This window comes from Bacteroides sp. f07, from assembly GCF_042854785.1.
Classification (GTDB): domain Bacteria; phylum Bacteroidota; class Bacteroidia; order Bacteroidales; family Bacteroidaceae; genus Bacteroides.
This window is the reverse complement of the sequence record NZ_BAABXI010000003.1, coordinates 287,874-749,246: the sequence shown is the minus strand read 5'-3', so window position 1 is coordinate 749,246 and position 461,373 is coordinate 287,874. Positions and strand designations below refer to the sequence as shown.

Here is a 461,373-nt window from a genome sequence, read left to right as displayed (position 1 = left end):
TAGTATTTTTGCAATTTGTAGAACTGCTACAGGCGATATCTACTTAGGAACTATGTTCGGGCTGGTAAGATATAATAGACAATCGGACGATTTTGACCGTATACCGGAGTTGAATGGAAAATTTGTATATGATATAAAAGAAGATTCTGGCGGTAATATCTGGTTGGCAACTTATGCTAATGGTGCCTATTGTTATAATGTAAACGATCGGAAATGGAAAAACTATGTACATGATGAAAAAGATACTACAAGTCTTCCATATAATAAGGTTTCGAGCATTTTTGAAGATTCTTATCATCGGATTTGGTTAACAACTCAGGGAGGAGGTTTTTGCTTATTTCATCCGGAGTCAGAGACGTTTACTAATTATAACTCAACCGACGGACTGCCTAGTGATGTTGTTTATCAGATTGTAGAGGACAAAGAAGGAGAGCTATGGTTAACGACTAACAATGGGCTTGTCTATTTTCAGCCAAAAACTGAAACTATGAAAGTGTATACTACCGCAAATGGGCTGTTAGGTGACCAGTTTAACTATCGGTCTAGTTTTGAAGATGAAAATGGAATGATTTATTTTGGTGGAATTGACGGTTTTATAGCTTTTAATCCTAAAAACTTTTCAGAGAATAAGAATCTTCCTACAGTAGTGATTACAGATTTCTTACTGTTTAATAAAGAAGTGTATGCAGATGAACCTAATTCGCCTTTGGAAAAGAATATCACTTTTTCTGATAAGATAGTACTCCGAGCCGATCAGAACTCATTTTCTTTCCGTATCTCGGCTCTTGGTTATCAAGCCCCCGGAATGAATAAACTGATGTATAAATTAGAAGGATTTGATGATGAATGGCTATCTGTAGGTGAGAGTCCGTTGATAACTTATGCTAATTTGCATTACGGCAATTATATATTCCGGGTGAAAGCGGCAAATGGTAATGGAGTTTGGAATAGTAATGAGATCTCGTTGAGTATCCGGATCTTACCTCCTTTCTATCTTTCAATTTGGGCTTATTGTGTTTATATACTTTTAATTATTGGATGTTCTGTTTATTTGGTTCTTTATTTAAAACGCCGTAGTAATAGAAAACAACGTCGGCAAATGGAGAAATTTGAGCAAGAGAAAGAACGTGAAATATATTATGCAAAAATAGACTTCTTTACGAATGTAGCGCATGAGATACGTACTCCTTTGACATTGATTAATGGCCCTTTAGAGAATATTCTTCTGAAAAAGAGTGTAGATTCTGAGATACGTGAGGATTTGAATATAATGAAACAGAATACAGAACGACTGTTGAGTTTGACAAACCAGTTGTTGGATTTCCGTAAGACAGAGAGTCAGGGGTTCCGGCTGAATTTTGCTGAATGTAATATTACCGAGGTGCTGAAAGAGACTTATAACCGTTTTACTTCTTTGGCGAGACAGAGAGAACTGGATTTTGTATTGAATGTAGACGAACAGGATTTCTATGCGCATGTGAATAAGGAAGCATTTACTAAGATTGTTAGTAATTTGTTGAATAATGCTGTAAAATATGCCGAAACATATGTACATGTGTTTTTGGAAGTGAATGGAATGGGAGAAAAGAGAATTTTTTATATTCGTACGGTGAATGATGGTGTTATCATTCCGAATGAAATGAAAGAGGAAATCTTTAAACCTTTTGTTCGTTTCAATGAAAAAGAAGATGGTAAGGTTACTACTGGAACGGGAATTGGATTAGCTCTCTCGCGTTCATTAGCTGAATTGCATCAGGGAAGTTTGATGATGTTGGAAGGTGAAGAGGCAAATGTTTTCTGTCTGTCACTTCCTGTAGAACAGGATAGTGTAATAAAGCTGACTTCAGAACATAAGTCTGTGGAGGTGGGTAATGCCGTAGAGCGCCGAATGGAAATAATAGAGAGTAGAGGGGGCAGGCCGATAGTACTGGTAGTGGATGATAATCCGGATATGTTGTCTTTTATCGTTCGTCAATTGGAAGGTAATTATGCAGTTTTGACTGCCAATGATGGGGTGGAAGCGTTGAAAGTATTGGATAATCAGGAGGTCATGTTGGTGGTCAGTGATGTTGTTATGCCTCGTATGGATGGATTTGAATTATGTAAGATGATAAAATCCAAATTAGATTATAGTCATATTCCTGTGATTTTATTAACTGCTAAAACGAATATTCAATCGAAGATAGAAGGGTTGGAATTAGGGGCAGATGCATATATTGAGAAACCTTTCTCTGTTGAGTATTTGCAGGCTTGTATTGCTAATCTGATTAATAGTCGCGAAAAGTTGCGGCAAGCTTTCGCACAATCTCCTTTTGTTGCAGCTAATACGATGGCTTTGACAAAAGCTGATGAAGAGTTTATGAAAAAACTGAATGAAATTATTCAGAATAATTTGCATAATCCGGATTTTAGTATGGATGATATAGTCGATTCTTTAAATATGAGTCGTTCTAATTTCTATAGGAAGATTAAAGGTGTGCTTGATTTAAGTCCGAATGAATACTTGCGGTTGGAAAGGTTGAAACGGGCTGCTCAATTGTTGAAAGAGGGAAATGGGCGTGTAAATGAGATCTGTTATATGGTAGGCTTTAATTCACCTTCCTATTTCTCTAAATGTTTTCAGAAACAATTCGGTGTACTTCCTAAGGAGTTTGCCGGTTAGGCCTGCCACCTGGTTTTCACGAAAATTTTGGCGTTTTTTATAAGATATTTGTTGGGTACATATCCTGCAAATAGCATGTTATATGCTTGATAAATAGAGAGATTAATATGTTTAAGGGCTTTATATCTTTCTAGGAAAATAAGCTATAAGATAATCTATACAATATTTGTTTCATTTTTGTCTCATTTGAAACGAATTTGCTATTCTTTCTTTTGTTTGAGACTGTATTGCGATTTATTGGGATATTTATTTTATCAGGAAATCTTCTCATCCGTTAATTTTGCCAATGTTAATCAATCGAAAATAATATGATAAAACAATTGCACCAATGAAAAAAGCTTTTTATCCTTTTCTTAGTTACTGTTGAAACAGTGGAAACCTGCATGAAGTAAAATCATAATTTCTTTTGATAGAAGAATGAATATGGAAAATGTTCTGTCGCGGTCTTTTTATTGACTGATGCCGGGATGTTTATAATGAAATAACCTTTTTATTAATAATTATGAGAACAAAAACAAGAGATCTAAGCACATGCTTAAAAAGGCGGTTGTGGATTGTTGGTGTATGTCTGACGACCTTTTCTTTTCTTTCTGTATCTGTTGCATATGCCGTCAGTGATAATCTGGCTGTCCAGCAGCAAAAAAAAGGAATGATGATTAAAGGTAAAGTTTTGGGTACAGACGGTGAACCTATTATTGGTGCATCTGTATTGGTAAAAGGCTCTACTACTGGAGTTGTAACTGATTTAGACGGTAACTATACACTGGCTAACGTTTCTAAAGGAGCTATTTTGGAATTTAGTTATGTAGGTTATGTAAAGCTGACTAAAACCGTAGGAAATGAAACAACCATAAATGCGATTCTGTATGAGGATTCTCAGATGTTGGAGGGAGTTGAGGTTGTGGCTTTTGGAACACAGAAAAAAGAGAGTGTTATTGGTGCTATTTCAACTGTGAAAGTAGCAGAACTGAAAACGCCATCCAGCAATCTAACGAATGCACTTGCCGGGCGTATTGCAGGAGTAATTTCTTATCAAAGAACAGGTGAACCAGGGGTGGATGACGCCTCTTTCTTTGTTCGCGGTGTTACGACTTTCGGATATAAAAAAGATCCGTTGATATTGATTGACGGCATTGAGTTAACTTCTACCGATCTGGCTCGTTTACAACCAGATGACATCGCCAGCTTTTCTATTATGAAGGATGCTACTGCTACCGCTCTTTACGGTGCCCGTGGTGCAAATGGTGTGATTCTGGTAAAAACCAAAGAAGGTCAGAAGGGAAAAGCACGGTTAAGCCTAAGAGTTGAAAACTCAATATCCACTCCGACTCAAGAGATAGAACTGGCAGATCCTGTTACCTATATGCGTCTGCACAATGAGGCCTATTTAACTCGTAATCCGTTGGCGCCATTGATGTATTCTGAGGAAAAAATAGACAATACTGTACCGGGAGCGGGATCTGTAATTTATCCGGCTACGGATTGGAGAAAGGAATTATTGAAAGATTTTACGATGAACCAGCGCGTCAACCTGAATATTACAGGTGGTGGTGATGTCGCACGTTATTATGTCGCAGCTTCGTATAGTCAAGACAATGGTATTCTGGAGGTTGATAAGAACAGTAATTTTAATAATAACATCAAGCAGAGAGTTTATACTCTTCGTTCTAATGTAAATATCAATGCTACTAAAACAACAGAATTGATTGTCCGTCTAAGTGGTGTCTTTGATGATTATAACGGACCGTTATATGGTGGTTCGGCTATGTACAATCTGATTATGAAGAGTAATCCGGTATTGTTTCCTGCTAAATATCCCAAAGATGAAGCTCATGCATATACAAAACATACTTTATTTGGTAATGCTGAGAATGGACAATATTTGAATCCGTACGCAGAAATGGTAAGAGGATATAAAGAATCCGGACGTTCTAACTTGAGTGCGCAGTTTGAAGTGAAGCAGGATCTGAAATTTTTAACGGAAGGTTTATCTGCACGCTTGTTGTTTAATACTTCCCGTATCTCCAGTTATGATGTTTCACGTAAACTGAATCCGTATTATTATAAGATGACTAATTATGATTATCTGACCGGTGATTATGCCATTGATATCATTAATCCGGATGACGGTTCGGAATATCTGATTTATGATCCGGGTGGTAAAAGTATTACGGCTAATATGTATATTGAAGCTGCATTGAATTATAATCGTGATTTCGGAAAACATGGAGTAGGTGGATTACTGGTTTATCAGTTGAGAAATAACCTTCAGCCGAATGCTGGTTCACTTCAAGCGTCTTTGCCTTATCGTAATGTCGGTTTATCGGGGCGTTTCACTTATGCATATAATAATCGTTACTTTGCAGAGTTCAACTTTGGCTATAATGGTTCCGAACGCTTCCATAAAAGTAAACGGTTCGGTTTTTTCCCTTCAGCCGGTTTGGCATGGGTTGTTTCTAATGAGTCTTTTTGGGATCCATTTAAAGATGTAGTATCCAAGTTGAAATTGAGAGCGTCTTATGGTATTGTTGGTAATGATGCTATTGGAAGTGGGCGTTTCTTATATTTGTCAGATATCAATATGAATGATAGTAAGTATGGAGCAAACTTCGGATATAATTATGATTATCACCGGGATGGTATTTCGGTAAAGCGTTATTCTGATCCTGAAATTACATGGGAGAAGTCTGCTAAAACAAATTTCGCACTTGAGTTTACCCTATTTAATGATTTGAACGTGACTGCAGAGTATTATACGGAGCGGCGTAAGAGTATTTTGCAGCAACGAACTTCTATTCCGGCATCTATGGGACTTTGGGTACAACCTTATGCAAACTTGGGAGAAGCTAAGGGACATGGAGTTGACTTGTCGTTGGATTATAATAAGTATTTCGCCAATAAGTCATGGCTGCAGTTGAGAGGTAACTTTACTTATGCGACAAGTGAATACATGGTATATGAGGATTATGAATATCCAGGAGCATGGTGGAAACAGAAAGTGGGTTATCCGACTAATCAGACTTGGGGATATATAGCAGAAGGTTTATTTGTTGACGATAATGAAGTAGCTAATTCTCCTGTACAATTTGGAGAATATGGTGCAGGTGATATTAAGTATCGTGATGTGAACAAAGATGGCAAAATAACAGATCTCGACCAGGTACCTATCGGATATCCGAAAGAACCGGAAATTGTATATGGCTTTGGTGCCTCTTATGGATATAAGAACTGGGATATATCAGTGTTTTTTCAAGGGCTGGCTAGAGAATCATTTTGGATTGATTATAATAATGTTTCTCCATTCTTTAACACGGTCGATACAAAGGTTGTAGGAAATAGAGTCGGACATAATGCACTTGCAAAGTTTATTGCAGATAGTCATTGGTCAGAAGATAATAGAGATGCTTATGCGGTATGGCCGAGATTAAGCCCGACTTCTATTGAAAATAACAGTAAAACGAGTACTTGGTTTATGCGTGATGGTTCGTTCTTGCGTTTGAAACAATTGGAAATCGGTTATACTATTCCTGAGAAAATAACTAATAAAGCAGGAATCAAGAACCTTCGATTCTATGTTACAGGAAACAATCTATTGTGCTTTAGTAAGTTTAAACTTTGGGATCCGGAAATGGCAGGTTCCGGTTTAGGTTATCCTGTACAGCGTGTGTATAATATAGGACTAAATTTAACTTTCTAAATTTGATATAAAATGAAAAAAATACAACTGTTTATATTAAATTGCCTGATTGTCGTTTTATCTTCATGTGATTCATTCTTGGATATTGTTCCGGATGATATTGCTACAATCGATAATGCATTTACAATGAGGGCACAAGCAGAGAAATATTTGTTTACATGCTATTATTATCTTCCGGCTCATGGGCTGTTGGAGGCAAATCCGGCGATTGCAGGTGGTGATGAACTGTATATTACGGAGTCTTTTCGTAGTGCAGCACATGTACATGCATGGTATATTTCACATAATATGCAAAGTTCGGCAAGACCACGCTGCGATTATTGGACCGGAGCTGATCAACAAAATAACAAATCATTATATCAAGGAATCAGTGACTGTAATATCTTTCTGGAGAATATTCAGAAAGTGCCTGATATGACACAAGCAGAGAAAGATCGCTGGGCGGCAGAAGTACGTTTTTTGAAAGTTTATTATCATTATTGGCTGATCAGAATGTATGGGCCGATTCCTATTATGGATCGGAATATTCCGGTAAATGCAAGCGAGGATGAAGTAAAGGTTTTCAGAAGTACTATAGATGAATGCTTTGATTATGTAATCAATTCCTTAACTGAGATTATTAACAGCAACCATTTGCCTGATAAGATAATGAATGAAGCTGAAGAATTGGGACGAATTACCCAAGGAATTGCAATGGCAATAAAAGCCGAAGTAATGGTAACTGCTGCCAGTCCTTTGTTTAATGGGAATGCTGATTATAAAGGATATACTGATTCTAGAGGTATTGAATTATTCAACCCGAATAAATCGGAACAGGCTAAGAAACAGCGTTGGATAGATGCTGCGGAAGCTTGTAGGCAGGCTATTGATTTTCTGAAAGCTCAGGGATATGATTTATATAAATATACTTCTCTTGAATACACGATATCTGATCAGACCCGTGCAAAAATGAATATTCGTAACATTGTGACGGAAAAATGGAATCAAGAAATTATTTGGGCTAATTCAAATAGTATTATCGGACAGTTGCAGGATCATGCTATTCCACGTGGACTGGAACCGGGAAAGGAAGGAAATGCGAGTGTTGGCGGTAACTTGGCTGTTCCTCTAAAAATAGCAGATTTATTTTATACAAAAAATGGAGTTCCTATTACAGAAGATAAGACGTGGAATTATGATAATCGTTTTGAATTGAGAAAAGCAACGGCTGATGATAAATACTTTATCAAAGAAGGATATACAACAGCTAATATAAACTTTGACCGAGAAGTCCGCTATTATGCAAGTTTGGGATTTGATGGTGCGGTTTGGTTTGGACAGGGGGTGACAGATGAGACGAAGCCGATCTATGTGCAATGTAAACAAGGACAGTCTGCTGCTAATCAGATTTCAAATTCATGGAATGAAACAGGTATATGGCCTAAAAAACTGGTTCATTTTAAGAGTGTGGTAGGGCAAACCAGTGGTTTTACTAAGATTACATATCCATTTCCGGTGATGAGATTGGGCAACTTATATCTGTTGTATGCTGAAGCCTTGAATGAAAGTGGTGCCGCTAAAGCGGAGGTTCTGAGTTGGGTTGATCTGATCAGGGAAAGAGCAGGATTAAAAGGCGTGGAAGAAAGTTGGGATACATATACGAATAAAAAGAAATATGAGACAATGGACGGCAGACGTGAAATCATACAACAGGAGCGTGGAATTGAACTGGCGTTTGAAGCACAGAGATTTTGGGATTTGCGTAGATGGAAATTGGCATTTCAGGAACAGAATAAGCCGATCACCGGATGGAATACTCAATATAGCACAAACGAAGATTACTATACAGAACAATTGATTTATACTCAAGAGTTCAGAATAAGAAACTATTTTTGGCCGATTTTAGATAAGGAACTATATTCGAATAAGAATCTGGTACAGAATTATGGTTGGTAAACTTTAAAATAAAAACGTTATGAAGAAGAAATTTTATAAATATGGTTTGCTTTATATAGGAGTTGCTTTGGCTGCTTGTGCCGATAATGCTGATTTGAACGAACCTACAGGAAGTATGACACCACCGGCACAGGTGTTGAATGCAACAGTAAAGAATCTGCCTGGTGCAGCAATTATCTATTATGATTTGCCGGATGATCAAAATTTGAAATATGTTCGGGCTAGCTATAAGGTTGACAATATGGTTCGTACGGTTAATGCTTCTTTTTATACAGATTCTTTGGTAGTAGAAGGATTCCCGGCTAAGGGAGAATATGATATAGAACTTTATTCTGTTAGTTATGGTGAGGTTGTATCTACTCCGCTTGTGGTAAAAGTAAGTCCGGATACTCCTCCTTATCAAAAAGTTCGTGGAACATTAATTTCAGCCGAAACATTTGGTGGCATCAAAGTGAACTTTGATAATCCGGAAAAGGCAAAACTTGGACTGGGGGTCATAAAAAAACAAGCGGAAGGTATTTGGACGCAGGTATATATGCATTATACTGAAGCAAAAGGAGGTGATTTTTATGTGCGTGGCCTGGATGCTGTTACTACGGATTTTGGTATTTTTGTCAGAGATAGATGGGGACATCTTTCGGATACATTATATGTCACCGAGACTCCTTTGTATGAAGAACAATGCGATAAGTCTTTGTTCAGGAAGATGGCATTGCCGACCGATTCTTATGAGTGCCACTCATGGAATGAAGTGACGAAAGGAAATGATATGACGCGGCTTTGGGATGGAATTACAGATACAGATCCTTGTTTTCAAACCAAAACGACAACAGTAATGCCGCAATGGTTTACCTTTGATATGGGGGAAAAGTATAAATTGAGCCGATTTGTGATGGTTTCACGTTATTATCCGGGTAAGTATGGTAATACGTTTAAGGCAGGACACCCGAAACATTTTGAACTTTGGGGCAGTAATAATCCAAATCCGGATGGTAGCTTTGATGATTCTTGGGTATTACTTTCTGAATATGAATCAGTGAAGCCTTCAGGTGGTGGTGTAAACGATGCTCTTACAACGGAGGATCAGGAAGCTGCAAAAAATGGTGAGAATTTTATTATTCCCGATAATGCTCCTGCTGTACGTTACATTCGTTTTAAAACGAATGATACATGGGGAAAAACACGTTATATGCATCTTCACGAACTTACATTTTTCGGTGCGAGGCATAATTAGTAACAAGTAAAAGATAATGCTATGAGACTATTTAAAAAATTGATTTTTATATTTTTAAGTATAGGTACTTTGATTTCTTGTGATGGTATGGATGCCACGTATAAAGAGTTTATTGAAGAAGGGCCTATTGTATATATTGGAAAAGTAGATTCACTGAAAGCTTATACTGGACGTAATCGGGTTATGCTCGAATGGCAGAAATTACTTGACCCTCGTGCTAAAACGGCAAAGATATTCTGGGAAAACAGAACGAAGTCTACTGAATTGCAGTTGACAGATAAAGCAACTCTTACTCAGGTTGTAGTAAAGGATTTAGCAGAAGGTTCGTATGTATTTGAAGTATGCACATATGATACGTATGGTAACTCTTCTATCATGTCGGAGGTTCCTTGTACAGTGTATGGTGCTGTTTATGAGAAATTGTTGTTCAATACAAAAGTAAAGACGGCAGTTTTAAAAGATGATGTACTGACTGTTACCTTTGCAGCTTCGCTTGAACCAACTTTTTTTGCTTCTGAAATTACTTATATGAGTTCTGAGGGAAGAAATAAGACTGTACTTTTGGAAGCTCCCGGAACACAGGTTAAGATAGATGATTTTGCGGGAGACCATATCACTTATCGTTCTGTTTATTTGCCGGAGGAAACGGCTATAGATTATTTTTATAGTGAGCCGGACGAGCTTGAAATCAACTAAAGAAATAGCGGATATAAAAAAAGATTTGTAAGCTAATTTTTCTCACTGTAGAATTATATGAAAGTCTTGTATCTTTTGTGGTAACTAATACTACAGATAGTACAAGGCTTTTTTTATGCTGTATGCATCAATTATCCCATTCATGTTTCATTTGTCTATATTCCTAGTTTTTGGCTTACTTTGAGACGTTTTTGTGATTTATTGGGATATTTATACTATCCATATTTTGTGCGAACCTCTAATTTTGCCTGTGTTGATATCGCAAATGATAAAACTAATTATATATGATAAAACAATTATTTCTAATAGGAACAGCCCTGTCATTATTTTCTCAGATGTTATGGGCGCAATGGACACCCGTAGGCGATAGAATCAAAACTTCTTGGACGGACAAGATAGATGTGAACAATGTTTTGCCGGAATATCCGCGTCCTATTATGGAGCGTTCCGAATGGTCTAACTTGAATGGTTTATGGAAGTATGCTGTTTTGCCATTAGGAGAATCAATTCCAAATTCTTTTGATGGTGAAATATTGGTTCCATTTGCTATTGAATCCAGTCTCTCGGGAGTCGGAAAAACATTAGGAGAAGATAAAGAATTATGGTATGAACGTGAGTTTGTTGTATCCTCAAAATGGAAAGGAAAAAGAATTTTGCTTCATTTTGGGGCTGTTGATTGGAAAACAGAAGTATGGGTTAACAATATAAAAGTAGGAGAACATACAGGAGGATTTACTCCGTTTACATTTGATATAACACAGGCTTTGAATAACTCAAAAAATAATTTGGTCGTCAAAGTGTGGGATCCGACAGAAAAAGGTGCGCAACCACGTGGAAAGCAGGTGAGTAATCCTCATGGGATTTGGTATACGCCGGTGAGTGGTATCTGGCAGACTGTATGGTTGGAACCGGTGTCCGAACACTATATTACAGATATAAAAACGACACCTGATATAGATTTGAATAAGGTTAAAGTAAAGGTTGAAACAGATGACAATAGATATTCAGATAAATTTGAGGTAAAAGTGTTTGAAGGAGGGCGTCTGGTGGCTGTGGGAACGTCAATTAATGGGTTACCTGTTGAGGTTCCCATGCCGGCTGATGCCAAACTTTGGTCGCCGGATGAGCCATTCTTATATCAGATGGAAGTTTCTTTATTTGAGGGAGGAAAACGAGTAGACTGTGTAAGGAGTTATATGGCGATGCGTAAGTACTCTATGAAAAGAGACAAAAAAGGCATTGTGCGTTTGCAGCTAAACAATAAAGATCTGTTTCAATTTGGCCCGTTGGATCAGGGTTGGTGGCCGGATGGATTATATACAGCTCCTACGGATGAGGCATTGTGTTATGATATCAGGAAAACGAAAGATTTGGGCTTTAATATGATAAGAAAACATGTAAAGGTAGAGCCTGCACGTTGGTATACATACTGTGATCAAATGGGAGTAATTGTTTGGCAAGATATGCCTAATGGTGATAAAACCTTGGAGTGGCAGAGAAAGAAGTATTTTGATGGAACGGAACTGGCACGTTCTCCGGAATCTGAAGCTACTTATCGTAAGGAATGGAAAGAAATTATTGATTATCTCTATTCTTATCCTTGTATTGGGACTTGGGTGCCCTTTAACGAGGCTTGGGGACAATTTAAGACAAGTGAGATTGCAGAATGGACCAAACAATATGACCCTACACGTTTGGTCAATCCGGCAAGTGGTGGAAATCATTATACTTGCGGTGATATGCTTGATTTGCATAATTATCCGGGGCCGGAAATGTATTTGTATGATGCACAACGTGCTACGGTACTAGGAGAATATGGGGGGATTGGTTTAGTTTTGAAGAATCATCTTTGGGAACCGAACCGGAATTGGGGATACATCCAGTTTAATACATCTACAGAAGCTACTGCTGAATATCTGAAGTACGCAGAAACGCTGAAAGAAATGATAAAGCAAGGCTTTTCTGCAGCCGTTTACACACAAACGACAGATGTAGAAGTAGAAGTGAATGGGCTGATGACTTATGATCGTAAAGTAATAAAGTTGGATGAAGCAACATTAAAGATGATCAATAATGAGATTTGCAAAACGTTAAAATAACAAATATAGAGATTTTATATTTACCATGAGAAAAATACTTATTTTGGTTTTTAGTCTTTTTTCGATATTCTCTGCAGTAGAAGCGAAAAGTAAAAAGGGACAAGATCGTGTATTAATTGACAGAGTTGCCATGTGGCAGGTAAATCATCAGTCAAAAGTTAAACATCATGATTTGGCGTGGACAAATGGAGTCTTGTTCCGGGGGATGGTAGAATGGGCAGATTATACTCAAGACTCCCGTTATTATGATTTTCTGATGCAGATAGGGAAGAAACATCATTGGGGGTTCTTGAAACGGCTTTATCATGCAGACGATCTTGTTATAGCACAGATGTATATTCGTATGTATGAGAAATACCATGATGCAGTAATGATTCAGCCTACGATTGCTCGTGTGGATTCTGTTGTTGCTAAACCTTCGAAGGCCCGTTTGTGGCTCGGAGCAAAGAACTGGTCGGAACGTTGGTCGTGGTGCGATGCGTTATTTATGGCTCCACCGGTATATGGGTTGTTGAATAAACTCTATCCGGAGAAAAACTATTTGGCTTTTATGGATAGGGAATTTAAAGAAGCTACAGATTCTTTATATGATGCGGATGCTAAGTTATACTATCGTGATAGAAGGTATATTCCCAAAAGAGAGAAGAATGGCGAGAAAGTATTTTGGGGAAGAGGCAATGGTTGGGTGTTTGCAGGAATACCTTTGTTATTGCAAACTTTGCCTAAAGATCACCCTACTTATAATTATTATCTCAACATTTATAAAGAAATGGCTTCCGCTATAGTTCAGTGTCAGGATAAGAATGGTTCTTGGCATGCCAGCATGCTTGATCCGGATTCATATCCTTCTCCGGAAAATAGCGCTTCCGGATTCTTTGTGTATGGTTTGGGATGGGGAGTGAATCAAGGAATTTTAAAAGATAGAAAATACAAAAAAGCTGCCCGGAAGGGATGGAAGGCTTTGAAAAGTTATGTTCATGAAGATGGCATGCTTGGATATGTCCAACCGGTTAGTGCTGCTCCTGAACAGGTGACTCAGAATATGACTGAAGTATATGGGGTTGGAGCATTTTTGATGGCAGGAATTGAGATGTTAAAAATGAAATAGCCTTTTATTAATAATTAAACTTATACGAAATGGAAAGACATTGTTTTATAAAAGTGAGAATCTTATGGTTAATCGCTTTTCTGTTGTTTACCGTTCAACTGTTTGCTCAACAAAAAGTAACAGTGAAAGGTAAGATAACTGATGAACATAATGAGCCTGTCATTGGGGCTAATATAATGGAGAAAGGTACAACGAATGGAGTTATTTCTGATTTTGACGGATTTTTTACTTTAAATGTTTCTTCTGGAGCCACCCTTGTTGTATCCTATATAGGATTTGCTCAGCAAGAAATTCCTGTCAAAGACAAACGCGATTTTGTAATTCGTCTGGCAGAAGACTCGGAAACGTTGAATGAAGTAGTTGTGATTGGTTATGGTAGTGCTCGTAAAAGAGACTTGACTGGTGCAGTAATGCAAGTAAAATCTGCGCAGCTGGAAAATGAAAGTCCTTCTTCTATGCAAGATTTATTGAGAGCGAATGTTCCGGGATTGAGTGTTGGTTTTAGTGCAGGTCCCAAACCGGGTGGAAGTCTTTTGATTCGTGGAAAGAACTCAATTAATGCAGGAACTGATCCGCTGATTGTATTGGACGGAGTTATATATCCGGGTGATTTGGCCGATATTAATCCGAATGATATAGAACAAATAGATGTATTGAAGGATGCTAGTTCTGCTGCTATTTACGGAGCGCGTTCTGCTAGTGGGGTTATTATCATAACTACGAAGATGGGTAAAAGTGAAAAACCGACAATTAGCTTTGATGCTTCTATAGGTGTAGCCACTCAGGCGATAGTTCCCGAAGTATATCAGGGGGATGAGTTTACTGCTTGGAGGACGGATGTCTTTAATAGTGCAAATCCGAATCATAAACCTTATGAGTTTAATGATCCTCGTAAATTACCTGCAGATGTTTCTATTGAGGATTGGATGAAATACGATAATTCGACGGGAGACCCTGTAGAGACGTGGTTGCGTCGAATTGGTTTTAAGAACTTGGAAATACAGAACTATTTGGATGGTAAATCTGTAGATTGGGCCGATATGGTTTTTCAGAATGGGCTTCGTCAGGATTATAATGCAAGTATCTCGGGAAAGACAAAAGGGGTAAATTATTATTGGTCCATGGGATGGACAGATAATGAGGGCATTATTGTAAATAACGGATATAAATCATTTAAGACTCGTTTAAACCTGGATGCCAAAATAAGTAAGTTTCTGACTGTGGGATTAAATGCGCAGTTTGTACAACGTGATGCCAGTGCTATCGGAGCGGACTGGGTTCAGTTTCAGAAGCTGACTCCTTATGGAAGTCCTACCAATGAAGATGGAACAATGAAACTGAATCCGGGAGATGATACGTCGGCGAAACATCCTTTGATCGATTCTTATTATACAGATAAGAGAAATGTGATCAATAATTTGAATGCTAATATCTATGCTAAGGTGTCTTTGCCCTTTAATATATCTTATCAGATGAATTTCTCTCCTCGATATGAGTGGGCTACAGATTATGTACATAAATCCTCGGAACATCCAAGTTGGAAAGATTTTGGAGGTTCTGCCTCACGAACTTTTAGAAATGATTTTCTATGGCAACTTGACAATATAGTAAAGTGGAAACAAACTTTTGCCAAAGTACATGACGTGGATTTCACTTTCTTATTTAATGCGGAGAAATTTCAAAGATGGAGTGATGATATGAATAATGAAGGGTTTGATCCGAATGACGATCTTGGATATCATTATATGAAAGGTGGGATATTGCCTACAATTAGTAGTAATGATGAATATAGAACCGGTGATGCATTGATGGCTCGTTTATTTTATTCGTATGAGAACCGTTATATGATTACTGGTACGGTTCGGAGAGATGGTTATTCTGCATTTGGACAAAAAAATCCTCGGGCGGTATTTCCCTCAGTTGCTGTCGGATGGGTATTCTCTGATGAACCTTTTTTGAAGAAGTTAACTTGGTTGGATTATGGAAAGTTAAGATTCTCATGGGGATTAAATGGTAACAGAGACATTGGGGTGTATAGAGCTTTAGCCAGAATGGGTAATAGTAAATATATGTATGTAAGTCCGGATGGAAAGGTTTATAACGGGTCTTATCTTTATGTGAATTCTTTAGCAAATAAAGAATTAAAATGGGAACGTACGGCTTCATTCAACTTAGGATTGGATTTTTCTATATTTAATGAACGATTAAAAGGAAATATCGATATTTATAAAGCTAATACGAAAGATCTTCTTATTGAGCGTACATTACCCGAATTGATCGGATTCAGTTCAGTAATGTCTAATTTAGGTGAAGTAGAGAATAAAGGTATTGAACTAAGCCTGACATCGAAGAATATTGATACAAAGAATTTTGCATGGAGCTCAACATTCAATTTTACTTTGAACAGAAATAAGATTGTTCACCTGTACGGAGATATGGTTGATGTTTTAGATGAGAATGGGAAAGTAATAGGACAGAAAGAGGCTGACGATATTAAGAATAAATGGTTTATAGGTAAGTCTCTGGATGAAATATGGGGATTGGAAGTTATTGGGGTCTGGCAGCAGGATGAAGCGGAGGAAGCAAAGAAGTACGGTGTAGCTCCTGGTGATTTTAAGCTAAGGGATGTTGATGGGAACGGACAGTATACAGATGAGGATAAAGTTTTCCAAGGAACAACCAGTCCGAAATTTACATGGACATTGCGCAATGATTTCAAGATATATAAGAATATAGATGTTTCTTTCATGTTGTATTCTCTTTGGGGGCATAAAGGGACATATGATGTAGCTAAGCATAGTGGAACCACAGTATATAATGATAGACAGAATGCTTACAAGTTACCATACTGGACCCCGGAAAATCCGACAAATGAGTGGGCAAGAATTGATTCTAGTACAGGAGGAAACAGTTTCTCTGTATATCGAAAAAAATCATTTATTCGATTAGATAATATATCTGTCGGATACAATGTTCCATCACGTTGGATTACTAAATTGGGACTAGGCTCATTGAGAGTTTATGCTAATGTAAGAAATGTGGCAGTTTGGGCTCCGGATTTTAAACTTTGGGATCCGGAAAATAGTAGTCCTACTCCTCGTACATATACTTTTGGTATTAATGTAACTATGTAATTAACTTTTAAGAATCAATGTTATGAATAATATTAGTAAATTAGCGATAATAGGATTTGTTGCGATAACTCTCTCGAGTTGTGGGGACAGCTGGTTGGAGCCTAAACCTCTTTCATTTTATTCTCCGGAGAATACTCTGGTAGATGCTAAAGGTATGTGGGCTGCACTTGGTACTTGTGAGAAAAGGATTAAAGCGGAGTTTTATGGAGATGGACCTGCCATTATAACCGAACATATTTTTTCTGAGGTAGCTATTGAAGGAACTACGGACAAAACAAGTGTTGCCCAAGATCTAAATGCGGTGATTACGCCTGATAAAAATTTGAATAGTCCCAATGCCAATAGAGTAGGATGGTATTGGAATGAAGCGTATGATAATATTAGGTATGCCAATACTGTGATTACACGTATTGATGAAGCAACTTACTCGTCTGAACAGGAGAAGAACGAGATATTGGCTACTGCTTATTTCTTTCGGGCTTATCACTATTATCGTTTGATAAATCAATTTGGTGATGTGCCTTTACTATTGAAAGAGTTTACAGAGGCGAAACTCGATTTCTATACAACAAAGCGTGAGGTCATTTTAAATAAAATGATAGATGATATGAAATTTGCTTGTCAATGGATGCCTGAGGTGGTTGATAGAGGAAAAGCTCCACGTGCAGCAGGCTATCATTTGTTGGCGAAGTTATATTTGGCTGCCGGTTTGTTTGATGAAGCCATAACAGCAGCTACGGCTGTAATAAGTGACCCGCGTTATGAATTGATGAAAAATAGATTCGGAGCTGAAAAAGCTGATGCTACTAAAAATGTGATTTGGGATTTACATCGCCCTGAGAATAAGGCATTGGCAGAAAATAAAGAGACTATCTTGTTGGTTATTGACAGATATCTTGTAGAAGGAAGCCAAGGCGATGGAATCAGAACGATGAGAAATGCAGTGCCTTATTATGGAAATACGAAGAATGCTATATTAACTCCTGATGGTAAACAGGGAGTAACAGACAAAAAGGATCCTACTGGAACAGTTAAAATTTCACTAGTTAAAAAGTATGGACGTGGAATCGGACGTTGTCGGGGAACTGCTTATTCTACTCAGTATATTTGGGATGATCCGGATGATTTGCGTCATGCAAAAGGGAATTGGATGAATATGGAGGATTTAGTATATAATGAACCGAAGTTGGAAGGGCAAAATAAATATTATGGTAAACCTTTACAGCTTTATGGAGAGACTGGGCAGTTGTTGTGTAAAGATACAATTCGTAGCTGGTTTGGCTGGCCGCATTACAAATTGTTTATACCGGATCCGGACAGGGTGGATCAACCGGAAGGTGGTAATACAGACTGGTATGTATATCGTTTGGCGGAGACCTATCTGTTGCGTGCGGAGGCTTATTGTTGGAAAGGCGATGCTGCTAGTTTGCAGAAAGCGGCAGATGATGTGAATGAAGTAAGAAATAGAGCGGGTGCGGGTGATTTGGCGGCATCTGATATGAATATTGGAACAATCTTGGATGAACGTGCGAGAGAGTTATATTATGAAGAACCTAGAAAAACAGAGTTGACTCGTATTGCCTATATATTTGCACAAACGGGAAAACCCTCTTATACTGGTAAGGTCTATAAGATGGAGAATTTCTCAGAAGATAATTTCTTTTATGATAGAATTATGGAGTCTACCGATTTTTATAATAAAGGAGTTAAAACTATTTCTAATGTGGAATTTACAATGAGTCCGTATCATGTCTTATGGCCTATTCCTGCATCTACGATTAATTCTAATACCAAAGGGCATATTAATCAGAATAAAGGATATGCAGGATCTGAAAATAATATTCCTCCTTTGGAAACAATAGAAGCTAATTAATTTATTTAGATAAAATCATGAATAATAAAAATCATAGAATATTCCTCTTTTTCCTGGTATTTTCTCTTTTGGTAAATGGAGGTAATGCTTTTGCAAAGAAAAGTAAGGATCGTGAGTATTGGGTGAAAACAATGATTAAGATTATTGATCCGCTATATACAAATTTGAGTCAGAATACTTTGAGGAAAAACATGCCTGTTGAAACCTTTGATGGATTAAACAATGGCAACACAAGAAAGAATGTGACGCATTTGGAGGCTTTAGGACGTTCATTTGATGGTATTTCTGCATGGTTGAATTTACCTCCTGATGATACGGAAGAAGGTCAGCTTCGTGCTAAATATACCAATTTAGTGGTGAAGTCTATTGCTAATGCTGTAAACCCGGAATCGCCTGATTATATGCGTTTTGATGGCCCTGGAGGACAACCGTTGGTTGATGCTGCGTTTTTTGCACAAGGCTTGTTGCGTTCTAAGGATCAGATTTGGCCGAAGTTAGATAAAGTGACTCAAGAGAGAATTATTAAGGAATTGAAAGCTTCGCGCAGAATCAAGGCTTCAGAGTCTAATTGGTTGATGTTCTCTGCTACTATTGAAGCGGCCTTATTGGAGTTTACGGGTGAATGTGAATTGAAACCAATTCATTATGCGTTAAAGAGACATAAAGAATGGTATAAAGGAGATGGCTGGTATGGTGACGGGCGTAATTTTCATTTGGATTATTACAATAGTTATGTGATTCAACCCATGTTGATAGATGTACTGGCGGTCATGAAAGAACATAAAGTGGAAGGAGCTGATTTTTATGATGTACAGTTACAACGCCTGATCCGTTATGCCGATCAACAAGAAAAGATGATATCTCCGGAAGGAACTTATCCTGTATTGGGAAGATCAATGGGGTATCGTTTTGGAGCTTTTCAGGTATTAGCTCAGGTATCCTGGATGAAATTATTGCCTGAACATATCAAACCGGCGCAAGTGCGTTGCGCTCTAACTAAGGTCATGAAAAAACAATTAGCCAAAGGTACATTTGATAAGGATGGATGGCTGAATTTGGGATTTTGTGGGCATCAGCCCGAGATTGCCGACAGATATGTATCTACTGGTAGTAATTATCTGTGTACTTTTATTTTCTTGCCTTTGGGTCTACAAGCGGATGATGAGTTCTGGACAGCTAAGCCTGAGAAATGGTCCTCGGTTAAAATATGGAGCGGAAGTCGTGATATAAAGAAAGATGGTTCTATTAGAAACTAGAATTAAATATTGAAGGTATGTTCTATTTAAGTAAAAATAATGAAACATACCTTCAACTGAGTTGAATAAAAATAGAAATATTATGAGAAAACATTTAAAATTGGCGGCTTTATTGGCTACTACAATTTTGATATTGTCGAGTTGTAGCACACAGAAACAGGTCAGATTGGTTTTATTGCCTGATATACAAACTTATTCACGACTTTATCCTGACATTTTGAGATCGCAGACTCAGTGGGCGGTGGAACATGCAGATAGTATTGATTTTGTTTTGCAGCAAGGGGATATGACGGATCACAATATTGATAAAGAGTGGGAAGTGGCAGCTTCTGCCTTGAATATGATGGATAATAAAGTTCCTTATGCTTTTGTTATGGGAAATCACGATTTGGGCAAAAATTCGAATAAAAGAGATTCCCGATTGTTTAATTACTATTTTCCTTATGCGAAATATAGTAAGATGAAGAATTTCGGAGGTGCATTTGAAGAAGGGAAAATGGATAATGTATGGTATACTTTCAAAGCTGCCGGAATAAAATGGTTAATTCTATGTTTGGAGTTTGGACCTCGTAATAGTGTACTTGATTGGGCGGGAGAGGTTGTAAGGCAACATCCGCATCATAAGGTGATTATTAATACACATGCGTATATGTACTCAGACGATACACGTATGGGAGAGGGAGACCGTTGGTTGCCACAGAAATATGGTTTGGGAAAGGATACCGGTGAGAATGCGGTGAATAATGGCGAGCAAATGTGGGATAAGTTGGTTAGTAAATATCCCAATATTCTCTTTGTCTTTAGTGGACATGTTTTGAATGGCGGTGTTGGAACGTTGGTTAGTACAGGTGAACAAGGCAATAAGGTATATCAGATGTTGGCTAACTTTCAGGATGGAGTGAAAGGAACGAATAGAGGACAAACCGGTTTTTTACGTATTGTAGATATAGATGTGAAAAAGAAACAGGTAAAGGTGGACACTTATTCTCCTTATCTGAAAGAATATAAGACTGACACTAAGAATAGATTTTCTTTTGAAAGAGTTGAATTTAAATAATCTGGTTTTTACATTCCAAAGGATATAGCTATGAACAGCATTCAATCTTTTTATTTTGTAAGTATGATTACTTTAGTTTCTTCTGCCCATGTTTATGGGCAGAAGAAAGACAAGATGAATGTTTTATTTATCATTGCTGATGATATGCGACCTGAACTGGGGTGCTATGGAATAGAGGATATTGTAACTCCTCACATCGATAGATTGGCGGAGCAGGCTACGGTTTTTCAAAATGCATATTGTAATATTCCTGTAAGCGGAGCTTCCAGAGCGAGCCTGTTCACAGGAATATATCCTTGTTATCCAGAACGTTTTACTGCTTTCGATGCTAATGCAGAGAAAGATTGTCCAAATGCACTTTCACTTCCGGAGTGTTTTAAAAAGAATGGATATTATGTTATTTCTAATGGAAAAGTTTTCCATAATATAACTGATCATGCTCGTGGTTGGTCGGAATATCCATGGAGAGTATATCCTGATGGTTATGGTAAGGATTGGGCTGAATATAATAAGTGGGAATTGTGGCAAAACGAGGAGTCTTCCCGTTATATTCATCCTAAGACTTTGCGAGGACCGTTCTGTGAATCGGCTGATGTCTCGGATACAACTTATATCGATGGCAGAGTAGCACAGAAGACGATTGCAGATTTAAGGCGATTGAAAGAGAGGAAGGAACCTTTCTTTTTAGCATGTGGTTTTTGGAAACCGCATTTGCCTTTCAATGCTCCTAAGAAATATTGGGATTTATATCAAAGGGAGAAGATTAAGTTGGCACAGAATCCTTATCGACCGAAAGCATTGCCGAAGCAGGTTACTTCTTCCGGTGAGATTCGTGGATATGGGAAATTTACGACAACAAAGGATGAAGTTTTTCAGCGCGAGGCAAAGCATGGTTATTACGCATGTGTGAGTTACATTGATGCGCAGATTGGTTTAGTACTTGATGAACTTGAACGCTTGGGATTGGCAGAGAGTACGATAGTAGTGATGTTAGGAGATCATGGCTGGCATTTGGGTGAACATGGTTTCTGGGGAAAACATAATCTGATGAATCATGCGACTCGTGCTCCGTTGATTGTACGTGTGCCTCATTGTAAAGGCGGAAAAGCTGGGGGAGTTGTAGAATTTGTAGATATTTATCCCACATTATGTGAATTGTGTAAAGTCCCGGTTCCTGAAGGACAATTACAGGGGAAAAGTTTTGTTCCTATTTTGCAGGATAGTGAGAAGAGGATAAAAGAATATGCTTTTGTCCAATGGAAAGGTGGGTATAATATTGTTTCGGAGCGATATAGCAGTACTATATGGTTGAAAGGGGATTCTGTTGTAGCCCGGATGGTGTTTGACCGTCAATCGGATGTGGCGGAGAATGAAAACAAAGTGGGTTCTGTTTTTTTAAGTAAAGAAATAAAAGAACAGGAAGCTCAGATAAGAATAAAAAAACTTCAATTAGAAAAATAATTTTAAAGAATATATAAATGAAAGTAGGTTCATCTATTATTGTATTTTTGGGGTTGTTGGCAGTTTGTAGTTGTTCAGCTCCCAAAAGCGAAATGAGTACTCTTGTGAATAATAGTTTGCAAATAGCGACTGTTCAGTCAAAATTAATGGCTGAGAATTTATTACATGAAGAAGAAAAATTGCCGCGCACCATTGATAAGGATGGTAAACTGGTGACTTCAAAGGCCAAATGGTGGACTAGTGGTTTTTTCCCTGGGGTATTATGGTATCTGTATGAGGTGAATGAAAATGATTCCTTGAAAATGTATGCAGAGAACTATACGAAAAGGATAGAAAATGAAAAATACACAACAGATAATCACGATGTGGGATTTATGTTGTATTGCAGTTTTGGCAATGGATTGCGTCTGACAGGCAATGATGAATATAAAAAGGTGTTGTTGCAAGGATCAGAGTCATTGAGTACTCGTTTTCGTCCACAAGTCGGTTGTATACGTTCATGGGATTGGAATCAGAAAGTGTGGGAATATCCGGTAATTATTGATAATATGATGAATTTAGAGATGCTGATGTGGGCCTCCAAAAATTCCGATAATTCAAAATTTGCAGAAATAGCTAAGTCACATGCGGATGTGACGATGAAACATCATTTCCGGCCGGACTATAGCTCTTACCATGTGATTTCTTATGATACGATCTCGGGACAGCCTGAGAAGAAAAATACTTGTCAGGGATATGCTCATGAATCATCTTGGGCACGTGGCCAGGGCTGGGCATTATATGGCTATACAATGATGTATCGTGAGACCGGGCAAGAGAAATATCTGCAACATGCTATTAATGTGGCTAAATTTATTATGAATCATCCCCGTTTGCCTGAAGATAAAATTCCATATTGGGATTTTGATGCTCCAGGTATTCCCAATGAACTTCGTGATGCTTCTGCGGGAGCATTAATGGCTTCGGCTTTCATCGAACTTAGCCAGTATACTGAAGGTGATTTCTCAAAACAATGTCTTTCTGTAGCCGAAACACAGTTGAAGACTTTATCATCGCCGGAATACTTGGCTGAGCCTGGTACAAATTGTAATTTTATTCTAAAACATTCAGTAGGTAATAATCCGGGTAAGGCAGAGGTTGATGTTCCGTTAACTTACGCTGATTATTATTATGTTGAAGCTTTAGTGCGTTATAAAAGAGATATTTTAAAAGAAAAACTTCATTAAAAATTTCATTCTAAATGATACAAAAATTATCTTTCTGGGTAATGATGATTGTCTGTTCGGTGATGGTGAGTGGGCAAGAATATAACGGATATTACACAAATCCTATCCTGCCTTCGGGGGCTGATCCTTGGGTTGTAAAACATGAAGGATGGTATTATTATTGCTGCGGAGTGCCGGGTGGCATCGGAGTTTCCCGTTCTCGTGATTTGCATAAGATAAATCCTCCTGTACGTGTCTGGAAGGCACCGGAAAAAGGGCAATGGAATTCGACTTGCATTTGGGCGCCCGAACTTCATTTCTGGAAAGGTAAATGGTATATTTTTTATGCGGGCGGATATAGCGGTCCTCCTTTTATTCATCAAAAGACAGGCGTGTTGGAGTCTGTTACATCAGACGCAATGGGCGAGTATATCGACAAAGGAATGCTGTTTACGGGGGATGTTTTGGGAGACTGGAAAAACAATCGCTGGGCGATTGATATGACTTTGTTGGAGCATAAAGGACAATTGTATGCTGTCTGGTCCGGTTGGGAGAATAGTGAACCGACTGACAAAACTCAGCAGCATCTTTATATTGCAAAAATGGAGAACCCTTGGACAATGGCTTCCGGAAGAGTAAAAATATCGTCACCGGACCGCTATTATGAACAAGGAGAGTTGCCATTGAATGAGGGACCGCAGATTTTAAAACACGGGAAAGATGTGTTTGTTGTTTATTCCTGCGGGCAATCATGGCTGGATACATATAAACTTTCTTATTTGCGCCTGAAGGACCCGGACGCAGATTTGTTAGATCCGAAAAGCTGGATTAAAAGTGATAAACCTGTATTTGAAGGTACCGATCAAGTATTTGGGGTAGGGCATGCCAGTTTTACAACTTCTCCTGATGACAGGGAATATTATATTTATTACCATACGAAAAAAGAGAGAAAACCCGGTTGGAAACGGGATATTCGTCTTCAGAAGTTTACTTTTGATGCATCTGGCGTTCCATGTTTTGGGAAACCGCTTCCGGTAAGCGAGAAACTTCCTTTACCTTCGGGCACTGCTCATCCTGTAAAAGTGAAGCCGATGAGTGAGCTGGAAAAAGACTTTACCCAATTGTCCTCGACTGCCCGGCCTTATACATATTGGTTCTGGATGAATGGAAATATCACAAAGGAAGGCATTACAAAGGATCTGGAGGCGATGCATCGTATTGGGATAGGTGGTGTTTTCAATTTGGAAGGGGGAACTGGGATTCCGAAGGGGCCTGTTACTTACTTAAGTCCGGAGTGGTCGGAATTAAAAGCGCATGCTATAAAAGAAGCAGCTCGTTTGGGCATTGATTATGTGATGCATAATTGTCCGGGTTGGTCGTCAAGTGGTGGTCCTTGGATTACTCCTGAGTATTCAATGCAAAAATTGACTTGGAGTGAGACTGAGGTGACAGGCGGTAAACGGGTGAATACTTTATTACTCCGGCCAGCAACGGAATTAGGATATTATAGAGATATAGCTGTGTTAGCTTTCCCCTCCTTCAAGAATGGTAAACCTGTGGGCTTTTCTGATTGGCAGTTATTGAATAACAGTGTTTTTAATCATAGAGGGAAGATCGGTATACAAACGTATGATAAAGAACAAGTTATTTGCTTGGAAGATATTGTTGACTTGACGAATCAGGTTGATTCTTTGGGACGTCTGAATTGGGAGGCACCTTTGGGAAACTGGACAGTCATCCGTTTGGGACATACTTCTACCGGAAGAAAAAACTGTGCAGCTCCGGATACAGGTGTAGGGCTTGAATGCGATAAGTTTAGCAAACAGGCGATTCAGCTTCATTTTAATAAAATGATGGATTTATTGTATCCACTAATCAAACCTTATGTTCATCAGATTCAGATAGGACTGGAGATAGATAGCTGGGAAGTCGGTATGCAAAACTGGACATCCGGATTTGAAGGTGAGTTTTGTGAGAGGACCGGATATGATTTGATTAAATATTTGCCGGCTATGACAGGTAAGATTGTAGGAAGTAAAGAAATGACAGAACGTTTCTTATGGGATATTCGTCGTGTACAGGCTGATTTGTTGGCTGATAATTATTATGGTGAATTTCGGAATTTATGTAATCAATATGGGCTGGTATCCTATTGCGAACCTTATGACCGCGGCCCAATGGAAGAATTACAAATAGGCTCACGGGTAGATGGAGTTATGGGAGAGTTTTGGAATGGGTTATCTGCTATTTTCCAGAACAACTTGATGATGCGGCGTACTACAAAATTGGCGTCTTCGATAGCTCATATCAACGGTCAGAAAGTGGTGGGTGCCGAAGCATATACTTCTGAGCCTGAGTCGGGAAGATGGCAGGAATACCCATTTGCTTTGAAGGCTGTTGGTGATAAGGCGTTTACAGAGGGGATTAATCGGATGGTGATTCATCGTTATGCAATGCAACCTCATCCGGATGCTGCCCCCGCTATGACTTTAGGTCCTTGGGGAATACATTTTGACAGAACTAATACCTGGTGGGAGCCGGGACGTGCTTGGATAGATTATTTGACCCGTTGTCAGACTCTATTGCAAGAGGGACTATTCGTAGCTGATTTTGCATACTTTACAGGTGATAATATTGTAGGATACACGAAAGTGCATAGAAGAGATTTGAATCCGGTACCACCGGAAGGATATGATTACGATTTGATGAATACGGAAACGTTATTGAATAGAGCTTGGGTAGAACACGGGCGTTTAAGGCTTCCGGACGGAATGAATTATCGTGTATTGGTTTTACAGGAACAATCACATATTACGCTGAGTCTATTGAGGAAACTGCGGAATATGGTGGAACAGGGATTGATAATTGTCGGTGCCCGTCCACATCAGACAGTAGGGTTGCAATCTTATTCAATTGTTGAAGAAAAAGAGTTTGAGCAACTTTGTGATGAACTGTGGGGAAAGGCCGCGACTACAGTGGTGGATCGTAGCGTAGGGAAAGGTAGAATTTTGTGGGAGACTTCTTTGAACTTGGAACAAGTACTTGAGAAGATTCAGTTAAGACCTGACTTTGAGGTGATTACAGATTCAAAGAGTGCCCCAATACGTTATATCCATAGGCAGGTAGGAGAGTCGGATGTCTATTTTGTTGCTAACCAGCAACGGACTTCGAAAGAGGTGATTTGCAACTTTCGTGTGAAAGGAAAGATTCCTGAGTTTTGGAATCCTATATCAGGGGAAAGAACACGGGCTATGGTATATCAAACGAATGAAGAAATCATATCGGTACCTGTTCAACTGGAAGCGTATGGTTCTGTGTTCGTCGTCTTTCGTTCTGACCTTCCTGAACAGAAGGCTATTCGTTCTATTCATAAAGATGGGAAGTGTCTGATAGATGCTTCTGCTATATCAACCGAAGAATGGAATCAGGCGGCATACCCTGACATAAGAGATAATTTCTCAATCTCATTGTGGGTGAAACCGGAATCAGATGCCATGTTGAATATAGATAATCCAATGGGATATATACCATATCCTTGGACGGAATATTATGCAATCTATCCGTCAGGCGGTGAACTGTTATATGGTGCAGGACATGCCACTTGTGGACTGGCTGTAGGTAGAAATGGAGTTGCGGTATGGGAGAATGAGAAAGGGTATCCTGAGTTTAAAATGGGAGTGGAAAAACCTATTTCCGGTTGGAGTCATATTTGTCTGGTTTATAGGGAAGGGGCTCCGCATATTTATATCAATGGAGAGCATATAGCTTATAAGACGAAGTCTTTGCAAACAATTCATCCTGGATTGAATTTTACTACTTTAAAAGAAGGAGCTTCCTATTATAATGGGGATATGTCTGTTCCGGTATTGTTTTCTAAAGTATTATCAGATAAGGAGATTTCTCAATTGGCAGCCAAAGGATATACAAGAAATCCTGATGAGCGTATATTGGACTGGATGCCTTATGCGGATACCCGCTCTCTGTTGGCATGGAGTGATGGAAATTATGAGTTTGTTACATCGGATGGTATAAAAAGAGAAGTAAAGGTTGAAAAAACAGGAAGTCCGGTGATGATAAATCAGAAATGGGAGGTTAGCTTCCCGAAAGGGCTGGGAGCACCGGAAAAAATAAGTTTGCCCAAATTGTTCTCATTGCATAAACACGAAGATGAGGGCGTTAAATATTTTTCTGGTACAGCTACTTATAAGACAAACTTTGTTGTGAAACCCTCTATGATGTCTGAGGATAGAGTTATTTTCCTTGATTTGGGTGTAGTAGAGGTGATGGCGGAGGTGATTGTTAATGGAATAAATAAAGGGATCTTTTGGTCCCGTCCGTATTTAATTGATGTCACTGATGTGCTGAAACCGGGTGAAAATACATTGGAAATTAAGGTGACTAATCAATGGACGAATCGTTTGATTGGGGATGAACAGTTGCCGGAGGAGAATGAGTATGTACCCGGAGGTGGAGTAAATGGAATTGCTGCTTTGAGCCGTGGGGCTATCAGAAAACTACCGGACTGGTATAAAAATGGAGTAAATAAACCGGAAGGCGGAAGAGTAGCATTTACTACTTGGAAACATTACCGGAAAGACTCACCATTGATAGAATCGGGGTTGATAGGACCTGTCCGGCTGATTCCTGCGAAGAAAATAGAATTTAAATAATAGATATGATAATGTGCGAACGTATAGTAGCCAAGACATCTGTAAGAATGCTATTGAGCTTATTGTTAATCTTTGGCTCGGTGAATCCTGCTATGTCTGTGTTACGAAAAGGGGATACATTGCTGGGTACGTCTTTTGAAAGTTATTTTCCATTGAAAGAAATACGTTTGTTAGATGGTCCTTTTCTTGATTTGCAACAGAAAGGCAAAGAATATCTTCTTTGGCTGAATCCTGACTCTTTGCTTCATTTTTATCGGATTGAAGCGGGACTGTCGTCGAAAGCCGGACCTTATGCCGGCTGGGAGTCGCAAGACGTATGGGGAGCAGGCCCGCTTCGGGGTGGATTTCTTGGGTTCTATCTTTCTTCCGTATCGATGATGTATCAATCTACAGGCGATAGAGAGTTACTGAGACGGTTGAAATATGTGCTGAAAGAATTGAAGCTATGTCAGGAAGCCGGTAAAGATGGATTCCTGTTAGGAGTGAAAGGAGGCAGAGAACTATTCAGGGAAGTAGCCTCAGGAAAGATAAAAACGAATAATCCTACGGTCAATGGCGCCTGGGCACCCGTTTATCTGATTAATAAGATGCTGCTTGGGCTTTCTGCTGCTTATACACAGTGTGACTTGAAAGAAGCATTGCCGATATTAGTACGGTTGGCCGATTGGTTTGGTTCTCAGGTATTGGATAAGCTGACTGATGAACAGATTCAGCAATTATTGATTTGTGAACATGGTTCGATTAATGAGTCTTACGTCGAGGTTTATGAGTTGACGGGACAAAAGCGTTTCCTTGATTGGGCCCGCCGTTTAAATGATCGGGCTATGTGGGTTCCTTTGTCCGAAGGAAAGGATGTTTTATTCGGGTGGCACGCTAATACACAGATCCCGAAATTTACGGGTTTCCATAAATATTATATGTTTACCGGGGATCGGGACTTTCTTCTTGCAGCGATTAATTTCTGGGATATTGTGAAGCAAAACCATACTTGGGTAGTAGGTGGTAACAGTACCGGAGAACATTTCTTTTCTAAAAAGGAGTTCATTGATAGGGTGCTCCATATCAGCGGACCGGAAACGTGTAATTCCGTAAATATGTTACGTTTGACCGAATCTCTGTTCACGCAGCAACCGGATGCGACTAAGGCGGCATATTATGAAAGAACTTTATTTAATCATATCTTGTCAGCCTATGATCCGGTGAAGGGAATGTGCTGCTATTTTACTTCCATGCGACCGGGGCATTATCGTATTTATGCTTCACGTGATAGCTCTTTCTGGTGTTGTGGACATACAGGGCTGGAAAGTCCGGCGAAGCTGGGTAAGTTTATTTATAGCCATAAAGTGACGAATAGGCATCAAGAAAAGGATATAAGAGTGAATCTGTTTATTCCTTCCATTCTTTCTTGGAAAGAAGAAGGAGTCGAACTTATTCAGCAAAGCCGGATTCCGGAATCCGAACAAGTTGACCTTACATTGAATCTAAGGAAAAAGCAGAAACTGATTCTGCGTATTCGTAAACCTGACTGGACTGATAAGGCTACTTTTATAATTAATGGAAAAGAAGAACAGCTTCTGCTTGGCAGTGATGGGTATTGGATTATAGACAGAGTGTGGGAGCGGAAGAATGTGATTACACTACGACTTCCGATGCATATATATACAGAGAACTTAACAGGTACCGACCGTTATGTTGCATTATTATATGGGCCTTACGTGCTTGCCGGGCGTATGGGAAAGGAAAATCTTCCTACCACTTTTTGGGGAAAGATGAACAATACGGCTATGAATAAGATGGACATGGCAAAAGTTCCGGTATTCAGAGAACCTGTAGAACGGATTCCAACTCATGTGGAGGTTGTTTCAGGAGAACCATTGAAGTTTGGCATAAATTTAAAAGGTTTTGAGCAGATAGTGCTGGAACCTTTTTATAAAGTTCATTTTGAACGTTATGCGGTATATTGGCCGATAACTCATTAGATTTTGAATGGAAATGAAGGTATAATAGAACAATAGATAAGAGGTATGAGAACGATATTAAGGACATTTGTGGGTTGTACAGCGATTCTGTTTGGTACTGCCTGTATGGGAGCAGTGAAGTATATTCCTGAGAATATGAAGGTAGAACTATCTTTAAAGGTTCCGGGTAATAATGCTGTGAATTATAAACTGCATCCGGATAAGTTGGAGAATAGCTATTTTGATTATGAGTGGCGTTCGGATAATAAATTGCCGATAACGGTTTTTCATAAAGTTGAAGAACGGGATAGTTGTACACGATTGACTGTACAGCTTACCGCTGCACAGGATGTTTACTTCAACTATCGTCAATTGTTGAGTACGGGCTATCGTCATGATAACTGTCAGTTTTATATGCCGGGATTTTGGTACCGCCGTAATTTGCGTTCTCCTAAAGAAGCTCCGTCATTCCATACGTCGGATAGTTGGTTGGTTCGTGAAGATAGGTTGAGCGCACCACTTACGGGTATTTTTAGTGAAAAAGAAAAACGATTTATGACAGTAAATCGTTTGGATGATTTTTCTGTGGATGCTTTAGCTACACATAAAGAAGGAGAGATTATTCTTTCAGGGAAGACTTCCTTGGGATTTACCGGATTTGAGAATCAACAGGGAATAGCTATGCTTTCTTTTGGTTTTCCCTATCGGGAGGCTCCTAAAAGTTATATTCGTAAATTAACATTAGCACCTGAGGTGGAGGCTTTTCAACTGATGAAAAAAGGTGAGTCGGTATTGTTGACATGGGAAATAATGGAAAGTGGTGCGAATGATTTTTCAGACTTTATACAGCATACATGGAAACATTGTTATGATACCTATGCACCAAAACCTGTGGAGAGTTCATATTCTATAGCGGATATGAAGCAAGTGCTTAGTTGCTTTTTTGTAAATAGCTTGGTTGATAATCAACCGCTGGTTTATAATTCCGGAATACATCTGAAGGTAAGTGACTGTGAAAGAAACGGTCAGGCTGAGGTTGGTTTTATCGGTCGTGTACTTCTTAATGCATTTAATGCGTGGGAATACGGTTGGCAATCGAACCGGGAAGAACTGAAAGTGAACAGTACAAAAATATTTGATAGTTATTTGAAGAATGGTTTCACACAAGCGGGATTTTTCAAGGAATCTGTGAATTTTGACAAGGGGTACGAGGAACCGGTCCATAGTATTCGGCGTCAGTCGGAAGGCGTCTATGCTATGTTCCATTTCTTAGCTTATGAGAAAGAGAACGGACGTCGTCATCCTGAGTGGGAGCAAAAGCTGAAAAGGATATTGGATATGTTCTTACAGTTACAGAATGTTGATGGTAGCTTCCCCCGTAAGTTTCGTGATGATTTAACTATTGTCGATCCGAGTGGGGGGAGTACCCCATCTGCTACGTTGCCACTAGTTATGGGATATAAATATTTTAAAGATAAGCGTTATTTAGCTAGTTCCAAACGGACGGCAGACTATTTAGAGAAAGAGTTGATTTCGAAAGCTGATTATTTCTCATCTACGTTGGATGCAAACTGCGAAGATAAAGAGGCTTCTCTCTATGCTGCTACCGCTACTTACTATCTTTCATTGATAACTAAGGGAGAAGAACATAGGCATTATGCCGATTTGACAAGAAAAGCGGCTTATTTTGCTTTATCCTGGTACTATTTGTGGGACGTTCCTTTCGCACCGGGACAGATGCTGGGTGATATAGGGCTTAAAACTCGTGGTTGGGGAAATGTTTCTGTGGAGAATAACCATATTGATGTTTTTGTTTTTGAGTTTGCATCTGTACTTCAATGGTTGTCAAAGGAATATGTTGAACCTCGTATGGCTGATTTTGCGGAAGTGATATCTACATCTATGCGTCAGTTGCTACCTTATGAAGGGCATTTATGCGGCATTGCAAAATCCGGTTTCTATCCGGAAGTCGTTCAGCACACTAATTGGGATTATGGTAAGAACGGAAAAGGGTACTATAATGATATCTTTGCACCGGGATGGACGGTTGCTTCTTTATGGGAATTGTTGACTCCGGGACGTGCGGAAAGGTTCTTGCTTGATTAGGTTGACTGTTGAAGAAAGTGAATACTGAACTGTGGCTCTCTTGAAAAGAGAAAATACAGTAATTAACAGAAAGCATGCTACAAGGACTTGACAAACGGTTTTAAATGTTGTATATTTGTAGGCTAAGAATATAGGGGATCTACCATCTCCCCTACGGGTACTCTTCCTCTTTTTTGAAGGAGGAGAAACTATGTAGGATGTTTGTGAAACTTGAGTTATTAATAAACAAATGAGAAAAAAGATATAAAATCGTGTATGAAAATAGTGAGATATTACAACAAATATAGCTAACTGCCCTACGCTAGTATAGAGACAGGAATGATTAATATAGGCAAAAGGCTGCAATCTTTATAGGGATTGCAGCCTTTTTTGTTGTAATAAATGGATGTGAAAACTCTAAATTCCTATTTGAGAGTTTATAATAAACCTGGATACCGTTTATAATAAACGGTTCAGAAATTTATTATAAACTGAATGAACGTTTATATAGTGAACTGTAAATTATTTTAGTCATATTGGTTTTCCTGCATAGAATCTTCTTGAATTCGGGTAATTATAGCATACAATGAGTCTGGTAACCTAATTATACAAACATTTGTTTTTCTTGTCTTGTTATCCCGCCCAGTTCTCCCTATCCAGATTTCTATAACTGATCGCTTCCGCTAAATGTCCGGAAAGAATTTGCTCACTTCCTTCGAGATCGGCAATGGTGCGTGATACTTTCAATATCCTGTCATAGGCGCGGGCGGATAAATTGAGCCGATCCATTGCATTTTTTAATAAGGCGAGCCCTTTGTCATCCGGTCGGGCAAATAGTGACAGTAATTTGCTGTTCATTTGCGCATTGCAATAGATACCGGGATATTCGGCGTAGCGCTTTTCTTGTATCTGTCGGGCTTTAATGACCCGTTCACGAATGGCTGTACTGGATTCTCCTCTCCGTTGGTCGGAAATCTTATCAAAAGGGACTGGGATGATTTCAATCTGAATATCAATCCTGTCGAGTAAAGGGCCGGAAATCTTATTCAAGTATTTCTGTACTTGTCCCGGACTGCATACGCATGCTTTTGTGGGATGATTGTAGTAGCCGCAGGGGCAAGGGTTCATAGAGGCCACTAACGTGAAGCTGGCAGGATAGTCTACACTGCTTTTTACACGTGAGATGGTGATTCGTCTGTCCTCCAGTGGTTGTCGTAGTACTTCGAGTACGTTTTTGGAGAATTCTGGGAGTTCGTCAAGAAATAGAATGCCGTTATGAGCCAGACTTATTTCTCCCGGTTGAGGAAAACTTCCCCCTCCCACCATTGCTGATTGAGAGATTGTATGATGGGGAGACTGGAACGGGCGTTGGGTTATTAATGAAGAGTTCCGGTTTAATTTTCCGGCTACAGAGTGTATCTTGGTCGTTTCGAGGCTTTCTCCCAAAGAGAGTGGCGGAAGGATAGATGGCAACCGCTTGGCCATCATTGATTTTCCACTGCCCGGAGCACCTACCATAATTATATTATGCCCGCCGGCTGCGGCCACTTCCAATGCCCTTTTTACATTCTCTTGTCCTTTTACATCAGCGAAATCAAACTCAAAATTACTTTGTTGGGTGTAAAACTCTTCCCGGGTATTGACAATAGTCGGCTCTAATTCACGCTCATTATTGAAAAATTCAATGACTTCTTTGATATTACTGACTCCGTAGACTTTCAATTGATTGACAACAGCGGCTTCCCGTGCATTCTGCTGTGGGATAATTAATCCTTCAAAACCATCTTCACGGGCTTTGATGGCAATAGGGAGCGCTCCCTTAATGGGTTGTATGCTTCCGTCAAGGCTCAGTTCTCCCATTAGCAGGTAGCGGGGGAATTTCTCGGATGATATGGTGTCACTGGCGCCCAGCAGGCCGATGGCAAGCGGCAAGTCGTAGGCTGAACCTTCTTTCCGGATATCGGCCGGTGCCATGTTGACCACCAAGTTGCTGGTCGGCATTTTGTAACCATTGACTTGCAGTGCGGAAATGATGCGTTGATGGCTTTCTTTGACCGCGGAATCCGGAAGGCCGACGAGATAGAACATACAGCCGCGAGAGCTGTTAACTTCGATTGTGATGAGTGTTGCATCAATACCTTGAACAGCCGCTCCGAATACTTTAATTAACACGTTTGCTTACTGGTTATTTTTTCTTTTTGTTGTCCTGCTTTTCTTTTTCTTCTGCTGCAGAGACTACTTCTTCTATTTTCTTTTTTAATTCTTCTCCACTGAGATTTTTAGCCAGAATCTTACCGTCGGCCGATAAAAGGATATTGGCAGGTATTTGCTTGATGGTATATTGTTTGGCTATTTCTGAATTAAGTCCGCCGAAATCACATACTTGTTCCCAGTCCAGTGTATCACGCTTGATGGCATCTTTCCATTGTTCCTTGTCTACGTCGAATGAAATGCCGAGCATAGCTACATACTTGTTCTTTTTATATTTTTTATAGAGTTCTTTTAGCTCGCTGTTACTGCGATAGTTGGAAGCACTGTCACTCCAGGAAGCCCAGAAGTTGATTAGCAGGTTTTTCTTTTTGAAATCTTCGGATGAACGGGTTATTTTTACTCCTTTTATATTAGGTAGGCTGAAGAACGGTGCATATTTGCCTGTCTCCGTTTTTTCCGCCTGTGAGATGCTTTCGTTTAATCGTTCAATATAAAGTTTATCTTGTAATATACCTGTCATGACTTCAATCAGTTTCTTTATCTTATTGAAATCGGGAGACTCCTTTTGGACAAAGTATTTGTCTAAAAGGTAGAGACTGACAAAGGAAGAATGGTGCTGTTTTATAAATTCTTCCGCTTTCTGCTCTAATGCTTGTTCAGTAGGGGGATCTAGGTTATCCAGCTCTTTCTGAAATGCTGTAAATTCTTGGTTGTATATATTGCCGTCAATAGTCAGGACTTCGGGATTGCTGATATCTCCTTTAATTTTGATTTTGTTGCCTTTGTCAAGGAATATGGGATATTCAGTCTGATTCTTGATGAGAAGAAAAGCAGAAGTAATCGTATCTATCGGGGTCGAATAAGAGAATTTATCGTCTTTCACAAAAATAGTATCTATACGGTCGCGTATCTCGTCCATTCCATATAGATAAATCGTGTCTGTACCCAATCCTTTGATTTCTCCGGTTATGCTCACTTCTTTTTGGGAAGTCTTGCTGCAACCGGATAAACAGATGGCTATAAGGATTAAAATGCTGCTCTTTTTCATTGTTTTGATTTCTTTTCTGCGAAAGTACGGTTTTTACGGATAAAAAAAAAGAATTGCCCGTCATTTATAATGGCAGGCAATTCTTAATATTTAAAATAGAGTGGTTATTCTATTATTTAACGATGCTCATGAAATCTGCATTTGTGAAGTATTTTGCAAATTCCAGGTCAGTAGCTGCTTTCTTAGCTAATGAAGAATCTTTAGCAACTGCGCTCTTCAAGCTGCTTGTTACCATAGAAGAATTGTTAGTTCTAGCACCCAAAACAGCCATCAGGTAGTCTGTGTAAGCATCCGGTCTTTCTACGTTAGCCAAAGTGTTTTTAGCTTTGTTGTAGTCCTTAGCAAGGATCTGAGCCAAAGCGGCACTGTTAGTCTTAGAGTCACCGAATGAGTTGACTGCTCTTTCATATTGACCTTGAGCGATGTACAGGTTACCCATAGATTCGCCAAGTTCTTTAGTTCCGGCAGCTTTACCGAATGATGCTTCTGCAGCAGCTTTGTCACCCTTCATCAAAGCGATCAAACCTAAGTTCATGTTAACCTCAGGAGTAGCGTTTACGCTGGCAGCTTTCTTGAAGTAAGATTCTGCTTTGTCATAGTTACCAGCCTGATAAGCCAATTTACCCAAGTTGTTGTAAGCACGGTAATCGTTCGGGAACTGTTTTGTAGCCTGAGCATAGATAGCTTCCTGTTTTGCAGGATCGTTAGTCAATGTAGCAGCGTACAGCAACTCTTCGATGTTCAGTTCTGAAGGATTAGAAGAAGCCAGTTTAGAGATTTCTTCATCAGACTTACCGATGATTTCGTAGTTCAAAGTCAAACGAGAACGACGCAACTGAGGAAGAATTTCGTCAGCCAAAGTCTTGTAAACAGAAGAAATGTTTTTGATTTCCTGTTCTCTCTGTGCAGGATCCTGGTACATTGACAATACGCGGAGAATCAGCTCTTTGTCTTGGATGTTTGATTTAGAAACCAGTTCTTGGAAACCTTCCCAGTCCTGTGCAGTGTATTTAGCGTCGATCGGAGCTTCGATTTTTGCTTTCTTCAGGTCTTTGCTCAACATCTTGGTTGTGTTGCCTTCACGGTTTTCAGCAAGAGTTGTATTCAAGCTTACACCACCGTCAGGAGAAGCGTATGCAGATACTTCGATGTTGCTGATCTTCTTGTTGGCAGCTTCGTTTACGTTAGCAACTTCTTTGTTGAATTCTTTAGCAGTCTTTAATTCGCTTGAACGGATGTTAGCCTGTTGGATCAAGAACATGATGTTAGCATCGTGCTTTTCTTTGATGATACGTTGGAAAGCGTCTTCGCCCAATGCAGGGTTAGCGTTGCCTAATGTATTGTTCACCAATTCAGAAGTAGAGATTACACCATCAGCTACTTTCACAGCAGGGATAGTAACCACTTTCTTGCCGATAGTAGCTTTGAATTCGAGGTACAATTCAGACTTTGCCATTTCCGGAACATAGTCGAAAGACGTTTTCATAGTGTAGCTGCCACCCATTTTGTAAGAGATAGACTGGTCGTTACCTTCTACTTTTTCACCTTGGAAAGTAGCTGGCTGACCTTTAGCTTCGCCGCCGTTCCATCTCAAAACCGGAGTAACTTCTACAACAGCTTTCTTGTTGAAATACTTTTCAGGGAATTTACCATTGATGGTAGCAGGAACTTTACCACCTACTGCTTCCAGCACTTGCGGAGTAACAGTGAAGTAATCAGCTGACAGTGGACCCATTTTTTTGCTGCAAGAAGAGAATAATGCAACAATCATTGCCATGAGTAAAGGCAAGTACAACTTCTTAGTCATTTTAGGTATAAATTAAATGTTTGTAATTGAAATTTCGCCTATTCGCTAACCTCTTTCTGTTCAGCACGGAAAAAGTAACGCAAAGATATTAATTCTTAATATAAATATATAGATAGGGGGGCGATTTTATCATAATTTAATGAAATAACGACTCTTTTTCTTTCCGATACTTGATATTTCGGGGATGATGCTCGATAATCTCGCTGCGAAGCATATTACGGTCGATGTGCGTATATATTTCGGTCGTTGCGATGGACTCATGCCCAAGCATGCATTGGATGGCGCGTAAATTGGCACCACCTTCCAGTAAATGAGTGGCAAAGGAGTGGCGGAAAGTGTGCGGACTGATGTTTTTGGTAATACCTGCTTTTTGTGCTAATTCTTTTATCATGTGGAAAATCATGATTCGTGAAAGTCCCTTGCCTCTTCGCTGACTGACGAAAACAAAATCTTCGTGTCCTTTTTTGACTTCTATCTGGTTACGGTCTGTAATGTAAAGTTTTATTTCATTGATGGCTCGTGGAGAGATGGGGACAAGACGTTGTTTACTCCCCTTTCCTTCTACTTTAATGAAGCCTTCGTCGAAGTAAAGGTCGGATAATTTGAGGTTGACAAGTTCCGAAACGCGGAGTCCGCAACTGTATAGTGTTTCCAGAATGGCTCTGTTTCGTTGTCCTTCGGCCTTGCTACGGTCAACGGCGGAGATGATCCGGTCGATTTCTTCTACTGTCAGTACTTCAGGGAGTTTAAATCCTAACTTGGGGCCTTCCAATAACTCGCTGGGATCTGCTTCAAGATACTCTGCCATGATGAGGAAGCGGAAGAATGATTTGACCCCTGATAAGATGCGGGCTTGTGAACGCGGATGTATACCGATATCATGCAATCCGGCAGCAAAACGCTGGAGGTCAGCGAGGCATACTTCTAGAATGTCTATCTCTTCCAGTGTGAGAAAACTCAGCAGTTTGTCCAGATCCGTGAGATAGGCATCCAGTGTGTTGGGGGATAAGGACTTTTCCAGTTTGAGATACTGCTGGTACTTTCTGATTATCACGTCCCGTTGTTCCTTCTTCTTCTTTTTTTCGTTGATTTCCATTTCTTTTTTCTACCTTTGCACCTTGAAATAATGTTCTTTGGATACAAAGGTATAAAAAAACAGGATTGCGCGATGAAGATACAAATTATTAATGGTCCGAATATTAATCTGTTGGGTAAGCGTGAACCTTCCATTTACGGAAGCGTTACATTTGAAGATTATCTGGCTGAACTTCGCAAAAGATACGCTGACGTGGAGATCGACTATTTTCAATCGAACATTGAGGGTGAAATGATAGACTGTATTCAGCAGACAGGATTTGATGTGGATGGCATTATCCTGAATGCGGGTGCGTATACACATACTTCTATTGCTTTGCAGGATGCTATTCGCTCGGTGAAAGCTCCGGTGATTGAGGTGCATATTTCTAATGTGCATAGCCGGGAGGCTTTCCGGCATGTGTCTATGATTGCTTGTGCTTGCAAGGGAGTGATTTGTGGCTTCGGGCTGAACTCGTATCGTTTAGCTCTGGAAGCGTTGCTGGAGAATAAATAAGGTATAATATATATAAATAGGTAGAAAGACTATGTTATTGAAACAGACTAAAATTGTGGCTTCCATCTCGGATAGACGTTGCGATGTGGATTTTATAAAACAGTTGTTTGAAGCTGGAATGAATGTGGTGCGTATGAATACTGCACATGCGAGCCGTGAGGGTTTTGAGGCTTTGATTGCAAATGTGCGGACTGTATCCAATCGTATTGCGATTCTGATGGATACAAAAGGTCCGGAGGTTCGTACGACAGCTAATGCTGAGCCGATTCCATATAAAATAGGTGAGAAGGTGAAGGTTGTTGGCAATCCCGAGCTTGAAACCACTCGTGAGTGTATTGCCGTTTCATATCCTAATTTTGTGCATGACTTGAATATTGGTGGCACAATTTTGATTGATGACGGTGATTTGGAACTGGAAGTTATTGATAAGACGGCTGATTATCTGCTTTGTGAAGTGAAGAATGAAGCTACTTTGGGAAGCCGCAAGAGCGTGAATGTGCCGGGTGTCCGTATCAATCTTCCTTCTTTGACTGAGAAGGACCGTAACAATATTCTTTATGCCATTGAGAAGGATATCGATTTTATCGCTCACTCGTTTGTGCGTAATCGTCAGGATGTACTTGATATTCGTGAGATTTTGGATGCTCATGGCAGTGATATCAGGATTATCGCTAAGATTGAAAATCAGGAAGGGGTAGACAACATTGATGAAATTCTTGAAGTGGCTGACGGTGTTATGGTTGCCCGTGGTGACTTGGGTATCGAAGTGCCGCAGGAACGTATTCCGGGGATTCAGCGTATATTAATCCGCAAGTGTATTCTGGCAAAAAAACCGGTGATTGTTGCTACTCAGATGCTTCATACGATGATAAACAATCCTCGTCCGACTCGTGCGGAGGTTACTGATATTGCTAATGCCATTTATTATCGTACGGATGCTTTGATGTTGAGTGGTGAGACTGCTTACGGTAAGTATCCGGTAGATGCCGTGAAAACGATGACGAAAATCGCAGCCCAGGCTGAGAAGGATAAACTGGAAGAAAACGATATACGTATTCCACTGGATGAGAATAGCAATGATGTAACTGCGTTTCTTGCTAAGCAGGCTGTGAAAGCTACGTCTAAGTTGAAGATACGTGCTATCATTACTGACAGTTATAGTGGGCGTACTGCCCGTAACTTGGCCGCTTTCCGTGGAAAGTATCCGGTGTTGGCTATCTGCTATAAGGAAAAAACAATGCGTCATCTTGCTCTTTCTTACGGAGTGGAAGCTATCTATATGCCGGAATTGTCAAACGGACAGGAATATTACTTCGCGGCATTGCGCCGTTTGTTGAAAGAAGGCCGTTTGCAACCAACTGATATGGTAGGATATTTGAGTAGTGGCAAAGCGGGTACGAAAACATCGTTCCTCGAAATCAATGTAGTAGAGGATGCATTGAAACATGCGGAAGAAACCGTATTGCCTAATAATAACCGTTATTTGTAAAAGCCAAGCTTCATGCAAGAGACTGAATCTATTGATGAATATATTTTGCAACATATTGATCCCGAAAGTGACTATTTGAAGTCACTTTATCGGGATACGCATGTAAAGTTGCTCCGTCCCCGTATGGCTTCCGGGCATTTGCAGGGCCGGATGTTAAAAATGTTTGTGGAGATGATTCGGCCTCGTCAGGTGTTGGAAATCGGAACGTACAGCGGATATTCCGCTCTTTGTCTGGCAGAAGGGTTGTCGGAAGACGGTATGTTGCATACGTTCGAGATAAATGATGAGCAAGAGGACTTTACCCGTCCATGGCTGGAGAAATCACCGTATGCTGATAGGATTAAATTTTATATTGGCGATGCTCTGGAACTTGTTCCGAATTTAGGTGTAACCTTTGATATGGCTTTTATTGACGGTGATAAACGTAAATATATTGAATATTACGAAATGACGCTGGCGTATCTTTCTGAGGGTGGATATATCATTGCTGATAATACACTGTGGGATGGTCATGTGTTGGAGCAGCCTCGTAGTACCGATACCCAGACAATAGGAATAAAGGCTTTCAATGATCTTGTTGCGGAAGATAAACGAGTAGAGAAAGTGATATTGCCCTTGCGTGATGGGTTAACAATTATAAGAAAAAAATAAAGGAGTAGATTTATGGAAACAACAAGACAGAATAAGATCTCTCGCCTGTTGCAAAAAGAACTAAGTGAGATATTCCTGCTTCAGACAAAAGCAATGCCGGGCATGTTGGTGTCTGTCAGTACAGTTCGTATCAGTCCTGATATGAGTATTGCCCGTGTTTATCTCAGCGTTTTTCCGTCTGAGAAAGCAGAAGAAATGGTGAAGAATATCAATGGTAACATGAAGTCCATTCGCTATGAACTAGGCACTCGGGTACGTCATCAATTGCGTATAATTCCCGAACTGAAGTTCTTTGTGGATGACTCTTTGGATTATATCGAGAAGATTGATTCATTGCTGAAGTGAAATAACTCATAGTAGAGGTGAATTTTCCCTTCTATATAGCCCGGCGTTATCTTTTTTCAAAAAAGAAGCATAATGCTATTAATATCATATCCGGCATCTCTGTGTGCGGAGTGGCGCTTGCTACGCTTGCGCTGGTTTGCACTCTTTCCGTATTTAATGGTTTTCAGGATATGGTGGCTAGTTTCTTTACTGCATTCGATCCGCAACTGAAAATCACTGTCCGTGAAGGGAAAGTCTTTGATGGGCAGGATGGGCGGATTCGTGAAGTCTGTGCGCTTCCTGAAATTGATGTCTTTACGGAAACACTTGAAGAGAATGCGATGGTGCAGTATAAAGACCGTCAGGCTATGGTTGTATTGAAGGGGGTAGAGGATAACTTTGAAGAACTGACTGCCATTGATAGTATTCTTTATGGTGCCGGCGAATTTCTGCTTCATGATTCGATTGTAAATTATGGAGTGATGGGAGTGGAATTAGTATCGACTTTAGGTACAGGTTTACAATTTGTCGATCCTCTCCAGGTTTATCTTCCCAAACGGAATGCTAAAGTAAACATGGCAAACCCCGGTGCTTCTTTTAATCGTGATTATCTTTATTCTCCCGGTGTCGTATTTGTAGTAAACCAGCAGGAGTATGATGGGAAGTATATTCTGACCTCTCTTGCTTTCCTTCGTCAATTGCTGGACTATACAACGGAAGTATCTGCTATAGAACTGAAACTAAAGCCTGATACGAATGTTTCATCCGTACAATCTAAAATAGAAAAAATGCTCGGTAGTGATTTTGTAGTTCAGAACCGCTATCAGCAACAAGCTGATGTTTTCCGTATTATGGAGATAGAGAAACTTATTTCCTATTTATTTCTGACCTTTATCTTAATGATTGCCTGTTTCAATGTAATCGGTTCTCTTTCCATGTTGATTTTGGATAAGAAAGATGATGTTGTGACTTTACGTAGTCTTGGAGCTGACGACAAACTTATTTCCCGTATCTTTCTATTTGAAGGTCGGCTGATTTCTCTTTTTGGTGCTGTCGCCGGCATTGTTTTAGGACTGATCCTTTGTTTTATCCAGCAGAAGTTTGGGATAATTTCGCTTGGTGGAGGTGGTGGGACTTTTGTAGTGGACGCCTATCCAGTTAGTGTTCATGCTTGGGATGTAGTGCTTGTCTTTGTAACAGTTTTAGCTGTAGGCTTCCTTTCCGTATGGTATCCGGTACGCTATTTAAGTAAGCGACTCTTGTAATCGAGTATTGTAGTATTTATTGTAGAAACTTTTCTATAATTGATATTTTTTTATTCGGTGTTTATTTTTATATTTCCTAATATACTACTATATTTGACCCAATTTTGTTAATTAGAAATAATCTGTAAAACACTTCCGTGAAATCTGAAAGTAATGACATAGACAGAATTATAAATGGTGATGAGGCGGCTTTTTGCCGTTTTATGGAACGTTATTCTTCACGTTTATATCATTATGTTTTTGCATTAATCGGTCAAAAGGAACCGGCTGAAGAGGTTGTTAGTGATGTTTTCTATGAAGTTTGGAAAAATAGAAGTGGTTTGGCTGAAATAGAAAATATGAATGCCTGGATACAAACAATAACTTATCGGAAGGCTATTTCTTATTTGAGGAAAGAAACAGGAAAAACTGAATTATCGCTTGATGGTATGGGAGATTTTATATTTGCTCCAATCCAATCACCGGATGAGGAAATGATTAGTAAAGAGGAAATGGAGAAGATAAATAATGCTATCCAACAATTACCGCCTAAATGTAAACATGTCTTTTTTCTAGCAAAGATTGAGGGATTGCCTTATAAGGAAATTGCTAATTTATTGGATATATCTGTGAAGACTATCAATAATCATATAGCTTTTGCTCTAGAAAAAATTGCCGAGAATCTCAATATTCGTTCTCGAAAATTATAATTTTATTTTTTGTGTTATATTTTTGATTATCAGATGTCTGATGGGGGAATTATTCTGCTTCTTGTATTTCTTTTGATGAATTTGAAAAAAAGTTTGTTTTAGGCTAGGAGATTTTTTTTGAGGTTGCGTCTTTAATAATAGAACAACATTAAAAAAGATTATGAACTTGAAAGAATGCTTTCGCCTTGCTGGATTATTTGGTAAACTGAATTCTCAAGAAAAACTTGAGGATGATTTTACTACTATTCCTGAGGGTGAGAAACTAAGATTCTTTTGGGAAAGCTGCAACAAGAAAAAAATAGATGCTTCTTCCATTATAGAGAAAACACGCTTGAAGATACGAAAAGATGCAATGAGACGTAGAAGAAACTATTTCCTGATTACTTCTGCTTCTATTGCCGCTTCTATTCTAATTTGTATTTCGACCATTTATTTTTTGAATCAAACTACGAATGATGATATTGATCTGCAAGCCATTGCAGAAGGAATGGACAGTCAAACTGTTGATGAAGTGACTCTCATAACTGCTAAAAAGCAATTGAACTTGGATGAAGATGCTTTTGTCAAATATTCAAAAGAAGGGAAAGTTGCAGTGAATTCTCAGGTTATTAAAGAAGATGAGGAAAAAGTTAAGGATGAACAGGAATATAATCAGTTACTTGTTCCGCCCGGTAAGAGAGCACGGATAGAATTGTCAGATGGAACTCGTTTAATTGTAAACTCTCAATCTAAGGTCGTTTATCCTCGTTGTTTTAAGGGTGATATTCGTAAAATATACGCTCAAGGGGAGGTCTTTTTAGAGGTTGCTCATGATAAGAAACATCCTTTTATTGTTGAGTCCGAAGATTTTAACTTACGGGTACTAGGTACGAAGTTTAATATTTCCAATTATAAGGGGAACGCAACTAATATTGTATTGGTAGAAGGCTCGGTGGAAGTTACAGATAAAAATGAGAAGAAAGCACAATTAGCTCCATGTGATTTGTTGAATATAGCTGGTGGGGCGATTGCTTATCAGAAAAAAGTAGATGTGGCTGAGTATATTAGTTGGGTAGATGGAATTATGCTATTGAATGGTAATGATTTGTCACAAATTATCCAGAAACTAAGTATCTATTATGGTATATCCATACAATGTGCCCCAGTTGTGGGTAGTGAAAAGGTGTATGGAAAACTCGATTTGAAAGATGATATAGATGAGGTGATTGAATGTATTCAGCAGACACTGCCATTTACGATAGAAAAAAGTGATACTAGTATATACTTGAATAAATAAAAACTTTTTAATTAATCTTTTAAATATGCTTGCCTATGAAGAACAGACAACCGTTATGACACACAAAAAAATCGGATAAATATTGCCGTATTTACCCGATATTAATTCCTTAGTTAAATCAATAAATCCAAAATTGTTAACCTAAAAAGAAATTTTTATGGTAAAGAAAAGTATTTTTTTACACTTAAAGAAAAGACTTAAGCTTTTTTGCATTATAAACGTCTTTTTTATGATTCCATTTTCTTCATTCGGTACTAATTCCATTCGTTGGAATTCCGAAGAAGATCTATTCTCGGTACAATATGAGAATGCTACAGTTAAAGATATTTTAGATTATATCGAAAAGCATAGTAAGTATATTTTTATTTACTCTGCAAATGTTCAAAGAAATCTGAATAATAAAGTCTCCATTTCAGTTTCCAATAAGAAAATAGATGCTGTATTGAAAGAATTATTCTCTGAAACAGGGCTGAATTATAAAATGTCGGGAAGACAAATTACAATTTCAGTACCGGAAGCTCCTAAAGTACAGCAATCTACACAACAAAAAGGTATAAAGGTAACAGGTAACGTTTCAGATGAAAAAGGCGAACCGTTAATTGGTGTAACAATCATTTTGAAGAATGATTCTACGGTACATGCATTAACTGATATGAATGGTAACTACCACCTTATTGTTCCTGAAAGAAAGTCTGTACTGTCTTTCCGTTATATTGGTTTTGTGCCTAAAGAAGAGGTCGTTAATAACCGAAAGGTTGTTAATGTACAAATGGTAGAAGATGTTGGTCAATTAGATGAGGTTGTAGTGGTTGCCTATGGCGCACAAAAGAAAGAATCTGTTGTTGGTTCTATCACAACGATTGAACCTGCTAAGTTAAAGGTTTCTACTACTCGTTCAATAAGTAATAATCTGGCAGGTACAGTTGCCGGTGTATTAGCTGTGCAACGTTCTGGCGAACCAGGATATGATAATTCCTCTTTCTGGATTCGTGGTATTAGTACATTCCAAGATGCTGGTCAAAACCCATTGGTTTTGATTGATGGTATAGAACGCGATTTGAACAATATTGATCCAGAAGAGATAGAATCTTTTTCTGTGTTGAAAGATGCTGCTGCAAGTGCTGTTTATGGAGTACGGGGAGCTAATGGTGTTATCTTGATTAATACCAAACGCGGACAAGTTGGTAAACCTCGTGTGACTGTAAAGGCTGAATTTGCAGCTACACAGCCAGTCAAGCTTCCCGAGTATTTGGGGGCAGCGGATTATATGCAGGTATTGGATGATATCTTGATTGATACAGGACAACAACCTAAATATACAGATCGTATTGCAAAAACTCGTGCAGGTTATGATCCAGATTTATATCCAGATGTAAATTGGATGGATGCGATTGCAAATGATTATGCTTCAAATCAGCGTGTAACAGTCGATATTTCTGGTGGTACGGAGACATTACGTTATTCTTTTGTTGCTGCTGCATATAATGAACGTGGTATTTTGAAACGTGATAAAAGCTATGATTGGGATCCTACTATTAAATTGCAACGTTATAACGTGCGTTCTAATGTGGATTTAAAATTAAGTCCTACTACGCAATTGCGTTTTAATATTGGTGGGTATTTGCAAGATAGAAATTCTACAACGAAAGATATATCTCAAATTTTCCAGAAAGCGTTCGTTGCTGTTCCTCATGCTTTCCCTGCACAGTATTCAAGTGGGCAGATACCGACAACAGAGGAACCAAACGTTTGGGCATGGGCTACTCAAAGTGGATATAAAAGAAAAAGTGACAGTAAGATTGAAACACTGTTTTCGGTAGAACAAGATTTGAAATTCTTGCTTCCTGGATTGAAAGTAAAAGGAACATTCTCGTTTGATAGGTTTTCTTCTGGTACTGTCTCTCGTGGAAAGACCCCCGATTACTATGTGCCTGCTACAGGACGCGATGATGAAGGTAATTTGATTATAGCATCAAAATCCAATGGTACTAATTTCTTGGATTATTCAAAAAGTGGTGACTATGGAAATAAGAGTGTGTATATGGAGGCTACCTTGTCTTATGACCACACATTCGCTGATAAGCATTCTGTTGCTGCAATGCTATTGTTTAATCGTCGTAATTATGATGATGGAAGTAAATTGCCATACCGTAATCAAGGGTTGGCAGGACGTGCATCTTATACCTATGCAGGTAAATATGTAGGTGAATTTAATTTTGGCTATAATGGTTCTGAAAATTTTGCCAAAGGTAAACGTTATGGCTTTTTCCCTTCAGGAGCAATTGGTTGGATTGTATCGGAAGAGGCATTTATGCAACCATTGCGAAAGGTTATATCTAAATTGAAATTGCGTGCATCCTATGGTCAGGTAGGTAATGCTAATTTAGGTGGACGCCGTTTCGCATACCTTTCTACAATTACTGATGATTATAATACATTAAACATGTATAAATGGGGATTGGATAGCAGTTATGGCTTAACCGGTATGGCGGAAGGTGAGTTTGCAGTACAAGATTTGACATGGGAGATTGTTAATAAGATGAATTTGGGGGTTGAGCTAGGTTTCCTGAATGGTATGATTGATTTGCAATTAGATTATTTTGATGAACGCCGTAAAGATATATTTATGCCACGTGAGTCTGTTCCGATGACAGCTGGATTTATGAAGCAGCCTTGGAAGAATTTTGGGAAAGTGACTAATCAAGGTGTAGAGGTTTCTTTAAATGTTAATAAACAGTTTGGTAAGGACTTATTTGTCAGCTTAATGGGAACATTTACGTATGCTCATAATGAAATAACAGAGAAGGATGAGCCTAGCGCAGTAGTTGGTACTAACCGTGCTGAAACAGGGCATCCGGTAGGGCAATTAACTGGTTATATAGCAGAAGGTTTGTTTACCACGGACGACTTTGAAGATGTAAGTACAGGTAAACTGAAAAAAGGAATTCCGACCCAAAGTTTTGTAGGCAAATTGCGTCCGGGGGATATCAGATACAGGGATGTCAATGGTGATGGTAAAGTGGATGTGTTTGATAAATCTCCAATCGGAGGAACAAAAGATCCAGAGATAGTATATGGCTTTGGAGTGAATATGAAATATAAGAATTTAGATTTTGGGGCTCTTTTTCAGGGCATAGGTCGCAGTTGGAATATATTAGGATCAAGCATTATTCCGGGTGCCAATAGAGGAGTCACAGGCAATATGTTTACTAATGCAAATGATCGTTGGACTGTAGACAATCCAAGTCAGAATGTGTTTTATCCACGTTTGGATGATGGTATAAATAGTAATAATAACCAACCATCTACATGGTGGCTACGGAATATGAGTTTCTTACGTTTAAAGAACATTGAACTTGGTTATTCTTTACCGAAGAATTTGTGGAGAAATACTACAGTTATATCAGGCATTCGTCTTTTTGTGAGAGGAACAAATCTCTTGACATTCTCTAAATTTGATTTGTGGGATCCGGAAGTAGAAAATACTACAGGAGCTGCATATCCAATTATGAAATCGTTATCTGCAGGTTTTGAAATTAAATTCTAATAATAGCGCATATGAAAAATAGCATATTAAAATTTATAGTATTAAGTATTATTACGGCATTTGCTTTTTCTTCTTGTTCTGATTATCTGGACAAGCAACCGGATGACCAGTTGGACTTAGAATCAGTATTTGAGAATAAAAAGAATATGGAACGTTGGCTGGCATATATTTATCGCGGCCTACCTGAATATTACACTTATGATGGTCCGGATGCCATAGCTGATGAATTGATTCCTTCGGTTGGTTGGGAAGCGCAAGGATTTAAAGCCATTCAATATCAAAAAGGCAACTGGACAGCAGACAATCCTGGGGTAATTACCTATTGGAATACTTACCCTAAATATATTCGTTCTGCTTACTTGTTTATTAAACATGCACACCCACTGGAGGCTGTACCAGCTGAAGAAGTAGACTTTATGAAAGCTGAATGCCGTTTCTTTATAGCTTATTATAATTCTATGATGGCTATAGCTTATGGTTCAGTTCCTATTATTCGCGAGGCTAGTGAAAGTACTTCGGCTGATGATCTGATGTTGAAACAAGAGCCGTTTTATAATGTAATTGATTGGGCAGATCAAGAAATGTTAGAAGCTTCAAAACAGTTACCTGCAACTCAAACTGAAGATAAGAAATATGGCCGTGTGACTTCTGTCGGATGCTTGGCAATGCGTGCTCGTATGTTATTATTTGCTGCAAGTGATTTGGTAAATGGTAATCCTGCATTGGCGAATATAAAAAACATTGATGGAACCCCTATCTTTAATTCTGTGCATGACCCGGAACGATGGAAAAGGGCAGTAGATGCTTGTAAACTGGTTATAGATGAGGCAGAAGCATCCGGCTATCATCTTCATTATGAATATTTGGATAACGGTGATATCGATCCTTTTCTTTCTTATCAGAATGCAGTCATGAAGAAATGGAATGAAGCCAATAGAGAATTACTGTTTGTTCGCACAATGGATTCCGGTGGATGGTATGATAAAAACTGTATTCCACGTGGTTTGGGTATTAATGGAGTGGGAGCGATCGGAATAACCCAATCTTTGGTTGATGCTTTTTTTATGAGAAATGGTCAAAGGCCTATTATAGGCTATAATTCGGATGGTTCTCCTAAGGTTAATCCTGATGCTAATTATTCAGAGACAGGCTTTAGTACGCAAAAAGAGACTTATTCTACAAAGTGGCAGTATGGGTCTTCAGAAGGAGATCGTAATAAAGATGAAAATGTAGTTGTAGATGCCAATACCTATAAAATGTATTGTGACCGCGAACCTCGTTTTTATATTTCAGTACTGCATAACGAACAATGGCATATTGGTGGTAAGAGAAATACAGATTTCTATATGGATGGTAAAGACGGTGGTCCTTCTCATGACGCTCCGTGGAGCGGCTATCTGGTACGTAAGAGAGTAGACCCATCTGCAAATCCTAAAGAAGGCAGTGGAGATTATAAAAATCGTCATGGTGCACTATGTCGTTTGGCAGAGATCTATTTAAGTTATGCTGAGGCGTTAAATGAATATAGCATTGAGAAGGGGACTTATACTGCTAATCAGAATGAGATTTTGAAATATGTCAATTTGATTCGTGAGCGTGCGGGTATTCCCGAATATAGTGTTTCAGCTGAAGAAGGCAAGATAACAGCCCCATCAGATCCTGTAGAAATGCGCGAGTTAATTCGTCAAGAAAGGCGTGTGGAATTGAATTGTGAATCTGGACTTCGTTTTAATGATCTGCGTCGCTGGAAATTAGCCGAGAAAGTATTGGATGGTGATTTTTATGGCATGAATGCTTATATTAAAGTATCCGATGCGGACTATAGAAATAAATATTATACTCGTACAGTATATCAGACACGTAAGTTTATAAGCTATTGGTGGCCTATTCCACAGGACGATATTGATAAGAATTGGAATTTGGTACAAACTCCTGACTGGACCGTCGGAAACCAATAAATAGTTATAATATTAATATATTGAATATAGATATGAAAAACGGATATATATTTAAGAAGAACCTTTTACGGTTCTTCTTCCTGACACTTGCTTCGTGTTTCATAGTAGCATGCAATGATGATGACGATGCTACTAATTCGCTCGACAATCGTACAAGTTTAGTTCTTACTCCTTCTGATTATGAAATAGAACTCAAGGAAGATACCCCGGATGAGGTTGCATTGACGTTAAACTGGACGGAAGCTGATCCAATAGGCTCTGACTATTATATTTCCTATCTTTATAAAATGGATCTGGAAAATAACAGTTTTGGAACAAACACAATGATAAGGGAGTATATTGATGATGATTTCTCTAAAAGTTATACTCATAAAGAATTGCAGAGTTTATTGGTGTCAAAGTGGAAGCAGCAGCCTGGTGATTTAGTAAAGTTACAAGCCCGTATTATCGGTTCTGTAGAAGGGCCTAAGTTTGTAAAACCGGAAGTTTCTACAGTTACTATAAAAGTAAAGATGTATTCTGAAAAGACTTTTGTAGCAGACCATCTTTATATGTCAGGCACAGCTGTTGATGGTGAAGATATTGAAATCTTGCCAATGGAAAGTCAGCCGAAGCGTTATGTTTCCATTTGTGACTTGAAGGCAGGTAACCTTCACTTCCCGATTGTTTGGAAAGATGAAAATAAGATTAATGCCATCTCACCAGTTGCTGCAGAACAACAGATAACTGATGGAGCAATGGAAGCTAAAATTAAGGGGATAGATAATGCTGGATATTGGGTGATTCCTGAAGATGGGCAGTATCGTGTAGTGGTAGATTTTGAAACACGTACCGTTACTATAGGTTTGGCTAGTAATTTTATAGAAGCTGATAAAATCTATATTGCCGGAACTTGTGTTAGCGCAGATGTAGAGATGACTCGCACGATAGAAGATGAAAATCAATATGCGTTCCATGCAGAACTGCAACCAGGTACTATTTATTTCCCGATCTTGTTTAATGGACAGAAAGATATGGCTATTGCTCCTGAAGAATCGGGCGATTTTACAGATGGTACGGCAATGAATATCTCGACAATGAGTCCGGAAGCAGCTGCACTAGCTTATCATTGGAATATTAAGACTGCGGGTGTCTATCGTGTTGTGATTAATATAAATACTAAAAAGGTCACGATTTACTCCCCCGAAACAGATCCTAAACCAATGGTTGTTTCGTGGACATGGAACAATAATACGGTGACTACCACTATTGAAAGAGTCTTTATTTGGGGACCATACGATGGATGGGCTAAAGATGGCACTGGTGATACAGGATTCACTATGGCTCATTCTATGACACCTAGTTTGGCAAATCCTTATTTGTTTATATACAAAGGAGCGGAGTTACCCAGAAAGAATTCCATTAAAGACAAAGATGGAAATGCACATCCGGGTGGATTGAACTTTAAAGTCGGACCGCAAAGTGCAGGTTGCTATACCTTTGGTTCAACAGCAGATGCCATCAGAGGATCTTATGACGGTTGCCTTGATATTGCAGAGAGTGACTACAATCAGAAACAGACTGTAGTCGGAGGGCAATCTCACAACCGCTATGCCTTCTTTAGTGTACCTGTAGGAGTTAATTACATAGAATTAGATATTAAAGAACTGACAGTATTCTTTGATAAGAGATAATCAAGCAGGATAAAATTAAGAGTGCTATATCAATCTCGTGATTTTTATATGAATAAAGAGAACAATGATATAGCACTCTTTAAAAAACAATTAGTAGTATGGTTATAAGAAAGATTAGTTATTATAGAGTAATTGTGTCTCTTTGTCTGTTTATGTTCCTTTTATCTCCTGTTTTCGGAGACGAGAATTCAGCCGTTTCATTTGATAAGGAACTACCGGAGAATAACATAGTTACGATTCAGCCTGATTCTTTGCGTATTCTTCATAACCCGCTTACAGGATGGGTGCTCTATGCAAGTATGGGAGTGGATGCTGCAGATTTTTGGGCACAGTATGACCATATGTATATTCCTGAACTGGGACACAATGTTAGTGTGACAGATTATGCTCATACGCTTTATATTCGCGCTAGTTGGACAGAGTTTAATCCACAGGAAGATGTATATGGTTGGAAAATTGATTCTAATTTAAGAGCATATATTGAAGGAGCTTATCAGCGGAATATGCGTTTGGCATTTCGTGTTGTAGTTGACAGTCGTGATAAGAGAACAGAATTTACTCCTCAATTTGTAAAAGATGCCGGTGCAAAAGGATTTATGAATAAAGGTAAATGGTCACCTTATTCTGACGATCCTGTTTTTCAGAAGTACTATACTAAATTTGTGAAGGCCCTGGCTAAAGATTTCAACGATCCTTCGAAAGTGGAATTTATAGATGGATTCGGACTTGGGAAATGGGGAGAATATCATACAATGATTTATTCGACAGGTGATGATACTCCAAAGAAAGCAGTTTTCGATTGGGTGACAGATATATATTCTCAAGCTTTTGATAAAGTTCCAGTAGTAATTAACTACCATAGATGGATTGGTGCGGGAAAAGATTGGGTAGATGATGAACATTTTGCTGCTGACAGTGAAGAAATGTTGGAAGGAGCAATCAAGAAAGGATATTCATTGCGTCATGATGCATTTGGCATGACAACCTATTATGGCAGTTGGGAGCGTAGGTTCGCAAAAAAATATCGTAATATCTGCCCCATTATTATGGAAGGTGGCTGGATTGTCAAATCACATAGTTATTGGCAGGATCCTAGAGGATATCGCAAGGATTCACACGAGGACGTAAGACGCGGTGAGTTTGATGACAGCAAAGAGGCACATGTCAATATGATGGATTTTCGTTTTGGCGATACAGAATCCTGGTTTAAAGATGCTTTTGATTTAGTACGCCGATTCCTTCGGGAAGGGGGGTATAGGCTCTATCCCAGTGAAATCTCTTTGCCGTTAGAAGTCTCTAAAAAAACAACTCCGACTATTAAACATTGCTGGAACAATTTGGGATGGGGGTACTGTCCTACTAATATTCCGCAATGGAATCAAAAATATAAAGTAGCTTTCGCTTTGCTCGATTCTGAAACGAATGAGGTGCGATATACATTTGTGGATACGAATACAGATTTATCCAAGTGGATAAAAGGAAGTCCCGCTGAATATGTATTTGAGCCGGATATGTCCAAAGTTGAAACGGGTACTTATGTTTGGGCTGTGGGCCTGGTTGACCGGAGTAATAAAGATCTCATAGGGCTGGATATTGCCGCCAAAGGGGATATATTGGATTCGGGCTGGTTAAAATTGTCGAAAGTAAGCATAAAAAAATAAGAGCTATAGGTATGAAGATTAATTTTCAAAATATGTGCAGTTTGAGAAAAATAAGTTGTGGGCTTATTTTTTCTATGGCTATATCATTAGTCGCTTGTGGCAGTGATAATGATGAAGAAGGAGGTGGTAATGGTGATGATGGTTTGGTAGAAGATACTTCTATTCCTGGAAACAGCATTGTCACGGTAAAGCAGAATCGAAATATCATTTTGCATAATCCTCTTTCCGGATGGGTATTATATGCGGGTATTGGTGATGGTTTATCTTCCACATTCTGGCAGGATTATGATAATTTCCCGTCATCGGAAGGCACTGTAAAGGTCTCTGATTATGCAAATACCTTATACCTTCGTGGTGCCTGGGCTGATTTTAATCCTGAAGAAGGAAAATATGCATGGAACTCCGATTGTGATACCCCTTCGGCTAAGCGACTGAAGATGTTGATAGAGGGAGCTAAGCAAAGAAATATGAAATTGGCCTTTACTTTTGTGGTGGATAGCCGTGATAAGCACTATAATTTTACTCCGAATTTTGTAAAAGAGGCTGGCGCGAAAGGATATGAAACACAAACAGGTTCAGTAAAAGTATGGTCTCCCTATCCGGATGATCCTATTTTCCAGAAATATTATGAGAAATTTATCAGGGCTTTGGCTAAGGATTTTAATGATCCCGACAAAGTACAGTTTGTAAGTGGTTCAGGATTTGGAAAATGGGGAGAGTATCATAGTGTATGGTACTATCAGGTGCGTGAGTTGGGAAAACCGGAGCTGCCGACTCGTGAGGCTGTTTTCGATTGGGTGACAGATTTATATTCTCAAGTATTTGATAAAGTTCCTGTGTTTGTAAATTATCATCGTTGGATAGGTACAAGTAAGGAATGGGACGGCAATAATTATGATAAAGATACTGAAAGATTAATAGGAAAAGCAGTAGCTAAAGGGTATTCATTACGTCACGATGCGTTTGGTATGAAAACTTACTATTCTACTTGGGAACGCAATTTTATAGCCAGGTGGAAGTATCTCGTTCCTGTAGTAATGGAAGGTGGCTGGGTGAAAAATTCTCATGGAAACTCGATTCAGGGAGATGGATATGCCAATTATGCAGAAGTACGTCAGGGTGAGTTTGATGAGGCTAAAACAGCCTGCGTCAATATGATGGATTTACGCTATAATTCAGACTTTCGCAATGGAGAAACTTATTCATGGTTTAATGAAGCTTTCCAATTAGTTAAACAATTCTGTACAGAAGGAAGCTACCGTTTATTTCCAGACAGAATTTCTTTGCCTACAACTGTCTCTAATGGTAAACAGATTGAAATAGCGCACCGTTGGAATAATTTTGGTTGGGGATATTGTCCGACGAATATTCCCCAGTGGAAGAATAAATATAAAGTGGCTTTTGCTTTATTGGACACCAAGAATGATAAACCGAAGTATGTATTTGTTGATGGAGAACCGGAAGCTTGTGATTGGGTGAAAGGTACGGCTAAATCATATACGTTTACAACTCAGATTGAAGGAGTGAAGGCTGGTAAATACATGTGGGCTGTTGGTATTGTTGACACAACTAAACAGAATGAGATTGGGATTCACCTTGCTGTGAAGAACAATGTAACATCTGCCGGATGGTTGAAATTATTTGAAGTGACCGCTCGGTAAGTCATAATCAATTGAATAATAGAAATGATAACTAACCGACGAAAACACAGATGAGAAAAAAAGTTTTGATTTTGGGATTGTGCTTATTGGGAGTCACACATTCCCTTTCGGCAAAAGATAAAAAGAGTATTCCTTTGTACAAGGATGCCAAAGCTCCAATTGAAAAACGTATTGATGATTTAATATCGCGTATGACATTGGAGGAAAAGGTTTTGCAGCTAAACCAATATACATTGGGACGAAATAACAATGTGAATAATGTTGGCGAAGAAGTGAAAAAAGTACCGTCAGAGATTGGTTCTTTAATTTACTTTGATATAAATCCGGAATTGCGTAATAGTATGCAGAAGAAAGCGATGGAAGAATCCCGTTTGGGTATTCCCATCATTTTTGGCTACGATGCTATTCATGGATTTCGCACCATATACCCTATTTCGTTGGGGCAGGCCTGTTCCTGGAATCCGGGATTGGTAGAACAGGCATGTGCGGTATCCGCACAGGAAGCCCGTATGTCTGGGGTTGATTGGACTTTTTCTCCAATGATCGATGTGGCACGTGATCCTCGATGGGGACGTGTAGCTGAAGGATATGGTGAAGATCCTTATACAAATGGAGTGTTTGCCGTAGCTTCGGTGCGTGGGTATCAGGGAGATGATATGTCAGCAGAGAACCGTATAGCTGCTTGTCTGAAACACTATATTGGTTATGGTGCTTCGGAGGCTGGGCGAGATTATGTTTATACCGAGATTTCGGCTCAAACTCTTTGGGATACTTATCTACTGCCCTATGAGATGGGAGTGAAAGCTGGTGCGGCAACTTTGATGAGTTCTTTCAATGACATCAGCGGAGTACCCGGGTCAGCTAATCATTACACAATGACTGAGATATTGAAAGAACGTTGGAAGCATGATGGGTTCATTGTGTCTGACTGGGGGGCTGTGGAACAGTTAAAGAATCAGGGATTAGCCGCTACAAAGAAAGATGCTGCTTGGTATGCTTTTAATGCGGGGCTTGAAATGGATATGATGTCTCATGCCTACGATCGTCATCTGAAAGAGCTTGTAGAAGAGGGTAAGGTGACAATGGCACAAGTTGACGAATCAGTCCGTCGGGTATTACGTATAAAGTTTCGTTTGGGTTTGTTCGAACGTCCTTATACTCCGGCTACCAATGAGAAGGATCGTTTTTTCCGTCCGCAAAGTATGGCTGTTGCCGCTCAACTGGCAGCAGAATCAATGGTGCTGTTGAAAAATGACAATCAGATATTACCCCTTATAAACAAAAAAAGGATTGCCGTAGTAGGTCCAATGGCCAAAAATGGTTGGGACTTATTGGGTTCCTGGTGTGGACATGGAAAAGATACGGATGTGGAAATGCTCTATGATGGATTGACTGCTGAGTTTGGAGAAGACGCTGAATTACGTTATGCAATGGGATGCAAACCGCAGGGCAATGACCGTTCAGGTTTTGCGGGAGCATTGGACGTTGCTCGTTGGTCTGATGTAGTGATTGTTTGTTTGGGTGAGATGCTTACTTGGAGTGGTGAGAATGCTTCTCGTTCAACGATTGCTTTGCCACAGATTCAAGAAGAATTGGTAAAAGAACTAAAGGAGGCTGGTAAACCTGTTATATTGGTGCTTTCTAATGGACGCCCCTTGGAATTAAATCGCATGGAACCTCTTTGTGATGCTATATTGGAGATATGGCAACCGGGAATAAATGGTGCGCGTTCAATGGCAGGAATTTTATCCGGTCGTATTAATCCTTCGGGTAAACTTGCCATGACTTTCCCTTATTCGACGGGGCAGATTCCCATCTATTACAACCGTCGTAAGAGCGGACGCGGGCATCAGGGATTCTATAAAGATATAACAAGCGACCCGCTGTACCCTTTCGGTCACGGCCTGAGCTACACTGAATTCAAGTATGGCACTATTACTCTTTCTGCCACTAAAGTGAAGCGTGGCGAGAAGCTCTCGGCTGAAGTAACTGTCACCAATACCGGTGTCCGTGACGGGGCAGAGACTGTTCATTGGTTCATCTCCGACCCGTATTGCTCGATTACCCGTCCGGTGAAAGAATTGAAACACTTTGAGAAACAATTTATCAAAGCCGGAGAAACGAAAACCTTCCGTTTCGACATAGACCTGGAACGTGATTTCGGTTTTGTCAATGAGGACGGAAAGCGATTCCTCGAAGCCGGTGAATATCATATTCTGGTACAGGGACAAACTGTTAAAATAGAATTGATAGACTAAAGAAAGTTGAATTGACAGACTAAAAATATAAAGAACGAAGTGTGTCAAAAGCTGATAGCCAAATTGGTTTTTGACACATTTTATATTACACATACCACCATGAAAAAGAAAATAGGTATCATAAGTCTATGCATGCTTGCATGCAGCATCCTGACTTGTGCACAGACCATTACTCCCCAAGCGGAACAACGTGCAAAAGAGATTGTATCCAAAATGACTTTGCAAGAGAAAATAGCTTATATCTCCGGATATACCAGCTTTTCTCTGCGTGCCATACCCCGTTTGGGAATACCAGAAATCAAATTGGCGGACGGCCCGCAGGGAATCCGCAATCATGCTCCCAAGAGTACCCTTTATCCGTCCGGCATCTTGTCTGCTTCCACCTGGAACCGGGAATTGCTTTATAAGTTAGGTCAAGGTTTGGGACAGGACGCCAAGGCAAGAGGCGTTAATATCCTGCTTGGTCCGGGCGTGAATATCTATCGTGCTCCCTTGTGCGGCCGTAATTTTGAATATTTCGGTGAAGACCCTTACTTGACGGGTGAGACAGCCAAGCAATATATCCTCGGCGTGCAATCGGAAGGAGTCATTGCGACCATCAAGCACTTTGCCGCCAACAACCAGGAGTGGAGCCGCCATCATGCGAGTTCGGACATAGACGAGCGTACTTTGCACGAGATTTATTTTCCGGCTTTCCGCAAGGCTGTACAAGAAGCGAACGTGAGTGCTGTGATGAACAGCTACAATCTTCTGAACGGTGTCCATGCCACTGAACATAAATGGCTGAATATTGATGTCTTGCGCAATCTTTGGGGCTTCAAAGGTATTCTGATGTCGGACTGGACCTCGGTATATTCCGCCATCGGAGCGGCTAACGCCGGACTTGACCTCGAAATGCCCAAAGGACGTTTCATGAATGCCGACAATCTTATCCCCGCCATCAAAACGGGCACGGTGACCGAAGAAACCATTAACCTGAAAGTACAACATATCTTGCAGACTTTAATCGCTTATGGAATGTTGGATAAGGAACAGAAAGACAGTAATATTCCGTTGGATAATCCATTCTCCCGCCAGACAGCTTTAGAACTGGCACGCGAAGGTGTAGTATTGTTGAAGAATAAAGCAAACCTGCTCCCGCTGAAAGGAAAAACAGCCGTAATGGGTCCTAATGCAGATTTGATACCTACCGGTGGCGGCAGTGGTTTTGTCACTCCTTTTTCTACCGTCTCAGTGGCTCAAGGCTTGAAGGAACTGAAGAAAAAGAATCTGGTATTATTGACGGATGATGTGATTTATGAAGATATTGTTAATGAGTTTTATACTGACGCCAATCGTGAGGTGAAAGGCTTCAAGGCTGAATACTTCAAGAACAAGACGCTTTCGGGACAGCCGGAAGTTGTACGCACGGAATCCTCTGTTGATTATGATTGGGGCTATGGCGCACCGTTGGACGGTTTTCCGACGGATGCCTTTTCGGTCCGTTGGACAGCCTGTTATGTCCCACAGGCAGACGGCCAGTTGAAACTCCACATCGGTGGTGATGACGGTTACCGTTTGTTTGTGAACGACAAGCATATTACAGGCGACTGGGGTAATCATTCTTATTCCAGCCGTGAAGTTGAACTTCCTGTTGAGGGCGGTAAGGAATACCATTTCCGGATTGAATTCTTCGATAATATTTCTTCAGCAATTATCCGTTTCAACGCTTATAGCCTTAATGAGGATAAACTTCGTCAAGGACTGGCTAAAGTAGACAATGTAGTATTCTGTACAGGCTTCAACAGTAACACGGAAGGCGAAGGCTTTGACCGTCCGTTTGCCTTGCTCCGCTATCAGGAATTGTTTATCAAGAAGATTGCGTCTATGCATCCCAATGTCGTGGTTGTGCTGAATGCCGGTGGCGGTGTGGATTTCACCAACTGGTATGATGCTGCGAAAGCTATTCTTATGGCCTGGTATCCAGGACAGGAAGGCGGTCAGGCGATAGCTGAAATCCTGACTGGTAAGATTTCTCCAAGCGGTAAGTTACCGATTTCTATCGAAAAGAAATGGGAAGATAATCCGGTGCACGACAGTTATTATGAGAATTTGAAAGCTGAGATTAAGCGTGTCGATTACTCCGAAGGTGTCTTTGTCGGTTATCGTGGATATGACCGTTCGGGAAAAGAACCTTTCTATCCGTTTGGCTACGGTTTGTCCTATACAACTTTTGCTTATAGCAATATGGCTGCAGAGAAAACGGGTGAGCATCAGGTTACGGTTAGCTTTGATATCGAGAATACAGGTAAGATGGATGCCTCGGAAGTGGCACAAGTGTATGTGCATGATGTACAATCCTCTGTCCCCCGTCCTCTGAAAGAACTGAAAGGATATGAAAAGGTCTTCTTGAAGAAAGGGGAAAAGAAACGGGTTTCTGTTGTGTTGAATGAGGATGCATTCGCTTTTTACGATATGAATCAGCACCACTTTGTAGTGGAAAAAGGGGAGTTTGAGATTTTAGTCGGTCCTGCTTCCAGTCAATTGTCTTTAAAGGCTACGGTTGAGTTATAATATTGAATGATAACCAAATGAATATATAATGAAGAAAACACTTTTATTGGGAATATCCCTGTTATGTACCACTTTTATAATGGCGACAGAGATTCCTTTTCAAAAAGCAGAAATTAAGTCTATCATGCGAAAGGTTGCGGATTGGCAGATTGCCAATCCCCATCCTGCTCCTGAACATGACGACTTGAATTGGCCGCAAGGCGCTCTTTATGTCGGCATGGTGGATTGGGCGGAACTAGCCGAAATAGAAGACGGCGATGATACATATTATAAGTGGCTCACCCGTATAGGCCGGCGGAATTGCTGGCAGCCGGACAAACGGTTTTACCATGCCGATGATATCGCCGTATCGCAGTCCTTTCTGGATTTATACCGCAAGTACAGAGACGAAGCAATGATTATCCCTACGCTCGCCCGTGCAGAATGGATTGTCAATCATCCGTCCGAAGGCAGTTTCAAGCTGGTGGAGGGAGACTTAAAGACTTTGGAACGTTGGACTTGGTGTGACGCTCTCTTTATGGCTCCCCCTGTATATGCCAAACTGTATATGCTGACCGGAGATAAGAAGTATATCAAATTTATGAATCGTGAGTATAAAGCAACTTATGATTACCTGTTCGATAAAGAAGAAAACCTGTTTTATCGTGACTGGCGTTATTTCGATAAGCGCGAAGCCAATGGCAAGAAAGTCTTCTGGGGACGTGGCAACGGTTGGGTGCTTGGCGGCCTGGTTGAAATATTAAAGGAACTGCCCAAGAAAGACAAGAACCGACAATTCTATGAAGAATTGTTTGTAAAATTGGCTACACGTGTTGCCGGATTGCAGCATCCGGACGGTTTCTGGCATGCCAGTCTCTTGGACCCTGCCTCTTATCCGTCACCGGAAACGAGTTGCACTACTTTCATTGTCTATTCCATTGCTTATGGAATAAACGAAGGCTTATTGGATAAGGCAACCTATCTTCCTGTGATGGTAAAAGGTTGGAATGCATTAGTCTCGGCTGTAGAACCGAATGGAAAACTGGGATACGTGCAGCAAATCGGTGCCGACCCGAAGAAAGTGACTCGTGATATGACGGAAGTTTATGGAGTCGGTGCTTTCTTGATGGCGGGCAATGAAATCTACAAAATGGCGAGATAATCTGTTCCCTTATAGAGAGGGATGTCAAAAATAGAATACCTGCTTTATACAGTTCCGATTGTAACTGTTGAGTATAGAAGGGCTATATCAAACTTCGTTTTAAAGCAATGATATGGCTCCTTCTATTATTGATAAAGAACGTTAATATTATATAGCTCCACCTATATAACATATAAGAATTCTGCGCCTGTAAATATATAAAATAGTAATCTAATTAAATGGAAGACTTGGAAAGAGAACTTTTGTTGATTTCCAAAGGGGATGAGCTAGCTTTTAATAGTTTCATGAACCGATATTCAAAGAGGTTATACTATCACGCCTTTGGTATCCTTAGTAATAAGGAAATGGCTGAAGAAGTGGTAGGCGATGTTTTCTTTGAAGTGTGGAAACTACGTAAGACGCTTTTGGAAATAGCCAGCATGTTGAGTTGGTTGAATACGATTGTATATCGTAAATCAATCTCTTATTTGCGCAAGGAGGCAAAGGGTAATCAAGAGATATCTTTTGAAGAACTTCAAGATTTCTCTTTTCCTGATATACAAACTCCAATGGATGATATGCTTTCGCGCGAAGAACTCCAATGTTTGAATGAAGCGATCAATAGTTTGCCGCCCAAGTGCAAGCATGTATTCTTTTTGGCTAAACTGGAACAAATGCCTTATGCGGAAATTGCGCGTATGTTGCAAATCTCGCTTCCTACGGTGAATTACCATATAGGATATGCTATGAATGCTTTGAGAAAGAGACTTGTGGACGGGTGATTTAGAAAAAGAAAGCATTAAAAGAAAAAATAGAATTTCAACCTATAGATAAATCTAACCTTTGCGTCTTTATAAATAGAAGGGAACTTCTCATGAGAAGATTATAAAAAGGAAAAAGATATTGAAAGGATAAAAAGAATTGAAGATGGATAAAGATATTAATGATTATACATATGGGGATTTACAGGGCGACATCAAGTTGAAGTCGTTTATAGAACACGGTACCCCGGCCGAGATAGATATCTCCGGCATTAAGAAAAAAGCCTTTTTGAAAATGCATCAACATGAACGTAAATCCAGGCAGCGACGCGTTTTGATGTATATTGGCTCAGTAGCTGCTACGCTGCTTTTTTTAATAGGTATAAAATATATAGTTACAGAGGATGCGATGGACGGTTTGTCCCACATGGAAGTTACGGAATTGATGGCTGACGCATATGATGAAGAGGTGGAAGTGCCTGTTGGAGAGAAGATGACGCTGCTGTTAGCCGATGGCACAAAGATCGTAGCCAACTCGCGTACAATTGTCCGCTACCCCAAACGTTTTGATGGCGATTGCCGTGAAGTATATGTGAAAGGTGAGGCTTACTTCGATGTGGCACATGATACAGAGCATCCGTTTCTTGTCCATTCCGATAATTTTAGAGTGAAGGTACTTGGGACAAGATTTAATGTGAACAATTACGATACTTCGGATTCGCAAGTGGTGTTGGTTCAAGGAGCGGTAGAACTGAAAACGACAAACAATGACCGGGTTCGTATGAAACCGAATGAATTGGTGAATTTGCAGGAGGGAAGTTTTGCCGAGAAACGGACAGTGAATACGGATGAATACACTTGTTGGATGCAGGGTATGATTAACCTTGATGGTGAAAGTGTGGAGTCTGTAGCTCAACGGCTCAGTCATTATTATGGAGTGACTATTTTGTTTGACGATGGGATGTCGGCAGATAAAATTTATGGCAAATTAATGCTGGGTGATCATGTCAGTGAAGCCTTGCAAGCCATTGAAACCATGACGCGGACTCGTATGGAAATTCGTGGTGATACAATCTACTTAGTGAAGAAGTAACTGCTTTTGTAGTCAGTTGCTACTGAATGAAATAATTACATAAGAACTTATTATCAACCAATTTATAATGCCTTCATAGCAAGGTAGAGGAGGCTTATACGCCTTTTCGTAAAGAGAAGCTATGCTTTTTAATACCATTGGAAAATATGAAAAGATACACTTTGTTACGCACATTTATGCTTTTTATAGCAGCTCTGATACTCTGTGGATGGTCTTCGGCACATACACAAGTATCTACAATTAAAGGACTAAAAGCGCCTGAACAAACAGTATGTTTTGAGCCTGATACTACTTCTGTACTCAAAAATCCCCTTACGGGTTGGGTAATGTACCTGGGACGTGCATGGGATGAAAACTTTTGGCAGACCCAACGCTATGATGCTATGCCCGTAAATGGTGGGGATTCCACTGTTCGTGTGAGCGATTACACCGGTACATGTTACGTTCGCATCAATTGGAATATGCTTGAGAGTAAAGAGGGGAAGTATGTATGGAACGATCCCGACTCACGTATCTATAAATTGCTCGCTTCGGTGCGTGAACGTGGCATGCGTTTGGCTTTCCGCATCAATGTAGATAGTCGTGATCAGGGACAGAACACACCTCTTTATGTAAAGGAGGCCGGTGCAAAAGGTTTCCAAGACCCCAATAATCCTCAAGTATGGTCGCCTTATCCGGATGATGCCGTGTTCCAGCAAAAATACGAGAAATTCCTTCAAGCTTTTGCCGCTGCCTTTGACGATCCTGATAAGGTGGATTTTATTGATGCCTATGGACTTGGTAAGTGGGGTGAAGCACACGGTGTGAAATATAATAACTACTCAAATAAAGAAGAAGTCTTTGAGTGGATTACCGATGCCTATGCAAAAGCCTTCAAACGTGTGCCATTGGTGATAAACTACCATCGTTTGGTCGGAGATACCATCAGTTGGGCAGAACCACACCCTGATAGTAAAAGATTGCTCGAAAGGGCCATTGCCAAAGGATACACTATTCGTCACGATGCTTTTGGGATGACTGGTTATTACGAACAGTGGGAAAAAGATTTTGCCCGTGCTTACCGCTTTCGCTTGCCCATCATTATGGAGGGAGGGTGGATTACCGGAGCACATCATCGTTACTGGATTGATCCCAGCGGCAAGTATCGTGAAGGTCATTCGGAGGATGTGCGCTTGGGCGAGTACGAAGAGAGCCGTAACGCCCATGTCAATATGATGGATCTTCGCATAGGCGATGAAGTTGCCTCATGGTTTAATACCTCTTTCGATTTGGTGAAGCGTTTCGAACGTGAGGGAGGATATCGGCTCTATCCTACTAAGGTCAGTTTCGTAAATAAAGCCCGTTCAGGCGAGCAGGTGAGCGTACAGCACAATTGGCGTAATCTGGGTTGGGGATACTGTCCTACCAACATTCCCCAGTGGAAAGGAAAATATAAAGTATGCATCGCTTTGATGGATACTCATCATAACATTGTAAAAAAACAGCTTGTAGATGAGGCCGACCTCTCAACTTGGGTGCAAGGTCACGATGGTCATTATACTACCACTGTCAAATTGGATGGACTTCAAAAGGGAAGTTACACTTGGCTTATCGGTCTGGTTGATACAACCAAAGCATGTCAGCCGGGCTTGAAAATGGCGGTCGACAAGAATCTTCTGTTTGAGGGATGGTGCAAAGTCGGCAAACTTAAAATCAACAAGTAACCGGCAGATTACTCATAAATCGTTATGCAATAAATATTAATTATTAATCTTATATTATGAATCGAAAAACAATCACAACTACGGTGACAAGCTTGGCAAAAGCTTTCTGCCTGGCTGGGCTACTGTCTGTACCTGCTTATTCCGGCGCGTCGACTGTTTCGTTCGAAAAGGTAAATGGGATGTATATCCTTAAAGCCGAAGATTCGACAGTGAAACAAGTGTTCGACTACATTGAGAAACATAGCCAATATGTTTTTGTTTATGACCAACCTGTGAAAGATCGTCTCAACAACAAAGTAAACATCGAACTGCAAGGAAAGTCGATTGATGCTATTTTGACGGAAGTATGCCGGCTGGCCGATTTGAAATATCACATTCAGAACCGTCAGGTAACTATCACTGTCAATCCTTCTAAAAGGGTTACCACTCAGGTGAAAAAAGCGAAGCGTATCTCGGGACAGGTAGTTGATGCTACCGATCTTCCGATGATTGGTGCTACAATTCGCGTGAAAGGTAGTGAAGCAGCTACCATTACCGACCTTGACGGTAAGTTTCAGATAGATGTTCCTGAGGGTAGCGAACTGCTCATCAGCTATGTTGGGTATAATGACAAAACCGTGCGGATAGACAGCAAGAACATGTATGCTGTTGTTATGGAAGAAGCCAGTAAAGCACTTAATGAAGTAGTGGTTATCGGTTACGGTACGGTAAAGAAGAAAGACCTCACCGGTGCGGTGGCAGCCGTGAAAGGGGAAGAGTTGGTGAACAAACGCACAGCTATGCTTTCCAATGCCCTGCAAGGATCACTTTCGGGAGTGATGGTGACGCGTGATAACTCGGCTCCCGGTTCTGGTGCCGCTTCTATCCGTGTGCGTGGTATTACTACTATGGGTGAATCGAGTCCATTGATAATTGTAGACGGTGTACAAAGCTCGCTTGATTATGTGAACTCTAATGATGTCGAGAGTATCTCGGTACTGAAAGATGCTGCGGCAGCCAGTATTTATGGTTCGAAAGCTGCTGCCGGTGTTATCTTGGTTACTACCAAGCGCGGTAACGATAGCGGTAAAATCAACTTGAAGTACAATGCTGAATTTGGTTGGGAAATCCCTACCAAACAACCCAACATGGTAGGAGTTACCCGTTACTTGGAGATGAGCAACGAGTTGAAGTATAATGATAATCCTACCGGCGGTTTTTTTCAGGAATACACGGCCGACCAAACAAAGAATTGGGTAAAGTATAATGCTACCGATCCCAACAACTATCCCATTACCGACTGGACTGACTTGATTTTGAAGTCGAGTGCTCCCCGCATGACTCACACTCTCTCCGTATCGGGCGGTAATAAAGCGGTAAAGTCGGTAGCTACTCTTTCGTATGACGAGGTGGACGGACTTTACGATGGCCGTGGATTCCAACGTTATATGTTTCGTTCGAACAACGACTTTAATATCAACGACAAACTTAGTGCCCAAATAGACGTGAATATCCGTCATGCTAAGAGTAGTACTAAAAATTATGATCCTTTCGATACCATGCGTAAGATGCCTGCTATCTACCCCGCTACTTGGGATGATGGTCGTCTGGCTTCAGGTAAGAGTGGCGCGAATCCCTACGGACTGCTTGTTGCCGGTGGTAACTCAGTGGCTCACAGTACCCAGGTGGCAGGTAAAGGTTCGCTGACTTTCAAGCCCATCAAGGGATTAAGCATCTCAGGTATCGTATCTCCTTTTATCAATTATCAAAAGAAGAAAGCGTTTAAAAACTCATGCGGATATACCCTCGCCGATGACCCCGAAACTTTTGGCGGTTATTTCGACTCCGGTAGCACATGGACTACTAATTCGCTTGAGGAAACCCGTAAGGATAATTATCACGTCACCAGCCAGCTTATTGCTAATTATATGGGAACCTTTGGTAATCATAATCTTACAGTGATGGCAGGTTTTGAGAACTATTACATGAAGGACGAAGAACTGACTGCAGCCCGTGATAAATACGAACTTACCGGTTATCCTTACCTCAATATCGGTTCGGAAGATTTCCAGACCAATAGCGGTAAAGGTAATGAGTATACTTCTAATTCAGTTTTCGGCCGTGTTATCTATTCATACGCCGATCGTTACCTGTTTCAGGCCAATGTACGCCACGATGGTAGTTCGCGTTTTGCCAAAGGTTATCGTTGGGGTACCTTTCCTTCATTCTCGGCAGGTTGGGTAATGAGCGAAGAAAAATTCATGAAGAACCTCAATTGGGACTGGCTTTCATTCTTGAAGTTGCGTGGTTCGTGGGGTATGTTGGGTAACGAACGTATCGGTGACAACTATTTCCCCTATATTGCTTTGATGAGCTTTGGTAATTCATTATTTTATATGGCCGACGGAAGTGTTGTTTCTGATAAGACAGCCCGCCCTGCTGTGTTGGCTGTAGAAGATATTACTTGGGAAACCACTACCAGTACCGACATCGGTTTGGATGCCAACTTCTTCAACAACCGTCTACAGTTCCACTTTGACTATTATTGGAAGCAGACTAAGGACATGTTGCTGAATATCGAAATACCTTACTTCATGGGATACAACAATCCCAGTACAAATGCGGGTAAGATGTCTACTCATGGTTATGATATCGAACTGGCATGGAACGACCGGATAGGAGACTTCAAGTATGGTGTGAATGTGAATTTCTCTGACTTCCTCTCAAAAATTGATTATATGAATGATGGCGAGCAAATCAGCGGTGGTAAGATTAAGCGTGCCGGTGTTCTTTTCAATGAATATTATGGTTATGTGTGCGATGGCATCTATCAGACTCAGGAAGAAGTGAACAATTCGGCCCGTACAAGTACTACCGTAACGGTGGGTGACTTGAAATATCGTGATATCAGTGGTCCTGATGGTGTACCCGATGGTATCATCAGCCCTGAGTACGACCGTGTCCCCTTGGGTAACTCACTTCCTCGTTTTCAGTATGGCGGTACATTCAATGCTTCCTACAAAGGGATTGACTTCAGCATTGCTTTCCAAGGTATCGGCAAACAGAATTCGTACCTTTCTACTGCTATGGTACAACCTTTGCGTGATAACTATGGTAACGTGCCGTCAATTCTCGAAGGTAAATATTGGAGTCCCTTCAATACTGCTGAAGAGAATTTGTCAGCCAAATATCCCCGGCTTTCGAACGTATCGAAGAGCAATAACTACGCCACATCTAGCTTTTGGATGTTCAACGGTTCATATTTTCGTTTGAAAAATCTCACATTGGGTTATACCCTGCCTGAAACTTGGACGCAAAAGGCTGGTATAAATCGTGTCCGCTTCTATGTGAGCGGTAGTGACCTTTTCTGTTTGAGTAATTTCCCCGATGGTTGGGATCCTGAAATGAACTACAAAGCTTATCCGATTACCACTTCTTTAGTAATGGGTCTGCAAGTTAACTTTTAAATAAATAGGAGTAGAATATGAAAACAAAGATATTATTATTAGCCGGAATGTGCCTGGGGCTTGCTGCTTGTGAGAGTATGGACCTGGTACCCAGATCACAAGGTAATACCGAGTCATGGTACACAACTGAAACAGAATTGCGCCTGGCTTCCAATGACTTTTACATCTTGGGCTATTGGCAGGAACCTCTTAGTTCGTCCGAACAATGGTCGGACAACACCACCTATCGTCAGACGAACCGTAATCCGGGAAGCGGTGGAACCATACTTGATGGAACTATGAACGGTCAGCAGTACGAAGTATATGCTTTGTGGCAACAATCATTCAAACTCATTGCCCGCGCCAACACAATGCTTGAGAATATGCATAAGGCAAAGGGCTCTGTGACTCAGGAAGTGTACGACCGCTATGCCGGTGAGGCTTACTTCTGCCGTGCCTGCAAGTATGCCGAACTGATTTTCTTCTATGGTGACGTGCCCTATCAAGAGGAGACTATTACTATTTCCGAAGCTTTGCAGCGTGGTCGCAGGCCTAAAGCGGAAGTGATTCCTTTGGTGTACGCTGATTTCGATAAAGCCATTGCCGGTTTGCCCGAAAGCTATGGACAGGGTGAGAATATACATGCCACCAAGGGTGCGGCGCTGGCTATGAAAGCACGTTTTGCCCTCTATATCGGTGACTATGAAATAGCTGCTCAAGCTGCCAAAGCTTGTATGGATCTCAAACTTTATTCTTTGGAGCCCGACTATGCCAAGCTTTTCAAGCAGAGTACCAAACTGAACGATGAGAAAGTGTTTGTGATACCTCGTTCCATTGAAAACGAAGTGATGCTCGATTCTTGGATTGTGAAGAACGGTCTTCCCCGTAATGCTGGGGGATATGGTTCGTATAATCCTTCATGGGATCTTCTGGCTGCGTATCTCTGTACTGACGGACTGCCTATTGACGAGTCTCCGCTGTTCGATCCCCGCAACCCTTTCAAGAACCGTGACCCGCGTTGTACAATGACTATCGTTGAGTTCAACACCGAGCACTGCGGTTTCGAATATGACCCTAGTCCTGCGGCCAAAACCGTGATGAACTATACTACGGGCAAGACACAGAGCAATCAAGATACCCGTATCGTAAATCAATATAGCTCATATACGGGCTTGTTGTGGAAAAAAGGTATTGATGCTTCCTGGACAGTAGACCAAAAGGTAGAGCAAGACTACATTGTAATACGCTATGCCGATGTACTGTTGATTTATGCCGAAGCCATGATAGAACTGAACCGGATTGACGACAGTGTGCTGAAAGCCATCAATATGGTACGTGCCCGCGCTTATGGTGTGAATGTGACAGCAACAGACAGTTATCCTGCCGTGACTACTACCGACCAGACAGAGTTACGCCGTGCCCTGCGTATAGAGCGCCGCATGGAGTTTGCCATGGAGAACCAACGCCTGCAAGACTTGATGCGTTGGAAATTGGCGGGGAAAGCATTGAACGGTTACAACTATATCATGCTAATCAACCCTACGGAACTGCTGAATAATGTAGTGAACAAGAACCTCTGGTTCTGGGGAATGACCCCGCAAATCGACGAAGACGGTCTGGCTGATTTTTCAGCTCTCTTCAATGCCGGTTATTGTTCGCAGGGTGCTAAACGCATTTTTCCCGAACGCGAATACTTGTGGCCGCTGCCTACACATGATGTGGAATTGTGTCCCAACTTATTGCCCAACAATCCGGGTTATTAATCCTATAAACTATTACGAACATGAAAACAATGCATTTATATAGAAGCCTTGGTGTGGTGGCTGTGGGAATGATGAGCATGCTTGCCACCTCGTGTGAAGAGGATATAGACAATACTGCCTCACGCAATCAGTCGGAGATTGAGCTGGCTCCTTCGGGTGAATATATCAAGCTTGATGAGAGCAAACCCAACGAAACGGCTGTCACTCTGAAGTGGAGTACCGCTCACGATTTTGGTGAAGATTATATTACGACTTATAAATACGAGATGCAGCTCATCGGTAGTGAGGCTACGAATATCAAGGAGTTTGACGATGATGGAGAATTCCTTCGCTCTTACACCAACGAGGAGATGCAGAAAATACTGGTCGACCATTTCGGACTTACCACCAGTACTATTGGCGAAGTACTGTTTACTGTAACAGCCAATTTTGAAGGTCCCCGTCTGATGGTGCCTGATATTGCTACGGCTACATTAAAGATAAAAACGTATGGGCCTAAACAGTACAAAGCCGATAATCTCTATGTGGGAGGTTCCGCTGTGGGCGAAGACAATATAAAATTGACGTTGAAAGACGAGATAAACAAGATTTATAGCTACGAAGGTGCTTTGGCTGCCGGTAAGATTAACTTTCCTGTTGATTATGCCGACGAGTTGAATGCCATTGGTCCGGAAATTGCCGATGCTCCTATAACCACTGGCGAAATGACAGGTGTTATATCCGACCGTGCCGAAGCTAATTCGTGGGTGATTCCGTCGGCAGCTACCTATCGCATCACTGTGAATATGAGTAAACGGACTGTGAAGATAGTAGAAGCCGGTGCGGTAGTTGAGGCTGAGCAAATGTTCCTGGCGGGTACTGCTGTAGGTGAAGAGCAAATTGAGATTGCTCAAACTCTCGAAAATGATCAACTTTATGCTTGGCGCGGTGAATTGAAAGCCGGTAGCCTTTATATACCGCTCACTTTCGAGGGCGAACAATCGATGGCTATTGTGCCGGAAGTGGCTGATAATCATGATATAGAGGATGGCCAATTGGCAACATTTGGACAAGCCCTCATCGGCAAAGTGGATAGACAGTATTGGACGATTCCAGCCGATGGCACTTATCGTATTGTATTGAATAAGGAGGAGAAGACCATTACTATCTATTCGGCTGCTACTGATTTGAAACCGCTCACCGTATCGTTCAATAATACCGAACTGGGGATAAACCCATGGAGCCAGGAAGTCAATGTATTGCATATGTATGGTGGTTTCAACGGCTTTGCTTATGATGCGGGTACTGACGAAGAAACAGGCAAAAGCCTCAAATACTGTCAAGTGAAGTATAATCTTATTCAGAGTGTTGCCAATCCGAAAGTCTTTGTTTATAAAGGTGATGTATTGCCTCGTAATGAATATAAAGATAACTATGGGAAGATAAATAGAGGTTGGGTGAACTTCAGTACTTTACGATATGCTAATAACGGATGGTTTGTTGGATCTACAGCTGACGCTAAACGTAATGATCACAATGGATATACTGAAGTAATAGCAGGTAAGGTAGAAAAGGCTGTAACAGGTCAAGCTGATAACCGCTATGCTTACTTCCTCATCCCCGAAGGCTGTAACTATGTGGTAGTGGATATAGAGAATAACACTGTACTCTTTGATATTAAATAAATCCAAAATGACAGAATAAGAGGTGAGGTATCAATCACTTCACTTCTTATTCTACCTTTAAACAATAATAATTAAGACATATATTCTTATGAACAGAATAATAAAAAACAGCATAAAGACTCTGTCGATGTGCTTGCTGGCCACCACGGCTTTCATAGCTACTGCTTGTTCAGACGATGATGACCTTGCAACCGACTATAGTTGGAATATTGAAGGTAACACCACCGTCAGCATTAAGCCCGAACGCTATAAACTGTTGCGTAACCCTATGAGCGGATGGGTTATCTACTCAGGTATTGGAAGTGGTATGATGATGGATTTCTGGGAACTCTACGACAATTTCGAGTCGTCCGAAGGTATCGTGAAAGTATCCGACTATGGTAATACCCTCTATGTACGTGGTCTTTGGAGTCATTTCAACCCTGAAAGGGGTAAATATGTATGGGACGAAACTCTGCAGACCGAGCCGGCGAAACGTTTCCAGATGTTGGTGAAAGGAGCCAAAGAACGCAACTTGAAGCTTGCCTTCACCTTTGTGTGCGACAGCCGCGACAAGCATGAAAATGCCTGTCCTGAGTATGTAAAAGAAGCCGGCGCCGAAGGATTCACCACTACTACCGGCAGTGTAGATGTATGGACGCCTTATCCTGACGACCCCATCTTTCAGAAAGAGTATGAAGCATTCCTCACTGCTTTTGCTGCCAAATACAATGACCCTGACGTCACTCAATTTGTGAGTGGTTTTGGATTGGGCAAATGGGGGGAAACTCACACACTGAAATACTCTACAGGCGATGAAGCTCCCAGACAAGCAGTGTTTGAATGGATTACCGACGTAATGTCCCGTCTTTTCACCAAAGTGCCTATCATGATCAACTATCACCGCTGTTTGCTTGCTACCAAAGAGTTTAGCGATGTCGATACCGATGTAGCCGCCGATATGGTGAAACGTGCCGTAGCCAAAGGTTTCTGCCTGCGTCACGATGCTTTCGGCATGAAGCAATATTATAAAGACTGGGAGCGTGGCATTACCACGACCTATCATGGCATCGTACCCATTACTATGGAAGGCGGTTGGGTGGAATCATCGCATGGCGGTTCTATTGCCGGTGACGGTTATAAGAATTTTGCCGAAGTGCGCCAAGGAGAATATGATGAGGCCAAAGGTGGTTATGTCAATATGATGGACCTTCGCTTTGATACCAACGTGAATACCGGTGAAACACACTCCTGGTTCAATACTGCTTTTCATCTGGTAAAGGAGTTTATAGCCGAAGGTGGTTACCGTCTTTATCCCGACCGTTTATCTATTCCTATTACGGCCCGTAGCGGCAGCAACGTAGCATTGACTCACCGTTGGTCGAACTTGGGTTGGGGGTACTGCCCTGCCAATCTGCCGCAATATGGTGGTAAATACAAATTGGCTATCGCCCTGCTTGATAAGAACACGGAAGAACCCGCCCGCATCTATATAGAAGAGAAAGCGGATATTGCTACCTGGATGAGCGGAAAGCCCAAAACCTACACTAGCAACATCAAGCTCACCGATGTAGCCGCAGGTACTTACACTTGGGCGGTGGGAGTGGTCGATACCACCAAAGAGAACGCTATCGGTATCTTACTCTCAGCCCGCGATGAATATCAAACCGCCAAAGGTTGGGTAAAAGTGGGAGATATAACTATTCAATAATCTTAAAAACGCTGTGCTGTGATAAAAAAAATCTTACTGACATGCATAGCCGTAGCCTGTAGCCTTGTGGCTGTAGCCGGAGAACTGCTCATCGAAGCAGAAAGCTTCAGCCAGCGAGGCGGCTGGGTGCTCGACCAGCAGTTCATGGATCAAATGGGGTCTCCCTATCTCATGGCACATGGTATGGGTATCCCTGTGGCGGATGCTACGGCAGAAATCAACATTCCCCAAGCGGGCACTTACTACATATATGTCCGTACTTACAACTGGACTTCACCTTGGACCGATGCCGAAGGCCCCGGAAAGTTCCGCCTGGCCTTGGGTGGCAAATTGCTGAAAGCTATATTAGGACATACCGGCAATTCCTGGCAATGGCAGTCTGCTGGCAAGGTAGCATTGAAAGCAGGGATTACCACCCTTGCCCTGAAAGATCTCACAGGCTTTGATGGACGTTGCGATGCCATTTATCTTACGACCGATGAGGAAATGCAACCCGCTACATGGGGGGATGCAGAGACAGCCGCACTCCGTGCCCGCTTGCAGCAACAAACAACAGCCACCCGTCAATACGATTTTGTAGTAGTAGGAGGGGGAATAGCCGGTATGTGTGCCGCCGCATCGGCTGCCCGATTAGGCTGCAAGGTGGCGTTAGTGAATGATCGTCCTGTGCTGGGTGGTAATAACTCGTCGGAAGTACGTGTACATTTGGGGGGAATCATCGAGATGGGGCCTAACCGGGGATTAGGTCGCATGATACGTGAGTTCGGTCATGAACGTTCCGGCAACGCCCAACCGGGAGATTACTACGAAGACCAGAAAAAAGAGGACTTTATAGCTGCCGAGAAAAACATCACCCTCTATGCTTCTCAGCGTGCAATAGCCGTGAAGATGCAAGGAGACCGCATTGCGTCGGTCACTATCCAGCATATCGAGACGGGAGAACAAACCGAACTTGCCGCCCCTCTCTTTAGCGACTGTACGGGTGATGCTACCATAGGTTACTTGGCTGGCGCCGATTGGAATATGGGACGTGAAGGCCGCGATGAGTATGGTGAAAGCCTTGCTCCCGAACAACCCGACTCGATGGTGATGGGTGCCTCGATACAATGGTATAGTAAGGATATGAAGAAGAAGACCTCATTCCCTCACTTTGAATATGGCGTGCGCTTTGACGCTGAAAATTGTGAGCCTGTAACCATGGGCGAGTGGAAATGGGAAACAGGTATGAACCGCAATCAAGTCAGCGAGGCTGAACGTGTACGCGACTATGGGCTTTTGGTGATATATTCCAATTGGAGCTATTTGAAGAATCACTATAAAGGCCATAAGAAGTACGCCAACCGTTCTCTCGACTGGGTGGCATATGTCTCAGGCAAGCGCGAATCACGCCGTCTCTTGGGCGACTACGTGCTGTCACAGGACGATATAGACAAGAATGTGGCGCACGAGGATGCTTCGTTTACCACAACCTGGAGCATCGACCTTCACTTCCCCGACAGCGTGAACAGTGTCCGCTTTCCCGGCAATGAATTCAAGTCGGCTACGGTGCATCGTTGGATTCATCCTTATGCCGTTCCCTATCGCTGTCTCTATTCGCGCAATGTGGACAACCTCTTTATGGCAGGCCGTAATATGAGTTGCACCCATGTAGCCTTGGGTACGGTACGTGTGATGCGTACTACCGGCATGATGGGTGAAGTAGTAGGTATGGCAGCCGGACTCTGCCACAAGCATAGTGTAGAGCCACGCGACATTTATCATCATTATCTACCCGAACTGAAGCAACTTATGCAGGCAGGTTTGGGCAAACGTGATGTGCCCGATAACCAACGCTTCAACGAACCTAACGAATTGTTGGAAGTTCCGGGAGCTTACATCAAACCGTAGACAAACTATGAGCAAAAAAAATATTATCACGATATTTCTATCGGCAATATGTACCTTGCCGCTTTGGGGAGAACAACAGTATTACGCTTTTTTGAAAGGTGACACACTACGTATGGGCAATAACTATATGGAGCGCACCATGCTGTGGAATAACGGTGCGCCTGTTACTATCAGCCTTACTGACAAGCAACACGGAAAAACCATTCCGGCACAGGGCAAACAACCCGATTTCTCGATAGTGAAAGGTATCCCTGTGGATGCTTCGTTCACCGTGAACGAGATACCGACAAACGGCATCCACGCCAGTTATCTGCAGGCTACCGTGGCTTGTACTATCGGTTCGCTGAATATAGAGCGTCGCTATCGCATTTACGCAGACTGTCCCGCCATTGCTTGCGATACCTATCTGAAAGGGCAAGTGGAACTTTATCAGAATAAGGAAGATAACCGCTCTAACGCCGACCGCAAAAATATAGAGCACACGGCCGATATGGCTACGGGGGTGAAAACTCCCACGCTCGACAGGCTGCAACTATCCGGCAATCATTGGAGTGCCCGCACAATAGAGTTTTTCGACTACACCGATTGGAACGACAATCTGGTGACCGGGCGTACTTGGCTTCCTTATCGTCGCAACGCTTATCGTGGTAATTTGCTTTTTGCTCATGATGTGGTTACCCGGCAGGGCTTCTTTTTCCTGAAAGAGGCTCCCAGCAGTAGTACTCAATTACATTATCCGGGTTCTGACTTTGTGGCGGACTTTAGCGATTTTATGGTAGTGGGGCTGGGTATTGCGTCTGATGATGTAAAGTCGGATAGCTGGACTCGCGTTTATGGATGCGTTACCGGCATCTATACCGGCGGTGAGCAAGAAGCGCTTACTGCCTTGCGTCTTTATCAGAAACAACTGCGCCACCACACCGCCGTGCAGGATGAGATGATTATGCTCAATACCTGGGGCGACCGTAGTCAGGATGCCAAAATAGATGAGGCTTTCTGTCTGGATGAACTGGATCGTGCCGCACGTATGGGTATCACCCTCTTCCAATTGGATGACGGCTGGCAGAGCGGAAAAAGCCCTAACTCGAAGACAGCCGGAGGTAGTTTTAAGGATATATGGAAGAATGCCGGTTACTGGACACCCAACCCCACGAAATTTCCTCATGGGCTGAGACCTATTGTGGAGAAAGGGAAGAAATTGGGTATCCGCATCGGATTGTGGTTCAATCCTAGCATACAGAACGATTTTGCCGATTGGCAAAAAGATGCGCAAGCCATTGTCGGACTTTATAAGGAGTATGGCATCTGCTGTTTCAAGATAGATGGCTTACAGATACCTACCAAAACAGCCGAACGGAACCTACGTCAACTGTTTGATACCGTGTTGGAACAAACCAATCATGAAGTGATTTTCAATCTCGACGCTACTGCCGGCCGTCGCGGTGGGTATCACTATATGAACGAGTACGGCAACATCTTTCTGGAAAATCGCTATACCGATTGGGGTAATTACTATCCTTATCGTACCTTGCGCAACCTTTGGATGCTGTCCCGCTATGTACCGGCGGAGAAGATGCAGATAGAGTTCCTTAATAAATGGCGCAATGCTGATAAGTATGATGCTGCCGACCCTTTTGCTCCGGCCCGTTACAGTTTCGATTACCTCTTTGCCATCACCTTGGCGGCACAGCCGTTAGCTTGGATGGAGGCTTCGAACCTGCCCGAAGAGGCTTATGCTACGGCATCTCTGCTCAAGAAATACCAACCCTTGCAACTCCGGTTTCATCAAGGCGTCATACTGCCCGTTGGCGAGGAACCTTCGGGACGCTCGTGGACTGGATTCCAATCAACTGTTTCCGGTACGCAAGGTTATCTTGTTGTTTATCGCGAAGATAATGAGCAAACTGAAGGAACTATTGACACTTGGCTTCCTGAGGGTAAGAAGGTCACTTTTACCCCGGTGATGGGAAGTGGTAGCAAGTTTGCCGCTAAAGTTGGTGTGCGGGGCAAAGTAAGTTTTAAACTGAAAGGCAAGAACTCTTTCGCACTTTATCAATACGAAGTAAAACCATAAAAAGATTATTTATAATAACGGAACTATGATAAAAAGTGTACGCTCTCTTCTTCTGATATTATTTGTGTCCATGCAGTTGGCTGTATGGGCACAGCCGCAGGAGAGACTCATTCGGGTGCAGGTCACTCCCGACCACACCAATTGGTTGTATAAACCGGGAGAAAAAGTGAAATTCAAGGTGGTTGTACTGAAATGCAATGTTCCACAGGATAATCTTGAAGTGCGTTATGAGATTTCGGAAGACATGATGAAACCTCATCAGACAGGCAAACAGTCTTTGAAGAATGAAAAGCTCGAAATTAATGCAGGTACCATGAAAAAGGAAGGTTTCCTGCGTTGCCGTGCTTTTGTCAATTTTCAGGGGCGCGACTATGAAGGTGTGGCTACCGTCGGCTTTGACCCGGAGAAACTGCAACCGGTTACTCTGCTGCCCGCCGACTTTCTTGAATTTTGGAAGAACACCAAGGAAGCTGCTGAAAAGTGGGCGCTGGAACCCATCATGACCTTACTGCCGGAAAAATGTACGGACAAAGTGAATGTATATCATGTCTCGTTTGCCAACAACGACTATGCATCACGTATGTACGGCATCCTTTGTGTGCCGAAGGCTCCGGGGAAATATCCGGCCATTCTGAAGGTACCCGGTGCGGGTATCCGTGCCTATAACGGAGAAGCCGAACGTGCCGGAAAAGGTTTTATCATTCTGGAGATCGGTATCCATGGTATTCCGGTCAATCTCACGGGGGATGTCTATCATCGCCTTTATAACGGGGCTTTGAAGAATTACCACTCATTCAATATGGACAATCGGGATAAATATTATTACAAACGGGTCTATACTGGTTGTGTGAGAGCCATTGATTTCATTTATACACTTCCCGAATTCAATGGCAATCTGGCAACTTTCGGTGGAAGTCAGGGCGGAGCGCTTGCCATAGTGATTGCCGGACTCGATAATCGTGTCAAGGGATTGGTTTCTTACTATCCTGCCTTGTGTGATATGGCGGGTTACGCTCACGGTCGTGCAGGAGGTTGGCCGCATATGTTTAAGGATGAGAAGAACCGGACACCGGAAAAGATGAAAACCATTCAGTATTTTGATGTAGTCAACTTTGCCCGGCAGGTGAAGGTACCGGGGTTCTATACTTTCGGTTATAATGATATGGTCTGCCCGCCTACCACCACTTATTCCACTTATAACGTGATTCATGCTCCGAAAGAGCTGTTTGTAGCTGAGACGACCGCCCACTATGCCTATGCCGAACAATCGGGCGCAGCTTGGAACTGGGTGATGAATTTCCTGAAAAATGAATCGAAAAATGAATAAACTAGAGTCCGATGTCTTAAAGTAGACTCAATATGTTAATTCTATAAACTGATAGATAAATGAAAACAGCTAATAAATTAAGCCTATGTCTCTTGTTGCTGACCGTTTTTGCAGGAAGCGTTGCGGCGCAGGAGCTGATAACGAATGTATATGGTCGCGACATCCATTCGCTGAATGGTAAATGGAATGCCATCATCGACTTGTACGACCAGGGGCAACGGATGAAAATCTATGAGAACCAGCAGCCGGAGGGTAATACTGATTTTTACGAATACGCGTTTGAAGGCGGACTGCGTCTTAATGTACCGGGAGACTGGAATTCCCAGTCGCCCGAACTGAAATATTATGAAGGTACTGTATGGTATGCCCGTCACTTTGATGCCAAACGTCTGGCAGACAAACGCCAGTTCCTTTATTTCGGCGCTGTCAGCTATCGTTGCAAAGTCTATCTGAACGGAAAAGAGATAGCAGAGCATGAAGGCGGTTTCACCCCTTTTCAGGTGGAAGTGACAGACCTGTTGAAAGACGGTGACAACTTCCTGACGGTAGAAGTCAACAACCGCCGTACCAAAGACGCTATTCCCGCTATGGCATTTGACTGGTGGAACTATGGCGGTATCACAAGAGATGTGCTGCTGGTGAAAACTCCCCGGACATTTATAGAAGATTATTTCATCCAATTGGATAAAAACGCTCCCGACCGCATCATCGCCCGCGTGCGTCTTTCTGATAAAAAAGCAGGTGAGAAAGTAACAGTTGCCATCCCCGAACTCAAAATCAACGTGGAACTCACTACCGACGCAGAAGGAAAGGCGGAAACCGTATTGAATGCGAAGAAACTGCAACGTTGGTCGCCGGAAGAACCGAAACTCTATGGCGTGACTGTATCTTCGAGCACCGACCGTGTGGAAGAACAAATCGGCTTCCGCAATATCACCGTGAAAGGAACAGATATCTACCTGAACGGAAAGCCGACATTTATGTGCTGTATCTCTTTCCACGAAGAAATTCCGCAACGTATGGGGCGTGCTTTCTCGGAAGCCGATGCAGCCATGCTGCTGAACGAAGCGAAAGCGCTTGGCGTGAACATGATTCGCCTGGCACATTATCCGCAGAATGAGTACACGGTACGCCTGGCGGAAAAGATGGGCTTCCTTCTCTGGCAGGAGATTCCTATTTGGCAAGGCATTGACTTTACAGACAATGACACCCGTAAGAAAGCGCAGAAAATGCTCTCTGAAATGATTAAGCGCGACCAAAACCGCTGTGCGGTAGGTTATTGGGGGGTTGCCAATGAAACACAGCCTTCCAAAGAGCGGAACGAATTTCTTACTTCACTGCTTGAGACGGGAAAACAACTGGACACTACCCGCTTGTATGTTGCCGCTTTCGACCTCGTGCGCTTCAACAGTGAGAAGCGGCGTTTTGTAATGGAAGATTCTTTTACATCGCAACTGGACGTCGTAGCTATCAATAAATATATGGGGTGGTATCATCCGTGGCCTGTGGAACCGAAAGACGCTATATGGGAAGTCGTGACGGACAAACCGTTGATTATCTCGGAATTTGGTGGCGAAGCATTGTACGGTCAGTCCGGTGATGAGAACGTAGTCAGCTCTTGGAGTGAAGAATATCAGGCACGTCTGTATAGAGACAATATCCGTATGTTCGACAATATCCCGAACCTGCGTGGCGTATCGCCCTGGATTCTGTTCGACTTCCGCTCTCCGTTCCGTTTCCATCCCACCAATCAGGATGGCTGGAACCGCAAAGGACTCATATCCGACCAGGGTATGCGTAAGAAAGCGTGGTATCTGATGAGAGATTATTTTGCTAAAAAGAGAAACAATAATTAATAGTAGATGACTATGAAAACAATAAAATGGAACAATAGCTTCCTGTTGGCAGGATTATTATTTATAGTGTCACTATTCTCTGTCGGAGGAGTATTGGTATCCTGCTCCGAATCGGAAAAGATAGTGACGCAGATTGAAGAGAAAATCGTCTATGTAGACGGCAAATGGATGGTGGTAGCTTCCAAAGAAGTAACCGTTACCACAGGCGAAACAGTTACATTGAATGTGACGGTAGGCGGCGACGAGAATCTGAAACCGGAATATACTTGTACTTCCGAAAGCCCCAATATAGCTACCGCAGCGGTAGACGCAGACGGTAAGAATGTCACAATCACAGGTGTATCTGCCGGAAACACGTTCGTCACTATCGAATGTCCTACGGATACCAAACCGCTTGTTGCCACGATTCCCGTTACGGTGGAGCAAGGGGCAATCCGGATTCTTGCCATCGGCAACAGCTTCTCTCAAGACGCGGTGGAGCAATACCTGTATGAATTGGGCGCAGCCGTAGGACATGATTTTATTATTGGCAATATGTATATCGGCGGATGCGATTTAGACAGGCATCTGGCTAATTTCCAGTCGGATGCCGGAGCGTATGAATACCGCAAAGTGGTAAATGGCGAGAAAGTGGGGAAAAACAGCTATAAGTTATCTCAGGCATTGGCCGATGAAAACTGGGATTACATCAGCTTGCAACAGGCGAGCGGAAAATCCGGTAAGTACGGTACGTACACAGCGCTTGCTGATTTGATTGCCGGCATACAGGCGCGTTGCCCGCAGGCTAAATTGATGTGGCATCAGACTTGGGCATACGCTTCCAGTTCCACTCATGAAAGTTTTCCGGATTATGACAGCAATCAGATGACTATGTACAATGCTATTGTGTCCGCTGCCCGACAGGCGATGACGAATCATACGGCACTGAACCTGCTGATTCCTTCGGGCACTGCCATCCAGAATGCGCGTACCTCTTTCTTAGGTGATGCGTTCAATCGTGACGGCTATCATCTGGAGGTTACTTACGGCCGATATACCGCTGCCTGCACCTGGTTTGAGATGATTACGGGACAAAACGTTGTCGGCAACCCGTATGCTCCCGAAACGATTGACCCGCAGGTAGTCAAGATTGCACAAAATGCCGCTCATTACGCTGTGCAGAAACCCGATGAAGTGACCGATTTGGTTGACTTCAAGCAACCGGAACTATCTGATACCGAATTGAAAGCCCCCATCTATATTGATTTCGGCCCGACTTCACTCTCTGCCACTCCGTGGAATAATATAACCTCGCATCAGGAAAGTTCAACTACAAGCTGGATAAAAGATGCGGAAAACAATTATACGAATATTGGTGTCAGAGTGCTTGACGGATTTACCGCGACTTATGCCGGAGTCGGTTCCGAACCGGCCAGCTCGGTGACGGTGGATGACGTGGAGTTTCCGCTGACTGCATGGAAAGACGGTTTGTTAGTGGGAGGAGAGAAAAATAAGGGTGATGTAGGTCCGGGAAGAATAGAAATCTCTCAACTGGATGCAGCCCGGAAATATAATTTCACTATTTTAGCCATCCGTTTCAATGGAAGTAAAGACGCCCGCATCTCTTCTTATAAGTTGATAGGTAAAACGGAGAGTGCGGTTAAAGAAATGAAGACAGGTATCAAGGATGCTGCCTCGTTTGCGGCCGCAAACTTCGAGGAGTACATTGCCAAGTTTGAGAATATAGAACCGGATTCGGAGGGCAAGGTCATTGTCGAGGTGAAAGGTATTGATACCGGCAGTGCCGCCGAGGGGCATATCAATGCATTATGCATTAGTTTGGTGAAATAAGGGTTGATTTTTATCATATTGATTATAATGAAGCAATATAGAAATGTAGTGATTTGTATGTGTATACTGCTCCTTCTTGCCGGAGGAGTGTATGCGCAGCAAAAAACGGTCAGGATACTTGCTATCGGCAACAGCTTCTCGCAGGATGCCGTGGAGCAATATCTGCATGAACTGGCGGATGCCGAAGGCATTTCAACCATAATCGGCAATATGTTTATCGGCGGTTGTTCTCTGGAACGTCATGTGAAAAATGCCCGTGACAATGCACCTGCTTATGCCTACCGGAAAATCGGTACGGATGGAAAGAAACGGGAAAGGGGCAAGATGTCTTTGGAAGCGGTGTTGGCAGATGAAGACTGGGATTACGTCAGCCTGCAACAGGCAAGTCCTTTTTCGGGAATGTATGAGACGTATGAAGCCTCTCTGCCGGAACTTATAGAATATGTAAAAGCACGCCTTCCAAAGAAAACAAAGCTGATGCTACATCAGACCTGGGCGTATGCGTCTACTTCCAAGCATAGTGGATTCAAAAACTACAACTGCAATCAACTGACCATGTATCAGGCAATTACTGATGCGGTGAAGAAAGCGGCTAAGGTGAATAAGATAAAGATTGTCATCCCTTCGGGCACTGCTATACAGAACGCCCGTACCTCTTTCATCGGCGACCATCTGAACCGGGACGGACATCATCTGGATGTGAAGATAGGCCGTTATACCGCTGCCTGCACCTGGTTCGAATGTATCTTCAAACACAATGTAGTGGGGAATCCTTATGGTCCGGAAGGACTGGATGAAGCTCGGAAAGCTGTAGCCCAGAAAGCTGCCCATGCAGCAGTAAAGCGTCCGTATAAGATAACCGACCTGTCTATTACTAACTAACCGACGAAAATACAAATGAGAAAAAGAACATTAGTTTATGGCTTGTGTCTGCTGGGTGCCGTATCTGCCCTTTCTGCAAAAGATAAAAAAGGGGGAGCACTGTATAAAGACGCAAAGGCCCCGATTGAGAAACGTGTGGACGACCTCTTGTCCCGCATGACTTTGGAAGAGAAAGTGATGCAACTGAACCAATACACCTTGGGACGGAACAACAACGTGAATAATGTAGGCGAAGAGGTAAAGAAAGTGCCCGCGGAAATCGGTTCTCTGATTTACTTCGAGACAAATCCCGAACTGCGTAATAATATGCAGAAGAAAGCGATGGAAGAATCCCGCCTGGGTATTCCTATTATCTTCGGTTATGATGCCATTCATGGATTCCGTACCGTGTATCCTATCTCGTTGGCACAGGCTTGTTCTTGGAACCCGGATTTGGTGGAGCAGGCGTGTGCCGTATCCGCACAGGAAGCCCGTATGTCGGGAGTGGACTGGACGTTCTCGCCGATGATTGACGTAGCGCGTGACCCCCGTTGGGGACGTGTGGCGGAAGGTTATGGCGAAGACCCTTATACGAACGGAGTGTTCGGCGCAGCTTCCGTCAGAGGTTATCAAGGTGATAACCTGTCGGCAGAAAACCGTGTGGCTGCTTGTCTGAAACATTATGTAGGCTACGGGGCATCCGAAGCTGGACGTGACTATGTTTATACCGAAATCTCCAGACAAACTCTTTGGGACACTTATCTGCTTCCTTATGAAATGGGTGTGAAAGCCGGTGCGGCGACTCTGATGAGTTCTTTTAATGATATCAGCGGTGTACCGGGTTCGGCAAACCCTTATACTATGACCGAGATATTAAAGAACCGTTGGGGGCATGACGGTTTTATCGTTTCCGACTGGGGAGCTATCGAACAGTTGAAAAACCAGGGATTGGCGGCAACTAAAAAGGAAGCCGCCCGGTATGCGTTTACTGCCGGTCTTGAAATGGACATGATGTCTCACGCCTATGACCGTCATTTGCAGGAATTGGTAGAAGAAGGCAAAGTATCGATGGCTCAGGTGGATGAGGCTGTCCGTCGTGTCTTACTTCTGAAATTCCGCCTCGGCTTGTTCGAACGTCCTTATACTCCCGCTACAACAGAGAAAGAACGTTTCTTCCGTCCGCAAAGCATGGATATTGCCGCCCGGCTTGCGGCAGAATCCATGGTATTGCTGAAAAACGAAAACAACGTTTTACCGCTGACAGATAAAAAGAAGATTGCCGTGATAGGCCCTATGGCAAAAAATGGCTGGGACTTGTTAGGCTCCTGGCGTGGTCACGGAAAGGATACCGATGTGGCAATGCTTTATGACGGGATGGCTGCTGAATTTGTAGGAAAAGCCGAACTGCGTTACGCATTAGGTTGCAATACACAAGGAGATAACCGCGAAGGATTTGCAGAAGCATTGGAAGCTGCACGCTGGTCTGACGTTGTTGTTCTTTGTCTGGGCGAGATGATGACTTGGAGCGGCGAGAATGCTTCCCGTTCTTCCATCGCACTACCGCAGATTCAGGAAGAACTGGCAAAGGAATTGAAGAAAGCCGGAAAGCCTGTCGTACTGGTATTGGTCAACGGTCGTCCGTTGGAATTGAACCGTCTGGAACCGGTTTCGGATGCCATACTGGAAATCTGGCAACCGGGTGTGAATGGTGCGCTGCCGATGGCGGGGATATTGTCCGGACGTATTAATCCTTCCGGCAAACTTGCCATGACCTTCCCTTATTCGACGGGGCAGATTCCCATCTATTACAACCGTCGTAAGAGCGGACGCGGGCATCAGGGATTCTATAAAGATATAACAAGCGACCCGCTGTACCCTTTCGGTCACGGCCTGAGCTACACTGAATTCAAGTATGGCACTGTTACTCTTTCTGCCACTAAAGTGAAGCGTGGCGAGCAACTCTCGGCTGAAGTAACTGTCACCAATACCGGTGCCCGTGACGGAGCAGAGACTGTTCATTGGTTTATCTCCGACCCGTATTGCTCGATTACCCGTCCGGTGAAAGAATTGAAACACTTTGAGAAACAATTTATCAAAGCCGGAGAAACGAAAACCTTCCGTTTCGACATAGACCTGGAACGTGATTTCGGTTTTGTCAATGAGGACGGAAAGCGATTCCTCGAAGCCGGTGAATATCATATTCTGGTACAGGGACAAACTGTTAAAATAGAATTGATAGACTAAAGAAAGTTGAATTGACAGACTAAAAATATAAAGAACGAAGTGTGTCAAAAGCTGATAGCCAAATTGGTTTTTGACACATTTTATATTACACATACCACCATGAAAAAGAAAATAGGTATCATAAGTCTATGCATGCTTGCATGCAGCATCCTGACTTGTGCACAGACCATTACTCCCCAAGCGGAACAACGTGCAAAAGAGATTGTATCCAAAATGACTTTGCAAGAGAAAATAGCTTATATCTCCGGATATACCAGCTTTTCTCTGCGTGCCATACCCCGTTTGGGAATCCCTGAAATCAAGTTGGCGGACGGGCCACAAGGAATCCGCAATCATGCCCCGAAGAGTACCCTTTATCCGTCCGGTATCCTGTCTGCTTCCACCTGGAACCGGGAGTTGCTTTATAAGTTAGGCCAAGGTCTGGGGCAGGACGCCAAGGCAAGAGGCGTTCATATACTGCTTGGTCCGGGCGTAAATATTTATCGTTCTCCATTGTGCGGACGTAATTACGAATATATGGGGGAAGACCCTTATCTGGCTGGTGAAGCCGCCAAGCAATATATTCTAGGTGTACAATCTGAAGGGGTCATTGCTACTATCAAGCATTTTGCTGCCAACAATCAGGAGTGGAGCCGCCATCATGCGAGTTCGGACATAGACGAGCGTACTTTGCATGAAATTTATTTTCCGGTTTTCCGCAAGGCTGTACAGGAAGCGAACGTGAGTGCTGTAATGAACAGCTACAATCTCCTGAACGGTGTCCATGCCACTGAACATAAATGGCTGAATATTGATGTCTTGCGCAATCTTTGGGGCTTCAAAGGTATTCTGATGTCGGACTGGACCTCGGTATATTCCGCCATCGGAGCGGCTAACGCCGGACTTGACCTCGAAATGCCGAAGGGGCGTTTCATGAATGCCGACAATCTTATCCCCGCCATCAAAATGGGCACGGTGACCGAAGAAACCATTAACCTGAAAGTACAACATATCCTGCAGACTTTAATAGCTTATGGAATATTGGATAAGGAACAGAAAGACAGTAATATTCCGTTGGATAATCCATTCTCCCGCCAGACTGCTTTAGAGTTGGCACGCGAAGGTGTGGTATTGTTGAAGAATGAAGCTAACCTGCTCCCGCTGAAAGGAAAAACGGCCGTAATGGGTCCTAATGCAGATTTGATACCTACCGGTGGCGGCAGTGGTTTTGTCACTCCTTTTTCTACCGTCTCAGTGGCTCAAGGCTTGAAGGAACTGAAGAAAAAGAATCTGGTATTATTGACGGATGATGTGATTTATGAAGATATTGTTAATGAGTTTTATACTGACGCCAATCGTGAGGTGAAAGGCTTCAAGGCTGAATACTTCAAGAACAAGACGCTTTCGGGACAGCCGGAAGTTGTACGCACGGAATCCTCTGTTGATTATGATTGGGGCTATGGCGCACCGTTGGACGGTTTTCCGACGGATGCCTTTTCGGTCCGTTGGACAGCCTGTTATGTCCCACAGGCAGACGGCCAGTTGAAACTCCACATCGGTGGTGATGACGGTTACCGTTTGTTTGTGAACGACAAGCATATTACAGGCGACTGGGGTAATCATTCTTATTCCAGCCGTGAAGTTGAACTTCCTGTTGAGGGCGGTAAGGAATACCATTTCCGGATTGAATTCTTCGATAATATTTCTTCAGCAATTATCCGTTTCAACGCTTATAGCCTTAATGAGGATAAACTTCGTCAAGGACTAGCTAAAGTAGACAATGTAGTATTCTGTACAGGCTTCAACAGTAACACGGAAGGCGAAGGCTTTGACCGTCCGTTTGCCTTGCTCCGCTATCAGGAATTGTTTATCAAGAAGATTGCGTCTATGCATCCCAATGTCGTGGTTGTGCTGAATGCCGGTGGCGGTGTGGATTTCACCAACTGGTATGATGCTGCGAAAGCTATTCTTATGGCCTGGTATCCAGGACAGGAAGGCGGTCAGGCGATAGCTGAAATCCTGACTGGTAAGATTTCTCCAAGCGGTAAGTTACCGATTTCTATCGAAAAGAAATGGGAAGATAATCCGGTGCACGACAGTTATTATGAGAATTTGAAAGCTGAGATTAAGCGTGTAGATTACTCCGAAGGTGTCTTTGTCGGTTATCGTGGATATGACCGTTCGGGAAAAGAACCTTTCTATCCGTTTGGCTACGGTTTGTCCTATACTACTTTTGCTTATAGTAATATGGCTGCGGAGAAAACGGGTGAATATCAGGTTACAGTTAGCTTTGATATAGAGAATACAGGCAAGATGGATGCCTCGGAAGTGGCACAGGTGTATGTGCATGATGTACAATCCTCTGTTCCCCGTCCTTTGAAGGAACTAAAAGGTTATGAAAAGGTCTTTTTGAAGATAGGGGAGAAGAAGAGGGTTTCTGTAGTGCTGAATGAGGAGGCATTCGCTTATTACGATATGAATCAGCACCGCTTTGTAGTGGAAAAAGGCGAGTTTGAGATTCTTGCCGGCCCGGCTTCCAATCGTTTGCCTCTGAAAGTTACGGTTGGATGGTAGTATGCAATTTCTGCATGAATGGCATAATAATGAGTTATAGATGACTTGACTTAAATGTAAATGCAGCACACCATCGGGCTTCCGTCGGAAATCAAATTGCCTTTGGTGTGCTGCATTTATTTTTCGTAAATCGTATGGTTTACTCCATTAAGAACTGGCGTATAGGACAATGACGTATACCCTCATAGCTATTTCCGTTGAATGTATCTTCTGTTATCACTATTTTGGGATAGTTATCCTGTATCTTTAGCAGGTTTCCAAATTCCCTTTCTGCTGTCTTGTCGCTATCTATTTTTAAAGCGACCTGTATATATAGTTTTTCTCCATTCTTTTCTCCGATAAAATCAATTTCCTTATCTCCGTAATAGCCAACCTTAATATCGTAACCTTTGTATAAAAGGTGGTTATACACTAGATTTTCCAATATTTTAGCTTTGTCTGTTATGCGATATCCGATGACAATGTTTCGGATTCCCATATTTTCGAAATAATATTTCTCTCCTATCTCAAATACGCGTTTCCCAATTAAATCATACCGCTCTACCCGGTGGATAAGGAAAGCATTGTTTAAATATTCTGTATAGTTTTGTATTTGGTTAACTGATATGGTGGTATGTTGTGATTTTAAATAATCACTGATATTCTTTGCCGAGAAGAGATTGCCTATGTTTTCAGATAAAAATTGAATCAGTTTCTCAAGGAACAAAGTATTGCGTAACTTGTATCTACTGACAACATCACGAAATACAATCGTGGAATATACACTCTTCAAATATTCATTGACTGTTTCATCTTCGAGAGGTAGATTTAATAAATAGGGAAGTCCGCCATAACGGCTATATAATTCGTAACTCGTTTCACTTTCAGTTAATCCGTGGAATTCAAGAAACTCAGAATAGGAGAGACTATATATTTTGAATTCGATATATCTGCCACTTAAATAAGTGGCGAGTTCTCCTGAAAGCATCTTGGCGTTACTACCTGTAATGTATATATCATTATCTTCATTGAGCAGGAGCGAACGGATGACTTTTTCAAATCCGGGAATATCTTGTATTTCATCGATAAAGATATAATTCTTAGCTTTTTCTTTGCTATGAGAAATGATGTACGAGTGTAAATCTTCTGCTGTTTGTAAGGAACTGAATGCAAAATCTTCAAGATTGATATAGATAATATTCGCATCTGGTTCTTCTGCTAAAATTTCTTCAATAAGTTGGTAAAGGAGGAAACTTTTGCCTACACGGCGTTGCCCTGTTAACACCTTGGCTACTGATTTTTGCATAAAAGGTTTTATTCGGTCAATATAACCTTTTCTTTTTTTGAGGATTCGAGGGAAGTTCATGTGCCTGAAAGTTTTAATTATACTTTAAACTCTTGCGAATATACGGAAAAGTTTTAATTATACTTCAAACTTTCGTGGATTTAATGAAATGTTTTAATCATACTTCAAACTTACTTTTATTATTTAGTAGTAGAATTGACCAAGATAAGTATTACACTCAGTGAAATGATGTAGGAGACTTGAGTAAGTTCAGTATATGGTTCTGTTTACTTCGGTACGCTAATGAATTATTAATTGATGTTTCCTGCTTTCACAATTGAACATGATTAGTAAAGCTATTTCGTAATTACTTTCAAACCGAGAAACGGATGGTTTCACTGGGAGGTTGGGGAGAATACTAAAAAGTAGATTACTTGTCCTTATACTTATCCAAAGATATAGTAATGAGTTTCAAAGTATAAAAAAGATGGAGAAAGGGAACTGAGCCTCTTTCTCCATCTTTTATTTTATTGTAGACAGTGAATTACTTCACTTCCCAAGTCTCATTAGTCATCAACAGCTCCTGGAAATTGTGATATTTCTTTTTGCCTTTGATTTCTTCTATTTGTTCTGTAACTGCATCATTGTACGTCGGAGCGTCTACATCACGGATTACACCGAGTGCAATCGGGAAGTCGGGACCTTCCATCAAAGCCAGTTTCAATTGAAGCGTATTGTCCTGGCAGTGTGCGTCGTGGATAAGGATATCTTTTTCTGTGATACCGTTCTCGCCAAGTTTCACTACTTTCAGCCCGAAGCCTTCCTGCATCAATCCGAACTCTTTGTTCTCACCGAACAACATCGGTTTGCCATGTTCCAGATAGATAGCATTCTTGGCACGTCCTTCTTTGGTGGCAACGCTGGCGTGAGTTCCATCGTTGAAGATAACGCAGTTTTGCAGGACTTCTACAACAGAAGCACCTTTATGGTTGGCTGCTGCTTTCAATACTTCTACAGAAGCGGCGCCATCTACTGCAATACAGCGTGCAAAGAAGCGTCCGCGGGCGCCGAATGCCAGTTCAGCGGGACGGAAGGGGTCTTCCACAGTTCCGTAAGGAGAAGACTTGGTTACAAGTCCGCGTTCCGAAGTCGGTGAATATTGTCCTTTTGTCAGACCGTAGATACGGTTGTTCAACAGAATCATATTCAAGTCGATATTACGGCGTAATGCATGGATGAAGTGGTTACCACCGATTGCCAGGCCGTCACCGTCACCGGAAATCTGCCAGATGGTCAGATTGGGATTAGCTACTTTGGCGCCTGTCGCAATAGCGGCAGCACGTCCGTGGATGGTGTGGAAACCATATGTATTTACATAATAAGGCAGACGGGAAGAACAACCGATACCCGAAATTACGGCAATATCGTGCGGAGCTGTTCCCAGTTCGGCCATGGCTTTGTGCAGTGAATTCAGGAAAGCGTGGTCACCGCATCCCGGACACCAGCGAGGCTGACCTGATTTATAATCTTGTACGGTATATACTTTATCGCTCATCTTTTATTCCTCCAATAATTTAGTGAATGCATCTATCAATTCTCTCGTGACGAAAGGCTGTCCTTTCACCTGGTTGAACTGGCTGATGTTCAGTCCGGGCACTTTCATGCGCAAGTAACCTGCGAATTGTCCCAGATTCTGTTCAGCTACCACGATTTTCTTATATTTACGCAGCACATCGGCAGTGTTCTTCGGCAGCGGGTTGATGTATTGGAAGTGAGCGAAAGCCACTTTCTTTCCATGTTCGCGCATATAGTCCATAGCCAGGCGGAGATGTCCGTAAGTACCGCCCCAGCCTACAATCAGTAAGTCTGCGTCTTCATCACCCAATACTTCGAGTTCGGGGATATAGTCCGCAATCTTGTCCACTTTGGCTTGGCGAAGGTGAACCATTTTGTTGTGGTTTTCGGGTTCGGTAGAGATAGCGCCTGTATCGTTACTCTTTTCAAGACCGCCAATACGATGCATGAAACCTTCTGTTCCCGGAGTAGCCCAATAGCGTACGCCTGTTTCTTCGTTGCGTTGGTACGGAGTCCAGTTGCCTGCCATGTCTGGAGTTACATACGGCGGGTTGATGGCCGGATATTCGTTCAGGTTAGGAAGTTTCCATGCGGCAGAACCGTTGGCTACGAAAGCATCGGTCAGCAATACAACCGGAGTCATGTGTTCCAAGGCAATTTTACATGCCATATAGGCAGCGTCGAAACAGTTGGTCGGTGATGTTGCGGCAATGACAGGCATTGGGCTTTCACCGTTACGTCCGTAAAGGGCCTGCAACAAGTCTGTCTGTTCCGATTTAGTGGGAAGACCGGTGGACGGGCCGCCACGCTGTACGTTGACAATCACTAATGGAAGTTCGCCGATAACAGCAAGGTTCATAGCCTCACTCTTCAGGCAAACACCGGGGCCGGAAGTCGTAGTCACTGCTAAAGCACCGGCAAAAGCGGCACCGACGGCAGATGCACAACCTGCGATTTCGTCTTCACACTGTACGGTTTTTACACCCAGTGATTTATGCTTGGCTAACTCGTGCAGAATATCGGTAGCCGGAGTGATAGGGTAAGAACCCAGGTAGAGTTCCAATCCTGCTTTCTCGGCAGCGGCAATCAATCCGTAGGCAGTTGCCTTATTACCATTAATATCTGTATAAAGCCCTTTTGATTTCGGAGCTTTGCTTTCAATCTTATAAGTAGAGACAGATGCGTGCGTGTTGGCTCCGTAGTTGAAACCGTCATTCAATACCTTGATATTGGCTTCTGCTATTTCGGGTTTCTTGGCGAATTTCTCGCGCAGCATTTTTTCGGCTGCCGACAGGTTACGGTTGAACAACCAGCAAACCAGTCCGAGTGCAAACATATTCTTGCAACGGAGAACTGATTTATTGTCTAGTCCTGAGTCTTTCAGGCTTTCTTTGCACATGGAAGAGATGGGAACCTCTAGCACTTCTTGTTTCACGCCTAATTCTTCAAAAGGATTGTCGGTCTTGAATTGTGCCTTTTCCAAATCTCTGGCTTCAAATGAGTCGGAGTCGGTGATGATAAGTCCTTGCGGTTTACAGAATTTGATTTGTGTTTTCAATGCGGAAGGGTTCATTGCTACCAATACGTGGCAACGGTCTCCGGGAGTGTAAACTTGTCCGGCACCGATGTGAACCTGGAAACCGGAAACACCGGTCAGCGAACCTTGCGGGGCGCGGATGTCTGCCGGGTAGTCGGGAAATGTACAGATGTCATTTCCTACCGTAGCCGACACGTTCGAGAAGATGTTGCCGGCTAGCTGCATACCATCGCCGGAGTCGCCGGAGAAACGTACTACGACTTCCTCCAATTCTTTAACCATCATTTCGTCTGCCATAACTTTAATTACTATATTTAATTTAAAAACTGTTTTTACTTTCAATTTGTGAACGCAAAGGTCGGAAAGTTAATCGAATTATCAAAATAAAACGTACTTTATTGCCCTATTGACGCTAAATATTTGAAATATATCAGAGGAACCTGCATTTTTATTCTTGTTAAATCAACAGAAACCGTTATCTTTGCAAGCAAATTTACAGCGGCCTTGTAGTTCAACGGATAGAATAGAAGTTTCCTAAACTTTAGATAGGGGTTCGATTCCCCTCGGGGCTACTACAAAGAAGAATCTATGGGAAGTTGTGTTGTAGGCTTTCATACTGTATCAAGTTTTAAGTTTTACAATGGCTTCTTTTAAGATTAACGTCTTATAGCTTCTATTTGTTTTAATAATCAATAGAAAAAAGCCTCCTCCGGATATTCGGAAGAGGCTTTTTTTATTTCTGGGCTTTATCATTCTTCCGTAGCAGGTACTACGACTTTTTTGTTCTTCATCATGTTGTATGCAATCGGAGATGCAATGAACAGTGAAGACAATGTGCCGATAACCACACCAAGAATCATTGCGAATGCGAAGCTGCGGATTGAATCACCACCGAGGATGAAGATACACAGCAACACGATCAATGTACTCAATGATGTATTAATGGTACGGGCCAGTGTGGTGTTCAGAGAGTCGTTGAACAATACGCGTTTGTCACGTTTCGGGTACAAGCCGAAGAACTCGCGCACACGGTCGAAGATAACCACCTTGTCATTAATAGAGTAACCGATAGCTGTCAGGATAGCACCGATGAATGTCTGGTCAATTTCCAGAGAGAACGGCAGGATACCCCAGAACAGTGAGTAAGCACCGATAATCATAATGGTGTCACAACTCAAAGCTACGATAGAACCGATACTGTATGCGATATTGCGGAAACGGATTAAGATGTATAAGCCGATTGCAATCAATGCCAATACTACAGAGTAGATAGCACCTGTCTTGATATCGTCTGCGATACTCGGACCTACTTTCTGCGAACTTACGATACTACCACCTGTGTGATTGTCGCGGTCAATGAAAGTTTCCAATGTAATGTTCTGAGTCAATACCGGTTTCAAAGTCTCGTACAGATATGCTTCGATTTCCGAGTCTACATTGTTGCCTTCATCTTCGATGCGGTAGTTTGTACTGATACGCACTGTTTTCTTGTCTGTACCGATAGCGATGACACTTACGTTGGCGTCGCCGAACTTGCTGGAAATCAGTTCGCGTACTTGTTCCGGTTCAACCGGGTTTTCGAACTGTACCTTGAAGTTACGTCCACCGGTGAAGTCGATGCTTTGGCTTAAACCGCGGATAGCGAACGAACCGATACAAACGATGATGATGGCACCTACGATAATCATGGATTTCTTATTGGTTCCCATGAAGTCGAAATGTGTATTGGTCATCAGGTTCTTTGAAATCTTGGTAGTAAATGTCAGGTTCAACCACTTGTCTTTATTCATGAAGTGTTCGTAAACGATACGAGTCATGAACACGGCAGTAAAGAAGGACACGAGGATACCGATAATCAGAGTCGTAGCAAAACCACGAATCGGACCGGTACCGAAGTTGAACAGGATGATACCTGTGATGATAGACGTCAAGTTAGAGTCGAAGATAGCCGAGAATGCATTGGAATAACCGTCGGCAAGTGCTTTCTTCACTCCCTTGCCTGCACGAAGCTCTTCTTTGGTACGTTCATAGATAAGTACATTTGCATCCACTGCCATACCCAGTGACAACACCATACCGGCAATACCGGACATTGTCAGTGCGGCCTGGAAGGACGAAAGAATACCCAGCGTGAAGAAGAAGTTGAGGATTAATGCGCAGTTGGCAACCATACCCGGGATGAATCCGTACATGGAGCACATATAGATCATCAACAGAATCAGTGCTACAACGAATGAGAAAATACCTGCGTTGATAGATTCCTGACCCAGTGACGGACCAACGATATCTTCCTGCACGATATGGGCCGGAGCCGGCATCTTACCTGATTTCAATACGTTTGCCAAGTCTTTGGTCTGTTCCGGAGTGAAGTTTCCGGAGATTTCAGAGCGTCCGCCGGTAATTTCTGTATTTACATTCGGTGCGGAATATACATAATTATCCAATACGATAGCAATAGCGCGGCCGATGTTCTGTTTGGTCAACTGTGCCCAACGACGTGCACCGTCATTGTTCATAGCCATGGTAACTACCGGTTTGCTGTATTGGTTGAATTCGTCTTTTGCATCTGTGACAACATCACCTTCCAACGGAGCTTTGCCGTTGCGTTCTGTCACTTTGATGGCATACAGTTCGAATGTCTGTTTTTTCTTGTCAAAGTCAGCGGCAGATACACCCCATTTCAGACTAAGGTCTTTAGGCAGTTCAGCTTTGACTTCCGGCATAGCCAGGTATTTGTTGATGTCGGCAGTGTCTTTGTAGTTGGCATAACCTACAACAGGACCCTGTCCGCTGGAGTTCAACTGGAGAATAGAGAGCAAAGGGTATTGCTTTTTGATTTCTTCCAGGTTTGTGGCAGACTTGTCTTCGGCAGTTGCGTCACCTTTCAGTGCGGCAGCAAGGCTGTCGGCAGCACTTACCGTTTTTGTCTCAGCCGGAGTAGCTTCTGTGAGCACTGCAGCTTCGATGGTATCTGCATCAGCAGTTGTTGTTTCAGCCAATACTGCACGCAATTTAGCGTCTGCAGATTGTATGGCAGGAAGAACTTCTTTAGCTGTATAAGTTTCCCAGAATTCCAGGTTGGCAGAACCTTGGAGAAGTTTTCTCACACGTTCCGGCTCTTTGATACCCGGAAGTTCCACCATGATGCGTCCCATTTTGTCTTCCAGGCTCTGGATGTTCGGCTGAACAACACCAAAACGGTCGATACGGGTACGGAGTACGTTGAATGAGTTCTCAACAGCCGCTTTCACTTCTGTTCTCAGTACTTTTTCAACTTCGGCATCCGATGATTTCTGGTTGATTTTGTCTTTCAACTGTTGTGTTGCGAAGAGTTCGGAAAGTTTTGCGTCCGGAGCAATTTTGTGGTATTCTCTTACAAACAGGGTGATGATATCATCCTGACTGTTGACAGCCTGTTTTGCTGCTGTTGCCAATGCGTTGTTGAAAGCTTCATCCGGTTTGTTGTCAGCCAGCGCTTTGATAACATCCGGTACGGAAACTTCAAGGATAACGTTCATACCACCTTTTAGGTCCAAGCCTAAACTAATCTCCATCTCACGACATTGTTTCAGTGTCCAGTTCCACAGCATTACTTTCTCGTTGGAGAGAGAGTCGAGGTAGTCCTGTTCTACTTTCGGGTCGCCGTTCGCAATTTCTTTCGCCTTGTTGGTATAGTGGCGTGTTACGAAGGAGAAGGAGAGGTAGAACACGCATACCAGCGTGAGTAATACCGCAAAAACCTTTACAAATCCTTTGTTTTGCATTTTACTTTTAATTTATGATGATTACTTTTTTAATTTAATTTTCAGTTAAATTCTGTCGTACACAAGTTCTTTTTGCCGTATACAAGGCTGCAAATATAGTTTTTTTTTCACATTTATATGTAAGAAGCCCTCAAATATTTGATGTTTAAGGGCTTTTTTGCCGAATTATTTCATCCCTCTGTTTTTCAGTAGCGGTTCCAGGCTCGGTTCTGCTCCACGGAAATTCTTGTAAAGTACCATCGGGTCTTCGCTGTCTCCCTTCTCCAATACGTTGTAGCGGAACAGGCCGGCGGTATTCTTATCAAAAATTCCATGTTCTTTAAAGGCTTCGAAAGCATCGTTGTCCAGTACATTCGCCCATAGGTAACTATAGTATCCGGCAGCGTATCCGCCAATGATATGGTTGAAGTAAGTGACACGGTAGCGGGGTGCTATTTCGGGGATAAGACCGAGCTTGTCCATGGCTTCTTTTTCGAATGAAAGTATGTCTATATTCTTTACATCTGTTATGGTGTGCAAGTTCATGTCGAGGATGGCGGCGGCCAGCAGTTCGGTTGTCATGAAACCTTGGTTGAAGGTCTTTTGCTCCAGTATCTTTTCGATGATTTTATCGGGAATGACTTCTCCTGTCTGGTAGTGTTTGGCATACATTTTCAGTACTTCCGGTTCGGTAGCCCAATGCTCGTTGATTTGGGAAGGAAGTTCTACAAAGTCGCGCACTACGTTTGTACCGGATGTTCCCTTGTATTCACATTTTGTCAGCAGACCGTGCAGACCGTGGCCGAATTCGTGAAACAATGTCTCTACTTCGTCCATTGTCAGTAAAGAAGGAGTGTCGCCTACCGGTTTGGTAAAGCTGCAAACGTTGCATACTAACGGACGGGTTGCTCCCTGTTGCTCACGGTAGTTGCTCATCCATGCGCCGCCGCTTTTTCCGGCGCGCGGGAAATAGTCTACATAGAAGATTCCGAGTTGTGATCCGTCTGCGTCTTTCACTTCAAAGACTTCTACGTCAGGATGATAGGTCGGGATACCTTCGAGCTTGGTCAAGGTGATGCCGTATAGCTTGTTGGCTACGGCAAATGCGCCTTCGCGTACATTTTCCAGTTTGAAGTAGGGTTTTGTATCTTCTTCGGACAGGTTGTATTTCTCTTTCCGCAGTTTCTCGGTGTAATACCACCAGTCCCATGCTTCCAGTTTTTCGCCTTTGCCTTCTTTGTCCATCAACTTCTGAAGTTCAGCAGCTTCCGCTTTCGCTTTCGGCAGTGCATAACTCCAGAGATTGTTCAGAAGTTCCATAACGTTGGTAGCGTTCTTCGCCATTGTTTCGTCCAGAACGAAGTTGGCGTAGCAGTCGAAACCTAACAGGTTTGCTTTTTCCAGACGGAGAGAAACGATTTTGCGGATATTCTCTTTATTATCGTTTTCATTGTTGTTGTTACCCCGGTTGATGTAGGCTTTGTACATTTGTTCGCGGAGCGGACGGTTTTCTGAGTATTGCAGGAAAGGCAGGCGGCTGGCATTGTGCAGGGTAAACAGCCATTTGCCCGGTTGTCCGGCTGCTTTTGCTTCTTCGGCTGCGCTTTGGCGGAACCATTCGGGCAGTCCGGCCAAATCTTCCTCTTTATCAACGAAAAGTTGGAAAGCGTTATTCTCGTTCAGCACATTGTTGCTGAAAGTGATGCCGAGTGTGGAAAGCTCCTTGTTGATTTCACGGAGACGGGCTTGCTTCTCTGCGCTGAGGTTGGCTCCCGAACGGACAAATCTCTTGTAGGTTTTGTCCAGCAGACGTGCCTGTTCCGTTGTCAGGTTCAATGAGTCTTTCTGCAAGTACACATCGTTCACACGCTTGAAAAGTTTCTCGTTCAGGGAGATGTTATCTTCGTGTTCCGAAAGAACCGGAGCCATTTTCATGGAAAGTTCAGTGAGGGCGTCGGTTGTCTCCGCATCTGTCATATTGAAGAAAATAGCGCTTACACGGTCAAGGATGGGTGCGCTGTTATCCAGGGCTACAATTGTATTCTCGAAAGTCGGGACTTCCGGGCTTTCGATGATAGCTTCTATGTTTTGCTTCTGCTCCTCGATACCTTTCAGGAAGGCAGGTTCGTAGTGTTCCAGTTTAATCTTGTCGAAAGGCGGGACACCATACTCGGTTTGAAACTCTGTAAAGAAAGGATTGCTTTCAGTTTTCGTAGCACAGGAGTACATCATACAACTTACTGCTAAAATGGTTAGTGTTTTTTTTATCATCATAAGTGTTTTATATTAGAGTTTACAGTTTTTATCGTTTGCTGATATAGCACCAGATAGGATAGTGGTCTGAAGCCTTGATAGACCGGTCTACGGTGCAGTTATAGGCTTTCAGGTCAGGGCTTATCAGGATATTGTCGATTCGGAAATAGAACATATTCTGGTTATAGGAAATTCCCAGTCCCTTGCCGGAGTGAGTAAATGCGTCGTCCAGTTTTTGGGTAAGGATACGGTGCGTGTACGAGATGGACCCGTCGTTGAAGTCACCGCACGCAATAATGGTCGGATATTTGCTTTCCGCTATATATTTGGCTACGGAGTCCGCTTGTGACGCACGGATGGCCGATGCTTCCGCGAGTTTCCTTACCAGTTGCCGGAGGCCGGTTTTCACTTTTTTCGCATTCGGGTCTTTTATCATGTCTTCGTAGATTCCTCTGTCTTCCTTGGTGAGCTTGTTGGATTCCAGATGGTTGTTTATCAATGTTATCGTATCGTTGTTTACATTCAGTACATATCTCATGGAACCGTTATAAGTGCTTTCGTACTTGATGGGGCGTGCCGAAAGTATGGGAAATTTGGAGAAGCAGGCAAGTTGCACCTCACCTTTGCCCTGTTGGAGGATGGACTGGTAAGGATATGCTTTCAATGCCTTTTTCACATCCTGCTCTGTCAGAAACTTCTTATTGGTGGATGTATTATATTCCTGCAGGCAGATTATATCGGCTTTACTGTCTGCCAGATAGGACAAAATCGGGTTTTTCCCGTTTTTCTTCTCCAGATTACTGAAGCTCATAACATTGTAGGATAGTAACTTGATACTTCCTTCCGGTATCGTTTTTGTCGTGGAATTGAAAGGAATATAAGTCCGTATTTGCGGAAGGCAAACGAGGAAACCGATAATGGGCAATAACGTATAGCGGTAGTTGACGAATGCCCAGAATGCCAGAAACAGTAGGTTGACAGTCAGAAATATCGGGAACGCAAGTCCGAGGCTGGAAGCAAGCGGGTTTACTTTAGGACTGAGGTAGGGGCTATATGCACTGAGTATCAACGTTCCCACAAAGAAAGCGTTGATAGCCAGTATCAGAAATGCGACAATTTTGCCAATATGCTCCATTCTTTTATCTTTTGCTTGCGTCGAACAAGCTTTTCTTTTCTTCTGTTGTCAGGCTGTCGTAACCGGATTTCTTCAACTTCTCCAGGATACGGTCAACTTCGTCCGACTGTGCTTTCTTGTGGGCATTGTAATCGTAATCCTTCTCACGACTGGTAGCACCGCCACCGTAGTGCACTTTCATTTTCGGTTTACGTTTCCATGTCTTCTTTTGGAACAGGGATACGAAGCCATCCAGAATCCGGTTAATCCAGGAAGTTAAATCGGCTCCTTTGCTCAGGCTTGCGGCAAACCAAAGTCCGGCAAGGGCACCGCCTAAGTGGGCGATATGTCCGCCGGCGTTGCTTGAAGTGATGGATAGTACATCGATGCCGATAACGACTAACGCCAGGTATTTGAGACGGATAGCGCCGAACAGAAAGAGCTGTACCCGGTAGTTTGGTTCACGGTAGGCCGTAGCTGCTACGATAGCCAATACGGATGCCGATGCCCCGACTAATGTGGAACCCACCACTTGCGAACTGAATAAAGGAAATACATTATAGGCAATCATATACAGCAAACCGCCGCAGATACCGCCCAGTACGTACAGCCCTCTCAGATGCTTTGCCGAGAAAAAGTAGAGAAACAGGCTTCCGAACCAGTACAGCCAAAGCATATTGAACAGGATATGCAGGATACCGGCATGCATGAACATATAGGTGAACAGCGACCATGGCTGGTGAATAAAAACTATAAAAGAAGCCGGCAGGGCAAATATGCCGAATATATCAGGGGTATTAAATGCAAATAATTGCAGGAAAACATTAACCAACGTCCCGATAACAAAAATACCGACGTTGATATAAATCAGTTGGATGAAAATATTTCCTCTTCTGAATGTCTCTTTCAAATCAGCTATAATATGTCCCATTGTTATTGCTTTTTTTTCTCCAATACAAAATCAGAATCAGTCCGAACAACATTCCTCCCAAATGGGCGAAGTGAGCGACATTATCTCCGGCACTATTGGCAAGTCCCGCCCATAATTCGATTGCGGCATATCCGATAACAAAGAATTTCGCTTTGATAGGGAAGGGCAGTGGAAAGATGAACAGGCGATTGTCAGGAAACAGCATACCGAATGCCAGCAATATGGCGTAAACAGCTCCCGAAGCCCCTACGGTGGTCATCATGTTCAGATACTGTTCCATGGGGATGACGGCAGAGCCTATGTTCACTTGTGCATAATGGCTGAGTTCGGTAACATACTGGATATACTGCACCCCTTCCTGTATAAGTCCCGCACCGATACCGCAAAGTATATAGTAAAGCAGGAAACGTTTGGGCCCCCAAGTTTGTTCGAGAATCGGCCCGAACATGAAGACGGCAAACATATTAAAGAAAATGTGGCTGAATCCGCCGTGCATGAACATATATGTAATGAGCTGTGCCGGATTGAAATCACTTGCGAGGAAGAAATGTAATCCCAGATAATTCGTTAAGTCTATACCGTATCGTTGGGCGACAAGTGTACCGAAAAACGCCAGTACATTGATAATTATCAGGTTTTTAGTTACAGTTGGCATCATTTTAAATTCTGAATATTTAGATAATAGTCGCAAAAGTACGAATAAATTCTGTTTTAAAGCATGAAAATGACTTCCTATTAGCTCTTTTTCAATAATTTGCTGCGTTTTTTTTATGTTTTTATTTGATATGTTGTTTTGTTCGGCTATATTTGTGAAATCAATTCCTTGAGGGATAATCTTTTGTGTAACATATATATTAATTAATCATTTTACGTATTATGAATAAGTCTGAACTTATTAGTGCAATGGCTGCTGAATCTCAAATGAGCAAAGCCGATGCAAAAAAAGCACTTGATGCTTTCATCACTTCAGTTACTAATGCTATGAAAGCTGGCGAAAAAGTATCACTCGTTGGTTTTGGTACTTTCTCTGTAAGCGAAAGAGCTGAAAGAACTGGTATTAACCCTTCTACAAAGGCAACTATCACTATTCCTGCAAAGAAAGTAGCTAAGTTTAAAGCTGGTGCTGAATTGTCTGCAGCTGTTGAATAAGATATATAGTTGAAAGAAATTAGAAAAGCGGGCTCTTATAAAGAAACCCGCTTTTTTTATTGAGACTTATATACTGCTGGAGCAGTATGTCTGCTCCAGCCTATAAATATCGGTATTATTATTTTCCGATTACTCCTGCCCAACTATCCGTAAAGCGGAAGTTTCCTATGTTTCCTGCGTAGTTATTACGGTTTTTGAACATGATTCCTTTAATACCTGCCTTTAAGACACCTTCTTCAGTAGCTACCGCGTTCGCTGCGGGTTCTTTATCTTTCAGTTCAGGGTCGATAAATAAAGAAGCCTGTCCCTTGTCGAAGTCGATTTTCAGGACAACCAGATGCGTGGTGTTTAGGTCGTAAGTTGTTGTGGTTGCGGCACGTTGCTTGTGTATGCCTACTCCGAATTTAAGTTTGTTGCCTTGATTGGATGCAAATACAAAGCCGCGGCTTATTCCGACAGTATGATTAGTAATAGTGGATATGAAATCTATATTTCCTTTCGCTTTGAATTTGGAGAAATTTACAAGGAATGACAGATAATAAGTGCCGGAAGAATAAGTTCTTCCTGATTCCAATCCGTAAATGCTGGGACGGAAATTAGTGCCTTCCGGCAGTCCGCCCAGAGTGATGGAAAGCCCTTTCTCATTGTATCCCTTGTAAGACATCTCTTTGCCGGCAACAGGACTTTCGCCAGTATAAGGTTCTTTCTCACTGAAAGCGGCGCTCCATACATCCTTATTGAGCGGTGCTTTCTTTGCGGTATATGCCGCTTTTTCGATAGGTTCTCCCTCAGTGCATCCGTTGAGGAAGTTGTTTCTTAATACTTGAGCATTGCTTAATGAAGCTGTGGCAACTAATGCCAGCGTTAATAGTACTTTTTTCATGGCTATTTCTATTATTAATTAGAGTTTATTTGTTGATTCAATCAGTCGGAAACTTCTTAGTGGCGGAAATCAAACCAAAGTTTCATGTGCAGCCCGTCGTCGCCCGATTTGATACGAATGGTGCTTGGTTGGCTTTTCGGACCATGTTCGGCGATTGATTTGAATGACCGTATGGCGGGAATATCATACAAGAACGAAAGGTCACCTTCCGGGAAACCATGCATGCTGTTTTCTCCGTCCCTGCGATGTTTCGGTTCCTCGGGTGTAAATACCCGGAAATACAAACCGTCTGTTTCCGAATACACGGTGAAAGGTACTTTGTCCGATTCCAGGGTCGCCCAATACAGATTGCCGTGATACCCTTTGAACTCCGGATATACCAGTTTCTCGAAACTTTCTCCGGTAACGGTATTATTGTATTCCTTTTCCCAAATATTATAATTAGTCCCTTTTATACGGTTTTTCCAAACGCGGTACGGGCCGCGTCCGAACCAGCGCATACCTTTCACCTCTTTTTCTGGGAAAGAAAAACTGAATCCCAGGTAATAGATGTTTTTATCGAAGAACTCGCCTTTGTATCCGCCGCCGGTGCCACGGTTCAGCAGAATCGCGTCCATTCCCAGCAAGCCGTCCGCTGTCATACGCCAGACGATAGAATCGACGGCTCCCGTGTATTTCACAATGAAAAGGGCATCGTTACCGTCCATCCGTGTCTCACCCTTTTTGAAATCGGCTTTAATGCCTACTGGCAACGGACCGTTATTCAGCGGGATAACCTGTTTATTACGTTTAATTTCGACTAAAGCCCCGTCCTTACCGTTGAAAGTAGCCGAGATGTTATTGGCTGAAAGAGTAATGTTTTCATTCTCTTTTCTTATCTGTACCGCAGTTGCGGACATCGTTTGCGTGCGTTGGGTCTCAAAATATTCTTCGGCATATTTTATCGGCCATGTCCAGTTACAGATAATCTTGCCTGTCCTGTCGTAAGCTTCCAGTTCCAACACGTCACCCTGGAAGAAGTTTGCAGGTAACGACATACGCGCTTTCCCTGTTTCTCCCGGGTCGATGGCGGGCAGGCCGACCGTTCCTTCATTCAGCAGTGAACGTTCGCCACCTTTTAGTGGCGAAGGAGTGGCATAAAGTCGATACTTCATATTACATTCCCGCAGGTTCGTGAACAGATATGTATTGCTTACCATAAACTCTCCCTTGAAAGAGGGAGTAATAAACAGATTCTTGAATTGAATAGGCGCCCATACTTCACGGACTGTATAGAAACTGCCTTCTTTTTCCCGTCTGGGGCCTACGATACCGTCCGGGCCGTTCGGACCGTCGGAATCAAGGATGCCCCCTTTGTCACTGCGTGAAACGGCTTCATCAATGAAAGTCCATAGGAAGCCGCCGGCGAATAAAGGATTGGAAGAGTAGTTGCTCCAATAATCTTCCAGTCCTGCACCCAATCCTTTGTCATATTGTCCATGCAGAAATTCGGTCGGCATAAAGACATTGTATCCGTTGGCAAGTCGAGCGGTTCCCGTCTGATAGGCGGGATAATGGTGGGTATCCAGTTGGTTGAAATCCGCCCACGGGTGGATGACATGACGCTTCTGCGGGTCATAGTCGCTAAAGCGTGCGTCCAGTTTCTTGTTCCAGCCGCCTTCGTTGCCGTTGCTCCATAAGAAGATGCAGGGATGGTTCACGTCATGAGCTATCATATCCTTCAGCAACTTATCTCCGACTTTCTCATCATATCTTCCATGCCAGCCGGGGAACTCATTCAGATAGAAAAGTCCCAGAGAGTCGCACATATCCAGAAAATGCTTGTCGGGCGGATAGTGCGAACGGACAGCATTCATATTCATCTCCTTGATAAGCAGTGCATCCTGCAGACTGATGTCCTTATTGGTAGTACGTCCGCCGTCGGGATGGAAACTATGGCGGTTAATACCTTTCATTACCACTTTTGTCCCGTTGACATAAATACCATCCTTAGGACGGAATTCAACGGTGCGGAATCCGATTCGTTCTTCGTGCACATGTACAGGCTGCTTCCGGCTGTCGAACAGTTCCAACCGCAACGTATAGAGGTTGGGGTGCTCACAGTCCCATGTACGGATACCTTCCCAACGGGTTGAAATCGTTTGTACGTTGCCAGTTCCCAATTCGCTTATCTGCTTTCCGATAGCTTTGTTTTCTCCTACCGGAGTCAGTGAGGTAGCTATGAAATATCCGTCCGAAAGATTGTTCAAATGAACTTCCGTTGAGAGCTTGCCGTCGGCTGCCGCATTTACGGCGATACGTTCGATATGTGTTTTGGGTACGGCTTTCAGATAGACCGGACGGTAGATACCGCCGAACAGCCACCAGTCCGCCCTGCGTTCCGCTGCATTTACCGACTTGTTGGCCGATTCTTTCCACACTTTCACTTCCAGCTCATTGCTTTTACCGAATCTGAGCTTGTCGGTGATGTCGTAATTGAAGCTGATAAAACCGCCTTGGTGAATCTCTCCTGCAAGCTGGTTGTTTATCTTCACTTCCGTATCCGTCATCACCCCTTCGAAGACGATGCTGACCTGCTTGTCTTTCCAGCCGGCAGGTACTTTGAATTTGTAGCGGTACAGTCCGTTCTCATCACTGGGCTTGGCTGTTTTATCCAGGTAGAAACGTCCGAATGTATATTCTCCGAACCCTTGCAACTCCCATTGCGAGGGTACTTCTATCTTGCTCCATTTGCCGCTGTTCATCCCTGCGGAACAATAGAAATCCCAGGTGACGGTCTTTCCCAATCCTGTTCCGGACAGATACAGAGTCTCTGTGTTTTGTGCATTTATCGCAGTTGCCCATAGGCAACCGATGCCGATAAAGAGTTGTTTTATTCTTCTTGTTATCATATTAAGTCTGTCGGGTATTAGTTATTTGCTCCCTTCGATGGGGAATACGTAAAACTTACGGTTCGGCTTGAAGTCGAGCATCCATTGGTCTATTACCACATGTTTGTCCAGTGCGGTGATAGTCAGCGTATGTTTACCTTTTTTGAGGGAATGTTTAGTCTCCTTTATGGCCTGTCCGCGCAGTACGTTGCGTTTCCATGTCTCGCTACGTCCTTTTTCGCGGAAAGAGAGAACCTGCGGCTTTCCGCCGTCTATGCTGACACTGAAACGGATATCCCCCTTGTCGTTCGGCTGGGTCGGTATGACTGCCGTTCGCAGGAGAGCTTCTCCTTCCCACGGGCAGTCGAACTCGAAGGTCAGTGAGCCGCCTTTGGGCAGGGCTACAGCATTCATGCTGTGTCCCAACGCCTGTACCGGAGTAGCTCCTTCTGAGGCTGTTGTATAATTACAGGCGTTGGAGGCAATGCACTTATCTGTTTTAATCTTATGGGGAGCGGATTTCTTCGGGTTTTCAGTCAAGTATTTGTCTACTTCCTTGTCCGTCAGTCCCACTGGGAGAGTCGGCGGGTAGAATACATATAAATCCCGCGGATAGAAACACATGGAATGTTTCCATTTGCCGCCTGCCATTTCGTTGTTATAATAATCGGTCAGTTCCTTGATTTCCTGATAAGCCTTCATGCTTCTCGCACAGGCGGAGAACATCGCCTTGTCGCGTCCCCAAAGGGATTCGTCACACTGTCCCATAGCATAAGAACGGGCACGTTGCGCTTCCAGCATTTTGGTGCTCATGGCGGCGGCGCCGAATACCTGGTATTTGATATGCGAGAAGAAAGCGTCTTTCCGTTCGGGGGCAATCATTGCTTCCACTTCCTTAACCGTCTTTTTGACGGCTTCGTAAGACTCCATATAGCGGTCGAGCTCTCCACCGAATTCGGTCAGGCTGAATTCGGTATCAATCACTTGCGAACGTCCTCTGGGGTATCTTTTCTTGTCCAGTTCGACCTGTGTCCATCCCATATGTTCCGGTTTGCGGATACCGCAAAGGCGGTAGAACTCATGCATGGCGGGGAACAGCTTCTTGCCTGCCTGCTCGCCGAACTCGCGGCAGAGCCATTTCTCCTGATGCTCGTTCAGGGTGGAAGGAGTTACGGAATTGATGTCCCATGCCATATCCAGGAATAATTCGAGGTTATAAGCCGAAGGTTTCAAGTCATGCACGTTGACTATCCATACCCGGCGGGCGTTGTGGTCATATGCCTGTTTCATTTCGTTGTAGATAAGTCCCGGTTGGGTGGTGCACAACCACATATAGTCGTGCGGACGTCCCCAGTAGCTCAGGTGGTAATACACACCGGCTCCACCGCTGCGCTTCTGCTGCTCTTCGTCGCTCAGGCGTGTCATATAGCCGTAGTTGTCGTCACACCACATCAGTGTCACGTCTTCGGGGACCTGCAGACCGTTTTCCATAATTTGGAGCACTTCTTTATAAGGCACGAATACCTGCGGAACTTTCGTGACATCAGGATTCGTGTATTTAGCCAGTAATTTGCGCTGGTCGTTGATAACCTGTTGCAGTGCGCTGACCTTTTCTTCCATCGTGCTTACTCCTTCCATATGTCCGTCGTGGATTCCGCGCATGCCGATAGTGTACATATTCTCATATTTGCCGGCTTCTTTCAGGCGTTCTATCCAGTAAGCCTGTACGGAATCACGGTTGGTGATATAGTTGTAGGCGCCGCGCCGCTTCTCACTCCATTCTCCTACGTTGTTACGCATCAGGGGTTCGCAGTGCGAAGTACCGATGGCGATGCCGCAACTGTCCGCCATTTCCTTGGCGCCCGGCACGAAATAGAAAGGAGTCGTGATGCCGTGCATGCCCGGCCATATTGCGTTGGCACGCAGACGGAGCAATAGCTTGAAGATTTCCTTGTAAGTGCGGGCTCCGATGCGTCCTTTGATAGTGGACGGTTCAAAAGTCTTCCAGCTCCAGGGCTGCAAAGACCAGTCCTCGTCATTCAGGAAGATTCCGCGATATTCGACAGACGGGCTTTGGAAAGTCTGATAATCGTTGGCGATGGTAAGCCGGTTCCGTTTTTCGGGAGTCACGTCCCCCCACCATACCCAGGGAGACACGCCTGCCAGACGTGACAGTTCGAGTATTCCGTAGGCGGTTCCTCTGCCGTCGCTGCCTACGACAAACAGTTGTTTGCCGGCTACTGTGATATAAAATCCGTCTTTTTTAGCTGCGATAGCATCAACGGGAATGTTGAGTCCGCGCAACTCCTTTTGGAGTTTCTTGTCTGCCTTGTCCAGTTGTATGATGCGGACAGTTGCCTTGGACGCGGAACTCTGTTCCGGCGCAAGTCCCGTCACCTGTTTCATGTCCTCTTTGAACATGTCGATAGCTATTTTTACAACTGGGGCGGTAGACTGGGGCAGGGCATAAGATATAGCCTGTTTTCCATTGTACCAAACGAAGTCGTTACTGCGTACAATCTGACTACATACAAAAACGATGATTAGTAAGAAAGAACGTAAAAGCATGATATTAGTTTTTATGATTATAATACGATTAATTTCCGTCGGGTTTTTCCATTTCGCAGAAAGGAGCCGGACACCAGTGGAAGCCTGCTATGTCATCCGGCTTGGCGGGGTCGTAAGAAATATCCGTTTTCAGGTATTTCACCAGTTCAGGTGTTGCCTTCTTCATGCCTTCAATCACGCATTTGGCTATCTGATACGCACCGTAGGGATTGAAGTGAGTATTGTCTTCCAATTTCTTCTTTTGTCCGGGGAAACTTCCCATCGGATAGTGAACGAAAGCCTTTTTCGATTCATTTTCGCCCAATGCTTCATAAAGTGTTCCAGTCATATCATTCAATTCTATCAAAGGAACATTCTCCTTTGCCGCAATCCAGCGTACTGCGTCAGGATATTCACCGTGTGTATTGACGGTACGCCCTTCCTTGTCGAACTTGCGGCGGCGTGTCGGGGTAACCAGTACCGGTTGCCCGCCTTTGGCGCGTACCTCGTCGATAAATGTTTTCAGATTTGTCATGAAAGAGTAATAAGCGCCTTTGCCGGGCCCTTTCTGCTTCTGGTCGTTATGACCGAATTCCACCAGCAGGTAATCTCCTTTCTTCATGATTGAAAGCGCTTTCTTGAGACGCTTTGCGGCAATGAACGTATTGGCGCTTTCGCCGCTTTCGGCATAATTGGCGATAGCTATCTCAGAGTTGAAGAAACGGGGAATCATTTGTCCCCAGCTAGCCCAAGGTTCGTTCTCCTGGTCTACTACCGTACTGTTTCCGCATAAGAAAATGGTAGGGACAGAAGCGTCGGCAGCTTCCACACGGATGCTTTCGCAAACAGGAGCATCCCCGTTGATTTCGATAGTCAGCCGGTCGTCCCAGTCCAGTTTGCTCTTTTCGCGTTCCTTGATTTTCACGGATTCTTTGGCGGAGATGCGCGGACTGCGCTTGTTGACGATAAACGTCTCTTCTATAAACTCGCCTTTTTTAGTAGGCAGGTTTTCTACGAACAACCGGCGTGATTCTGCACGTACGGTGGTATTTCCCGCTTGCTTCTTGCTTCCCAAGCGTACCGTGACACGATAATTCCCGTCAGGCACACGTACGGAGAAGTAAAAAGGAGCGTTGCTATCTTTTTTCGGTGTATCCACACGGTCGTATCCGTATCCGGTCTTTTCCGAGTAGCGCGGGGCGTCGGCCAAATTGAAAGTCTGTGGTAAATTCTGTCCTTTCATACTGACTGATGCCAGTAGTAAAAGGCTCATCAAAGTTGTTTTCATTTCCGGTAAAATTAAAATGTGTTAGAGTGAGATTTCCAGTTGCTCGTTTTACGCTGCTAAAATAGTGCGTTTTTTATTCCTATCGAATGGATAAGCAAGTGAAAATATGGATTAATTGTGTTATTTGCTGTCCGCACCTATATAATATCCCATATGTGTGGGCTGATTGTAGCCGACATTCTGCATGGCTTGAGACATATCATATGTATGGTCGTTCATCAGATGTACAAACCGGTGTTCCGTGGGGTGGTTGCTTGAGAACAGGTAAATGTATTCCCCGTCCTTGCTCCGGTAGATGACCTCTTCCCGGTAGTCGCCCAGGAAATCACCGTAATAACAGGGATTCGCCTTTGTGGAGTTGTTGGAGTAGACTCCGCCACCGTAATAGGTGAAGGTGATTACCCGCGATTTATCCCACGGGGCGGATTTCGTGTAGCTGTGCACCATTACATCGTCCAGCATCTGGCGGGTCAAGTCACCTGTCCAAAAGATAGCGTTGTTATAGCTTTTGGAGCCGGTTTTGGCAGAAGGCAAAGTCGTGCTGAGTAACTGCCCGGTCTGGCAACTGTACACTCCGCTGGCTTCGGACGACCAGTATTCATGTCCGGGACTGTCCGGGATAATGTCCGCCACGAGGCATCTGCCTACATCTCCCGGCGGGTCTTTGTCCTCATCCTCTTCATCGGCGTTGTCATCACCACTGCCGGAACTTGTTCCACCGGCGTGTCCGGTGATATACTTCCCTGTTGCCGCATCGAATACGGCACAACCGTAGCCGAATCCGTTATTGATATATTTGTTTGGGTTTTCAAAACATGCCACCACTTGCAAGCCCGGACGGTCGGGGATGAACTTGCCGACATGAAGCGCGTCTCCATGACCGTTTCCCGTGCAGTAAAGCCCTTTCCCGTTGCGTGCGATAGCTGCCGAGCCGTAGAGGATTTCGTCATAACCGTCGCCGTTGAGGTCTGCCACCCTGAATGTATGCGAGCCCATATCCCTGTACGATTCGCATCCTTTGTCGTTCGTATTGAATTTCCAGCGGGGGAGCAGGGAAGAACCGTTGAAGTCCAGTGCCCACACTTGCCAGTTCCTGTATATGCCGCGGGTGATGATGACGCTCGGATTCGCTTTCTTGATTCCATTTTCGGGGATGCCGTCCAGGTAGGCGGCTCCGATAAAGAAACGGTCCATGCGGTTGCCGTAGTCGTCTCCCCAATAGTTGTGCCAGTATTTGGCACGCTCGTAGTTGCTGCCTTCACCGCCGCGGGGGATATTGTTGGTGCGACCTACCTCTATTCCCTGTCCGTTGACGATGGATATGTATTCCGGCCCGTCGAAGATTAGGCCGCAGGTGGAATGTAATGACTTCCCGGAGTACCAGCCTTTTCCCGAAGGGTCTTTCTGTCGGTAGTCGTTTACGTTTCCGTTGGCATCCGTGATTTTGTCTCCGTTGGCGAATCGGGTTCCTTCGGAACTTCGGAAAGCTATCTCGCATTTTCCGTCACCATCGAAGTCGCATACGATAAAAGAGGTGTAATGTGAACCGGAACGGATATTGATACCCATATCTATCTGCCAGAGGAAAGTGCCGTCGAGCTTGTAGGCTTCGAGCAAAGTGGTGCCTTCACGCCACCCGCCCTGGTTGGCTCCGTCATAAGGCTGGCGTTTGAGTATGATTTCCATGACACCGTCACCGTCGAGGTCGCCTACCTGTGCGTCATTGGCAGCATAAGTCAGAGCCGGGTCGGGCACATGGGTGTTCAGCCGGATGGCACGGTAGAACGTTTCCGCTATTTGTGGTGTGAATGTATATTCGCAAAGCGTCTGCTCCGAGCCGGCGACAGTGACGCGATATACACTGGTTGTCCGGGCGTTGATGGTCTTGTCCGCCCAGCAGGTGGAATTCGTGACGGGAGTTTCGTTCAATTTGGTCTCCTGCCCGTTGTCTTCACTTTTATAAATGTCAAATGCTATGTTAGTGGGGTCGGTGGGGAGCAGGCGCCAACTGACCAGTGCATGTGAATAGCCGGAAGTATGGTTCAACGTACCTCTCGGGGTAGGGTCGTAGCTCACCCACATGTTGCGTTCCCCTATGATAATCTCTTTGCCAGGTTCTTCCTTAGGGTCGGTATTCGTGCCGTTTTCTCCCGGCGGCTGTATTTGCTCATCCCCACAGGCGACAATAAGAAGCAGGATTCCGATAATTGATAAATGGCGTAAATGTTTCATGGTCAATACATTTGGTTAACGTTCGATTACAAAGATGAGGAGAGTCCGCTATCCGTGACATAGACAGTTGTACGTTTGCATGGATTATTTGCCCGCGCTGTTTTTTATCCGGGGCGAATTTGATAATCTGTGCTGGTTTGTGTACGTATGTCCATTCCCCGGCATTTATTCTCTGCTTACATTTGCCATACGTTGATGAGTGAATCTCTATACATCGCGAAATTTGAACTATTAAAATAATACTATTATGGAAACTCGTAAATTGAAGATTGCGTATGCTTTCTTGCTCTTGATGCCGGCAGTTGCGTTGCTTCAGACTTCCTGCTCGGATAATGAGTCTGATGATGTCGTCACCGGACAAGGCAGCGTGGAAATTACGGCAAACTGGGACGACTATTCGGAAGATGCGGAACTCCCCGGCAGCTATACCCTTGCCATTGCCGGTGTCGGCGAACAGTTGATGGACAACCGAACCGCCACTTTCCAATCTTTACTGGACGCAGGGACGTATGCGCTGGCTGCCTACAACACCCCTGCAAATATGACTGTGGATAACCTTACCGCCACCGTAGTGCTTCATGAAGACGGGACGCTTCAACAACCGGGTTATCTTTTCTCCAATACCCGTATCAAATCGGTAGCGGTGGAATCCGGCAAGACTGTGAAGGCTTCCCTGAAAATGAAACAGCGTGTCCGGAAACTGACATTGTCTTTAGTTCCCCAAGGCGGTGACCCTGCACAGATTGAAGAAACAGAACTGGAAGCGACTTTATCCGGTATTGCTTCCTCTTTCAACTTTGCCACGGAAGAGTTGTCTGCGCCAAAGGATATTGAACTTGTCTTTAAGAAACAGCCTGCCGGACTTTATTCTGTCACCATTTATATATTAGGTGTCGTGGCGGAAGGAAACCAGGAACTCACTCTCCAACTGGATTTATCCAAAGGGAGACACTACGAGCTCAAGAGCGACTTGACAGAAGCGCTGAAATATTTTGGAAACGACATTGCACCGCTTGCTTTGAAAGCGCCGCTTGAACTTCCCGGCGGGATTGATGGTTCAGGAAATATTCTTCCATGGGAACCGGAATTTGAGGACGGGCCGCATGATGTCGAACTTCATTAAGCGGCCGGAGAGCTACCTTTTAATAATAGTCTGAAAAAATATAAAACCATGAGAAACAGATTTCTTTTGACGGCAGTATCGCTTGTGATATTGACCGCATGTAATAACCTGCAAGAGGCGGAAGAGACTACCGGACAGTTTCCGGTGGCTGCCAGTGTATGGGGAACTGTCAATACGAACGGGCTGCTCAGCCGCGTTGCGAATGATGTGTGGGAGACCGGCGATGCAATCGGCATATCCGGGAAAAGCGGAAATGTGGAATATACGAACAAGCAATATGACTTTTCCAAAGGTTCGTCTTTCGTTCCTGCGGGAGAGGTTATCTATTATATAGGTAAGGAGACAGTGGAGTTTTCCGCCTATCATCCTTTCAACGAAGCGGGCGGCGAACTGGCGATAAACGTAAGCGACCAGAATGAAAGTAAAAACTTCGATTATTTATATGCTACCGCCGAGGGTTCGGAAGCGGCTCCGCTCCTGGACTTTCAGTTCAGGCATAAGATGTGCAAAGTGGTATTGAACTTCTTGCCGGGTAGCGGCTTTGCAGAGGATACGGACTTTGGCAACGGTACTATCCGTCTTGCTTCCCTGCATGCCACCGGTACGTTCAATACTCTCACCGGTAATGCTGAAATCAGTGCGGGAGAAGGTGAAGGACTGGAATTTGTTGCCGGAACCACGATTGTGCCGGAAGGGAATACCTATTCGTTTGTCCTTCTGCCGGAAACCGTATTCGGTGGTGTCGCGTTGTCATTTATCCAAGAGGACGGAACTGTCTACGAGGGGGCAATTCTGACAGGCAAGGAATCTCCCGACCTGGCTTTGACACTGGGCAAGGTGTACGAATATAATGTTACGGTAAACCGTGAACAACTTACCGTTTCTTCTTCCGCCATCCACGGATGGGACGAAACTCCCGGAGATAAGGATGTGAATATAAATATATAATTCTAACTCATTACTGTCCCGTAAAAGTGGATAAATAGTTCTTTGAAATAATTGAAATATAGTCTATTAGATACTACTTTTTAGGCGCGACGATTTGAAATCATACCTTTGAGGTCAATTAAGGTGACCTCAAATGAACCAAGATAAATATGTTTTCGCTCAGTTAGTAGAATTCTTGAACAATGATAAGTTCAGAAGACTTGTAGACAAGTATGATGGCAATCGTTATGTGAAACATTTCACTTGCTGGAGTCAGTTACTTGCAATGATGTTCGGTCAACTCAGTAATCGTGAAAGTCTTCGTGACTTGATTGTAGCTTTGGAAGCACATCAAGGAAAGCGTTATCATTTGGGATTGGGTCGTGAGCCCATTGCCAAAACTACGCTTGCATCTGCCAATCAGAATCGGGATTACAGAATCTTCGAAGATTTTGCTTTCTATATGATGAAGGAAGCATGTGAAAAACGATCGACTCACATCTTGGATATTCCAGGAAGGAAGTATGCGTTTGATTCCACTACGATTCCTTTATGTTTGGCTACATTCCCTTGGGCGAAGTTCCGTAAGAAAAAAGGTGGAGTTAAGGCTCATGTCCTTTATGACATAGAAGCACAACTTCCAGCCTTTTATACAGTAACTACAGCATCCAGGCATGATTCAACAGAAATGTCCGCAATTAATTATGAGCCAAATGCTTATTATATATTTGACAGAGCGTATGACTCGTTTAAAGAACTTTATCGGATTCATCTTACAGGTTCTTTCTTTGTAGTCAGAGCGAAGTCTAATCTGAAATGCAAGTTCTGTAAATGGAAGCGTAGAATGCCGAAGAATATCCTTTCAGATGCGGAAGTGAAACTGATAGGGTACACTTCTGAAAAGAAGTATCCTGAATCATTCAGAGTCATCCGTTTCTATGATGAAGAGGATGATCGTGAATTCACATTCCTGACGAATGCCAAACACATATCTGCACTTGATGTTGCCAATCTTTATAAGAAAAGATGGTTCGTGGAACTTTTCTTCAAATGGCTGAAACAACACCTTAAGATAAAAAGGTTCTGGGGTACTACCGAGAATGCGGTTCGAATACAGATTAGTGTTGCTATCATCACCTATTGTTTAGTAGCTATTGTCCAATATGATATGCAACTGAATCGTTCAACTTATGAGGTCTTGCAGATTCTTAGCATCTCATTAACAGATAAAACGCCTTTACAAGAGCTGTTTAATAAGACTAATTTCAATGATGTCAAAGAACAATTTAATCCCCTTATTCCGGGATTATTTGATTAATTAATAACTCGTCCCGATTTTAACGGGACACTAGTGATTCTAACTGTTAATGAGTCTGATAATTATGAAACCAGATAGTAGAAAACTACGGATGTTTGCCTGGCTGCTTGCTATGGCGGCGGGCAATGTGCTGATATCCTGCGCTTCTGATGAGAAAGAAGTGTCCGGTTCGATTGGCGACAAATCTCCGATGATGTTTGTGGGACAAGTCCTTAACCAGCCGATGTCACGGACTACCTCTGCGGGAACGTGGAGCGGGACGGAAGAAGTGGGCGTACAAGTCGGTGAAGAAATAAAATTGTATAAGGCGGACACCTACGGAGCTTTGACGACGGATGACGAACCTTTTTATTGGGAAAGTAAGACAACGGCGGTTGATGTGCTGGCTTGGTTTCCTTGCAGCGGTACAGAAGTTTTACCCGCTTCATTTTCGGTACAGCAAGACCAAAGCCGGGACAATGGTTTTCAAAACAGTGATTTCCTAAGAGCGAAAGGCACTTTTACTTTTTCAGACCAACAACCGGCACTTGACTTTTATCACCTGCCCGCCAAAGTGAAACTGAACCTGAAAGCCGGTGAAGGTGTGGAAAACCCCGAAACAGTGAAGAATGCGGAAGTTACTTTCGTCAATATGTCACTGGCTTCCGGTGAAATCAATATGGCTACGGGAGAGGTGGCACAAACTTCCGGTGAAGAGACTATTTTTCCTCAAAGACTGGAAGCGGATGATGTCACGGACGGTTATCTGCAGACAGTGCAAGCCCTGCTAGTACCGCAACAGATGCGGGGAAAGCAGTTTATCAAGGTAGTAGTGGACGATGTCGAGGCTTATTATATCCCGGCGGAAGATGACGCAAACCTGAAAGCCGGTTATCTGTATGTCTACAATATTGAGATAACTCATAGAAATGAGATTGAAGTAACCCTTGCCGTTTCCGGCCCTGCATGGACGGAAGGAAAAGAACAGTCTGTCGCCAGCAGCACTTATTATACGGCGGACGAACTGAAACCCGGTGATTTCTTTTATCGTACGGCCGATGGTACCGGTTGGACGGTAAGTGACGGTGGCTTGCGTATGGTGAATCATGCAACGGGTGAAAAGGAATGGGTAACCCCCGAACAAAGCCCTGCCGACTTTGCGGACGGCAGAGTATGTATCGGCATTGTTTTTCAGACGGAACCGAAACGAATCAGTGCATTGGAAAAGTCAAAAGGATGGACGCACGGCTATGTGATGGCTCTGACTGACGCTGTCGAAAAATGTACCTGGGGCGATAAGACCATAGATGAGAATACGGAAGAAATAACCGAAGGAATTAATTATTTCCCGAATGTGGCAACAAATTCCGATATGTACGGTGATATTGACGGATATGGCAAAAAAGTATATATCGCGGAGCAGAAACTTGCAGGAGTGGAAAATGCGGATGGTACGCTTTATGATGTTTTCTATTATTCGGAAGTTTATGGAACGGATGCCGGCGGACAATATGCCGCACCTGCTGCTGGTACGACTTCCGGCTGGTATCTGCCTGCTATCGGCCAGTGGTGGGACATCCTGGAAAATCTGGGTGATGTGAACGGTTTGTTAACGTTAAGAAATAATACCGGAACCATTGTCGAACTCAAAAATGGAGTCTCTCAAGTTGCCATAGAGCGGATGAACGAGCGGATGAACGCCACCGGACAGACTGTAACTCCTTTTAAGGCGGATATTCACTATTGGTCGAGTTCGGAAAAGAGTAGCGGTGTTGCCCGTCGTGTTCTTTTTGACGGCTCCAGTAAGAAATATTCTTTGCGTATAGGCGATAATAATAAGGATAATCCTTCTACTAATGTCCGTTGCATCCTGGCTTTTTAGAAACTTTATTGAGACATATACCATGTATGAAAAAACAAAAATGAGAATAATATGATGAGACTATATAAGTTATTTACTTTGGTAGCTCCGCTCTTTCTGTTGACAGCTTTATCCGGCTGCTCCAATGAAGAGGACGCTTTTGCTACTTTGCCGGAAGGGGGACAACCTTTAACCCTTAAAGTCACTTCAAGCAACTATGTATCTGCGGATGCCGTTGAAACGCGTATCGCGGAAGAAGGATACACTACCCGGTTTACTTCCGGTGATGAGATTGGTGTCCTTCAGATAACGCCGCTGTCTGGTAGTGGGGGAGAAGCGGTGTATAAGAACTATCGCTTCACCCTTGATGGCGAAGGGAATTGGACAGGCGTCCCATTGTCGCATAAGCAGGGGGATGAATATATTGTCTATTATCCTTATATTCCGATTGAAAGCTGGGAAGAATTGGAGAACTATATCGCTTCATTCGAGCCCCGCCCGAATCAGGCTACTTATGAGGACTATACGAAAAGCGACTTGATGAAAGGGGAAGGACTGGTATCGGGAACTACCTTGAATGTCAACCTCGAACATCAGATGACATTGGTCGTAATCGAAGCCCCGCTCGGTAAATGTGCTACGACCAAAGACGGTAAAGTGAAATACCATCCGGCGACTGCCGCTTTGGGAGCGCCTGCTTTCTCATGGGAAGAAGGAAGGACGCCTTATCAGACTTCGGATGACAGAATCCTGCGTTACCTTGTAAAGCCGGGTGCGGATTTCTCACTGAAAGGTAGTTATCCTTATTATATCGGTACACGGAAGTTCGACATTGCAGTGGCGGCATCCGATGCGGTTGCGCAACACTATCTTTCCTGTACCCTTGATGAGGGTGTAGAACCGCCGGGCAGCCGTGACATTCAAGTGGGTGATTATTATATGAGCGACGGAACAGTGCTTCCCGGAGATGCGCCAAGTGTGCCGGAAAACTGTATCGGAATCGTATTTCAGGCGAGTGCGGAACGCATAAGCGCCGATGAAACAGCACAAGGGTGGACACACGGCTATGTCATGGCACTGACCAATGCAGCCAAAGACACTAAATGGGGAAAGGCTGCCACTGAAGGAAGTGGGGAAAACTCCCCGTTTGCGGAGCATGCATCTACTTATAAAGGAATGTATGAAGAGATAGAAGGCTATGCGAAAACAAAGTATATGGTGGATACCTATGGAAGTGAAGGTACTTTTCAGGATGTGAACGGAACTTTCTATCAGGTCACCCAATATGGAGAGACGGCGGCAACGGCACAATACAAAGCGCCGGCGGGTACTAGCGGCTGGTATTTGCCAAGCATAGGTCAGTGGTGGGATATTTTTGAAAACCTGGGAGCAGCGGAAGGTCTGGCTGCCTTGAAAGAAAATGAAACGGTATCCAGCAATATTGCGATAACCTTAGATGGGGAATCAACTCTGGAAACTCTGAATACTCGCTTGAAAGCTGCGTCCTCTTCGGCAGAGGAATTTGAAAGCGCGAAAAATTACTGGTCGAGTTCGGAACATAATAGGAATAATAAGGGACTGGTTTATGCACATTCCGTATCTTTAACCGCTACGTCCGTTACAACTACCGGTGCTACTAAAACAAGTAACAGTAATCGCAGGGTTCGTTGTGTACTCTCGTTCTAAAAACCACAAAAAATTATATATTTGATGTTAGTTCTCATGCCGGGATACCTCGAAAGGTATTTCGCATGAGAACTCTATCACACTTAAATGAATCAAGATTATGAAAATGAAACTCTTTTTCCTGGCGGCTCTTATACTTTTCACTTCCGCCATTATAGACAACTCTCCGGTAACCATCTATATGGTCGGTGACTCAACCATGGCCAATCGGAATCTCGCGAAGAGTCCGCGAAACAAAGAACGTGGCTGGGGAATGATGCTGGGTAGCTTTTTTCCCTCTGATAAAGTGGTCGTTGCCAATCATGCAGCCAGTGGACGCAGCACGAAAAGTTTTATTGACGAAAAAAGATGGACGCGTGTAGTCAGTCAAATAAAACCGGGCGATTATGTATTTATCCAATTCGGTCATAATGACGAAAAGAAAGATAATCCGAAACTTTATACCGAGCCGGGCGGCACATTCGACGACAATCTTCGCAAGTTTGTGAATGAAACCCGTGCCAAAGGCGGTATTCCTGTTCTTTTCAATGCTATCGTCCGTCGTAAGTTCTGTCAGGATGAAGCGGGAAATTTTACTGATTCGCTGTCCGATACGCATGGTGACTATCTTCTTTCTCCCAAGCGGGTGGCTGAAGAGTTGAACGTGGTCTTTATTGATATGAACAAGATGACTCATGATCTGGTGCAGCAGATGGGACCGGAAAAATCAAAAGAACTGTATATGTGGGCGGGTAAGAAAGACGATACGCATCTGAATATCAAAGGTTCCCGTGTATTTGCCGGAATGGCGATTGATGCGGTCGGCAAGAAGATTCCCGAACTAGGGAAATATATCCGTCACTTTGATTATGTAGTGGCTGCGGACGGAAGCGGTGATTTCTTCTCTCTGGATGAGGCGTTAAAAGTGATTCCTGCGAAGAAGAAGTGCAAATTGCTTGTACGTACAGGACAATATGGGGCTAAACCCGAAATAAAGAACAAGTTGATTCAGATAACGGAAGACGAGGGTGTGACTTACGGAACTCCATCACTTTAATTGAAAGAAATGGATATGACTAATGATTTTAAGTCGAATCTACCGGACTTTCGAAAGAAGAAATAGAGAAACTATAATTTTTATCACAACACAGAAGCGGCTCATGTCTTGAAAACATGAGCCGTTTTTGTGTCTTCTCACAAATAAAAAAATGAAAATCCTCTTTCAACCTATCACCTGTTTTGCCAAACCCTTTATTCATCGTACTTTCAGAACGGTGATAGGTTGCTGCTAACCTGTCACCTCATCTATCACCTATCACCGCCTAATTTAGAATAAGTCTATAGCAAACGGAAGCGGACAATTAGGGACGATTTTTGTTTCATTCGGTGAAACAAAGTGTTTCCTATAGTGAAACTATTGGTTTCATACGGTGAAACAATTAGTTTCAAGTAATAGAAACTTTAGTTCCAAGCCGCAGAAACTAGAGTTTCCAGCCTTGGTACTAGTTGTTTCGTGCCTTGAAACTGATTGTTTCCGGTAATGAGGCAAAGGTTTTGTTTGCTGGATATTCCAACTTCCCTATACAGTTGATATTATTTGAACCTGTACCCTCTGAAAGTCCCTTTCAAGTCCGCCCCGAAATAGAATCCGGGTTGCGTGGGCTGGTTATACCCGACGTTCTGTGTAGCGATACTGATTCTGTATATCGGGTCTTCCAGGAACGTGTGGAAACGATATTCTGTCGGAATCGTCGAAAGATACAGTCGCAGGGAAGTATTGTCCTCGGAGCGAAAAAGGATTTCCTCGCGCCAGTCCCCAATAATATCCCCTTGCAGGCAAGGAGTGGCTTTCGAACTGTTGTTGGAAGCTACCCCTTCAAATTCGACAAGTGGGATGAAACGTTTCTGTTCCCAGTCATATTTGCTGATGCGCGTTTTGTCCAGTACTTCCCGTAATAAGTCACCATTCCACCAAACAGCCATGTTGACGGGGAAGTTCTTGGTTTTCGGAGCAAGCAGTTCACCTTTGAAGTTGATGATGCCACCCGTTCCCGGCGACCATAATTCCAACCCCGGATTCGTCGGGTCGATGTCGGTGGCCATGCAACGGCCTATATCCCGTGTACTCTTCAGTTGCAGTAGAATTTCTCCTGTGGCGGCATCCCGGTAAGTACTTCCGTCACGTTTGTTCTCGTGACACGCCCACACTTGCAGACCTTTACGGGTAGGGTCTATCTGAGTCAGTTGGATGGCGTCGCCATGACCGAGCTTGGTAGAATAAAGTCCTTTGCCGTTATGGTCGATAGTGCACGAACCGTAGATGATTTCGTCACATCCGTCGCCGTCCACGTCTCCTACACGGAGATTATGGTTTCCTTGTTTGGCGTAATCCTCGTTTCCGGGCGTGTTGGTGTCGAATACCCAATGTTTTTTCAGTTTCTTTCCGTCCCAGTTGAAGGCGGCCAGTACGATGCGGGTGTAGTAGCCGCGGCACATCACTACACTGGGACGCACACCATCCAGATAAGCGATGCAGGCAAGAAAGCGGTCGCTGCGGTTGGCACGTGTGTCGCCCCAGTCTTTGGGATTTCCGCGTGCAGGGATATAATCGGTGGTGTAAAGCGCTTCACCGGTAAGACCGGAAAATACAGTCAGATATTCGTTGCCTTCCAAGATGCGTCCCTGACGGGTGAGTTTGTTCTTCTTCTTCTTGTCGAATACTCCCGGCTCGCGATAGTCCGCCTTGGCGTTTCCAATTACTTTCCCTTTACCATCTACGGTTCCGTCCGAAGTGCGCATGACCACTTCCGCCTTGCCGTCGCCATCCAGGTCGTACACCATAAACTGCGTGTAATGAGCTCCGGCACGGATATTCCTGCCTAAGTTGATGCGCCATAGATGCTCACCGTTCATCCGGTAACAGTCGAATAAAACCTCACCCGTATATCCGTCGTGCGAATTGTCTTTGGCATTGCTCGGTTCCCATTTTAGGATAATCTCATACTCGCCGTCACCGTCTACGTCTCCGATAGAAGCGTCATTTGCGATATACGTATAAGTATCGCCTGCCGGAGTCACTCCGTCCGCCGGTTTCTGCAGAGGAATTTGCAGATAGCCGAGAGGAGCGTTGGCGGGGAGCGTATATTTACCGTCAATGTGATGCGTCTCCTTTCCTTTCAATACGGGGCGCACTTCGTATGCCGCTGTCTCCTGACTGCTGTTTTCGTCACGGAACAAAGTCCCCGTGGCTACCGGCTGTGCAGTCAGCTTCTTCCCGTTGCGATATACGTTGAAGGCTGTTTCCATCGGGTCGGAAGAGAGATACCGCCATGAGACGGCTACTGTCGACGGGTTTTCACGGATGGCTACTACACCGCGCCCGAGTTTCTCCCGTTGCAGTTTCGAATAATTATAGTTGGGTTGGGCGCTCACCGCCATGACGGATGATAGTACGCCAATCAACCAGTAAATACATCTTCTCATATCATTTAATCTTTTAGTTCCTATAAGTTTCCCGAAGGAACGCTTTTAAGATGAATATTGCATTTGTCGTTGTTTTCGGATACGATAGTCGTTTTATCCTTGGTATCCAGCATGATTTCCGCCAGGTTGAAGTTCCTGCTATACCGGATTCGTCCCGCCTTCTGTGCCTGTGCTTCAATGGCATACAGGAAGAAATTCTCCAGTCGCAGCGTGTCATTCCAGCCCGAAGCCGAGATAAACTCCCTGACATTCGTCGCTTTGATATGCGATAGATACACGTTGCGAAACCGGGGGTACCCCTTTTCTTCCGGGGCTACCGGCGTGAGCAGTATTTTCCAGTGTTCGGGAATCTCCTTGTGGTAATACTCTTCGGGCAGCGTACTGTAACTGTATTGCGGATTCCAGTTCAAGTCGGCGGCAAGGACATTGCGCACGCTGTCGGCTTTCACACGGGTGAGATAGATATTCTCTATGGTTCCCCCACGGTTCATGGCACTTTTTAGACGCAACACTGCCCAAGTTCCCTGGGCGTTGAGGTCGTGTCCCAGTATATTCCGTATGCCACCGGAAGTTTCGCTTCCGCAGGTGATGAGTCCCGCCCCCTTGCGAGTGGTGCAATTGCGTATGACTACATTCTCCGTCGGTCGGTTGACGCGCAATCCGTCCGTGTCCCTGCCCGATTTCAGGCAGATATTATCATCGTTGCAGTCAATCAGGCAGTTCTCTATCAGTATGTTCGAGGACGAGTCGATGTCCACGCCGTCGGTGCTCGGCCCCCGCCCGCCGATATTGTTGTCGATGGTGAGCCCGTTGATACTGCAATAGTCGGAGTAGAGAATCTGACAAGCCCAAAATCCGGTACGCATCAGAGTAAAATCCTTTAAGGTGACGTCCGTGCTCCGTTCCACCAGTATGCCGCGCACACGCTTACAGTCGTAGTCCACAGCCCAGCGTAGCCCTTTTGATTCGTATTCCTTGCGCATGCTCCAGTACTGTTCCCAAAATTTCTTTCCGCGGCAGTCGATGACTCCCTCGCCACTGACAGACACATTCTTTTGTTTGACGACATTGAGCACAGCCGACGGCCATATCATCTCGATTCCGGCAATCCGGGAACGGAATTCGGGATAGTTATTAATATCGGTCGAAGCGAGCAAAGTCACTCCTTTGTCCAATTGTAGGTTGACGCCGCTTTTGATGAACAACGCCCCCACCAGATAATATCCGGGAGCCAGTGTCACGGTTCCGCCCCCTGCGGCGGAACAATCGTCAATCGCTTTTTGGATAGCTTCCGTACTAAGCCGGGTGCTGTCCGCTACTGCGTCGAAAGCGTTGGCGGAGAAGATTTTCCTGTCCGGCTGCTGCCTGCTTCCCACGCTGTCTGCCCAGCTCAAGTCCGGTTGCTGCGGCAGTTTTCCCCAGTCGTAAGTGTCGTGTGCCTGTTTGCCGGGGTTGCAGGACGCCAGGAGTGCACCGGTCAGAAGGGGAATAAGAATGCTGTTTATTCTCATTTGATAAACTTTAGGTGATTAAGATTTATAAGAAATATTGCCTTTGTTATTTTTTCGACTAAATTAGCGCCTTTTATCGGAGAGGCGAATGGAGTGGTGTACGAAAGCATGGACAATTTCTTATATATTGACTGCGGGTAACAGAAAGTCCATGAATCACATAAAAAGTCCATACTTATCTGCCATCCGCTGTCTGAACACCTTCTGAGTGGGGTACATGGATAGTCCATACAAAAGTACGGATGTCCATTCCTGGCAGGGATATGCAGTCCTATCTTTGCCGTATAATAAAATCTTGTAGATAACTCTATTTTTAATTTGAAGACTATGATACACACGTTGTTTGATTTATGCAAAAAGCGTTTCGGCCGGTTGGGAACTTGCAGCCTGGTCTTGTTGATGCTGTTGTTGCCGACAGGTTGTACCGATACGGAAGAACAATATGAACGTCCTTCGTGGTTGGAACCGCCTATTTATGATGTACTGGCGGGAAAAGGCAATTTCTCCCTGTATTTGCAGGCGGCGGATAAGACATTGTATAGCTCCATCCTCAAGGGAGCGGGCAATTATACGGTATTTGCTCCGAACGATGACGCTTTCCGCAGATTCCTTTCTGAGCACAGTTATGCTTCTGTCGACAAAGTCCCCGTAGAGGTGCTTACGCAGATTGTCGCCTATTCGATGGTATTCAACCGCTTCGAGACAGCCCGCCTGGGAGATGTACTGAACAGCAGTGTCTGGGAAACCGGAACTTCTATCAAGAAACGTTCTTCCTATTATAAGACACTCTATAAGGAGACTATCGACGGAGTGGAACAATGGGTAGTGGACAGCCCTGCCGATGTGACGGCCGTTGTCACTCCTTATAAATACCTGCCGATTTTTACCGAATCTTATTTTACGGGCAATACGCTGAACGCTGTGGATTATGAGAAATTTTTTTCGGGCACGGCTTATTCAGGGCTGAATGCAGCTGCCGGAAGTGTAGTGAACAAGGACATGTATGCCGAGAACGGAATAATCCATGAAGTGGATGCAGTGAACCTGCCATTGGATAATTTGGACGAGATGTTGCAAACTGAAGAGCATGAGTCATTCCGCAAAATATTGGAAACCAAAGTGGGAAGTTCTTATCTCTTTGTCTCTTACTTGCTGGGAGAGAATACGACCGAAGTCTATAAGAAACTTTACCCTGAGCGCAATATCTCCGCCGTTTATTGCAAAACCTACCAGAACTTGCCTTACTTATTGAATAATGAAGATTATAAAGGGACGGAAACAGCTACGACGGAACAGCAGGGATATACGCTGATTGTCCCTTCCAACGAATCGGTGGAACGATTTGCCGCCATGTTGCGCGAACGTGCCGAAGTGGGCGACCTTTCCGAACTGTCGTTGACGGCGCTGACTTACTTCCTGAAAGCCCATATGGTTCCGCGCATAGTATGGCCTTCCCATTTTGCTTCGGAACAAAACTCCAACGAAGAATTCCTGAACGGCGAAGGAAAGGACGGCCCGGGTTTCGACGCTTGCGTGACAAAGAGTAGCTTTGCCAGCAACGGCGTGTTGTATGATACGAAAGAAGTGGTGCAAAGCAAGTATTTCACCACCGTTTATTCCGAAATCCTGCTGAATAAGGACTGCCGCACATTGGCAAACATGGCTTGGGAGAAGTTTTTTGTCAACGACTGGATACCGGAACTGACGAAGAGCAAACTCACAGGCGACAAGGAAATGGATTATATCATGGTACTTCCTTCGGATGAATTGCTGAAAGCGGACGGATTCTCTTATGACGAAGTCAATAAAAAGTTCCTCAATGAGAACCTGGCTAGCTCCGCTGACGCGGAAGATCGTATGAAACGACTGCTCCGTTCCTGTGTATTCAAGCGCACGAAAGGAGTGACAGAACTGGACAACTTCTCCGGTTTCTCCCAACTGCCTTACGACGGATATGGTTACGCAGTCAATATTTACGGGGATATCATACGTTTCAAGGATAACAAACTCCAAGGATTGGGCAATATCCTCGACGGTACGGAAGTAGAAGTGGAAGAAGTGGATTTCGACTATATCAACGGTCACGTTTTTCGCATTACAAACGGTACGATGATAGAATACAGCCCGCGCAATACCGGCAGCGGCACAACCGCCTTTGTCTCACCGAAACTGTATGACCGTATCACCGCTTATGCGGAAGAAAATGCTGACTGCCGCCTGTTCAAGCAATATATGGATAGAATCTATGGTGGGACTTCTCCCTCTTTTATCCGTGAGAGCACGAATTATACCATCCTGATTCCTACGGACGAAGCGATAAGGAATGCGGTAGGTTCCGACCTTCTTCCTGCTTTGCCCGCCGGCAGCGACGCTTTTGCAGCGGAAGACAAACCGCTGGTGGAACGCTTCATACAACTTTGTTTCCTGACCGGAACGGTAGTGCCGGACGACGGAATGCCTTATATCGAACCGGGAAAGAATGAAAGCCTCTCATTGAATACGGTCTATAAGCTGACAGACAGCGAACTGGACTTATGGTCGGTCAATACGGCGGTTCAGGTCACCAAACAGGGGGATAACAGTCTGACTTTCCGTTTCCAGGATATAAAGAAAAACGACTGGCTCCAGGTGGAAGGATATGCACCGGTCAATGTGGTTCGCGAATCGGGTAAGAGCAACTATGTAGGGCCGTTGGCGGTGATACATGCAGTAGATGGCATTATTGGCTTCACTACCCATCCTAAAGAATAATTGAATCTAATATTTACCTAATTAAACACAATGATAATGAGAAGATATGTATATCAGTTCATCCTTCTGACGATACTGTGTTGTATGCCTGCACTTTCGTCGGCGCAGCACACCAAAGTGGTGATTCGCGGTGTGGTGAGTTCGGCATTTGATAAAATGCCTCTTCCGGGTGCACACGTATTGCTTGTCAACAAGGATGGTCGTGTGGTAGGAAATGCCATTACCGATATGGACGGTAATTATAGTATGCGTGTGGAGACACGCGCCGGAGATAATCTGGTAGCTACATACACCGGTATGAAGAAAACGACTGTTCCGGTAAAGGGAAAGATGACGATAAATATAGTCATGCAGGACGAGACTGTCATGCTCGAAGGCGCTACCATTGTTGCCAGTAAGCGGGTGAACAACGGTATGATGGACATTAACGAACGTGACCTGACGACAGCTATGAGCCGTATTTCCATGAGCGAACTGGAAGACGGAATGAGTGCTCCCAGCGTGGAAGACGCCTTACAGGGACGTATTGCCGGTTTGGATATTGCAGCAAGCTCGGGCGACCCGGGAGCGGGAATGTCCATACGTATCCGTGGTACGACTTCCATGACGGGTTCTTCACAACCGCTGATTGTAGTTGACGGATTCCCGTATGACGTATCTGTGGACGATGACTTTGACTTTGCAACGGCAGATGAAGAAGAATATTCCCAATTGCTGAATGTAGCTCCGGACGACATCAAGGAAATCACGGTACTGAAGGATGCGGCAGCCACCGCCCTTTACGGTTCGAAAGCCGCCAACGGTGTATTGATGATTACCACCAAGCGGGGAACAGTGAGCAAACCGCGCATTTCTTATACGTTCAAAGGCACGGTGATTAGCCGTCCCCACGGCATTGAGACACTTTCGGGTGATGAATACACCACGATGATACAGGAAGCGCAGATGAACAGCGGGAAAATTTATGACCCGACAGCCGACCCTGAATTTGCCTATGATGTCAACCAGCCTTATTACTTCTATAATTATGGCGCCAATACCAACTGGTACGATGAAGTGACCCGCACGGGATTCAGCCAGGACCACACGGCGTCTATCAGCGGTGGTGGGGAGAAGGCGCAGTATCGCGCTTCTATCGGTTACTACAATGCCAACAGTATCGTGATTGGAACCGGGCTCGACCGTATCAACGCCCGCCTGAACGTGGACTACAATATTTCGAAACAGCTTAAATTCTCCGCTAGCATGGCCTATACGCGTACTGACGACAAGAAGAACTATATCACTTATTTCTCTACCGGTCAGAACGCTACCAGCATGGCTTTTACCCGTATGCCGAATATGAGCGTGTACGAATATAACGAAATAGGACTGTGGACGGGCAATTTTTTCACTCCGGAAGAATCTCCGCAGGGAAAATGGAATCCGAGCAGTTCGACAGGTGGCGTTTACAACCCTGTGGCAATGGCAAAGGACGGTTATTTCCAGACATTATCTAATAATGTCGTGTCCAACCTCTCGCTCATTTGGCGTCCGTTGGCGTGGATGCGCTACCAGTCGGATTTCAGCTTGAATGTTTCCAATAACAAGAAAAACGCTTTCCTGCCTCAGACAGCTACGGGACGTCCTTGGAACGAAGCGACGGTGAACCGTGCGGATGACCGTGACGGCGAAGCCTTCACTATCTACACCATGAATAAGGTCGTATTTACTCCCGACCTCGGCAAGAAGCATAGTTTCCAAGGCTTACTGGCACTGACCACTTCAGACAAGCGCTCGACTAACTTCCGCCTGACGGGTGGTAACTTGGCAAGTCCCTATCTGAAAGACCCTTCCATCCCCTCACGTGTCACGGGAGCCAGCTATCTGACTTCTTCCACTACCCTTCAGCAAGAACGTTCTGTCGGTATGATGGGAAGTATCCAGTATAGCCTGCTCGACCGTTATATCATCAATACGACTGCCCGTTATGACGGTAACTCCCGATTCGGAAAAGAAAACCGTTGGGGATTGTTTCCGAGTGTTTCCCTGCGATGGAGACTTTCCGGCGAGCCATTTATGAAGGCTTGGAAGAAGAAATGGCTGAATGAACTCAGTCTCCGTGCCAGCTACGGTCTGAACGGTTCGTCACCGAAGACTAATAATAACTATTCGCATATCAGCCTTTATGACTCTTACGAATATTCCTATTTGGGCGAAACCGGCGTTTACCCCGCCAACCTTGAATTGAGCAACTTGAAATGGCAGACCACGACACAGATAAACGTTGGTCTGAACTTCGCGGCTTTCAAGAACCGTCTGAATATTGATGCGGAAGTGTACCGGAAACGTTCGAAAGACCAATATTTCCAAAACCTGTCCCTGCCTTCCACTTCCGGTTTCTCCAAGACGGATGTCAACTCCGGCTCTATGGAAAACAAGGGATTCGAGCTTTCAATCAATACTGTTCCTTATCGTACGAAGACATGGAACATTTCTTTCAACATCAACTTGGCGCGCAATATAAACTCCATTCTTGACGTGCCCGACCAGTACCCGATGCAGAAAGGCGTGCTGACAACCAACGGACAGTATGTGCGTCGTTTTGAGTTGGGACAGCCGATAGGTGCGATTTACGGCTTCCGTTACAAGGGCGTCTATCTGAATGACGACCAGACCATTGCCCGTGACGCGAACGGTAACAAGATTTATTCGTATGATGCAAGTGGCAAACGGACACCGGTGCAGATGCGTTTCGCTTATCCCACTATCGACTACCAGTTCAAGGCGGGAGACGCTATCTATGAGGATATTAACCACGACGGTAATATCGACCATCAGGATGTTGTTTATTTAGGTAATGCCAATCCGATATTGACGGGTGGCTTCGGCCCTAATATCCGGTACAAGAGCATTAGTGTAAGCGCGTTCTTTAATTTCCGTTATGGAAACAAAGTGATTAACAAGATGGGGATGAGCCTGCAAAACATGTCATCTTACAATAATCAAAGCAAGGCTGTCCTTCGTCGTTGGCGGCATCCATACGAGGATGAATCGACGGCTCCGAGCGACTTGTTGCCGAGAGCGGTGTACGGTTCGAAGAATGCCTACAACTATCTGGGGTCCGACCGTTTCGTGGAAGACGGTTCTTTTCTGCGCTTCAAGACGCTGACGGTGAAATATACCTTTACTAAGAAGCAGTTGCAGAAGACCTTCCTGCAAAGTTGCCAGGTGTGGACGACATTAAGCAACCTGTATGTGTGGACGAACTATTCCGGCATGGATCCGGAAATAGCCCTGACCGGCGGTGCGTTCAGGATGGGAGAGGATAACTCCCGCATCCCCCGCTCCTTTACAGCTATGTTAGGTATGAGTGTTACTTTTTAAAACAGAAGATGATGAAGAAAATAACAAAATATATAATGATTGGCTTGCTGGCTTTGCAAGGACTGGCAACTACTTCCTGTTCGGACTGGCTGAACCTGATGCCTAACGACGGTGTGCCATTGGACGAATTTTGGAAAACGAAAGAGGATGTCCGTTCGGTCGTGAACGGGGCTTACTTGTCTATGACAGAGAGTGCATTGGTGCAACGTCTTTTCCTTTATGGCGAATGGCGTGCGGATATGATTACTACCGGAAGAAGAACGAACTCCAGTATCGTGAGCGTCTATAACGGTGAAATCTCAATCGATAATAGTTATCTTGACTGGGCTTCTTTCTATACGACTATCAACATTTGTAACACGATATTGAAGTTTGCCCCTGCTGCCCAGGCGAATGACCCCACTTTTTCGGAAGCGCAATTGAAAGAATACGAAGGACAGGCCATTGCCATCCGCAGCCTGATGTACTTCTATTTGGTAAGGGCTTTCGGCGAAGTGCCGTTTATACGGGAAGCCTACGTGAACGGTTCACAGCAAATGAGTGTGGCAAAGAGCAGCGAGAAAGAAATCCTGGCAGGGGTGGTCGCCGATTTGGAAGCAGTGGAAGCCGGCAATTATTTGCCGGGACAATATAGCTCTACGGATGCCGCACAAAACAAGGGGCGCATTACGATGTGGGCTGTCAAGGCATTGCTTGCCGATATTTATCTATGGCAGGAAGAATATGAGAAATGTAACCGCAAATGTGACGAGATTATCGGCTCGGGGCAGTTGCTGCTGATTCCGGTAGAAAGCCGGAAGATAGAGGTGGAAAATACGGAAGCAGGCACGACGGATATCTATTATGCGCCCGACCAGTCTTCTTACAACTCCCTGTTCCGGCAGGTTTATTATGAAGGAAATTCGATGGAAAGCATTTTTGAGTTGCAGTTTGCTACTGACAACCTGAATCCTTTTTACAGCCTGATGAGTTCGGGCAGGGGCGTTATCGGAGTAAAGACGGAACGTGTGAATTCGGACATCTTTCCCCCGTTGGCAGATGAGGCTTATAGTGGCGAGTGTTTTGATATTCGCAGCGTGATTTGCCAGAGCAAGTCTTGCCTTTGGAAATATATCGGTGTGGAACCAAACGGTTCGGAACGCGCCCAGGAAGAATATACCAATAACTTTATCATCTACCGCCTGGCGGAAATCTACCTGATGAAAGCGGAAGCATTGACTCAGATGGCTATCCTGGACGGTGAAAACCAGGAGTTGTTGAAAGAAGCATATGCGACGGTGAAAGTGATAAGAGACCGTTCTGCCGCAGTGCCCACTACGGACATCGGACAGACAGAAGGCTCGTATAGCGGCAAGGCGATGGAAGAGTTCGTACTTGCGGAACGCGGACGTGAACTGATTTTTGAAGGGAAACGCTGGTTTGACGTGCTCCGTCAGGCAAAACGGAACAACTATGACGGTGATAACCTGAATTATCTGATGACATTGGCTGAATATAGCGCTCCCGCCAGCAAGGTCAACAGCCTGAAAACAAAGTACCGTAATTATAACAGCCATTACCTGCCTATTTACAGCGAAGAGATAGACAGTAATCCTTTGCTGGAACAGAACGAATTTTATGCTAACTAATCAATGGGAGGAATCTATATGAACATGAAAAACAAAATAGGATTGAACCTGATTGCAGGTTTGTTGATGCTCTGTTTCTTCAATGCCTGCGAGGATCCCCTTGACGGGACTGTATATCAGACCACAGAACTGCAGATGATTGACGAATATATGGCGGACAATATGGGTGAATTTCTCCGGATTGTCGATAAGTCAGACTACCGCGGGATGTTGCATGCCTACGGAGCTTATACTTGCCTGGCTCCGACGGATAACGCCGTGCGGAAATACCTGGAAGAAAACAACATGGATATAGAACAGCTTTCCAAGGAAAAAGCCAACGAATGTGTGGGGTATCATGTTATCAATGATACGATTACCTCATCGCGCTTTCAGGACGGAAAGATGCCGACAGCCAATATACGAGACTACTTTCTCACTACGCAGACCAAGAGCGATGAGAACGGAAACGTATATGTGGAAGTAGACCGCAACGCACGCCTGCTGACGAAAGACGTGATTTTAGGTAACGGTATCCTACACGTGGTAGACGCCGTACTGAGAAAGCCCGAACTGACATTGCGCGAGCAGGTGGCTGCCCTTCCGATGGAACGTTATTCTCTCTTTATTGACTTGTTTGCCGAATACGAAGACTATCTCAATTCGGTGATGACCGCTGATACTTGCTATACGGTATATGTGCAAAGCAATGAGACATTCAACAAGGAAGGAATCTATAACAAAAGCGAATTGATAACCCGCTTGAAGCAGAACACTCCGGGTATTAACGACACTGAACTGCTGGTTCGGAACTTTCTGGCTTATCATGTCGGAATCGGTCGCCAATATGTAGTAGACCTGATGGGCGGCTCCGCCGTAATGACAAAGGTCGAGAACCAGGTGATTGCCTGTGTCATGGACGGACAAAAGATTGTATTGAACCGCTTCAACAGCATAGCCGGATACGAACCGGGTATAGAACTGATACGCGATAGCGAATATGCCGACCGGACTTGTGCGGATGGTGTATTGCAGGAAGTGGACGGTATGCTGGAAATCAAGGAAAGGGCTCCTTACCGTGTGAACTTCGATGTATGTACGCTGCCGGAAATCAAGGCGTCCGCTTCTTATCTCAAAGAGACAAAGAAGTTCGAGAGAGGGCAGTTGACACAGGACATCAAGATTGAATACGGTCGCGGAACCAGTACTGCCGCCATTACATATACGGTAGCCCAGGTACTGGATAAGAATAAGCCTGTATTAAACCAGCAGATGCAGTGTGTAAACGGCGATTATCTGACTTTCCGTATGAGAAAGAGCGATTTGATTACAGCGGTTGAGTTCACGCTTCCTTTATTGATTGAAGGAACTTATAAAGTGTGGTTATGCTATCGCCATACGGACGCGAACAAGAATGGTCCGACCCTGAAATCTACTTTTAAACAGGAGGGACGGGAAGACCAGGTGCTGGATAAGATTGTGACAGTGAAACGCATCTCTGCCATTTCTTATGTGAAGGGTGCGGATGGCAAGGAAAAGACCGATGAACGTGGTGTCAGGATAGTAGACCATGCCGCTATGGAGACTAATTTCGGATGGAAACAATATACGTATTATCCGCACGTCTATATGAACAGTAGCTTGTTGGGCGTTATAAAGGTATTCTCGAGCGGTCGCCACGTGCTGCGGTTTGATTTGGAAAAGGATGATTCTGTTGGTATCATGCTGGATATGATTCAGTTCATCCCTACAACCGAAGACCAGGTATGGCCTATGCTTGATTTGACAGGAATGGAGATAGGAGAGTTCTCTCCGGGTAAGGAAGAAGTATGGCCGTATGAATGAGAATAGAAGGATATGGAATATAAATAATGGATAAACGAAAAGTGATGAAACGAAAATTCAATAAGATACGATGGACATTGGCGGTGGTGGCTGCAACATTGCTTGCAGCCTGTAATAACCAATGGGACAATCATGTGGCGGTAGATATGCCAACCCTTGAGGGGAGTGTATTGGAAGCAGTCAAGGCGAATGGGGAACTTTCGGGATTTTATGCCTTGTTGCAGGAAACCGGCTATGACAAGGTATTGCAGGGAACCTATGAATATACGGTTCTCGCACCTGCCGACGAGGTACTTGCCGGATATGTGAAAAGCCTGGCGGAAGGTGAATGGACGGAAGACGCTAAACTGGCGATGGTAAGAAACCACATCGCTTTCGGCACTTTCAACCTGACGGCAATCTCACAACCGGACAGCCGCCTGAAGATGATAAACGGGAAAAACAGGCAGATGGGTGAAGTGATTTTTGAACCGGAACATTCGGACGTGCTTTGCAGTAACGGGATGCTTCATGTGGTGGACAAGGTGGTGGAGCCGTTGATGAATATTGATGAATACTTGCAGCGTTTGCGTGAGTTGTATCCCGAAGAATATGAGCAATTGGACAGCTTGTATGCCAAGACCACGAAGATAATGGACAAAGACAGGAGCATACAAAAAGGAGTGAACGAGAAAGGTCAGCCGGTATATGATACGGTTTGGACAACGCGCAACTACTTCTTTGAGGAAATGCCGGTCAACAACGAGGATTCTACCTATACTTTTGTCCTGTTAAGGCAGGCGAATTTCAAGAGCATAAAAGAAAAGTATGCCAAATATATGAACCAAAGTACGGAAGAACTTACGGACTCGCTGGTGACGGATGAACTGATTCGCGATTTGGTGTTCAAACCGGGAGCGACGACTGCCTTGAGCGGTGTAGAAGTCGACTTCTCCGGAGCAGTGCCTTTTGAGGTGGCGGGAGTCAAGGAATATAAAGCTTCCAACGGAATTATCCGTTTTCTGAACGGGGTAGATATTAAGATAAAAGAAAATAAAGTGAAGACGGTAGTCGTGGAAGCGGAAGATTATCTGGGTACTTATGCTGCTTCAAGGACATATACCCGTTTCCGGACATGGGCAAGCGGTGGAAAGGATGTAATGGTTTCTTCGAGAAGTTATCAGACAGACCCTGTTACAAAGACAGAGTATTCCTTTACTTTTAATACCAGCAACATGAATACTGATGCCAACTTCTACCTGCAATATACGGTAAAACTGAATTCTGTGATTTACGATGTCTATCTGGGTTCGTATGATGATATGGCAAACCATGTCAATCAGGATGAAACGAGCGCGGCTTCCACGCTTGCGGTTTGTCAGAAACTGTTGGCTTCCATGCCGGGTGAGTCGGTATTGCGTCGTCCGGCTGGTAGCACTTCTTCCATAGATAATAATTATTGGGGGAAAACATGTGGCTTTGTTGGTTATTCGATTGCCGGTGACGAGACATATAAGAATACTCCGGTGCATCTCCGCAAATATAATCTGGGGTCTTACATGATTCCTACCACTCCGGTAGAGGGGGCGGACGCTTACGATTTTGAAGTACCGAGGATGGGACAGGTGCAACTGATGGTTTGTAACACTGCCGGTTGCCATGAATATTCCAAACCCGACCAGCGTGGAGGAATGATGTTTCTTGACTACATCAAGTTCGTTCCCCGTATAGCGGATGGAGAGTGATGAAAAGTGAAACGACTAAAGGAAAGATAATGCTATGAACAATAAGATGAAATATATATTCCTTCTGGTAGCTTGTGTGTTTGCTTTATCCGGGAATGCACAGAAGTTTAATAAGAAGGTTCGTACGATAAATGCAAAGAAGCGGATAGAGTATAAGGAAAGGGCGTCGGGTACGATTGTGGACGCGGCTACGGGCAGTCCGTTGAATGGTGTACGTGTGGCTGTACCTGGTATCAGTACGGCTATGACAGATGAATCCGGTAAGTTTTCCATCAGGATTCCCTCTTATGAGGTGGAACTGTTGGTTTCAAGTCCCGGATATCAGCAAAAGCGGATTCCGCTGCGCGGTGAAAAGGAGATTACAGTGCGTCTGTATGATGAGACACATAAGAGCCTTTTTGAAGATGTGCTGACTCCGCTCGGTGACGTGGCAGGCAGCAGGACGACGACGGCACTTACCCAGTTGAACGGGGACAATTCTCTGAGTCCGGCAACCAGTCCCGAAGCGTTGCTTCAGGGAACAGTGCCGGGGCTGAACACCTTGTTTCGTTCGGGCATGGAGAATGCCGGTGCAAATATGTTTATGGGAGGGTTCAATTCTATCTACACCAATAACCAGCCATTGTTGATTGTTGACGGCATGGTAGTGGAAAACCTTTCGGCGGGCGTATCCCTGATAGATGGTTACTTGTCTACTCCGATGAGTACCATTGACGTGAAAGACATCGAACGGATTACTGTTTTGAAAGATGCGGCAACACTGTACGGGGTAAAAGGAAGCAATGGCGCTATTGTCATCGAGACGAAGCGTGCCAAGGATGCCGAAACGCGGATTACGGCACAGATACTGACCGGTATGAATCTGAAACCGAACAGTATTCCGGTACTGGATGCCGTACAGTCGAAACGGTATCTGATGGATGTATATCAAAGCCGGGGATATTCTGCCGGGGATATTCAGAAACTACCGTTTATCAACGATGCGAAACCGGAACAACATGCTTGGGGATATGAGGGGAATGCCGATTATTACCGTTACAACAAGAGTACTGACTGGCAAGACCAGTTGTTTGTACAGGGATTCAAGCAGAACTATTCCATTGGCGTGACGGGCGGTGACGATGTTGCACTCTATGCCTTGTCGCTGGGATACCTTCAAAATGAAGGATTAGTGGAAGGCACTGACTTCTCCCGTTTCTCGGCACGTATCAATACGGATATAAACTTCTCGCCGAAGTTCACGGTTCAGACTAATATGAATTTCGTGTACGGCAAGAAGAACCTGATGCAGGAAGGAAGCGTCAGCCCGCAGAATCCGATTTATGCTTCGCTGGTCAAGTCCCCGTTTATGGCGAGCTTTACTTATAATGAACAAGACCAGTTGTCACCGAACTATGAAGAGGTAGACCTCTTCGGTATGTCAAATCCGACTGCCATTGTGGACAACATGTTGCAGGAGAATATCAGTTACGGATTCTTCGCCAATATACATCTCAAATATAAGATTTGGAAGGAACTGACTTTGAGCACCCGTTTCGGGCTCCGGCTGAATAAGGAGAAAGAACGTGTTTTCCGTCCGGAGAAGGGAATCCCTTATGACGATGTGGCTACTTCGGAAGTGACCAACCAGATGCAATATCGCACGGAACGTATTTTCTCGCTGTTTGATGAGACACGTGCCAGTTATCTGTTTAAATTGGGCTTGGAACACCAGTTGGATGCTACATTGGGCATGCGTTATTTTAATAATCGCAGTGAGGACGACTGGGGAAAAGCATATAACTCGACCAGTGACCGTTTCCGTTCGTTGCAGTACGGTCTGAACGACCTGCGTCAGATGGGTGGTTCCATCGGGACGTGGAACTGGCTCTCGTTCTATGGAAATGTGGCCTATTCACTGAAAAGCAGATACTTTGTCAATGCCACTCTTTCGGCTGACGCCTCTTCCCGCTATGGAGAAGATATAGGACAGTTTCAGATTTTCCCGGCATTGTCTGCAGCTTGGGTGATGTCGTCGGAGAACTTCATGCGCAATTTGCCGTGGGTGGACCTGCTGAAAATCCGTGCCGGATATTCAATGTCCGGGAACGATGATATCGGCAATTATGCAGCTCGCCGGTACTATTCTTCACAGAACCTGCTCGGTAATTACGGGCTGGTACGGGGAAACCTCGTAAACAGGAACCTGAAACCGGAACGGATGGCTCGCCTGTATGCGGGTGCGGATATGGCTTTTATGAACGAGCGCCTGTCATTGAGTATAGATGTGTATCGTTCGACCGTGAAGGATATGATTGCTTATTCACCCATTACTTCCTATTCGGGCTTCTCCACTTATATAGATAATAGCGGGGAAATGAGAAATACAGGGGTTGACGTGGCAATCAATGCCCGTGTATTGAACCTACCTTCCCTGAAATGGGATTTGGGAGCGACCGTATCGCATTATAAGAATAAGATAACCGAACTGAAAGGCGACCGTTACCTGACGGATATTGCTGCTGGCACCATCCTTACGGAAGTGGGAAGACCGATGGGCGTGTTCTATGGTTACAAGACGAATGGGGTGTACGCCACTACGGAAGAGGCAAAGGCGGACGGGCTGCATGTACGTTCCGGTTTGTCGGACGTTCCGTTCGAGGCCGGTGATATGCGTTTTGTGAATATGAACGGTGACAAATATATCAATGAGGAAGATATGACAGTGATTGGTAATCCTAACCCGGATATTTATGGCGGACTGAATACGCGTATTTTGTGGAAGAACTTCACTTTCTCGGCGCGGTTTACCTATTCTTTGGGGAATGATGTGTATAATTATACCCGTCGTACATTGGAATCAATGTCGGGAATGGAAAATCAGACACAGGCGGTCTTGAACCGCTGGAGAGCGGAAGGACAGATCACCAGTATGCCAAAAGTGACTTACGGCGACCCGATGGGAAATGCCCGTTTTTCCGACCGCTGGATTGAGGACGGATCTTATCTGAAGTTCAAGAATCTGACGGTGGCGTATGATGTGCCTATCAGAAAAGGCATTATTACGGGCATACAGGTATATGCGGTGGCGGAAAATCTTTGTACATGGACTAAGTACAAAGGGTACGACCCGGAATTCAGTGCCAGCACCAATCCGCTGGGATATGGCATCGATGCCTTTATGACACCGCAGGCGCGTACATTTTATGTGGGATTAAAACTTGGATTATAAAAGAAGTACAGGACTATGAAATCAATCAGAAATATAATCGTACTTTGTGGAGTGCTGATAGGCATGTTCACTGCTTGTGTGGATACGGAACTTGAGTCGGTCGTTGAACATAAGAATCACTATAACACCATCCCTGATGCGGATAATGCTATCCTGGGACTATATGGCTTGTTTATGAACTTGGCGGAGCAGACTATTGTGCTGGGGGAACTGCGTGCTGACCTGATAGATGTCACGAATAATGCATCCATTGAGTTGCAGGAAATTAATGCCAACACTCCTTCCGCCGGCAATAAATATGCAGACTTGACGAATTATTATGCCGTTATCCAGAACTGCAATGACATCCTTGCCGGATTTGATGAGATGCTTGCCAACAACCGGATGACGAAGGATGAATATGCGGAACGTTACTCGGACGTGGCTGCTATTCGTTGTTGGACTTATCTGCAAGTGGGAATGTACTTCGGCAAGGTGGTTTATGTGACGACGCCTACCGTATCGGTGGAAGATGCTCAGAAACTGGAACATATGCCCAAGATTGGGTTGGACGAGCTATTGCCATTGTTGATAGAGTGTATGGAGAATCTTCCTACCTTGGAAGATTATAAGAACAGTGCGCTGGTGCAGTACAAACTTGATACTTATGACTTGAAACGTTTCTTTATCAATAAGCGCATATTATTGGGTGACTTGTATCTGTGGAACAATAATTATCGGGAAGCAGCCGTGCAGTATCGCAAATTCTTGTCGACAGATGAGGATAAATCGGCAACATCCAATGCTGTGAGATATCGTTGCGGTACTTATTCTACGGGTGGAGATACTTACTACCAGGTCTTTTACGAGCGTTATATGGAAGGGGATATTAACAGTTATAAGAACACATGGCTGAATATGTTTTCCTTTCAGGCAGATAAGTCCGCCTTATGGAGTGAATTGATATGGACTATCAGCTATGACGAGAAGTTTGAGCCTTATTATCCGATGATTGAACTGTTTGCCAATCAGGGAAAGGGGAAATACCAGTTGAAACCTTCGGCTTATGCAGTCGAGAACCTATGGGCTTCACAGACGCAGACCAATGGAGCGCCCTTTGACGGACGCGGTGAAGATTCTTCTTTCAAATGGGTGGACGGACAATGCGTAGTGCAGAAATATTTGTATGATTACGACCCGACCAAACCTTATATGAAACGCGGACGTTGGTTCTTGAATCGTGCGGCGTTGGTTCTGTTGCGTTATGCCGAAGCCGCTAACCGTTGCGGGTATCCGGATTTGGCATATTCTATCTTGAATGAAGGTTTTAGGAATACGTATACTTGGGGGGATGAATATGGCGACTTGAACAGGCAGACGGGGTATGGCCCCGGTGAACCTTATCCGGCTCCCTTCTATTTTGATGCCCGTTCCATGGATGCCCCTTATCATCGTGCCCCCTGGCGTGAGTTTAACGGAATACGGGGACGTGTGTCATTGAAAGCTAAACCATTGGAACCGCAACAGGATGAGACAAATGTACAGTGTATGGAGAAGTTATTAATTGAGGAAGCAGCATTGGAATGTGCGTTCGAAGGACATCGCTGGGGAGACTTGGTTCGTGTGGCAAGACGTATGAACAAAGAAAAAGCCGGTTCTGGCAGTGAATATCTGAAAAGGGTAATCGGCAAGAAATATGAACGTTCGGGATTGGCTATGCCGGACTTGTCATCGGAAGATAAATGGTATCTGAATGTAGCCGGATAAGAGCCGGAAAATAAGAAGGCTCGTTTTGGAAAATTTATAATAGGAGTGATAAAGTGATGAAGCGTTATTTCAGTCTGTTATTATTGGGCTTTATATGTATGGCGGTATGTGCGCAGGAACCAGCCCATGTTATTATTGTGGCGGGACAGTCCAATACGGACGGGCGGGTTCCCATTGCAGACCTGCCGGAATATATCAAGAGTATGGGAATAGACAGCACCGGTTTCTCGAAAGGAGCCTATCGGCACTGTAAGATTTCACAGAACCGTGTGGACGGAAAGTTTGTTCCTTTCTGGCCTCGTCGCAATCGTTGGGGCTATGATGCGGTTACCTATTATTTATTGGAACAGTTATATCAGAAGGATTTTTATGTCATAAAGTGGGCGGTAGGCGGCACGTCGATAACACCGGAAAATACGGACTCCCGCGGTGGACACTGGTCGGCCGACCCGGAATGGCTGGCACAGAATGCTCCCACAGCGAAGAAAGGAAAGTCATTGTTGCTTTCCTTTGCCCAACAAATAAGTAATAGCATCAGCAAGACATTGTCCCGTTTGCCGGAAGGCTATCATATCGACGCTTTTCTCTGGCATCAGGGCGAGAGCGATTCGGCTTATGGCCCGGAATATTATGATAATTTGAAAAATGTGGTGGCTTATGTGCGTAATCATCTCACCCGGAAAACTGGTGAGGATTATTCGGAACTGCCTTTTATCTTCGGTTCCGTAGCCAAATCGAACAAGCGGTATAATGCGGAAGTGGAAGCGGCGATGAAGCGGCTCGCTTCGGAAGATAAAAATGCTTATCTGATAGATATGTCGAAAGCGACTTTGCTGAAAGACCGCCTTCATTTTGATAAGATATCTGCCGAATATTTGGGAAAGCAGATGTTTGAGACGATGCAACAGGTATCTTCTGTGGGCAAGATTTCCGCACAACCACCGTTTGATGTCGATTTGTGGGAGAAAGGATTACCCAATTCCAACGGCAGGGAAGCGGAAGGATACGATGATAAGAAGCATAATTATAAACCATCTGTCAGGGTATTTCTCCCACAATCGGAGAAGCCGATGAAGGCAGTCTTGATTTGTCCCGGTGGCGGATATGACCATTTGGCAATGAAGGATGAAGGATATGACTGGGCTTTGTATTTTAATAAGCGGAATATGGCTGCGGTTGTGCTGAAATACCGGATGCCGAACGGTAATCCCGATGTACCGGTTTCGGATGCTTATGAAGCCATGCGTTATGTAAAAGAACATGCAAAGGAATGGAATATTCTTTCGGATAGTATCGGGATTATGGGGTCGTCTGCGGGTGGTCATCTGGCTTCTACTGTTGCCACTCATGCTGCTGCCAAATTGCGTCCGGCTTTCCAGATTCTGTTTTATCCGGTCATTACGATGAACGGACAGGATGCTCACTGGGGTTCAAGGAAGCAACTGTTGGGGGAGAACCCTGATGCAAAGCTGGTAAAGAAGTATAGCAATGAGTTACAGGTAAATAAGAAAACGCCCCGTGCCTTTATCGTCCTGTCCGCAGATGACCAAAGTGTGAAGCCTGTTCATTCGGAGAGCTATCACAAAGCATTGAAAGCACAGAAGGTTTTTTCGGAAATGCATATTTATGCCAACGGAAAGCATGGATGGGGATTCAATAAAAGACCGTTTCCGCAGCGTGCCGAAATGATGGAAGATTTGGATAAATGGTTGAAGGCTTTATAAAATGTTTGTAAAGAATGTGCCCGGATTGAATATGCCTTCATTGTTTGGGTATGCTGGAGAAGGTAAATATAGAGGTTTTTTAGGTTGTTTGATAATTGTGTAAAGTCTGAACTGGGTGAAGGAAGCGTCGAATCGTTTTATTTCCGGTTCGGACTAATTTTATTATTCCGAAATTCTTCGCTATTTTTGTTAGACATTTATTATTAATCTTCGAAATCTATGATAAAGCAAAGATTCGCGTTCGCTTTTATTTTGTTTATAATCTCCGTTCTTGATGCGTATGCCGGTATCGAGCTGCGTTCTCACCAAATGAAGACAAGTGATGGTTTGCCCAGTAATACGGTGCGTTATATGTGTCAGGACAGCAAGGGATTTTTGTGGTTGGGTACGTTGAACGGACTGAGCCGTTATGACGGTAACTCGTTCCTTACTTTCCAGCCGGGAAATGGTGAACAGCCGTCCTTGGCGGATAACCGGATTTTTAATATCACGGAAGACAAACACGGCTTTCTTTGGATGGGGACTACTGTCCGCCTGTATAGCTGCTATGACTTGCAGAAAGCCTGTTTCGTGAATTATATGGAGTCGGAAGAGCAGGACAGGAATTATTCGAAACTATTTTTGGCTTCTTGCGGTGATGTCTGGCTTTGGCATCCGGATAATGGTTCCCGGAGAGTGGTTCATCAGGAAGATGGCAGTTTGAAGTCTACCGTGTTCAAGACGGAAGCGGGGAATTTGCCGGATAACCGGGTGAACTTTGTACGTGAAGATGCCAACGGGCGTATTTGGATAGGAACAAAGCGTGGATTGGCTTTGGCAGTGAATGGAGAGGTGAAGATAGTGAACCGTGCATTGCATTTTGTTTCTTTGTTGGCTAATGGAAATACGGTTTATTTTCTCACAGAGGATGGAGATATTTATTCTTATCAGGAAGAGGCGCAGGAACTGGTAAGGCAGGCGTCGATTTCTTCAATCGCGGGAAAGACATCTCCCACCGATGATTTCCGTATCAAGGATAAATGGGTGATACTTACCACGACAGGGGTATATAACTACGACCTCGTCACATATACGTTGACTGCCGACCCTCGTCTGAATATTAAAAAAGGAGAAGTGATTTGCGATAACCACGGGGACTTCTGGATTTATAACCGTACCGGACGGGTTCATTATATCCTTGCCGAAACGGGGGAAACCAAATCCTTCCAGCTTATTCCTGAGGAGAAGCTCGACCACATTGACTTTGAACGTTATCACATCGTCCATGACTCCCGCGGAATTATCTGGATTTCAACTTATGGCAACGGCCTGTTTGCCTACAATACTTCCGAAGACAAACTGGAACATTTTGCCGCCGGCATTACGGAAAACAGCTATATCAATTCCGACTTTCTTTTATTTGTGATGGAAGACAGGGCAGGCGGCATTTGGGTGAGCTCGGAATACTCGGGAATCGCCCGTATCTCAGTATTGAACGAGGGTACTTCCCGCATCTATCCGGAAAATCCGGAACTGTTCGACCGTTCCAACGCCATACGCACGATAGGGGAAATGCCGAATGGCGATATTGGAATTACCACTCGCAAAGGGGGACTTTTTACGTATGATACGCATTTCAACCGGAAGATGAACAAGACTTATTTCCAGTCGAATATCTATGCGGTGGAGAAGGGCGCGGACGGTAAACTGTGGATGGGAACCCGCGGTGAAGGACTGAAGATTGGAGATGACTGGTACAGGCATGACAAGCTTGACCTTACTACGCTGTCCAATAATAACATATTTGCCATTTGCCGGGACGCGAAAGACCGTATGTGGATTGGGACATTCGGCGGTGGGCTTGATTTGGCGGAACCTACGCAGGATGGCAAATATAAGTTCCAGCATTTCTTCCAGGGAAGGTATGGTGTGCAGATGGTTCGTGTGTTTCAAGAAGACAGGAACGGCATGATTTGGATGGGAACCAGTGAGGGGATTTGTATTTTTCATCCCGACTCCCTGATAGCCGACCCCGAAAATTATCATTGGTTCAGCCATACGAACGGAAAGTTTTGCAGTAACGAAATCAAATGTATCTTTCAGGATAGCAAGGGAAGGATATGGACGGGTACTTCGGGAATGGGACTGAATCTTTGCCAGCCGGAAGATAATTATAATGTCTTGAAGTATGAACATTATGGAGTGGATGAGGGACTGGTTAATAATGTGGTACAGTCCATTGTAGAGGATAAGGATGGAAAACTCTGGATTGCGACCGAATATGGGATTTCCAAGTTTGACCCGGAAATCCGGTCGTTCGACAACTATTTCTTCTCTTCTTATACGTTGAGCAATGTGTATAGCGAGAACTGCGCCTATGTCGGTGCGGACGGCAAACTGTTGTTCGGCACAAATTACGGGCTGACTGTTATCGACCCTGGACATATAAAAAGTAATGAATCTTTCTCTCCCGTAGTATTCACTGATTTATATGTCAATGGTATTCAGGTCGTTCCCGGTGGAACGGATTCTCCGTTGACTCATTCGCTGGCTTATTCCAACGAAATGGAACTGAACTATTTTCAGAATTCTTTCCTGATAGATTTCTCTACCTTTGATTATTCCGATAGCGGGCAGGCGAAGTATATGTATTGGCTTGAGAACTATGACAAGGAATGGAGCGCACCTTCTTCGCTGAACTTTGCTTCTTACAAATATCTGAATCCCGGAACGTATGTCCTGCATGTGAAATCCTGCAATGAGGCGGGTATTTGGAACGATAAGGAGACGACGCTGACAATCGTCATCAAACCGCCTTTTTGGAAAACGGGCTGGGCTTTCTTCTGCTATGCCTTATTGGCGATGGTAGCCCTTTATTTTACTTGCCGAGTAGTCCGCAACTTCAACCGTCTGCGCAACCGTATCAGTGTAGAGAAGCAGTTGACCGAGTATAAGCTGGTCTTTTTTACTAATATCTCTCATGAATTCCGCACTCCGCTGACATTGATTCAGGGTGCGCTGGAACGGATACAGCGTGTCAGCGATATTCCCAAAGAACTGGTTTATCCTCTGAAAACGATGGATAAGAGTACGCAACGTATGTTGAGGCTCATCAATCAGTTATTGGAATTCCGCAAGATGCAGAATAATAAACTCGCTTTGTCGCTGGAAGAGACGGATGTTATCTCATTCCTCTATGAGATATTTCTCAGTTTCGGTGATATAGCCGAACAGAAAAAGATGGATTTCCAGTTTAATCCTTCGGTTCCTTCTTACAAGATGTTTATTGATAAGGGGAATTTGGATAAAGTGACTTATAATTTGCTGTCGAACGCCTTTAAATATACTCCTTCCAATGGGCGAATCGTGCTGTCGGTGACGGTGGACGAAGCGGGACAACTGTTGCAGATACAGGTTTCGGATACTGGAGTGGGAATCCCTAAGGAAAAGCAGGCGGAACTGTTCAAACGCTTTATGCAGAGCAGTTTCTCAGGCGATAGTATCGGGGTAGGGCTGCATCTGACGCATGAACTGGTGCAGGTGCATAAAGGCACTATAAGATATTCGGATAATGAGGGCGGCGGTTCTGTATTTACGGTGTCTGTCCCGACCGACAAATCGGCTTATAACGAGAAAGATTTTCTTATCCCCGGCAATGCATTGCTGAAAGATGCCAATATACATGCCGCCCATTTGGCGGAATCCGTTGACTTTTCGGAAGAAGGGCAGGAACTGGCGGAATTGGAAAAGGTGGATAATCCGTTGAATAAGCGGAAGATATTGATAATAGAAGATGATAATGATATCCGCCAGTTCCTGAAAGAGGAAATCGGTGCTTATTTTGAGGTGGAAGTGGCTGCTGATGGTACTTCGGGCTTTGAGAAAGCCCGTTCGTACGAAGCGGATTTGATAATTTGCGATGTGTTGATGCCGGGAATGACAGGTTTTGAAGTAACGAAGAAACTGAAATCGGACTTTGATACGAGTCATATTCCTATTATTCTGTTGACCGCATTGAACTCACCGGATAAATACTTGGAAGGTATAGAGTCGGGGGCGGACGCTTATATCCCGAAGCCGTTCAGCATTAAGCTGCTGTTGGCACGTGTGTTCCAGTTGATAGAGCAGCGCGATAAATTGCGTGAGAAATACTTGAATGAGCCGGGCATTATGCGTCCGGTGGTATGTTCTACGGATAGGGACAAGGAATTTGCTGACCGCTTGACGGTTGTGTTGGAGAAACATCTCTCCCGTCCTGACCTCACGATTGATGAGTTCGCTTCCATCATGAAGATGGGGCGCACGGCGTTTTACAAGAAGATACGTGGCGTGACCGGGTATGCGCCCAACGAATATTTGCGTATCATCCGTATGAAGAAAGCGGCAGAACTGTTACTTTCTGACGAAAATCTGACTGTTGCCGAGGTTTCTTATCGTGTAGGTATCGATGACCCGTTCTATTTCAGCAGGCGTTTTAAGATGCAATTTGGAGTCTCACCTTCTATATATCAGCGTGGTGCGAAGAATAATTCTTCGTCAGAAGAGTGACCTTTATAAATTATCCTGTATCTTTGCAACCGGAAATAATTGTAGATTATGAAGATAGAAGATAAACTTGTAGCGTCCGTTATTAGCGGACTGAAGGCACTCTACGGTCAGGAAGTCCCTGAAAAGATGGTGCAAATCCAAAAGACCAAAAAAGAATTTGAAGGACATCTGACGCTGGTCGTGTTCCCTTTTCTGAAAATGTCGAAGAAAGGCCCGGAACAGACGGCGCAGGAGATTGGCGAATATCTGAAGGCAAACGAACCGGCAATAGCCGCTTTTAATGTGATAAAAGGATTCCTGAACCTGACTATCGCATCGGCTACGTGGATTGAATTGCTGAATGAGATTCAGGCTGACGAACACTATGGTCTGGTAAAAGCTACCAAAACTTCACCGCTGGTGATGATTGAGTATTCTTCTCCGAATACGAACAAGCCGCTTCACCTGGGACATGTGCGTAACAACCTTTTGGGTAACGCATTGGCCAATATCGTGGCAGCAAACGGCAACAAGGTAGTAAAGACCAATATCGTAAACGACCGCGGTATCCATATCTGTAAATCCATGCTGGCATGGAAGAAATACGGCAACGGTGAAACTCCCGAAACTTCCGGCAAGAAAGGCGACCATCTGGTCGGTGATTATTATGTATCTTTCGATAAGCATTATAAGGCGGAAGTCAAGGAACTGATGGCTGAATATACAGCACAGGGAATGAGTGACGAAGAAGCGAAGGCGAAAGCGGAAGCTGCTTCCCCGTTGATGCAGGAAGCCCGTGAAATGCTCGTGAAGTGGGAAGCGGGTGACCCGGAAGTACGCGGACTGTGGGAAATGATGAACAATTGGGTATATGCCGGATTCGATGAAACCTACAAGAAGATGGGTGTCAGCTTTGACAAGATATATTATGAATCCAACACATATCTCGAAGGGAAAGAGAAAGTGATGGAAGGACTGGAAAAAGGTTTCTTCTTCAAGAAGGAAGACGGCTCTGTATGGGCTGACCTGACTGCCGAAGGACTAGACCATAAATTGCTTCTCCGTGGTGACGGCACATCTGTTTACATGACGCAGGACATCGGCACGGCTAAACTCCGTTTTGCCGATTATCCCATTGACAAGATGATTTATGTAGTAGGAAATGAACAGAACTATCACTTCCAGGTACTTTCTATCCTGCTTGACAAGCTCGGCTTCGAATGGGGCAAGAGCCTGGTTCACTTCTCTTACGGAATGGTGGAACTGCCGGAGGGTAAGATGAAATCCCGTGAAGGTACGGTGGTGGACGCTGACGACTTGATGGAAGAGATGATTTCCACTGCCAAAGAAACTTCTCAGGAGCTGGGCAAACTGGACGGTTTGACACAGGAAGAAGCGGATGATATTGCCCGTATCGTCGGTTTGGGCGCATTGAAGTATTTCATCCTGAAAGTGGATGCACGTAAGAATATGACGTTCAACCCGAAAGAATCTATCGACTTCAACGGTAACACAGGCCCGTTCATCCAATATACTTATGCCCGTATCCAGTCCGTACTGCGCAAGGCTGCCGAATCGGGAATTGTGATACCCGAACAGATTCCTGTCGGTATTGAATTGAGTGACAAAGAAGAAGGTCTGATTCAAATGGTTGCCGACTTTGCCGCTGTTGTGAAGCAGGCAGGCGAGGATTACAGCCCGTCTATTATCGCAAATTATACCTACGACCTGGTGAAAGAATACAACCAGTTCTATCATGATTATAGCATTCTGAGAGAAGAGAATGAAGCGGTGAAAGTGTTCCGTATCGCTCTGTCGGCCAATGTTGCAAAAATCGTTCGTCTGGGAATGGGCTTGCTGGGTATCGAAGTACCTTCTAGAATGTAAGGACTTCTGGAACTTTTTAAATAAAAAAACAGGGTGTTGGTCAGATATGGCCAACACCCTGTTTTTTTATTTTTTCTTGGCGGTTCGTTTTCCTCGTTTGAAGGAAGACGTTTCCTCTTTTTCGTCTTGTATCTTGATTAACTCCAAGCAACTTTGCAGACTCAAATCCTGTGGGACGATATCTTTAGGAATCTTATAGTTGTTACCTTTATAAGTAATATAAGGCCCGAAACGACCATTCAGAATTTCCAGTTCCGGTTCTTCTTCAAACTTCTTGATGTGGCGTTCGGCTTCTTTTGTACGTTTCTCCAGAATCAACTGTTCTGCCTCTTCCAGCGTGATTTCCATCGGATCCATTGTTTTCGGCAGTGATACATATACTTTATTATGCAGAACGTAAGGACCGAAGCGCCCGATACCTACACTGACCGTCTTTCCTTCGTATTCGCCCAACGTACGGGGTAACTTGAACAACTCCAGAACTTCTTCCAGTGTGATGGTTTCTATGGATTGTCCTTTTTTCAATTGGGCAAACCGCGGCTTTTCTTCATCTTCCGCCGTGCCGATTTGTGCCATCGGCCCGAAACGTCCGATTTTCACCGAAACAGGCTTTCCGCTTGCCGGGTCTTCTCCCAAAATGCGCTCTCCTATCTTATGTTCCGTCTTGATTGCCAATGTGTTTTCTACCGATGGATGGAATTTATCATAGAAAGTCTTCATGATGGAAGTCCATTGCACTCCTCCTTCTGCAATCTCGTCGAAATCCTTTTCTACGCTTGCCGTAAAGTTGTAATCCAGGATATCCGGGAAGTATTCGGTCAGGAAGTCGTTTACTACCGTACCCGTATCCGTGGGGAATAATTTGGATTTTTCCGCTCCGGTAATTTCGGAACGGTTTTCGTCTTCAATCTGATTGTCTTTCAGTGTCAGTACATTAAAGTTGCGTTCTTCCCCGTCCTTGTTTCCCTTTTCTACATACTCGCGTTGCTGGATAGTAGAAATAGTAGGCGCATACGTAGACGGACGGCCGATACCTAGTTCTTCCAACTTGCGTACAAGACTGGCTTCCGTATAGCGTGGCGGGCGTTGGGTGAAACGTTCGGTTGCGATGATGGGACCGTGTTCCAGTTTCTGACCTTTCTTTAAAGGTGGCAACAGGCGGCTTTCATCTTCCTGCTCGCTGTCATCGTCATAAGATTCACGGTAAACATGCAGGAATCCGTCGAACTTAATCACTTCGCCGACAGCAGTGAACACATCGCTGCTTCCACTAATGGTAATGGTTGCAGTTGTCTTTTCCAGTTCCGCGTCTGCCATTTGTGAGGCGATGGTACGCTTCCAAATCAGGTCGTACAGTTTCTTTTCTTGTGCCGAACCCTCTACGGACTGATTCTCCATATAGGTAGGACGGATTGCCTCATGCGCTTCCTGCGCCCCTTTGGTTTTCGTTTCAAAGTGGCGGGGATGTACATAACGTTCACCCATCATCTTGATGATAGCGTCCTTGCTGCCCGTCGTTGCAAATTCCGACAGGTTGACAGAGTCCGTACGCATATAAGTGATGAATCCCGATTCGTACAGGCGCTGTGCCAGCATCATGGTCTGTGCAACGGTATATCCCAGTTTGCGGGCAGCTTCCTGTTGCAATGTAGACGTAGTGAACGGTGCGGGCGGTGTTTTCTTTATCGGACGGGTAGTAATATCTTCGATAGCAAATTTAGCTCCCTGGCAAGCTTCGAGGAACGCCTTTGCTTCTTTTTTCGTTTTGATACGGCGGGCCAGTTCGGCTTTCATTTCCACCAGTTTCCCGTCAGTGTCGGGCACGAGGAAAACGGCGGTCACACGATAAGCCGCTTCTGACTTGAAAGCATGGATTTCGCGTTCGCGCTCTACAATCAAGCGGACGGCAACCGACTGTACGCGTCCTGCCGAAAGGGCCGGTTTCACTTTTCTCCAAAGGACGGGAGACAGTTCGAAACCTACGATACGGTCCAGGATACGTCGTGCCTGCTGTGCATTCACGAGATTGATGTCAATATCGCGCGGTTGTTCGATAGCTTTTAAGATAGCGCTTTTCGTAATTTCATGGAATACGATTCGTTTTGTGTTTTCCGGTTTTAGTTTTAAGACCTCATACAGATGCCAGGCGATAGCCTCTCCCTCGCGGTCCTCATCGGATGCGAGCCATACGGTTTCTGCCTCTTTTGCTTCTGCTTTCAGTGTGCTGACCAAAGCCTTTTTGTCTGCCGGGATTTCGTAGTTGGGTTTAAAATTCTTCTCTACATCGATACTGAAGTCTTTCTTCTTCAGGTCGCGTATGTGTCCGTAACTTGAAAGGACTTTAAAATCTTTCCCAAGAAACTTTTCAATCGTTTTTGCTTTTGCCGGAGACTCGACAATGACAAGGTTTTTCTGCATAATTCTTTCTTTTATAATGGCTTGTACCACAATATTCGGGAACAAAAGTAGAAAAAAAGATTCTCCCTACCTTATAATATAAGGAGAATTTAATAAATTCTTAAGATTTACATGTGTAAAAGCTAAGATTAACATTGGTAAATCTTAAGATTTAGTTTTGAGAAAAACAGATTGCCCGTGTGTGTTTACTCCATGATGGATGAAGGATTCTCCTTGGCTTTTTTGAGAAACTCTGTCGGTAACATGCCAAATTGTTTCTGGAAACACTTGGCAAAATAAGAAGAAGAACTGAAGCCGACAAGGAATCCTATTTCAGTCACCCTGTATTCACCCTCTATCATCATCCGGCAAGCTTCCTTCAACCGGGTGATTTTGATAAAGTCATAGGGAGTCATGCCGATAATCCCTTTGATTTTAGTGAATACCGAGGTTCGGCTCATGCCCAGTTCCTGTGCCAGCGTGCTGTCGGATAAATTAAAAGAAATTCGGGATGCCAAGAGAGATACGACAAGTTATTATGTGAACTTGGGAAATGAGAATATAGGAAACGCCGTATTTACGCATGAGGAAAGATATTCTAAATGTATCTTTCCGAATATTAGTTATCAGCTCTTATCTTTATTCCGATTATGGAATGCAATTCAGTATTATTTTCCTTATAAATATCTTCTTAAGAACAGTTGGGATGATGTCTTGCTGGATAATATACCTGCGTTTTTAGAAATAACGGACAGAATGGATTATGAGAATGCTTTGAAAAGATTTATAGCAGAAGTCCATGATACTCATGCCGGTATTTATGGCGGACCGATAAAAAAATATTTAGTGCCTGTTGTGATACGTTTCATTGAAGGCAAAGCGGTAGTGACAGAATATTATGAACTGAAATCTAGTTTCAAGGGTGAAGAGGATCGGACTTTGCAGCCTGGAGATGTAATTGTACGTGTCAACAGTGAAGAGGTCGATTCCATAGTAAAACGTATCACGCCCTATATATCAGCTTCTAATGAAGCAACTTTGCAGAGACAGATAGCTGTTAATGAACTTCTATGGTCCAATGATACACTATTGTATGTGGATTATGAAAGAAACGGGGCTGTTGAAAAAGCAAGAATCAGATGCGTGCCGAATCAAATGCGCGAATCTACCGTCTTTCAAAAGCCGCAGCCGCTTATTACCTACCTTTCTCCGGATATTTTATATCTGTATATGGGAAGTACCATCGGTGGAGAAGTCCCCCGGGAAATAAAATCTAAGGGAACGATTATTGATTTAAGAGCCTATCCTGTAATAGAGAAAATTAATGGATATTGGGAATATGATCTTCTGTATCCGTCTTCTACAGACTTTGCAACATTTACCCACGGAAGCCTTTCGCAACCAGGATTGTTCACTTTCGGTCCTGTAGTAAAGGTTGGAAAAGAGAATGAAGACTATTATCAAGGTAAAAAAGTAATTTTGATAAATGAAACAACACAAAGCCATGCGGAGTTCATGACTATGAAATATAGATGTACCCCAAACACAGTTGTTATGGGAAGTACGACTGCCGGTGCCGATGGCAATTGTTCCTATCTCATTTTGCCGGGTAACTTTGGAGTTACATTTACAGGACTTGGCGTTTACTATCCCGATAAGTCGGAAACCCAACAAATCGGTATTCTTCCTGATATTGAAGTTAAAAGTACAATTCAAGGCATACGCCAGGGGCGCGATGAAGTTTTGGAAGCTGCCATAAAGTATTTGAATGCTGAAGAAGTAAAGTGAACTTGTTTGAACTGTTGGTTGTGTAAAATCTAAAGTTCATGAATTGAGTGTCGATAATTAGGGATGAAGAAATAGACAAACAGATGAGATGGTGGAAATAAAAATCCGCTTTGCATAGAATAATATATGTTTATTCTACGTACATTTGCCTCATTAGCATCTCAATTATCGTTCAACAGTTGTCGGACAACAGTTCTACATTTATAGAACAATCGTTCCACATCTGTTGAACGATAATTGAATTGCAGGTTGGAATACTAATATAAGAGAGAAGGGAAATTAAACTTCCCTAATAAAAAAAGAAAAGATAATGAGTGTAAATTATGATCTCTACGAAACCCCTAATCCTGATAGGGATGGGAAAGAACTGCCTTTACATGCACGTGTGGTATTGAAAGGTAGCTATACGGCAAGTGAATTTATAGATATGGTGACAGCTCTTGAGCATATCCCTCATGCTCAGTTGGTAGGCTCTATCGAAGCAATTTCGAGCACGTTGAAGCATTTGCTTCTGAAAGGTTTTTCGGTAGAGCTGGGGGATATCGGTTATTTCTCTCTTTCCCTAAGTGTTGACAAAAAGGTGGTGGAACCGGAAGACTTACGTTCTCCATCGGTATCTCTTAAAGGTATCAATTTACGGATTAATCGTCAGTTTAAGAAAGATATTGAGACTTCATTGGAACTTCAACGCTGCAATTCACCTTTTCGTGTGAAAAATCCGTTGGATGAAAAGAAATGCTTGCAACGCTTAAACTCTTTTTTTGAAGAGCATCCATGTATTAACCGACAAGATTATATGAGACTTACGGGGAAAACTAAAAAGCAGGCACTGCAGGATATCAATGCTTTTATCGAACAAGGCGTGTTGCAGAAATATGGGTTGGGGCGTTCGGTGGTGTATATAAAAGTAGTGTAAGAGATTTCATAATATAATATGAACATTACTGTCCCGTAAAAGTGGATAAATAGTTCTTTGAAATAATTGAAATATAGTCTATTAGATACTACTTTTTAGGCGCGACGATTTGAAATCATACCTTTGAGGTCAATTAAGGTGACCTCAAATGAACCAAGATAAATATGTTTTCGCTCAGTTAGTAGAATTCTTGAACAATGATAAGTTCAGAAGACTTGTAGACAAGTATGATGGCAATCGTTATGTGAAACATTTCACTTGCTGGAGTCAGTTACTTGCAATGATGTTCGGTCAACTCAGTAATCGTGAAAGTCTTCGTGACTTGATTGTAGCTTTGGAAGCACATCAAGGAAAGCGTTATCATTTGGGATTGGGTCGTGAGCCCATTGCCAAAACTACGCTTGCATCTGCCAATCAGAATCGGGATTACAGAATCTTCGAAGATTTTGCTTTCTATATGATGAAGGAAGCATGTGAAAAACGATCGACTCACATCTTGGATATTCCAGGAAGGAAGTATGCGTTTGATTCCACTACGATTCCTTTATGTTTGGCTACATTCCCTTGGGCGAAGTTCCGTAAGAAAAAAGGTGGAGTTAAGGCTCATGTCCTTTATGACATAGAAGCACAACTTCCAGCCTTTTATACAGTAACTACAGCATCCAGGCATGATTCAACAGAAATGTCCGCAATTAATTATGAGCCAAATGCTTATTATATATTTGACAGAGCGTATGACTCGTTTAAAGAACTTTATCGGATTCATCTTACAGGTTCTTTCTTTGTAGTCAGAGCGAAGTCTAATCTGAAATGCAAGTTCTGTAAATGGAAGCGTAGAATGCCGAAGAATATCCTTTCAGATGCGGAAGTGAAACTGATAGGGTACACTTCTGAAAAGAAGTATCCTGAATCATTCAGAGTCATCCGTTTCTATGATGAAGAGGATGATCGTGAATTCACATTCCTGACGAATGCCAAACACATATCTGCACTTGATGTTGCCAATCTTTATAAGAAAAGATGGTTCGTGGAACTTTTCTTCAAATGGCTGAAACAACACCTTAAGATAAAAAGGTTCTGGGGTACTACCGAGAATGCGGTTCGAATACAGATTAGTGTTGCTATCATCACCTATTGTTTAGTAGCTATTGTCCAATATGATATGCAACTGAATCGTTCAACTTATGAGGTCTTGCAGATTCTTAGCATCTCATTAACAGATAAAACGCCTTTACAAGAGCTGTTTAATAAGACTAATTTCAATGATGTCAAAGAACAATTTAATCCCCTTATTCCGGGATTATTTGATTAATTAATAACTCGTCCCGATTTTAACGGGACACTAGTGTAATATGAATAAAAATAAGTATCATTGTAGTATATTTCTGTTCACCGGATGGCTCATTATGCTGGTCGGTTGTCAGCATGCCCCATCTTCTCTTTTGAAGAAGGCTATGCAGATGGAGAATGTTTCCGTCGATAGTATATTCTTTTATTTGCAACAAATAGACAAGCCGGAGAATTTATCTTCTAAGCAGCAGGGAGATTATTACTTTTTATCCTATAAGGCAACTTTGTGGAAGACCGGGAAACCTGTAGATTCTTTATTGCAGACTGCCATTCATCACTATACGCAAAATAGACAGTTATCTCAATGTTTGCAAGCACGTGTGGAGCAGAGTGCTTCCTATTTATACCGTAACCAACCTGATTCTACATTGCTGGTTTCGGATGTTCTTCTGCGGGAAGAGCTGCTGAATGATACATTAAGAACACAATTGTATGGTCTTAAAAGAGTGGCATATTCAAGAAATAAGGATTATGAACAGGCGTTGGACATGGCAGACAGCAGTCGGCAGCTAACTCGTAAGCACAAAGATACTCTTGCCTATTTTTCTGCAAGTAAGTTATATTTTCAACTTTTGGAAAAGGTGCAGGAGCATGACAGGTATACACAAGAATCTCTGCAACTAATGGAAGAGTTTGCGGATTCTCCCAATTACCGATATTTGAATTATCATATATTGGAGAACTTATTGACTACCAGTTTGGAAAGAAAAGATTTCCAGGCAGCACAATTGTATCTTCGTCAATTGTCAGCTCAACGACATAGCCGTCATGTCATTCCGCACTATTTTCTCCTTCGCGGCAAATCTTATGCGGCTTTGAATCAAGTGGACTCTGCCAAGTATTACTATCAGCAGGCTGCGACTTCCTCTTCAGATTTTATTGCCGTGGAAGCGAACGCGCTCTTATTTAACTTAATCAATGAGAAAGAATATCCGGAACAGGCTTTCTATATCAAGCAAAAAGAAAATAAGATCAAGGACGATATACTGACTAGTACCAAGGCGGAAATACAAAGAAGAGAATATAATGAGCTTAAATTAAAAAACGAACTCTACCAGTTGCATTTGAAACAACGCGAAAAAGAACTATGGATGCTGGGCATTGTAACAGCTTTGCTTAGTATTGGTTTTATAGCGTTTTTCTTTTATCAGAAGGAGAAGAAGAAACGGCTACAACGGGAAAATCTTTTGCTGCATCAAGAGGCGGAGCTAAGCGGACTACGGGAGAAAGAAATTCGTTTGCAAAATAAAGAAGCGGAATTGCGTGAGGCACTTTTCAGACGGATAGCCTTTTTCCGGAAATTACCTTCGCTCCATAATGATGAAAGTCAGGATGAGGTGGCTTCTAGTCGAAAGATAGTGGTGACCGATGCGGAGTGGATAGAGGTGATTTCTGTTGTCAACGAAGCTTTTGACCATTTTGCGGCAAGGCTGGAACAAACCTATCCGTCATTGAACAATAAGGATATCGGTTTCTGTTGTCTCGTCAAGATTAATGTTAACATGCAAGACCTTTCAGATATTTATTGTGTTAGTAAAGCAGCCATTACAAAACGCAAATATCGTATTAAAACAGACAAGTTGGGGATTATAGATGAAAATGTAAGTTTAGACAGTTTTCTTAAGGCGTTTTAGCTGTTGATTTGGGTCGTTTCAGTAGAGTTGTCCACCTCTTAATGAATGGAGTTGTTGTTTATTGTATTGATAATCAATGGTATGTCGGCAATACGTGTTACTCTTTTTGTCCGCCACATTTTTTGTTTTTCAGTTGGTTTCCCTCTACTTTTGTCCCAATATTCATTTGAAACTAACTAAATACATGTTCGTATGAAAAAGAAAATTATGATTTTGACTTTGTGTACTTTTTGTCTATTTTCATTGGTTGCTTTTATATGCAATAGTGAAGCGACAAAAGACCCTTTGGCTCTGTCTCCAGTTGCGGCAAAGCGAATCACAACACCTACTGGGACGTTGATTTCCTGTGATTTAAAAGCGTTGAAAGATACCGTGGATATACCACTTAGTTATTTGACCGAAGAACTTCAAGTGGTGAAGTTGGAAGATAAGGATGAGGCATTGGTAGGAGGCTGGGTTCGTACCACAGTCAGTGATAATTATATCTTGGTGAGTAACAAAAAACAGACTCCATACAAGCTTTTCACCCGTGACGGCAAATTCATCACTACTATCGGGGCTTACGGACAAGGACCGAATGAGTATGCAAACACCTACTCCGAACAATTGGACGAGGCACACAACCGTATTTATATTCTACCTTGGCAAAGTGATAAACTGCTGGTCTTCGACTTGAAAGGAGTTCCGCAAACTCCCATTCCTTTGTGTCTGCGCGTTCCTAAAGGGCAATTCAGAGTCGACACCGGGAAGTCGGAAGTAACGGTGACAACACTGCCTTTCCAGGGTTCTCCGGCTGTAGTATGGACGCAGGATTTTGAAGGAAAACGCAAAAATTTTATTCCTGCCCGGCATCTCACGGTTCCGCGTGATTTCAGCAATGAAGTATTTATGGACAAGAACACTCCCGATTACAGCGTTATGTTGATGACTATCGTACCTTCTCCGCGTGTGGATAGTTTGTATCATTATAATGCGCAGCAAAATAGGCTCGAAGCCCGGTTTACAGCGAATTATCCGAATAAGGAAAAAATTCCATGGCATGGTTATACCGAATATCCGCGTCACTTTGTCGGAGATGTTTCTGTTCCGGTGCAAGTGTCGGCAAATACCTGGAGTGGAAGTAAACCGGCCAAATATATCGTAGACAAACAAACCCTGCACGGCAACTATTTCCATTTGTATAATGATTTCCTGGGAACGAAGAAGATGCAGATATGGCCTTCGTTCAGTAATGGCTATTATATTGCCAACATGGAACCTGCGCAATTAAAAGAGACGCTAGAAAAAGAGCTGGCGCGAAAAGAGCTTCCCAGTGATGTACGGAAACGTACTCAAGCGTTAATGAGCTCGTTGGATGAAGACGGGAATAATGTGGTTCTCTTTGCTAAAATGAGAAATAAATAGCGGACTCGTAGATGGCAAATATTCGAGAGTTCTAAATCCCGCAAGTGCTAGTTGCTTTGTGCTAAGTGCCTTACTTCAATTAGTTTAATCACCTTATGATGCTAATTGAAGTAAGGCACTTTTGATAGTAAAAGCATTCAAACTTATTTTAATAACATTAGAACTGGAAACTCAATCCCCCTAAGAAATTGAATCCTTCGGCAGGATAGCCTAGATAATATTGATATTTCTTATTCAGTAGATTGTGTACTTGTGCATAAACGGATACTCCTTTGAACACATTGTAGCTGGCTCCGATATGCAAATCGTTGATTGCAGTCATTTTGAGATAATCTTCTACTTCTTCCCGGCTGATATAATCATAACCGAGATTCACATTAAGAGCGGAAATCGGATGAATACGTACATTGAAGGACATTTCACTGACAGGCTTTACCACCAATAATGCCTTTTCATTTTTGCTATCCCAATTACGATAGGTATATTTGGCTGATATTCCCAGAATGTCTTTGTAATCGTAGCAGATTTCGCCGCCGAGGTAGAAATTGTCCGTATTATCTTGAGCGAAACCAAGATATTCAATGCGAGGGACAGTTGAATCGTCGAAACCAAAATAGGATAAATCATTCTTCAAGTTCTGATAACCGCCATACACATTGAACCAAACTCCCGGATAAGGGCTTGCTTTAAATCCGACGCTGCCATTGATCTGCTCGTAAGTGTCATAAGGACGTTGTACATATCCCAAAGTAGCAGTGGTATTCGCCCCCGGCAGTTCTCCGTAAGGACAGACATTCTCCAATCTTCGGAAATCATTCAGTTGCTTGCCACCTGTTGCTTTTGCGTAAAGCACATAGCTGTCGGAGAAGATATACTGTGCAGTAATATCCGGTGAAACGCGGAAAGATTTGTCGAATCCGAAAGATAAGTCTACATTGGCTCCGATGTGTAATTTCCAGTCATCGTTATCCAGTTCGTAATAAGGATTCAGAAGAAGCGTTGTATAGTTCTTGAAAAACTCGTCTCCGGTAGCGGTATTCTTTGTATATCCGCTATACAGAAGATTATTCATCTCCAAAGCGATAGTCACCGATTGTTGGTCACCGATAGCTCCCGTGACATCGCCTTTGGTACGTATGATTGTTTCTTTAAGAGCTGTATTGGCTTCATTATCATTAATCATGTTATGCTGACGTTCATACATCAACAGATTCGTTTCGGCATTGAAACGGAGCGGTGCAGTTTCGTCGATAAAATGAATACCTGCATGAAAGTCACCGGAAGTGAATTTTTGCTTGCTGTTTACACTTCCCGGTTTGAGGTTGAAATTACTCAGACCGAAGTTTCCGGCAATATTCAAATCCAATTTGTTGAATTGGTGTGTATAATCCATATTTGCACGTGTGCGATAATAGAAAGCATTCCATTTCTCATCGTTTGTAAAAGGAAGAGTCAACTTTCCGTCCATTCCATCCATCTGGAAACGTACATTCAGTTTGTCTTTATCCGAGAGACGAAATAAATAATTGGCAAGAACATCCAGATTGCCTAAATTACCATATCCGGCACGTACATATCCGGGAGTGCTTCCGGGCTGGATTTCTTTTCCGGTATAAGGATTCATCAGACCCGCCGGGACAGAAGTTGCCGGAAAGAAAGTCGTAGCATACTCTACCTCTTTCTTGCTTACCGTCGGTTCTTCCACTTTAGGCAGGACGTTTACTTTCGAAGCGTCCATAATATCCGGGTTATATTCTTGTTCCACAACAACGGTACGATTCATGGTCGTATCTTTGGGCTGGGTAGTTTGGGCTTGAAGGCCGGACGACATGGAAATCGCCAATGCAAGTCCGCCTATTATATAAAGAGACTGTTTCATCTTATTCTTTATTCTTTAATTTTCAACTTTCAATTTGCACCTTTCAACTTAGCAAGTCTGCTTTCAATCATACTTTCTATATCGTCGTTGCCTTGGTAATTCTGTTGCAGACTCAGCAGATACTGGCGTGCGTCGAGGTCTTTGCCCATAGCGGCATACACATCGGATAAAAGGACGAAGCTACGTGCCAGCCAATAAGCGTGCGGTGTACTTTGTTCTATGTAGCTGAGCAGTTCTTTTTCCGCGGCAGCATATTCTTTCGCGTCATACAACGACTGTGCAACCAAATATTTAGCTTCCGCTCCGTATGGATTACGAGTATCCTTTGCCAGTTCGCGGAAGTCGTCCATTGCTTTCTTGTCCGCTTTTTGTTTGACATAAGCCTTAGCACGATAGTAAAGAGCTTCATTTCTCAGTTCAGGACTGAGTTTGGCTTCTGCCAGTAAGTCGGTAGCAGCATGGATGGTTTCAATGTCATTCCTCAACAGAAAGGCGCAGCGGAGTATTCCCGTTTCAGCAAGTTGGCGGCGTTCTACATTGGTTGCTTTCTCTTTCAGCATCTTATAACTAGCTAATGCTTCCGCTGTCTGTTGTTGATTGAACTGAACTTCGGCACGCAGGATAAGGGCTTCTTCGGCAAACGGATTGTTCGGATATTCCAGCAATTTGCCGGAGTGGAGAAGAATCATATCATAGTTCTTCTGTTCGTTCCCTATCAAACAAAGATAATAATGTGCATTCAGGCTGAAAGCCCCTTCCGGGAAAGTCTGCAAGTATTTGTTGAGACTCGTTTTTGCTTCTTCCATCCGTCCGCGCATATAAATCTTTTCTGCGGCGGCATAGGTCAGTGAATCCTGTTCGTTGGCATCGAAGCGGATATGCCCCGGCATGGCATTTGCCAAAGCCGCGAATTCGTCTATACGGTTCAAATCTACATAAATCGACTTTAAATCACGCATGGCCAAACGAGCTTCTTCACTGCCCGGATATTTTTCGATGACTTGTTTATAGGCTTCGATAGCCTGATTGTAATCTCCCTTCTGATAATACAGCAGACCGATTTCCGCTGCTGCTTTCCGGCTGACCGGGCTTTCGGGATATTTGTTCAGCAACTCCTTGAAAGCAGTAATTGCCTGACTGTTATTATCCATCAAGACATAAGACCGTCCTTTCTCGTAAATGGCATTCACGGCATAAGGAGAAGCGGGATATTTTCCCACCAGCCGGTTCAGCAAAGTAATCTTACCTGTATAGTCTTTCTGTAGGCCGGATACAAGCGCCAGTTGGTAGAAAGAATAATCTCCGGAAGGAGTATTCATCTGTTCGGCTTGCGAATAATAATGTTTGGCTTCCTCGAAGTTGCGTACATGCAAATGACAGTCACCGATACGGTTGTATGCATCAGCTAAAGCCGTTGCATTTTCACCTTTCTCCAGTTGGACATACTTCTGGAAATAATTGCTAGCCTGTGTATAGTCTTTCCGGTGGAAAGCGATATATCCCAGGTTATAATTGGCAAGCGCATACATCTCATTGTTGGGTTGGGTGGTCAGTTGCAGATAAGCGTTGAAATCGCGGGCAGCTTCCATCATCCGGTTGAGGCGATAATAAGATTCTCCACACCAGTAGTAAGCGTCTGCCTTGGTTTGACGGTTGTATTGTCCGATGGCAATGGATTGGTTCAGATATTTCAGAGCCTGTTCAAAGTCAGCGTTTGCAAAGGATTGTGTACCTAATTGGAACAGTATATTCTGTTTGGCTTCCAGTATCTGCGCACTTGGTTTGGCAATCCGGTCTATTGATTTCAAAGCCGCATCGTAGCTACGGGTATTCATGTAAACTTCCACCAGATAGCTGCTGACTTTTTCAGCATAAGGTGAAGTCGGAAATTCGTTCAGGAACTTCTCGAAAGCGGTAACAGATTCACCAAAAGCGGAGAAAGAAGTCTCATGTAGGCAGAGTGCGTAGTTGTAAGCCGCCTGTTCTTTTATTTGCATATTGGCGTTGGACGCTGCTGCCTGTTCAAAAGCCATGCGGGCTTTGTTTTTTTCTGCCAGTTGCAGATAGGAGATACCCATATGCAGGTAAGCATTCTGTGTAAGCGCATCATTGGTAGTTGTCACTTTACCGAGTGTTTCGGCTGCTTTGGAATAGACTTTCGTCTGGTAGTAAGAAAGTCCCAACATATAAAGAGCATCCCGTCGGGGAGCCGAATGGTCTTTATTCAAATATTCATTGAATGATTCTACCGCTTTGTGATATTGCCCGAAGTGGTAATAAGCATCTCCGAGGATACGGTACATCTCCGCCGCGTGTTCATTGTTCGGATAAGCCGACAGATAATTCTGTGCTACAATCTGTGCCTTATCATAGTTTTTGAGCTGTACATAAATCTCGGCAATATAATAAGGAACGAGTGCCTTGTATTTCGGATTGTCTTGTAGCGGAAGGAAACCTTTCAATGCTTCGTTATAGCGTTTCTGTGTGTAACGGATATAAGATATGTAATAATCGCAATCTTTTGCATATTTCGGGCTGTTGGCGCGGAGAGTCTCAAACCAGATGGCTGCTTCTCTCAAATTATCAGTTTTCAGATAGCAGGTAGCCAATTGATACGTGCGGTCGTCCCGTTCTTCATTGCCGAGCAAATCGAGGTCGGTAGAATTAAAGAGCGCCATCGCTTCATTGTACTTTCCTTCGTAGAAATAGCAGGAAGCCAACAATGAATAAATTCGATTGGCGTAAGGCGTATCAGGATAACGGTCGAGATATTTGCGGAGCAGTTCGATACGGTTCTTGTCGTTCAATTCGTATGCTGAGCTGACCAGCATATACTCCGCATCCTGAAGAAGGCTGGCTGTTGGCTTTTGTTTTACAAATGCCTTCAGTGCCGGCAGGGCAGCGGCATAATTCTTTTCCTGGAAAAGTTCTTTTCCTTCTTTATAAAGGTTGTCAGTCGAGGTGAACTTGTCACCTGTCTGGGCAAATCCTATAATGGGTGCGCAGCAGATAGCCGCACAAATGAGTCTGGTAATTTCTTTTTTCATAATCGGGTATTTATGCAAAAGTACTACATATCTTCCAAAGACAATCCTTTGAAAGTTATTTTATAATCATTTAATTCTTTATGTAAAGTTTCGCTCTTCTTTTCCAACACGGAAATGCTTATTTTTCTGGGGTTTCTTTTTACTTCTCCGATAAGGGCGGTTTTGTTGAATCGGTTGAGGGCTATCAGGTTTATCGCTATTTCTTTCTTTCGGTCATAAAATTTCATACTGCAGGCTTTATTCTTAATGGCGGTTAATTTAATGGCCATTAAATTAATGACGATTACAAAGATAATGAAAGTCATGCTATTCTTCTCATTTTGAGTGGTATAATATACTTATTTAAGATTATGGGCTGATTGTGTGCCTTGGTTTTAAATGGTCTTTTTATAGGTTTTGGGTTAAACCCAACTTTTCATCAACTTCTCCGCTTTCTGCTTTCAGTTTTCTCTGTAATTCCCTGTTCATCGGTGTTCCGGCTGAAAGCACCTGCTGAAATCAGCTTGTTTTGCTTTCAGTTTCCCGATTTTGCAAAAACAGAGGCTCTGTTTAATAAAAATACAGGCTTTGTTCCCACACATCAGAACCTCTGTTCTTATAGATTAGAGGCTCTGATGTGCGGGAACAAAGGTGCTAATCCGTGGGAACAGAACCTCTGAACCGTGGGGCGAATTCGATATGCCCAGTGCTCAGAAGAGGTATGGGCTGGGCATAGAATAGATACATGCACAGCGCAGACATCAAGCTGTTTAGTGGGTATATATATCTATTGTGGTGGCTATATATGTACACCATGGTGGCAATATATATACAGTACGGTGGATCTATATGTCCAATATGTTGGTTATATCGACATATGTCAGGATAGGTTCAAATGTTGAATTTATTTACTGATTGATTTTGGCGTATTTTGAGAAGCTGAAGGCTGAAAGGATACTTTTCTGAGTGCTTTCATCCGGAACGCCGATGAATAGGGGATTGCAGAGGAAATTGAAAGCTGAAAACGGCTTTGATTACTTTTTGTTGGATGGGATAAAAGCTATCAAAAGAGCCTGTTCGGATTTAAACTAAGTACTTCTTCTATCTGATTCGTCTACTTCACTTGTTAAAGTCTTGTACTTCTTCTGTCTCGTTCTTGTACTTTACTTTATCAGCTCTTGTACTTCACTTTCCCAACTCTTGTATTATTCTACAATCCACCTCTCAATATTCCTTGTCTGGCTGCTGAAGTTAATCCCTATCTTGAATAACTTACGAGGATCGGTTGCAAAAGGCTGCGCATAATTCTTTTCGTTTATTTGTCTGAGAGCTTCTTCGGCACTGCCTTCCAGTTTAAATTCCATTACATATATAAACTCATCGGTTTGCAGCACGAGGTCGATGCGGCCTTGCGATGTGTGGTACTCTGCCTTTACATAGAAACCGATAAGCTTGAAAACGATGAACAGTACATTTTGATAATGTAATTCCTGGTCGCGTATTAACTCATAGGGGGTATCGGCAAAGAAGCTTTGCAGGCGGCGGAAAAAAGATTCATAATCGCCACTCTCCACCTCGCGGACAAACTTTAGAATTTGAAAAGGTGATTCTACCTTATTTGTGTTCGCATAGAATGGAAGCAGGAACTTCATAAACCCTTCTTCTACTTCGCGATTTGGAAACCCCAGGCGATATATGCCAAAGCGTTCATCGAATTTCTTTATAGTGAGATATCCACTTTGATAAATCACAGGAATAGGATTGGTCGAAGCCGAATCGACACTGTTCAGTATGTCCGCATCGGTTTCTACATGCGCCATACAGTGCAGGTCATAGTGATGGGCTTTTAATAATTCCACCAGATAAGTCGGTGTTCCTGTTTCAAACCAGTAACTGCCGAACTTCATTTTGAAGAATGTATTAAGCACGCTGAACGGATTGTATATGCCGACAGAATTTTCGACGAAATGATACCCATCATAACACGTCTTTAATTCACGGCATACTTCTTCATAACTCATTTTCTGTTTGTCGGCAAGTTCGAGCAGGTCTTCTTCCAGATTGTCATGGATTTCTTTTTCCGTCATACCGCATATTGCTGCATAACGCTCGTCCATAGATAAATCTATCAGATTGTTTAACGCGCTGAATACACTTACTTTACCAAACTTGGTGACACCTGTCAGAAAGGCGAACTTTATGTAGCCGTCCATCGTTTTTATAGCTCCGTAAAAAGCTTGCAAAGTGTTGCGGAAAGCTTTTTGCAGTTCTTCGTTGCCGATAGCTTGCAGCATGGGTTTGTCATATTCATCTACAAAAATGGCAACACGATTTCCGGTCTGCTCATAAGCACGGCGGATGATACCCTTGAAACGGAGAGGCAACGAGGTTTCAGAAGGTTCAGTGCCGTACACCTTTTCCCATTTGTAAAGAGTATCGTTCAGAATATTTTCCAGACTTTCCAGATTTTCATACTTTTCGGTATTGAGGTCTATGTGCAATATCGGATGCTTTGTCCAGTCTTTTTCCAGTTTCTCTATCGCGAGTCCTTCAAAGAGTTCGCGCTTGCCTTCAAAGTAGGCTTCGAGGGTAGACACTAACAAGCTTTTCCCAAAGCGGCGCGGACGGCTCAGGAAGAAATAGCTGCCTGTTTTTACCATTTGATAGACTAAGGCGGTTTTATCAATGTAGAAGTATCCGTCTCTGCGAATCTTCTCAAAGTTCTGTATTCCGATGGGGTAAATCTTGCTCATGACTAGGATAGATTTAGAATTCTAATGTTACAAAGATACACCTTTTTCTACTTAGAACGTAATTTGCAAACCGAAAGTTTTGTAAATCCTGTGGTTAGCTATGCCGGTGCAGAAACCGTATAAGTCCCCGCCGGATGGAATCCAACCCGAAATCTTCCGGACGTATCTCCGATAAAGGCAGGAAGAAAGAATCTGCTACATCATCCATTGCCGAGAAATGGCTCATATCTTTTACAGTGCAGAGAAAGAACATGTCGAGTGTATGGACAGGAAAACCGGAATAGATATAGATGTTCGGCAGAGAGAACTGATAGGTCGCTTTCTCGATCTTCAACCCTGTTTCTTCCAGCACTTCTCTGCTCACGCCTTCTTCACCTGTTTCATCCATATCAATAAAGCCGCCGGGAAGGTCGAGCGTCCCTTTGGCGGGCTCTTTGGCACGACGGCAGACTAACAGCTCATTCTTTTCATTCAGAATCAGCGCCACGGTAGCGGCGGATGGATTGAAGTAGTAGACAAAGCCGCAGTCGGCACATTTCTTGGATTTTTCATTGTTGACCTCGAAATGCGAAGAACCACATTCGGGGCAATATAGGAATTGGTCAAGAGGATGTTTCATAATCATATATAGCTGGTTTCAATTAGTATGTTTCCGTACGCAAAATTATAAAAAATATCGGATGGACATTGCCCCAGCCTACGAATCATTCAACATCTGTCCGGAAGTTGAATGATAAATTTCATCTATCAGCGCATAGAATTATTCGATTGGACTTTCTTTGCAGGGCAGTTGCCCGCCCCTTATCTTTGCATCAGAAACAAGAAACAAAACGAAGTTTCTGATGTTATAAGTCAAATCAATTAATAACAATAAAAGCAATAAAGATTATGGAACCAATTTTAAATTCTCAACTTCCTGAATTTAGTGTTCAGGCTTTTCAAAACGGAGCTTTCAAGACTGTAACCAACAATGACCTGAAAGGTAAATGGGCGATTCTGTTTTTCTATCCTGCCGACTTTACTTTCGTATGTCCTACTGAATTGGTGGATATGGCTGAAAAGTACGAGCAGTTCAAAGCGATGGGCGTAGAAATCTACTCGGTAAGTACTGACTCTCACTTCGTACACAAAGCTTGGCATGATGCTTCTGAAAGTATCCGCAAGATTCAATACCCGATGTTGGCAGACCCGACAGGCGCTCTGTGTCGTGCACTCGGAGTATATATCGAAGAAGAGGGTATGGCATACCGCGGTACATTCGTAGTCAATCCGGAAGGAAAGATTAAAGTGGTAGAACTGAATGATAACAACATTGGCCGTGATGCGAGCGAATTGCTTCGTAAGGTAGAAGCTGCACAGTTTGTAGCGACTCACGACGGAGAAGTTTGTCCGGCCAAGTGGAAGAAGGGTGAATCAACTCTGAAACCAAGCATCGATCTGGTAGGTAAGATTTGATAGATCTTGATAATGATGATTATGAAAGGCCGGTAACGGGAGACGCTGCCGGCCTTTCTTCTCAAAAAACGAAAGGAGAACAGGTATGTTAGAATCTGCATTAAAAGAACAATTGAAGGGTATCTTTGCCGGACTGGAGGCGAACTTTACTTTTGATATATCCGTATCATCCAGTCACGAAAACAGAACTGAACTGGTTGAACTGCTGGGAGATGTAGCGGACTGCTCCGACCATATCACTTGTGTAGTGAATGAAGGAAGCGGACTCAAATTTACTTTATTGAAGAACGGTGACCGTACAGGAATCACTTTCCGGGGAATCCCCAACGGGCACGAGTTTACTTCGTTATTGTTGGCTATCTTGAATCTGGACGGTAAAGGAAAGAACTTCCCCGATGAGGCTGTCTGCAACCGGGTGAAAGCATTGAAAGGCCCGATACATTTGGTAACTTACGTCTCGCTGACTTGTACGAACTGCCCTGATGTCGTGCAGGCTTTGAATGCGATGACAACGCTGAATCCTTCCATCACCCATGAGATGGTAGACGGTGCGCTTTATCAGGACGAAGTAGACGCGTTGAAGATACAGGGAGTTCCTTCCGTATTTGCAGATGGTAAACTGCTACATGTAGGTCGCGGCGAATTTGGCGAGCTGCTTGCGAAATTGGAAGGACAATACGGTGTTGATGAAACTAAAGCGGTGGCTGAGGTAAAAGAATATGATGTGATTGTTGCCGGAGGAGGTCCTGCGGGAGTATCGGCTGCCATTTATTCGGCTCGTAAAGGGTTGCGTGTAGCTATCGTAGCCGAACGTGTCGGCGGACAAGTGAAGGAAACTGTCGGCATCGAGAATTTAATCTCTGTACCCGAAACAACAGGAAATGAACTGGCTGATAATCTGAAAACTCATTTACTGCGTTATCCGGTGGATTTGTTGGAGCATCGTAAGGTAGAGAAAGTAGAAATACTTGGAAAGCAGAAACTGGTAACTACTTCTGTCGGTGAAAAGTTCCTGGCTCCGGCATTGATTATTGCGACCGGCGCAAGCTGGCGTAGGCTGAATGTTCCGGGAGAAGCGGAGTATATCGGTCGTGGTGTTGCTTTCTGTCCTCACTGTGACGGTCCGTTCTATAAAGGAAAGCACGTAGCGGTAATTGGCGGTGGAAATTCAGGAATCGAAGCGGCAATAGATTTGGCAGGTATCTGCTCTAAAGTAACCGTCTTCGAATTTATGGATGAACTGAAGGCAGATAACGTACTTCAGGAACGGCTTAAAACATTACCGAACGTAGAAGTCTTTGTCAGCTCACAAACTACCGAAGTGGTAGGAAACGGTGATAAACTGACTGCTTTACGTATCAAGGACCGTAAAACGGAGGAAGAACGTCTGGTGGAACTCGACGGAGTATTTGTGCAAATCGGGCTTTCTGCCAATAGCAGCGCATTCCGCGAAGTGGTGGAAACCAATCGTCCGGGTGAGATTGTGATTGATGCGCACTGTCGAACTAACGTGACAGGTATCTATGCAGCCGGAGATGTTTCGACCGTACCTTATAAGCAAATCATTATCTCTATGGGAGAAGGGGCGAAAGCTGCGCTTTCCGCATTTGATGACAGAGTGCGGGGCGTTATTTGAAACGTGCAGATATAATAGACACACACAAGCAATTCATGGTAAAAGCTGTAAAGGTATGGACACATATCTTTGCGGCTTTTTGTTTTTTCACTACCTTTGAGCCGCTTAACATTAACCCCCAAAATGAGAAACATGAAAAAGAATCTTTTATTAATTATTGCTACTCTATTTATTTTTCCGTTACAGGCTCAGAATACATTAAAACTGATGACCTACAATATCAAAAATGCAAATGGCATGGATGATGTCTGTGATTTCCAGCGTGTAGCGAATGTGATAAACAACGCTTCTCCCGATGTGGTAGCCATACAGGAAGTAGACAGCATGACGAACCGGAGCGGACAGAAGTATGTCTTAGGTGAAATTGCCGAACGCACACAAATGCATGCTTACTTTGCACCTGCTATCGATTATGATGGTGGAAAATATGGAATCGGGTTACTGACCAGGCAAGTTCCAGTGCGTCTGCAAACTATCCCCTTGCCGGGAAGAGAAGAAGCACGTGCCCTGATTCTCGCAGAGTTTGAAGATTATATTTATTGTTGCACTCATATGTCGCTGACGGAAGAAGACCGAATGGAATCATTGAAGATTGTGAAATCGTTTACTATTCCTTATAAAAAGCCTCTTTTCCTGGCCGGAGATATGAATGCCGAACCTGAATCCGACTTTATTAAAGAGCTGCAAAAGGATTTTCAGATTCTTTCCAATCCCAAACAGCATACTTATCCGGCTCCTGAGCCAAAGGAAACGATAGACTATATTGCGACATTAAAATCCAATGTAAACGGTTTTGCTCTTATATCTGCGCAGGTGTTGCATGAACCTATGGCTTCCGACCATCGTCCTATATTAGTAGAACTCCGGACTGCTGAAAAGGAAAATAAAATATTTCGCACTAAACCTTATTTGCAGAATCCGGTAGGTAATGGCATAACTGTAATGTGGGAAACTACTGTACCTGCTTATTGCTGGGTAGAATATGGAACGGACACTACTCAACTGAAACGTGCGCGTACAATCGTAGACGGACAGGTGGTTTGCAATAACTACTTGCACAAAATACGCATAGACGGTTTGCAACCCGGTCAGAAATATTATTACCGTGTATGCTCACAAGAAATACTACTTTATCAGGCGTATAAAAAAGTGTTCGGCAATACGGCACAGTCGTCTTTCAGTGAGTTTACCCTTCCGGAAATAGATGCGGATTCTTTTACTGCCATTGTCTTTAATGACTTGCATCAGCATACCAAAACTTTCCGTGCCCTGTGCAAGCAAATACAGAATATCGACTATGACTTCGTTGTTTTCAACGGTGATTGTGTAGACGACCCTGTTGACCATAATCAGGCAACCACTTTTATCAGCGAACTTACCGAAGGTGTCCGTGGCGACCGCATACCAACTTTTTTTATGCGTGGTAACCATGAAATACGAAATGCCTATTCTATCGGTCTGCGTGACCACTATGACTATGTAGGAAACAAGACTTACGGTTCTTTTAACTGGGGAGATACCCGTATCGTTATGCTGGACTGCGGAGAAGACAAACTGGACTCTCATTGGGTGTATTATGGTCTGAATGATTTTACTCAATTGCGTAATGAACAAGTGGATTTCCTGAAAAAAGAACTGTCTGCCAAAGAATTCAAAAAAGCCAAGAAACGTGTTCTTATTCACCATATTCCACTTTATGGCAATGATGGAGTGAATCTCTGTGCCGACTTGTGGACTAAAGTACTGGAGAAGGCACCTTTCAATATCAGTCTGAATGCACATACTCATAAATATGCTTATCATCCGAAAGGTGAGCTGGGCAATAATTATCCGGTTGTTATCGGTGGCGGGTATAAGATGGATGGCGCTACGGTAATGATTCTGGAAAAGAAGAAGGATGAATTGAGGATTAAGGTGCTGAATGTGAAAGGAGACGTTTTGTTGGATATTACGGTCTGAAACGATTGGGAATAAGATAAAGGCAGGCTGTCTCAAGATAAAGAGGCAGCCTGCCTTGTTGAGTAACCGTAAAATGTTACTTCTCTATATGAATAATACCTGTATATCCTCCTCCTCTGCTCATATCTATGGGCAGTTTTTCATTGTTCTTGATTATTTGTTCTATTATTTGTGAGTCTTTCGCCTGTTGTCCGGCATTTACTCCGTCTATATGCGCTTTTATTTTCTTCGGGCCGTTTCCTATGAATGATAAATCAATCTCAATATGCCGTGGGGCAGCTCCGTTGATTACTCCGATATACCATGTATCGCCATGCCGGCGTGCAAGAGCGATATATTCACCTACTTCTCCCTCCAGAGGGACTGTCTCGTCCCAGGTCGTAGGAATACTTTTGATAAATTCGAAACTCCGGAGATTCTCGTCATATTTAGTCGGACTGTCTGAAATCATTTGCAATGGGCTTTCGTAGACTACATACATTGCTAACTGGTGGCTACGTGTGCCTTGGCTCATCGGTTCATGTTGATTTTCATAGAATGTTTCCGGATGTGCGTTAAGCATAGCTCCGGGAGTATAGTCCATTGGACCTACCCACATACGCAGGTAAGGGATGATTACATCATGTGTAACCGTGGCTCTCTTACTCCATTTATTATACTCCAACCCTATCACGCCTTCACGTGTCATCAAGTTCGGATATTTGCGCCTCATGCCTTCGTTGGGGTAAGAACCGTGAAAGTCTACTAATAATTTGTATTGAGTGGCTTTAACGGCTACTTGTTCGTAGAAGTTAACCATTTTGGCGTCATTACGGTCCATAAAGTCTATTTTGACTCCCTTCACTCCCCATTTGCTGAATTGTGCAAAAGCCTCATCCATTTGCCGCATAATGTTCACCCATTTTGACCATAATTGGATACCTACTCCTTTTTCTGTTGCATATTTACAGATACGCGGAATGTCAACATCGGGATTGAGGGTTAACAGATCGTTACGTGCCGACCAGCCTTCGTCAATCAGAACATATTCGATATGATGTTTGGCTGCATAGTCTACCAGATAGAGATATGTATCGGTGTTAATGCCGCTCTTGAAATTTATATGATAGATATTACGGTCATTCCACCAATCCCATAAAACTTTACCGGGTTTAACCCAAGTATAATCGGCAGATTGTTCTTTCTCTTCGGAGAGTAAATATATAAGTTCGCTTTGTAATATGGAAGAGGCATTGTCGAAGATACCGGTCACCCGCCATGGAAAGACCCGTTTCCCGCAGTTGGGGATAAGATAGTTTTTGCGTGTGGAGGCATAGATTTTATTATCCCCTTCGTATGGCACTTCCTTATCCGGATAATTGGCAAAAATACCATGAAAGGATTCTTGGGCAGGTTGTAAGTACATTCCCGGATAATTATAGAGATTGGCCTCTGCTAATAATACCTTGTATTTGTCTACTTCAACCATTACAGGAGCTACGGAGAAACTGTCTTTGGGTAATGCATTGATCGGCTTTACCGTATAATCCTGCTCAAACCAGTTTTGTAGCTGGTCGGTTAAAAGAGTGTACGAGGTATGATCCTGTCTGAAGCGGAAAGATACAGACTCTTTCTTTACAGGTTGTTTATTGTTCGCAGTACTTACGAAACGATAGGCCACTCCGTCATTGTAGACTCTGAATTCGATTTTATAGTCTTTATAGATTAGCTCAACCTGGTTATAACTATTCATTGCTTCTTTATATTTACGCGGCACAATAAATTCCACTTTCTCCGAAATGCTTTTATGGGTTACCTTTCTACATTTGTCTGTTCCCCAAATGTCGTTTCCGACTGTAAGTGAGAGCGGGCAAGTATCAAGAATCTTTGTTCCATTCCGGGATAAACTGTAACTGACCTGGTTGTCAGTCTCGATAGTTATCACATTTTTCTTGTCCGGAGAACTAGCCTCAATTATTTTGGCGACTGTTATCGAAGGATAACAAAAGGCTGTCGTCAGTAGAAAAAGAATATAGTTTATCTTCATAATTAGTTTCCTCCGGATAAAACGATGAATGATAATCCTGCGATGAACAGGATAAACATGAATCCTAAAAGCCTGTCGGTTGATTTGGAACTACCGGTGAACTCTTTCCAGATAAATACCCCCCATAAAGCGGCAATCATAGGCGCTCCCTGTCCGAGAGCGTAGGAGATGGCAGCTCCCGCTTTTCCTGCGGCGATATAGCTTAATGCAGTTCCCAATCCCCATATACATCCTCCGAGGATGCCAACTAGATGTGTACCTGCTTTTCCGGCAAAATACTCTTTATAGCTTACCGGAGTTCCTACAAACGGGCGTTTCATAACAACTGTATTGAATAGGAAGTTGCTCAGGAAGATACCGATTGAGAATATAAAGAAAGCGGTGTATGGAGTAGCCATGCCCGGAGTAGGAGAGTCAAAATTGTTAAGGTCCATGGCAGCAGCTACAAAACGGTAGAAGAAAGACATAAGTATGCCGGCAATAGCCGCAAGAATAATCCCTTTCTTGCTATTATTATTTCCCTCTTTTTGTTGCCTGCCTGCCGCTATCCCGTTGCAAATGATAGCGATAACAATCAGGATTACTCCAGTAAACAACCAGAACGGATCTCCTTTAGGAGTGCTGAAATAGTTGATAAACACACCTAGTACCAAGGCAAGTCCTACGCCCAACGGAAAAGCAACCGCCATGCCGGCAATGGAGACCGAAGCTGAAAGTAGGATGTTGGAAGCATTGAAAATAACTCCTCCGATCAGGGCACTGACTATGTATCTGGTATCTACTTGCCGGATATCTTCCAAAAAACCTCTACCCGAATCTCCGAAACTTCCGAGTGTGAAAACCAGAAGTAAGGCAAATAATAAGATACCGATTGTATAATCCCAGTAATAAAGCTCATAACGCCAGTTCTTGCTGGCCAGCTTCTGGGTGTTACCCCAGGACCCCCAACATATCATGGTTATGAAGCAAAAGATAATGGCTAGTGTATAACTATTGACTATAAACATGACTTTTTCTTTATTGATTTGTATTCTTTTCTTCTTTTCCTGTCACCTGGCGGACAATGGCATCTAATGTTCTCTGAATATTCTCATTTCCTTGAATCATAAGATATTGATGTTGTCCTTTGTCTGACGCATTAAATAGACTGTGTCCTACGCTGTCTATTGTAATCGTTCCCTTTGTTGACAGTGTAAAATAATCCTTCTCCGGCTCTATGGCCTGTATGACAGAGGTCAAATCCCAAGTTTGCCTGTCGTAAGGCATTTTGTCATATATCTGGTAAGATACACAAAGAGGATGCTTGTAAGCGTCCGGAAAATCATTCAAGATACTCTGATGCGGATACAACAATTTGTTGCCTAATTCCCAGCCGCTTGCAATGACCGGAGTGGGCCATTCGCTGAATACGGTTTGTGCGGCATTTATATCCTGTACTAGATTCCATTCGGGGAAATCGAACTCGTTTCCATAGAGTCCTCCCATTACGGATAATAGCTTCACCTTTTTGGCAACGAGTGATTTGCCGTCCAAAGGACTGTATTCGTCGGCTTCCGAGTGTAGCAGGCGTGAAAGATTCGTTTCCGGTCCTACGGCAATAAATACCACGGAATTATCTGGTTGCGAAGCCAGCAATTTCCGTAACAACTTATATCCTTCCGGCAGATTTTCTTTTATGCTTCTTTGAGGATGCAGTATCTTATTGCCTTCAATAATGGTATCCAAAGTTTGGCGGAGATACCCCCCGTCTTCGGGAGTAGCCCCGTTGTATGCATATCCCAATGGAATGTCTCCCCTCTCGTTGAGGCGGCAATATCCGTCAATATATTCAATTGAATAAGGATTGGATTTGCTGATTGTGATACCTAGCAGATCTATTTTTCCGGCTTTCTCATAGTTGAATAACATTTGCATAGCCAGCACATCGTCAATGTCATTGCCGACATCCGTGTCGAATATCACAGGAACGGGTCGTTCGAATTGATATTTTAAAGACTTGTCGCTTTGAATGTCGAAGAATAAATCCGGATTCAGACGGGTCTCGGTAACTGATTCATCAATGCCGATATAGCCCATTGGGTGATAACCGCCTTCGAAATAATTTTCATTGGCAAATCGGAGCGAAGGTTGCATGCCGGCCGGATCGAGCACCGTTAAAGCCAGGATATATTTTCCTTTAGCAATGGGGACGTCAATAGAGATATTCTTCCGGATATGGTAAGTCTCCGGAGCCGTCTGGTATTTATGTTCATCCATTGACCAATTATCTCCGGGCATCCATTCGGAGATGTTTACTCCTTCTACTATTTTTCCCCACACTTTTTGATGACTTTCAGGGTCTAGTAAAGCTACTTCTACCGGCCAGTTATAATAGAATGGAGACGAGCCGGTGTTGACAACTTTGAAAGAAATAGGGAATTGTGCTCCCGTTTTAATTTCTTTCGGGTAAGAGAACTCATTGATAATGAACCGATACCCCATAGCTTTTTGCAATATCTCTGCATTTTTCTGAAATTCCGGTTCGTTGAAGTCTGCCCAGGTGATTCCGCCTAAATGATTGCAATGCAAGTTTCGGATCTGTTCCATGACATATTCCCGAGTATCTTTATCTGCCACCACTTCTTCAAAAGATTTGAATCGTGCCAGATCTCCCCAGTTCCAGGTAATTTCTCCTCCTATTGGCTGGGTTTTCCAGCGATCACCCAGCTTTTTCATTTCCTCATAGCCTCTTACAATTTCTTGGGGTTGAGACCATGAATCCCAGTAAATCCCGAACTCATAATCTTTAAACTCATAGGCATAGCGAACCATTACTTTCTTGTTTTTGAATGCTTTGGTGAAAGCATCTCCCAGAATTTTCTCCATGCCCGGAATCCATGTTCGGTTAACTACGTGTTCCGGTTCGTCGTGCGGAGCCCAGTAAGTTGACAGATCCGGGTCATGGTGTTCTCCCCATTCACCGATAATCCCCATTTCTACATACGTCACTCGTGGATCGTTATCCCATGCCTGTCCGAGTTTCTCTACAAGTTTTTTTACGCGTTCAGGAAAAGAAGGGTCAAAGTACCCCCCGGTAATGGGGGTATTTTTGTCTTTCTCTTCTACATAAGCAGCTACGGAGTTCGGTCTTTGCTTATAAGGGCCTTTTTCCGGAGCTATTCCTTTGGGCCAGTGCCAACCGGTCAAATCATCCGGATTAGTGGAGGCTTTAGGTTTTCCGCCATGCCAGGGTTCCAGCCATACAAGAAAGACCCGGGGAATTACTTTGACATTTATATCTTCCACTCCTTTCCAGCGATGATTGCTGTAAGCGATAATTTTGTCTACTCCGTCGTTGGCGTCGTCTTCGATCATGTTCCACTGCATATATTCTTTTGTCAGTGAACCGTAAGGGTAGGGATATTCTTCCCTGACCCGGTCGATACCGGGAGCGAAGAATTCCCTGAATCCTTTCATCGGATTCCTGAATGCATTCGGATACTCCTGATAAGAAACCGTGACGGTTTGCTCGCTACAAGCAGATATCGTTCCGAATAGCATTAGGAGTAATATGTTTCTGATGTTTGATTTCATTAAGTTGATTGGTTATTGGATTTTATATTTCAGGGTTTTATCCTGTTTCATATCATCGAAACTGCCGGTTGGAATTTCAAAATATACGGGCTCCGTATTGACACCGATGTGTCCCATGGGATGACGTCCTCCTTCAAAGTAATTCTGAATGGCAAATCTTAATGAAGGAAGCATGCCGGACGGATCTAATATGGAAATTGAGATGATATAATCTCCTGTGTCCAGTTTTTTGTCTAAAGTTAGTTCTTCCTCAATATGATTCGTTGCAGCCGGTTGAGTATAGACTTTTGCTGAATTATTCCAGTTGTCTCCCGGCATCCATTGTGATATTTTAGGAGTTTTCAATGTTTTGCTCCATACAACTTCTTGAGTCTGGGAGTTTAGTAATGCAATTTCTACTGGCCAGTCATAATAGAAAGGCGACGATCCTGTGTTAATCACGTCGAAGGATACCTTGAATGGCTCGTTCGGTTTGATACTTGTCGGGTAGTTGAAATTGGATAAAACAAAGCGGTAACCCATTGTCTTTTGTAGTAATTCTGCGTTCGGTTCGAAAGTCGGGTCATTAAAGTTAGCCCAGGTGATACCTCCCAGATGGTTGCAATGCAAATCACGTATTTGCTGAATGACCAGGTCTTGTGTTTTGGCATCTGCTACTACTTCTTCAAAAGATTTGAATTTATAAAGACTTCCCCAGTTCCAGGTAATTTCTCCGCCTATGGGTTGGGTTTTCCAGCGATCACCTAATTTTTTCATTGCTTCATAACCACGTTTTATTTCTTCATCAATAGCCCATGAATCCCAATAAATTCCGAATTCGTAGTCTTTAAATTCGTAAGCGTAGCGGACCATCACTTTCTTGTTTTTGAATGCTTTGGTGAAGGCATCTCCCAAAACCTTTTCAATACCAGGAAGCCAGGTACGGTTCTCTACATGGTTGGGTTGGTCGTGAGGAGCCCATACTGTAGTGATATCCGGGTCATGATGTTCCCCGAATTCCCCGATAATCCCCATTTCCACATACGCTACCCGCGGATCATTGTCCCATGCTTGTCCGGCTTTCTCTACCAGCTTTTTCACTCTTTCCTGAAAAGTAGGGTGGCAATAGCCTCCGATAATAGGAGCGTTAAGATCGTTTTCATTGTATGTCTCGCCCGGAATGTCGCTTGGCCAGTGCCAGCCGTTCAGGTCATCAGGGTTGTCTGTATGAGTGTTCTTGGCATATCCTCCGTGCCAGGGTTCCATCCATACGATATAGATACGCGGGATAACCTTGACATTGATATCCTCTACTCCTTGCCACCTGTGGTTACTGTAAGCTATAATTTTGTCGACACCGTCGCTTTCATTGTCTTCCAGCATATTCCATTGCATATATTCTTTTATGATAGAGCCGTAAGGGTACGGATATTCATCTCTAACTTTATCATAGCCCGGACCGAAGAATTCGCGTAGTCCTTTCATCGGATTTCGTATCGCATGGAGGTATTCTGCCGGATTGATTGTAACTCTGCCATCTTTAACTTCTACAGTTCCTCCTCCTTCAATGGGAGGGAGTATGCCATGGTCTTCTTCTTTACATGAATAAAAGAAGATACTCATTAATAGTCCTGTGATAAAAATAAATTTTCTCATGTGTTGAATGATTTATGTTAATATCCTTCGTTGTTTTCAGTGATAGCGTCATTGGCGTCGACGGCTGCCTGTGGAATTGGGTATAAAACATGATAGGGCTGAATGGTAACTCCGGCATGGTCTTTCATATATTCGCCCAGTTTGCTGAAACGGATTAAATCCCATCGACGCAGGTGCTCACAACATAATTCGTGTAATCTTTCTTCCAGTACGACTTCGGCAAACTGTTCTTTGTTCAGATTGTCTGTTGCTGTTATGGAAGTCAGACCCGCCCTGTTTCGTACTTCATTTAAAGCATCGTATTTGTCATTACTTGTATCATCTATACTATTTAGTGCTTCCGCTTTCATCAAAAGTATGTCCGCATAACGAATAAGAGTGAAATTCAGATTATCATCTTCAATCACATTACCGGTTTCGGCATCCCAGAATTTGCCGGAGGAAGGAGGTGTCTGAGCAACACCTGCATATTCTGTGATGAAGAATGCTTTTTTACGTTTATCATCATTATCATAAGAATCGTATAAATATTGTGTCGGACCAAATCCGCCCCAGCCGCCAAAGTTGGTCGGGCCGCCTACATTACGAGGTCCCCAATAAGAATGCTGGATACTTCCTTCCAGTCCCCACGAACCGGAATGTTTGAATTGAATTTCAAATATATTCTCATATTCCTGATTCTTGTTTTTGGGATCAAATATATCTTTTAGATTATCATACAGTTTGAATTTGCCTTCGAGCATCCGGCAGTATTTTAATGCTTCTCCCGGTTTTCCCCACTGAAGGTAAATACGTGCCAGCAAAGCCTGGGCTGCATAGGCCGTAGCTCTTCCTTTATCTTGGGCATTCGGCCAGGAGGTAGGGAGCCCGAGAGCAGCTTCCATGTCTTGGGTAATCAGTGTATATACTTCGTCAACCGTGGCGCGCGGTCTCATGATTTCACTTCTGTCAATGGATGATTTTGTCCATAAAGGAACTCCACCGTACATTCTGACCAGGTCGAAATAGTAGATTGCTCTTAAAAAACGGGCCTGCATAATCATGGAGCTATGGAGATCCGCGCTAACTGCATCCGAAGGCATGTCTATAACTGCATTGCAACGTTTGATACCTTCGTAGCAAAGCCGATAGTGATTATCCAAGAATCCGTGTGAAGCGGAAAATGTATAATAATGTAACTCCGAGTAAGCTGCCCAACCCATATCAAACGGAATAACTTCATCTGTTCCGAATTCGGTAAGGGTAATGGTGTATTTTCCGACAAAGACTTCCTGAAGCGTGCCATAAGCGGCATAAAGAGTTTGCTGCCAGTCTTCCGGTTTTTCATAAGCATTTTCCGGTGTTAGTACACTTTGAGGGGTCAAGTCAAGAAAGTTGTCGCAACTACATAATGTCAGGCAACTGAAGGCCAATATTGATAAATATTTTTTCATAATGTTTCTGTTTTTAGAAGTTAAGAGAAATACCACCGATAAAGCTACGGGCGTTCGGATAAGGATTGGTATTGTCGCTGGACTCTACATCAAATCCCGTAAATTCCGTAGCTGTGAATAGGTTTTGTACAGAGAAATAAACTCTGATATTTGAGGCTTTGATATTTCTGATGACACTTTTCGGCAAGCTATAACCAATTTCCAGATTACGGAGGCGGAGATAATCACCTCTTTGAAGATTTGCATCAGTACCATCTCCGTTGGCATAGGCACTGCCAACTCTCGGAGCCGGATATTTGTTGTTCGGCCTGTCTTGTCTCCAATAATACTTGTAATAGTTTTCACTCATGTTTCCCCATACATTGAAAGAGTTGAGATAACGGTTCAGTGAATTATTGATTTTATGTCCTCCTGCAAAAGTAAAGAACGCGGTAAGGTCAATACCTTTATATGAGAATGTATTGGTAAAGCTACCGTAATATTTAGGAGTGGAAACTCCGCAGAAATCACGGTCTTCTCCGTTGATTACATAGTCTTTCTTGGCATCCAAAATCTTACGGTCACCGGGCTGGGCATTGTATTTAGCAGCTTCGGCTGCTTCATTTGTTTGCCAGATACCTTCGGATTTTAATAAGTAGAATTGACCGATAGGACGTCCTACGAACAACGTTTTATTGACATCTTGTTTGCCGTCGTAGAGTTCTTTGATTTTATTGTTATTATAAGAAATCATGAAGGCTGTTGTCCATAAGAAGTCTTTGGTACTGATGTTGACTGTGTTCAGAGTAAATTCAATACCTTTATTATCGATTTTACCGATATTGGTAAGTGAAGTTCCGAAGCCGGATTCCAACGGAAGGGGGACTTCCCATAGCAGGTCGGTCGTACGCTTATAATAAGCTTCGATCGTACCAGCTATCCGATTGTTGAATAATCCGAAGTCAATACCCAAGTCTAGTTGGTTGGCTTTTTCCCAGGTCAGTTCCGGGTTCGAAATAGAGGTTTGCACAGAACCGGTTACCAGGTTATTGCCTAAGATGTAATTGGCAGAAGCTCCTCCGAGGGCGATTGTCGGGGCATAAGCGAAATCGCCGATATTCTGATTACCCAGTTTGCCGGCACTGATTCTTAGTTTCAGGTTGCTGATGACCGGAGCGTTTTCTTTGATGAAACTTTCTTCTGAAGCACGCCATGCAAGAGCCAGTGACGGAAAGAATCCCCACCGGTGTCCCGGGGCAAAACGGGAAGAACCGTCACCGCGCATGGTCAATGTTGCCAGATAGCGGTTGCTGAAATTATAATTGAATCGTCCGTAGAAAGACACCAGAGAAGAGGGGACTGCATACGAAGAGTTCGGCCCGTGTTCTTCCGCTCCTTGCAAATTGTAATACTTGAGAATGGATGACAACTTTTTAGAGTCAGCCGTTACTTCCTCATAATCTGTTCGGGAAGCAGAGAAACCTGCCATTGCAGAAAATTGATGTTCTTTGTTGATGTCAAATGAATAAGTGGCAGTATTCTCTGTTTGCCAATATCTTTTCTTGTTCGACATTACATTGGCATGGCCGCCAGCCGTATAATGCTGTCCCATGCGTCCGTCTTCATAAGTATTCACTTTGTAAAAGACAAGTTCTCCACCGTTATCGGAACGTAATTTCAAGTTCTTTATCGGTTCTATCTCGATGTAGGCGGAACCTACGAATCTGGATTTGAGTGTGGTTTTGTCAAGTAAGTCAACAATAGCCACCGGATTTGCTCTCGTATTGAGGAAACCATCGAAATATTCTCCGTCTTCGGTATAAATAGGAGCTGTCGGTTGTGAACTAATGGCGCTGAACATAGTTCCGTATCCCGAATCTGCTTCTTCGTTGATATTCATGAGTTTTGATTCAATGACATTGAAACGTACTCCGTATTTTAGCCACTTGTTTAGTTTGGCATCCATATTATATCGAACAGTCAGTTTATTGAAGGACGAGTTTTTGATTGTACCTTTCTGGTCATACCAGTCTACTCCCAGGAAATGTTGCATATCATTCTTTCCACCGGAAATGGAGAAGTTATAGTTTTGGTATTGCCCGTTTTGGGTAACTGCGTCCTGCCAGTCGGTCGACTCACCGCGACTTAGCAAACGTAGTTCTTCTGATGTCCATTTGTAATTAGGTTGAGCAATGGATACCAATTCATAATATTGCTGCGCGTTCATCAAGTCTTGTTTGTTCAACATTCGTTGCGTACCGAAAGAGGCATTCAAAGAGATTTTGGCTTTTCCGCTTGTACCCTTTTTGGTAGTCACAAGTACTACACCATTAGAACCTCTCGAACCATAGATAGATGCGGAAGAAGCATCTTTTAAAATTTCGATAGATTCAATATCACCGGAAGATAAATCCTGCAGACCTCCTTGTACGGGAATACCGTCGACGATATATAACGGCTCGCTGCCGGCTCGGAGCGAACCTACTCCGCGAATAACGACAGAAGCATCCCCACCTGGTTTTACGGAGCCGGTAGTTACTTGCACACCGGCAGCAAGTCCTTGCAGGGCAGTCGTCACTGTTCCTACTTTGGAGTTAGTAAGATGTTCTGATTTGATAGAGGCAACGGCACCTGTCAAATCGCTCTTTTTGGCAATACCATAACCGATTGCTACTACTTCGTCCAAGTTAATGGCATCTGCTGCCATTTGTATATTAATGACATTCTGTTTCCCTATGGTAACCGATTGTTTTACCATACCTACAAAAGTAAATTCTAAGATATTTCCTTTTTGGGCTTTGATGCTGTAGTTTCCATTGGCATCACTTACAGTTCCTGTTTGAGTACCTTTTACTGTTATAGATACGCCTGGTAATGTTTCATTGTTCGTATCAGAGACGGTTCCTTTAATGCTGATAGTCTGTGCATGTAATACACTGGCAAAAAAGATAGCTATAAATAATATGATGTGTTTTTTCATGACGCTTATTTTATAGGATTGTTCACTAGTGTCCCGTTAAAATCGGGACGAGTTATTAATTAATCAAATAATCCCGGAATAAGGGGATTAAATTGTTCTTTGACATCATTGAAATTAGTCTTATTAAACAGCTCTTGTAAAGGCGTTTTATCTGTTAATGAGATGCTAAGAATCTGCAAGACCTCATAAGTTGAACGATTCAGTTGCATATCATATTGGACAATAGCTACTAAACAATAGGTGATGATAGCAACACTAATCTGTATTCGAACCGCATTCTCGGTAGTACCCCAGAACCTTTTTATCTTAAGGTGTTGTTTCAGCCATTTGAAGAAAAGTTCCACGAACCATCTTTTCTTATAAAGATTGGCAACATCAAGTGCAGATATGTGTTTGGCATTCGTCAGGAATGTGAATTCACGATCATCCTCTTCATCATAGAAACGGATGACTCTGAATGATTCAGGATACTTCTTTTCAGAAGTGTACCCTATCAGTTTCACTTCCGCATCTGAAAGGATATTCTTCGGCATTCTACGCTTCCATTTACAGAACTTGCATTTCAGATTAGACTTCGCTCTGACTACAAAGAAAGAACCTGTAAGATGAATCCGATAAAGTTCTTTAAACGAGTCATACGCTCTGTCAAATATATAATAAGCATTTGGCTCATAATTAATTGCGGACATTTCTGTTGAATCATGCCTGGATGCTGTAGTTACTGTATAAAAGGCTGGAAGTTGTGCTTCTATGTCATAAAGGACATGAGCCTTAACTCCACCTTTTTTCTTACGGAACTTCGCCCAAGGGAATGTAGCCAAACATAAAGGAATCGTAGTGGAATCAAACGCATACTTCCTTCCTGGAATATCCAAGATGTGAGTCGATCGTTTTTCACATGCTTCCTTCATCATATAGAAAGCAAAATCTTCGAAGATTCTGTAATCCCGATTCTGATTGGCAGATGCAAGCGTAGTTTTGGCAATGGGCTCACGACCCAATCCCAAATGATAACGCTTTCCTTGATGTGCTTCCAAAGCTACAATCAAGTCACGAAGACTTTCACGATTACTGAGTTGACCGAACATCATTGCAAGTAACTGACTCCAGCAAGTGAAATGTTTCACATAACGATTGCCATCATACTTGTCTACAAGTCTTCTGAACTTATCATTGTTCAAGAATTCTACTAACTGAGCGAAAACATATTTATCTTGGTTCATTTGAGGTCACCTTAATTGACCTCAAAGGTATGATTTCAAATCGTCGCGCCTAAAAAGTAGTATCTAATAGACTATATTTCAATTATTTCAAAGAACTATTTATCCACTTTTACGGGACAGTAATGAGGATTGTTATTTAATAGGCCCGGATAGGAAGAACACCAATTTTCCAACCGCTTTTTGAGCAGATTTCAGAAACGATATTAGTATCTTCGTAGAAGTTCACATAATAGGCAGACCAGCCGGTTTCCCCGTCACCTTCGCTTGAGGTCCAGTAATTGTTTGCTGGAATATTGGCTCCTTTCTCAGCTAATAAACTTTTAACTTTGAATACTTCGATCAGCTCTTCTCTGGAAGGGAGGAACCAGTCGGCATATACGGCATTTCTTTCAGTGACACTATTATCCAAGCAAAGTTGGGCGGCAATTTTGACTCCTTGCCATTCGGGCCAGTTGTTCGCACTCTGTAATGCATTAAACTTCTTGACTATATTTTGAGTGTTTGTATAACCGCTTCCCATACTTTTACTCGTTCCGGCTGCGTCCGACGGAGCTACTTCAGGACCGAATTGTTCTGTTCCCGTACCGATGTTGCTCATATTTACGATATATCCGTGTGCTTTTGCTGCATCCACCCAGAATACAACACCTCCTCCGAGTTTGTCACCGACATTCGTCTCGATAGTGATTGTTCCAAGATTACTTTTCCGCTCTCCTCTGACAATCATAATGGAGTTTACTCCGTATAATCCTTCAGGAAGTGTAAATTCTACTCCTTCTTCATTAAGAGTTAATGGTAAATTATATTCGACGCCTGCCGGATAGAAGGAAGCATATAGTACGGCAACGTCCCCGGCTTCAAATCCTTTTCCTTGAATCTCGACTTTGCTCTTGGGCTGCACATTGCCTGAAGGTAGAACGATATCAATGATCGGAACTACGAAAGGCACTTTAAAAGTTCCGTTTAAAACGGTCTGTTTACCCGCTCTTTCAATTGTTACGGTATACTCGCCGCCTGCTTCCACCGGGACGATAAACTTCAGGTAACTGTCTGTAATCTCCGTGACTTCTACCTTTTCCTTCTGGTTGGTAGCGTTACTTAAATAGACTATATCTTCTTTTGCAAAACCAAGTCCGTTGATTTGCGCAACCTGACCAGGGATGATATCATTCTCCGAAGGAAATTTTATTTCCTTTAGGATAGGCGCTATGGGAGTAGCGATATGTTCGTCGTCGCTATCACAACTATAAAAGTTGCATACTATCAAGCCCGATAGAATAGGGATGAGTAGTTGTTTCAAATAGGTTTTCATGGCTCATTAAATTTAAAAGTTGAACGATAAGGCTAATTCTTTTTCAATCATGAAGTGCTTCACTTCATCGAGAGTAGGAATAGATGGTTGTGCACCCGAGCGCGTGACTGCAATGGCTGCCGCAGTGTTGGCAAAGTTGAGTGCTTCCTGATCTATTTCTTTCTTTGCGCAAGCGACCGCCAATGCGCCGCAAAAAGTGTCGCCTGCGGCGATTGTGTCGATCGCATTTACTTTACAACCGGGAAGTTGGATGATTTCTTTTTCATTTTTCATGTACACACCTTGACTTCCCAGTGTGATTACCACATTGCTGGTACCCGTTTTCAGCAATGTTTCAGCAATTTCCTCAAGATTGTTATCTGTATAATCGATTCCTGAGATGAATGCTGCTTCCAGTTCATTGACAACTAGTATATCAATGGCTTTCATCAATTGTTCATCAATCAGGCAGGCTGGTGCGGGATTGAACAATACCTTTTTACCTTTTTGTTTTGCTGATAAAGCTATTTTTTTAATTGTTTCGTAAGGAATCTCAGCCTGCATGACAATAATATCAGCTTCGTCAATAACTTCTGAGAAATGAGTGATTGAACCGGGTAATAAAGAATAGTTGGCGCCGGGAGCTACTGCAATGCAGTTTTCACCACTGTTGGCCACAAAAATAAGTGCGGTTCCTGTGGGATGATTGACATCATCAATAATGTAATCAGTGGTGATACCTTCTTTCTTAAAGTGATTTTTTAAAATATCCGCATACATATCATTCCCCAAAGACGTGACAAATGTCACGGAACCGCCAAGTCTGGCTGCCGCCACAGCTTGGTTGGCTCCTTTGCCTCCGAGAGACTGCATGAAATTTGCATCTCCGACTGTTTCGCCGGGTGCCGGGAGGTGGCTGACTTGTGCAACCATGTCGATGTTTGAACTTCCAATAACTACTACTTTCATTTGAATCAGATTTATGTGATTGACCTAGGCTTCTCTTTATTTTATAAGTTGACTTCTCTTTTATATGGAATAGCACTCTGGGCTCCAATACGGGTAACGGCAATAGCCGCCGCTGCATTGGCAAATTCGACGGCTTCCGTCAGCGAGTGCTTTTCGGACAGGTAAACGCTGAATGCACCGCAGAATACGTCTCCGGCACCGGTAGTGTCGACTGTCTCCACTTGTTTGGCGGGAATCATGACGTAGTTGTCTTTCTCCTTTACATAAGCCCCGTCTTTGCCTAATGTAATAACGACATTTTCGATACCTTTATCTCCGATTGTCTTGGCGGCCCGGTGGGCACTTTCTATATCCATGACTTTAATACCGGACAGCATTTCGGCCTCAATCCGGTTAGGAAGTATGGTGTGTACGTTTTCTAGGAAAGTGTCACTCAGGGTAGATGCAGGCGCCGGATTGAGTATCACCTTTTTGCCATACTTGTTGGCGATAGCGGCTGCATATTCCGCTGTTTCTATCGGAACTTCAAGTTGCATGAGTATAATATCAGCTTCCTTGATTTTTTCTTCAGCTTTATTGATATCCTCTTCTGAGAGGGAGCGACTTGCACCCGGTGCAACGATAATACTGTTTTCTCCGAAAGAATCAACGGAAATAAGCGCCACGCCCGATGGGCTTTTCTGGTCGGTGAAGATAAACTCTGTGTTAATCTTTTCCGATTTATATATTTCCAATGCTTGCAATCCGAACAGGTCGTATCCGATTTTGGAAATGAAAGTAACTTCGGCTCCCAGTCGGGCTGCTGCGATTGCTTGATTGGCTCCTTTACCTCCGGGGTTCATATAGAAAGTTCCACCTAGAATGGTTTCTCCGGGGACTGGGAGCCTGTTGGCTTTCACAACCATATCGGTATTACAGCTTCCGATAACTACGATTTTGGGTCGATTGCTAGATATAGTTTCCATAATATTAATAATTAAGATGATGCAAATAAAAGGAATAATAATGCTTTGTTTTTTACATTAATATTTCATTTATATAATTTCAAACAGGATATTTCGTGTGAAATAACCTATTTTATAAGTGGTTTGTGGATTGTTTTATTGTGCAGATTTATATAATTGCAAATGGATAAACCGAAAACGCGGAAGGTGCTTTTGTGCTGTGAATATAGCTTATTAGCTTTATCTTTTTAGATTTCTTTAGCATTGGTATGTTGTCTAAGAACCTCAGACAACTTTTCTTTTCGTATTTTTGATTCTATCCATGCAGTAAAATCGAAAATGCGTAATAACTGATTTTCGTATTTGTCGTTGTATAATTCATGAATTTCCGGATATAGCTTTTCCCAGAAAGCTTCCCGGTCTTTTCGTAAAATAGGTAGATTACTTTTATTCAGAAACCATAAAACCGTACGTTCTGTTTTGAAGGTCTGCTCTTTGGGAGAAGACAAACTTCGGGTGATGGAACGTGATTCGTGTGTTATTAATTCAAATTCTTGTGTCTCATAATAGGCGATAAGGCGAACCAGTCGAATGGTTCTCATCAGCGGAAGATATTTAATGTTGTGGTCGACAATAGCGTTGCTTATATATTTCTTTGCTGCCTTGTAGTTCTGATTGCCGATGTGTATAAGAGTCGTGTAGAGTAATAGCTCGCTTTTGCGTATAGGACTTAGCCATGCTTCTTTGTCATAGAGCGACTCCTGATAACGATTCATGAGCTCTGTACAATTAAAGAAGTCTCCTTTATCCAGATAGGGAAACAGCTCGTATTGAAAGAGCAGGCAGGTAGCATTCACTTTAAATTCAAGTGATGAATCTTCCGCTATCAGCCTTTTTAATTTCTCCAGGAAATACGGCATTTCGTTGTAGTTGCCCACCGAACGTAAACTTCCAAGTACCCCTTCAAGCACTGACAAATAATAAATAGGAGGATTCGACCAGAATTGTTGGTTCTGCTCAAACAATGAGTTAAGCTCTTTATATGAGTTCAGGGCAGCTCTGTAATCTCCTGCTCCCATCAGATAATTGGCCTGAAAAAGTTTATGATTTCGTGTCAGTTCAAAATTCCCTTCTGCGTCTGAAGAAGCGGCTATATAAAGCTCGTTTACCATGAGATCGTTCATATCTTGTTTTTGCTTCGCAGTTCGTATAGCTCCGATATGAGAGAGACGGTATTTTAATAGATTGTGCAGAGAAGATTGCTCCGTTATTTTTCGAATTTTCTTTAAAGAATCATTTTGGATAAAATGTTTATGGAAAAGTTCCTGCTCGGTCATATTGGGGAAATTCAGCCGCAACAGATATTCCAGTTCCTGTTTCTGGGCAATCATCAGTATCTCATTGTTTTCATAGAACTGCGCCTGCTCTATCGTGTTGGATAGTATCTCAAAACACTCTTCGAACAGGGAACGCTCATAAAGCATACGGGCTTTACATAAATCGTTCAGCAGATCATAGTAGATGTCTTTCTTTTTTCTTAATGTGAGCAGTGTGTCTACCAGTTTCTCATATAAATATTGAATGGATACTTCAAAAGAACCTTTCGGTCTACGTTTATAAAACTCTTCTTTTACCGCATTTCCGTTGGGCTGTTTACTCTTCGTGATAATATCGTAAATCACAAGATAGTCCTTCTCTTCCTTGTCTTTGATGACCTGCAAGGAAAAGTGTTTCTTTTCAGATTTTGATAAAGAGTATATCAGGGAAATAACGGAGTCGACTCTTTTCATGAAGCCCTTTCAATTAGTATTCGGGTACAATATTCGGGAAATTCTGTGGAAAAAGCAAATCTCAAGTACGTTAAAAATCCGGTTCGCATGGTGCTGAATCGGATTTTTTTATATTAATGAACAAGAAGATATTTGGAATTTCCATCTAATGCCTTGGAAGTTCTTATCTTTTTCGAGGAAAACTCTCACTTCTATCAAAAAAAGTAATAATTTTGGCATAGATTTGTGGGTAGTCTAAATAACAAAAGAAGAAATGTTAGATTTGAAACAACTTACAGCCGAAGTATGCCGCATTGCAACTGACGCCGGACATTTTTTGAAGGAAGAACGGAAGAACTTTCGTCGTGAACGTGTTGAAGAAAAGCATGCGCACGATTACGTATCTTATGTAGATAAAGAATCCGAAGTGCGAGTGGTGAAGGCTCTTTCTGCTTTACTTCCTGAAGCGGGATTTATAACCGAAGAAGGTTCTGCCACCTATCAGGATGAACCGTATTGCTGGGTGATTGACCCGTTGGATGGAACCACGAACTATATTCATGATGAGGCTCCCTACTGTGTATGTATTGCTTTGCGTAATCGCACCGAACTTCTCTTAGGCGTCGTTTATGAAGTCTGCCGGGATGAATGTTTTTATGCCTGGAAAGATGGAAAAGCCTTTATGAATGGTGAAGAAATTCATGTCTCTACTATTCAGGACGCGAAAGATGCATTCGTTATCACGGAATTACCTTATAATCATCTGCAATATAAACAGACTGCTCTTCATCTGATAGATAAACTGTATGGAGTAGTGGGCGGTATCCGCATGAATGGTTCAGCCGCTGCCGCAATCTGCTATGTAGCTATCGGACGTTTTGATGCTTGGGCGGAAGCCTTTCTTGGGAAGTGGGATTATTCCGCAGCAGCTTTGATTGTGCAGGAAGCGGGCGGACGTGTAACGAACTTCTATGGTGAAGATAACTTTATGGAAGGGCATCATATCATTGCTACGAACGGACACCTGCATCCTTTATTTCAGAAACTTCTGGCGGAAGTTCCACCATTAGATATGTAGAAAAAATATCTCCTTATAAAATCCTTACTATTATTATGAAACACACACTCCTTATAAAAGACTGGCTTGGTTCATTCTTGTCCTTGTTTTTTCCCCGTTATTGCATTGTTTGTGGCAGAACGTTGGCGAAAGGTGAAGAATGTCTTTGCACAATGTGTAATATCAATCTTCCACGTACAGATTATCATCTTAGAAAAGACAATCCGGTAGAAAAAATGTTTTGGGGAAAGATTCCTTTGGAGCGGGCTACCTCTTTCTTCTTTTACCGAAAAGGAAGTGACTTCCGGCAAATTCTTCACCAGCTTAAATACGGTGGACAAAAAGGCATCGGAGCAATCATGGGGCGCTATATGGCAGCCGAATTGCTGGAATCCGGTTTCTTTGAAGGAGTTGACGTAATACTTCCCGTGCCGTTACACAAAAAGAAACAACAGATTCGTGGTTATAATCAAAGCGAATGGATAGCCCGGGGAATTGCTGCCGTGACAGGAATTTCTATTGATACGGAATCGGTGGTGCGCCGGAAGAATACGGAAACACAAACACGTAAATCTTTTTTAGAGCGTTGGGAGAATGTGGAAGGCATCTTCGAGTTAAATCATGCGGAGTCTCTGGTCGGAAAGCACATATTGATTGTAGATGATGTTTTGACTACCGGGGCTACCACTGTGGAATGTGCGTCTTGCCTGACAGATATAGAAGGAATACGGATTAGTATATTGACGCTGGCGATGGCGGAATAAAAACTGTATTGTCAAAATAGAGATAAAAAAGTATTTTAATAGGTTTAAAAAAACAATGTATTTATGAATAAAAAGATTGGTTACAATGATGTTCCTAAGAGTTTTTTATATTGCAATCATGATAAATGTCCTCGTCGTGGCAAATGTCTTCGTTATCAGGTCGCACTCGATATTTCACAAAAACTTCCTTACTATACGACAGTCAATCCGCAACACATAGCTGGAAATGAGAATAATTGTGACTTTTTTAAATTAAACGAAATCACACGCTTTGCCGCCGGAATGAGCCATTTGCTGGATGACATTCCACACGCTACGGCCATTGCCATACATAAAGAAATATATTCATTGATGGGACGCAGCATGTATTATCGTATCCTTAATAAGGAACGGCTGTTGCATCCGGTTGAACAGGAGCAGATAGCCGCTATTTTCCGCAAGCACGGAATTAAGTCAAAGCCTGTATTTGATGATTATATAGACAAATATGATTGGTAGATTAGTGAGGGAAATACTCATAGTGATGAGAATTAATTCTCATCACTATGGGAATATTTTCTCATAGCGATGAGTATTTTTTCTCATCGTGGTGAGAAACTTTTCTCAATACTATGAGAAAAGTTTGAGAATTTTTCCAAAACGTCGGGGGCTCAGAAAATAAGTTGTATTGGTATTCGCCAATTTATAAACTAAAGGCGTTTTATCCACATATACGTAATTGTCATTGCGCAGCAGTTCGAAATTCTATATTCCTATCGGGTATCTTCTGAAATTCATATCCATGATGTACGGCTGTTTTGTAAATGAAATATAGACAAAGATAAGCATTAAATGAGAATCTCGATATATCAGCCTATATTTTCTTTTCTTGCCTTTTTGGATTCCTTGTCATCAGTAACCCGAGCAGGGCAAAAACGACGCCTGTTGTGATGATAAGTCTCTGTCCGTTATCCGCCATGCCGCCCAATATCGCAATACCGGCTCCGGAAGCGAAAATACCATAACCGATCACCCGTTTGCTGAAATTATTTCCCGCTTTCTCTGCCGATTCATTTTCTTCGATTTCTTTTAATTTCCGGGCATTGTTTTCTTTATTCCAGACCAAGTAAGATTGATACTTTTCAGACTCCTTGTTCTTTACCTTATAATATATCTCAAAGATTGCCAGGCATACAATCGGGAAAGTAACCCCGAGAATCATCTCCTCGGCACGATTGAGGGAGAAGCCCATCAGCGGAGTGATGAATTTGAATAAACCATTGACAACCAGGCTCAATAAAGTAGTGGTGATATTCGAAGCCGAAGTCTGCCTTTTGGAAAATAGCGTCCAGATGATGGGCAGATATAAAGGAACACCTGTCAATGCCGCCAAGCTGATAACCACATTTACAACTCCCCCCATTTTAGGAATAAGCATAGCTATCAGTATACTGAGTGCTCCGAAAAGAATCGTCGAGATTCTTGCAACATACATCAGAGTACGGTCGGAACTTTTCGGTCTTAGATTTTTGAATATATCATTGGTGATGACTCCCGAAGCAATATTCAGTTTTGAGTTCAGCGCACTGGTAGTTGCGAAAATCATACCGCCGATCATTAATCCCAAAAGTCCGTTCGGAAGAACTTCCTTGCACATCATCAGGTATGCCCCTTCTGCGTCAAGCAATGAGAGAGAAGGATCATATACCCTGTAAACCATTGGCGGGAGCATCCATAACACCGGGCTGATGATGTATAAAGCGCCGAACAGATAACCTACTTTCCTGGAGTCTTTTTGTGTCTTGACACAGGTATAGCGCTGCACGTATGCCCAGTTGCCGCCCAGGAATATTGTGTTGTAGACACCGAAGGCTATCAGGAAGCCAAAAGTATATTCATCGTTCAGAAGATTATAGAATGTGTCGGGCACCTGCTCTATCAAGGCGGTCACTCCATTGATTTTGTCGAAAGATAAAGGAACTACGATAATAACTGCCGCTGTCAGGATGACGAACTGAAGTACGTCTGTGGAGATAACAGCCCATAATCCACCTGCGGACACATACAAAATACATAGTCCGCCTAATAGTAAAATGCAGGTATTTAAAGGCAGTCCGGTGGAAACTTCTAATATTTTAGCGACCGGGTAGAGGAAAGAGGCCGTAAGAAACACAGAGATAGACAAGAACAGGTAAGTGTATATCTTCTGTGTCGACTTTCCTAATCTTTTGTGTATGTATTCTGCTGCCGTGAGCGTTCCCGTTTTATGCCATTTGGGGGCAATAAGCATTCCGACAATGAGACCGGCGACAGCCATTGTCCATTGGATGGTAATTGAAACCCAGCCCATGGAGTAAGCTATGGAACCCCATACGACGAATGTGCCGGCAGAGAAAAATCCCATAAACAGGGACAGTCCGCTCATGTACCACGGCATGGTTCCGTTGGCGGCGAAAAAAGATTGCATGCTTTTACCTTTTCTGGAGAAAGCCAGTCCGACGAGGACAACTCCAAGGGAAAATAGTACGATAGTAATGATGTCAAGAGTAGTCATATCAAATGATTTAGTTAACAAAACAGGCTTGAAAAACCTCAAAGCCGACGGCAAATATATTTTCGATTCTACAGATAAACAAGCAATTCGGAATATAAATCATCGGGAACGTTACCGCAAACGTTCCCGAAATTAAACTCTTGGAGTTTTAACATCTCAATCACGGGAATTTGATTATATTCGGGCAATTTTTAAGAAAGGGGATTAGACTATGAGTAAATTAAGAGTGACTATCAAGGATTTAGCCAAGGAGCTGAAGATTTCGACTTCTACTGTTTCCAGAGCTTTGTGTGATAAATGGGATGTCAACCCGGAAACGCGCAAAGCGGTTCTGGAGCTTGCGGAAAAGTGGAATTATAAGCCGAATCCGATTTCGTTGAGTCTGAAACAGAGCCAGTCTATGTTTATCGGAGTGATTGTACCTGAATTTGTCAATTCCTTCTTTTCCGAGGTAATTATGGGCATTCAGAGTGTGCTCAATCCTGAAGGATATCATGTGTTGATTATGCAGTCTAATGAGTCGCATGAGAATGAATTGCGGAATATGCAGGCGTTGGAAGCGCAGATGGTGGATGGCTTTCTGATTTCGGTTACCCAGGAATCAGAAAACATCAGTTACTTCTCTGATTTGATTCGGAATCATTTCCCCGTGGTTTTCTTCAATCGGATTTGTGCGGAATTGAATGCTCCCTATGTGGTTATTGATGATTATAAGTGGGCTTTTTCTGCGGTCGAGCATTTGATACGGCAAGGATGCACGCGGATCGTCCATTTGGCGGGTTCTGAAGATTTGCTCATTGCGCAGAAACGTAAGAGCGGCTATATGGATGCCTTGCGAAAGTATGGATTGCCGGTTGACGAGGCTTTGATTATCGATTGTGGAATAATGATGGAAAAAGGGATAATGGCTGCCCACCAGATTCTTGAAATGGAAAAATTGCCGGATGGAATCTTTGCAGTGAATGATCCGGTGGCGATAGGGGCGATGAAAACTCTTCAAAAAAACAGGATTAGAATCCCGGAGGATATAGCAGTAGTCGGTTTCTCCGAATCAAAGGAGGCATTTATTGTGGAACCTAACTTGACTAGTGTGGAGCAGCCGACTTTTGAAATGGGGAGGAATGCAGCACAGTTGTTATTGGAGCAGATCAAGCATAATATCAATAATGACGATAAAATGCCCTCGAAATCAATCATCCTGGATGCAAAACTGAATATCAGGGAATCGTCTCTTAGAAAGACGAGTTGAAACTTTGACCTTCTCGGAAGGTATAATTTGCGGGACATAGCCTTTTTCTATATAAAAGAGGTGTGTCCCGTTTTTCTTTTTCCTGCTTATGAAAAAAAATAAAAGTGCACTTCCCTTTGTTTATGGGCTTTCTGGAGAATCCTGCAGGAATGATTATGCTTTTTTCTTTAAAATTATTTGGAGTTTAATAAATAATCACTATGTTTGCAAAGTCTAGCAGACCAGAGTAGACCAGTTGCTAGCGTTGAAAACTTAGATATTCCATTTAAATTGTTAACGAGAAATTAAGTATTGCACCATGAAGAACGCAGTTATTTCAAAAGCGAAGTGGTACATTAGATGCTGTAGTCTTGTGTATTTATCTATTTCCTTTTCTTCTGTAGTATATTCGGCAGAAGATGTTTCAAAAATAAACAGTGTGGAGGTTGCCCAACAGGCAAAAACGCGAACGGTAGTTGGCTCGGTGATTGATTTTGAAACAGGAGAACCAATTATCGGGGCTTCTATAGCAGTCGCCGGGAAAAGTGTGGGTACTATCAGTGACTTGGATGGGAACTTTTCTATCCGGGTGGATGGCGATAACATAAATCTGGAGGTTTCTTTTATCGGATATGAGAAGCAGACGGTGACGGTAGCGGATGGAAAGAAACTGACTGTTCGCTTGCGTGCCGTTTCTGAATTACTGGAGGAAGTGGTAATTACTGCATATGGTTCCGGACCTCGTAAGGATTTGACAGGGGCTATAGCAAAGGCGAATGTGCAAGATATGCGTAAAGCGCCGGTTTTTAACTTTGAAGAAAGTCTTGCAGGGCGTGTAGCGGGTGTACAGGTAACTTCGTCCGACGGGCAGCCGGGCAGTGATTTGCAGATTGTCATTCGCGGTAATAACTCGGTAACTCAGGATAATTCTCCCTTGTATGTAGTGGATGGCTTTCCGCTGGAAATGGCGGTGGGAAATATGCTGAATCCCGAAGAAATAGAGTCTATTGAAATCTTGAAAGACGCGTCGGCAACGGCTATCTATGGTGCAAGAGGTGCGAACGGGGTAATTCTGGTGACTACAAAGAAAGGAAAGGTTAGTTCGCCTACCGTGACATACAGTGGCTGGGTAGGTGTACAGCAAATTATCAAGCAGCAGGAAATGCTTGATCCTTATGAGTTTGTACGCTATCAGTTGGAAGCGGACTACAATGTTTACAGTAAGCGTTATTTGGCGGGTGAAAGGACATTGGAAGATTATCGCAACATCGAAGGTATCAACTGGCAGGATAAGGTGTATAGGGATGCTTTGGTGCATAGCCACAATTTAGCTGTCCGGGGTGGTACCGAAAAGACGAGATACTCTGTTTCAGGGTCATTGGTAGATCAACAAGGTATTATGCTGAATAGCGGTTACAAAAAATATCAGGGGCGTTTCGTGCTCGATCAGACTATTAATAAGAAGATTAAAGTAGGTATTAATGCCAACTATACGTATTCGAAGAAATATGGTACTATTGTATCCGAATCACAGACCAGTCCTACGGCGAGCTTGATGTATACCCTGTGGGGGTATCGCCCGGTGGCGGGAGTCAATGACGGTGACTTGCTGAACGATTTGTTTGACGAAGCAGTTGACTCGATGACCGACCTTCGTATTAATCCTCTGAAAGCTGCGGAGAATGAGTATAATCCGCTGTTCACTTACAATTTCATCGGCAACGCTTACTTTGAATATAAGATTTTAAAAAATCTGACCCTGAAGATTACCGGTGGATATAACAAGATACACCAGCGGAAAGAAGTCTTCTACAACTCTAACTCGCGGGGCGGGAACGCTTACACCAACAATAAGGTGAACGGTTGGATCACCAACACGGAGCGGACTAGTTTACTGAATGAAAATACCTTGACATATGATGTCCCTTTAAAAAAAGGCCATCGTCTAAAAGTGTTGGGTGGTTTTACAGTGCAGGATAATAGTACGTTTATTGATGAAATCAGAGCAATCAATGTCCCTAATGAGGCATTGGGAATTGCCGGACTGGATGAGGGCGAACTGACATCCGCCACTATCAGCAAGACAGCCAACGGTTTGGTTTCTTATTTGGGAAGAGCAGACTATAATTATAAGTCCAAATATCTGCTGACCGTTTCATTCCGTGCCGATGGTTCGTCGAAATTCCCGAAAGATAACCGTTGGGCTTATTTCCCGTCTGCTTCTGCCGCGTGGGGATTTGGTGAAGAGAAATTCATAAAAAATATCAAATGGATCAGCAGCGGTAAGCTGAGAGCCGGTATCGGTACAACGGGGAATAACCGCGTGACGGATTATGCAGCATTGACAGCCTTGCAGATAACAGCAGATTCCGGATATAGCACAGGCAACACGCCGGGTAAAGGGGTAGTGCCGAAAACACTGGGAAATCCCAAACTGAAATGGGAGACTACCGTGCAGACCAACATCGGATTGGATATGTCATTCCTGGATAGCCGGATTTCGTTCACGGCAGATTATTACTATAAGAAAACGAAAGATTTGCTGTTGAATGCTACGTTGGCACCGAGCATGGGGTTCTTGTCCGCCTATCGGAATGTAGGATCGGTTTCCAACTCAGGACTTGAGTTTACTATTGACACTAAAAACATACAGACGAAGGAATTTTCCTGGACTTCCAGCTTCAATATCTCGTTCAACCGCAACAAGGTGTTGTCACTGAATGATGACGAGCCGAGCCTGGCAAGCCGTGTGAACTGGGGTAACTTCAACAACGCTTATCCGTATATCGCCATTCCGGGACATCCGATCGCCATGTTCTACGGGCATATTTTTGACGGAGTTTACCAATATACCGATTTCGATAAGGTAGGAGAATCGTATATATTGAAAGACGGTGTCCCCAATAATGGAAATGCACGTGAGAAGATTCAGCCGGGAGATATCAAGTTCAAGGATATCAATCGCGATGGGGTGGTGAACGACTATGACCTGACTATTATCGGCAACCCGAACCCGAAACATATCGGTGGTTTCGGCAATAACTTCCAGTACAAGAACTTCGACCTGAATGTATTCTTCCAATGGAGCTACGGAGGCGATGTGCTGAATGCTAACCGCATTGAGTTTGAAGGTGGCGACCCGAATGCCCGTACTTCACTGAATATGTTTGCTTCTTTTGCCAACCGCTGGACTCCCGAGAACCAGACGAACGAACTCTACCGGATAGGTGGACAGGGGCCGGCTGTTTATTCATCGCGTACCATTGAAGACGGTTCTTTCCTGCGCCTGAAAACGGTTGCTTTAGGATACAGGCTGCCGAACGCATGGCTGAAAAAGATAAATATCAAGTCGTTGAGAGTATATGCTTCTGCGCAGAACCTGATTACCTGGACCAAATATTCCGGACCGGATCCGGAGGTTTCCACCCGTCCCACGGCACTGACGCCTTCTTTCGACTGGTCTCCTTATCCAAGGCCGAGAACTATCACTTTAGGAGTTGACATTTCTTTTTAAACCTTTAAAATCAAAACGTTATATATGAAGCATACTATATTGTTATGGATGACCGTATGTCTGTTGGCAACTTCCTGCTCGAACATACTGGATAAAGAACCGGACTTCGTTTCTCCTGATTATTATTACAATACGGAAAGCGAACTGTTGCAGGCGTTGAACGGAGTGTATAATCGTCTGATTGACACAAACGGAAGAATGTACAGTAAGGGACTTTTCAGCTTCTTTGTGCTGAGCGATGAGTCTTTTTATACCAATAATTTTAACAACACTAATATCCGTGCGGGTGCAATGGATGTCGCTGATTTGGATGTCGGACGTTTTTGGGAAGTGCTGTATGAAGGAGTGAACAGAGCCAATCTTCTGCTATATAGCGTTGAGGACAAAGAATTGAGTACGGATGTGATGAAAGCTGCCAAGGGAGAGGCTCTCTTCCTGAGAGGATATTACTATTATCTGCTGACCACTTTCTTTGGTGAAGTGCCGTTGAAACTTACTCCGACAATGTCTGCCAATGATAACTATCTGGCGAAATCGCCACTGGCGGATATTTACAAACAGATTGTAAAGGATATGCAGGAAGCGGAAAAACTGGTATTGGATATTGATGCGCTTGGCCATAATGAGCGAATCTCCAAAACGGGAGTTCAAGCTATCCTGGCAAGGGTGTTCCTGAAAATGGCGGGTGAGCCGTTGAAAGATGAGGCACGCTATGAAGATGCTTTGGAGTATGCCAACAAGGTGATTGCTTCGACAAAGCATGAGCTGAATTCGGATTATGCGCAAATCTTTATCAATCATTCGCAAGATATCAATGATAACAAAGAGTGTATTTGGGAAGTGGGTATGTATGGCAATAAAATCGGTACGGTCGATTTGGCAGGTTCCGTAGGAGTGGAGAATGGCATCTTGTGCCGTGACGAATCAATTGGTTACTCCGGTGGTGCGATGAAGGCTTCTAAAAGACTCTACGACTCGTATGGGGAAGGTGACTTGCGCAGGGACTGGAATGCTGCTCCTTATTATTATAATGTAGTGGAAGAAACAAAGGTCAATGAAGAGACCCAGGAGGTAGAAGTGGTTCAGGTTACTAAAAAAGTAATGTTCTCGGCTACTCAGATATATAATCGTAATCCGGGAAAATGGAGAAGAGAGTACGAGACAGGACAGAAAGCCCGGCTCTTCAACTCCACCAACTTTCCTGTTATCCGTTACAGTGATGTCCTGCTGATGAAAGCTGAGGCGGAGAATGAGGTCAACGGCCCAACCGATGAGGCGTATGACGCAATCAATCAGGTGAGAAGAAGAGCCTATGGGAAACCGGTTCATACCGCCGATGCAACGGTGGATCTCCCGGCGGATTTGGCTAAGACGGATTTTTTGGAAGAAGTGAAGAAAGAACGGTTCAGAGAACTTTGCTTTGAAGGTATGCGCAAACTCGACCTGCTTCGTTGGGGAGAATATGTAGCTACAATGAAGGCTTTTGGAACGGAAATTTCAACGACTGCTCCGTCAGAATTTAAATATGCGAGCAGGGTAGGAGAGAATACGACAGACCGTAACGTGCTCTTCCCGATTCCGAATACAGAGATTACCGTAAACAAGCTGATGACTCAGAACGAGGGGTGGTAATTGATTTTTATCCTTTTTAAAATAATCGAACATGAAAAATATAATAAGATATTGCGGTTTGTTACTTGTGGGGCTGGTTTCCTGCGTGGAAGATGAGGCTCCAAGTGTGGAACTGAAGGTGGCGCTGGATAAACAAGTCTACCAGGTGGGCGAACCTGTGACTTTCAAACTGAACGGAAATCCGGATAATATAGTGTTCTATTCGGGAGAGGTCGGGCATAACTATGCTTATAAAGAGAGATATCACGCAGATGGTGACCTGTTGGTCAATTTTAACTCCTGGGTGCGTTACGGAGATATTTATCATAACTTGAAATTCTTGGTATCTTCTGATTTCAGTGGAGTCTATGACAAGGAGAATGTGGAAGCAGCTACATGGATTGATTTATCCGATAAGTTCCGCTTCTCGGTAGGAGATGATCAGACTCCTTCCGGAGAGGTGAATTTGAAAGAGTATGTCGGTGCGGCCGAGGATGCCAAGTTGTTTGTTGCATTCCGTTATGAGGATGAAGAAAAGGCACAACAGAATAATTGGATTATCCGTTCCATCACACTTGATTGTGTTTCTGCTGAAGGTGTGCGAAGTAACTTGGCTACGATGCCTACTATGGGTTGGAAAGTCGTTGATTTTGAGAATACGGCTGTGACATGGAATACTTCTTCTACCAGCCAAATACAGATAAATGGAGGAAATAACCAGCCGAAGAATGTGGACTGGATTATTTCGCAGGCTTTTGATGCCCGGAAAACCACTCCCGATACGGGGGTTGCGTTGAAGAATATCAGTACGACGATGGATGAGTATAAGTATATATATACTAAACCGGGAATCTATGAGGTTGTATTTGAAACGACATCCGACTGGTACAATGGCAGTGATCATGGATTGACAAGACTGACTGTGGAGGTGCGAGGTACGGTGGAAGAAGAGATTCCCGCTTCGTTGAGCGTTTTGCCGGATAAGGTGGAATGTAAGGCGGGAGAGCCTGTAATGTTTAGTCTGACGGGTAATAATGCCAACAATGTAGTTTTCTATTCCGGAGAAAGCGGACATAACTTTGACTTCAGGGAGAGATTCTATGCGGATAATGATATGGTGGTGAATTTTTCGACTTGGGTGCGTTATGGTGAGATCTATCAGAATCTGCAGTTTCTGGTATCTAATGATTTTAATGGTATTTATGATGAAGAAAGTGTGGAGGCTGCCGATTGGGTTGATTTGTCTGAGAAGTTTACATTCTCGTCAGGAGTGGATCGCACTCCTTCCGGAGAAGTTAGTTTGAAAGAGTATGCAGGTGATGACCCGAACGCTCAACTTTATGTGGCTTTCCGATACAGGGATACTGAAAAGCCTAGGCAGAATAATTGGATCGTTAGAGCAATAACCCTTGATTTGATTTCTCCTGAAGGCGTAAGGAATAGTTTGGCGGCGATGTCTACAATGGGGTGGAAAGCTGTCGATTTTAAAAATCCCGCTGTAACATGGAATTTAGTTTCTTCCAGTCAGATATTGATTGACGGAGGGGCAAACCAACCGGAAAATGATGATTGGGCTATATCGAAAGCTTTTAATCTCAGAAAAGGTACTCCTGATAAAGGAGTCTCTCTAAATAGTGTCACTTCCAGAGATTACGTACATACTTACAATACTCCCGGCATTTATAAAGCTGTATTCGACTGGTATGACGGAAGTAATTACTCGCAAGTGAAATTAAATATTGAAGTAAAAGAATAACTGATAAAAATGAAAGGGATGCCAAAGAATTTCATTAACTATTTTTCTATAGGTGTAGCACTAAGCTTGTCTGTCGCTTTACCGGCCCAGGAACTGTCGGTAGTGCGATTGGCTAACGACCAACTTGAACTCGGGTGGAAAAAGGATGCCGACGGATATACTTTGGAAACGCTGAAAGTGAAGGGATCCGACGGATGGAACTCTATGGAAACTGCCAACTATCAGCATAACGTTTTATACGCTACGTCCAAACCCGGAATCACATCGCAGAAACTATATGACAATACGGGAAAAGAGATTCTTTTCCCGGCTCCACAGTATCGCTACATTATCCCTTCATGGCAGCAGAATACCAATGCTGTTGCCTTGAATAAGGCAGGGGAGAATCTGGTTTTTCACCCTTCCTCTGTAAAACGTATTTCCGATACGGAGCTCTGTTTCCGGTACGAAGATGAAACGATGCGCATTACAGAAAAGTGGTGTCTGGATCCGGTTCATCAGAATGATATTAAAGTTGACTTCATCTTGTATCCCAAGAGGGACGGCTATTATTCTTTGGCAACTCCTTCGCTGGTTTCAATAGATAAATATAATTTTCAGTGGGCTACTGTTCCTGGAATATTTCAGGGGAATGCCATAAACACGGATTTTGTGCAAGCGTATGGTTATGGTCAGGGAATCCCCGATGTACCGGTGGTGGCAAGAGAACGCACCGCTTCTACATTGTCCGCATTGATAACGGACAAAAAGGGCGTGACCGTTGCCGTCACAGCCGAACCGGGTACGGGCAGGGATCCTTGGCCGAAGGATAAAAAGTTGCATGCGGAATGGCAACTCGGATTGTCGGTCATGAACCGGGAAGGAGAGTTCTCCCCTACGCTTTATCATCCTGTGTTGGGAGAGAAGAACTCATCGGTTCATGTAGGGGACAGTCTCTCTTTCTCTTTCCGTTATACCATCCGGAAAGCGGATTGGTATGCCGTACTGAAACATGCGATTAATGATATTTATCGTTTCACTGATTTTCTAAAGTTGAAACAGACCAAGTATTCATTGACACAGAGGCTTTACGATATGCACGCATACCTTACTAATGACAGTACTTCCAAATGGCACAACCACGTATATAAGGGAGTGACGATTGGAGCACAGGATTATCTGGGTGGTGTGTATGATTCGGAAAAAGACGCCATGAAAAACTCCGATTACGGGGCTATGTGGATGCTGGCAAAGTTGACGGATGATCCTCGTCTGACACGGAAGAGACTGCCGAATGCGTTGAATTTTAAACTGATGCAACAACATGCGGAGAAAGATTTCCTATATGGCTCTTCTGCCGGACAGTATTATTTGTATAAGAGTAAACGGTTCACCGAAGAGTGGGGACCTTATACGGAACCCATTGCTACTACTTATTACATGTTGATGGACATGGGCAATATCCTGCTTTTCGAACCACAGCAAAAGGAACTGAAACAGCACGTCAGACTGGCTGCCGACCGTTTGTTGGAATGGATGAAACCTAACGGACAATGGGAAGTGGCTTATGAGAACAAAACATTGGAACCCATCTTTACCGATATTGCGGACTTGCGGCCTACGTTTTATGGACTGTTGATTGCTTACGAGATATTGAAAGATAAGAAGTATCTGCAAGCTGCCATACAAGGAGCGGACTGGTATGTGGAGAACGCTGTAAGGAAAGGACATTTCCTGGGTGTTTGCGGTGACACACGTTTCGTGCCGGATTTTGCGACAGCACAAAGTGTACAGGCTTTGTTGGAACTGTATAATGTGACAAAAGACAAGAAGTATAAAGAAGCGGCTATATCGGCGGCTAAGATTTATACGGCATCGGTTTATACGCATCCTATTCCGACAGAAACGGTGAAACAGGTAAAAGGGATAGCCCGGAAAGACTGGGAAATCAGTCAGGTGGGATTGAGTTTCGAGCATGGTGGGGTGGCCGGTTCAGCCAATCACCGCGGACCGATATTATTAGCCAGCCATGCCGGAATGTTCGTACGGATGTATGGGCTGACAAAGGACTCGTTATTCCTGAATATGGCACGTGCCGCAGCCATAGGAAGAGATGCATTTGTGGATTTGAAAACGGGAGTCGCTTCTTACTATTGGGATTCGATGAATAATGGGGCGGGACCTTATCCTCATCATGCCTGGTGGCAGGTGGGATGGATTACCGACTATTTATTGTCTGAAATATCCTTGCGCTCAAATGGCAAGATAACTTATCCGGGTGGATTCATCACTCCGAAAGTGGGGCCTCACCAGACTTATGGCTTTGCGCCCGGCATCGTATTCGGTACGAAAGCCGATTTGATAATGCGTCCGGGGTTATTCAAACTGGATAATCCTTACGTGGAATATATGAGTGCTGTGAACGGGAAGGAGAAGACCGTTTTCCTGATCTTGCTGAACAATGATGATGAAAAGCAGTCCTCTTTGATTGAAATGGATGCGGAATGTCTGTTCCCCGGAAAAAAGATCCGTGTGCAAGACGTATCTTGCCTGGATAATCAAGGCCGTTCCACACCTTTGGATGGCGTGGAAAACTGGAACGTAACGACTGATGCGTATGGCTTGACAGTTCTAAAGATTAAATATAAATAGGATATGGACATAAATTACCGGATAATAAAGAACTTTGTTTGCACCCTTCTTTTTGTGATCGTAGGACTAGACACGTATGCACAGAAAGATAAATATTTGATTGAAGCTGAGGCTTTTCAGTTCAAAGGAAAATGGTCAGCGGATAGATCGGCCGATTGTATGGGCAGTGCCATGCTTCGTTTGAACGGTGGTGGAAGTCTTGATGAACAGTTTGATGCGCTTACGGTCGTCAATATAATGGAAGAAGGGGACTATAACGTATGGGTAAGGTCGGCGGATTATGAGAAATTGCCGGGGACGCGCTTGTTCCGTTTGAGTGTGGATGAGAAACCGATGAAAGAATCGGGGAAACACGGTAAGGTCGGATTTTATTGGGAAAATGTGGGCAATGTGCAGTTGAAAAGAAAAAAAGTGCTATTGCGCTTGCATGATACGAAAAAGAACTTCGGCCGGTGTGATGCGATTCTATTGGTGAAAGATCATTCTGTCAATCCCAATGAGATGGATAGGAAGGAGATTGGAAAGTGGAGAAAAAATCCCGTTAAGGTAGAAACGAAAGGAGCGGGTTTCGACAATGTGTCTACTCCGCTTTTATTGTCGCCTGATGCGGAAATGGTGGCTAATATAGAGAATCCGGATATCCGGTTGAGTTTTGTAAAAGCCGGAGCGAATAACCAGGCGATTGCCTGCCGGACGGAAATCAAGGTGAAGGGAATCTGGCGCCGTTTCCTGTCTACTATGGAAGATCATAAGGTGTTTCTTATCACTGCGGAGCAAAGTCCGGTGGATAATGATAAATTCTTTCCTTCCTGGAAGAATGCGGTATCGAAAAGGACATTTACCGTAGGGGGGAAAGAATACACGGTGCAGTCTGACGAGGATTATCTGAATCCTTATGTGGCGGGAGTTCTTAGCGAGGCCATTCCGGTGAAAGCGGTGAACAAGGATAATAAGACTATTGAAGTACAGTATATCACGAAGAACGGCTCTACCGTCACGGGTTACTGGACGCTGCCCGCCAAAGGAAATCATATCGAGGTGAGGTTGTCCTGTCGTCCGGCTACAGACGGAATGTACAGTATGGGGCTTTCAGCTTTCCAGCCTGTGCCTCAGCCGAATATGAGCAACCTGCTTCTTCCGCCGATGTTTCAGTATAAGCGTGTTTCTTCACATCCGGTGATGATGCTTTCTTCGATGATGCAACAACCGTTGGCTATTGCTGAATCTACCACGCCTTTGGGCGGAGTGATGTCGTCATTTATATGCGGAGACGATACGACTTTCCCGCAGGAATGGGGAAGTGTGGATTTCTCTCCGATGGGATTCTCCGTCAAGAATGAACAGAATGTAGTTCAGCCGGTGGCTTTTGCTCCCGTGATGGGGATGAAGGACTCCCGCGTGAAGGCAGGGCAGGTGATTGAGCGTAAGTTTGTGGTGGGCATACTTCCGACGGGCTGGAATGAGGCGGTGGAATATATTTCGGAGCAAGTATATAAGGTGAAAGATTACAGAAAACAAAAGGATGTATCACTGACTGAAGCAATGTTCAATATACTGGATTTGATGCGTAACGAAGAGTATGGCGGTTGGGATGCAGGTCTTAAAGGGTTCTATGATATTGAAGGAGATCCGGAAACGGCTCCGACGGTAGTGCACGCTGCTCCTTTGGCTATTGTCGCTGCTTCTGTTTTCTCGGAAGATGAAGAGTTTTATCTGTCACGCTCTTTGCCGACAATAGAATATACATTGTCCCGGAGCGGATACAGATGGGCTACGGACTTGGTGCCGGGCGGATATAACAAAACGCTTGAGACACTCCGGCTCAATCCTTTTCATTCGCAGTTCAACACTTCTTATTACGAAGGCTTGCATCGTCTTTTGGGAGGGTTGAACCCGTGGCTGACTTCCATCGCCTTGCCGGGTGATACCTTGAGGAAAACAAAGGGATATTCTACGCAGGTTCTCTCGTGGGTGCAGGCAATATCTGCTTATAACCTTACCGGAGATGAGAAATGGAAACGGATGGCTACTTCTACGGCCGACCGGTATATAGACTTGCAGATATACAGGAACTCATCCCAACCGGTAGGTCTGATGTCTTTTTATAATACGAATGTGTATGCTCCGTGGTGGGATCTGATTGATCTGTATGAGTTGACAAAAGAAGAGAAATATCTGAAAGCGGCACAATACGGCGCTTCTAATACGATTGCGGGTATCAGAAGTTACCCTGTGGTAAATGAAGGTCCGCAGACGATTCATCCGGGAAACCGTTTTGATGGAAATACAAACCTGTGGTGGAAAGGGAAAGAGAAATTCCGCCTGGGATTCCCCCGCGTGGCGAATGATGCACAGGAGAAGCAAGTGCCGGAATGGCTTGTTTCGCCGGTCGGACTGGGGTTTGAACAGCCTTCGACTTATTTCCTGCGGACAAAGGGGAAACAAGTGCGTCCGGTCTTTATGAGCAACTGGGCTCCTCATCTGCTTCGTCTCTTTCAATATACTCGTAAGCCTATTTATGAGACTTATGCCCGGAATGGAGTCATCGGGCGATTTACAAATTATCCGGGATATTATGCCACCGGATATACGGACATTACCCTGTCGCCGGATTTTCCTTATAAGGGACCGGATGTAAGCTCTATCTATTACCATCATATTCCGCCCCATTTGGCATTTACGTGGGATTATCTGGTGTCTGAGGCGATAGAACGTTCCAGGGGGAATATCTATTTCCCATCCTGCAAGCAGGAAGGCTTTGTCTGGTTTACAAACCGTATCTACGGAAATGAGAAAGGGAAGATATTTGGAGACAGCAAGGCGAAACTCTGGACAAAGAAAGGATTGGTTCAAGTGGATAATCCGACAGTAAACTATCTGACTGCGGTTTCCGATAAATATTTCTGGGTGATTCTGTCCGGTGAGTCCGAACAGGAAGAATCATTGACTGTCCGTTTGGACGCGGTTGCCGGATTAGTAGGTCAGGGTGATATTGTACAATATACGGAGAAGGGGAAAACGGCAAAGATAAGCAGGACTGGAAATACGGTTAAGGTTTCTGTTCCGGGAAAAGGTTTCAGGGCTTTGGCGTTTCCTTTGGCCGAACCTCGCAAAGAGACCCGTTATCCTGTATTGAAGAATGGAATGGAGGTGGTTGATATGGGAGAACCTTTCGGTAAGGTGTTCTTATTCCGTATCCGTTCTCCGTTCGGATGGGATTCTGTGTATGGATTCGCTGAAACTGCACCGGCTAAGGATAGAGAAATGTCCGTTGCGGTGGAATGTAACGGACAAGCTTGCACGGTTGCTTCTTATCCGTTCGAATGGAGTTTTTATAAATTGAAGATGGACGAGAAGGCCGTTGTCAAAGTAACGGTGAAATCGAAAGGACAGACAGATAAAACGAAGGAAATAATACTTAATTCAAAATGAAGATGATAAAAATACGACAACTGGGAACTGTTCTTGCAGGAATGGCGCTAATGACCGTACTTCCCTGCGCTTATGGACAGAGCCGGGCTGATTTGGACAAGATTGCCGCTTCGCAGGGAGGAGCTTCGCCTTTGGTGTACACAACGGCGGATAAGGAAATTCCATTGATACAACCTGGTGGTTATTATAATGAAAAAGAATGTACAGTAAGAAAGGGACTTCCCAATTTCTATTCAAAAATAAAGAAAGGACAGGAAGTCACAGTTGCCTTTATCGGTGGAAGCATTACACAAGGAGAATATTGCTATCGTTTGCAAACCACCCGGTATATGGAAAATGCTTTTTCCAATGCCCGTTTTAAGTGGATTAATGCTGGGGTGTCCGGTACGGGGACGGATTTGGGCGCTTTCCGGATTCGTGAACAGGTGTTGCAATACAAGCCGGATCTCATTTTTATTGAATTTGCAGTAAACGGTGGTTATCCGGATGGCATGGAAGGGATGATCCGAAAGATTATAAAAGAGAATCCTCATACGGATATTTGTTTGATTTATACGGTTTATACGAACCAGATTACTACTTATCAGAAAGGGGATATTCCGCAGGTGATTAAGGGACTGGAAGACATAGCCGCACATTATCAACTCCCTTCCATTCATTTGGGAATGGAGGCGGCAACACTCGAAAAGGCGGGTAAGCTGCTTTGGAAAGGTAATAAAGAGGTGGCTGCCGGGAAGATTCTGTTTTCTAATGACGGGATTCATCCTGTCGCTGAGGGAGGAAATTTGTATGCATCCGCCATTGCCCGCGGATTAGAGAAGATACGGAAGGGAAATGGTGCTTTGCAGGCACATAGGCTTCCGGAACCGTTAATCGGTTCGGAATGGGAAGAAGCCGAAATGTATATTCCTTCACAGATTGCTTCTTTTGACAGGTCATGGAAAGAAGTGAATACGTCAGAGAACCCTTCTTTAAAGAAATTTGCCGGATGGTTTGATACAGTGATGACCGGCAGTAAGGAAGGGGCATCGTTTTCCTTTGGCTTTGAGGGGGATATGCTCGGATTGTTTGATATTGGCGGTCCGGAGGTAGGACAGGTGGAAGTTCTGGTTGACGGAAAATTTGTTCAGTTGAAAGAGGTGGGTACTAAAGGTTTTCATCTGTATGAAGCGAATGACCGTATCGGGAATTATACGTTGAATCGTTTTAATTCCTGGTGTAACAATCGCTATCGCGGACAATATGACGTGATTAAGTTAGATAAAGGTGTTCATCAGGTGACTGTCCGGATTTCTTCGGAGAAGGCTGACAAGAAAAAAATACTCGGCAGTAAGCAATGGGAGGATATAACGGCACATCCCGAAAAGTATGACCAGTCCGTAATCTATTTGGGCAGGATACTTTTGCGTGGCAAGCCTGTTCCGTGTGAACGCGTAAAGGGAGTGCCTAAACTGGCACAACAACTGAAGTGGGATCAGAAGATGAGGCGTTATGAGAAAGCGGATTCCGTCAATCCGCCGGCAAAGGACTTGATCCTTTTTGTGGGTAGCTCGACGATGGAGAACTGGAAATCCCTGGCGGATGATTTTCCCGGGAAGCCGGTACTTAACCGGGGTGTTTCCGGCACGAAGACGATAGATTTGATTAATTATAAAGACCGCCTGATAAGCCCTTATCAACCTAAGCAGATTTTTGTTTACGAAGGGGACAATGATATTGGCTACAAATGGACTCCAGACGAAATACTGGCTCAGATCAAGAGGCTATTCTTTATTCTCCGGAAGGAAAAGCCGGAAGCGGAGCTTGTCTTTATCTCTATCAAACCGTCTGTACGGAGATTGAAGGATAAGGAAAGGATAGAGCAGACAAATGCCTTGATAAAAGAATTTGTGGAGCAACAAACGAATGCTGCCTACGCTGATATATATACCCCGATGTTTACAGCGGACGGAGAATTGTTTCCGGAGCATTATCGGGAAGATGGGCTACATCTGACTGCCGAAGGGTACGCTGTGTGGAAAAAGGTTATCTCCAAATATATTAAATAACAAATAGTAAAATAGAATGATGAAGCATTTAGTGATCGTTGGAATTTTAAGTTGTTTTTCTATGAGCGGCTTTGCTCAGATATACAAAGATAAGACAGCTTCTGTGGAGGACAGGACGAATGATTTGCTCCACCGCATGACATTGGAAGAAAAACTAGATTATATAGGAGGTTATAAAGGCTTTTATATAAGGGGAATCGAACGTCTGGGCGTTCCCGAAATAAAACTGACGGACGGGCCTGTCGGTACGCATAAAGACGGTAAGTCGACAGCTTATCCGGCAGGGGGGCTGACTGCTTCGACCTGGAACAGGGAACTGGCATATGAATTAGGAAAACAATTGGGAAGAGACTCAAGGGCGCGTGGCGTACATATATTATTAGGTCCCGGTGTGAATATTCTTCGTTCTCCTTTGTGTGGAAGAAACTTTGAGTATTTTACGGAAGACCCGTACCTGAACTCTCAGGTGGCAATAGGTTATGTCAAAGGATTGCAGGATCAGAGGGTAGTGGCTACTCTGAAACATTATGCTGCAAACAACCAGGAATGGGATCGCAACAATGTAAGTAGTGACATTGACGAGCGGGTGTTGCATGAAATTTATCTGCCCGTATATAAGGCTGCCATTCAGGAAGCGGGTGCGGGCGCCGTTATGGATAGCTATAACCCGGTGAATGGGGTTCATGCCACGCAGAATGATTATTTGAATAATCAAGTGTTGAGAAAACAATGGGGATTTGATGGAATTGTAATGAGTGACTGGTCGGCTACGTATGACGCTGTCGGTGCGGCCAATGGTGGTCTGGACTTGGAGATGCCGCGTGGAAAGTGGATGAATAAGGAGAATCTGATTCCTGCGATAAAAGCCGGGAAAGTGAAGGAAGCAACTATTGATGAGAAAGTGAAGAGAATCCTGAGAGTTATGTTCCGGTTCGGCTTTTTTGATAATGAGCAATTGGATAGTTCTATTCCATATAATAACCCGGAAGCGGCAAAAGTGGCATTGGAACTGGCTAGAGAAGGCGTTGTATTATTGAAGAATGAGAATGGGCTACTTCCGTTGAACCCTTCAAAAGTGAAGTCGGTTGCCGTGATTGGCCCCAATGCGAACTCTTATATATCGGGAGGTGGGAGTTCTTATACATTCCCGTTCCATTCTGTTTCGGTATTGGAGGGGTTGAAGAATGTCGGACAGGATCTTCAGATTTCTTATGCGCCCGGCGTGCCTACTTTGACAGAAACGGTTGCCAATGCAGTTTTTTACACAGAAGCGGGAAGCCGGACTAAAGGACTAAAGGCCGAATATTTTGATAATATCCGTTTGAAGGGCACACCGGCAAAAACTGTGATAGACACGATTGTCAATATTGGCAATGGCTGGCATATTGCTGCCGAGAATAAAGGTATTCCGTATGACCACTGTTCCATGCGTTGGAGTGGAGTTGTACGTCCGGAGAAAAGCGCTGATTATCGGTTCATAGTCAGAGGGTTCGACGGGTTCCGTTTGAAAGTCGGTACGGAAATGGTGATTAATGAGTGGAGAGACCAGGGGATAACAACTCGTGAGGTTGTATTGGCGATGGAAGCCGGTAAGGAATATCCTGTTGTTCTTGAATATTTTGCTAATGTGCATCCTGTTGATATTTCTTTCGGATGGAGAGAGGATAAGCTACTCTTTGATGAGGCTGTGGAAATTGCCGGAAAGTCCGATGTGGCTATTGTGAATATAGGATTTAATGAGAGCAGTGAACGTGAAAGTAATGACCGGCCTTTCGAGTTGCCTGAGTATCAGGATAGTTTAGTGCAGTGTATCACTGCTGCCAATCCGAATACGGTTGTGCTGCTGAATGCCGGCGGGAATGTGGATATGTCGAAATGGATAGATAAGGTTCCTTCCTTGTTGCATCTGTGGTATGCCGGTCAGGAAGGCGGGACGGCTGTTGCTGAAATCCTGTTCGGGAAAGTGAATCCCAGTGGAAAGTTACCCGTCTCTTTTGAAAAGAAATGGGAGGATAATCCGGCTTATCCATACTACTATGATGCGGATGGTGATAAACGGGTAGAGTATAAAGAGGGACTTTTCATGGGTTATAGGCATTACGATGTCAGTGATACGAAACCTCAATTTGCGTTCGGTTATGGATTGTCTTATACCACGTTCAAATACTCTGACTTACGTGTAAACAGGGAGAAAGGCAAAGACTTGCTGGTTAAGGTCAGGTTTACTGTAAAGAATACAGGGAAATATGACGGCTCGGAAACGGCCCAGGTATATGTTCGCCCTATCCATCCGAAAGTCGAAAGACCTTATAAGGAGCTTAAAGGGTTTGCCAAGCATTTTATCAGAAAAAACACCGGGCAGGAAATGGAAATAACTTTGGACAAGGCTGCTTTCTCCTATTACAAGACGGAATTGAAAGACTTTGATTATGATGCGGGAAGTTATGAAATACTTGTTGGAAGTGCGTCCGATGACATCCGGTTACGTAAGGTAATAAAGATAGAAAAGTAGGTTTAGAGCTAAAATAGAAGTAAAATTAATTAGATACGAGAAGATGGTACTTGATAAGTTTAATAGTGTGAGAATATTTAAGACAGATACGATTCAGGCTGATTTTGTAATAGTAGGCGGAGGTATTTCAGGGGTTTGTGCTGCCATAACCGCGGCTCGGCAAGGCTTGAAAGTGGTGCTTATACAAGATCGTCCGGTACTGGGAGGAAATGGTTCCAGCGAGATAAGGCTGTGGATGCTCGGAGCAACTTCTCACATGGGAAATAATAATCGCTGGGCACGTGAAGGTGGTGTGATAGATGAGATTATGGTGGAGAATACGTTCCGCAACCCGGAAGGCAATCCGATAATCTTTGATTCTGTCATGCTTGACAAGGTGGTGAGCGAACCAAATATAACTTTATTGCTGAATACCTGCGTGTATGAGGTGAAAAAGAGTTCCAGCCATAAAATAGAAAGTGTCCGGGGATTCTGTAGCCAGAACAGCACCATGTACGAAGTGTCTGCTCCTTTGTTTTGTGATGCTTCCGGTGACGGTGTTGTCGGTTTCCTTTCCGGGGCTCCTTATCGCATGGGAGCGGAGAGCAGAGAGGAGTTTGGCGAAAAGTTTGCGCCGGCCGAGGATTATGGCGAGCTTTTGGGGCACAGCCTGTACTTCTATACAAAGGATACCGGTCATCCGGTGAAATATGTGGCTCCTTCTTATGCGATGGATGTGACGAAGACTGTTCCGCGGTTCCGTAGTTTCAATGCAAAGGAACATGGCTGTAAACTATGGTGGGTTGAATACGGAGGCGACTTGGACACAGTGCATGATACGGAGCAAATTAAGTGGGAACTGTGGAAAGTTATTTATGGTGCTTGGGATTATATCAAGAACTCGGGCAGATATCCGGAAGCGGAGACTATGACACTGGAGTGGGTAGGCTGTATTCCTGGAAAGCGGGAGAGCAGAAGGTTTGAAGGCGACTATATGCTGGTTCAGCAGGATGTCATAGAGCAAAGACATCATGAGGATGCGGTTTCCTATGGTGGATGGAGTATTGATTTGCATCCGGCAGCCGGTGTGTTCGGAGAAGAGTCGGCCTGTAACCAGTGGCACTCGAAAGGGGTATATCAGATTCCTTATCGTTGTCTTTACAGCAGGGGCATTGACAATCTTTTCCTTGCCGGAAGAATCATAAGTACATCACACGTCGCTTTCGGCTCGACCCGTGTGATGGCTACTTCTGCGCACAGTGCACAGGCTGTTGCGATGGCTGCGGCTATTTGTCTGAAAGAGAATATCTCTCCGAGGGAAGTCTATTCTTTGGGAAGAGTGCCTGAATTGCAGGCAAAATTATCAAGAATGGGTCAATATATCCCTGATATGGCTATAAAAGATGAGGAGAATCTGGTAGCGAAAGCCACTTTGTCTGCATCCAGTGAATATCGTTTTAAGGGTTTTCCGGCTGATGGCGGGATGCAGGTTTTGGATGAGTCTGTTGCTCAAATGATACCTTTACATAAAGGGGATGTGTTGGGAATGGTGAAAGTTGGACTTGCTGTTTCCGAAGTGACAGAGTTGGAAGTAGAGCTTCGTGTAAGCAGCAAACCGTTCAATCATACTCCGGATGTTACTTTGGAAGCGAAGACAGTCTCCTTGTGCCAAGGCAGGCAACAGTTGGAGCTGACTTTTGAAGCCGTGATACCGGAAGAACAGTATGCTTTCCTTGTTTTCAAGAAAAATCCTCTGGTGCAATTGCAATATACTCAGGAAAGGATAACCGGAGTTTTGTCTGTGTTTAACACCATTAATGAGGCTGTATCCAATTTTGGGAAGCAGACTCCTAAAGAAGATATCGGCATTGAGGAATTTGAGTTCTGGTGTCCGAAGCGCAGACCCGGAGGGCATAATATCGCTGTCCAGTTGGAAAAGGACTGCCATATTTTTTCTGTTTCAAATATTAATAATGGCATTGACCGTCCGGTTCAGTCGCCGAATGCCTGGGTTGCAGAGTTGGATGACCCTGCTCCGGCTTTGACCATCAAATGGGACTCGGCTGTACATATCGGAAAGATGTCTCTCTTTTTTGATACGGATTTTGACCAGCCGATGGAAACGGTTCAGATGACGCATCCGGAGAATAAGATGCCTTTCTGTGTGGAGAAATATAAAATATACGATGGAGAGAACCGGTTGATTTATGAGAAAACAGACAACCATCAGTCGATAAATGAGTTTGTATTTCCGGAGAAATTGGTGACCGATGAGATTAAAATTGTGTTGGAGCATCCTTCAGAAATGATTCCGGCAGCTTTGTTTGCGGTGAAGTGCTATGAATAGTTCAAGATATTTTGAATGAGATATTAATATGATTTTGTCTATTCAATCGTTTGCTTTATCATGGTATTTAAGTATATTTGCTAAATATTTATTTAAGTCTTGGTAGTAATGCAGAACCAGAATCTTGATGTAACAGAACAGAAGAAACCCGCTTCACGGATGAAGTACCTTCAATTAGTGGATTATATTAATTCACTGATTGAAGACGGGACTCTTCAGATAGGTGACCAGATACCTTCATTGAACCAATTACAGACACAATTGCACATGAGTAAGGAGACTTTGTTGAAGGGGCTGAACTACTTATTGGAGATGGGAGTCATCGAAGCGATTTACAGGAAGGGGTATTTTGTGAAAAAAATATCTATAAATCATTCTTATCATGTGTTTTTGTTATTGGATAAGATGAACGTGATGCGTGAACAGATTTATCGCTCTATTTTCAATGCTTTGAAAGATGTAGGGGATATTGATATTTACTTTCATCATCATAACTATAAGGTTTTTGAAAAGCTTATCAAGGAGAATCTGGGTAATTATACACATTATATTATAGCTACTTTCCTGAAAGAAGATGTGACGGATGTCTTGAACCAGATTCCGGCGGAGAAGAGAATAATCATAGATTATAATCAGCAGGGATTGAGTGGTAACTACAGTTGCATCTATCAGGATTATGGCTATGATATTTATTGCAGTCTTCTGCAATTGCAGGATAGATTGAAGAATTATGAGAAACTGATTCTGATAGCACGTCCGGAAGCGATTCATGCGCAGCAGGTCATTGATGGTTTTCTGCGTTATTGCGTCAAGAGCGAACTTCCTTATTCCATAGAATCGAATGTGGAAGAGAAGAATTTCCGTAAGGGGAATGCTTATATTACGTTTAGCCGGTATGATACGGACGATGTGGCACTGATTAAGTTGGCAAAGAAGAATGGCTATGAATTGGGCAAAGAAATAGGTTTGATTTCTTATAATGATACCGCCGTGAAGGAGATATTAGAAGGGGGAATCACTGTTATCTCCACAGATTTTGAGATGATGGGGGAAACGGCTGCATCTGTAATCCTGGACAGAAACACAATCTATAAGCGTAATCCGACGAAGGTGATTATACGTAATTCTCTTTAATAAGATACTTCATAAATGATACCAAATAAAAAAGCCACCCTCTTAGGTGGCTTCTTTTTTGCTCTTCCTCTTGGACTTGAACCAAGGACCCTCTGATTAACAGTCAGATGCTCTAACCGACTGAGCTAAGGAAGAATGTTTGCAACTGAGATTTTGAACTTTGCTCTTCCTCTTGGACTTGAACCAAGGACCCTCTGATTAACAGTCAGATGCTCTAACCGACTGAGCTAAGGAAGAATGTTTTTCTCAATTGCGATGCAAAAGTAGTAGGTTTTTTTGAAATATGCAATATCTTTGCAAAAAAAATATTAGAAATGGACAAAATAATAGGATTGGGCAACGCACTGGTAGACGTACTTGCAACCCTAAAGGATGATACGCTCCTGGATGAAATGGGATTACCTAAAGGAAGCATGCAACTCATTGATGACGCTAAGTTACAGCAGATTAACACGCAATTTTCGCAGATGAAAACCCATCTGGCAACGGGCGGATCGGCAGCAAATGCCATCCTTGGAATGGCTTGTTTGGGGGCTGGAACCGGTTTTGTAGGAAAAGTGGGAAATGACCATTATGGAGAATTCTTTCGCAAAAATCTTCAGAAAAATAATATTGAAGACAAATTATTGCTCTCGGAACTGTTGCCTTCCGGAGTCGCATCCACTTTTATCTCACCGGACGGGGAACGTACTTTCGGAACTTATCTGGGAGCGGCCGCTTCTTTGAAAGCAGAAGAACTGACTCTCGATATGTTTAAAGGCTATGCGTACCTGTTTATAGAAGGATACTTGGTTCAGGACCACGAAATGATTCTCCATGCCATTGAACTGGCGAAAGAAGCGGGGTTGCAGATTTGCCTTGACATGGCAAGCTATAATATTGTGGCGAACGACCTGGAATTTTTCTCCTTATTAATAAATAAGTATGTAGATATTGTTTTTGCGAATGAGGAAGAGGCGAAAGCATTTACGGGTAAAGAGGCGGAAGAGGCTTTGGGGATTATAGCCAAGAAATGCAGCATCGCTATCGTAAAAGTGGGTGCAAACGGCTCTTATATCCGTAAGGGTACGGAAGAGATTAAAGTTTCCGCTATCCCGGTAGAGAAAGTGGTAGATACCACCGGTGCAGGGGACTATTTTGCTTCCGGTTTCTTATACGGTTTGACGTGTGGCTATTCATTGGAAAAGTGTGCTAAAATAGGTTCTATTCTCTCGGGAAATGTTATCCAGGTAATCGGAACGACAATGTCAGAAGAACGTTGGGATGAAATTAAGTTAAATATAAACAGGATTTTGGCGGAATAATCAGGGATTGAGTTACTTTTACAACTCATTTATATGGAAAGAGGTATGAAAAAATTGCTGAATGGGCGGGTAGCTATCGTTGTGGTAGCCGTTGTGGCTGCTGTAGCTTTCTTTAGTTTCAAGAGTGGCGACGACCGCAATTTCCAGATTGCCAAGAATCTGGATATATTCAATGCTATGGTAAAGGAGCTGGATATGTTCTATGTAGATACGATAGACCCGAACAAGACAATCCGGGAAGGTATCGACAATATGCTTTATTCGCTGGATCCTTATACTGAATATTATCCGGAAGAAGACCAGAGTGAGTTGGAACAGATGGTAAAAGGTAGCTTTGGCGGAATCGGTTCCCTTATTACTTATAATACGAAGTTGAAACGCTCCATGATTGCCGAACCGTTTGAAGGAACGCCGGCTGCAAAGGCGGGATTGAAAGCCGGAGATGTTTTGATGGAGATTGACGGTGTGGATCTTGCAGGTAAGAATAATGCGGAAGTCAGCCAGATGTTGCGCGGACAGGCAGGTACAAGTTTCAAACTGAAAGTGGAACGCCCGAATGCCAAAGGTGAGCGTACGCCGATAGAATTTACGATTGTGCGTGAATCAATCCAGACTCCTGCGATTCCTTATGCTGATGTATTGGATAATCATGTCGGGTATATTAATCTGAGTACTTTCTCCGGTAATCCTTCTAAGGATTTCAAGAAAGCATTCCTTGATTTGAAGAAAAAGGGAGCCACTTCATTAGTGATTGACCTTCGGAATAATGGCGGTGGCTTGCTGGATGAGGCTGTGGAAATAGCCAATTATTTCTTGCCGCGCGGGAAAGTCATTGTAACGACAAAAGGTAAAATCAAGCAGGCTAGCAATACCTATAAGACTCTACGTGAACCGTTGGATCTGGATATTCCTATTGCCGTGTTGGTGAATAGTGGCACTGCTTCTGCTTCCGAGATTCTGTCGGGTTCTTTGCAGGATCTTGACCGTGCAGTGGTTGTCGGCAACCGTACTTTCGGAAAAGGGCTGGTACAGGTTCCCCGTTCCTTGCCTTATGGCGGAATGATGAAGGTTACTACTTCCAAATATTATATTCCGAGCGGACGTTGCGTGCAGGCTATCGATTATAAGCACCGCAATGAAGACGGAAGCGTAGGCGCTATTCCCGACAGTCTGACCAAGGTGTTCCATACTGCGGCAGGACGTGAAGTGCGTGATGGCGGTGGGGTAATGCCGGATGTTATTGTCAAGCAGGAAAAATTGCCGAACATTTTGTTCTATCTGGTGCGTGACAACCTGATTTTTGATTATGCGACTCAATATTGCCTGGATCATCCTACTATTGTGGCTCCTGAGAAGTTTGAAGTGACGGATGCGGATTATAATGCTTTCAAAGCATTGGTGAAGAAAGCCGATTTCAAATACGACCAGCAGAGCGAGAAGATTCTGAAAACTTTGAAGGAAGCGGCCGAATTTGAAGGGTATATGGAAGGTGCGACAGAAGAATTTAAAGCACTCGAAAAGAAACTGAACCATGATCTTGATCGTGACCTGGATTATTTCTCCAGTGATATAAAGAAAATGATTGCTTCCGAGATTATCAAGCGTTATTATTATCAACGTGGTAATATCATCCAGCAATTGAAAGATGACGACGGCTTGAAGGAAGCGGTAAAAGTCTTGAATGATCCGGCGAAGTATAAAGAAATGCTGAGTGCACCGGTGGCAAAGAAATAATAGCGGATAGATAAAAAGGACGGTGGATAGCTACATTATAAAAGCTATCCACCGTCTTTTTATCTATCTATCAGAATTGTTTTAAGAGCAAATCCGAGGGAGAGTAAAGTAGAATCTGCTTCCTTTGCCTTCTTGGGAGCGTAACCAGATGCGCCCGCCCATCTTTTCTACCAGCATTCTGCAGAGCGTTAATCCCAATCCTGTTCCTTGAATAAAATCATTCACTTTCCCGAAACGGCGGAAAATGCTGGCAGCTTTTTCCGGAGCAATACCGATACCGCTGTCTTTCACATAAAATTCCACGAAATCTTCTTTTTCACGATAACCGAAATGAATTTCTCCTTTTGGAGTAAATTTCGCGGCATTGCTAAGTAGGTTGCTTATGATCTGTATGATACGGTTCCAATCACCGGATGCATACATGTCCGTATCTACATCATCCAAGGTGAGTTTGACGTTACTTTGGGTTTTATAAAGGAATTGTTGTTCCAGTTGCAGGCAGATGTCGATTAGCTTAATAGGGCGGATGTTGAACTTTAGCGTTCCGGCTTCAAGGGATGATAAATCCAGAATATCGTTAAACAGGTTCAGTAGCATTTCGGAGTTTCTATCGATGATTTCAGCATATTGGCTTTTTTCTTCTACAGACTCTGCATGCATGAGCAATTTGGAGAATCCGACTATCGCATTGAGCGGAGTACGAATCTCATGACTCATATTTGCAAGAAAGGCAGATTTGAGCCGGTCCGATTCTTCAGCTTTTATTCTGGCGGCATCCAGCTCCTTTTGCTGTTTGAGACATGGCGAATCGGAAGAAAGAAACTCGTTCTCCTTTTCTAGTTGTTCGATTATTTCTAATAACTCTTCTCTTGTTTTGTTGTCGTAGTTTCGCATAGAGGGTTTACTACTGTTTACTGAAATGTTGTATAAACTGTTTTATCTATTGCAAATATAAGACATTATTTCTATAAACATAGTGACCTGTCAAGTTATTATAATATAAAAAAAACGGATAGCTTTTGCCCTACTAATCAGAATGTTCTATCTTTGTACCAATTATATATTAAATGATTTACAATATGTCTACAGAATTATTCTCTACTCTGCCTTATAAGGTGGCAGATATTACGCTTGCTGACTTCGGACGCAAGGAAATCGATTTGGCAGAAAAAGAAATGCCCGGCCTGATGGCTCTTCGCGAAAAGTATGGAGAATCCAAACCGTTAAAAGGTGCCCGCATCATGGGTTCGTTGCACATGACTATTCAGACAGCCGTGTTGATTGAAACACTGGTAGCCCTGGGAGCTGAAGTACGTTGGTGCTCTTGTAATATATATTCAACACAAGATCATGCTGCTGCGGCTATTGCTGCTTCGGGCGTGCCTGTGTTTGCCTGGAAGGGCGAGACGCTTGCCGATTACTGGTGGTGCACTTTGCAGGCATTGAGCTTTGCTGACGGCAAAGGGCCGAATGTGATTGTGGACGATGGCGGTGACGCTACGATGATGATTCATGTAGGCTATGACGCGGAGAATAACGCGGCGGTATTAGATAAGGAGGCACATGCCGAAGACGAAATAGAACTGAATGCTATCCTGAAGAAAGTATTGGCGGAAGATAAGACCCGTTGGCATCGTGTAGCGGAAGAAATGCGCGGCGTGTCCGAAGAGACAACAACAGGTGTACACCGTCTGTACCAGATGCAGGAAGAAGGCAAACTGCTGTTCCCGGCATTTAATGTGAACGACTCGGTGACGAAATCCAAGTTTGACAATTTGTATGGTTGCCGTGAATCGTTGGCTGACGGTATCAAACGTGCAACAGACGTGATGATTGCCGGAAAAGTTGTCGTGGTATGTGGCTATGGTGATGTAGGTAAAGGCTGTGCTCACTCCATGCGTTCTTACGGAGCACGTGTACTGGTGACGGAAGTTGACCCGATTTGCGCTTTGCAGGCCGCTATGGAAGGATTTGAAGTGGTAACCATGGAAGATGCTTGTACTGAAGGCAACATTTTCGTGACTACTACCGGTAATATTGATATTATCCGTATTGATCATATGGAGAAAATGAAAGACCAGGCTATCGTTTGCAATATCGGTCACTTCGATAATGAAATCCAGGTGGATGCCTTGAAGCATTATCCGGGCATCAAATGTGTGAACATCAAGCCGCAGGTAGACCGCTATTATTTCCCGGACGGTCACAGTATCATCCTGCTTGCCGACGGTCGTCTTGTAAACCTCGGTTGCGCAACGGGGCACCCGTCGTTCGTGATGAGTAACTCATTTACCAATCAGACATTGGCTCAGATCGAACTGTTCAACAAGAAATATGAAGTCGATGTATATCGTCTGCCGAAGCACCTGGATGAAGAAGTGGCCCGCCTGCATCTTGAAAAGATCGGCGTAAAACTGACTAAGCTGACTCCTGAACAGGCTGCTTATATAGGTGTATCTGTAGACGGACCTTATAAGGCCGACCATTATAGATATTAATTAAATGAGGGTGCTGCAAAAGCGTGGTAAGTATATCATGCCGCAGCACCCTCTTTATCAATAGCCAATCCATTATGAAGAAACTCCTTCCCGACTTAATCGCCATCCTGGCCTTTATAATTCTTTCTTTTGCTTACTTCTTTCCGGCTGACATTGAAGGCCGTATTTTGTTTCAGCATGATTCCGTAGCCGGAGTCGGTGCCGGACAGGAATCGAAAGAGTACCGTGACCGCACCGGAGAACGTACGCGCTGGACAAATGCTATCTTTGGCGGTATGCCTACCTATCAGATGTCTCCGAGTTACGACTCGACGAAAGCGCTGAGCTGGGTGGAAAAAGTGTATCGTCTCTACCTGCCGGATTATGTAGTGCTGACCTTTATCATGATGCTCGGATTCTATATCCTCTTGCGGGCATTCGGAATATCTGCCTGGCTGGCGGGATTAGGCGGAGTCATATGGGCTTTCTCTTCCTATTTCTTTATCCTTATACCAGCGGGACATATCTGGAAATTTGTGACGTTGGCTTATATTCCGCCTACGATTGCGGGTGTCGTCCTGGCGTACCGGAAGAAATACCTGTTGGGTGGGATTGTCACAGCTTTATTCATTGCTCTTCAGATTCAGTCCAACCATATACAGATGAGCTACTACTTTATGTTTGTCATCCTGTTTATCGTAGGGGCTTACTTTGAGGATGCTTATAAGAAGAAAGAATTGCCGCATTTCTTCAAAGCCAGCGCGGTTTTGGCATTGGCTGCCGTGGTGGGAGTGTGTATCAATATCTCCAACCTGTACCATACGTATGAGTATAGCAAAGAGACGATGCGCGGCAAAAGCGAGTTGAAGCAGGAAGGACCTGCTGCCAATCAGACAAGTAGCGGACTGGACCGTGATTATATTACGAACTGGAGCTATGGAATTGGCGAAACATTGACTTTATTGGTTCCGAACGTGAAAGGCGGTTCATCATCAGCTACTTTATCACAGAATGAAGCTGCCATGGCAAAGGCTAATCCGATGTATGGCAATATCTATTCGCAATTTCCGCAGTATTTCGGTGACCAGCCGTGGACTGCCGGTCCGGTATATGTAGGGGCATTTGTCATGTTTCTGTTTATATTGGGCTGTTTTATTGTCAAAGGTCCGCTCAAATGGGCATTGTTAGGTGCCACTATTTTCTCTATCCTGCTTTCTTGGGGAAAGAACTTCATGGGGCTGACGGATTTCTTCATAGATTATATTCCGATGTATAATAAGTTCCGTGCCGTATCTTCCATTCTGGTGATTGCTGAATTTACCATTCCTTTGTTGGCGGTTTTTGCGTTGAAGGAAATATTCGGTAAACCGGAAATTCTGAAGTTGAAAGAGAACCGCACAGGGGTGATTGTGACGTTGGTGCTTACAGCCGGTGTTACGTTGATATTGGCTGTTGCGCCCGGTGTTTTCTTCTCAGGTTTCATTACGACACAAGAGATGGCTGCTTTGCAACAAGGACTTCCGGCAGAGCATCTTACTCCGGTGGTCACAAATCTGACGGAGATGCGCGAAGCAATCATTGCTTCGGACGCATGGCGCAGCTTTTTCATTATCATTGTAGGATGCTTCCTCTTATTCCTGTACCAGCAGAAGAAGTTGAAAGCTACTTTTGCTTTGGCAGGTATTGCGCTTTTATGCCTGATAGATATGTGGACTGTCAACAAGCGTTATTTGCATGACGACCTGTTTGTTCCGAAGTCCAAACAGGCGGAAGCATTCGTTAAGACTCAGGCAGACGAAATAATTCTTCAGGATACAACCCTGGATTACCGTGTGCTGAACTTCGTCGGTTTCCCCGGTAATACGTTTAATGAAAATAATACGGCGTACTGGCATAAGAGTGTCGGTGGCTATCATGCTGCCAAACTGCGTCGTTATCAGGAAATGATAGACCACCATATCGTCCCTGAGATGCAGGCTACTTATCAGGCTGTGGCTACCGCCGGCGGTGAGATGGACAGTGTGGATGCTTCGAAGTTCCGCGTTCTGAATATGCTGAATACGAAATACTTTATCTTCCCTGCCGGACAACAGGGGCAACCTGTTCCTGTTGAAAATCCGTATGCTTATGGCAATGCCTGGTTTGTGGATAAAGTACAATATGTGAATAATGCGAATGAGGAAATTGATGCCCTGAATGATATTCTTCCAACGGAAACTGCCATAGTGGATGCGAAATTCAAGGAACAACTGAAAGGTGTGACAGAAGGCTATAAGGACTCTTTGTCCACTGTCCGCCTGACTAGCTACGAGCCGAACCGTTTGATTTATAAGACCTCCTCACCTAAAGACGGCGTGGTGGTATTCTCTGAAATATACTATCCGGGGTGGCAGGCAACGATCGACGGACAGCCGGTGGATATTGCCCGTGCGGATTACATCTTGCGTGCGATGAACGTGCCTGGCGGAGAACATACCATTGAAATGTGGTTCGACCCGCAGAGTATCCATGTCACCGAAAGTATTGCTTATGCGGCATTGGCCCTGTTGTTGATCGGAGTCATGGTTTTACTATGGATGGAGCGACGCAAGGTGACAGAAAAGCCTGAAATGAAATAAGTGAATCATACTCTTGTATACTAGGTCGATTTGTCACATAAGAAACGGCTCTTTTCGCGAAGAAGAGAGCCGTTCTTATGTTGTGTTCTTTTATTCCTTTTCTCCGTAGGCAAGGTCGCCGGCGTCGCCCAGTCCGGGAACAATGTAAGAATGTTCGTTGATTTCAGGGTCGATAGCCGCACACCAGATAGTAGTTTTATCCTCGGGAAATATATTCTTTATATGGTCGATGGCTTGTTGGCTGGCAATGATAGAAGCTACATGGATTTCGGCGGGATGCCCTTTGGTCAGCATAGCCTGGTAACTCAGTTCCATACTGCTGCCTGTTGCTAGCATAGGGTCGGTGATAATCAATGTCTTGTCGTCAATGCACGGTGAAGCGATATATTCTATATGTATATCAAATTTCAGTGTATCCTTGTATTTGCGATAGGCGGAAACGAATGCATTTTCCGCTCCGTCGAAATAGCTCAGAAAGCCCTGGTGAAAGGGAAGTCCGGCACGCAGGATAGTGCTGATGACCAGTTGGTTGTCCGGCGTACTGACCGGGGCTGTTCCCAGTGGTGTCCGGATGTTTTTTACTGAGTACGTAAACTCTTTGCTCATTTCGTAAGCCATGATCTCTCCGATACGCTCGATATTGCGGCGGAAACGCAGGCGGTCATTCTGAACTTCTACATTTCTGATTTCGGATATGTACTGGTTTAGAATCGAATTTGTTTTGCTAAAATCAATTACCTTCATATTATAGTTTAATCATAATTTAATCTCATTTTCATGGTTCTGATATCATACTGGCTTGCAAAGTAAATGATAATCTTTCAAATTGCAACATTCAGTTTGCAGATATTGTTAGGAATTTATAAAAGAGATTCAATTAGGGAAAAATTTCTCTAATACCTTCTTGCTTTCCAAAGAAAGTATTACTTTTGTAGCCGGATTTACAGGGGGCTATCCAAAGCTTCCAATATGTTAAGGTGAAAGAGATAATAAAACAAAATACCAATTTAATTAATTCAAAGAAAATGGCAAATTTAGATTTAAGCAAGTACGGTATCACAGGTGTGACCGAGATTTTGCACAATCCGTCTTATGACGTTTTGTTCGCTGAAGAAACAAAACCGAGTCTGGAAGGCTTTGAAAAAGGTCAAGTAACTGAATTAGGTGCTGTTAATGTAATGACAGGTATCTATACCGGTCGTTCTCCTAAAGATAAATTCTTCGTTAAGAATGAAGCTTCTGCTGATTCTGTATGGTGGACTTCTGACGAATACAAAAACGATAACAAACCTTGTACTGAAGAAGCTTGGGCTGACTTGAAGGCTAAAGCTGTAAAACAACTTTCTGGCAAACGTCTGTTCGTTGTTGATACTTTCTGTGGTGCTAACGAAGCAACTCGTATGAAAGTACGTTTCATTATGGAAGTGGCTTGGCAGGCTCACTTCGTAACTAACATGTTCATCCGCCCGACTGCTGAAGAACTTGCTAACTACGGAGAACCTGATTTCGTATGTTTCAACGCTTCTAAAGCTAAAGTTGACAACTACAAAGAACTGGGCTTGAACTCTGAAACTGCTACTGTATTCAACTTGAAGACTAAAGAACAAGTTATCTTGAATACTTGGTATGGTGGTGAAATGAAGAAAGGTATGTTCTCTATCATGAACTACATGAACCCGCTCCGTGGTATCGCTTCTATGCACTGCTCTGCTAACACAGATATGGAAGGAACCAGCTCTGCTATTTTCTTCGGTCTGTCCGGTACAGGTAAGACTACTTTGTCTACTGACCCGAAACGTAAGTTGATCGGTGACGACGAACACGGATGGGATAACGAAGGTGTATTCAACTACGAAGGTGGTTGCTATGCTAAGGTTATCAACCTGGATAAAGACAGCGAACCGGATATCTACAACGCCATCAAACGCGATGCTTTGCTTGAAAACGTAACTGTTGACGCTAACGGTAAGATTGACTTCACTGACAAGAGCGTAACAGAAAACACTCGTGTTTCTTATCCTATCTACCACATCGAAAACATCGTTAAGCCTGTTTCTAAAGGTCCTCACGCTAAACAAGTTATCTTCTTGTCCGCTGACGCATTCGGTGTATTGCCTCCGGTATCTATCCTGAACCCGGAACAAGCTCAGTACTACTTCCTGTCTGGATTTACAGCTAAATTGGCTGGTACAGAACGTGGTATCACTGAACCGACTCCGACATTCTCTGCTTGCTTCGGTGCTGCTTTCTTGTCATTGCACCCGACTAAATATGCAGAAGAACTGGTTAAGAAGATGGAAATGACTGGTGCTAAAGCATATTTGGTTAACACTGGTTGGAATGGTTCAGGCAAGCGTATCTCTATCAAAGATACTCGTGGCATCATCGACGCTATCCTTGACGGTTCTATCGACAAAGCTCCGACTAAGGTTATTCCTTTCTTCGACTTTGTTGTTCCGACAGAACTTCCGGGTGTTGATCCGAAAATCCTTGACCCGCGCGACACTTACGAATGTGCTTGCAAATGGGAAGAAAAAGCAAAAGACCTGGCTGGACGTTTCATCAAGAACTTCGCTAAGTTTACAGGTAACGAAGCTGGTAAGGCTTTGGTTGCTGCTGGTCCGAAACTCTAATTTATATATTAGATATATTGCACAGAAGGCGGTTCGAATTTCGAACCGCCTTTTTTTTATTTAAGTGGTACTTTTTTATTACCTTTGTAGAAGTATACTAATCTTGAAATAACACTACGATAATGAAGAAGATTTATTCCCTGTTAGTTTGTACCTTTGGGGCTTTTTCTCTTGTGTATGCAGGTGAAACCGATTACACTAAAGGACTTTCCGTTTGGTTTGATACCCCTAATACATTGCAAGGGCATGCCGTATGGTACGGTGGAAGACCAGAAATGTGGAAAGGTAAAGATAAGCCGATAACAGCGGGAAATGGTGCCCGCAATCCGGATGCCGCCTGGGAGTCGCAATCGCTGCCTGTTGGTAACGGCAGTTTGGGCGCGAATATTATGGGCTCGGTTGAAGCGGAACGCATTACTTTTAATGAAAAGACATTATGGCGTGGTGGTCCCAATACGGCAAAAGGTGCGGATTATTATTGGAATGTCAATAAGCAATCGGCACATATTTTAGATGAGATACGGAAAGCATTTGCGGAAGGCGATCAGAAGAAAGCTGAACTGCTGACGCGGCGGAACTTTAATAGTGAAGTTTCTTATGAAGCTGACGGAGAAAATCCTTTCCGTTTCGGTAGCTTCACTACCATGGGAGAGTTTTATGTGGAAACCGGATTGAATATTATCGGGATGAGCGACTATAAGCGTATCCTGTCTGTAGATTCTGCTATGGCAGTCGTGCAATTCAGGAAGGATAAAGTGGCTTATCAGCGTAATTATTTTATTTCCTATCCTGCTAATGTGATGGTGGCACGTTTCAGTGCCGATCAGCCGGGAAAGCAAAATTTGGTTTTTAGTTATGCTCCTAATCCTGTGGCTACGGGAAACATGGCTGCTGACGGCAGTAATGGCCTGGTTTATTCCGCATCCTTGGATAATAACGGGATGAAGTATGTTGTCCGTATCCAAGCTGAGGCGAAAGGCGGTGCGTTAATAAATGCAGATGGGAAATTAACAGTGAAGGGAGCGGATGAAGTCATATTCTACATTACTGCGGATACAGATTATAAGCCAAACTTTGATCCGGATTTTAAAGATCCGAAAACGTATGTCGGTGTCAATCCGGAAGAGACGACAAAACAATGGATGGATAATGCGGTTTCATTAGGATATGCGGCTTTGTTCAATCAGCATTATGATGATTACGCCGCTTTATTTAATCGGGTGAAATTGAATCTGAATCCTACGGCAAAATCTGCCAATCTGCCTACTCCCCAGCGTTTGAGGAATTATCGTAAAGGGCAGCCGGATTATTACTTGGAAGAACTCTATTATCAATTTGGACGTTATCTGTTGATTTCCAGTTCCCGTCCGGGCAATATGCCGGCCAATCTGCAGGGTATTTGGCATAATAACGTAGACGGGCCGTGGCGTGTGGACTATCATAATAATATTAATATCCAGATGAACTACTGGCCTGCTTGTTCGACTAATCTGGGCGAGTGTGTGCTTCCGTTAGTCGATTTTATCCGTACGCTGGTAAAGCCGGGGGGGAAGACTGCACAATCTTATTTTGGAGCAAGGGGATGGACAGCGTCTATTTCCGGCAATATATTTGGTTTTACTACTCCGTTGGAAAGCCAGGATATGTCGTGGAACTTCAATCCGATGGCGGGGCCTTGGCTGGCTACTCATATTTGGGAATATTATGATTATACGAGAGACTTGAAATTTCTGAAAGAAACGGGTTATGACCTGATAAAGAGCAGTGCGGATTTTACGGTCGATTATTTATGGCATAAGCCGGATGGTACATATACCGCGGCGCCATCCACCTCACCGGAGCACGGCCCTATCGATCAAGGGGCTACCTTTGTCCACGCTGTGGTACGTGAGATTCTGCTGGATGCTATTGAGGCAAGCAAAGTGTTGGGTGTAGACAAAAAAGAACGTAAGCAATGGGAACACGTGCTTGCAAATCTTGTTCCTTATAAAATCGGCCGTTACGGGCAATTAATGGAGTGGTCGGTGGATATTGATGACCCGAAGGACGAACATCGTCATGTGAATCATCTGTTCGGATTGCATCCGGGGCATACGGTTTCTCCAATCACTACTCCCGAACTGGCAAAAGCTGCCAAAGTGGTATTGGTGCATCGTGGCGACGGAGCTACCGGTTGGAGCATGGGGTGGAAGTTGAATCAATGGGCACGTTTACAGGACGGCAATCATGCTTATACCTTGTTTGGCAATTTGTTGAAGAATGGAACGCTGGATAATCTGTGGGATACGCATTCGCCTTTTCAGATTGACGGAAACTTTGGCGGAACAGCGGGAGTCACCGAAATGCTGCTTCAAAGTCATATGGGTTTTATCCAGTTGTTACCTGCTTTGCCGGATGCATGGAAGAATGGGTTTGTCAGCGGTATTTGTGCAAAAGGTAATTTTGAGGTGGATATGGTATGGGAGAATAATCAATTGAAGGAAGCTACGGTTCATTCCGGTGCGGGGGGCAATTGTGTGATAAAGTATGCGGATAAGACGTTGGTTTTTAAAACAGTAAAAGGACGTAGCTATCAGGTTAAGTGCGATGCGGCTAAAGGACTGGTTGTAAGTTCTCTTTAAATAAGAAACGGGGAGCAGATAGCCTGTTCCCCGTTTCAATATCATGATATTTGAATTGTTTAGTTCTTATTCGCACGCTTACGTTCGATTTCATCCAGAATCACTTTACGCATGCGCATCGCTTTCGGAGTGACTTCCACGTATTCGTCTTCCTTAATATACTCCAGTGCCTCTTCGAGTGAGAACTGGATAGGCGGAATCAGACGGACTTTGTCATCTGAGCCGGAAGCACGCATATTGGTCAGTTTCTTCGATTTGGTAACGTTGATTACCAGGTCGTTGTCGTGAGAGTGCTCGCCTACTACCTGTCCTGCATACACTTCGTCCTGCGGGAAGATGAAGAACTTGCCGCGGTCCTGAAGTTTGTCGATAGCATAGGCGAAAGCAGTTCCGCTCTCCATAGCAATCATAGAACCGTTTGTGCGGCGTTCGATTTCTCCCTTGTGCGGTTGGTATTCTTTGAAGCGGTGTGCCATGATAGCTTCACCGGCCGAGGCAGTCAGTACATTCGTTCGCAATCCGATGATACCGCGTGAAGGCATATTGAATTCGAGGTTAATACGTTCGCCTGTATTCTCCATCTTCACCATTTCACCCTTGCGGCGGGTGACCATATCAATAATCTTGCTTGAATATTCTTCCGGCACGTTGATTGTCAATTCTTCAATCGGCTCGCATTTCACACCATCGATTTCTTTGAAGATAACCTGCGGCTGACCTACCTGCAATTCATATCCCTCACGGCGCATTGTTTCAATCAATACAGAAAGATGGAGTACGCCACGGCCTGAAACAATCCACTTACCGTCTTCTTCACTCTTTCTTACGCGGAGAGCAAGGTTCTTGTCGAGCTCTTTCGTCAGGCGGTCATGGATATGGCGTGAAGTCACGAACTTGCCATCTTTACCGAAGAAAGGAGAGTCGTTGATAGCAAACAGCATGCTCATGGTCGGCTCGTCGATTGCGATTGGCGGCAATGCTTCCGGATTTTCAAAGTCGCATACAGTATCTCCGATTTCAAACCCGTCGATACCTACCAATGCACAAATATCACCGGAAGAAACTTCCGTTGTCTTTGCGCGGCCTAAACCTTCGAAAACATGAAGTTCCTTGATTTTACTCTTGGATATATCGCCGTTACGTTTTACAAGTGTTACGTTCATGCCTTCCTTTAAAGTACCGCGATGTACACGGCCTACGGCAATACGACCCGTATAGGAAGAATAGTCCAGGGAAGTAATCAGCATCTGCGGAGTTCCTTCCAGTTGTTGCGGAGCGGGAATGTTTTCGATGATACAATCCAGCAGCGGAGTAATGGTGTCGGTCGGATGTTGCCAGTCTGTACTCATCCAGTTATTTTTGGCAGAACCATAAATAACAGGGAAGTCCAACTGGTCTTCTGTTGCGTTGAGACTGAACATCAGGTCGAAAACCATTTCGTATACTTCGTCCGGGCGGCAGTTGGGCTTATCTACCTTGTTAACTACCACAATGGGCTTCAGACCGATTTCCAATGCTTTCTGCAGGACGAAACGGGTTTGAGGCATCGGACCTTCGAAGGCGTCTACCAACAGAATACAACCGTCGGCCATGTTCAACACACGTTCTACTTCACCACCGAAGTCGCTGTGTCCCGGAGTATCAATAATATTAATTTTAGTACCGTTGTAGTTGATGGAAACGTTTTTGGAAAGAATCGTTATACCACGTTCGCGTTCCAAATCGTTATTATCCAGGATAAGTTCACCACTATTTTGGTTGTTGCGGAATAAATTTCCCGCCAATAGCATCTTGTCAACCAGCGTTGTTTTCCCATGGTCGACATGGGCAATGATTGCAATGTTTCTAATATTTTGCATATAATACCTATTATTTGGCTGCAAAGGTACGAAATAAGGATTAGAAATATATGCAATGACAGCAATTTTTTCTTGTAAATCGTTGTGGGATATAAAGATAATCCCTATCTTTGCACGCTCAAAAGAATTATTTACTATATTAAAATTCTAAGAATTATGTATTTAGATGCTGCTAAAAAGCAAGAAATCTTCGGAAAGCACGGGAAGTCTAACACTGATACTGGCTCAGCTGAAGCGCAGATAGCTTTGTTTTCCTACCGTATTTCTCACCTGACTGAGCACATGAAGCTCAACAGAAAAGATTATAGTACAGAGAGAGCTTTAACAATGTTGGTAGGTAAGCGTCGTCGTTTGCTCGATTACCTGAAAGCGAAAGATATCGAAAGATATCGTGCTATCGTTAAAGAACTCGGTTTGCGTAAGTAATCTACTTGCTGCGAAAAGTTTAGAAAGCCGTTTCCCGTTATGGGTAACGGCTTTTTTTAGTTCCTTCTTTTTCTGTCGGATAGTCATATTTTCTTTGATTATAATTGTGTCCATCTAAAGAATTTGCTATTTTTGCAACCTAATTATTATAATTTATCACCTTTGACAACTAAAATACTTACAATATGGATACCAGTAAAATTGTCGGCGAAAAAATTAAAGCTCTCCGTGAGGATAAATCAATTACCATAGAAGAATTGGCACAGCGCTCCGGCCTGGCTATTGAACAGGTTGAGCGTATCGAGAATAATATCGATATCCCTTCTCTTGCACCGCTCATTAAGATTGCTCGTGTGTTAGGGGTACGTTTGGGTACGTTCCTTGACGACCAGGATGAAGTGGGGCCAGTGGTATGCCGTAAGAAAGAGGCCAAAGATGCGATCAGCTTCTCCAATAACGCGATTCATTCCCGCAAACATATGGAGTATCATTCTCTCTCCAAATCGAAAGCGGACCGTCACATGGAGCCGTTTATCATTGATGTGATGCCGACGGAAGATACCGACTTCGTACTTTCTTCTCATGAAGGTGAAGAATTTATTATGGTCATGGAAGGTATCATGGAAATCAGTTATGGTAAGAATACCTACCTGCTTGAAGAAGGCGACAGTATTTATTATGATTCCATCGTTCCTCACCACGTGCACGCTTATGAAGGACAGGCTGCTAAAATCCTGGCAGTGATTTATACACCGATTTAAATAAAGTATTAAGTATAGAAAGAAACTCCATGCAATTATTTGACCGTACTTTGGGACAGTGGCTGGAACACTGGGCTGAAGAGACTCCTGATAAAGAATATATCGTATATTCCGACCGTAATCTCCGTTTTACCTGGAGCCAGTTCAACCGCCGTGTGGATGATATGGCAAAAGGGCTTATCGCCATTGGTGTGGAACGGGGTACGCATGTCGGCATTTGGGCGGCCAATGTGCCCGACTGGCTGACATTACTGTATGCCTGTGCCAAGATTGGGGCGGTGTATGTTACTGTAAATACGAACTATAAGCAAGCCGAACTGGAATATCTTTGCCAGGACTCGGATATGCATACCCTCTGCATCGTGAATGGTGAGAAGGATAGTGACTTCGTACAGATGACCTACACCATGCTTCCCGAACTGAAAACCTGCGAACGCGGACATTTGAAGAGCGAACGTTTCCCGTATATGAAGAATGTAGTGTATGTGGGGCAGGAAAAACATCGTGGAATGTATAACACGGCTGAGATTCTGCTGCTGGGAGATAACGTGGAAGATGACTGTTTGAATGAACTCAAAAGTAAGGTCGACCGCCATGATGTGGTAAATATGCAGTATACATCAGGAACTACCGGTTTTCCGAAGGGAGTGATGCTGACACATTATAATATTACCAATAATGGTTTCTTGACCGGTGAGCACATGAAGTTTACGTCCGATGACAAACTCTGCTGCTGTGTGCCGTTGTTCCATTGTTTTGGAGTCGTGTTGGCTACTATGAACTGTCTGACTCATGGCTGTACGCAAGTGATGGTAGAGCGTTTTGACCCGTTGGTTGTACTGGCTTCTATTCATAAAGAGCGTTGTACGGCTTTATATGGAGTGCCGACCATGTTTATTGCCGAATTGCATCACCCGATGTTCGACCTCTTTGATATGTCTTGTCTCCGTACGGGTATTATGGCAGGTTCTCTCTGTCCGGTTGAGCTGATGAAACAAGTGGAAGAGAAGATGTATATGAAGGTGACCAGTGTCTACGGATTGACGGAAGCTGCTCCCGGTATGACGGCTACCCGTATTGACGACCCGTTTGAAGTACGTTGTAATACGGTAGGCCGTGATTTCGAATTCACGGAAGTGAAAGTGCTCGATCCGGAGACTGGCGAGGAATGCCCGGTCGGCGTGCAGGGTGAGATGTGCAATCGCGGTTATAACACGATGAAAGGATATTATAAGAATCCTGAAGCGACAGCCGAGGTTCTCGATGCCAACAACTTCCTGCATTCCGGTGACTTGGGTATAAAGGACGAAGACGGGAATTATCGGATTACCGGACGTATCAAAGATATGATTATTCGTGGCGGCGAGAATATTTATCCGCGTGAAATCGAGGAATTCCTTTATAAACTTGAAGGAGTGAAAGATGTCCAGGTGGCAGGAATTCCCTCCAAAAAATACGGTGAGGCTGTCGGGGCATTCATCATTCTGCATGAAGGTGTGACGATGCAGGCAGAGGATGTGCGTGATTTCTGTAGAAATAAGATATCCCGTTATAAAATACCGAAATATATCTTTTTTGTGGACGAATTTCCGATGACGGGCAGTGGCAAGATTCAGAAGTTCAGATTGAAAGACTTGGGATTGCAACTTTGCAAGGAACAGGGAATAGAGGTTATCTAAGAACGCCCGATTGATTTAGGACACACAAAGTTTTATTCGATTATAAAAACAGAGAACGGTGAACAAACTGCATGATTACTTGCAGGGCGTTCACCGTTTACTTTTTAGTCTGCGATTATCTTATCCGGTCTATTTTTTGTTCCGGCCTTCGATTGAATCTATTAAATAAAATCATCGCCCAGTTGCATTTGGGCATCATTCACATATTTACGGATAGCATGTTCTTCATCTTTGCGGCAAATCAGCAGGACGTTGTCCGATTCTGCTATCAGATATCCTTCCAATCCGTCAATTACGGCCAGTTTCCCTTTTGGAAGCACTACCATATTATCTTTACTGTTATAGATCTGTGAATGGCACTTCAGCGTAACATTGCCTTCCATGTCTCTTTCCGATAAATCATAAAGCGATCCCCAAGTTCCAAGATCAGACCAACCGAAATCTCCTAAGGATACATATACATTATCCGCTTTTTCCATAATGCCTATATCAATGGATACATTGGGACATGCGGGAAAATTCTCTTCAATGAATGCCTTTTCCGCATCAGTAGCATAAATATCCTTTCCGGGCGCCAGTTTGGAAGCCAGTTCGGGCAATAACTCCTCACTTGCCTTGATGATAGAATTAACATTCCACATAAACAACCCGGAATTCCAATAGAACTCCCCGCTCTCCACAAAAACTTTGGCTAATTCCAGTTCCGGTTTTTCGGTGAACGTCTTTACTTTATAGAAATTGTCACCGGCAGGTTCATCGATTTGTATATATCCGTATCCGGTTTCCGGACGGTTGGGTTTGATTCCTAAAGTGAGTAGTTTTTCCGAGCGTGAAACAAAATCCAGACCTTTTTCAATAGCGGCAAGAAATTCGTCCTCTTTTAAAATCAGGTGATCCGAGGGGGCAACTACGATATTGGCGTTTGGGTTTAGTGCTTTGATGTGGTAGGAAGCCCATGCGATGCATGGAGCGGTATTTCTTCTAGCGGGTTCCAGTAGAATCTGTTCTTCGTTCACTTCGGGCAATTGCTCCTTCACTAAGTCCGCATACATTGTGTTGGTAACGATAAGAATATTTTCTGTTGGAATAACCTTTTGGAAGCGGTCAAAAGTCTGTTGCAAGAGTGAGCGACCGGTTCCGAAGAAATCTAAAAATTGTTTGGGCAATGTTTTGCGGCTAAACGGCCAAAAGCGGCTTCCAATGCCGCCACCCATGATCACGCAATAATTATCCTTATTTGTCATGACAGTGACTCTATTTTAAAGTTTCTGCTAATGTACGGTTTATTCTCTGAATAGAGAAGTGTTTAAGACATGTTTTATTATTTTTTTCTCCTTTTTTTTGCCAAACTATTGTAGATTCAAAATAATGTCGTATCTTTGCACCGCAATTGAGAAATCAAGCATGCGCCCAGATGGCGGAATCGGTAGACGCGCTGGTCTCAAACACCAGTGGATTCACTTCCATCCCGGTTCGACCCCGGGTCTGGGTACTGAAGCGGAGAAAGTTGAAAAACTCTCTCCGCTTTTCTTTTCTACTCCTCGTAACTCGTTGGTTTGCTGATAGATTGTTCAACAAGCGTACATTTTAGTTGCATGGTTTCTACATTTGCAGCAAAGAATTCCTCCACTTTTGAATAGGACATATAACAAATCTTTGTATCGTAAACGGCTTCAATTGTTACTAATGACGGTTGATTGGGTTCTATAAGTGTGCATAAACTTCCTGCAAATTCTCCGGAGAAAGTATATCCTACTATGTGTATGTTTCCTTTTTCATCCACACGAGTATATCTCAATAAGCCGTGTTCAATATAAGCTCCCTGATGATTCACTTTGCCTTGAATAGTGAATCGTTCGCCCTTTTTGAGTTCGATATAAGTACCATGTTCCAAAATGAACTGCTTTAGCTGTTCTAATTTCGAATGGTTGGCGTATTGTGAGTTAAAATCTTCCATACTATAAACTAATTACAATTGAAATATAGAATAACTTCGTGAGTTGTTCTCTTAAAAAGGAAAAATAGATTCCTAACTTTATCAAAACATCTTCCTCCCTTTTTATAAATCCATTTTATTGTGAGTTTAGTTTATGCTTTTGTATATATATCCAAAACGAACTAAACTTATTTCTATTGACTGAAAGTATATGCTGGCGAAAGAAGAAACAATCTTTTTTCTTTTCGCCAATTTTAAAGTTTGTAACTCTCATAGTTTGAGGAAGAAATGAACTCTTTTATTTCTTCTTCTGTTGGAAGCTCTATCCTATACTTCTGTACAAAGATATTTGGGTCTAACCCGGCAGTGGCATACTTTACCAATGTATCTCCTTTTTCGGTACACAGCAAAATACCGATAGGTGGGTTATCATCCGGCTGCATCACTTCTGCTTTAAAATAGTTCAGATACATATTTAGTTGCGAAGCATACTCATGGCGGAACTTGTCTATCTTCAACTCATATGTTGCGTAGCCATTTATGTTGGCTTCTAACTCTAATCCTTTGTATATAAACAATCTCTTCATTTTCTACACAACATAAATTTAGCTGCAAAAGAAGCTAAAAGTCTCCATTTGACCAAACTTACTTGCTCTAAAAAGCATATAACTCGCCTTAATTCTTCATATTTAGGAAACAGCCTAAGTATTAACTTTAAAAAGAAGAATTATGCTTGAAACAATCATTCGACGCAAATGGTACTTGCAAAAGCACCTCGACGCTCCTTTATTGAAGGAACGTGAAAACTATCTTGCTTTCATGGCTGAAAAGCGCAACTACAGCCATAATTATCTGCTTTCTTTGGCAGATTATCTACTACTGATAGTCACAAGCCTCAAGCTTGAAGATGGCTTCTCTGAACAGGTCCCTATCAGTAGCATCAAGGACGCCGCCATCACATGGTCAAAGACAAAAAAGAACCATCCGATGAAGAGAAAGGACAACAGTCCCAGCAGTGTTCGAAAATATATGGATATTGCTTTTTCATGGCTTGCCTACATAGGCAAGTTAGATGGCATCTATACAAATAATGCTATTATTTTGAACCGCCTTTTTACCCGTAAACATCATAAGTTACGTTATCTCACCTATCCTTTGTTAAAAGAACGGGCTGAGTATCTTCAAATATGGGAAGACAAAGGTGCGGCTACACAAACACTACGGGATATAGCCGCATACCAACTTCATTTAATTGACTATCTGCATGTTGAGGACAGACGCATGGTCAGTATTGAGGATATCCGAGAATCCGCTGACAGTTGGATGACTGTACAGAAGCCCGGTGTAAGAGATGCATCCGGGATATACGCAAGAAGACGTTTTATATCATATACTACCAGTTGGTTATCTTATATGGGTCAGCTTATATGTGAAGATGATGCGTTTCCCTTTAAAGAACATGTGATGGAATATCTTGATTGGCTGAAACAAAACAAAGGCTATTCTTCAAGCACCACCGAAGGCAGATACAGTCAGCTCAAAACGATGATGCTGAACTTAAAAGTCGACGGATTGAAAGATATAACGTCTTCAGTTCTTGATGACTATATACGTAAGAGACATGATGAGGACGGTTGTAACAGAAGAACGATAGCCGATACCGTCACTGTCCTTCGTGGATTTTTCAGATACGCAGAAAAAAAAGGTCTGTGTAATCCCGGACTTGTGTATAGCTTAAAAGCCCCGAGAGTATATGCCCATGAAAACCTGCCTTCGTTTGTCCCTTGGGAGACAGTTCAAGATATCCTGCAATCCAAAAAGGATGCCGCCGGGACAGGTGTCAGGGATTATGCCATATTGCTTCTTTTGACTGTCTATGGCCTTCGTTGCAGTGAGGTGACAAACATGAAGTTGAAAGATATAGACTGGCGGAATGAAACGCTGTATTTAAGACGGGCCAAGAACTGCAGGCCACAAGTGCTACCTTTGCTTCCCATCGTTGGCGATGCCATTATCAGATACATCAAAGAGGCACGCTTTAATAAAAGCGGAAACGAATACCTCTTTTTATGCAGACGTGCCCCTCATGAACAGCTTTCCACTTCGACTATATACAAGCTGGTCAGGGACGAACTGAAAGGCAAAGGACTGGAGTTGCGCCATTACGGGCCGCACAGCCTGCGTCATACTTGTGCCACACGCCTTATCAACACCGGGCATTCCTTGAAAGAAATCGCAGATTTGCTGGGGCACATCGGGCTTGATACCACACGCATATATGCCAAAGTCGACATTAAGAACTTACGTAAGGTTGCTGACATGGATTGGGAGGGCTTGCTATGAAACTGAATGAAATGACAGAACTTTATATAAGTTACAGACGGGCTTTGGGAGAAAAGTTCAAGACAAACGCGCAAGCATTGCGTTCTTTTATGAAGCATATCGGTGGCGATACGAATCCGGCGGAACTGACAGTAGGACAGGTCGAACCCTATTTATATTATCCCACAGGAACGGTCACTGCCGGCTGGTTCATAAGGCACACAGCCTTAAAGGGCATGTTCCAATGGGCCATGTCACGGGGTATAATGAACAATGTACCCCTTCCCGCAGACTTGCCCAAGCGTTTGGAGCACATGACACCTTATATTTATAGCAAACCGGAACTGCAACGGTTGTTCCGCTCAGCCATGGAATATCAGAAAAACCGGAGTAAAATCCATCCTGAATGCATGAAGATGATACTGCAACTGACCTATTTTCTTGGATTGAGGCTCCACGAAACGATGTCTTTGAGAATAAGAGACCTGAACCAACCGGATTTGTATGTGCATATACGAGAATCGAAATTTTACAAGTCACGGATTGTCACATACAACCATAAGGTTGGAGAGTTGATTGATACTTTTTTGAAATGGAGAGAGAAACAAGGCATGTGCTGCGTACCCGAAAGCAAACTCTTTTTAGATAAGAAAGGCTTGGACATGCATATAGACACCGTGAGAGGTGCTTTTGAAAGAATCAGGGAACATGCCGGTATCTCCCGTTCGGATAAATCCCCCTTTCAGCCAAGATTACATGACCTGAGGCACACCTTCGCCGTCCATCGGCTTACTTCATGGTATAGGGAGAATCAGGACGTCCAACAGTTGCTCCCTGTGTTGAGCACATATCTTGGACATACACATTTATCCCATACGTCAGTCTACCTGACCATGACCGATGGACTGCTGGGAGAAGCAAACAACCGTTTTGAATCATACATAAAACAAGGAAAAGATGAATGAAGAAAATAAGTTTTATGCCGGATACTGGATACGAAGGTTTCTTTGTGAATATCTGACAAATATACGTAACCTGTCTGCCAATACGCTTAAATCGTACCGGGATGCGATCAGATTGCTGATGCCTTTTATTGCCAAGTGTGTGAAAAAAGAAGTGGACAAGATACTCCTTACTGATATTACAGATACCAGGGTTGCCAACTTCCTGGAAAGTCTTGAAAAAGACAGGTCATGTTCAATCAAGACCAGAAATATCAGACTGGCTGCTTTTTGTTCTCTTGCAAAGTATGTATCCGCCAACAGTCCGGAGCATATAGAATGGAGTCGAAATATAAGAAACATACCTGTCAAAAAGACCAGGAGGACTTTGATAACGTACCTTGAAAAAGAGGAAATGAATGCACTACTGGACGCACCAGATAAAAGTACAAGCCAAGGGTGGAGAGATTATGCCCTCTTACTTTTTTTGTATAATACGGGAGCGCGGGCAGAAGAAGCTGCTACTTTATTGATAAGGGATTTATCCCTACCCAAGAAAAAGGGCTTGGCTGTAGTGACTATAACGGGCAAGGGAAATAAAACAAGAAGATGTCCATTATGGCAACATACCCGTGAGGCACTATCTTCCATTATCAAAAACAGAACAGAGGATGACCATGTCTTTTTAAACCGAGTTGGACAACCAATAACCCGCTTTGGCATCTATGAGATGGTAACCCGTTATGCAGAAAAGATAGAAGATAAGATGCCTACAATTAAAAAGAAACGCGTCAGTCCGCATACAATCAGACATACAACCGCAACCCATCTACTCCAATCAGGTGTTGATATCAATACTATCAGAGCTTGGCTTGGGCATGTATCCATTAATACGACCAATATTTATGCTGAAGTTAATATGGAAATGAAGGCGAAAGCGTTGTCAAATTGTGAAATAGAGAAGAAGTATAAAGTGAAAAGCCATTGGAAGGACGATAAAAAACTAATGGATTTTTTGGATAGTCTGTGATATTATGCCAACTTTGCGTAGAAATTTATGTTGTGTAGAAAATGAAGAGATTGTTTATATACAAAGGATTAGAGTTGGAAGCCAACATAAATGGCTATGCAACATATGAGATTTTATGTTGTGCACAACATAACAACTCCACAATAACATGACATTTCAAAATGCGATGATAGAACACAAGGTCGGCAAAGAAATAATCTTCATCAATCAAGATGCGTTTTTGTCGGGCTTCAAAGCAGAAGCCATGTCCCATTTCCAATAGGAAGCGTTGCAAGTTGTCAAGAATGGATTGTTCCAAATCGTTTTCCGTCACTAATGCACGTTCATTCAACCCTAAGAACTCCAAAGTAACAGGGGTATTGATAACATCTTTAGGTTGTAATAAGGTTGCTTGTTGCTGGACTAAAGCGGAGAGGGCTTCTTTGTTTTTGGATAGTCCGCTACGTTCGTAATATAAAGATGCGATTTGTCGCTCCAACTCCTTTACAGACCAGCAGCTACGAATAGTTTCCATTTCATAGAAAGCACGTTTTACCGGGTTCTCAATTCCCGATATAGTGTTTAAATGGGTGGAAGATAATCTGTTGAATAATCTATCAGCCGGAATCATCCATGTTTCAGTTTGTGGGTATTCTGTTGATAGTTTCCAAACGCCATTTTCAGATTCGGCGGTCACTAACCGCCGAATTGGTTCAGTAAATTCGGCGGTCAATGACTGCCGAATTTGAATTTGTGATGCAATGTATTGTGTAACAGGTTCTTTTAATTGTGGATAAACAAGGTACAACCGCCTAAATTCACGGAATCTACGTTCATTCAGACCTTTTGTTTTCAGTCGTTGTTCCAGCTTCTTTAACAGTTGTTCACCGTAGGCGGCACGGTCTTCTCCGTTCTGCTCAAATTCCACAATATAGCAACCCATAAGCCAGTTACGGGAAGTAAGGGCAAGGTTTACAGCGTGTGCAGCTTGTGCCTGCAACGTGTTCTGTATCGTGCTGATATGTTTTACTAATGCTTCAAAGTTCATAGTTACAAAGATAAGTCTTTTATGATTAAAACTTTAGTTCGGGCAAGCTGTTTATTGCTTTCTCTTTCAATTTATCCACCACACGGGTGTACTTTTCCGTATGCTTTAATCCGCTATGACCTAAAAGGCTGGCTACGGTTTTGACATTTGCCCCATTATTCAGAATGTTCACGGCAAGCGAATGTCGGGTGCAATGCCAGCTTATATGTTTGTCTATTCCGGCTCTCTTTACCCAACGCTTTACTGACTTACAACAGCTTTCGTAAGTAGGCAAATCGAATATTAAACAGTTTTTATCTGCCGTGGCTTCACCAATGATAGACAATAGACCGTCATTCAGAGGAATAACCACACCGCTACTGGCAGAATGTCCCTTTGTCTTGCTTTGTTCAAACTTCAATAACCGATTAGCGTAATCCACATTCTTATAGGTAAGGTCTTTTACATCACAGAATCGCAGACCGCAGTATAAGCAGAAGATAAAAGCACGTCTGACATTCGGGTTCTCGTTGTCATAATGGCAAGCCGCCAACTTTTGGATTTCTTTGGGAGAGAGAACATCTTTCCGAAGCATTTCTTTAAACTCCTGTTCACGCTCTGCGCGTATCTTTGTGGCAAGCTCCAATGTTTCTTTGTTCTGTTGGCGTTCTGCTGGGGTGCGGGGCTTATCTATCAGATACAGACTAAGGTTTTCTTTTCTACCTCTCGTAACTCATTGGTATTGGGAAGGCGAAGATTGGTGGGGAAATCGCACAATCTACAACTTGAACCTTCAAAAAGGATGGAATATGGTCGTCGAAAAAACAGAATAACGAAATAATTCCGTAACCAACTTGATGCCTTCGGGCATGAAATGGAAGCAGGGCAGGTGGATAGGAGGGAGATAAAACATACTTATTTATGTTTTAGATTTATTCTTCGTTAGATAAATAATGTGAAAACAGTGCTCTTTTCTTTGAACCGGAATTAACTTTCAGTCATTTGTGAGGTCTAACATACATTATTCATTTAATAATATGTTAGAATTATGAGAAAGCAAATTTTAAGTTTGGTTGTTGTGTTCTTGATTGGCTCAACTGTATGTATGGCTCAGAACCGTCAAAAAGGGAAAGTTGATAGAGAGAAGCGTATGGAGCAAATGATCACTGACTTAGGACTGAATGAAAAGCAGGCTAAGGATTTTAAAGCTGCAATGGAAGAAATGAGACCTGCAAAGAGTAACTCAGGTGAAAGGCCTTCACGCGAAGAGATGCAAAAAAAGAGAACAGAGGGGGAAGCTAAAATAAAAAGTATCCTGACTGATGAACAATATAAGAAGTATCAGGATATGCGTAAAAAGGAAAATGCAGATAGAAAGAAGAGAACCAAATAAAGTATCATAAATGCAACTATAATATAATTGCTGTTCATCAATTTCACCTGATTCTCGAAATACCGATGAATAAGGTGATAGCGGGTGAAAGCAAGGGGTGAATTTAGGTGAAACCGGACATTATCGGTTTCACCTTGTTTTTTTCAAAATATCCCTTGAGCTAAAACCAATATCATTATAGCTAATCCGGATATGATTATAGCTAATGAAAATATGCTTATAGCAAATATGCTGTCAGGTATTAATAGATGAACTGTCGGATATTAACATCTTAGTTGTCAGGTATTAACACCTTGGAACTCATCTGTTAATACTTGAATTGGTATATCTATATATTCAACAGATTACATCTATATACTCACCGTATTGTATCTATATATTCAGCACGGTGGATCTATATGTCCAGCAAATAAATAAATTCAACAGGTGGAATCGAAAATGGAAGGCTTCACCTTGTTTTTTCCTATGCTTTCACCCGCTATCTCCTTATTCATCGATGTTTCAGATGTAAGGTGAAACTGGTGGAACTTATGAATCAAAAGTTTATGTTATACTTATGAGAATCAGTAGTTGAAAACAAATCTGACACGTGGGTTAAAGAGTGCGTAGTGTGGGCTGAGCATCATTAGCACGTAGGCTGAGTAAAACAGAGCCTGCATTTTAGTAAAATAGAGCCTGTGTTTTAATGAAACGGAGCCTGTGTTTCCGGAAAATAGAGGCTCTATTGTAAGTAAAAACAAGCTCTGAAAAAAGAGGCAGCACTCATATCCATTTTTGCTTTCAGGTGTGCTTTCAGCCAAAAGTGTCGATGAAAAGGGGGCTTTTTTAAGGTGGCTGAAAGCTGAAGCCCCTTTTTATTAGTGTGTATATTGAAAGTAGTAAGAATAAGGGGAACAGCCGGATAAATCCACTTGCTGTTTCCCTTCGGGGTTTGCTAGCCTCTGAAATAAAATTAATTCTTTTGGTGTGTGCAATCTTGATGGTTGCATGCACTACAAAAACAAAAAACGGATTAACGGATTCCGGTTTGAAACGAAGTGACTTCCTGGCAGATGTGGACGGGGGAAGAACAAACCTATTTGTATTGAAAAACAAGAATAATATGAGAGTATGTGTCACCAACTTTGGAGGACGGATTGTATCCGTTATGGTTCTGGACAAGGATGGTGTGATGCGTGATATCAGTACCGTGTATTCAAGGGAGTACAAAAGAACGCCCAAGAACTCGCACTGACCTATTTGTCAAAGAATAGCGAAGAGTATTTCCCTGGCGACTTGAATTGTACCGTAACTATGACGCTGACAGATGATAATGCCATAGACATCAATCAATCAGGTATGTGCCTCTTTGGAATCTCCGGTCACAGGTATTATACTGGATGTCTGCACGAATGAACCCGGACTTCAGGTTTATTGCGGCAATTTCTTGGACGGATCTTTAAAAGGCAAGAAAGGTATTGTTTATAACTTCCGTTCGGCTGTTTGTCTGGAAACGCAAAAGTATCCGGATACACCGAACAAACCCGAATGGCCTTCGGCAGTGTTAAGACCCGGAGAGAAGTATGATAGTCATTGTATCTATAAATTTTCGGTGCGTAAGTAGTCGTTTTTATTCATAAATTTTATCCAAAAGAAGGAAAAAGAATAAAATAAACAAGAACTAGTGTGACAAGTTATCCATAAAAATACTATATTTATTGCAGCTAGAGAGCACTTTAAGTAATGCTTAAGAGGAAAGATGAAAAGTAGTATATATACTATATATTTTCTATTATTAATTACTTAAACACATTTTTTATGGAAGCCAAAAAGTCAAAAAAGGCTGCAATAGAGAACCAACGTGGTTCTTGGTTGCTGATGGGTGTGATTGTTGCGCTTGCTTTCATGTTTGTTTCGTTCGAATGGACACAGCATGATGTGAGATTAGCAGCAAATTCGTTAGCTAACGACCCCATCTTTGTAGAGGAGCTTGTTCCAATTACGTTCCCTGATGAGAAACTGGAACCGCCTCCACCTCCGGAAGTTAAACCGTCAGAATTGATCGAAATAGTAACTAACGAACAAGAGGTAACGGATGCAGTTACAACAGTTTCTGAAGATCAGGGGCAACCTTACGAAGTCATTTGGGTTCCGCCTGTCGTGGAAACAGAAGTGGTGGATGAGATTGAAATACATGAACATGTAGAAACCATGCCGGAGTTTCCTGGAGGTATGACCGCATTGATGAAGTATTTGGGTAGTAATATCAAGTATCCGACGATTTCACAGGAAATGGGTTCAGCAGGACGGGTAATTGTCCAGTTTGTTGTAAACAAAGACGGTTCAATTGCTAATCCGACAGTGGTACGAGGGGTAGATGCCTATTTGGACAAAGAAGCTATCCGTGTGATAAGCTCTATGCCGAAATGGACTCCCGGAGTACAGAATGGCAAGAAAGTACGAGTGAAATATACTGTACCTGTGGTATTCAGACTACAGTAGTAACTTGGAATAGATGAGTAATGAGGGTTGGCTCCGTAAGGAGCCAACCCTTTTCTAATGAAATCCACTTTCTTTAATTACCGGATATTATAACATTTCTTTCCCGGTTTGCTTCTGTGAAATAAAAAAACATATCTTTGCGTTACGAATAAAAAACGAATGATGGTTTTATGAATTTTCTACTCTGTATAAAAAGACCTTTTATCTGGCTTTCCCGTTTCCGTTATCGTTGCGGATATGGCGTACATTCACCTTTTGCTTTCAGTCTGATAACAGATGTGATATATGAAAAAATGCCTTACTATGCTTACGATTCTTTGAAAAAGGAACAGAAAAAGCTGGTAAGAGAGCGTGGGTACAGTAAAGGTACACAAAAGGTAAATCGTTTTTTGTTCCGGCTGGTGAATAAGGTGCAACCTGCCACTATTGTCGAAGTTGGTTGTCCTTCGGTGGCCTCACTTTACCTTCAATCGGCTAAACCTTCTGCTGAGTATCTTTTTGCTTCCGACTTGTCAGAATTGTTTTTGGATGCAGACGTTCCGCTCGATTTCCTCTATTTGGATGATTATCGGAATCCGGAATTATTGGAAGAGGTATTTAATATCTGTGCGCGGCGGACTACTTTGAAAAGTGTATTTGTCGTACATGGCATCTGCTATTCGAAAGAGATGAAAGCGCTTTGGCGGCGACTGCAGGAGGATGAGCGCGTAGGGATTACTTTTGACTTATACGACCTCGGCCTGCTCTTTTTTGATAAAACAAAAATAAAACAGCATTATATCGTCAACTTCTGAGAACCTTTGTACGTTTATCTTATATAGATGACTAAAAAAAGAACATTATGAAAAAGAGCCTTGTATATACAAAAACCGGTGATAAAGGGACTACCAGCCTGGTTGGCGGTAGCCGTGTACCGAAAACACATATCCGTTTGGAAGCCTACGGGACAGTGGACGAATTGAACTCTCATTTGGGGTGGCTACATACTTATCTGTTGGATGAAGCAGACCGTGGTTTTATCTTGGGTATTCAGCATAAATTGTTTGCTATCGGTTCTCATCTTGCCACCGATCAGGAGAAAACGCAATTGAAACCTGCCAGTATCATTACTTCAGAAGATGTGGAAAGCATTGAACATGAGATTGATAAACTGGATGAGCAACTGCCGGAACTTTGTGCATTTATTATTCCGGGCGGAAGTCGGGGAGCATCTGTTTGTCATATTTGCCGTACTGTTTGTCGGAGAGCGGAAAGACGTATTCTGACTCTATCCGAAACTTGTACAATTTCCCCAAAAGTGTTAGCTTTTGTCAACAGATTATCAGATTATTTGTTTGTTTTATCCCGAAAGATTAATTTTGATGAACAAAACAACGAAATATTTTGGGATAATAGTTGGAAATGATAGATTTTATTATACTTTTGCCGAAAATTAGAAAGCAAGACAAATTTAGTATTCACTTTAAATACTCAAAATTATGTATTGGACATTGGAACTAGCATCAAAACTTGAAGATGCTCCCTGGCCGGCAACCAAGGATGAATTGATTGATTATGCCATGCGTTCGGGTGCTCCTCTTGAAGTTATTGAGAATCTCCAGGAGATGGAAGATGAGGGCGAAATCTATGAAAGTATCGAAGATATTTGGCCGGATTATCCTAGTAAGGAAGATTTTTTCTTTAATGAGGAAGAGTATTAATTCTTATTGAGAACGAACATATAAAAATACCCGGTAGCTGTACAAGAGCTACCGGGTATTTTTATGTCTTACTGTCTGTTTTCTAGAACACAGGCATCTGCCAGATGAATCCTACTGAAATACGGTTGGTACTGTAATTCTCCTGTCCCAATACTTTGGCGCGGGAAGTGAAATCGTACGAACGTCCTACGTAGGTGACGAAGAAGTGCAGGTTGGTTTCCATCGGATAAAACTCGACCCCTGCCAGGTAACCCCAGGAAGTGCGGTAATTTCCTTTTTCTACTCCTTCGGACGCCTTGGTGACTGAAGCCGTCTCATACATACCTTTCACAAAGGCGTTCCATTTCGGCAAAAAACGATAGTTGCATTTGGCTACTACAGAAAGATAACCTGCGTCAAAAGCATTATGTCCGCCCGGACGACCTACGATATTGGTAATGATACCTTTACGGTCGATATCCTCTTTCGAATACATGAAATCCACAAAAGCATTCCATTTTCCCAGGTTCAGTTCGTTTCCCAAAGCATAATAATACATATTATGGCTCTTGGCTTCGTTCATGACGGAAGCTGACCAGCGGGTCTTGAATACATTATTAAAATTACCGTTCCAGTTCAATGTATAAACCAAAGGCATTTTGCCGGACTTCAAATCGGGGACATTTCCTTCTGCATCTTCCGTGATTCCGTAGGTGCTGTCGAAAGAACCGTTACGGCTGTTCAGTACTTGCAGGTTAAGTTGCTGGTCGGGCGTGACATTATAGCCGACATTCAATCCGGTCATGAAGTTACTCATGTACTCAATCATGTCACAGTATTGGTAGACATCAATCGGGTTCAGGTCGAACTCGAAACCACCATATGCCGTACATTGCTTTCCGGCGAAAAGATTGAACTGGTCGTTCAGCTTGATGCCGATGCCGGCGTAGTCGATGGAAGTCGGGAGATTGTCAATCATGCCGTTTGCGTCGTTCGATCGGTTGAGGCGTTGGCGGTAACGGTAAGAGAGCCAGTTGTTGATATTCCCTTTCGCTTCGATGCGGAGCTGGTGCATATTGAAATCACCTTCCTGGAATCCATCTTGGAAGTGAGCATCGAAGCTACCTTGCATATTCAGATAAAGATTGAACTTATCCGTCTTCTTTTTTACGTCCGTCAGTTCTTCAAATAAGGGAGTGTTGGGTGAGAATTTATCTTTTTTCTTTGTTTCTTGAGCATATACTCCCTGCATGCTGCCCGCCAAGAGCAGCATAAGTATTAATTTTTTCATAAGTCGGTCCGGTTTTTAGTATTCGTTAAAGTACTGCTGAATTTGGCGCCAGTCGGTGGTTTTGGTTAATGCGAGCATTAGCAAAACACGGGATTTTTGTGGATTCAGTTCCTGTGAAGCGACGAATTGATACTTGGCATCGTCTACTTCTGCATCGAGGGTGGTAGGCCCGGTCGGTACACGGGAAGAGCGGACAACGAGGATTCCCTTTCTTCGGGCGTCTATTAATGACGGGAAGATGTTCTTGTGGATATTCCCGTTGCCGACTCCTGCATGGATGATTCCTTTGTATCCGTTGTTGAGCAGGGGAGTCATCATATCCGCTTCGATGTTGGAGTAGCTATATACGATACCGACTTTAGGCAGTGAAGTAAGATGCGTTACATCGAATACAGACTGAGTTGTATGTTTTTTGAGCGTCACTTGATTGTAGAATACTTTTCCGTTCAGCACATACCCCAGTGCACCGGAGTTAGGAGCCTGGAAAGTCTCAACGTCGACGGTATTCATCTTTACCGTGCTTTCTGCTCCCAGGATAAGTCCGTTCATGGCTACCAATACGCCTTTGTCTTTGGATTCTTTGGCGGCGGCAGTAACGACGGCATTATAAAGATTCAACGGACCGTCAGCACTTAACGCAGTGGAAGGACGCATAGCGCCTACCAATACTACCGGTTTGTCGCTTTTAACGGTCAGGTTCAGAAAATAAGCGGTTTCTTCCATCGTATCCGTTCCGTGAGTGATGACGATGCCGTCAATATCCGGGCGTTTCAACAGCTCATTGATTTTCTTGGCAAGTGTCAGCCATACTTCATCGTTCATGTCCTGCGAGCCGATTCTTACAATCTGTTCGCCTGTCACGTTAGCGATGTCTTTAATCTCGGGAACAGCATCGAGCAATGCGCCGATGGCAACTTGTCCTGCCGTGTAGCTGGTTCCGGTAGCAGAACTTCCCGTACCGGCAATAGTTCCACCGGTGGCAAGAATATGAATATTCGGTTTTGCGGCAAAAGCCATCGTTACGGTAAGTAGCAGGGCGGTTACTACCAGACCAATTTTTTTGAATTGTTTCATAACTGAATGAAGTTTAGGTTAATAATATATATTAGAATATTTGTATAAAAAGCAGTCCCAACGCAATCGCGACGGCTGTCGACACCAGTCCCGGCATCATGAACGAATGATTCAACACATATCTGCCGATTTTTGTTGTCCCTGTCCGGTCGAAATTGATGGCGGCCACCACGGTGGGGTAGTTCGGGATAAAGAAATATCCGTTAACGGCGGGGAACAGGGCAATAAGCATATACGGAGAGATGCCCAGCGCGATACCTAGTGGTACGAGTGCCCGCACGGTGGCTGCCTGACTGTAAAGCAGGATAGACATCACGAACAGCGCAATCCCGAAAAGCCACGGCATCTCGCGGACAATGCCTTCAATAGAGAAAGTTAGTTGTGCCATATTCCCTTGAAGAAACGTATCACCCATCCAGGCAATACCGAAGATAGCGATAACCGCTTGCATCCCGGCAGGGAATACGGAACCTTGCGTTGCCTTGATTCCATCTGTCTTTGTCACTAACAAGATGATGGCTGCGGCTGATAACATGACAATTTCGATGATGGATGACATTCCTAATGTAACAATCTCACCGTCAATAAGGAAAGACGGGCGCATACCTTCAAAAGAGCCGAAGAGTACGATAAACGCAGTCGCCAATATAAAAATGATGACGGAAATCATCGCTGAACGTTTGTTCTTGACATCTTTAATCTCTACTTTCTTGTCGTTGAAAAGACCTTCTTTCAACCGTTTCTGATATTCGGGGTCGTCTACAAGGTCTTTCCCCACTTTCATTGAGAATAAAGCGCCTACCAGAACACCAACGATAGTAGCGGGAATTGTAATTTTAAGAATATCGAAGAGAGTAATATCAAATCCCGCCAGCAGTCCGAGTAAAGCAACGGTGGCGGCGGAGATAGGACTTGCCGTGATGGCTTGTTGAGAAGCGATGACCGCAATGCCGAGCGGACGTTCCGGGCGGATTTTGGTTTCAGTGGCAACTTCCGCTATCACGGGCAATACGGAGTAGGCCACATGTCCGGTTCCTGCCACGAAAGTAAACAGATAAGTCACCAGCGGACTTAACAGAGTGACGTGTGACGGATTTTTTCGTAGCAAATGTTCTGCCAGCTTTACCATGTAGTCGAGCCCCCCGGCGGCTTGCATACAAGCGGCTGCCGAAATGACGGCGGCAATCATCAGCATGACGTCGATAGGCGGAGCGGTGGGTTGTAAACCAAAAACGAACGTGAGTATCGCCAATCCAACGCCTCCCATAACGCCAAGGCCAATACCGCCCAGGCGTGCGCCAATAATAATGGCAGTCAGAACAAATGCTAATTGTAATATCATAGGTTGTTGCTTCTTTTAAGTTTAAACACAAAGATAAGTGTTTTCGTTCTTTGTATTTTCTTTTTCTTCTATTAACAACAAAAAACTTATTGAATAGTTTTTGCATATTTATAAAAACAATAAGCTCGCTGGTTGGTTATATAAGTACTAACTAAAATGTTATTGTTATAAAACAACCGATATGGAACAGAATTTATCGAAGAAAACTCGTACAGAAAGCGACTTGATAGGAAGTCGTGAAGTGCCTGAAAGTGCATTGTATGGAGTGCAGACACTCCGTGGTATTGAAAACTTTCGCATCAGCAAGTTTCATTTGAATGAGTATCCTTTATTTATTCAGGCGTTGGTTATCACGAAAATGGGGGCTGCCGTTGCCAACCGTGAACTGGATTTGCTGACCGAAGAACAAACAGACGCTATTTTGAAAGCTTGTAAGGAAATTCTCGAAGGGAAACATCACGAACAATTTCCTGTCGACATGATTCAGGGCGGAGCCGGAACCACGACGAACATGAACGCCAATGAAGTGATTGCCAACCGTGCGTTGGAACTGCTGGGACACCAGCGCGGCGAATACCAGTATTGTTCTCCCAACGACCACGTGAACCGTTCGCAATCCACCAATGATGCTTATCCTACCGCTATTCACATAGGCTTATATTATACCCACCTGAAACTGGTGAAACATTTCACCGAGTTGATAGCATCTTTCCGCAAGAAAGGAAAAGAGTTTGCGCATGTGATTAAGATGGGACGTACTCAGTTGGAAGACGCTGTGCCGATGACCCTCGGACAGACATTCAACGGATTTGCAAGCATCCTGGAACATGAAGTGAAGAACCTCGACTTTGCCGCACAGGATTTTCTGACGGTCAATATGGGGGCAACTGCCATCGGAACCGGCATCACCGCCGAGCCTGGATATGCCGAAAAGTGTATTGCCGCTTTGCGTAAAATCACCGGACTGGATATAAAACTGGCGGACGACCTGATAGGAGCCACTTCGGATACTTCCTGCATGGTAGGCTATTCGGCTGCCATGAGACGTGTGGCTGTCAAGATGAATAAAATATGCAATGATTTGCGGCTATTGGCTTCCGGTCCCCGTTGCGGATTGGGAGAGATTAACTTGCCGGCTATGCAGCCGGGTTCTTCCATCATGCCCGGAAAAGTCAATCCGGTGATTCCCGAAGTCATGAATCAGATAGCCTATAAGGTAATAGGAAATGACCTTTGTGTAGCCATGAGCGGCGAAGCCGCCCAAATGGAACTGAATGCAATGGAGCCGGTGATGGCACAATGCTGTTTTGAATCTGCGGATTTGTTCATGAATGGCTTCGATACTCTGCGTACTCTGTGTGTGGACGGTATCACGGCAAATGAAGAAAAATGCCGTCGGGACGTGCACGACAGCATCGGAGTAGTGACAGCCTTGAATCCGGTAATCGGATATAAGAACTCTACGAAGATTGCCAAAGAAGCGTTAGAGACAGGAAAGGGAGTTTATGAACTTGTATTGGAACATAATATCCTTTCCAAAGAAGATTTGGATACCATTCTGAAACCGGAGAATATGATAAAACCGGTGAAGTTGGACATTCATCCGAATAGTTGATTGATGTTATAGTAAGTGGAAATAGAATCAATAGAGAAATCGCCGGAGTGGATTAATAGCTGCTCCGGCGATTTTAATTATTTCTTTTTATTAAGATGCGGACTGGAGAATCCCAGTTTGCGTAATCCTTTTTGTATATCAGGATGCTGCATAAACAGTTTCCAAAGCAGTTGTGAACGGTAGTTCTCAATCATCACGGCAACAGGCCCCTGGTCGATGGCAAGATATTGCTGCGGATACCAGTTTTCCGTTTCACTGAAGGCATCGTAGAAACCGTACTCCCCCCATGTCTTGTTTTTCTTTTGATACAGGTATTTCATTACGTCCATTGATTCTTCCGGCGTATAAACGATGGAAGAAAGAGCGGCGGTCGGGCTGATAACTCCGTGGTCTTCTTTTTCGTTGGGAGCATGTGCAGCATACCCCTTAACGGAGTAACTGGCGGTCAGTCCCCAACAATTTTCACCATATCCTTTATAATTCTTGGGATTGCGGATGCAATAAGCGCGATTAGCCAGCGTGTAGTTCTTCATTTCATCGAAGTAGTTGGCGTATTGGTCTTTCAGTCCGTTCGGGTCAAGTCCCAGGAAAGAATAATGAGCCCAGAAGAGAGGCCCGACGCTGCCGGTCTGGTATCTTAGGTTCATCGGCAGATGCTCGGCAGTATGCGGCTTAACGATTGCGCCGTTTTCCGCCCAGCCTTCGTGGTAAACCTTTGCCGGAACTCCGTGTGTAGGTGAAGCGGCAGCCAAAATATACATAATCAAACATTCATTGAATCCACGTACACGGAAATTCATATCCCACTGATGCTCCGGGCTCCAATGCCAGAAAAGTACATTCTCCTTATTCCGGTACCAGTTCCAGTCCACGTCTCTCCACAGCTTATCCATGCGTGCGGCAAGTTCCCGTTCTTCTTTGTTGCCATTTACGTAGTATTGGTGTGCAGCGAGTAAACCTTGTACGAGGAAAGCTGTCTCTACCAAATCCCCACCGTTGTCTTTAGGACCGAACGGTTTTATTTTTCCTGTCTCTCCATCCCACCAATGCGGGAAAGCTCCATGAAACTTGTCGGCCCGTTCTAAGAAAGAGACAATTTTTGCCATTCGTGCAAATCCTTCTTCACGGGTGACGTAGTTCCGTTCTATTCCGGCAATAATAGCCATAATGCCGAAGCCGCTGCCGCCTGAAGTAATAATATGCCGGTCGTTCAGCGGATAGTTGCCATCCACATTCAACCGTTCTCTTGCCATTCCGCTCACCGGCTCCGCTCCGTTCCAGAAATAATCGAACGTACGTCTTTGTACGCTATCCAGCAATGCTTCTTCCGAGATTTTCTCCTCTTCCAGCAGCGTGAATGTTGCCATCTTCGTATCCCGACTGTTGCCGCCGACCATGACCTGGAACTCTCCCGGTTCATAAACATAATCGAGGTCGTAGTTGTAGAACTTCAAAAGTTCCGGCGTGATTTTGAAAGAAATATTCTTTGATTCTCCGGCCTTCAGGAATACCTTTTGGAAGCCTTTCAACTCCTTCACCGGTCGCGTGACACTTCCTACTACATCACGGATATATAGTTGTACGGTTTCCTGTCCGTCTCGTTTCCCTGTATTTGTGAGTGTAACGGTGGCTGTCAATTCTCCATCTGTCCGAAGCTGTGAATGGCTCAGTTGCAGGTTACTGTATTCGAACTGCGTGTAGCTGAGTCCGAAGCCGAAAGGATAGAGAGGGTCATTGCTTACGTCAAGATAGTTGCTGCGGAATTTCTCAAACCATTTTCCTTCTTCCAGGGGGCGTCCTGTATTCTTATGGTTGTAGAATAAAGGAGACTGTCCTACATTTTGCGGAAAGCTCATAGTCAGCTTGCCACTTGGGTTTACATCTCCGAATAACACGTCTGCGATAGCCGGAGCCGCTTCCGTACCACCAAACCATACATTCAGAATAGCCGGAATATGTTTCTCTTCCCAAGTCAGCGTTAACGGGCGTCCGGTGAAAACGACGAGTACCACCGGCTTGCCTGTCTTTGCCAGTTCTGCCAATAGTTCTTTCTGGACATCAGGTATGTTGAGGTCGGTGCGGCTGCTCGATTCACCGCTCATCTCGGAAGATTCGCCCAAAGCCGCTACAATAACATCTGATTGGCGTGCCACTTTCAATGCCTCATTCAGCAATTCCTTATCCGTACGGTTGTCTCTGCCCAATTCTCTGCCGAACATCGTAGCTCTTTTTTCCAACTCAGGATCGGCTGTCAGATTACTGCCTTTTGCATAGAATACGCGTGTGTCTTTTCCGGCTACTTCCCGGATTCCTTCCACCAGAGTCATCGGTTTGTTCAAATCCACGGCTACGCTCCAGGTGCCCGGCATATTGGAACGGGTATTGGCAAGCGGACCGATAACGGCGATTTTCCCGGATTTCTTTAAGGGAAGTACTTCCTGCTGGTTCTTCAGCAACACAAAACTTTCAGCGGCAATCTTACGGGCAATCTCTCTGCTTTCACGGGTGTAAATCTCTTTAGCCGGACGGTCGGGGTCACAAAACTTATACGGGTTATCAAAAAGACCGAGTTTATATTTAGCTTCCAGTATCCGGCGGCAGGCTTGGTCTATCTCTTCCACATTGACTTTATTCTCTTTCAGTGACTGGGCTAGCGTAGTCAGGAATCCTTCGCTTACCATGTCCATGTCAATTCCCGCTTTGAGGGCACGTGCCGATACTGTCGGCAAGTCACCGATACCATGCGGCACCATTTCGCTGATACCGGTATAGTCCGTCACAACAAAACCGTCAAATTTCCATTGCTTGCGTAGTATGTCCGTCATCAGCCACTTGTTGGCAGTAGCAGGCACGCCGTCCACTTCGTTGAAAGATGCCATGACACTTCCTACACCGGCTTCTATCGCTGCCTTATATGGATACATATATTCGTTGAACATACGGATACGGCTCATATCTACCGTGTTGTAATCTCTTCCGGCAAAACCGGCTCCATAAAGGGCATAATGTTTCACACAAGCCATGATATGGTTATTTGAGGTGTAGGAGTTGTCTCCCTGATATCCCCGTACCATTGCTTTGGCGATTTCACCGCCTAGGAAAGGGTCTTCTCCATTTCCTTCGGAGACACGTCCCCAACGGGCATCCTGGCTGATGTCCACCATCGGGCTGAACGTCCAGCAGATGCCGTCCGCACTTGCTTCAATGGCGGCTATGCGTGCCGACTGCTCGATAGCTTCCATATTCCAGGTAGCTGCCAATCCCAAAGGAATGGGGAATGCTGTCTCATATCCGTGAATCACGTCCATACCGAATAGTAATGGAATCTTTAAGCGGCTTTCTTCTACGGCAATACGTTGTACGTCGCGTATTTTAGTCACTCCTTTGATGTTGAACAAGCCGCCGACTTGTCCCTTACGGATTTTGTCGGCGATGTTGCTGCTGGTTGCCTGACCGGTAGTGATGTCTCCGGCACTGGGAAGATTCAGTTGCCCGATTTTCTCTTCCAATGTCATTTTGCTTATGAGTTGGTCGATAAATCGGTCCATTTTTTCATTCTTTCCGCCCTGTGCGTGGATGCAGCAAGTAGCGGTCAAGCATACTAGAATAGTGAGGATTCTGTTCATATCTGTTTTTTACCTATTGAATTGTTTATTTTAAGTCCGGGCTGCTGAATCCTAACTTCTTCATTCCGTTCTGAATATCCGGGTCGGACATGAAGAGGTTCCATAACAGTCCGCTCCGGTAGTTTTCGATCATACAGATAATCGGGCCTTGGTTGATAGCGATAAATTCTTTGTCGAACCATTGCTTGCCCAGATTGAATGCGTCAACGAAACCATATTTCCCCCAAATCTTATCTCCCAGTTTATAATAGAAGAAATGCAGGGCTTTCATTGATTCTTCCGGTGTGAAAGGGAAGGAAGTCAAGGCGGCGGTAGGGGCGATTACACCATTGTCATTGTTCGGAGAATGGGCACTGTATCCGTTATCGCCATCACTGGCGGTCAATCCCCAGCAGTTCTCGCCATAACCTGCATAGTCTCTCGGATTGTTAACACAATAATTGTAGTTGATTAATGCGTGGTTCCGGGTTTGTTCCTCATAATTGGCATATGCGTCCGACAGGCCTTTCGGGTTAATCCCCAAGAAAGAATATTGTGAAAGGAAGAGAGGGCCGCCGTTGTCCGTACCCAGCGGCAGGACATAGTCATAATAGACTTTTCCGTTTTTCATTCCGCCGTTGTTTGCCCATCCTTCGTCGTAGACAACTTTATCAACAGCGTTTGTAGGTGAAGAAGCTGCGAGCACATAGGCTATCAGACCTTCGTTCCAACCGCTGATTTTCAAGCCCATTTCCCAACCATGATTGCGGCTCCAATGCCAGTACAATACATTTTCCGAACTTTCTTTGCGGAACCAGTTCCAGTCTATGGCTTCCCATAATTTGGTAATGTCTGCACAGAGCTTTTGTTCTGCCTCATTGCCGTTCTTAAAATAAGCCCTGGCGGTCAATAGTCCCTGAAAAAGCAGAGATGTCTCTAGTAAGTCCACTCCGTCGTCAATATCACTAAACGGTTGTATGAAACCGCTATCTCCATATATCCAGTGTGAATAAGCTCCATGATAACTCTCGCATCTGCCCAGGAAGTCTACAATTTTCTGAATACGTTCCAATGCCGCTTCCTTGCTGATAAAGTTTCTTTCTGCCGCCACGATGATTGACATCACTCCGAAGCCTGTTCCGCCGGTTGCTACCGTATTTGTTGAAGTGCTTCTTTCACGCGCCATACCACAATCAGGATGCCCGAAATCCCAGAAATAACTGAATGTTTGTCTCTGAACTAGCGTCAGCAACTCTTCGTCATCAATACGGTCAAACTTGTCGGAATCTTCCATTCCTGTTTTTATACTATACACTTTTCCTGTAAAGATAGGTTCGCCGGTTGCTGATTTTATTCCCGGATACACTACAAACTTATAACTCGAATAGTTACTGAGTGAATTTACCGGAGTGACGGTCAGTTTCTTATTGTCAGCATCCATCTGGTAATTGACTTTTAGTTCAAACTCATCTTCACCGTCCAATTCGATGAAACGGATATTCTTTGCGACGGTCGATTCATCTACTGCATCCGAGAATTGAAGTACGATGGAAGCTTCCGGGTCAACATTCGTAAAAGCCGATAAGTTCTGTTGTTCACCGATACTGATAGTTGTTAATCGAAAATCGGTGGTTGTTGTTTCATTATCATCACTACAAGAGGTTAGCAATGCAATGACAATAAAGAGGATATGAGTGAATGATAAATATTTTTTCATGGTATACTTAGTCTTTGGTTACATATAGATTTCGTATCTCGCTCCTTTTGAGAGCCTTGTTGTAAAAATGGAACTGGTCGAACATTCCTGAGTAATTACGTGCCCAGTCCATATTTGAGGTGTTGTCCGTAAGTCGTGGGTTGGTGGTGAATTGGAAAGCGCCAAGCGCCATTTTCCCTACATTCTTGAATTTTAGTTTCCCATAGTTGGGATAAACCTGCGATACAACTTTTTCTGCGTTCCTGTAAATCTCTAAAGTAGATGTTTTCTCGTCATATTTGAATGCCATGTGCACCCAGTCATCAATTAATACATCACTAATTAAGGTTTCAAGCCACCGTATCTCTTCTGTCCCTGAATTGACATTGTTCATGCGTACCTTTATTTTGGCTTCCGTTCCATTATAATTCCATTCAAGATAAATATCCAAGTTTCCCCAATCTGCTTCGGTATTACTAATGGTGAACAAGCCAGTTCCATTGGTTATAGGTGCTCCGGATTTCATCCAGAAAGCGACTGTGAAACTACCTAAATTCTCAATACTGTCTTTCAGGGCTTCCGGGGTTTCAGCTACCATATAAGTATCTGCCGCTCCCTGGTATGCCTTGCCGTTAATACCTTCCGCAAAGCGGGGAGTACCGCCGGCAGTAATGCCGAAGTTATAGATACTGTTATTCTCTAAATTATCTTCGAAAGCCAATCCCAGCTTCATCGGGTTATAAGGCTTTTCCGGCAGTTCTTCCGGATAATCGAATCCCGGATGATCCATATCCTGGAAACAGGACTGAACCATGAATCCAAGGAGAAACAAAGCGATGGATGAATATATATATTTTTTCATATCAATAGTCGTTTTATATATTATAGGTAATCTGGATTTTGTTTCAATACACCGTTAGACTTGTCTATTTCTTCTTGCGGGAGCGGCAATAATGCATGCTTCTTTTGATAACCTAAGCTGCCTAATACATCTTCTGCAATTCCCCAGCGCACCAAGTCGTAGAAACGGTCGAATTCCATAGCGAGCTCCGCTCTCCGTTCCTGACGGATAGCGTTCCGCAGTTTCACCTGGTCGTCTGTCGTGACTTTGGGCAGGATATTGGTATTCTTGCCTCTGGCACGGCTGCGCACCATTTCCAGATAATCTTTGGCAGCCTTCGTATTGTTCTGTTCGATGGCTGCTTCTGCTGCCATCAACACTACATCAGCATAGCGGATAAGGCGGATATTGAACCAGAAACCGAACTTGGTATATTTAGCGCGATAAGTAGGATTCGTATAAGCCTTTTTATTGAAATACTTGGCAATCACATCATTTGTGGCAACCGGCTTTTCATTGTAAGGTTGATTGGCAGGGATTAAAGAAGGAGATTCTCCTACCTTTATGAAATACAGAAGCGTTTCATCTTTGCGGGGATCGCCGGATTCAAAGGCCTTCGCCAATGTCTCGGTCGGTGTATTCCAGCCCCATCCCATATTCCATTCGCCGGAACCTCTGACGCCCTGCACCAATGCGAATTTACTTCCTATATCTTCGCTTTCGGGCAAAGAAGAGGTGGCGGTACATTGCAGTTCGAAAATAGACTCACTGCAATTCTCACCAGATTCGCGGAATATCTCGTTGAAAGGCGTATTCAGATTGTATATTCCGGAGTTGATGACATCTGTTGCGGCAGTCCAGAGGTTAGACCAGTCGTTGCGCATCATATACGTCCGGGCGTGCAGGGAACGGGCGGCTCCCCAAGTGAGGCGACCGATATATTTGCTTTCCCACGTGCGGGGCAGATACTTTTCCGCTTCTGTCAAGTCCCGGTCTATCAGTGCGTATATATCGCTGACGGACGACTTGGGGATATTGGCATCCGATGACTGGTTAATCTTGAAATCAATCAAAGGAACTTCGCCGAATGCACGCACCAGATTGAAGTAACAATAAGCCCGGAAGAAAAGGGCTTCCGCCTTATTGACGAGGTTGCCATCCGTCAGATTGCCTGCTTTCATTGATTCGAGCAGTGTATTCACTTTGTGGATAAGACTGTAGTTGGCGCTCCAGTAGCCTTGCAGCATTGCGTCGCTTGCGTCGTAATTGAACTCGTCATACATCTTGGCGGCACCCGCTCCGTCTGTCGATGTACTGCCTTTCTCCGCGTCTTCCGAACGGAAGCTGTGGATAGCAAGCGCGGTTGTTCCCGATGTCAGGGCATAGTCGCGCATGGCAGCGTACATTCCGAATATTTCGCTCTCGTACGTACCCCCGGCGAGGTCGGTGTCGATAAGTTCCCCTTGCGGAGCCTGGTCCAGTAAATCGCTGCATCCCATTTGGGCGAATGACAAAGTGCAGGCAGCTACTATATATAGAATTCTTTTTTTATTCATAGTCATATAACTTTAGAAATGGAGTTAGAAAGTAAGATTCAAACCGAAGGTATAAATGGTCGGCATCGGATAAGTGCCGTTGTCTACTCCGAAGGAAGTAGCGCTACCACCGATTTCGGGAGTATATCCGCTGCATTTGGACCATGTCTTCAAGTTCTGTACGTTGGCATATAACCTGAGCGATTTCAGATAAATCTTTTTCAATAAGCCCGGATTAAACGTATATCCCAGTTCGATATTACGGATACGGAAAAAACTGCCGTCTTCGATGAAGTAACTTGAATTCTGGCGGTTGATGCTTCTCGACGGGTCAAGGATAGGTTCCCAGTTAGAAGTACCCTCACCGTTCCAGCGGTTCATGCGGCGGAGCGAATAGTTGTTTTGAGAAAACTCGTCCGACTCCCAGTTGCGGTAAATCTCGTTTCCATATACTCCCATCATATCCATGCTGAAATCGAATCCTTTGTATCCGGCACTGATAGTCAGCCCATAGGTGAAATCGGGGGTAGGATTACCAATCATGGTACGGTCTTTGTCATTAATCTCACCGTTGCCGTCTACATCCTTGAACTTCAAGTCGCCCGGTGCTACGGTACTCAATGTGTTTTTAGGAGAGCTCTGAATATCTGTCTTATTCTGATATACGCCTTCCACCTGATAGCCGTAGAAGTAGCCGATAGGATACCCCTGGGATACTCTTGACGGACCGGATACGATGGCATAATCCTTGTTTACCAGTGATTTTACCTTATTGTCTATCGTGGTCAGGTTGGCGCTGACCCCATAACTCCAGTCCTCGCCGATGCGGTCATTCCAGGAAGCGGTCAGTTCCCATCCTCTGTTTTGGATTTCCCCGATATTCTCCAGTCCGGGAGTAGAGCCCGAAATGCCGGGAACGGAAGTCAGCAAATCCTTGGTCGTTTTGTTATAATAAACGGGAGATAGGCGCAGGCGTTGTTTCAGAAGATTCATTTCGAAACCGGCTTCCCAGGAATAGTTGCGTTCCCAGCCTAATGTCTGCGACGCCAGGTAAGCGAGTCCTTTTCCTTCAACGATATTGTCACCGAATACGGCAGAGCCGGAGTTGACGATTGTAGGATAAGCCGGATAGTTGTAGCCGCCTGTATTCTGGCTGCCTAATACCCCCCATGAACCTTTCAGTTTCAGATAGTCGATGACAGACTGGTGTTTCATAAAATTCTCTTCCGAGATTACCCATCCGGCGCCGAAAGAGTAGAAATTATCCCATGTATTTCCGGTACGCTTGAATACGGATGAACCGTCACGGCGATAAGAAGCATTGAACAGGTAGCGGCTTTGGTAGTTGTACAGTGCTCTAATCAGGTAAGACATGGTGAAGCGCTTGTACTGTGAACCGCCGTTTGTCGCAGTGGACTGGTCGCCGATAGTGCTAATCCACCATTTGTCGTCATTCTCGCCAATGCTGATGCCGTCGCCCAGTTTCTGGCTTCTGCCGGCATCCAGTGAGGAATATTCGTTGTAGTTGGTTGTCATACCACCTGTCAGTGTAATGCCGTGTCCGCCGAATTTTCCGGTATAAGTCAGCACATAGTCGGACTGTGCAGCCATGTTTGTCGATTTTTTCTGTGTGATGCCTTCGCGTTCGCCTACATTTTCCTTTTCCCCCTTATCTACATTGTACAAGTAGATGATAGGAGAGTAGAGACGTGACTGGTCAGAACTGTAATCCATAGCGAATGTGGCACGGAAAGTCAGGTTTTTCAGTAAGTCCACTTCCCCGTAGATATTTCCTGCCATGCGGTAGTTGATGGCTTTGTTGTGCTGTCCTCTGTACTTCACGTCAATCATCGGGTTCGATACCTGCGCTTGCTGGAAGTCCGGCAAGAGTTGCAGAAGTCCGGTCTCTTCATGGGATACTGCTGCGATGGGGGCTGCCTTGATGGCTGCGCTCACGCCTTTAGCGTCCGGCGGAAGCATACGTACACCGTTAATCTGGAAGCCGAAACGCAGGAACTTAGTCATTTCGTATTCACTGTGCAGGTTGATAGTCAGTTTGTTCAGCTTCTCGCTCTTGATAGAGCCTTCTTCCATGGTGTAGCCAAGTCCCATGTAGAACTTGCTTTTATCCGTAGAACCGGTGATGCTGATATTGTTGTTGGTCAGGAAGCCTGTCTGGAAGATTTCGTCCTGCCAGTCGGTGTCGGCTGCCCAGTTGGTATAGTCGAACGGGTCTAATCCCTGGTTATTACGTTGTTCGTTGTATAGTTCCTTGAATTGGGCGGCGTTGGTAAGTTCCACGCGGTCACCGATATGTTTGAAACCTACCGAAGCGTTGATGCTGACGGTAGTCTGTCCTTCCTTGGCGCGCTTGGTCGTGATGATAATTACGCCGTTGGCACCCCGTACGCCGAAGATAGCCAGTGAAGACGGGTCTTTCAGAATCTCCATAGATTCGATGTCCGCAGGATTCAGGTAGTTGATGTTATCCGTGAAAAGTCCGTCTACCACATATAAGGGAGTATATCCGTTGATAGAGTTTGTTCCGCGGATTCTGATTTCCGGGTCTTGACCCGCCCTGCCGGTATTGACGATTTGAACACCCGCAATTTTTCCCTGGATAGAAGCCAACGGATTGCTGGCAGGCTTGGTGGCTATATCAGCCGCTTTGACTGTTTCGATAGAGCCGGTCAGGTCTCTTTTCTTCGCGCTACCATAACCGATAACGACAGCTTCTTCCAGTGCAAAAGCTTCTTCTTTCATGACGACATTGATGGTAGTACGATTGTCTACTACGATAGTTTGTGACGTCATTCCGATAAAGGAGAAAGTAATTTTATCGCCTTTCCGGGCAGAGATGCTATACTGACCGTCTATGTTGGTGACGGTTCCGGTGCCGGAAGCATCTATTTGCACGGCCACTCCGGGCAATGGTTCGCTTGTTTCTGATGTGACGATACCTTTTATCTCCCGTATCTGTGCGGATAGAGTGGTGACTGCCAATAAGAAAAATCCTAATAGAAGTCCTTTCTTTAATAGAGAGATGTCCTTACAAAATGAATGGGTAAGTTGGTCTTTCATTCTATTATTAGTTTTAGTTTAACATTAAAATCCTGTCAAAACTTTGTTGGGCTCGTACGCTTCCCGATTCGTCCGTTTTTGACAATGGCAAATGTAGAAAGTCTGGATTTATACTTGCTAAAAACAGGCTCACTACGGATACATCGCTTTGTTTTTTAACATTTAAGCGACCTCATTATTACCTCTCATTCAGTTGTAATATACATTAAATGAGTGAGATAACGAATCTATAACTTCAAGAAGAAATCGTTGAGATTCTCATTAGGCGGGATATTAATTTTCTTTCTCAACCGGTAACGGCTGTTTTCCACTGCACGTACAGAAATATTCATTAGGGCTGCGATAGCTTTTGAATCCAGATTCAACTTCAGGCAGGCACATAATTTCAAATCATTGGCGGTCAGTTGCGGATAAAGTGTTTTTAAATGTTTGAAAAATCCGGTATGTTTTTCTTCAAACTTGATAAGAAACATTTTCCAGTCTTCCTCGGTGTCGAGGTTATTGTTGAAAAGCATATTGATTTTATGGAAGAGCGGTGCGAGCGCTTTGTTGTTATGTGTGCGATAAAACTCTTCTATTTCGTCTTTCATCTGCGTGATAAGCTCGTTGCGCTGGATGACGAAAGAAGTTTGCGAAAGCAGTTCGGCATCCTTCTCTTTGATTTGGTTTTGCAGTTGCTGGTTCATCCGGCTTAATCTTTTCGCTTCGCGAAGGCGGATTTTTATCAGATGCCGGTTCCGGTAACGGCACAGGATGAGTATCCAGACTATCCGCAACACGAGTAATGTGATGATAAAATAGCCCAGGATTGCCCAAATTGTCTGGTACCAGGGAGAAAGAACAGTGAAAGTATATTCCAGTGTAGGAGAGCAGTTCCCCAAATTATCTATCGAACGTAATAAAAAGGTATAAGTTCCTTTGGGGAGACGTTCATAGGTCACTTTGTTGATTCTTTCCGGCTCCGACCATTCGCTGATTCCTTCCAGTTTATATTGGAAAGATACATTGTGCGCCAGTACGTCATCCGTTGCGAATCTGATTTCTATCGTATTATTGGTAAATGGAATCTTGATAGCTTCATGTTCACTTCCTTTATGAAGCACTTTTCCCGTCTTTGATAAAGCGGAAAAGGATTTAATATAAGGAGTAGACAGCGAAATGACATCTTGTTGCTGATTGTTGGGGCAGAGCAAGAAACCGTTGTCCAGACAGATGAGGCTGGTTGAATCCGTGAGGGCGATAATCCGCTCGAAATGATTGACCATGGACATACCGTTATAGTTGATGTCTATTTTATCTTCTATATGATTTTGTGAACCGTCATGGGCAATGCGGTAGATTACATTATCCCCCATTACATAAAAATGGTTTTTATCTATGTCGGATACATTTTTTATTTCCGTCAGGTTGCTCAGGCAATGTTTCAACGGTTCGTACAGTTCTACTTTGCCGCCTATGTCATTGTAGGTGTAAAAGGAATTTCTGCCCAGCATGACAACTCTTCCGCCGATTTTGAAAAGGTGGAGCTTGTAGGGCAGTTCCCGGTCTTCGCCGTAGTATTCCGAGGTTTTTATTTTCGTCATGTCCTCGGAAAGCTGGCAGCGGTAAACTCCTTTGTTCATGTGCTCCAACCATACATTGCCGAGATGGTCTATCTGGATATTGACGATAGGCTGGCGAATGTTGTCAAGAATGATTCGCTGTGTACGTGTATCTACGATTTTCAGGGATGCGTATGTGCCTAACAGGAGATAATGTTCTTTGGCAAGAATGGTAAACACTCCCCCTTGTGCATTGATGGGAGTAGTCACTTTCAGTTGCTCGTCAATCACTTTTAACCCGCTGTTGGAACCGCAATATAACTTTCCGTCTATAATCTTCAAATCCCAGATTTGCTCTTTAATGTTCTCTATCGTTTGCAAGTCGCCGGGCAATGCGTTGATATTGTTCAGATCGCTTTGATTGATATAGAAGAGTCCCTGGTTGGTGCCGATGAATAGTTTGTCGGCAAAAAGTGCGGCTGCATATACAGCGCCGGTCTTGCCCGTGGGATCGGTGTAGCAACTGAGTTCGGGAAGTATCTGGATACAGGTAATCCCGTTGTCGAGCGCCAGCCAGGTGTTATGATACTTGTCTTCGTGAAGAAACAGGGTTGTATTGTTTTGCATGTAGGCATCAGAGTTGATATGTTTGATAATCTTCCCTTGTTTGTCTATCATATATACTCCGTTGAGAATCGTGCCGAGCAGGTAGTAGCCGTTCTCCTTTTGAATAGCACAATTGATGTTTGAATTAATCCATTCCGGTGCGTCACTCAGTAATCTGAACGTATCTCCATCATATATGAATAAGCCGCTGTTCGAAGTGACTACCATCCATTGGTTTTCCGCATAGGGAAGCACGGCTTTCACTTCTTTGCCCAGGAATAGTTCGCTGTGTGGGATAAGGGTGAAACGATCGTCTTTCAGGCGGAGCAGACCCTTGTGTGTTTCCTGCACCCACAACTCGTTACCGACGCGCATCAGGAAATGAAAATTCTTCTGTTTCGTTATTTTCTCCGTTTTTCCTGTCGGCAGATGGTGGCGGAAGATACCGCTGAATGATTGAAAATAGATGGATTCCCCTTGCGGCAGGATTCTCCATATGTCATCATTCTGCCAACTGTCCGCCGGCAGTTCTTTGCTGAGTGAAGTATAAGTCAGTTCCCCGTCGGGCTGCCGGCTCCATTTGCCGAACTCTTCGTAGCCGCCGGTATAGACCTCGTTGTTTGAAACAGCATATACAGAACGCACCACTTCTGCTTTGGGGAGCTTGTTCAATTTCCATTCGATACCGTCAAATTCGAGCAGTCCGATGTCATTGCCAAAATAGAGTATTCCATGCTCGTCTTCACTGATAGACCAGTTTTTGTTGGCTGCGCCATATTGTGTTTTGCCGAAGTTGATGATTAACGGATTGTTGATTCCGGCAAATCCTAAGCTGAACCAGAGCAGGCAGATGATAAAACAAAGTGATTTTTGCAGAAAGAACATAGTAGTACGTTTTTTTGAGTGCTGATGCAAAGATAGAAAATCTTTTTTTTATTAATAGCTTTAATGTTATGATGTTGTGGGAATAATTGCTAACTTATCCGGCAAAATCGTTATTGTCCGTTACCTCGAAAGAAGCGACCTTTGCAATATGAAATGAAACAAACTGAATAAGCTGATTTTAAACTTATAAAAAGATAGGAATATGAATGCATTTGATGTTATAATCATTGGTTTCGGCAAAGGCGGGAAGACCCTTGCGGCAGAGTTTGCAAAACGCGGACAGAAGGTAGCTGTTATCGAACGTTCTGACAAAATGTATGGTGGCACATGTATTAATATAGGATGTATCCCGACAAAGACGTTAGTACATCAGGCTAAAATAGCTTGGGGTAGGAAAGAGGCCGCCTTTGAGGAGAAAAGTGATTTTTACCGGCAGGCGATTGCCGTGAAAGAAACTGTAACCGGCGCATTGAGAAACAAGAATTACCATAACTTGGCGGACAATCCCAATGTGACTGTTTATACAGGTACAGGCTCGTTTGTTTCTTCCGATACGGTCGCAGTCCGCACAGCTACGGACGAAATCCTGCTGACATCCAAACAAATCATTATCAATACAGGAGCGGAAACGGTCATTCCACCTATTGACGGAGTGGCGGGCAATCCTTTTGTCTATACCAGTACTTCAATCATGGAATTGACAGACCTTCCCCGCCGCTTGGTCATTGTCGGCGGCGGTTATATCGGGTTGGAATTTGCGTCCATGTATGCTTCGTTCGGCTCGCAAGTGACAGTGCTCGAAAACTATCCCGAACTGATTGCCCGTGAAGACCGTGATATTGCGGCAAGCGTAAAAGAAACATTGGAGAAGAAAGGCATTGTTTTCCGGATGAACGCAAAGGTACAGTCGGTGAAGCATACTGAAGACAAGGCAATCGTTGCCTTCACGGATGCGCAGACTAACGAGGTGTTCGAACTTGAAGCCGAAGCGGTATTGCTGGCAACAGGTCGCAGACCTAACACGGCAGGTCTTAATCTGCAAGCAGCCGGAGTAGAAGTGGATGCGCGTGGTGCTATTATTGTCGATGAATATCTGAAAACAACCAATCCCAATATACGTGCCGTAGGTGATGTGAAAGGTGGTTTGCAGTTCACTTATATCTCATTGGATGATTACCGGATTGTCCGTGAAGACTTATTCGGAGATAAGGAACGGAAGACAAGTGACCGTAATCCCGTCAGTTATTCTGTATTTATCGACCCGCCATTGGCGCGTATCGGACTGAATGAAGAGGAAGCCCGCAAACAGAACTTGGATATTATTGTGAAGAAGCTGCCCGTTATGGCTATACCGAGAGCGAAAACATTAGGAGAAACAGACGGTCTGCTGAAAGCTGTCATTGATAAGAACACGGGAAAAATATTAGGCTGTATGCTTTTTGCAACCGATTCCAGCGAAGTTATCAATACGGTTGCCATTGCCATGAAGACAGGGCAGGATTATACTTTCCTGCGCGACTTCATCTTTACTCATCCCAGCATGAGTGAGGCGTTGAATGATTTATTCTCATAATAGTCACTTTTAGAAAAGAAAAGCGGTACTTTTATGCCGATATAGATTATCGTACTATTTGAATAACTGCAAATAGGAGAATTGTTTAATACAACAACTATGAATATATGAAGACAGACCATTTTACAATAGACAATCCGTTACCGCCATTGTGGCTGGTATATCCTGAAATATCTCAGTATAGTATAGGGTGGCGAATGGGATATGGTGAGGATTACAGATGGTTATTTAATGATTGGTTTGCTGGATTGTCCCAGGAAGAACAATCGAAGTATCGTGAGATGTTTCCTGCCCCTTACTCATGGCGGGGATATTATGAAGATACGTTTGATGAGAAAGATATTTATTCTCTGGAAGGTATCTACTTTCGGCAACCGGACGGAGTTCCCGAGTTTTCATTGGAGCAACTCAGGGCGGAAGTTGCGAATGGGAAAGAGTTTGATTATCTCTTCTTTTGGGGACATCATAAGAAGGCGGAAATTAGTAAATCCTGTTTGAGCCAATGGTGGCAGACGTCTTTTCGGATAGATATTAATGAATATTGCTGTATGGAGCAGTATATGATGGCTGAAAAAGCACGTCTTTTTGAAGATGGGGATACAAGAAAACTGATATTAGATGAAATAGACTCCAAAATGATAAAGGCATTGGGACGAAAGGTAGAGGGATTCGAGCAGAGTGTATGGGATAAATACAAATATTCAATCGTTCTCAATGGAAATTATGCTAAGTTTATCCAAAATCAGGACCAGCTTGACTTTTTACTGGGTACTGGCGATAAGGTTCTGGTCGAAGCTAGTCCATACGATACTATATGGGGAATTGGTATGCAGGAAACTGATCCTCAGGTACATAATCCATTCTTATGGAAAGGCGAGAATCTGTTAGGTTTCGCTTTGATGGAAGTGAGAAATGAGTTGAGGCGGGTATTGCAGTCATGGTACTTGATTGATTGGGAGCAAGTGGAAGACATAATTGATTAAAATAAAGTATCTGCAACCTTATTTTCTCGTTCGTTTATAGTTAGGCGGCTAATTGTATGCCGTTAGCTAAACCGGAAAAACATACGGTCTAATTACTTGTTTCCTACTTTGAAACTCCAGTTTCCTCGGTTGAAACTTTAGTTCCATTGCAGGAAACTTTAGTTTCTACGGCTAGACACTTTGGTTTCTAACGCTTGAAACTTTGGTTCCCAACGCTTGAAACTCTAGTTTCAAAGGCTTGAAACTAAATGTTTCTCGGTATGAAACACTTCGTTTCAAAGCATGAAACACTTGGTTTCACTACATGAAACAGAAATTGCCCTTAGTTGCTGATTTCGTTTACCGTAGACTTACTTTAAATAAGGCGGTGATAGGTGATAGATGTGGTGATAGGTTGCAAACAACCTATCACCGCTCTGAAAGTGCGATGAATAAGGGAATTGGAGAGGAGGGTGACAGGTTGAAAGAGGATTTTCATTTTTTTATATGAGAGAGTAGTCAGAAAACTTCTTTATCATAATCATATGCTTTCAGCTCATTATAAGGGTGCGGGGGCAGGATTGGGTGAACAACAGCTACTTTGAGCGAACAAAAAACCGATAATTTGTGTTTATTTATTCTAATTATATATCTTTGTCCCGAATTATAAACACGTAAATTTATGAAAAAGATTTTTGGTGCTTTAATGATTGCTGTATGTATTGGTATGGCAATGCCTGCTCAGGCTCAAATACATTTTGGTGTAAAGGGAGGTTTGAACTTGTCAAAAGCAAGTTTCTCTAATGTGAGCGAAAATTTTAAGAAGGATAACTTTACCGGTTTCTTTATCGGACCGATGGCTGAGTTTAATATTCCAATCATAGGATTGGGGGTGGATGCTTCTCTGCTTTTTGCCCAAAGAGGTATAAAGGTATCTGAAGGAAATGATGAATATACTGTTAAGCAAAACGGTCTTGATATTCCGGTAAACTTGAAGTATAACATCGGGTTGGGAAGTCTGTTGGGACTTTATATTGCTGCCGGACCTGATTTTTATTTCGATTTTGCGGGAAATAAAACGATTGAAGGCGTAAAAACCGACAAGAAGAAAGCTGAAGTCGGCATTAACGTCGGCGCAGGTGTGAAATTGCTCAATCATTTGCAGGTTGGTGCCAATTATAACATCCCGTTGGGGGACACTGCCAAACTTGAAGGAATAGACGGTTCATACAAAACCAAGACCTGGCAAGTATCCGTTGCTTATATCTTTTGACGAAACATTTACTTTAACATAGTAGAACTGGAGGCTTTCGACTGTCGGAAGCCTCTTTTTTTATATCTTTGTGCCTGCAATGAAAAGATATGTAGATGTCATATTACCACTTCCGCTTCCGAAGAGCTTTACTTACTCTTTGCCGGACGAGTATGCGGAAGAAGTGAAGATAGGCTGCCGCGTGGTGGTTCCTTTTGGGCGAAAGAAGTTCTATACAGCTATTGTCCGTAACGTTCATTATTGTGCTCCAACGGAATATGAAGTGAAAGACATATCGACATTACTGGATGCTTCTCCTATTTTATTGCCGAATCAGTTCAAATTCTGGGAATGGATAGCCGATTACTACCTCTGTACGCAAGGCGATGTATATAAAGCGGCATTGCCTTCGGGACTGAAACTTGAAAGTGAAACGATTGTAGAATATAATCCTGACTTCGTAGCGGACGCGCCATTGCCGGAACGTGAACAGCGCATTTTGGATTTGCTGGCTGTCGATTCGCAGCAATGCGTCACCAAACTGGAGAAGGATAGCGGTGTCAAGAATATCCTCACGGCCATAAAATCCTTGCTCGATAAAGAAGCGATTTTCGTAAAGGAAGAGTTGCGACGCACTTATAAACCCAAGACAGAAGCACGGGTACGCCTTGCCGGAACAGCCGACGAGAAGCGGCTTCATATTTTGTTTGATATACTCTCTCGTGCTCCGAAGCAACTGGCGCTTCTCATGAAATATGTAGAGTGTTCGGGCATTTTGGGAGACGGTGCTCCGAAAGAAATCTCCAAGAAAGAGTTGCTGCAACGGGCTAATGTGGCTCCTGCCGTATTGAACGGTTTGGTGGACAAGAAGATTTTCGAGATTTATTATCATGAAATCGGTCGGTTGGATAAACAGGAGAAAGAGGTTGTCGAAGTGAATGCTCTGAATGAGTTTCAACAGCAGGCATATGATGAGATAGTACAATCTTTCCGGGAGAAAAATGTCTGCCTGCTTCATGGAGTAACGTCCAGCGGCAAGACGGAAGTATATATTCATTTGATAGAACAAGCTATCCGTCAAGGCAAACAAGTATTATACTTATTGCCGGAGATTGCGCTGACTACTCAGATAACGGAACGCTTGCAGCGTGTCTTCGGTTCACGTCTGGGTATTTACCATTCCAAATTTCCCGATGCCGAACGGGTTGAGATATGGCGGAAACAACTCGGGGAGAATGGATACGATATTATTTTAGGTGTCCGTTCATCCGTATTTCTGCCTTTCCGGAATCTGGGATTGGTGATTGTGGACGAAGAGCACGAAAATACTTATAAACAACAAGACCCGGCACCCCGTTACCACGCCCGTAGTGCGGCGATTGTGTTGGCAGCCATGTATGGAGCCAAAACATTGTTGGGAACAGCTACACCGTCCATCGAGTCATGGCAGAATGCGATGGATGGAAAATACGGTTTTGTACAACTGAAAGAACGATATAAAGAGATACAACTGCCGGAGATTATTCCGGTCGATATAAAAGAATTGCATCGAAAGAAGCGGATGGTCGGCCAGTTCTCACCACTTCTGATACAATATATGAAAGAAGCTCTGGAACAGAAGGAACAAGTGATTCTTTTTCAGAACCGCCGTGGTTTTGCTCCGATGATAGAATGTCGTACCTGCGGTTGGGTGCCGAAGTGTAAGAACTGTGATGTAAGTCTTACCTATCATAAAGGAATCAATCAACTGACCTGCCATTATTGCGGCTATACCTACCAGCTTCCGAAGGCTTGTCCCGCCTGTGAAGGGACGGAACTGGTAAACCGCGGTTTTGGTACGGAAAAGATTGAGGATGATATTAAAGTCCTTTTCCCGGAAGCTGCCGTGGCGCGGATGGACTTGGATACTACCCGTACCCGTTCCGCCTACGAGAAGATTATCGCGGACTTCGAACAAGGAAAGACCGACATACTTATCGGAACGCAAATGGTATCCAAAGGACTGGACTTCGACCATGTAAGCGTCGTTGGAATACTGAATGCGGATACCATGCTGAATTATCCCGATTTCCGTTCTTATGAACGCGCTTTCCAACTGATGGCGCAGGTAGCGGGACGTGCCGGACGTAAGAACAAGCGGGGACGAGTAGTACTGCAAACCAAAAGTATCGAGCATCCGATTATTCATCAGGTCATCGCTAATGATTATGAGGACATGGTGGGCGGACAACTGGCGGAACGTCAGATGTTTCATTACCCGCCTTATTACCGTCTGGTATATGTCTACCTTAAAAATCATAATGAAGCCTTGCTCGACCAGATGGCAGCAGTGATGGCAAACAAGCTGCGAGCCGTATTCGGCAGCCGTGTGCTGGGTCCGGATAAACCGCCGGTTGCCCGTATCCAAACGCTGTTTATTAAGAAGATAGTGGTGAAGATTGAACAGAATGCGCCGATGGGACGTGCGCGGGAACTATTGTTGCGCATCCAGCGTGAGATGATTGAGGACGAACATTATAAATCTTTGATTATCTATTATGATGTAGACCCTATGTGATGAAAGAATTTATTCCCCCTTATTAATAACCTTATATTAATTTAATTAACTAACTAACCATGAAACGACTTACTATTATTTCTTTAGCCAGTCTATTTAGTATGAGTTCTCTGCTTGCCCAGCAAGGAGTTACTCAGTGTGGAACCCCGACAGGACAACCGAAATTTCCTTTGGGAACTTATCAGGAATTGCCTGATCCTACAGTACCTTCCGAGAAGGAATGGGCGGCAGTCACAACGACGCAAGTCTCTTGGGGTACAACAGATACTCGTTATGCGAAGCATCAACTTCCCTCGTTGAGGACTCAAAAGAGTATTTCCCTGAAAGGATGGCGCGGTGAACGTGTGAATGCGCAAGCTGTTGTATGGACAGGAACGGAACTGAAAGACCTGAACTTCAGCTTCTCCGATTTTAAGGATAAAAAAGGAAATACTCTTTCGAAAGATGCGTTGACTGCCGGCTTTGTACGTTATGTGATGACAGATGAACTGAACAAAGATGGGAGAGGGGCATGCGGTCACCGCAAATCTGTGGATTACGATTCGTTGCTGGTAGCCGATCCGATTGACTCGAATCTAAAGTCAATGGCATTGCCTGCCCGTACCGTTCAACCTATCTGGGTACAATGTTGGATTCCACAATCTGCTGCTCCCGGAACTTATAAAGGTGAGTTATTGGTCAATGACGGCTCGAATTTGTTACAACGCCTGAATCTTGAAATAAATGTTTCTTCCCGAGAACTTCCCCAGCCCTCGGAATGGGCTTTCCACTTGGATTTGTGGCAGAGTCCGTATGCCGTAGCCCGTTATTATCAGGTTCCTCTGTGGAGCCGGGAACATCTCGAAGCTATGCGTCCTTTGATGAAAATGCTGGCAAATGCCGGACAGAAGATTATCACGGCTACTTTGATGCATAAGCCCTGGAACGGTCAGACGGAAGATTACTTCGATACAATGGTGACCTGGATGAAGCGTGCCGACGGTACATGGGCTTTTGACTATACCATCTTCGACCGTTGGGTAGAGTTTATGATGAGTGTAGGCATTGACAAGCAGATTAACTGTTACTCAATGGTGCCTTGGGAATTGTCTTTCCAATATTACGACCAGGCTACGAACTCCCTGAAGTCGGTGAAAACAGCACCGGGCGAACAGGCTTATGAGGAAATGTGGGTGGCAATGCTTACTTCTTTCTCCAAACATCTGAAAGAAAAAGGCTGGTTCGATATTTGCACTATTGCAATGGATGAACGTCCGATGGACGTGATGCAGAAAACATTGAAAGTGATTCGCAAGGCTGACCCGGATTTTAAGGTTTCGTTGGCAGGAAATTATCATGCGGAGATTGAACCGGATTTATATGATTATTGCATTGTAATCGGTCAGAACTACCCCGAAGATGTACGTATCCGCCGTAAAGCCGAAAACAAGCGCACTACCTATTATACTTGTTGCACGGAAGCGCATCCTAATACGTTTACTTTCTCTGATCCAGCCGAAGCTGCCTGGATGAGTTTCTATTCTTCAAAGAAACATCTGGACGGTTATCTGCGTTGGGCATACAACAGTTGGCCGTTGGAACCACTGCTCGATTCACGTTTCCGTACGTGGGCGGCCGGAGATACATATTTGGTTTATCCCGGAGCACGTAGCTGTATCCGTTTCGAGCGTTTGATAGAAGGAGTACAGGCGCATGAGAAAATAAATATTCTCCGTCAGGAATTTGAGAAGAAAGGAAATAAAGCCGGATTAAAGAAGATAGAGAAAATGCTTGCTCCGTTCAATCTGGGAGATATGCCGGAGATTCCGGCAGCAGTCACCGTGAACCGGGCGAATCAGATATTGAACTCATTCTAAGAATGAGAAGCTTATTTACGATTGGACGATTTACGGTTGATATTCTTTTATAATCTGAAAAATATGTGTGCATGGCTAATGGCTATTGCGTAATACTAACTTCAATTGTGTATTGTAAATCGTCTAACCGTAAATAAAACAGGTTTTAATATGAAGAAAATATTATTTGTTTGTTTAGGAAATATCTGCCGTAGCTCTACAGCAGAGGGTGTAATGCTTCACTTGATAAAAGAAGCGGGGCTGGAAAAAGAATTTGTAATAGATTCCGCCGGAATCCTGTCTTACCATCAGGGTGAACTGCCGGATAGCCGGATGCGTGCTCACGCAGCACGGCGTGGTTATGAACTGGTGCATCGTTCGCGCCCTGTCCGTACGGAAGATTTTTATAATTTTGATTTAATCATCGGTATGGACGACCGGAATATAGATGACTTGAAAGACAAAGCTCCTTCTCCCGAAGAGTGGAAGAAGATTCATCGTATGACGGAATATTGTTTTCATATTCCTGCTGATCATGTCCCCGACCCCTACTATGGAGGAGCCGAGGGATTTGAATATGTGCTTGATGTACTTGAAGATGCCTGTGCCGGCTTGCTTACTTCTTTAACTCAGGATAGCTGATCCGGGTATGATAAGCAATCTTTAATTTCTCCTTGAATACAGCTTTCACTGTTGCAATGTCCTTGAAAGTGATGGGACATTCTTTGAAATAACCTTCAGTAACCTGGGAGTCGATAATCTTGTCGACCAGGTTGCTGATACTTTCTTCTGTATATTCCGGCAGACTGCGCGAGGCGGCTTCCACTGCATCCGCCATCATCAGGATGGCCTGCTCTTTGGTGGACGGATTAGGGCCGGGATAGGTAAACAACTCTTCATTGGGCTCTTCGTCCGGATGCTCATTCTTCCATGAAATATAGAAATATTTGGTCTTTCCCCGTCCGTGATGGGTACTGATAAAGTCCTTGACGGCTTTGGGCAGATTATGCTTGTCGGCCAACTTTAGCCCGTCCGTGACATGATTGATGACAACCTGTGCACTTTGTTCGTAACCCAGGTTCTTGTGCGGATTGATTCCCCCCGACTGATTCTCTGTAAAGAAAGCCGGATTCTCCATCTTCCCTATGTCGTGATATAGAGCTCCTGTACGCACCAACTGGCTTTTTGCCCCAATGCGGATAGCTGCCTCTGCTGCCAGATTGGCCACCTGCATGGAGTGTTGGAACGTTCCGGGCACAGTCTCGGACATCTGTCTCAACAAATCATTATTTATATTTGAAAGTTCTACCAAAGTCACATTGGAGGTAAATCCGAACGTCTTCTCAAGTAAGAATAGTAACGGATAAGCGAATAGCAATAAGATTCCATTAATAAAGAAATAGGTGTACATCCGTATATTCAATTTCGAAAGGTCATTCGAAAGTCCGTTCTCCGTCATTAGCTCGAAAGCAAAATAAACAGCGGCATAAGTCAGTATGACCAGCAATGCCGTGCGGAAAAGCTGTGATCTCTGCGAAAGTTCCCTTAAACTGAATATCGCTACCATGCCGGCTGCCAGTTGGGTAAGAATAAACTCATGTGGAAAGCGCAGTGATATGGAGCAGATCAATATCGTAATGACATGTGTAAGAAACGCTGTCCTTGAATCAAGGAACACGCGTATAATAATAGGTAGCATCGCATAAGGGATGATATACACGTTAAATACATTATGCGTCACCATAAAGGCCGTGACAATGCTATAAAATACAATCAATGTGAATAGTAATGACAAACTCCCTTTTCGCTGGTAATAATCTTTCCTGAACAGGTCAAGATAAAGCATGAAGCAGAGCATCAGCATACCGACGAACAGAATCTGTCCGCCAATAATCAGGCGGCTCTGTCCCATAGATTCATTGCGCTTGATGGACTCTTTGCGCAGCGATTCTAGTATGTTGTAAGTTTCTGGACTGATGATTTCCCCCCGGTCGATAATCTTTTGTCCGCTGACTACCAGTCCTTTTGCCCAGGAATAGCTGTTTAGCATCTCTTCTTTGGCTGTCTGGGTTCTCTGCTCGTCAAAGGTGAGGTTGGGAGTAATGTACTCATTCAGCGAACATTGTCTGAGAATCTCCCGGTTGAAGTGGATGGAATCTGCTGAAAGCAGGTATTCATATGCTTTTTTCACGGTGTAAATATCGTCTGTCGGGTGCGAATTGGCAAGTTTGTCGTCAATAACCATGATAGACGAAGTACTGTCTTTCTGCAACTGTTGGATATTCTCCGTAGATACAATGCCTGCCTGGTAGATTTCTTTTAGAGTGCGTTCAATGTAGCGCAGGTAATCTATGGAAGGAAGAATTCCTTTCAGGTTCGTGTGGTAGTTCTCTTTCAGTTTGGCTATTGCATCCTTTTCAATTTTCTTGTCAAGCTCATAATAAGGCTGAAAAAGAGACATCAGACTGTCCTGCTCTTTCTTCACCACCGCGTCGTCTTTATAAATAGGAAAGTCGAAAGTAGCTATCAGTTGTCCGTATTTCCAGGGCTTGTTCATGTCAAACTGGTAGTTGAACTTGCCGTCACGCGGCAGGAAATAGACAATCAATGCCACAGTGCTCACAAACAGCAGTGATTTATATAGTAAATCTCTCCGTGAAAAACTCTTTTTCTTATTCAAATGTTCCATATCCACCTAAATTTTTGCGAAAAGTACAAAAAAAAACAATAGTGTGGAAAAAAAGGTTTAATTTTGCCGCGATTTACCTATACTAACCCAAATTATGGCAGAAAGAAAAGTAAGAGTTCGTTTTGCTCCGAGTCCTACTGGAGCATTGCACATCGGTGGTGTGCGTACAGCTTTGTATAATTATCTATTTGCACGTCAACATGACGGAGACCTGATATTTCGTATTGAGGATACTGACTCTAACCGGTTCGTTCCGGGAGCGGAAGAGTATATACTCGAATCTTTCAAGTGGTTGGGTATCCACTTTGATGAGGGAGTGAGCTTCGGTGGTGAGCATGGCCCGTACCGTCAGTCTGAACGCCGCGAAATCTACAAGAAATATGTGCAGGTTTTGCTGGAAAATGGAAAGGCATACATCGCTTTTGATACTCCGGAGGAACTGGATGCTAAGCGTGCGGAAATTGCTAACTTCCAATATGACGCATCTACCCGTGGCATGATGCGCAATTCATTGACTATGCCGAAGGAAGAAGTGGACGCGCTGATTGCTGAAGGCAAACAATATGTGGTCCGTTTCAAAATTGAACCGAACGAGGATGTGCATGTGAACGACCTGATTCGCGGTGAGGTGATTATCAATTCATCTATCCTTGATGATAAGGTACTATATAAATCGGCTGATGAACTGCCTACTTACCACTTGGCTAATATCGTAGACGACCATTTGATGGAAGTGTCTCACGTGATTCGTGGTGAAGAGTGGTTGCCTTCCGCACCTTTGCATGTACTGTTGTATCGTGCTTTCGGCTGGGAGGATACGATGCCTGAGTTTGCCCACCTGCCTCTGTTGTTGAAACCGGAAGGTAATGGAAAACTGAGCAAGCGTGACGGTGACCGGCTGGGATTCCCGGTATTCCCATTGGAATGGCACGACCCGAAATCAGGTGAAGTTTCTTCAGGTTATCGTGAATCCGGCTATCTGCCCGAAGCGGTAATCAATTTCCTTGCTTTGCTGGGATGGAATCCGGGTAACGACCAGGAAGTGATGTCGATGGACGAGCTGATAAAGTTGTTCGACCTGCGCCGTTGCAGCAAGTCGGGTGCTAAATTCGACTATAAGAAAGGTATATGGTTCAACCATCAATATATCCAGCAGAAACCGAACGAGGAAATAGCTGAACTGTTCCTGCCTGTATTGAAGGAGCACGGTGTGGAAGTTCCTTTTGAAAAGGTGGTGACTGTAGTCGGTATGATGAAAGACCGTGTTAGTTTCGTTAAGGAATTGTGGGATGTATGTAGCTTCTTCTTTGTGGCTCCTGCCGCATATGATGAAAAGACAGTGAAGAAACGCTGGAAAGAAGACTCAGCGAAGTGCATGACTGAATTGGCGGATGTAATTGCCGGTATCGAGGACTTCAGTATCGAAGGACAGGAAAAAGTCGTGATGGACTGGATTGCTGAAAAAGGCTATCATACAGGTAATATCATGAACGCTTTCCGTCTGACTTTAGTAGGTGAAGGAAAAGGCCCACATATGTTCGATATTTCATGGGTATTGGGTAAAGAGGAGACGATAGCTCGTATGAAACGGGCGGTAGAGGTTCTGAAGTAATCGACATAGTGCTATGCTTTACAACCTGGCAATAGTCATTTATGACTTTATCGTCCATTTGGCTGCTCCGTTTAGCCGCAAGCCCCGGAAGATGATGAAGGGGCATTGGGTGGTGTATGAACTTCTGCGCCAGCAGGTGGAGAAAGGGGAGCGGTATATCTGGTTCCATGCTGCCTCATTGGGTGAATTTGAACAGGGGCGTCCTTTGATTGAAATGATTCGGGCGAAGTATCCTGACTATAAGATATTGCTGACATTCTTTTCTCCTTCGGGTTATGAAGTGCGTAAGCACTACCGGGGAGCGGACATCGTTTGCTATCTGCCGTTTGACAAACCGAGGAATGTGAAAAAGTTCCTTGATATTGCGAATCCTTGTATGGCGTTCTTTATCAAGTATGAATTTTGGAAGAACTATTTGGATGAACTTCACAAACGCCGTATTCCGGTGTATAGTGTATCGTCTATCTTCCGTCGCGAACAGATATTCTTTAAGTGGTACGGTGGCACTTATCGCAGTGTCCTGAAAGATTTCGATCATTTGTTTGTGCAGAGCGAGGCTTCAAAACGGTATTTGTCGAAGATTGGTATCAATCGTGTGACGGTAGTGGGAGATACCCGTTTCGACCGGGTATTGCAGATTCGTGAAGAGGCTAAAGACCTTCCGCTGGTGGAAAAGTTCAAAGGTGACAATGCCTTTACTTTTGTTGCCGGAAGCTCTTGGGGACCGGATGAAGACTTGTTCCTAGAATACTTCAACAATCATCCGGAAATGAAGTTGATTATTGCCCCGCATGTGATAGATGAGAATCATCTGGTGGAAATAATCAGCAAGCTGAAACGTCCGTATGTACGCTATACCCGTGCCGATGAGAAGAATGTACTGAAAGCTGACTGCTTGATTATAGACTGCTTCGGACTGCTTTCTTCTATTTATCGGTATGGGGAGATTGCTTATATCGGTGGTGGCTTTGGGGTAGGCATCCACAACACGTTGGAAGCTGCCGTATATGGTATCCCTGTAATTTTCGGACCGAAGTATCAGAAATTTATGGAAGCTGTACAGTTGCTCGAAGCAAAAGGCGCTTACTCCATTAAGGATTACGATGAACTGAAAAGTTTATTGGACCGTTTCCGTACGGATGAAGTGTTCTTGCGTGAAACCGGAACGAATGCCGGTTATTATGTGACTAGCAATGCCGGAGCGACGGAGAAGATTATGCATATGATAAATTTCTAAATATAGACCGCCTTTCATGAGGCATTGGTAATCGAATTTATCTCCATGAGGTTGTGTCGAGAGTTAATAGTGATTTGACGCACAAACCTCATGGAGTTTTTTGTCATATCTTGCTGTTATCCTGCTATCTATTGATTTCGTGCTTTAATATTTCTTCCAGTTCTTTTCGTGTCACGTGAATGAACCGTTTTACTATCTTTCCCTGCTTGTCTATCACCGGATACATCGGTAATCCTGACATTTGAAAATGTTTCTAGAGATAGCCCCATTGTTTTTCGTTTAGCCAGTAGTGTTCGCCGGAAATGTCTTGTATGAGTATCTTCCAAGTCTTTTCTATTGGACTAGGGCCGGTAAGGTAGACGAACGTTACCTCTTCACCCAGTTCCTTTTTGACTGGTTCATATTCTTTAATCATCTTTCGACAACCGCCGCACCAGGTAGCCCAAAAATCGATAAATTGTACTTTCCCTTTGTGGCGGGCAATGAGGGAATCTCGCAACTCCTCTTCCGCTACTTCAGGTGCTTTGCAGATATTGGGTTCTTGGGTGATTGTTTTCCGGCGGGGCTGCATCTGCCGGTTCATGTCCTGGATAATTCCCAGGAAAATTACTCCTCTATTTATACCACTGCGAATACATCAGATAATTGTGTGCAATCTTTTGATTCAGCTCTTTGGCTTGCTCAGGATCTACTTTCTTTATAAATTTGGCAGGTACTCCGCCCCAAATACTTCCAGGCTCGATTACTGTGTTACTTAGGACCAAGGAACCGGCGGCAACAATTGCCCCTTCGCCAACTACAGCATGGTCTAGTAGGGTCGACCCCATTCCAACCAAAGCATAATCTTTGATAGTTGCTCCGTGAATGGTAACGTTATGTCCCACGGAAACATGGTCACCGATTTCGATAATTGATTTCTGATATAATGTATGTAGCACGCTCCCGTCCTGTATGTTTACTCCGTTTCCTATTCGTATGGAGTTGACGTCACCGCGCAATACGGTATTAAACCAGATACTGCAATCATTTCCTATTTTTACATCTCCTATGATAGTTGCATTATCTGCGAGGAAGCAGTTCTCTCCGATTTCGGGAGTGAATCCCCGTACTGATTTGATTAAAGCCATAAACTATTTGTTTCTAATAAAGTTTTTTATTTAATACAATTGAATGTTGCCTGACACCCGGGTGTCAGGACGTCTGAGACCCGGGTCTTGGATAGCCTGAGATCCGGGTGTCGGGTATGCTGACATCCGGGTGTCAGGCAAGGTCTGTTTAAATGGAAGCAGTCGCCTCTTGTAGCCAGACTTTTTCTTCTTCGCAAAGATTCGGAGATAGTTTCTCGTAGACAGTCTGATGGTAACTGTTCAGCCATCCGATTTCTTCATTTGTCAGCATCTCCTTGATTATCCCTTTCTTACAGATTGGGCATAGGGTAATTGTTTCAAACTTGAGATAATCTCCGAACATACCTTCTTTATCTTTACAAACTAGCGTCAGGTTTTCTGTGCGTATTCCGTGGCTTCCGGCTTTATAAACTCCCGGTTCGTTAGAAGTAACCATGCCCGGTTGTAATACAACGGGGTTTTCGTTCATGCGGATACTTTGCGGGCCTTCGTGTACGCTGAGGAAATGACCGACTCCATGCCCTGTGCCATGAAGGAAGTTCATTCCGTGATTCCAAATTGGCATACGGGCCAATACATCGAGTTGAGCGCCTCGAGTGCCGGCGGGGAACTTTGCCATCGCTAGCGCAATATGCCCCTTTAATATTAAGGTATAATCTGTTTTCTCTTCCTCGGTAAGCTCTCCTAACGCAATAGTTCGGGTGATGTCGGTGGTACCGTCCAAATATTGGGCTCCCGAATCTAATAGTAGAAATCCTTTTGGCTGGAGTGTTACATCACTTTCCGGTGTTGCCGAATAATGTACGATTGCTCCGTGCTCTCTGTATCCTGCGATAGTGTCGAAACTTTCCCCCATATAAAGAGGTTGGGCAGCTCTGAACTCATGTAGTTTTTTGTCTACACTTAATTCCGTTTCTTTACCGGAAGGGACTGTTTCTTCCAACCATTTGAGGAACTTCACGAGTGCCACGCCGTCCCGTTGCATGGCAGCATGGATACCGGCTATTTCTTGTTCATTACGAATCGCTTTTAATAATGCCACAGGAGACTCTCCACGAACAATCAAACACTTAGGATTGATGGCGGAATAAATTGCGAAATTTGTTTTCTTGGGGTCGATGAGGATGTTCTTGCCGGTAAAACTGTTTAGAAAGCTTTCTACTTTGTCATAATCGTGCAGGTTTACGTGCTGTTCTTTTAAGTAAGACTCCACCTCTCGCGTGACTTTTTGGGGCGAAATAAAATAAGTCACTTCATCCTGAGTGATTAGTAAATAGCTGATTACAACCGGATTGCAATGTACGTCACTTCCCCGCAGGTTGAGTGTCCATGCTATTTCGTCCAAAGCGGATAAGAATAAAGCATAAACTCCTTTTTTCTTCAACTCTGCACGGATAGTGGAAATCTTTTCTTTACAACTTTTTCCTGCATAGTTAATATCGTAGATGAAAGCCGGGGAATCGGGAATGGAAGGACGGTCTTTCCATATACTTTGTAATGGATCGCCAAATATATCGAGCCGTAACTGATGTGCTGCAAGTTCTCCTTTCATCTGCTCTACTTGTTGTACGGAGAACATTTTTCCGTCTATGCTGACAGATTCGCCGGGTTTTAAGTTCTGGCAGAGAAATTCTGTGATACTTGGGGTTTCCGGCAACATCTCTTTATATAAGGTAATACCACTGCCTTCCAGCTCTTTCTCTGCTTGCAGAAAATAACGGGAGTCTGTCCATAGTCCGGCTTTATCCATTAATACGGCGACGGTTCCTGCAGAACCGGTAAATCCGGAAATCCATTCGCGGGACATCCAGTGGGGGGCTACATATTCGCTCAGGTGCGGATCGGTGCTGGGGATGATAAACGCCTTGATATAGTTGGGTTTGAATGTCATGCGCAGCGCGTGCAATCTCTCTTTTATGCTCTGTTTCATACTTTATTATATTATTTTAGGTACATAAGTGACTCAAAGGTACTAACTTTCTACGTTTAATGGCTTGTTTATGAATAGTTTTTGAGAAATATTTGCCGAAAGTTTTGTGAATAAAGAAAGTATGTGTAATTTTGCCGCGCAATTTGACTGCGGAATTTTTTAATCATAACATATTAATAGTAACAAAATGATTGTAGTACCTGTAAAAGAAGGCGAAAACATTGAAAAAGCGCTGAAGAAGTTTAAAAGAAAATTTGAGAAAACTGGCATCGTGAAAGAATTGAGAAGCAGACAGCAGTTTGACAAACCGTCTGTAACTAACAGACTTAAGAGAGAACGTGCCGTTTACGTACAGAAACTTCAGCAAGTAGAAGATTAATAATTCGTAATTTCCTTTGAATTATTGAATTCTTTTCATACATTCGTTGCACGATTTTAGATGTAGCGATATTATGTTGATAGAAGCTTTTCTTGATTATCTCCGGTACGAGCGGAATTACTCGGAAAAAACCGTTCTTGCGTACGGTGAAGATATAAAGCAACTACGGGAGTTCGCTCAAGAAGAGTATGGAAAATTTGATCCGCTAGAGGTAGAGGCTGAACTGATTCGTGAATGGATTGTTTCATTAATGGATAGAGGATATACCTCCACTTCTGTAAATCGTAAGCTAAGTTCGCTCCGGACGTTTTATAAGTATCTTTTAAAACAGGGTGAAACGACTGTGGATCCTTTATGTAGAATAAAAGGACCTAAGAACAAAAAGCCGTTGCCTGTGTTTTTGAAAGAAAGCGAAATGGATCGGTTGTTGGATGATACGGATTTTGGCGAAGGGTTTAAAGGCTGTCGGGATCGGTTGATTATCGAGGTGTTTTATGCTACCGGCATGAGACTTTCGGAATTGATAGGTCTGGATGATAAGGATGTGGATTTTTCGGCTTCTCTTCTGAAAGTGACCGGGAAAAGAAACAAGCAGCGATTGATACCGTTTGGTGAAGAACTGCGGGATTTGATGCTCGGGTATATCGACATAAGAAACGAAACGATTCCGGTGAGGTCGGATGCTTTTTTTGTAAGAGAAAACGGTGAACGGCTTTATAAGAATCTAGTCTATAATTTAGTGAAACGGAACCTGTCAAAGGTGGCGACGCTGAAAAAAAAGAGCCCTCACGTGTTGAGGCATACTTTTGCTACCACAATGCTGAATAATGAAGCGGAGTTGGGTGCGGTAAAAGAACTTTTGGGACATGAGAGTATAACAACTACCGAGGTCTATATGCACGCTACATTTGAAGAACTTAAAAAAGTGTATAAACAAGCTCATCCAAGAGCTTAAAAACAAGGAGGTAAGTATGGATATTAGAATTCAATCAATTCACTTTGATGCGTCAGAGCAATTGCAGGCATTTATTCAAAAGAAAGTGTCTAAGTTGGAAAAATATTACGAAGATATAAAGAAAGTAGAGGTGTCATTAAAGGTAGTTAAACCGGAAGTTGCTGAAAATAAAGAAGCGGGTATTAAGATTCTTATTCCAAATGGAGAGTTTTATGCAAGCAAGGTGTGTGATACATTTGAAGAAGCAATTGATTTGGATGTGGAAGCATTAGGCAAACAGTTGGTTAAATACAAGGAAAAACAACGTAACAAATAAAAAAAGCGCAAATATTTTGCGGAAAAGAAATAAATGACTAAATTTGCAGCCGTTTCGCTCGCATTGGAACGTGACGGTTGCATTTTTTAAGCAAGAATGCCTCTTTAGCTCAGTTGGCCAGAGCACGTGATTTGTAATCTCGGGGTCGTTGGTTCGAATCCGACAAGAGGCTCAAAAGAAGAAGAACAAAGATAGAACATCGATTCTTGTCATATTGTTTGATTTTGGTTCTTTTATTTAATGAATTCAAGGGCAAATACCAGAGTGGCCAAATGGGGCAGACTGTAAATCTGCTGTCTTTCGACTTCGGTGGTTCGAATCCATCTTTGCCCACAAAATCAGAGTGACAACTTTGGCGAGAATGCGGAAGTAGCTCAGTTGATAGAGCATTAGCCTTCCAAGCTGAGGGTCGCGGGTTTGAGCCCCGTCTTCCGCTCTTTTTTCTTGCTGTTATAGCTCAGCGGTAGAGCACTTCCTTGGTAAGGAAGAGGTCCCGGGTTCAAGTCCCGGTAACAGCTCATAAGATGTAAATGCTGATTATTAATCAAATAAATAACAAGTAAAGCTATGGCTAAAGAGAAATTTGAACGTACCAAACCGCACGTAAACATTGGTACAATCGGTCACGTAGACCACGGTAAGACAACGTTGACAGCTGCTATCACTACTGTGTTGGCAAAAAAAGGTCTTTCTGAGTTGCGTTCTTTTGATTCTATCGACAACGCTCCTGAAGAAAAAGAAAGAGGTATTACTATCAATACTTCACACGTTGAGTACGAAACAGCTAACCGTCACTACGCACACGTTGACTGTCCGGGACACGCCGACTACGTAAAGAACATGGTAACTGGTGCTGCTCAGATGGACGGTGCTATCATCGTTTGTGCTGCAACTGATGGTCCGATGCCTCAGACTCGCGAACATATCCTGTTGGCTCGTCAGGTAAACGTACCTCGTTTGGTTGTATTCTTGAACAAGTGCGATATGGTAGACGATGCTGAAATGTTGGAACTTGTTGAAATGGAAATGAGAGAGCTTCTTTCATTCTATGATTTCGACGGTGACAATACTCCTATCATCCAAGGTTCTGCTCTTGGCGCATTGAACGGCGTTGAAAAGTGGGAAGATAAAGTTATGGAATTGATGGATGCTGTTGATAACTGGATTCCGCTGCCTCCGCGTGATGTTGATAAACCTTTCTTGATGCCGGTTGAAGATGTATTCTCTATCACAGGTCGTGGTACTGTTGCAACAGGTCGTATCGAAACTGGTGTTATCCACGTAGGTGACGAAGTTGAAATCCTTGGTTTGGGTGAAGATAAGAAATCAGTTGTAACTGGTGTTGAAATGTTCCGTAAATTGTTGGATCAAGGTGAAGCTGGTGACAACGTAGGTCTGTTGCTTCGTGGTATCGACAAGAACGAAATCAAACGTGGTATGGTTCTTTGTAAACCAGGTCAGATTAAACCGCACTCTAAATTCAAAGCTGAGGTTTATATCTTGAAGAAAGAAGAAGGTGGTCGTCACACTCCGTTCCACAACAAATACCGTCCTCAGTTCTACTTGCGTACTATGGACTGTACAGGTGAAATCACTTTGCCGGAAGGAACTGAAATGGTAATGCCGGGTGATAACGTAACTATCACAGTTGAGTTGATTTACCCAGTAGCATTGAATCCGGGTCTTCGTTTCGCTATCCGCGAAGGTGGACGTACGGTAGGTGCTGGTCAGATTACTGAAATTCTTGACTAATACACAATAATTAATCAGTTCCCGGTTTCTCATCGGGAACTGATTATGTACACACGGGAGTAGCTCAGTTGGTAGAGCACCGGTCTCCAAAACCGGGTGTCGGGAGTTCGAGCCTCTCCTCCCGTGCTAATATTATTGAAATGAAAAAGGTAATAGCTTATATTAAAGAATCTTACGACGAACTTGTTCATAAAGTATCGTGGCCTACGTATTCTGAACTTGCTAACAGTGCAGTAGTTGTTTTATATGCTTCCCTGCTTATTGCATTGGTAGTATGGGGTATGGATGTCTGTTTCCAGAACTTCATGGAAAAAATCGTTTATCCACATTAAAATTAGGAATAAAAAATGGCTGAGATTGAGAAGAAATGGTACGTTTTGCGTGCTATTAGCGGAAAAGAAGCTAAGGTAAAGGAATATCTTGAGGCTGACATTAAAAACAGCGACCTTGGTGAATATGTATCTCAGGTATTGATTCCTACTGAAAAGGTTTACCAGGTTCGCAACGGTAAAAAAATTGTGAAGGAAAGAAGTTATCTTCCTGGTTACGTTTTGGTGGAGGCTGCTTTAGTTGGTGAGGTTTCTCATCACTTGCGCAATACTCCGAATGTGATAGGCTTTCTTGGTGGCTCCGAAAAACCGGTGCCCCTCAGGCAATCAGAAGTGAATCGTATACTTGGTACAGTTGACGAACTGCAGGAAACGGGTGAAGAACTCAGCATTCCGTACGTGGTTGGTGAAACTGTAAAAGTTACTTTTGGCCCTTTCAGCGGATTCAGTGGTATCATTGAAGAAGTGAATAGTGAAAAAAAGAAACTAAAGGTCATGGTGAAGATATTCGGGCGCAAAACGCCGCTTGAATTGGGCTTTATGCAAGTGGAAAAAGAATAACACGGAATTGTTACGCTGTTGTTGTTCTTCGTTTAATGTTTATATATAAATCAATAAAAAAATGGCTAAAGAAGTTGCTGGACTAATCAAATTACAGATTAAAGGAGGCGCTGCAAATCCATCACCCCCAGTTGGACCTGCTCTAGGTTCTAAGGGTATCAATATCATGGAATTTTGCAAGCAATTCAATGCCAGAACCCAAGACAAGGCAGGTAAGATTTTGCCTGTTATCATTACTTACTACGCAGATAAGTCTTTCGATTTTGTAATCAAGACTCCTCCCGTTGCTATTCAATTACTTGAAGTAGCTAAGGTAAAGAGTGGTTCTGCTGAGCCTAACCGTAAGAAAGTTGCCGAGCTTACTTGGGAACAGATTCGTACGATTGCTCAGGACAAAATGGTGGACTTGAACTGTTTTACTGTGGACGCTGCCATGAGAATGGTTGCAGGTACAGCTAGAAGTATGGGTATCGCTGTAAAAGGGGAGTTCCCGGTTAATAACTAATAAACTTCAATTGTAATGGGTAAACTGACAAAAAATCAAAAGTTAGCTGCAGAAAAGATTGAAGCAGGGAAAGCATACTCACTGAAAGAAGCTGCATCTTTGGTAAAAGAAATCACTTTTTCCAAGTTTGATGCTTCACTGGATATTGATGTACGTTTAGGTGTTGATCCACGTAAAGCTAACCAGATGGTGAGAGGTGTTGTTTCACTTCCTCATGGTACTGGCAAACAAGTACGTGTATTGGTACTTTGTACACCGGATGCTGAAGCTGCTGCAAAAGAAGCTGGTGCTGACTATGTTGGTCTTGACGAATATATTGAAAAGATCAAAGGTGGATGGACTGATATTGATGTGATCATCACTATGCCATCTATCATGGGTAAAATTGGTGCACTCGGTCGTGTACTCGGTCCTCGTGGATTGATGCCGAACCCGAAGAGTGGTACTGTAACTATGGATGTTGCTAAGGCTGTAAAAGAAGTAAAACAAGGTAAGATTGACTTTAAAGTTGACAAGAGCGGTATCGTTCATACTTCTATCGGTAAGGTATCATTCAGTCCTGATCAGATTCGCGACAATGCGAAAGAGTTCATCTCTACTCTGAACAAACTGAAACCGACCGCAGCAAAGGGTACGTATATTAAGAGTATTTATCTTTCTAGTACAATGAGTGCGGGTATCAAAATCGACCCGAAATCAGTGGATGAAATCTAATAAAACAGAGAAATAATGAGAAAGGAAGATAAAAGTACGATTATAGAGCAAATTGCTGCTACAGTAAAGGAATATGGTCACTTCTATTTGGTAGATGTTACAGCTATGAACGCTGCTGCTACCAGCGCATTGAGAAGGGATTGTTTTAAATCAGACATCAAATTGATGGTGGTTAAAAACACATTGCTTCACAAAGCACTTGAAAGCCTGGAAGATGACTTCTCACCTCTTTACGGTTCTTTGAAAGGTACTACTGCTGTTATGTTTAGCAATGTTGCTAACGTTCCTGCAAAACTGATTAAGGACAAAGCGAAAGACGGTATTCCCGGACTGAAAGCCGCATATGCAGAAGAAAGCTTCTACATTGGTGCAGATCAATTGGATGCTCTCGTTGCAATCAAGAGTAAGAATGAGGTTATCGCTGATGTTATTGCCCTGTTGCAATCTCCGGCCAAGAATGTTATTTCTGCTCTTCAATCAGGTGGTAACACCCTTCATGGAGTACTCAAAACCCTTGGTGAGAGACCCGAATAATTTTCAAAAAACAACAAAGTATTTAAACAATTAAAATCATACAAAAAATGGCAGATTTGAAAGCTTTTGCAGAACAATTAGTTAACTTGACAGTAAAAGAAGTTAATGAACTTGCAACTATCCTTAAAGATGAATACGGTATTGAACCTGCTGCTGCAGCTGTTGCTGTTGCTGCTGGTCCTGCAGCTGGTGCTGCTGCTGTAGAAGAAAAGACTTCTTTCGACGTAGTATTGAAGAGCGCTGGCTCAGCTAAACTTCAGGTTGTTAAAGCCGTTAAGGAAGCTTGTGGCCTTGGCTTGAAAGAAGCTAAAGACTTGGTAGACGGTGCTCCTAGCACAGTTAAAGAAGGTTTGGCTAAAGACGAAGCAGAATCATTGAAGAAAACATTGGAAGAAGCTGGAGCTGAAGTTGAACTTAAATAACATTGGCCTGGTAATCAGGTAATTCGGTTAGGAATCCTTCACAAGAGGATTCTTAACCTTTTTGTGTATATATTTCAAATTAAGTTCTCCAAATTCATTAATAGATGTCTTCAAATACTGTAAATCAAAGAGTTAATTTTGCTTCGACTAAGAATCCGCTCGAATATCCGGATTTCCTGGAAGTACAATTGAAGTCATTCCAAGACTTTCTACAATTAGATACCCCACCTGAAAAGCGTAAGAATGAGGGATTGTATAAAGTATTTGCTGAAAACTTCCCTATTGCCGATACTAGAAACAATTTTGTTCTAGAGTTTCTGGACTATTATATTGATCCGCCGCGTTATACCATCGATGACTGTATAGAGCGTGGGCTCACTTATAGTGTTCCTTTAAAAGCGAAACTTAAGCTTTACTGTACGGACCCCGATCATGAGGATTTTGATACAGTGATTCAGGACGTATTCCTCGGCCCGATTCCTTATATGACTGATAAGGCTACTTTCGTCATTAATGGTGCCGAACGCGTAGTTGTGTCACAGCTTCACCGTTCTCCGGGTGTGTTCTTCGGTCAAAGTGTGCATGCCAATGGTACAAAACTTTATTCGGCTCGTATTATTCCGTTTAAAGGTTCGTGGATTGAGTTTGCTACTGACATCAATAATGTGATGTACGCATACATTGATCGTAAGAAGAAATTACCGGTAACCACCTTGTTGCGTGCGATTGGCTTCGAGAATGACAAAGATATTCTTGAGATTTTCAACCTCGCAGAGGATGTGAAGGTTAACAAGACAAATCTGAAGAAAGTGCTGGGCCGCAAACTGGCTGCACGTGTCTTGAAAACATGGATTGAAGATTTCGTTGATGAAGATACCGGTGAAGTGGTTTCTATCGAACGTAACGAAGTTATTATCGACCGTGAAACCGTACTGGAAGAGGAGCATATTGATGAAATTCTGGAATCGGGAGTTCAAAATATCCTTTTGCATAAGGATGAACCGAATCAGTCTGATTTCTCTATCATATATAATACGCTGCAGAAGGACCCGAGTAACTCGGAAAAAGAGGCTGTGTTGTATATCTATCGTCAGTTGCGTAACGCCGACCCGGCTGATGACGCAAGTGCACGCGAAGTTATCAACAACTTGTTCTTCTCAGAAAAAAGATATGACCTTGGTGATGTAGGTCGTTACAGAATCAACAAAAAGTTGAACTTGACGACTGATATGGACGTGCGTGTTCTCACTAAGGAAGATATCATTGAAATCATCAAATATCTGATTGAGTTGATTAACTCGAAGGCAGATGTGGATGATATTGACCACTTGAGTAACCGTCGTGTACGTACAGTGGGCGAACAGCTTTCTAACCAGTTTGCTGTTGGTTTGGCGCGTATGTCCCGTACGATTCGTGAACGTATGAACGTCCGCGACAATGAAGTGTTTACACCGATTGATTTGATTAATGCGAAGACTATTTCTTCTGTAATCAACTCTTTCTTCGGAACGAATGCCTTGTCGCAATTCATGGACCAGACAAATCCGCTGGCTGAAATCACGCACAAGCGTCGTATGTCTGCACTGGGTCCTGGTGGTCTTTCTCGTGAACGTGCCGGATTTGAGGTTCGTGACGTTCACTATACACACTATGGTCGTCTTTGTCCGATTGAGACTCCTGAAGGTCCGAACATCGGTTTGATTTCATCGTTGTGTGTATTCGCTAAAATTAATGAACTCGGATTTATCGAGACTCCCTACCGTAAGGTTGAAAACGGAAAGGTGGACCTTTCTGATGACGGCTTGGTTTATCTGACCGCTGAAGAAGAAGAAGAGAAGATTATAGCGCAAGGTAATGCTCCGTTGAATGATGACGGTACATTCGTGCGTAATAAGGTTAAGTCTCGTCAGGATGCTGACTTCCCGGTTGTTGAACCGGCAGAGGTAGATTTGATGGATGTTTCTCCTCAGCAGATTGCATCAATCGCAGCTTCATTGATTCCGTTCCTGGAACATGATGATGCTAACCGTGCATTGATGGGTTCTAACATGATGCGCCAGGCAGTTCCGTTGTTGAGAAGTGAGGCTCCGATTGTTGGTACTGGTATCGAACGTCAGTTGGTTAGAGACTCTCGTACGCAGATTACTGCTGAGGGAGATGGTGTGGTTGACTATGTTGACGCTACTACAATTCGTATTCTGTACGACCGTACGGAAGACGAAGAATTTGTAAGTTTCGAACCAGCTCTGAAAGAATACAGAATACCTAAGTTCCGTAAGACTAACCAAAACATGACAATTGACTTGCGTCCGACTTGCGACAAAGGTCAGCGTGTGAAGAAGGGTGATATCTTGACTGAAGGTTATTCTACCGAAAAGGGTGAGTTGGCACTGGGTAAGAACTTGTTGGTTGCTTACATGCCTTGGAAGGGGTACAATTATGAGGATGCTATCGTTTTGAACGAACGCGTAGTACGGGAAGATTTGCTGACTTCTGTTCACGTGGAAGAATACTCTTTGGAAGTTCGTGAAACAAAACGTGGTATGGAAGAGTTGACTTCTGATATTCCGAATGTAAGTGAAGAAGCTACCAAGGACTTGGACGAGAATGGTATCGTAAGAATTGGTGCCCGTATCGAACCGGGTGATATCATGATTGGTAAGATTACTCCGAAGGGTGAATCTGATCCTTCTCCTGAAGAGAAACTGCTTCGTGCTATCTTCGGTGACAAGGCCGGTGATGTGAAAGATGCTTCACTGAAAGCTTCTCCTTCTTTGAAAGGGGTTGTTATCGATAAGAAGTTATTCTCACGTGTCATCAAGAACCGTAGCTCCAAACTTGCAGACAAAGCATTGCTGCCTAAGATTGATGATGAATTTGAATCAAAGGTTGCAGACTTGAAACGTATTCTGGTTAAGAAACTGATGACTTTGACAGAAGGCAAAGTTTCTCAGGGCGTGAAAGATTATTTGGGTGCGGAAGTGATTGCCAAGGGGGCTAAGTTCAGTGCATCAGACTTTGATTCACTTGACTTTACTTCTATCCAGTTGAGCAACTGGACTAGTGACGACCATGCTAACGGTATGATCCGTGACTTGGTGATGAACTTTATCAAGAAATACAAAGAACTGGATGCTGAATTGAAACGTAAGAAGTTTGCTATCACTATCGGTGACGAACTTCCTGCCGGTATCATTCAGATGGCTAAAGTATATATTGCTAAGAAACGTAAGATTGGTGTGGGTGATAAAATGGCAGGTCGCCACGGTAACAAGGGTATCGTGTCACGTGTCGTACGTCAGGAAGATATGCCGTTCTTGTCGGACGGTACTCCGGTTGACATTGTATTGAATCCGTTGGGTGTGCCTTCCCGTATGAACATCGGTCAGATTTTTGAAGCTGTACTTGGACGTGCCGGAAAGACATTGGGTGTGAAATTTGCAACTCCTATTTTCGATGGTGCTACAATGGATGATTTGGACGAATGGACAGACAAGGCTGGATTGCCACGCTACTGTAAGACTTATCTTTGCGATGGTGGTACAGGTGAGCAATTTGACCAGGCGGCTACTGTAGGTGTGACTTATATGTTGAAGTTAGGTCACATGGTTGAAGACAAGATGCATGCTCGTTCTATCGGTCCGTACTCATTGATTACTCAGCAACCTCTTGGTGGTAAAGCACAATTCGGTGGTCAGCGTTTCGGAGAAATGGAGGTTTGGGCGCTTGAAGGCTTTGGCGCTGCTCATATCCTGCAGGAGATTCTGACTATCAAGTCTGATGACGTGGTAGGACGTTCGAAGGCTTATGAAGCAATTGTGAAAGGTGAACCGATGCCGCAACCTGGTATTCCGGAATCCTTGAACGTATTGTTGCACGAGTTGAGAGGTTTAGGTTTGAGTATCAACCTAGAATAAAATAATGAAGAATGCGTGGTGTCAACAAGCCGGCGAAGGTCTGTTGACATCCGTGTCTTTTTCAATTTCCAATGATTCAATTATCAAATCTCAATTATATAGAGTATGGCTTTTAGAAAAGAAAATAAGACGAAAAGTAATTTCTCGAAGATCTCAATTGGTCTGGCTTCTCCGGAAGAAATCCTAGAGAATTCGAGTGGTGAAGTTTTGAAGCCTGAAACCATTAATTACCGTACGTACAAACCCGAACGTGACGGTTTGTTCTGCGAGCGCATCTTTGGTCCTATTAAGGACTATGAATGCCATTGCGGTAAATACAAACGTATCCGTTATAAAGGTATCGTCTGCGACCGTTGTGGTGTGGAAGTTACTGAAAAGAAGGTACGCCGTGAACGTATGGGACATATCCAATTGGTTGTGCCGGTGGCTCACATTTGGTATTTCCGTTCGCTCCCTAATAAAATCGGTTATTTGCTCGGGTTGCCGACAAAGAAACTGGATTCGATTATATACTACGAACGTTATGTTGTTATTCAGCCGGGTGTAAAAGCTGAAGATGGCGTAGCTGAATATGATTTGCTTTCAGAAGAAGAATATCTGGATATTCTTGATACGCTTCCGAAGGACAATCAGTATCTTGAAGATAACGATCCGAACAAATTCATCGCTAAGATGGGTGCTGAAGCTATCTATGATTTGCTGGCTCGTCTGGATCTGGATGCATTGTCTTACGAATTGCGTCACCGTGCAGGTAATGATGCTTCACAACAACGTAAGAATGAAGCGTTGAAACGTCTTCAGGTAGTGGAATCGTTCCGTGCATCCCGTGGACGTAACAAACCGGAATGGATGATTGTACGTATCGTACCGGTTATTCCACCCGAACTTCGTCCGTTGGTTCCGTTGGATGGTGGTCGTTTTGCTACATCTGACTTGAACGACCTTTACCGTCGTGTGATTATCCGTAATAACCGTCTGAAACGACTGATTGAAATCAAGGCTCCGGAAGTAATCTTGCGTAATGAAAAACGTATGCTTCAGGAATCTGTCGATTCTTTGTTTGATAATTCACGTAAGTCAAGTGCAGTGAAGACAGATGCCAACCGTCCGTTGAAATCATTGTCTGACAGTTTGAAAGGTAAGCAAGGACGTTTCCGTCAGAACTTGTTGGGTAAACGTGTTGACTACTCGGCTCGTTCGGTAATTGTCGTTGGTCCTGAATTGAAGATGGGGGAATGTGGTATTCCTAAATTGATGGCTGCTGAATTGTACAAGCCGTTTATTATCCGTAAACTCATCGAACGCGGTATCGTTAAGACTGTGAAGTCTGCAAAGAAAATTGTTGACCGAAAAGAACCGGTGATTTGGGATATTCTGGAACATGTAATGAAGGGACATCCGGTACTGTTGAATCGTGCTCCGACATTGCACCGTTTGGGTATTCAGGCTTTCCAACCGAAAATGATTGAAGGTAAAGCAATCCAGTTGCATCCGTTGGCATGTACGGCTTTCAATGCCGACTTTGACGGTGACCAGATGGCTGTTCATTTGCCTTTGAGTAATGAAGCAATTCTTGAAGCACAGATGTTGATGCTTCAATCACATAATATTTTGAATCCGGCAAACGGTGCACCTATTACCGTACCTGCACAGGATATGGTTCTTGGTTTGTACTATATCACTAAGCTGCGTGCCGGTGCTAAGGGGGAAGGTTTGACATTCTACGGTCCGGAAGAAGCATTGATTGCTTATAATGAAGGTAAGGTAGATATTCACGCTCCGGTGAAAGTAATCGTGAAAGACGTTGATGAAAATGGTAACATTGTAGACGTAATGCGCGAAACTTCTGTAGGACGTGTGATTGTGAATGAAATAGTTCCGCCTGAGGCTGGTTATATCAACACTATTATCTCTAAGAAATCTCTTCGTGATATTATTAGTGATGTTATTAAGGTTTGTGGTGTAGCTAAAGCTGCCGACTTCTTGGATGGAATCAAGAACTTAGGTTATCAGATGGCGTTCGAGGGTGGTTTGTCATTCAACTTGGGTGATATTATCATTCCGAAGGAAAAAGAGACTTTGGTACAGAAGGGTTACGACGAAGTTGAACAAGTCGTTAACAACTATAATATGGGTTTCATTACCAACAACGAACGTTACAATCAGGTTATTGATATCTGGACGCATGTTAACTCCGAGTTGTCTAACATCCTGATGAAGACTATTTCTTCGGATGATCAAGGTTTCAACTCTGTATATATGATGCTTGATTCCGGTGCCCGTGGTTCTAAAGAACAGATTCGTCAGTTGTCTGGTATGCGTGGCTTGATGGCAAAACCGCAGAAAGCTGGTGCTGAGGGTGGTCAGATCATCGAGAACCCGATCTTGTCGAACTTTAAAGAAGGACTTTCGGTGTTGGAGTACTTTATTTCTACCCACGGTGCTCGTAAAGGTTTGGCGGATACCGCTTTAAAGACTGCCGATGCTGGTTATCTGACTCGTCGTCTGGTGGATGTATCACATGATGTGATTATTACAGAAGAAGACTGCGGTACACTCCGTGGATTGGTTTGTACAGACCTCAAGAATAACGATGAAGTTATAGCTACTCTGTACGAACGTATCTTAGGCCGTGTTTCCGTGCATGATATTATTCATCCTACTACTGGCGAATTGCTTGTTGCCGGTGGTGAAGAAATCACGGAAGAAGTCGCTAAGAAGATTCAGGATTCTCCGATCGAGAGTGTTGAAATCCGTTCGGTATTGACTTGTGAGGCTAAGAAGGGTGTTTGTGCTAAATGTTACGGTCGTAACCTAGCAACGAGCCGTATGGTTCAGAAGGGTGAAGCTGTTGGCGTAATTGCTGCTCAGTCTATCGGTGAGCCGGGTACACAGTTGACATTGCGTACATTCCACGCCGGTGGTACTGCTGCCAATATCGCAGCAAATGCAAGTATCGTTGCTAAGAATAACGCACGTCTTGAATTTGAGGAATTGCGTACAGTAGATATCGTTGATGAAATGGGTGAGTCTGCGAAAGTGGTAGTAGGACGTTTGGCTGAAGTTCGTTTCGTAGACGTAAATACCGGCATCGTTCTTTCTACTCATAACGTTCCTTATGGTTCAACGTTGTATGTAGGTGATGGTGACTTGGTAGAAAAGGGCAAGCTGATTGCTAAATGGGACCCGTTCAACGCTGTTATTATCACAGAAGCAACTGGTAAGATCGAATTTGAGGGTGTAATTGAGAACGTTACTTATAAAGTTGAGTCGGATGAAGCTACAGGGCTTCGTGAAATCATCATTATTGAATCTAAAGATAAGACGAAAGTTCCTTCGGCTCATATCTTGACGGAAGATGGTGACTTGATCCGTACTTACAACTTGCCGGTAGGTGGTCACGTGATTATCGAAAATGGTCAGAAAGTGAAAGCCGGTGAAGTTATTGTGAAGATTCCGCGTGCCGTAGGTAAAGCGGGTGATATCACGGGTGGTCTTCCTCGTGTTACTGAATTGTTTGAAGCTCGTAATCCGTCTAACCCAGCTGTCGTTTCTGAAATTGACGGTGAGGTTACGATGGGTAAGATCAAACGTGGTAACCGTGAGATTATCGTAACTTCCAAGACTGGTGAGGTTAAGAAATATCTAGTCGCATTGTCCAAGCAGATTCTGGTACAGGAAAATGACTATGTACGTGCTGGTACTCCGTTGTCTGACGGTGCTACTACTCCGGCGGATATCTTGGCTATTAAAGGTCCTACGGCCGTGCAGGAATATATCGTGAATGAAGTTCAGGATGTATATCGTCTGCAGGGTGTGAAGATCAATGATAAGCACTTTGAGATTATCGTTCGTCAGATGATGCGTAAAGTACAGATTGACGAGCCGGGTGACACTCGCTTCCTGGAACAACAAGTTGTAGACAAACTTGAGTTCATGGAAGAAAATGACCGCATTTGGGGTAAGAAAGTAGTTGTTGACGCTGGTGATTCTCAAAGTATGCAAGCTGGTCAGATTGTGACTGCCCGTAAGCTACGTGATGAGAATAGTATGCTGAAACGTCGTGACTTGAAACCTGTTGAGGTTCGTGATGCTGTGGCTGCTACATCTACTCAAATTCTTCAAGGTATCACACGTGCTGCTTTACAGACTTCAAGCTTTATGTCGGCTGCTTCCTTCCAGGAAACAACGAAGGTATTGAATGAAGCTGCTATTAACGGTAAGATTGATAAACTGGAAGGTATGAAGGAAAATGTGATCTGTGGTCACTTGATTCCGGCAGGTACAGGACAGCGTGAATTTGAAAAACTTATTGTTGGTTCAAAAGAAGAGTATGACCGTATCTTGGCTAATAAGAAAACGGTACTCGACTACAATGAAGTAGAATAAATACAATTCAATTGACTATATGAGAAGGAGCGATTGCCGGATGAGGTAATTGCTCCTTTTTTTATTTCTTTTTATTTGAGTGTATTGTCTTTGTCTCGGGAAAATTGTGTTATTTTGCAGGATAACTATTAATTATATTAAATAATGGAAGAACAAAATAACAACGGACAATTACAGATTGAGTTAAAAGAAGAGGTAGCACAAGGTACATATGCCAATCTTGCTATCATAACCCATTCAAGTTCAGAGTTTATTCTTGATTTTATACGTGTGATGCCGGGGATGCCGAAAGCTGGCGTGCAATCTCGTATTGTCGTGGCTCCTGAACATGCAAAACGATTATTGCGGGCATTGGAAGATAATATTGCTAAATATGAACGTGTGTTTGGTCCGATACGTATTTCTGACGAAGCTCCGATACCACCGCTTACAAGCGTAAAAGGCGAAGCGTGAGGTTGATATAAAAATATTAAAAAATAAAAAAAGGTTGTAGTGCATTGAATATTCAAATATTATTCGTATTTTTGCAGCCCAAAATGTATAGTTACGAAATTAATATAACAATAATATAAATCAAAAAACAATTAAAATGCCTACAATTCAGCAATTAGTAAGAAAAGGACGCGAAGTGCTGGTGGAGAAAAGTAAATCTCCAGCCTTGGATTCATGTCCTCAAAGACGTGGCGTTTGCGTGAGAGTATATACTACTACTCCGAAGAAGCCGAACTCTGCAATGCGTAAAGTAGCTCGTGTGCGTTTGACTAACCAAAAAGAGGTTAACTCTTACATTCCGGGAGAAGGACACAACTTGCAGGAACACTCAATCGTTTTGGTACGTGGCGGTCGTGTAAAAGACCTTCCGGGTGTACGTTACCACATTGTTCGTGGTACACTTGATACAGCAGGTGTTGCTGGTCGTACTCAAAGACGTTCTAAATACGGAGCTAAGCGTCCGAAACCGGGACAAGCTGCACCGGCTAAGAAGAAATAAGGATTAAAACCTAATTAAAATTAAAGTAATAACTTACGTTTTAGTTTGTTGGAAATGCTAAAGGTTGAGTAAATTCTCCGGTGGGAGAGTTGAAGAAGTCAAGAAGTAGACAACCAAGAACAAAAACATTATTTTTCAAACAAATGAGAAAAGCAAAACCAAAAAAACGCGTAATCCTTCCGGATCCCGTTTTTAATGACCAAAAGGTTTCTAAGTTCGTAAACCATTTGATGTATGACGGTAAAAAGAATACGTCTTATGAAATCTTTTATGCCGCTCTGGAAACAGTGAAAGTGAAACTTCCTAACGAAGAAAAATCTGCTCTCGAAATCTGGAAAAAGGCTTTGGATAATGTGACTCCGCAAGTGGAAGTTAAGTCTCGCCGTGTAGGTGGTGCTACTTTTCAAGTTCCTACTGAAATCCGTCCGGATCGTAAGGAATCAATCTCAATGAAGAATTTGATCCTGTTTGCCCGTAAAAGAGGTGGTAAATCAATGGCTGATAAGCTGGCTGCTGAAATCATGGATGCCTTCAACGAACAAGGTGGTGCATACAAGCGTAAAGAAGATATGCATAGAATGGCTGAAGCTAACCGTGCGTTCGCTCATTTTAGATTCTAATACTGTAAGATATAATCAATTAAAAACTTAAAGTAATAAGGAATTAAAGATGGCTAAGCAAGATTTACATTTGACTCGTAATATCGGTATCATGGCCCACATTGATGCCGGAAAGACAACAACTTCTGAACGTATCCTGTTTTACACCGGATTGACTCACAAAATCGGTGAGGTGCATGATGGGGCTGCTACTATGGACTGGATGGAACAGGAGCAAGAACGTGGTATTACTATTACATCTGCTGCAACAACAACAAGATGGAAATATGCTGGTGATACTTACAAGATTAACTTGATTGATACTCCGGGGCACGTTGACTTTACTGCAGAGGTAGAGCGTTCATTGCGTATCTTGGATGGTGCTGTTGCTGCTTACTGTGCAGTGGGTGGTGTGGAACCTCAATCGGAAACTGTATGGCGTCAGGCTGATAAATATAATGTACCTCGTATTGCATACGTGAACAAAATGGACCGTTCAGGTGCTGACTTCTTTGAAGTTGTACGTCAGATGAAGGACGTTTTGGGTGCCAATCCTTGTCCGATCGTTGTACCTATCGGGGCTGAAGAATCTTTCAAGGGTCTTGTTGACCTGATTAAGATGAAGGCTATTTATTGGCATGATGAAACAATGGGTGCTGACTATACAGTGGAAGATATTCCTGCTGACCTCGTTGATGAAGCTAACGAATGGAGAGATAAAATGCTCGAAAAAGTTGCTGAATTTGATGATGCTTTGATGGAGAAATATTTCGATGATCCTTCTACTATTACAGAAGAAGAGGTATTGAGAGCTCTTCGTAAAGCAACTGTTCAGATGGCTGTTGTTCCGATGTTGTGCGGCTCTTCATTTAAGAATAAAGGTGTTCAGACATTACTTGATTATGTTTGTGCTTTCTTGCCTTCTCCGTTGGATACAGAAAATGTAATCGGTACGAATCCGGATACTGGTGCTGAAGAAGACCGTAAGCCGAGTGATGATGAAAAAACATCTGCTTTGGCATTTAAGATCGCTACTGACCCGTATGTAGGTCGTTTGACTTTCTTCCGTGTGTATTCTGGTAAAATTGAAGCTGGTTCTTATATCTACAATTCTCGCTCTGGTAAGAAAGAACGTGTTTCCCGTCTGTTCCAGATGCATTCAAATAAACAAAATCCGGTTGAAGTAATCGGTGCTGGTGATATTGGTGCAGGTGTAGGTTTTAAAGATATTCACACTGGTGATACATTGTGTGACGAAACAGCTCCGATTGTGCTCGAGTCTATGGACTTCCCGGAACCGGTAATCGGTATTGCAGTTGAGCCTAAAACTCAGAAAGACATGGATAAATTGTCTAACGGTTTGGCTAAACTGGCTGAAGAAGACCCGACATTTACAGTGAAGACTGACGAACAAACAGGTCAGACAGTTATCTCTGGTATGGGTGAGCTTCACTTGGATATCATTATTGACCGTTTGAAACGTGAGTTTAAAGTGGAATGTAACCAGGGTAAGCCTCAGGTTAATTATAAAGAAGCTATCACTAAGACAGTTGATCTTCGTGAGGTTTATAAGAAACAGTCTGGTGGTCGTGGTAAGTTCGCTGATATTATTGTTAAGATCGGTCCGGTTGACGAAGACTTCAAAGAAGGTGGATTGCAGTTTATTGATGAAGTGAAGGGTGGTAACATTCCTAAGGAATTTATTCCTTCTGTTCAGAAAGGTTTCACAACTGCTATGAAGAATGGTGTCTTGGCTGGTTATCCGCTCGATTCATTAAAAGTGACATTGATTGACGGCTCATTCCACCCGGTTGACTCTGACCAGTTATCTTTCGAAATTTGTGCTATCCAAGCATACAAGAATGCTTGTTCTAAGGCAGGTCCTGTATTGATGGAACCTATCATGAAACTGGAAGTTGTAACTCCGGAAGAAAACATGGGTGATGTTATCGGTGACTTGAATAAGCGTCGTGGACAGGTTGAAGGTATGGAATCCAGTCGTTCTGGTGCTCGCATCGTGAAAGCGATGGTTCCGTTGGCTGAAATGTTTGGTTATGTAACGGCGTTGCGTACTATCACTTCAGGTCGTGCGACTTCATCAATGGTTTACTCTCATCACGCTCAGGTTTCTACTTCTATTGCCAAGGCGGTATTGGAAGAAGTAAAAGGACGTGCTGATTTACTCTAAAAATATCTAAGGCAGCAGGCTAGCGAATGACTCTTAGCCTGCCGCTTTATCTTATTTTATAACTATCTTAATTAAAAAATATAATGAGTCAGAAAATTAGAATTAAATTGAAATCTTACGACCACAACTTGGTTGACAAATCAGCTGAAAAGATTGTAAGAACGGTAAAGGCTACCGGTGCTATTGTTAGTGGTCCAATTCCTCTTCCTACGCACAAGCGTATCTTTACAGTAAACCGCTCGACTTTCGTTAACAAAAAGTCTCGTGAACAGTTTGAACTCTCTTCTTATAAGAGATTGATCGACATCTATAGCTCAACAGCTAAGACTGTAGACGCTTTGATGAAGTTGGAGTTACCGAGTGGTGTGGAAGTAGAAATTAAAGTTTGATAATTAAAAATTAGTGAAATGCCAGGATTATTAGGAAAAAAAATCGGAATGACATCCGTTTTCAGTGCCGATGGTAAGAATGTACCATGCACTGTTATCGAAGCAGGTCCTTGTGTTGTTACTCAGGTTAAAACAGTAGAAAAAGATGGCTATGCAGCTGTTCAGTTGGGTTTCCAGGACAAAAAGGAAAAACATACAACTAAACCGTTGATGGGGCACTTCAAAAGAGCTGGAGTAACACCGAAGAGACACTTGGCTGAGTTCAAAGAGTTTGAGACAGAATTGAATCTGGGGGATACAGTTACTGTAGAATTGTTCGATGGCGCTGACTTTGTTGACGTTGTTGGTACTTCTAAAGGTAAGGGTTTCCAGGGTGTAGTAAAAAGACATGGTTTTGGTGGTGTGGGGCAAGCTACTCACGGTCAGCACAACCGCGCTCGTAAGCCGGGTTCTATCGGTGCTTGTTCTTACCCTGCAAAAGTATTTAAAGGAATGCGCATGGGTGGACAACTTGGTGGTGACAGAGTCACTGTACAAAACTTGCAGGTATTAAAAGTAATCGCGGATCATAACCTTCTTTTGATTAAAGGTTCTATCCCGGGTTGCAAAGGTTCAATCGTATTAATTGAGAAATAATGGAAGTTAACGTATATAACATTAAAGGTGAAGACACTGGGAGAAAGGTTACGTTAAACGAATCTATCTTCGGAATTGAGCCCAACGACCACGCTATCTATTTGGACGTAAAACAATTTATGGCTAATCAGCGTCAGGGTACTCATAAATCAAAAGAAAGAAGTGAAATCAGTGGTTCTACTCGCAAGATCGGTCGTCAGAAAGGTGGCGGTGGGGCACGTCGTGGTGATATGAACTCACCGGTTCTCGTTGGTGGTGCACGTGTTTTCGGTCCGAAGCCAAGAGATTACTTCTTCAAGTTGAATAAAAAAGTTAAGACATTGGCTCGTAAGTCCGCTTTGTCTTATAAAGCTCAGAACAATGCAATCGTTGTTGTAGAAGATTTCAATTTTGAAGCTCCGAAGACAAAAGATTTCGTTGCAATGACAAAAAATCTTAAAGTTTCCGACAAAAAGCTACTACTAGTTTTACCGGAAGCAAATAAAAACGTATATTTGTCAGCTCGTAACATTGAGGGTGCTAATGTACAGACTATCTCAGGATTAAATACTTACAGAGTATTGAATGCTGGGGTTGTTGTGCTTACTGAAAACTCTTTGAAGGCTATTGACAATATCTTAATTTAAAAAGGAGGCTTAAATAATGGGAATTATTATTAAACCGTTGGTAACAGAAAAAATGACTGCAATCACTGATAAGCTGAACCGTTTCGGCTTCGTTGTGCGTCCTGATGCTAACAAACTGGAAATTAAGAAGGAAGTTGAAGCTCTTTATAATGTTACTGTAGTTGATGTGAATACTGTGAAGTATGCTGGCAAAAACAAGAGCCGTTATACCAAAGCAGGTATCATCAATGGTCGTACGAATGCATTCAAAAAAGCAATCGTAACATTGAAAGAAGGAGATACTATTGATTTTTATAGTAATATTTAATAAAAATGGCAGTACGTAAATTTAAGCCCACAACACCGGGGCAAAGACATAAAATTATTGGTACTTTCGAAGAAATTACTGCATCAGTACCAGAAAAGTCTCTTGTATATGGTAAGAAATCATCTGGCGGTCGTAACAGCGAAGGTAAGATGACTATGCGCTACATTGGTGGCGGTCATAGAAAGGTGATTAGAATTGTTGATTTCAAGAGAAATAAGGACGGTGTTCCAGCAGTGGTTAAGACAATTGAATACGATCCGAACCGTTCGGCTCGTATTGCTTTGTTATTTTATGCTGATGGAGAAAAAAGATATATTATTGCTCCCAATGGATTGCAAGTTGGTGCGACTCTGATGTCAGGTGAAACAGCAGCGCCAGAGATTGGTAATGCTCTTCCTCTTCAAAACATTCCAGTGGGTACTGTGATTCACAATATTGAATTACGCCCGGGACAGGGTGCTGCTCTGGTTCGTTCAGCTGGTAACTTTGCTCAGTTGACTTCTCGTGAGGGTAAGTATTGTGTAATCAAGTTGCCTTCAGGTGAAGTAAGACAGATTCTTAGCACATGTAAAGCTACTATCGGTAGTGTAGGTAACTCTGATCATGGATTGGAAAGCTCTGGTAAAGCCGGACGCTCTCGTTGGCAAGGACGTCGTCCTCGTAACCGCGGTGTTGTAATGAACCCGGTTGATCACCCGATGGGTGGTGGTGAAGGACGTGCTTCCGGAGGTCACCCAAGATCACGTAAGGGATTGTACGCTAAGGGACTTAAGACTAGAGCTCCTAAGAAACAGTCGTCTAAGTACATTATTGAGAGAAGAAAAAAGTAATCTGATTAATTGAGTAAACTATGAGTCGTTCATTAAAAAAAGGTCCATATATTAACGTAAAGCTTGAAAAGAGAATTTTTGCCATGAATGAATCGGGCAAGAAAGTCGTAGTAAAGACTTGGGCCAGAGCTTCAATGATTTCGCCTGATTTTGTAGGCCATACAGTTGCAGTTCACAATGGAAATAAATTTATTCCTGTTTATGTTACCGAGAATATGGTAGGACACAAGTTGGGCGAATTTGCTCCAACTCGTACATTCAGAGGACACGCTGGTAACAAGAAAAGATAACAGGATTTATTTGAAATAATAAAGTAATAAATAATAATGGGAGCAAGAAAAAAAATATCGGCTGAAAAGAGAAAAGAAGCCCTTAAGACCATGTATTTTGCAAAATTGCAAAATGTTCCTACTTCTCCGCGTAAGATGCGTCTGGTTGCAGATATGATTCGTGGTATGGAAGTGAACAGAGCACTTGGTGTTTTGAAATTTTCTTCAAAAGAAGCTGCTGCAAGAGTGGAAAAATTGCTTCGCTCTGCAATTGCTAACTGGGAACAGAAAAACGAACGTAAAGCAGAAAGCGGCGAGTTGTTCGTGACTAAGATTTTTGTTGATGGTGGAGCTACACTCAAAAGAATGAGACCGGCACCACAGGGTAGAGGTTATAGAATTCGCAAACGTTCAAATCACGTAACATTGTTCGTTGGTGCTAAAAGTAATAACGAAGATCAAAATTAAGGTAGATGGGACAAAAAGTTAATCCAATAAGCAACCGTTTAGGAATTATCAGAGGATGGGATTCTAACTGGTATGGTGGAAATGATTACGGTGATTCTTTGCTGGAAGATAGCAAAATCCGTAAATATCTTAATGCAAGACTTGCAAAGGCAAGTGTATCAAGAATCGTAATTGAACGTACGCTGAAGCTCGTTACTATTACTGTTTGTACTGCTCGCCCGGGTATTATTATCGGTAAAGGTGGCCAAGAAGTTGATAAGTTAAAAGAGGAGTTGAAGAAGGTTACCGACAAAGATATTCAGATCAATATCTTTGAAGTGAAAAGACCGGAACTGGATGCTGTGATTGTTGCAAATAACATCGCTCGCCAGGTAGAAGGTAAAATTGCCTATCGCCGTGCCATTAAGATGGCTATCGCAAACACTATGCGTATGGGGGCTGAAGGTATCAAAATTCAGATTTCAGGACGTTTGAATGGAGCTGAAATGGCTCGTTCTGAAATGTATAAAGAAGGAAGAACTCCGTTACACACTTTCAGAGCTGATATCGACTACTGTCATGCAGAAGCGTTGACTAAAGTAGGTTTGTTGGGTATCAAAGTTTGGATTTGTCGAGGTGAAGTATTTGGCAAGAGAGAATTAGCTCCGAACTTTACACAAAGCAAAGAAAGTGGTCGTGGAAACAATGGTGGAAACAACGGCGGAAAGAACTTCAAAAGAAAGAAAAATAATCGCTAAACGAATTTGAATTTTAGGAAACTATGTTACAACCGAAAAAGACAAAATTCAGAAGACAACAAAAAGGCCGTCAGAAAGGTAATGCCCAAAGAGGTAACCAGTTGGCCTTTGGTTCTTTTGGCATAAAGGCTTTGGAGACTAAGTGGATTACAGGCCGTCAGATCGAAGCTGCTCGTATTGCAGTAACAAGATATATGCAACGTCAAGGACAGATCTGGATCCGTATATTCCCGGATAAACCGATCACTAGAAAACCTGCCGATGTACGTATGGGTAAAGGTAAAGGTGCTCCAGAGGGATTTGTGGCTCCTGTAACTCCAGGTAGAATCATTATTGAAGCTGAAGGAGTATCTTACGAAATCGCGAAAGAAGCATTGCGCTTAGCTGCTCAAAAGCTTCCTATTACAACGAAGTTTGTCGTAAGACGTGATTATGATATTCAAAATCAAAATGCGTAAGTGTTATGAAAATTGCAGAAATTAAAGAAATGACTACTAGTGATTTAGTAGAAAGAGTAGAGGCAGAGACAGCTAATTATGACCAAATGGTTATTAATCATTCTATTTCTCCTTTGGAAAATCCTGCTCAAATCAAACAATTACGCAGGACTATTGCGCGTATGAAAACTGAGTTACGCCAAAGAGAACTTAACAATAAATGATCAGCTTGATGGAAGCAAGAAATTTAAGAAAAGAAAGAACAGGGGTTGTGTTGAGCAATAAGATGGATAAGACTATCACAGTTGCTGCCAAATTTAAGGAAAAACACCCTATATATGGTAAGTTCGTTAGCAAAACGAAGAAGTACCATGCTCACGATGAAAAGAATGAATGCAATATCGGTGATACTGTAAGCATCATGGAAACTCGTCCTTTGAGCAAGACTAAAAGATGGAGATTAGTAGAAATAATTGAAAGAGCTAAGTAATTATGATACAAGTAGAATCCAGACTTACAGTATGTGATAACAGTGGAGCTAAAGAGGCTATGTGTATTCGCGTTTTAGGTGGTACACGTCGTCGTTATGCTTCAGTGGGGGATGTCATTGTAGTTTCAGTGAAGAGTGTTATCCCTTCTAGTGATGTTAAAAAAGGTGCAGTATCAAAGGCTTTAATTGTACGTACAAAGAAAGAAATCCGTCGTCCTGATGGTTCTTATATACGTTTTGATGATAATGCTTGCGTGTTGTTGAATAATGCAGGTGAAATTAGAGGAAGTCGTATTTTCGGTCCTGTAGCAAGAGAACTTCGTGCTACAAACATGAAAGTTGTGTCACTTGCGCCTGAGGTACTTTAATTTTGTAAAAGATTTAAGTAATGAGTAAATTACATATTAAAAAAGGCGATACAGTTTACGTAAATGCTGGTGAAGATAAGGGCAAAACTGGTCGTGTATTGAAGGTTCTTGTTAAAGAAGGACGTGCATTTGTTGAAGGTATCAATATGGTATCTAAAAGCACAAAACCGAATGCAAAGAATCCGCAGGGTGGTATCGTGAAGCAGGAAGCTTCTATCCACATTTCAAACTTGAACCCGGTTGATCCAAAAACTGGTAAAGCAACGCGTATTGGGAGAAAAGTAAGTTCTTTGGAAGGTAAAAGAACTGTAGTGCGTTATTCTAAAAAATCAGGAGAGGAGATTAAGTAATGAGTAATACTGCTAGTCTTAAGAAAGAATATGCAGAGCGTATAGCACCTGCATTGAAATCACAGTTCCAGTATTCTTCTACAATGCAGATACCCGTACTTAAGAAGATTGTTATCAATCAGGGTTTAGGTATGGCTGTTGCTGATAAGAAGATTATTGAAGTTGCAATCAATGAAATGACGGCTATTACAGGTCAGAAGGCTGTAGCTACCATTTCTCGTAAAGATATCGCAAACTTTAAGTTGCGTAAAAAAATGCCGATTGGTGTTATGGTAACTTTACGTCGTGAAAGAATGTACGAATTCCTTGAAAAATTGGTTCGTGTAGCTCTTCCTCGTATCCGTGACTTCAAAGGTATCGAAAGTAAGTTTGATGGTAAAGGTAACTATACCCTTGGTATTCAGGAACAAATCATTTTCCCTGAAATAAATATCGATAGTATTACAAGAATTCTCGGAATGAATATTACCTTTGTAACCTCTGCGGAAACAGATGAAGAAGGTTATGCATTGCTGAAGGAATTTGGTTTACCTTTTAAAAACGCTAAAAAAGACTAATAGATATGGCAAAGGAATCAATGAAAGCACGTGAAGTAAAACGTGCTAAATTAGTAGCCAAATACGCCGAAAAAAGAGCTGCTTTGAAGCAAATTGTTAGAACAGGTGATGCTGCTGATGCTTTTGAAGCTGCACAGAAGTTGCAAGAGTTGCCGAAGAATTCTAATCCGATTCGTATGCACAACCGTTGCAAACTGACTGGTCGTCCTAAAGGTTATATTCGCCAATTCGGAATTTCGAGAATTCAGTTCCGTGAAATGGCATCTAACGGACTGATCCCAGGCGTAAAGAAAGCAAGCTGGTAATTATTGTTTAAATATTGTCAGGGTAGTCCTGATTAATTTAATTTATTTTTATATGACTGATCCAATAGCAGATTATTTGACGAGGTTGCGGAACGCGATTGGTGCAAAGCACAGAGTTGTTGAAGTTCCCGCTTCGAATTTGAAAAAAGAAATCACTAAGATTCTTTTTGAAAAAGGCTACATTCTTAACTATAAGTTTGTAGAAGATGGTCCTCAAGGAACTATTAAAGTTGCCTTGAAGTATGATTCTGTTAACAAAGTTAACGCAATCAAGAAATTAGAAAGAATATCTTCTCCGGGTATGCGTAAGTATACAGGTTATAAAGATATGCCGCGTGTTATTAATGGGCTGGGTATTGCTATAATATCTACTTCCAAAGGTGTAATGACTAACAAAGAGGCTGCAGAACTGAAGATCGGTGGTGAAGTCTTGTGTTATGTATATTAATTAGGAGGAATTAGAATGTCAAGAATAGGAAAATTACCCATTAGTATCCCTGCTGGAGTGACAGTCACTCTGAAGGATGATGTGGTTACCGTAAAGGGACCCAAAGGCGAAATGAGCCAATATGTGAATCCTGCTATCAATGTTACTATTGAAGACGGACACGTAACTTTAACAGAAAACGATAAAGAAATGCTTGATAACCCGAAGCAGAAACATGCTTTCCACGGTTTGTATCGTTCATTGGTTCATAACATGGTTGTGGGCGTATCTGAAGGATACAAAAAAGAGTTGGAACTTGTCGGTGTAGGTTATCGTGCTTCTAACCAAGGTAACATCATTGAACTGGCTTTAGGTTATACACACAATATTTTCATCCAATTGCCTGCTGAGGTAAAAGTTGAAACTAAGTCTGAAAGAAATAAGAATCCTCTTATCATATTGGAATCGTGTGACAAACAGTTGCTTGGTCAAGTTTGCTCTAAAATACGTTCTTTCCGTAAACCTGAACCATATAAGGGTAAAGGTATTAAGTTTGTTGGCGAAGTAATTCGTAGAAAGTCTGGTAAATCAGCCGGCGCTAAGTAAATCATATAAAATTAGATTATTATGACAACAAAAATAGAAAGACGAGTTAAGATCAAATATAGAGTACGCAATAAGATTTCAGGTACTACTGAATGTCCGCGTATGAGTGTATTTAGAAGTAACAAGCAAATTTATGTCCAGATTATCGATGATCTTTCTGGTAAGACACTAGCCGCTGCTTCTTCTTTAGGAATGACTGAAAAAGTTGCTAAAAAAGAACAAGCTGCTAAAGTTGGTGAAATGATTGCTAAAAAGGCTCAGGAAGCAGGTATAACTACTGTAGTTTTCGACCGTAATGGTTACTTGTATCATGGGAGAGTAAAAGAAGTGGCTGATGCTGCTCGTAACGGTGGACTTAAATTTTAATCATTATGGCAGGAGTTAATAATAGAGTTAAGATTACTAACGATATAGAACTGAAAGATAGATTAGTTGCTATTAATCGTGTTACTAAAGTTACCAAAGGTGGTAGAACTTTTAGTTTCTCAGCAATCGTTGTTGTAGGTAACGAAGAAGGTATCATTGGTTGGGGACTTGGTAAAGCAGGTGAAGTAACAGCTGCTATCGCTAAAGGTGTTGAGTCAGCTAAAAAGAACTTGGTGAAAGTGCCTATTTTGAAAGGTACTGTTCCTCATGAACAATCAGCAAAATTTGGTGGTGCTGAAGTATTTATCAAACCCGCATCTCACGGAACTGGCGTTGTAGCTGGTGGTGCTATGCGTGCTGTATTGGAAAGTGTTGGTGTAACTGACGTTTTGGCTAAATCAAAGGGTTCTTCAAATCCGCATAACCTTGTTAAAGCTACAATTGAAGCTTTGAGTGAAATGCGTGATGCAAGAATGATTGCTCAGAACAGAGGTATTAGTGTAGAAAAAGTATTTAGAGGATAAGGAGGAGATATGTCAACTATAAAGATTAAACAAGTTAAAAGTAGAATTGGTGCTCCGGCTGATCAGAAAAGAACTCTTGATGCACTGGGACTTCGTAAACTGAACCGCGTGGTTGAACACGAAAGCACTCCTTCAATTCTTGGAATGGTAGATAAAGTAAAACACTTGGTTGCCATTGTTAAGTAATTATTTGTTGAATAATAAAACGAAATTACAATATGAACTTAAGTAATTTAAAACCTGCAGAGGGATCTACTAAGACAAGAAAAAGAATTGGACGTGGTGCTGGTTCTGGCTTAGGCGGTACTTCTACAAGAGGTCATAAAGGAGCTAAATCAAGATCTGGATACTCAAAGAAAATCGGTTTTGAAGGTGGTCAGATGCCTCTTCAACGTCGAGTTCCTAAATTTGGTTTTAAGAATATCAATCGTGTAGAATATAAAGCGATCAACTTGGATACTATCCAAAAACTTGCTGAAGCTAAGAGCTTGGCAAAAGTTGGTGTTAACGACTTTATCGAAGCAGGATTTATTTCTTCAAATCAGTTGGTAAAAGTATTGGGTAACGGAACTCTGACTAACAAGCTGGAAGTAGAAGCTCATGCATTCTCAAAGACTGCAACTGCTGCTATTGAGGCTGCTGGTGGAACTGTAGTAAAACTCTGATTCAATGAGAAAAGCTATTGAAACATTAAAGAATATATGGAAGATTGAGGATCTGAGACAACGGATCCTCATCACCATATTGTTTGTGGCAATTTACCGTTTCGGATCATATGTCGTATTACCGGGTATCAATCCGGCGATGTTGGCAAAGTTGCACGAACAAACAAGTGAAGGCCTTTTAGCCTTGTTAAATATGTTCTCTGGAGGAGCATTTTCTAATGCCTCTATTTTTGCATTAGGAATCATGCCTTATATCTCTGCATCTATCGTCATTCAGTTGTTGGGAATCGCAGTGCCGTATTTCCAGAAACTGCAACGCGAAGGTGAGAGCGGCAGAAGAAAAATGAATCAATATACTCGTTACTTGACGATCGCTATATTGTTAGTTCAGGCCCCTTCTTATTTGCTCAATCTTAAAATGCAGGCTGGCCCTTCCTTAAATGCTTCATTAGATTGGACTCTGTTTATGGTTACCTCTACCATTATTTTGGCAGCAGGTAGTATGTTTATTTTGTGGCTTGGTGAAAGAATTACTGATAAAGGTATTGGTAATGGTATTTCTTTTATCATCTTAATTGGTATTATCGCTCGTTTCCCTGATGCTCTGTTGCAGGAAGTTGTATCAAGAGTAGCAAACAAGAGTGGTGGTCTGATTATGTTTATAATTGAAATCGTATTCTTATTGTTAGTGATTGGTGCTGCTATTCTATTGGTGCAGGGTACAAGGAAAATTCCTGTACAGTATGCTAAGAGAATTGTAGGTAACAAGCAATATGGGGGTGCAAGACAGTATATTCCTTTAAAAGTGAATGCAGCTGGTGTAATGCCTATCATCTTTGCTCAGGCAATCATGTTTATACCTATTACATTTATCGGTTTTTCAAATGTAAATAATGCAGGCGGTTTCTTGCATGCGTTTACAGATCATACAAGTTTCTGGTATAATTTTGTTTTTGCGGTAATGATTATATTATTTACGTATTTCTATACTGCAATTACAATTAATCCGACTCAGATGGCTGAGGATATGAAGAGAAATAATGGTTTCATCCCTGGTATCAAACCGGGAAAGAAAACAGCAGAGTATATTGATGATATTATGTCTCGTATTACTTTACCGGGCTCTTTCTTCTTGGCTTTGGTTGCTATCATGCCTGCTTTTGCTGGTATATTTGGGGTACAAGCCGGTTTCGCTCAATTCTTCGGTGGTACGTCTCTGTTAATTCTTGTAGGTGTAGTTCTTGATACACTGCAACAGGTTGAAAGTCATTTGTTGATGAGACACTATGATGGTCTGTTGAAGTCAGGTCGTATTAAAGGACGCGCTGGTGTAGCGGCATATTAATTCTTTAGATTAGAAATGATATTTCTTAAAACAGAAGATGAAATAGAATTGCTCCGTCAGAGCAACCTGCTTGTCGGAAAGACTTTGGCTGAGGTTGCCAAACTGGTGAAGCCTGGTGTTACTACACGTGAGTTGGATAAAGTTGCAGAAGAGTTCATTAGAGATCACGGAGCAATTCCAACTTTCAAAGGATTTCCAAATCAATACGGAGAACCGTTTCCTGCCTCCCTCTGTACTTCTGTGAATGAACAGGTAGTGCATGGAATCCCAAACGATATTGTTCTGAAAGAAGGTGATATCGTATCTGTGGATTGTGGAACATATATGAATGGTTTCTGTGGTGATTCTGCTTATACTTTTTGTGTAGGAGAGGTGGACGAAGAGGTTCGTAATTTGTTGAAGGTAACTAAAGAAGCGTTATATATTGGTATTCAGAATGCAGTGCAAGGCAAAAGAATCGGAGATGTCGGATATGCTATCCAGCAATATTGTGAGTCTCATTCTTATGGTGTTGTGCGTGAGTTTGTAGGTCATGGCATTGGTCATGAAATGCATGAAGATCCTCAGGTACCCAATTATGGTAAAAGAGGATATGGGCCTTTGATGAAAAGAGGTCTTTGCATAGCGATAGAACCGATGATAACACTGGGAGATCGGCAAGTGATTATGGAACGTGACGGATGGACTGTGAGGACCAGAGACCGTAAGTGTGCTGCACACTTTGAACATACGGTAGCTGTAGGAGTTGGTGAAGCTGATATTTTGTCATCATTCAAATTCATAGAAGAAGTTTTAGGAGATAAAGCAATATAATATGGCAAAGCAATCTGCAATAGAACAAGATGGAGTTATAGTTGAAGCATTGTCAAATGCAATGTTTCGTGTTGAATTAGAAAACGGACATGAGATTACTGCACATATTTCGGGCAAGATGCGGATGCATTACATCAAGATCCTGCCGGGAGATAAAGTGAGAGTCGAAATGTCTCCTTACGACTTATCGAAAGGAAGAATTGTGTTTAGATATAAATAAATTAAGATATGAAAGTAAGAGCATCATTAAAGAAACGCACGCCAGAATGTAAGATCGTTAGACGTAATGGCCGTTTGTATGTTATTAACAAGAAAAATCCTAAGTATAAACAACGTCAAGGATAATTTGTTATTTTTGCAAAAAAAATAATTTAGTATATGGCTATAAGAATAGTTGGTGTAGATTTACCTCAGAACAAAAGAGGTGAAATTGCGTTGACCTATGTATATGGAATAGGTCGCAGTAGTTCAGCAAAAATTTTAGATAAAGCTGGTGTAGATAAAGATCTGAAGGTGAAAGACTGGACAGATGAACAAGCTGCTAAGATTCGTGAGATTATCGGTGCAGAGTATAAAGTAGAAGGTGATCTTCGTTCTGAAATCCAATTGAACATTAAGCGATTAATGGATATTGGTTGCTATCGTGGTGTACGTCACCGTATTGGTCTGCCTGTAAGGGGGCAGAGCACTAAGAACAATGCACGTACTCGTAAGGGTAGAAAGAAAACCGTTGCTAATAAGAAAAAAGCTACTAAATAATAATTGTTGATATGGCAAAAAAAACAGTTGCAGCTAAAAAGAGAAATGTGAAAGTAGACGCTAATGGACAGTTGCATGTTCATTCATCTTTCAACAATATTATTGTTTCTCTTGCAAATAGTGAAGGGCAGATTATCTCTTGGTCATCTGCTGGTAAAATGGGATTTAGAGGTTCTAAAAAGAATACTCCTTATGCAGCTCAGATGGCTGCCCAGGATTGTGCTAAAATTGCATTTGATCTTGGCCTGAGAAAGGTAAAAGCATATGTGAAAGGTCCAGGTAACGGACGTGAGTCTGCTATTAGAACTATCCACGGTGCTGGCATCGAAGTTACTGAAATCATTGACGTAACTCCGCTTCCACATAATGGTTGTCGTCCTCCGAAAAGACGTAGAGTTTAATTTACCTTTAACTTACAATGATCTTGATTTTGTTTTTGGATTACATTAATTTCTCTCTGTAATCGCGGCTGCAACAAATTGAGTTCATGAATAAACAATTAAATATTTAAAAGAAATGGCTAGATATACTGGACCAAAATCAAGAATCGCCCGTAAATTCGGTGAAGGAATCTTTGGAGCTGATAAAGTTTTGTCAAAGAAAAATTACCCTCCCGGACAACACGGTAATTCAAGAAAAAGAAAAACTTCTGAATATGGTGTGCAACTTCGTGAAAAGCAGAAAGCTAAATACACCTATGGAGTTTTAGAGAAACAATTCCGCAATTTGTTTGAAAAAGCAGCTACTGCTAAAGGTATTACCGGTGAGGTGCTTCTTCAATTGCTGGAAGGCCGTCTTGACAACGTAGTATTCCGTTTGGGTATTGCTCCTACGCGTGCTGCTGCTCGTCAGTTGGTTAGTCACAAGCACATTACTGTAGATGGTGAAGTGGTAAACATTCCTTCATATGCAGTAAAACCGGGACAATTGATTGGTGTTCGTGAAAGATCTAAATCTTTGGAAGTAATTGCTAATTCTCTCGCTGGTTTCAATCACAGCAAGTATGCTTGGTTGGAATGGGACGAAGCTTCAAAGGTTGGTAAAATGTTGCATATACCTGAAAGAGCAGACATTCCTGAGAACATTAAAGAACATTTGATCGTTGAATTGTATTCTAAATAATAATTAATTTCATGGCGATATTAGCATTTCAAAAACCTGATAAAGTATTAATGTTGGAGGCGGACTCCAGATTCGGTAAATTCGAATTCCGTCCGTTGGAACCGGGTTTTGGTATTACTGTGGGTAATGCATTACGCCGTATCCTTCTTTCTTCATTAGAGGGTTTTGCTATCACTACTATCAGGATCGATGGGGTGGAGCATGAATTTTCTAGTGTACCTGGAGTAAAAGAGGATGTTACCAACATTATCTTGAATCTGAAACAAGTGAGATTCAAGCAAGTAGTTGAAGAGTTCGAGAGCGAAAAAGTGAGCATCACTGTCGAGAATTCCAGTGAATTTAAAGCAGGTGACATAGGTAAGTATTTGACTGGATTTGAAGTGTTAAATCCGGAATTAGTTATTTGTCATTTAGATTCTAAGTCAACTATGCAGATTGATATTACTATTAACAAGGGTCGTGGTTATGTACCTGCTGATGAAAATCGCGAGTATTGCACGGACGTTAATGTAATTCCAATCGACTCTATTTATACACCGATACGTAATGTCAAGTATGCTGTAGAAAACTTCCGTGTAGAACAGAAGACTGACTACGAAAAGCTAGTGCTTGAAATTAGTACCGACGGTTCTATACATCCGAAAGAAGCACTGAAGGAAGCTGCAAAAATTCTGATTTATCACTTCATGTTGTTCTCTGATGAGAAGATCACGCTTGAAAGTAATGATACTGACGGCAATGAAGAGTTTGATGAGGAAGTATTGCATATGCGTCAGTTGTTGAAGACTAAGCTTGTTGATATGGACTTGTCAGTTCGTGCCCTTAATTGTTTGAAGGCTGCTGACGTAGAAACTCTCGGAGACTTGGTACAGTTCAACAAAACTGACTTGTTGAAATTCAGAAATTTCGGAAAGAAATCGCTTACCGAGCTTGATGATTTGCTGGAAAGTCTGAATCTGTCGTTTGGAACCGATATTTCTAAATATAAATTGGATAAAGAATAAAAAATGAGACATAATAAAAAATTCAATCATTTAGGTCGTACTGCTTCTCATAGAAGTGCTATGTTATCTAACATGGCTTGCTCTTTGATCAAGCACAAAAGAATCACTACGACTGTTGCAAAGGCGAAAGCTTTGAAGAAGTTTGTTGAGCCTTTGATTACCAAGTCTAAAGAAGACACTACGAACTCTCGTCGTGTTGTATTTAGCAATTTGCAAGATAAGATTGCGGTAACAGAATTGTTCAAGGAAATCTCTGTTAAGATTGCTGATCGTCCGGGTGGTTATACTCGTATCATCAAGACTGGTAACCGTTTGGGTGACAATGCTGAAATGTGCTTCATTGAGTTGGTTGACTACAATGAAAACATGGCAAAAGAAAAAGTTGCTAAGAAAGCTACTCGTACTCGTCGTTCTAAGAAGAATGTCGAAGCTGCTCCTGCTGCTGTTGAAGCACCTGCAACTGAAGCTCCGAAAGCTGAAGAACCAAAAGCAGAATCAGCAGAATAATTTAATAATTATTCTTATAGATATAAAAAAGGCTATTCCGAAAGGGCTAGCCTTTTTTGTTGGGAGCTTGTTTGCTAATACTAAGATAAATTAAAAGATATCCCGAATGAACTTTTCATAAGTAGAATCTGTTATATTTGCAGAAGAATATGGCAAAATTTGTAAAGGTAATATTGTTTCTGTTGCTGACAGTTGCCCTTCACGGGATCGCAGGCAATGTTTTCACTGAAAAAACAGTGGGACAGGCAGAGAATGGTATCACATATTCAGTAATACAACATGGGCAGATTAGTACTCCTGAGTTTCCTTGTTCGCCTGTGGCCGAATTGACAAATTTGCAAAGTCATCAAATATCTGTGACACGTATCCAGCGTGTGCAACTTGGTGAGTACTTCACTACATTGAAGAATCTGCTGCAATGCTGTGCTGAGCGTGATAATTCCCTTTCACAACATTTGGGGCGGATCTATGACACTACAACTTCCTATTATTGCCAGCCTTCGAGTGAATACTATGTATTTACTTTAAGGCATATCATTATTTAGCCGTTTATTTATTGGTATTATTTCTTTTATGATTACTAGTGTATATGTATGCTGGTTGTCTTTCTTATCTTTATATTTTTACTACACTAGTGTCCCGTTAAAATCGGGACGAGTTATTAATTAATCAAATAATCCCGGAATAAGGGGATTAAATTGTTCTTTGACATCATTGAAATTAGTCTTATTAAACAGCTCTTGTAAAGGCGTTTTATCTGTTAATGAGATGCTAAGAATCTGCAAGACCTCATAAGTTGAACGATTCAGTTGCATATCATATTGGACAATAGCTACTAAACAATAGGTGATGATAGCAACACTAATCTGTATTCGAACCGCATTCTCGGTAGTACCCCAGAACCTTTTTATCTTAAGGTGTTGTTTCAGCCATTTGAAGAAAAGTTCCACGAACCATCTTTTCTTATAAAGATTGGCAACATCAAGTGCAGATATGTGTTTGGCATTCGTCAGGAATGTGAATTCACGATCATCCTCTTCATCATAGAAACGGATGACTCTGAATGATTCAGGATACTTCTTTTCAGAAGTGTACCCTATCAGTTTCACTTCCGCATCTGAAAGGATATTCTTCGGCATTCTACGCTTCCATTTACAGAACTTGCATTTCAGATTAGACTTCGCTCTGACTACAAAGAAAGAACCTGTAAGATGAATCCGATAAAGTTCTTTAAACGAGTCATACGCTCTGTCAAATATATAATAAGCATTTGGCTCATAATTAATTGCGGACATTTCTGTTGAATCATGCCTGGATGCTGTAGTTACTGTATAAAAGGCTGGAAGTTGTGCTTCTATGTCATAAAGGACATGAGCCTTAACTCCACCTTTTTTCTTACGGAACTTCGCCCAAGGGAATGTAGCCAAACATAAAGGAATCGTAGTGGAATCAAACGCATACTTCCTTCCTGGAATATCCAAGATGTGAGTCGATCGTTTTTCACATGCTTCCTTCATCATATAGAAAGCAAAATCTTCGAAGATTCTGTAATCCCGATTCTGATTGGCAGATGCAAGCGTAGTTTTGGCAATGGGCTCACGACCCAATCCCAAATGATAACGCTTTCCTTGATGTGCTTCCAAAGCTACAATCAAGTCACGAAGACTTTCACGATTACTGAGTTGACCGAACATCATTGCAAGTAACTGACTCCAGCAAGTGAAATGTTTCACATAACGATTGCCATCATACTTGTCTACAAGTCTTCTGAACTTATCATTGTTCAAGAATTCTACTAACTGAGCGAAAACATATTTATCTTGGTTCATTTGAGGTCACCTTAATTGACCTCAAAGGTATGATTTCAAATCGTCGCGCCTAAAAAGTAGTATCTAATAGACTATATTTCAATTATTTCAAAGAACTATTTATCCACTTTTACGGGACAGTAATGTTTTTACTAATAAATTAAACTTTATATTATGGCAACTACTCAAGCTATTGATGCTACTATATTTGCATCTTCACATCCCGATATCGCTAAACGTACCAGTGTTTCCGGAGTTTTAATCTCTTCTGTAATGTTATTGGTCGGTATTTTGGCCTTTGGTTTTACCTTTGAGTTGGAAGACAAGTCTTCTACAATTAGTATGGCTTTAATGGTACTTGGAACAGGATTGTTCCTGATGGGTATTTTCCGTCTTTTCTGGAAATCCAAGGAAGTTGTGTATTTACCTACTGGAAGTGTAACTAAAGAACACTGCATATTCTTTGATTTGAAGCATATGGACTCTTTGACGAATCTAGTCAATTCTGGTTCATTTTCAGCCGGAACAGCTATTAAAAGCGCGTTAAGTGGTAATATACGTATGGACGTGATACTTTCTGAAGACAAGAAGTTCGCAGCCGTACAATTGTTCCAGTTTGTGCCTTATAATTATCAGCCGATAACATCTGTGCAATATTTTACAAATGATGGAGCTTCCGCTGTGGTAGCTTTTCTATCAAGATGTAAGCAGAATACGATATAAAATAGAACTTTAATTTTCATGCATAAGATGGGGGGAGTCGTCAACAACGGCTATCCCCATTTTTTTCATCAAGAAACAGGCATTCATATTTTGGGCGACTCCGTCTCTCATTTGGTAAGAAAAGGTAAGTTCGTTATTTGTTATATCTGCTTCGAAACAATAGTTCCGGATATTCTGCGGGAAGGAGTCTATTAAAGTCCCTAACAAAAGATCATGAGTAGCGATAATACCATTAGCGTTCATATTCATGAATTGCTTGATGAGAGCGAAAGAACCTTTTTGCTTATCCATGGAGTTCGTCCCTTTCAGAATCTCGTCAAGGATAATAAAAAGCTCTTCCCTTGCTTCCAGTTTATCTATGATTAGTTTTAACCGTTTCAGTTCGGCAAAGAAATAAGATTCGTTATCGGTCAATGAATCACTGGTGCGGAGACTGGTGACGAGGCGTGCCGGATATATCTCCATTCGGTCAGCCCAAACGGGGGCGCCTATGCATGCTAAGAGATAATTCACACCTACTGTACGTAAGTAAGTACTTTTACCTGCCATATTTGCTCCGGTGATAATAATGAAGAAAGGACGTTTGTCGATATCTATTCCATTGCGTACGCATTTGTTACGCCCCATTAAAGGGTGACCGAGCGCTTTGGCTTGCAGATGGAAAGACTGTGAGGAAATCTCAGGATAAATATATCCGGGATGATTGTATGCGAATGTAGCTAGGGAACAGTAAGCATCTATTTCCCCAATTGTCTCTATCCAGCGTGGAAGATTGCCGGCATGTATTTCTTTCCATTGTTCAATTCTCATTACTTGACGTAGTTCCCAAAATATAAGACCGTTGAGTATGCTGCTTATCAGCAGATTATTCCGTTGGTCAAGAGCATTCATTAATTTGGAAAGCTGCCGGACTGCCTGAGAAGCAGTTTGATTTTGATTGGTAAGTTTCGTCTTTAATTGTTTCAATACAAGACTTTGCATTTCTTTTTTCTCCGTAAGAAGAATCTGATCGGCATATGTGGAGAGAATTTGCAGCTTTTCACCATAGGTCGTTTGCAGTTTGGTGATTCCTTTGGAAAAGATAGAACTGAATATTACAAAGCTTATAAATACACCACCGGCAACGCTGGCAGGTAAAATGTTCCCAAAAGCAAGGCTTATACATATGAGATTGATGATACTTACTATTGTCGGGATGATACGTAATAATGTATGTTTCCGGTAATAACTCGGACTGTCGGCCCATTCTTTGATTTCAGCAGTATCAGCAGGCTTTCCTTTATACAATAATCCAAGCAAACGGATTTGCTGTCGGTATTCCAGTTCTGTTGACAATTCGCGAATAGCTTCTTGACGTTGCTTGATAGCTTCCTTAGCTTCCAGATGGGTATTGAACCAGTTGGCGAGATGCTGTTTGCCGACAGGCGTTGACGTCCGATTAATATATTGGAAGAGAGAACGTTCTCCAAATATGTCCAGATCGAATGTATAGAGATGTCCGGGATCAATATACTCCTCACCAGCATCAAAATCAGAGAAATCATATTGAATGGCTTTCAATTCCTGTTCATTGATTACTATTTTCTTCTTTAGAAAATCCTTCCGTTGAAACCAAAAATTGTGGCGTTTTACCAGCCAAATAAATAAGATAAAAGGTAGGGCAGCAAATGCAGAAATATACAGCCATCCGCCAGACCAAAAGACGATGGCACCAGCTATGGCACCAACGAATAAAATCAATCGCAAAAGACTGATATAATAGATACGTTTCTGGGCATCTTGTAATGCCAATTCTGCTTCTTGAATGACTTGTTGATATATAGCAATAATCTGTTCCAGTTTTTCCATGATAAATTCAATACTTTTTCGCAAAGGTAATATAATTCGTAACGGTCAAGATAAGAGCTTGTTTTAGTCGGGAGCAAATTTACCGTTTATTAACGGGTGACGATTGAAATATAGATTCAGCAATAATCATTCGTATATCTCTTCTGATAATGTATGTAGAGTAAGAGTAACGGGGGCAGGAAAGTAAATGTTGGTATCCTGTTCCTTTTTTCGATCTTTTTGTATTTCTCCTTGCATTTATCCGCTAAAATTTATAACTTTCCACACTAAAATGAGTTTAGGCAGGAAAGAAGGGTGGTCTATGAAGAAAGGATGTATCTTATTGTTGTTGATGAGCGTGGTTAGCTTTCCGTTAATTGCGCAGAATATTATTTATTCCAACTTAAAAGAGTTGCTTGCTCAGGATGGCGATACCGTTGCTGTGTTGCGGGTAGAAAAGCGTTCCCGGAATCAGATAGTGCTGTCAGGCGGGGCCGATTATCGGATAACGGCAGGTAGTGATGAGTCTATGGGGAGACGGTTGAAAAAGCGCTGTTTTGCCGTGCGTGATGAAAAAGGAAATTTATATTTGAATTGTCGTAAGTTGCGATATAAAAAGCTGCGTTTTGGAGCTTGGTATGCTCCGGCTGTTCAATTGGATAAGAAAATCTATTTCTGTGCCATGCCTTTAGGTTCCGTTGTCGGTGGAAATTTCGTAGAAGAAGATGATGTTAAGTTGGGTGGAAATATCGGTGATGCCATTGCAGCTTCAAGTTTGGTCACAAAACGCGTCTGCTATGAATTGAATACAGAGACAGGAAAGGTTGAATTTCTGGACAAAAACAAGATGCTTGGATTATTGAAAAAATATCCCGAACTGAAACAAGCCTATTTAAAAGATGCCAGTCCGGAAGCGAAACATACTTTTAAATATTTGCTGGAATTGCAGGATAAACAGGAATAATAACTTTCTGATAATAAAATCTTTGTTTTTCTTGCCTTTTATCTCCTTTTTTTCTATCTTGCGAAGAGTTGTACGACGGTGTTACTTACAGTTTGTAATCCTTAATCTGTTTTATTATGAAAATAACTCTTGGCAACACGCTCCCATCTTATCCGGGGTTTGTAGAAGGTATCCGGAGAGCTCCCGACCGTGGTTATACACTTACCCCGGCTCAGACAGTTACAGCATTGAAAAACGCATTGCGTTATATCCCCTCTGAATGGCATGAACAATTAGCTGCTGAATTTATGGAGGAACTGCGTACTCGAGGCCGGATTTATGGATACCGCTTTCGTCCTGAAGGTGATTTGAAAGCAAAGCCGATAGATGAGTATCGCGGCCGCTGCCTGGAAGGTAAAGCCTTTCAGGTGATGATTGATAATAATCTCAGTTTTGATATAGCTCTATATCCTTACGAACTTGTCACATATGGTGAAACCGGACAAGTCTGCCAGAACTGGATGCAATATCGCCTGATAAAACAATATTTGGAAGAACTGACTCAAGAACAAACTCTGGTGATTGAATCCGGTCATCCCTTAGGACTTTTTCATTCCCGTCCTGACGCCCCCCGTGTTATTATAACCAACTCCATGATGATAGGCCAATTCGACAATCTGCACGACTGGCATATTGCTGCCCAAATGGGAGTTGCCAATTACGGTCAGATGACAGCTGGCGGTTGGATGTATATCGGTCCTCAGGGAATTGTTCATGGTACATTCAATACATTACTCAATGCTGGGCGCTTGAAACTCGGCATACCGCAAGATAAAGATTTGCGGGGACATCTGTTTGTATCTTCCGGTTTGGGTGGAATGAGCGGAGCCCAACCTAAAGCCGCAGAGATAGCCGGAGCAGCTTCCATTATTGCCGAAGTAGATAGTTCCCGTATCGAAACACGCTATCGTCAGGGATGGGTGGCACATATCACGGAGGACGTGGCAGAAGCCTATCGGATGGCAAACGAAGCGATGCAACGTTGCGAACCCTGTTCAATAGCCTATCACGGAAATGTAGTCGATCTGCTCGAATATGCCGAACAGAGAAATATCCTCATCGAACTATTATCTGATCAAACTTCTTGCCATGCCGTATACGAAGGCGGTTATTGTCCTGTCGGACTGACTTTTGAAGAACGTACGCAACTTCTTCATGAGTCTCCCGAACAATTCCGGCAGTTGGTAGATGCATCCCTGTATCGTCATTTTGAAGTTATTAAAAAGCTGGTAGCTCGGGGAACCTATTTCTTCGATTATGGAAACTCCTTTATGAAAGCGATCTATGATGCCGGAGTAAAAGAAATATCTCGCAACGGTGTGGATGAGAAAGATGGTTTCATTTGGCCGAGCTATGTGGAAGACATTATGGGACCTCAACTCTTTGATTACGGTTACGGTCCTTTTCGTTGGGTTTGCCTGAGTGGGAAACATGAAGATCTGATAAAAACGGACCATGCAGCCATGGAATGTATCGATGTCAATCGGCGTGGACAGGATTTAGATAATTATAATTGGATACGAGATGCGGAAAAGAACCAACTGGTAGTAGGAACTCAGGCACGTATCCTTTATCAGGATGCTGTGGGAAGGATGAATATCGCACTCCGTTTCAATGAAATGGTTCGCCGTGGAGAAGTAGGTCCCATCATGTTAGGTCGGGATCACCATGATGTGAGTGGAACAGATTCTCCTTTCCGGGAAACATCGAATATAAAAGATGGAAGCAATGTGATGGCGGATATGGCTGTGCAGTGCTTTGCCGGCAACTGTGCCCGTGGAATGAGCCTTGTAGCTTTGCACAATGGCGGTGGAGTCGGTATTGGAAAAGCGATCAACGGTGGCTTTGGTATGGTATGTGATGGCAGTGAGCGAGTAGATGAAATACTCCGTTCCGCCATGCTTTGGGATGTAATGGGGGGAGTAGCACGCCGTTCCTGGGCTCGCAATCCGCATGCGATAGAAACTAGTGAATCATTTAACGAATCTCATGCCGGAGACTATCAAATAACCATGCCATATCTGGCAGATGAAGAATTAATAGAGAAAGTTGTCGCGCAAAATGCGATTCTTTGAGATGTAACCATAAGATAGATATTTATTATGAGCTGGAACAAAATCATTGAATGTGTCCCCAATTTTAGTGAAGGGCGTGATTTGGAGAAAATTGATAAAATAGTAGCTTCTTTCCGTGGAAAAGCAGGCGTAAAACTACTTGATTATAGTAACGATGAGGATCATAACCGTTTGGTCGTCACTCTTGTCGGCGAACCTGAAGCTTTGCGTGACGCAGTGGTCGAAGCTGTTGGCGTTGCCGTCCGTCTGATAGACCTGAATCATCATAGCGGGCAACACCCCCGTATGGGAGCAGTGGACGTTGTCCCTTTCATTCCGATTAAAAACACTACGATGGAAGAAGCAATCACCCTGTCGAAAGAAGTTGCTGCCCGTGTAGCCGAGTTATACAACCTTCCTGTCTTCCTGTATGAAAAGTCTGCCACTGCACCGCACCGGGAGAATCTGGCTGCCGTTCGCAAAGGCGAATTTGAAGGAATGGCTGAGAAAATAAAACTTCCCGAATGGCAACCGGATTTCGGTCCCGCCGAACGTCATCCCACCGCGGGAACCGTAGCCATCGGAGCCCGTATGCCGCTTGTCGCTTATAACATCAATTTGAGTACGGATAATCTTGAAATAGCTACTAAGATAGCCAAGAATATCCGCCATATCAATGGCGGGTTCCGCTATGTCAAAGCGATGGGAGTGGAGTTGAAAGAGCGGAACATAACTCAGGTATCCATCAATATGACCGACTACACCCGTACCGCACTCTATCGTGTCTTCGAATTAGTCCGTATCGAAGCTCGCCGCTATGGTGTCACGATTGTCGGCAGTGAGATAATCGGTCTTGTTCCGATGGAAGCCCTGATCGACACAGCCTCCTACTACCTCGGACTGGAAAACTTCTCGATGCAACAAGTCTTGGAAGCGCGCATCATGGAATAACTAAAAGTAACTATATGAGTGAAAACCTGATTATATTCAATGCCCGTATTGTCACCCCTATCGGCTTTTCTGCCCGTAGAGGTGAAGAGATGTCGCAACTGCAAATCATAGAAAACGGGACTGTGGAAGTAACCAAAGGAATCATCACCTATGTCGGTGAAAACCGTGGTGAAGACCGCGATGGCTACTATCAGAACTACTGGCATTACAACGCTCGCGGCCATTGTCTGCTACCCGGCTTTGTCGATTCCCATACCCATTTTGTATTCGGCGGAGAACGCTCCGAAGAATTCTCATGGCGTCTGAAAGGTGAAAGCTATATGTCCATTATGGAACGTGGCGGCGGTATTGCCAGTACCGTCAAAGCAACGCGGGAAATGAATTTCTTGAGACTTCGTTCGGCAGCCGAAACATTTCTGAAAAAGATGAGCACGATGGGAGTGACTACAGTAGAGGGAAAAAGTGGCTACGGTCTGGACCGTGAAACCGAACTGTTACAACTCAAAATAATGCGTAGCCTGAATAATGACGAGCATAAACGTGTCGACATCGTTTCCACTTTCCTTGGAGCCCATGCTCTTCCAAAAGAATATAAAGGAAGAAGTGATGCCTATATCGACTTTCTGATTCACGAAATGCTTCCTGTCGTCCGTGCAAACGCACTCGCCGAATGTTGTGATGTCTTTTGTGAACAAGGCGTTTTCTCCATCGAACAATCCCGTCGCCTACTCCAAGCTGCCAAAGACCAAGGTTTTCTGCTGAAACTTCATGCAGACGAAATAGTTTCTTTCGGTGGAGCAGAATTAGCCGCCGAATTGGGAGCTTTATCCGCTGACCATCTGTTGCACGCTTCCGATGCCGGTATTCGTGCAATGGCTGATACTGGCGTAGTGGCCACTCTGTTACCTTTGACAGCTTTTGCCCTGAAAGAACCTTATGCACGTGGACGTGAAATGATTGATGCCGGCTGTGCCGTAGCTCTTGCTACCGACCTGAATCCGGGCAGTTGCTTCTCCGGTTCCATCCCTTTAACCATCGCCCTTGCATGCATCTACATGAAATTGAGTGTGGAAGAAACCATCACTGCCCTGACCTTGAACGGTGCTGCTGCCCTTCAGCGAGCCAACTGTATCGGCAGTATTGAAGTCGGCAAACAAGGCGATTTTGTTGTCCTGAATTCCGGAGACTATCACATCCTGCCTTACTATATAGGAATGAACAGCGTAATAATGACTATAAAAGGTGGTATGTTATATCCTGCCAATTAATAACTAACTAAAAAATAGAATACCATGTTAGCAGATTTAACCGTAAAAGATTTCTTAGATAAAGTGGCTGGCAGTGACCCTGTGCCCGGTGGTGGTAGTATTGCTGCGTTAAGTGGTGCATTAGCTTCCGCCCTTTCCACAATGGTAACCCGGTTGACCGTAGGTAAGAAAGGCTATGAAATCAGCGAAGAACTAATGCAGCACGCACAAACAATCACTCTCCGCCTGTTAGGCGAATTTATCGCACTTATCGATAAAGACTCCGAAGCCTACAATGCAGTATTTGCTTGCTTCAAACTTCCCAAAACAACCGATGAAGAAAAAGCCGTCCGAAGTGCTGCTATTCAGGAAGCAACCAAACAAGCTGCCCTCATCCCTTTGGAAGTAGCCCGGAAAGCCCTTGATATGATGGCAATTATCGCCGATGTAGCCCGTTTCGGCAATCGAAATGCCGTTACCGATGCCTGCGTAGCCATGATGTCCGCTCGTTCTGCCGTTTTAGGAGCTTTGTTGAATGTCCGTATCAACCTCGGTTCGCTCAAAGACCGGGAATTTGTCATCCAACTGCAAGCTGAAGCCGATAAGATAGAGCAGGCTGCTTGTCAGAAAGAAAAAGAAATACTGGATGCCGTTAATCAAGATTTGCGCGTATGAGTAAGAATGTATACCATGTCGGTTCCGGTGAATTAACCTTCGAAATCATCGAACGGATTATTAACGAGAACTTAAAACTGGAATTAGCTCCCGAAGCCAAGCTACGTATTCAGAAATGCCGTGACTACCTTGACTGTAAGATAGCTTCTTCCGAAGAGCCCCTGTATGGCATAACAACAGGTTTCGGTTCTTTATGTACCAAGAACATCTCTTCCGGCGAGCTAGGTACACTCCAAGAAAACCTGATAAAGAGTCATGCTTGCAGCGTAGGCGAAGAAATCCGCCCGGTCATTATCAAACTGATGTTGTTGTTGAAAGCTCACGCCCTCTCTCTCGGACATAGTGGCGTACAAGTTATCACAGTACAGCGTATTCTCGATTTCTTCAATAATGACGTCATGCCTATCGTTTATGACCGCGGTTCTCTCGGAGCATCCGGAGATCTCGCCCCGCTGGCTAATCTCTTCCTTCCCCTGATTGGTGTTGGTGATGTCTATTATAAAGGAAAGAAATGTGAGGCTATCAGCGTTCTCGACGAATTTGGTTGGGAACCTGTCAAACTGATGAGTAAAGAAGGGCTTGCATTGCTGAACGGCACACAATTCATGAGTGCCAACGGTGTATTCGCCATGCTCAAAGCTTTCCGCATCTCGAAGAAAGCCGACCTCATCGCCGCCCTTTCCCTCGAAGCTTTTGACGGCCGGATCGACCCGTTTATGGACTGTATCCAACAAATCCGCCCCCATCAGGGACAGATTGAGACAGGCGAAGCTTTCCGTAAACTACTGGCCGGCAGTGAACTTATCGAACGTCATAAAGAACATGTGCAGGATCCTTATTCTTTCCGGTGCATCCCTCAGGTGCATGGCGCCACGAAAGATGCGATTCGTTACGTTGCTTCTGTCCTGTTGACAGAAATCAACTCTGTCACAGACAATCCCACCATCTTTCCTGACGAAGACCGGATTATCTCAGGCGGAAACTTCCATGGGCAACCGCTTGCCATCTCTTATGATTTTCTTGCTATTGCTTTGGCCGAATTGGGAAACATCTCCGAGCGCCGCGTTTCCCAACTGATAATGGGACTTCGCGGACTGCCTGAATTTCTGGTAGCCAATCCCGGCCTGAACTCCGGTTTCATGATTCCGCAATATGCCGCCGCTTCGATGGTCAGCCAGAATAAAATGTACTGTTATGCCGCATCAAGCGATTCCATTGTCTCTTCCAACGGACAGGAAGATCACGTGAGTATGGGCGCCAATGCCGCCACCAAACTCTATAAAATAATGGATAACCTTGAACATATTCTTGCTATTGAACTGATGAACGCTGCACAAGGTATCTACTTCCGTCGTCCGCTGAAAACGTCTCCCGTTCTGGAGCGTTTCCTTCATGCTTACAGGAAAGAAGTGCCCTTTGTGAAAGATGACATTGTGATGTACAAGGAGATACATAAAACAGTTGCCTTCCTGAAAAGGAATCAAATAGAATATTAACCATAAACCCATCCCTTTTTCTATTTTCGTTAATATGGGCAACTGTTATTGCCGGGTAAGTGTCGATTTTTATCGGCGTTTATCCGGCATTTATCGGTCAGAACCCTTCTGATAGCGATAAAACTTTACTCCATATTCTTTTACTTCCTACCTTTGCCGTGTATTTGTTCCATATTACCTCTTAACACTTGTTTTCATATGAGTCCATTGAATGATAATAATTCTCAAATGGACTATAAATACGTGGAAACTTAATTTGTTAATTGAGTTTTCTATTTATCTTTGTTCCGTTTTTCCTCTGTAAATGAAGATAAAACGAAAACTGCATTAAAACAATAAAGAAGAACGAACGATGACAGAGCATGGAAAAGACGCTTCCCAAAGAGCAGAATTAAGAGAACGAATCGTGGTGACGGCAATGGAAGCTTTCAGAACGAAAGGTATCAGGAGTATTACAATGGACGATATTGCGGCAGCATTAGGTATATCCAAACGTACGCTCTACGAAGTCTTTGCGGATAAGGAGTCATTGTTGAGAGAATGCATATTGAAGGCACAGGCAGACAGAGACAGGTATTTGCAGCAGGTATATGAGGAATCGCACAATGTGCTGGAAGTGATACTTGCAGTGTTTCAGAAAAGCATTGAAGTGTTTCATCAGACGAATAAACGTTTTTTTGAGGACATCAAGAAATATCCGAAGGTATACGAGATAATGAGAGCCCGGCAGGACAGTGATTCGGTGAAAACAATGTCCTTCTTTAAGGTGGGGGTAGACCAGGGTATTTTTCGTTCAGATGTGAATTTTGCTATTGTCAATATGTTGGTACGTGAGCAGTTTGACGTATTGCTGAATACCGATGTTTGCAATGAATATCCTTTTATAGAAGTGTACGAGTCTATTATGTTCACCTATATTCGTGGCATTTCTACAGAGAAAGGAGCAAAGGTATTAGAAGATTTTATACAAGAATATCGTAAGAACCGCATGGGCGAAAAGCAAGAGTGAGGTTCTGTTGACAAACAATTAAAGATTTAATTAGAAACCAGTTTATGAACAAAATGAAAAGACCGACAGGTAAGAAGATTCTTCTGATGGCTGTAGTGTTCTGTGCGTTTGGCTTTGCAAAAGCTCAGGAGACTCAGGTGGCGGGGAATACGCTGACCTTAACCTTAGACAAAGCCTTGGAAATTGCCTTGGATGAGAATCCGACAATGAAAGTGGCGGCAGAAGAGATTGCTTTGAAGAAAGTAGCCGGTAAGGAAGCATGGCAAAGTCTGTTGCCCGAAGCCAGCATCGCCGGCTCTGTGGATCATACAATCAAGGCAGCCGAAATGAAATTGAATGATATGTCGTTCAAGATGGGACAGGACGGTACGAACACCGCCAATGCCGGATTGAGCATAAATCTGCCTTTGTTTGTGCCGGGTGTGTACCGTGCCATGTCAATGACAAAGACAGATATCGAACTTGCAGTAGAGAAGTCGCGCGCTTCCAAACTGGATTTGGTGAATCAGGTAAGTAAAGCCTACTATCAGTTGATGCTTGCACAAGACAGTTACGAAGTACTTCAAGGCAGTTACAAACTGGCAGAAGACAATTATAATGTTGTCAATGCCAAGTATCAGCAGGGGACTGTGAGCGAATATGATAAAATCAGTGCGGAAGTGCAGATGCGCAGCATCAAACCGAACCTGATTTCGGCAGCCAACGCAGTGACTTTGGCTAAGTTGCAGCTCAAAGTGTTGATGGGCATTACTGCCGATGTGGAGATTAAGATTAATGATAGTCTGACTAATTACGAGATGGTTATGTTTGCCAACCAATTGAAGGAAGAGAACGTAAATCTGAACAACAATACCACTATGAAACAGTTGGACTTGAACATGAAGTTATTAGAGAAGAACGTCAAGTCTTTGAAAACAAACTTTATGCCGACTCTTTCGATGAGTTTCTCCTACAACTATCAATCCTTGTATAATCCGAATATCAACTTCTTCGATTATAACTGGAGCAACAGTTCGAGCCTGATGTTCAATCTCAGCATTCCTTTGTATAAGGCAAGCAACTTTACGAAAGTAAAATCCGCCCGTATTCAGATGCGCCAGCTTGATTGGAACCGTATCGATACGGAAAGACAGTTGAATATGCAGATTGTCAGTTGCCGTAACAATATGGCTGCTAACACAGAGCAGGTAGTCAGCAATAAAGAAAATATAATGCAGGCTAAGAAAGCGGTGGTGATTGCCGAAAAACGTTATGATGTAGGTAAAGGTACGGTGCTCGAACTCAACAGTTCTCAAGTGGCACTGACGCAAGCCCAACTCACTTACAATCAGTCAATATATGATTATCTGGTTGCTAAGGCAGACCTCGACCAAATTTTAGGAAAAGAATAAAGATAGACAACTAAAAAATTACAACTAAGGAATATGAAAAAAGGTATCCAATTAGTAGCCCTGCTGTTAGCTGTGTTTATGGGCTCATGTACAGGTGGAAAAGACAAAGCTACTGTGGAACACGTGGACGCGAAACCCATCGTGAAACTGGCAGAGGTAAAAGCTCGTCCCGTAGAGCAGATACAAGATTATACGGCAACGGTAGAAGCAGAAGTGAAAAACAATATCGCTCCTTCATCTCCCGTACGTATCGACAAGATCTTTGTAGAGGTGGGCGACCGCGTATCCAAAGGACAGAAATTAGTGCAGATGGATGCAGCTAACCTGAATCAGACAAAGTTGCAACTGGATAATCAGAGAATCGAATTTAACCGTATCGACGAACTTTATAAAGTGGGCGGTGCATCCAAATCAGAATGGGATGCTTCAAAGATGCAACTTGACGTGACAGAGACAGCTTATAAGAATCTGTTGGAGAACACTTCTTTGCTGAGCCCGATTAGTGGTGTAATTACTGCGCGCAACTATGATAACGGTGATATGTACAGTGGGGGAGAGCCGGTACTGGTCGTAGAACAAATTACTCCGGTGAAACTCCTTATCAATGTATCCGAAACCTACTTTACAAAAGTGAAGAAAGGTGCGCCGGTAGACGTGAAGCTGGATGTATATGGTGATGAAGTATTCACAGGAACCATTAATCTGGTTTATCCTACGATAGACGCTGCTACCCGTACATTCCAGGTAGAAATCAGACTGGACAACAGAGACCAGCGCGTACGTCCTGGAATGTTTGCCCGTGTAACGTTGAACTTCGGTACGGCCGACAACGTGGTTGTTCCCGATCTGGCTATCGTGAAACAGGCAGGTTCCGGTGACCGTTATGTATTCGTTTATAAAGATGGCAAAGTATCTTATAATAAAGTAGAGTTAGGTAGACGTATGGGTGCGGAGTACGAGTTGAAATCCGGTGTACCCGATAATTCTCAGGTTGTAGTTGCCGGCCAGTCACGTTTGGTGAACGGTATGGAAGTGGAAGTTGAGAAATAAGTTTATAATGTGATATAAAACCTATTAAACATGAGTTTATACGAAGGTGCGGTTAAGAAACCGATTATGACCTCGCTCTGCTTCCTCGCAGTAGTGATCTTTGGTCTTTTCTCTTTGTCCAAATTGCCTATCGACTTGTATCCGGACATTGATACAAATACGATTATGGTAATGACCGCTTATCCCGGTGCAAGTGCTTCGGATATAGAAAATAATGTGACTCGCCCGCTCGAAAATACCTTGAATGCGGTGAGTAACTTGAAACATATTACCTCTCGTTCTTCCGAGAATATGTCTTTGATTACGTTGGAGTTCGAGTTTGGTAATGATATTGACGTCCTCACCAATGATGTGCGCGATAAACTCGACATGGTAAGCTCGCAGCTTCCGGATGATGTCGAGAATCCGATTATCTTCAAGTTCAGTACGGACATGATTCCTATCGTGTTGCTTTCCGTGCAGGCTAATGAGAGTCAGTCCGCTCTTTATAAAATATTGGACGACCGCGTGGTTAACCCGCTGGCACGTATTCCGGGAGTAGGAACCGTGTCTATCAGTGGTGCGCCGCAGCGTGAGATTCAGGTGTATTGTGACCCGAACAAACTGGAAGCATACCACTTGACTATCGAAACAATCAGTTCTATTATTGGTGCCGAGAACAAGAATATTCCCGGCGGTAACTTCGATATTGGTAGTGAAACCTACGCGTTGCGTGTAGAAGGAGAGTTTAAAGATTCCCGTCAGTTGGCAGATGTTGTGGTGGGTACAAACAATGGGGCAAACGTCTTTTTGCGGGACGTAGCCCGAATTGTCGATACCGTAGAAGAACGCGCACAGGAAACCTATAATAATGGTGTGCAAGGTGCTATGATTGTTGTTCAGAAACAGTCGGGAGCCAATTCGGTGGAAATCTCCAAGAAGGTGGCGGATGCCTTGCCGAGACTTCAGAAGAACTTGCCGAGTGATGTGAAAATCGGTGTTATCGTTGATACGTCCGATAATATTTTGAATACGATCGACAGTTTGACCGAAACCGTGGCATATGCCTTGTTGTTCGTTGTGATAGTCGTGTTCCTCTTCTTGGGACGCTGGCGTGCGACGCTGATTATCTGTATCACCATTCCACTTTCGTTGATTGCTTCATTCATTTATCTGGCAATCAGTGGAAATACGATTAATATCATCTCGCTTTCGTCTCTTTCTATCGCTATCGGTATGGTGGTGGATGATGCGATTGTGGTACTCGAAAACGTTACGACACATATCGAGCGCGGTTCCGACCCGAAACAGGCGGCTGTGCATGGTACGAATGAGGTGGCTATTTCCGTGATCGCTTCTACGCTGACCATGATTGCCGTATTCTTCCCGCTGACGATGGTGAGTGGTATGTCCGGTGTGCTTTTCAAACAGTTGGGTTGGATGATGTGTGCCATCATGTTTATTTCTACGGTCGCTGCGCTGTCATTGACACCGATGCTCTGTTCCCAGTTGCTTCGTTTGCAGAAGAAACCGTCGAAGATGTTCAAACTCTTCTTTACTCCGATTGAGAAAGTACTGGACGGGCTCGATGCCGGGTATGCGAAGATGCTGAATTGGGCGGTACGTCATCGTCCGGTTGTCATCGTGGGATGTATCGCTTTCTTTATTATCAGTTTGCTGTGCGCGAAAGGCATCGGTACGGAATTCTTCCCGGCACAGGATAATGCACGTATTGCCGTGCAACTTGAGTTGCCGATTGGTACACGTAAAGAGATAGCGCAGGAACTTTCGGAAAAACTGACCAATCAATGGTTGACGAAGTATAAGGACATTATGAAAGTCTGTAACTACACAGTAGGTCAGGCCGACTCGGATAATACATGGGCTTCCATGCAGGACAACGGTTCTCATATTATCTCATTCAATATCAGTTTGGTAGACCCGGGCGACCGTAATATCAGTCTGGAAAAGGTCTGCGATGAGATGCGTGAAGATTTGAAAGCCTATCCGGAATTCAGCAAGGCACAGGTAATCCTCGGAGGTAGTAACACAGGTATGTCCGCTCAGGCGAGCGCTGACTTTGAGGTTTACGGATACGATATGACCATGACCGATAGCGTGGCAGCCCGTCTGAAACGCGAACTGCTGAAAGTGAAAGGAGTAACCGAGGTCAATATCAGCCGTAGCGATTACCAACCGGAATATCAAGTCGACTTCGACCGTGAGAAACTGGCTATGCACGGACTGAACCTGTCGACAGCCGGTAATTATTTGCGCAACCGTATCAACGGTGCAGTCGCTTCCAAATACCGTGAAGACGGAGACGAGTATGATATCAAGGTGCGCTATGCTCCCGAGTACCGTACAAGTCTGGAAAGTTTGGAGAATATCCTTATCTACAATGCCCAGGGACAGGCTGTCCGTGTGAAAGATGTCGGAAAAGTAGTCGAACGTTTCGCGCCGCCTACCATTGAGCGTAAAGACCGTGAACGTATCGTGACCGTTTCTGCCGTTATCTCCGGCGCCCCGTTGGGCGACGTGGTAGCTGCCGGTAACAAGGTCATTGACAAGATGGATCTTCCGGGCGAAGTAACCATTCAGATTTCCGGTTCGTACGAAGACCAGCAGGATTCGTTCCGTGATTTGGGAACACTCGGTATCTTGATTGTTATCCTTGTATTCATCGTAATGGCGGCGCAGTTCGAGTCATTGACCTATCCGTTCATTATCATGTTCTCCCTGCCGTTTGCATTTAGTGGTGTATTGATGGCACTGTTCTTCACGGGCAGCACATTGAGCGTCATGAGTTTGCTGGGAGGTATCATGTTGATTGGTATTGTGGTGAAGAACGGTATTGTGCTTATCGACTACATCACCCTTTGTCGTGAGCGTGGACTGGCAGTCATCAACTCTGTGGTGACATCCGGCAAGAGCCGTCTCCGTCCGGTATTGATGACCACGGCTACCACCGTTCTCGGTATGATTCCGATGGCTATCGGCGGCGGACAGGGTTCTGAGATGTGGAGTCCGATGGCGATTGCCGTAATTGGTGGTCTGACGGTATCTACCGTGTTGACATTGATTCTGATTCCTACCTTGTACTGTGTATTTGCGGGAACAGGTATCAAGAACCGCCGTCGTAAACTTCGCCATCAACGCGAACTGGACGTTTATTTTCAGGAGAATAAAAGCACCATTATTAAGAAATAACAGAAAAGAAATATGAAATCAGTATTGATCACATTCGACCAGGCTTATTACGAACGAATCATGGCGTTGCTCGACCGTTTGGGTTGCCGTGGTTTCACATACCTTGAAAAGGTACAGGGACGTGGCTCGAAGACGGGTACTCCGCATTTCGGCAGTCATGCCTGGCCAAGTATGTGTTCGGCTATTATCACTGTAGTCGAAGACCATAAAGTAGATCCGTTGCTTGACACCCTGCATCGGATGGACATGGAAACGGAACAATTAGGCTTGCGCGCATTTGTGTGGAACATTGAGCGAACCATTTGATGACCGGTCTGCCGGATAAATAAACGGAAAGGAGAATCTAATAAATAATGTAGATTCTCCTTTCTTTTTATGGCTTTTATCTATCTTTGCGGTCGTTTTGGGATTTAGGAACATTATGGAGATTATAAAGAATTATTTGAAATATTCGTTGTGGTTTGTGCTGGTTGTGTTTGCAGCCCTGTTGGGGCTGCACTGGCTTCCGGTCATCACCATTGACGGGCACACGATGAGGCGTGTAGACCTTTTAAGTGACCTTCGTTATCCGGACACGGACGCAGCCGTAGCGGATTCGGACAGCATTCCTCTGCCACCCGTAGTAAAGCCGGTTTTTGTAGATACTTGCCGTGCAGGTATGACCTGTATTGAAGATTACAGCGACTCCACCCGTCGCGGCATGGCTCCTTTTTATGAAGCTCTCGACCGTCTCTCTTCCGGGGCTTCCGGCTCCGATGACCGCTTGGTACGTATTGCCGTATTCGGCGACTCCTTTATTGAAGCGGATATTTTTACCGCCGACCTGCGCGAAATGCTTCAGAAACGATTTGGTGGTTGTGGAGTAGGTTTTGTCACCATCACTTCCATGACAAGCGGTTATCGTCCTACGGTACGGCATCAGTTCGGCGGATGGGCGAGCCACGCAGTGACGGACAGTGTCTACTTCGACAGGAAAAAACAAGGCATCTCCGGTCATTATTTCGTTCCCCGGAATGGAGCTTATGTGGAGTTACGCGGACAGAGCAAATACGCTTCGCTGCTTGATACCTGCCAGCGTGCTTCTATCTTCTTTTATAATAAAGATTCCGTTCATCTCTCTGCCCGTGTGAACAAAGGAGACAACAGAAATTATGCACTGGCACCTTCCGGTGGTTTACAGGAAATTCAAGTAAACGGACGTATCGGCTCCATCCGCTGGACGGTAAACCGTACTGACTCCACGCTTTTCTATGGTCTGGCAATGGATGGAAAGCAAGGTATCATTCTCGATAACTTCTCGTTGCGTGGCAGTTCCGGGCTTTCCCTGCGTGGCATTCCGCAACAAATGCTGAAAGAGTTTAATCGCCAGCGCCCCTACGACTTGATAATTCTTGAATACGGTCTGAACGTCGCTACCGAACGCGGACGTAACTACGATAACTATCAAAAAGGACTGCTGACAGCTATCGAACATCTGAAAACGTGTTTCCCCCAAGCCGGAATCCTGCTGTTGAGTGTCGGCGACCGTGACTATAAGAACGAGAACGGCGACTTTCGCACCATGCCGGGCGTCAAGAACCTGATTCGTTATCAACAGAATATTGCCGCCGAAAGCGGTATCGCTTTTTGGAATATGTTCGAAGCAATGGGCGGTGAGGGCAGTATGGCGAAACTGGTTCATGCCAAACCGTCTATGGCAAACTACGACTATACGCATATAAACTTCCGGGGTGGCAAACATCTGGCAGGGCTGCTTTATGAGACATTGATATACGGTAAGAAACAATATGACAGGAGAAGAGATTATGAGAAAGAATAACCTACTGTCTGTCTTTATGCTTATGCTGGCAGGAATTCTTATTGTTCCTTGTTCTCTTTCAAAGATAACAGCACAAGACCGTATCCCTGCCTGCCCGCCATTAGGCAAGACTTTAAAAAAAATCAAACCTTTGCGGGAAATGACCTGGACAAACGATACCATTTCCGCGCAAGTCTCTTTCCCGACAGTTTTCCGCGAAACCGGACGAAATGAGATTATCGACAGTATAGGTTTGTTGTCTCCCGTTTTTGAACATCTCCGCCAGGTGCGTGCCGGATTGTCCGAAGATACGGTTCGTATCGTTCATATCGGTGACAGCCATGTGCGCGGGCATATCTATCCGCAGACTACCGGAGCCCGTCTGGCCGAGACTTTCGGTGCTGTCTCTTATATTGATAAAGGAGTGAACGGAGCTACCTGTCTCACTTTTACCCATCCCGACCGTATTGCCGAAATCGTGGCCTTGAAACCCGAAATGCTGATTCTTTCTTTCGGAACGAATGAAAGTCATAACCGGCGTTATAATATCAATGTGCATTACAACCAAATGGATGAACTTGTCAAGCTTCTGCGCGACAGTCTCCCCAATGTACCTGTTCTTCTCACTACTCCGCCGGGTTCGTATGAAAGTTTCCGGCAAAGAAAGCGCAGGCGTACTTATGCCATTAATCCCCGTACGGTGACAGCCGCAGAAACGATCCGTCGCTATGCAAGGAATAACCGCCTGCTGGTGTGGGATATGTATGATGTAGTCGGTGGCAAACGCCGTGCCTGCACCAACTGGACGGAAGCCAAGCTGATGCGTCCCGATCATGTGCATTATTTACCCGAAGGATACATCCTTCAGGGGAATTTATTATACCAGGCCTTAATCAAAGCATATAACGATTATGTTTCCCATTGATATAGATTTCAGTAGACTAAAAGAGGTATTTACCTACGACCCGCAAGCGCCGATGATATTCAGCAGTGGTATCTTTCTTTGGCTGTTTGCTGCTTTTATGGTAGTGTACGTGTTGTTGCAACATAAATATACCGCCCGTATCTTGTTTGTCACCCTTTTTTCCTATTATTTCTACTATAAGAGTAGTGGCACTTACTTTTTTCTGCTTGCCATAGTCACTGTTGCCGACTTTTTCCTTGCACAACTTATGGCTCGTACCGGGGGACATTGGAAACGTAAAGGACTGGTAACTTTGAGTCTGGGGATTAATCTGGGACTTCTTGCGTATTTTAAATACACCAATTTCCTGGGCGGAGTCATTGCATCGCTGATGGGAGGGGAGTTTACGGCACTCGACATCTTTCTGCCTGTCGGCATCTCTTTCTTTACTTTCCAATCATTGAGTTATACCATCGATGTCTACCGGAAAGATATAAAACCACTGACCAACCTGCTGGACTATGCTTTCTATGTATCTTTCTTTCCGCAGTTGGTTGCAGGGCCTATCGTTCGTGCACGCGACTTTATCCCGCAGATACGGAAACCCCTCTTTGTCTCGCAGGAGATGTTCGGGCGAGGCATCTTCCTGATTTTCTCCGGCTTGTTCAAGAAAGCGATTATTTCCGATTATATCAGCGTCAACTTTGTAGAACGTATCTTCGATAATCCTACTCTCTATTCGGGAGTCGAGAATCTGATGGGACTTTATGGGTATGCTCTGCAGATTTACTGCGACTTCTCAGGATATAGTGACATGGCTATCGGTATTGCTCTGCTGTTGGGTTTCCATTTCAATCTGAATTTCAATTCTCCTTATAAGTCCGCTTCCATAACCGAATTCTGGCGGCGTTGGCATATTTCTCTCTCCAGTTGGCTGAAAGATTATCTGTATATATCCTTAGGCGGAAACCGGAAAGGGAAGTTCCGTCAATACATGAATCTGATAATCACCATGTTTTTAGGCGGATTATGGCACGGGGCATCCTGGAATTTCGTACTTTGGGGGACATTCCACGGTATCGCTTTGGCATTGCACAAAATGTGGATGACAATCACTGGTCGCAGGAAAGGCGAGGAAAGTCACGGCTGGCGTCGTATATTCGGTGTAATCATCACTTTCCATTTCGTATGCTTCTGTTGGATATTCTTCCGTAACGCAGATTTCCAAAACTCGATGGATATGCTGAAACAGATATTCACCACTTTTCGCCCTCAACTATTTCCTCAATTGCTGGAAGGTTACTGGAAGGTCTTTGCATTGATGCTGCTCGGCTTCCTGCTTCATTTTGCACCCGATAGTTGGGAAAATGCGGTATGCCGGGGCGTTATTCGTATGCCGTTTGTAGGAAAAGCGCTGATGATGGTCGTTTTGATTTATGTAGTCATTCAAATGAAGAGTTCGGAGATTCAGCCGTTCATTTACTTCCAGTTCTAAAGTTTCTTTCATGCAGGCTGATCATTTGCTCCATTGACGGGGATTTTAGTTTCCGGTTGCTTGGAACAAAAAGTTTCATATGCGTTTGAAACTAATAGTTTCACACCGAGAAACCAACTGTTTCACACCGAGAAACTAATCGTTTCACACCGAGAAACAAATAGTTTCAAGGCATGAAACAAAAACTTCCTCTAGATGAGTGGATTGGTTAATGTAGGACAACGAGCCATTTCATTGATTAGTTGGGATATTGTTTGGCATATTTTTCCTTTCTTTGTAAGAGGAAATATAAATCGTTAATCATATGGATAATTCATTCACCTATCAACCGGCACCCGACCGTTATGAACGGATGCAGTATAAATATTGCGGCAAGAGCGGATTGCAGTTACCTCTTATCTCTTTGGGATTGTGGCACAATTTCGGCAGTGTGGACGATTTTAGTGTGTCGACTGAGATGATAAAGTATGCTTTCGACCACGGCATCACTCATTTTGATTTGGCAAATAACTACGGTCCTGTTCCCGGAAGTGCGGAAACAAACTTCGGACGGATTCTGAAAGAGAATTTCCAGGGTTATCGGGATGAGATGATCATCTCATCCAAAGCCGGGCATGAAATGTGGGCGGGTCCTTATGGTGGCAATAGTTCCCGTAAAAATCTGATGGCAAGTATTGACCAAAGTCTCCGTCGCACGGGGTTGGAGTATTTTGATATCTTTTATAGCCATCGTTATGACGGAGTAACTCCGGTAGAAGAAACTATCCGGACATTGATTGATATTGTAAAGCAAGGCAAAGCTCTTTATATCGGAATATCCAAATATCCACCCGAACAAGCGCGCGTTGCCTACGAAATGATGGCGGACGCAGGTGTGCCTTGTCTTATCAGCCAGTATCGTTATAGTATGTTCGACCGTGCAGTAGAGGCTGAAACCCTTCCATTGGCTGCCGAATTTGGTTCCGGTTTTATCGCCTTTTCACCTTTGGCGCAAGGCTTGCTGACTGATAAATACTTAAACGGCATTCCGGAAGGCTCACGGGCTGCACGCTCTTCCGGTTTCCTTCAACGTTCGCAAGTAACTCCTGAAAAGATAGAAGTTGTCCGGCAGTTGAATGAAATCGCTCGTCATCGTGGTCAGACATTGGCAGAAATGGCATTGGCGTGGGTGCTGAAAGATGAACGGATGACTTCGGTGATTGTGGGTGCAAGCTCTGTTAATCAGTTGGCGGACAATCTGAAAGCATTGGAACATTTGGAGTTTACAGCAGAGGAGTTGAAGGAGATAGAACGGATCTTGTAACATACTGCTTAAAAAGTTTTTTATTATCCCAACTACGTATTTAACAGAATATCTGTGTCTTTATTATCAGAACAACCTGAAAAATACCATGCACAGAATTTTGTTAACTACTGTATTGTATAGCATATTGACTATACAAACTCTGGCAGACGAACCTTTAAAAGGTTTTGCTTATGCATCAACAACTGCTCCCAATGGAAACGAATGGGAATCCCCTGAACAATTGGCATTGAACAAGGAGCAGCCGCATGCTTATTTCTTTTCTTTTGCCGATCTTGAGAGTGCCCGGAAAGTACTACCGGAAAACAGTAGATACTGGAAATCTCTGAATGGAGATTGGAAATTCCATTGGGCGCCTGAACCGGATATGCGTCCGAAAGAATTTTATCAGCCAGAATTTGATGTCAGTTCCTGGGATTTGATTTCTGTTCCTTCCAATTGGAATATTTATGGAATTCAGAAAGACGGAAGCCAGAAGTACGGAACCCCTGTTTATGTGAACCAATCAGTTATCTTCGTACAGCATGTCGAAATCGGTGATTGGAAAAATGGAGTAATGCGTATTCCGCCAACTCATTGGACTACTTATAAGCATCGCAACGAAGTCGGCTCTTATCGTCGTGAGTTTGATATCCCGCAAGACTGGGAGGAACGTGAGGTTTTCATCAATTTTGATGGTGTAGACTCTTTCTTCTATCTTTGGATTAATGGCCAATATGTAGGTTTCTCCAAAAACTCCCGTAATACAGCTAGTTTTAATATTACTTCTTACTTGCAAAAAGGTAAAAACGTAGTAGCTGCCGAAGTATATCGTAATTCTGACGGTTCATTTTTGGAAGCTCAGGATATGTTCCGTCTTCCGGGAATCTTTCGCACAGTGTCTCTGCATTCAGTTCCAAAGGTTCACATCCGTGATTTGGTCGCTATTCCCGACTTGGATAAGAATTTGTCGGACGGCTCTTTGACGATTAATGCCGAAATTCGGAATCTTGATAAGAAGATAGCTAAAAACTATAAGATTTATTATTCACTGTATGCCAATAAACTATATTCTGACGAGAATACGCTGGTGGGCGATTGGTTGTCAACGGTCGTTCAAGAAGTTGTACCGGGAAAATCGACAAATGTACAAACTATATTGCAAGTGAAAACGCCTCAGAAGTGGTCGGCTGAGTTTCCCTATTGCTATACATTGGTAGCGGAGTTGAAAGACAAAAAGAACCGGACGGTAGAGACGGTTTCAACAGTTGTCGGTTTTCGTAAGGTGGAAATCAGGGATACGCCGGCTTCGGAAGATGAGTTCGGGTTGGCCGGGCGATATTATTATATTAATGGTAAGACTGTGAAGTTGAAAGGCGTAAATCGTCATGAATCCAGTCCGGCTACAGGACACGCCGTTTCGCGGGAGACAATGGAAAAGGAAATTATGCTGATGAAGCGTGCCAATATTAATCATGTGCGCAACTCCCATTATCCGGACGACCCTTATTGGTATCATCTCTGCAATAAATACGGAATTTATCTGGAAGATGAGGCTAATCTGGAGTCACATGAATTCCGTTATGAAGAAGCTTCTCTCTCTCATCCGATAGAATGGGAGAAAGCTCACATTGCACGTGTAATGGAAATGGTGCATAGTAATGTTAATAATCCGTCTGTTGTGATTTGGTCATTAGGCAATGAGGGCGGTCCGGGAAATAACTTCGTCTCTGCTTATCGGGCGTTGAAGAAGTTTGATGCTTCGCGTCCTGTCCAGTATGAACGAAACAATGATATAGTTGATATGGGGTCCAATCAATACCCTTCCGTAGATTGGGTTAGTGGAGCGGCACAGGGGAAGTATGATATTAAATATCCGTTTCATATTTCCGAGTATGCACATTCAATGGGGAATGCCTGCGGTAATCTGGCCGACTATTGGGAAGCGATTGAATCAACTAATTTTCTGTGCGGAGGTGCTATCTGGGATTGGGTAGACCAGTCTTTATATAACTATGACTCGGCAACCGGAACTCGTTATCTGGCTTATGGCGGTGATTTTGGAGATGTGCCTAATGACGGACAATTTGTTATGAATGGAATCATGTTCGGTGATTTGGAGCCTAAACCTCAATATTATGAAGTAAAGAAAGTATATCAGCATATAGGAGTAAAAGCTGTTGATATACAAAAAGGGATATTGGAAGTTTTTAATAAATACTATTTTAAAGATCTTGCAGACTATCTTGTGACTTGGTCGCTTTATGAGAATGGAAACAAAATAAAATCAGCTATCGTAGACTTGGGAAACCTGGCTCCGCGGACGAAAAAACTTATTACCGTTCCATATGGGAGTCAATATTTGTCAGAACAATCAGAGTATTTTTTGAAGATTCAATTCTGCTTGAAAGAAAAGATGCCTTGGGCAGACAAAGATTATGTGGTAGCGGAAGAACAGTTCCGGATAAAAGAGGCCGGTAACCGTCCGGAGATAAGTAAAGTAGCCTCATTCGGGAAGAACCTGGAACTTTCCGGTGTAAAGTCGGGCGATAATATCGTATCTGTCAAGGGAACCGGATTCGAAGTAGCGTTCGACAAATCTACCGGAAGCATCTATAGCTTGAAATATAATGATGAGTTTGTCATAACAGAAGGGGACGGACCTGAATTAAATGCTTTGAGAGCTTTCGTTAACAATGATAATTGGTTCTTCTCTTCCTGGTTCGAAAACGGTCTGCATAATCTGAGACATAAGGTAATCAGTCATTATATACAAGCGCAGGAAAATGGGGCGGTCATATTATCTTTTGCGGTAGAGTCACAGGCTCCTAATGGTGCGTTTATCGGTGGAGGTATGTATTCTGGCAAGAACCGGATTGAGGAGCGTTCCGATAGACCTTTTGAAAGTGAAGATTTTAAGTTTGTTACGAATCAGATATGGACAGTCTATCAAGATGGCTCTATTGAGTTGGAAGCCAGTATAACTTCCAATCAGCCGAATTTAGTTTTGCCGCGTTTGGGTTATGTGATGAAAGTACCCCGTAAATTTGAAAATTTCACATATTATGGTCGTGGTCCTATTGATAATTATTCCGACCGTAAGAGCAGTCAATTTATAGAAATACATAAAAGTAGGGTTGCCGATGAATTCATTAATTTCCCTAAACCGCAGAATATGGGTAACCATGAAGACGTACGTTGGTGTGCATTGACCGATTCTCAACACAAGGGGGCTGTTTTTATCGCTACCGACCGGTTGTCAGTTTCTGCTTTGCCTTATTCGTCTTTGGATATGGTTTTGGCATCTCATCCATATCAATTACCTGCAGCAGGTGATACGTATTTATATCTGGATTGTGCCGTAACAGGATTAGGGGGAAATAGCTGTGGCCCGATTCCTCTGACGAAAGACTGTGTGTATGCCGGACATCATAATATGGGATTCATCATCCGGCCGTCGGGTGCGGATTTATCCGCTATCGCCTGTGTAGCACCTTCCGGGGAACTTCCCCTGTCTATAACCCGTGACCGTGTCGGAACAGTGGAGATTACATCCGGTCAGAAAGTAACGGCTATTCAGTATACTGTAAATGGAGGCAAGGTTCAAGAATACGAATCACCGGTTCTTTTGCGTGATGGTGGAACTGTTTCAGCTTGGTATAAACATGCTCCTATGATAAAGAGCAATGCGGTATTCACAAAATTAGAGAGTATTCCGGTGAATGTGATATATGCCAGTAGTCAGGAACCGGGTGAAGGCAATGCTTCTCATCTTGTGGATGGTGATCCGAATACTATTTGGCATACGATGTATTCTGTCACAGTTGCCAAGCATCCACATTGGGTAGATTTGGATGTAGGTGAAATTAAGGAAATAAAGGGCTTTACTTATCTGCCACGTCACGATGTGGACAATGGTAATGTGAAGGATTACACGGTTCATGTAAGTTTGGATGGCAAGAATTGGGGTACTCCTATTCGGGAAGGTACATTTGAGAATAATCTCAATGAAAAGAAAGTCTTGTTTGCCCGGCCTGTAAAGGTTCGTTATATCCGTTTTACTGCTTTGAGTGAGCAGCGGGGACAAGACTATGCTTCCGGAGCTGAAATAACAATTTTGGAGAATTGACAACAAGTTATTGTATAACTGATGAATTATTCTAACCTATTATTATATAACCTTGCCTTTTGAGGCATTTTGAAAAAAGTGAAATATGAAAAGTACATTTAAACTTTTGACGGTTACCACTGCATTGTGTGCAGTGCTGACTACCACCGGCTTTGCACAGAGTTTTGTGCATGAAACGTCTGACGGCTATGTATGGCCTACGGAACCCGCTGTCTTACAGAATCTTGATAAATGGCAGGATCAGAAATTCGGAGTCATTTTCCATTGGGGGATATATTCGGAGCCTGGTATCATGGAGTCCTGGACACTTAGTTCGGAAGATCGTGAATGGATTTCGCGTCCTGATAATATGTCCTATGATGAATACAAAAGGTGGTATTGGGGATTGAAAGATTTGTTTAATCCTACTCAGTTTGCTCCGGAACGTTGGGCGGAGATTATGGAAGATGCAGGAATGAAGTATGTTGTGTTTACAACGAAGCATCATGACGGTTTTTGTATGTACGACAGCAAAGAGACTGATTTTACTATTGCTAAAGGAGCCTTTAAGAATAATCCTCTGAAAGACGTTACTCGTCATGTCTGGGATGCTTTCCGAAAGAAAGATTTTATGATTGGGGCTTATTTTTCTAAACCGGACTGGCACTGTGAGGATTATTGGTGTCCTTATTGGGCAACCCCGGATCGGAATGTGAATTATGATATCAAGAAATATCCGGAGCGTTGGAAGAGATTCTGTGATTATACTGCACGTCAGATTAATGAGTTAATGACGAACTATGGTCATGTAGATATTTTATGGTTGGACGGCGGTTGGGTGTGTGCTCCGGACCAGGATATCAATATGGATGAAATAGCAGATAATGCGCGTCGTGCACAACCGCATTTGTTGGTTGTAGATAGAACTATACCGGGACGGAATGAAAATTATCGTACTCCGGAGCAATCTCTTTTGGAAAAACAAACATTATCTCCTTGGGAAACTTGCATGACTTTGACAAACCACTGGAGTCATGTCGAGGGTTCTCCATGTAAATCTGCCAGCACAATTATTGCTACATTGGTGGAAACTGTGGCAAAGGGAGGGAACTTCCTTTTAGGAGTCGGTCCAACTGCTAAAGGTACAATTGACGATGAAGTGGTTACGTGCCTTCATCAAATAGGAGCGTGGTTGCGTCCGAATGGTAAGGCTATTTACGGTACACGTCCGACACCTGTTTTTCATGACGGAAATGTTTGGTTTACTGCCGCCAAGGATGGTAAGAACCGTTATGCTATTTATCTGCTACCGGAAAATGGGCAGTTGCCTGAAACGATAGAGTGGACAGGAAATCTGCCAAAAGGTAAAATGATTCTTTTACAGAATGGGCAAAGGATGAAATATAGTATTGAGGGTGAGCGAGTAAAAGTAACTTTACCAAAGGGAATCAAGCAAGAATCACTGGCTATTGCTTTTACTCCTGCGAAATGATGTAGCTGGGAGAGCAAAAGGCAGAAGCGTGAATAAATCGGCGGAGAAGATCGTTTTTCTCCGTCGTTTTTTTATCACTGACAGGACGAATGTATAATTATTTTTTAGGAATTTGCATGGATTTATCTAAAGTATCTTTTTAGACTTTCCGTCAGTCTGCGGATGGCGGTTGTCATGTGTGTGTTGACAGTTCTTTCAGATATATCCAGTGCTTCGCTGATCTGCTTATAGCTCATATGTTCTTCTTTAGCCATACAATAAACGATTCTGGTTTTCTCAGGCAGTTGCCGGATAGCTTGCTGCATACTTTCTTCCATATCTTTTTTAAGCAGTTTCTCTTCCGGAGTAAGTTCGTTTCCCGCTATCTCTATTGTAAATTGGTCGATAGAACTTAGATTATCCTGGCGATTCTTTTCCAGGAATGTGATGGCGTGGTTTTTAACCGTTATAAATAAGTAAGAATCCCAGTCTTTCACTTCTTTCAGGTTCTCGCGTTTATTCCACAGAGTAAGAAAAACATCAGATAGTACATCTTCGGCTGAAGAAGTCGACTGAACGAAATACAATGCAATGGAATAACACTTTTTAAAATATCGCTTATACATCTTTTCAAAACAGGAAGAGTTTCCTTCACTGATTTGTTGTAATAGATAAGTTATGTCATCTTTCTCTTGAGACATGGCTAACTAATTGGTTATAAAATGATTAAAATGATTTGTTGATATGTAGAAGCGTCTATTAACAAAATTTATCTGCAAAAATAACTTTTTATTTTATTAAAGCTACGTATTTTTAATTTTATTTCTGTCTTTATATATAGAAGCGCTTAATAATACTCAATAAGATGATGAAAGAGAATAGTAATATATGGGACTTGCTTGCTAAGAGGACTGATCATTCCTTGAGCAAAGATGAGGAAAATGCATTAGAACGGCTGTTGAAGGAAGATGCCTCGTTGCATCGTGCTTCCCGGTTAGTGGATGAATCACAGGTGAAAATGGATACTCATTTGCTTGAGGAAACAATGAGTCGGACTTGGGATAAAGTTGAAGCCGGCATGAAAACAGAAAAGAGACATCGTCCGATGTTCATTATCCGTCGTTATGCTGTTGCAGCTTGTATTGCTACTTTATTTGTCTTAGGAGGACTTCTGGGTTATCAGGTATGGAGCAGGCCGGATATGTTGATTGTAATGAATCAGGGAAAAGAAGCCTTGCTCTTTACACTTCCGGACAATTCAAAAGTTTGGTTAGGTGGAGGTTCAAGATTGAAGTATCCGGATAAATTGTCTGCTCGCGATCGGGAAGTATATTTGGAAGGTGAAGCATTTTTTGATGTAAAGAAAGATGGTGGAAGAACTTTTCAGGTAATTACTGATGTAGTGGAAGTAAAGGTACTGGGTACCCGTTTTGATGTGAAGGTATCGAAGTCGGAAAAGATGGCGGAAGTTGTATTGGAGTCCGGTTCCGTTCAATTGAACGAACGCCACGACACAAATAAGGGGGTGATTTTGCGTCCGGGGGAGATGGGACGTGTTAGACAACAGGCCGACATTGAAGTTCATCACGTTGATTTGCAACTTTATACAACCTGGAAAGATAAATATATGAATATAGAATCTCAAAAAATGGAAAATGTGATGTTTATGTTAAGTAAACGCTATCATACAGAGATTCGTATTGAGGGTGAAGATTTGAAAGAGGAAATATTCTCGGGACGTTTTGATATTGAACAAAGCCTGGATGATATTTTTGAAACAATCAATCAAATGACCCCCATTCATTATCAGCAACAACCGGATGGAACTTATTTAGTGACTCCGCAATAAGAAAATAGGCAGCCTAATAGATAATAACTTGAAAAACAATTGCTAACCCTAAAAAAAAAGAATGATGAACACTACCTGAAAAAAATGAAGAAAAGGATTGAAAAATTCCCGTTCTCCAATCCTTTAGATTAAAATTAATCTCTAACCTATTATTAATTTTAAATTGCAAATTTATGAAAAATATTTCAATCCCAAAGGGAATGAAGGGCTTTATTTTGCCTTCTTCTTTTTCGGGGAAGATGAGATTTTGCGTCTGGCAAATGTTGTTTTTACTACTTCTTATACCTGTTCAAATTAAGGCGCAACAATCTGAATTACTGACGATAAATGTGAAAAATGTAACGCTGAAGCAGTTTGTGGAGGTTGTACAAAATCAAAGTGCATATTCTTTTCTTTACAAAGATAACCAGGTAAAAGTGAATCGGCCCATTACGGTTTCTGCCAATAAGCAACCGATTAATGCTATCTTGGAGCAGGCTTTTAAAGGAAAAGGGGTTTCTTGGAAAGTGCAAGGAAAGCAAATTCTGTTATTTCCGGCAAAAGAAGAACAGTCAGCAGTTACAAAGAAATCGCATACGATAAAAGGTAATGTTACTACTACTACAGGTGAAGCTATTCCGGGGGCTAGTGTAAAGCTGTTGAATGCTACTACCGGTGTGATTACTGATCTCGATGGATTTTATATGATTACGGTTCCTGGTGGTCAGACAGAATTGGAATATCGCTTTATGGGCTATGAACCCAAAGTAGTAAAGGTTGGAAATCAGACAACAATCAATATCTCTTTGGAAGAATCAACTTCAGCTTTGGAGGAAGTCGTTGTAGTTGGTTATGGTGCTCAGAAGAAAGTAACCATGACAGGGTCGGTGGCTTCAGTAAATATGGGAAGTTTGAAAACTCCGGTAGCCAATTTGAGTAACGCTTTACAAGGAAAAGTTGCTGGTATAATTTCTGTGCAGTCTAGTGGAGAACCGGGTTATGATAATTCTACGTTCACTATTCGTGGTATCAGTACATTTACAGGAAACACTTCACCGTTAGTGATTGTGGACGGTGTACAGCGCGATGATGTGAACTCTACTTACGGTGGTGCTTACAACAATATTGATCCGGAAGATATTGTAAGTATCTCATTGTTAAAAGATGCTTCTGCTACTGCTGTATATGGTGCTAAGGGTGCTAATGGTGTAATGATTATTACCACGAAACGCGGTACGGTAGGTAAGCCTAAAATATCAATTAAGGCGGAGACTGGCTTTACGAATTTTACGAAAGTGCCTAATATGTTGGATGGGGTAGGTTATATGCAGCTATACAACGAGGCTCGTCGTAATTCGGGACAGAGTGAGGTTTATAGTCGCGGAGATATCTTGAAGACGCAAACCGGCTTGGACCCTTATCTCTATCCGAACGTGGACTGGATTGGTGCTGCTTATAAAGACATGACTTCAGTTTCCAATGTCAATTTGAATATCAGTGGAGGTAGTGACTTGGTGCGTTATTATCTGTCTGCTTCTTTCTATAATCAAGGTGGGCAATATAATGTAAAGAAAGAGAATGGATTCAATCCGAATCTGGATTACAAGCGTTATGATTTTCGTAGTAACATTGACGTAAATATTACTAAGTCTACGCTTTTGCAGATGAATCTGGCTGCTATGATGGTTGATTCACGTTATCCGGGTGTTTCCGCCTCTAGAATCTGGTACGAAGCTTATGCTGCTTCTCCCGTAGCTTTCCCGATACGTTATCCGGATGGACGTTGGGCAGGACCGCCGGCAAATGCTGGTGTCAATCCGATGGACTTGCTCCAGAACTCTGGATATTCGGATACGTTCCGTCCTGCTTTGCAGTCGGTGTTTACATTGAACCAGAAACTGGACTTCATCACAAAGGGACTTTCTGCTTATGTCCGTTTTTCGTTCGACAGTTATAGCGAATTTAATAATAAGCGTACCGGTAGCGTAGACTTGTGGTATACTAACCAGCGTGATGCCAATGGGGAATTGGTATTCAACAAACCCATTAGGGAAGGATCGAATGAATTATGGTATGACCACAGTGATACGGGTGAGCGCGTGATGTATACGGAAGCTAATATTGCCTATGACCGTACCTTTGGTGCTCATAGTGTGAGCGGTATGTTACTTTATAATATGCGTAACCGCATGGTGGCTACGGCCGGCTCTGCAATAGGTGCCATTCCGTATCGTAATCAGGCTATTGCCGGTCGTTTGAGTTATGGCTGGAAAGACCGTTACCTTGCCGAAGTCAACGCTTCCTATACAGGTTCAGAAAACTTCGCTCCCAATCACCGCTTCGGCTTCTTCCCTGCCGCGTCTTTGGGATGGGTTATCTCTAACGAACCGTTCTTTAGGGGAGCTACCAAGTATATCGACTTATTAAAACTACGTGCATCTTATGGTATTGTAGGTAACGATAATATTGGTGGAACAGGTGACCGTTTTGCATATTTCACTCAATATGGGGGTGGAAATAGTTATGGTTTCGGACCGAATGGTAATAATGTAGGCGGTATCAGGGAAACCTTGTTGGCTTCGGAAAGCCTGACTTGGGAGAAATCCTATAAAACCAATATTGGTATCGAAATGATGTTGGGAGGAAAGTTCAATCTGACACTGGATTATTATAAGGAACGTCGTAAGGACATTTTGATTCAACGTTCTTCTCTGCCTGCTATGTCCGGTTTCGGAAGTGCTGCTATTTATGCTAACATGGGTGAAATGGACAATCAGGGTATTGATGCTAATATTGAATATCAGACAAGCATTGCTCAGAAAGTAGGTCTTCGTATTTTCGGTAACGCTACTTATAGCAAAAACAAAATCGTATTCAAGGATGAGCCGCAAATGAAATATGCTTATCAAAAAGGCGAGGGTACCAGTTATGGTGAATTTTATGGATATGTAGCTGAAGGTTATTTTCAGAGTTATGAGGAGATAGAGAAAAGTCCGAAGCAGTTGCGTGAATTGGCACCGGGTGACATCAAGTATAAAGATCTCAATGGTGACGGTGTCATTGATCCGAATGACCAATGTTATTTAGGAAAATCACATTTCCCGTCATGGTCATATGGATTTGGGGTTAATGTCAATTATCATAATTTTGATCTTTCTCTCTTTTTCCAAGGAGTGGCTGATGTCTCTTTAATGGCCAATGGTTCTTATATTGATACTGGTGGAGGTAGCTGGGGAGCCAACGGTGTAGGTATTGTACCTTTCGCCGGTATGGGAGCGAACCCGACAAATATCATTTCCAAGGCATTGGACCGTTGGACAGAAGACAATCCCCGTGATGACGCCTGGTATCCGCGTATGACTATGGGAGCCAGCACTTCGGATAACAATTATGTCAATAGCACTCATTGGCTGAAAAACGGAAATTACTTACGTTTGAAACAAGCTTCTTTAGGTTATACGCTTGAGAATAAGACATTGACAGCTAAAGGCATTGATTATCTTTATTTTTATTTATCAGGTCAAAACCTGTTGACTTTCTCTAAATTCAAGTTGTGGGATCCGGAATTGGGATCGAACGGTGCTAAATATCCACTGTCACGTATGGTGACAATTGGAATGAGAGTTGCATTTTAACTAATAAAACGATAAGAACAATGAAAAATATAATTAACCGGTTATTAACCATTGGGTTGTTTTCCGTTGCTGCATTAGGCATGCTTGCTTCGTGTGATTATCTGGACCAGCAACCGGAGAACTTGAAAACAACGGATAAAATCTGGCAGACACGCTCTGATGTAGAAGCATATTTATATAATGTATACGGGTACATAGAGCGTAATACGGATGATCCGACGACTTTAGGATTCTCGGACGAAACGTCTTGTGTACTTTCCGGTGCGTTCGTTCGTAAAATGGTGGAAGGAAACTATGGTCCCGGTGACAATGCTCAGGATCGTTGGGGGCACTATTATCAAGGAATCCAGAAAGCGCTGACATTTGAAGCTAATATTGACCGTGTTCCGGATAATATTGTAAGTGCGGATCTGAAAAATCAGTATAAGGCAGAATCCCGTTTTCTCCGTGGATGGTTCTATTGGAATTTGCTTCGCTTGTACGGACCTTTTGTAATCTGTGAAAAACCGGCGGAATTGGATGAGAACTTCAATATGTATGCACGTACTCCTTTTGACCAATGTGTGGAATATATTTGTGGCTTGATGGAGTCAACATATGGTGTTCTTCCAACGGTTTGGTCTTCTAATGCCAACCTGGGGCGTCCGACTGAAGGAGCTGCTAAAGCAGTTATTTCACAAGTACGTCTTCTGGCTGCCAGTGAATTATGGAATGGCAGTGAAACTGAAGCGCCCCGTTATAAGGATTTTAAAGATAAGGACGGACAGTTATTAGCTCCACAAACTTACGATCCGCACAAATGGGAACTTGCAGCCGATGCGGCAAAAGATGTGATGGATTTGGGTATTTATCATCTTTATCGCAATACGGAAAGCGGTGACAGAAACTTTGACCCCTATTTGTCTTGTCGTGAACTATTCATGAGCGGCACGCATGCAGAAGTAATTTTCGCTACCCACATGGCTGGTGATAATTGGTTGTATGGTCATGATATACGTTGTACACCGGGGCCAAAAGGCTTCTGTATGTCAAATGCCACTCAGAATATTGTGGATGCATTTTTGACTGCCGACGGATATGATATCAATGATGATGATTCTTACACGGAGGTCGGATTTGTTCAAAATGACGATTCACGCCATTTCGGTTCTGTTCGCAATGAGATAGAGCGTGGGTATCGCAAAGGAGAGCATAATATGTATGTCAATCGTGAGCCTCGTTTTTATGCTTTTGTACATTATAACGCTCGTCCGGTATTATCGGCTATTTCTGCGGATGACTACAACCATTTTTCTTCTGCGGCCAATCAAGATGGATTTGGAAGGGCAGAATATTATCTTTCCGGTCAATCAGGAGCGACAGGCGGTCGGGTAGACTTTACCGGATACAATGTAGCGAAAAGAGTCAGCACCACTTCGAGCATCAGAAATGACCAGACCTCTTATCGTCCGTATATTCACATTCGTTATGCAGAAATTCTATTGAATTATATTGAAGCGTTGAATGAATACAATCCGGGGCATTCGGACATTCTCTCCTATTTTCAGGAAATCAGAAGCCGTGCCGGTATTACTAATCCGTTGACACGACTTTATCCAGAGGCAGTTGGCAATAAAGCGGAAATGAGAAAATGGATTCTTCGTGAACGCCAGATTGAGTTGGCTTTTGAGGGAGACCGTTTCTGGACTCTTCAGCGTCGTTTGCTGTTTGAGAAGGAAGAGAATCGTAAGATTTATAGCATGAACGTACAAGCAAATGATGGCGGGCAGGGATTCCAGTTCGAAGGTTTCTACGAGCGAAAATTATTCCAGACGCGTTACTGGGATAATAAAATGTATCTGTATCCTATTTTGCAATCTGAAATAGACCGGAATCGTGCGTTGGTGCAGAATCCGGGATGGGGACAGTAATTTATCCAGGACATAATTCTAATAGAACGAAAAATGAAGAAAATTTCATATTATATATATATGGTTGTTGCTTTGACAACAGCCATATTCACCGGTTGTACCGATGAAGATAAATCAGAACCGCTTTTTACAGGTGAACTGAATATCTTTGACTTTGCGCCGACTACGGGAAAAGGAGGTACACAGTTATTGATTAACGGCGAACAGTTTGCGTTGGATGTAAATGCTGTCAGCGTGAGTATCAATGGAGTAGAATTAGCAGTTTTGCAGTCGAACGAAGAGCAGTTGCTAGTAGAAGTGCCGGACAATGAGCTGGTGGATAATGCACCGTTGACGGTGACTGTGGACGGTAAGGCTGTACAATCCAAAGCTAAATTTACTTTCCAGAAAGCTGCACTTGCCAGTTATTCTCCTGCTATGGGTAAAGTAGGGACGGAAGTAAGTATCTATATCTCAAACTTGCCTCTGGAAATTACGAATCCTACCGCTACTTATAAAGATGTGGAAGCAACTTGTGTATTTGATGCGGAAAAAGCGTGTTTTCTAGTGACAATCCCTGAACTTGCAGAAGAAGGAACTTTTCCTATTGTCCTAAGTTTTAATGGCAGAGCATTCTCGGTAGACTTTACATATGATGATGCGCCTATCTTTGAACGTACAATTACTACATTACCGGGAAGCGATGTGCTTTCTGTCAGAAGTTCTATTTGGGAAGGAGCGGACGCTAATCGGTTTGGTAGTATCGCTGTTGATGATAACGGTAATGTGTATGTAGGTGAACTTGGCAATATGTGTATTACTAAGATTACCCCGGACGGTAAGCTGAGTAGAGCTGCCGGTCAAGGTAACTCTAATCCGGATTGGAATATCGACTGGCGGTATACGGAGGGGGGATCTTATGATGCGGATATTCGTCCTGCAGACATAAAGGTAGATAGCAAAGGAAATATTTATGCTTGTGATAGCTGGATTGGCACTTCTGCATTCTTTGAGCCGGACGGCAAAGCTCATTTCTTAGGAAATCCTGCATCCACTATCATTGCCATTGATGAAAAGCATAATCGTTTTTATAGCAGAAATGACAATTGCCTTTTTATGAAAGACTTGGATGATTATGGCACAAGTGTTAAGAGTCAAGGTGATTGGCTTTATGATATATGGGATATTGGAGGAATGGATGTGGATAAGAACACTGGTGATCTTTATGCTGTCAAGAGCCGTTCCAACCAGATTATCAGGTTCCCTTATACCGAGACGGGGTTGGGTGCTCCGGAAGTTGTAGCAGGTTCGGGGGTAGCTGGAAATAGCGACGGGCCTCGTATGGAAGCCACTTTTGCTTCTCCTTGGGGAATTGCGGTTACGCCGGACGGCAATATATTGGTAGCTGGAAATGGTGCTAAAGTTTATGAAGACGGACTGCGTTCACATATCGATCAAAGTATCCGCTATATAGATATGAAGACCGGAATGGTAACAACTTTTGCGGGCTCTGCAACTTCCGGTAATGAAGACGGTATGTTCACTTTACCGGCATATGCGGGAATCAGTTCTGCCGAAGAGATATTGCCGGCTTCGTTCGGTGCGCCTTCTGCCGTATGTGTGGGCAAGGATGGCACGGTATATGTGTTGGATAGGCTGAATAACTGCGTGAAGAAGATTACAACTGTTGAAAAATAACAAACCTTATGAAAACAAATTTTATTCACTATATTGCTCTTGTCCTATTGGTGTGTAGTGTAGGACTGCTGGGCAGCTGTAAAGATGATGACGGGCATAATGCGGGAAGTCCCGTAGTAGTAAATCGTTTCTACCCCACAAGCGGTAGTGCGGGGACTGAAATTCTTATTACCGGTAAGAATTTTACAACTAATGTTGATGAAGTTTCCGTAATGGTAGGTAATATACCTTTAACGGTACTGAGTTGTGATATGAATAACATTATGGCTATAGTCCCTGCCCGTATGGGTGACGGGCGGTTGAAAGTTTCGATTGCCGGACGCGAGCCGGTTACTACAATTGAAAGTTTTGTTTATTCATTTGCCGCGAATGTATCTACGTTTGCCGGAAATGGCGAAGCCGGTTACCAAGACGGTAAAGGTTCTGAAACAATGTTGCATCTTGATGTGACCGAAGAAGATAACACCAATTGGACGTATGGTCCTTGGCAGAGAGGAAGTATCTGCGTCGACAATGACGGTAATGTATATGTAGGAGAAGCCGGCAATGTATGTATTCGTAAGATTACTCCTGACGGAACGGTTACTACCCTGGCAGGTTTTGCCGGTCAGAGAGGTTATGCTGATGGTACAGGGATGCAGGCACGTTTTTCTAACCTTTACGGAATGGATACTGACGCTGCCGGAAATATTTATGTGACTGAAACTGGTAATAATACCATCCGTCAGATTACTCCTGACGGCGTGGTTACTACATTGGGAAATACGAGCAATCAGCCTTGGACATTGGCAGTAGACAAACGGAATGGCGATATTTATTATACGCATCCGTCTACGGGTGTTTGGAAATTCAATCAGGATGGTCCGGATACGCAAGTTGGTGTTAATGAAAGTTCTCTTTTGTGTATGGGAATCGTTGTTGATGCCGCTGGTGATATCTATGTGTCGGAAGCTGCTAACAGTGGTGTGCACCGTATTGTGAAATATATGCATGATGGCTCATCATGGCAGCGCTCTGTAATAGCCGGTAATACCGAACAGGCTTATGTAGACGGTTCGTTCAACGAGGCTCGCTTTTCTTTCCCCGGTGGTTTGGCTGTAGGTCCTGACGGAAATATTTATATTGCAGGTAACGGTGCCTATGGTGGTGACATTAATAATGCAGACCAAAGTATCCGTGTACTGGATTTGCAGAATCATGTGGTGCGTACTGTTGCAGGAAGTTCTTTGGCAGGGTATAATGATGCCAATGGTTCTGCTGCGACATTCAGCGGACCGGAAGATGTGGCTGTAGATAAGGACGGATTGATCTATGTACTTGACAGAAAGAATAATGTGGTAAGAAAGATTGTTTACGAGTAAACAGGACAGGAGTTGACAAGGCTTGTGCATAAGCAAGCCTTGTCAGACTATCCAATCACTTTTTAATTTAGAAAAATGTAAACCCTATAATCCTGAAGAAACAATGAAAAAGAATTTTGTTCTATTGCTGTGCTTTATTCTCGCAATGGGAATGGTTTCATGCGGTGATGATAAACTGGATGAGGCTATTGATACTGAACAAGGAGGCGATGACGGAAAAGACGATGGTGATGACGGTGATGACGGTGAAAAACCGGAGCCGGCAAAAGCAGTCAGTTGGTTTGTTGCCCCGAATGGTAACGATTCGTCTAACGGAATGATTGCAACTCCGCTGAAAACAATCTCTAAGGCTTTGCTGAGAGCCAATCCCGGTGATACCGTGTTTTTGCGGGAAGGTGTGTATAATGAGCATGTGACTCCTTCGAAGTCGGGTACGCGCCAAAAGAGAATCACTATTAAAGCCTATAAAAATGAAGTTGTCAAGATTGACGGCACAGGACTGAAAATAGAGGGATGGGGCAATGCATTGGTACAAATTAAAGATGTGAATTTTATCACAGTGGAAAACCTGCATATCTGCAACGTCATAAATACTGCCAAGAATGCCGATCCTGAAGGTATTCATATCACGGGGACATCTAATAATATTGAGATTCGCGGATGTGAAATTTATAATGTCAAAAACACGTGTACACGAGCCGGACAAGATGTGAACAACGGTCTGGATGATTGGCGTAGCGCCCATGCCATTTTGATAACAGGATTTCATACAACTCCTGTCAGAGACATCCTGATTGAGAAATGTGATATTCATGATATTCATAGCGGTACGAGTGAGACATTCTCACTGGTGGGTAATGTGACGAATTTTACCATACAAGACAATAAAGTGCATGATGTGGAAAATATCGGTATTATTGTAGCAGGAGGAGAAAACTTGAATCCTGGTGGCGACTTGTCTGTTAATTTTGCGCGTGACGGTGTAATCCGTCGTAATAAGATATACAGATGTACGCATCAGAATTCGACGGATTATTGGGGAACAGATGCCTATGGTGCTATTGGTATCTATATATGTGGAGGGGCACGTACGATTGTCGAGCAAAATGAAGTGTGGGGATGCGACCGTGCCATCGGACTGGTGAGTGAAAGCGATCAATATTCCACTACGGATTGTATTGTGCGAAGCAATATAATTTACAACAACTATCGTACGGGGATTTATATGGGCAACTATATAGGCTTCTTCGACGAAGTAAGCGGTACGAGAAACTGCCATATACTGAACAATACGCTTTATCATAACAATTTGGTAGGTGGTTCATACAACGGTACAAACAATACCGAAGGTATCAAGGATAATGAAGACAGTTGCGAAGGCGAACTCCGCATGACGAAAAACTGCTATGATAACGTCATTGCGAACAACCTTGTATATGCAGTAACAGACAGGGATATTTTCGTACGCAAATACACAACGAGCGGAACAGGCAACAAGATAAGCAACAATATCTATTATTCCACCAATCCCAAAAACAAGCGTTGGGTATGGGAAAACGTAGAATACACCTCATGGGAAGCCTATAAAGCAGCCAGTGGAGATACGGGTTCCTTGTTCGATATAGACCCTCTGTTGGTTAATCCGAGCTTGAGCAATCCTAACTTCCGGCTGAAAACAGGTTCACCGGCTGTCAATGCGGGATGGTTTATCAGTTCCTACTTTAATGGCATTGAAGATTTTGCAGGAAATGCACGTTACAGCGGTTCCTCTATCAGTATAGGAGCCTATCAATAAAGTTCAATAGGGTATTATTTTTATAGAGAAAACCACTAGTGTCCCGTTAAAATCGGGACGAGTTATTAATTAATCAAATAATCCCGGAATAAGGGGATTAAATTGTTCTTTGACATCATTGAAATTAGTCTTATTAAACAGCTCTTGTAAAGGCGTTTTATCTGTTAATGAGATGCTAAGAATCTGCAAGACCTCATAAGTTGAACGATTCAGTTGCATATCATATTGGACAATAGCTACTAAACAATAGGTGATGATAGCAACACTAATCTGTATTCGAACCGCATTCTCGGTAGTACCCCAGAACCTTTTTATCTTAAGGTGTTGTTTCAGCCATTTGAAGAAAAGTTCCACGAACCATCTTTTCTTATAAAGATTGGCAACATCAAGTGCAGATATGTGTTTGGCATTCGTCAGGAATGTGAATTCACGATCATCCTCTTCATCATAGAAACGGATGACTCTGAATGATTCAGGATACTTCTTTTCAGAAGTGTACCCTATCAGTTTCACTTCCGCATCTGAAAGGATATTCTTCGGCATTCTACGCTTCCATTTACAGAACTTGCATTTCAGATTAGACTTCGCTCTGACTACAAAGAAAGAACCTGTAAGATGAATCCGATAAAGTTCTTTAAACGAGTCATACGCTCTGTCAAATATATAATAAGCATTTGGCTCATAATTAATTGCGGACATTTCTGTTGAATCATGCCTGGATGCTGTAGTTACTGTATAAAAGGCTGGAAGTTGTGCTTCTATGTCATAAAGGACATGAGCCTTAACTCCACCTTTTTTCTTACGGAACTTCGCCCAAGGGAATGTAGCCAAACATAAAGGAATCGTAGTGGAATCAAACGCATACTTCCTTCCTGGAATATCCAAGATGTGAGTCGATCGTTTTTCACATGCTTCCTTCATCATATAGAAAGCAAAATCTTCGAAGATTCTGTAATCCCGATTCTGATTGGCAGATGCAAGCGTAGTTTTGGCAATGGGCTCACGACCCAATCCCAAATGATAACGCTTTCCTTGATGTGCTTCCAAAGCTACAATCAAGTCACGAAGACTTTCACGATTACTGAGTTGACCGAACATCATTGCAAGTAACTGACTCCAGCAAGTGAAATGTTTCACATAACGATTGCCATCATACTTGTCTACAAGTCTTCTGAACTTATCATTGTTCAAGAATTCTACTAACTGAGCGAAAACATATTTATCTTGGTTCATTTGAGGTCACCTTAATTGACCTCAAAGGTATGATTTCAAATCGTCGCGCCTAAAAAGTAGTATCTAATAGACTATATTTCAATTATTTCAAAGAACTATTTATCCACTTTTACGGGACAGTAATGAGAGAAAACATGAAAAAATATATAAAAGCAATCTACTTTTTATTTATGGGAGCATTACTGTGCGGATGCTCTAATCAGTCGGCTGCAGGGTGGTATGTATCCCCCGGTGGTGACGACCTGGCGGAAGGCGGAAAGAATACTCCGTTGAAGACAGTGGCTAAGGCATTGGAATATGCCCTTCCGGGAGACACCGTCTTTTTGCGTGAAGGGGCATATCATGAGTTTGTCATTCCTACACGTTCGGGCGAACCGGGAAAAGCGATTACTATCAAAAGCTATCCCGGCGAAACAGCCAAGATTGACGGTACAGGCTTGAAGCTGGAAGGATGGTCGGCATTGGTGCAGTTGAGAGATATACAACACTTGACACTGGAAGACTTACATATATGCAATGCGGTGAATGCATCTCCCAATTCCGATCCGGAAGGGATACTCATTAACGGAAAATCGGGTGATATCACAATCCGCAACTGTAAAATATACAATATCAAGAGCGTGTGTCTGGATACGCACGGTAAAGACGATTGGCGCAGTGCCCACGCCATCCTGGTGCTTGGGACCAACGATGAGACACCGATACGCAACCTTACAATTGAGCAGTGTGAGATTTTTGATATGCACACCGGAACGAGTGAATCGTTGACGATTGCCGGAAACGTTGACGGATTTGTTGTTCGGGATTGTGAGGTGCATGATGTCGAAAATATCGGAATCATTGTGGCCGGCGGCGATAATCTTAATCCGGGTGGGGATATCAAGGTGAATTATGCCCGCAACGGAATCGTTCGCAGGAATAAAGTATACAGGTGTACTCATCAATACACCCCTGAGTTTTGGGAAGTGGTTTGTAATAATCCTGCGGCTTACGGGGCTATCGGCATCTATGTCTGTGGCGGAGCGAATACTGTCATTGAGCAAAACGAAGTATGGGAGTGCGACCGTGCCATCGGACTGGTGAGTGAAAGCAACGAACTGTCCACAAAAGATTGTATCGTACGCAATAACTTTGTGTACAACAACTACCGCACAGGCATATATATGGGAGATTATATAGGATATACCAATGGCGGGACTTCCGGATGCCATATTGTGAACAATACTCTATATAACAATAATTTAGTAGGCGGCTCATTGAACGGGAACAACAATTCGGGACAGATAAACGATGCAAAAGACAGTGAAGGAGAAATCCGTCTGACGGAAAACTGCACGGATAATGTAATAATGAATAACCTTATTTATGCATTGAGCGACCGGGATATATTCATACGTAAATATACGGCAACGGGAGACAGGAATGAAATAGGGTACAATCTTTATTTTTCTCCCGGGCAAAAGGTACAGAAATGGTTTTGGGACGGAAAAGAATATACAGACTTCGCAGAATGGCAGAAAGCCAGCGGAGACAAGAACTCTGTTTACAATGTAGATCCGCAACTGAAAAACAAGGGGGTAGAAAAACCTGACTTGCATTTATTGTCCGAATCTCCTGTCAGAAATGTTGGATTTATTATGTCGGGCGCAATAATTGGTGAGTATGATATAGACGGTGATAAACGTATCGGAGATAACAAGATAAATATCGGTGCCGACCAGTAAATTGTATATTTCTCCCGAGATGGGGACAAATATGCAGGTTCAAGAATTTATGAAACTTAACTATATAAGTTATGAAGAAAATACTTCTATTGTTTATTTTACTTCTCGTAGTAGTCAAAGGTTATGCGGACGTGTTCGACGGTGTACAGGGACTTGTAGACCGCCGGGCGCCGTGGCTTGCCAAGCACATCCGCTTTGAGGCAGTATCCTCTCCGGACGGTGATTGCTTCACTCTGCAAACTATCGGGAAGAATCTGGTAGTAAAAGCTACTGACGCAAACACAGCGGCAGTTGGTGTCAATTGGTATTTGAAATACTATTGTCACCGAAGCATGTCTCATCTTGGTGACCAGCTCGCCCCCGTAACTGAGCTTCCGGTCGTAGAACAACCAGTAACAGTCAAAACCTCTGCTATATATCGCTATGCTTTAAATTACTGTACTTATAACTACACCATGAGTTTTTATACCTGGGATGACTGGCAATGGGAACTCGACTGGATGGCGCTTAATGGGGTGAACCTGATGCTTGTGGCCAACGGCTCGGAAGCCGTATGGCAAAACGTGCTCAGGCGGATGAACTATTCAGAGAAGGAAATAGCCGATTTCATCACCGGTCCGGCTTATAATGCCTGGTGGCTGATGGGAAACATCGAAGGTTGGGGAGGTCCTATGCCCCAGTCGCAGATAGACAGCCGGAAGAAATTGGTTCAGAAAATGCTGGCACGCATGAAGTCGTTGGGGATTGAACCTTTAATGCCCGGTTTTTATGGAATGGTGCCGAGTAACTTGAAGACCAAAAGCAAAGCTCATATTATCCCGCAGGGAAATTGGGGAGCTTTCACGCGTCCCGATATCCTTGATCCCACAGATCCGGAGTTTGAACGTATTGCCGCCATTTTCTATGACGAGACACGCCGGCTGTACGGTTCGGATATCCGTTTCTTCTCCGGCGACCCGTTCCATGAGGGGGGAGCTACGGAGAGAGTGTCTTTGGGAGATGCCGGACGGGCTATACAAAAAGTGATGCAGAAGCATTTCCCCGGTTCTATCTGGGTGTTGCAAGGCTGGCAGGATAATCCTAAACCCGGTTTATTGGAAAAACTGGACAAGAGGTATGTGCTTGTTCAGGAATTATTTGGCGAGAATACCAATAATTGGGAAACCCGTAAGGGATACGAAGGAACTCCTTTTATATGGGCTACTGTCACTAATTTCGGTGAACGGCCGGGGATTAATGGAAAACTGCAACGTTTTGCCGATGAAGTTTATAGAGCTTCCCAAGGCGAATATTCTTCTTATATGAAGGGGGTGGGGATATTGCCCGAAGGCATAAACAATAATCCGGTGGCTTATGAACTGTTGCTTGAACTGGTATGGCATAAGGAACACGTAGATGTCGACCGGTGGATTGACGCCTATATCACAGCACGTTATGGTAAGATAACCAATGAAGTACGTGCTGCCTGGAGATTGATGTTGAAATCAATATACAGCAGTGAGGTAGGTTATCAGGAAGGACCTCCTGAAAATATTCTTTGTGCACGTCCGTCGTTGGAGCTTAAATCGGTTTCCAGTTGGGGGCGGCTGGCGAAGAAGTATGATTTGGAACTTTATAAGGAAGCGGCATTGTTATTTGCCGGAGCATTGCCGGAATTTCGCAATGTCCGTACATACCGCATTGATTTGATTCACTTCCTGCGGCAGATGATAGCTAACGAAGCCGATCAGGTCTTTGCGGGTATCGTAGCCGCTTATCAAGCGAAGGATGCGGAGAAATTCGAGAAGGAAACGCGCCGGTTCCTTACGATGATAGATACGGAAAATGAATTATTGTCTCAAGATCCTTTCTTCCGTCTGAGCACCTGGCAACAACAGGCCAAAGATGCAGGCGGCACTTCTGCCGAGAAAAGTAATAATCTCCATAACCTGATGATGTTGATTACTTATTGGGGAGAGCATGTGACTTCGGAGGATAACCTGCATGATTATGCTTACAAAGAGTGGGCGGGTATGATGAATACCTATTATAAAGACCGTTGGATTGTATATTTCGACTATTTGCGTGCACAGCTTCGTGGCGAACAGGCAAAAGCTCCCGATTATTTCCATTGGGAACGTGAGTGGGTGGAGAAGAATCTGAAAATCGCTGACGATGCGCCGCGTATGTCTCTGGAAGAGATTGTGAATGAGATAACTCTTCCGGCTGCCTGCCCGTCATCAGACTTGGCGGAGCTTACCGATACGAAACCGATTGATGAGGCCAAGTGGGAACAGTGCAAATCGGCCTACAACAGTGCATGGGGGGCGACCGATGTCCGTTATAGCCGTACTAACGTGCCGGTGACGGATGTAATGGCTGCCCGCACCTGGAAAGGTACAGCATGGAAGGGGGAAAAGGTCAATGCATTGGCATTGCTCTGGACTACGCGCGACTGCAAAAACATACGGGCGGAAGTCAGCGACTTGAAAGGTTCGGGCGGTGCGGTGATTCCGGCTTCTGCCCTCCGTACTTATTTTTTGCGTTATATCATGACCGATGAGTTGAGTAAAGATGGCAAGTCGGGCTGCGGATATCGCACCAATCATGCGGAGTTTGATTCTTCAATGGTAGCGGATGTGTTGGATATAAAGAGAATATGTGACATCAAAAGCCGTCAGACACAACCGGTATGGCTCAGTTGTCAGGTGCCTTCCGATACCCCCTCGGGAACATATCGGGGCAAGCTGACCTTTCCCGACAGTTCGTTTGCTCCTTTGGATATAGAACTGAAAGTATCCGGCAGGCAACTGCCGCCTGCTGCGGAATGGTCTTTTCATCTTGATTTGTGGCAGAACCCTTATTCGGTGGCGCGTTATCATCAGGTTCCTTTATGGAGTAAAGAGCACTTTGCGGCTATGCGTTCCATTTTTCTGCCGTTGGCAGATGCCGGACAGAAATGTATTACAGCTTCCATTATGCATCAGCCTTGGGGCGGGCAGACTGAAGACCCGTTTGATTCAATGGTGATGCGTGTACGCCAGTTGGATGGAAGCTGGTTGTATAATTATGAAGTATTCGACCGTTGGGTGGAGTTTATGATGTCTTTGGGCATTGACCGTGAGATAAATTGTTATTCACTGATTCCTTGGAAGTTATCTTTCCGCTATTACGATCAGGCTTCTGATGGCATGAAATCGGTGAAAGCTGAAGTCGGAACTGCTGAATACCGTGATTACTGGCTTCCCTTCCTGAAAGACTTCGCCCGCCATTTGAAGGAAAAGGGCTGGTTTGAAATAACAACTATCGCCATGGACGAACGTCCGATGGAGCAGATGCAGAAAGCGATTGCGTTGATACGCGAAGCGGAGCCGGGCTATAAAGTGGCTCTTGCCGGCAACTACCATGATGAAATTGAGAGCGACATTTATGATTATAGCATAGCTTCCGGTCAGGTGTTTCCGGCGGATGTACTGGCAAAGCGGAAGGCGGAAGGGAAGAAAAGCACTTATTATACTTGCTGCACTGAGGCGCGTCCGAATATGTTCACTTTCTCACCTCCGGCAGAATCGAGCTGGCTTGCCTGGTATGCGGCTGCCGAAAACTTTGACGGGTATTTGCGTTGGGCATATAATAGTTGGGTGAAGGAGCCGTTGCAAGATACCCGTTTCCGTACTTGGGCTGCCGGAGACTGTTTCCTGTTTTATCCGGGTGGACGTTCTTCCGTCCGAATGGAAAAGTTGCAGGAAGGAATCCAGGACTTTGAGAAGATTCGTATACTGAGGGATGAGTTTAAGAATCATCCGGCCAAGTTGAAACGGATTGAACAGATATTGTCAGACTTTCGTCTTGAACGCCTGGCAGATGCCCCGGCGGGAAAAATGGTGGACAAAGCCCGGAAAGCAATTAATAATTTTTGAGAAGAATATGACTAAACTAATTTATTATAAGCAATAAGGATTATGAAAAAGATATTTTTCAGTTTAACAATGGTATGTTTGTTTATCGCTTTCTCGGCGTGTAAGCAAAATAAAGGGGATACGGTTCGGCCTATTGTGGTAGAAACGCCGGTGCGTCCTGCCGGACAGGAGGATGTGATTCGGCTGACTGCTCCCAAAATTGATACGGTACGTGTCGGATTCATCGGATTGGGAATGCGTGGTCCGGGAGCTGTCGCACGTTTTACGCATATTCCGGGAACACAGATTAAGGCTTTATGCGATATCCGTCAGGATTGTGTGGAGAAAGCGCAGAATATTCTGCGGGAAGCCGGTCTGCCGGAAGCTGCTGCTTATTATGGGGATGAAAATTCATGGAAACAGTTGTGTGACAGGGACGATATTGATCTTGTTTATGTGGCGACGGACTGGAGACATCATGCCGAAATGGGTATCTATGCGATGGAGCACGGAAAACACGTTGCTATTGAAGTCCCGGCTGCTATGACATTGGAGGAAATCTGGAATCTTATAAATACTTCCGAAAAGACCCGCAAGCACTGTATGCAACTGGAGAATTGTGTATATGATTTCTTTGAACTCACTACGTTGAACATGGCTCAACAGGGTGTGTTTGGTGAAATTCTGCATGTAGAAGGGGCGTATATTCATAATCTGGAGGATTATTGGTCGTCTTACTGGAACAATTGGCGTATGGACTACAATCGTAACAACCGCGGAGACGTATATGCTACACACGGCATCGGTCCTGCTTGCCAGTTGCTTGATATTCATCGGGGGGATCGCATGAAAACGCTGGTGGCAATGGATACAAAGGCGGTGAACGGTCCGGCATATATCCGGAAAACAACGGGCGAAGAGGTGAAAGACTTTCAGAACGGCGACCAGACTACTACTGTGATTCGTACCGAAAACGGCAAGACGATGCTTATCCAGCATAATGTAATGACTCCGCGTCCGTATAGCCGTATGTATCAGTTGGTCGGTACCGACGGATATGCCAGCAAATATCCGGTTGAGGAATACTGTCTGCGTCCGGAACAGGTGGATACGAATGTGGTGCTCAATCATGAGAACCTGAACGCTCACGGGGCTATGCCCGAAGAGGCAAAAGTGGCAATGATGAACGCATACAAGCATCCTATTCATGTGGAATTGGAAGAGACGGCCAAGAAAGTTGGCGGTCATGGCGGTATGGACTATATAATGGATTACCGGCTGGTTTATTGCTTGCGCAATGGATTGCCGTTGGATATGGATGTCTATGATTTGGCCGAATGGTGCTGCATGGCCGAGTTGACTCGTCTTTCCATTGAAAATAACTCGGCTCCGGTAGCAGTACCCGATTTTACACGCGGCGGGTGGAACAAGGTTACTAAGTATCAACATGCTTTTGTAAACTAAGAGGAGAAACAGATGAAACAACAACAATTTTATAAAAATCTGCTTTGTCTGTTGATGCCGTTTCTACTGAGTGCCTGTTTGTCTTCGAAAGAGCGTATCAAGGCAGATGCGGGAGCTTTTACTATTGACGGCAAGGATGTACAGTTGATTTGCGGGGAGATGCATTATCCCCGCATCCCTCACGAATACTGGCGCGACCGGCTGCAGAGAGCCCGTGCGATGGGGCTGAACACAATCTCGGTTTATGTGTTCTGGAACTTTCACGAGCGTCAGCCCGGTGAGTTTGATTTCAGCGGGCAGGCAGATGTTGCCGAGTTTGTCCGTCTGGCACAGGAAGAAGGTTTGTATGTGATATTACGTCCGGGACCTTATGTCTGTGCTGAGTGGGACTTCGGCGGATACCCTTCTTGGCTGTTGAAAGAAAAGGACATGGTTTACCGCAGCAAAGATTCCCGCTTCCTGCGATATTGTGAACGGTATATAAAAGCGCTTGGCAAACAGTTGGCACCGTTGACTGTCAATAACGGGGGAAATATACTCATGGTGCAGGTGGAAAACGAATATGGCTCTTACGCGGCGGATAAGGAATATCTGGCAGCTCTCCGCGATATGATAAAAGATGCAGGGTTCAATGTCCCGCTGTTTACTTGTGACGGTGGCGGACAGGTTGAGGCCGGACATATCGACGGTACATTGCCGACATTGAATGGAGTATTCAGCGAAGATATCTTTAAAATCGTGGATAAATATCATCCGGGCGGTCCGTATTTTGTGGCGGAATTTTATCCGGCATGGTTCGACGTATGGGGACAGCATCATTCGACGGTCGATTATAAACGTCCGGCGGAACAACTGGACTGGATGCTGGGGCATGGAGTATCTGTCAGTATGTATATGTTTCACGGAGGAACGAATTTCTGGTATACGAACGGTGCGAATACGGCCGGTGGTTACCGTCCGCAGCCTACAAGCTATGATTATGATGCGCCTTTGGGGGAATGGGGAAACTGTTATCCGAAATATCATGCTTTCAGGGAGGTTATTCAGAAATATTTGCCTCAAGGAACGGTTCTGCCGGAAGTGCCTGCTGATAATCCTACGACGGCATTTGCAACGATTGAACTGAAAGAGAGTGCTCCGCTGAAAGCTGCTTTTCATCAGACTACCGAATCGGAAAATGTGCTTTCAATGGAAGATTTGGGAGTTGATTTCGGTTATATACATTATGAGACTACTCTCAACAAGGCGGGCAAGCAAAAACTGATAATACAGGATTTGCGTGATTATGCCGTGATTCTGGTCGACGGTAGACAAGTGGCAAGCTTGGATCGCCGTTACAATCAGAACAATGTGATGCTCGATATCCGGAAAGCTCCTGCTAAATTAGAAATATTGGTCGAAAATTCGGGCCGTGTCAATTATGGTCCTGATATATTGTTCAACCGGAAAGGAATTACGAATCAGGTATTGTGGGGAGATGAAAAGTTGACCGGATGGTCTATCACTCCTTTGCCGCTTTACAAAGAAAAGGTCTCCGAAATGAATTTTGGCGGGAGTATCCAGGGGAAACCGGCTTTCCATCGGGGAATATTCACCATTCAGAAGAAAGGCGACTGCTTTGTTGATATGAGCCGTTGGGGGAAAGGTGCTGTTTGGGTGAATGGTAAATCGCTGGGACGGTTTTGGAATATCGGTCCGCAGCAGACTTTATATTTGCCTGCCCCGTGGCTGAAAGAAGGGGAGAATGAAATAGTCGTTTTTGAAATGGAAGATACCGGCAACCGTACTTTACAAGGGTTGGACCGTCCCATACTTGATAGTTTGGGAGTGGACAAGAATTATCGGCAAGGGCAACGCCGCGCCGTTCAGGGAACTCCGATTCTTGAGAAGGGGGATGTTGCACTGGAAGCTACCGTGCAGGAAACCAATGACTGGCAACAATTTGCATTTCCTGTAGCCGCTACTCTCCGCCATTTTTGCATCGAAACGCTTTCTTCTTATACCGATGACAATCAAGCTTGTATTTCAGAGGTTGAGTTGTTGGATGATAAGGGACAGGCGATTGATAAGACAAAGTGGGATGTGGTTTATGTAAGCAGTGAACTGTCTGATAAAAATCTTGGGATAGGAGAGAATTTATATGATGGCGATGTCTCTTCATTCTGGCATACAGACCCGGCTGTTAGTTCTACTCATCCTCATCAGATCATTATTGATATGAAAGAGATATATAAGGTTTCTGCCCTGCGGGTGAAAGTGCGTGAAGGGTCATTCTTATCCGGAAAAGTAAAAGATATCCGGATATATACCCGCCCGCAATTCTTTTTGTTTCGTCAGTAGGTTACAGGATTGAATCACATCATATTTGCCCTTTCCTCACGTTTTCATCTCTCTGCTTATTGAGATTGGTGTGCGGAAAGGGCTTCTCTTTCTAAAAAGTTTTTATTCATTTTTGCCCTCATACCCTCATAAATATCTTGAATCGCTTTGTTCATCGTTGTTTCCTCTATGGTAGCAGGTCGTTTTATCCCCCTGATAGTAACTTTTGCTCTCATACTGATTTTTTACTTTTAATAAGTAATAGGCTTGTAACCAGTGTGATATATGTTTCTTTGTGCTAAGTCTGTATACTCCATGCCGGCTGCTTTTTGTGCCTGATTTGCTTCATATAGCCTCTAATCTTATGCCTGTTTCGGTTTCAAGTACCCGTTTTTTCTTCTTTTTCTCCTATATATCATACGTAAAGCCCTTATATATTATATGTCGGTTCCTTATATGTCATACGTAACTTCCTTATATATTATATGTCATTCTTTGTATGTTGTATGTCAATCCTTTGTTATTCTAATGTTTTCCCTTCATCATGTGTAGGGGCTCACAATTGTGGGCTTTTTTGTTCATATATGTGGTCGTATCTATCTACGGCTGTTAGCTTATTTGTTTACTGGAGTGAGCCCTTTCACATGACTAAGGGAAGATGTACAGATGGCTAAGGAAAGATGTCCGGACAATAGTGGGATGACATCTTGATGTCTGTTTCGTGTGTTGTAAAGTACCGCTTGATGATATGAAATAAAGCGGTACATTCCTTCATGTTTACCTTGAAAGATGTTGCTGTTTAATGATTCTTCTGTTTCAGAAGTGTTGCTTTCCTTATGAGAAATGATTGATAAACGTATGAGAAATACACTGTTTTTAGGTTAATATGATGGGAAAAGCATGAGAAATCCCGTTTTTGATTTTATTTCTCATAGTGTTATCTGATTGATTTGTATGTGATTACTATATAAACCATGAGAATATGAGAAATACTTTTTTTTAATCTCCTCGCGCGCATAACGTACGCACGTATACACGCACGTGAATATAATAAGGTGTCCCCTTGTTCCCTTTGCCGCCCCCGCCTTCTCGTATTCTAAAAAATATGTTCTACAACATCATTATCAATCAGCGAGTTATCATCACCATTCAAAAATAATTAGAAAAAAGAGTGTGATATATTTGGAGTATATACTAAAAGGGAGTACTTTTGCACCCGCTTTCCAAGAGAAGAAAGCCTTGATATAATGACTTAGTGATAAAGCGAGCTCCGGCTTAAAAATAAGAACAAAAAAACTTCCAGAAAAGTTTGGATAATAGAAATAAAAGTTCTTATCTTTGCAGTCCGAATCGCAAGGCAAACGGTTTTAGTCCTTCTTTTTTAATTATTCTTTCCCTTTCGCAAGAGAGCCTGAGAAATGAGTTTAAAAAGAAAAAACAAAAAAAACTTTCGAAAAAGTTTGGTAGTTAAAATAAAACCTCTTACCTTTGCACCCGCTTTTGAAACGAAAGCGACAAGTTCTTTGAAATATTGATAAACAATACAAGTAGTACAAGTTAAAAAATAGAACCGTCAATGCTTGTTTTCAACTATAGTAATATAAGTGAGACACAGGTATTTGAAATAGAGTCAATAAATTGTACGGCATCCTGAACAGAGCAAAAAACAGCAGTAATGCTGATTAACAATACTTTTACAATGAAGAGTTTGATCCTGGCTCAGGATGAACGCTAGCTACAGGCTTAACACATGCAAGTCGAGGGGCAGCATTTCAGTTTGCTTGCAAACTGGAGATGGCGACCGGCGCACGGGTGAGTAACACGTATCCAACCTGCCGATAACTCGGGGATAGCCTTTCGAAAGAAAGATTAATATCCGATGGCATATTTCTCCCGCATGAGAGAAATATTAAAGAATTTCGGTTATCGATGGGGATGCGTTCCATTAGTTTGTTGGCGGGGTAACGGCCCACCAAGACTACGATGGATAGGGGTTCTGAGAGGAAGGTCCCCCACATTGGAACTGAGACACGGTCCAAACTCCTACGGGAGGCAGCAGTGAGGAATATTGGTCAATGGACGAGAGTCTGAACCAGCCAAGTAGCGTGAAGGATGACTGCCCTATGGGTTGTAAACTTCTTTTATATGGGAATAAAATGTTCCACGTGTGGGATTTTGTATGTACCATATGAATAAGGATCGGCTAACTCCGTGCCAGCAGCCGCGGTAATACGGAGGATCCGAGCGTTATCCGGATTTATTGGGTTTAAAGGGAGCGTAGGTGGATTGTTAAGTCAGTTGTGAAAGTTTGCGGCTCAACCGTAAAATTGCAGTTGAAACTGGCAGTCTTGAGTACAGTAGAGGTGGGCGGAATTCGTGGTGTAGCGGTGAAATGCTTAGATATCACGAAGAACTCCGATTGCGAAGGCAGCTCACTAGACTGGTCACTGACACTGAGGCTCGAAAGTGTGGGTATCAAACAGGATTAGATACCCTGGTAGTCCACACAGTAAACGATGAATACTCGCTGTTTGCGATATACAGCAAGCGGCCAAGCGAAAGCATTAAGTATTCCACCTGGGGAGTACGCCGGCAACGGTGAAACTCAAAGGAATTGACGGGGGCCCGCACAAGCGGAGGAACATGTGGTTTAATTCGATGATACGCGAGGAACCTTACCCGGGCTTAAATTGCATTTGAATATAGTGGAAACATTATAGCCGCAAGGCAAATGTGAAGGTGCTGCATGGTTGTCGTCAGCTCGTGCCGTGAGGTGTCGGCTTAAGTGCCATAACGAGCGCAACCCTTATCTTCAGTTACTAACAGGTCATGCTGAGGACTCTGGAGAGACTGCCGTCGTAAGATGTGAGGAAGGTGGGGATGACGTCAAATCAGCACGGCCCTTACGTCCGGGGCTACACACGTGTTACAATGGGGGGTACAGAAGGCCGCTACCTGGTGACAGGATGCCAATCCCAAAAACCTCTCTCAGTTCGGATCGAAGTCTGCAACCCGACTTCGTGAAGCTGGATTCGCTAGTAATCGCGCATCAGCCATGGCGCGGTGAATACGTTCCCGGGCCTTGTACACACCGCCCGTCAAGCCATGAAAGCCGGGGGTACCTGAAGTACGTAACCGCAAGGAGCGTCCTAGGGTAAAACTGGTAATTGGGGCTAAGTCGTAACAAGGTAGCCGTACCGGAAGGTGCGGCTGGAACACCTCCTTTCTGGAGCGATGTCGTAACAAATGACTTTATTGAGGTTCTGTTTTTTGTACTACTGGTACTTGTTTATTTATAGAATATAGATCAACCATCTATAGAATTATAGATAGAGATAAACAAGAGAAAAAAGAAGCCGAGTCTAACATCAGGTAGACAAGGTTGAACTAGTCCTATAGCTCAGTTGGTTAGAGCGCTACACTGATAATGTAGAGGTCGGCAGTTCAACTCTGCCTGGGACTACCAAGCTCAAGAAGGAGGAAAAGCGAAAGCCAAAAACCAGATTCTTGATAACCTCTTGGGGGATTAGCTCAGCTGGCTAGAGCATCTGCCTTGCACGCAGAGGGTCAACGGTTCGAATCCGTTATTCTCCACTCTCTCTGAAAAGAGAAAACGATCTTTGACATGATGATAACAAAAAGTAAAATTTTAGTAAAGAGCTAAAAGTATATATCGAACCGTACGTTCTTTCCTCATCAACATTGCCCAGGCAGTGCCAAGTTGGAAAGAAGTCAGTTTGAAAGAAAGTAAGCAAGGGCGCATGGCGGATGCCTTGGCTCTCGGAGGCGATGAAGGACGTGATAAGCTGCGATAAGCTTCGGGTAGGTGCAAATAACCTTTGATCCGGAGATTTCCGAATGGGATAACCCGTCATTCTGAAGGAATGACATCTTGCATAGCAAGAGGCTAACACAGGGAACTGAAACATCTTAGTACCTGTAGGAAAAGAAAATAATAATGATTCCCCTAGTAGTGGCGAGCGAACGGGGATTAGCCCAAACCATGTATGTTACGGCATATATGGGGTTGTAGGACCACGTTGTCGCAAGACATTTAGTGAGAAGAATTCTTTGGAAAATGAAACCATAGACGGTGATAGTCCGGTATTCGAAGCTAAACGAAGCGTAGTGGTATCCTGAGTAGCGCGGGACACGAGGAATCTTGCGTGAATCCGCCGGGACCATCCGGTAAGGCTAAATACTCCCGAGAGACCGATAGCGAACCAGTACTGTGAAGGAAAGGTGAAAAGAACTTCGAACAGAAGAGTGAAATAGTCCCTGAAACCATGCGCCTACAAGCGGTCGGAGCTTCGTAAGAAGTGACGGCGTGCCTTTTGCATAATGAACCTACGAGTTACTTTTTCCGGCAAGGTTAAGCATTTTAAAATGTGTAGCCGAAGCGAAAGCGAGTCTGAACAGGGCGATTAGTCGGAAGGAGTAGACGCGAAACCAAGTGATCTACCCTTGGTCAGGTTGAAGGTTAGGTAACACTAACTGGAGGACCGAACCGATAAGCGTTGAAAAGCTTCCGGATGAACTGAGGGTGGGGGTGAAAGGCTAATCAAACTTGGAGATAGCTCGTACTCCCCGAAATGCATTTAGGTGCAGCCTTGGGAATTACTACTGTGAGGTAGAGCGACTGATAAGATGCGAGGGCTTCACCGCCTATCAAGTCTTGATAAACTCCGAATGCGCAGTAGTTCGATCCCAGGAGTGAGGGCATGGGTGCTAAGGTCCATGTCCTAAAGGAGAAGAATCCAGACCATCAGCTAAGGTCCCGAAATAATTGCTAAGTTGAACTAACGAAGTCAGATTGCTAAGACAGCTAGGATGTTGGCTTGGAAGCAGCCATTCATTTAAAGAGTGCGTAACAGCTCACTAGTCGAGGAGTTTGGCGTGGATAATAATCGGGCATCAAGCAATTTACCGAAGCTATGGGATCAGTAATGATCGGTAGGGGAGCATTCCACTCTGCGTCGAAGGTGAAGCGTGAGCTTTGCTGGAGCGTGTGGAAAAGCAAATGTAGGTATAAGTAACGATAAAGGGGGTGAGAAACCCCCTCGCCGAAAGACTAAGGTTTCCTGATCAACGCTAATCGGATCAGGGTTAGTCGGGTCCTAAGGCTCAGCCGAACGGTGATGCCGATGGCAGAACAGGTTAATATTCCTGTACTACCTTAAGGAGTGACGTGGAGACGGAGCAGTGACAGCGCCGCGGACTGACGGAATAGTCCGTTGAAGGGTGTAGATGTTGATTGTGGCAGGCAAATCCACCGCAAGAGTCGAACCTGATAGTATGGAACGTTCTTCGGAACAATCCAATAGTGCGTGTAAACATACTTCCAAGAAAATCCGCTAAACTTAATCTTTAAGGTACCCGTACCGCAAACGGACACACGTAGTCGGGTTGAATATACTAAGGCGCTTGAGTGATTCACGGTTAAGGAACTAGGCAAATTGACCCTGTAACTTCGGGATAAAGGGTCCCAACGAGAGTTGGGCGCAGAGAATAGGTCCAGGCAACTGTTTAACAAAAACACAGGGCTGTGCAAAATTGAAAGATTACGTATACAGCCTGACACCTGCCCGGTGCTGGAAGGTTAAGAGGAGATGTCATCGCAAGAGAAGCATTGAATTGAAGCCCCAGTAAACGGCGGCCGTAACTATAACGGTCCTAAGGTAGCGAAATTCCTTGTCGGGTAAGTTCCGACCTGCACGAATGGTGTAATGATCTGGACACTGTCTCAACCGTGAGCTCAGTGAAATTGTAGTATCGGTGAAGATGCCGATTACCCGCGATGGGACGAAAAGACCCCGTGAACCTTTACTATAGCTTAACATTGAATTTGGGTAATTGATGTGTAGGATAGGCCGGAGACTTTGAAGCGCAGACGCCAGTTTGTGTGGAGTCGCTGTTGAAATACGGCCCTTTGATTATTTGAGTTCTAACTCCTAAAAAGGAGGACACTGTTTGGTGGGTAGTTTGACTGGGGTGGTCGCCTCCAAAAGTGTAACGGAGGCTTCTAAAGGTGCCCTCAGGACGATTGGTAACCGTCCGTAGAGTGTAATGGCATAAGGGCGCTTGACTGGGAGACATACAAGTCGATCAGGTAGGAAACTAGAGCATAGTGATCCGGTGTTTCCGCATGGAAGGGACATCGCTCAAAGGATAAAAGGTACTCCGGGGATAACAGGCTGATCCCTCCCAAGAGCTCATATCGACGGAGGGGTTTGGCACCTCGATGTCGGCTCGTCACATCCTGGGGCTGGAGAAGGTCCCAAGGGTTGGGCTGTTCGCCCATTAAAGTGGCACGCGAGCTGGGTTCAGAACGTCGTGAGACAGTTCGGTCTCTATCTATCGTGGGCGTATGAAATTTGCGTGGCTCTGACACTAGTACGAGAGGACCGTGTTGGACTGACCGCTGGTTTACCAGTTGTGCCGCCAGGTGCATCGCTGGGTATCTAAGTCGGGATTGGATAAGTGCTGAAAGCATCTAAGTACGAAGCCAGCCACAAGATTAGATTTCTTAGGGTCGTCAAAGACGATGACGTTGATAGGATGCAGGTGTAAAGGTGGTAACATCATAGCCGAGCATTACTAATTGCCCGTTCACTTTCTTTCGGACTTGTACGGGTCGCGATATATACGTTTAGCTATTGCTAATTTTACTTTTTCATCATGTCATAACCTTATTCAGGTGGTTATAGCACGAGGGTTCCACCTCTTCCCATTCCGAACAGAGAAGTTAAGCCTCGTCACGCCGATGGTACTGCGTAACAGTGGGAGAGTAGGTAGCCGCCGTTTTTGAAGAGGCCCCTTGATTCATTAAGAGTCAAGGGGATTTCTGTTTTTATACACTTATACCGCTTCTCTATAACTTTCCAAAATAACATACTATGCTGTCCCATGAAACCGGATATAGATTAAAGAAGTTCAGTCCGATCGTTGAATAATAACGGCCGGACAACTTTTTAAATGTTTTTTAAGACATAAAATTGCTTTCTTAAAGAACAATCTTCTTTGTAGCTTGTTCTAATAATAGAGTTAAACTTTATAGTTTAAATGATGTGAACAACAACAAACGTACGCTTTTATTGCTTACATTTGTTGCCGGATATAAACAAGGACAATATAACAACTAAAATACAATGAAAGTTTCCCCGAAATTCATATTAGCTTTTTTTCTGCTGATGCTATCCTTTAGCATAAGTGGAATTGCCGGGAATTCATCTTCTTGTATTTCAGCTTGCGCTTCTTCTTGTCAATTCTCTGAAGCAACTTCCGTGACTAATCAAAGCTCATCTGTCAATGGTCATTCTGTGGGCTATAATCACTCTCAGTCTTTGTCTATTTCGGACGTAGAATTGGGTTTTAAACCGATTACTGAATCAAATGCTAATAATTACCGTCTGCGTAGAATCATTGAAATAAATGACTCTTTAAAGGACATTATACATAAGTTCTTCTTGTTAAGAGAAAACTCACTTGTATTAGATCGAAGTAAATCTTATTATTCGGATAAGGATCCACATTATTCCATTATCTGCAGCGACTACTATGTGTTCGCTCTAAGACGTATCCTTATTTAGTATTTCTCCCGTTTTTACTCGTATTAATTTACTTTTCGTACTTCTGTATGAACTGTGCGCCTTTTTTGTGTGTTTAAAAAGTCGCAGGGTCTGTAGCGCAGTGTATCTAATCAATTGAAATTTTCTAAATAACTAAAATTAATATCTTAACAAAAAACTTATTATGGAAACTACTAAAAAAACTCAAGTTGTAGGTATAAAGAATGCCGGTATCGTAATTATCTGCTGTTTTATTCTGGCAGTGTGTATTTACCATTTCCTATTGGGAAATCCGTCCAACTTTATGAACAATGATCCGAACAACCATCCGTTGCCCGGAAACTTTTTGGGGACTATCTACAAAGGTGGTATTATTGTGCCTGTCATTCAGACACTGTTGTTGACCGTGCTCGCATTGAGTATCGAACGCTATTTTGCTCTCCGTTCTGCTTTCGGAAAAGGTTCATTAGCTAAATTCGTTGCCAATATCAAAGCTGCCCTGGCTGCCGGAGATATTAAGAAGGCACAGGAAATCTGTGACAAGCAACAGGGTTCTGTGGCTAATGTCGTCACTTCTACTTTACGCAAGTATGAAGAAATGGAAAAGAACACAGCTTTGCCTAAGGAACAAAAACTGCTGGCTATCCAAAAAGAACTGGAAGAAGCTACCGCACTGGAAATGCCTATGATGCAGCAGAATCTTCCGATTATCGCTACCATCACCACATTGGGTACATTGATGGGGCTGCTCGGTACTGTAATCGGTATGATCCGTTCGTTTGCCGCCCTGTCCGCCGGTGGTGGTGCCGACTCCATGGCCTTGTCGCAAGGTATTTCCGAGGCTTTGATTAACACTGCTTTCGGTATCTTGACCGGTGCTCTGGCTGTTATCTCTTACAACTACTACACTAACAAAATTGATAAACTGACTTACGGACTTGACGAGGTCGGATTCTCTATCGTGCAGACTTTTGCTGCTACTCACTAATTCTGCGAACCCTTTAAAATCTATTAATCATGGGTAGAGCGCAAATTAAAAAGAAAAGTACGTTCATAGATATGACTGCTATGAGTGACGTTACCGTATTGCTTCTGACCTTCTTTATGTTGACTTCAACATTCGTGAAGAAAGAACCGGTGCAGGTGAATACTCCGGCTTCCGTATCGGAAATCAAAATCCCGGAGACGAACGTGCTCCAGATTCTGGTGGACCCGAACGGGAAAATATTTATGAGCCTCGACAAACAGCAGGATATGCAGGCTGTTTTGGAGAGCATGGGGGAAGAGTATGGCATCAAGTTTACTCCCGAACAGGAGAAGCGGTTTACACTGGCTTCAACTTTCGGAGTGCCTATCAGAAGTATGCAGAAATACCTGGATCTGCCTGAAGAACAACGGGACAAGATTCTCAAAAATGAAGGGATTCCCTGCGATAGTACCGACAATCAGTTCAAGTCATGGGTGCGTAATGCACGTCTTGCCAATGCTGACTTGCGTATCGCTATCAAGGCGGATGCTTCGACTCCATACTCAGTGATAAAGAACGTTATGAACTCACTTCAGGATTTGCGGGAGAATCGGTATAATCTGATTACTTCTCTCAAAACGGAATCTGAAGAATAAAAAGGAGGAAACAGAATGAGTGCTGAAGTACAAGAGAGCGGCGGAAAAAACGGAAAGAGCAAGCAGAAGAAATTTGCCGTAAGGGTGGACTTTACCCCGATGGTGGATATGAATATGTTGCTGATTACTTTCTTCATGCTTTGTACCACCCTGAGCAAACCTCAGACGATGGAGATTAGCATGCCGAGCAATGACAAGAATATTACTGAACAACAGAAGAGTATGGTGAAGGCTTCGCAGGCAATTACATTATTGCTGGGAGCGGATAACAAGCTCTATTACTACGAAGGGGAACCGAATTACAAGGATTATACTTCGTTGAAAGAGACTAGTTACACTCCGGACGGAATACGTGCCGTACTTCTTCAGAAGAATGCGGCTGCCGTGAACAAAGTGAGGGCTTTGAAGCAGCAGAAGCTGGACCTGAAGATTTCAGAGGAGGAATACCGCAAACAGGTTTCCGAAATTAAGAGCGGAAAAGATACGCCGACCGTGATTATCAAGGCGACGGATGATGCTTCTTATATGAATCTGATTGATGCGCTGGACGAAATGCAGATATGTAATATAGGTAAGTATGTGATTACGGACATTGCCGAGGCGGACGAGTTCTTGATTAAGAATTTCGATGCTAAGGGAGCATTGTCACAGAACCTTGCCGATAAATGATGTAACACCTAAAAAAGAAAAGTAAAATGGCAAAAATAGATTTAACTTCTTCGGAATGGTGTCAACTGATTTTTGAAGGCAAGAATCAAGCGTATGGCGCTTACAAGATGCGCGCCAATTCTACGAAACGGCACAATCTGGCAATGCTGGCTGTATTGGTCATCGCATTGATCGGGTTTACGATTCCTACGCTGGTGAAGTTGGCAACTCCGAAACAGAAAGAAGTAATGACGGAGGTCACTACTCTGTCGAAACTGGAAGAGCCGGAAATCAAACAGGAAGAGATGAAACGGGTGGAACCGGTAGCGCCTCCCCCGCCTGCATTGAAGAGTTCTATCAAGTTTACGGCTCCTGTCATCAAGAAGGATGAGGAGGTACATGAGGATAATGAGATCAAGAGTCAGGAAGAGCTGACTTCTACGAAGGTGGCTATCTCCATTGCCGACGTGAAAGGTAATGACGAAGCCAACGGTAAGGATATCGCGGACTTGAAGCAGGTGGTGACACAGGCTGCACCGGAGCCGGAAAAGGTATTCGATATGGTAGAGCAGATGCCTGCTTTCCCCGGCGGACAACAGGAATTGATGTCTTATCTGGGCAAGAATATCAAATATCCGACTATCGCCCAGGAGAATGGAACGCAGGGGCGTGTCATCATTCAGTTTGTGGTGGAGCGCGACGGTTCTATCTCGGACGTGCGTGTCGCCCGTGGCGTGGATCCTTATCTGGATAAGGAAGCTGTACGCGTGGTGAAGAGTATGCCGAAGTGGATTCCGGGTAAGCAGAATGGTAAGGCGGTACGTGTAAAGTTCACCGTTCCGGTAATGTTCAGGTTACAATAGAAAGATGATGAAGAGACAATTTTGGCTGATAGGAATCGTTTTGCTGGCGGCATTAAGTGCTTGCCGCTCTAAATCGAAAGAGGGACCGACGGATACGTATTCGTCCGGTGTGATAGCTATTGCGGCGGATGAAAGTTTCGAGCCCATTGTACAGGAAGAAATCGATGTATTCGAGAGCCTGTATCCTTTGGCCGGGATTGTCCCTCGCTATACAACGGAAGTGGAAGCGATTAACTTACTTCTGAAAGACAGTGTCCGGTTGGCAATCGCAACCCGGACGCTGACTGAGGAAGAGATGAACTCGTTCCACAGCCGTAAGTTCTATCCCCGCGAGATTAAGTTGGCTACCGATGCACTGGCATTGATTGTGAATCGTGCGAATCCGGATTCTTTGTTGAGTGTACGGGACTTCCGCCGTATCCTGACGGGAGAAGCGAAAAACTGGAAACAGGTGAATCCCCGCTCCGGCTTGAAGGATATCCTGGTGGTATTCGACAATAAGAATTCGAGTACCGTACGCTTTGCGATGGATTCCGTTTGTGGCGGAAAACCGTTGGCTACGGAGAATGTGAGTGCCTTGAATACGAATCAGCAGGTGATAGATTTTGTAGCGGAGAATCCCGAAGCGATAGGTGTGATTGGGGTAAACTGGCTGGGCAACCGCAGTGATACTACCAATCTTTCTTTCAAGGAAGAAATCAGAGTGATGGCGGTGAGTGCCGAGGATGTGGCGACTCCCGAAAACAGTTATAAACCTTATCAGGCTTATCTGTATTATGGCAACTATCCGTTGGCGCGTCCGATTTACGCAATTCTGAATGATCCCCGCAACGGGCTGCCTTGGGGATTCACTTCTTTTATGACATCCGACAAGGGGCAGCGGATTATATTGAAATCCGGGCTTGTTCCGGCTACTCAGCCGGTGCGTATTGTCCATGTGAAAGACGAATAATAACTAAAATTAGAGACTATCATGAAACGAGTACAAATGTTTTTAGCTGGAGCGTTTATAGCAGTTGGGTCGCTCTACGCGCAATCGCCCGATGCCGAATGGCGGGCAGGCGTTGCAAAATTGAAGGAAACTATTCAGACGAACCCGGCACAGGCTGCCGAAGAAGCTGAACATCTGATAAAAGGAAAGAACAAGAAGAATGTGGAACTTCTGGTGGCTGTCGGTGATGCTTATCTGGATGCCGGCAAACTTACCGAAGCGCAGGAGTATGCTGCCCTTGCGAGGAAAGCGGATGGCAAGTCGGCTATGGCTTCCGTATTGGAAGGGGATATTGCCGTAAAACAGAAAAATGCGGGTCTTGCTTCTCAGAAGTATGAAGAGGCTATTTACTTCGACCCGAAATGTGCGGATGCTTATCTGAAGTATGCGGATATTTATAAGTCGGCGAGCGCAAGCCTTGCCATCGAAAAGCTGAACCAGTTGAAAGCACTGGAACCGTCCAACACGGCAGTAGACAAAAAACTGGCAGAGATTTATTATTTAAAGAATGATTTCAGTAAAGCAGCGGACGCCTATTCGCGTTTTGCTACGGGGCCGGCTGCGACTGAAGAGGATTTGGTGAAATATGCGTTTGCCTTATTCCTGAACCATGATTTTGCGAAGTCGCTCGAAGTGGCTGACATGGGCTTGCAGAAGAATCCCCGTCATGCTGCGTTCAACCGGCTGGCAATGTATAATTATACTGACCTGAAACGTTTTGACGAAGCGATAAAGGCTGCGGATGTCTTCTTTAATGAGTGCGACAAGGCCGACTATTCTTATTTGGATTATATGTATTACGGGCATTTGCTGGAGGATTTGAAGAAGTATGACGATGCAGTAGTACAATACGAAAAGGCGGTTGAAATGGATCCGACAAAGACGGATTTGTACAAGAATATCTCTGCTGCTTACGAGCAGAAGAATGATTATAAGAAAGCGATCAGCGCTTACCAAAAATATTATTCGTCTCTTGATAAAGAAAAACAAACTCCGGATTTACAATTCCAGTTTGGCAGGCTTTATTATGGAGCGGGTACACAACCTGATTCGTTAACCATCACTGTAGAAGAGCGTAAACAGGCTTTGGCATCTGCCGATTCTGTTTTCCAGGTTATCGCAGTGGCGGCACCGGACAGCTATCTGGGCAATTTCTGGCGGGCACGTGCCAATTCCGCACTTGACCCCGAAACGACTCAGGGACTGGCGAAGCCTTTCTATGAGGAAGTGGCTGCTTTATTGGAAAGTAAAAACGATCCCCATTACAATGCTGCCCTGGTGGAATGTTACAGTTATCTCGGATATTATTATCTGTTGGCTATCGAAAACCCGGCATTGAAAGCTGAAGCGAAAGCGAACAAGGATACATCACGGGAATACTGGAGCAAAATTTTGGCTATAGACCCCGCTAATGCTACTGCTAAAAGGGCATTGGACGGCATCAAATAGTGAATAATTTTAGTTGTTTGTCGTGACAGGAGGAGTGGAGAGTGATCTTAGCTTCTCCTTTTTTTGTACTTTTTTCAGCTTTTCTATTGCTTTATTCAAAAGATTGTCTACTTTTGCAGTGTACTATTATACTAACACGCTAGAATTAACTAATTCATTAAACAAAAGTACTATGATTGCAGTAGAAAATCTTTCATTTGCTTATCGTAAATCGAAGCGTGAGGTGCTCCGGGACTTCTCTCTTTCTTTTGAGTCTGGCAGGGTATATGGACTGCTGGGGAAGAATGGTGCCGGAAAGTCCACTCTTCTTTATTTGATGTCCGGGTTGTTGACGCCTAAAAGCGGCAGGGTGATGTTCCATGATACGGACGTTCGTCGCCGGTTGCCGGTCACTTTGCAGGATATGTTTCTGGTTCCGGAGGAATTTGAATTGCCTTCGGTCTCTTTGGTCAGCTATGTGGAGCTGAACAGTCCTTTCTATCCTCGTTTTAGTAAGGAGGAGATGATTAAGTATCTTCATTGTTTTGAGATGAATATTGATATTGATCTCGGATCGCTGTCTATGGGACAGAAGAAGAAAGTTTTCATGAGTTTCGCGCTTGCTACGAATACTTCGTTTTTGTTGATGGACGAACCGACCAATGGTTTGGACATTCCCGGAAAAAGCCAGTTCCGCAAATTTATCGCATCGGGTATGTCGGATGATAAGACGATTGTGATTTCCACGCATCAGGTACGTGATATAGATAAGGTGCTCGACCATGTGCTGATTATGGATGAGAGTCGTGTGCTGTTGGATGAATCGACAAGTTCTATCTGCGATAAACTTTACTTTGTGGAGAGTGACGACCGCGAACTGGCGAAGAGTGCTCTCTTTGCGATTCCTACCATTCAAGGTAACCATCTGATACTTCCCAATGTAGAGAAAGAAGAATCGGAGATTAACCTGGAACTTCTGTTTAATGCTACATTGGCTGCTCCTGAAGAGATAGCCCGATTGTTTCACACTCAAAAATAAAAGACGATGATGAAAGATACTTTTTTCAGTTTGCCTCGTTTTATGAATCTTTGCCGCAAGGAGATGGTGGAGAGTTGGAGATCGAATGTGCTTCGTATCGTGTTGCTTTATGGAGTGATGGCGGTTGCGGTAATTTGGAATGGATATTTTGAATATAGGCATGACTATGAAAGTTCGAATGACCCGGCATGGTCATTTCTTTTGGTTGTGTTTATTTGGTCTTTATGGATATTCGGCTGTTTGAGTGCTTCGTTCACGATGGAGAAGATGAAAACAAAAACGAGTCGCATGTCTACATTAATGACCCCGGTAACTCCTTTTGAGAGATTCTTTTCACGCTGGTTTGTGTTTACGGTGGTATTCCTGGTGGTTTTTCTGATTACCTATAAATTGGCGGACTATACGAGGGTGATGGTTTATTCGCTGGCTTATCCTGAAAAGGACTTTATAGCTCCTGTTGATTTGTCTCATTTGGTCGGCAAGGGAAAACGTTATTATACATTGTGCAGGACAGGATGGGAGTTCGGAGCATTGATAGCCGGATATTTCTTCGTTCAATCTTTATTTATATTAGGTAGTACTATATGGCCTAAAAACTCATTCTTGAAAACATTTGCATCGGGAATGGTTATTGGGATAGTTTATTTCTTGGTGGGGGCTTTTATGAGTAAAGTGTTGCTGCAGAGTAATATGAATTATTCTTTCCCGGGTAATATTATAATGTCTGATGAAGCTATATGGGGATTATTTATTGCTGTCTGCATATTCTTTACTCTGTTTAACTGGATACTTGCTTATTTCCGTTTCAAGGAGTCTGAAATTATTAACCGAATGTAATCCTTAGCTTATGAATTTTAAAGAAAGTAAAGCCATTTATTTACAAATTGCAGATAGGATCTGTGATGAGATATTGCTGGGACAATATCCGGAAGAAGAACGCGTTCCTTCTGTCAGGGAATATGCTGCTATTGTAGAGGTGAATGCCAACACGGTGATGCGTTCTTTCGATTATCTCCAGGTACAGAATATTATTTATAATAAACGCGGTATAGGGTATTTTGTAGCATTGGGAGCTAAGGAATTGATTCGTTCTCTTCGCAAAGAAATCTTTTTGAAAGAAGAGTTGGACTATTTTTTTCGCCAGTTATATACACTGGATATTCCGATGAAGGAGATAGAAGCAATGTATCGTGAGTTTATAAAAAAGCAGAAATAAAAAACGAAATATTATGAAACGTACTACTTATATATTAATAGGTCTTATCGTCTCCGGGTTGATTGTTATTGTTGTCTCTATTGCTTTAGTGGCTACAACCGGGAAATCATACAAACAAAATGGCCTTTTTGTAGGAGGAGATGAACGGGTAGAAATGGATTTGGACAATGTACATGCAGTGAAGATGTTTATTAACCGAGATAAGGATGGTGAAGATAGGTGGATTTATGTGAATGGTGATGTGACAGTGACAAGCTCTTCTACGGCAGGAGAAAGAAAGATTGTTTATCCAAAGAATCAGTATCTAAAAGTAAGCCAGGTAAATGATACGTTACTGATGGAACTTGATTTTAATAATGGTAATATTCCTGCCAAGTTTCGTGATAGAGACAATATTTATGCGGTAGGGATGGATGTACAGTTGTCTGTGGATTCGTTAAGCAGTCTTCTTTTTTATACGCAAGGTTTAAAGATGAACTTGAAGGAGGTAAAAATGGATTCTTTGTTTGTACATGTGCTTCATCAGGAAGTATTGCTTGATTCTTGCCAGTTCCGTTCTTTTAGTATTGATGGAGAAGATTTGAGATTTAAGGCAAAGGATAGTAAGATTGAAAATTTCTATCTGAACCTGAATAGTACATGGAACTGGAAGATTGAAAGTTGCGAAATAGGTACAGAGTATCTTAGAGGTACTAAAAAACATCATAACGCCTTACAGGTAGGAGAATGCAATCGTGTTGTATGGACTCCATTGGATAAAGATGCCCAATTACAAATGACGCTTCGGGAGAAAGCGGAAATAATAGTGAATCCGTAATAGAAACTAGACATGGCTAGACAGAAAAGGAGCAAAATGAAATAGATTCATTATTGCTCCTTTTTATATATCGGTTGTAATATTACAGCGCTTTGGTCAGGGTGAAGCAGTCAATGTCCGGTGCCCAGTTATAGCTGTTTCCCATGCGGATGGTATTATATCCTGCTTTCAGTTCTACAGGAATGGAGATTTGATTGTGTGTTTCGTCTTCTCCCAATGAATTGATTTTTGTGATAATGCCGTTGACGTCTACTTCCAATTGTCGTCCTTTGCCGAATGAATAGTAAATGGTCATGTTGTAACGTCCGCCGTCTCCACTGTACACTTCGCGCCATTCAGCATAGTTTTCCGGTTGTCCGCCGAGGAATCCCACTTTCATTTTGCCGGATGCTTCCTTGTCGTTGGTGTAAATAATGCCTTTCGGGTTCTTGCCTAAGTCGTTGAAAAGAGGTAGGTATGCCCATTCTGCTTCATACAATGTCGGTTCCAGGCGCGTTTCGCCTTCCATACGAAGGAACATGGCACTGTGTGCGGGCAGAGTCTGTTCAAAGTTGCCGTAGAAACTGCCTAAATCGCTATGCTTTACTAAATCACGAACTTTCACGTTCCCAGCAAATTCCAGGGAAGAGAATGGAACGGAGAAACTGCATACTGTATCGGAGGGATTGTATAATGCCACAGCGCGTACATTGCCACGTTTCTGTTCGATGTCTTTCACCAGTACATAGCCGTCGTTTTCGTGTTGTGCTACATAAGCCTGCAATCCCAGCGGGTCTTGGTTGAGCGCAATCAATTCTTTGTTTTTCAGCAATTCGAGAGAAGATTCCGGCAGGTTTTCCAGATTGCAGCCGATAAGCAAAGGCGAGCTCATGATACACCACAGACCGAAATGTGCTTCTTCTTCTGCCGGGGTAAGTCCTTTCCCGCCTACTTTGCTGTCGTCGCGAAATCCGATTACCATCATGTCCATATCATTGTAGTGTCCGTTTCCGGCATAGGCGGACAGGTAGAGATTCTTTCCGACTACATATTTCAGTGAGTTCCAATGTGCATTAATATCTCCGCTGATACGCCAGGAAGTTGCCACGTCTTTCGCCCAAGTGCCGGGGAAAGCCCATCGGCAGATATTCACGGAAACGTCCTTGTTTACCTTGTCTATGCTGTTGCGGATAGAGGTATAGCGTTCTTGCTCTTCCAGTCCCAGTACATCTCCACCGCAATAGTCTATTTTGATAAAGTCGAATCCCCAGTCGCCGAAGTATAATTGGGCGTCCTGCGGCTCATGCCCGTAAATGCCTGCGCCTACTCCTGCTGCGTCATTGTCCCAGATGGAGCCGCAGGTGTTGTTGCCTGCATCGGTATAGATGCCGGCTTTCATTCCCAGTCCGTGTATGTGGTCGGCTATTGGTTTCATGCCGTTCGGGAAACGTTTCTCGTTGGTCTGCATGACTCCATTGTCATCCCGTCTGCCGAAGAAACCGTCGTCTACATTGATGTAGTGGTAGCCTGCGTCCTTCAAGCCTTTTTCTACCATAAGGTCGGCCTGGTGTTTAATAATGTCTTCGCTGATATCTACTCGGAAAGCATTCCATGAACTCCATCCCATGATAGGCGGAGTGATTGTCTTCTCATTCTCAGAATGAGTCACTTGAGTCTTTGTGCAACTGAAACAAAGCAGGAAGAGGGCGGTTGCCGTCAAAATGCAGAATCTGTTTTTCATGATATAATAGGTTGATAGATTTGAGTCCGGCTGTCCCGATTTCGTCCCGGCAGCTTGAAAATAATAAAGGGGTAACTTGCTGTATTCCAGAAAGCTACCCTTTGTCTTGTCGGAATGAGGCGACTCGAACGCCCGACCCCTACGTCCCGAACGTAGTGCGCTACCAACTGCGCTACATTCCGATTGCTTAAGAAGTGGTGCCACCAGGAATCGAACCGGGGACACAAGGATTTTCAGTCCTTTGCTCTACCAACTGAGCTATGGCACCTTTCTCGTTTGCGGGTGCAAAGATAAGTATATTTTTTAATACCACAATAACTTTGAAAGAAATTTTCGTCAATTTCTGGTATAGGAAAAAATAGTAGCAGTTTTTAGTGAAGAAATATGTAGATAAATGCTGATTTTATGGTGTATATTTCATACTTTTACACAGTAAAAACAATTCAAGCAATATTAAAATCTTCTATTATCATGGCGGCATTAACTGTTTTTGTCATAGCTGTTTTAGCAATATTTCTCATTTGTGTGCAACTGAAGTTCCAATCAATCCGGAAAGAAATACGTGCCAAAGAGGCGGAGCTCGATAAAGTCGGAATCCCGTCCATGATTCTACAGAATATCAATGCTTACTTTCTGTTGATTGATAGAGATTTTGTGGTTAGCGATACCAATTATTATTCATTGAACGGCCTTTCGGCTCCGGTAGACGGGACAATCAAAAGAGTTGGGGACTTGCTGCATTGTCGGAATGCGATTGCGGCAGGCGAGTGTGGCAAGCATGAACAATGCAAATTTTGCTGTGTCCGTACAAATATCAGTAAGGCATTCCGTGACAAAACAGACTTTAAAAAATTGGATGCTTCCATGAGATTGCTGAGTGAAGACGAAAAGAAAGTGATTCCTTGTGATGTGTCGGTTTCGGGGACGTATCTGGAAATTGGTGGTGAGGATTATATGGTACTGACTGTTTATGATGTGACGGAGTTGAGAAATATGCAGCGACTGTTGACTATTGAAAAAGAACACTCCATCTCTGTCGAGAAGTTACAATCTGCCTTTATATCCAATATGAGCCACGAAGTGCGTACACCGCTGAATGCGATTGTCGGATTTTCCGGTTTAATCGTGTCGGCTGCCAGTGAAGAAGAAAAGAAGGTATATGCCGACATTATCACAGAGAACAATGAACGCTTGCTACGTCTTGTCAACGATATTTTCGACCTTTCGCAAATAGAAGCGGGGGCGGTGAATTTCCAATATTCGGAATTTGACGCAAATGATTTACTGCGGGAACTGGAGGGAGTCTTTAGAATGAAGATGAACGGGCAGTCTGCAGTAAAACTGGTTTGCGAGGCGCAAGTGCAACCGATTATGCTGTATTCGGAACAGCAACGTATTATTCAGGTGGTGACGAACCTGTTGCATAATGCGATGAAATTCACAGAATCGGGCGAAATACGTTTTGGTTGTCATATGGAAGGTACGGAAGATGTGCGTTTTTATGTGTCCGATACGGGTATCGGCATACCTGAAGAGGAACAGGATAAGATATTCTCGCGCTTCATTAAGTTAGATCGTGAAGTGCAGGGGACAGGGCTTGGACTGGCGCTTTCGCAAACGATTATCAAGAATTTAGGTGGGAGTCTCGGAGTGGATTCCGAATTGGATAAAGGTTCCACTTTCTGGTTTATACTGCCACAGGGCATACAGCAAAAGATACAGGGGATGAATCCGCCTTTGGATAAAAAATAATCCCGCTTCGGCTTTTTCGAATAGCTGAAGCGGGATTACTTTTTTCATAAACAGGATGTACGCTTAGTCTTTATGATTTAGGTGCATCCTTATTCGTGTCTCCGCTTCCCGAAGACGCTTTACTTGAAGCGGAACTTCCGTTCGAAGCAGTGGGACTGCCTGATGGAGCAGCGCTTGAAGCGTTGGTATGGGAAGTTGTGGTACTGGGGGCGGCTGTACTTGCAGTGGTGCTTCCGGTAGCTACATTAGCAGTAGCAGGTTGAGCCTGTACTTCCCAGTGGAACGGTTCGAAGTTAGAGTTAGGATCTACCCAGGACGGTTTCTTGGAAGCGTAGATGATGAACGGAGCAACGACAACGATGATTGCACCGATAATCAGTACGGAGAACCAGACAGTATTGCTACCTGTAGAAATCTGGCTGGGCGGAATGAAGCTGAGGATAAAGGCAAGCAATGAACCACAGAATCCGAGTCCGCCGACGAACCACATCAAACCGTTACCGGATTTACCGATACGGAACGGACGGTTCAGCTTTTTCATCTTATAACGCAGTGCGATAGCTCCTGAGAACATCAGCAGATACATGATAAGGTAAAGAATAACTGTCAACTGTGACAGAATCTGATAGAAACTCTGTACGGAAGGCATTACTACGAACAACAGGCTTAATACGGTAACAGCGATACCCTGTACGAACAAGATATTCTTCTGTACACCCAGCTTGTTTGTTTTCTGGAAGAACGGGGGCATATAACCTGCCTTACCTACGGCAAAGATACCTTTTGACGGACCGGCAACCCATGTCAATACACCTGCCAATACGCCGAATGCAAGGGCGATGGCGATGATGGGTGACAACCAGGAAGCGTGGATATACTTGAAGTAGTTGTCAAAACCGACGAGCAGGCTCTGAGTAAGGTTGATGTCTTTTGCAGGGATGATAACACCGAGTGCGAAAGTACCGAGAACGAAAATAAGAACAGTGATAAGTGCACCGATAAATACTGCCTTCGGATAGTTCTTGGATGGGTTTTCTACGTCTTTCACGTGGATACCGCCCATTTCCATACCGGCATAAAACAGGAAGATACTGGCGGCAAGAACGACATTGTCAAAGTTGGTAAAGTCAGGGAAGAAACTGCTGTCGAAGTTCATGTTGGACTGTCCGCCGGTTGCCAGGTAGATGATACCGAGGATAATCAACAAAGCAGCCGGGATAATCGTACCGACCATACCGCCGACTTTGGCTACTTTACCAACCCAGCTCATACCTTTCAGAGAAATGAAAGTTGCCAGCCAGTAAATGATAAGTACCACGACAAGAGTGTAATACTTATTGTTAGCCAGTGACATGTCATGTGCGTCATTCATTCCGATAAAGGCGATGGATACGGCACCGAAGGTTAATACTGTAGGATACCAGATTGTACTCTCAATCCATTGTACCCAGATGGCAAGGAAGCCCAGTTTCTTACCGTAGGCTTCGCCTACCCACCGGAACACACCACCTTGCTTATCCTGAAACATAGCCGCCAGCTCTGCTGCGACGAGCGATGTAGGAATCAGAAAGACGATAGCTGCGAAAAGATAGTAGAAGGCCGAACTCATTCCGTATACGGCCTCGGCTGGTAGTCCACGCAATGATACTACTGCCGTAACGTTCATGATAGCGAGGGTAAACACCCCCAGCTTCACTGCATTTTTAATATTTGCCATAAGTTAAGGTTTTAAGTGAAAAATATTTTAAAGTCAGTGATATAACAACATTTTGCGTGAGATGTTCCCGCAATATCTTTCAAAGTTCGTTAATTAACATCGTAAAATCGAATATATTGTACCCTCAAAATGGCTTGTCACGAAACAATCGCTTTCTCTGATTGTTTCTACACATTATACATTATACAAGAATCATTTTATTATAAACTAAGTAGTTATGAAATCAGCACTTTCGGATTTTATCTTAGGGAAAAAGGGGATTTATGGCATTCTTCACCTTATTATATTAGTGATGTCCCTTTTTCTGGTTATCAGTATTTCTGTGGATACTTTTAAAGGAATTCCTTTTTATACACAGTCGTCGTACATGAAGACTCAGTTATGGATTTGTCTTTGGTTTCTTTTCGATTTTGTACTGGAGTTTTTCCTGGCAAAGCACAAAGGACGTTATTTACGGACACATTTCATCTTCTTGCTAGTAGCCATCCCTTATCAGAACATTATTGCCTATTACGGATGGACGTTTTCTCCGGAGATTACTTATTTTCTCCGTTTTATTCCTTTGCTGAGGGGCGGATATGCGCTTGCCATTGTGGTCGGCTGGCTGACGTACAACCGGGCTTCGAGCTTGTTTATCTCTTATCTGACTATGTTGTTGGCAACGGTCTATTTTTCCAGTCTTGCGTTTTTCGTGCTCGAACATAAAGTGAATCCGCTGGTTCATGGGTATGGAGATGCCTTGTGGTGGGCATTTATGGATGTGACTACCGTCGGGTCGAATATAATTGCGGTGACGACTACCGGTAGAGTGCTTTCCGTACTGTTGGCAGCTCTGGGTATGATGATGTTCCCGATTTTTACAGTCTATATCACGAATCTGATTCAGGAATCCAACAAACGGAAAAAGCAATATTACGAAGCACAAGAAGAGCAGAAAAAGGCTGCTGAGCAGAAAGCGGCTGCAACAGAGAAACCTGCGATACAAAATACGCAAGGATGATGATATTCGCCAAAGCCCTCAAGTATGAGCTTTTGGCCGGATAAGGGGAATGGAAAAAGGTTACTATCGCGGGATAGTAACCTTTACTTTTTTATCAGGAAAGTCTTTTAGTCGACAATGGTGATATGATTGTGACCGAATACATTCAGACCCAGTTTGTTCATGATGTATTGGATAGCCAACTGCGCTTTTACAGAGTTACCCGAACCATCCAAAGGAGGAGCGAATGCAGCGATACCGAATTGTCCGGGCAATACACCCATTACGCCGCCACCTACACCTGTTTTTGCAGGGATACCGGAAGTGTACATCCAGTCGCCGGTATGTTCGTAGAAACCTACTGCGGCAATCATGGCAGTGATTTTAGGAGCCAGGCTGGCATCGAACACCTCCTTCTTGGTTACAGGGTTTACACCGCCGTTGGCGATTGTTCCGGCTGCGATAGAAAGTTGCAGTGCGGTAACTCCCAGTGAGCACTGGCGGGTATAAAGGTCTAACGACATATCCGGGTCGTCATAGATACGGTTGTAGTTTTTCAGCAGCCAGGCGATGGAGCGGTTGTTGAAGTTCGTATCCGATTCGGACTTGTACAATTCATCAATCAACTGGGGATCGCTACCGCACAAGTCGGTTATGTTTCCTACGATGGCATCCCATTTCTTCGCAGCATCACCGATAGGCTCTACCATGCTGCAGGCAGAAATGGCACCGGCATTTACCAATGGAGTGGACGGATGGTCATTCTCCAGTAAGATGGCGATGATTGAGTTGAAAGGCAGGCCCGTTGCATCGGCCCCGATCTTGTCCAGGATTTCCTTGGCGCCATATTGGCGTAATGCCAGAATTGCCGTATGTACTTTGGATACGGATTCTATGCCGAAGCGGTAGTCGGTGTCTCCTACATGGATGGTCTGCCCGTTGAGCAGGCAGACACTGATTCCAAAGAGATCTTTATTGACATTTGCCAGGTAAGGGATATAGTCGGCGTTCTTGCCGCCGGTATTGGTTTTTACCTGGTCGTATGCCTCCTGTACCACTTCTTTCAATTGAGCGAGTGTTACTTTTTTATCCATAGTTCTTTTATTTTTTTACTGTTTTGTGACGGCGGCCGCCATGGTTGAACATCTTGGTTTCTACCGGCAGATTCTTGTCCTGTGCCATACGGGTAGGAGTCGGATATTCCAGCTTTTCGAGTTCTGCGATAGCGTTGTTGATGTCACCCAACAACATATCTGCCATGTCGCGGCTGAATCCTTGACGGACAACGACACGCATTACTACATAACTTTCCAGTTTGGAAGGCAATGTATAAGCAGGAACCATCCAACCGTGCTGAGACAGTTTGTCTTGCAAATCGTACAAAGTCCATTTGGCTGTTTTGGCATATTCCGGTTTCAAGTACCAGATGAACAACGGGTTCACAACCTCTTCGGAGTAGTTGACGAACGGAACCATCTTGGCGATTTCGTCATGGATGTATTTGGCAATCTGCAATGAGTTGTATTGTACTTCCTTGTAACCCTGGAATCCTAAACGGATAAACTGGTAATATTGTCCGAGAATCTGGGCAGCAGGACGGGAGAAGTTCAAACCTACCTGAGTGATGTTGGCGCCCAGATAATTTACGCTGAATGACATCTCTTCGGGCAGATATTCTTTACCTTTCCAAACGACCCAGCCGAGTCCCGGATATACCAGACCGAACTTATGACCGGATACGCTGATAGAAAGTACCCATTTCAAACGGAAGTCCCATTTCTTTTCCGGATAAAGGAAAGGAAGGATGAAACCACCACTTGCGGCATCTACGTGGATAGGAATGTCATAACCGGTCTTGGCATTGTAAGCATCCAGTGCTTTGTCCAATGCTTCAACATCATCGTTCAGTCCTGTCCATGTAACACCTTGGATAGGTACGATACAGATTGTGTTTTCGTCACACATCTTCAAAGCTTCTTCGGGGTCGAGAGTGGTTTTATCGAGAGTCAAAGGCACTTCACGCATTTCGATCTGCCACAACTGTGCGAACTTTTCCCAAACAACCTGGAAACCTGTCGAAATAACAAAGTTCGGTTTATCGAATGGTTTGCCCTGGGCTTGTCTTTTCTTGCGCCAGCGCAACCAGGCAGCTACACCACCCAGCATACAGGCTTCGGAAGAACCGATGGCCAATGCTCCGGTTTTCCAAGTATCTTTTTCAGGAGAGTTCCACAAGTTGGCAACTATGTTGATACATTTGCCATTCATTACTGCGATACGCGGATACTCTGTCTCATCAATGTAGTTGATATTGATGGCTTCGTTCATCAGTTTGGTGGCATATTCATCCATATAGGTGGTTACGAAAGTAGCCAGATTCAAACGTGGCTGAGTCTGGGCGAATGTTTCGTCTTTAACCATTTGGTAGGCAACTTCAGGAGTCGTTGGTCCATCAGGGATTTTCTCTACCGGAGAGGGTTGTAACATTCTGTCTGAACCAAATACATCGGTTTTTGCATCACCTTTTCTGAAATTTAAATCTTCCATACTTAATTTGTTTTTTTAAAGGTTTAGGACGATGGGGATTTTCCCCGTCGAATTTCCCACAACAACAGCAGATGGATTTGAAAGTTTTCGGCTTTTACATTATTTGGCGTTTATTAAGGGGGAGGTTTTTTCTCATCTGCATAAGGCCGGTTGAGAAAATATAAAACCGTAAATAATACGCTTTGAACTTTATATGGTGAGTATTGTTTTCTTCAAACCTGAACTTTTTAACGAATAAGCATATGAAAATACAGACTGGACGAGGAACAATTCCTCTTATTACTTTAATTGCCATTTGGTCTATTTCGGCATTGACCTCACTGCCGGGGCTGGCTGTCTCGCCGATATTGGGTGATCTGACGAAGATATTTCCAAAAGCTACGGATTTGGATATACAGATGTTGACCTCGCTGCCGTCACTACTTATTATTCCTTTTATATTATTGGGTGGTAAACTGACGGAAAAAGTTGATTATGTCCGTATCCTGAAGATTGGACTCTGGCTTTTTGCGGCAAGCGGCATTTTATATCTGATTTCCAATAAAATGTGGCAATTGATTGTGGTAAGCGCTTTGCTTGGTATCGGTTCCGGACTTATTATCCCTTTATCTACCGGATTGGTCTCCCGCTATTTTGTGGGAACTTATCGTGTGAAGCAATTCGGATTAAGTTCTGCCATTACCAATTTCACACTGGTGATAGCCACTGCCGTGACCGGTTATCTTGCAGAAGTCAGTTGGCATTTACCATTTTTGGTTTATCTTCTTCCTTTAGTTTCTATCCTGCTGGTCGGGCATTTAAAGACGAACCAGCCGGGGACGGATACGGTTGATAGTGGCGGTTCAACGTCGGGACAGCCTGCCGTAGATATCGGAAAGAGCAAGTATGGCATCCATCTCAAACACTTGGTACAGTTGATGCTTTTTTATGGAGTGACAACTTACATTGTGCTGGCTGTTATTTTCAATTTACCATTTCTGATGGAGAAACATCATTTTTCCAGTGGTAACTCAGGGCTGATGATTTCGCTTTTCTTTCTGGCGATTATGGCGCCTGGATTTGGGCTGGATAAGATTGCAGGCGTATTGAAAGAGCGGACAAAAGCATATAGCTTGTTGGCAATGGCTTTGGGGTTATTGTTGATTTGGATAGCTCCGATAGAGTGGCTGATTGTTCCGGGGTGTATTCTTGTCGGTTTGGGATATGGTGTCATCCAGCCCATGCTTTATGATAAGACCACCCATGTTGCATTGCCGGAAAAGACAACTTTGGCATTGGCATTTGTAATGATGATGAATTACCTCGCCATTCTGCTTTATCCTTTTATGGTCGATTTTTTCCAGTGGATATTCCACACCCAGTCTCAGGAATTTCCTTTTATCTTTAATCTCCTGATTACGGTAGTAACCTTTTTCTGGGCTTACCTGCGGCGTACTACCTTTTTGTTTAATGATCAACTGAAATAAAAAAATGAAGAATAAGAAACTGGAGGCCAATCTGAGCATGGCTGTCTCGAAAATTTTTAGCGGTTTGAATATGAATGCCTTGAAGTTCCTTCTGCCTTTGTGGATGAGTCCGCTGACAGGGGCAACACTTCGTTGCACATTTGCAGCAGTCGCTTTTTGGGTAATCGGATGGTTCATGCCACCGGAAAAATCATCGGGCAGGGACAAATGTTTACTCTTTTTGTTAGGGGCTTTGGGACTTTATGGCTTTATGTTTCTTTATTTGGCGGGGTTGAGCAAAACAACCCCTGTCTCCAGTTCCATATTCACCAGCCTTCAACCTATCTGGGTATTTCTTATTATGATCTTCTTTTATAAAGAGAAAGCGACGGCAAAGAAGATAATCGGTATCTCTATCGGACTGGTCGGTGCGTTGGTCTGCATCTTGACGCAACAGAGTGATGATTTGGCATCCGATGCCTTCACCGGAAATATGCTTTGTCTGGCTAGTTCCGTAGTCTATGCTGTCTATCTGATTTTGAGCCAGCGTATTCTCACGGCTATCGGAGCGATAACTATGTTGCGGTACACATTTTCCGGTGCGGCCCTATCCGCTATTATCGTGTCGCTGATTACAGGTTTCGATGCTGCTGTGTTCTCTGTACCGTTTCACTGGATGCCTTTCCTGGTTCTGATGTTTGTCCTGATTTTCCCGACTACCATAAGTTATATGTTGCTTCCCGTTGGTCTGAAGTATCTGAAGACAACAGTGGTGGCCATTTATGGTTATTTGATTCTGATTGTGGCAACCATCGCTTCTCTTATTTTAGGGCAGGACCGTTTCAGTTGGATGCAGACGTTTGCTATCATTTTTATTTGCATCGGGGTATATTTGGTGGAAGTTGCCGAGAACAAGGGGAATAAAAGTCCCTCAGTGTGAAACAAAAAAAGAGCGTCCTTCACAGAACGCTCCCGTTTATTTCATCATCATGTTTTATAGAGAGGAGTTGATTGCTTGCGCTATGGACTTGAATTCTTCATCCGACAGCTTCAGCTTCGGATTCGAGAACAACATATCCGATTCCTTCTGAATAGGAATCAAATGGATGTGCGCATGAGGAACTTCCAGTCCGATAACAGCTTCGCCTACTTTCCGGCAAGGGAAAGCTTTTTCGATGGCACGGGCTACTTTTTTTGCAAATACATGCATTGCAGCCAGATCTTCATTGCTCAAATCGAAAATGTAGTCTACTTCCTGTTTGGGCACCACCAGTGTATGTCCCTTTACCAGTGGGTTGATATCGAGAAATGCAAAAAACTTGTCGTTTTCCGCCACCTTGTAGCAGGGGATTTCGCCTGCGATGATTCTACTGAATATTGTTGCCATAACTTTTTGGGATAAAATAAGGCAAGTCTTATACGAAGACCTGCCTTAACGTTAAATGGATATGTTTACTACTTCCAATGCAATCTTACCCTGTGGAACGGTAATTTCTGCTATTTCACCTACCTTCTTGCCAAGCAGACCTTGTGCAATCGGGGTGTTGACGGAAATCTTTCCTTCTTTCAGGTTAGCTTCGCTTTCAGAAACGATGGTATAAATCATTTTCATTCCATTCTTTACATTCTTCAGCTCCACTTTATTTAAAATCTGTACGGAATCAGTTTTGAGTTTGGACTCATCAATGATTTTTGCGTCAGCGATCACTGTTTTCAGTTTGTTGATACGCATTTCCAACATACCTTGCGCCTCTTTGGCTGCATCGTATTCTGCATTTTCCGACAGGTCTCCTTTATCTCTGGCTTCGGCTATTGCCGCAGAGATCTTCGGGCGTTCCACTGTTTCCAGTTCTTTAAGTTCCGCCATTAGTTTCTTGTAACCTTCTTCTGACATATAAGCCATGATGTTTTCCTCCTTTAATTGTTTTAAATGGTCATATAAACAAAAAAGAATTCCAACATGGCACATGTTGGAACCCTCTTTTCATTATTTCTTTGCAAAGATAGCCTTTTAAGAGATACGTGTCAAGCGAAAAATGATGCTATGTAACATATTTAAAAGAAATATGCTAAATTATAACAACTTAGAGCAATGACTTGACAGCCGCTTCCAAGTCTTTGATATCTTCACCGCGAAGTTTCAATTCGTTGTTGCGGTTTATCAAAAAGACAGATGGAACCTGGCGGACATTATATACGGCTACGTTCGTAGAGTATACTCCGTTTCCATCGCGTACACATACCCACGGTAGGTTGTCTGCCGATGTTTTCCAGTAGTGTTCGTCCGCATCGAGAGATACCTGGTAGATTTCCAGTCCTTGTGAAGCGTATGTATTATATAGTTCGCGAAGCATCAGGTTGTGAGGTGCTCCGGCGGGCGACTGGAAAACGGAAAAGTCGAGCAATACGACTTTGCCTTTCAGGTCGGTCAGTTTGCGTACATTCCCTTTCACGTCGCGCAGGGCGATATCGATGATTCCGGTTTCTACAATTTTATCCTGTGGAATTTCCAGTGCTTTCGCTTGTGGCTGGCGTGTATTCTTCATTCCCTTGATTACAATATTGTAAAGATTTTTGGAACGTACGGCATCGGGGAATGCATTGTTGAGGCTCGTGGCAACGGCTGCGAAGCACTTCACGTCATCTTTATTGTTCAACGGGTCGAATATCAGATAATTGTTGAGCTTTTGGAATAAAGCAAAGTAAGCTGCCGCCGTGTTGGGTGCGGCAAAAATATAGTTTACTTTTACATCTTCCTTATAGTTGTTGAGCAGTGTGGCCAAGCTGTCCTCAAAGATATCGTGACCTATTTTGTTGCTGCGCAGTGCAGCCAGTAAATCGTCCACTTCTTTCTGAAGCCGGATTTGTTTCAGTGTCAATTCTTTTATCTTGTTGCTGTTTTCCGAACCTTCCACAGTGTAAGTAGTGGAGAAATCTACATACGGTGCCTTAATCAGGATTGTTTCGATGGAGTCTACAGAAAAGTTGATGACTTTGTCGTCTACCCGCAAGCGATAAAATTCGGGTGATTCGGGACGGGGTTGCTTGAAGCTGAATGTACCTTCCCCTTTCAGTTTTATCGAATCGAGCGGAATAATACCTTCCAGACCGGAAGCTTCGAGATAAAGCATTTTACCGTCGGCTCCTGATACATCCCCGTTCACCTGGAATTCAGGGCCGGAACTACAAGCTGTAATAGTAAGTGCGGCGAGCGCTGCAAAAGTAACCTTTTTCATATAGTGTGTGTTATTAACGAGATGCAAATATACTTCTTTTCGAGATTAGTCAAAGCATTTTGTTGTGTTCTTCATCCTATTTTTGAAAAAAAATCAGTTCGTAACTAACTTTTTACCTCATTTCCACCCGATTACAACGATAAATGTATATCTTTGCAGGAATTTTGAAAGAAAAAGTATAGATAAAACAATTTTTATGATTAACCCAATTGTTAAGACAATCGAGTTGGCAGATGGAAGAACCATCACGCTCGAGACGGGAAAGTTGGCAAAACAGGCAGACGGTTCTGTAATGCTACGCATGGGAAATACCATGTTATTAGCTACTGTTTGTGCCGCTAAAGATGCAGTTCCCGGAACTGATTTCATGCCTTTACAGGTAGAGTACAAAGAAAAATTTGCGGCATTCGGCCGTTTTCCTGGTGGTTTCACCAAGAGAGAGGGTAGAGCTTCCGATTATGAGATTCTGACTTGCCGTCTCGTTGACCGTGCTCTCCGTCCTTTATTCCCTGATAATTATCATGCAGAGGTATATGTAAACATCATCCTCTTCTCGGCTGATGGTGTAGATATGCCGGACGCATTGGCAGGACTTGCAGCTTCAGCAGCACTTGCCGTTTCAGATATCCCCTTCAACGGACCTATTTCTGAAGTACGTGTAGCACGTATCGACGGGCAGTTCGTTATCAATCCTACTTTTGCACAACTGGAAAAAGCTGATATGGATCTTATGGTTGCCGCTACTTATGAAAATATCATGATGGTAGAAGGTGAAATGCAGGAAGTATCCGAAGCTGAATTGCTGGAAGCAATGAAAGTAGCTCACGAAGCTATCAAGATTCATTGCAAGGCTCAGATGGAGTTGACGGAAGAAGTCGGCAAAACAGTGAAACGTGAATATAACCACGAAGTGAACGATGATGAACTTCGTAAGGCTGTTCGTGAAGCATGTTATGACAAGGCATATGCCGTTGCCGCTTCAGGAAACAACAACAAGCATGAGCGTTTTGAAGCTTTCGAGGCTATCCGTGAAGAATTCAAGGCTCAGTTCTCTGAAGAAGAGTTGGAAGAAAAGGCTGCGCTGATTGACCGTTACTACCATGATGTGGAAAAAGAAGCAATGCGCCGTTCTATTCTTGATGAAGGTAAGCGTCTCGACGGTCGTAAGACTACCGAAATCCGTCCTATCTGGTGTGAAGTCAGTCCTTTGCCCGGTCCTCACGGATCTGCTATCTTTACTCGTGGTGAGACTCAGTCACTGACTTCTGTTACACTGGGTACCAAACTCGACGAGAAGATTATCGACGATGTTCTGGAACACGGAAAAGAACGTTTCCTGTTACATTATAACTTCCCTCCTTTCTCTACAGGTGAAGCGAAAGCACAGCGTGGTGTAGGTCGTCGTGAAATCGGTCACGGTCACTTGGCTTGGCGTGCTTTGAAAGGACAGATTCCTGCTGATTATCCGTATGTAGTGCGTGTAGTTTCTGATATTCTTGAGTCTAACGGTTCTTCTTCTATGGCTACCGTATGTGCCGGAACATTGGCATTGATGGATGCAGGTGTGAAGATAAAGAAACCCGTATCAGGTATCGCCATGGGATTGATTAAGAATCCGGGCGAAGAGAAATATGCTGTATTGTCTGATATCCTCGGTGACGAGGACCACCTCGGAGATATGGACTTCAAAGTAACCGGAACAAAAGACGGTATTACTGCTACTCAGATGGATATCAAGGTAGATGGTCTGTCCTACGAAATCCTGGAACGTGCTTTGAACCAGGCTAAAGAGGGACGTATGCACATCCTCAATAAAATCACAGAAACAATCGCTGAACCGCGTGCTGACTTGAAAGAACATGCTCCTCGTATCGAAACGATGACAATTCCAAAAGAATTCATCGGAGCAGTAATCGGTCCTGGTGGAAAGATTATCCAAGGTATGCAGGAAGAAACAGGTGCTGTGATTACTATCGAAGAAATTGACGGTATGGGTCGCATCGAAGTTTCCGGAACAAACAAGAAGTGTATTGATGATGCAATGCGCATGATTAAGGCAATCGTTGCTGTTCCTGAAGTGGGTGAAGTGTACAAAGGTAAAGTTCGTTCTATCATGCCTTACGGTGCGTTTATCGAATTCTTGCCGGGTAAGGACGGTTTGCTGCACATTTCCGAAATTGACTGGAAACGTCTTGAAACTGTTGAAGAAGCCGGAATTAAAGAAGGTGACGAAATCGATGTAAAATTGATTGATATTGATCCGAAAACTGGTAAATTCAAACTTTCCAGAAAAGTTTTGTTGCCAAGACCGGAGAAAAAGTAAAAAAGTGATAGCTTTTATATGACAAAGGATAGTCCGAAAACTAAGTTTCCGGACTATTTTTTTGTCTGAAATTTTGCTTTTATGGAAAACTTTCTGTTCTTTTGTATAAAAGAAAGAAAACACCAACCTTTAAAGCTAATGCGTGATGCACAAAACGAGTAATATCTCTTCTGTTCAACTTTTTTCTGAATTCTTTCATGAGAATCAGGAGAAGTTTTTGTCATTCGCCTATTCATACATCCGTGATAAGCAGGAGGCAGAAGACATATTGATGGAATCTATGATAACTTTGTGGGAAAACCGAGATAAATGGGAAGAAGATTCTAATTTGCATGCGTTGCTGTTGACGATCATAAAAAATAAGGCGCTGAACTATCTGGCACATCTGCAGGTCCGTCTTCGTGCCGAAGAAGAAATAAACACGCACAGGCAGCGTGAACTGGATCTTCGTATCTCTACATTGGAGGATTGTGAGCCGGATACTATTTTCAATGCGGAAATACAGCACATTGTGCAAAAGGCCTTGAAGCGGATGCCGGAACAGAGCCGGAAGATTTTTATGTTGAGCCGTTATCAAAATACTCCTAATAAAATAATCGCCGAACAGCTTGGGATTTCTCTTAAAAGCGTGGAGTTTCATATCACTAAAGCACTGAAAATTCTGCGTACCGAACTGAAAGATTATCTTATTTCTATTCTTTTATAAAAAAAGTCGCATTTTTCGTTAGGGTTGTCCAGGGTTGGTCTGTTTTATATATAGAAGGGGAGAAAAAGGCCTCTTATAAGTATTAACAGGAAAAAGACAATTCATATGACCCAAGAGTTATTACATAAATATTTTAAGGGCAACGCTACTGTTGAGGAAGAAAAGCGTATTCTTAACTGGGTGGACGAGTCCGAGGAAAACTGGAAGGCATTGCAGAAAGAACGTATGCTGTTTGATATTGCCCTTTTTACCGATACCAAAACCAACAGGAAGAGAGAGAAGGCGGCAATGGGCACTCGCATTTTACCTATGTTAAGGTGGAGTGCCCGCATAGCTGCTGTCATAGTAGTGGCAATCAGTTGCGGATTCCTGTTCAAGGAATACCATTACGGTAAGACAGCGCATCTGCAAACAGTGGCGGTTCCTGCCGGTCAACGGGCGCAGATCACTTTGGCAGACGGTACGAGAGTATGGTTGAACGCACAGTCCACATTAAGTTATTCCCATGATTTCGGACGTAATGAGAGGGATGTGGAGTTGGACGGAGAAGCCTACTTTGAAGTGGCGAAGAACAAAGAGATACCATTTAATGTAAACACGGAGACGAATCAGGTGAGAGTGGTAGGAACACATTTTAATGTATGCGCTTACCGGGGAAGCAATGAATTTACGACTACTTTGCTTGAAGGTATTGTCGATATCTACGCAAATGGCGGCGAACGTCCGCTCACTCGTCTGGGAGTGAATGAAGTTTTTATTTCCCGTGACGGAAAGTTCAGAAAGGAACGGTTTACAGATTTTGATTATCTCCGCTGGAAAGACGGGCTATACTGCTTCGATGATACTCCCTTTAATCTGTTGCTCGGCAAACTGGAAAAATATTATAAGGTGAAGATCATCGTGAATAATCCGAAAGTGCTGAATTATCGTTGCACGGGTAAGTTCAAGGATCAGGATGGTGTGGAACACGTACTTAAAGTGATTCAGAAAGATCATCCGTTCACTTATTCCATGAGTGCCGAAAAAGACAGCATCTTTATAGAATAAGAAATGAGCTCACATTAAATACATACCTTAGATTAGTACTAACCCTTAAAAGCATAAGAATTATGAATAACAGTCAATAACCCCGTTATCTGAAAAGAGAATCGGAAAGTACCCCCATACTTTCCGATTCGAAACAGTCAAAAATCGACCTTAATCAATTTATTAACTTAACACGTTGCAAAGATATGAGAAAAATTTCTTTGAAAGGGCTTTTTTGCCCAAAAAGTTTAGAATCTAAGCAAATAATACTGACTATGAAGATCACTTTATTCCTTCTTCTGTTCGTAACATTTCAAGCTTATTGTGAGAATGGATACTCTCAGAGTGCAAAAATCAGCATTCCCCGCTCGACGCTGAAAGTAAGTGAGTTACTCTCCAAGATAGAGTCACAGACCGATTACTTGTTCGTTTACAACAAACAAACAGTTGATGTAAAGCGGGTAGTTGATGTAGTTGCCGACAATCAGCCGGTAACCGAGATACTCGACCGCGCCTTCAAAGGTACGGGTGTCCATTATGTAATGGAAGGTAATAATATTGTGTTGACCAAGACTGCAGAGAATAGTGCATCCACACAACAACAAAAAATAATAACCGTAAAAGGTGTCGTGATTGATGCGAGAGGTGAAGTGATTATTGGTGCCAGCGTTGTAGAAAAAGGAACGACGAACGGGACGATTACCGATTTGGACGGTAACTTTACGCTTAAACTTCCCAGTGACGCTGTTATCAACGTTTCCTATGTAGGTTATCAACCGCAGAGCATCCCTGTCAACGGGCAGACGAATTTCAAGATAAAGATGGAAGAGGAAGCGATGGCTTTGGAGCAGGTGGTGGTTACCGCTATGGGTATCAAGAAGAAAGAAGCTTCTCTGACTTATTCTACCCAGCAAGTGGGAGGTGATGAACTTACCCGTGCTAAAGATCCGAATATGATTAATGCATTGGCCGGTAAAACCGCTGGTGTACAGATTACTAAAAGTTCTTCCGGACTTGGTGGCTCTGCAAAAGTTTCTATTCGCGGTAGTCGTTCTGTTAGTGGAAACAATCAACCGCTTTATGTGATTGATGGTGTCCCGATGTTGAACGGTAGCAATGAACAGGCATCAACGGCAATCGGTGGTACGGCGGATGCAGGTAACCGTGACGGTGGTGATGGTATCTCTAACCTGAACCCGGATGATATAGAAAGCATGAGTATTTTGAAAGGTGCTTCCGCTGCCGCTCTTTATGGTTCTCAAGCTGCCAATGGAGTTATCCTTATCACAACGAAGAAGGGTAAAGCGGGTATGCAGAAAGTAACATTCTCATCCAACCTGACTGTTGACCATGCGATTTGTTTGCCGGAATTCCAGAACAGTTATGCTATGGATCCTACTAACAAAAACGGATGGGGTGAAAAGAAAGCATTGAAAGACTACGATAATGCAGGTGACTTCTTCCAGAATGGAGTGACGGCTATTAACTCAGTATCGTTTATGACCGGTAGTGATAAGATGCAGACTTATTTTTCTTACGCCAATACAACTGCCAAAGGTATTGTTGAAAAGAATAAGATGCAGAAGCATAACCTCAACTTCCGTGAGACAGCCAATTTCTTCAATGATTATCTGAAACTGGACGCTAATGTGAACCTGATGACGCAAACAATCAAGAACCGTCCTACTTCCGGCGGTTATTATATGAATCCGTTGGTTGGATTATATGGCTTCCCCAGAGGTGAAGATATCTCCGAATATAAAACTGAGTTTGAACAATTTGATGCAAAGCGTAATATGAATGTTCAGAACTGGTATACTTCTTATCAGGACATGGAACAGAATCCTTACTGGATTACGAACCGTATCAATAGCAATGATAAACGTACGCGTGTAATCGCTTCATTGACAGCCAGCGTGAAAATTACGGATTGGTTGAATATTCAGGCTCGCGGTACAGCCGATTATACGCACGACCAGTATCAGCAGAAGATGTATGCTTCTACGGCTCCGGCTCTTTCGGGACAGAATGGACGCTATATTGACTTGAATCATACCGAGACTCTGTATTATGGTGATGTTATGGCAATGTTCAATAAAACATGGGACGATTTCTCATTGAATGGAGCAGTTGGTGCCAGTATCAACAGTACCAATGTGAATTCTTTGAGACTGGATTCTAAAACAGCTTCCCTTTATTATCCGAATGTCTTTACAGTATCCAATATCAAGATGACGCAAGCTGCTTATATTGAAGAACTGATTAATCAACGAAGAGAATTGCAATCTATATTCGCTACGGCACAACTTGGATGGAAAGAGAGCCTTTACCTGGACGTAACTGCCCGTAACGACTGGTCGTCTACATTGGCCTTTACCGACCATAAGAGTTTCTTCTATCCTTCTGTCGGCCTTTCCTGGATTTTGAATAAGACCTTGAAACTTCCTGAATGGATTTCATTTGGTAAAATCAGGGGCTCATGGTCAAAAGTAGGTAACGACCTTCCTTTGTTCGTCAGTAATTCCATTCCCGGAAGTAACGATATTATTGGTGCCGGCGGCGCCATCGTTTCTTATGCAAGCGCACCTTTTAGCGATTTGAAGCCGGAGATGAGTACCTCTTATGAAGTGGGTACGGAATGGAAATTCTTCAATTATCGGTTGGAGTTTGATTTTACTTACTATCGTACGAATACTAAAAATCAATTGTTTACCTTACCTTCTTCAGCAGGTGCGGAATATAAGTCCTATCTGGTGAATGCCGGTAATATTCAGAATGAAGGTGTCGAACTGACTTTAGGTGCTACGCCGGTGATGAATGATGCTTTCCGTTGGAAAACTCAATTTAACTTCTCAACCAATAAAAATAAGATTGTCGAATTGCATCCCGACTTGAAAACATTTGTTTATGGTGATGAAAGCTTTTCTTCTTCCTATTCCATGCGTTTGGTACAGGGCGGTTCGTTTGGTGACATCTATGGCAAGGCTTTCGAGCGTGATGATAACGGTCAGATAGTATATACTACGGATAAAGACGGTGATAAAGTGCCGAATGTGATTGGTGGCGGTAACACAGAAAAGGTTGGTAATTGTAATCCGGACTTTATGTTGGGTTGGAGTAATACCTTCACTTACAAAGGTTTCTCACTCTATTTCTTGATTGACGGACGTTTTGGCGGTGATGTATTGTCACAGACACAGGCAGAACTCGACCAGAGAGGTGTCAGCCTGAATACAGGTGATGCCCGAAATGCCGGAGCGGTTAATCTGGAAGGCACTTCTGTAAATCCGAGGAAATTCTATACGGCAGTCAGCGGTCGTGACGGATGTACGGAATATTATATGTATGACGCAACTAACATCCGCTTGCGCGAACTTTCATTGGGATACTCTTTCCCGCAATCTTTGCTTGCAAAAGCCGGTGGGGTATTCAAAGAAGTACAGTTGTCCTTTGTAGCGCGCAACCTGTTCTTTATTTCGAAGAAAGCTCCGTTTGATCCGGATGCAGTATTGTCAACCGGCAACGATAATCAGGGTATTGACGTGTTTGGTATGCCGACTACCCGTAGTTTAGGTTTCAATGTTAAGTTTACATTCTAAAATGAGGAGGTTTTATATTATGAAGAATAATATCACATATATAGCTAGTTTACTATTAGGCGGCATGATCGGATTTTCGTCTTGTACAGACTCTTTCGAATCATACAATACCAATGAAGCCGGATTTAATAACGAATCCAAAAAGCAGGATTTTAATTATTACACGATTCCTTTGAGCATTGTACAGCAAGGTGTTTATTTTAATTATGATTGGGGAAGTGGCAAAAACTGGACTTTTCAGACCATGCAGAACCTTGGCTCGGACTTGTTCGCCGGATATGTTCATGATTTCAATCCTTTCAATGACGGCAAGAATAATAGTACCTATTACATGATGGACGGATGGAACGGTTCTTCATGGGACAATACTTATGGATATATCATGCCTGAAGTACAGAAATCCGAGCAGATAAATGAAAATATTAATTGGGGCTTTTACGGTATAACTAAAATATTGAAAGTGGAGCTGATGCATCGTATATCCGACCTTTACGGGCCGATTGTCTATACCCAGTTCGGCTCTAAAACCGGTTCAAAACCTGATACCCAACAAGAGGCTTATACAGCGTTCTTCAAAGATTTGGATGAAGGCATTGACAAGATACGTAAGTTTGTGGCTGATAACCCGGGTATGGAAAACTTTACCAGCTTCGATGTCTTTATGCCTGAAGGAAAGAAGAACTATGCCCAGTGGATTAAGTTTGCCAATTCTCTTCGTCTGCGTTTGGCTGTACGTCTGTCAGTCGTAGCTCCTAAGACTGCTGCCGCTGAGATTGAGAAAGCAATGAATCCGGATGCAGGTGGATTGTTGGAAGCTAATAATGACATTGTTGCTGTTTCCACTGCATTGGGCTTTACAAATCCGTTTGGAGAAATCAACAAAGGATGGGGTGAAGTATTTTTGAATGCCAATCTGGAATCTTACATGAAAGGTTATGAGGATCCTCGTTTGGAGAAATATTTTGAAAAGGCGGAAGGGATAAAAGATGAAACTAGTGTTATAGCCTATGCCGGGACTTATAAGGGAATCCGTCCGGGAACCGGTTTTAGCCATAAGAACTATGCCAAACATTCCAAAAGTACCATCTCGCAAACAACGAGTGCAGTGCTGATGACTCCTGCCGAAATATGGTTTCTTCGTGCTGAGGCCGCTTTGAGGGAATTTACAACAGAAGATCCGAAAGATTGTTATGAAAAAGGCGTGAGAGCTTCTTTTGCCCAATGGGGAGCTGATGGAGCGGATAAGTTTCTGGCAAGTGATAATGTGCCTGCGGATTATAAAGATGCGTTCAATGCGGAATATAATGTGAAGGCTGCCGGTACGATTACGCCGAAATGGGATGAAGGAGCAGAGCCTGCTGTGAAGTTGGAACGTATCATCACTCAGAAATGGCTGGCAATGTTTCCTGAAGGTTGTGAGGCATGGACAGAGCAACGTCGCACCGGATTTCCTAAGTTATTTGAAGTGATGGTGAATCAAAGTGGCGGTACGGTAGATTCGAAAATCGGTCCTCGCCGTTTGAACTTCTTTGTAAGTATTAAGACCACTAATCCGGAACAGTATCAGCAATTGCTGGATGCTTTGGGTGGAGCAGACAATTGCGGTACACGTCTTTGGTGGGATACCGGCCGGAATTTTTAAGAGTTGAAAATAGTTTATAATTATAGGTATAACTTTTTTGATCCAAACATGTTTTCTCCGTGTATTAGGAAATGAAGGGAGAAAGATTGCGGGGGAGCGAAGTCGAGGGGGCTTCGCTCCCTTTTTTGTTTGTAATATTCCAAATACTCCGTGAAAATCGTTACTTTTTTATCATTTCATATTTTTAATGGGTATTATATTTCTATAGTAATACTAAAATGATTAGATTTGCGCCGATTTATTAATAGTTTTAAAGAAAAAGAACAAATTACAAACTAAACATACGATCAAATTCTTAATCAAATAATAAAACATGAAGAGAAATTTGTCTATTTTAATTGCATGTATTTATGCAATTTCTTTAAGTGCGCAGAGCGCAGGTATTAACTTTCTACACGGTGTCACATGGGCGGAAGCCGTAACTAAAGCAAAAGCAGAGAATAAACTTATATTCATAGATTTCTACACTCAATGGTGTGGTCCTTGTATGAATATGGCGCAGACTGTCTTTTCTTTGCCGACAGTGGGGTATTATTACAATAATACGTTCGTCAATCTGAAAATAGATGCAGAAGAAGGCGAGGGAGTTACGTTAGCAAAGAAATATGGAGTGCGTAGCTATCCTACTTATGCGTTTATTGACCCTACCACTGAAGAAATAGTTCATAGAAGTAGCAGCCGCCAGTCGGCAGAACAGTTCATTCAGACAGGAAAGGATGCCACTATACCTGCGCAACGTTCTTTTTACCTGCAGGAACAGTATGCGAAAGGCAACAGGGAACGTGCTTTTTTAATCAATTACATCAATTACAATCACTCCGTTTATGCCCGTGATAATGTTCAGAAAGCTTTTGAAGAGTTACTGAAAGGCGGTGCCAAGCTGACAGACCCCGATATATGGGAAGTATATGTGAACAATATCTCAGGCATGACTCCTTATCTGAAACAAGTATCGGACAATTATACGGATTTCTGTCAACGCTTCGGGAAAAAAGCAGTGGATGCAAAGCTGGCTAAAGAAACAACCTACGGCGACCTGGCTGCTATTGAAGCCTTGTGCGACTACGAAGGAAAAGATTTCAATTGCAAAATGATTCGTATCAACAACAGTGTTAACGCAAAGAACTATGATGCTGCCGCAGCTCAGATTGATGCGATGATTGCAGATCCAAATGTTGACCAGCAGGAGCTTATCTCCCGGTTGAAATTTATTGCGCGTTTAAGTTATAAGGTAGATGAACTGCCTGATGCATGGTTTTACAAGTGCGTTGATTATTTGCGGTATATTGCTTATAATCAAAAAGAAAGAGATGATGCTTTTATTCATCAGGAATACGCTTCTGCTCTGGAGATGCTTGTCCGTAGAATGAATGACAAAAAAGCGGTTCCTGCTTATATTATTGCTCCGCCGACACACGGAAAGACAGTGTACAATATGCGTCCGGATGCATTGAAAGCAAAGCCTAAACGAAAATAACATAAACATATTTGATTAATTGTTGGAAAGATGAGAGTAGCAAATATAACGAAGAGAAGCAGTTTATATGGCTTGCTTGCTTTAAGTTCTATGTCGTTTTATCCGGTTTCTTCTGTTTACGCTGAGCAGATGAAACATAATGATACGGCGATGGAAGTGAGCCAGAAGAAAGTAAGAATCACTGGTGTGGTTAGAGATGAGAATGGAGATGCGGTTCCCGGGGCCAGTATTATAGTGAGAGGAACTAATAATGGTACGGTCACTAATATAGACGGACAATTCTCACTGAATGTTGAGGCGGGGAATACGTTGGTGGTGTCTTTTGTGGGATATACCAACGCCGAGTTGAAAATCATTCAGGACAAGTCTAGTTATACAGTAGATTTAAAACCTGCAAGCCAATTGTTGGACGAAGTGGTAGTGACCGGTTATCAGACAATCTCGAAAGAACGTGCGACAGGTTCTTATGCTATCATGACGCCGAAGGATATGGAAGGAAAGCTCCAGACTAATATTTTGGATAGGATGGAAGGAAAGGTTGCGGGGTTGGACCTGAGAGTGACATCGGATAAGAATCTTGCGCCTTCTATACGTGGAGTATCAACCTTGGTTACAGGCAAACGGGCACCGCTGTATGTAGTAGATGGCATTCCTTATGAAGGAGAGTTGGACGCTATTAACCCTGCCGATATTGTTAATGTGACAGTGTTGAAAGATGCTACGGCGGCTTCTATCTACGGAGCCCGTTCGGCTAACGGTGTTATTGTAATCACTACCCGTTCCGGTGAAAAAGGTAAAACCCGTGTCAGCTATAACGGTAGTGTCAAGTTTACGCCGCTGCCTTCACATAGCTACATGAATCTGACTTCAAGCGGTGAGTTGGTTGATTTGATGCAAGAACTTTTTGGATATTATCATAATCCATATCAGCCTACTGATGCACGTTCTACGAATGAAATTTATTTATTGATGTATAAGCGCGAAGCGGGTGAAATAGCTACCGATGCGGAATTACAGTCACAACTTGATGTATATCGCAATCGTGATAGTTATTCACAGATTAAGGACGAACTTCTGCGCAAAGCTCAAATTACGCATCAACATAACATATCATTCAGTGGCGGTTCTGATATTTATAAATATGCTTTATCGGCAAACTATCAGGAAAATCTTCCTTACGAAAAAGAGCAATCGAGTCAACGTATCGGCTTTAATTTAAAGAACCAGTTTGATTTCTTTAAATGGTTGCAGGTTAATGTAGGTATTATCAATAGCAATTACAAAGAAGATTACGATAACGGTTTCGAAGGATTTAGTAATTTATATTCAAAGCCTTACCGTATGCTTCGCAATGAAGATGGTACTCCTGCCGTATGGACTATGAGCCGTACACAGGCATCTATTGACGATTTAGTAGCTAAGGGGCTGTTAGATGAAACTTATCGTCCGTTGGATGAGATAGACAAGAGGCATTATAACAAAGAGAAGAAATATCAGAATTTGAACTTTAGTGCCAAATTCAAGATTATGCCGGAATTGAATTTATCAGTATACTACCAAAATGAGAATTCTTCTATTTATGAAAGTGACTATTATGATGTAAACTCATACACCATGAAGTCTACAATAAATAATGCGACTGTTATTAAAGATGGAAATATTGTCAATCATATTCCGGTAGGTGGACGTATCACTGAAAAATGGTATAAGAACAAGTCATATACATTTCGTGTGCAGGCGGATTTTAATAAGGAATTGGGCAGACATGATGTACAAGTGCTGGTTGGTGCTGAAAGAAGACAAGTAAAAACTCAACGCTCAGATTATACCAAATGGGGGTATGACCCGCAAAGTTTAACATGGAAGTCGTTTAATGAACTGCAATTGGGAACAGGTATAAGTGGAACGGAGGCTTTATATGGCAGCTATTATTTTAGTGGTCCGTATGATGCGTTTTATGATACCGACGACCGCTATGTCTCATTCTATGGTAATGCGTCTTATTCGTTAGACCATCGTTTATCTGTCACCGGTAGTATTCGTATTGACCAGTCAAACTTGTTCGGTACAGACCCCAAATACCAATATCGTCCGTTGTGGTCAGCCGGATTGCATTATGTAGCTTTGGAAAATTGGCAATGGATTGATCGTTTGGCGGTACGCGGAACTTATGGTATCAATGGTAATATAGCCAAAGACAGCGGCCCGTATATGATAGCTACAACTAATTCGCGTCCCAACTCTTACACGAATGAATATTACTCGTACATCTCTACTCCCCCCAATCCGACTTTGCGCTGGGAAAAGACAGGAGTATTTAACCTAGGCGTTGATTTTAATCTTCTGAATAACCGTTTGAGCGGAACAATCGAGTTCTATAATAAAAAGACAGTAGATTTGTTGGGACAACGGAAAACCGACCCGACTTCCGGTTGGAGCTCTTTGCAGTTGAATTACGGTCAGATGTATAATCGCGGTGTGGAAGTCACTTTGCATAGCGAAAATATTCGTACACATAGCTTCAGTTGGTCTTCTGATTTCATCTTCAGTTATAATAAGAACAAACTGACTCAAATTGAAAATTCAGGGACTTCGGCTTACAGTTATTTCGGATCTTTGCAGAATCGTGAAGGATATCCTATGAATTCTATATTTGTAGTCCGTTATGCCGGTTTGGATAAGGAAGGTTTGCCGCAGGCTTATAAAGCCGATGGAACCATTGTCAATAGCTATGATTTGTTAAAGCCAGAGGACTTGGAATATGCGGGAACTACCACTCCACCTTATTCCGCTTCTTTATCAAACCGGATTACTTACAAGGGATTTGATTTGGATTTCATGTTCATATTCTATGGCGGTCATAAATATAGAGATGTTGCAGCAAGCAGTATGTTCACAATGTATCCTGTGATGAACTCTACCAGTGCGATAGACCGTGACCGTCTTAACTTCTGGAGACAGCCGGGTGATGAGAATGATCCGAACATGGCTCCTGCCTTCCTGTATAAACACAGCCGTTCAGGCCAGGTACAATACCTGTGGAGTGCGGCGGATAAGCATATCCAAAAGGGAGATTATATTAAGCTGCGTGACCTTTCCATAGGATATACATTCCCCAAAGTATGGATCAAAAAATTCTTTATGCAGAACCTTCGCGTAAACCTGCAAATTCAGAATTTGTGGTATTGGGCTGCCAATGACAAGAACTTAGATCCGGAAGTATGGTCAGGAACAAGCCTTTCGCCGTCCAGAGGACAGCATATTCCTGCAACTTACACAATCGGGCTATCAGCTAATTTTTAAAAACAAAATTTGAATAGTAAGAATAATATGAAAATAACAAAATATATTGCTATTGCTTGTGCTATCATATCTTTAGCTTCCTGCGATGACTGGTTGGGCAATAAACCGAAAGGTTATACTATCCCCGAGACTTATGCTGATTACGAAAAGTTAATGGCGAATCAATCTTTATTCAATGTCTTGGATCCTTATCTTGTTTATTTCACTGACGACCCTATGATGGTGGAAAAAGGTGAAACGACAGTTGAGTGGTTCGAATATATTGGTAAAAAAGATCATGAAAGGAATATCTTCTCATTTCAGCCGGGGCAGGTGTATACACCCGGAAATAGTGATGCTATCTGGGAAGATGCGTATTCCAACATTTTCAACTACAATGCTATTATAAATAATGTATTAAGCTCCACAGGCGGTGGTGATGCCAACAAGCGCCGTTTGCAAGCTGAGGCATTGGTAGGTCGTGCATTCGAATACTTATGTCTGATTAATGTCTATGGAAAACATTATGATGCTTCTACCGCAGCTACGGATTATGGTGTACCTTTGGTGTTGAGTGAAGAAGTAGGAGGCGGTAAGTATAAGCGTCATACAGTTGCCGAAGTTTATGAACAGATAAAAGAAGATTTGGAAACAGCTTCCGCAAGTTTGGCTGACAAAAGATCGTTCCCTTTCTATCCTACAAAAAATGCTTGTTATTCAGTGTTGTCCCGTATGTATCTGTACATGGGTAATTATAGTGAGGCTTTGAAATATGCCAATATGATACTTTCTGATCCGCAGAATATTCAGTTAATCGAATATAAGAACTATAAGAAGATTGACGGAACTCAATGGAGAAATATCGTAACGGATGATGAAAAAGAGACTCAGTTTCCCGATGGGCAATATGGTTTCCCAAGTCCGGAACAGCTTTATACCCGTTATGTTAGGAACCACACCTTTAATAGCGTAGCTGAAAGCGAAGACCTCCGTCAGGCTTTCGCCAAAAACACAGATACAGAGGCAGGTGAAGTGGATTTGCGTGAGGATTTATTTTTCCGTTCCGACTGCATGAATCGGGGAGCGGGTATGGAATACTTCGAAGGATATACCGTTTATACAGCATGGATACAAATCAATGCGGGGACGTCCATTCCTGAAATGCTTCTGACTGCGGCAGAATGTGAAGCACGTGTAGGATCTACTTCCAAAGCCATCGGCTACCTGAATACCTTGCGTGCATCCCGTATCAAAAATCATATTGCATATGATGCTGCGGACTATACAGATAGACAAAAAGCATTACAGTTAGTACTTGACGAACGTCGTTGTGAATTCGCAATGATAGGATATATGCGATATGTGGATTTGCGGCGTCTGAACAAAGAACCTCAATTTGCAAAAACGATTGTCCATAAAGTGGGAAATGAAACATGGGAACTTCCGGCGAATGACCCGCGTTATATCATGCCTGTTCCCCAAAATGTATTGGAATATAATCCGGACATTCCTCAATATGAACGTTAATAGATAGAAGTGATATGTATAAAATAAAATCAATGATGGTGCTCGGCTTAACGCTGAGTGCCTTCACAACGGCAGAAGCTGCCAAACTGACTTTCAAGATAACTAATCCCAATGAAACGGCTAAAGTTGTATTAACCTTTGCTCAGAGTAATGAACAAAAGGAAATTGCGATAGATGCAGCCGGAAATGGAAGCATTGAAATTACAGACTTTGTGCCGCAGTATGTAACCATGCAATATACTCGCGGACGCCGCACCCTTTATCTAGATCCTAAACAGGATCTTAGTCTGTCGTTCAACAGTGATGATATGTGGAAGAATGTGACTTTCGCAGGAGAAGGGGCAGCTATCAACACTTATCTTGGAAGCGGAAAACTCAAGTCGTTAGGCATGCCCGATATGAAAATGCAGGAAGATGCCATCCTACATAGGGGCGATAGTCTGTATGCGGCTAATTGTCAGGTTTTGGAGTCCGCGCAGCTACCTGCAGGCTTTACCGAGCTTGAAAAGGTACGTTTGCAGTATTACACTTACTATTATCTTCCATTGTATGCTTCTTATCATTCTTATTACGGAAAAGATGAAGACTACACTCCTTCGGCAGCATTCTATAAAAAACTGAAAGGGCTAACTCCAATTGATGCAAAACTGTTGGCTCTGAGAGAATACAAAGCATACTTGCCTGGCGCTGTTACAGCTTTGAGCCTCGAAGGAAAAACAAACGATTCAAAAGTGATTGAACAACGTGTCCATTATGTAGATTCTGAAATAAAAGATGCGGAAGTTGCAGAATTTCTGATGAATGAATTCGTTTATAGCTATGTAGAGAATAGCGGCTTGGACGATGCTGACAGCCTGATTGCCATGTTCCGCAAGCATGTGAAAGATGCGCAGTCTATAGAAAAGTTTAATACACTTTGTGGCAAATGGGAAAAGCTAAGATCGGGTAATCCGTCCGTTAGTTTCTCTTATACGGATATAGATGGTAAAACCGTTTCCATGGCTGATTTGAAAGGCAAGTATATCTACATTGACGTATGGGCTACATGGTGTGGCCCTTGCCGCGGAGAACTTCCTTCATTGAAAGAACTGGAAGAAAAATATGCGGGCAAGGATATTTACTTTGTCAGTATGTCATGCGATAAAAACAAGAAAGCATGGGAAAACATGGTAAAGAAAGATGAACTGAAAGGAATCCAACTTCACATGGGTACTGACAGGTCGTTTATGGATGCCTATCTTATTAATGGTATCCCCCGGTTTATCCTGTTAGACCGTGAAGGCAAAATTATCTCTGCTAACATGACACGTCCTTCGGACTCTAGAACAGCAAAGAAGTTTGATGAATTGTTAGGTCTTTAATACTTTCCTTTACTTCTAAGTATAAGGTTTAATTGAAGATAATTTAGAAATGAAGAGGGTTCGCTTTAAATTTTGAAGCGAACCCTCTCTTTGAGATATTTGTTTATTGATGAGTATGATAATTTCATGAATTATATTCTTTCGACCTTTGGTACAGAACTCTATCGAAAAAGTAATGTACGTGGAAAGTTCTCAATATTCGTACCGACTTCAATAAACTGACATACTTGATAAAGCTTGACCACGGATTGGGAGAGAACTTTTCCGTTATATAAGGAAATAGCCGAGCAAGGAGAGATAACTACCGATATCGTTACTCATTTTTCTGCATTGGAGATGATAGATCCCAGTAATTTCAAGTCTTTGCTATTCTACTTCGGACTTCTTTCCATTAAAGGTGTTGATATGGTGGGAAGCCCCATCTTGCATGTCCCGAATTTAGTTGTGAGGGAACAGCTTTTCAACTTCCTGATTCTAATATGAATCAGCAATGAGTAGAACTGTACGGAAATAAGTTGAAATATAATCTCCCAGCAACTCTACTAGGGAATTACAAAGTGAAAATTTGCTGTCACCTGTCACATATTTATATCTAATTTCTTGATTGTGAATGAGCAATGATGTGACAGCAGTATGTGACAGCACGGTGATGGCATTTTTGTTGTCACCTCTCTTCTTCTTTTAAAAGCAAGTTCCAAGTTGGTCTCCTTTACCTGAAACTTTAGTTTCAATAGCGAAAAACTGGAGTTTCATAACTAAAGAAACAAAAGTTTCAAGTAACTGGAACTCTGGTTTCAAGCAGGTGAAACTTTGGTTTCAAACCTTTGAAACTAGAGTTTCGAGCTTTGAAACCAATAGTTTAAAGGCATTGGGAGAAGAGTAGGCGGTTAACTCATTCTTGTGCAAAAGATCATGTTACTTGTAGACCTGTATAGGCAACTCTCCTTTCAATGCTCCTATCGCATTAAACGCCAATGACTCCATTTCGTTTTCCCCGGGATAGATATGGATAGGAGCCAGAAATGAGATGCGTTTTTTGAGTCGGGAAATAACATAATCTGAATAAGCGATTCCCCCGGTCAGAAGGATGGCATCTATTTTCCCGCATAGGACGGTAGCAGCGCCACCGATGGCTTTTGCTACATTATAAATCATGGCATCCAATATCAGTTCCGCTTTTTTATCCCCTTCTTCTATGGATTTGATAATAGCGGGTACGTCCGTAGTCCCTAGATGTGCAGTCAGACCGGCGCGACCGGAAATACGTTTCTTTAATTCATCTTTCGTGTGCTGTCCGCTGAAACAAAGGTCGATGAGTTGACCTGCCGGAAGCGTTCCGGCACGTTCCGGTGAGAAAGGACCTTCACCGTCCAACGCATTGTTCGCGTCGATAGCCCGTCCGTGATGGTGGACAGCTATTGAAATGCCGCCGCCCAGATGACAGATAATCAAATCAAGGTCCTCATACTTTGTTCCCTGCTCTTTGGCAAAACGCCGGGCTATTGCCTTTTGATTCAATGCATGCCAGATGGTGATTTTCGGCATAAGCGGAGAGCCTGTGATACGGGCTATATCTTCCAGTTCGTCTACGACTCCCGGGTCGGCAATGAAAGCAGGGCAATTGGGAAGAGAGGAGGCCAGTTCTTTGGCTATCAAACCGCCGAGGTTGCAGGCATGCGTGCGCATGGCATGCAATGTGTCCCGTTCCATAGCTTCATTCACTTCATATACGCCGCCGGGAATGGGCTTTACCAACCCGCCACGTCCGATGACAGCATCAAAAGCAAAAGGAATACCGTTGGATTCTAATTCCTGAAGTACCAGATCCTTTCGGAACTCAAACTGATCTATCACCTGCGGATAAACGGATAATTCTTCTACCGTATGCTTGATATTGCTGACCAACAGAGGTGTTTCGTTTTCATATACAGCAATTTTTGTAGAGGTGGAACCGGGATTGATGACCAGAATCTTCATAGAGTTTTGATGTTTGAATTATGAATTATTACCTTGATTAAGCACTTGTTTTCTGCATTCGCAATCTCCTGAAACTTGCAGGCATGCCATCGCTATACTGTAATATTTGGACAGTCCCGAATCACTGCGGGACGGAAGGACGACGGGGCAAATCGGTCCTTGCAGCAATCCTGCCATTTCTGCATTGGCAAACAGGGAAACAGATTTGTAGAATGCATTTCCTGATTCTATATTAGGGAATATAAGTACATCTGCCTGTCCGTTGATAGGAGATACAATGCCTTTTATATCACCGCTGGCCTGCTCGCAGGACGTACGTACATCCAAAGGGCCGTCGATAATGACGTTTCCGAATTCTCCGGCTTCGGCCAGTTCCACGATATTCACATAATCGAGTGAATGAGGGAACTTGGCGCTTACTTTCTCCGTACAGTGAATCAATGCCACACGCGGCTGTTCAATGCCGAAATGCCGGCAGGTACAAATGGCATACCATATCATTTCTATACGTTGTTGCAAGGTAGGGCGTGGGATAACTGCGGCATCCGAGAAGAAAAGCAGTTTATGGTAAGTCGGTATTTCCATCACAGCCAGATGCGTGAGGATTTTCCCTTTCGGAAGCAGTCCTTTTTCTTTATCCAGTATGGCGTGCAGTAGATTGTCCGTATTGATGATTCCTTTCATTAAAATATCCGCTCCGCCGTCACGGACGATGCGCACGGCTTCGCGTGCCGCTTCGTCCGGATCTTCTATATGAATGCTTTTCACATATTCCGGATATTGCTTGAGTGCAGGATATTTTTCGAGGATAGCCGAATCTCCAATCATCAGAAACTCCGCAATCCCTTCTTCCAAAGCACGCGTAATGGCATACTCCGTATTAGGATCATTGGCACAAACCACTGCAATTCGTTTTCTTTGGTTCAGTTTCTTGAGGTGGTTTGTGAGTTGGGCAAAATTTAGAATAGGTTCCATAACGTTAGATTTTTAGCAAATATCAGAAAAATGATTGAAAAAATAAGGATTATAACCCGAAAAAATACATCTGTTGTGTAACATTTTGCTATATTTTATTTGTTTTGCCTGCCGGATGCGTATGGAATCGTTTTTTGATGTATTTTTGCATACATAAATCCCCCGATTAATAAAAGTGGCATGAAACAGTTTGAAAACCTATTATTTGTTAGCTTGATTCTTCTTTGTTGGTTGCTTGCATCCTGCAAAACATCTAAAACTCCTTCCGGATGGTCTTTAGTGTGGGAAGAGAACTTCAGCCGGAAAAAGAGTTTCGATTCGAAGGTATGGAGCAAGATTCCACGCGGGAAATCCGACTGGAATAATTATATGACCAACTTTGATTCTTGTTATTCTATGCGTAAGGGCAAACTGGTATTGAGAGGTATTGTCAATCATACACAGCTTAATGACACTGCTCCCTATTTAACCGGCGGGGTCTATACGAAAGGTAAAAAAGCCTTCGATAACGGGCGTATCGAGATTTGTGCCAAACTTAATGCCGCTAAGGGGGCATGGCCTGCCATCTGGATGCTCCCTGAAAAAGCAGCCTGGCCGGCGGGTGGAGAGATTGACATTATGGAGCGTCTGAATTACGATTCCATTGCCTATCAGACGGTGCATTCTCATTATACCTATACGTTGGGTATCAAAGAGACTCCCAAGTCACATTCCACAGGAGTGATTCGTCCGGAACGGTACAATGTTTTTGCGGTAGAGATGTCTCCGGACAGTCTTTCATTTTATGTCAATGATGTACATACGTTTACTTATCCCCGCATACAGACCGAGGAAGAAGGACAGTTCCCTTTCAATCAACCTTTTTACCTGCTGATTGATATGCAGTTGGGTGGGGCATGGGTAGGGGCTGTCGAACCTGCCGACCTGCCGGTGGAGATGGAAGTGGACTGGGTACGTTTTTATCAACGAAAGTCAACAAAATAGAACATAACATATGGATATTCAATTTCCCCCCTTTTTGCAGAAGGGTGATAAGGTAGTCATAGTGTCGCCTTCCAGTAAGATAGACAAGCTGTTTCTGAAAGGTGCCGGGAAACGGTTAGAGTCATGGGGGCTGAAAGTTGCCGTAGGAAAGCATGCCGGCGGCTCTTCCGGGAGATATGCCGGAACAATCAAACAACGTCTTAAAGATTTGCAGGATGCAATGGACGATCCGAATGTGAAAGCCATCCTTTGCAGCCGTGGAGGATACGGAGCCGTACATTTGATTGATAAGATTGATTTCACGGCTTTCTATGAGCATCCGAAATGGCTGCTTGGATTCAGTGACATCACGGCACTGCACAATCTGTTTCAGAAGAACGGATATGCATCTCTGCATTCATTGATGGCACGCCATCTTACGGTGGAGCCGGAAAATGATCCGTGTACCTCGTACTTAAAGGATATTCTGTTCGGAAATCTGCCTTCTTATACTTGTGAAAAGCATAAACTGAACAGACAGGGGAGTTCACAAGGTGTCTTGCGTGGCGGAAATATGGCGGTGGCTTACGGCTTGCGGGGGACTCCTTACGATATTCCGGCGGAAGGTACGGTGCTGTTTATAGAAGATGTCAGTGAGCGGCCTCATGCCATTGAGCGTATGATGTATAACTTGAAGCTGGGTGGTGTGCTTGAGAAATTGTCCGGGCTTATTGTCGGACAGTTTACTGAATATGAGGAAGACCGTTCGTTGGGTAAGGAACTGTATGCAGCTTTGGCGGATTTGGTGAAAGAGTATGATTACCCCGTTTGTTTTAATTTTCCGGTGGGGCATGTCACTCACAATTTGCCGCTTGTCAATGGCGCAAAAGTGGAGCTCACGGTCGGAAAGAAAAATGTCGAATTAAAGTTTATTTGTTAATAATCTATTCCATCTGAACAATGCTGTGATGAAAATGACTAATTTTGAGACTTTAATAGAAAAGAGAACGATGAAAAAGAAACCTATGATAATATTGACAAGTGCCTTTTTGTTATTATCGGCTTTCTCCTGCGGAGGTGGCAACAAGGCAAATAGTACAAATGAACAAAGCGAAAAGATAGCGGTGAACGTGCCGCAGTTTGATGCCGACAGCGCTTATCTGTATGTAAAGAGTCAGGTGGATTTCGGACCTCGTGTGCCTAATACGAAGGGGCACGTAGCCTGTGGAAATTATCTGGCTAAGCAGTTGAAAGATTTCGGTGCGCAGGTGACCGACCAGTATGCTGATTTGATAGCTTATGACGGGACTTTGCTGAAAGCGCGGAACATCATCGGTTCTTATAAGCCGGAAAGCAAAAAGAGAATTGCCTTGTTTGCGCATTGGGATACACGTCCCTGGGCTGACAACGATCCTGATGAAAAGAACCATAAGACTCCTATTCTGGGAGCGAATGACGGAGCGAGCGGAGTGGGGACCTTGTTGGAAATAGCCCGTCTGGTTAATCAACAGCAACCGGAACTGGGTATTGACATTATTTTCCTGGATGCGGAAGATTATGGAGCGCACGATCAGAATAATGAAGAATCATGGTGTCTGGGAGCGCAATATTGGGCGCGTAATCCTCATGTGCAGGGATATAATGCCCGTTTCGGTATACTGCTCGATATGGTGGGCGGCAAAAATACCGTTTTCCTGAAAGAATCATATTCCGAGAGATTCGCACCGGATATCAATAAGAAAGTGTGGAAAGCTGCCAAGAAGCTGGGATACGGCAGTATGTTTATTGATGAAGACGGTGGCGGAGTGACGGATGATCACTTGTTTATCAACCGCTTGGCGCGTATCAAAACGATTGATATTATAGCTTCTGATCCCGAAGGTGGATTTACTCCTACTTGGCATACGCTTACGGATAATATGGAGCATATTGATAAAAGCACATTGAAAGCAGTCGGGCAGACTGTACTGGAAGTAATCTATAACGAGAAATAATATAAATAATATGTCAATTAATGAATTGCAGGACGAAGTTATTGCAGAATTCAGTGACTTCGATGATTGGATGGACCGTTACCAACTACTTATTGACTTGGGAAATGAGCAGGAACCGCTTGAGGAAAAATATAAGACGGAGCAGAATCTGATTGAGGGATGCCAAAGTAGGGTATGGCTTCAGGCGGATGATGTAGACGGCAAGATTGTTTTTAAGGCGGAAAGTGACGCGTTGATTGTAAAAGGTATTATCGCTTTGCTGATTAAAGTGTTGTCAGGGCATACGCCTGATGAAATATTGAATGCCGACCTTTATTTTATTGATAAAATCGGATTGAAGGAGCATCTGTCGCCTACACGCAGCAACGGTTTGCTGTCGATGGTGAAACAAATACGAATGTACGCATTGGCGTTCAAAGCAAAAGAGGGGAAGTGAAAACTTCCCTTTTTTATTGCTGCCTTTCTATTCTTGCTTTCTGGAAGTCAGGTAGCGCATAGCCAGGATACTTCCGATAAGTAAGAGAACCGCTCCTGATAAAACAATCAGATAGGGTGTGCCGCTTATCAGGTCATCCATATTCTCTGCTTCGGGATATTTGATACTGAGATAGACGGAAAGGGAATTGTTCAGTATATGCATGAGGATACAGGGAATCAGACTGCCGGTCTTATAATACGTCCACGCCAGCAGGATACCAATCAGAAATGCCGGAAGTATCTGGGCGGGATTAATGTGGAAGACACCGAACAGGAGTGCGGAGATGAGAATTGCCTTCGCTGGATTGTACTGTTGCAGCAAGGCTTTGGTGATGGCTCCGCGGAACAATAGCTCTTCGAGCACGGGACCTACGATAGCTATCGCAAGAATACCGCCCCAACCGGATTGAAGAATATCGAAAGACTGCTCCATGATATTGGGGATCCAGTCCAGCAGACTCATAAGTGCGGATACCAGAAAGCCGCCGGTGAGGATAGCCAATGCGCTGCCAATCAGATAAGGGGCTGAAACTGGTGACCATGCAGACTTTTGTGTGCTGATATAGCCTGCTTTCCAGAGATAGATACCCATCATGACCTGTCCGGCCAGTTGTGCCGGAATCATGATTGTCTGCGTTAGGACAGCTTTATCCAGATTTCCGGTAGTGACCAATAAATAGATGGTACAGGGAATCATAATCAGAATAGGAGCGACGATCTGCGCGATGAGAAGGTCGATTAGTACTAATTTGACGGCTGTCTTCATAAGGCTGTCGTGCTTTATTTAGTGGTAAAGAAACTGCATATAAACATAGCTAACATAGATATGGCTATTACCACCAGCGAGATACTCATAAATGTTTTTTGCATAAGAAACTATTTTTTAAGTTGTTATTATTCATTTTGCTCTTTCTGGAGGGAGCAGCCGGCACCTTTGTCAAGAAGGATGGCTTCTGTCTCTTCAGCGTCTTTGTGAAGTTGCACGATTAACTCGTCAATGCTGGAATATTTCAGTTCGGGACGAGTCCGTTTTACAAAAGTAAGCCGGATAAACTTGTCGTATATGTTGGAGTGGAAGTGAAGGATGTTCACTTCAATCGTTCGGTTAGGCCCGTTGCCAATCGTCGGGCGGATGCCTATATTCAACATACCCATATACGTTTTTCCGTCGAATGTCACCCACACGGCATAAACACCGTCTGCCGGAACGAGCTTGTCCGGGTTGTCAACGCTTAAGTTAGCGGTCGGGAAGCCGATTTTCCTACCCACCTGATAGCCGCCTACAACCGTTCCGTCCAAGAAATATTCGTATCCCAGACAGCGGGCTGCCAAGTCTACATCTCCTTTATGAAGCAGTTTGCGGATTAGGGAAGAGCTGACTGTTGTATGCTCTCCGTCCTTCATTTCTATATTGCTGGCATAGGCTTTTGCCTGAATAACTTCTATGCCGATTTCTTCTCCATAACGTACATAGTCCTCGAACCCTTCGCTGCGGTTGTGTCCGAAGCGGTGATCGTAGCCGATGACCAGGCATTTTACCTGAAAGCGTTCTTTGAGTATCTGAGTCATAAACTCGCGTGCCGTCAGTCGGGAAATATCCGGGGTAAAGTCGAGCATCAGGCAGTAGTCTACTCCAATGTCGGACAGTAAGTTGATTTTTTCTTCCGGTGTGGTCAGAAGCTCCGGGCGATAGTCGGCGTTCATCACTTTGCGGGGATGAATGGGGAAAGTAACCAGTGCAGAACGTAAACCTTTGGCTGCGGCTGTCTCTTTCACTTGGTGGATGAGATAGCGGTGTCCCGCATGAACTCCGTCAAAGAAGCCGATGGTAGCTACACAGGGTTCCGGGATAAGGGTCGATATGTCACGTATAATCTGCATCTCCACGGGTTTTTATTTGTTTTTGAAAAGATGGCTCCAGTCTTCGCCGGCTTTTGCGGTATAAGTGAAAATACCCAGTTCGCGGGCTGCTTGACAATTTATCTCAGAGTCGTCGATGAAGAGTGTTTCTTGCGGTTCGATGCCTGCATCTTCGATGACGGCTTTAAAAATTTCCGGTTCCGGTTTTACCATGTGCATCTCATAAGAGAGATACGTTTTTTCAAAATAATCTTCTACTTTGAAGGTGCGGTATGGAAATAAATTCTGGCAGGTGTAGTTCCAATGGAGTTCATTGGTGTTGCTGAGCAGGTAGACAACGTACTTAGTGCGTAATTCCAGCAGCAAGTCGAGCTTGTAGGCGGGAATGTCTACCAGGAAACTATTCCAGGCTGCATCTATTTGTCGGTCACTTGCTGCTTTGCCCATCATATTCCGAATTTCATCCCGAAATTCGGCGGCAGTGATCAGACCTTTTTCCTGCTGCATGAATATTCCATGCAGTTGCTGGATGTTCAATCGCTCTTCTACGTCTGTGAACCCTAATTTCTTAAAGCTCTCCATGCAACGTTGGCGGTCGAGATTGATAAGCACACCGCCCAAATCAATAAGAAGGTTTTTAATTCCTTTACTTTTCATTTCTACTCTTTTTGTGAATAATACGTTGTGCAAGGCGAACAAGTTCTCCAACCCATAACACCGTGGACGAAACGCCTATAATCAGAAGCCAGGTTTGCCAGTCGAGTGGTGTCGTACGGAATACAGCTCCACCGAACTGTACAATCAGGAATTGTCCGACCAGAATAGCCAGCACGATCAATTCCATTCCATATGATTTGGAAAGTCCTTTGAATGCCGAGTCGGTGGTTCCGAATACGCGGGCATTGAAGAGATTCCAGAATTGTAACATGACAAAGAAAGTGAAGAAGACGGTGAGGTTGTGTATATCCATACCTTGCGGGCTGTGGTCGAAATAATAAATCATTCCGAGCAGTACGATAAGGAAAACAGAGCCTACACCTATTATATTGGACCGCATTGCCTTGCTGATGATAAAATCAGTACTGCGACGGGGTTTTTCAAGCATCACGGTTTCACTGGGCGGGATGGAAGCCAAAGCCAGGGCGGCAAAGGTATCCATAATCAGGTTTACCCATAACATCTGCGTGACCGTCAGCGGAAGTTCCGTACCGATGACGGAGCCCAGCAGAACGATAAGTAGCGCGACGAAATTAATCGTCAACTGGAAAACGATGAAACGCTGGATATTCTTATAAAGTGAACGTCCCCACATGACGGCGGTTCCGATACTGTTGAACGAGTCGTCGAGCAAGGTGATGTCGCTGGCTTCTTTGGCTACGGAAGTTCCTGTTCCCATCGACAGGCCGACTTGTGCATGATTCAAAGCCGGTGCGTCGTTTGTACCGTCCCCGGTTACGGCTACTACCGCTCCTTTTTGCTGGAGTAATTGTACCAGGCGTTGTTTGTCTGTCGGGCGGGCGCGTGACATGATTTTAAGATCCATCACCCGGTCTAATGCTTCTTCGTCACTCAATTCGGCGAATGCCACTCCGGTGATGCGGTTCCGCTCCGTATCCGTCTCCGGATTCCAAAGACCTATCTGACGGGCAATCTCCGTGGCAGTTCCCGGCGTGTCACCAGTGACAATCTTAATGCCGATGCCCGCCGACTGGCATTTGGCAACGGCAGCAGGTACATCCGGACGAATCGGGTCGGAAATGGCTACGACGCCTAAGAAGTTCAAATCATTGGCTGATACCAACTCCGTACAGTCGTCCGGTTCGTTCTCTCCGACAATCTTGAAAGCAAATCCAAGTGTACGCATCGCCATATTCTGATAATTCAGCAATTGCGCTTCTATCGTCGAACGGTATTCCACGGCATCTATCCGTTTCCCGTCCAGTACAACTTCCTTACATTTGCCGAGAACAATTTCCGGTGCTCCTTTGATATAGAGTATTTTCTTTCCGATTAATGGCGATTCTACAAGTGTCGCCATGAATTTCCGTTCGGTAGAGAACGTTAACTGGTCGAGGATATGTGCATTCTCACGAAGAGCCAGATAATCTCTTCCCTGGCTGTTCAGCCATAATAACAAAGCTACTTCGGTAGGATTTCCTACTCCTTTCGGCTTTTCACCGGTAGCCGATTCCTCAAGAAAAGCGGTTGAATTGGTGCTGATACCTTCTGCGATAAGCGTGCTGATATCGTCGTCGGACAGGTTACTGCCGTTCTTTATACCATAGAAGTTGGGCTCGTGCACCTGCATCAGGTTTTGTGTCAGTGTACCGGTCTTGTCCGTACAAATCACAGTGATAGCACCCATCGTTTCGCAAGCGTGCATCTTCCGTACCAAGTTGTTGGTAGAGAGCATACGGCGCATATTCAGCGCCAGGCTGAGAGTAACGCTCATGGGCAAGCCTTCGGGCACGGCTACTACGATCAGAGTAACTGCCATCATAAAGTATTTGAGTGTCTTCTCGAAAACCGGTAACCATCCATGCCACCCGTTTAATGTGCTAAAGTCAAAGGCGAGCAGTACATCTTTCACAAAGAAGATAAGGAAGGCAAGACCTGCAACGGTAAAACCGATTTTCCCGATCAGGTTGGCTAGCTTTGTCAATTGTATGTTCAGCGGAGTCGGTTCGAGATTCTCTTCCGTACTTTGGCGGGCTACTTTCCCGATTTCGGTAGCGTCTCCCACATGCAGTACACGCATGGTTCCGTGTCCGTCGACTACCGTAGTGCCGCGCATCACCAAATTGGAAGCATACGTTGCCTCTTCGTCAAAATCCGCTTCTATGGTCGTTTTGTTGATAACAGGTTCTCCTGTCAGATTAGATTCGTTTACCTGCAAAGAAATTGCTTCCAGCAACTCTCCGTCCGCAGGAATTTCCTCACCGGTTTCCAAAATGACTATATCACCTACCACTATGTCTTTACGGGGAACTTCCTGTACACGTCCGTTGCGGATTACTTTTACCAATGTCTCTTCGTTGACTGCATTCAGCAAATCGAACTTCTTGCTGGCGTCATATTCGAAGAAGAAACCTATACCGGTGGCCAGCAGGATAGCGGCAATGATTCCGATTGTCTCGGCATATTCATTCTCGATGATGGAGATGATTAACGAAAATGCGGCTGCCACTAACAGTACGCGTACAACCGGATCCTCAAATTTTTCAAGATAGAGCTTCCAAAGGGAAGGACGCTTGGGAGGCGTTAACAGGTTAATGCCATTTTTTTCCCTGCTTTGCAGGACTTCATTATCAGTAAGTCCTATATGATAAAAATCATCTTTATTTGTACTCATGCAGATACATGCGTTTAGTTTGGGCTACAAAAGTACAACATAATATTGTGATTAAATGTTTAATTAAAAAAAAATATGAAGTTGGATTTGTTACTGTGGCTTACCGCACGTCCGGTAGGGGATAGTGAACCAGAAAGTGGATCCTTCGCCTTCTACGGAGTCCGCCCCGATCTGTCCGTCCAGTTTGGTTACGATGGTTTGGGAGATGGAAAGTCCCAGTCCCGTTCCCTTTTTGTCTTTGTTCAACTTCACGAAGCGTCCGAATACGTCCGGCAGTTTATCTGCCGGAATACCTGCACCGGTATCCTTTACATAAAAATAAAGTTCGGTGTCTCTAGGCTCATATCCGAGACGCACCGTACCTTCAGTCGTGAATTTTATCGCATTGGTGGTAAAGTTGGAAATCACTTGGGCCACGCGGTTACGGTCGGTCTGGATGAGGCAGGAAGAACACGATGGTTCTGCGATAATTTTAATCATCCCGCCGGCATCGTTCACCCGCATCTGGAAAAGCTGCTGTAAATCCGAAAGTAACAGATTGATATCTACCGTAGTATATACAAATTCCAAAGTCCCTGCTTCAATCTTTGACATATCGAGGATGTCGTTGACCAGTTGCAGTAAGAGGTCGGCATTCATCTTTATGATTTCCTGATATTGGGCTTTCTCCTCTTCTGTATTTGCGCTGCCCATTATTTCCGCAAATCCGGTGATGGCGTTGAGAGGCGTACGTATCTCATGGCTCATATTAGCCAGGAATGCAGACTTGGAAACATCGGCATTTTCCGCTTTTTCTTTGGCGTGTATTAATTCCTCTTCCGCTTTTTTCAGCCGGGTGATGTCGTGGACGGTGAGTACCATATTCTCTTTTTCATCCAGAAGAAAGTACGAACCGGAGATGACAGCATTGCATTCTACCGTCTCGCTTTCGGCAGTAGCTATGCTAAGTGTGGCTTCGAGGTCTGTGAAACTTCTTCTTTGTTCGAAAGCCTGTCGTATGGCAGCACGTATCGGGCAGGAGCCGCAAAAACTGTGTGTGCCGCAGCCACCTTCGGCAGCCAATGCATTACGGCATTGCAGCAGGTCGCCCACTCTTTTTTCTTCCGTTCCTTTCGGGGTGTCGGTTTTCTGATAGTAGTTGGTTCTCAGTACTTTGAATTCGTTGTCTATTAGCAGGATAAAAGCATGTACATTTTTTAGGACAGAACCGGCGATACGATTAGTACGTTCCAATTTCCTGGATTCCCGGAATAATCGTTGTTGCATTCGGAGATATTTTCTGCGCTCCCATAAAAAGCAGAGTAGTAGAATGGCGCATAAAACTATTAATGTTGATAATAATGCTATTAGCATACTTGTATACTGTTGTTTTAGCTTGATGAATATGCTTACAAAGATAGTTTTTTCTTTCATTATAAAAGAAGTGTTGAACAAATATCTTGCTATTTGTGTTATATTAATTAGAAAACCAATTAAAAATACGAACGTTATGAAGAAGTACATTTGCACGGTCTGTGAATATATTTACGACCCCGAACAAGGAGATCCGGAAAGCGGAATTGAACCAGGAACTGCGTTTGAAGACATTCCTGATGATTGGACTTGTCCACTTTGTGGAGTCGGAAAAGAAGATTTCGAACCGTACGAAGGATAAAACAGAGAGAGAGAATTTATTAAGTGAAAATGACCGGATGCCATATGTGCCCGGTCATTTTTATTTTTATGCCCGAAAATTATTCTGCTGATTATAAATGTAATATCTTTGCCCACAAAAACCAAAATCATGTATAAGAACAAGACAACTGCCGCTATCTGCTCAAATTTTCTTTTATATCCTGTTATCTTTCTTTTGATGATATTCAGCCTTTTGATGGCTGGTTGTAGTGATGATGAAAACGAAGAGGAACCACCTGCTCCGGATACGCCGGATTATAGTACGATAATAGTGAAAGATATACGGAATATACCTGATAATTTTATATTCGACCGGGTTGAAGTGAAAGTGACGGGCGCTGACTGGCAAGTGATCGAGACTCTTTCATTCCCTTATGAAAACGGACAGATTATTATGGACTTGCCCACTGTCTTTTCTCCGGAAGTGTTACAGAAAGTGGACCGCCGGGGAGGTGATATGGCAGGATACTGGACGGGAACTTCAAATGACGGCGATGCCCTTGTAGCTACATTGGGCGATTTCTTTGTTTTTAAAGGTGATAAGAGAGTGGGGCGAATAGCTTTATCCAATTGGACAGGCAAGGGTTCTTCCGCAGGAAAAGCAATGATTGGCTATCAGTTTGCCGACCGTCCTTTTTCGTTGACAGGCAGTGACAAATCCTATAATTATAGTGATTGCTCTTTCGTTAGCGGATGGAATATGTTTGCTAATATCAATCCGGTGTCGGAAAACGGTACGGCAAAAGTCCTTCGAACCACTGTTGTGCCGGAAGCTACTTTGTTTTGGCGGCTGGCGGAATCGTATGTGTATGAGTAAAAAATATAATGGATAAATAAAGAAAGGAGAACCGGACAGTAAATATGTATTAGCCGGTTCTCCTTTCTTATCTCTTGCTATTTGTCTTATCAGGAAGCCTTCTTTTCTTTCACATCACTGCTGGCTTCTACCACATTTACTATATAGTCGCCCAGTTTCTCACATTCGGCGATAATATCCATATAGTAAACGCCCATTTGATAATCATATTCCTTGTTGTTCACATCCAGGATATTCTGATTCTTCAATTGGTTGCGGTAATTATTGATTTCGTTTTCAATATTGAAAGACTTGTTGATGTCAATGCTCTGATGTTCCGGTTTCTCTACTACCATAATCATCTGTGCAAGAGCATCGTTCGTCAGCTTCATCATGAAGTGAATATGCTCGTATTGCTTTTCGGTGAAGTCTTGGTTGGTCTGGCGTTTCCGGTTGATGGTACGTGCCAGGTTGTAACAACTGTCTCCGATGCTTTCAATCTCCGTCACTTCACGCAGCATGGCGCGTATCTGCAGCTTACTTTCAGAACTCAAACGGCCTTCGGATACCTGGTTCAAATAATTGGCTATTTCCAGTTCCATGTTGTCGCTGATATTCTCATATTTCTCTATCCGGCTGAACACTTTATTGAAGTCATCATCTTTTTCGGTATGCAGCAAGTCCTGCACCATGCCGAACATACGGTGGGTACGTTCTGCGAAAAGATGAATCTCCTTGCGTGCCTGAAGAATGGAAAGTTCCGCCGTAGAAAGCATACCACCGGTGATAAACCGCAGTCTCGGTTCTTCGTCCTCTTCTTTCGGATGGATTAAAGCACATACGGTACGTTCGATTAACTTCACAGCCCATATCAGGACACATACGTTACAGATATTGAAGATAGAGTGGAAGGCGGACAGCTTATAAGAGATGGTAACTTCGGGATTGCTGCTTTGGAAGAAAGTGTCTACTACCCAGTTGACCAGTTGCATGAAAGGGTGGAAAATAATCAGTACCCAGATAACGCCGAACACATTAAAAACAAAATGCGCCAATGCTGCCCGTTTAGCCTGTGTGTTGGCTGTTAATGCGGCAAGATTGGCGGTGATTGTAGTTCCTATGTTTTCTCCCAGTACGAGGGCTGCTCCCAGTTCCAGACTGATCCATCCGTTGGCACACATAATCAGTGTAATTGCCATCGTGGCGGCGGAGGCCTGTACAATCATGGTCAGTATCGTACCGATGAACAGGAACAGGAGAATGGAGAAGAATCCCATATCCGTGTAGTTCTGTACAAAGGCGAGCATTTCCGGATTGGCATTCAGGTCGGGCGCATTTGCCTTCAGGTAAGAAAGCCCCATAAAGAGGAAGGAGAAGCCGAAAATGAATTCACCGACGGACTTGCGGTTGCTTTTTCCCGAGAAGATAAGCGGAAGGGCGACGGCGAGCAGAGGAAGGGCAAAGGCGGCCATGTCAACCTTAAATCCGAAAATTGAGATAATCCAGGCAGTGACCGTAGTACCGATATTGGCACCCATAATGACACTGATGGATTCGGCAAGAGTGAGTAACCCGGCATTAACGAAACTCACGACCATTACCGTCGTTGCCGAAGAAGATTGGATAAGGGCTGTGATTAACACACCTGTTAAAACACCCGTTACCCTGTTGGTAGTCATTGCCGTCAAGATACTTCGTAGTCTGTCACCCGCGACCTTTTGCAAGCCCTCGCTCATTATCTTCATTCCGTACAGGAAGAGGCCTAATGAACCTATGAGCTTTAAAAAATCATAAAAAGAATATTCCATCTATAATATTTTTAATGGTTATTTGTTCTCAGTCTGATTATAAGTATATTAGTCCCAAATTATTCACCTTTTAACGAACCCGATGAAACAGATGTTACAAATATGTTGCAAAAATAACAATATTTCTAAAGAATTCCCTATCGGAAGCTCACTTTTGGATATTTATTACGGTTTTAATCTTAATTTTCCTTATCAAGTGGTTAGCGCTAAGGTCAATAACCGCTCTGAGGGACTTAATTTTAGAGTATATAACAATAAGGATATAGAGTTTCTGGACGTGCGAGACCAGTCCGGAATGCGTACTTATGTCCGCTCACTCTGTTTTGTATTGTTCAAGGCTGTCACAGAGTTGTTTCCCGAAGGCAAGCTGTTTGTAGAACACCCCGTGTCGAAAGGCTATTTCTGTAATCTGCGTATCGGGCGTCCCATTGAACTGGAAGATGTGAGACGCATCAAGCAGCGGATGCAGGATATTATTGCGGAGAATATACCTTATCACCGCATCGAATGTCATACGGCGGAAGCGGTACGCGTTTTCAGCGAGCGGGGGATGGATGACAAAGTGCGGCTGCTCGAAACTTCCGGCTCCCTCTATACCTATTACTATACGTTGGGCGATACGGTCGATTATTATTATGGTAATCTGCTGCCCAGTACCGGCTATATTAAATTGTTCGACATCGTGAAATATTACGATGGATTGCTTCTTCGGATTCCGAGCCGCGAGAATCCCGAAGTATTGGAAGATGTTGTGAAGCAGGAGAAGATGCTGGACGTCTTTAAGGAATATCTGAACTGGAGTTATATCATGGGACTCAACAACGCAGGGGATTTCAACCTGGTTTGTGAGGAAGGGCACGCCACAGACCTGATTAATGTGGCCGAAGCCTTGCAGGAGAAAAAGATAGCCCAGATTGCCGATACTATTTTCCACCGGGGAGAGAACGGCAACCGTGTGAAACTTGTATTGATTGCCGGGCCGTCGTCTTCGGGAAAGACGACTTTCAGCAAACGTCTCTCTATCCAGTTGATGACAAACGGTTTGAAACCCTATCCCATCTCTCTGGATAATTATTTCGTGGACCGAGAAGACACTCCTCTGGATGAAAACGGAAACTACGATTATGAATCACTTTACGCACTCGACCTGGATTTGTTCAACCGGCAATTGCAAGCCCTGCTTCGTGGCGAGGAGGTGGAACTTCCCCGTTTCAACTTCTCCCTCGGCAAGAAAGAGTATAAAGGAGACAAACTGAAAATAGAGGATAACACGATTTTAATCCTGGAAGGTATTCATGCGCTGAATCCCGAACTGACTCCCCACATACCGGCTGAACGCAAGTTCAAGATTTACGTGTCTGCACTGACTACCATTTCCCTGGACGACCATAACTGGATTCCGACAACCGACAACCGTCTGTTGCGCCGTATTATCCGTGACTTCAATTATCGTGGATATTCCGCCCGCGAAACCATTTCACGCTGGCCTAGTGTACGTGCCGGTGAAGACAAGTGGATATTCCCTTATCAGGAAAATGCCGATGTCATGTTCAATTCGGCATTACTCTTTGAGTTTGCCGTTCTTCGTCTGCATGCGGAGCCTATTTTGATGGGAGTGCCGCGCAACTGTCCCGAATATTGTGAAGCCTACCGGTTGCTGAAATTCATTAAATATTTTGTTCCGGTACAAGATAAGGAAATTCCGCCGACTTCCCTGCTTCGCGAGTTTTTGGGTGGAAGCAGCTTTAAATATTAAGTAGAACTATAATATAATAAGAATACATTTGTCCTTGTGTTTTCTGCAATGAGAACACAAGGATTTTTTTATGCTGTAAAACTGCAAAAAAGATACAAAATAGATGATAATTAGATTCTATTTTCAAAAAAATAGCGCCTGAACGTTCTATTAGACTTTAAAACATTGAACCTTTGGTTATCTATTCTGTTATGAATAAACATACAACGAAAAAGAGAGAGAATATGATTTGTTACAATAATCTTTTAGCAAAATGGTTCTTAGGAAAAGGGAAGAATAAGAGTCATTACTTTATGTTCGGTGGTTTTTTCTTTACCCGATATAAGTATTTGGAAGTGTGGGAAGATATGGAACTGCGGATTCATGCAAGGCAGTTTTGGGAGTGTTTCCTTTTGACGCTGTTGCCAGCCTTAGTTTTGTCATTAGTGTTTTCATGGTGGTGGATGATACTCCCCTTCATGACATATCATTTGTTTTATTGGCTGGAAAAGTCATTCCGCCCTCATTCGGTTTTCGATTGGGAAGCGATAGAAAATTGTGGTGACACGCTTTATATCAGAAAAAGAAAATCGTATGCGTGGATGAAGTGGTATGGGAAAAAGACTCTGCCTTTGTCTGATTGGGACGATTAAAAACAAGTAAAACGATTGAAGCGATAAAGTTCTGCCACTGATTATACAGGTATGTGTTGTATAATCAGTGGCAGAATTTTATTTCCGGCAGAAAACTTTTATCTCAAAGCTTCTACTTCTTCCGGTGTCAGAGGAATCTTCTTGCCCAGTCTGCGAGCGCCTGTTTCTGTAATCAGATAATCTTCCTCGTTACGGATACCACCGAAATCCTTGTAGGTCTCCACTACGTCATAGTTGATGAAATCAGCGAATTTCTTTTCCGCTTTCCACATATCAATCAGTTCGGGAATAAAGTAAATACCCGGTTCTACGGTATGTACAAATCCCGGTTCCAGCGGAATAGCGAGACGTTGTGATTTACGACCGAACTGTGTACTTTTCGGCTGGCCGTTGTATCCTACCCATATCTCACCCAGATTTTCCATATCGTGTACATCCAGCCCCATCATATGACCTAATCCGTGCGGATAGAACAGGGCATGAGCGCCTTCACGAACAGCATCCTCTGCATTTCCTTTCATCAGTCCGAGCGCCTTCATGCCTTCTACCATCACACGGGCGGACAATTCGTAGACTTCCATATAAGGAATTCCCGGACGGAGAGCTTTCACCGATTCGAGATGCATTGCATTTTGAATTTCGTACACTTCACGCTGGCGGGTCGTGAACTTCTTGTCGGCAGGAATCGTAGACGACATATCGCCTGCATATCCTGATTCAACTTCCGCACCCGCATCAATCAAGAACAAATCACCCGGTTTCACAAGATTACCGTGATAATGGTTGTGCAGCGTCTGACCGTTGATGGTGGCAATTGTGGCAAAAGAGAGTTGGCAGTTGTTGGATTCCGCTACCCGGTTCATTTCCGCTACCACCTCATATTCGTACATACCCGGACGAAGTACTTTCATCGCTGTGATATGCATATCGGCAGTCACGTCGCAAGCCTTTTCTATCTCTATGATTTCCTCTGCGGATTTATAGTTACGTTGTGCTATGACGGCGCGGATGAAAGGTATGGAGCCCTCTTGGCGTGCAGGCGGTATCCCCAGCCAGTCCATCAGTTTCAATTTGTGCTCAGGACGGTAAGGGGGCAGATAATGAATCGCTTTCCCTTTTTGTACGCATTTGTGAAGATAACTTACAATCTCGGCAGACGGCATTAAATTAGCCACACCCACACGTTCGCACTTATCGCGCAATGTCGGTTGTGACCCCATCCATACGATAGCGTCAATAGACAGTTCATCACCAAAAATGATTTCCTTGTCTTCATCAATATCTATGATTGCCGAAAGTCCGGCACATGAAAGCCCGAAATAATAGAGGAAGGTAGAATCCTGCCGGTAACGGAACGTGTTATCCTCGTAATTCAGTCCGCACTCGTCATTTCCAAGAAATAACAATACTCCAGAGCCTATATTCTTTTTCAGCAGGGCTCTCCGCTGCATATACGTTTCTTTGGCAAACATATGGTCCTAATTTTTAAGTTCGTGCAACAAAGATAACGAATTTTGTGTTATAGGATTAAAAATAATCCCCTTAATCTGTGTAATCTCTCGTTAAAAAGTTACTTTTGTAGCGAGAAATAGTAGAAAGCAAAAACGAATATGGCACAAGGTTCCCGTCAAATACAATCTCAGGCGCAACAGCAAGTACAGACGCTCTCGCCCCAGCAGATTCTGGTCGTGAAATTGTTGGAACTTCCCGCAGTGGAGCTGGAAGACCGTATCCATGCCGAACTGCTTGAAAATCCGGCACTTGAAGAAGGCAAAGAAGAAAGTGCATCCGATGAATATGCCGACACCGACAGTGTGGAAGACGGCATGGAGAATGATGCTAACGACTATGATTCTTTAAGTGACTATCTCACCGAAGACGATATTCCCGATTATAAACTGCAGGAGAATAACCGCTCGAAAGACGATCAGGCGGAAAATATTCCATTCTCCGACACCACCTCTTTTTATGAAATCCTGAAAGAGCAACTTCGTGAACGGAATTTGACAGAACACCAATGCGAACTGGTGGAATACCTGATCGGTTCGTTGGATGATGACGGGTTGCTCCGCAAATCACTGGAAAGCATCTGTGACGAACTGGCTATTTATGCCGGCATAGAATCGACAGAGGAAGAACTCGAAGAGGCATTGCTCATCTTGCAGGACTTTGATCCGGCAGGTATCGGTGCCCGCAGTCTTCAGGAATGTCTGCTGATACAGATTTGCCGGAAGAAAGACGAAGAAAAAACGTCCGGTTCTATACTCGACCTCGAAGAACGTGTGATTCGTGACTGCTATGAAGAATTCACACGTAAGCACTGGGAAAAGATAATAAAGAAACTGGATATTGACGAAGAGACATTCAAAGAGGTTATCAGTGAAATTACCAAATTGAATCCGCGTCCGGGTGCTTCGTTGGGAGAAGCTATCGGCAGGAACCTTCAGCAGATTGTTCCCGATTTCATCGTAGAAACATATGATGACGGAACGATTAATATAAGCCTCAATAACCGCAATGTCCCCGAACTCCGCATGAGCCGGGACTTTACGGAAATGGTGGAAGAACATACCAGAAATAAGGCCAACCAGTCTAAAGAATCTAAGGAAGCGATGATGTTCCTGAAACAGAAAATGGACGCGGCACAAGGATTCATCGATGCCATCAAACAGCGTCAGAACACATTGATGACTACTATGCAGGCAATCGTTGACTTGCAACGCCCTTTCTTCCTCGAAGGAGACGAATCGCTGTTGAAACCGATGATTCTCAAAGATGTGGCCGAACGTACGGGACTGGATATATCGACTATCTCCCGTGTCAGCAACAGTAAATATGTGCAGACGAATTTCGGAATCTATCAGCTTAAATTCTTTTTTGTCGACGGATATACAACGGAAGACGGAGAAGAAATGTCTGTCCGCGAGATTCGCAAGATTCTGAAAGAATGTATCGACAGCGAAGACAAGAAGAAACCGCTGACCGATGATGAACTGGCAGACATTCTGAAAGAAAAAGGATATCCTATTGCCCGCCGGACGGTAGCGAAATATCGCCAACAGTTGAATATTCCCGTGGCACGGCTAAGGAAATAATGACCGGTCGGGGGCTAAGAGATATATAATTTGTAATTAGTAATCAGTAATTAAAAGAAGAGTGGACAGAGAAAGAGAGCATATCATAGCGGATAAGACAATGTTGCAAGTGGCGCGAGTCACTTCGATGGTGTTTACCCCATTTTCTATCCCGTTTTTATCATTCCTGGTGTTATTCCTGTTTTCTTATCTTCGTATCATGCCGATGCAGTATAAGTTGATAGTGTTGGGAATAGTCTACTGTTTCACCATACTGACACCCACCATTACGATTTTCCTGTTTCGCAAGATCAATGGATTTGACCGTCAGGAGCTGGGCGAACGTAAGAAACGCTATATACCTATTCTATTGACCATCATCTCATATGTGTTCTGTTGGCTGATGATGCGCAAACTGAATATCCCCTGGTATATGACAGGCATCATTCTTACCTCTTTGGTCGTGTCCGTCATCTGTATCGGAGTAAATCTGAAATGGAAACTGAGCGAACATATGGCCGGTATGGGTGGCGTGATTGGCGGACTGGTATCTTTCAGCGCGTTGTTCGGTTATAATCCGGTAGTGTGGCTATGCCTGTTCATATTGATAGCCGGCATACTCGGCTCTGCGCGGATTATCCTGGGGCATCATACGCTGGGTGAGGTGCTTTCCGGTTTTGCAGTCGGACTGATATGTGCCCTTTTGGTGCTTCATCCGGTGATGAACCTGTTATTTCGAGTATTTTTATTTTAAAACAGTATAAATCCTAAAAACTAATTATTATGAACTTTCCACAGAATTTGAAGTACACAAGCGAACACGAATGGATTCGCATTGAAGGAGACATTGCTTATGTTGGTATCACAGACTATGCTCAGGAACAACTGGGTGATATTGTGTTCGTAGACATACCCACTGTTGGTGAAACGTTGGAAGCCGGTGAGACATTCGGAACCATCGAAGTAGTGAAAACCATTTCCGACCTTTTCCTGCCGGTAGCCGGTGAAGTGATGGAACAAAATGAAGCACTGGAAGAAAATCCGGAGCTGGTGAACAAAGATCCTTATGGCGAGGGCTGGCTGATTAAAATGAAACCGGCAGACCTGAAAGCTGTTGAAGACCTTTTGGACGCTGAGGCTTATAAAGCTGTGGTAAACGGATAATTCGTACCGCACTTTAAATTGTAAATAGTAAATTGTAAAATAGTAAATCAAAATGACTCCAATTGTAAGTATCATCATGGGCAGTACGTCCGACCTTCCTGTCATGGAGAAGGCTGCACAACTGCTGAATGATATGCATGTACCGTTCGAAATGAACGCGCTTTCTGCTCACCGCACGCCTGAGGCTGTGGAGGAGTTTGCCAAGAATGCCCGCAACCGTGGCATTAAAGTGATTATCGCTGCTGCCGGAATGGCTGCCGCCCTTCCCGGTGTAATAGCGGCCAACACTACACTTCCTGTTATCGGAGTGCCCGTAAAAGGCTCCGTGCTCGATGGCGTAGATGCTCTTTACTCTATCATCCAGATGCCTCCGGGCATTCCTGTTGCTACCGTTGCCATAAACGGAGCGATGAATGCGGCTATCTTGGCCATCCAGATGCTTGCATTGAGTGACGAGAAGCTGGCGGAAGCTTTTGCAGCTTACAAGGAAGGACTGAAAAAGAAAATCGTAAAAGCAAACGAAGAACTGAAAGAAGTCAAGTTTGAATATAAAACGAACTAATGGATCTATTCAATTATTTTCGAAGAGAAACCACAGAAGTGAATATTGGGGCTGTACCGTTGGGCGGCCCCAATTCTATTCGTATCCAGTCGATGACAAATACGTCTACGCAGGATACGCAGGCTTGTGTGGAACAGGCAAAGCGTATTGTTGACGCAGGTGGCGAATATGTCCGTCTGACAACGCAAGGCATCAGGGAAGCGGAAAACCTGATGAATATCAACATCGGTTTGCGCAGTCAGGGATATATGGTTCCGTTGGTTGCCGACGTGCATTTCAATCCGAAGGTTGCCGATGTGGCGGCTCAATATGCGGAGAAGGTGCGTATCAATCCGGGGAATTATGTAGATGCTGCGCGTACTTTTAAGAAACTGGAATATACAGACGAGGAGTACGCTCAGGAGATACGTAAGATTCACGACCGGTTTGTTCCTTTCCTGAATATCTGCAAGGAGAACCACACGGCTATCCGTATCGGAGTGAACCACGGGTCTCTGTCCGACCGCATCATGTCTCGCTATGGTGATACGCCTGCGGGGATGGTGGAATCCTGCATGGAATTTCTCCGTATCTGTGTTGAAGAGAACTTCACCGACGTGGTGATTTCCATCAAAGCGTCCAATACGGTCGTGATGGTGAAAACCGTCCGTCTGTTGGTGGATGTAATGGAAAAAGAAGGCATGGCTTTCCCACTGCATCTCGGAGTGACGGAAGCCGGAGACGGAGAAGACGGACGTATCAAGTCTGCTCTCGGCATCGGTGCGTTGTTGAGTGACGGATTGGGGGATACCATCCGTGTATCTTTGAGCGAAGCGCCCGAAGCGGAAATCCCCGTAGCCCGCAAACTGGTGGATTACATTCTGTTGAGGCAGAACCATCCCTATATCCCGGGACTGGAAGCACCTGATTTCAATTACCTGTCGCCTGAACGCCGGAAGACGCAGGCTGTCCGCAATATTGGTGGAGAACACGTGCCTGTGGTCATTGCCGACCGTATGGATGGAAAGACGGAAGTCAATCCTCAATTCACTCCGGATTATATCTATGCCGGACGTGCTCTGCCCGAACAACGCGAAGCAGGCGTGGAATATATCCTCGATGCAGACGTATGGCAAGGGGAAGCCGGCACCTGGCCTGCTTATAACCATGCGCAATTACCGCTGATGGGCGGATGTAACGCAGAACTCAAATTCCTGTTTATGCCTTATATGGCACAGACGGACGAAGTAATTGCCTGCCTGAAGCAACATCCTGAAGTAGTGGTCGTTTCCCAAAGCAATCACCCGAACCGTTTGGGCGAACACCGTGCATTGGTGCATCAACTGGCAACGGAAGGTTTGCAAAACCCGGTTGTTTTCTTCCAACATTATGCAGAAGATAATGCAGAGGATTTGCAGATAAAATCTGCCGCCGATATGGGCGCATTGATTTTTGACGGACTTTGCGATGGTATATTCCTGTTCAATCAAGGTAATCTAAGCCATGCGGTAGTCGACGCCACTGCTTTCGGAATCCTGCAAGCCGGACGCACCCGTACTTCCAAAACAGAATATATCTCTTGTCCCGGTTGTGGTCGTACGCTTTACGATTTGGAGAAGACAATTGCCCGTATCAAGGCAGCTACCTCACACCTGACAGGACTGAAAATCGGTATCATGGGCTGTATCGTGAATGGTCCCGGTGAAATGGCGGACGCAGACTACGGTTATGTCGGTGCCGGACGGGGTAAAATCAGTCTTTATAAAGGCAAGGTATGCGTAGAAAAGAATATTCCTGAAGAAGAAGCAGTGGAAAGATTGCTAGAGTTTATACGGAATGACAGGGAAGAAAATTCTTAGTCATATGTAAAACCTCATAATCAGTTGTTTCCTTTCAGCAACGGCAGTTACTGTAACCGCTGTTGCTGAAAGGAATGGTTTTATATGAGAATACTTCGCATACCTTCTCTTTTTCGCTAATAACGTGTAACTGCTCTCCTATAAGAAAAAATAAAATCATTTCTCATATTCTCATAGAAAAGTATATTCGCTTGATTACTAGCTTTATGTATTATGAGAATAAAATTGTTTACATGCATTTCTCATGATTTATAGCTATAAAATGCTTTTAAAGAAGGTGTTTCTCATACTTTATTTCGCATTTCTCATGCTGCATATTATGCTTGTCTTTGTATCGAGAAACTAATATGTAGAAGGCAATATAACCATAGTTTGTATGTTAAGTCGGTAGATAAGATATCTTTCACAACAGACATTATTGTGTTTTCCTGCCTTCATCCGTATTATTCCACTCCAGTGAACAGACCGTTGCACTCTAGTGGATAGATATGTGCACTCTAGTGCATGAATCTGTTCACTAGAGTGCAACGATAGAGATGTCTTATTGAAAATCTATTGATTGTAGTAGTATAATCTTTGATTATCAGTTGGTTATGGTGAAGATGAACGGTGGCTTTGCTGTAGTTTATTAAGTGTTGATGATTAGACTATGAGAATACTATTTTTGATGTATGAGAAATGCATTGATTTAAGCATGTTTTTTTGATAAAACCATGAGAAATACATGTAAATAATTTTATTCTCATAATATATGATGCTAGTAATCAAGCGAATATACTTTTCTATGAGAATATGAGAAATGATTTTGCGAAATCGTTTTAGTAGCAGTGTGGATAATATAACAAAATCCGTTTTATTTATCAGAACGACATAGGGAATAATTGATGCGATGGAAAAAGTGAAAATAACTGCTGCAGATATTATTTATAAGTTTTGCAGTGTATATCTGCAACAGTATTTTAGTTTATCTATTGCCGAATGGTAATCTGAAACGTCTCTGTACATTCTTTCAATGCTTGTTCATGATTGACCGTACTTTCTACACAAATGATTCTTCCATAGCTTGAGTCCTGCCAATGCACGATGTGTTCTTTTACTGTTTCTGCCAAATCCAGTAATTGCAGGCTGTTTTCCAGTTCGGTAGATTCTGTACCTATGATATGCAATCGTATCTGTACATTTCCATTCTGTACACCACCGCATGGAGCTTTCCAGGCAATAGGTAGAAATTCAATGTATATGGCAGGTCTTTTATTTGATATGTCACTTGCCTCGTTCAAGATCTCCGGTTTCCATAATCCGAAATCTTTGAAAACACACTCTTGGATATTTTCATTGGTGATTTCTCGTAAGCGGCTCACCATTGCCTGATAAAGTTCTTTTTTCATGATTCAAGAAATTAATGATAATATGGATACTAAATAATATCTGCAAATTAGGGTATTTATGTGTGGATAGAAAAATAAGTGTGAAGTGCCTGCATAGTTCTATGTAACTGTTGCATTATAATTTGCCGATTGCCAAGGGTGACCCTTATGTTTGCATCCGTATTTGAATTAATAACATAAATGTATGTAATGATGAATGAAGAAACAACTACAATGAAACAGAAAGCAGAACTTCGAGCTTCCGGACTTCTGCTGGATATGGGAATCTCTATCCCTGTTCGTCCTTTACGTTTCATGACAAAGCGAAAGCGGTGTGGGATTACCATGCGTACCCCCGCACTAGGTGGACTTATCCGGATTTCCCGTAAGTATTTGCGTCTGGGGGTGTCGGTCGATGAAATGCGGGAATATACGTTTGACCAGAACATGGAGTTTGTTGCTGAGCGTGGCAAGGAAATCAGTGAATTGGTGGCCTGCGCCATCGTCAGCGGTTATATCACAGGGCGAGTGTTTAATAAAGTAGTAGCTTGGTGGTTGCGTTGGCGTGTGCATCCGGCCTATTTGCAGGAAGCCATGTTGCAGCTATTGCTTTTGTTGGACATAAAGTCTTTCTCGACTACTATCAAATCGGCGCAGATGATGAATGTGATGACTCGCCGTTTGAGCCATGGAACAACAGGGAGTTAAAGGGACATACGGAAGGCCCTCATAGCCCGTTCGGATTGATTTGGCAGATAGCTTCTGCTACAGGTTGGACGCCTCACTATATTATGTGGAATATCTCATATCCCATGTTACTGCTAATGGCGGCAGATGCACCAAGGTATGTGGATGCGAAAGAGGCACAGAAAAAAGCACGTAGGAATTACCGCAAAGGTAAGCAGGCGCTTGACTTTTTTCAGACCAGATTATCAAAAGATGAATAAATATAAACCTAAAATAGAATCATATGACTAGAGGATTGAGAAATAATAATCCGGGTAACATTCGTCATGATGGTACACGGTGGCAGGGAGAAATAATTCCCTCAACGGATTTTGCATTCAAACAGTTCAAAACGATGGCATATGGCTATAGAGCCATGTTGAAGTTACTACGTAATTATTCGTTGTTGCATCATTGCTATACTATCCGTACGATGGTGAGCCGATGGGCTCCACCTTCGGAGAACGATACGAAAGGCTATATTACTACTGTCGCGAAGATAGCGGGCATCGACCCCGACCGGCGGATTGATGTTTATGATCGTCATCTCATGTGTTCGCTGGCCGGAGCAATGAGTCGGGTGGAGAATGGAGTACCGGCTGTTATGGCTGATGTTGAAGCCGGTTGGGATTTACTTTAACGGATAGGGAACGATGGATATGTTCATGCAAATATTGGCTATGCTATTCCCGGCCGGAATAGGCTCAATCGTCACTTGGATGTTTAGCCGTAATCTCTATCGTGCTAAAAAAAAGAAGGAAGTACATGATATTTATCAGGTGATGTACAATGATGTATGTACAACTTTAACTCATATCAAAGATGAAAATAGAAAATTATATCAGATTGTGGAGCGGTTTGAGAAAGCGGTACTCAAAGCTACGGATTGTTGCTATTGGGATGATTGTCCTATGCGGCATGAGTTGCAGGAGTCAGCAGAACTTGCAAGTACAGTCAGATTATCAGGGCGACAGTCTTTGGTCAAGAAAAAGGGTGGAACTGGCACTCATGCCCGTGCCGCCAAGTCGGGCAAAACTCAAATTGATAATGCCACAGATTGAATCTCTTTCGGTTGGAGCCGGATATATGTACCAGAGTGATCGTGCCACAATAAACATCACTAAAGCAGAGGGGGATACCTTGTATCTGACAGCTACTTGTGACAGTTTACAACGGGAGTATTTACGGTTGGAAGAGGAGTTGCTCCGGTTTCGTGATTCTTCCACGCACCAGTCGGTTTCTCTTATGACAAGAGTACCGACCGGATGGCAGTCATTTTGGATATACTTTGGAAAATGCTCAGCAATTGTTTTTTCTTTTGTCTTGATAGTAAAAGTAAAGAAAAATAACAGTTTGTTTTGTTGAATGAGATCGAAAAAGGAAGTTCTGTGTAAATGAATTATATTCATAACGCAGAACTTCCTTTTTTGCTAGACATCGTAATCCGGGAATTTAGTGATTGCGTTGAGGTAGTTATAGAATGTTTTCTCTGAGATATGATAGATTGGGTATATATACCGTCTAAGAATTTCTCTGTTGGATAAACCTGACCGTGAGTACTTGTCATAAATTCGATTTACGTCTTTTACTCTCTCCTCGTAGCTTTTGCCTTTCATTTCGTTTTTCATAATCTAATTTTTTGAGGTTTCTATTCTTTTATTTCAATTCCTTGTCTTTGGTGTTATAAAGATATGGAAAAATAATTATATTATAATAGAAAAAATGAGACTTGTGCAATGCTTACATACATTTATGCAAGCGTTATACTGTTATTTGTTTTCCACTTCTCATCCCTGTATGTTTGCACTGTCGTTTTTATTAATAACTAAAAAATAGATTTATTATGGCACAAATTAATGACGGTCTGACTTTTGGGTTGGACCAGTTTAAATTCAACAATCAAGTATTAGGTTACATTAGTGAGGAAGGTTTGGCTTGGGGAGGTGACAAACCCGAGAAGGTGAAGATTAATGCTGCTCAGGTGAAATCCGGACCGGTGAAGGTCATTACCAAGAACAACGGCACTAATGTGATTACGTTTAAGCTTATTCAGCTTGACGGTCCTCATTGCGAAGCGGTGATGGGTGGAAAGACAGAAGCTAATGGTACGTACACACCGCCTGTTGCAGTAACATTGGAAGGTCCTGCCGAAATCGTTTGCAGTAGTGGACATACTATTCGTATCAGTAAAGGTAGTCTGTCTGCCAAACTTTCCGGTAATATCAATGGTAGCGAGGTTCTGGCTATCGAATGTGAACTGGAGATAATGGCTGCTGCTGACGGTGGGGCCGGCTATACTATCTGTCCGCCCGCAAGCTCTCCTGTAAATGCTTGATTGAAGAATTGAGTGATTACTTATTTTATTAATTAAAAACAAATTAAAATTATGGCACAAGTAAATGATGGTCTTACATATGGATTAGACCAGTTTAAGTTTGGTGAAAAAGTATTGGGTTACATTAGTGAAGAAGGTCTGGCGTGGGGCGGAGATAAACCTGAAAAGGTGAAAATCAATGCCGCTCAGGTGAAAGGTGGTCCGGTGAAAGTGATTACCAAAAACAATGGTACGAACGTGATTACTTTCAAGCTTATCCAGCTTGACGGTGCGCATTGCAAGGATGTGATGGGAGGTACTGTTGCTGCTGACGGTACATATACTCCACCGGCAACGGTAGAAGATTTGGTTGGCGTTGCGGACATCAAATGTGCAAGCGGTCATACTATCCGTGTCTTCAATGGTAGCCTTTCCGCTAAGCTTTCCGGTAATATCAATGGTAGCGAGGTGCTGGCTATCGAGTGCGAATTGGAAGTGCTGGCCCCTGCTGACGGTGGTGCCGGTTACGCCATTTATCCGCCGGCAGTAACTCCTGCATAAGGATTGGTTTTATAAGAAGACCGGAGCTGATATGTCAATCTCTTTAATCAGCTCCGGTCTTTTTTTTACTTGGAATCCTTCTCCGTATCCGGGAATCTTGTACTTGCGTTGAGACAATTGTAAAAAGTCTTCTCAGAGATACGATAGATAGGATAAATGAATTTTCTAAAAATCTCTCTGTTGGTCAAACCTTCTTTTGAGTGCTCGTCGTAAATTCGATTTACATCTATTACTCTCTTTTTATAACTGCTTCCTATAAATTCATACTTCATATATTTATTGAATAATGGTTAGTTCGCGTGTTGCCCCTACCTAATCCTTAATTACAAAAGTATGAATAAATAACTGAATTATCATCATAAAGCTAAAAATAATTGTTATGGAAATGCATATTTTAGCTTCATAGAATGTGCACGAGCAGAAGGTCTAAACTCGATGTTTCGATATGCTATTATCGACAGTGAAATAGCAATAACTGTCAAGACGAGTTTGGTGTATAAATCTATTTTCATCATAATTGGTAATTTGTTTAAGGTGATTCAATAATAGTCTCGTTGTTCTCTTACGCCAAATTTTAATGAGGGAAAATCCTATTCTACAGGAAATTAACTAATTTCCTGTATTGCTTTTCCTAAAAATATAGATAAGAATAATAGTGATGTTTTTTATCTATTGATTTTTTTTGAATATAAGGAATTATTTCTGAATCTTTCTTTATCTTTGTACTATCTATAACAAAACAATTTATTAACTAAAATAGCAACCAATATGAAAAACTATTTATTCTTGGCGATGGCTGTTGTCGCAATGATGTTTTCTTCTTGTAAAAACGACGATGATGAAAATAAGAACTTAAATCAGACGGTTTGGATAAACGGGTATGAACTTGGTTTTCATCAGGGAGATAAAGTGCTCGCTTCTATTACCTTTCTTTTCTTTCCGGAAAATTCAGGAAAAGAATATGTGACGGGTAATAATAAAGTATCTGTTGAATCTGAATATGCTTATGGTTGCCTTCAAGAGGAGGAAACTTATAAGATGTTACAGGAAAACAATCAAATGAAGCTTGATGATGGTACAATCGTTAATGCAATTTATAAGTTTAAAACTTCCATTATTTCGGGCAAGACTTTAGAAGTGGATGTTCCTGTTGGTCGTTATTTCGTGGTAGCGTATGACGATGCTTCTGAAGCTAAATATAGAAATAAGTATACATGTAAATACTATGATGTCTATAGTCGTTATAATCCCATAACATTGACAGTTGTGATGCCTGGTGATTTGACTCAGTGTGGATGTATTCCTTGGCTGAATTGGGAAGATAATCCTTATGAATTTTAAAGTAGTATAAAATGAAGATTATCTCTATTTATTTAAAAGTATTATTCCTATTTATCGGATTGTTTTTTAATTCAGGAATAGTAACGGCGCAACTTAATATAATAAAGGTTGGGGAACAAACAGAGAAAAAGGATAGTATTATTCCTTATGATAGCTTGACTAATATAACAAAAAGTAATTTTAAAAGTCAAATAGGGCAAACATGGTACTATTATGGGACAAAAAAGGATCGTGAAAAAGGAATAGGAGACGATTTCTATACTAAAATTAGGAAAAAGAAGGATACGGATTATTTTGAAGAAGTTTATAATTCTGTTTATAAAGAGGTTATGAAGAGAGGATATAAAGGTACTGATTTGGACTCCGTAGCTAATAGATATTATTATGTTAATAGAATATTAGAGAGTGAAAAGTCGTTATTCGATGATGAAGTACAGATTTATATTTTTGAACTTATAATGAAAGATGCTCCTTATGAGAAATTATACTATCGTTATAGGAAGGGAAATCCTCTTTCATTTATTAATGTTGGCTATTTTGAGAAACTGAAAGAAAGATATATTGGGAAATCATTGTATGTTTTTCAAACTTATTCAACTTTTAGGAATTTAAAAACAGATGAAAAAGTTGTTGTTCCTAAAGGTACTAAATTTGTTTGTAAGGATATTGCTATCAGAGAAGATTGGCTTCCGTTTATTGTATTGCTAGAACATCCTGTTTATAAAGAATTGTATGAAGTTGTAAATGATAAGGAAATTGATGATATCTATGGTCTTGAGACTGAACAACAGTATCAGACTCGACTTAAAAAAGAAGCTGTACTTGTTCGTAAGTATGGGCGAACTAATGCAGATTTGATTATTAAAAATCAGATACGCATAGGGTGGACTAAAGCTATGTGTCTTGAGGCTTGGGGAGAACCGGAATCAGTTAATGTAACTAAGGGTAGCTATGGTAATCATGAACAATGGGTATATCATCAAGGTAGCAGCTATTTATATTTCGAAAATGGGATTTTGAGAACGATTCAAGATTATTAGAATATGGTTTCTTATATTTAGATAAGAAAGAAGTAAATATCTATCGCAGAGATTAACAGGTGGGGTATTGCCGCCAGAACGCCCTTAAAAAAGAATTGGTAACACTATTGCTAAAAAGCAGATTATTTGTTTCATGGCTGAGGGTTTGTTTACCTTTGTTTAATAACAACAAAACAATTTATTAACTAAAAAATAACCAATATGAAAAACTATTTATTTTTGGCGATAGCTGTTATCGCAATTGCTTTTTCCTCTTGTAAGAATGATGATGACAAAGATGCATTGTCTGGCACAACTTGGGTATGTAATGAGGACGTTTCGGGTTTCGGCGAATGCTCTCGTACTATACAATTTCATACGAATGGAGAATGCTCGGTGGAATTGGTAGAAAAACTGCATGGAGAAGATGAAAGTCGTTTTACGGCTAATGGAAAATATGAGTATGCTGCTCCATCTGTTTCAATAACTTGGTTCGATGGATATAAAGAGAATGGAACAATTGAAGGTACTAAAATGACTTTAGTTGATGAAGATGGATATTCTGAGATTTTTGTAAAGCAGTAAACCTATCAGTAATGAATAGCAAGTGTGAGTTTTTTATAGCAAAACTGGTATTGTTCATGCTATTGTTTGTTTTTAATAATGTAGCAATAGCACAAATATCGAAGATAAAAACGATTCAGGAAGAGACTCCTGAACAAGAAGTTGTTGCTCCTTATGATAGTTTAAAGAATATTTGTTGGGAGAACTTTCGTAGTCAGGTGGGACAGACTTTGTATTTGAATGATGATGCTGATTATAAAAAAACAGGGGTGTATTTAGGTATTACTACAATGCCTAAGTTTGAGTATTTTGCATTAGTACTTAAGAATAAGAATATGAGGTATTTGCCTGACTCTATAGTGTATAAGTTTACGGTGGGAGAAGGGCAATGTGGCTCAGCTTATGAATCTGTTGTAGGTAAATACTATTATGTGAACCGTCTGATTGAAGATCCAAAGAATAGTCCTAAGAAATCCGGTTTAAATTATTCTTATGAACTTATCATGAAAGATGCTCCTTATGATACTGTATATTATGATTTTAGTTCTTTAGTTAAGTTTTTCGAAACTTTTATTAATACTGGATATATCGAAAAACTGAAACAGAAATATGTTGGTAAGGACCTAATCATTAATAAAGATGATGCCAGTTTGCCCAAAATTGGTACAGGGAAATATGAGGATATTCCTAAGGGGACGCATCTAAAGTGTACAGACATAAGTATTGAGGATGGGAATCGGTATTACATTTTGCTGTTATTACATCACGATAAGTATGGTGACTTTTATGTAAATCTTACTCTTGAAATAGGATTAGAAGAATTGGATACTCCTGAAATGTATAAAGTTCGCTTACAAAAGGAAGCAACTTTGGCTCGAAAATATGGTAAGGTTAATGCAGATCTCATAATAAGGAATCAAGTACGTACCGGATGGAGCAAGGCTATGTGTCGTGAATCTTGGGGTGCTCCAAAATCAGTAAATGTAATGTCTGGTGCGGATGGAACAACAGAACAATGGGTATACTCCTCAAGTTGTTATTTATACTTTAAGAATGGAGTTCTGACTACTATTCAATACTAGTTGATAAATTATTCTTTATTGATAATAAGTCTGTAACGCTTACATATATATATGTAGGCGTTACAGACTTATTTGTGTTATAGGTTTTCCTATGGTATGTTTGTGTTGCTTTAATTGAATAAATGATGTAATATTAAACAATATCAAGTACATGGGAACAATCGATTTAGAAAACATTATGAATAGTAATACCTTGCAAAATATACAAGGCACTACTGATAAAGTTAATGATTTGAGTTCATCAGTCATTAACCTGAATGAAGAGATCCAAAAATTAGAGAACAGTTTGCTTTCAATGCAGAAAGTTTTTGAGCGGGCAATGAGTGCAAAAATAGACCAAACGGAAAATCTAGCAATGATAATTGTACTACGTTCTGAAATTGGAAATTTGAAAAGTGAGTTGGCAGGCTTGACTGCTCAATTGGCGGCAGTAAAGAGTAATGCAGATATTTCGTCTTCAGTATCTCCTGATGATGGTAAACTCTCAAATTTGAAAGCGGTAAGAGAGGATTTGAAATTGATGAGTTCTGGAATGAATGTAGCTATTAATACGGCATCTCTGTTGGGGATAGAGCAGTCTCGACTGACGCAAATTCAAACTAAGCTACAAACAATGATTTCAATTACCAATTCTTTACAGCAGATAGCAAATGTCTTGAATGGCGCAGGAGTCGCTAATACTCTTCTTTTGTCACGAGCAAAACAGGTACTTACTGCGGCAAATATGGCACTTGCCACTTCTTTGGGCATTTCGACAGTTGCTGCACAAGCATTGATGGCTACATTAACTTTAGGACTTTCTGTTGTCATTACGGGGTTAGTTCTGCTATGGGATAATTACACGACTTCGCAAGCCGAAGCTGCTAAGGCAAATGAAGCATTCAGAAGTAAAGTCGCAGATATGTCTGCTTCTACAGTTGCGAATTTCCATAAAATGAGTGGTGAATATGAAGCTCTGGGAGAATCTCTGGAAGATAAACAAAAATATATTGATGAGAATCAAGAGGCTTTCAAACAATTGGGGGTATCTATAACGAGTGTAGCTGATGCCGAAAATCTTTTTAATAGTCAAAAAGATGCTTTTATAGAAAGTATTGAATTGAGAGCTAAAGCGGTAGCAGCTATGGAATTGGCTTCGGAAAAGTATAAAGCATCTATGATTGCAATGATGGAGGCTGAAAGTATGCCTGATAAGAAGACTGTATTTGTTTCACAAGGAATGTTTGGACCGGCTATGTCTTATGAGGTAGACAATTCTGATAAAAGTAAAGCTATAGAAAAAGCTAAAGCACAAGAAGGAGAGGGCACGAAGTATATAACCCAAAGTCTCGCTTTTTCTAATCAAAGTGCGGAAACACTGAAAAAAGCAGATATTAAGGCGGCTGATACAGTAGTGAAAGGATCAATAGAAGCTATTGAAGCAAGTATAAAAAGAAAAAAGGAAGCTTTATCAAAGGTCACAAGTAGGGGGGGATATAATAAACTGATGGCTCAGATAAATGCGGAACAATCTAAACTAGATAAAATAACTGGCGCTAATATCCGTACAGTTACACCGGAAGAACAAACTTCATTTATAGAACAACTCGGACAGGCGGAACTTAAAGCAAGAAGAAAAATAACAGCAATGACTATTGCTGCTATTGGGGATGAAGCTAAAAAAGAAAGAGAGCAGGAGGAATTAAATCATCAATTGGAGTTGGATAGGATTGATAGAGAAGAGAATGATCGTATTCAGGCGATTAAAGAGGCGAGGAAAAAAGGTATTAAGGTAGATAAAACTGTCGAGGACATAGTTAAAAATCAGGCTAATGAACAACGTGCTATAGAGAATAAAAGAACGAAAGAGCAACAAAATAGTATTAATGAAAATGAAAAACAACGCATACGAGATTTGCAGGACGAAATAAACTCTCACTCTGCATCAGCTTTAGAAAAACGTCTAAAAGAAATAGATAAAACCTATGATGAATTGGTTAAAAGAGCAAATAAAGATCCGGAAATGATTGAATCCATCAATAAGAACAGGGAAGCTGATAAAGATATAGAAAGGAACCGTTCTAAATTAGATGTGCTGGATAATGCGGAGCAAATAGAACTCCAGCGTCAAGAAATAGCAACTCAAGGCTTGGCGATGGATGAGTATGTAGAGCAGCAGCGTAATGATATTATGTTGAAATATGCAAAAGAACGATTGGCTATTTTGTCCACAATGAATGATGAACAGAGCCTGCAAGAAAAAGAACAATTGGAAAATACTATTATTGGTCTTGAGAAGCAAGGTAAAAAGCCTAAGTCTATAAAAGGAATATTAGACGAGAAGACGATGAACTCATTAGTGAAGCATTATCAAAAACTTGGGAATAGCGAAGAGGAAGCTAAAGAGAAAGCTGCGGATTTTGCTACTACTTTTCAAGGACGGATGCAGACTGCAAGCGAGGTTGTCGGCTCTTTGAAAGGGGCGTTTGGTGGACTGGATGAAGGGTTGGATATGGCTTTGGATACTGTTGGCAGTATTGCGGATGGGTTTGCTAATGGGGGACTCGTGGGTGGTATTGCGGCTGCAGCTGAACAAGTAATATCTGTAACTGCCGGATTGATAGGAGCGAAAAAAGAGATGGATGCCGGAATGGTAGCTCGTTATGGTGTCTGGATGGAGGCAATGGATGATTTGATAGATAAACAGATCGGCTTATTGGACAAGTTGGGAGGTAATAACTTCGGAAGTAATATAAGGAAGACCGCAGAAGATATCGGTAAACAGATTGCTGCTAGCCGTACAATGCTGGGAGAAGCTGGTTCTGCAGGCTCTTCGGTCGGTAGTCATTCATATGGTTATCGTTTGAATCGTACACTCAAAGACTATAAATCAGAATTGAGACAAATAGGAATAAATACTACCACTTGGTGGGAGATGAGCGATGACCAGTTAGTAAAGCTGCGAGAGATTCCAACTCTTTGGGCGCATATCCCAAGTCAGATGAGAGAGTATATAGAAGCTATGGCTGAGAGTAAAGAAAAACTGGCAGAATTTAATCAAGAAGTACAAGATACTGTATTGGGATTTTCTTTCTCAGATATAACTGGTATGATTGTAGATTCCTTCACAGATCCTTCAATTGATAATGCGTTGGATAAGCTATCACAAAATATAGACGGAGCTATTGGGGATATTATTAAAAAGACATTGGCTCGGAATATGTTGACGGAAGAGATGAATAAACTTGTGAGTAAATTATTCCAGTCCATGGATAAAGGAAATTATAATTATTCTCTTGATTCTAAGGCTGCGTCTGATTTTAAGAAACGTGTGATGGAATTAGGCCAACAATACAATACTGCATGGGAAACAATGAAAGAAAGCTTCTCTGAAGCCGGTATCGACTTGGAAGGAAAAGAGAAAGAAGAAAATTCCGAGCAGTCCGGTCGCTCCGGTTCCTTCACCACCATGTCTCAGGAGCAAGGAACAAAACTCGAAGGATTATTCACTTCTGTTCAGGATCATGTGAGCAGTATAGATACTACTGTTTTTGACATCAGCCGTTCTATGTACGAAGCATCGGACTCATTGGTTGCTATCGTGCGCAATACAGGCTATTGCTACCATTTGGAACAGATGGCGGCAGATATATCAGAATTGAAACGTGATGGAATTAAAATGAAATAATTATGGAAAAGATTTTAGAGGGATTATTGCTTATCAATAATCAGGATGTGTATCTACAGTATGGAGCTTTCCTTACAGAGGACAAGCAAGGTGATTATAGTAACTACTCGGCATTACTCAAGCCGCCTTCCATGAAGGATTATCCTGCCGTCGTTTATCGTGAACGGGATGGTGAAGAATTGCCGGAAGTATTGCCTCAACCGAGATTCGAGGCTCGGGATGTGACTTTGTATTTTGCTATCGTAGCGGAGACAACGCAGAATTGGTTGGAGCGTTATACCGGTTTTGTCAATCTTCTCAAAAGTGGATGGCTTCAAATACGATTGCCGGAAATTGATAAGACTTACCGGATGTATTATAAGGAATGTAGCAGTTATGACCAACTGACTTTCCTCGAAAAGGATGGCTTGTATGCTGCACGTTTTAAAGTTAAGCTGCGGGAACCGGTTCCGAGTGTATAATAATTGAAAAAAATGAAATGACTTATGGAGTTAAATATTTATGATGGAGAAGGTATTTTGAAATTTACCGCTCCTGCCTCTTCTTCCTGTACTTGGAGCCATGAACTGATGTCTGAAAACAGTCTCTCTGTCAGCTTTACGTCTCCCGAATTATTGACTTTTTCGGTAAATGACTATGTAGAAGTCGCGGGCATCCGTTTTGCTATTCGTAGTGAGTATCGACCGCAGCAGAATAGTACGTTGGAGTACAGTTACAGTATGCATTTCTACGGACCGGAGCATGATGCGGAACGGGTGAAGATGTTGAACCTGACAGACGGGCAGTTTGAATCCCAGTTTTCACTGGATAATAATGCGGCGGCCCATCTGCAGAAAGTGGTGGATAATTTGAACCGTATCGACGGCTCTGATACATGGAAAGTGGGTGAAGTTGTTGACAACGGCAAACGAAACATTGAATACAACAACGTGAATTGTTGGGATGCTCTTGGCATGATTGCCGAGACTTTTGAAACGGAATGGTGGATAGACGGACATCACGTAAACTTGACCCGCTGTGAACGTGGAGATGCGGTAAGCCTTGGCTACGGACAAGGACTGACTAAGATGGCGCTTGCTGAAAATAGCAATGATGTGAAATTTTTTACCCGGTTGATTCCTTTGGGCAGTACCCGCAATATCGACCGGAGTAAATATGGCTTTTCCCGGTTACAACTTCCCGGGCGGCAAAAGTATGTAGAACAAAATATTCATTATGGATTATATGAACAGGTGGAGGAAGCTGCTTTCTCCGAAATTTACCCCAAGCGTGTCGGCAAAGTGTCTGACGTCCGCTATGCTGAGAAGAAGAATGAGAATGGACCGTATACAGTTTATTACTTCAAGGATAAGGATTTGAATTTCAATCCGAATGATTATGAACTTCCCGGTTTGGTGAAACATGTCAGTTTTCTGAGTGGTGAATTGAACGGGCGTGATTTTGAAGTGAACTATAATAGTAGTACGCGTGAATTTGAGATTATCACGACGTTTCCTGACGAGAGGACACAGATTCCGGGCGGTTATATAATTCCTGCGTCTGGTAATGAATACATCTTGTGGAATATCAGTATGCCCGATGAGTATTATACGCAGGCTGAAAAGGAATATGAAGCCGCCGTGCATGATTATCTGCAAAAGGGAAGTGTCGATACGATTATTTATCGTTGTGACATGGATTATATTTACGTGGATGCCAATCAGGTACCCCTCGTTCCGGGGCAACGTGTCCGATTGTTGAGTAACGAGTATTTCGGTGAAACGGGATACAAGGATACACGTATAACGAGAATCTCACGTAAGCTCGATAATTTGTCCGGCGCTACTATCGAATGTACGAATAAGGTAGGGAAGGGTTGGAAGAAAAGCATTGATACAGGGCTGAATGATTTGAAGTATGTAGTGGCCGAAAACTTCAAACAGGCTATTGTTGAAGTGTTGAAAACTTGGGATACAAAGACTCCGACCAATTATGATGTGTTTTCATCTTTGCGTTCCCGGAAAGAAATTGATGAACGTGCCATCAGCAAGCTGCGTCCGGATGAAAGCAATTATTTTCTTAAACTCTTAGGCGGGTTACTTATAGAACAAGGGCTTTCGGTAACGGGAGGATTGACAACCGATACGCTTACCGCAACGGAAGTCACTACTCAAATCATGCATATTCTTGATAAACTGGTAGGTAAGGAAGCTTCATTCTCCGGTGCTGTTTCTTCCTATGATTATGCTGAAAAGTTTTTGGGATGGCTGATTTCTCCTTCTGGTGATGCGGAATTTGATAATGTGCGTGTTCGTGGCTTTCTGGAATCGGACGAGTTGCGATATAACCGGGTCGAAGTGGTCAGTGGGGAACGTTGGAATGCTTCGGGAGGTGGCATTATCGCTTCTGTGGATGAAGAGAACTGCCGGATTAGGCTGAAACTTGAGCCGGGGGAGGTTGCCTCGGTGGCAGTCGATGATATTTGCAAGGCTACCTTTAATGATGCGACAGGTTTTCAGACGGTTTATTTCCGGGTTACGGAGATAGTGGATGAGGCTACGTTTGCTTATGTGCTTCGTGACGGAACGATGCATCATCCGTGTGCATTGATGCATTTTGTTTGTTATGGCAATTTTACGAATCTTTCCAGGCAGTGTTCCAGTTATGAGACACAAAGTTATAAACGTTATTTGTCGGGAGTCAATAACTGGGAGATTACAAAAGATTGCATTGTGATGCAGTTGGGAGATTTGTCGAATCTGAAACTGTTTGGTATCAATATGGAAGGACATAGTGCCTATCTGCGTAATGTGTATCTGACAGGGACAATCAGGCAATTATCTTCTGATGGTGTGACAGAAACGCCGGTTCCTTGTTTTAAAGGTGAATATGTGTTAGGAAGTTCTTACTATTATTATGATGAGGTGGTGTATAACGGAAGTACATGGCTTTGTATTTCTGAGAATCCGACGGAACAGGAACCGGCGGAAGATGCTGCTGACTGGAAACTGCTTGTAAGGAAAGGTATAGACGGTAAGGATGGAAGCCTGCTTCGCCCCCGTGGAATATGGCAAACTGGAGTTGACTATGTAAATGATGCCATGTATCGGGATACGGTAATTTATGATGGCAACAGTTATGTTTGTAAGGTTTCCCATACCTCGGGTGCTGTTTTTGATTCTTCGCAATGGAGTAATTTTAATGAATTTGTCAATGTGGCTACTCAGGTCATGCTTGCGGAAAATGCTTCTATTGATGTGTTGGGCTCTTCTTCTATATTTGTAGGTGATCAGAATAAGACACAAGGCTGGGAGATGACAAAAGGAGCGATTAAGCATAATGTGAGTGGGCTGGAACTGACAGCAGACGGGCGGCTGGTAGATCCGGACGGATTGGAATTCTCGGTGGGCGGTATTGAAAATGCACTTCAAGACACTATGAAGGGAGGTGAGAATTTAGTTCCTAATAGTGATTATGCCGAACAGGAAGAAGTACACCCAGGATGGGATGAGAGTCTTAATGGTACTGTTTCTGCGGTAGGATGGGGTGATTATGATGCAAGTGTCGCTAATCCGGAGAAAGGGTATCATGCACATTTGAATACGACACGATTTGATTTTCCGGTTTTTGAGTTCAAGACTGTGTACTCTAAGCCGGGTGGTTTAAGCTATGCAAATTTAGATAGTGTTTATGGTTCATGGACAGTTGATGGATTATATCATAAATCGCCAGCAATTACTCATAATCAAATAGCTAGGGAACAAATCTATTTTTATACAGAGTCTCCAAATACTGTAGTTCAGTTTGAGATAAAGACTAGCTCTGAAACAAACTATGATTGGATGTTTATTGGAAAGTTGGATGACGCTGCTGCTACATATTCAACTGCAGCGGGGAAAATTTCAGGTAATCCGGCTTCAACTGTTGTTTCCATAATGGTTGCGGTTCCTGGTAGACATTTCGTTATTGCTGGATATCGAAAAGATAGTTCTACTAGTACGGGAAGTGACTGTGGTTGGTATCGTATTGTGTCCGGTTATATAATTTCAAGTGTTAATTTATCACGAACTTCGAAAGTGTCTGTTGATATTGAGCGTTATGTTAGTGAATTAAAAGTTGGAGATGAATATCAACTTTGTTTTGAAGTGTATGCCAGTACGATGTCGCTTTGCTTTTCCTATAGTATTGATGGAAATACTGGACAAAAGAGATTTACAACAGATGAGTTGAATAAGTGGGTAACTGTAGTAAAGACATTTACGGTGAGAAGTATAGAGTCTATTCCTAGGTTGGAGTTTATAGTTGATGAAAATACAGGTACCGGATATCTAAAAGGTGTTTCAATAAAAAGACTTAGTGGAGTTGCAAAGGAATTGTTAAAGACTGGCATTGATATTACACGTCGTAAAATTATACTTTCCGCCGATTCGATATTAATGCAAAGTAATTCGGGAGAAGAGTTTGCTTTATTTACTACAGATGAAAATGGTGGTACAAGAATAAATGCGGCTTATATAAATACAGAGAACTTAGTAGTTACTACAGGAGCGGAAATAGGTGGATTTAAGGTTAATGGTTATAATCTGAAAAATATTGGAAATAAAGATTGTTGGATTAGTATAGAACATAAAGAGGGGGATTCAACTAGATTTTCATCTTTAGGCAATAATATTCCTGCTATAGCAGGATATACCACAGCTGGCTATTTCCAAGCAACAGGTTCTGGTTGGAATAAAGCTCTCATGCTACGTTCTTCAGGAAGTACTTCAAAGGTTGGGATAGTCGGTGGATATCATAATTTAGCAATAGATGCAGTTGGAGGATGCCACTGGATAATGGATGCACAAGATCATTGGTGTATGCCTGGATTATTAGGTATTGTGCGTTTTTTGTGCTCCTATGCTAATAATACATATACTTATTCGATACGAAAAGAATGGGGAAATGGGATACCTGATGTAAGGGTGCTAAACTTTTCTATACCAGATTTATTGATTCATGTTGGTTTTGTTAATACTAAAAATGGATTCTATTCTGTAACAGGACAACCAGTCGGTCCTGCTCCAAAGGAAGGAGTATGGGATTTGAATCTTGTAATAGAAGCTTTGGATCAGAATGGCTTTATATTTTCGTGTTGGTGTAACAATGGAAAGTATATTCCTAGACAAGTTGATTTATATATATATGGAACTCCTCATGCTCAATAATAGTAAATATAATAATGAGAATAGACTTTAAAAATATTCAAGTAAAAGATATCGAAGGAAATAACAGTACCGTCGATATTGCAAAAATGTTAGGTAACGCGATTTATCAGAAAACGGCTGATTTGGGTGAATTAGAACTTGCTCGAGAAATTTATAAAAATGGGGAAGTTGAATTAACACAGGAGCAAGTGGAATGTATTAAGAGTTATGTGAAGACAGGCTTTGTTGCATTTGTTCAAGAAGCCGTTATAGCTATGTTGGAATAGCTGGTAATGTTTGTTATTAAGGGCTGGCAGATTATGTCAGCCTTTTCTTTTTATTTGATGACTATCATTATTATGTTATGTAAGTCTTTTTATTGTAGAGAAATTACTTATTTTCCATAATATATTAGACTTGTTTTATTATATTTGCAGCACATGATTTCTAAACAATAATTAAATTATTTATTCTTATGAAAAAAGTTTTGTTATTTTTCGCTTTAGTGGCGATGAGTGTAGTGAGTGTCAACGCGCAAGATAACCTGAAATGGGGTGTGATGGCAGGTATGAATGTCAGCAAATACACTATTACCGGTTTTGACAACAGGATAGGTTTTCATGCAGGTGTAAAAGCTGAATTGGGGTTGTCTCAGGAAGCGAGCGGGGCATATATGGATTTTGCAGCGTTACTGACATTAAAAGGTGCGAAGATTGATGGTGGTTCAATTGCAAGTATTAAATTTAATCCGTATTATTTGGAGGTTCCGGTACATGTTGGTTATAAATATGCAGTAAATGATGACTTTGCATTATTTGGTAGTGTGGGCCCCTATATTGCTGTCGGTTTGTTTGGAAAGGCAAAAGCAAAAGTGGACGGTAATATTGCCGATTTAGGAGAGTTGGGCGCTAACTCTGCATCCGAAGATATATTTGGCGATGATGGGTTAAAGCGATTCGATTTCGGTCTTGGCTTGAAAGCAGGTGTTGAGTTCAGTAAGAAATATCAGCTTGCTATAAGCTATGATTTCGGTTTGGTAGAAGTGGCAAAAGATTTAGGAATGAAGAACAGAAACCTGATGCTGTCATTGGGCTATATGTTCTAAAAATAGACAGTAGATATTCTTTTTGCAACTTTGTTGCACGAATCATTCACTACCTTTGTAGCAACTAAAAGATGAAAGATATGGGACATTGTAGTTGCTGTGCACACGAATGTGCATCCGAAAAGGAAGTTGAAGTCAAGATTTCTATATTTCAAGAATACTGGAAAGCAGGGCTTTCATTTATATTGCTGATAAGTGGTATTATAATGAATGCCCTGGGTTTCTCTTTTTTTCATAAAGAGTATGTAGCTTTAATCTGGTATATTGTAGCTTATCTTCCGGTCGGACTCCCTGTTATGAAAGAAGCGTGGGAGAACATGAAAGAGAAAGACTACTTCAGTGAGTTTACTCTAATGATTGTTGCCACACTCGGGGCTTTCTATATTGGCGAATACCCGGAAGGGGTAGCCGTGATGCTGTTCTATACAATCGGCGAACTATTTCAAGACAAGGTGGTTGATAAAGCGAAACGTAATATTGGGGCTTTGCTGGATGTAAGACCGGAGAAGGCTTTGGTGCTTAGAGATAACAATCTGATTACGGAAAGTCCGAAGAATGTAAAAGTCGGTGAGATTATAGAGATAAAGTCGGGTGAGAGAGTTCCTTTGGATGGAGTGATGCTCAACGAAGTTGCTGCTTTTAATACGGCGGCATTGACAGGTGAAAGTGTTCCATGTAATATTCGCAAAGGCGAAGAAGTACTTGCCGGTATGATTGTGACCGATAAAGTGATTCGAATCAAGGTGACAAGACCATTCGATAAGAGTGCGCTTGCCCGGATATTGGAACTTGTCCAAAATGCTTCGGAACGAAAAGCTCCGGCAGAATTGTTTATCCGTAAATTTGCACGTATCTATACACCTATTGTCATAGGACTGGCGATATTGATAGTTATCCTTCCGTTTGTTTATTCATTCATTGACACTCAGTTTGCTTTTGTGTTTAATGACTGGCTGTACAGGGCTTTAGTCTTTCTGGTGATTTCGTGCCCTTGTGCTTTGGTAGTAAGTATCCCGTTGGGATATTTTGGAGGTATCGGAGCTGCTTCCCGATTGGGAATCTTATTCAAAGGCGGCAATTATCTGGATGCAATCACTAAAATCAATACGGTTGTATTCGATAAGACAGGAACTTTGACTAAAGGAACTTTTGAGGTACAGGAGTGTAAATCCGCATCCGGTATTTCAGAAAAGGAATTGATTAAGCTGGTTGCTTCGGTAGAGAGCGACAGTACTCATCCGATTGCTAAAGCCATAGTGAACCATGCAAAGCTGCAAAATGTAGAACTGCTGCCTGTCACCGATACAAAAGAATTTGCCGGCTTCGGTTTGGAAGCGATGATTGACGGGACTTCGGTATTGGTCGGAAACTGTCGTTTGTTATCCAAATTCAATATTGAATATCCGGCGGAATTATTGCAGGTGACTGATACGATTGTGGTCTGCGCCATCGGAACAGATTATGCCGGTTATTTGTTATTAGCGGATACATTGAAAGAGGACGCAAAGAAAGCTATTGATGACTTAAAAGCATTGCATATTAAAAACATTCAGATATTATCCGGTGATAAACAAAGTATTGTTACTAACTTTGCGGAAAAGCTGGGCATAACCGATGCTTATGGAGATTTGTTGCCGGAAGGTAAAGTGCGGCATCTGGAAGAACTGCGGCAGGACAGGACGAATCAGATTGCATTCGTCGGTGACGGAATGAATGATGCACCGGTACTTGCACTGAGCCATGTCGGCATTGCCATGGGAGGATTGGGCAGCGATGCGGCAATCGAAACTGCAGATGTCGTGATACAGACTGACCAGCCTTCTAAAGTGGCCGAAGCCATCAAGGTAGGAAAACTGACGCGCAGGATTATCTGGCAGAATGTCTCGCTGGCATTCGGAGTAAAACTGCTCGTACTGATATTGGGGGCCGGTGGAATCGCTACCCTTTGGGAAGCAGTTTTTGCAGATGTAGGTGTTGCGTTGCTTGCCATTATGAATGCTGTACGAATACAGAAAATGATAAAATAAGAGATTATGGAAGAGAATATTTATTTGGATAAGTTGGCGCGAAGGGACATCAAGCCAACGGCAATAAGGCTTCTCATACTAAAGAATATGATGGAAGTTGAACGTGCAGTTTCACTGCTCGATTTGGAGACTCTGCTGGATACGGTTGATAAGTCGACTATATCCCGGACAATAGCCCTCTTCCTGTCTCATCACCTGATACATAGCATAGACGATGGAAGCGGTTCGTTGAAATACGCCGTTTGCGATAATTCCTGTAATTGTGTGGTGCAGGACTTGCATTCACATTTCTATTGTGAGAAATGCCACAAGACATTTTGCCTGGAAGGTACGCATATTCCTGTCATTGATTTGCCGAAAGGGTTTGCTTTGCATAGCATTAACTATGTGTTGAAGGGCATTTGCCCGGAATGTTCTTCTCGTTCAGAACTAAACTCTTAGGATAAAAAAATAAGCCGGAACTCCGATAAAGAATATCGTCGAGTTCCGGCTTTCTACTAATATTGTATGTTTACTTGATGTTAGGATTCAGCGTATGCCAGTCCTTGATAGCGGGGATAATTCCCATTTCGATCACTTCGTCACGAAGTTTGCACAGATGTTCGTAGCTCTTTTCCAGTTCTTCCTGTTCGGCAGGAGTTCCGGCTACTTCTTTATAAGTAACTCCGTCTTTAGTAATTGACGTTTCCATTGCCATCATGATATGGTCGAATTTACCGTTGGAAACATAAGTTCCTGCAGGCCAGCGGAAAGGTTGTCCGCCCATAGCGGCAGCGATCATTTCAATAGAAAGATAAGCCGGGCTTTGGAAAGAAGAACGTCCGCGAAGGTCGATGATGTGCTTTCCACCCTGGATGACACGTACTTTCAGAGCTTCCCATTCGGTTAGCGGGAGACGGGTAGTACCGATGAAATCAGTCAGTGGTTCTCCTTTTACTTTGGTTGTAGAAGCGAATACAGCCATCTGTTCGCCATGTCCGCCGTAGGTACGGCAGTTCTGAATGTCGGAAGCGGGGATATGGAAATATCTCACTAATTCGTTTTGCAGACGGGTGCTGTCCAGTGCAGCCAATGTAGAAACTTGTGAAGGTTTCAAACCTGAATATAATAAGGTTATCAGACCGGTGATGTCCGCCGGATTAAAGATGACAACGATATGTTTTACATTCGGGCAATATTGACGGACATCCTTACCGAACTGAGCGGCAATTTCTGCATTTCCTTTCAGCAAATCTTCGCGCGTCATACCTGCTTTGCGGGCTGCTCCACCGGAAGATACGATGTATGATGCTCCGGTCAATGCTTCCTTGATGTCGGAAGTATAAGTAAGGTTGACGCCTTCAAAGCCGCAGTGATACAGTTCTTCGGCTACTCCTTCCAAAGCAGGGGCGAATGGGTCATACAGACAAATATTCGGAGTGAGTTTCATCATCATGGCAGTTTGTGCCATATTGGAGCCGATCATTCCGGCAGCTCCTACAATCGTAAGTTTCTCGTTGGTTAAGAATTCCATAAAGCTTAATATATTTAAAGGTGAATAATTTTATCTTTCTTTTTGCCGCTACAAAGATAACATTTTACAGCCTTGATTGTTCATAGCAAATAGTTTTATCCGATAACGAAAAGTTATAGTAACTTGATAGAGAGTTCTGTTGAAAATAGACTATCTTTGTATTTAATAAGAGTAATAAAACAGAGTAGATTAAAAATATGAACATTGAATTAGGAAAATATAATCAGCTTGAAGTTGTGAAGGAAGTGGACTTCGGGGTATATCTTGACGGTGGCGAAGATGGTGAGATTCTGTTGCCAACCCGCTATGTGCCCGAAGACTGTAAGATAGGGGATATTCTGAACGTGTTTCTTTATTTGGATATGGATGAGAGGCTGATTGCAACGACGCTGACTCCGTTCGTGCAGGTCGGTCAGTTTGCCTGTCTTGAGGTGTCCTGGGTGAATCAATACGGGGCTTTTCTGAATTGGGGACTGATGAAGGATTTGTTTGTCCCGTTCAGAGAACAGAAGATGAAGATGCAGGTGGGACGTAAGTACGTGGTTCATGCGCATTTGGATGAAGAAAGTTACCGTATTGTGGCTTCGGCAAAGGTGGAACGTTATCTGTCGAAAGAGCAACCGGAGTATGCTTCGGGTGATGAGGTGGATATCCTTATCTGGCAGAAAACGGATCTGGGCTTTAAAGCTATTATAGATAATAAGTATAGCGGCTTGCTGTATGAGAATGAAATATTCACTTCGCTGGAGACAGGGATGGAGATGAAAGCTTTTGTGAAACAAGTGCGTGAAGATGGCAAGGTGGACTTGATTCTTCAGAAACCGGGTTTTGAGAAGATTGATGATTTTGCGAAAACATTGCTGGACTATATCAAGGAACAGGGGGGACGAATCAATCTGAACGATAAAAGTCCTGCCGAAGATATTTATGATACGTTTGGTGTGAGCAAGAAAACTTTCAAGAAAGGGGTGGGCGATTTGTACAAGAAACGTCTGGTTGTCTTGCATGAGGACGGCATTACTCTGGCGGAATCCTAAACACAATAGGGAAATCCCTACATACGAATAGAGAGAATCATTGGGGTGGGGAGTTTCCTCACCCTATTTTTGTG

At 43.1% G+C, this 461,373-nt stretch carries 321 protein-coding genes, 13 tRNA genes, 3 rRNA genes and 7 pseudogenes (1 of these 344 cut by a window edge); 254 read left to right on the top strand and 90 right to left on the bottom strand.

Annotated elements, in window-relative coordinates; genetic code table 11:
* From ACGHVY_RS22730 to ACGHVY_RS22655, 16 genes are all read left to right on the top strand, one after another.
* Positions 1 to 2,662 carry the 3' portion of a two-component regulator propeller domain-containing protein gene (locus tag ACGHVY_RS22730; RefSeq protein ID WP_390601777.1) on the top strand. Its footprint begins 1,355 nt before the window's first position, so only the last 2,662 of its 4,017 coding nucleotides appear in the window; its start codon lies beyond the left edge, outside the window; its stop codon occupies positions 2,660 to 2,662.
* Between the two features lie 502 nt (positions 2,663 to 3,164).
* Complete coding sequence (locus tag ACGHVY_RS22725) at positions 3,165 to 6,359, top strand: SusC/RagA family TonB-linked outer membrane protein (RefSeq protein ID WP_390601775.1); 3,195 nt, start codon at positions 3,165 to 3,167, stop codon at positions 6,357 to 6,359.
* 12 nt (positions 6,360 to 6,371) lie between these two features.
* Positions 6,372 to 8,294: a RagB/SusD family nutrient uptake outer membrane protein gene (locus ACGHVY_RS22720; protein WP_390601773.1), complete on the top strand. Its 1,923-nt coding sequence runs from the start codon at positions 6,372 to 6,374 to the stop codon at positions 8,292 to 8,294.
* Between the two features lie 19 nt (positions 8,295 to 8,313).
* Positions 8,314 to 9,528, top strand: a complete 1,215-nt coding sequence (locus tag ACGHVY_RS22715) for a DUF5000 domain-containing lipoprotein (protein WP_390601771.1) — start codon at positions 8,314 to 8,316, stop codon at positions 9,526 to 9,528.
* A 21-nt stretch (positions 9,529 to 9,549) separates the two neighbouring features.
* A complete protein-coding gene (locus tag ACGHVY_RS22710) occupies positions 9,550 to 10,224 on the top strand; it encodes a DUF4998 domain-containing protein (RefSeq protein ID WP_390601769.1) in 675 nt (224 codons plus the stop codon).
* A gap of 284 nt (positions 10,225 to 10,508) precedes the next feature.
* Positions 10,509 to 12,323: a glycoside hydrolase family 2 protein gene (locus ACGHVY_RS22705; protein ID WP_390601767.1), complete on the top strand. Its 1,815-nt coding sequence runs from the start codon at positions 10,509 to 10,511 to the stop codon at positions 12,321 to 12,323.
* A 25-nt stretch (positions 12,324 to 12,348) separates the two neighbouring features.
* Positions 12,349 to 13,431, top strand: coding sequence for a glycoside hydrolase family 88 protein (locus ACGHVY_RS22700; protein ID WP_390601765.1), 1,083 nt, complete (start codon positions 12,349 to 12,351; stop codon positions 13,429 to 13,431).
* A gap of 29 nt (positions 13,432 to 13,460) precedes the next feature.
* Positions 13,461 to 16,565, top strand: coding sequence for a SusC/RagA family TonB-linked outer membrane protein (locus ACGHVY_RS22695; protein WP_390601763.1), 3,105 nt, complete (start codon positions 13,461 to 13,463; stop codon positions 16,563 to 16,565).
* Positions 16,566 to 16,587: 22 nt separating this feature from the next.
* A complete protein-coding gene (locus ACGHVY_RS22690; RefSeq protein WP_390601761.1) occupies positions 16,588 to 18,438 on the top strand; it encodes a RagB/SusD family nutrient uptake outer membrane protein in 1,851 nt (616 codons plus the stop codon).
* Positions 18,439 to 18,455: 17 nt separating this feature from the next.
* Complete coding sequence (locus ACGHVY_RS22685; RefSeq protein ID WP_390601759.1) at positions 18,456 to 19,694, top strand: DUF2264 domain-containing protein; 1,239 nt, start codon at positions 18,456 to 18,458, stop codon at positions 19,692 to 19,694.
* Positions 19,695 to 19,776: 82 nt separating this feature from the next.
* Positions 19,777 to 20,751, top strand: coding sequence for a metallophosphoesterase (locus ACGHVY_RS22680; RefSeq protein ID WP_390601758.1), 975 nt, complete (start codon positions 19,777 to 19,779; stop codon positions 20,749 to 20,751).
* Between the two features lie 30 nt (positions 20,752 to 20,781).
* Positions 20,782 to 22,212, top strand: a complete 1,431-nt coding sequence (locus ACGHVY_RS22675; RefSeq protein WP_390601756.1) for a sulfatase — start codon at positions 20,782 to 20,784, stop codon at positions 22,210 to 22,212.
* Between the two features lie 17 nt (positions 22,213 to 22,229).
* On the top strand, positions 22,230 to 23,438 hold the full coding sequence (locus ACGHVY_RS22670; RefSeq protein ID WP_390601754.1) for a glycoside hydrolase family 88 protein: 1,209 nt from the start codon (positions 22,230 to 22,232) through the stop codon (positions 23,436 to 23,438).
* 14 nt (positions 23,439 to 23,452) lie between these two features.
* A complete protein-coding gene (locus ACGHVY_RS22665) occupies positions 23,453 to 28,087 on the top strand; it encodes a glycosyl hydrolase (RefSeq protein WP_390601752.1) in 4,635 nt (1,544 codons plus the stop codon).
* Positions 28,088 to 28,098: 11 nt separating this feature from the next.
* Positions 28,099 to 30,066 carry a beta-L-arabinofuranosidase domain-containing protein gene (locus ACGHVY_RS22660; protein WP_390601750.1) on the top strand — a complete coding sequence of 656 codons (1,968 nt, stop codon included), beginning with the start codon at positions 28,099 to 28,101 and terminating at the stop codon, positions 30,064 to 30,066.
* 45 nt (positions 30,067 to 30,111) lie between these two features.
* Positions 30,112 to 32,151 (top strand): hypothetical protein, encoded by a 2,040-nt coding sequence (locus ACGHVY_RS22655; protein WP_390601748.1) that lies wholly within the window; start codon positions 30,112 to 30,114, stop codon positions 32,149 to 32,151.
* Positions 32,152 to 32,763: 612 nt separating this feature from the next.
* Here ACGHVY_RS22655 and ACGHVY_RS22650 read toward each other — a convergent pair.
* The 4 genes from ACGHVY_RS22650 to xerD all read right to left on the bottom strand — a co-directional run bounded on the left by ACGHVY_RS22650 (position 32,764) and on the right by xerD (position 38,292).
* Complete coding sequence (locus tag ACGHVY_RS22650; RefSeq protein ID WP_390601746.1) at positions 32,764 to 34,302, bottom strand: YifB family Mg chelatase-like AAA ATPase; 1,539 nt, start codon at positions 34,300 to 34,302, stop codon at positions 32,764 to 32,766.
* Positions 34,303 to 34,315: 13 nt separating this feature from the next.
* On the bottom strand, positions 34,316 to 35,389 hold the full coding sequence (locus ACGHVY_RS22645; protein ID WP_390601744.1) for a thioredoxin-like domain-containing protein: 1,074 nt from the start codon (positions 35,387 to 35,389) through the stop codon (positions 34,316 to 34,318).
* Positions 35,390 to 35,501: 112 nt separating this feature from the next.
* Positions 35,502 to 37,196, bottom strand: a complete 1,695-nt coding sequence (locus ACGHVY_RS22640) for a tetratricopeptide repeat protein (RefSeq protein WP_390601742.1) — start codon at positions 37,194 to 37,196, stop codon at positions 35,502 to 35,504.
* A 136-nt stretch (positions 37,197 to 37,332) separates the two neighbouring features.
* A complete protein-coding gene (xerD, locus tag ACGHVY_RS22635) occupies positions 37,333 to 38,292 on the bottom strand; it encodes a site-specific tyrosine recombinase XerD (protein WP_390601740.1) in 960 nt (319 codons plus the stop codon).
* Positions 38,293 to 38,364: 72 nt separating this feature from the next.
* Here xerD and aroQ point away from each other — a divergent pair, with 72 nt between their 5' ends.
* The 30 genes from aroQ (at position 38,365) to ACGHVY_RS22485 (ending at position 87,643) form a co-directional block, all read left to right on the top strand.
* Positions 38,365 to 38,787: a type II 3-dehydroquinate dehydratase gene (gene aroQ / locus ACGHVY_RS22630; protein WP_308747194.1), complete on the top strand. Its 423-nt coding sequence runs from the start codon at positions 38,365 to 38,367 to the stop codon at positions 38,785 to 38,787.
* Positions 38,788 to 38,818: 31 nt separating this feature from the next.
* Positions 38,819 to 40,276 carry a pyruvate kinase gene (gene pyk / locus ACGHVY_RS22625; RefSeq protein ID WP_308747195.1) on the top strand — a complete coding sequence of 486 codons (1,458 nt, stop codon included), beginning with the start codon at positions 38,819 to 38,821 and terminating at the stop codon, positions 40,274 to 40,276.
* A gap of 12 nt (positions 40,277 to 40,288) precedes the next feature.
* Entirely contained in the window at positions 40,289 to 40,927 is a 639-nt protein-coding gene (locus tag ACGHVY_RS22620; protein ID WP_390601738.1) for an O-methyltransferase, read from the top strand.
* Positions 40,928 to 40,939: 12 nt separating this feature from the next.
* On the top strand, positions 40,940 to 41,272 hold the full coding sequence (rbfA, locus tag ACGHVY_RS22615; protein ID WP_308747197.1) for a 30S ribosome-binding factor RbfA: 333 nt from the start codon (positions 40,940 to 40,942) through the stop codon (positions 41,270 to 41,272).
* Positions 41,273 to 41,289: 17 nt separating this feature from the next.
* Positions 41,290 to 42,516, top strand: a complete 1,227-nt coding sequence (locus ACGHVY_RS22610; protein ID WP_308747198.1) for an FtsX-like permease family protein — start codon at positions 41,290 to 41,292, stop codon at positions 42,514 to 42,516.
* A gap of 137 nt (positions 42,517 to 42,653) precedes the next feature.
* Entirely contained in the window at positions 42,654 to 43,205 is a 552-nt protein-coding gene (locus ACGHVY_RS22605) for an RNA polymerase sigma-70 factor (protein ID WP_308747199.1), read from the top strand.
* A gap of 160 nt (positions 43,206 to 43,365) precedes the next feature.
* On the top strand, positions 43,366 to 44,481 hold the full coding sequence (locus ACGHVY_RS22600; protein ID WP_390601735.1) for a FecR family protein: 1,116 nt from the start codon (positions 43,366 to 43,368) through the stop codon (positions 44,479 to 44,481).
* A gap of 157 nt (positions 44,482 to 44,638) precedes the next feature.
* Positions 44,639 to 48,028, top strand: coding sequence for a TonB-dependent receptor (locus ACGHVY_RS22595; RefSeq protein ID WP_390601734.1), 3,390 nt, complete (start codon positions 44,639 to 44,641; stop codon positions 48,026 to 48,028).
* An 11-nt stretch (positions 48,029 to 48,039) separates the two neighbouring features.
* The gene (locus ACGHVY_RS22590; protein ID WP_390601732.1) at positions 48,040 to 49,986 is read left to right on the top strand and encodes a RagB/SusD family nutrient uptake outer membrane protein; all 1,947 of its coding nucleotides are present in this window, start codon (positions 48,040 to 48,042) and stop codon (positions 49,984 to 49,986) included.
* 32 nt (positions 49,987 to 50,018) lie between these two features.
* Positions 50,019 to 51,659, top strand: a complete 1,641-nt coding sequence (locus ACGHVY_RS22585) for a SusE domain-containing protein (RefSeq protein WP_390601730.1) — start codon at positions 50,019 to 50,021, stop codon at positions 51,657 to 51,659.
* 98 nt (positions 51,660 to 51,757) lie between these two features.
* The gene (locus tag ACGHVY_RS22580) at positions 51,758 to 53,320 is read left to right on the top strand and encodes a DUF4832 domain-containing protein (protein WP_390601728.1); all 1,563 of its coding nucleotides are present in this window, start codon (positions 51,758 to 51,760) and stop codon (positions 53,318 to 53,320) included.
* An 11-nt stretch (positions 53,321 to 53,331) separates the two neighbouring features.
* Entirely contained in the window at positions 53,332 to 54,981 is a 1,650-nt protein-coding gene (locus tag ACGHVY_RS22575) for a DUF4832 domain-containing protein (RefSeq protein ID WP_390601726.1), read from the top strand.
* Positions 54,982 to 55,031: 50 nt separating this feature from the next.
* Complete coding sequence (locus ACGHVY_RS22570) at positions 55,032 to 57,239, top strand: glycoside hydrolase family 3 N-terminal domain-containing protein (RefSeq protein ID WP_390601724.1); 2,208 nt, start codon at positions 55,032 to 55,034, stop codon at positions 57,237 to 57,239.
* A gap of 99 nt (positions 57,240 to 57,338) precedes the next feature.
* On the top strand, positions 57,339 to 59,792 hold the full coding sequence (locus tag ACGHVY_RS22565; RefSeq protein WP_390601722.1) for a glycoside hydrolase family 3 C-terminal domain-containing protein: 2,454 nt from the start codon (positions 57,339 to 57,341) through the stop codon (positions 59,790 to 59,792).
* 28 nt (positions 59,793 to 59,820) lie between these two features.
* A complete protein-coding gene (locus ACGHVY_RS22560; RefSeq protein ID WP_308746932.1) occupies positions 59,821 to 60,933 on the top strand; it encodes a glycoside hydrolase family 88 protein in 1,113 nt (370 codons plus the stop codon).
* A gap of 218 nt (positions 60,934 to 61,151) precedes the next feature.
* Positions 61,152 to 61,694: an RNA polymerase sigma-70 factor gene (locus ACGHVY_RS22555; RefSeq protein ID WP_308746931.1), complete on the top strand. Its 543-nt coding sequence runs from the start codon at positions 61,152 to 61,154 to the stop codon at positions 61,692 to 61,694.
* Between the two features lie 145 nt (positions 61,695 to 61,839).
* The gene (locus tag ACGHVY_RS22550) at positions 61,840 to 62,766 is read left to right on the top strand and encodes a FecR domain-containing protein (protein WP_308746930.1); all 927 of its coding nucleotides are present in this window, start codon (positions 61,840 to 61,842) and stop codon (positions 62,764 to 62,766) included.
* A gap of 146 nt (positions 62,767 to 62,912) precedes the next feature.
* Positions 62,913 to 64,469, top strand: coding sequence for a DUF4832 domain-containing protein (locus ACGHVY_RS22545; RefSeq protein WP_390601721.1), 1,557 nt, complete (start codon positions 62,913 to 62,915; stop codon positions 64,467 to 64,469).
* A gap of 56 nt (positions 64,470 to 64,525) precedes the next feature.
* Positions 64,526 to 67,915 (top strand): TonB-dependent receptor, encoded by a 3,390-nt coding sequence (locus ACGHVY_RS22540; RefSeq protein ID WP_308746928.1) that lies wholly within the window; start codon positions 64,526 to 64,528, stop codon positions 67,913 to 67,915.
* Between the two features lie 17 nt (positions 67,916 to 67,932).
* Positions 67,933 to 69,657: a RagB/SusD family nutrient uptake outer membrane protein gene (locus ACGHVY_RS22535; RefSeq protein ID WP_390601719.1), complete on the top strand. Its 1,725-nt coding sequence runs from the start codon at positions 67,933 to 67,935 to the stop codon at positions 69,655 to 69,657.
* Positions 69,658 to 69,677: 20 nt separating this feature from the next.
* Entirely contained in the window at positions 69,678 to 71,321 is a 1,644-nt protein-coding gene (locus ACGHVY_RS22530; protein ID WP_390601717.1) for a SusE domain-containing protein, read from the top strand.
* An 88-nt stretch (positions 71,322 to 71,409) separates the two neighbouring features.
* Positions 71,410 to 73,011, top strand: a complete 1,602-nt coding sequence (locus tag ACGHVY_RS22525) for a DUF4832 domain-containing protein (RefSeq protein ID WP_390601715.1) — start codon at positions 71,410 to 71,412, stop codon at positions 73,009 to 73,011.
* Between the two features lie 21 nt (positions 73,012 to 73,032).
* On the top strand, positions 73,033 to 74,898 hold the full coding sequence (locus ACGHVY_RS22520) for an FAD-dependent oxidoreductase (RefSeq protein WP_390602068.1): 1,866 nt from the start codon (positions 73,033 to 73,035) through the stop codon (positions 74,896 to 74,898).
* A 7-nt stretch (positions 74,899 to 74,905) separates the two neighbouring features.
* Entirely contained in the window at positions 74,906 to 76,972 is a 2,067-nt protein-coding gene (locus ACGHVY_RS22515; RefSeq protein WP_390601713.1) for an alpha-galactosidase, read from the top strand.
* 25 nt (positions 76,973 to 76,997) lie between these two features.
* Positions 76,998 to 78,299 (top strand): acetylxylan esterase, encoded by a 1,302-nt coding sequence (locus tag ACGHVY_RS22510; RefSeq protein ID WP_390601712.1) that lies wholly within the window; start codon positions 76,998 to 77,000, stop codon positions 78,297 to 78,299.
* A 59-nt stretch (positions 78,300 to 78,358) separates the two neighbouring features.
* Complete coding sequence (locus tag ACGHVY_RS22505) at positions 78,359 to 80,155, top strand: glycoside hydrolase family 2 protein (protein WP_390601711.1); 1,797 nt, start codon at positions 78,359 to 78,361, stop codon at positions 80,153 to 80,155.
* A 6-nt stretch (positions 80,156 to 80,161) separates the two neighbouring features.
* Positions 80,162 to 81,985 (top strand): DUF4886 domain-containing protein, encoded by a 1,824-nt coding sequence (locus tag ACGHVY_RS22500; RefSeq protein WP_390601710.1) that lies wholly within the window; start codon positions 80,162 to 80,164, stop codon positions 81,983 to 81,985.
* Positions 81,986 to 82,012: 27 nt separating this feature from the next.
* Entirely contained in the window at positions 82,013 to 82,867 is an 855-nt protein-coding gene (locus ACGHVY_RS22495) for a DUF4886 domain-containing protein (RefSeq protein WP_390601708.1), read from the top strand.
* Between the two features lie 15 nt (positions 82,868 to 82,882).
* Entirely contained in the window at positions 82,883 to 85,090 is a 2,208-nt protein-coding gene (locus ACGHVY_RS22490; RefSeq protein ID WP_390601706.1) for a glycoside hydrolase family 3 N-terminal domain-containing protein, read from the top strand.
* Positions 85,091 to 85,189: 99 nt separating this feature from the next.
* A complete protein-coding gene (locus ACGHVY_RS22485; protein ID WP_390601704.1) occupies positions 85,190 to 87,643 on the top strand; it encodes a glycoside hydrolase family 3 C-terminal domain-containing protein in 2,454 nt (817 codons plus the stop codon).
* A gap of 139 nt (positions 87,644 to 87,782) precedes the next feature.
* On the opposite strand, the gene ACGHVY_RS22480 is transcribed toward ACGHVY_RS22485, so the two are convergent.
* From ACGHVY_RS22480 to ACGHVY_RS22470, 3 genes are all read right to left on the bottom strand, one after another.
* Entirely contained in the window at positions 87,783 to 88,988 is a 1,206-nt protein-coding gene (locus tag ACGHVY_RS22480; RefSeq protein WP_390601702.1) for an ATP-binding protein, read from the bottom strand.
* A gap of 463 nt (positions 88,989 to 89,451) precedes the next feature.
* Positions 89,452 to 90,462, bottom strand: a complete 1,011-nt coding sequence (locus tag ACGHVY_RS22475; RefSeq protein WP_308747128.1) for a 2-oxoacid:ferredoxin oxidoreductase subunit beta — start codon at positions 90,460 to 90,462, stop codon at positions 89,452 to 89,454.
* 3 nt (positions 90,463 to 90,465) lie between these two features.
* The gene (locus ACGHVY_RS22470) at positions 90,466 to 92,316 is read right to left on the bottom strand and encodes a 2-oxoacid:acceptor oxidoreductase subunit alpha (RefSeq protein WP_390601700.1); all 1,851 of its coding nucleotides are present in this window, start codon (positions 92,314 to 92,316) and stop codon (positions 90,466 to 90,468) included.
* A gap of 203 nt (positions 92,317 to 92,519) precedes the next feature.
* Between ACGHVY_RS22470 and ACGHVY_RS22465 the strand changes: the two genes are divergently transcribed.
* A tRNA-Arg gene (locus tag ACGHVY_RS22465) sits at positions 92,520 to 92,591 on the top strand.
* A 177-nt stretch (positions 92,592 to 92,768) separates the two neighbouring features.
* Here ACGHVY_RS22465 and secDF read toward each other — a convergent pair.
* The 5 genes from secDF to ACGHVY_RS22440 all read right to left on the bottom strand — a co-directional run bounded on the left by secDF (position 92,769) and on the right by ACGHVY_RS22440 (position 100,715).
* Positions 92,769 to 95,783, bottom strand: coding sequence for a protein translocase subunit SecDF (gene secDF, locus ACGHVY_RS22460; protein WP_308747126.1), 3,015 nt, complete (start codon positions 95,781 to 95,783; stop codon positions 92,769 to 92,771).
* 165 nt (positions 95,784 to 95,948) lie between these two features.
* Positions 95,949 to 98,033: a M3 family metallopeptidase gene (locus tag ACGHVY_RS22455; protein ID WP_390602067.1), complete on the bottom strand. Its 2,085-nt coding sequence runs from the start codon at positions 98,031 to 98,033 to the stop codon at positions 95,949 to 95,951.
* A 31-nt stretch (positions 98,034 to 98,064) separates the two neighbouring features.
* Positions 98,065 to 99,150: an endonuclease/exonuclease/phosphatase family protein gene (locus ACGHVY_RS22450; RefSeq protein ID WP_308747125.1), complete on the bottom strand. Its 1,086-nt coding sequence runs from the start codon at positions 99,148 to 99,150 to the stop codon at positions 98,065 to 98,067.
* A 4-nt stretch (positions 99,151 to 99,154) separates the two neighbouring features.
* Positions 99,155 to 100,060, bottom strand: a complete 906-nt coding sequence (locus ACGHVY_RS22445; protein WP_390601698.1) for a rhomboid family intramembrane serine protease — start codon at positions 100,058 to 100,060, stop codon at positions 99,155 to 99,157.
* Positions 100,041 to 100,715 carry a rhomboid family intramembrane serine protease gene (locus ACGHVY_RS22440; RefSeq protein WP_390602066.1) on the bottom strand — a complete coding sequence of 225 codons (675 nt, stop codon included), beginning with the start codon at positions 100,713 to 100,715 and terminating at the stop codon, positions 100,041 to 100,043. The genes ACGHVY_RS22445 and ACGHVY_RS22440 overlap by 20 nt, the downstream gene beginning before the upstream one ends.
* A gap of 221 nt (positions 100,716 to 100,936) precedes the next feature.
* Between ACGHVY_RS22440 and ACGHVY_RS22435 the strand changes: the two genes are divergently transcribed.
* On the top strand, positions 100,937 to 101,209 hold the full coding sequence (locus ACGHVY_RS22435; RefSeq protein ID WP_022136564.1) for an HU family DNA-binding protein: 273 nt from the start codon (positions 100,937 to 100,939) through the stop codon (positions 101,207 to 101,209).
* Positions 101,210 to 101,327: 118 nt separating this feature from the next.
* On the opposite strand, the gene ACGHVY_RS22430 is transcribed toward ACGHVY_RS22435, so the two are convergent.
* The 5 genes from ACGHVY_RS22430 to ACGHVY_RS22410 all read right to left on the bottom strand — a co-directional run bounded on the left by ACGHVY_RS22430 (position 101,328) and on the right by ACGHVY_RS22410 (position 111,029).
* Positions 101,328 to 102,092, bottom strand: a complete 765-nt coding sequence (locus ACGHVY_RS22430) for a hypothetical protein (protein ID WP_390601696.1) — start codon at positions 102,090 to 102,092, stop codon at positions 101,328 to 101,330.
* Positions 102,093 to 102,148: 56 nt separating this feature from the next.
* The gene (locus ACGHVY_RS22425) at positions 102,149 to 104,983 is read right to left on the bottom strand and encodes a glycoside hydrolase family 2 TIM barrel-domain containing protein (RefSeq protein ID WP_390601694.1); all 2,835 of its coding nucleotides are present in this window, start codon (positions 104,981 to 104,983) and stop codon (positions 102,149 to 102,151) included.
* Positions 104,984 to 105,004: 21 nt separating this feature from the next.
* Positions 105,005 to 107,530 carry a glycosyl hydrolase 115 family protein gene (locus tag ACGHVY_RS22420; RefSeq protein ID WP_390601692.1) on the bottom strand — a complete coding sequence of 842 codons (2,526 nt, stop codon included), beginning with the start codon at positions 107,528 to 107,530 and terminating at the stop codon, positions 105,005 to 105,007.
* 28 nt (positions 107,531 to 107,558) lie between these two features.
* Positions 107,559 to 108,797, bottom strand: coding sequence for a rhamnogalacturonan acetylesterase (locus ACGHVY_RS22415; protein WP_390601690.1), 1,239 nt, complete (start codon positions 108,795 to 108,797; stop codon positions 107,559 to 107,561).
* A gap of 120 nt (positions 108,798 to 108,917) precedes the next feature.
* Positions 108,918 to 111,029 (bottom strand): hypothetical protein, encoded by a 2,112-nt coding sequence (locus ACGHVY_RS22410; RefSeq protein WP_390601688.1) that lies wholly within the window; start codon positions 111,027 to 111,029, stop codon positions 108,918 to 108,920.
* Positions 111,030 to 111,276: 247 nt separating this feature from the next.
* On the opposite strand from ACGHVY_RS22410, the gene ACGHVY_RS22405 reads away from it, so the two are divergent.
* The 6 genes from ACGHVY_RS22405 to ACGHVY_RS22380 all read left to right on the top strand — a co-directional run bounded on the left by ACGHVY_RS22405 (position 111,277) and on the right by ACGHVY_RS22380 (position 118,959).
* Positions 111,277 to 112,152 (top strand): FimB/Mfa2 family fimbrial subunit, encoded by an 876-nt coding sequence (locus tag ACGHVY_RS22405; protein WP_390601686.1) that lies wholly within the window; start codon positions 111,277 to 111,279, stop codon positions 112,150 to 112,152.
* 48 nt (positions 112,153 to 112,200) lie between these two features.
* Entirely contained in the window at positions 112,201 to 113,100 is a 900-nt protein-coding gene (locus ACGHVY_RS22400; RefSeq protein ID WP_390601684.1) for a fimbrillin family protein, read from the top strand.
* 133 nt (positions 113,101 to 113,233) lie between these two features.
* Positions 113,234 to 114,397, top strand: a complete 1,164-nt coding sequence (locus ACGHVY_RS22395; RefSeq protein ID WP_002561845.1) for an IS4 family transposase — start codon at positions 113,234 to 113,236, stop codon at positions 114,395 to 114,397.
* Between the two features lie 64 nt (positions 114,398 to 114,461).
* Positions 114,462 to 116,258 (top strand): fimbrillin family protein, encoded by a 1,797-nt coding sequence (locus ACGHVY_RS22390; RefSeq protein ID WP_390601682.1) that lies wholly within the window; start codon positions 114,462 to 114,464, stop codon positions 116,256 to 116,258.
* Between the two features lie 51 nt (positions 116,259 to 116,309).
* Entirely contained in the window at positions 116,310 to 117,923 is a 1,614-nt protein-coding gene (locus ACGHVY_RS22385; protein ID WP_390601680.1) for a fimbrillin family protein, read from the top strand.
* Between the two features lie 100 nt (positions 117,924 to 118,023).
* A complete protein-coding gene (locus tag ACGHVY_RS22380; protein ID WP_390601678.1) occupies positions 118,024 to 118,959 on the top strand; it encodes a GDSL-type esterase/lipase family protein in 936 nt (311 codons plus the stop codon).
* Between the two features lie 536 nt (positions 118,960 to 119,495).
* Here the strand turns inward: ACGHVY_RS22380 and ACGHVY_RS22375 are convergent.
* Positions 119,496 to 121,385, bottom strand: coding sequence for a rhamnogalacturonan lyase (locus ACGHVY_RS22375; protein WP_390601676.1), 1,890 nt, complete (start codon positions 121,383 to 121,385; stop codon positions 119,496 to 119,498).
* Between the two features lie 20 nt (positions 121,386 to 121,405).
* Positions 121,406 to 122,896 (bottom strand): glycoside hydrolase family 28 protein, encoded by a 1,491-nt coding sequence (locus ACGHVY_RS22370; protein ID WP_390601674.1) that lies wholly within the window; start codon positions 122,894 to 122,896, stop codon positions 121,406 to 121,408.
* A gap of 327 nt (positions 122,897 to 123,223) precedes the next feature.
* Here ACGHVY_RS22370 and ACGHVY_RS22365 point away from each other — a divergent pair, with 327 nt between their 5' ends.
* From ACGHVY_RS22365 to argS, 10 genes are all read left to right on the top strand, one after another.
* Positions 123,224 to 125,647 (top strand): fasciclin domain-containing protein, encoded by a 2,424-nt coding sequence (locus tag ACGHVY_RS22365; protein ID WP_390601672.1) that lies wholly within the window; start codon positions 123,224 to 123,226, stop codon positions 125,645 to 125,647.
* A 36-nt stretch (positions 125,648 to 125,683) separates the two neighbouring features.
* On the top strand, positions 125,684 to 129,013 hold the full coding sequence (locus tag ACGHVY_RS22360; protein WP_390601670.1) for a SusC/RagA family TonB-linked outer membrane protein: 3,330 nt from the start codon (positions 125,684 to 125,686) through the stop codon (positions 129,011 to 129,013).
* Between the two features lie 8 nt (positions 129,014 to 129,021).
* The gene (locus tag ACGHVY_RS22355) at positions 129,022 to 130,641 is read left to right on the top strand and encodes a RagB/SusD family nutrient uptake outer membrane protein (RefSeq protein WP_390601668.1); all 1,620 of its coding nucleotides are present in this window, start codon (positions 129,022 to 129,024) and stop codon (positions 130,639 to 130,641) included.
* Between the two features lie 24 nt (positions 130,642 to 130,665).
* Positions 130,666 to 132,465 (top strand): fasciclin domain-containing protein, encoded by a 1,800-nt coding sequence (locus ACGHVY_RS22350; RefSeq protein WP_390601666.1) that lies wholly within the window; start codon positions 130,666 to 130,668, stop codon positions 132,463 to 132,465.
* Between the two features lie 26 nt (positions 132,466 to 132,491).
* Positions 132,492 to 134,189, top strand: a complete 1,698-nt coding sequence (locus ACGHVY_RS22345) for a fasciclin domain-containing protein (RefSeq protein ID WP_390601664.1) — start codon at positions 132,492 to 132,494, stop codon at positions 134,187 to 134,189.
* Between the two features lie 46 nt (positions 134,190 to 134,235).
* Positions 134,236 to 137,400, top strand: coding sequence for a SusC/RagA family TonB-linked outer membrane protein (locus ACGHVY_RS22340; RefSeq protein WP_390601662.1), 3,165 nt, complete (start codon positions 134,236 to 134,238; stop codon positions 137,398 to 137,400).
* Positions 137,401 to 137,415: 15 nt separating this feature from the next.
* Positions 137,416 to 139,146 carry a RagB/SusD family nutrient uptake outer membrane protein gene (locus ACGHVY_RS22335; protein ID WP_390601660.1) on the top strand — a complete coding sequence of 577 codons (1,731 nt, stop codon included), beginning with the start codon at positions 137,416 to 137,418 and terminating at the stop codon, positions 139,144 to 139,146.
* A 56-nt stretch (positions 139,147 to 139,202) separates the two neighbouring features.
* Positions 139,203 to 140,870, top strand: a complete 1,668-nt coding sequence (locus ACGHVY_RS22330) for a sialate O-acetylesterase (RefSeq protein WP_390601658.1) — start codon at positions 139,203 to 139,205, stop codon at positions 140,868 to 140,870.
* A 219-nt stretch (positions 140,871 to 141,089) separates the two neighbouring features.
* Complete coding sequence (locus ACGHVY_RS22325) at positions 141,090 to 145,397, top strand: two-component regulator propeller domain-containing protein (protein ID WP_390601656.1); 4,308 nt, start codon at positions 141,090 to 141,092, stop codon at positions 145,395 to 145,397.
* Positions 145,398 to 145,445: 48 nt separating this feature from the next.
* Entirely contained in the window at positions 145,446 to 147,263 is a 1,818-nt protein-coding gene (gene argS / locus ACGHVY_RS22320) for an arginine--tRNA ligase (RefSeq protein ID WP_390601654.1), read from the top strand.
* Between the two features lie 66 nt (positions 147,264 to 147,329).
* On the opposite strand, the gene topA is transcribed toward argS, so the two are convergent.
* A complete protein-coding gene (gene topA, locus ACGHVY_RS22315) occupies positions 147,330 to 149,681 on the bottom strand; it encodes a type I DNA topoisomerase (RefSeq protein WP_390601652.1) in 2,352 nt (783 codons plus the stop codon).
* Positions 149,682 to 149,866: 185 nt separating this feature from the next.
* Entirely contained in the window at positions 149,867 to 150,178 is a 312-nt protein-coding gene (locus ACGHVY_RS22310; protein WP_390601650.1) for a helix-turn-helix domain-containing protein, read from the bottom strand.
* 238 nt (positions 150,179 to 150,416) lie between these two features.
* Between ACGHVY_RS22310 and ACGHVY_RS22305 the strand changes: the two genes are divergently transcribed.
* The 5 genes from ACGHVY_RS22305 (at position 150,417) to ACGHVY_RS22285 (ending at position 156,752) form a co-directional block, all read left to right on the top strand.
* A complete protein-coding gene (locus ACGHVY_RS22305) occupies positions 150,417 to 151,448 on the top strand; it encodes a S41 family peptidase (RefSeq protein ID WP_390601648.1) in 1,032 nt (343 codons plus the stop codon).
* A 310-nt stretch (positions 151,449 to 151,758) separates the two neighbouring features.
* Positions 151,759 to 152,364 (top strand): DNA-binding protein, encoded by a 606-nt coding sequence (locus ACGHVY_RS22300; protein ID WP_390601646.1) that lies wholly within the window; start codon positions 151,759 to 151,761, stop codon positions 152,362 to 152,364.
* A gap of 148 nt (positions 152,365 to 152,512) precedes the next feature.
* Positions 152,513 to 153,676: an IS4 family transposase gene (locus tag ACGHVY_RS22295; protein ID WP_002561845.1), complete on the top strand. Its 1,164-nt coding sequence runs from the start codon at positions 152,513 to 152,515 to the stop codon at positions 153,674 to 153,676.
* 40 nt (positions 153,677 to 153,716) lie between these two features.
* Positions 153,717 to 155,348 carry a hypothetical protein gene (locus ACGHVY_RS22290; protein ID WP_390601644.1) on the top strand — a complete coding sequence of 544 codons (1,632 nt, stop codon included), beginning with the start codon at positions 153,717 to 153,719 and terminating at the stop codon, positions 155,346 to 155,348.
* 192 nt (positions 155,349 to 155,540) lie between these two features.
* The gene (locus tag ACGHVY_RS22285; RefSeq protein ID WP_308745721.1) at positions 155,541 to 156,752 is read left to right on the top strand and encodes a 6-bladed beta-propeller; all 1,212 of its coding nucleotides are present in this window, start codon (positions 155,541 to 155,543) and stop codon (positions 156,750 to 156,752) included.
* Between the two features lie 157 nt (positions 156,753 to 156,909).
* Here ACGHVY_RS22285 and ACGHVY_RS22280 read toward each other — a convergent pair whose 3' ends face one another.
* The 5 genes from ACGHVY_RS22280 to ACGHVY_RS22260 form a co-directional block, all read right to left on the bottom strand.
* Positions 156,910 to 158,631 (bottom strand): TonB-dependent receptor, encoded by a 1,722-nt coding sequence (locus tag ACGHVY_RS22280; protein ID WP_390601642.1) that lies wholly within the window; start codon positions 158,629 to 158,631, stop codon positions 156,910 to 156,912.
* Between the two features lie 29 nt (positions 158,632 to 158,660).
* A complete protein-coding gene (locus tag ACGHVY_RS22275; protein WP_390601640.1) occupies positions 158,661 to 161,678 on the bottom strand; it encodes a tetratricopeptide repeat protein in 3,018 nt (1,005 codons plus the stop codon).
* Between the two features lie 23 nt (positions 161,679 to 161,701).
* Positions 161,702 to 161,905: a hypothetical protein gene (locus ACGHVY_RS22270; RefSeq protein ID WP_390601638.1), complete on the bottom strand. Its 204-nt coding sequence runs from the start codon at positions 161,903 to 161,905 to the stop codon at positions 161,702 to 161,704.
* Positions 161,906 to 162,862: 957 nt separating this feature from the next.
* Entirely contained in the window at positions 162,863 to 164,410 is a 1,548-nt protein-coding gene (locus ACGHVY_RS22265) for an ATP-binding protein (RefSeq protein WP_390601637.1), read from the bottom strand.
* A gap of 94 nt (positions 164,411 to 164,504) precedes the next feature.
* The gene (locus tag ACGHVY_RS22260) at positions 164,505 to 165,029 is read right to left on the bottom strand and encodes an NUDIX domain-containing protein (RefSeq protein ID WP_390602065.1); all 525 of its coding nucleotides are present in this window, start codon (positions 165,027 to 165,029) and stop codon (positions 164,505 to 164,507) included.
* A gap of 269 nt (positions 165,030 to 165,298) precedes the next feature.
* Between ACGHVY_RS22260 and ahpC the strand changes: the two genes are divergently transcribed.
* From ahpC to ACGHVY_RS22245, 3 genes are all read left to right on the top strand, one after another.
* Positions 165,299 to 165,865 carry an alkyl hydroperoxide reductase subunit C gene (gene ahpC / locus ACGHVY_RS22255; protein ID WP_390601635.1) on the top strand — a complete coding sequence of 189 codons (567 nt, stop codon included), beginning with the start codon at positions 165,299 to 165,301 and terminating at the stop codon, positions 165,863 to 165,865.
* Between the two features lie 85 nt (positions 165,866 to 165,950).
* Positions 165,951 to 167,501, top strand: a complete 1,551-nt coding sequence (gene ahpF / locus ACGHVY_RS22250; RefSeq protein WP_390601633.1) for an alkyl hydroperoxide reductase subunit F — start codon at positions 165,951 to 165,953, stop codon at positions 167,499 to 167,501.
* 132 nt (positions 167,502 to 167,633) lie between these two features.
* Positions 167,634 to 169,460 carry an endonuclease/exonuclease/phosphatase family protein gene (locus tag ACGHVY_RS22245; RefSeq protein ID WP_390601631.1) on the top strand — a complete coding sequence of 609 codons (1,827 nt, stop codon included), beginning with the start codon at positions 167,634 to 167,636 and terminating at the stop codon, positions 169,458 to 169,460.
* A 76-nt stretch (positions 169,461 to 169,536) separates the two neighbouring features.
* Here ACGHVY_RS22245 and ACGHVY_RS22240 read toward each other — a convergent pair whose 3' ends face one another.
* The 11 genes from ACGHVY_RS22240 to ACGHVY_RS22190 form a co-directional block, all read right to left on the bottom strand.
* Positions 169,537 to 171,486 carry a glycoside hydrolase family 97 protein gene (locus ACGHVY_RS22240; protein ID WP_390601629.1) on the bottom strand — a complete coding sequence of 650 codons (1,950 nt, stop codon included), beginning with the start codon at positions 171,484 to 171,486 and terminating at the stop codon, positions 169,537 to 169,539.
* A 2-nt stretch (positions 171,487 to 171,488) separates the two neighbouring features.
* Positions 171,489 to 172,493 carry a GRP family sugar transporter gene (locus tag ACGHVY_RS22235; RefSeq protein ID WP_390601627.1) on the bottom strand — a complete coding sequence of 335 codons (1,005 nt, stop codon included), beginning with the start codon at positions 172,491 to 172,493 and terminating at the stop codon, positions 171,489 to 171,491.
* A gap of 10 nt (positions 172,494 to 172,503) precedes the next feature.
* Positions 172,504 to 175,059, bottom strand: a complete 2,556-nt coding sequence (locus ACGHVY_RS22230) for a nucleoside hydrolase (RefSeq protein WP_390601625.1) — start codon at positions 175,057 to 175,059, stop codon at positions 172,504 to 172,506.
* 12 nt (positions 175,060 to 175,071) lie between these two features.
* Positions 175,072 to 176,694 (bottom strand): DUF4832 domain-containing protein, encoded by a 1,623-nt coding sequence (locus tag ACGHVY_RS22225; RefSeq protein WP_390601623.1) that lies wholly within the window; start codon positions 176,692 to 176,694, stop codon positions 175,072 to 175,074.
* A 17-nt stretch (positions 176,695 to 176,711) separates the two neighbouring features.
* The gene (locus ACGHVY_RS22220; RefSeq protein ID WP_390601621.1) at positions 176,712 to 178,127 is read right to left on the bottom strand and encodes a RagB/SusD family nutrient uptake outer membrane protein; all 1,416 of its coding nucleotides are present in this window, start codon (positions 178,125 to 178,127) and stop codon (positions 176,712 to 176,714) included.
* Positions 178,128 to 178,140: 13 nt separating this feature from the next.
* The gene (locus ACGHVY_RS22215) at positions 178,141 to 181,086 is read right to left on the bottom strand and encodes a SusC/RagA family TonB-linked outer membrane protein (protein WP_390601619.1); all 2,946 of its coding nucleotides are present in this window, start codon (positions 181,084 to 181,086) and stop codon (positions 178,141 to 178,143) included.
* 59 nt (positions 181,087 to 181,145) lie between these two features.
* Complete coding sequence (locus ACGHVY_RS22210; protein ID WP_002561845.1) at positions 181,146 to 182,309, bottom strand: IS4 family transposase; 1,164 nt, start codon at positions 182,307 to 182,309, stop codon at positions 181,146 to 181,148.
* 136 nt (positions 182,310 to 182,445) lie between these two features.
* Entirely contained in the window at positions 182,446 to 183,621 is a 1,176-nt protein-coding gene (locus ACGHVY_RS22205; RefSeq protein WP_390601618.1) for a DUF1566 domain-containing protein, read from the bottom strand.
* 12 nt (positions 183,622 to 183,633) lie between these two features.
* Positions 183,634 to 184,569, bottom strand: a complete 936-nt coding sequence (gene rbsK / locus ACGHVY_RS22200) for a ribokinase (protein ID WP_390601616.1) — start codon at positions 184,567 to 184,569, stop codon at positions 183,634 to 183,636.
* Positions 184,570 to 184,610: 41 nt separating this feature from the next.
* Positions 184,611 to 185,534, bottom strand: coding sequence for a ribokinase (rbsK, locus tag ACGHVY_RS22195; protein WP_308746351.1), 924 nt, complete (start codon positions 185,532 to 185,534; stop codon positions 184,611 to 184,613).
* 227 nt (positions 185,535 to 185,761) lie between these two features.
* A complete protein-coding gene (locus tag ACGHVY_RS22190) occupies positions 185,762 to 187,303 on the bottom strand; it encodes a hypothetical protein (RefSeq protein ID WP_308746352.1) in 1,542 nt (513 codons plus the stop codon).
* A gap of 253 nt (positions 187,304 to 187,556) precedes the next feature.
* Between ACGHVY_RS22190 and ACGHVY_RS22185 the strand changes: the two genes are divergently transcribed.
* The 3 genes from ACGHVY_RS22185 to ACGHVY_RS22175 all read left to right on the top strand — a co-directional run bounded on the left by ACGHVY_RS22185 (position 187,557) and on the right by ACGHVY_RS22175 (position 189,601).
* The gene (locus ACGHVY_RS22185; RefSeq protein ID WP_308746353.1) at positions 187,557 to 188,360 is read left to right on the top strand and encodes an inositol monophosphatase family protein; all 804 of its coding nucleotides are present in this window, start codon (positions 187,557 to 187,559) and stop codon (positions 188,358 to 188,360) included.
* Between the two features lie 35 nt (positions 188,361 to 188,395).
* Positions 188,396 to 189,103, top strand: coding sequence for a ComF family protein (locus ACGHVY_RS22180; protein WP_390601613.1), 708 nt, complete (start codon positions 188,396 to 188,398; stop codon positions 189,101 to 189,103).
* Positions 189,104 to 189,166: 63 nt separating this feature from the next.
* Positions 189,167 to 189,601, top strand: coding sequence for a DUF6078 family protein (locus tag ACGHVY_RS22175; protein WP_286150483.1), 435 nt, complete (start codon positions 189,167 to 189,169; stop codon positions 189,599 to 189,601).
* Between the two features lie 126 nt (positions 189,602 to 189,727).
* Here the strand turns inward: ACGHVY_RS22175 and ACGHVY_RS22170 are convergent.
* Together ACGHVY_RS22170 and ACGHVY_RS22165 are read right to left on the bottom strand one after the other, a co-directional pair.
* A pseudogene (locus tag ACGHVY_RS22170) lies at positions 189,728 to 189,838 on the bottom strand (AAA family ATPase); the annotation flags it as partial.
* A 118-nt stretch (positions 189,839 to 189,956) separates the two neighbouring features.
* Positions 189,957 to 191,636 (bottom strand): sodium:solute symporter family protein, encoded by a 1,680-nt coding sequence (locus ACGHVY_RS22165; RefSeq protein WP_390601610.1) that lies wholly within the window; start codon positions 191,634 to 191,636, stop codon positions 189,957 to 189,959.
* A 211-nt stretch (positions 191,637 to 191,847) separates the two neighbouring features.
* Between ACGHVY_RS22165 and ACGHVY_RS22160 the strand changes: the two genes are divergently transcribed.
* From ACGHVY_RS22160 to ACGHVY_RS22115, 10 genes are all read left to right on the top strand, one after another.
* Positions 191,848 to 192,885, top strand: coding sequence for a LacI family DNA-binding transcriptional regulator (locus tag ACGHVY_RS22160; protein WP_172503598.1), 1,038 nt, complete (start codon positions 191,848 to 191,850; stop codon positions 192,883 to 192,885).
* A gap of 298 nt (positions 192,886 to 193,183) precedes the next feature.
* Positions 193,184 to 196,378: a SusC/RagA family TonB-linked outer membrane protein gene (locus ACGHVY_RS22155; protein WP_390601608.1), complete on the top strand. Its 3,195-nt coding sequence runs from the start codon at positions 193,184 to 193,186 to the stop codon at positions 196,376 to 196,378.
* Positions 196,379 to 196,402: 24 nt separating this feature from the next.
* A complete protein-coding gene (locus ACGHVY_RS22150) occupies positions 196,403 to 198,010 on the top strand; it encodes a RagB/SusD family nutrient uptake outer membrane protein (RefSeq protein ID WP_390601606.1) in 1,608 nt (535 codons plus the stop codon).
* Between the two features lie 31 nt (positions 198,011 to 198,041).
* On the top strand, positions 198,042 to 199,745 hold the full coding sequence (locus ACGHVY_RS22145; RefSeq protein ID WP_390601604.1) for a DUF5017 domain-containing protein: 1,704 nt from the start codon (positions 198,042 to 198,044) through the stop codon (positions 199,743 to 199,745).
* A gap of 18 nt (positions 199,746 to 199,763) precedes the next feature.
* Complete coding sequence (locus ACGHVY_RS22140) at positions 199,764 to 202,376, top strand: glycerophosphoryl diester phosphodiesterase (protein WP_390601602.1); 2,613 nt, start codon at positions 199,764 to 199,766, stop codon at positions 202,374 to 202,376.
* A 3-nt stretch (positions 202,377 to 202,379) separates the two neighbouring features.
* Positions 202,380 to 205,808 (top strand): hypothetical protein, encoded by a 3,429-nt coding sequence (locus ACGHVY_RS22135; RefSeq protein WP_390601600.1) that lies wholly within the window; start codon positions 202,380 to 202,382, stop codon positions 205,806 to 205,808.
* Between the two features lie 2 nt (positions 205,809 to 205,810).
* Positions 205,811 to 207,856: a GDSL-type esterase/lipase family protein gene (locus tag ACGHVY_RS22130; RefSeq protein ID WP_390601598.1), complete on the top strand. Its 2,046-nt coding sequence runs from the start codon at positions 205,811 to 205,813 to the stop codon at positions 207,854 to 207,856.
* Between the two features lie 16 nt (positions 207,857 to 207,872).
* Positions 207,873 to 210,368: a glycoside hydrolase family 3 C-terminal domain-containing protein gene (locus ACGHVY_RS22125; protein WP_390601596.1), complete on the top strand. Its 2,496-nt coding sequence runs from the start codon at positions 207,873 to 207,875 to the stop codon at positions 210,366 to 210,368.
* A gap of 67 nt (positions 210,369 to 210,435) precedes the next feature.
* Positions 210,436 to 212,694: an FAD-dependent oxidoreductase gene (locus tag ACGHVY_RS22120; protein WP_390601594.1), complete on the top strand. Its 2,259-nt coding sequence runs from the start codon at positions 210,436 to 210,438 to the stop codon at positions 212,692 to 212,694.
* 108 nt (positions 212,695 to 212,802) lie between these two features.
* A complete protein-coding gene (locus tag ACGHVY_RS22115) occupies positions 212,803 to 213,828 on the top strand; it encodes a GntR family transcriptional regulator (protein WP_390601592.1) in 1,026 nt (341 codons plus the stop codon).
* Positions 213,829 to 213,889: 61 nt separating this feature from the next.
* Here the strand turns inward: ACGHVY_RS22115 and ACGHVY_RS22110 are convergent.
* Both ACGHVY_RS22110 and ACGHVY_RS22105 read right to left on the bottom strand, forming a co-directional pair.
* A tRNA-Asn gene (locus ACGHVY_RS22110) sits at positions 213,890 to 213,963 on the bottom strand.
* 28 nt (positions 213,964 to 213,991) lie between these two features.
* Positions 213,992 to 214,065, bottom strand: a tRNA-Asn gene (locus ACGHVY_RS22105).
* 77 nt (positions 214,066 to 214,142) lie between these two features.
* Here ACGHVY_RS22105 and ACGHVY_RS22100 point away from each other — a divergent pair.
* Positions 214,143 to 215,132, top strand: a complete 990-nt coding sequence (locus ACGHVY_RS22100; protein WP_308747322.1) for an adenosine kinase — start codon at positions 214,143 to 214,145, stop codon at positions 215,130 to 215,132.
* A 45-nt stretch (positions 215,133 to 215,177) separates the two neighbouring features.
* Positions 215,178 to 216,866, top strand: coding sequence for a S41 family peptidase (locus ACGHVY_RS22095; protein ID WP_308747324.1), 1,689 nt, complete (start codon positions 215,178 to 215,180; stop codon positions 216,864 to 216,866).
* A gap of 81 nt (positions 216,867 to 216,947) precedes the next feature.
* On the opposite strand, the pseudogene ACGHVY_RS22090 reads toward ACGHVY_RS22095, so the two are convergent.
* Positions 216,948 to 217,661, bottom strand: a pseudogene (locus ACGHVY_RS22090) (sensor histidine kinase); the annotation flags it as partial.
* Positions 217,662 to 217,945: 284 nt separating this feature from the next.
* Here ACGHVY_RS22090 and ahcY point away from each other — a divergent pair.
* A complete protein-coding gene (ahcY, locus tag ACGHVY_RS22085) occupies positions 217,946 to 219,364 on the top strand; it encodes an adenosylhomocysteinase (RefSeq protein WP_308747323.1) in 1,419 nt (472 codons plus the stop codon).
* Between the two features lie 74 nt (positions 219,365 to 219,438).
* On the top strand, positions 219,439 to 221,961 hold the full coding sequence (locus tag ACGHVY_RS22080; RefSeq protein WP_390601589.1) for a YfhO family protein: 2,523 nt from the start codon (positions 219,439 to 219,441) through the stop codon (positions 221,959 to 221,961).
* A gap of 90 nt (positions 221,962 to 222,051) precedes the next feature.
* Here the strand turns inward: ACGHVY_RS22080 and upp are convergent, their stop codons facing one another.
* Positions 222,052 to 222,705: a uracil phosphoribosyltransferase gene (gene upp / locus ACGHVY_RS22075; protein ID WP_390601588.1), complete on the bottom strand. Its 654-nt coding sequence runs from the start codon at positions 222,703 to 222,705 to the stop codon at positions 222,052 to 222,054.
* A gap of 281 nt (positions 222,706 to 222,986) precedes the next feature.
* Between upp and pckA the strand changes: the two genes are divergently transcribed.
* Both pckA and ACGHVY_RS22065 read left to right on the top strand, forming a co-directional pair.
* Positions 222,987 to 224,594: a phosphoenolpyruvate carboxykinase (ATP) gene (pckA, locus tag ACGHVY_RS22070; RefSeq protein ID WP_308747138.1), complete on the top strand. Its 1,608-nt coding sequence runs from the start codon at positions 222,987 to 222,989 to the stop codon at positions 224,592 to 224,594.
* A gap of 122 nt (positions 224,595 to 224,716) precedes the next feature.
* A complete protein-coding gene (locus ACGHVY_RS22065; protein ID WP_390601586.1) occupies positions 224,717 to 227,215 on the top strand; it encodes a glycosyl hydrolase family 95 catalytic domain-containing protein in 2,499 nt (832 codons plus the stop codon).
* Between the two features lie 59 nt (positions 227,216 to 227,274).
* Here the strand turns inward: ACGHVY_RS22065 and typA are convergent, their stop codons facing one another.
* Positions 227,275 to 229,074 carry a translational GTPase TypA gene (gene typA, locus ACGHVY_RS22060; protein ID WP_308747136.1) on the bottom strand — a complete coding sequence of 600 codons (1,800 nt, stop codon included), beginning with the start codon at positions 229,072 to 229,074 and terminating at the stop codon, positions 227,275 to 227,277.
* 156 nt (positions 229,075 to 229,230) lie between these two features.
* On the opposite strand from typA, the gene rpsO reads away from it, so the two are divergent.
* The 3 genes from rpsO (at position 229,231) to ACGHVY_RS22045 (ending at position 231,940) form a co-directional block, all read left to right on the top strand.
* On the top strand, positions 229,231 to 229,500 hold the full coding sequence (rpsO, locus tag ACGHVY_RS22055) for a 30S ribosomal protein S15 (RefSeq protein ID WP_308747135.1): 270 nt from the start codon (positions 229,231 to 229,233) through the stop codon (positions 229,498 to 229,500).
* 185 nt (positions 229,501 to 229,685) lie between these two features.
* Positions 229,686 to 230,261: an XRE family transcriptional regulator gene (locus ACGHVY_RS22050; protein WP_308747134.1), complete on the top strand. Its 576-nt coding sequence runs from the start codon at positions 229,686 to 229,688 to the stop codon at positions 230,259 to 230,261.
* Positions 230,262 to 230,290: 29 nt separating this feature from the next.
* On the top strand, positions 230,291 to 231,940 hold the full coding sequence (locus ACGHVY_RS22045; protein ID WP_390601584.1) for an AMP-binding protein: 1,650 nt from the start codon (positions 230,291 to 230,293) through the stop codon (positions 231,938 to 231,940).
* Positions 231,941 to 232,101: 161 nt separating this feature from the next.
* Here ACGHVY_RS22045 and ACGHVY_RS22040 read toward each other — a convergent pair whose 3' ends face one another.
* Positions 232,102 to 233,184: a mannose-1-phosphate guanylyltransferase gene (locus tag ACGHVY_RS22040; protein ID WP_390601582.1), complete on the bottom strand. Its 1,083-nt coding sequence runs from the start codon at positions 233,182 to 233,184 to the stop codon at positions 232,102 to 232,104.
* 164 nt (positions 233,185 to 233,348) lie between these two features.
* Here ACGHVY_RS22040 and ACGHVY_RS22035 point away from each other — a divergent pair.
* Positions 233,349 to 233,432: transfer RNA gene (locus ACGHVY_RS22035), tRNA-Leu, on the top strand.
* 72 nt (positions 233,433 to 233,504) lie between these two features.
* Here the strand turns inward: ACGHVY_RS22035 and ACGHVY_RS22030 are convergent.
* Both ACGHVY_RS22030 and ACGHVY_RS22025 read right to left on the bottom strand, forming a co-directional pair.
* Positions 233,505 to 233,897: pseudogene (locus ACGHVY_RS22030) on the bottom strand (Crp/Fnr family transcriptional regulator); the annotation flags it as partial.
* Positions 233,898 to 234,130: 233 nt separating this feature from the next.
* The gene (locus ACGHVY_RS22025; RefSeq protein ID WP_390601580.1) at positions 234,131 to 234,463 is read right to left on the bottom strand and encodes a PDDEXK nuclease domain-containing protein; all 333 of its coding nucleotides are present in this window, start codon (positions 234,461 to 234,463) and stop codon (positions 234,131 to 234,133) included.
* Between the two features lie 142 nt (positions 234,464 to 234,605).
* Between ACGHVY_RS22025 and ACGHVY_RS22020 the strand changes: the two genes are divergently transcribed.
* From ACGHVY_RS22020 to ACGHVY_RS22010, 3 genes are read left to right on the top strand one after another with little or no spacing between them, the layout of a single operon-like run.
* Positions 234,606 to 236,219: a tyrosine-type recombinase/integrase gene (locus tag ACGHVY_RS22020; RefSeq protein WP_390601321.1), complete on the top strand. Its 1,614-nt coding sequence runs from the start codon at positions 234,606 to 234,608 to the stop codon at positions 236,217 to 236,219.
* The gene (locus tag ACGHVY_RS22015) at positions 236,216 to 237,163 is read left to right on the top strand and encodes a tyrosine-type recombinase/integrase (RefSeq protein WP_390599543.1); all 948 of its coding nucleotides are present in this window, start codon (positions 236,216 to 236,218) and stop codon (positions 237,161 to 237,163) included. The genes ACGHVY_RS22020 and ACGHVY_RS22015 overlap by 4 nt, the downstream gene beginning before the upstream one ends.
* Positions 237,156 to 238,169 (top strand): tyrosine-type recombinase/integrase, encoded by a 1,014-nt coding sequence (locus ACGHVY_RS22010; protein WP_390599542.1) that lies wholly within the window; start codon positions 237,156 to 237,158, stop codon positions 238,167 to 238,169. The genes ACGHVY_RS22015 and ACGHVY_RS22010 overlap by 8 nt, the downstream gene beginning before the upstream one ends.
* A gap of 133 nt (positions 238,170 to 238,302) precedes the next feature.
* On the opposite strand, the pseudogene ACGHVY_RS22005 reads toward ACGHVY_RS22010, so the two are convergent.
* Positions 238,303 to 239,196, bottom strand: a pseudogene (locus tag ACGHVY_RS22005) (PDDEXK nuclease domain-containing protein); the annotation flags it as partial.
* 25 nt (positions 239,197 to 239,221) lie between these two features.
* Positions 239,222 to 239,878 (bottom strand): site-specific integrase, encoded by a 657-nt coding sequence (locus ACGHVY_RS22000; RefSeq protein ID WP_390602064.1) that lies wholly within the window; start codon positions 239,876 to 239,878, stop codon positions 239,222 to 239,224.
* A gap of 345 nt (positions 239,879 to 240,223) precedes the next feature.
* On the opposite strand from ACGHVY_RS22000, the gene ACGHVY_RS21995 reads away from it, so the two are divergent.
* The 6 genes and pseudogenes from ACGHVY_RS21995 to ACGHVY_RS21970 all read left to right on the top strand — a co-directional run bounded on the left by ACGHVY_RS21995 (position 240,224) and on the right by ACGHVY_RS21970 (position 244,749).
* The gene (locus tag ACGHVY_RS21995) at positions 240,224 to 240,568 is read left to right on the top strand and encodes a hypothetical protein (RefSeq protein ID WP_308745939.1); all 345 of its coding nucleotides are present in this window, start codon (positions 240,224 to 240,226) and stop codon (positions 240,566 to 240,568) included.
* A gap of 979 nt (positions 240,569 to 241,547) precedes the next feature.
* Positions 241,548 to 242,171 (top strand): annotated as a pseudogene (locus tag ACGHVY_RS21990) (hypothetical protein).
* Between the two features lie 194 nt (positions 242,172 to 242,365).
* The gene (locus ACGHVY_RS21985) at positions 242,366 to 243,049 is read left to right on the top strand and encodes an energy transducer TonB (RefSeq protein WP_308745940.1); all 684 of its coding nucleotides are present in this window, start codon (positions 242,366 to 242,368) and stop codon (positions 243,047 to 243,049) included.
* Positions 243,050 to 243,219: 170 nt separating this feature from the next.
* Positions 243,220 to 243,843, top strand: coding sequence for a hypothetical protein (locus ACGHVY_RS21980; RefSeq protein WP_308745941.1), 624 nt, complete (start codon positions 243,220 to 243,222; stop codon positions 243,841 to 243,843).
* A 47-nt stretch (positions 243,844 to 243,890) separates the two neighbouring features.
* Entirely contained in the window at positions 243,891 to 244,454 is a 564-nt protein-coding gene (locus ACGHVY_RS21975) for a cob(I)yrinic acid a,c-diamide adenosyltransferase (RefSeq protein ID WP_308745942.1), read from the top strand.
* A 73-nt stretch (positions 244,455 to 244,527) separates the two neighbouring features.
* The gene (locus ACGHVY_RS21970) at positions 244,528 to 244,749 is read left to right on the top strand and encodes a DUF2795 domain-containing protein (protein ID WP_002558131.1); all 222 of its coding nucleotides are present in this window, start codon (positions 244,528 to 244,530) and stop codon (positions 244,747 to 244,749) included.
* An 82-nt stretch (positions 244,750 to 244,831) separates the two neighbouring features.
* On the opposite strand, the gene ACGHVY_RS21965 is transcribed toward ACGHVY_RS21970, so the two are convergent.
* From ACGHVY_RS21965 to ACGHVY_RS21955, 3 genes are read right to left on the bottom strand one after another with little or no spacing between them, the layout of a single operon-like run.
* Positions 244,832 to 246,019, bottom strand: a complete 1,188-nt coding sequence (locus tag ACGHVY_RS21965; RefSeq protein WP_390601577.1) for a porin — start codon at positions 246,017 to 246,019, stop codon at positions 244,832 to 244,834.
* A 15-nt stretch (positions 246,020 to 246,034) separates the two neighbouring features.
* Positions 246,035 to 247,093 carry an L-asparaginase 2 gene (gene ansB / locus ACGHVY_RS21960; RefSeq protein WP_308745944.1) on the bottom strand — a complete coding sequence of 353 codons (1,059 nt, stop codon included), beginning with the start codon at positions 247,091 to 247,093 and terminating at the stop codon, positions 246,035 to 246,037.
* Positions 247,094 to 247,124: 31 nt separating this feature from the next.
* Positions 247,125 to 248,435, bottom strand: coding sequence for an anaerobic C4-dicarboxylate transporter (locus ACGHVY_RS21955; RefSeq protein ID WP_308745945.1), 1,311 nt, complete (start codon positions 248,433 to 248,435; stop codon positions 247,125 to 247,127).
* Between the two features lie 181 nt (positions 248,436 to 248,616).
* Here ACGHVY_RS21955 and ACGHVY_RS21950 point away from each other — a divergent pair, with 181 nt between their 5' ends.
* Positions 248,617 to 250,050 carry an aspartate ammonia-lyase gene (locus tag ACGHVY_RS21950; RefSeq protein WP_390601574.1) on the top strand — a complete coding sequence of 478 codons (1,434 nt, stop codon included), beginning with the start codon at positions 248,617 to 248,619 and terminating at the stop codon, positions 250,048 to 250,050.
* A 77-nt stretch (positions 250,051 to 250,127) separates the two neighbouring features.
* Here the strand turns inward: ACGHVY_RS21950 and ACGHVY_RS21945 are convergent, their stop codons facing one another.
* The 7 genes and pseudogenes from ACGHVY_RS21945 to ACGHVY_RS21915 form a co-directional block, all read right to left on the bottom strand.
* Positions 250,128 to 251,156 carry a glucoamylase family protein gene (locus ACGHVY_RS21945; RefSeq protein ID WP_390602063.1) on the bottom strand — a complete coding sequence of 343 codons (1,029 nt, stop codon included), beginning with the start codon at positions 251,154 to 251,156 and terminating at the stop codon, positions 250,128 to 250,130.
* A gap of 234 nt (positions 251,157 to 251,390) precedes the next feature.
* Positions 251,391 to 253,676, bottom strand: a pseudogene (gene bglX / locus ACGHVY_RS21940) (beta-glucosidase BglX); the annotation flags it as partial.
* A 25-nt stretch (positions 253,677 to 253,701) separates the two neighbouring features.
* Positions 253,702 to 255,372 (bottom strand): glucoamylase family protein, encoded by a 1,671-nt coding sequence (locus ACGHVY_RS21935; RefSeq protein WP_390601572.1) that lies wholly within the window; start codon positions 255,370 to 255,372, stop codon positions 253,702 to 253,704.
* 7 nt (positions 255,373 to 255,379) lie between these two features.
* Positions 255,380 to 256,213 carry a LamG-like jellyroll fold domain-containing protein gene (locus ACGHVY_RS21930; RefSeq protein ID WP_390601570.1) on the bottom strand — a complete coding sequence of 278 codons (834 nt, stop codon included), beginning with the start codon at positions 256,211 to 256,213 and terminating at the stop codon, positions 255,380 to 255,382.
* 20 nt (positions 256,214 to 256,233) lie between these two features.
* A complete protein-coding gene (locus ACGHVY_RS21925; RefSeq protein WP_390601568.1) occupies positions 256,234 to 257,754 on the bottom strand; it encodes a RagB/SusD family nutrient uptake outer membrane protein in 1,521 nt (506 codons plus the stop codon).
* Positions 257,755 to 257,772: 18 nt separating this feature from the next.
* Positions 257,773 to 260,808 (bottom strand): SusC/RagA family TonB-linked outer membrane protein, encoded by a 3,036-nt coding sequence (locus tag ACGHVY_RS21920; RefSeq protein WP_390601566.1) that lies wholly within the window; start codon positions 260,806 to 260,808, stop codon positions 257,773 to 257,775.
* A 227-nt stretch (positions 260,809 to 261,035) separates the two neighbouring features.
* Positions 261,036 to 263,840, bottom strand: coding sequence for a triple tyrosine motif-containing protein (locus tag ACGHVY_RS21915; RefSeq protein WP_390601564.1), 2,805 nt, complete (start codon positions 263,838 to 263,840; stop codon positions 261,036 to 261,038).
* A 202-nt stretch (positions 263,841 to 264,042) separates the two neighbouring features.
* Here ACGHVY_RS21915 and ACGHVY_RS21910 point away from each other — a divergent pair, with 202 nt between their 5' ends.
* Both ACGHVY_RS21910 and ACGHVY_RS21905 read left to right on the top strand, forming a co-directional pair.
* On the top strand, positions 264,043 to 265,413 hold the full coding sequence (locus ACGHVY_RS21910; RefSeq protein WP_390601562.1) for an FAD-dependent oxidoreductase: 1,371 nt from the start codon (positions 264,043 to 264,045) through the stop codon (positions 265,411 to 265,413).
* A 107-nt stretch (positions 265,414 to 265,520) separates the two neighbouring features.
* Positions 265,521 to 266,396 (top strand): NADAR family protein, encoded by an 876-nt coding sequence (locus ACGHVY_RS21905; RefSeq protein ID WP_390601560.1) that lies wholly within the window; start codon positions 265,521 to 265,523, stop codon positions 266,394 to 266,396.
* Positions 266,397 to 266,751: 355 nt separating this feature from the next.
* On the opposite strand, the gene ACGHVY_RS21900 is transcribed toward ACGHVY_RS21905, so the two are convergent.
* A complete protein-coding gene (locus tag ACGHVY_RS21900) occupies positions 266,752 to 266,874 on the bottom strand; it encodes a hypothetical protein (RefSeq protein WP_390601558.1) in 123 nt (40 codons plus the stop codon).
* A 183-nt stretch (positions 266,875 to 267,057) separates the two neighbouring features.
* Between ACGHVY_RS21900 and ACGHVY_RS21895 the strand changes: the two genes are divergently transcribed.
* The 4 genes from ACGHVY_RS21895 to ACGHVY_RS21880 all read left to right on the top strand — a co-directional run bounded on the left by ACGHVY_RS21895 (position 267,058) and on the right by ACGHVY_RS21880 (position 272,661).
* Positions 267,058 to 267,648, top strand: a complete 591-nt coding sequence (locus tag ACGHVY_RS21895; protein WP_308745954.1) for a porin family protein — start codon at positions 267,058 to 267,060, stop codon at positions 267,646 to 267,648.
* Positions 267,649 to 267,727: 79 nt separating this feature from the next.
* Complete coding sequence (gene priA / locus ACGHVY_RS21890) at positions 267,728 to 270,184, top strand: primosomal protein N' (RefSeq protein ID WP_308745955.1); 2,457 nt, start codon at positions 267,728 to 267,730, stop codon at positions 270,182 to 270,184.
* A gap of 59 nt (positions 270,185 to 270,243) precedes the next feature.
* On the top strand, positions 270,244 to 272,040 hold the full coding sequence (locus tag ACGHVY_RS21885) for a glycoside hydrolase domain-containing protein (protein ID WP_390601555.1): 1,797 nt from the start codon (positions 270,244 to 270,246) through the stop codon (positions 272,038 to 272,040).
* Between the two features lie 150 nt (positions 272,041 to 272,190).
* Positions 272,191 to 272,661 carry a low molecular weight protein-tyrosine-phosphatase gene (locus ACGHVY_RS21880; protein ID WP_308745957.1) on the top strand — a complete coding sequence of 157 codons (471 nt, stop codon included), beginning with the start codon at positions 272,191 to 272,193 and terminating at the stop codon, positions 272,659 to 272,661.
* On the opposite strand, the gene ACGHVY_RS21875 is transcribed toward ACGHVY_RS21880, so the two are convergent.
* Complete coding sequence (locus tag ACGHVY_RS21875) at positions 272,636 to 274,708, bottom strand: HD family phosphohydrolase (protein ID WP_390601553.1); 2,073 nt, start codon at positions 274,706 to 274,708, stop codon at positions 272,636 to 272,638. The genes ACGHVY_RS21880 and ACGHVY_RS21875 overlap by 26 nt on opposite strands.
* A gap of 94 nt (positions 274,709 to 274,802) precedes the next feature.
* On the opposite strand from ACGHVY_RS21875, the gene gltX reads away from it, so the two are divergent.
* Both gltX and ACGHVY_RS21865 read left to right on the top strand, forming a co-directional pair.
* Positions 274,803 to 276,320 (top strand): glutamate--tRNA ligase, encoded by a 1,518-nt coding sequence (gltX, locus tag ACGHVY_RS21870; RefSeq protein ID WP_308745959.1) that lies wholly within the window; start codon positions 274,803 to 274,805, stop codon positions 276,318 to 276,320.
* 13 nt (positions 276,321 to 276,333) lie between these two features.
* Positions 276,334 to 277,557: a 3-deoxy-D-manno-octulosonic acid transferase gene (locus tag ACGHVY_RS21865; RefSeq protein WP_390601551.1), complete on the top strand. Its 1,224-nt coding sequence runs from the start codon at positions 276,334 to 276,336 to the stop codon at positions 277,555 to 277,557.
* A gap of 253 nt (positions 277,558 to 277,810) precedes the next feature.
* Here ACGHVY_RS21865 and ACGHVY_RS21860 read toward each other — a convergent pair whose 3' ends face one another.
* The 3 genes from ACGHVY_RS21860 to ACGHVY_RS21850 all read right to left on the bottom strand — a co-directional run bounded on the left by ACGHVY_RS21860 (position 277,811) and on the right by ACGHVY_RS21850 (position 280,614).
* Entirely contained in the window at positions 277,811 to 278,140 is a 330-nt protein-coding gene (locus ACGHVY_RS21860) for a TlpA family protein disulfide reductase (protein WP_390601548.1), read from the bottom strand.
* Between the two features lie 31 nt (positions 278,141 to 278,171).
* A complete protein-coding gene (locus ACGHVY_RS21855; RefSeq protein WP_390601546.1) occupies positions 278,172 to 278,684 on the bottom strand; it encodes a gamma carbonic anhydrase family protein in 513 nt (170 codons plus the stop codon).
* A 148-nt stretch (positions 278,685 to 278,832) separates the two neighbouring features.
* On the bottom strand, positions 278,833 to 280,614 hold the full coding sequence (locus ACGHVY_RS21850; RefSeq protein ID WP_390601544.1) for an aminopeptidase P family protein: 1,782 nt from the start codon (positions 280,612 to 280,614) through the stop codon (positions 278,833 to 278,835).
* A 187-nt stretch (positions 280,615 to 280,801) separates the two neighbouring features.
* Here ACGHVY_RS21850 and rpsU point away from each other — a divergent pair, with 187 nt between their 5' ends.
* The 52 genes from rpsU (at position 280,802) to ACGHVY_RS21590 (ending at position 314,617) form a co-directional block, all read left to right on the top strand.
* Complete coding sequence (gene rpsU, locus ACGHVY_RS21845) at positions 280,802 to 280,993, top strand: 30S ribosomal protein S21 (RefSeq protein ID WP_024988277.1); 192 nt, start codon at positions 280,802 to 280,804, stop codon at positions 280,991 to 280,993.
* Positions 280,994 to 281,066: 73 nt separating this feature from the next.
* Positions 281,067 to 281,948, top strand: coding sequence for a tyrosine recombinase XerC (locus ACGHVY_RS21840; RefSeq protein WP_308745964.1), 882 nt, complete (start codon positions 281,067 to 281,069; stop codon positions 281,946 to 281,948).
* Between the two features lie 16 nt (positions 281,949 to 281,964).
* A complete protein-coding gene (hpf, locus tag ACGHVY_RS21835; protein ID WP_217931251.1) occupies positions 281,965 to 282,264 on the top strand; it encodes a ribosome hibernation-promoting factor, HPF/YfiA family in 300 nt (99 codons plus the stop codon).
* Between the two features lie 98 nt (positions 282,265 to 282,362).
* A tRNA-Thr gene (locus ACGHVY_RS21830) sits at positions 282,363 to 282,436 on the top strand.
* A gap of 78 nt (positions 282,437 to 282,514) precedes the next feature.
* A tRNA-Tyr gene (locus ACGHVY_RS21825) sits at positions 282,515 to 282,597 on the top strand.
* 30 nt (positions 282,598 to 282,627) lie between these two features.
* A tRNA-Gly gene (locus ACGHVY_RS21820) sits at positions 282,628 to 282,700 on the top strand.
* A gap of 10 nt (positions 282,701 to 282,710) precedes the next feature.
* Positions 282,711 to 282,782: transfer RNA gene (locus ACGHVY_RS21815), tRNA-Thr, on the top strand.
* Between the two features lie 49 nt (positions 282,783 to 282,831).
* A complete protein-coding gene (gene tuf, locus ACGHVY_RS21810) occupies positions 282,832 to 284,016 on the top strand; it encodes an elongation factor Tu (RefSeq protein ID WP_044655865.1) in 1,185 nt (394 codons plus the stop codon).
* Between the two features lie 53 nt (positions 284,017 to 284,069).
* Positions 284,070 to 284,142: transfer RNA gene (locus ACGHVY_RS21805), tRNA-Trp, on the top strand.
* Between the two features lie 14 nt (positions 284,143 to 284,156).
* Positions 284,157 to 284,348 (top strand): preprotein translocase subunit SecE, encoded by a 192-nt coding sequence (secE, locus tag ACGHVY_RS21800; protein WP_004296363.1) that lies wholly within the window; start codon positions 284,157 to 284,159, stop codon positions 284,346 to 284,348.
* Positions 284,349 to 284,363: 15 nt separating this feature from the next.
* The gene (gene nusG / locus ACGHVY_RS21795) at positions 284,364 to 284,906 is read left to right on the top strand and encodes a transcription termination/antitermination protein NusG (RefSeq protein WP_024988273.1); all 543 of its coding nucleotides are present in this window, start codon (positions 284,364 to 284,366) and stop codon (positions 284,904 to 284,906) included.
* A gap of 61 nt (positions 284,907 to 284,967) precedes the next feature.
* Positions 284,968 to 285,411: a 50S ribosomal protein L11 gene (gene rplK / locus ACGHVY_RS21790; RefSeq protein ID WP_008762027.1), complete on the top strand. Its 444-nt coding sequence runs from the start codon at positions 284,968 to 284,970 to the stop codon at positions 285,409 to 285,411.
* 15 nt (positions 285,412 to 285,426) lie between these two features.
* On the top strand, positions 285,427 to 286,125 hold the full coding sequence (rplA, locus tag ACGHVY_RS21785) for a 50S ribosomal protein L1 (RefSeq protein ID WP_007755659.1): 699 nt from the start codon (positions 285,427 to 285,429) through the stop codon (positions 286,123 to 286,125).
* Between the two features lie 15 nt (positions 286,126 to 286,140).
* Entirely contained in the window at positions 286,141 to 286,659 is a 519-nt protein-coding gene (gene rplJ, locus ACGHVY_RS21780) for a 50S ribosomal protein L10 (RefSeq protein ID WP_390601539.1), read from the top strand.
* Between the two features lie 47 nt (positions 286,660 to 286,706).
* On the top strand, positions 286,707 to 287,081 hold the full coding sequence (gene rplL, locus ACGHVY_RS21775) for a 50S ribosomal protein L7/L12 (protein ID WP_024988271.1): 375 nt from the start codon (positions 286,707 to 286,709) through the stop codon (positions 287,079 to 287,081).
* Positions 287,082 to 287,185: 104 nt separating this feature from the next.
* Positions 287,186 to 290,998 (top strand): DNA-directed RNA polymerase subunit beta, encoded by a 3,813-nt coding sequence (gene rpoB, locus ACGHVY_RS21770; RefSeq protein ID WP_390601536.1) that lies wholly within the window; start codon positions 287,186 to 287,188, stop codon positions 290,996 to 290,998.
* A gap of 105 nt (positions 290,999 to 291,103) precedes the next feature.
* Positions 291,104 to 295,387 carry a DNA-directed RNA polymerase subunit beta' gene (gene rpoC / locus ACGHVY_RS21765; protein ID WP_390601533.1) on the top strand — a complete coding sequence of 1,428 codons (4,284 nt, stop codon included), beginning with the start codon at positions 291,104 to 291,106 and terminating at the stop codon, positions 295,385 to 295,387.
* Positions 295,388 to 295,531: 144 nt separating this feature from the next.
* On the top strand, positions 295,532 to 295,840 hold the full coding sequence (locus ACGHVY_RS21760; RefSeq protein ID WP_390601530.1) for a DUF3467 domain-containing protein: 309 nt from the start codon (positions 295,532 to 295,534) through the stop codon (positions 295,838 to 295,840).
* Between the two features lie 136 nt (positions 295,841 to 295,976).
* Positions 295,977 to 296,378 (top strand): 30S ribosomal protein S12, encoded by a 402-nt coding sequence (gene rpsL, locus ACGHVY_RS21755; RefSeq protein WP_005675419.1) that lies wholly within the window; start codon positions 295,977 to 295,979, stop codon positions 296,376 to 296,378.
* Between the two features lie 143 nt (positions 296,379 to 296,521).
* Positions 296,522 to 296,998: a 30S ribosomal protein S7 gene (gene rpsG / locus ACGHVY_RS21750; RefSeq protein ID WP_005675420.1), complete on the top strand. Its 477-nt coding sequence runs from the start codon at positions 296,522 to 296,524 to the stop codon at positions 296,996 to 296,998.
* A 49-nt stretch (positions 296,999 to 297,047) separates the two neighbouring features.
* Entirely contained in the window at positions 297,048 to 299,165 is a 2,118-nt protein-coding gene (gene fusA / locus ACGHVY_RS21745; RefSeq protein ID WP_390601528.1) for an elongation factor G, read from the top strand.
* Positions 299,166 to 299,248: 83 nt separating this feature from the next.
* Positions 299,249 to 299,554 (top strand): 30S ribosomal protein S10, encoded by a 306-nt coding sequence (rpsJ, locus tag ACGHVY_RS21740; RefSeq protein ID WP_002558075.1) that lies wholly within the window; start codon positions 299,249 to 299,251, stop codon positions 299,552 to 299,554.
* Positions 299,555 to 299,572: 18 nt separating this feature from the next.
* Complete coding sequence (gene rplC, locus ACGHVY_RS21735) at positions 299,573 to 300,190, top strand: 50S ribosomal protein L3 (RefSeq protein ID WP_390601525.1); 618 nt, start codon at positions 299,573 to 299,575, stop codon at positions 300,188 to 300,190.
* Entirely contained in the window at positions 300,190 to 300,816 is a 627-nt protein-coding gene (gene rplD / locus ACGHVY_RS21730) for a 50S ribosomal protein L4 (protein ID WP_390601522.1), read from the top strand. Before rplC ends, rplD begins: the two co-directional genes overlap by 1 nt.
* 16 nt (positions 300,817 to 300,832) lie before the next feature.
* Positions 300,833 to 301,123 (top strand): 50S ribosomal protein L23, encoded by a 291-nt coding sequence (gene rplW / locus ACGHVY_RS21725; protein WP_007747932.1) that lies wholly within the window; start codon positions 300,833 to 300,835, stop codon positions 301,121 to 301,123.
* A 5-nt stretch (positions 301,124 to 301,128) separates the two neighbouring features.
* The gene (gene rplB / locus ACGHVY_RS21720; RefSeq protein WP_004296346.1) at positions 301,129 to 301,953 is read left to right on the top strand and encodes a 50S ribosomal protein L2; all 825 of its coding nucleotides are present in this window, start codon (positions 301,129 to 301,131) and stop codon (positions 301,951 to 301,953) included.
* Positions 301,954 to 301,973: 20 nt separating this feature from the next.
* On the top strand, positions 301,974 to 302,243 hold the full coding sequence (gene rpsS, locus ACGHVY_RS21715) for a 30S ribosomal protein S19 (protein WP_008762037.1): 270 nt from the start codon (positions 301,974 to 301,976) through the stop codon (positions 302,241 to 302,243).
* A gap of 36 nt (positions 302,244 to 302,279) precedes the next feature.
* Positions 302,280 to 302,690: a 50S ribosomal protein L22 gene (gene rplV / locus ACGHVY_RS21710; protein WP_005675428.1), complete on the top strand. Its 411-nt coding sequence runs from the start codon at positions 302,280 to 302,282 to the stop codon at positions 302,688 to 302,690.
* 5 nt (positions 302,691 to 302,695) lie between these two features.
* Complete coding sequence (gene rpsC, locus ACGHVY_RS21705) at positions 302,696 to 303,427, top strand: 30S ribosomal protein S3 (RefSeq protein WP_005675430.1); 732 nt, start codon at positions 302,696 to 302,698, stop codon at positions 303,425 to 303,427.
* A 23-nt stretch (positions 303,428 to 303,450) separates the two neighbouring features.
* Positions 303,451 to 303,885: a 50S ribosomal protein L16 gene (gene rplP / locus ACGHVY_RS21700; protein WP_004291234.1), complete on the top strand. Its 435-nt coding sequence runs from the start codon at positions 303,451 to 303,453 to the stop codon at positions 303,883 to 303,885.
* A gap of 5 nt (positions 303,886 to 303,890) precedes the next feature.
* Entirely contained in the window at positions 303,891 to 304,088 is a 198-nt protein-coding gene (rpmC, locus tag ACGHVY_RS21695) for a 50S ribosomal protein L29 (RefSeq protein ID WP_005675431.1), read from the top strand.
* A complete protein-coding gene (gene rpsQ / locus ACGHVY_RS21690) occupies positions 304,085 to 304,354 on the top strand; it encodes a 30S ribosomal protein S17 (protein WP_004296341.1) in 270 nt (89 codons plus the stop codon). Before rpmC ends, rpsQ begins: the two co-directional genes overlap by 4 nt.
* 2 nt (positions 304,355 to 304,356) lie before the next feature.
* Positions 304,357 to 304,722, top strand: a complete 366-nt coding sequence (gene rplN, locus ACGHVY_RS21685; protein ID WP_024988104.1) for a 50S ribosomal protein L14 — start codon at positions 304,357 to 304,359, stop codon at positions 304,720 to 304,722.
* A 20-nt stretch (positions 304,723 to 304,742) separates the two neighbouring features.
* Positions 304,743 to 305,072 carry a 50S ribosomal protein L24 gene (rplX, locus tag ACGHVY_RS21680; protein WP_007747948.1) on the top strand — a complete coding sequence of 110 codons (330 nt, stop codon included), beginning with the start codon at positions 304,743 to 304,745 and terminating at the stop codon, positions 305,070 to 305,072.
* Complete coding sequence (gene rplE / locus ACGHVY_RS21675; protein WP_004310886.1) at positions 305,072 to 305,629, top strand: 50S ribosomal protein L5; 558 nt, start codon at positions 305,072 to 305,074, stop codon at positions 305,627 to 305,629. Before rplX ends, rplE begins: the two co-directional genes overlap by 1 nt.
* Positions 305,630 to 305,634: 5 nt before the next feature.
* Entirely contained in the window at positions 305,635 to 305,934 is a 300-nt protein-coding gene (gene rpsN, locus ACGHVY_RS21670; protein ID WP_390601515.1) for a 30S ribosomal protein S14, read from the top strand.
* A gap of 52 nt (positions 305,935 to 305,986) precedes the next feature.
* Positions 305,987 to 306,382, top strand: a complete 396-nt coding sequence (gene rpsH / locus ACGHVY_RS21665; protein ID WP_004296336.1) for a 30S ribosomal protein S8 — start codon at positions 305,987 to 305,989, stop codon at positions 306,380 to 306,382.
* Between the two features lie 15 nt (positions 306,383 to 306,397).
* Entirely contained in the window at positions 306,398 to 306,967 is a 570-nt protein-coding gene (gene rplF, locus ACGHVY_RS21660; protein ID WP_390601513.1) for a 50S ribosomal protein L6, read from the top strand.
* Between the two features lie 21 nt (positions 306,968 to 306,988).
* Positions 306,989 to 307,333: a 50S ribosomal protein L18 gene (gene rplR, locus ACGHVY_RS21655; protein WP_024988108.1), complete on the top strand. Its 345-nt coding sequence runs from the start codon at positions 306,989 to 306,991 to the stop codon at positions 307,331 to 307,333.
* Between the two features lie 5 nt (positions 307,334 to 307,338).
* A complete protein-coding gene (gene rpsE, locus ACGHVY_RS21650; protein ID WP_390601511.1) occupies positions 307,339 to 307,857 on the top strand; it encodes a 30S ribosomal protein S5 in 519 nt (172 codons plus the stop codon).
* 9 nt (positions 307,858 to 307,866) lie between these two features.
* Positions 307,867 to 308,043: a 50S ribosomal protein L30 gene (gene rpmD, locus ACGHVY_RS21645; RefSeq protein ID WP_004296332.1), complete on the top strand. Its 177-nt coding sequence runs from the start codon at positions 307,867 to 307,869 to the stop codon at positions 308,041 to 308,043.
* A gap of 32 nt (positions 308,044 to 308,075) precedes the next feature.
* Positions 308,076 to 308,522, top strand: coding sequence for a 50S ribosomal protein L15 (rplO, locus tag ACGHVY_RS21640; RefSeq protein ID WP_008023042.1), 447 nt, complete (start codon positions 308,076 to 308,078; stop codon positions 308,520 to 308,522).
* A gap of 4 nt (positions 308,523 to 308,526) precedes the next feature.
* Positions 308,527 to 309,867: a preprotein translocase subunit SecY gene (gene secY, locus ACGHVY_RS21635; protein ID WP_167959812.1), complete on the top strand. Its 1,341-nt coding sequence runs from the start codon at positions 308,527 to 308,529 to the stop codon at positions 309,865 to 309,867.
* Between the two features lie 15 nt (positions 309,868 to 309,882).
* Complete coding sequence (map, locus tag ACGHVY_RS21630; RefSeq protein ID WP_390601508.1) at positions 309,883 to 310,680, top strand: type I methionyl aminopeptidase; 798 nt, start codon at positions 309,883 to 309,885, stop codon at positions 310,678 to 310,680.
* A 1-nt stretch (position 310,681) separates the two neighbouring features.
* On the top strand, positions 310,682 to 310,900 hold the full coding sequence (gene infA, locus ACGHVY_RS21625; protein WP_002558052.1) for a translation initiation factor IF-1: 219 nt from the start codon (positions 310,682 to 310,684) through the stop codon (positions 310,898 to 310,900).
* Positions 310,901 to 310,908: 8 nt separating this feature from the next.
* Positions 310,909 to 311,025 (top strand): type B 50S ribosomal protein L36, encoded by a 117-nt coding sequence (ykgO, locus tag ACGHVY_RS21620; protein WP_002558051.1) that lies wholly within the window; start codon positions 310,909 to 310,911, stop codon positions 311,023 to 311,025.
* 33 nt (positions 311,026 to 311,058) lie between these two features.
* Complete coding sequence (gene rpsM, locus ACGHVY_RS21615) at positions 311,059 to 311,439, top strand: 30S ribosomal protein S13 (protein WP_390601506.1); 381 nt, start codon at positions 311,059 to 311,061, stop codon at positions 311,437 to 311,439.
* An 11-nt stretch (positions 311,440 to 311,450) separates the two neighbouring features.
* Complete coding sequence (gene rpsK, locus ACGHVY_RS21610) at positions 311,451 to 311,840, top strand: 30S ribosomal protein S11 (RefSeq protein ID WP_004296327.1); 390 nt, start codon at positions 311,451 to 311,453, stop codon at positions 311,838 to 311,840.
* A 115-nt stretch (positions 311,841 to 311,955) separates the two neighbouring features.
* Complete coding sequence (gene rpsD, locus ACGHVY_RS21605) at positions 311,956 to 312,561, top strand: 30S ribosomal protein S4 (protein WP_007747964.1); 606 nt, start codon at positions 311,956 to 311,958, stop codon at positions 312,559 to 312,561.
* A gap of 11 nt (positions 312,562 to 312,572) precedes the next feature.
* Positions 312,573 to 313,565 (top strand): DNA-directed RNA polymerase subunit alpha, encoded by a 993-nt coding sequence (locus tag ACGHVY_RS21600; protein ID WP_004296325.1) that lies wholly within the window; start codon positions 312,573 to 312,575, stop codon positions 313,563 to 313,565.
* A gap of 3 nt (positions 313,566 to 313,568) precedes the next feature.
* The gene (gene rplQ / locus ACGHVY_RS21595) at positions 313,569 to 314,072 is read left to right on the top strand and encodes a 50S ribosomal protein L17 (RefSeq protein WP_390601502.1); all 504 of its coding nucleotides are present in this window, start codon (positions 313,569 to 313,571) and stop codon (positions 314,070 to 314,072) included.
* Positions 314,073 to 314,221: 149 nt separating this feature from the next.
* Positions 314,222 to 314,617, top strand: coding sequence for a hypothetical protein (locus ACGHVY_RS21590; protein ID WP_390601499.1), 396 nt, complete (start codon positions 314,222 to 314,224; stop codon positions 314,615 to 314,617).
* A gap of 120 nt (positions 314,618 to 314,737) precedes the next feature.
* Here ACGHVY_RS21590 and ACGHVY_RS21585 read toward each other — a convergent pair whose 3' ends face one another.
* Positions 314,738 to 315,901 carry an IS4 family transposase gene (locus tag ACGHVY_RS21585; RefSeq protein WP_002561845.1) on the bottom strand — a complete coding sequence of 388 codons (1,164 nt, stop codon included), beginning with the start codon at positions 315,899 to 315,901 and terminating at the stop codon, positions 314,738 to 314,740.
* A 153-nt stretch (positions 315,902 to 316,054) separates the two neighbouring features.
* On the opposite strand from ACGHVY_RS21585, the gene ACGHVY_RS21580 reads away from it, so the two are divergent.
* Positions 316,055 to 316,603, top strand: a complete 549-nt coding sequence (locus tag ACGHVY_RS21580; RefSeq protein ID WP_390601497.1) for a hypothetical protein — start codon at positions 316,055 to 316,057, stop codon at positions 316,601 to 316,603.
* A 9-nt stretch (positions 316,604 to 316,612) separates the two neighbouring features.
* Here the strand turns inward: ACGHVY_RS21580 and ACGHVY_RS21575 are convergent, their stop codons facing one another.
* On the bottom strand, positions 316,613 to 318,451 hold the full coding sequence (locus tag ACGHVY_RS21575; protein WP_390601494.1) for a MutS-related protein: 1,839 nt from the start codon (positions 318,449 to 318,451) through the stop codon (positions 316,613 to 316,615).
* Positions 318,452 to 318,752: 301 nt separating this feature from the next.
* Between ACGHVY_RS21575 and ACGHVY_RS21570 the strand changes: the two genes are divergently transcribed.
* The 17 genes from ACGHVY_RS21570 (at position 318,753) to ACGHVY_RS21490 (ending at position 343,574) form a co-directional block, all read left to right on the top strand.
* Positions 318,753 to 319,394, top strand: coding sequence for a DUF6563 family protein (locus ACGHVY_RS21570; RefSeq protein WP_308745649.1), 642 nt, complete (start codon positions 318,753 to 318,755; stop codon positions 319,392 to 319,394).
* Between the two features lie 116 nt (positions 319,395 to 319,510).
* A complete protein-coding gene (locus tag ACGHVY_RS21565) occupies positions 319,511 to 321,508 on the top strand; it encodes a urocanate hydratase (RefSeq protein WP_390601492.1) in 1,998 nt (665 codons plus the stop codon).
* Positions 321,509 to 321,535: 27 nt separating this feature from the next.
* Positions 321,536 to 322,438 carry a glutamate formimidoyltransferase gene (gene ftcD, locus ACGHVY_RS21560; RefSeq protein ID WP_308745651.1) on the top strand — a complete coding sequence of 301 codons (903 nt, stop codon included), beginning with the start codon at positions 321,536 to 321,538 and terminating at the stop codon, positions 322,436 to 322,438.
* 14 nt (positions 322,439 to 322,452) lie between these two features.
* Positions 322,453 to 323,706: an imidazolonepropionase gene (gene hutI, locus ACGHVY_RS21555; RefSeq protein WP_390601490.1), complete on the top strand. Its 1,254-nt coding sequence runs from the start codon at positions 322,453 to 322,455 to the stop codon at positions 323,704 to 323,706.
* A gap of 24 nt (positions 323,707 to 323,730) precedes the next feature.
* Positions 323,731 to 324,360: a cyclodeaminase/cyclohydrolase family protein gene (locus ACGHVY_RS21550; protein ID WP_308745653.1), complete on the top strand. Its 630-nt coding sequence runs from the start codon at positions 323,731 to 323,733 to the stop codon at positions 324,358 to 324,360.
* Entirely contained in the window at positions 324,357 to 325,856 is a 1,500-nt protein-coding gene (gene hutH, locus ACGHVY_RS21545) for a histidine ammonia-lyase (RefSeq protein WP_390601487.1), read from the top strand. Before ACGHVY_RS21550 ends, hutH begins: the two co-directional genes overlap by 4 nt.
* A gap of 352 nt (positions 325,857 to 326,208) precedes the next feature.
* Complete coding sequence (locus tag ACGHVY_RS21540; protein WP_308745655.1) at positions 326,209 to 326,865, top strand: TetR/AcrR family transcriptional regulator; 657 nt, start codon at positions 326,209 to 326,211, stop codon at positions 326,863 to 326,865.
* Between the two features lie 44 nt (positions 326,866 to 326,909).
* A complete protein-coding gene (locus ACGHVY_RS21535; RefSeq protein WP_308745656.1) occupies positions 326,910 to 328,256 on the top strand; it encodes a TolC family protein in 1,347 nt (448 codons plus the stop codon).
* 33 nt (positions 328,257 to 328,289) lie between these two features.
* Positions 328,290 to 329,306: an efflux RND transporter periplasmic adaptor subunit gene (locus tag ACGHVY_RS21530; RefSeq protein WP_308745657.1), complete on the top strand. Its 1,017-nt coding sequence runs from the start codon at positions 328,290 to 328,292 to the stop codon at positions 329,304 to 329,306.
* A gap of 30 nt (positions 329,307 to 329,336) precedes the next feature.
* Positions 329,337 to 332,495, top strand: coding sequence for an efflux RND transporter permease subunit (locus ACGHVY_RS21525; RefSeq protein ID WP_308745658.1), 3,159 nt, complete (start codon positions 329,337 to 329,339; stop codon positions 332,493 to 332,495).
* Positions 332,496 to 332,507: 12 nt separating this feature from the next.
* Positions 332,508 to 332,801 carry a PG0541 family transporter-associated protein gene (locus ACGHVY_RS21520; RefSeq protein ID WP_308745659.1) on the top strand — a complete coding sequence of 98 codons (294 nt, stop codon included), beginning with the start codon at positions 332,508 to 332,510 and terminating at the stop codon, positions 332,799 to 332,801.
* Between the two features lie 115 nt (positions 332,802 to 332,916).
* Entirely contained in the window at positions 332,917 to 334,314 is a 1,398-nt protein-coding gene (locus ACGHVY_RS21515; protein ID WP_390601484.1) for an SGNH/GDSL hydrolase family protein, read from the top strand.
* A complete protein-coding gene (locus tag ACGHVY_RS21510) occupies positions 334,301 to 335,218 on the top strand; it encodes an SGNH/GDSL hydrolase family protein (protein WP_308745661.1) in 918 nt (305 codons plus the stop codon). Before ACGHVY_RS21515 ends, ACGHVY_RS21510 begins: the two co-directional genes overlap by 14 nt.
* Positions 335,205 to 336,692: an MBOAT family protein gene (locus ACGHVY_RS21505; protein ID WP_308745662.1), complete on the top strand. Its 1,488-nt coding sequence runs from the start codon at positions 335,205 to 335,207 to the stop codon at positions 336,690 to 336,692. Before ACGHVY_RS21510 ends, ACGHVY_RS21505 begins: the two co-directional genes overlap by 14 nt.
* A gap of 304 nt (positions 336,693 to 336,996) precedes the next feature.
* Entirely contained in the window at positions 336,997 to 337,995 is a 999-nt protein-coding gene (locus ACGHVY_RS21500) for an aldo/keto reductase (RefSeq protein ID WP_390601482.1), read from the top strand.
* Between the two features lie 88 nt (positions 337,996 to 338,083).
* On the top strand, positions 338,084 to 342,103 hold the full coding sequence (locus ACGHVY_RS21495) for a glycoside hydrolase family 2 TIM barrel-domain containing protein (protein WP_390601479.1): 4,020 nt from the start codon (positions 338,084 to 338,086) through the stop codon (positions 342,101 to 342,103).
* Between the two features lie 85 nt (positions 342,104 to 342,188).
* Positions 342,189 to 343,574, top strand: a complete 1,386-nt coding sequence (locus ACGHVY_RS21490) for an alpha-L-fucosidase (RefSeq protein ID WP_390601477.1) — start codon at positions 342,189 to 342,191, stop codon at positions 343,572 to 343,574.
* 122 nt (positions 343,575 to 343,696) lie between these two features.
* Here the strand turns inward: ACGHVY_RS21490 and ACGHVY_RS21485 are convergent, their stop codons facing one another.
* On the bottom strand, positions 343,697 to 344,254 hold the full coding sequence (locus ACGHVY_RS21485) for an RNA polymerase sigma-70 factor (RefSeq protein WP_308745666.1): 558 nt from the start codon (positions 344,252 to 344,254) through the stop codon (positions 343,697 to 343,699).
* 164 nt (positions 344,255 to 344,418) lie between these two features.
* Here ACGHVY_RS21485 and ACGHVY_RS21480 point away from each other — a divergent pair, with 164 nt between their 5' ends.
* The 6 genes from ACGHVY_RS21480 to ACGHVY_RS21455 all read left to right on the top strand — a co-directional run bounded on the left by ACGHVY_RS21480 (position 344,419) and on the right by ACGHVY_RS21455 (position 355,759).
* Positions 344,419 to 345,402: a FecR family protein gene (locus tag ACGHVY_RS21480; protein WP_390601475.1), complete on the top strand. Its 984-nt coding sequence runs from the start codon at positions 344,419 to 344,421 to the stop codon at positions 345,400 to 345,402.
* Positions 345,403 to 345,731: 329 nt separating this feature from the next.
* Positions 345,732 to 349,016, top strand: a complete 3,285-nt coding sequence (locus ACGHVY_RS21475) for a TonB-dependent receptor (RefSeq protein WP_390601473.1) — start codon at positions 345,732 to 345,734, stop codon at positions 349,014 to 349,016.
* Between the two features lie 20 nt (positions 349,017 to 349,036).
* Entirely contained in the window at positions 349,037 to 350,926 is a 1,890-nt protein-coding gene (locus ACGHVY_RS21470; RefSeq protein ID WP_390601470.1) for a RagB/SusD family nutrient uptake outer membrane protein, read from the top strand.
* Between the two features lie 33 nt (positions 350,927 to 350,959).
* On the top strand, positions 350,960 to 352,603 hold the full coding sequence (locus ACGHVY_RS21465; protein WP_390601468.1) for an IPT/TIG domain-containing protein: 1,644 nt from the start codon (positions 350,960 to 350,962) through the stop codon (positions 352,601 to 352,603).
* A gap of 8 nt (positions 352,604 to 352,611) precedes the next feature.
* Positions 352,612 to 353,964: an IPT/TIG domain-containing protein gene (locus ACGHVY_RS21460; RefSeq protein WP_390601466.1), complete on the top strand. Its 1,353-nt coding sequence runs from the start codon at positions 352,612 to 352,614 to the stop codon at positions 353,962 to 353,964.
* Positions 353,965 to 354,067: 103 nt separating this feature from the next.
* Entirely contained in the window at positions 354,068 to 355,759 is a 1,692-nt protein-coding gene (locus ACGHVY_RS21455) for a right-handed parallel beta-helix repeat-containing protein (RefSeq protein ID WP_390601465.1), read from the top strand.
* A 69-nt stretch (positions 355,760 to 355,828) separates the two neighbouring features.
* Here the strand turns inward: ACGHVY_RS21455 and ACGHVY_RS21450 are convergent, their stop codons facing one another.
* Positions 355,829 to 356,992, bottom strand: coding sequence for an IS4 family transposase (locus tag ACGHVY_RS21450; protein WP_002561845.1), 1,164 nt, complete (start codon positions 356,990 to 356,992; stop codon positions 355,829 to 355,831).
* Between the two features lie 134 nt (positions 356,993 to 357,126).
* On the opposite strand from ACGHVY_RS21450, the gene ACGHVY_RS21445 reads away from it, so the two are divergent.
* The 4 genes from ACGHVY_RS21445 to ACGHVY_RS21430 all read left to right on the top strand — a co-directional run bounded on the left by ACGHVY_RS21445 (position 357,127) and on the right by ACGHVY_RS21430 (position 366,398).
* Positions 357,127 to 358,716 carry a right-handed parallel beta-helix repeat-containing protein gene (locus ACGHVY_RS21445; protein WP_390601464.1) on the top strand — a complete coding sequence of 530 codons (1,590 nt, stop codon included), beginning with the start codon at positions 357,127 to 357,129 and terminating at the stop codon, positions 358,714 to 358,716.
* Between the two features lie 71 nt (positions 358,717 to 358,787).
* Positions 358,788 to 362,615 carry a glycoside hydrolase domain-containing protein gene (locus ACGHVY_RS21440; protein WP_390601462.1) on the top strand — a complete coding sequence of 1,276 codons (3,828 nt, stop codon included), beginning with the start codon at positions 358,788 to 358,790 and terminating at the stop codon, positions 362,613 to 362,615.
* 69 nt (positions 362,616 to 362,684) lie between these two features.
* Positions 362,685 to 364,058, top strand: coding sequence for a Gfo/Idh/MocA family protein (locus ACGHVY_RS21435; RefSeq protein WP_390602062.1), 1,374 nt, complete (start codon positions 362,685 to 362,687; stop codon positions 364,056 to 364,058).
* A gap of 12 nt (positions 364,059 to 364,070) precedes the next feature.
* Complete coding sequence (locus ACGHVY_RS21430; RefSeq protein WP_390601461.1) at positions 364,071 to 366,398, top strand: beta-galactosidase; 2,328 nt, start codon at positions 364,071 to 364,073, stop codon at positions 366,396 to 366,398.
* A 56-nt stretch (positions 366,399 to 366,454) separates the two neighbouring features.
* Here ACGHVY_RS21430 and ACGHVY_RS21425 read toward each other — a convergent pair whose 3' ends face one another.
* Complete coding sequence (locus ACGHVY_RS21425; protein ID WP_390601459.1) at positions 366,455 to 366,613, bottom strand: hypothetical protein; 159 nt, start codon at positions 366,611 to 366,613, stop codon at positions 366,455 to 366,457.
* A 1,460-nt stretch (positions 366,614 to 368,073) separates the two neighbouring features.
* Between ACGHVY_RS21425 and ACGHVY_RS21420 the strand changes: the two genes are divergently transcribed.
* From ACGHVY_RS21420 to ACGHVY_RS21345, 16 genes are all read left to right on the top strand, one after another.
* Positions 368,074 to 369,603 (top strand): 16S ribosomal RNA (locus ACGHVY_RS21420).
* A 163-nt stretch (positions 369,604 to 369,766) separates the two neighbouring features.
* Positions 369,767 to 369,843, top strand: a tRNA-Ile gene (locus tag ACGHVY_RS21415).
* Positions 369,844 to 369,897: 54 nt separating this feature from the next.
* Positions 369,898 to 369,971: transfer RNA gene (locus tag ACGHVY_RS21410), tRNA-Ala, on the top strand.
* A 147-nt stretch (positions 369,972 to 370,118) separates the two neighbouring features.
* Positions 370,119 to 372,998, top strand: a 23S ribosomal RNA gene (locus ACGHVY_RS21405).
* Between the two features lie 72 nt (positions 372,999 to 373,070).
* Positions 373,071 to 373,181 (top strand): 5S ribosomal RNA (gene rrf / locus ACGHVY_RS21400).
* Together the 16S, 23S and 5S rRNA genes with 2 tRNA genes alongside form the textbook arrangement of a ribosomal RNA operon.
* Positions 373,182 to 373,525: 344 nt before the next feature.
* Positions 373,526 to 373,966 (top strand): hypothetical protein, encoded by a 441-nt coding sequence (locus ACGHVY_RS21395; protein WP_390601456.1) that lies wholly within the window; start codon positions 373,526 to 373,528, stop codon positions 373,964 to 373,966.
* A 163-nt stretch (positions 373,967 to 374,129) separates the two neighbouring features.
* Positions 374,130 to 374,933, top strand: a complete 804-nt coding sequence (locus tag ACGHVY_RS21390; RefSeq protein WP_308746026.1) for a MotA/TolQ/ExbB proton channel family protein — start codon at positions 374,130 to 374,132, stop codon at positions 374,931 to 374,933.
* 29 nt (positions 374,934 to 374,962) lie between these two features.
* Positions 374,963 to 375,568, top strand: coding sequence for an ExbD/TolR family protein (locus ACGHVY_RS21385; protein WP_390601453.1), 606 nt, complete (start codon positions 374,963 to 374,965; stop codon positions 375,566 to 375,568).
* 15 nt (positions 375,569 to 375,583) lie between these two features.
* Entirely contained in the window at positions 375,584 to 376,237 is a 654-nt protein-coding gene (locus ACGHVY_RS21380) for a biopolymer transporter ExbD (protein ID WP_308746028.1), read from the top strand.
* A gap of 26 nt (positions 376,238 to 376,263) precedes the next feature.
* Complete coding sequence (locus ACGHVY_RS21375; protein ID WP_308746029.1) at positions 376,264 to 377,079, top strand: TonB family protein; 816 nt, start codon at positions 376,264 to 376,266, stop codon at positions 377,077 to 377,079.
* Positions 377,080 to 377,083: 4 nt separating this feature from the next.
* Entirely contained in the window at positions 377,084 to 378,031 is a 948-nt protein-coding gene (locus ACGHVY_RS21370) for a substrate-binding domain-containing protein (protein WP_308746030.1), read from the top strand.
* 21 nt (positions 378,032 to 378,052) lie between these two features.
* A complete protein-coding gene (locus tag ACGHVY_RS21365; RefSeq protein ID WP_390601449.1) occupies positions 378,053 to 379,519 on the top strand; it encodes a tetratricopeptide repeat protein in 1,467 nt (488 codons plus the stop codon).
* Between the two features lie 172 nt (positions 379,520 to 379,691).
* Positions 379,692 to 380,537: an ATP-binding cassette domain-containing protein gene (locus ACGHVY_RS21360; RefSeq protein ID WP_390601448.1), complete on the top strand. Its 846-nt coding sequence runs from the start codon at positions 379,692 to 379,694 to the stop codon at positions 380,535 to 380,537.
* A 6-nt stretch (positions 380,538 to 380,543) separates the two neighbouring features.
* Positions 380,544 to 381,374, top strand: coding sequence for a hypothetical protein (locus ACGHVY_RS21355; RefSeq protein ID WP_390601445.1), 831 nt, complete (start codon positions 380,544 to 380,546; stop codon positions 381,372 to 381,374).
* A 10-nt stretch (positions 381,375 to 381,384) separates the two neighbouring features.
* Positions 381,385 to 381,753 carry a GntR family transcriptional regulator gene (locus ACGHVY_RS21350; RefSeq protein WP_308746034.1) on the top strand — a complete coding sequence of 123 codons (369 nt, stop codon included), beginning with the start codon at positions 381,385 to 381,387 and terminating at the stop codon, positions 381,751 to 381,753.
* Between the two features lie 13 nt (positions 381,754 to 381,766).
* A complete protein-coding gene (locus ACGHVY_RS21345) occupies positions 381,767 to 382,570 on the top strand; it encodes a hypothetical protein (protein ID WP_390601441.1) in 804 nt (267 codons plus the stop codon).
* A gap of 82 nt (positions 382,571 to 382,652) precedes the next feature.
* Here ACGHVY_RS21345 and ACGHVY_RS21340 read toward each other — a convergent pair whose 3' ends face one another.
* The 3 genes from ACGHVY_RS21340 to ACGHVY_RS21330 all read right to left on the bottom strand — a co-directional run bounded on the left by ACGHVY_RS21340 (position 382,653) and on the right by ACGHVY_RS21330 (position 384,558).
* Positions 382,653 to 384,290: an alpha-galactosidase gene (locus ACGHVY_RS21340; RefSeq protein ID WP_308746036.1), complete on the bottom strand. Its 1,638-nt coding sequence runs from the start codon at positions 384,288 to 384,290 to the stop codon at positions 382,653 to 382,655.
* Between the two features lie 109 nt (positions 384,291 to 384,399).
* Positions 384,400 to 384,472: transfer RNA gene (locus ACGHVY_RS21335), tRNA-Pro, on the bottom strand.
* A 13-nt stretch (positions 384,473 to 384,485) separates the two neighbouring features.
* Positions 384,486 to 384,558, bottom strand: a tRNA-Phe gene (locus tag ACGHVY_RS21330).
* 203 nt (positions 384,559 to 384,761) lie between these two features.
* Between ACGHVY_RS21330 and ACGHVY_RS21325 the strand changes: the two genes are divergently transcribed.
* The gene (locus ACGHVY_RS21325; protein WP_390601438.1) at positions 384,762 to 386,042 is read left to right on the top strand and encodes a sensor histidine kinase; all 1,281 of its coding nucleotides are present in this window, start codon (positions 384,762 to 384,764) and stop codon (positions 386,040 to 386,042) included.
* 70 nt (positions 386,043 to 386,112) lie between these two features.
* Here the strand turns inward: ACGHVY_RS21325 and gadC are convergent, their stop codons facing one another.
* Positions 386,113 to 387,759: a putative glutamine/gamma-aminobutyrate antiporter GadC gene (gadC, locus tag ACGHVY_RS21320; RefSeq protein ID WP_390601436.1), complete on the bottom strand. Its 1,647-nt coding sequence runs from the start codon at positions 387,757 to 387,759 to the stop codon at positions 386,113 to 386,115.
* Positions 387,760 to 387,976: 217 nt separating this feature from the next.
* Here gadC and ACGHVY_RS21315 point away from each other — a divergent pair, with 217 nt between their 5' ends.
* Entirely contained in the window at positions 387,977 to 388,759 is a 783-nt protein-coding gene (locus ACGHVY_RS21315) for a potassium channel family protein (RefSeq protein ID WP_308745121.1), read from the top strand.
* A gap of 107 nt (positions 388,760 to 388,866) precedes the next feature.
* Here the strand turns inward: ACGHVY_RS21315 and glsA are convergent, their stop codons facing one another.
* Together glsA and ACGHVY_RS21305 are read right to left on the bottom strand one after the other, a co-directional pair.
* Complete coding sequence (gene glsA, locus ACGHVY_RS21310; RefSeq protein ID WP_390601433.1) at positions 388,867 to 389,832, bottom strand: glutaminase A; 966 nt, start codon at positions 389,830 to 389,832, stop codon at positions 388,867 to 388,869.
* Between the two features lie 7 nt (positions 389,833 to 389,839).
* On the bottom strand, positions 389,840 to 391,285 hold the full coding sequence (locus ACGHVY_RS21305) for a glutamate decarboxylase (RefSeq protein ID WP_308745123.1): 1,446 nt from the start codon (positions 391,283 to 391,285) through the stop codon (positions 389,840 to 389,842).
* A 242-nt stretch (positions 391,286 to 391,527) separates the two neighbouring features.
* Here ACGHVY_RS21305 and ACGHVY_RS21300 point away from each other — a divergent pair, with 242 nt between their 5' ends.
* On the top strand, positions 391,528 to 392,751 hold the full coding sequence (locus tag ACGHVY_RS21300) for an MFS transporter (protein WP_308745124.1): 1,224 nt from the start codon (positions 391,528 to 391,530) through the stop codon (positions 392,749 to 392,751).
* A 4-nt stretch (positions 392,752 to 392,755) separates the two neighbouring features.
* On the top strand, positions 392,756 to 393,670 hold the full coding sequence (locus ACGHVY_RS21295; protein WP_390601430.1) for a DMT family transporter: 915 nt from the start codon (positions 392,756 to 392,758) through the stop codon (positions 393,668 to 393,670).
* A gap of 54 nt (positions 393,671 to 393,724) precedes the next feature.
* On the opposite strand, the gene ACGHVY_RS21290 is transcribed toward ACGHVY_RS21295, so the two are convergent.
* From ACGHVY_RS21290 to ACGHVY_RS21280, 3 genes are all read right to left on the bottom strand, one after another.
* Positions 393,725 to 394,117, bottom strand: coding sequence for an HIT family protein (locus ACGHVY_RS21290; protein WP_308745126.1), 393 nt, complete (start codon positions 394,115 to 394,117; stop codon positions 393,725 to 393,727).
* A gap of 51 nt (positions 394,118 to 394,168) precedes the next feature.
* Entirely contained in the window at positions 394,169 to 394,633 is a 465-nt protein-coding gene (gene greA, locus ACGHVY_RS21285) for a transcription elongation factor GreA (protein ID WP_308745127.1), read from the bottom strand.
* Positions 394,634 to 394,814: 181 nt separating this feature from the next.
* Positions 394,815 to 395,966 carry a DUF4369 domain-containing protein gene (locus tag ACGHVY_RS21280; RefSeq protein WP_390601426.1) on the bottom strand — a complete coding sequence of 384 codons (1,152 nt, stop codon included), beginning with the start codon at positions 395,964 to 395,966 and terminating at the stop codon, positions 394,815 to 394,817.
* A gap of 196 nt (positions 395,967 to 396,162) precedes the next feature.
* Here ACGHVY_RS21280 and pnp point away from each other — a divergent pair, with 196 nt between their 5' ends.
* The 10 genes and pseudogenes from pnp to ACGHVY_RS21230 form a co-directional block, all read left to right on the top strand.
* Positions 396,163 to 398,289 (top strand): polyribonucleotide nucleotidyltransferase, encoded by a 2,127-nt coding sequence (pnp, locus tag ACGHVY_RS21275; protein WP_390601424.1) that lies wholly within the window; start codon positions 396,163 to 396,165, stop codon positions 398,287 to 398,289.
* A gap of 145 nt (positions 398,290 to 398,434) precedes the next feature.
* Entirely contained in the window at positions 398,435 to 398,995 is a 561-nt protein-coding gene (locus ACGHVY_RS21270) for an RNA polymerase sigma-70 factor (RefSeq protein WP_308745153.1), read from the top strand.
* 105 nt (positions 398,996 to 399,100) lie between these two features.
* Positions 399,101 to 400,042 carry a FecR family protein gene (locus ACGHVY_RS21265; RefSeq protein WP_390601422.1) on the top strand — a complete coding sequence of 314 codons (942 nt, stop codon included), beginning with the start codon at positions 399,101 to 399,103 and terminating at the stop codon, positions 400,040 to 400,042.
* A 185-nt stretch (positions 400,043 to 400,227) separates the two neighbouring features.
* Positions 400,228 to 403,620, top strand: coding sequence for a TonB-dependent receptor (locus ACGHVY_RS21260; protein ID WP_390601420.1), 3,393 nt, complete (start codon positions 400,228 to 400,230; stop codon positions 403,618 to 403,620).
* A gap of 19 nt (positions 403,621 to 403,639) precedes the next feature.
* Complete coding sequence (locus tag ACGHVY_RS21255; protein ID WP_390601418.1) at positions 403,640 to 405,262, top strand: SusD/RagB family nutrient-binding outer membrane lipoprotein; 1,623 nt, start codon at positions 403,640 to 403,642, stop codon at positions 405,260 to 405,262.
* Positions 405,263 to 405,575: 313 nt separating this feature from the next.
* Positions 405,576 to 406,739 (top strand): thioredoxin family protein, encoded by a 1,164-nt coding sequence (locus ACGHVY_RS21250; protein WP_390601416.1) that lies wholly within the window; start codon positions 405,576 to 405,578, stop codon positions 406,737 to 406,739.
* Between the two features lie 30 nt (positions 406,740 to 406,769).
* A complete protein-coding gene (locus ACGHVY_RS21245) occupies positions 406,770 to 410,042 on the top strand; it encodes a SusC/RagA family TonB-linked outer membrane protein (RefSeq protein WP_390601413.1) in 3,273 nt (1,090 codons plus the stop codon).
* Between the two features lie 27 nt (positions 410,043 to 410,069).
* On the top strand, positions 410,070 to 411,548 hold the full coding sequence (locus ACGHVY_RS21240) for a RagB/SusD family nutrient uptake outer membrane protein (protein WP_390601412.1): 1,479 nt from the start codon (positions 410,070 to 410,072) through the stop codon (positions 411,546 to 411,548).
* Between the two features lie 14 nt (positions 411,549 to 411,562).
* The gene (locus ACGHVY_RS21235) at positions 411,563 to 412,909 is read left to right on the top strand and encodes a TlpA family protein disulfide reductase (protein WP_390601410.1); all 1,347 of its coding nucleotides are present in this window, start codon (positions 411,563 to 411,565) and stop codon (positions 412,907 to 412,909) included.
* A 194-nt stretch (positions 412,910 to 413,103) separates the two neighbouring features.
* Positions 413,104 to 413,383, top strand: a pseudogene (locus ACGHVY_RS21230) (hypothetical protein); the annotation flags it as partial.
* A gap of 441 nt (positions 413,384 to 413,824) precedes the next feature.
* On the opposite strand, the gene buk reads toward ACGHVY_RS21230, so the two are convergent.
* On the bottom strand, positions 413,825 to 414,886 hold the full coding sequence (gene buk / locus ACGHVY_RS21225; protein WP_308745135.1) for a butyrate kinase: 1,062 nt from the start codon (positions 414,884 to 414,886) through the stop codon (positions 413,825 to 413,827).
* Positions 414,887 to 414,904: 18 nt separating this feature from the next.
* Positions 414,905 to 415,861, bottom strand: a complete 957-nt coding sequence (locus tag ACGHVY_RS21220) for a phosphate acyltransferase (protein ID WP_308745136.1) — start codon at positions 415,859 to 415,861, stop codon at positions 414,905 to 414,907.
* A 180-nt stretch (positions 415,862 to 416,041) separates the two neighbouring features.
* Between ACGHVY_RS21220 and ACGHVY_RS21215 the strand changes: the two genes are divergently transcribed.
* From ACGHVY_RS21215 to ACGHVY_RS21200, 4 genes are all read left to right on the top strand, one after another.
* The gene (locus ACGHVY_RS21215; protein WP_390601409.1) at positions 416,042 to 416,845 is read left to right on the top strand and encodes a glycoside hydrolase family 16 protein; all 804 of its coding nucleotides are present in this window, start codon (positions 416,042 to 416,044) and stop codon (positions 416,843 to 416,845) included.
* Positions 416,846 to 416,855: 10 nt separating this feature from the next.
* The gene (locus ACGHVY_RS21210) at positions 416,856 to 417,764 is read left to right on the top strand and encodes an LD-carboxypeptidase (RefSeq protein ID WP_390601405.1); all 909 of its coding nucleotides are present in this window, start codon (positions 416,856 to 416,858) and stop codon (positions 417,762 to 417,764) included.
* A 70-nt stretch (positions 417,765 to 417,834) separates the two neighbouring features.
* Complete coding sequence (locus ACGHVY_RS21205; RefSeq protein ID WP_390601403.1) at positions 417,835 to 418,818, top strand: M20 family metallopeptidase; 984 nt, start codon at positions 417,835 to 417,837, stop codon at positions 418,816 to 418,818.
* A 10-nt stretch (positions 418,819 to 418,828) separates the two neighbouring features.
* A complete protein-coding gene (locus tag ACGHVY_RS21200; protein WP_004306960.1) occupies positions 418,829 to 419,254 on the top strand; it encodes a SufE family protein in 426 nt (141 codons plus the stop codon).
* Between the two features lie 27 nt (positions 419,255 to 419,281).
* Here the strand turns inward: ACGHVY_RS21200 and ACGHVY_RS21195 are convergent, their stop codons facing one another.
* The 5 genes from ACGHVY_RS21195 to ACGHVY_RS21175 form a co-directional block, all read right to left on the bottom strand.
* Entirely contained in the window at positions 419,282 to 420,061 is a 780-nt protein-coding gene (locus ACGHVY_RS21195; protein ID WP_308745141.1) for a type II CAAX endopeptidase family protein, read from the bottom strand.
* Between the two features lie 128 nt (positions 420,062 to 420,189).
* The gene (locus ACGHVY_RS21190) at positions 420,190 to 421,176 is read right to left on the bottom strand and encodes a bifunctional riboflavin kinase/FAD synthetase (protein WP_390601400.1); all 987 of its coding nucleotides are present in this window, start codon (positions 421,174 to 421,176) and stop codon (positions 420,190 to 420,192) included.
* Positions 421,177 to 421,188: 12 nt separating this feature from the next.
* Positions 421,189 to 421,812 (bottom strand): HAD family phosphatase, encoded by a 624-nt coding sequence (locus tag ACGHVY_RS21185; RefSeq protein WP_308745143.1) that lies wholly within the window; start codon positions 421,810 to 421,812, stop codon positions 421,189 to 421,191.
* Complete coding sequence (locus ACGHVY_RS21180) at positions 421,802 to 424,507, bottom strand: calcium-translocating P-type ATPase, PMCA-type (protein ID WP_390601398.1); 2,706 nt, start codon at positions 424,505 to 424,507, stop codon at positions 421,802 to 421,804. The genes ACGHVY_RS21185 and ACGHVY_RS21180 overlap by 11 nt, the downstream gene beginning before the upstream one ends.
* A 90-nt stretch (positions 424,508 to 424,597) precedes the next feature.
* A complete protein-coding gene (locus ACGHVY_RS21175; protein ID WP_390601395.1) occupies positions 424,598 to 425,773 on the bottom strand; it encodes a sensor histidine kinase in 1,176 nt (391 codons plus the stop codon).
* Between the two features lie 223 nt (positions 425,774 to 425,996).
* Here ACGHVY_RS21175 and rd point away from each other — a divergent pair, with 223 nt between their 5' ends.
* Together rd and ACGHVY_RS21165 are read left to right on the top strand one after the other, a co-directional pair.
* On the top strand, positions 425,997 to 426,161 hold the full coding sequence (rd, locus tag ACGHVY_RS21170; RefSeq protein ID WP_004306971.1) for a rubredoxin: 165 nt from the start codon (positions 425,997 to 425,999) through the stop codon (positions 426,159 to 426,161).
* A 129-nt stretch (positions 426,162 to 426,290) separates the two neighbouring features.
* Positions 426,291 to 426,998 carry a hypothetical protein gene (locus tag ACGHVY_RS21165; protein WP_390601392.1) on the top strand — a complete coding sequence of 236 codons (708 nt, stop codon included), beginning with the start codon at positions 426,291 to 426,293 and terminating at the stop codon, positions 426,996 to 426,998.
* A gap of 89 nt (positions 426,999 to 427,087) precedes the next feature.
* Here ACGHVY_RS21165 and ACGHVY_RS21160 read toward each other — a convergent pair whose 3' ends face one another.
* Complete coding sequence (locus ACGHVY_RS21160) at positions 427,088 to 428,785, bottom strand: Na/Pi cotransporter family protein (RefSeq protein WP_308745147.1); 1,698 nt, start codon at positions 428,783 to 428,785, stop codon at positions 427,088 to 427,090.
* An 82-nt stretch (positions 428,786 to 428,867) separates the two neighbouring features.
* Here ACGHVY_RS21160 and ACGHVY_RS21155 point away from each other — a divergent pair, with 82 nt between their 5' ends.
* Together ACGHVY_RS21155 and ACGHVY_RS21150 are read left to right on the top strand one after the other, a co-directional pair.
* Positions 428,868 to 430,541 carry a nucleoside kinase gene (locus tag ACGHVY_RS21155; protein ID WP_308745148.1) on the top strand — a complete coding sequence of 558 codons (1,674 nt, stop codon included), beginning with the start codon at positions 428,868 to 428,870 and terminating at the stop codon, positions 430,539 to 430,541.
* Between the two features lie 224 nt (positions 430,542 to 430,765).
* Entirely contained in the window at positions 430,766 to 431,173 is a 408-nt protein-coding gene (locus tag ACGHVY_RS21150; protein ID WP_390601390.1) for a hypothetical protein, read from the top strand.
* A 98-nt stretch (positions 431,174 to 431,271) separates the two neighbouring features.
* Here ACGHVY_RS21150 and ACGHVY_RS21145 read toward each other — a convergent pair whose 3' ends face one another.
* Positions 431,272 to 432,645: an aminopeptidase P family protein gene (locus tag ACGHVY_RS21145; RefSeq protein WP_390601388.1), complete on the bottom strand. Its 1,374-nt coding sequence runs from the start codon at positions 432,643 to 432,645 to the stop codon at positions 431,272 to 431,274.
* A 138-nt stretch (positions 432,646 to 432,783) separates the two neighbouring features.
* On the opposite strand from ACGHVY_RS21145, the gene rpoN reads away from it, so the two are divergent.
* From rpoN to ACGHVY_RS21120, 5 genes are all read left to right on the top strand, one after another.
* Positions 432,784 to 434,268 carry an RNA polymerase factor sigma-54 gene (gene rpoN / locus ACGHVY_RS21140; protein WP_308745150.1) on the top strand — a complete coding sequence of 495 codons (1,485 nt, stop codon included), beginning with the start codon at positions 432,784 to 432,786 and terminating at the stop codon, positions 434,266 to 434,268.
* A gap of 61 nt (positions 434,269 to 434,329) precedes the next feature.
* Positions 434,330 to 435,001, top strand: coding sequence for a phosphatase PAP2 family protein (locus ACGHVY_RS21135; RefSeq protein ID WP_308745151.1), 672 nt, complete (start codon positions 434,330 to 434,332; stop codon positions 434,999 to 435,001).
* Between the two features lie 29 nt (positions 435,002 to 435,030).
* Complete coding sequence (gene gcvH / locus ACGHVY_RS21130) at positions 435,031 to 435,411, top strand: glycine cleavage system protein GcvH (protein WP_175631482.1); 381 nt, start codon at positions 435,031 to 435,033, stop codon at positions 435,409 to 435,411.
* A gap of 52 nt (positions 435,412 to 435,463) precedes the next feature.
* Complete coding sequence (purE, locus tag ACGHVY_RS21125) at positions 435,464 to 435,973, top strand: 5-(carboxyamino)imidazole ribonucleotide mutase (protein ID WP_004296231.1); 510 nt, start codon at positions 435,464 to 435,466, stop codon at positions 435,971 to 435,973.
* Positions 435,973 to 437,811 carry a 4-hydroxy-3-methylbut-2-en-1-yl diphosphate synthase gene (locus ACGHVY_RS21120; protein ID WP_308745152.1) on the top strand — a complete coding sequence of 613 codons (1,839 nt, stop codon included), beginning with the start codon at positions 435,973 to 435,975 and terminating at the stop codon, positions 437,809 to 437,811. The genes purE and ACGHVY_RS21120 overlap by 1 nt, the downstream gene beginning before the upstream one ends.
* A 968-nt stretch (positions 437,812 to 438,779) precedes the next feature.
* Here ACGHVY_RS21120 and ACGHVY_RS21115 read toward each other — a convergent pair.
* Entirely contained in the window at positions 438,780 to 439,199 is a 420-nt protein-coding gene (locus ACGHVY_RS21115; RefSeq protein WP_390601385.1) for a hypothetical protein, read from the bottom strand.
* A 213-nt stretch (positions 439,200 to 439,412) separates the two neighbouring features.
* Here ACGHVY_RS21115 and ACGHVY_RS21110 point away from each other — a divergent pair, with 213 nt between their 5' ends.
* From ACGHVY_RS21110 to ACGHVY_RS21095, 4 genes are all read left to right on the top strand, one after another.
* The gene (locus ACGHVY_RS21110) at positions 439,413 to 439,886 is read left to right on the top strand and encodes a hypothetical protein (RefSeq protein WP_390601383.1); all 474 of its coding nucleotides are present in this window, start codon (positions 439,413 to 439,415) and stop codon (positions 439,884 to 439,886) included.
* A gap of 262 nt (positions 439,887 to 440,148) precedes the next feature.
* Positions 440,149 to 440,544, top strand: coding sequence for a structural protein P5 (locus tag ACGHVY_RS21105; RefSeq protein ID WP_175631486.1), 396 nt, complete (start codon positions 440,149 to 440,151; stop codon positions 440,542 to 440,544).
* Positions 440,545 to 440,563: 19 nt separating this feature from the next.
* Positions 440,564 to 440,965: a hypothetical protein gene (locus ACGHVY_RS21100; RefSeq protein ID WP_390601380.1), complete on the top strand. Its 402-nt coding sequence runs from the start codon at positions 440,564 to 440,566 to the stop codon at positions 440,963 to 440,965.
* Positions 440,952 to 441,269 carry a hypothetical protein gene (locus ACGHVY_RS21095; protein ID WP_390601377.1) on the top strand — a complete coding sequence of 106 codons (318 nt, stop codon included), beginning with the start codon at positions 440,952 to 440,954 and terminating at the stop codon, positions 441,267 to 441,269. Before ACGHVY_RS21100 ends, ACGHVY_RS21095 begins: the two co-directional genes overlap by 14 nt.
* 65 nt (positions 441,270 to 441,334) lie before the next feature.
* On the opposite strand, the gene ACGHVY_RS21090 is transcribed toward ACGHVY_RS21095, so the two are convergent.
* Positions 441,335 to 441,532 carry a hypothetical protein gene (locus ACGHVY_RS21090; protein ID WP_254871839.1) on the bottom strand — a complete coding sequence of 66 codons (198 nt, stop codon included), beginning with the start codon at positions 441,530 to 441,532 and terminating at the stop codon, positions 441,335 to 441,337.
* A gap of 215 nt (positions 441,533 to 441,747) precedes the next feature.
* Here ACGHVY_RS21090 and ACGHVY_RS21085 point away from each other — a divergent pair, with 215 nt between their 5' ends.
* The 13 genes from ACGHVY_RS21085 to ACGHVY_RS21025 all read left to right on the top strand — a co-directional run bounded on the left by ACGHVY_RS21085 (position 441,748) and on the right by ACGHVY_RS21025 (position 459,190).
* Complete coding sequence (locus ACGHVY_RS21085; protein WP_390601374.1) at positions 441,748 to 442,239, top strand: hypothetical protein; 492 nt, start codon at positions 441,748 to 441,750, stop codon at positions 442,237 to 442,239.
* A 51-nt stretch (positions 442,240 to 442,290) separates the two neighbouring features.
* Positions 442,291 to 442,779, top strand: a complete 489-nt coding sequence (locus ACGHVY_RS21080; protein ID WP_195663321.1) for a hypothetical protein — start codon at positions 442,291 to 442,293, stop codon at positions 442,777 to 442,779.
* Positions 442,780 to 443,547: 768 nt separating this feature from the next.
* Positions 443,548 to 444,120, top strand: a complete 573-nt coding sequence (locus ACGHVY_RS21075) for a hypothetical protein (RefSeq protein ID WP_390601371.1) — start codon at positions 443,548 to 443,550, stop codon at positions 444,118 to 444,120.
* Positions 444,121 to 444,131: 11 nt separating this feature from the next.
* Positions 444,132 to 445,160 (top strand): hypothetical protein, encoded by a 1,029-nt coding sequence (locus ACGHVY_RS21070; RefSeq protein WP_390601368.1) that lies wholly within the window; start codon positions 444,132 to 444,134, stop codon positions 445,158 to 445,160.
* A gap of 201 nt (positions 445,161 to 445,361) precedes the next feature.
* Positions 445,362 to 445,724 (top strand): hypothetical protein, encoded by a 363-nt coding sequence (locus ACGHVY_RS21065; RefSeq protein WP_390601365.1) that lies wholly within the window; start codon positions 445,362 to 445,364, stop codon positions 445,722 to 445,724.
* 11 nt (positions 445,725 to 445,735) lie between these two features.
* Entirely contained in the window at positions 445,736 to 446,785 is a 1,050-nt protein-coding gene (locus tag ACGHVY_RS21060) for a hypothetical protein (RefSeq protein WP_390601363.1), read from the top strand.
* 151 nt (positions 446,786 to 446,936) lie between these two features.
* The gene (locus tag ACGHVY_RS21055) at positions 446,937 to 450,452 is read left to right on the top strand and encodes a hypothetical protein (RefSeq protein WP_390601361.1); all 3,516 of its coding nucleotides are present in this window, start codon (positions 446,937 to 446,939) and stop codon (positions 450,450 to 450,452) included.
* A gap of 2 nt (positions 450,453 to 450,454) precedes the next feature.
* Positions 450,455 to 450,913, top strand: a complete 459-nt coding sequence (locus ACGHVY_RS21050; protein ID WP_195663326.1) for a hypothetical protein — start codon at positions 450,455 to 450,457, stop codon at positions 450,911 to 450,913.
* Between the two features lie 24 nt (positions 450,914 to 450,937).
* Positions 450,938 to 455,638, top strand: a complete 4,701-nt coding sequence (locus ACGHVY_RS21045) for a hypothetical protein (RefSeq protein WP_390601358.1) — start codon at positions 450,938 to 450,940, stop codon at positions 455,636 to 455,638.
* 14 nt (positions 455,639 to 455,652) lie between these two features.
* A complete protein-coding gene (locus tag ACGHVY_RS21040; RefSeq protein WP_308745704.1) occupies positions 455,653 to 455,904 on the top strand; it encodes a hypothetical protein in 252 nt (83 codons plus the stop codon).
* A 188-nt stretch (positions 455,905 to 456,092) separates the two neighbouring features.
* Positions 456,093 to 456,722 (top strand): porin family protein, encoded by a 630-nt coding sequence (locus tag ACGHVY_RS21035; RefSeq protein ID WP_390601355.1) that lies wholly within the window; start codon positions 456,093 to 456,095, stop codon positions 456,720 to 456,722.
* An 80-nt stretch (positions 456,723 to 456,802) separates the two neighbouring features.
* Entirely contained in the window at positions 456,803 to 458,749 is a 1,947-nt protein-coding gene (locus tag ACGHVY_RS21030; protein WP_390601352.1) for a heavy metal translocating P-type ATPase, read from the top strand.
* A gap of 6 nt (positions 458,750 to 458,755) precedes the next feature.
* Positions 458,756 to 459,190, top strand: a complete 435-nt coding sequence (locus ACGHVY_RS21025; protein ID WP_308745701.1) for a transcriptional repressor — start codon at positions 458,756 to 458,758, stop codon at positions 459,188 to 459,190.
* 70 nt (positions 459,191 to 459,260) lie between these two features.
* Here the strand turns inward: ACGHVY_RS21025 and ACGHVY_RS21020 are convergent, their stop codons facing one another.
* Positions 459,261 to 460,262, bottom strand: coding sequence for a lactate/malate family dehydrogenase (locus ACGHVY_RS21020; protein ID WP_308745700.1), 1,002 nt, complete (start codon positions 460,260 to 460,262; stop codon positions 459,261 to 459,263).
* 197 nt (positions 460,263 to 460,459) lie between these two features.
* Here ACGHVY_RS21020 and ACGHVY_RS21015 point away from each other — a divergent pair, with 197 nt between their 5' ends.
* Complete coding sequence (locus tag ACGHVY_RS21015; protein ID WP_308745699.1) at positions 460,460 to 461,299, top strand: S1-like domain-containing RNA-binding protein; 840 nt, start codon at positions 460,460 to 460,462, stop codon at positions 461,297 to 461,299.
* Positions 461,300 to 461,373 lie beyond the last annotated feature (74 nt).

What these genes read in the sequence shown, in the direction of transcription:
- ACGHVY_RS22725 (WP_390601775.1), top strand. Translation starts at nt 3,165, where the DNA reads ATGAGAACAAAAACAAGAGATCTAAGCACATGCTTAAAAAGGCGGTTG.
- ACGHVY_RS22720 (WP_390601773.1), top strand. Translation starts at nt 6,372, where the DNA reads ATGAAAAAAATACAACTGTTTATATTAAATTGCCTGATTGTCGTTTTA.
- ACGHVY_RS22715 (WP_390601771.1), top strand. Translation starts at nt 8,314, where the DNA reads ATGAAGAAGAAATTTTATAAATATGGTTTGCTTTATATAGGAGTTGCT.
- ACGHVY_RS22710 (WP_390601769.1), top strand. Translation starts at nt 9,550, where the DNA reads ATGAGACTATTTAAAAAATTGATTTTTATATTTTTAAGTATAGGTACT.
- ACGHVY_RS22705 (WP_390601767.1), top strand. Translation starts at nt 10,509, where the DNA reads ATGATAAAACAATTATTTCTAATAGGAACAGCCCTGTCATTATTTTCT.
- ACGHVY_RS22700 (WP_390601765.1), top strand. Translation starts at nt 12,349, where the DNA reads ATGAGAAAAATACTTATTTTGGTTTTTAGTCTTTTTTCGATATTCTCT.
- ACGHVY_RS22695 (WP_390601763.1), top strand. Translation starts at nt 13,461, where the DNA reads ATGGAAAGACATTGTTTTATAAAAGTGAGAATCTTATGGTTAATCGCT.
- ACGHVY_RS22690 (WP_390601761.1), top strand. Translation starts at nt 16,588, where the DNA reads ATGAATAATATTAGTAAATTAGCGATAATAGGATTTGTTGCGATAACT.
- ACGHVY_RS22685 (WP_390601759.1), top strand. Translation starts at nt 18,456, where the DNA reads ATGAATAATAAAAATCATAGAATATTCCTCTTTTTCCTGGTATTTTCT.
- ACGHVY_RS22680 (WP_390601758.1), top strand. Translation starts at nt 19,777, where the DNA reads ATGAGAAAACATTTAAAATTGGCGGCTTTATTGGCTACTACAATTTTG.
- ACGHVY_RS22675 (WP_390601756.1), top strand. Translation starts at nt 20,782, where the DNA reads ATGAACAGCATTCAATCTTTTTATTTTGTAAGTATGATTACTTTAGTT.
- ACGHVY_RS22670 (WP_390601754.1), top strand. Translation starts at nt 22,230, where the DNA reads ATGAAAGTAGGTTCATCTATTATTGTATTTTTGGGGTTGTTGGCAGTT.
- ACGHVY_RS22665 (WP_390601752.1), top strand. Translation starts at nt 23,453, where the DNA reads ATGATACAAAAATTATCTTTCTGGGTAATGATGATTGTCTGTTCGGTG.
- ACGHVY_RS22660 (WP_390601750.1), top strand. Translation starts at nt 28,099, where the DNA reads ATGTGCGAACGTATAGTAGCCAAGACATCTGTAAGAATGCTATTGAGC.
- ACGHVY_RS22655 (WP_390601748.1), top strand. Translation starts at nt 30,112, where the DNA reads ATGAGAACGATATTAAGGACATTTGTGGGTTGTACAGCGATTCTGTTT.
- ACGHVY_RS22645 (WP_390601744.1), bottom strand. Translation starts at nt 35,389, where the DNA reads ATGAAAAAGAGCAGCATTTTAATCCTTATAGCCATCTGTTTATCCGGT.
- ACGHVY_RS22640 (WP_390601742.1), bottom strand. Translation starts at nt 37,196, where the DNA reads ATGACTAAGAAGTTGTACTTGCCTTTACTCATGGCAATGATTGTTGCA.
- xerD (WP_390601740.1), bottom strand. Translation starts at nt 38,292, where the DNA reads ATGGAAATCAACGAAAAAAAGAAGAAGAAGGAACAACGGGACGTGATA.
- aroQ (WP_308747194.1), top strand. Translation starts at nt 38,365, where the DNA reads ATGAAGATACAAATTATTAATGGTCCGAATATTAATCTGTTGGGTAAG.
- pyk (WP_308747195.1), top strand. Translation starts at nt 38,819, where the DNA reads ATGTTATTGAAACAGACTAAAATTGTGGCTTCCATCTCGGATAGACGT.
- ACGHVY_RS22620 (WP_390601738.1), top strand. Translation starts at nt 40,289, where the DNA reads ATGCAAGAGACTGAATCTATTGATGAATATATTTTGCAACATATTGAT.
- rbfA (WP_308747197.1), top strand. Translation starts at nt 40,940, where the DNA reads ATGGAAACAACAAGACAGAATAAGATCTCTCGCCTGTTGCAAAAAGAA.
- ACGHVY_RS22600 (WP_390601735.1), top strand. Translation starts at nt 43,366, where the DNA reads ATGAACTTGAAAGAATGCTTTCGCCTTGCTGGATTATTTGGTAAACTG.
- ACGHVY_RS22595 (WP_390601734.1), top strand. Translation starts at nt 44,639, where the DNA reads ATGGTAAAGAAAAGTATTTTTTTACACTTAAAGAAAAGACTTAAGCTT.
- ACGHVY_RS22590 (WP_390601732.1), top strand. Translation starts at nt 48,040, where the DNA reads ATGAAAAATAGCATATTAAAATTTATAGTATTAAGTATTATTACGGCA.
- ACGHVY_RS22585 (WP_390601730.1), top strand. Translation starts at nt 50,019, where the DNA reads ATGAAAAACGGATATATATTTAAGAAGAACCTTTTACGGTTCTTCTTC.
- ACGHVY_RS22580 (WP_390601728.1), top strand. Translation starts at nt 51,758, where the DNA reads ATGGTTATAAGAAAGATTAGTTATTATAGAGTAATTGTGTCTCTTTGT.
- ACGHVY_RS22575 (WP_390601726.1), top strand. Translation starts at nt 53,332, where the DNA reads ATGAAGATTAATTTTCAAAATATGTGCAGTTTGAGAAAAATAAGTTGT.
- ACGHVY_RS22570 (WP_390601724.1), top strand. Translation starts at nt 55,032, where the DNA reads ATGAGAAAAAAAGTTTTGATTTTGGGATTGTGCTTATTGGGAGTCACA.
- ACGHVY_RS22565 (WP_390601722.1), top strand. Translation starts at nt 57,339, where the DNA reads ATGAAAAAGAAAATAGGTATCATAAGTCTATGCATGCTTGCATGCAGC.
- ACGHVY_RS22560 (WP_308746932.1), top strand. Translation starts at nt 59,821, where the DNA reads ATGAAGAAAACACTTTTATTGGGAATATCCCTGTTATGTACCACTTTT.
- ACGHVY_RS22555 (WP_308746931.1), top strand. Translation starts at nt 61,152, where the DNA reads ATGGAAGACTTGGAAAGAGAACTTTTGTTGATTTCCAAAGGGGATGAG.
- ACGHVY_RS22550 (WP_308746930.1), top strand. Translation starts at nt 61,840, where the DNA reads ATGGATAAAGATATTAATGATTATACATATGGGGATTTACAGGGCGAC.
- ACGHVY_RS22545 (WP_390601721.1), top strand. Translation starts at nt 62,913, where the DNA reads ATGAAAAGATACACTTTGTTACGCACATTTATGCTTTTTATAGCAGCT.
- ACGHVY_RS22540 (WP_308746928.1), top strand. Translation starts at nt 64,526, where the DNA reads ATGAATCGAAAAACAATCACAACTACGGTGACAAGCTTGGCAAAAGCT.
- ACGHVY_RS22535 (WP_390601719.1), top strand. Translation starts at nt 67,933, where the DNA reads ATGAAAACAAAGATATTATTATTAGCCGGAATGTGCCTGGGGCTTGCT.
- ACGHVY_RS22530 (WP_390601717.1), top strand. Translation starts at nt 69,678, where the DNA reads ATGAAAACAATGCATTTATATAGAAGCCTTGGTGTGGTGGCTGTGGGA.
- ACGHVY_RS22525 (WP_390601715.1), top strand. Translation starts at nt 71,410, where the DNA reads ATGAACAGAATAATAAAAAACAGCATAAAGACTCTGTCGATGTGCTTG.
- ACGHVY_RS22515 (WP_390601713.1), top strand. Translation starts at nt 74,906, where the DNA reads ATGAGCAAAAAAAATATTATCACGATATTTCTATCGGCAATATGTACC.
- ACGHVY_RS22510 (WP_390601712.1), top strand. Translation starts at nt 76,998, where the DNA reads ATGATAAAAAGTGTACGCTCTCTTCTTCTGATATTATTTGTGTCCATG.
- ACGHVY_RS22505 (WP_390601711.1), top strand. Translation starts at nt 78,359, where the DNA reads ATGAAAACAGCTAATAAATTAAGCCTATGTCTCTTGTTGCTGACCGTT.
- ACGHVY_RS22500 (WP_390601710.1), top strand. Translation starts at nt 80,162, where the DNA reads ATGACTATGAAAACAATAAAATGGAACAATAGCTTCCTGTTGGCAGGA.
- ACGHVY_RS22495 (WP_390601708.1), top strand. Translation starts at nt 82,013, where the DNA reads ATGAAGCAATATAGAAATGTAGTGATTTGTATGTGTATACTGCTCCTT.
- ACGHVY_RS22490 (WP_390601706.1), top strand. Translation starts at nt 82,883, where the DNA reads ATGAGAAAAAGAACATTAGTTTATGGCTTGTGTCTGCTGGGTGCCGTA.
- ACGHVY_RS22485 (WP_390601704.1), top strand. Translation starts at nt 85,190, where the DNA reads ATGAAAAAGAAAATAGGTATCATAAGTCTATGCATGCTTGCATGCAGC.
- ACGHVY_RS22480 (WP_390601702.1), bottom strand. Translation starts at nt 88,988, where the DNA reads ATGAACTTCCCTCGAATCCTCAAAAAAAGAAAAGGTTATATTGACCGA.
- ACGHVY_RS22475 (WP_308747128.1), bottom strand. Translation starts at nt 90,462, where the DNA reads ATGAGCGATAAAGTATATACCGTACAAGATTATAAATCAGGTCAGCCT.
- ACGHVY_RS22470 (WP_390601700.1), bottom strand. Translation starts at nt 92,316, where the DNA reads ATGGCAGACGAAATGATGGTTAAAGAATTGGAGGAAGTCGTAGTACGT.
- secDF (WP_308747126.1), bottom strand. Translation starts at nt 95,783, where the DNA reads ATGCAAAACAAAGGATTTGTAAAGGTTTTTGCGGTATTACTCACGCTG.
- ACGHVY_RS22455 (WP_390602067.1), bottom strand. Translation starts at nt 98,033, where the DNA reads ATGATAAAAAAAACACTAACCATTTTAGCAGTAAGTTGTATGATGTAC.
- ACGHVY_RS22450 (WP_308747125.1), bottom strand. Translation starts at nt 99,150, where the DNA reads ATGGAGCATATTGGCAAAATTGTCGCATTTCTGATACTGGCTATCAAC.
- ACGHVY_RS22445 (WP_390601698.1), bottom strand. Translation starts at nt 100,060, where the DNA reads ATGGGACATATTATAGCTGATTTGAAAGAGACATTCAGAAGAGGAAAT.
- ACGHVY_RS22440 (WP_390602066.1), bottom strand. Translation starts at nt 100,715, where the DNA reads ATGCCAACTGTAACTAAAAACCTGATAATTATCAATGTACTGGCGTTT.
- ACGHVY_RS22435 (WP_022136564.1), top strand. Translation starts at nt 100,937, where the DNA reads ATGAATAAGTCTGAACTTATTAGTGCAATGGCTGCTGAATCTCAAATG.
- ACGHVY_RS22430 (WP_390601696.1), bottom strand. Translation starts at nt 102,092, where the DNA reads ATGAAAAAAGTACTATTAACGCTGGCATTAGTTGCCACAGCTTCATTA.
- ACGHVY_RS22425 (WP_390601694.1), bottom strand. Translation starts at nt 104,983, where the DNA reads ATGATAACAAGAAGAATAAAACAACTCTTTATCGGCATCGGTTGCCTA.
- ACGHVY_RS22420 (WP_390601692.1), bottom strand. Translation starts at nt 107,530, where the DNA reads ATGCTTTTACGTTCTTTCTTACTAATCATCGTTTTTGTATGTAGTCAG.
- ACGHVY_RS22415 (WP_390601690.1), bottom strand. Translation starts at nt 108,797, where the DNA reads ATGAAAACAACTTTGATGAGCCTTTTACTACTGGCATCAGTCAGTATG.
- ACGHVY_RS22410 (WP_390601688.1), bottom strand. Translation starts at nt 111,029, where the DNA reads ATGAAACATTTACGCCATTTATCAATTATCGGAATCCTGCTTCTTATT.
- ACGHVY_RS22405 (WP_390601686.1), top strand. Translation starts at nt 111,277, where the DNA reads ATGGAAACTCGTAAATTGAAGATTGCGTATGCTTTCTTGCTCTTGATG.
- ACGHVY_RS22400 (WP_390601684.1), top strand. Translation starts at nt 112,201, where the DNA reads ATGAGAAACAGATTTCTTTTGACGGCAGTATCGCTTGTGATATTGACC.
- ACGHVY_RS22395 (WP_002561845.1), top strand. Translation starts at nt 113,234, where the DNA reads ATGAACCAAGATAAATATGTTTTCGCTCAGTTAGTAGAATTCTTGAAC.
- ACGHVY_RS22390 (WP_390601682.1), top strand. Translation starts at nt 114,462, where the DNA reads ATGAAACCAGATAGTAGAAAACTACGGATGTTTGCCTGGCTGCTTGCT.
- ACGHVY_RS22385 (WP_390601680.1), top strand. Translation starts at nt 116,310, where the DNA reads ATGATGAGACTATATAAGTTATTTACTTTGGTAGCTCCGCTCTTTCTG.
- ACGHVY_RS22380 (WP_390601678.1), top strand. Translation starts at nt 118,024, where the DNA reads ATGAAAATGAAACTCTTTTTCCTGGCGGCTCTTATACTTTTCACTTCC.
- ACGHVY_RS22375 (WP_390601676.1), bottom strand. Translation starts at nt 121,385, where the DNA reads ATGAGAAGATGTATTTACTGGTTGATTGGCGTACTATCATCCGTCATG.
- ACGHVY_RS22370 (WP_390601674.1), bottom strand. Translation starts at nt 122,896, where the DNA reads ATGAGAATAAACAGCATTCTTATTCCCCTTCTGACCGGTGCACTCCTG.
- ACGHVY_RS22365 (WP_390601672.1), top strand. Translation starts at nt 123,224, where the DNA reads ATGATACACACGTTGTTTGATTTATGCAAAAAGCGTTTCGGCCGGTTG.
- ACGHVY_RS22360 (WP_390601670.1), top strand. Translation starts at nt 125,684, where the DNA reads ATGAGAAGATATGTATATCAGTTCATCCTTCTGACGATACTGTGTTGT.
- ACGHVY_RS22355 (WP_390601668.1), top strand. Translation starts at nt 129,022, where the DNA reads ATGATGAAGAAAATAACAAAATATATAATGATTGGCTTGCTGGCTTTG.
- ACGHVY_RS22350 (WP_390601666.1), top strand. Translation starts at nt 130,666, where the DNA reads ATGAAAAACAAAATAGGATTGAACCTGATTGCAGGTTTGTTGATGCTC.
- ACGHVY_RS22345 (WP_390601664.1), top strand. Translation starts at nt 132,492, where the DNA reads ATGGATAAACGAAAAGTGATGAAACGAAAATTCAATAAGATACGATGG.
- ACGHVY_RS22340 (WP_390601662.1), top strand. Translation starts at nt 134,236, where the DNA reads ATGAAATATATATTCCTTCTGGTAGCTTGTGTGTTTGCTTTATCCGGG.
- ACGHVY_RS22335 (WP_390601660.1), top strand. Translation starts at nt 137,416, where the DNA reads ATGAAATCAATCAGAAATATAATCGTACTTTGTGGAGTGCTGATAGGC.
- ACGHVY_RS22330 (WP_390601658.1), top strand. Translation starts at nt 139,203, where the DNA reads ATGAAGCGTTATTTCAGTCTGTTATTATTGGGCTTTATATGTATGGCG.
- ACGHVY_RS22325 (WP_390601656.1), top strand. Translation starts at nt 141,090, where the DNA reads ATGATAAAGCAAAGATTCGCGTTCGCTTTTATTTTGTTTATAATCTCC.
- argS (WP_390601654.1), top strand. Translation starts at nt 145,446, where the DNA reads ATGAAGATAGAAGATAAACTTGTAGCGTCCGTTATTAGCGGACTGAAG.
- topA (WP_390601652.1), bottom strand. Translation starts at nt 149,681, where the DNA reads ATGCAGAAAAACCTTGTCATTGTCGAGTCTCCGGCAAAAGCAAAAACG.
- ACGHVY_RS22305 (WP_390601648.1), top strand. Translation starts at nt 150,417, where the DNA reads ATGGATTATGAGAATGCTTTGAAAAGATTTATAGCAGAAGTCCATGAT.
- ACGHVY_RS22300 (WP_390601646.1), top strand. Translation starts at nt 151,759, where the DNA reads ATGAGTGTAAATTATGATCTCTACGAAACCCCTAATCCTGATAGGGAT.
- ACGHVY_RS22295 (WP_002561845.1), top strand. Translation starts at nt 152,513, where the DNA reads ATGAACCAAGATAAATATGTTTTCGCTCAGTTAGTAGAATTCTTGAAC.
- ACGHVY_RS22290 (WP_390601644.1), top strand. Translation starts at nt 153,717, where the DNA reads ATGAATAAAAATAAGTATCATTGTAGTATATTTCTGTTCACCGGATGG.
- ACGHVY_RS22285 (WP_308745721.1), top strand. Translation starts at nt 155,541, where the DNA reads ATGAAAAAGAAAATTATGATTTTGACTTTGTGTACTTTTTGTCTATTT.
- ACGHVY_RS22280 (WP_390601642.1), bottom strand. Translation starts at nt 158,631, where the DNA reads ATGAAACAGTCTCTTTATATAATAGGCGGACTTGCATTGGCGATTTCC.
- ACGHVY_RS22275 (WP_390601640.1), bottom strand. Translation starts at nt 161,678, where the DNA reads ATGAAAAAAGAAATTACCAGACTCATTTGTGCGGCTATCTGCTGCGCA.
- ACGHVY_RS22270 (WP_390601638.1), bottom strand. Translation starts at nt 161,905, where the DNA reads ATGAAATTTTATGACCGAAAGAAAGAAATAGCGATAAACCTGATAGCC.
- ACGHVY_RS22265 (WP_390601637.1), bottom strand. Translation starts at nt 164,410, where the DNA reads ATGAGCAAGATTTACCCCATCGGAATACAGAACTTTGAGAAGATTCGC.
- ACGHVY_RS22260 (WP_390602065.1), bottom strand. Translation starts at nt 165,029, where the DNA reads ATGAAACATCCTCTTGACCAATTCCTATATTGCCCCGAATGTGGTTCT.
- ahpC (WP_390601635.1), top strand. Translation starts at nt 165,299, where the DNA reads ATGGAACCAATTTTAAATTCTCAACTTCCTGAATTTAGTGTTCAGGCT.
- ahpF (WP_390601633.1), top strand. Translation starts at nt 165,951, where the DNA reads ATGTTAGAATCTGCATTAAAAGAACAATTGAAGGGTATCTTTGCCGGA.
- ACGHVY_RS22245 (WP_390601631.1), top strand. Translation starts at nt 167,634, where the DNA reads ATGAAAAAGAATCTTTTATTAATTATTGCTACTCTATTTATTTTTCCG.
- ACGHVY_RS22240 (WP_390601629.1), bottom strand. Translation starts at nt 171,486, where the DNA reads ATGAAGATAAACTATATTCTTTTTCTACTGACGACAGCCTTTTGTTAT.
- ACGHVY_RS22235 (WP_390601627.1), bottom strand. Translation starts at nt 172,493, where the DNA reads ATGTTTATAGTCAATAGTTATACACTAGCCATTATCTTTTGCTTCATA.
- ACGHVY_RS22230 (WP_390601625.1), bottom strand. Translation starts at nt 175,059, where the DNA reads ATGAAATCAAACATCAGAAACATATTACTCCTAATGCTATTCGGAACG.
- ACGHVY_RS22225 (WP_390601623.1), bottom strand. Translation starts at nt 176,694, where the DNA reads ATGAGAAAATTTATTTTTATCACAGGACTATTAATGAGTATCTTCTTT.
- ACGHVY_RS22220 (WP_390601621.1), bottom strand. Translation starts at nt 178,127, where the DNA reads ATGAAAAAATATTTATCAATATTGGCCTTCAGTTGCCTGACATTATGT.
- ACGHVY_RS22215 (WP_390601619.1), bottom strand. Translation starts at nt 181,086, where the DNA reads ATGAAAAAACACATCATATTATTTATAGCTATCTTTTTTGCCAGTGTA.
- ACGHVY_RS22210 (WP_002561845.1), bottom strand. Translation starts at nt 182,309, where the DNA reads ATGAACCAAGATAAATATGTTTTCGCTCAGTTAGTAGAATTCTTGAAC.
- ACGHVY_RS22205 (WP_390601618.1), bottom strand. Translation starts at nt 183,621, where the DNA reads ATGAAAACCTATTTGAAACAACTACTCATCCCTATTCTATCGGGCTTG.
- rbsK (WP_390601616.1), bottom strand. Translation starts at nt 184,569, where the DNA reads ATGAAAGTAGTAGTTATTGGAAGTTCAAACATCGACATGGTTGCACAA.
- rbsK (WP_308746351.1), bottom strand. Translation starts at nt 185,534, where the DNA reads ATGGAAACTATATCTAGCAATCGACCCAAAATCGTAGTTATCGGAAGC.
- ACGHVY_RS22190 (WP_308746352.1), bottom strand. Translation starts at nt 187,303, where the DNA reads ATGAAAAGAGTCGACTCCGTTATTTCCCTGATATACTCTTTATCAAAA.
- ACGHVY_RS22185 (WP_308746353.1), top strand. Translation starts at nt 187,557, where the DNA reads ATGTTAGATTTGAAACAACTTACAGCCGAAGTATGCCGCATTGCAACT.
- ACGHVY_RS22180 (WP_390601613.1), top strand. Translation starts at nt 188,396, where the DNA reads ATGAAACACACACTCCTTATAAAAGACTGGCTTGGTTCATTCTTGTCC.
- ACGHVY_RS22175 (WP_286150483.1), top strand. Translation starts at nt 189,167, where the DNA reads ATGAATAAAAAGATTGGTTACAATGATGTTCCTAAGAGTTTTTTATAT.
- ACGHVY_RS22165 (WP_390601610.1), bottom strand. Translation starts at nt 191,636, where the DNA reads ATGACTACTCTTGACATCATTACTATCGTACTATTTTCCCTTGGAGTT.
- ACGHVY_RS22160 (WP_172503598.1), top strand. Translation starts at nt 191,848, where the DNA reads ATGAGTAAATTAAGAGTGACTATCAAGGATTTAGCCAAGGAGCTGAAG.
- ACGHVY_RS22155 (WP_390601608.1), top strand. Translation starts at nt 193,184, where the DNA reads ATGAAGAACGCAGTTATTTCAAAAGCGAAGTGGTACATTAGATGCTGT.
- ACGHVY_RS22150 (WP_390601606.1), top strand. Translation starts at nt 196,403, where the DNA reads ATGAAGCATACTATATTGTTATGGATGACCGTATGTCTGTTGGCAACT.
- ACGHVY_RS22145 (WP_390601604.1), top strand. Translation starts at nt 198,042, where the DNA reads ATGAAAAATATAATAAGATATTGCGGTTTGTTACTTGTGGGGCTGGTT.
- ACGHVY_RS22140 (WP_390601602.1), top strand. Translation starts at nt 199,764, where the DNA reads ATGCCAAAGAATTTCATTAACTATTTTTCTATAGGTGTAGCACTAAGC.
- ACGHVY_RS22135 (WP_390601600.1), top strand. Translation starts at nt 202,380, where the DNA reads ATGGACATAAATTACCGGATAATAAAGAACTTTGTTTGCACCCTTCTT.
- ACGHVY_RS22130 (WP_390601598.1), top strand. Translation starts at nt 205,811, where the DNA reads ATGATAAAAATACGACAACTGGGAACTGTTCTTGCAGGAATGGCGCTA.
- ACGHVY_RS22125 (WP_390601596.1), top strand. Translation starts at nt 207,873, where the DNA reads ATGATGAAGCATTTAGTGATCGTTGGAATTTTAAGTTGTTTTTCTATG.
- ACGHVY_RS22115 (WP_390601592.1), top strand. Translation starts at nt 212,803, where the DNA reads ATGCAGAACCAGAATCTTGATGTAACAGAACAGAAGAAACCCGCTTCA.
- ACGHVY_RS22100 (WP_308747322.1), top strand. Translation starts at nt 214,143, where the DNA reads ATGGACAAAATAATAGGATTGGGCAACGCACTGGTAGACGTACTTGCA.
- ACGHVY_RS22095 (WP_308747324.1), top strand. Translation starts at nt 215,178, where the DNA reads ATGAAAAAATTGCTGAATGGGCGGGTAGCTATCGTTGTGGTAGCCGTT.
- ahcY (WP_308747323.1), top strand. Translation starts at nt 217,946, where the DNA reads ATGTCTACAGAATTATTCTCTACTCTGCCTTATAAGGTGGCAGATATT.
- ACGHVY_RS22080 (WP_390601589.1), top strand. Translation starts at nt 219,439, where the DNA reads ATGAAGAAACTCCTTCCCGACTTAATCGCCATCCTGGCCTTTATAATT.
- upp (WP_390601588.1), bottom strand. Translation starts at nt 222,705, where the DNA reads ATGAAGGTAATTGATTTTAGCAAAACAAATTCGATTCTAAACCAGTAC.
- pckA (WP_308747138.1), top strand. Translation starts at nt 222,987, where the DNA reads ATGGCAAATTTAGATTTAAGCAAGTACGGTATCACAGGTGTGACCGAG.
- ACGHVY_RS22065 (WP_390601586.1), top strand. Translation starts at nt 224,717, where the DNA reads ATGAAGAAGATTTATTCCCTGTTAGTTTGTACCTTTGGGGCTTTTTCT.
- typA (WP_308747136.1), bottom strand. Translation starts at nt 229,074, where the DNA reads ATGCAAAATATTAGAAACATTGCAATCATTGCCCATGTCGACCATGGG.
- rpsO (WP_308747135.1), top strand. Translation starts at nt 229,231, where the DNA reads ATGTATTTAGATGCTGCTAAAAAGCAAGAAATCTTCGGAAAGCACGGG.
- ACGHVY_RS22050 (WP_308747134.1), top strand. Translation starts at nt 229,686, where the DNA reads ATGGATACCAGTAAAATTGTCGGCGAAAAAATTAAAGCTCTCCGTGAG.
- ACGHVY_RS22045 (WP_390601584.1), top strand. Translation starts at nt 230,291, where the DNA reads ATGCAATTATTTGACCGTACTTTGGGACAGTGGCTGGAACACTGGGCT.
- ACGHVY_RS22040 (WP_390601582.1), bottom strand. Translation starts at nt 233,184, where the DNA reads ATGACAAATAAGGATAATTATTGCGTGATCATGGGTGGCGGCATTGGA.
- ACGHVY_RS22025 (WP_390601580.1), bottom strand. Translation starts at nt 234,463, where the DNA reads ATGAAGAGATTGTTTATATACAAAGGATTAGAGTTAGAAGCCAACATA.
- ACGHVY_RS22020 (WP_390601321.1), top strand. Translation starts at nt 234,606, where the DNA reads ATGCTTGAAACAATCATTCGACGCAAATGGTACTTGCAAAAGCACCTC.
- ACGHVY_RS22015 (WP_390599543.1), top strand. Translation starts at nt 236,216, where the DNA reads ATGAAACTGAATGAAATGACAGAACTTTATATAAGTTACAGACGGGCT.
- ACGHVY_RS22010 (WP_390599542.1), top strand. Translation starts at nt 237,156, where the DNA reads ATGAATGAAGAAAATAAGTTTTATGCCGGATACTGGATACGAAGGTTT.
- ACGHVY_RS21995 (WP_308745939.1), top strand. Translation starts at nt 240,224, where the DNA reads ATGAGAAAGCAAATTTTAAGTTTGGTTGTTGTGTTCTTGATTGGCTCA.
- ACGHVY_RS21985 (WP_308745940.1), top strand. Translation starts at nt 242,366, where the DNA reads ATGGAAGCCAAAAAGTCAAAAAAGGCTGCAATAGAGAACCAACGTGGT.
- ACGHVY_RS21980 (WP_308745941.1), top strand. Translation starts at nt 243,220, where the DNA reads ATGAATTTTCTACTCTGTATAAAAAGACCTTTTATCTGGCTTTCCCGT.
- ACGHVY_RS21975 (WP_308745942.1), top strand. Translation starts at nt 243,891, where the DNA reads ATGAAAAAGAGCCTTGTATATACAAAAACCGGTGATAAAGGGACTACC.
- ACGHVY_RS21970 (WP_002558131.1), top strand. Translation starts at nt 244,528, where the DNA reads ATGTATTGGACATTGGAACTAGCATCAAAACTTGAAGATGCTCCCTGG.
- ACGHVY_RS21965 (WP_390601577.1), bottom strand. Translation starts at nt 246,019, where the DNA reads ATGAAAAAATTAATACTTATGCTGCTCTTGGCGGGCAGCATGCAGGGA.
- ansB (WP_308745944.1), bottom strand. Translation starts at nt 247,093, where the DNA reads ATGAAACAATTCAAAAAAATTGGTCTGGTAGTAACCGCCCTGCTACTT.
- ACGHVY_RS21955 (WP_308745945.1), bottom strand. Translation starts at nt 248,435, where the DNA reads ATGATATTACAATTAGCATTTGTTCTGACTGCCATTATTATTGGCGCA.
- ACGHVY_RS21950 (WP_390601574.1), top strand. Translation starts at nt 248,617, where the DNA reads ATGGAACAGAATTTATCGAAGAAAACTCGTACAGAAAGCGACTTGATA.
- ACGHVY_RS21945 (WP_390602063.1), bottom strand. Translation starts at nt 251,156, where the DNA reads ATGGCAAAAATTGTCTCTTTCTTAGAACGGGCCGACAAGTTTCATGGA.
- ACGHVY_RS21935 (WP_390601572.1), bottom strand. Translation starts at nt 255,372, where the DNA reads ATGAAAAAATATTTATCATTCACTCATATCCTCTTTATTGTCATTGCA.
- ACGHVY_RS21930 (WP_390601570.1), bottom strand. Translation starts at nt 256,213, where the DNA reads ATGAAAAAATATATATATTCATCCATCGCTTTGTTTCTCCTTGGATTC.
- ACGHVY_RS21925 (WP_390601568.1), bottom strand. Translation starts at nt 257,754, where the DNA reads ATGACTATGAATAAAAAAAGAATTCTATATATAGTAGCTGCCTGCACT.
- ACGHVY_RS21920 (WP_390601566.1), bottom strand. Translation starts at nt 260,808, where the DNA reads ATGAAAGACCAACTTACCCATTCATTTTGTAAGGACATCTCTCTATTA.
- ACGHVY_RS21915 (WP_390601564.1), bottom strand. Translation starts at nt 263,840, where the DNA reads ATGTTCTTTCTGCAAAAATCACTTTGTTTTATCATCTGCCTGCTCTGG.
- ACGHVY_RS21910 (WP_390601562.1), top strand. Translation starts at nt 264,043, where the DNA reads ATGAATGCATTTGATGTTATAATCATTGGTTTCGGCAAAGGCGGGAAG.
- ACGHVY_RS21905 (WP_390601560.1), top strand. Translation starts at nt 265,521, where the DNA reads ATGAAGACAGACCATTTTACAATAGACAATCCGTTACCGCCATTGTGG.
- ACGHVY_RS21900 (WP_390601558.1), bottom strand. Translation starts at nt 266,874, where the DNA reads ATGAAAATCCTCTTTCAACCTGTCACCCTCCTCTCCAATTCCCTTATT.
- ACGHVY_RS21895 (WP_308745954.1), top strand. Translation starts at nt 267,058, where the DNA reads ATGAAAAAGATTTTTGGTGCTTTAATGATTGCTGTATGTATTGGTATG.
- priA (WP_308745955.1), top strand. Translation starts at nt 267,728, where the DNA reads ATGAAAAGATATGTAGATGTCATATTACCACTTCCGCTTCCGAAGAGC.
- ACGHVY_RS21885 (WP_390601555.1), top strand. Translation starts at nt 270,244, where the DNA reads ATGAAACGACTTACTATTATTTCTTTAGCCAGTCTATTTAGTATGAGT.
- ACGHVY_RS21880 (WP_308745957.1), top strand. Translation starts at nt 272,191, where the DNA reads ATGAAGAAAATATTATTTGTTTGTTTAGGAAATATCTGCCGTAGCTCT.
- ACGHVY_RS21875 (WP_390601553.1), bottom strand. Translation starts at nt 274,708, where the DNA reads ATGGAACATTTGAATAAGAAAAAGAGTTTTTCACGGAGAGATTTACTA.
- gltX (WP_308745959.1), top strand. Translation starts at nt 274,803, where the DNA reads ATGGCAGAAAGAAAAGTAAGAGTTCGTTTTGCTCCGAGTCCTACTGGA.
- ACGHVY_RS21865 (WP_390601551.1), top strand. Translation starts at nt 276,334, where the DNA reads ATGCTTTACAACCTGGCAATAGTCATTTATGACTTTATCGTCCATTTG.
- ACGHVY_RS21860 (WP_390601548.1), bottom strand. Translation starts at nt 278,140, where the DNA reads ATGAACCGGCAGATGCAGCCCCGCCGGAAAACAATCACCCAAGAACCC.
- ACGHVY_RS21855 (WP_390601546.1), bottom strand. Translation starts at nt 278,684, where the DNA reads ATGGCTTTAATCAAATCAGTACGGGGATTCACTCCCGAAATCGGAGAG.
- ACGHVY_RS21850 (WP_390601544.1), bottom strand. Translation starts at nt 280,614, where the DNA reads ATGAAACAGAGCATAAAAGAGAGATTGCACGCGCTGCGCATGACATTC.
- rpsU (WP_024988277.1), top strand. Translation starts at nt 280,802, where the DNA reads ATGATTGTAGTACCTGTAAAAGAAGGCGAAAACATTGAAAAAGCGCTG.
- ACGHVY_RS21840 (WP_308745964.1), top strand. Translation starts at nt 281,067, where the DNA reads ATGTTGATAGAAGCTTTTCTTGATTATCTCCGGTACGAGCGGAATTAC.
- hpf (WP_217931251.1), top strand. Translation starts at nt 281,965, where the DNA reads ATGGATATTAGAATTCAATCAATTCACTTTGATGCGTCAGAGCAATTG.
- tuf (WP_044655865.1), top strand. Translation starts at nt 282,832, where the DNA reads ATGGCTAAAGAGAAATTTGAACGTACCAAACCGCACGTAAACATTGGT.
- secE (WP_004296363.1), top strand. Translation starts at nt 284,157, where the DNA reads ATGAAAAAGGTAATAGCTTATATTAAAGAATCTTACGACGAACTTGTT.
- nusG (WP_024988273.1), top strand. Translation starts at nt 284,364, where the DNA reads ATGGCTGAGATTGAGAAGAAATGGTACGTTTTGCGTGCTATTAGCGGA.
- rplK (WP_008762027.1), top strand. Translation starts at nt 284,968, where the DNA reads ATGGCTAAAGAAGTTGCTGGACTAATCAAATTACAGATTAAAGGAGGC.
- rplA (WP_007755659.1), top strand. Translation starts at nt 285,427, where the DNA reads ATGGGTAAACTGACAAAAAATCAAAAGTTAGCTGCAGAAAAGATTGAA.
- rplJ (WP_390601539.1), top strand. Translation starts at nt 286,141, where the DNA reads ATGAGAAAGGAAGATAAAAGTACGATTATAGAGCAAATTGCTGCTACA.
- rplL (WP_024988271.1), top strand. Translation starts at nt 286,707, where the DNA reads ATGGCAGATTTGAAAGCTTTTGCAGAACAATTAGTTAACTTGACAGTA.
- rpoB (WP_390601536.1), top strand. Translation starts at nt 287,186, where the DNA reads ATGTCTTCAAATACTGTAAATCAAAGAGTTAATTTTGCTTCGACTAAG.
- rpoC (WP_390601533.1), top strand. Translation starts at nt 291,104, where the DNA reads ATGGCTTTTAGAAAAGAAAATAAGACGAAAAGTAATTTCTCGAAGATC.
- ACGHVY_RS21760 (WP_390601530.1), top strand. Translation starts at nt 295,532, where the DNA reads ATGGAAGAACAAAATAACAACGGACAATTACAGATTGAGTTAAAAGAA.
- rpsL (WP_005675419.1), top strand. Translation starts at nt 295,977, where the DNA reads ATGCCTACAATTCAGCAATTAGTAAGAAAAGGACGCGAAGTGCTGGTG.
- rpsG (WP_005675420.1), top strand. Translation starts at nt 296,522, where the DNA reads ATGAGAAAAGCAAAACCAAAAAAACGCGTAATCCTTCCGGATCCCGTT.
- fusA (WP_390601528.1), top strand. Translation starts at nt 297,048, where the DNA reads ATGGCTAAGCAAGATTTACATTTGACTCGTAATATCGGTATCATGGCC.
- rpsJ (WP_002558075.1), top strand. Translation starts at nt 299,249, where the DNA reads ATGAGTCAGAAAATTAGAATTAAATTGAAATCTTACGACCACAACTTG.
- rplC (WP_390601525.1), top strand. Translation starts at nt 299,573, where the DNA reads ATGCCAGGATTATTAGGAAAAAAAATCGGAATGACATCCGTTTTCAGT.
- rplD (WP_390601522.1), top strand. Translation starts at nt 300,190, where the DNA reads ATGGAAGTTAACGTATATAACATTAAAGGTGAAGACACTGGGAGAAAG.
- rplW (WP_007747932.1), top strand. Translation starts at nt 300,833, where the DNA reads ATGGGAATTATTATTAAACCGTTGGTAACAGAAAAAATGACTGCAATC.
- rplB (WP_004296346.1), top strand. Translation starts at nt 301,129, where the DNA reads ATGGCAGTACGTAAATTTAAGCCCACAACACCGGGGCAAAGACATAAA.
- rpsS (WP_008762037.1), top strand. Translation starts at nt 301,974, where the DNA reads ATGAGTCGTTCATTAAAAAAAGGTCCATATATTAACGTAAAGCTTGAA.
- rplV (WP_005675428.1), top strand. Translation starts at nt 302,280, where the DNA reads ATGGGAGCAAGAAAAAAAATATCGGCTGAAAAGAGAAAAGAAGCCCTT.
- rpsC (WP_005675430.1), top strand. Translation starts at nt 302,696, where the DNA reads ATGGGACAAAAAGTTAATCCAATAAGCAACCGTTTAGGAATTATCAGA.
- rplP (WP_004291234.1), top strand. Translation starts at nt 303,451, where the DNA reads ATGTTACAACCGAAAAAGACAAAATTCAGAAGACAACAAAAAGGCCGT.
- rpmC (WP_005675431.1), top strand. Translation starts at nt 303,891, where the DNA reads ATGAAAATTGCAGAAATTAAAGAAATGACTACTAGTGATTTAGTAGAA.
- rpsQ (WP_004296341.1), top strand. Translation starts at nt 304,085, where the DNA reads ATGATCAGCTTGATGGAAGCAAGAAATTTAAGAAAAGAAAGAACAGGG.
- rplN (WP_024988104.1), top strand. Translation starts at nt 304,357, where the DNA reads ATGATACAAGTAGAATCCAGACTTACAGTATGTGATAACAGTGGAGCT.
- rplX (WP_007747948.1), top strand. Translation starts at nt 304,743, where the DNA reads ATGAGTAAATTACATATTAAAAAAGGCGATACAGTTTACGTAAATGCT.
- rplE (WP_004310886.1), top strand. Translation starts at nt 305,072, where the DNA reads ATGAGTAATACTGCTAGTCTTAAGAAAGAATATGCAGAGCGTATAGCA.
- rpsN (WP_390601515.1), top strand. Translation starts at nt 305,635, where the DNA reads ATGGCAAAGGAATCAATGAAAGCACGTGAAGTAAAACGTGCTAAATTA.
- rpsH (WP_004296336.1), top strand. Translation starts at nt 305,987, where the DNA reads ATGACTGATCCAATAGCAGATTATTTGACGAGGTTGCGGAACGCGATT.
- rplF (WP_390601513.1), top strand. Translation starts at nt 306,398, where the DNA reads ATGTCAAGAATAGGAAAATTACCCATTAGTATCCCTGCTGGAGTGACA.
- rplR (WP_024988108.1), top strand. Translation starts at nt 306,989, where the DNA reads ATGACAACAAAAATAGAAAGACGAGTTAAGATCAAATATAGAGTACGC.
- rpsE (WP_390601511.1), top strand. Translation starts at nt 307,339, where the DNA reads ATGGCAGGAGTTAATAATAGAGTTAAGATTACTAACGATATAGAACTG.
- rpmD (WP_004296332.1), top strand. Translation starts at nt 307,867, where the DNA reads ATGTCAACTATAAAGATTAAACAAGTTAAAAGTAGAATTGGTGCTCCG.
- rplO (WP_008023042.1), top strand. Translation starts at nt 308,076, where the DNA reads ATGAACTTAAGTAATTTAAAACCTGCAGAGGGATCTACTAAGACAAGA.
- secY (WP_167959812.1), top strand. Translation starts at nt 308,527, where the DNA reads ATGAGAAAAGCTATTGAAACATTAAAGAATATATGGAAGATTGAGGAT.
- map (WP_390601508.1), top strand. Translation starts at nt 309,883, where the DNA reads ATGATATTTCTTAAAACAGAAGATGAAATAGAATTGCTCCGTCAGAGC.
- infA (WP_002558052.1), top strand. Translation starts at nt 310,682, where the DNA reads ATGGCAAAGCAATCTGCAATAGAACAAGATGGAGTTATAGTTGAAGCA.
- ykgO (WP_002558051.1), top strand. Translation starts at nt 310,909, where the DNA reads ATGAAAGTAAGAGCATCATTAAAGAAACGCACGCCAGAATGTAAGATC.
- rpsM (WP_390601506.1), top strand. Translation starts at nt 311,059, where the DNA reads ATGGCTATAAGAATAGTTGGTGTAGATTTACCTCAGAACAAAAGAGGT.
- rpsK (WP_004296327.1), top strand. Translation starts at nt 311,451, where the DNA reads ATGGCAAAAAAAACAGTTGCAGCTAAAAAGAGAAATGTGAAAGTAGAC.
- rpsD (WP_007747964.1), top strand. Translation starts at nt 311,956, where the DNA reads ATGGCTAGATATACTGGACCAAAATCAAGAATCGCCCGTAAATTCGGT.
- ACGHVY_RS21600 (WP_004296325.1), top strand. Translation starts at nt 312,573, where the DNA reads ATGGCGATATTAGCATTTCAAAAACCTGATAAAGTATTAATGTTGGAG.
- rplQ (WP_390601502.1), top strand. Translation starts at nt 313,569, where the DNA reads ATGAGACATAATAAAAAATTCAATCATTTAGGTCGTACTGCTTCTCAT.
- ACGHVY_RS21590 (WP_390601499.1), top strand. Translation starts at nt 314,222, where the DNA reads ATGGCAAAATTTGTAAAGGTAATATTGTTTCTGTTGCTGACAGTTGCC.
- ACGHVY_RS21585 (WP_002561845.1), bottom strand. Translation starts at nt 315,901, where the DNA reads ATGAACCAAGATAAATATGTTTTCGCTCAGTTAGTAGAATTCTTGAAC.
- ACGHVY_RS21580 (WP_390601497.1), top strand. Translation starts at nt 316,055, where the DNA reads ATGGCAACTACTCAAGCTATTGATGCTACTATATTTGCATCTTCACAT.
- ACGHVY_RS21575 (WP_390601494.1), bottom strand. Translation starts at nt 318,451, where the DNA reads ATGGAAAAACTGGAACAGATTATTGCTATATATCAACAAGTCATTCAA.
- ACGHVY_RS21570 (WP_308745649.1), top strand. Translation starts at nt 318,753, where the DNA reads ATGAAGAAAGGATGTATCTTATTGTTGTTGATGAGCGTGGTTAGCTTT.
- ACGHVY_RS21565 (WP_390601492.1), top strand. Translation starts at nt 319,511, where the DNA reads ATGAAAATAACTCTTGGCAACACGCTCCCATCTTATCCGGGGTTTGTA.
- ftcD (WP_308745651.1), top strand. Translation starts at nt 321,536, where the DNA reads ATGAGCTGGAACAAAATCATTGAATGTGTCCCCAATTTTAGTGAAGGG.
- hutI (WP_390601490.1), top strand. Translation starts at nt 322,453, where the DNA reads ATGAGTGAAAACCTGATTATATTCAATGCCCGTATTGTCACCCCTATC.
- ACGHVY_RS21550 (WP_308745653.1), top strand. Translation starts at nt 323,731, where the DNA reads ATGTTAGCAGATTTAACCGTAAAAGATTTCTTAGATAAAGTGGCTGGC.
- hutH (WP_390601487.1), top strand. Translation starts at nt 324,357, where the DNA reads ATGAGTAAGAATGTATACCATGTCGGTTCCGGTGAATTAACCTTCGAA.
- ACGHVY_RS21540 (WP_308745655.1), top strand. Translation starts at nt 326,209, where the DNA reads ATGACAGAGCATGGAAAAGACGCTTCCCAAAGAGCAGAATTAAGAGAA.
- ACGHVY_RS21535 (WP_308745656.1), top strand. Translation starts at nt 326,910, where the DNA reads ATGAACAAAATGAAAAGACCGACAGGTAAGAAGATTCTTCTGATGGCT.
- ACGHVY_RS21530 (WP_308745657.1), top strand. Translation starts at nt 328,290, where the DNA reads ATGAAAAAAGGTATCCAATTAGTAGCCCTGCTGTTAGCTGTGTTTATG.
- ACGHVY_RS21525 (WP_308745658.1), top strand. Translation starts at nt 329,337, where the DNA reads ATGAGTTTATACGAAGGTGCGGTTAAGAAACCGATTATGACCTCGCTC.
- ACGHVY_RS21520 (WP_308745659.1), top strand. Translation starts at nt 332,508, where the DNA reads ATGAAATCAGTATTGATCACATTCGACCAGGCTTATTACGAACGAATC.
- ACGHVY_RS21515 (WP_390601484.1), top strand. Translation starts at nt 332,917, where the DNA reads ATGGAGATTATAAAGAATTATTTGAAATATTCGTTGTGGTTTGTGCTG.
- ACGHVY_RS21510 (WP_308745661.1), top strand. Translation starts at nt 334,301, where the DNA reads ATGAGAAAGAATAACCTACTGTCTGTCTTTATGCTTATGCTGGCAGGA.
- ACGHVY_RS21505 (WP_308745662.1), top strand. Translation starts at nt 335,205, where the DNA reads ATGTTTCCCATTGATATAGATTTCAGTAGACTAAAAGAGGTATTTACC.
- ACGHVY_RS21500 (WP_390601482.1), top strand. Translation starts at nt 336,997, where the DNA reads ATGGATAATTCATTCACCTATCAACCGGCACCCGACCGTTATGAACGG.
- ACGHVY_RS21495 (WP_390601479.1), top strand. Translation starts at nt 338,084, where the DNA reads ATGCACAGAATTTTGTTAACTACTGTATTGTATAGCATATTGACTATA.
- ACGHVY_RS21490 (WP_390601477.1), top strand. Translation starts at nt 342,189, where the DNA reads ATGAAAAGTACATTTAAACTTTTGACGGTTACCACTGCATTGTGTGCA.
- ACGHVY_RS21485 (WP_308745666.1), bottom strand. Translation starts at nt 344,254, where the DNA reads ATGTCTCAAGAGAAAGATGACATAACTTATCTATTACAACAAATCAGT.
- ACGHVY_RS21480 (WP_390601475.1), top strand. Translation starts at nt 344,419, where the DNA reads ATGATGAAAGAGAATAGTAATATATGGGACTTGCTTGCTAAGAGGACT.
- ACGHVY_RS21470 (WP_390601470.1), top strand. Translation starts at nt 349,037, where the DNA reads ATGAAAAATATAATTAACCGGTTATTAACCATTGGGTTGTTTTCCGTT.
- ACGHVY_RS21465 (WP_390601468.1), top strand. Translation starts at nt 350,960, where the DNA reads ATGAAGAAAATTTCATATTATATATATATGGTTGTTGCTTTGACAACA.
- ACGHVY_RS21460 (WP_390601466.1), top strand. Translation starts at nt 352,612, where the DNA reads ATGAAAACAAATTTTATTCACTATATTGCTCTTGTCCTATTGGTGTGT.
- ACGHVY_RS21455 (WP_390601465.1), top strand. Translation starts at nt 354,068, where the DNA reads ATGAAAAAGAATTTTGTTCTATTGCTGTGCTTTATTCTCGCAATGGGA.
- ACGHVY_RS21450 (WP_002561845.1), bottom strand. Translation starts at nt 356,992, where the DNA reads ATGAACCAAGATAAATATGTTTTCGCTCAGTTAGTAGAATTCTTGAAC.
- ACGHVY_RS21445 (WP_390601464.1), top strand. Translation starts at nt 357,127, where the DNA reads ATGAAAAAATATATAAAAGCAATCTACTTTTTATTTATGGGAGCATTA.
- ACGHVY_RS21440 (WP_390601462.1), top strand. Translation starts at nt 358,788, where the DNA reads ATGAAGAAAATACTTCTATTGTTTATTTTACTTCTCGTAGTAGTCAAA.
- ACGHVY_RS21435 (WP_390602062.1), top strand. Translation starts at nt 362,685, where the DNA reads ATGGTATGTTTGTTTATCGCTTTCTCGGCGTGTAAGCAAAATAAAGGG.
- ACGHVY_RS21430 (WP_390601461.1), top strand. Translation starts at nt 364,071, where the DNA reads ATGAAACAACAACAATTTTATAAAAATCTGCTTTGTCTGTTGATGCCG.
- ACGHVY_RS21425 (WP_390601459.1), bottom strand. Translation starts at nt 366,613, where the DNA reads ATGAGAGCAAAAGTTACTATCAGGGGGATAAAACGACCTGCTACCATA.
- ACGHVY_RS21395 (WP_390601456.1), top strand. Translation starts at nt 373,526, where the DNA reads ATGAAAGTTTCCCCGAAATTCATATTAGCTTTTTTTCTGCTGATGCTA.
- ACGHVY_RS21390 (WP_308746026.1), top strand. Translation starts at nt 374,130, where the DNA reads ATGGAAACTACTAAAAAAACTCAAGTTGTAGGTATAAAGAATGCCGGT.
- ACGHVY_RS21385 (WP_390601453.1), top strand. Translation starts at nt 374,963, where the DNA reads ATGGGTAGAGCGCAAATTAAAAAGAAAAGTACGTTCATAGATATGACT.
- ACGHVY_RS21380 (WP_308746028.1), top strand. Translation starts at nt 375,584, where the DNA reads ATGAGTGCTGAAGTACAAGAGAGCGGCGGAAAAAACGGAAAGAGCAAG.
- ACGHVY_RS21375 (WP_308746029.1), top strand. Translation starts at nt 376,264, where the DNA reads ATGGCAAAAATAGATTTAACTTCTTCGGAATGGTGTCAACTGATTTTT.
- ACGHVY_RS21370 (WP_308746030.1), top strand. Translation starts at nt 377,084, where the DNA reads ATGATGAAGAGACAATTTTGGCTGATAGGAATCGTTTTGCTGGCGGCA.
- ACGHVY_RS21365 (WP_390601449.1), top strand. Translation starts at nt 378,053, where the DNA reads ATGAAACGAGTACAAATGTTTTTAGCTGGAGCGTTTATAGCAGTTGGG.
- ACGHVY_RS21360 (WP_390601448.1), top strand. Translation starts at nt 379,692, where the DNA reads ATGATTGCAGTAGAAAATCTTTCATTTGCTTATCGTAAATCGAAGCGT.
- ACGHVY_RS21355 (WP_390601445.1), top strand. Translation starts at nt 380,544, where the DNA reads ATGATGAAAGATACTTTTTTCAGTTTGCCTCGTTTTATGAATCTTTGC.
- ACGHVY_RS21350 (WP_308746034.1), top strand. Translation starts at nt 381,385, where the DNA reads ATGAATTTTAAAGAAAGTAAAGCCATTTATTTACAAATTGCAGATAGG.
- ACGHVY_RS21345 (WP_390601441.1), top strand. Translation starts at nt 381,767, where the DNA reads ATGAAACGTACTACTTATATATTAATAGGTCTTATCGTCTCCGGGTTG.
- ACGHVY_RS21340 (WP_308746036.1), bottom strand. Translation starts at nt 384,290, where the DNA reads ATGAAAAACAGATTCTGCATTTTGACGGCAACCGCCCTCTTCCTGCTT.
- ACGHVY_RS21325 (WP_390601438.1), top strand. Translation starts at nt 384,762, where the DNA reads ATGGCGGCATTAACTGTTTTTGTCATAGCTGTTTTAGCAATATTTCTC.
- gadC (WP_390601436.1), bottom strand. Translation starts at nt 387,759, where the DNA reads ATGGCAAATATTAAAAATGCAGTGAAGCTGGGGGTGTTTACCCTCGCT.
- ACGHVY_RS21315 (WP_308745121.1), top strand. Translation starts at nt 387,977, where the DNA reads ATGAAATCAGCACTTTCGGATTTTATCTTAGGGAAAAAGGGGATTTAT.
- glsA (WP_390601433.1), bottom strand. Translation starts at nt 389,832, where the DNA reads ATGGATAAAAAAGTAACACTCGCTCAATTGAAAGAAGTGGTACAGGAG.
- ACGHVY_RS21305 (WP_308745123.1), bottom strand. Translation starts at nt 391,285, where the DNA reads ATGGAAGATTTAAATTTCAGAAAAGGTGATGCAAAAACCGATGTATTT.
- ACGHVY_RS21300 (WP_308745124.1), top strand. Translation starts at nt 391,528, where the DNA reads ATGAAAATACAGACTGGACGAGGAACAATTCCTCTTATTACTTTAATT.
- ACGHVY_RS21295 (WP_390601430.1), top strand. Translation starts at nt 392,756, where the DNA reads ATGAAGAATAAGAAACTGGAGGCCAATCTGAGCATGGCTGTCTCGAAA.
- ACGHVY_RS21290 (WP_308745126.1), bottom strand. Translation starts at nt 394,117, where the DNA reads ATGGCAACAATATTCAGTAGAATCATCGCAGGCGAAATCCCCTGCTAC.
- greA (WP_308745127.1), bottom strand. Translation starts at nt 394,633, where the DNA reads ATGGCTTATATGTCAGAAGAAGGTTACAAGAAACTAATGGCGGAACTT.
- ACGHVY_RS21280 (WP_390601426.1), bottom strand. Translation starts at nt 395,966, where the DNA reads ATGAAAAAGGTTACTTTTGCAGCGCTCGCCGCACTTACTATTACAGCT.
- pnp (WP_390601424.1), top strand. Translation starts at nt 396,163, where the DNA reads ATGATTAACCCAATTGTTAAGACAATCGAGTTGGCAGATGGAAGAACC.
- ACGHVY_RS21270 (WP_308745153.1), top strand. Translation starts at nt 398,435, where the DNA reads ATGCACAAAACGAGTAATATCTCTTCTGTTCAACTTTTTTCTGAATTC.
- ACGHVY_RS21265 (WP_390601422.1), top strand. Translation starts at nt 399,101, where the DNA reads ATGACCCAAGAGTTATTACATAAATATTTTAAGGGCAACGCTACTGTT.
- ACGHVY_RS21260 (WP_390601420.1), top strand. Translation starts at nt 400,228, where the DNA reads ATGAGAAAAATTTCTTTGAAAGGGCTTTTTTGCCCAAAAAGTTTAGAA.
- ACGHVY_RS21255 (WP_390601418.1), top strand. Translation starts at nt 403,640, where the DNA reads ATGAAGAATAATATCACATATATAGCTAGTTTACTATTAGGCGGCATG.
- ACGHVY_RS21250 (WP_390601416.1), top strand. Translation starts at nt 405,576, where the DNA reads ATGAAGAGAAATTTGTCTATTTTAATTGCATGTATTTATGCAATTTCT.
- ACGHVY_RS21245 (WP_390601413.1), top strand. Translation starts at nt 406,770, where the DNA reads ATGAGAGTAGCAAATATAACGAAGAGAAGCAGTTTATATGGCTTGCTT.
- ACGHVY_RS21240 (WP_390601412.1), top strand. Translation starts at nt 410,070, where the DNA reads ATGAAAATAACAAAATATATTGCTATTGCTTGTGCTATCATATCTTTA.
- ACGHVY_RS21235 (WP_390601410.1), top strand. Translation starts at nt 411,563, where the DNA reads ATGTATAAAATAAAATCAATGATGGTGCTCGGCTTAACGCTGAGTGCC.
- buk (WP_308745135.1), bottom strand. Translation starts at nt 414,886, where the DNA reads ATGAAGATTCTGGTCATCAATCCCGGTTCCACCTCTACAAAAATTGCT.
- ACGHVY_RS21220 (WP_308745136.1), bottom strand. Translation starts at nt 415,861, where the DNA reads ATGGAACCTATTCTAAATTTTGCCCAACTCACAAACCACCTCAAGAAA.
- ACGHVY_RS21215 (WP_390601409.1), top strand. Translation starts at nt 416,042, where the DNA reads ATGAAACAGTTTGAAAACCTATTATTTGTTAGCTTGATTCTTCTTTGT.
- ACGHVY_RS21210 (WP_390601405.1), top strand. Translation starts at nt 416,856, where the DNA reads ATGGATATTCAATTTCCCCCCTTTTTGCAGAAGGGTGATAAGGTAGTC.
- ACGHVY_RS21205 (WP_390601403.1), top strand. Translation starts at nt 417,835, where the DNA reads ATGAAAAAGAAACCTATGATAATATTGACAAGTGCCTTTTTGTTATTA.
- ACGHVY_RS21200 (WP_004306960.1), top strand. Translation starts at nt 418,829, where the DNA reads ATGTCAATTAATGAATTGCAGGACGAAGTTATTGCAGAATTCAGTGAC.
- ACGHVY_RS21195 (WP_308745141.1), bottom strand. Translation starts at nt 420,061, where the DNA reads ATGAAGACAGCCGTCAAATTAGTACTAATCGACCTTCTCATCGCGCAG.
- ACGHVY_RS21190 (WP_390601400.1), bottom strand. Translation starts at nt 421,176, where the DNA reads ATGCAGATTATACGTGACATATCGACCCTTATCCCGGAACCCTGTGTA.
- ACGHVY_RS21185 (WP_308745143.1), bottom strand. Translation starts at nt 421,812, where the DNA reads ATGAAAAGTAAAGGAATTAAAAACCTTCTTATTGATTTGGGCGGTGTG.
- ACGHVY_RS21180 (WP_390601398.1), bottom strand. Translation starts at nt 424,507, where the DNA reads ATGAGTACAAATAAAGATGATTTTTATCATATAGGACTTACTGATAAT.
- ACGHVY_RS21175 (WP_390601395.1), bottom strand. Translation starts at nt 425,773, where the DNA reads ATGCAACAACGATTATTCCGGGAATCCAGGAAATTGGAACGTACTAAT.
- rd (WP_004306971.1), top strand. Translation starts at nt 425,997, where the DNA reads ATGAAGAAGTACATTTGCACGGTCTGTGAATATATTTACGACCCCGAA.
- ACGHVY_RS21165 (WP_390601392.1), top strand. Translation starts at nt 426,291, where the DNA reads ATGTATAAGAACAAGACAACTGCCGCTATCTGCTCAAATTTTCTTTTA.
- ACGHVY_RS21160 (WP_308745147.1), bottom strand. Translation starts at nt 428,785, where the DNA reads ATGGAATATTCTTTTTATGATTTTTTAAAGCTCATAGGTTCATTAGGC.
- ACGHVY_RS21155 (WP_308745148.1), top strand. Translation starts at nt 428,868, where the DNA reads ATGAAACAGATGTTACAAATATGTTGCAAAAATAACAATATTTCTAAA.
- ACGHVY_RS21150 (WP_390601390.1), top strand. Translation starts at nt 430,766, where the DNA reads ATGATTTGTTACAATAATCTTTTAGCAAAATGGTTCTTAGGAAAAGGG.
- ACGHVY_RS21145 (WP_390601388.1), bottom strand. Translation starts at nt 432,645, where the DNA reads ATGTTTGCCAAAGAAACGTATATGCAGCGGAGAGCCCTGCTGAAAAAG.
- rpoN (WP_308745150.1), top strand. Translation starts at nt 432,784, where the DNA reads ATGGCACAAGGTTCCCGTCAAATACAATCTCAGGCGCAACAGCAAGTA.
- gcvH (WP_175631482.1), top strand. Translation starts at nt 435,031, where the DNA reads ATGAACTTTCCACAGAATTTGAAGTACACAAGCGAACACGAATGGATT.
- purE (WP_004296231.1), top strand. Translation starts at nt 435,464, where the DNA reads ATGACTCCAATTGTAAGTATCATCATGGGCAGTACGTCCGACCTTCCT.
- ACGHVY_RS21120 (WP_308745152.1), top strand. Translation starts at nt 435,973, where the DNA reads ATGGATCTATTCAATTATTTTCGAAGAGAAACCACAGAAGTGAATATT.
- ACGHVY_RS21115 (WP_390601385.1), bottom strand. Translation starts at nt 439,199, where the DNA reads ATGAAAAAAGAACTTTATCAGGCAATGGTGAGCCGCTTACGAGAAATC.
- ACGHVY_RS21110 (WP_390601383.1), top strand. Translation starts at nt 439,413, where the DNA reads ATGAAACAGAAAGCAGAACTTCGAGCTTCCGGACTTCTGCTGGATATG.
- ACGHVY_RS21105 (WP_175631486.1), top strand. Translation starts at nt 440,149, where the DNA reads ATGACTAGAGGATTGAGAAATAATAATCCGGGTAACATTCGTCATGAT.
- ACGHVY_RS21100 (WP_390601380.1), top strand. Translation starts at nt 440,564, where the DNA reads ATGTTCATGCAAATATTGGCTATGCTATTCCCGGCCGGAATAGGCTCA.
- ACGHVY_RS21095 (WP_390601377.1), top strand. Translation starts at nt 440,952, where the DNA reads ATGCCACAGATTGAATCTCTTTCGGTTGGAGCCGGATATATGTACCAG.
- ACGHVY_RS21090 (WP_254871839.1), bottom strand. Translation starts at nt 441,532, where the DNA reads ATGAAAAACGAAATGAAAGGCAAAAGCTACGAGGAGAGAGTAAAAGAC.
- ACGHVY_RS21085 (WP_390601374.1), top strand. Translation starts at nt 441,748, where the DNA reads ATGGCACAAATTAATGACGGTCTGACTTTTGGGTTGGACCAGTTTAAA.
- ACGHVY_RS21080 (WP_195663321.1), top strand. Translation starts at nt 442,291, where the DNA reads ATGGCACAAGTAAATGATGGTCTTACATATGGATTAGACCAGTTTAAG.
- ACGHVY_RS21075 (WP_390601371.1), top strand. Translation starts at nt 443,548, where the DNA reads ATGAAAAACTATTTATTCTTGGCGATGGCTGTTGTCGCAATGATGTTT.
- ACGHVY_RS21070 (WP_390601368.1), top strand. Translation starts at nt 444,132, where the DNA reads ATGAAGATTATCTCTATTTATTTAAAAGTATTATTCCTATTTATCGGA.
- ACGHVY_RS21065 (WP_390601365.1), top strand. Translation starts at nt 445,362, where the DNA reads ATGAAAAACTATTTATTTTTGGCGATAGCTGTTATCGCAATTGCTTTT.
- ACGHVY_RS21060 (WP_390601363.1), top strand. Translation starts at nt 445,736, where the DNA reads ATGAATAGCAAGTGTGAGTTTTTTATAGCAAAACTGGTATTGTTCATG.
- ACGHVY_RS21055 (WP_390601361.1), top strand. Translation starts at nt 446,937, where the DNA reads ATGGGAACAATCGATTTAGAAAACATTATGAATAGTAATACCTTGCAA.
- ACGHVY_RS21050 (WP_195663326.1), top strand. Translation starts at nt 450,455, where the DNA reads ATGGAAAAGATTTTAGAGGGATTATTGCTTATCAATAATCAGGATGTG.
- ACGHVY_RS21045 (WP_390601358.1), top strand. Translation starts at nt 450,938, where the DNA reads ATGGAGTTAAATATTTATGATGGAGAAGGTATTTTGAAATTTACCGCT.
- ACGHVY_RS21040 (WP_308745704.1), top strand. Translation starts at nt 455,653, where the DNA reads ATGAGAATAGACTTTAAAAATATTCAAGTAAAAGATATCGAAGGAAAT.
- ACGHVY_RS21035 (WP_390601355.1), top strand. Translation starts at nt 456,093, where the DNA reads ATGAAAAAAGTTTTGTTATTTTTCGCTTTAGTGGCGATGAGTGTAGTG.
- ACGHVY_RS21030 (WP_390601352.1), top strand. Translation starts at nt 456,803, where the DNA reads ATGGGACATTGTAGTTGCTGTGCACACGAATGTGCATCCGAAAAGGAA.
- ACGHVY_RS21025 (WP_308745701.1), top strand. Translation starts at nt 458,756, where the DNA reads ATGGAAGAGAATATTTATTTGGATAAGTTGGCGCGAAGGGACATCAAG.
- ACGHVY_RS21020 (WP_308745700.1), bottom strand. Translation starts at nt 460,262, where the DNA reads ATGGAATTCTTAACCAACGAGAAACTTACGATTGTAGGAGCTGCCGGA.
- ACGHVY_RS21015 (WP_308745699.1), top strand. Translation starts at nt 460,460, where the DNA reads ATGAACATTGAATTAGGAAAATATAATCAGCTTGAAGTTGTGAAGGAA.